General features: G+C 64.8%; 430 protein-coding genes, 6 tRNA genes, 1 other RNA gene, 4 pseudogenes and 1 riboswitch (1 of these 442 only partly in view). Of the genes and pseudogenes, 252 read left to right on the plus strand and 189 right to left on the minus strand.

Features of this window, described 5'->3' with window-relative positions:
• Positions 1 to 2,233, plus strand: partial view of an efflux RND transporter permease subunit gene (locus C7G42_RS02925; RefSeq protein WP_106947576.1) — the 3' portion only. Its footprint begins 935 nt before the window's first position; only the last 2,233 of its 3,168 coding nucleotides appear in the window; its start codon lies off the left edge, out of view; the stop codon is at positions 2,231 to 2,233.
• A 290-nt stretch (positions 2,234 to 2,523) separates the two neighbouring features.
• Positions 2,524 to 3,717: an ABC transporter substrate-binding protein gene (locus C7G42_RS02930; RefSeq protein ID WP_106947577.1), complete on the plus strand. Its 1,194-nt coding sequence runs from the start codon at positions 2,524 to 2,526 to the stop codon at positions 3,715 to 3,717.
• A gap of 156 nt (positions 3,718 to 3,873) precedes the next feature.
• On the opposite strand, the gene C7G42_RS02935 is transcribed toward C7G42_RS02930, so the two are convergent.
• Genes C7G42_RS02935 through C7G42_RS02950 form a run of 4 tightly spaced genes read right to left on the minus strand, consistent with a single transcriptional unit; the run spans position 3,874 to position 8,474 of the window.
• Entirely contained in the window at positions 3,874 to 4,260 is a 387-nt protein-coding gene (locus tag C7G42_RS02935; protein WP_106947578.1) for an MAPEG family protein, read from the minus strand.
• 29 nt (positions 4,261 to 4,289) lie between these two features.
• Positions 4,290 to 5,372: a lipocalin-like domain-containing protein gene (locus C7G42_RS02940; protein WP_106947579.1), complete on the minus strand. Its 1,083-nt coding sequence runs from the start codon at positions 5,370 to 5,372 to the stop codon at positions 4,290 to 4,292.
• Positions 5,362 to 7,824 carry an ABC transporter permease gene (locus C7G42_RS02945; protein ID WP_106947580.1) on the minus strand — a complete coding sequence of 821 codons (2,463 nt, stop codon included), beginning with the start codon at positions 7,822 to 7,824 and terminating at the stop codon, positions 5,362 to 5,364. The genes C7G42_RS02940 and C7G42_RS02945 overlap by 11 nt, the downstream gene beginning before the upstream one ends.
• Positions 7,821 to 8,474, minus strand: a complete 654-nt coding sequence (locus C7G42_RS02950; RefSeq protein WP_106947581.1) for an ABC transporter ATP-binding protein — start codon at positions 8,472 to 8,474, stop codon at positions 7,821 to 7,823. The genes C7G42_RS02945 and C7G42_RS02950 overlap by 4 nt, the downstream gene beginning before the upstream one ends.
• 153 nt (positions 8,475 to 8,627) lie before the next feature.
• Here C7G42_RS02950 and C7G42_RS02955 point away from each other — a divergent pair, with 153 nt between their 5' ends.
• The gene (locus C7G42_RS02955; protein ID WP_106947582.1) at positions 8,628 to 9,962 is read left to right on the plus strand and encodes an MFS transporter; all 1,335 of its coding nucleotides are present in this window, start codon (positions 8,628 to 8,630) and stop codon (positions 9,960 to 9,962) included.
• Positions 9,963 to 10,028: 66 nt separating this feature from the next.
• On the opposite strand, the gene C7G42_RS02960 is transcribed toward C7G42_RS02955, so the two are convergent.
• The 11 genes from C7G42_RS02960 to soxX form a co-directional block, all read right to left on the minus strand.
• Complete coding sequence (locus tag C7G42_RS02960) at positions 10,029 to 11,744, minus strand: N-acyl-D-amino-acid deacylase family protein (protein WP_106947583.1); 1,716 nt, start codon at positions 11,742 to 11,744, stop codon at positions 10,029 to 10,031.
• 80 nt (positions 11,745 to 11,824) lie between these two features.
• Positions 11,825 to 13,042, minus strand: coding sequence for an MFS transporter (locus C7G42_RS02965; protein ID WP_106947584.1), 1,218 nt, complete (start codon positions 13,040 to 13,042; stop codon positions 11,825 to 11,827).
• A gap of 118 nt (positions 13,043 to 13,160) precedes the next feature.
• Entirely contained in the window at positions 13,161 to 13,343 is a 183-nt protein-coding gene (locus C7G42_RS02970; protein ID WP_106947585.1) for a hypothetical protein, read from the minus strand.
• A 79-nt stretch (positions 13,344 to 13,422) separates the two neighbouring features.
• Positions 13,423 to 14,460 (minus strand): MBL fold metallo-hydrolase, encoded by a 1,038-nt coding sequence (locus tag C7G42_RS02975; RefSeq protein WP_106947586.1) that lies wholly within the window; start codon positions 14,458 to 14,460, stop codon positions 13,423 to 13,425.
• Positions 14,461 to 14,793: 333 nt separating this feature from the next.
• Positions 14,794 to 15,252, minus strand: a complete 459-nt coding sequence (locus C7G42_RS02980; protein ID WP_106947587.1) for a DsrE family protein — start codon at positions 15,250 to 15,252, stop codon at positions 14,794 to 14,796.
• Positions 15,249 to 17,000: a thiosulfohydrolase SoxB gene (gene soxB, locus C7G42_RS02985; protein WP_106947588.1), complete on the minus strand. Its 1,752-nt coding sequence runs from the start codon at positions 16,998 to 17,000 to the stop codon at positions 15,249 to 15,251. The genes C7G42_RS02980 and soxB overlap by 4 nt, the downstream gene beginning before the upstream one ends.
• Before the next feature lie 53 nt (positions 17,001 to 17,053).
• The gene (locus C7G42_RS02990) at positions 17,054 to 17,359 is read right to left on the minus strand and encodes a hypothetical protein (protein ID WP_106947589.1); all 306 of its coding nucleotides are present in this window, start codon (positions 17,357 to 17,359) and stop codon (positions 17,054 to 17,056) included.
• Positions 17,356 to 18,219, minus strand: coding sequence for a sulfur oxidation c-type cytochrome SoxA (gene soxA / locus C7G42_RS02995; RefSeq protein ID WP_199580615.1), 864 nt, complete (start codon positions 18,217 to 18,219; stop codon positions 17,356 to 17,358). Before soxA ends, C7G42_RS02990 begins: the two co-directional genes overlap by 4 nt.
• Entirely contained in the window at positions 18,219 to 18,530 is a 312-nt protein-coding gene (soxZ, locus tag C7G42_RS03000; protein WP_094976288.1) for a thiosulfate oxidation carrier complex protein SoxZ, read from the minus strand. The genes soxA and soxZ overlap by 1 nt, the downstream gene beginning before the upstream one ends.
• A 13-nt stretch (positions 18,531 to 18,543) precedes the next feature.
• A complete protein-coding gene (soxY, locus tag C7G42_RS03005; protein ID WP_106947591.1) occupies positions 18,544 to 19,029 on the minus strand; it encodes a thiosulfate oxidation carrier protein SoxY in 486 nt (161 codons plus the stop codon).
• A 25-nt stretch (positions 19,030 to 19,054) separates the two neighbouring features.
• Entirely contained in the window at positions 19,055 to 19,348 is a 294-nt protein-coding gene (gene soxX / locus C7G42_RS03010; RefSeq protein WP_245427599.1) for a sulfur oxidation c-type cytochrome SoxX, read from the minus strand.
• 299 nt (positions 19,349 to 19,647) lie between these two features.
• Between soxX and C7G42_RS03015 the strand changes: the two genes are divergently transcribed.
• Positions 19,648 to 20,319, plus strand: a complete 672-nt coding sequence (locus tag C7G42_RS03015) for a DUF938 domain-containing protein (protein ID WP_106947593.1) — start codon at positions 19,648 to 19,650, stop codon at positions 20,317 to 20,319.
• A gap of 50 nt (positions 20,320 to 20,369) precedes the next feature.
• Here C7G42_RS03015 and C7G42_RS03020 read toward each other — a convergent pair whose 3' ends face one another.
• Positions 20,370 to 22,436: a prolyl oligopeptidase family serine peptidase gene (locus C7G42_RS03020; protein WP_199580616.1), complete on the minus strand. Its 2,067-nt coding sequence runs from the start codon at positions 22,434 to 22,436 to the stop codon at positions 20,370 to 20,372.
• 197 nt (positions 22,437 to 22,633) lie between these two features.
• Between C7G42_RS03020 and C7G42_RS03025 the strand changes: the two genes are divergently transcribed.
• A complete protein-coding gene (locus C7G42_RS03025) occupies positions 22,634 to 23,881 on the plus strand; it encodes an MFS transporter (RefSeq protein WP_106947595.1) in 1,248 nt (415 codons plus the stop codon).
• A 148-nt stretch (positions 23,882 to 24,029) separates the two neighbouring features.
• Positions 24,030 to 25,265 carry an MFS transporter gene (locus C7G42_RS03030; protein ID WP_106947596.1) on the plus strand — a complete coding sequence of 412 codons (1,236 nt, stop codon included), beginning with the start codon at positions 24,030 to 24,032 and terminating at the stop codon, positions 25,263 to 25,265.
• A 138-nt stretch (positions 25,266 to 25,403) separates the two neighbouring features.
• Here C7G42_RS03030 and C7G42_RS03035 read toward each other — a convergent pair whose 3' ends face one another.
• A complete protein-coding gene (locus C7G42_RS03035; RefSeq protein ID WP_106947597.1) occupies positions 25,404 to 25,898 on the minus strand; it encodes a VOC family protein in 495 nt (164 codons plus the stop codon).
• Positions 25,899 to 25,988: 90 nt separating this feature from the next.
• A complete protein-coding gene (locus tag C7G42_RS03040; protein ID WP_106948825.1) occupies positions 25,989 to 26,534 on the minus strand; it encodes a carboxymuconolactone decarboxylase family protein in 546 nt (181 codons plus the stop codon).
• A 138-nt stretch (positions 26,535 to 26,672) separates the two neighbouring features.
• On the opposite strand from C7G42_RS03040, the gene C7G42_RS03045 reads away from it, so the two are divergent.
• Together C7G42_RS03045 and C7G42_RS03050 are read left to right on the plus strand one after the other, a co-directional pair.
• Positions 26,673 to 27,887 carry an acyl-CoA dehydrogenase family protein gene (locus C7G42_RS03045; protein WP_106947598.1) on the plus strand — a complete coding sequence of 405 codons (1,215 nt, stop codon included), beginning with the start codon at positions 26,673 to 26,675 and terminating at the stop codon, positions 27,885 to 27,887.
• 168 nt (positions 27,888 to 28,055) lie between these two features.
• The gene (locus C7G42_RS03050; RefSeq protein ID WP_106947599.1) at positions 28,056 to 29,195 is read left to right on the plus strand and encodes an acyl-CoA dehydrogenase family protein; all 1,140 of its coding nucleotides are present in this window, start codon (positions 28,056 to 28,058) and stop codon (positions 29,193 to 29,195) included.
• Positions 29,196 to 29,349: 154 nt separating this feature from the next.
• Here C7G42_RS03050 and C7G42_RS03055 read toward each other — a convergent pair whose 3' ends face one another.
• From C7G42_RS03055 to C7G42_RS03115, 13 genes are all read right to left on the minus strand, one after another.
• On the minus strand, positions 29,350 to 30,387 hold the full coding sequence (locus C7G42_RS03055; RefSeq protein ID WP_106948826.1) for an amino acid ABC transporter substrate-binding protein: 1,038 nt from the start codon (positions 30,385 to 30,387) through the stop codon (positions 29,350 to 29,352).
• Between the two features lie 88 nt (positions 30,388 to 30,475).
• Positions 30,476 to 31,069 (minus strand): L,D-transpeptidase, encoded by a 594-nt coding sequence (locus C7G42_RS03060; protein ID WP_106947600.1) that lies wholly within the window; start codon positions 31,067 to 31,069, stop codon positions 30,476 to 30,478.
• A 364-nt stretch (positions 31,070 to 31,433) separates the two neighbouring features.
• Positions 31,434 to 32,408, minus strand: coding sequence for a hypothetical protein (locus tag C7G42_RS03065; protein WP_106947601.1), 975 nt, complete (start codon positions 32,406 to 32,408; stop codon positions 31,434 to 31,436).
• A gap of 142 nt (positions 32,409 to 32,550) precedes the next feature.
• Entirely contained in the window at positions 32,551 to 32,679 is a 129-nt protein-coding gene (locus C7G42_RS03070; RefSeq protein ID WP_106947602.1) for a DUF2474 domain-containing protein, read from the minus strand.
• The gene (gene cydB / locus C7G42_RS03075; protein ID WP_106947603.1) at positions 32,679 to 33,689 is read right to left on the minus strand and encodes a cytochrome d ubiquinol oxidase subunit II; all 1,011 of its coding nucleotides are present in this window, start codon (positions 33,687 to 33,689) and stop codon (positions 32,679 to 32,681) included. The genes C7G42_RS03070 and cydB overlap by 1 nt, the downstream gene beginning before the upstream one ends.
• Positions 33,686 to 35,095 (minus strand): cytochrome ubiquinol oxidase subunit I, encoded by a 1,410-nt coding sequence (locus C7G42_RS03080; protein ID WP_106947604.1) that lies wholly within the window; start codon positions 35,093 to 35,095, stop codon positions 33,686 to 33,688. The genes cydB and C7G42_RS03080 overlap by 4 nt, the downstream gene beginning before the upstream one ends.
• A gap of 141 nt (positions 35,096 to 35,236) precedes the next feature.
• Positions 35,237 to 35,800: a thioredoxin family protein gene (locus tag C7G42_RS03085; RefSeq protein WP_106947605.1), complete on the minus strand. Its 564-nt coding sequence runs from the start codon at positions 35,798 to 35,800 to the stop codon at positions 35,237 to 35,239.
• A 31-nt stretch (positions 35,801 to 35,831) separates the two neighbouring features.
• Positions 35,832 to 36,530, minus strand: a complete 699-nt coding sequence (locus tag C7G42_RS03090; protein ID WP_106947606.1) for a cytochrome c biogenesis CcdA family protein — start codon at positions 36,528 to 36,530, stop codon at positions 35,832 to 35,834.
• Between the two features lie 462 nt (positions 36,531 to 36,992).
• On the minus strand, positions 36,993 to 37,604 hold the full coding sequence (locus C7G42_RS03095; protein WP_094892568.1) for a sigma-70 family RNA polymerase sigma factor: 612 nt from the start codon (positions 37,602 to 37,604) through the stop codon (positions 36,993 to 36,995).
• A 433-nt stretch (positions 37,605 to 38,037) separates the two neighbouring features.
• The gene (locus C7G42_RS03100; protein WP_106948827.1) at positions 38,038 to 38,775 is read right to left on the minus strand and encodes a response regulator; all 738 of its coding nucleotides are present in this window, start codon (positions 38,773 to 38,775) and stop codon (positions 38,038 to 38,040) included.
• A 10-nt stretch (positions 38,776 to 38,785) separates the two neighbouring features.
• On the minus strand, positions 38,786 to 40,531 hold the full coding sequence (locus C7G42_RS03105) for an ATP-binding response regulator (RefSeq protein WP_106947607.1): 1,746 nt from the start codon (positions 40,529 to 40,531) through the stop codon (positions 38,786 to 38,788).
• Positions 40,501 to 42,579: a sensor histidine kinase gene (locus C7G42_RS03110; RefSeq protein WP_245427501.1), complete on the minus strand. Its 2,079-nt coding sequence runs from the start codon at positions 42,577 to 42,579 to the stop codon at positions 40,501 to 40,503. The genes C7G42_RS03105 and C7G42_RS03110 overlap by 31 nt, the downstream gene beginning before the upstream one ends.
• A 6-nt stretch (positions 42,580 to 42,585) precedes the next feature.
• A complete protein-coding gene (locus C7G42_RS03115) occupies positions 42,586 to 43,578 on the minus strand; it encodes a TRAP transporter substrate-binding protein (protein WP_106947608.1) in 993 nt (330 codons plus the stop codon).
• A gap of 198 nt (positions 43,579 to 43,776) precedes the next feature.
• Between C7G42_RS03115 and ugpB the strand changes: the two genes are divergently transcribed.
• From ugpB to C7G42_RS03165, 10 genes are all read left to right on the plus strand, one after another.
• On the plus strand, positions 43,777 to 45,099 hold the full coding sequence (ugpB, locus tag C7G42_RS03120) for a sn-glycerol-3-phosphate ABC transporter substrate-binding protein UgpB (protein ID WP_199580617.1): 1,323 nt from the start codon (positions 43,777 to 43,779) through the stop codon (positions 45,097 to 45,099).
• A 222-nt stretch (positions 45,100 to 45,321) separates the two neighbouring features.
• Complete coding sequence (locus C7G42_RS03125) at positions 45,322 to 46,281, plus strand: aminoglycoside phosphotransferase family protein (RefSeq protein WP_106947610.1); 960 nt, start codon at positions 45,322 to 45,324, stop codon at positions 46,279 to 46,281.
• Positions 46,282 to 46,657: 376 nt separating this feature from the next.
• Entirely contained in the window at positions 46,658 to 48,280 is a 1,623-nt protein-coding gene (locus C7G42_RS03130; protein ID WP_106947611.1) for an ABC transporter substrate-binding protein, read from the plus strand.
• A gap of 252 nt (positions 48,281 to 48,532) precedes the next feature.
• Positions 48,533 to 49,546, plus strand: coding sequence for an ABC transporter permease (locus C7G42_RS03135; RefSeq protein WP_106947612.1), 1,014 nt, complete (start codon positions 48,533 to 48,535; stop codon positions 49,544 to 49,546).
• A 217-nt stretch (positions 49,547 to 49,763) separates the two neighbouring features.
• A complete protein-coding gene (locus tag C7G42_RS03140; RefSeq protein ID WP_106947613.1) occupies positions 49,764 to 50,663 on the plus strand; it encodes an ABC transporter permease in 900 nt (299 codons plus the stop codon).
• Between the two features lie 91 nt (positions 50,664 to 50,754).
• On the plus strand, positions 50,755 to 52,524 hold the full coding sequence (locus C7G42_RS03145) for a dipeptide ABC transporter ATP-binding protein (protein WP_106947614.1): 1,770 nt from the start codon (positions 50,755 to 50,757) through the stop codon (positions 52,522 to 52,524).
• 29 nt (positions 52,525 to 52,553) lie between these two features.
• Positions 52,554 to 52,733 carry a DUF4089 domain-containing protein gene (locus C7G42_RS03150; protein ID WP_128930863.1) on the plus strand — a complete coding sequence of 60 codons (180 nt, stop codon included), beginning with the start codon at positions 52,554 to 52,556 and terminating at the stop codon, positions 52,731 to 52,733.
• A 7-nt stretch (positions 52,734 to 52,740) separates the two neighbouring features.
• Positions 52,741 to 54,135: an AtzE family amidohydrolase gene (locus C7G42_RS03155; protein WP_199580618.1), complete on the plus strand. Its 1,395-nt coding sequence runs from the start codon at positions 52,741 to 52,743 to the stop codon at positions 54,133 to 54,135.
• Position 54,136: 1 nt separating this feature from the next.
• Positions 54,137 to 54,529 (plus strand): oxalurate catabolism protein HpxZ, encoded by a 393-nt coding sequence (gene hpxZ, locus C7G42_RS03160; RefSeq protein WP_100179527.1) that lies wholly within the window; start codon positions 54,137 to 54,139, stop codon positions 54,527 to 54,529.
• Between the two features lie 4 nt (positions 54,530 to 54,533).
• Positions 54,534 to 55,256 (plus strand): GntR family transcriptional regulator, encoded by a 723-nt coding sequence (locus tag C7G42_RS03165; RefSeq protein ID WP_199580619.1) that lies wholly within the window; start codon positions 54,534 to 54,536, stop codon positions 55,254 to 55,256.
• 99 nt (positions 55,257 to 55,355) lie between these two features.
• Here the strand turns inward: C7G42_RS03165 and atzF are convergent, their stop codons facing one another.
• Together atzF and C7G42_RS03175 are read right to left on the minus strand one after the other, a co-directional pair.
• Positions 55,356 to 57,170, minus strand: a complete 1,815-nt coding sequence (gene atzF / locus C7G42_RS03170) for an allophanate hydrolase (RefSeq protein ID WP_106947616.1) — start codon at positions 57,168 to 57,170, stop codon at positions 55,356 to 55,358.
• A 207-nt stretch (positions 57,171 to 57,377) separates the two neighbouring features.
• The gene (locus tag C7G42_RS03175) at positions 57,378 to 57,872 is read right to left on the minus strand and encodes a MarR family winged helix-turn-helix transcriptional regulator (protein ID WP_199580620.1); all 495 of its coding nucleotides are present in this window, start codon (positions 57,870 to 57,872) and stop codon (positions 57,378 to 57,380) included.
• Positions 57,873 to 58,021: 149 nt separating this feature from the next.
• Here C7G42_RS03175 and C7G42_RS03180 point away from each other — a divergent pair, with 149 nt between their 5' ends.
• Positions 58,022 to 59,878, plus strand: coding sequence for a feruloyl-CoA synthase (locus C7G42_RS03180; RefSeq protein ID WP_106947618.1), 1,857 nt, complete (start codon positions 58,022 to 58,024; stop codon positions 59,876 to 59,878).
• 500 nt (positions 59,879 to 60,378) lie between these two features.
• Here the strand turns inward: C7G42_RS03180 and C7G42_RS03185 are convergent, their stop codons facing one another.
• The gene (locus C7G42_RS03185; RefSeq protein WP_106947619.1) at positions 60,379 to 60,885 is read right to left on the minus strand and encodes a MarR family winged helix-turn-helix transcriptional regulator; all 507 of its coding nucleotides are present in this window, start codon (positions 60,883 to 60,885) and stop codon (positions 60,379 to 60,381) included.
• An 83-nt stretch (positions 60,886 to 60,968) separates the two neighbouring features.
• Between C7G42_RS03185 and C7G42_RS03190 the strand changes: the two genes are divergently transcribed.
• The gene (locus tag C7G42_RS03190) at positions 60,969 to 62,189 is read left to right on the plus strand and encodes a cytochrome P450 (RefSeq protein WP_106947620.1); all 1,221 of its coding nucleotides are present in this window, start codon (positions 60,969 to 60,971) and stop codon (positions 62,187 to 62,189) included.
• 33 nt (positions 62,190 to 62,222) lie between these two features.
• Positions 62,223 to 63,434 (plus strand): ABC transporter substrate-binding protein, encoded by a 1,212-nt coding sequence (locus C7G42_RS03195; protein ID WP_106947621.1) that lies wholly within the window; start codon positions 62,223 to 62,225, stop codon positions 63,432 to 63,434.
• Between the two features lie 163 nt (positions 63,435 to 63,597).
• Here C7G42_RS03195 and C7G42_RS03200 read toward each other — a convergent pair whose 3' ends face one another.
• Complete coding sequence (locus C7G42_RS03200) at positions 63,598 to 64,860, minus strand: NAD(P)/FAD-dependent oxidoreductase (protein ID WP_199580621.1); 1,263 nt, start codon at positions 64,858 to 64,860, stop codon at positions 63,598 to 63,600.
• 298 nt (positions 64,861 to 65,158) lie between these two features.
• On the opposite strand from C7G42_RS03200, the gene C7G42_RS03205 reads away from it, so the two are divergent.
• On the plus strand, positions 65,159 to 66,331 hold the full coding sequence (locus C7G42_RS03205; RefSeq protein ID WP_106947623.1) for an ABC transporter substrate-binding protein: 1,173 nt from the start codon (positions 65,159 to 65,161) through the stop codon (positions 66,329 to 66,331).
• Between the two features lie 168 nt (positions 66,332 to 66,499).
• Here C7G42_RS03205 and C7G42_RS03210 read toward each other — a convergent pair whose 3' ends face one another.
• From C7G42_RS03210 to kaiC, 11 genes are all read right to left on the minus strand, one after another.
• Positions 66,500 to 68,371: a bifunctional sugar phosphate isomerase/epimerase/4-hydroxyphenylpyruvate dioxygenase family protein gene (locus C7G42_RS03210; protein WP_106947624.1), complete on the minus strand. Its 1,872-nt coding sequence runs from the start codon at positions 68,369 to 68,371 to the stop codon at positions 66,500 to 66,502.
• Positions 68,368 to 69,105: an ABC transporter ATP-binding protein gene (locus C7G42_RS03215; protein ID WP_106947625.1), complete on the minus strand. Its 738-nt coding sequence runs from the start codon at positions 69,103 to 69,105 to the stop codon at positions 68,368 to 68,370. Before C7G42_RS03215 ends, C7G42_RS03210 begins: the two co-directional genes overlap by 4 nt.
• Before the next feature lie 2 nt (positions 69,106 to 69,107).
• Positions 69,108 to 69,851 (minus strand): ABC transporter ATP-binding protein, encoded by a 744-nt coding sequence (locus tag C7G42_RS03220; RefSeq protein WP_106947626.1) that lies wholly within the window; start codon positions 69,849 to 69,851, stop codon positions 69,108 to 69,110.
• Positions 69,848 to 70,846, minus strand: coding sequence for a branched-chain amino acid ABC transporter permease (locus tag C7G42_RS03225; RefSeq protein ID WP_106947627.1), 999 nt, complete (start codon positions 70,844 to 70,846; stop codon positions 69,848 to 69,850). Before C7G42_RS03225 ends, C7G42_RS03220 begins: the two co-directional genes overlap by 4 nt.
• Positions 70,843 to 71,718 (minus strand): branched-chain amino acid ABC transporter permease, encoded by an 876-nt coding sequence (locus tag C7G42_RS03230; protein WP_106947628.1) that lies wholly within the window; start codon positions 71,716 to 71,718, stop codon positions 70,843 to 70,845. Before C7G42_RS03230 ends, C7G42_RS03225 begins: the two co-directional genes overlap by 4 nt.
• 172 nt (positions 71,719 to 71,890) lie before the next feature.
• Positions 71,891 to 73,021: an ABC transporter substrate-binding protein gene (locus C7G42_RS03235; protein ID WP_106947629.1), complete on the minus strand. Its 1,131-nt coding sequence runs from the start codon at positions 73,019 to 73,021 to the stop codon at positions 71,891 to 71,893.
• A 56-nt stretch (positions 73,022 to 73,077) separates the two neighbouring features.
• Positions 73,078 to 73,956: a shikimate dehydrogenase gene (locus C7G42_RS03240; RefSeq protein WP_106947630.1), complete on the minus strand. Its 879-nt coding sequence runs from the start codon at positions 73,954 to 73,956 to the stop codon at positions 73,078 to 73,080.
• A 144-nt stretch (positions 73,957 to 74,100) separates the two neighbouring features.
• A complete protein-coding gene (locus tag C7G42_RS03245) occupies positions 74,101 to 75,039 on the minus strand; it encodes a LysR family transcriptional regulator (RefSeq protein WP_106947631.1) in 939 nt (312 codons plus the stop codon).
• A gap of 70 nt (positions 75,040 to 75,109) precedes the next feature.
• A complete protein-coding gene (locus C7G42_RS03250) occupies positions 75,110 to 76,594 on the minus strand; it encodes a sensor histidine kinase (protein ID WP_245427505.1) in 1,485 nt (494 codons plus the stop codon).
• Entirely contained in the window at positions 76,594 to 76,881 is a 288-nt protein-coding gene (locus C7G42_RS03255; RefSeq protein WP_094892540.1) for a circadian clock KaiB family protein, read from the minus strand. The genes C7G42_RS03250 and C7G42_RS03255 overlap by 1 nt, the downstream gene beginning before the upstream one ends.
• Before the next feature lie 3 nt (positions 76,882 to 76,884).
• Positions 76,885 to 78,582 carry a circadian clock protein KaiC gene (gene kaiC, locus C7G42_RS03260; protein ID WP_106947632.1) on the minus strand — a complete coding sequence of 566 codons (1,698 nt, stop codon included), beginning with the start codon at positions 78,580 to 78,582 and terminating at the stop codon, positions 76,885 to 76,887.
• Positions 78,583 to 78,879: 297 nt separating this feature from the next.
• Between kaiC and C7G42_RS03265 the strand changes: the two genes are divergently transcribed.
• On the plus strand, positions 78,880 to 79,092 hold the full coding sequence (locus C7G42_RS03265; protein WP_106947633.1) for a hypothetical protein: 213 nt from the start codon (positions 78,880 to 78,882) through the stop codon (positions 79,090 to 79,092).
• Positions 79,093 to 79,134: 42 nt separating this feature from the next.
• Here C7G42_RS03265 and C7G42_RS03270 read toward each other — a convergent pair whose 3' ends face one another.
• Positions 79,135 to 79,311 (minus strand): hypothetical protein, encoded by a 177-nt coding sequence (locus C7G42_RS03270; protein WP_106947634.1) that lies wholly within the window; start codon positions 79,309 to 79,311, stop codon positions 79,135 to 79,137.
• Positions 79,312 to 79,477: 166 nt separating this feature from the next.
• On the opposite strand from C7G42_RS03270, the gene C7G42_RS03275 reads away from it, so the two are divergent.
• The 7 genes from C7G42_RS03275 to C7G42_RS03305 all read left to right on the plus strand — a co-directional run bounded on the left by C7G42_RS03275 (position 79,478) and on the right by C7G42_RS03305 (position 84,807).
• Positions 79,478 to 80,206, plus strand: a complete 729-nt coding sequence (locus C7G42_RS03275) for a LuxR family transcriptional regulator (RefSeq protein WP_106947635.1) — start codon at positions 79,478 to 79,480, stop codon at positions 80,204 to 80,206.
• A gap of 82 nt (positions 80,207 to 80,288) precedes the next feature.
• Positions 80,289 to 80,945: an acyl-homoserine-lactone synthase gene (locus C7G42_RS03280; protein ID WP_199580622.1), complete on the plus strand. Its 657-nt coding sequence runs from the start codon at positions 80,289 to 80,291 to the stop codon at positions 80,943 to 80,945.
• A 1-nt stretch (position 80,946) separates the two neighbouring features.
• Complete coding sequence (locus C7G42_RS03285; RefSeq protein ID WP_106947637.1) at positions 80,947 to 81,165, plus strand: hypothetical protein; 219 nt, start codon at positions 80,947 to 80,949, stop codon at positions 81,163 to 81,165.
• Positions 81,166 to 81,467: 302 nt separating this feature from the next.
• Complete coding sequence (locus C7G42_RS03290; protein ID WP_106947638.1) at positions 81,468 to 82,385, plus strand: branched-chain amino acid ABC transporter permease; 918 nt, start codon at positions 81,468 to 81,470, stop codon at positions 82,383 to 82,385.
• Entirely contained in the window at positions 82,382 to 83,326 is a 945-nt protein-coding gene (locus tag C7G42_RS03295; RefSeq protein ID WP_106947639.1) for a branched-chain amino acid ABC transporter permease, read from the plus strand. Before C7G42_RS03290 ends, C7G42_RS03295 begins: the two co-directional genes overlap by 4 nt.
• Entirely contained in the window at positions 83,319 to 84,086 is a 768-nt protein-coding gene (locus tag C7G42_RS03300; protein ID WP_106947640.1) for an ABC transporter ATP-binding protein, read from the plus strand. The genes C7G42_RS03295 and C7G42_RS03300 overlap by 8 nt, the downstream gene beginning before the upstream one ends.
• Positions 84,079 to 84,807, plus strand: coding sequence for an ABC transporter ATP-binding protein (locus C7G42_RS03305; RefSeq protein WP_245427508.1), 729 nt, complete (start codon positions 84,079 to 84,081; stop codon positions 84,805 to 84,807). The genes C7G42_RS03300 and C7G42_RS03305 overlap by 8 nt, the downstream gene beginning before the upstream one ends.
• Before the next feature lie 122 nt (positions 84,808 to 84,929).
• On the opposite strand, the gene C7G42_RS03310 is transcribed toward C7G42_RS03305, so the two are convergent.
• Together C7G42_RS03310 and C7G42_RS03315 are read right to left on the minus strand one after the other, a co-directional pair.
• A complete protein-coding gene (locus tag C7G42_RS03310) occupies positions 84,930 to 86,366 on the minus strand; it encodes a glutamine synthetase family protein (RefSeq protein WP_106947641.1) in 1,437 nt (478 codons plus the stop codon).
• Positions 86,367 to 86,525: 159 nt separating this feature from the next.
• The gene (locus C7G42_RS03315) at positions 86,526 to 87,884 is read right to left on the minus strand and encodes an aromatic ring-hydroxylating dioxygenase subunit alpha (RefSeq protein WP_106947642.1); all 1,359 of its coding nucleotides are present in this window, start codon (positions 87,882 to 87,884) and stop codon (positions 86,526 to 86,528) included.
• A 111-nt stretch (positions 87,885 to 87,995) separates the two neighbouring features.
• Between C7G42_RS03315 and C7G42_RS03320 the strand changes: the two genes are divergently transcribed.
• The 3 genes from C7G42_RS03320 to C7G42_RS34965 all read left to right on the plus strand — a co-directional run bounded on the left by C7G42_RS03320 (position 87,996) and on the right by C7G42_RS34965 (position 90,788).
• The gene (locus C7G42_RS03320; protein WP_106947643.1) at positions 87,996 to 88,781 is read left to right on the plus strand and encodes an IclR family transcriptional regulator domain-containing protein; all 786 of its coding nucleotides are present in this window, start codon (positions 87,996 to 87,998) and stop codon (positions 88,779 to 88,781) included.
• A 62-nt stretch (positions 88,782 to 88,843) separates the two neighbouring features.
• A complete protein-coding gene (gene ybaL / locus C7G42_RS03325; protein WP_106947644.1) occupies positions 88,844 to 90,580 on the plus strand; it encodes a YbaL family putative K(+) efflux transporter in 1,737 nt (578 codons plus the stop codon).
• Positions 90,581 to 90,641: 61 nt separating this feature from the next.
• A complete protein-coding gene (locus tag C7G42_RS34965; RefSeq protein WP_158537563.1) occupies positions 90,642 to 90,788 on the plus strand; it encodes a hypothetical protein in 147 nt (48 codons plus the stop codon).
• Between the two features lie 19 nt (positions 90,789 to 90,807).
• Here C7G42_RS34965 and C7G42_RS03330 read toward each other — a convergent pair whose 3' ends face one another.
• The 5 genes from C7G42_RS03330 to C7G42_RS03350 all read right to left on the minus strand — a co-directional run bounded on the left by C7G42_RS03330 (position 90,808) and on the right by C7G42_RS03350 (position 94,305).
• Entirely contained in the window at positions 90,808 to 91,488 is a 681-nt protein-coding gene (locus C7G42_RS03330; RefSeq protein WP_106947645.1) for a transglutaminase-like domain-containing protein, read from the minus strand.
• Positions 91,489 to 91,583: 95 nt separating this feature from the next.
• Positions 91,584 to 92,018 (minus strand): VOC family protein, encoded by a 435-nt coding sequence (locus C7G42_RS03335; protein ID WP_106947646.1) that lies wholly within the window; start codon positions 92,016 to 92,018, stop codon positions 91,584 to 91,586.
• Positions 92,019 to 92,092: 74 nt separating this feature from the next.
• The gene (locus C7G42_RS03340) at positions 92,093 to 92,926 is read right to left on the minus strand and encodes a helix-turn-helix domain-containing protein (protein ID WP_106947647.1); all 834 of its coding nucleotides are present in this window, start codon (positions 92,924 to 92,926) and stop codon (positions 92,093 to 92,095) included.
• A gap of 69 nt (positions 92,927 to 92,995) precedes the next feature.
• Positions 92,996 to 93,391, minus strand: a complete 396-nt coding sequence (locus C7G42_RS03345; RefSeq protein WP_106947648.1) for a group II truncated hemoglobin — start codon at positions 93,389 to 93,391, stop codon at positions 92,996 to 92,998.
• A 2-nt stretch (positions 93,392 to 93,393) separates the two neighbouring features.
• Positions 93,394 to 94,305 carry a helix-turn-helix transcriptional regulator gene (locus C7G42_RS03350; RefSeq protein ID WP_283809845.1) on the minus strand — a complete coding sequence of 304 codons (912 nt, stop codon included), beginning with the start codon at positions 94,303 to 94,305 and terminating at the stop codon, positions 93,394 to 93,396.
• A 133-nt stretch (positions 94,306 to 94,438) separates the two neighbouring features.
• Between C7G42_RS03350 and C7G42_RS03355 the strand changes: the two genes are divergently transcribed.
• The 5 genes from C7G42_RS03355 to boxB all read left to right on the plus strand — a co-directional run bounded on the left by C7G42_RS03355 (position 94,439) and on the right by boxB (position 100,901).
• The gene (locus C7G42_RS03355; RefSeq protein WP_106947650.1) at positions 94,439 to 95,980 is read left to right on the plus strand and encodes a benzoate-CoA ligase family protein; all 1,542 of its coding nucleotides are present in this window, start codon (positions 94,439 to 94,441) and stop codon (positions 95,978 to 95,980) included.
• A gap of 163 nt (positions 95,981 to 96,143) precedes the next feature.
• The gene (locus C7G42_RS03360) at positions 96,144 to 96,962 is read left to right on the plus strand and encodes an alpha/beta fold hydrolase (RefSeq protein WP_106947651.1); all 819 of its coding nucleotides are present in this window, start codon (positions 96,144 to 96,146) and stop codon (positions 96,960 to 96,962) included.
• A gap of 18 nt (positions 96,963 to 96,980) precedes the next feature.
• Entirely contained in the window at positions 96,981 to 97,517 is a 537-nt protein-coding gene (locus C7G42_RS03365) for a DUF309 domain-containing protein (RefSeq protein WP_106947652.1), read from the plus strand.
• Between the two features lie 98 nt (positions 97,518 to 97,615).
• Entirely contained in the window at positions 97,616 to 99,304 is a 1,689-nt protein-coding gene (gene boxC, locus C7G42_RS03370; RefSeq protein WP_106947653.1) for a 2,3-epoxybenzoyl-CoA dihydrolase, read from the plus strand.
• Positions 99,305 to 99,449: 145 nt separating this feature from the next.
• Positions 99,450 to 100,901 carry a benzoyl-CoA 2,3-epoxidase subunit BoxB gene (gene boxB / locus C7G42_RS03375; RefSeq protein WP_106947654.1) on the plus strand — a complete coding sequence of 484 codons (1,452 nt, stop codon included), beginning with the start codon at positions 99,450 to 99,452 and terminating at the stop codon, positions 100,899 to 100,901.
• A 105-nt stretch (positions 100,902 to 101,006) separates the two neighbouring features.
• Here the strand turns inward: boxB and C7G42_RS03380 are convergent, their stop codons facing one another.
• From C7G42_RS03380 to C7G42_RS03390, 3 genes are all read right to left on the minus strand, one after another.
• The gene (locus C7G42_RS03380; protein WP_106947655.1) at positions 101,007 to 101,768 is read right to left on the minus strand and encodes an outer membrane protein; all 762 of its coding nucleotides are present in this window, start codon (positions 101,766 to 101,768) and stop codon (positions 101,007 to 101,009) included.
• Positions 101,769 to 102,166: 398 nt separating this feature from the next.
• Positions 102,167 to 102,967 (minus strand): SDR family NAD(P)-dependent oxidoreductase, encoded by an 801-nt coding sequence (locus C7G42_RS03385; protein ID WP_106947656.1) that lies wholly within the window; start codon positions 102,965 to 102,967, stop codon positions 102,167 to 102,169.
• An 89-nt stretch (positions 102,968 to 103,056) separates the two neighbouring features.
• Positions 103,057 to 104,115, minus strand: coding sequence for a polysaccharide deacetylase family protein (locus C7G42_RS03390; RefSeq protein ID WP_106947657.1), 1,059 nt, complete (start codon positions 104,113 to 104,115; stop codon positions 103,057 to 103,059).
• Positions 104,116 to 104,278: 163 nt separating this feature from the next.
• Here C7G42_RS03390 and C7G42_RS03395 point away from each other — a divergent pair, with 163 nt between their 5' ends.
• The 14 genes from C7G42_RS03395 (at position 104,279) to phoB (ending at position 116,476) form a co-directional block, all read left to right on the plus strand.
• On the plus strand, positions 104,279 to 105,673 hold the full coding sequence (locus C7G42_RS03395; RefSeq protein WP_106947658.1) for an OmpA family protein: 1,395 nt from the start codon (positions 104,279 to 104,281) through the stop codon (positions 105,671 to 105,673).
• A 2-nt stretch (positions 105,674 to 105,675) separates the two neighbouring features.
• A complete protein-coding gene (locus C7G42_RS03400; RefSeq protein WP_199580624.1) occupies positions 105,676 to 105,972 on the plus strand; it encodes a hypothetical protein in 297 nt (98 codons plus the stop codon).
• Between the two features lie 96 nt (positions 105,973 to 106,068).
• Positions 106,069 to 106,659, plus strand: a complete 591-nt coding sequence (locus tag C7G42_RS03405; protein WP_106947660.1) for a TetR/AcrR family transcriptional regulator — start codon at positions 106,069 to 106,071, stop codon at positions 106,657 to 106,659.
• On the plus strand, positions 106,656 to 107,561 hold the full coding sequence (locus C7G42_RS03410; protein ID WP_106947661.1) for a haloalkane dehalogenase: 906 nt from the start codon (positions 106,656 to 106,658) through the stop codon (positions 107,559 to 107,561). Before C7G42_RS03405 ends, C7G42_RS03410 begins: the two co-directional genes overlap by 4 nt.
• 11 nt (positions 107,562 to 107,572) lie before the next feature.
• On the plus strand, positions 107,573 to 107,800 hold the full coding sequence (locus C7G42_RS03415; RefSeq protein WP_106947662.1) for a SelT/SelW/SelH family protein: 228 nt from the start codon (positions 107,573 to 107,575) through the stop codon (positions 107,798 to 107,800).
• A 19-nt stretch (positions 107,801 to 107,819) separates the two neighbouring features.
• A complete protein-coding gene (locus C7G42_RS03420; RefSeq protein ID WP_106947663.1) occupies positions 107,820 to 108,251 on the plus strand; it encodes a GNAT family N-acetyltransferase in 432 nt (143 codons plus the stop codon).
• A 426-nt stretch (positions 108,252 to 108,677) separates the two neighbouring features.
• The gene (locus C7G42_RS03425; RefSeq protein WP_106947664.1) at positions 108,678 to 109,730 is read left to right on the plus strand and encodes a lysylphosphatidylglycerol synthase domain-containing protein; all 1,053 of its coding nucleotides are present in this window, start codon (positions 108,678 to 108,680) and stop codon (positions 109,728 to 109,730) included.
• A 29-nt stretch (positions 109,731 to 109,759) separates the two neighbouring features.
• The gene (locus C7G42_RS03430; RefSeq protein WP_106947665.1) at positions 109,760 to 111,058 is read left to right on the plus strand and encodes an ATP-binding protein; all 1,299 of its coding nucleotides are present in this window, start codon (positions 109,760 to 109,762) and stop codon (positions 111,056 to 111,058) included.
• 144 nt (positions 111,059 to 111,202) lie between these two features.
• Positions 111,203 to 112,216, plus strand: coding sequence for a phosphate ABC transporter substrate-binding protein PstS (pstS, locus tag C7G42_RS03435; RefSeq protein ID WP_106948832.1), 1,014 nt, complete (start codon positions 111,203 to 111,205; stop codon positions 112,214 to 112,216).
• Between the two features lie 138 nt (positions 112,217 to 112,354).
• The gene (pstC, locus tag C7G42_RS03440; RefSeq protein ID WP_199580625.1) at positions 112,355 to 113,344 is read left to right on the plus strand and encodes a phosphate ABC transporter permease subunit PstC; all 990 of its coding nucleotides are present in this window, start codon (positions 112,355 to 112,357) and stop codon (positions 113,342 to 113,344) included.
• 4 nt (positions 113,345 to 113,348) lie between these two features.
• Entirely contained in the window at positions 113,349 to 114,200 is an 852-nt protein-coding gene (pstA, locus tag C7G42_RS03445; protein WP_106947667.1) for a phosphate ABC transporter permease PstA, read from the plus strand.
• The gene (gene pstB / locus C7G42_RS03450) at positions 114,197 to 115,018 is read left to right on the plus strand and encodes a phosphate ABC transporter ATP-binding protein PstB (RefSeq protein WP_063199660.1); all 822 of its coding nucleotides are present in this window, start codon (positions 114,197 to 114,199) and stop codon (positions 115,016 to 115,018) included. Before pstA ends, pstB begins: the two co-directional genes overlap by 4 nt.
• 11 nt (positions 115,019 to 115,029) lie before the next feature.
• A complete protein-coding gene (gene phoU / locus C7G42_RS03455; protein WP_106947668.1) occupies positions 115,030 to 115,746 on the plus strand; it encodes a phosphate signaling complex protein PhoU in 717 nt (238 codons plus the stop codon).
• Between the two features lie 22 nt (positions 115,747 to 115,768).
• Positions 115,769 to 116,476 (plus strand): phosphate regulon transcriptional regulator PhoB, encoded by a 708-nt coding sequence (gene phoB, locus C7G42_RS03460; RefSeq protein ID WP_094976360.1) that lies wholly within the window; start codon positions 115,769 to 115,771, stop codon positions 116,474 to 116,476.
• 219 nt (positions 116,477 to 116,695) lie between these two features.
• Here the strand turns inward: phoB and C7G42_RS03465 are convergent, their stop codons facing one another.
• Positions 116,696 to 117,208: a GcrA family cell cycle regulator gene (locus C7G42_RS03465; protein WP_014491301.1), complete on the minus strand. Its 513-nt coding sequence runs from the start codon at positions 117,206 to 117,208 to the stop codon at positions 116,696 to 116,698.
• Positions 117,209 to 117,663: 455 nt separating this feature from the next.
• Here C7G42_RS03465 and C7G42_RS03470 point away from each other — a divergent pair, with 455 nt between their 5' ends.
• The 3 genes from C7G42_RS03470 (at position 117,664) to C7G42_RS03480 (ending at position 121,082) form a co-directional block, all read left to right on the plus strand.
• Positions 117,664 to 118,872, plus strand: a complete 1,209-nt coding sequence (locus C7G42_RS03470) for an aspartate aminotransferase family protein (RefSeq protein ID WP_106947669.1) — start codon at positions 117,664 to 117,666, stop codon at positions 118,870 to 118,872.
• On the plus strand, positions 118,872 to 119,807 hold the full coding sequence (gene argF / locus C7G42_RS03475) for an ornithine carbamoyltransferase (protein WP_106947670.1): 936 nt from the start codon (positions 118,872 to 118,874) through the stop codon (positions 119,805 to 119,807). Before C7G42_RS03470 ends, argF begins: the two co-directional genes overlap by 1 nt.
• A 255-nt stretch (positions 119,808 to 120,062) precedes the next feature.
• Positions 120,063 to 121,082: an Hsp33 family molecular chaperone gene (locus C7G42_RS03480; protein WP_106947671.1), complete on the plus strand. Its 1,020-nt coding sequence runs from the start codon at positions 120,063 to 120,065 to the stop codon at positions 121,080 to 121,082.
• A 1,006-nt stretch (positions 121,083 to 122,088) separates the two neighbouring features.
• Here C7G42_RS03480 and apaG read toward each other — a convergent pair.
• A complete protein-coding gene (gene apaG, locus C7G42_RS03490) occupies positions 122,089 to 122,481 on the minus strand; it encodes a Co2+/Mg2+ efflux facilitator ApaG/CorD (protein WP_199580780.1) in 393 nt (130 codons plus the stop codon).
• A gap of 213 nt (positions 122,482 to 122,694) precedes the next feature.
• Here apaG and C7G42_RS03495 point away from each other — a divergent pair, with 213 nt between their 5' ends.
• From C7G42_RS03495 to C7G42_RS03505, 3 genes are read left to right on the plus strand one after another with little or no spacing between them, the layout of a single operon-like run.
• Positions 122,695 to 124,005 carry an OpgC domain-containing protein gene (locus tag C7G42_RS03495; RefSeq protein ID WP_106947672.1) on the plus strand — a complete coding sequence of 437 codons (1,311 nt, stop codon included), beginning with the start codon at positions 122,695 to 122,697 and terminating at the stop codon, positions 124,003 to 124,005.
• Positions 124,005 to 124,775, plus strand: coding sequence for an SGNH/GDSL hydrolase family protein (locus C7G42_RS03500; protein WP_106947673.1), 771 nt, complete (start codon positions 124,005 to 124,007; stop codon positions 124,773 to 124,775). The genes C7G42_RS03495 and C7G42_RS03500 overlap by 1 nt, the downstream gene beginning before the upstream one ends.
• Positions 124,776 to 124,793: 18 nt before the next feature.
• Positions 124,794 to 125,780 (plus strand): SGNH/GDSL hydrolase family protein, encoded by a 987-nt coding sequence (locus tag C7G42_RS03505; RefSeq protein ID WP_106947674.1) that lies wholly within the window; start codon positions 124,794 to 124,796, stop codon positions 125,778 to 125,780.
• 126 nt (positions 125,781 to 125,906) lie between these two features.
• Here the strand turns inward: C7G42_RS03505 and C7G42_RS03510 are convergent, their stop codons facing one another.
• A complete protein-coding gene (locus C7G42_RS03510) occupies positions 125,907 to 127,094 on the minus strand; it encodes an O-succinylhomoserine sulfhydrylase (RefSeq protein WP_199580782.1) in 1,188 nt (395 codons plus the stop codon).
• A 73-nt stretch (positions 127,095 to 127,167) separates the two neighbouring features.
• Positions 127,168 to 127,247: riboswitch (SAM riboswitch) on the minus strand.
• A gap of 80 nt (positions 127,248 to 127,327) precedes the next feature.
• Here C7G42_RS03510 and C7G42_RS03515 point away from each other — a divergent pair.
• The 4 genes from C7G42_RS03515 to C7G42_RS03530 all read left to right on the plus strand — a co-directional run bounded on the left by C7G42_RS03515 (position 127,328) and on the right by C7G42_RS03530 (position 131,708).
• On the plus strand, positions 127,328 to 128,464 hold the full coding sequence (locus tag C7G42_RS03515) for a 2'-deoxycytidine 5'-triphosphate deaminase (protein ID WP_106947675.1): 1,137 nt from the start codon (positions 127,328 to 127,330) through the stop codon (positions 128,462 to 128,464).
• A gap of 55 nt (positions 128,465 to 128,519) precedes the next feature.
• Entirely contained in the window at positions 128,520 to 128,936 is a 417-nt protein-coding gene (locus C7G42_RS03520; protein WP_106947676.1) for a PAS domain S-box protein, read from the plus strand.
• A 104-nt stretch (positions 128,937 to 129,040) separates the two neighbouring features.
• Positions 129,041 to 130,093, plus strand: coding sequence for a hypothetical protein (locus C7G42_RS03525; RefSeq protein WP_106947677.1), 1,053 nt, complete (start codon positions 129,041 to 129,043; stop codon positions 130,091 to 130,093).
• A 169-nt stretch (positions 130,094 to 130,262) separates the two neighbouring features.
• Positions 130,263 to 131,708 (plus strand): MATE family efflux transporter, encoded by a 1,446-nt coding sequence (locus C7G42_RS03530; protein WP_106947678.1) that lies wholly within the window; start codon positions 130,263 to 130,265, stop codon positions 131,706 to 131,708.
• Here the strand turns inward: C7G42_RS03530 and C7G42_RS03535 are convergent.
• From C7G42_RS03535 to C7G42_RS03560, 6 genes and pseudogenes are all read right to left on the minus strand, one after another.
• Positions 131,705 to 132,199, minus strand: coding sequence for a hypothetical protein (locus C7G42_RS03535; protein ID WP_199580627.1), 495 nt, complete (start codon positions 132,197 to 132,199; stop codon positions 131,705 to 131,707). The two genes, C7G42_RS03530 and C7G42_RS03535, sit on opposite strands and share 4 nt — an antisense overlap.
• Before the next feature lie 128 nt (positions 132,200 to 132,327).
• On the minus strand, positions 132,328 to 132,729 hold the full coding sequence (locus C7G42_RS03540) for an SRPBCC family protein (RefSeq protein ID WP_106947680.1): 402 nt from the start codon (positions 132,727 to 132,729) through the stop codon (positions 132,328 to 132,330).
• A gap of 130 nt (positions 132,730 to 132,859) precedes the next feature.
• A pseudogene (locus tag C7G42_RS03545) lies at positions 132,860 to 133,218 on the minus strand (VOC family protein).
• A gap of 103 nt (positions 133,219 to 133,321) precedes the next feature.
• The gene (locus C7G42_RS03550) at positions 133,322 to 133,750 is read right to left on the minus strand and encodes a hypothetical protein (RefSeq protein WP_106947681.1); all 429 of its coding nucleotides are present in this window, start codon (positions 133,748 to 133,750) and stop codon (positions 133,322 to 133,324) included.
• Between the two features lie 61 nt (positions 133,751 to 133,811).
• Positions 133,812 to 134,651, minus strand: coding sequence for a helix-turn-helix transcriptional regulator (locus C7G42_RS03555; protein ID WP_106947682.1), 840 nt, complete (start codon positions 134,649 to 134,651; stop codon positions 133,812 to 133,814).
• 9 nt (positions 134,652 to 134,660) lie between these two features.
• A complete protein-coding gene (locus C7G42_RS03560) occupies positions 134,661 to 135,239 on the minus strand; it encodes a methylated-DNA--[protein]-cysteine S-methyltransferase (protein WP_106947683.1) in 579 nt (192 codons plus the stop codon).
• 175 nt (positions 135,240 to 135,414) lie between these two features.
• On the opposite strand from C7G42_RS03560, the gene C7G42_RS03565 reads away from it, so the two are divergent.
• From C7G42_RS03565 to C7G42_RS03620, 13 genes are all read left to right on the plus strand, one after another.
• Positions 135,415 to 135,488 (plus strand) — tRNA-Gly (locus C7G42_RS03565).
• A gap of 44 nt (positions 135,489 to 135,532) precedes the next feature.
• Positions 135,533 to 135,751: a hypothetical protein gene (locus tag C7G42_RS03570; protein WP_106947684.1), complete on the plus strand. Its 219-nt coding sequence runs from the start codon at positions 135,533 to 135,535 to the stop codon at positions 135,749 to 135,751.
• Positions 135,738 to 135,956 carry a type II toxin-antitoxin system RelE/ParE family toxin gene (locus C7G42_RS03575; protein WP_199580628.1) on the plus strand — a complete coding sequence of 73 codons (219 nt, stop codon included), beginning with the start codon at positions 135,738 to 135,740 and terminating at the stop codon, positions 135,954 to 135,956. Before C7G42_RS03570 ends, C7G42_RS03575 begins: the two co-directional genes overlap by 14 nt.
• Positions 135,957 to 136,083: 127 nt before the next feature.
• Complete coding sequence (locus tag C7G42_RS35655; protein WP_245427511.1) at positions 136,084 to 136,380, plus strand: helix-turn-helix domain-containing protein; 297 nt, start codon at positions 136,084 to 136,086, stop codon at positions 136,378 to 136,380.
• Between the two features lie 30 nt (positions 136,381 to 136,410).
• Positions 136,411 to 136,557 (plus strand): cupin domain-containing protein, encoded by a 147-nt coding sequence (locus C7G42_RS35660; RefSeq protein ID WP_245427514.1) that lies wholly within the window; start codon positions 136,411 to 136,413, stop codon positions 136,555 to 136,557.
• Positions 136,558 to 136,606: 49 nt separating this feature from the next.
• The gene (locus tag C7G42_RS03585) at positions 136,607 to 137,650 is read left to right on the plus strand and encodes a LacI family DNA-binding transcriptional regulator (RefSeq protein WP_106947685.1); all 1,044 of its coding nucleotides are present in this window, start codon (positions 136,607 to 136,609) and stop codon (positions 137,648 to 137,650) included.
• 69 nt (positions 137,651 to 137,719) lie between these two features.
• Positions 137,720 to 139,174 carry a xylulokinase gene (gene xylB, locus C7G42_RS03590; RefSeq protein WP_106947686.1) on the plus strand — a complete coding sequence of 485 codons (1,455 nt, stop codon included), beginning with the start codon at positions 137,720 to 137,722 and terminating at the stop codon, positions 139,172 to 139,174.
• On the plus strand, positions 139,175 to 140,497 hold the full coding sequence (gene xylA, locus C7G42_RS03595) for a xylose isomerase (RefSeq protein WP_106947687.1): 1,323 nt from the start codon (positions 139,175 to 139,177) through the stop codon (positions 140,495 to 140,497).
• A gap of 12 nt (positions 140,498 to 140,509) precedes the next feature.
• Positions 140,510 to 141,268 (plus strand): ATP-binding cassette domain-containing protein, encoded by a 759-nt coding sequence (locus C7G42_RS03600; protein ID WP_106947688.1) that lies wholly within the window; start codon positions 140,510 to 140,512, stop codon positions 141,266 to 141,268.
• Positions 141,268 to 142,350, plus strand: a complete 1,083-nt coding sequence (locus tag C7G42_RS03605) for an ABC transporter permease (protein WP_199580629.1) — start codon at positions 141,268 to 141,270, stop codon at positions 142,348 to 142,350. Before C7G42_RS03600 ends, C7G42_RS03605 begins: the two co-directional genes overlap by 1 nt.
• Before the next feature lie 94 nt (positions 142,351 to 142,444).
• Positions 142,445 to 143,377: a sugar-binding protein gene (locus C7G42_RS03610; RefSeq protein WP_199580630.1), complete on the plus strand. Its 933-nt coding sequence runs from the start codon at positions 142,445 to 142,447 to the stop codon at positions 143,375 to 143,377.
• 107 nt (positions 143,378 to 143,484) lie between these two features.
• Positions 143,485 to 144,462: an aldo/keto reductase gene (locus tag C7G42_RS03615; protein WP_106947691.1), complete on the plus strand. Its 978-nt coding sequence runs from the start codon at positions 143,485 to 143,487 to the stop codon at positions 144,460 to 144,462.
• Positions 144,463 to 144,465: 3 nt separating this feature from the next.
• Positions 144,466 to 145,317, plus strand: coding sequence for an amidohydrolase family protein (locus C7G42_RS03620; RefSeq protein WP_106947692.1), 852 nt, complete (start codon positions 144,466 to 144,468; stop codon positions 145,315 to 145,317).
• A gap of 21 nt (positions 145,318 to 145,338) precedes the next feature.
• Here C7G42_RS03620 and C7G42_RS03625 read toward each other — a convergent pair whose 3' ends face one another.
• A complete protein-coding gene (locus tag C7G42_RS03625) occupies positions 145,339 to 146,568 on the minus strand; it encodes an ABC transporter substrate-binding protein (RefSeq protein WP_199580631.1) in 1,230 nt (409 codons plus the stop codon).
• A gap of 115 nt (positions 146,569 to 146,683) precedes the next feature.
• Complete coding sequence (locus C7G42_RS03630) at positions 146,684 to 147,610, minus strand: class I SAM-dependent DNA methyltransferase (RefSeq protein ID WP_106947693.1); 927 nt, start codon at positions 147,608 to 147,610, stop codon at positions 146,684 to 146,686.
• 173 nt (positions 147,611 to 147,783) lie between these two features.
• Here C7G42_RS03630 and C7G42_RS03635 point away from each other — a divergent pair, with 173 nt between their 5' ends.
• The 5 genes from C7G42_RS03635 (at position 147,784) to C7G42_RS03660 (ending at position 153,140) form a co-directional block, all read left to right on the plus strand.
• Positions 147,784 to 148,818, plus strand: coding sequence for a ligase-associated DNA damage response exonuclease (locus C7G42_RS03635; RefSeq protein ID WP_106947694.1), 1,035 nt, complete (start codon positions 147,784 to 147,786; stop codon positions 148,816 to 148,818).
• A complete protein-coding gene (locus C7G42_RS03640) occupies positions 148,815 to 150,467 on the plus strand; it encodes a cisplatin damage response ATP-dependent DNA ligase (protein ID WP_106947695.1) in 1,653 nt (550 codons plus the stop codon). Before C7G42_RS03635 ends, C7G42_RS03640 begins: the two co-directional genes overlap by 4 nt.
• A gap of 283 nt (positions 150,468 to 150,750) precedes the next feature.
• Positions 150,751 to 151,056, plus strand: a complete 306-nt coding sequence (locus tag C7G42_RS03650; protein ID WP_106947696.1) for a DUF6460 domain-containing protein — start codon at positions 150,751 to 150,753, stop codon at positions 151,054 to 151,056.
• Between the two features lie 21 nt (positions 151,057 to 151,077).
• Entirely contained in the window at positions 151,078 to 151,812 is a 735-nt protein-coding gene (locus C7G42_RS03655) for an MBL fold metallo-hydrolase (protein WP_106947697.1), read from the plus strand.
• Positions 151,813 to 151,814: 2 nt separating this feature from the next.
• Entirely contained in the window at positions 151,815 to 153,140 is a 1,326-nt protein-coding gene (locus C7G42_RS03660) for an MATE family efflux transporter (RefSeq protein ID WP_106947698.1), read from the plus strand.
• A gap of 151 nt (positions 153,141 to 153,291) precedes the next feature.
• Here C7G42_RS03660 and C7G42_RS03665 read toward each other — a convergent pair whose 3' ends face one another.
• Together C7G42_RS03665 and C7G42_RS03670 are read right to left on the minus strand one after the other, a co-directional pair.
• Positions 153,292 to 154,389 (minus strand): quinone-dependent dihydroorotate dehydrogenase, encoded by a 1,098-nt coding sequence (locus C7G42_RS03665; RefSeq protein WP_106947699.1) that lies wholly within the window; start codon positions 154,387 to 154,389, stop codon positions 153,292 to 153,294.
• Complete coding sequence (locus C7G42_RS03670) at positions 154,386 to 154,730, minus strand: DUF952 domain-containing protein (protein WP_106947700.1); 345 nt, start codon at positions 154,728 to 154,730, stop codon at positions 154,386 to 154,388. Before C7G42_RS03670 ends, C7G42_RS03665 begins: the two co-directional genes overlap by 4 nt.
• A gap of 192 nt (positions 154,731 to 154,922) precedes the next feature.
• Between C7G42_RS03670 and C7G42_RS03675 the strand changes: the two genes are divergently transcribed.
• Both C7G42_RS03675 and C7G42_RS03680 read left to right on the plus strand, forming a co-directional pair.
• Positions 154,923 to 155,576, plus strand: coding sequence for a S24 family peptidase (locus tag C7G42_RS03675; protein ID WP_106947701.1), 654 nt, complete (start codon positions 154,923 to 154,925; stop codon positions 155,574 to 155,576).
• Positions 155,577 to 155,703: 127 nt separating this feature from the next.
• A pseudogene (locus C7G42_RS03680) lies at positions 155,704 to 156,457 on the plus strand (carbonic anhydrase).
• Between the two features lie 111 nt (positions 156,458 to 156,568).
• Here C7G42_RS03680 and C7G42_RS03685 read toward each other — a convergent pair.
• The 5 genes from C7G42_RS03685 to C7G42_RS03705 form a co-directional block, all read right to left on the minus strand.
• Entirely contained in the window at positions 156,569 to 158,212 is a 1,644-nt protein-coding gene (locus C7G42_RS03685) for a lysine--tRNA ligase (RefSeq protein WP_106947702.1), read from the minus strand.
• Between the two features lie 184 nt (positions 158,213 to 158,396).
• Positions 158,397 to 159,344: an ABC transporter substrate-binding protein gene (locus C7G42_RS03690; protein ID WP_106947703.1), complete on the minus strand. Its 948-nt coding sequence runs from the start codon at positions 159,342 to 159,344 to the stop codon at positions 158,397 to 158,399.
• A gap of 242 nt (positions 159,345 to 159,586) precedes the next feature.
• Entirely contained in the window at positions 159,587 to 160,177 is a 591-nt protein-coding gene (locus tag C7G42_RS03695; protein ID WP_106947704.1) for an SCO family protein, read from the minus strand.
• Positions 160,178 to 160,201: 24 nt separating this feature from the next.
• Complete coding sequence (locus C7G42_RS03700) at positions 160,202 to 160,396, minus strand: hypothetical protein (RefSeq protein ID WP_106947705.1); 195 nt, start codon at positions 160,394 to 160,396, stop codon at positions 160,202 to 160,204.
• 108 nt (positions 160,397 to 160,504) lie between these two features.
• A complete protein-coding gene (locus C7G42_RS03705) occupies positions 160,505 to 161,023 on the minus strand; it encodes a hypothetical protein (RefSeq protein WP_106947706.1) in 519 nt (172 codons plus the stop codon).
• 263 nt (positions 161,024 to 161,286) lie between these two features.
• Here C7G42_RS03705 and C7G42_RS03710 point away from each other — a divergent pair, with 263 nt between their 5' ends.
• The 6 genes from C7G42_RS03710 to C7G42_RS03735 all read left to right on the plus strand — a co-directional run bounded on the left by C7G42_RS03710 (position 161,287) and on the right by C7G42_RS03735 (position 168,044).
• Positions 161,287 to 162,945 (plus strand): FAD-binding dehydrogenase, encoded by a 1,659-nt coding sequence (locus C7G42_RS03710; protein ID WP_106947707.1) that lies wholly within the window; start codon positions 161,287 to 161,289, stop codon positions 162,943 to 162,945.
• Positions 162,946 to 163,064: 119 nt separating this feature from the next.
• Positions 163,065 to 163,415 carry a RidA family protein gene (locus tag C7G42_RS03715; protein WP_106947708.1) on the plus strand — a complete coding sequence of 117 codons (351 nt, stop codon included), beginning with the start codon at positions 163,065 to 163,067 and terminating at the stop codon, positions 163,413 to 163,415.
• Between the two features lie 148 nt (positions 163,416 to 163,563).
• Positions 163,564 to 163,929, plus strand: a complete 366-nt coding sequence (locus C7G42_RS03720; protein ID WP_106947709.1) for a nuclear transport factor 2 family protein — start codon at positions 163,564 to 163,566, stop codon at positions 163,927 to 163,929.
• 253 nt (positions 163,930 to 164,182) lie between these two features.
• A complete protein-coding gene (locus tag C7G42_RS03725; RefSeq protein ID WP_106947710.1) occupies positions 164,183 to 166,780 on the plus strand; it encodes a ligase-associated DNA damage response DEXH box helicase in 2,598 nt (865 codons plus the stop codon).
• Positions 166,781 to 166,822: 42 nt separating this feature from the next.
• Complete coding sequence (gene pdeM, locus C7G42_RS03730) at positions 166,823 to 167,494, plus strand: ligase-associated DNA damage response endonuclease PdeM (protein ID WP_199580632.1); 672 nt, start codon at positions 166,823 to 166,825, stop codon at positions 167,492 to 167,494.
• A 118-nt stretch (positions 167,495 to 167,612) separates the two neighbouring features.
• On the plus strand, positions 167,613 to 168,044 hold the full coding sequence (locus C7G42_RS03735) for a hypothetical protein (protein ID WP_106947712.1): 432 nt from the start codon (positions 167,613 to 167,615) through the stop codon (positions 168,042 to 168,044).
• Positions 168,045 to 168,176: 132 nt separating this feature from the next.
• On the opposite strand, the gene C7G42_RS03740 is transcribed toward C7G42_RS03735, so the two are convergent.
• Positions 168,177 to 168,953, minus strand: coding sequence for a DUF2865 domain-containing protein (locus tag C7G42_RS03740; protein ID WP_199580633.1), 777 nt, complete (start codon positions 168,951 to 168,953; stop codon positions 168,177 to 168,179).
• 295 nt (positions 168,954 to 169,248) lie between these two features.
• A complete protein-coding gene (gene pyrE, locus C7G42_RS03745; RefSeq protein WP_008136514.1) occupies positions 169,249 to 169,812 on the minus strand; it encodes an orotate phosphoribosyltransferase in 564 nt (187 codons plus the stop codon).
• A 174-nt stretch (positions 169,813 to 169,986) separates the two neighbouring features.
• Here pyrE and C7G42_RS03750 point away from each other — a divergent pair, with 174 nt between their 5' ends.
• Positions 169,987 to 170,613, plus strand: a complete 627-nt coding sequence (locus C7G42_RS03750) for a glutathione S-transferase family protein (protein WP_106947713.1) — start codon at positions 169,987 to 169,989, stop codon at positions 170,611 to 170,613.
• 160 nt (positions 170,614 to 170,773) lie between these two features.
• Here C7G42_RS03750 and C7G42_RS03755 read toward each other — a convergent pair whose 3' ends face one another.
• From C7G42_RS03755 to C7G42_RS03765, 3 genes are all read right to left on the minus strand, one after another.
• Positions 170,774 to 171,409, minus strand: a complete 636-nt coding sequence (locus C7G42_RS03755) for a LysE family translocator (RefSeq protein ID WP_106947714.1) — start codon at positions 171,407 to 171,409, stop codon at positions 170,774 to 170,776.
• A gap of 225 nt (positions 171,410 to 171,634) precedes the next feature.
• Positions 171,635 to 174,670: a DNA polymerase I gene (gene polA, locus C7G42_RS03760; RefSeq protein ID WP_106947715.1), complete on the minus strand. Its 3,036-nt coding sequence runs from the start codon at positions 174,668 to 174,670 to the stop codon at positions 171,635 to 171,637.
• Between the two features lie 236 nt (positions 174,671 to 174,906).
• Positions 174,907 to 175,974 (minus strand): acyltransferase family protein, encoded by a 1,068-nt coding sequence (locus C7G42_RS03765; protein ID WP_106947716.1) that lies wholly within the window; start codon positions 175,972 to 175,974, stop codon positions 174,907 to 174,909.
• A gap of 196 nt (positions 175,975 to 176,170) precedes the next feature.
• Between C7G42_RS03765 and C7G42_RS03770 the strand changes: the two genes are divergently transcribed.
• From C7G42_RS03770 to C7G42_RS03795, 6 genes and pseudogenes are all read left to right on the plus strand, one after another.
• Entirely contained in the window at positions 176,171 to 177,487 is a 1,317-nt protein-coding gene (locus C7G42_RS03770; protein WP_106947717.1) for a UDP-glucose dehydrogenase family protein, read from the plus strand.
• Between the two features lie 147 nt (positions 177,488 to 177,634).
• Positions 177,635 to 180,109 (plus strand): ATP-dependent helicase HrpB, encoded by a 2,475-nt coding sequence (gene hrpB, locus C7G42_RS03775; RefSeq protein ID WP_199580634.1) that lies wholly within the window; start codon positions 177,635 to 177,637, stop codon positions 180,107 to 180,109.
• Between the two features lie 119 nt (positions 180,110 to 180,228).
• Positions 180,229 to 180,741, plus strand: a complete 513-nt coding sequence (locus C7G42_RS03780; RefSeq protein WP_199580635.1) for a TIGR02281 family clan AA aspartic protease — start codon at positions 180,229 to 180,231, stop codon at positions 180,739 to 180,741.
• Between the two features lie 61 nt (positions 180,742 to 180,802).
• A complete protein-coding gene (locus C7G42_RS03785) occupies positions 180,803 to 181,099 on the plus strand; it encodes a nucleotidyltransferase family protein (RefSeq protein ID WP_106947719.1) in 297 nt (98 codons plus the stop codon).
• Between the two features lie 21 nt (positions 181,100 to 181,120).
• A pseudogene (locus tag C7G42_RS03790) lies at positions 181,121 to 181,345 on the plus strand (HepT-like ribonuclease domain-containing protein); the annotation flags it as partial.
• A gap of 155 nt (positions 181,346 to 181,500) precedes the next feature.
• Positions 181,501 to 183,000 carry a phosphomannomutase/phosphoglucomutase gene (locus C7G42_RS03795; protein WP_106947721.1) on the plus strand — a complete coding sequence of 500 codons (1,500 nt, stop codon included), beginning with the start codon at positions 181,501 to 181,503 and terminating at the stop codon, positions 182,998 to 183,000.
• An 87-nt stretch (positions 183,001 to 183,087) separates the two neighbouring features.
• Here C7G42_RS03795 and C7G42_RS03800 read toward each other — a convergent pair whose 3' ends face one another.
• The 11 genes from C7G42_RS03800 to C7G42_RS03850 all read right to left on the minus strand — a co-directional run bounded on the left by C7G42_RS03800 (position 183,088) and on the right by C7G42_RS03850 (position 192,565).
• Positions 183,088 to 184,557, minus strand: coding sequence for a methyl-accepting chemotaxis protein (locus C7G42_RS03800; protein WP_106947722.1), 1,470 nt, complete (start codon positions 184,555 to 184,557; stop codon positions 183,088 to 183,090).
• A 14-nt stretch (positions 184,558 to 184,571) separates the two neighbouring features.
• Positions 184,572 to 184,904 (minus strand): hypothetical protein, encoded by a 333-nt coding sequence (locus C7G42_RS03805; protein WP_106947723.1) that lies wholly within the window; start codon positions 184,902 to 184,904, stop codon positions 184,572 to 184,574.
• 130 nt (positions 184,905 to 185,034) lie between these two features.
• Positions 185,035 to 185,544, minus strand: coding sequence for an Lrp/AsnC family transcriptional regulator (locus tag C7G42_RS03810; protein WP_106947724.1), 510 nt, complete (start codon positions 185,542 to 185,544; stop codon positions 185,035 to 185,037).
• Positions 185,545 to 185,641: 97 nt separating this feature from the next.
• Positions 185,642 to 186,565: a sugar kinase gene (locus C7G42_RS03815; RefSeq protein ID WP_106947725.1), complete on the minus strand. Its 924-nt coding sequence runs from the start codon at positions 186,563 to 186,565 to the stop codon at positions 185,642 to 185,644.
• A gap of 6 nt (positions 186,566 to 186,571) precedes the next feature.
• Positions 186,572 to 187,510, minus strand: coding sequence for an NAD(+) diphosphatase (nudC, locus tag C7G42_RS03820; protein ID WP_106947726.1), 939 nt, complete (start codon positions 187,508 to 187,510; stop codon positions 186,572 to 186,574).
• Between the two features lie 10 nt (positions 187,511 to 187,520).
• Positions 187,521 to 187,940, minus strand: coding sequence for an HIT domain-containing protein (locus C7G42_RS03825; RefSeq protein WP_106947727.1), 420 nt, complete (start codon positions 187,938 to 187,940; stop codon positions 187,521 to 187,523).
• 256 nt (positions 187,941 to 188,196) lie between these two features.
• Positions 188,197 to 189,324, minus strand: coding sequence for a muconate cycloisomerase family protein (locus C7G42_RS03830; protein WP_106947728.1), 1,128 nt, complete (start codon positions 189,322 to 189,324; stop codon positions 188,197 to 188,199).
• Complete coding sequence (locus C7G42_RS03835; RefSeq protein ID WP_106947729.1) at positions 189,321 to 190,076, minus strand: SDR family NAD(P)-dependent oxidoreductase; 756 nt, start codon at positions 190,074 to 190,076, stop codon at positions 189,321 to 189,323. The genes C7G42_RS03830 and C7G42_RS03835 overlap by 4 nt, the downstream gene beginning before the upstream one ends.
• Positions 190,076 to 190,870 (minus strand): amino acid ABC transporter ATP-binding protein, encoded by a 795-nt coding sequence (locus tag C7G42_RS03840; protein ID WP_106947730.1) that lies wholly within the window; start codon positions 190,868 to 190,870, stop codon positions 190,076 to 190,078. Before C7G42_RS03840 ends, C7G42_RS03835 begins: the two co-directional genes overlap by 1 nt.
• A complete protein-coding gene (locus C7G42_RS03845) occupies positions 190,867 to 191,529 on the minus strand; it encodes an amino acid ABC transporter permease (protein ID WP_106948838.1) in 663 nt (220 codons plus the stop codon). The genes C7G42_RS03840 and C7G42_RS03845 overlap by 4 nt, the downstream gene beginning before the upstream one ends.
• 190 nt (positions 191,530 to 191,719) lie before the next feature.
• Positions 191,720 to 192,565 (minus strand): transporter substrate-binding domain-containing protein, encoded by an 846-nt coding sequence (locus C7G42_RS03850; protein WP_106947731.1) that lies wholly within the window; start codon positions 192,563 to 192,565, stop codon positions 191,720 to 191,722.
• 182 nt (positions 192,566 to 192,747) lie between these two features.
• On the opposite strand from C7G42_RS03850, the gene ffs reads away from it, so the two are divergent.
• The 5 genes from ffs (at position 192,748) to C7G42_RS03875 (ending at position 196,253) form a co-directional block, all read left to right on the plus strand.
• Positions 192,748 to 192,843, plus strand: an RNA gene (ffs, locus tag C7G42_RS03855) — signal recognition particle sRNA small type.
• Between the two features lie 94 nt (positions 192,844 to 192,937).
• Positions 192,938 to 194,773, plus strand: a complete 1,836-nt coding sequence (locus C7G42_RS03860) for a DNA polymerase III subunit gamma/tau (protein ID WP_106947732.1) — start codon at positions 192,938 to 192,940, stop codon at positions 194,771 to 194,773.
• Between the two features lie 29 nt (positions 194,774 to 194,802).
• Positions 194,803 to 195,123: a YbaB/EbfC family nucleoid-associated protein gene (locus C7G42_RS03865; protein ID WP_106947733.1), complete on the plus strand. Its 321-nt coding sequence runs from the start codon at positions 194,803 to 194,805 to the stop codon at positions 195,121 to 195,123.
• A 1-nt stretch (position 195,124) separates the two neighbouring features.
• Positions 195,125 to 195,727 (plus strand): recombination mediator RecR, encoded by a 603-nt coding sequence (recR, locus tag C7G42_RS03870; RefSeq protein ID WP_106947734.1) that lies wholly within the window; start codon positions 195,125 to 195,127, stop codon positions 195,725 to 195,727.
• A gap of 88 nt (positions 195,728 to 195,815) precedes the next feature.
• Positions 195,816 to 196,253 carry a hypothetical protein gene (locus tag C7G42_RS03875; protein WP_106947735.1) on the plus strand — a complete coding sequence of 146 codons (438 nt, stop codon included), beginning with the start codon at positions 195,816 to 195,818 and terminating at the stop codon, positions 196,251 to 196,253.
• A gap of 129 nt (positions 196,254 to 196,382) precedes the next feature.
• On the opposite strand, the gene C7G42_RS03880 is transcribed toward C7G42_RS03875, so the two are convergent.
• Entirely contained in the window at positions 196,383 to 197,762 is a 1,380-nt protein-coding gene (locus tag C7G42_RS03880) for an AmpG family muropeptide MFS transporter (RefSeq protein ID WP_106947736.1), read from the minus strand.
• Between the two features lie 141 nt (positions 197,763 to 197,903).
• Complete coding sequence (locus C7G42_RS03885; protein ID WP_106947737.1) at positions 197,904 to 199,103, minus strand: DNA recombination protein RmuC; 1,200 nt, start codon at positions 199,101 to 199,103, stop codon at positions 197,904 to 197,906.
• A 171-nt stretch (positions 199,104 to 199,274) separates the two neighbouring features.
• Between C7G42_RS03885 and def the strand changes: the two genes are divergently transcribed.
• The 3 genes from def (at position 199,275) to truA (ending at position 201,750) form a co-directional block, all read left to right on the plus strand.
• Positions 199,275 to 199,799 carry a peptide deformylase gene (gene def / locus C7G42_RS03890; RefSeq protein ID WP_106947738.1) on the plus strand — a complete coding sequence of 175 codons (525 nt, stop codon included), beginning with the start codon at positions 199,275 to 199,277 and terminating at the stop codon, positions 199,797 to 199,799.
• A 165-nt stretch (positions 199,800 to 199,964) separates the two neighbouring features.
• Positions 199,965 to 200,900 (plus strand): methionyl-tRNA formyltransferase, encoded by a 936-nt coding sequence (fmt, locus tag C7G42_RS03895; RefSeq protein ID WP_106947739.1) that lies wholly within the window; start codon positions 199,965 to 199,967, stop codon positions 200,898 to 200,900.
• Between the two features lie 112 nt (positions 200,901 to 201,012).
• A complete protein-coding gene (gene truA, locus C7G42_RS03900) occupies positions 201,013 to 201,750 on the plus strand; it encodes a tRNA pseudouridine(38-40) synthase TruA (protein ID WP_199580784.1) in 738 nt (245 codons plus the stop codon).
• 132 nt (positions 201,751 to 201,882) lie between these two features.
• Here the strand turns inward: truA and dapE are convergent, their stop codons facing one another.
• The 11 genes from dapE to rpmH form a co-directional block, all read right to left on the minus strand.
• A complete protein-coding gene (dapE, locus tag C7G42_RS03905; RefSeq protein WP_106947741.1) occupies positions 201,883 to 203,049 on the minus strand; it encodes a succinyl-diaminopimelate desuccinylase in 1,167 nt (388 codons plus the stop codon).
• Positions 203,046 to 203,696: a DUF805 domain-containing protein gene (locus tag C7G42_RS03910; protein WP_106947742.1), complete on the minus strand. Its 651-nt coding sequence runs from the start codon at positions 203,694 to 203,696 to the stop codon at positions 203,046 to 203,048. The genes dapE and C7G42_RS03910 overlap by 4 nt, the downstream gene beginning before the upstream one ends.
• A 117-nt stretch (positions 203,697 to 203,813) precedes the next feature.
• A complete protein-coding gene (gene dapD, locus C7G42_RS03915) occupies positions 203,814 to 204,659 on the minus strand; it encodes a 2,3,4,5-tetrahydropyridine-2,6-dicarboxylate N-succinyltransferase (RefSeq protein ID WP_106947743.1) in 846 nt (281 codons plus the stop codon).
• A 126-nt stretch (positions 204,660 to 204,785) separates the two neighbouring features.
• On the minus strand, positions 204,786 to 205,478 hold the full coding sequence (locus C7G42_RS03920; protein WP_106947744.1) for a pyrimidine 5'-nucleotidase: 693 nt from the start codon (positions 205,476 to 205,478) through the stop codon (positions 204,786 to 204,788).
• A gap of 13 nt (positions 205,479 to 205,491) precedes the next feature.
• On the minus strand, positions 205,492 to 206,478 hold the full coding sequence (locus tag C7G42_RS03925) for a DUF1036 domain-containing protein (protein WP_199580786.1): 987 nt from the start codon (positions 206,476 to 206,478) through the stop codon (positions 205,492 to 205,494).
• 182 nt (positions 206,479 to 206,660) lie between these two features.
• Positions 206,661 to 207,548, minus strand: a complete 888-nt coding sequence (gene argB / locus C7G42_RS03930; protein WP_094976433.1) for an acetylglutamate kinase — start codon at positions 207,546 to 207,548, stop codon at positions 206,661 to 206,663.
• 226 nt (positions 207,549 to 207,774) lie between these two features.
• A complete protein-coding gene (locus C7G42_RS03935) occupies positions 207,775 to 208,140 on the minus strand; it encodes a DUF423 domain-containing protein (protein ID WP_199580636.1) in 366 nt (121 codons plus the stop codon).
• Entirely contained in the window at positions 208,140 to 208,793 is a 654-nt protein-coding gene (yihA, locus tag C7G42_RS03940; protein WP_106947747.1) for a ribosome biogenesis GTP-binding protein YihA/YsxC, read from the minus strand. The genes C7G42_RS03935 and yihA overlap by 1 nt, the downstream gene beginning before the upstream one ends.
• 145 nt (positions 208,794 to 208,938) lie before the next feature.
• A complete protein-coding gene (yidC, locus tag C7G42_RS03945) occupies positions 208,939 to 210,780 on the minus strand; it encodes a membrane protein insertase YidC (protein ID WP_199580637.1) in 1,842 nt (613 codons plus the stop codon).
• Between the two features lie 15 nt (positions 210,781 to 210,795).
• On the minus strand, positions 210,796 to 211,191 hold the full coding sequence (rnpA, locus tag C7G42_RS03950; RefSeq protein WP_106947749.1) for a ribonuclease P protein component: 396 nt from the start codon (positions 211,189 to 211,191) through the stop codon (positions 210,796 to 210,798).
• 28 nt (positions 211,192 to 211,219) lie between these two features.
• Positions 211,220 to 211,354, minus strand: coding sequence for a 50S ribosomal protein L34 (gene rpmH, locus C7G42_RS03955; RefSeq protein ID WP_008542748.1), 135 nt, complete (start codon positions 211,352 to 211,354; stop codon positions 211,220 to 211,222).
• Positions 211,355 to 211,720: 366 nt separating this feature from the next.
• On the opposite strand from rpmH, the gene C7G42_RS03960 reads away from it, so the two are divergent.
• The 7 genes and pseudogenes from C7G42_RS03960 to C7G42_RS03990 all read left to right on the plus strand — a co-directional run bounded on the left by C7G42_RS03960 (position 211,721) and on the right by C7G42_RS03990 (position 215,910).
• Positions 211,721 to 213,220 (plus strand): sensor histidine kinase, encoded by a 1,500-nt coding sequence (locus C7G42_RS03960; RefSeq protein WP_106947750.1) that lies wholly within the window; start codon positions 211,721 to 211,723, stop codon positions 213,218 to 213,220.
• 291 nt (positions 213,221 to 213,511) lie between these two features.
• A tRNA-Arg gene (locus tag C7G42_RS03965) sits at positions 213,512 to 213,588 on the plus strand.
• Between the two features lie 83 nt (positions 213,589 to 213,671).
• Positions 213,672 to 214,028, plus strand: coding sequence for a 6-carboxytetrahydropterin synthase QueD (gene queD, locus C7G42_RS03970; RefSeq protein ID WP_106947751.1), 357 nt, complete (start codon positions 213,672 to 213,674; stop codon positions 214,026 to 214,028).
• 41 nt (positions 214,029 to 214,069) lie between these two features.
• Positions 214,070 to 214,146 (plus strand) — tRNA-Arg (locus tag C7G42_RS03975).
• A 172-nt stretch (positions 214,147 to 214,318) separates the two neighbouring features.
• Positions 214,319 to 214,569 (plus strand): annotated as a pseudogene (locus C7G42_RS03980) (type II toxin-antitoxin system RelE/ParE family toxin).
• Between the two features lie 14 nt (positions 214,570 to 214,583).
• Positions 214,584 to 214,892 carry a HigA family addiction module antitoxin gene (locus C7G42_RS03985; protein ID WP_106947752.1) on the plus strand — a complete coding sequence of 103 codons (309 nt, stop codon included), beginning with the start codon at positions 214,584 to 214,586 and terminating at the stop codon, positions 214,890 to 214,892.
• A gap of 115 nt (positions 214,893 to 215,007) precedes the next feature.
• Positions 215,008 to 215,910, plus strand: coding sequence for a hypothetical protein (locus C7G42_RS03990; protein WP_106947753.1), 903 nt, complete (start codon positions 215,008 to 215,010; stop codon positions 215,908 to 215,910).
• A gap of 38 nt (positions 215,911 to 215,948) precedes the next feature.
• Here the strand turns inward: C7G42_RS03990 and C7G42_RS03995 are convergent, their stop codons facing one another.
• Entirely contained in the window at positions 215,949 to 216,920 is a 972-nt protein-coding gene (locus C7G42_RS03995; RefSeq protein ID WP_245427517.1) for a cobaltochelatase CobT-related protein, read from the minus strand.
• A 104-nt stretch (positions 216,921 to 217,024) separates the two neighbouring features.
• Positions 217,025 to 217,795, minus strand: a complete 771-nt coding sequence (locus tag C7G42_RS04000) for an IclR family transcriptional regulator (RefSeq protein ID WP_106947754.1) — start codon at positions 217,793 to 217,795, stop codon at positions 217,025 to 217,027.
• Positions 217,796 to 218,001: 206 nt separating this feature from the next.
• Between C7G42_RS04000 and C7G42_RS04005 the strand changes: the two genes are divergently transcribed.
• From C7G42_RS04005 to C7G42_RS04015, 3 genes are read left to right on the plus strand one after another with little or no spacing between them, the layout of a single operon-like run.
• Positions 218,002 to 218,793: an enoyl-CoA hydratase/isomerase family protein gene (locus C7G42_RS04005; RefSeq protein ID WP_106948840.1), complete on the plus strand. Its 792-nt coding sequence runs from the start codon at positions 218,002 to 218,004 to the stop codon at positions 218,791 to 218,793.
• 3 nt (positions 218,794 to 218,796) lie between these two features.
• A complete protein-coding gene (locus C7G42_RS04010) occupies positions 218,797 to 220,884 on the plus strand; it encodes an acetate--CoA ligase family protein (RefSeq protein WP_106947755.1) in 2,088 nt (695 codons plus the stop codon).
• Positions 220,885 to 220,906: 22 nt separating this feature from the next.
• Positions 220,907 to 221,932, plus strand: coding sequence for a tripartite tricarboxylate transporter substrate binding protein (locus C7G42_RS04015; protein WP_106948841.1), 1,026 nt, complete (start codon positions 220,907 to 220,909; stop codon positions 221,930 to 221,932).
• A gap of 55 nt (positions 221,933 to 221,987) precedes the next feature.
• On the opposite strand, the gene C7G42_RS04020 is transcribed toward C7G42_RS04015, so the two are convergent.
• From C7G42_RS04020 to C7G42_RS04040, 5 genes are all read right to left on the minus strand, one after another.
• Positions 221,988 to 222,779: a phytanoyl-CoA dioxygenase family protein gene (locus C7G42_RS04020; protein ID WP_106947756.1), complete on the minus strand. Its 792-nt coding sequence runs from the start codon at positions 222,777 to 222,779 to the stop codon at positions 221,988 to 221,990.
• Positions 222,780 to 223,017: 238 nt separating this feature from the next.
• Positions 223,018 to 223,395, minus strand: a complete 378-nt coding sequence (locus tag C7G42_RS04025; RefSeq protein WP_106948842.1) for a BA14K family protein — start codon at positions 223,393 to 223,395, stop codon at positions 223,018 to 223,020.
• Positions 223,396 to 223,567: 172 nt separating this feature from the next.
• On the minus strand, positions 223,568 to 223,828 hold the full coding sequence (locus C7G42_RS04030) for a hypothetical protein (protein WP_106947757.1): 261 nt from the start codon (positions 223,826 to 223,828) through the stop codon (positions 223,568 to 223,570).
• A 261-nt stretch (positions 223,829 to 224,089) separates the two neighbouring features.
• Entirely contained in the window at positions 224,090 to 224,503 is a 414-nt protein-coding gene (gene rnk / locus C7G42_RS04035; protein ID WP_106947758.1) for a nucleoside diphosphate kinase regulator, read from the minus strand.
• A gap of 12 nt (positions 224,504 to 224,515) precedes the next feature.
• Positions 224,516 to 224,998, minus strand: coding sequence for a GreA/GreB family elongation factor (locus C7G42_RS04040; protein ID WP_106947759.1), 483 nt, complete (start codon positions 224,996 to 224,998; stop codon positions 224,516 to 224,518).
• 434 nt (positions 224,999 to 225,432) lie between these two features.
• Between C7G42_RS04040 and C7G42_RS04045 the strand changes: the two genes are divergently transcribed.
• The 5 genes from C7G42_RS04045 (at position 225,433) to C7G42_RS04065 (ending at position 232,459) form a co-directional block, all read left to right on the plus strand.
• Entirely contained in the window at positions 225,433 to 226,098 is a 666-nt protein-coding gene (locus tag C7G42_RS04045; protein WP_106947760.1) for a class I SAM-dependent methyltransferase, read from the plus strand.
• A 13-nt stretch (positions 226,099 to 226,111) separates the two neighbouring features.
• Positions 226,112 to 227,155 (plus strand): zinc-binding dehydrogenase, encoded by a 1,044-nt coding sequence (locus tag C7G42_RS04050; RefSeq protein WP_106947761.1) that lies wholly within the window; start codon positions 226,112 to 226,114, stop codon positions 227,153 to 227,155.
• Between the two features lie 347 nt (positions 227,156 to 227,502).
• Positions 227,503 to 229,674 (plus strand): GumC family protein, encoded by a 2,172-nt coding sequence (locus C7G42_RS04055; protein ID WP_106947762.1) that lies wholly within the window; start codon positions 227,503 to 227,505, stop codon positions 229,672 to 229,674.
• Between the two features lie 2 nt (positions 229,675 to 229,676).
• Positions 229,677 to 230,816: a glycoside hydrolase family 5 protein gene (locus C7G42_RS04060; RefSeq protein WP_106947763.1), complete on the plus strand. Its 1,140-nt coding sequence runs from the start codon at positions 229,677 to 229,679 to the stop codon at positions 230,814 to 230,816.
• Between the two features lie 83 nt (positions 230,817 to 230,899).
• Positions 230,900 to 232,459: a hypothetical protein gene (locus tag C7G42_RS04065; RefSeq protein WP_199580638.1), complete on the plus strand. Its 1,560-nt coding sequence runs from the start codon at positions 230,900 to 230,902 to the stop codon at positions 232,457 to 232,459.
• Here the strand turns inward: C7G42_RS04065 and C7G42_RS35165 are convergent.
• Positions 232,444 to 232,596 (minus strand): hypothetical protein, encoded by a 153-nt coding sequence (locus tag C7G42_RS35165; protein WP_199580815.1) that lies wholly within the window; start codon positions 232,594 to 232,596, stop codon positions 232,444 to 232,446. The two genes, C7G42_RS04065 and C7G42_RS35165, sit on opposite strands and share 16 nt — an antisense overlap.
• On the opposite strand from C7G42_RS35165, the gene C7G42_RS04070 reads away from it, so the two are divergent.
• Together C7G42_RS04070 and C7G42_RS04075 are read left to right on the plus strand one after the other, a co-directional pair.
• Positions 232,547 to 232,765, plus strand: a complete 219-nt coding sequence (locus C7G42_RS04070; RefSeq protein ID WP_094976459.1) for a hypothetical protein — start codon at positions 232,547 to 232,549, stop codon at positions 232,763 to 232,765. The genes C7G42_RS35165 and C7G42_RS04070 overlap by 50 nt on opposite strands.
• Before the next feature lie 10 nt (positions 232,766 to 232,775).
• Positions 232,776 to 233,234: a hypothetical protein gene (locus C7G42_RS04075; protein ID WP_106947765.1), complete on the plus strand. Its 459-nt coding sequence runs from the start codon at positions 232,776 to 232,778 to the stop codon at positions 233,232 to 233,234.
• A gap of 53 nt (positions 233,235 to 233,287) precedes the next feature.
• Here C7G42_RS04075 and C7G42_RS04080 read toward each other — a convergent pair whose 3' ends face one another.
• From C7G42_RS04080 to C7G42_RS04110, 7 genes are all read right to left on the minus strand, one after another.
• Positions 233,288 to 233,716: a hypothetical protein gene (locus tag C7G42_RS04080; protein ID WP_106947766.1), complete on the minus strand. Its 429-nt coding sequence runs from the start codon at positions 233,714 to 233,716 to the stop codon at positions 233,288 to 233,290.
• A 21-nt stretch (positions 233,717 to 233,737) separates the two neighbouring features.
• On the minus strand, positions 233,738 to 234,091 hold the full coding sequence (locus C7G42_RS04085; protein ID WP_106947767.1) for a hypothetical protein: 354 nt from the start codon (positions 234,089 to 234,091) through the stop codon (positions 233,738 to 233,740).
• A gap of 60 nt (positions 234,092 to 234,151) precedes the next feature.
• Positions 234,152 to 234,688, minus strand: coding sequence for a hypothetical protein (locus C7G42_RS04090; protein WP_106947768.1), 537 nt, complete (start codon positions 234,686 to 234,688; stop codon positions 234,152 to 234,154).
• A 245-nt stretch (positions 234,689 to 234,933) separates the two neighbouring features.
• Positions 234,934 to 235,320 (minus strand): hypothetical protein, encoded by a 387-nt coding sequence (locus C7G42_RS04095; protein ID WP_106947769.1) that lies wholly within the window; start codon positions 235,318 to 235,320, stop codon positions 234,934 to 234,936.
• 404 nt (positions 235,321 to 235,724) lie between these two features.
• Positions 235,725 to 236,186 (minus strand): DUF2846 domain-containing protein, encoded by a 462-nt coding sequence (locus tag C7G42_RS04100; RefSeq protein WP_104465015.1) that lies wholly within the window; start codon positions 236,184 to 236,186, stop codon positions 235,725 to 235,727.
• A 100-nt stretch (positions 236,187 to 236,286) separates the two neighbouring features.
• The gene (locus tag C7G42_RS04105) at positions 236,287 to 237,309 is read right to left on the minus strand and encodes an LLM class flavin-dependent oxidoreductase (protein WP_106947770.1); all 1,023 of its coding nucleotides are present in this window, start codon (positions 237,307 to 237,309) and stop codon (positions 236,287 to 236,289) included.
• A gap of 30 nt (positions 237,310 to 237,339) precedes the next feature.
• On the minus strand, positions 237,340 to 238,269 hold the full coding sequence (locus C7G42_RS04110; protein ID WP_106947771.1) for a LysR family transcriptional regulator: 930 nt from the start codon (positions 238,267 to 238,269) through the stop codon (positions 237,340 to 237,342).
• A gap of 105 nt (positions 238,270 to 238,374) precedes the next feature.
• Between C7G42_RS04110 and styA the strand changes: the two genes are divergently transcribed.
• The 3 genes from styA to C7G42_RS04125 all read left to right on the plus strand — a co-directional run bounded on the left by styA (position 238,375) and on the right by C7G42_RS04125 (position 241,803).
• Entirely contained in the window at positions 238,375 to 239,625 is a 1,251-nt protein-coding gene (gene styA / locus C7G42_RS04115; RefSeq protein WP_106947772.1) for a styrene monooxygenase subunit StyA, read from the plus strand.
• A gap of 6 nt (positions 239,626 to 239,631) precedes the next feature.
• A complete protein-coding gene (gene styB, locus C7G42_RS04120) occupies positions 239,632 to 240,135 on the plus strand; it encodes a styrene monooxygenase NADH-dependent flavin reductase subunit StyB (protein WP_245427522.1) in 504 nt (167 codons plus the stop codon).
• Positions 240,136 to 240,351: 216 nt separating this feature from the next.
• Complete coding sequence (locus C7G42_RS04125; protein ID WP_106947774.1) at positions 240,352 to 241,803, plus strand: DUF1254 domain-containing protein; 1,452 nt, start codon at positions 240,352 to 240,354, stop codon at positions 241,801 to 241,803.
• Between the two features lie 70 nt (positions 241,804 to 241,873).
• On the opposite strand, the gene C7G42_RS04130 is transcribed toward C7G42_RS04125, so the two are convergent.
• The 3 genes from C7G42_RS04130 to C7G42_RS04140 form a co-directional block, all read right to left on the minus strand.
• Entirely contained in the window at positions 241,874 to 242,557 is a 684-nt protein-coding gene (locus tag C7G42_RS04130) for a class I SAM-dependent methyltransferase (protein ID WP_106947775.1), read from the minus strand.
• A 28-nt stretch (positions 242,558 to 242,585) separates the two neighbouring features.
• Entirely contained in the window at positions 242,586 to 243,044 is a 459-nt protein-coding gene (locus C7G42_RS04135; RefSeq protein ID WP_106947776.1) for an Rrf2 family transcriptional regulator, read from the minus strand.
• A 143-nt stretch (positions 243,045 to 243,187) separates the two neighbouring features.
• The gene (locus tag C7G42_RS04140; protein WP_106947777.1) at positions 243,188 to 244,126 is read right to left on the minus strand and encodes an acetamidase/formamidase family protein; all 939 of its coding nucleotides are present in this window, start codon (positions 244,124 to 244,126) and stop codon (positions 243,188 to 243,190) included.
• Positions 244,127 to 244,129: 3 nt separating this feature from the next.
• Here C7G42_RS04140 and C7G42_RS04145 point away from each other — a divergent pair, with 3 nt between their 5' ends.
• The 5 genes from C7G42_RS04145 (at position 244,130) to C7G42_RS04165 (ending at position 248,664) form a co-directional block, all read left to right on the plus strand.
• A complete protein-coding gene (locus C7G42_RS04145) occupies positions 244,130 to 244,672 on the plus strand; it encodes a transposase (protein WP_106947778.1) in 543 nt (180 codons plus the stop codon).
• Positions 244,673 to 244,980: 308 nt separating this feature from the next.
• Complete coding sequence (locus C7G42_RS04150; protein ID WP_106947779.1) at positions 244,981 to 246,027, plus strand: ABC transporter substrate-binding protein; 1,047 nt, start codon at positions 244,981 to 244,983, stop codon at positions 246,025 to 246,027.
• Positions 246,024 to 246,851, plus strand: a complete 828-nt coding sequence (locus C7G42_RS04155; protein ID WP_245427525.1) for an ABC transporter ATP-binding protein — start codon at positions 246,024 to 246,026, stop codon at positions 246,849 to 246,851. Before C7G42_RS04150 ends, C7G42_RS04155 begins: the two co-directional genes overlap by 4 nt.
• 20 nt (positions 246,852 to 246,871) lie before the next feature.
• Positions 246,872 to 247,699: an ABC transporter permease gene (locus C7G42_RS04160; RefSeq protein WP_245427528.1), complete on the plus strand. Its 828-nt coding sequence runs from the start codon at positions 246,872 to 246,874 to the stop codon at positions 247,697 to 247,699.
• Positions 247,700 to 247,740: 41 nt separating this feature from the next.
• Entirely contained in the window at positions 247,741 to 248,664 is a 924-nt protein-coding gene (locus tag C7G42_RS04165; RefSeq protein ID WP_106947781.1) for an acetamidase/formamidase family protein, read from the plus strand.
• Between the two features lie 187 nt (positions 248,665 to 248,851).
• Here the strand turns inward: C7G42_RS04165 and C7G42_RS04170 are convergent, their stop codons facing one another.
• Positions 248,852 to 250,873 carry a YgiQ family radical SAM protein gene (locus tag C7G42_RS04170; RefSeq protein ID WP_106947782.1) on the minus strand — a complete coding sequence of 674 codons (2,022 nt, stop codon included), beginning with the start codon at positions 250,871 to 250,873 and terminating at the stop codon, positions 248,852 to 248,854.
• Positions 250,874 to 251,093: 220 nt separating this feature from the next.
• Here C7G42_RS04170 and C7G42_RS04175 point away from each other — a divergent pair, with 220 nt between their 5' ends.
• From C7G42_RS04175 to C7G42_RS35170, 3 genes are all read left to right on the plus strand, one after another.
• Positions 251,094 to 251,381, plus strand: a complete 288-nt coding sequence (locus C7G42_RS04175) for a hypothetical protein (protein ID WP_106947783.1) — start codon at positions 251,094 to 251,096, stop codon at positions 251,379 to 251,381.
• Positions 251,362 to 252,306: a DMT family transporter gene (locus tag C7G42_RS04180; protein WP_106947784.1), complete on the plus strand. Its 945-nt coding sequence runs from the start codon at positions 251,362 to 251,364 to the stop codon at positions 252,304 to 252,306. The genes C7G42_RS04175 and C7G42_RS04180 overlap by 20 nt, the downstream gene beginning before the upstream one ends.
• A gap of 117 nt (positions 252,307 to 252,423) precedes the next feature.
• Positions 252,424 to 252,588, plus strand: a complete 165-nt coding sequence (locus C7G42_RS35170; protein ID WP_199580639.1) for a hypothetical protein — start codon at positions 252,424 to 252,426, stop codon at positions 252,586 to 252,588.
• Positions 252,589 to 252,594: 6 nt separating this feature from the next.
• Here C7G42_RS35170 and C7G42_RS04185 read toward each other — a convergent pair whose 3' ends face one another.
• Positions 252,595 to 253,290, minus strand: a complete 696-nt coding sequence (locus tag C7G42_RS04185) for a GntR family transcriptional regulator (RefSeq protein ID WP_106947785.1) — start codon at positions 253,288 to 253,290, stop codon at positions 252,595 to 252,597.
• A gap of 8 nt (positions 253,291 to 253,298) precedes the next feature.
• Positions 253,299 to 254,711, minus strand: coding sequence for an FAD-binding oxidoreductase (locus C7G42_RS04190; RefSeq protein ID WP_106947786.1), 1,413 nt, complete (start codon positions 254,709 to 254,711; stop codon positions 253,299 to 253,301).
• Between the two features lie 175 nt (positions 254,712 to 254,886).
• On the opposite strand from C7G42_RS04190, the gene C7G42_RS04195 reads away from it, so the two are divergent.
• From C7G42_RS04195 to C7G42_RS04255, 12 genes are all read left to right on the plus strand, one after another.
• A complete protein-coding gene (locus C7G42_RS04195; RefSeq protein WP_106947787.1) occupies positions 254,887 to 255,771 on the plus strand; it encodes a dihydrodipicolinate synthase family protein in 885 nt (294 codons plus the stop codon).
• 202 nt (positions 255,772 to 255,973) lie between these two features.
• Positions 255,974 to 258,304, plus strand: a complete 2,331-nt coding sequence (locus tag C7G42_RS04200) for a TonB-dependent siderophore receptor (protein WP_199580640.1) — start codon at positions 255,974 to 255,976, stop codon at positions 258,302 to 258,304.
• A 2-nt stretch (positions 258,305 to 258,306) separates the two neighbouring features.
• Positions 258,307 to 259,491, plus strand: coding sequence for a PepSY-associated TM helix domain-containing protein (locus C7G42_RS04205; protein WP_106947789.1), 1,185 nt, complete (start codon positions 258,307 to 258,309; stop codon positions 259,489 to 259,491).
• A gap of 70 nt (positions 259,492 to 259,561) precedes the next feature.
• Positions 259,562 to 260,794 (plus strand): rhodanese-like domain-containing protein, encoded by a 1,233-nt coding sequence (locus C7G42_RS04210; RefSeq protein ID WP_199580641.1) that lies wholly within the window; start codon positions 259,562 to 259,564, stop codon positions 260,792 to 260,794.
• Positions 260,795 to 260,915: 121 nt separating this feature from the next.
• Positions 260,916 to 262,160, plus strand: a complete 1,245-nt coding sequence (gene serA / locus C7G42_RS04215; protein WP_106948844.1) for a phosphoglycerate dehydrogenase — start codon at positions 260,916 to 260,918, stop codon at positions 262,158 to 262,160.
• 179 nt (positions 262,161 to 262,339) lie between these two features.
• Positions 262,340 to 264,001 (plus strand): tannase/feruloyl esterase family alpha/beta hydrolase, encoded by a 1,662-nt coding sequence (locus C7G42_RS04225; RefSeq protein ID WP_199580642.1) that lies wholly within the window; start codon positions 262,340 to 262,342, stop codon positions 263,999 to 264,001.
• 49 nt (positions 264,002 to 264,050) lie between these two features.
• On the plus strand, positions 264,051 to 264,530 hold the full coding sequence (locus tag C7G42_RS04230) for a MarR family winged helix-turn-helix transcriptional regulator (RefSeq protein WP_106947793.1): 480 nt from the start codon (positions 264,051 to 264,053) through the stop codon (positions 264,528 to 264,530).
• A 12-nt stretch (positions 264,531 to 264,542) separates the two neighbouring features.
• Positions 264,543 to 265,313, plus strand: coding sequence for an enoyl-CoA hydratase (locus C7G42_RS04235; RefSeq protein WP_106947794.1), 771 nt, complete (start codon positions 264,543 to 264,545; stop codon positions 265,311 to 265,313).
• 107 nt (positions 265,314 to 265,420) lie between these two features.
• Entirely contained in the window at positions 265,421 to 267,502 is a 2,082-nt protein-coding gene (locus tag C7G42_RS04240; RefSeq protein ID WP_106947795.1) for a methyl-accepting chemotaxis protein, read from the plus strand.
• A gap of 131 nt (positions 267,503 to 267,633) precedes the next feature.
• Positions 267,634 to 268,572, plus strand: coding sequence for a dihydrodipicolinate synthase family protein (locus C7G42_RS04245; RefSeq protein WP_106948845.1), 939 nt, complete (start codon positions 267,634 to 267,636; stop codon positions 268,570 to 268,572).
• 391 nt (positions 268,573 to 268,963) lie between these two features.
• The gene (locus C7G42_RS04250; RefSeq protein WP_106947796.1) at positions 268,964 to 270,364 is read left to right on the plus strand and encodes a selenium-binding protein SBP56-related protein; all 1,401 of its coding nucleotides are present in this window, start codon (positions 268,964 to 268,966) and stop codon (positions 270,362 to 270,364) included.
• An 83-nt stretch (positions 270,365 to 270,447) separates the two neighbouring features.
• Positions 270,448 to 271,041 carry a hypothetical protein gene (locus tag C7G42_RS04255; RefSeq protein ID WP_106947797.1) on the plus strand — a complete coding sequence of 198 codons (594 nt, stop codon included), beginning with the start codon at positions 270,448 to 270,450 and terminating at the stop codon, positions 271,039 to 271,041.
• A 3-nt stretch (positions 271,042 to 271,044) separates the two neighbouring features.
• On the opposite strand, the gene C7G42_RS04260 is transcribed toward C7G42_RS04255, so the two are convergent.
• From C7G42_RS04260 to C7G42_RS04270, 3 genes are read right to left on the minus strand one after another with little or no spacing between them, the layout of a single operon-like run.
• Complete coding sequence (locus C7G42_RS04260) at positions 271,045 to 271,743, minus strand: DUF1045 domain-containing protein (protein WP_106947798.1); 699 nt, start codon at positions 271,741 to 271,743, stop codon at positions 271,045 to 271,047.
• An 18-nt stretch (positions 271,744 to 271,761) separates the two neighbouring features.
• Positions 271,762 to 272,955 carry an alpha-D-ribose 1-methylphosphonate 5-triphosphate diphosphatase gene (locus tag C7G42_RS04265; protein WP_106947799.1) on the minus strand — a complete coding sequence of 398 codons (1,194 nt, stop codon included), beginning with the start codon at positions 272,953 to 272,955 and terminating at the stop codon, positions 271,762 to 271,764.
• Positions 272,952 to 273,611 carry a transferase hexapeptide repeat family protein gene (locus tag C7G42_RS04270; RefSeq protein WP_199580643.1) on the minus strand — a complete coding sequence of 220 codons (660 nt, stop codon included), beginning with the start codon at positions 273,609 to 273,611 and terminating at the stop codon, positions 272,952 to 272,954. Before C7G42_RS04270 ends, C7G42_RS04265 begins: the two co-directional genes overlap by 4 nt.
• A 173-nt stretch (positions 273,612 to 273,784) precedes the next feature.
• Here C7G42_RS04270 and phnC point away from each other — a divergent pair, with 173 nt between their 5' ends.
• From phnC to phnE (C7G42_RS04290), 4 genes are all read left to right on the plus strand, one after another.
• A complete protein-coding gene (phnC, locus tag C7G42_RS04275) occupies positions 273,785 to 274,594 on the plus strand; it encodes a phosphonate ABC transporter ATP-binding protein (protein WP_106947800.1) in 810 nt (269 codons plus the stop codon).
• A gap of 60 nt (positions 274,595 to 274,654) precedes the next feature.
• Complete coding sequence (gene phnD / locus C7G42_RS04280) at positions 274,655 to 275,590, plus strand: phosphonate ABC transporter substrate-binding protein (protein WP_106947801.1); 936 nt, start codon at positions 274,655 to 274,657, stop codon at positions 275,588 to 275,590.
• Positions 275,591 to 275,663: 73 nt separating this feature from the next.
• Positions 275,664 to 276,548 carry a phosphonate ABC transporter, permease protein PhnE gene (phnE, locus tag C7G42_RS04285; RefSeq protein ID WP_106947802.1) on the plus strand — a complete coding sequence of 295 codons (885 nt, stop codon included), beginning with the start codon at positions 275,664 to 275,666 and terminating at the stop codon, positions 276,546 to 276,548.
• Entirely contained in the window at positions 276,545 to 277,393 is an 849-nt protein-coding gene (gene phnE / locus C7G42_RS04290) for a phosphonate ABC transporter, permease protein PhnE (RefSeq protein WP_106947803.1), read from the plus strand. The genes phnE (C7G42_RS04285) and phnE (C7G42_RS04290) overlap by 4 nt, the downstream gene beginning before the upstream one ends.
• Before the next feature lie 136 nt (positions 277,394 to 277,529).
• On the opposite strand, the gene phnF is transcribed toward phnE (C7G42_RS04290), so the two are convergent.
• The gene (gene phnF, locus C7G42_RS04300; protein WP_106947804.1) at positions 277,530 to 278,258 is read right to left on the minus strand and encodes a phosphonate metabolism transcriptional regulator PhnF; all 729 of its coding nucleotides are present in this window, start codon (positions 278,256 to 278,258) and stop codon (positions 277,530 to 277,532) included.
• 117 nt (positions 278,259 to 278,375) lie between these two features.
• On the opposite strand from phnF, the gene phnG reads away from it, so the two are divergent.
• From phnG to C7G42_RS04355, 11 genes are all read left to right on the plus strand, one after another.
• The gene (gene phnG / locus C7G42_RS04305) at positions 278,376 to 278,840 is read left to right on the plus strand and encodes a phosphonate C-P lyase system protein PhnG (RefSeq protein ID WP_106947805.1); all 465 of its coding nucleotides are present in this window, start codon (positions 278,376 to 278,378) and stop codon (positions 278,838 to 278,840) included.
• Positions 278,841 to 278,844: 4 nt separating this feature from the next.
• Entirely contained in the window at positions 278,845 to 279,453 is a 609-nt protein-coding gene (phnH, locus tag C7G42_RS04310) for a phosphonate C-P lyase system protein PhnH (protein ID WP_199580644.1), read from the plus strand.
• A 4-nt stretch (positions 279,454 to 279,457) separates the two neighbouring features.
• Positions 279,458 to 280,561 carry a carbon-phosphorus lyase complex subunit gene (locus C7G42_RS04315; protein ID WP_106947807.1) on the plus strand — a complete coding sequence of 368 codons (1,104 nt, stop codon included), beginning with the start codon at positions 279,458 to 279,460 and terminating at the stop codon, positions 280,559 to 280,561.
• A complete protein-coding gene (locus C7G42_RS04320; RefSeq protein ID WP_106947808.1) occupies positions 280,558 to 281,454 on the plus strand; it encodes an alpha-D-ribose 1-methylphosphonate 5-phosphate C-P-lyase PhnJ in 897 nt (298 codons plus the stop codon). Before C7G42_RS04315 ends, C7G42_RS04320 begins: the two co-directional genes overlap by 4 nt.
• Positions 281,447 to 282,244, plus strand: a complete 798-nt coding sequence (phnK, locus tag C7G42_RS04325; RefSeq protein WP_106947809.1) for a phosphonate C-P lyase system protein PhnK — start codon at positions 281,447 to 281,449, stop codon at positions 282,242 to 282,244. Before C7G42_RS04320 ends, phnK begins: the two co-directional genes overlap by 8 nt.
• A 22-nt stretch (positions 282,245 to 282,266) precedes the next feature.
• Positions 282,267 to 282,965: a phosphonate C-P lyase system protein PhnL gene (gene phnL / locus C7G42_RS04330; protein WP_106947810.1), complete on the plus strand. Its 699-nt coding sequence runs from the start codon at positions 282,267 to 282,269 to the stop codon at positions 282,963 to 282,965.
• An 11-nt stretch (positions 282,966 to 282,976) separates the two neighbouring features.
• A complete protein-coding gene (locus C7G42_RS04335) occupies positions 282,977 to 284,134 on the plus strand; it encodes an alpha-D-ribose 1-methylphosphonate 5-triphosphate diphosphatase (protein ID WP_106948847.1) in 1,158 nt (385 codons plus the stop codon).
• The gene (phnN, locus tag C7G42_RS04340) at positions 284,131 to 284,727 is read left to right on the plus strand and encodes a phosphonate metabolism protein/1,5-bisphosphokinase (PRPP-forming) PhnN (protein WP_106947811.1); all 597 of its coding nucleotides are present in this window, start codon (positions 284,131 to 284,133) and stop codon (positions 284,725 to 284,727) included. Before C7G42_RS04335 ends, phnN begins: the two co-directional genes overlap by 4 nt.
• A gap of 22 nt (positions 284,728 to 284,749) precedes the next feature.
• On the plus strand, positions 284,750 to 285,361 hold the full coding sequence (locus C7G42_RS04345) for a pyridoxamine 5'-phosphate oxidase family protein (protein WP_106947812.1): 612 nt from the start codon (positions 284,750 to 284,752) through the stop codon (positions 285,359 to 285,361).
• A 493-nt stretch (positions 285,362 to 285,854) separates the two neighbouring features.
• Positions 285,855 to 286,076: a hypothetical protein gene (locus C7G42_RS04350; RefSeq protein WP_106947813.1), complete on the plus strand. Its 222-nt coding sequence runs from the start codon at positions 285,855 to 285,857 to the stop codon at positions 286,074 to 286,076.
• Positions 286,077 to 286,097: 21 nt separating this feature from the next.
• A complete protein-coding gene (locus tag C7G42_RS04355; protein WP_106947814.1) occupies positions 286,098 to 287,051 on the plus strand; it encodes an aliphatic sulfonate ABC transporter substrate-binding protein in 954 nt (317 codons plus the stop codon).
• A 123-nt stretch (positions 287,052 to 287,174) separates the two neighbouring features.
• Here the strand turns inward: C7G42_RS04355 and C7G42_RS04360 are convergent, their stop codons facing one another.
• The 3 genes from C7G42_RS04360 to C7G42_RS04370 all read right to left on the minus strand — a co-directional run bounded on the left by C7G42_RS04360 (position 287,175) and on the right by C7G42_RS04370 (position 290,311).
• Positions 287,175 to 287,957, minus strand: coding sequence for an alpha/beta fold hydrolase (locus C7G42_RS04360; protein WP_106947815.1), 783 nt, complete (start codon positions 287,955 to 287,957; stop codon positions 287,175 to 287,177).
• A 4-nt stretch (positions 287,958 to 287,961) separates the two neighbouring features.
• Positions 287,962 to 289,257, minus strand: a complete 1,296-nt coding sequence (locus tag C7G42_RS04365) for an O-acetylhomoserine aminocarboxypropyltransferase (RefSeq protein ID WP_106947816.1) — start codon at positions 289,255 to 289,257, stop codon at positions 287,962 to 287,964.
• A gap of 262 nt (positions 289,258 to 289,519) precedes the next feature.
• The gene (locus C7G42_RS04370) at positions 289,520 to 290,311 is read right to left on the minus strand and encodes an IclR family transcriptional regulator (protein WP_199580645.1); all 792 of its coding nucleotides are present in this window, start codon (positions 290,309 to 290,311) and stop codon (positions 289,520 to 289,522) included.
• A gap of 126 nt (positions 290,312 to 290,437) precedes the next feature.
• Between C7G42_RS04370 and C7G42_RS04375 the strand changes: the two genes are divergently transcribed.
• Genes C7G42_RS04375 through C7G42_RS04400 form a run of 6 tightly spaced genes read left to right on the plus strand, consistent with a single transcriptional unit; the run spans position 290,438 to position 295,042 of the window.
• Positions 290,438 to 291,403: a Bug family tripartite tricarboxylate transporter substrate binding protein gene (locus C7G42_RS04375; protein ID WP_106948848.1), complete on the plus strand. Its 966-nt coding sequence runs from the start codon at positions 290,438 to 290,440 to the stop codon at positions 291,401 to 291,403.
• Between the two features lie 3 nt (positions 291,404 to 291,406).
• The gene (locus tag C7G42_RS04380; RefSeq protein ID WP_106947818.1) at positions 291,407 to 292,024 is read left to right on the plus strand and encodes a flavin reductase family protein; all 618 of its coding nucleotides are present in this window, start codon (positions 291,407 to 291,409) and stop codon (positions 292,022 to 292,024) included.
• Positions 292,025 to 292,068: 44 nt separating this feature from the next.
• The gene (locus C7G42_RS04385; protein WP_106947819.1) at positions 292,069 to 292,929 is read left to right on the plus strand and encodes a fumarylacetoacetate hydrolase family protein; all 861 of its coding nucleotides are present in this window, start codon (positions 292,069 to 292,071) and stop codon (positions 292,927 to 292,929) included.
• Positions 292,930 to 292,932: 3 nt separating this feature from the next.
• Complete coding sequence (gene hpaH / locus C7G42_RS04390) at positions 292,933 to 293,736, plus strand: 2-oxo-hept-4-ene-1,7-dioate hydratase (RefSeq protein WP_106947820.1); 804 nt, start codon at positions 292,933 to 292,935, stop codon at positions 293,734 to 293,736.
• 22 nt (positions 293,737 to 293,758) lie between these two features.
• On the plus strand, positions 293,759 to 294,154 hold the full coding sequence (locus C7G42_RS04395; RefSeq protein ID WP_106947821.1) for a RidA family protein: 396 nt from the start codon (positions 293,759 to 293,761) through the stop codon (positions 294,152 to 294,154).
• Positions 294,155 to 294,166: 12 nt separating this feature from the next.
• Positions 294,167 to 295,042, plus strand: a complete 876-nt coding sequence (locus C7G42_RS04400) for an amidohydrolase family protein (protein ID WP_106947822.1) — start codon at positions 294,167 to 294,169, stop codon at positions 295,040 to 295,042.
• 193 nt (positions 295,043 to 295,235) lie between these two features.
• On the opposite strand, the gene C7G42_RS04405 is transcribed toward C7G42_RS04400, so the two are convergent.
• The gene (locus tag C7G42_RS04405; protein WP_106947823.1) at positions 295,236 to 296,243 is read right to left on the minus strand and encodes an LLM class flavin-dependent oxidoreductase; all 1,008 of its coding nucleotides are present in this window, start codon (positions 296,241 to 296,243) and stop codon (positions 295,236 to 295,238) included.
• Between the two features lie 298 nt (positions 296,244 to 296,541).
• On the opposite strand from C7G42_RS04405, the gene C7G42_RS04410 reads away from it, so the two are divergent.
• The 3 genes from C7G42_RS04410 to C7G42_RS04420 all read left to right on the plus strand — a co-directional run bounded on the left by C7G42_RS04410 (position 296,542) and on the right by C7G42_RS04420 (position 298,393).
• A complete protein-coding gene (locus C7G42_RS04410; protein ID WP_106947824.1) occupies positions 296,542 to 297,045 on the plus strand; it encodes a peptidase associated/transthyretin-like domain-containing protein in 504 nt (167 codons plus the stop codon).
• A gap of 12 nt (positions 297,046 to 297,057) precedes the next feature.
• Positions 297,058 to 297,696: a ferric reductase-like transmembrane domain-containing protein gene (locus C7G42_RS04415; protein ID WP_106947825.1), complete on the plus strand. Its 639-nt coding sequence runs from the start codon at positions 297,058 to 297,060 to the stop codon at positions 297,694 to 297,696.
• Positions 297,697 to 297,916: 220 nt separating this feature from the next.
• Positions 297,917 to 298,393 carry a cyclic nucleotide-binding domain-containing protein gene (locus C7G42_RS04420; RefSeq protein ID WP_106947826.1) on the plus strand — a complete coding sequence of 159 codons (477 nt, stop codon included), beginning with the start codon at positions 297,917 to 297,919 and terminating at the stop codon, positions 298,391 to 298,393.
• A gap of 1,018 nt (positions 298,394 to 299,411) precedes the next feature.
• Here C7G42_RS04420 and C7G42_RS04430 read toward each other — a convergent pair.
• Both C7G42_RS04430 and C7G42_RS04435 read right to left on the minus strand, forming a co-directional pair.
• The gene (locus C7G42_RS04430; RefSeq protein ID WP_106948849.1) at positions 299,412 to 299,762 is read right to left on the minus strand and encodes a RidA family protein; all 351 of its coding nucleotides are present in this window, start codon (positions 299,760 to 299,762) and stop codon (positions 299,412 to 299,414) included.
• Between the two features lie 59 nt (positions 299,763 to 299,821).
• A tRNA-Thr gene (locus C7G42_RS04435) sits at positions 299,822 to 299,896 on the minus strand.
• 317 nt (positions 299,897 to 300,213) lie between these two features.
• Between C7G42_RS04435 and C7G42_RS04440 the strand changes: the two genes are divergently transcribed.
• The 13 genes from C7G42_RS04440 to C7G42_RS04500 all read left to right on the plus strand — a co-directional run bounded on the left by C7G42_RS04440 (position 300,214) and on the right by C7G42_RS04500 (position 309,431).
• Positions 300,214 to 300,402 carry a hypothetical protein gene (locus C7G42_RS04440; protein ID WP_106947827.1) on the plus strand — a complete coding sequence of 63 codons (189 nt, stop codon included), beginning with the start codon at positions 300,214 to 300,216 and terminating at the stop codon, positions 300,400 to 300,402.
• A 25-nt stretch (positions 300,403 to 300,427) separates the two neighbouring features.
• Positions 300,428 to 302,134, plus strand: coding sequence for an FAD-dependent oxidoreductase (locus tag C7G42_RS04445; RefSeq protein WP_502694193.1), 1,707 nt, complete (start codon positions 300,428 to 300,430; stop codon positions 302,132 to 302,134).
• Positions 302,135 to 302,259: 125 nt separating this feature from the next.
• On the plus strand, positions 302,260 to 302,568 hold the full coding sequence (locus tag C7G42_RS04450) for an EthD family reductase (protein WP_100175035.1): 309 nt from the start codon (positions 302,260 to 302,262) through the stop codon (positions 302,566 to 302,568).
• A 195-nt stretch (positions 302,569 to 302,763) separates the two neighbouring features.
• Positions 302,764 to 303,273, plus strand: a complete 510-nt coding sequence (locus C7G42_RS04455; protein ID WP_106947829.1) for a hypothetical protein — start codon at positions 302,764 to 302,766, stop codon at positions 303,271 to 303,273.
• Between the two features lie 146 nt (positions 303,274 to 303,419).
• A complete protein-coding gene (locus tag C7G42_RS04460) occupies positions 303,420 to 304,244 on the plus strand; it encodes an alpha/beta fold hydrolase (protein ID WP_106947830.1) in 825 nt (274 codons plus the stop codon).
• A gap of 105 nt (positions 304,245 to 304,349) precedes the next feature.
• Entirely contained in the window at positions 304,350 to 305,009 is a 660-nt protein-coding gene (locus C7G42_RS04465) for an NAD(P)H-binding protein (protein WP_199580646.1), read from the plus strand.
• 82 nt (positions 305,010 to 305,091) lie between these two features.
• On the plus strand, positions 305,092 to 305,541 hold the full coding sequence (locus C7G42_RS04470; RefSeq protein ID WP_106947832.1) for a DUF2948 family protein: 450 nt from the start codon (positions 305,092 to 305,094) through the stop codon (positions 305,539 to 305,541).
• A gap of 143 nt (positions 305,542 to 305,684) precedes the next feature.
• Complete coding sequence (hisD, locus tag C7G42_RS04475) at positions 305,685 to 306,980, plus strand: histidinol dehydrogenase (RefSeq protein WP_106947833.1); 1,296 nt, start codon at positions 305,685 to 305,687, stop codon at positions 306,978 to 306,980.
• Positions 306,977 to 307,474, plus strand: coding sequence for a UPF0262 family protein (locus tag C7G42_RS04480; protein WP_106947834.1), 498 nt, complete (start codon positions 306,977 to 306,979; stop codon positions 307,472 to 307,474). Before hisD ends, C7G42_RS04480 begins: the two co-directional genes overlap by 4 nt.
• A 6-nt stretch (positions 307,475 to 307,480) precedes the next feature.
• Positions 307,481 to 307,948, plus strand: coding sequence for an arsenate-mycothiol transferase ArsC (locus C7G42_RS04485; protein ID WP_106947835.1), 468 nt, complete (start codon positions 307,481 to 307,483; stop codon positions 307,946 to 307,948).
• A gap of 280 nt (positions 307,949 to 308,228) precedes the next feature.
• The gene (locus C7G42_RS04490; RefSeq protein ID WP_106947836.1) at positions 308,229 to 308,858 is read left to right on the plus strand and encodes a Maf-like protein; all 630 of its coding nucleotides are present in this window, start codon (positions 308,229 to 308,231) and stop codon (positions 308,856 to 308,858) included.
• A gap of 140 nt (positions 308,859 to 308,998) precedes the next feature.
• Positions 308,999 to 309,181, plus strand: coding sequence for a DNA gyrase inhibitor YacG (gene yacG / locus C7G42_RS04495; protein WP_106948850.1), 183 nt, complete (start codon positions 308,999 to 309,001; stop codon positions 309,179 to 309,181).
• Between the two features lie 174 nt (positions 309,182 to 309,355).
• Positions 309,356 to 309,431: transfer RNA gene (locus tag C7G42_RS04500), tRNA-Phe, on the plus strand.
• 354 nt (positions 309,432 to 309,785) lie between these two features.
• Here the strand turns inward: C7G42_RS04500 and C7G42_RS04505 are convergent.
• The 5 genes from C7G42_RS04505 to C7G42_RS04525 form a co-directional block, all read right to left on the minus strand.
• A complete protein-coding gene (locus C7G42_RS04505; RefSeq protein ID WP_106947837.1) occupies positions 309,786 to 310,121 on the minus strand; it encodes a hypothetical protein in 336 nt (111 codons plus the stop codon).
• A gap of 71 nt (positions 310,122 to 310,192) precedes the next feature.
• The gene (locus tag C7G42_RS04510) at positions 310,193 to 311,965 is read right to left on the minus strand and encodes a caspase family protein (protein ID WP_106947838.1); all 1,773 of its coding nucleotides are present in this window, start codon (positions 311,963 to 311,965) and stop codon (positions 310,193 to 310,195) included.
• A gap of 252 nt (positions 311,966 to 312,217) precedes the next feature.
• A complete protein-coding gene (locus tag C7G42_RS04515; RefSeq protein WP_106947839.1) occupies positions 312,218 to 313,435 on the minus strand; it encodes an SAM-dependent methyltransferase in 1,218 nt (405 codons plus the stop codon).
• Between the two features lie 3 nt (positions 313,436 to 313,438).
• Positions 313,439 to 314,227 (minus strand): DUF1365 domain-containing protein, encoded by a 789-nt coding sequence (locus C7G42_RS04520; RefSeq protein WP_106947840.1) that lies wholly within the window; start codon positions 314,225 to 314,227, stop codon positions 313,439 to 313,441.
• Between the two features lie 4 nt (positions 314,228 to 314,231).
• Positions 314,232 to 315,545: an NAD(P)/FAD-dependent oxidoreductase gene (locus C7G42_RS04525; RefSeq protein WP_106947841.1), complete on the minus strand. Its 1,314-nt coding sequence runs from the start codon at positions 315,543 to 315,545 to the stop codon at positions 314,232 to 314,234.
• 197 nt (positions 315,546 to 315,742) lie between these two features.
• Between C7G42_RS04525 and C7G42_RS04530 the strand changes: the two genes are divergently transcribed.
• The gene (locus tag C7G42_RS04530) at positions 315,743 to 316,513 is read left to right on the plus strand and encodes a DUF1295 domain-containing protein (RefSeq protein WP_502694178.1); all 771 of its coding nucleotides are present in this window, start codon (positions 315,743 to 315,745) and stop codon (positions 316,511 to 316,513) included.
• 124 nt (positions 316,514 to 316,637) lie between these two features.
• Complete coding sequence (locus tag C7G42_RS04535) at positions 316,638 to 317,039, plus strand: DUF2177 family protein (protein WP_094977058.1); 402 nt, start codon at positions 316,638 to 316,640, stop codon at positions 317,037 to 317,039.
• A gap of 36 nt (positions 317,040 to 317,075) precedes the next feature.
• On the opposite strand, the gene C7G42_RS04540 is transcribed toward C7G42_RS04535, so the two are convergent.
• From C7G42_RS04540 to C7G42_RS04555, 4 genes are all read right to left on the minus strand, one after another.
• Positions 317,076 to 317,375, minus strand: coding sequence for a hypothetical protein (locus C7G42_RS04540; protein ID WP_106947843.1), 300 nt, complete (start codon positions 317,373 to 317,375; stop codon positions 317,076 to 317,078).
• Between the two features lie 19 nt (positions 317,376 to 317,394).
• Positions 317,395 to 317,979 carry an RNA polymerase sigma factor gene (locus C7G42_RS04545; protein WP_106947844.1) on the minus strand — a complete coding sequence of 195 codons (585 nt, stop codon included), beginning with the start codon at positions 317,977 to 317,979 and terminating at the stop codon, positions 317,395 to 317,397.
• Between the two features lie 79 nt (positions 317,980 to 318,058).
• Positions 318,059 to 318,700, minus strand: coding sequence for a ChrR family anti-sigma-E factor (locus tag C7G42_RS04550; RefSeq protein WP_106947845.1), 642 nt, complete (start codon positions 318,698 to 318,700; stop codon positions 318,059 to 318,061).
• Complete coding sequence (locus C7G42_RS04555) at positions 318,697 to 319,242, minus strand: sigma-70 family RNA polymerase sigma factor (protein WP_106947846.1); 546 nt, start codon at positions 319,240 to 319,242, stop codon at positions 318,697 to 318,699. The genes C7G42_RS04550 and C7G42_RS04555 overlap by 4 nt, the downstream gene beginning before the upstream one ends.
• Positions 319,243 to 319,536: 294 nt before the next feature.
• Between C7G42_RS04555 and C7G42_RS04560 the strand changes: the two genes are divergently transcribed.
• Positions 319,537 to 319,785: a hypothetical protein gene (locus C7G42_RS04560; RefSeq protein WP_106947847.1), complete on the plus strand. Its 249-nt coding sequence runs from the start codon at positions 319,537 to 319,539 to the stop codon at positions 319,783 to 319,785.
• A 13-nt stretch (positions 319,786 to 319,798) separates the two neighbouring features.
• Here C7G42_RS04560 and C7G42_RS04565 read toward each other — a convergent pair whose 3' ends face one another.
• Positions 319,799 to 320,944 carry a helix-turn-helix transcriptional regulator gene (locus tag C7G42_RS04565; protein ID WP_106947848.1) on the minus strand — a complete coding sequence of 382 codons (1,146 nt, stop codon included), beginning with the start codon at positions 320,942 to 320,944 and terminating at the stop codon, positions 319,799 to 319,801.
• A 623-nt stretch (positions 320,945 to 321,567) separates the two neighbouring features.
• Between C7G42_RS04565 and C7G42_RS35665 the strand changes: the two genes are divergently transcribed.
• The 5 genes from C7G42_RS35665 (at position 321,568) to C7G42_RS04590 (ending at position 325,000) form a co-directional block, all read left to right on the plus strand.
• The gene (locus tag C7G42_RS35665) at positions 321,568 to 321,798 is read left to right on the plus strand and encodes a hypothetical protein (protein WP_245427531.1); all 231 of its coding nucleotides are present in this window, start codon (positions 321,568 to 321,570) and stop codon (positions 321,796 to 321,798) included.
• Between the two features lie 165 nt (positions 321,799 to 321,963).
• The gene (locus tag C7G42_RS04575) at positions 321,964 to 322,143 is read left to right on the plus strand and encodes a hypothetical protein (protein WP_106947849.1); all 180 of its coding nucleotides are present in this window, start codon (positions 321,964 to 321,966) and stop codon (positions 322,141 to 322,143) included.
• A 172-nt stretch (positions 322,144 to 322,315) separates the two neighbouring features.
• A complete protein-coding gene (locus tag C7G42_RS04580; RefSeq protein ID WP_106948851.1) occupies positions 322,316 to 322,990 on the plus strand; it encodes an FABP family protein in 675 nt (224 codons plus the stop codon).
• 21 nt (positions 322,991 to 323,011) lie between these two features.
• Positions 323,012 to 323,719, plus strand: a complete 708-nt coding sequence (locus C7G42_RS04585) for a dihydrofolate reductase family protein (RefSeq protein WP_106947850.1) — start codon at positions 323,012 to 323,014, stop codon at positions 323,717 to 323,719.
• 9 nt (positions 323,720 to 323,728) lie between these two features.
• Positions 323,729 to 325,000, plus strand: a complete 1,272-nt coding sequence (locus C7G42_RS04590) for a flavin monoamine oxidase family protein (RefSeq protein ID WP_106947851.1) — start codon at positions 323,729 to 323,731, stop codon at positions 324,998 to 325,000.
• A gap of 34 nt (positions 325,001 to 325,034) precedes the next feature.
• Here the strand turns inward: C7G42_RS04590 and C7G42_RS04595 are convergent, their stop codons facing one another.
• Complete coding sequence (locus C7G42_RS04595; protein ID WP_199580647.1) at positions 325,035 to 325,355, minus strand: hypothetical protein; 321 nt, start codon at positions 325,353 to 325,355, stop codon at positions 325,035 to 325,037.
• Between C7G42_RS04595 and C7G42_RS34970 the strand changes: the two genes are divergently transcribed.
• Positions 325,354 to 325,512: a hypothetical protein gene (locus tag C7G42_RS34970; protein ID WP_158537564.1), complete on the plus strand. Its 159-nt coding sequence runs from the start codon at positions 325,354 to 325,356 to the stop codon at positions 325,510 to 325,512. The two genes, C7G42_RS04595 and C7G42_RS34970, sit on opposite strands and share 2 nt — an antisense overlap.
• Here the strand turns inward: C7G42_RS34970 and C7G42_RS04600 are convergent.
• Positions 325,495 to 326,064: a cysteine hydrolase family protein gene (locus C7G42_RS04600; RefSeq protein WP_106947853.1), complete on the minus strand. Its 570-nt coding sequence runs from the start codon at positions 326,062 to 326,064 to the stop codon at positions 325,495 to 325,497. The genes C7G42_RS34970 and C7G42_RS04600 overlap by 18 nt on opposite strands.
• Before the next feature lie 331 nt (positions 326,065 to 326,395).
• On the opposite strand from C7G42_RS04600, the gene C7G42_RS04605 reads away from it, so the two are divergent.
• Together C7G42_RS04605 and C7G42_RS04610 are read left to right on the plus strand one after the other, a co-directional pair.
• Positions 326,396 to 328,222, plus strand: a complete 1,827-nt coding sequence (locus tag C7G42_RS04605) for an AMP-dependent synthetase/ligase (protein WP_199580648.1) — start codon at positions 326,396 to 326,398, stop codon at positions 328,220 to 328,222.
• Between the two features lie 94 nt (positions 328,223 to 328,316).
• Positions 328,317 to 329,876 (plus strand): oleate hydratase, encoded by a 1,560-nt coding sequence (locus C7G42_RS04610; RefSeq protein ID WP_106947855.1) that lies wholly within the window; start codon positions 328,317 to 328,319, stop codon positions 329,874 to 329,876.
• A 3-nt stretch (positions 329,877 to 329,879) separates the two neighbouring features.
• On the opposite strand, the gene C7G42_RS04615 is transcribed toward C7G42_RS04610, so the two are convergent.
• The 4 genes from C7G42_RS04615 to C7G42_RS04630 form a co-directional block, all read right to left on the minus strand.
• Entirely contained in the window at positions 329,880 to 330,476 is a 597-nt protein-coding gene (locus C7G42_RS04615; RefSeq protein ID WP_199580649.1) for a hypothetical protein, read from the minus strand.
• A 165-nt stretch (positions 330,477 to 330,641) separates the two neighbouring features.
• Complete coding sequence (locus C7G42_RS04620; protein WP_106947857.1) at positions 330,642 to 331,955, minus strand: tetratricopeptide repeat protein; 1,314 nt, start codon at positions 331,953 to 331,955, stop codon at positions 330,642 to 330,644.
• A gap of 15 nt (positions 331,956 to 331,970) precedes the next feature.
• Positions 331,971 to 332,993 (minus strand): aldo/keto reductase, encoded by a 1,023-nt coding sequence (locus C7G42_RS04625; RefSeq protein WP_106948852.1) that lies wholly within the window; start codon positions 332,991 to 332,993, stop codon positions 331,971 to 331,973.
• Positions 332,994 to 333,155: 162 nt separating this feature from the next.
• A complete protein-coding gene (locus tag C7G42_RS04630; RefSeq protein WP_199580650.1) occupies positions 333,156 to 333,581 on the minus strand; it encodes a PaaI family thioesterase in 426 nt (141 codons plus the stop codon).
• A 71-nt stretch (positions 333,582 to 333,652) separates the two neighbouring features.
• Between C7G42_RS04630 and C7G42_RS04635 the strand changes: the two genes are divergently transcribed.
• Together C7G42_RS04635 and C7G42_RS04640 are read left to right on the plus strand one after the other, a co-directional pair.
• Positions 333,653 to 334,279 carry an NUDIX hydrolase gene (locus C7G42_RS04635; RefSeq protein ID WP_199580651.1) on the plus strand — a complete coding sequence of 209 codons (627 nt, stop codon included), beginning with the start codon at positions 333,653 to 333,655 and terminating at the stop codon, positions 334,277 to 334,279.
• A 52-nt stretch (positions 334,280 to 334,331) separates the two neighbouring features.
• Positions 334,332 to 335,549, plus strand: coding sequence for a hypothetical protein (locus tag C7G42_RS04640; protein WP_106947860.1), 1,218 nt, complete (start codon positions 334,332 to 334,334; stop codon positions 335,547 to 335,549).
• Positions 335,550 to 335,721: 172 nt separating this feature from the next.
• On the opposite strand, the gene C7G42_RS04645 is transcribed toward C7G42_RS04640, so the two are convergent.
• A complete protein-coding gene (locus C7G42_RS04645; protein ID WP_106947861.1) occupies positions 335,722 to 336,036 on the minus strand; it encodes a hypothetical protein in 315 nt (104 codons plus the stop codon).
• Positions 336,037 to 336,231: 195 nt separating this feature from the next.
• Here C7G42_RS04645 and C7G42_RS04650 point away from each other — a divergent pair, with 195 nt between their 5' ends.
• From C7G42_RS04650 to C7G42_RS04670, 5 genes are all read left to right on the plus strand, one after another.
• Entirely contained in the window at positions 336,232 to 336,711 is a 480-nt protein-coding gene (locus tag C7G42_RS04650) for a hypothetical protein (RefSeq protein ID WP_061024273.1), read from the plus strand.
• A 346-nt stretch (positions 336,712 to 337,057) separates the two neighbouring features.
• Entirely contained in the window at positions 337,058 to 338,005 is a 948-nt protein-coding gene (locus C7G42_RS04655; RefSeq protein ID WP_106947863.1) for a TAXI family TRAP transporter solute-binding subunit, read from the plus strand.
• A gap of 144 nt (positions 338,006 to 338,149) precedes the next feature.
• Complete coding sequence (locus C7G42_RS04660) at positions 338,150 to 340,267, plus strand: TRAP transporter permease (protein WP_106947864.1); 2,118 nt, start codon at positions 338,150 to 338,152, stop codon at positions 340,265 to 340,267.
• A complete protein-coding gene (locus C7G42_RS04665; protein WP_106947865.1) occupies positions 340,228 to 340,641 on the plus strand; it encodes a DUF1850 domain-containing protein in 414 nt (137 codons plus the stop codon). The genes C7G42_RS04660 and C7G42_RS04665 overlap by 40 nt, the downstream gene beginning before the upstream one ends.
• 91 nt (positions 340,642 to 340,732) lie before the next feature.
• Positions 340,733 to 341,539, plus strand: a complete 807-nt coding sequence (locus tag C7G42_RS04670; protein ID WP_106947866.1) for an SDR family NAD(P)-dependent oxidoreductase — start codon at positions 340,733 to 340,735, stop codon at positions 341,537 to 341,539.
• 54 nt (positions 341,540 to 341,593) lie between these two features.
• On the opposite strand, the gene C7G42_RS04675 is transcribed toward C7G42_RS04670, so the two are convergent.
• Together C7G42_RS04675 and C7G42_RS04680 are read right to left on the minus strand one after the other, a co-directional pair.
• Complete coding sequence (locus C7G42_RS04675) at positions 341,594 to 342,364, minus strand: hypothetical protein (protein WP_106947867.1); 771 nt, start codon at positions 342,362 to 342,364, stop codon at positions 341,594 to 341,596.
• An 80-nt stretch (positions 342,365 to 342,444) separates the two neighbouring features.
• Entirely contained in the window at positions 342,445 to 344,022 is a 1,578-nt protein-coding gene (locus C7G42_RS04680) for a cation:proton antiporter (RefSeq protein WP_106947868.1), read from the minus strand.
• Positions 344,023 to 344,114: 92 nt separating this feature from the next.
• Here C7G42_RS04680 and C7G42_RS04685 point away from each other — a divergent pair, with 92 nt between their 5' ends.
• The 5 genes from C7G42_RS04685 to C7G42_RS04705 all read left to right on the plus strand — a co-directional run bounded on the left by C7G42_RS04685 (position 344,115) and on the right by C7G42_RS04705 (position 349,941).
• Complete coding sequence (locus tag C7G42_RS04685) at positions 344,115 to 344,876, plus strand: tetratricopeptide repeat protein (RefSeq protein ID WP_106947869.1); 762 nt, start codon at positions 344,115 to 344,117, stop codon at positions 344,874 to 344,876.
• A gap of 185 nt (positions 344,877 to 345,061) precedes the next feature.
• Positions 345,062 to 346,447, plus strand: a complete 1,386-nt coding sequence (locus C7G42_RS04690; RefSeq protein ID WP_106947870.1) for a tetratricopeptide repeat protein — start codon at positions 345,062 to 345,064, stop codon at positions 346,445 to 346,447.
• Positions 346,448 to 346,717: 270 nt separating this feature from the next.
• Entirely contained in the window at positions 346,718 to 348,628 is a 1,911-nt protein-coding gene (locus C7G42_RS04695) for a propionyl-CoA synthetase (RefSeq protein ID WP_106947871.1), read from the plus strand.
• A gap of 118 nt (positions 348,629 to 348,746) precedes the next feature.
• Entirely contained in the window at positions 348,747 to 349,013 is a 267-nt protein-coding gene (locus C7G42_RS04700; protein WP_106947872.1) for a hypothetical protein, read from the plus strand.
• Positions 349,014 to 349,194: 181 nt separating this feature from the next.
• Positions 349,195 to 349,941, plus strand: a complete 747-nt coding sequence (locus tag C7G42_RS04705) for an OmpW/AlkL family protein (protein ID WP_106947873.1) — start codon at positions 349,195 to 349,197, stop codon at positions 349,939 to 349,941.
• 141 nt (positions 349,942 to 350,082) lie between these two features.
• On the opposite strand, the gene C7G42_RS04710 is transcribed toward C7G42_RS04705, so the two are convergent.
• Positions 350,083 to 350,778, minus strand: a complete 696-nt coding sequence (locus C7G42_RS04710; RefSeq protein ID WP_162308764.1) for a DUF1013 domain-containing protein — start codon at positions 350,776 to 350,778, stop codon at positions 350,083 to 350,085.
• 243 nt (positions 350,779 to 351,021) lie between these two features.
• On the opposite strand from C7G42_RS04710, the gene ispH reads away from it, so the two are divergent.
• Genes ispH through rnhA form a run of 3 tightly spaced genes read left to right on the plus strand, consistent with a single transcriptional unit; the run spans position 351,022 to position 353,441 of the window.
• Positions 351,022 to 351,990, plus strand: a complete 969-nt coding sequence (gene ispH, locus C7G42_RS04715) for a 4-hydroxy-3-methylbut-2-enyl diphosphate reductase (protein WP_106947874.1) — start codon at positions 351,022 to 351,024, stop codon at positions 351,988 to 351,990.
• A gap of 6 nt (positions 351,991 to 351,996) precedes the next feature.
• A complete protein-coding gene (locus C7G42_RS04720; protein WP_106947875.1) occupies positions 351,997 to 352,980 on the plus strand; it encodes a homoserine kinase in 984 nt (327 codons plus the stop codon).
• Complete coding sequence (gene rnhA, locus C7G42_RS04725; RefSeq protein ID WP_106947876.1) at positions 352,977 to 353,441, plus strand: ribonuclease HI; 465 nt, start codon at positions 352,977 to 352,979, stop codon at positions 353,439 to 353,441. The genes C7G42_RS04720 and rnhA overlap by 4 nt, the downstream gene beginning before the upstream one ends.
• Positions 353,442 to 353,551: 110 nt before the next feature.
• Here the strand turns inward: rnhA and C7G42_RS04735 are convergent, their stop codons facing one another.
• From C7G42_RS04735 to C7G42_RS04760, 6 genes are all read right to left on the minus strand, one after another.
• Positions 353,552 to 354,037: a peroxiredoxin gene (locus tag C7G42_RS04735; protein ID WP_106947877.1), complete on the minus strand. Its 486-nt coding sequence runs from the start codon at positions 354,035 to 354,037 to the stop codon at positions 353,552 to 353,554.
• Between the two features lie 106 nt (positions 354,038 to 354,143).
• Positions 354,144 to 354,698: a DUF924 family protein gene (locus C7G42_RS04740; RefSeq protein WP_106947878.1), complete on the minus strand. Its 555-nt coding sequence runs from the start codon at positions 354,696 to 354,698 to the stop codon at positions 354,144 to 354,146.
• A gap of 16 nt (positions 354,699 to 354,714) precedes the next feature.
• A complete protein-coding gene (locus C7G42_RS04745) occupies positions 354,715 to 356,400 on the minus strand; it encodes a long-chain fatty acid--CoA ligase (protein ID WP_106947879.1) in 1,686 nt (561 codons plus the stop codon).
• Positions 356,401 to 356,588: 188 nt separating this feature from the next.
• Positions 356,589 to 358,064: a D-alanyl-D-alanine carboxypeptidase family protein gene (locus C7G42_RS04750; RefSeq protein ID WP_106947880.1), complete on the minus strand. Its 1,476-nt coding sequence runs from the start codon at positions 358,062 to 358,064 to the stop codon at positions 356,589 to 356,591.
• Positions 358,065 to 358,254: 190 nt separating this feature from the next.
• Complete coding sequence (locus tag C7G42_RS04755; RefSeq protein WP_106947881.1) at positions 358,255 to 360,051, minus strand: glucan ABC transporter ATP-binding protein/ permease; 1,797 nt, start codon at positions 360,049 to 360,051, stop codon at positions 358,255 to 358,257.
• Between the two features lie 84 nt (positions 360,052 to 360,135).
• The gene (locus C7G42_RS04760; protein WP_106947882.1) at positions 360,136 to 361,185 is read right to left on the minus strand and encodes an ABC transporter substrate-binding protein; all 1,050 of its coding nucleotides are present in this window, start codon (positions 361,183 to 361,185) and stop codon (positions 360,136 to 360,138) included.
• 225 nt (positions 361,186 to 361,410) lie between these two features.
• Here C7G42_RS04760 and C7G42_RS04765 point away from each other — a divergent pair, with 225 nt between their 5' ends.
• The 9 genes from C7G42_RS04765 (at position 361,411) to C7G42_RS04805 (ending at position 370,808) form a co-directional block, all read left to right on the plus strand.
• Positions 361,411 to 361,779 carry a hypothetical protein gene (locus C7G42_RS04765; protein ID WP_106947883.1) on the plus strand — a complete coding sequence of 123 codons (369 nt, stop codon included), beginning with the start codon at positions 361,411 to 361,413 and terminating at the stop codon, positions 361,777 to 361,779.
• Between the two features lie 117 nt (positions 361,780 to 361,896).
• The gene (hisE, locus tag C7G42_RS04770) at positions 361,897 to 362,301 is read left to right on the plus strand and encodes a phosphoribosyl-ATP diphosphatase (protein ID WP_063200315.1); all 405 of its coding nucleotides are present in this window, start codon (positions 361,897 to 361,899) and stop codon (positions 362,299 to 362,301) included.
• A gap of 45 nt (positions 362,302 to 362,346) precedes the next feature.
• Positions 362,347 to 362,949, plus strand: coding sequence for a YqaA family protein (locus C7G42_RS04775; RefSeq protein WP_162307746.1), 603 nt, complete (start codon positions 362,347 to 362,349; stop codon positions 362,947 to 362,949).
• A gap of 47 nt (positions 362,950 to 362,996) precedes the next feature.
• Entirely contained in the window at positions 362,997 to 363,515 is a 519-nt protein-coding gene (locus tag C7G42_RS04780) for a hypothetical protein (RefSeq protein WP_106947884.1), read from the plus strand.
• Between the two features lie 36 nt (positions 363,516 to 363,551).
• A complete protein-coding gene (locus C7G42_RS04785; RefSeq protein ID WP_106947885.1) occupies positions 363,552 to 364,952 on the plus strand; it encodes an aspartate ammonia-lyase in 1,401 nt (466 codons plus the stop codon).
• 253 nt (positions 364,953 to 365,205) lie between these two features.
• On the plus strand, positions 365,206 to 366,174 hold the full coding sequence (locus tag C7G42_RS04790; protein WP_106947886.1) for an NAD(P)H-dependent flavin oxidoreductase: 969 nt from the start codon (positions 365,206 to 365,208) through the stop codon (positions 366,172 to 366,174).
• Positions 366,175 to 366,320: 146 nt separating this feature from the next.
• The gene (locus tag C7G42_RS04795; RefSeq protein ID WP_106947887.1) at positions 366,321 to 367,094 is read left to right on the plus strand and encodes a thioesterase family protein; all 774 of its coding nucleotides are present in this window, start codon (positions 366,321 to 366,323) and stop codon (positions 367,092 to 367,094) included.
• 163 nt (positions 367,095 to 367,257) lie between these two features.
• Positions 367,258 to 368,757 carry an ATPase domain-containing protein gene (locus tag C7G42_RS04800; protein WP_106947888.1) on the plus strand — a complete coding sequence of 500 codons (1,500 nt, stop codon included), beginning with the start codon at positions 367,258 to 367,260 and terminating at the stop codon, positions 368,755 to 368,757.
• A 134-nt stretch (positions 368,758 to 368,891) separates the two neighbouring features.
• Entirely contained in the window at positions 368,892 to 370,808 is a 1,917-nt protein-coding gene (locus tag C7G42_RS04805; RefSeq protein WP_245427533.1) for a hybrid sensor histidine kinase/response regulator, read from the plus strand.
• A gap of 21 nt (positions 370,809 to 370,829) precedes the next feature.
• On the opposite strand, the gene C7G42_RS04810 is transcribed toward C7G42_RS04805, so the two are convergent.
• The gene (locus tag C7G42_RS04810) at positions 370,830 to 372,392 is read right to left on the minus strand and encodes an AMP-binding protein (RefSeq protein WP_106947890.1); all 1,563 of its coding nucleotides are present in this window, start codon (positions 372,390 to 372,392) and stop codon (positions 370,830 to 370,832) included.
• 123 nt (positions 372,393 to 372,515) lie between these two features.
• Between C7G42_RS04810 and C7G42_RS04815 the strand changes: the two genes are divergently transcribed.
• The 4 genes from C7G42_RS04815 (at position 372,516) to C7G42_RS04830 (ending at position 375,520) form a co-directional block, all read left to right on the plus strand.
• Positions 372,516 to 373,490, plus strand: a complete 975-nt coding sequence (locus C7G42_RS04815; protein ID WP_106948853.1) for an NAD(P)H-dependent flavin oxidoreductase — start codon at positions 372,516 to 372,518, stop codon at positions 373,488 to 373,490.
• Positions 373,491 to 373,630: 140 nt separating this feature from the next.
• On the plus strand, positions 373,631 to 373,879 hold the full coding sequence (locus tag C7G42_RS04820; RefSeq protein WP_094892973.1) for a hypothetical protein: 249 nt from the start codon (positions 373,631 to 373,633) through the stop codon (positions 373,877 to 373,879).
• Positions 373,880 to 374,014: 135 nt separating this feature from the next.
• A complete protein-coding gene (locus C7G42_RS04825; RefSeq protein WP_199580652.1) occupies positions 374,015 to 374,731 on the plus strand; it encodes a hypothetical protein in 717 nt (238 codons plus the stop codon).
• A gap of 87 nt (positions 374,732 to 374,818) precedes the next feature.
• The gene (locus C7G42_RS04830; RefSeq protein WP_106947891.1) at positions 374,819 to 375,520 is read left to right on the plus strand and encodes a hypothetical protein; all 702 of its coding nucleotides are present in this window, start codon (positions 374,819 to 374,821) and stop codon (positions 375,518 to 375,520) included.
• 60 nt (positions 375,521 to 375,580) lie between these two features.
• Here C7G42_RS04830 and C7G42_RS04835 read toward each other — a convergent pair whose 3' ends face one another.
• Entirely contained in the window at positions 375,581 to 377,140 is a 1,560-nt protein-coding gene (locus C7G42_RS04835; protein WP_106947892.1) for a winged helix-turn-helix domain-containing protein, read from the minus strand.
• 389 nt (positions 377,141 to 377,529) lie between these two features.
• Here C7G42_RS04835 and pcaB point away from each other — a divergent pair, with 389 nt between their 5' ends.
• Both pcaB and C7G42_RS04845 read left to right on the plus strand, forming a co-directional pair.
• Entirely contained in the window at positions 377,530 to 378,891 is a 1,362-nt protein-coding gene (pcaB, locus tag C7G42_RS04840) for a 3-carboxy-cis,cis-muconate cycloisomerase (RefSeq protein ID WP_106947893.1), read from the plus strand.
• Between the two features lie 113 nt (positions 378,892 to 379,004).
• Complete coding sequence (locus C7G42_RS04845; protein WP_106947894.1) at positions 379,005 to 380,261, plus strand: aminopeptidase; 1,257 nt, start codon at positions 379,005 to 379,007, stop codon at positions 380,259 to 380,261.
• 114 nt (positions 380,262 to 380,375) lie between these two features.
• Here C7G42_RS04845 and C7G42_RS04850 read toward each other — a convergent pair whose 3' ends face one another.
• Positions 380,376 to 381,005: a hypothetical protein gene (locus C7G42_RS04850; protein ID WP_245427535.1), complete on the minus strand. Its 630-nt coding sequence runs from the start codon at positions 381,003 to 381,005 to the stop codon at positions 380,376 to 380,378.
• Positions 381,006 to 381,241: 236 nt separating this feature from the next.
• Between C7G42_RS04850 and C7G42_RS04855 the strand changes: the two genes are divergently transcribed.
• Complete coding sequence (locus tag C7G42_RS04855) at positions 381,242 to 381,697, plus strand: cupin domain-containing protein (RefSeq protein WP_106947895.1); 456 nt, start codon at positions 381,242 to 381,244, stop codon at positions 381,695 to 381,697.
• 82 nt (positions 381,698 to 381,779) lie between these two features.
• Here the strand turns inward: C7G42_RS04855 and C7G42_RS04860 are convergent, their stop codons facing one another.
• From C7G42_RS04860 to C7G42_RS04880, 5 genes are all read right to left on the minus strand, one after another.
• Positions 381,780 to 382,298 (minus strand): amidohydrolase family protein, encoded by a 519-nt coding sequence (locus C7G42_RS04860; protein ID WP_349627525.1) that lies wholly within the window; start codon positions 382,296 to 382,298, stop codon positions 381,780 to 381,782.
• Entirely contained in the window at positions 382,181 to 382,702 is a 522-nt protein-coding gene (locus tag C7G42_RS04865; protein ID WP_106947896.1) for a hypothetical protein, read from the minus strand. The genes C7G42_RS04860 and C7G42_RS04865 overlap by 118 nt, the downstream gene beginning before the upstream one ends.
• Before the next feature lie 66 nt (positions 382,703 to 382,768).
• Complete coding sequence (locus C7G42_RS04870) at positions 382,769 to 383,581, minus strand: MBL fold metallo-hydrolase (protein WP_106947897.1); 813 nt, start codon at positions 383,579 to 383,581, stop codon at positions 382,769 to 382,771.
• A 91-nt stretch (positions 383,582 to 383,672) separates the two neighbouring features.
• On the minus strand, positions 383,673 to 385,202 hold the full coding sequence (locus C7G42_RS04875; RefSeq protein WP_106947898.1) for a permease: 1,530 nt from the start codon (positions 385,200 to 385,202) through the stop codon (positions 383,673 to 383,675).
• Entirely contained in the window at positions 385,199 to 385,948 is a 750-nt protein-coding gene (locus C7G42_RS04880) for an ABC transporter ATP-binding protein (protein WP_199580787.1), read from the minus strand. Before C7G42_RS04880 ends, C7G42_RS04875 begins: the two co-directional genes overlap by 4 nt.
• Before the next feature lie 273 nt (positions 385,949 to 386,221).
• Between C7G42_RS04880 and C7G42_RS04885 the strand changes: the two genes are divergently transcribed.
• The 6 genes from C7G42_RS04885 (at position 386,222) to C7G42_RS04910 (ending at position 393,025) form a co-directional block, all read left to right on the plus strand.
• Positions 386,222 to 387,097, plus strand: coding sequence for a branched-chain amino acid ABC transporter permease (locus C7G42_RS04885; protein ID WP_106947900.1), 876 nt, complete (start codon positions 386,222 to 386,224; stop codon positions 387,095 to 387,097).
• 4 nt (positions 387,098 to 387,101) lie between these two features.
• Positions 387,102 to 388,253, plus strand: a complete 1,152-nt coding sequence (locus C7G42_RS04890; RefSeq protein ID WP_106947901.1) for a branched-chain amino acid ABC transporter permease — start codon at positions 387,102 to 387,104, stop codon at positions 388,251 to 388,253.
• Positions 388,250 to 389,008 carry an ABC transporter ATP-binding protein gene (locus C7G42_RS04895; RefSeq protein ID WP_092027030.1) on the plus strand — a complete coding sequence of 253 codons (759 nt, stop codon included), beginning with the start codon at positions 388,250 to 388,252 and terminating at the stop codon, positions 389,006 to 389,008. Before C7G42_RS04890 ends, C7G42_RS04895 begins: the two co-directional genes overlap by 4 nt.
• 3 nt (positions 389,009 to 389,011) lie before the next feature.
• On the plus strand, positions 389,012 to 389,800 hold the full coding sequence (locus C7G42_RS04900) for an ABC transporter ATP-binding protein (RefSeq protein WP_106947902.1): 789 nt from the start codon (positions 389,012 to 389,014) through the stop codon (positions 389,798 to 389,800).
• A gap of 91 nt (positions 389,801 to 389,891) precedes the next feature.
• A complete protein-coding gene (locus C7G42_RS04905) occupies positions 389,892 to 391,730 on the plus strand; it encodes an AMP-dependent synthetase/ligase (protein ID WP_106947903.1) in 1,839 nt (612 codons plus the stop codon).
• Between the two features lie 95 nt (positions 391,731 to 391,825).
• Entirely contained in the window at positions 391,826 to 393,025 is a 1,200-nt protein-coding gene (locus C7G42_RS04910; RefSeq protein ID WP_106947904.1) for an ABC transporter substrate-binding protein, read from the plus strand.
• Positions 393,026 to 393,175: 150 nt separating this feature from the next.
• Here the strand turns inward: C7G42_RS04910 and C7G42_RS04915 are convergent, their stop codons facing one another.
• Together C7G42_RS04915 and C7G42_RS04920 are read right to left on the minus strand one after the other, a co-directional pair.
• Positions 393,176 to 394,288 carry a lysozyme inhibitor LprI family protein gene (locus tag C7G42_RS04915; RefSeq protein WP_106947905.1) on the minus strand — a complete coding sequence of 371 codons (1,113 nt, stop codon included), beginning with the start codon at positions 394,286 to 394,288 and terminating at the stop codon, positions 393,176 to 393,178.
• Positions 394,289 to 394,373: 85 nt separating this feature from the next.
• Positions 394,374 to 395,108: a transglutaminase-like cysteine peptidase gene (locus C7G42_RS04920; protein WP_106947906.1), complete on the minus strand. Its 735-nt coding sequence runs from the start codon at positions 395,106 to 395,108 to the stop codon at positions 394,374 to 394,376.
• 621 nt (positions 395,109 to 395,729) lie between these two features.
• On the opposite strand from C7G42_RS04920, the gene C7G42_RS04925 reads away from it, so the two are divergent.
• Both C7G42_RS04925 and C7G42_RS04930 read left to right on the plus strand, forming a co-directional pair.
• Positions 395,730 to 401,882 carry a VCBS domain-containing protein gene (locus tag C7G42_RS04925; RefSeq protein ID WP_106947907.1) on the plus strand — a complete coding sequence of 2,051 codons (6,153 nt, stop codon included), beginning with the start codon at positions 395,730 to 395,732 and terminating at the stop codon, positions 401,880 to 401,882.
• A gap of 79 nt (positions 401,883 to 401,961) precedes the next feature.
• Positions 401,962 to 404,193, plus strand: coding sequence for a CHASE2 domain-containing protein (locus C7G42_RS04930; RefSeq protein WP_106947908.1), 2,232 nt, complete (start codon positions 401,962 to 401,964; stop codon positions 404,191 to 404,193).
• 129 nt (positions 404,194 to 404,322) lie between these two features.
• On the opposite strand, the gene C7G42_RS04935 is transcribed toward C7G42_RS04930, so the two are convergent.
• On the minus strand, positions 404,323 to 405,918 hold the full coding sequence (locus C7G42_RS04935; protein WP_106947909.1) for an ABC transporter substrate-binding protein: 1,596 nt from the start codon (positions 405,916 to 405,918) through the stop codon (positions 404,323 to 404,325).
• 200 nt (positions 405,919 to 406,118) lie between these two features.
• Between C7G42_RS04935 and C7G42_RS04940 the strand changes: the two genes are divergently transcribed.
• The 12 genes from C7G42_RS04940 to C7G42_RS05000 all read left to right on the plus strand — a co-directional run bounded on the left by C7G42_RS04940 (position 406,119) and on the right by C7G42_RS05000 (position 419,541).
• Complete coding sequence (locus C7G42_RS04940; RefSeq protein ID WP_106947910.1) at positions 406,119 to 407,777, plus strand: ABC transporter substrate-binding protein; 1,659 nt, start codon at positions 406,119 to 406,121, stop codon at positions 407,775 to 407,777.
• 191 nt (positions 407,778 to 407,968) lie between these two features.
• Positions 407,969 to 408,922 carry an ABC transporter permease gene (locus C7G42_RS04945; RefSeq protein WP_106947911.1) on the plus strand — a complete coding sequence of 318 codons (954 nt, stop codon included), beginning with the start codon at positions 407,969 to 407,971 and terminating at the stop codon, positions 408,920 to 408,922.
• A gap of 207 nt (positions 408,923 to 409,129) precedes the next feature.
• The gene (locus C7G42_RS04955; protein ID WP_106947912.1) at positions 409,130 to 410,032 is read left to right on the plus strand and encodes an ABC transporter permease; all 903 of its coding nucleotides are present in this window, start codon (positions 409,130 to 409,132) and stop codon (positions 410,030 to 410,032) included.
• A gap of 3 nt (positions 410,033 to 410,035) precedes the next feature.
• Entirely contained in the window at positions 410,036 to 411,097 is a 1,062-nt protein-coding gene (locus C7G42_RS04960) for an ABC transporter ATP-binding protein (RefSeq protein ID WP_199580653.1), read from the plus strand.
• Positions 411,094 to 411,291 (plus strand): hypothetical protein, encoded by a 198-nt coding sequence (locus tag C7G42_RS04965; protein WP_106947913.1) that lies wholly within the window; start codon positions 411,094 to 411,096, stop codon positions 411,289 to 411,291. Before C7G42_RS04960 ends, C7G42_RS04965 begins: the two co-directional genes overlap by 4 nt.
• Complete coding sequence (locus C7G42_RS04970; RefSeq protein ID WP_106947914.1) at positions 411,288 to 412,703, plus strand: amidase; 1,416 nt, start codon at positions 411,288 to 411,290, stop codon at positions 412,701 to 412,703. Before C7G42_RS04965 ends, C7G42_RS04970 begins: the two co-directional genes overlap by 4 nt.
• The gene (locus tag C7G42_RS04975; protein WP_106947915.1) at positions 412,700 to 413,677 is read left to right on the plus strand and encodes an ABC transporter ATP-binding protein; all 978 of its coding nucleotides are present in this window, start codon (positions 412,700 to 412,702) and stop codon (positions 413,675 to 413,677) included. Before C7G42_RS04970 ends, C7G42_RS04975 begins: the two co-directional genes overlap by 4 nt.
• A gap of 219 nt (positions 413,678 to 413,896) precedes the next feature.
• Positions 413,897 to 414,166: a GlsB/YeaQ/YmgE family stress response membrane protein gene (locus C7G42_RS04980; protein WP_106947916.1), complete on the plus strand. Its 270-nt coding sequence runs from the start codon at positions 413,897 to 413,899 to the stop codon at positions 414,164 to 414,166.
• Between the two features lie 257 nt (positions 414,167 to 414,423).
• Complete coding sequence (locus C7G42_RS04985) at positions 414,424 to 416,172, plus strand: type I secretion system permease/ATPase (RefSeq protein WP_106947917.1); 1,749 nt, start codon at positions 414,424 to 414,426, stop codon at positions 416,170 to 416,172.
• A complete protein-coding gene (locus C7G42_RS04990; RefSeq protein ID WP_106947918.1) occupies positions 416,169 to 417,503 on the plus strand; it encodes an HlyD family type I secretion periplasmic adaptor subunit in 1,335 nt (444 codons plus the stop codon). Before C7G42_RS04985 ends, C7G42_RS04990 begins: the two co-directional genes overlap by 4 nt.
• A gap of 210 nt (positions 417,504 to 417,713) precedes the next feature.
• Positions 417,714 to 419,183, plus strand: a complete 1,470-nt coding sequence (locus C7G42_RS04995) for an AMP nucleosidase (protein WP_199580654.1) — start codon at positions 417,714 to 417,716, stop codon at positions 419,181 to 419,183.
• 82 nt (positions 419,184 to 419,265) lie between these two features.
• Positions 419,266 to 419,541, plus strand: a complete 276-nt coding sequence (locus C7G42_RS05000) for a DUF1488 family protein (RefSeq protein WP_106948857.1) — start codon at positions 419,266 to 419,268, stop codon at positions 419,539 to 419,541.
• Positions 419,542 to 419,626: 85 nt separating this feature from the next.
• Here the strand turns inward: C7G42_RS05000 and C7G42_RS05005 are convergent, their stop codons facing one another.
• Positions 419,627 to 420,109, minus strand: coding sequence for a CinA family protein (locus C7G42_RS05005; protein WP_106947919.1), 483 nt, complete (start codon positions 420,107 to 420,109; stop codon positions 419,627 to 419,629).
• Positions 420,110 to 420,253: 144 nt separating this feature from the next.
• On the opposite strand from C7G42_RS05005, the gene C7G42_RS05010 reads away from it, so the two are divergent.
• From C7G42_RS05010 to C7G42_RS05020, 3 genes are read left to right on the plus strand one after another with little or no spacing between them, the layout of a single operon-like run.
• Positions 420,254 to 421,312 (plus strand): amidohydrolase family protein, encoded by a 1,059-nt coding sequence (locus C7G42_RS05010; RefSeq protein WP_106947920.1) that lies wholly within the window; start codon positions 420,254 to 420,256, stop codon positions 421,310 to 421,312.
• A gap of 25 nt (positions 421,313 to 421,337) precedes the next feature.
• Positions 421,338 to 422,447, plus strand: coding sequence for an amidohydrolase family protein (locus C7G42_RS05015; protein WP_106947921.1), 1,110 nt, complete (start codon positions 421,338 to 421,340; stop codon positions 422,445 to 422,447).
• Positions 422,447 to 422,860, plus strand: coding sequence for a Rieske (2Fe-2S) protein (locus C7G42_RS05020; RefSeq protein WP_106947922.1), 414 nt, complete (start codon positions 422,447 to 422,449; stop codon positions 422,858 to 422,860). The genes C7G42_RS05015 and C7G42_RS05020 overlap by 1 nt, the downstream gene beginning before the upstream one ends.
• 115 nt (positions 422,861 to 422,975) lie before the next feature.
• Here C7G42_RS05020 and C7G42_RS05025 read toward each other — a convergent pair whose 3' ends face one another.
• Together C7G42_RS05025 and C7G42_RS05030 are read right to left on the minus strand one after the other, a co-directional pair.
• Positions 422,976 to 424,301, minus strand: coding sequence for an MFS transporter (locus tag C7G42_RS05025; RefSeq protein WP_106947923.1), 1,326 nt, complete (start codon positions 424,299 to 424,301; stop codon positions 422,976 to 422,978).
• A gap of 141 nt (positions 424,302 to 424,442) precedes the next feature.
• Positions 424,443 to 425,342: a transcriptional regulator GcvA gene (locus tag C7G42_RS05030; RefSeq protein WP_106947924.1), complete on the minus strand. Its 900-nt coding sequence runs from the start codon at positions 425,340 to 425,342 to the stop codon at positions 424,443 to 424,445.
• A 110-nt stretch (positions 425,343 to 425,452) separates the two neighbouring features.
• Here C7G42_RS05030 and C7G42_RS05035 point away from each other — a divergent pair, with 110 nt between their 5' ends.
• Both C7G42_RS05035 and C7G42_RS05040 read left to right on the plus strand, forming a co-directional pair.
• A complete protein-coding gene (locus C7G42_RS05035) occupies positions 425,453 to 425,656 on the plus strand; it encodes a DUF1127 domain-containing protein (RefSeq protein WP_106947925.1) in 204 nt (67 codons plus the stop codon).
• Positions 425,657 to 425,723: 67 nt separating this feature from the next.
• Positions 425,724 to 426,347, plus strand: coding sequence for a GNAT family N-acetyltransferase (locus tag C7G42_RS05040; RefSeq protein ID WP_106947926.1), 624 nt, complete (start codon positions 425,724 to 425,726; stop codon positions 426,345 to 426,347).
• Between the two features lie 182 nt (positions 426,348 to 426,529).
• Here the strand turns inward: C7G42_RS05040 and C7G42_RS05045 are convergent, their stop codons facing one another.
• Both C7G42_RS05045 and C7G42_RS05050 read right to left on the minus strand, forming a co-directional pair.
• A complete protein-coding gene (locus tag C7G42_RS05045) occupies positions 426,530 to 427,360 on the minus strand; it encodes an enoyl-CoA hydratase (protein WP_106947927.1) in 831 nt (276 codons plus the stop codon).
• A gap of 124 nt (positions 427,361 to 427,484) precedes the next feature.
• On the minus strand, positions 427,485 to 428,186 hold the full coding sequence (locus tag C7G42_RS05050) for an SDR family oxidoreductase (RefSeq protein WP_106947928.1): 702 nt from the start codon (positions 428,184 to 428,186) through the stop codon (positions 427,485 to 427,487).
• 233 nt (positions 428,187 to 428,419) lie between these two features.
• Here C7G42_RS05050 and C7G42_RS05055 point away from each other — a divergent pair, with 233 nt between their 5' ends.
• Positions 428,420 to 430,204 (plus strand): acyl-CoA dehydrogenase family protein, encoded by a 1,785-nt coding sequence (locus tag C7G42_RS05055; protein ID WP_106948858.1) that lies wholly within the window; start codon positions 428,420 to 428,422, stop codon positions 430,202 to 430,204.
• 45 nt (positions 430,205 to 430,249) lie between these two features.
• Positions 430,250 to 431,338, plus strand: a complete 1,089-nt coding sequence (locus C7G42_RS05060; RefSeq protein WP_106947929.1) for a Zn-dependent alcohol dehydrogenase — start codon at positions 430,250 to 430,252, stop codon at positions 431,336 to 431,338.
• 32 nt (positions 431,339 to 431,370) lie between these two features.
• Here C7G42_RS05060 and C7G42_RS05065 read toward each other — a convergent pair whose 3' ends face one another.
• The 8 genes from C7G42_RS05065 to C7G42_RS05100 form a co-directional block, all read right to left on the minus strand.
• Positions 431,371 to 432,741: a putative hexosyltransferase gene (locus C7G42_RS05065; protein WP_106947930.1), complete on the minus strand. Its 1,371-nt coding sequence runs from the start codon at positions 432,739 to 432,741 to the stop codon at positions 431,371 to 431,373.
• Between the two features lie 293 nt (positions 432,742 to 433,034).
• The gene (locus tag C7G42_RS05070) at positions 433,035 to 434,507 is read right to left on the minus strand and encodes an amidase (protein ID WP_106947931.1); all 1,473 of its coding nucleotides are present in this window, start codon (positions 434,505 to 434,507) and stop codon (positions 433,035 to 433,037) included.
• An 85-nt stretch (positions 434,508 to 434,592) separates the two neighbouring features.
• Complete coding sequence (gene mbfA, locus C7G42_RS05075) at positions 434,593 to 435,564, minus strand: iron exporter MbfA (RefSeq protein ID WP_094976631.1); 972 nt, start codon at positions 435,562 to 435,564, stop codon at positions 434,593 to 434,595.
• 67 nt (positions 435,565 to 435,631) lie between these two features.
• On the minus strand, positions 435,632 to 436,780 hold the full coding sequence (locus C7G42_RS05080) for an alpha/beta hydrolase (protein ID WP_106947932.1): 1,149 nt from the start codon (positions 436,778 to 436,780) through the stop codon (positions 435,632 to 435,634).
• Between the two features lie 123 nt (positions 436,781 to 436,903).
• Positions 436,904 to 437,773, minus strand: coding sequence for an MBL fold metallo-hydrolase (locus C7G42_RS05085; RefSeq protein WP_106947933.1), 870 nt, complete (start codon positions 437,771 to 437,773; stop codon positions 436,904 to 436,906).
• Between the two features lie 15 nt (positions 437,774 to 437,788).
• A complete protein-coding gene (locus tag C7G42_RS05090) occupies positions 437,789 to 438,400 on the minus strand; it encodes a glutathione S-transferase family protein (RefSeq protein ID WP_094976635.1) in 612 nt (203 codons plus the stop codon).
• A gap of 137 nt (positions 438,401 to 438,537) precedes the next feature.
• Positions 438,538 to 439,380 (minus strand): fumarylacetoacetate hydrolase family protein, encoded by an 843-nt coding sequence (locus C7G42_RS05095; RefSeq protein WP_106947934.1) that lies wholly within the window; start codon positions 439,378 to 439,380, stop codon positions 438,538 to 438,540.
• A 144-nt stretch (positions 439,381 to 439,524) separates the two neighbouring features.
• Positions 439,525 to 440,373: an MBL fold metallo-hydrolase gene (locus tag C7G42_RS05100; RefSeq protein ID WP_199580655.1), complete on the minus strand. Its 849-nt coding sequence runs from the start codon at positions 440,371 to 440,373 to the stop codon at positions 439,525 to 439,527.
• Positions 440,374 to 440,486: 113 nt separating this feature from the next.
• On the opposite strand from C7G42_RS05100, the gene C7G42_RS05105 reads away from it, so the two are divergent.
• Positions 440,487 to 440,963, plus strand: a complete 477-nt coding sequence (locus tag C7G42_RS05105; RefSeq protein WP_106947935.1) for a DUF3775 domain-containing protein — start codon at positions 440,487 to 440,489, stop codon at positions 440,961 to 440,963.
• A gap of 179 nt (positions 440,964 to 441,142) precedes the next feature.
• Here C7G42_RS05105 and C7G42_RS05115 read toward each other — a convergent pair whose 3' ends face one another.
• Positions 441,143 to 441,925, minus strand: coding sequence for an SDR family oxidoreductase (locus C7G42_RS05115; RefSeq protein WP_106947937.1), 783 nt, complete (start codon positions 441,923 to 441,925; stop codon positions 441,143 to 441,145).
• Positions 441,926 to 442,050: 125 nt separating this feature from the next.
• Positions 442,051 to 442,563 (minus strand): CvpA family protein, encoded by a 513-nt coding sequence (locus C7G42_RS05120; protein ID WP_106947938.1) that lies wholly within the window; start codon positions 442,561 to 442,563, stop codon positions 442,051 to 442,053.
• Between the two features lie 120 nt (positions 442,564 to 442,683).
• On the opposite strand from C7G42_RS05120, the gene C7G42_RS05125 reads away from it, so the two are divergent.
• Positions 442,684 to 443,445: an SDR family oxidoreductase gene (locus C7G42_RS05125; protein ID WP_106947939.1), complete on the plus strand. Its 762-nt coding sequence runs from the start codon at positions 442,684 to 442,686 to the stop codon at positions 443,443 to 443,445.
• Between the two features lie 167 nt (positions 443,446 to 443,612).
• Here the strand turns inward: C7G42_RS05125 and C7G42_RS05130 are convergent, their stop codons facing one another.
• Both C7G42_RS05130 and C7G42_RS05135 read right to left on the minus strand, forming a co-directional pair.
• Positions 443,613 to 445,211 carry a GMC family oxidoreductase gene (locus C7G42_RS05130; RefSeq protein WP_106947940.1) on the minus strand — a complete coding sequence of 533 codons (1,599 nt, stop codon included), beginning with the start codon at positions 445,209 to 445,211 and terminating at the stop codon, positions 443,613 to 443,615.
• A 111-nt stretch (positions 445,212 to 445,322) separates the two neighbouring features.
• Complete coding sequence (locus C7G42_RS05135; protein ID WP_502694194.1) at positions 445,323 to 446,699, minus strand: coniferyl aldehyde dehydrogenase; 1,377 nt, start codon at positions 446,697 to 446,699, stop codon at positions 445,323 to 445,325.
• A 369-nt stretch (positions 446,700 to 447,068) separates the two neighbouring features.
• Between C7G42_RS05135 and C7G42_RS05140 the strand changes: the two genes are divergently transcribed.
• Positions 447,069 to 447,145, plus strand: a tRNA-Met gene (locus C7G42_RS05140).
• Positions 447,146 to 447,284 lie beyond the last annotated feature (139 nt).

Genomic DNA, 447,284 nt, shown 5'->3' on the forward strand with positions numbered 1-447,284 from the left:
GACGAGGCTGAAGGAGACCTTTCCGAAGGGTCTCGATTTCAATATCGGCTATAATCCCACCGAGTTCATCGCCCAGTCCGTCCACGAACTGATCAAGACCATCTACGAAGCCATGCTGCTCGTGGTCATCGTGGTGCTGGTGTTCCTGCAGGGATGGCGGCCCGCGATCATTCCGATCATCGCAATCCCGGTGTCGCTGGTCGGCACCTTCGCGGTGATGGCGGCGCTGGGCTTCTCCATCAACAACCTCACTTTGTTCGGCCTCGTCCTCGCCGTCGGCATCGTCGTCGACGACGCCATCGTGGTGGTCGAAAACGTCGAGCGCCATCTCGAGCACGGCATGAGCCGGCGCGACGCGGCGCTGAAGACGATGGAGGAGGTCGGCGGCGCGCTGGTCTCGATCGCACTGGTGCTCTGCGCGGTGTTCGTTCCGACGGCGTTCCTCGGCGGCATCTCCGGGCAGTTCTTCCAGCAATTCGCCGTCACCATCGCGGTTGCGACCGCGATCTCCTGCTTCTGCTCGCTGACGCTGTCGCCCGCGCTGGCCTCGCAGATCCTCACGCCGCACGGGGAGAAGCGGCCGCCGGCGAGCTGGAATGTCGTCGCGCGCGGGTGGAACGCCTTCACCGGTGTGTTCAACCGCGTGTTCGACCGGCTGGCGCACGGCTATGCCGGGCTTGCCAATTTCGTCATTCGGCATTCGGTGGTGATGATCCTGATCTACGTCGTGCTGATCGGCAGCGCCGGCTGGCTGATCGCGACCACGTCGCAAGGCTTCATTCCGGCGCAGGACCGCGGCTACGTCATCATCTCCGCGCAATTGCCAGGCGCCGCGTCGCTGGCGCGCACCACGGAGGTCGTGCGCGAGATCGAGCGGATCTCGCTCGATACGCCGGGGATCGTCCGCGTCGCTGCCTTCGCCGGCTTCTCGGGCGCCACCCGCACGCAGGCCGGCAATGCGGCCGCGCTGTTCCCGGTGTTCGACGAGCCCGAGGCTAGGATCAAGAAGGGGCTCACGGCGAATGCGATCACGGCCGACCTGCGCAAGCGCCTGTCCGCGATCCAGGGCGCGTTCATCATCGTGATCCCGCCGCCGGCCGTACCGGGTATCGGCACCGGCGGCGGCTTCACCATCCGCATCCAGGACCGTCAGGGCCGCGGGCCGGAGATGCTCGCCGCAGCCACCGATGAGCTCGTTGCCGCGGCGCGCAAATCGCCCTCGCTGCTCGCTCCCACGGTGTTCTCGCCGTTCTCGGCCAACACGCCGCAACTGTTCGTCGACATCGACCGCACCAAGGCGCAGAAGCTCGGCGTTCCCATCTCGAATATCAACGACACGATCCAGAGCTATTTCGGATCGACCTATGTCAACGACTTCAACCTGTTCGGCCGCACCTATCACGTCACCGCGCAGGCCGACTTCCCGTTCCGGAAGGAGCCGAGCGATCTCGCACGCCTGCGCACGCGCAACGCCTCCGGCGACATGGTGATGCTCGGCAGCGTGGTCGAGTTCAAGGATGTCTCGGGTCCCGACCGCGTCGCGCGCTACAATCTCTATGCGGCGTCCGAACTCCAGGGCGAGCCGGCGCCGGGCACCAGCTCGACCACGGCGCTCAACACCATCAAGAAGCTGGCGGACGACACCTTGCCGAGCGGCTTCACCTTCGAATGGACCGACCTGTCCTATCAGCAGATCACCGGCGGCAATGCCGGCCTCTACGTGTTCCCGATCTGCGTGCTGTTCGTCTATCTGGTGCTCGCCGCACAATATGGCAGCTGGACCCTGCCGTTCGCGGTGATCCTGATCGTGCCGATGTGCCTGTTGGCTGCCACCATCGGCGTGCGCATCATGGGGCAGGACGTCAACATCCTCACCCAGATCGGCTTCGTCGTGCTGGTGGGGCTGGCGGCCAAGAACGCGATCCTGATCGTCGAGTTTGCGCGCGACATCGAGAACGAGGGCAAGCCGCGGCTGGAGGCCGTGATCGACGCCTGCCGGCTGCGCCTGCGACCGATCCTGATGACGTCCTTCGCCTTCATCCTCGGCGTGCTGCCATTGGTGATATCGAGTGGCTCCGGCTCGGAGATGCGGCAGGCCGTCGGCGTCGCCGTCTTCTTCGGCATGATCGGCGTCACCCTGTTCGGCCTGTTGTTCACGCCGATCTTCTACGTGGTGGTGCGGAACCTTGCCGAGGGGCGGAACGAGGGGAAGCCGAAGGTGGTGGGCTCTTAACTGCAGATGGTGGCCACCGGCGTACTCTTACCCCTCGCTGTCGTCCCCGCGTAGGCGGGGACCCCTATCCCCAGGGAGAAGATGCGGCGAGATTGGTAACCACGAATCTCCGCCAAACTTCCCCCTGGGTATATGGGTCCCGGATCTGCGCTTCGCTTGTCCGGGACGACGGCGGTTGTTTGGCGCGCAGAATCCCATACTAACGGCCAACGTGAAATGGATGGGCAGGCGCGGGGTTCTTCACTAGTATCCGCGCGATTTCAAAACAGAAAACTGCTGGGAGCTAACAGATGAAATCAGCACTTTTGGCCGCCGTCGCAACCTCCGCCCTGGTGCTGGCGGCGCCGGCGTCTGCTCAAGGCGTCAAGATCGGCATTCTCAACGACCAGTCCGGCGTCTACGCCGATTACGGCGGCAAATGGTCGGTGGAAGCCGCCAAGATGGCGATCGAGGATTTCGGCGGCGAGGTGCTGGGGCAGAAGATCGAACTCGTCACCGCCGACCACCAGAACAAGCCTGACCTCGCGACCTCGATCGCGCGGCGCTGGTACGACGTCGAGAACGTCGACATGATCACGGAGCTGACGACCTCCTCGGTCGCGCTCGCGATTCACGAGCTCTCCAAGGAAAAGAAGAAGATCGACATCGTCGTCGGCGCCGCGACCTCGCGCCTCACGGGCGATGCCTGCCAGCCCTATGGGTTCCACTGGGCCTACGACACCCGCGCGCTCGGTGTCGGCACCGGCGGTGCGCTGACCAAGGCCGGCGGTGACACCTGGTTCTTCCTCACGGCCGACTACGCCTTCGGCTACGCGCTGGAGAAGGACACCAGCGAGATCGTCACCGCCAATGGCGGCAAGGTGGTCGGCTCGGTGCGCGTGCCGCTCAACTCCTCGGACTTCTCCTCCTTCCTGCTGCAGGCGCAGAGCTCGAAGGCCAAGATCGTCGGCCTCGCCAACGCCGGCCTCGACACCACCAACTCGATCAAGCAGGCGTCCGAGTTCGGCATCGTCTCCGGCGGCCAGAAGCTCGCCGGCCTGCTGATGACGCTCGCCGAGGTGAACGGCCTCGGGCTGCAGGCCGCACAGGGCCTCGTGCTGACCGAAGCCTATTACTGGGATGTCAACGACCGCTCGCGCAATCTCGGCGAACGCTTCCTCAAGCGCACCGGGCGGATGCCGAACATGATCCAGGCCGGTACCTATTCGGCAACGCTGAGCTACCTGAAGGCGGTCAAGGCGGCCGGCACCAAGGATCCCGATGCGGTCGCCAAGAAGCTGAAGGAGCTGCCCGTCGACGACGACTTCGCGCAAGGCGGCAAGGTGCTCGAGAACGGCCGCATGGTCCACGACATGTATCTGTTCGAGGTCAAGAAGCCCTCGGAATCGAAGAAGCCTTGGGATTATTACAAGCTGCTCGCCACCGTTCCCGGCGACAAGGCCTTCTTCACCGCCAAGGACAGCGGCTGCCCGCTGACGAAGTGACGCTCTGGTGTCCCGGACGAGCTGCAGGGTGAAACGCTGCTGCGCAGAGCCGGGACCCATACTCCTCCACGTTCGATGCCACATGGGTCCCGGTTCAGCGGCGCAGCGTTGCACGCTGCACCGCGCCCGGGACACGAGAGCCTGTGCTGCGGCGCCTCACACCAGCCGCAACACCACCGCCCCCAGCGCCCCCGCCCACAATGCGATGGCCGCGATACCCTGGATCGCAAAGCCCGGGCCGCGCTTGGCGGCCGCCTTCGAATAGCCGATGAAATAGACGACGCGGCCGATGATCCAGACCGCGCCGATCGCTGCCGCGATGCCGTCGCCGATATAGACCGCGAACAGCCAGAGCGCCGGCAGAAAGATCGGCATCCATTCCAGCGTGTTCATCTGGATGCGGAAGGCGCGTTCGAAATCCGGGTGGCCCGACATTGCCGGCACCTTGACACCGGTCTTGCTGCGCGAGCGCGACACGTTGATGCAGGTGAAGAAATAAAACGCGATCGCCAGCAGCGTGACGAGAGCGGTGAAACGATACATCGCGAAATCCCTTTGAAGAGGCCGCTGCTTCAATAGCCGGTCAGCTCGAGATAGCCAACGCCGTCATGCGTCCCGGCGAAGCTGATCGGCCCCTCCCAGTAGGAGAAGCCGGTCCCCATCCAGGCTTTTGGATTGAGCGGCTTGCAGCGGATCGAGAATGATCGCGACGGGATCGCGATCTGCCATTCCACCGGCAGCTTGCGTCCGGCGACCTCCGCTGTCGCCTTCGGGATCATTTGAATGTCGCCGCCCGCGATCATCTGGGTCTCGCCGGCAGCGCTGATCCAGTTGCCGAACGGATAATCCCGGCCGTCCTTCTGCCGCAGCCGGTACAGCATCAACTTGTCGCCGGACGCGAGATGCAGCGACAGCCAGTCCCAGCCGGTCTGATCGGCGTCGAGCGGCTGGCTGCTCCATTCGCGGTCCATCCAGGCCTGGCCCGAGACATCGACCGGCTTGTCGTCGATGGTGAGCGCGCCGCGGGCGCGGTAGAACGGCTGGCTGTAATAATAGGACGCCTGGCCGCGCTCCGATTTGCGGCTGTAGCCACGGTCGCCCTGCAGCACGACCGGACGATCGGCTTCAAGCGTCAACGCGTAGCTGAAATCGGTGCTGGACGCTTTCAGCTCCAACGGCGCCAAAGTGCGATCGTCGGTGCGGTCAAAACCCTTCAGCTCCCAGTCGTCGATCCAGGCATCGAACGTCTTGGCCGTGACGCCGGCCTGGCCCACACCGCCGCGTGAAAAGACCTCGTTGAAGCGGTGGGTGTCGGCCCGCGTCACCGCGGCGTGCGCCATCCAGACCTGCTGATTGGCCCAGCCCTCGCCTTGCGGGCCCGGCTGCGCCGCCTGGCGGAACAGCGTCCATTGCAGGCCGCAAGCCGCGCCGCTGGAATCGACGAGGTTTGCCGTCAGATACCACCACTCGATACGAAACTCCGGATGCGGTCCGTGATCGCCGGGAAAGGCAAACAGCTTCCCCGGCGTCACCTTCGCAAAGCCATCGGCTTTCTCACCCAGCCCCGCATAGCCCTGCGCACCGGCCTGCCGCGCGAGAGCAAGCGCAGCGATGCCGCCGGCGAAGGCGCGGCGCGAGATCCGATCAGCGCTCATTGGCAAACACCTTGACGAGGCTGGCCGGCTGCATCCGCGCCAGCCGTATCACCGGCAACAGCGCCGCAAGCATCGACGCGACCAGCGCCACCGCGACCAGCTCGACCAGTTGCAGCGGGAACACATGGAACGGCAGCCGCCAGCCGAACGCCTTCACGTTCACGATCGCGATCAGGCACCACGCCACCAGCAGCCCGAGCGGCACCGCCAGCAGCGCGGTGAACAGCGCCACCGACAGCGTCTTGGTCAATTCGATCGCGGCAAGGTGCGGCCGCGTGATGCCGATCGCCCATAGCGGCGCAAGCTGCGGCAGGCGGGAATTCGCCAGTGTCAGCAGGCTCGTGAACAGTGCGATTCCGGCGACACCGAGTGTGAACGCATTCAACGCGGACGTGACAGCAAAGGTGCGGTTGAAGATCCGGATCGATTCGGCCTTCACCGTGGCCTGGTCGGCGACACTGCGATCGTCGAGCGCAAACTGTTTCTGCAACGCCCCGATCAGGCCCGGGATGTTTTCCTTTGCGACGATCAGCCCGATCCGCGTCTGCGGCGTCTGTGGAAACTGCCGGATCAGCGCGGCGACGTTGACGGTCAGCTGCCCCTTGGGATTGCCGTAATCGGCATAGATGCCGACGATGTCGAGCTCCCAGCTCCCGCCCGGCGCCGGCACCTCGACGACGTCGCCGATGCGGACGTTGAGACGGCGGCTGAGCTGCTCGCTGATGAAGGCGGCATTACCCGGCACAAGCCGGGTCCAGGCCTGCGGCACGGCCTCCAGCAGCGGCCAGCGCTCGCGATAGAGCGCGTGATCGGGCAGGCCGAGCAATTCCACTGGCTGGCCCTGAACCTGCGTCTCGGCGCGGCCACCCGACAGGATCGCCTGCACGTCGCTGCGCTCTTTCAGCCAGTTGCGGATCGCAACGCCTTGGCCGTCGTCGGAGGCGCTGATATAGACGTCAGCTGCGAGCCGACCGTTGAGCCAGCCGAGGAAGGTGCGGCTGAACGTCTCCACCATGGTGGAGACCCCGACATTGACGGCGAGGGCGAGCAGCAGCGCCATCAGCGCCAGCGATAGTCCGGAGAGTTGCTGCCGGCTGTCTGCCCAGAACCACAGCGCAAGCGGTCTTCGCGCAGCGCGTTGCCCCGCGAGCAGGAGAAGTTCGAGGAAGGCCGGCAGGATCAGCGCCGCACCGAGCATCAAGGCCGCCAGCAGGCCGAAGCCTGCGATCAGCGATTCGCCATAGCCAAGCAGCAGCAGCCCGACGGCGAACACGGCACAGGCGGCAAGACTCTGCAGGACCAGCCAGCGGCGCTGCCGCTGTTGCCAGGCGCGCGGCTGCGCCGTCGCCAGCACCGGCATCCTGATCGCCTTGATCAGGCTGGTCGTCGCCGCAACGAGCGCGCCGGCAATGCTGATGCCGATGCCGGCGAACCACCATTCGGGCCGCAAGCTGAGCTGCCCCGGGATCTGTGCGCCATAGAGTCCGCGCAGCGACGCCGCGACGTCGGGCAGCAACACGGCCGCGATGAAATAGCCGCACACGAGTCCGATCAGCCCGGCGATCAGCGCCAGCGCGACGAGTTCGACCACCAGCACGCTGTTGACCAGCCGCGCCGAGGCACCGCAGGCGCGCAAGGTGCGCAGCATCGGCAGTCGCTGCTCGAAGGCGAGGCCGACGGCCGAATTGACGATGAAGAGCCCGACGAAGAACGACAACAGGCCGAACGCCGTGAGGTTGAGATGAAAACTGTCGGTGAGGCGCTCCAGCTCGGTCTCCGCAGTCGGCTCCACCTGCTGCAACTGGTCGCCGACCACGCTGGCGAGCCCCGCGGGCTTGCTCTTGGGCTGGCCGATCAGAAGCCGCGAAACCTGATCCGGCTTGTTCAGCAGACGCTGCGCGACGCCGATGTCGACCACCAGCACGCCGGGCGCGAGCTGCGGCAGCACGCGCAGCGGCGGCAGTTTTGCGCCGTTGCTGATCGGGAGTGACGCGCCTTCGGCTTCGTGCAAGTCGCTCAGCGTCTCCGGTGCCACCAATGTCTGGCCCGGCGGCGCCACGAAGCTGCCCAGGTCGGAGGCGCCGAGACGCGGTGCGTTGCCGATTTCGACCGGCAGCGTCACCGGCTCGATGCCGAGCAGCCGCAACGAGCGGCCGTTGACCTGGACGCGGCCCTCCAGCGTCGGCGACACCGGCCAGCCGGCGCGGCGGAGTTTCACGTACAACTCTTGCGGAAAGGTCGCCGCGTCAGGCGCGACCAGCATCGCGGTGCGTGCGCCACCAAAGGTCGCCGCGGCGCGGTCATAGGCAGTGCGGGCCTGCTGGTTGATGGCCTGCACACCGCTCCACAGGGCCGTCGCCGCGATCAGCCCGACCAGAAGCGTCGCGAACTGCATCTTGTGACGCCGCCAATGGCTGAGCAGCACCGCGAGCACCCACAGCGCGCGTCTCATGCGATCCGCCCCGCATGCAAGGTGAGATGGCGGTCGAGCGTCGCTGCCAGATGCAGGCTATGCGTCACCATCAGGAAGCCGCAGCCGGTGCGCGCGACGAGGTCGCGCGTCAGCGCCAGCACGTTCTCGGCGGTAGCCTCGTCGAGATTACCGGTCGGCTCGTCCGCCAGCAGCAGCGATGGCTTTATCGCCAGCGCCCGGCCGATCGCGACCCGTTGCTGCTGACCGCCGGACAATTGCTCGGGATAGCGCTTCAGCAGAGCGCCGAGCCCGAGCCGCTCGACCAGTTCCTTGGTCCAGGCCGCATCTTGACGCTCGGCGATCCGAGCCTGAAAGGCCAGATTGTCCGCGACCGACAGGCTCGGGATCAGGTTGAATTGCTGGAAAACCAGCCCGATCCGGTCGCGCCGCAAGCGGGCGCGGCCAGCATCGGACAGCGCGGTAACCTCGATGTCTTCCAGCCGGATCGTGCCGCCATCGGCAGCGTCCAACCCCGCGATCAAATGCAGCAAGGTGCTCTTGCCGCTGCCGGACTCGCCGGTCAGCGCGATGCGCTCGCCGGCCCTGAGGTCGAGATCGACACCGCGCAAGACGTGGACCGGCTCGCCGGCCGAGGAGAAAGTCTTGGAGAGATTCTTGATGTTCAACACGATGAATGGCGCCGGACGGAATTAGCGGAATTGCTGCGTAGCACACCTACCGGGGAAATGCTGGTTGCGTTGCTCTCGAACCCGTTGTTAGCTTCCAAGGCGGCCAAATCAAAAAAGTGCCAAGAACGAAAAAAGCATCGATGGGGGAGGATCATGAGCGTTGAGCGAACGGCGGAGATGGCCGGCAAGGCGATCGGGACCAAGGCAACGCCGAAGGGCGCCTGGACCGTCACGTTTCTCCTCTTCCTCTTCATGGTCGTGAACTTCGCCGACAAGATCGTCGTCGGTCTCGCCGGCGTGCCGATCATGACCGATCTGAAGCTCAGCCCGGAGCAGTTCGGCCTGCTCGGCTCCTCGTTCTTCTTCCTGTTCTCGATCGCCGCCATCGTGGTCGGCTTCATCGTCAACAAGGTGCCGACGCGCTGGGTGCTGCTCGTGCTCGCGGTGATCTGGGCGCTGGCGCAGTTTCCGATGGTCGGCACGGTGTCCTTCACCACGCTGTTGATCTGCCGCATCGTGTTGGGCGCCGGTGAAGGCCCAGCCTTCTCGGTCGCGGCACACGCGATCTACAAATGGTTCCCCGACGAGAAGCGCACGCTGCCCACCGCGATCCTGTCGCAGGGCTCGGCTTTCGGCGTGATCCTGGCGGTGCCGGCGCTGAACTGGGTCATCGTCAATCATTCCTGGCATTACGCCTTCGGCGCGCTGGGCGTCGTCGGCCTGATCTGGGTCTGTGCCTGGCTCGCGCTCGGCAAGGAAGGCCCGCTGGAGGACACGCAGGTCCTGGCCGCGACCGAGCAGAAGATTCCCTACTTGCAGCTTCTCACCTCTCGCACCTTCATCGGCTGCGTCGCCGCGACCTTCGGTGCCTATTGGGCGCTGTCGCTCGGCCTGACCTGGTTCACGCCGTTCATCGTCAAGGGCCTCGGTTTCTCGCAGAGCCAAGCCGGCTTCATCTCGATCCTGCCCTGGGTGTTCGGTGCCACCATCGTCATTCTCACCGGGTGGATCTCACAGGTGATGATGGCCCGTGGCTACAACACCCGCGTGGCGCGCGGCGTGCTCGGTTCGGTGCCGCTGGTGCTCGGCGGGCTGATCCTGGCGATGATGCCGCATGTCCAGGGCGCAGGCCTCCAGATCGCACTGCTCGTGGTCGGCTCGGGACTTTGCGGGGCGATCTACGTGGTCTGCCCGCCGATGCTCGGCGAGTTCACGCCGACGTCGCAGCGCGGCGCCGTTCTCGCGATCTACGGCGCGCTATACACGCTGGCCGGAATCATCGCGCCGGCGGTGATGGGAGCGATGATCCAGCGTGCCGGCAGCACGATCGACGGCTACATGACCGGCTTCACCATCAACGCCGTGATCATGGTCGGCTCCGGCCTGCTCGGCCTGCTGCTGCTGTGGCCGAACACGGAAAAGGCCCGACTGACGCGTGGCGCGACGGCGCAGTCCGCCGCGCTGAAGGGTGCGGTGTCGCCGACGTAAGGGGCCGGTTCGCCCCACCCGATACTGAAAATGAGGCGCGGCCTTCGCGCCTCATTACAGCCGTGGCTAATTCACCCCCTGCGCCCCACGAATCAGCTTCCCCGGCCGCCGTCCTGTCGCTTCGCCGTGCCGACGCGTCACCACTCCCGAGACGATCGTCGCGTCATAGCCGTCGACGTCCTGCAACAGCCGTCGCCCGCCCACCGGCAGATCGTAATGCACCTTCGGCGGATGCAGATGCAGCCGGTCATAATCGATCACATTGAGGTCGGCCTTGTAGCCGGGCGCAATCAGCCCGCGATCGGTGAGGCCGACCGACAGCGCGGTCTTGCGCGACTGCGCCGCCACCACGAACGGGATCGACAGCTTCTCGCCGCGCCTGCGGTCGCGCGTCCAGTGCGTCAGCAGATAGGTCGGGAAGCTGGCATCGCAGATGATGCCGCAATGTGCACCGCCGTCGGACAGGCCCGGCACCGATTGCGGGTCGATCAGCATTTCGCGCGTCGCATCGAGATTGCCGTCGGCATAATTGAGGAAGGGCACATAGAGCATGCCGCGGCCCTCGTCCGACAGCATCGCTTCATAGGCGAGCTCTTCCGGCTGGCGTCCCTGCCGCCGTGCCTGCGGCCCCAGCGCGTTTTCCGGCGGCTGCTCGTAATCGGGGGGATCGCCGAGCAGGAACATCTTGTCGTAGTTGGGCCGGAAGAACAGCGGATCGTCGGTGGCGGTCGCAGTCTCGCTCAGGATCGCCTTGCGCACCTCCGGTTGATGCAGCCGCGCCAGCCGCTCCTGCAACGGCAGATGTGCGATGGCCTTGTAGCTCGGATGGGTCTGGAACGGGTTGCGCGACAGCTCGAGCCCGAGCAAGAGACCGACGGGGCGCGCCGCGATCTGCGCGGTGATGGAGAGGCCGCGTTTGGCGGCCGCGTTGATCTCGTCGAGCGTCTGGCGCCAGCGCTGCGGCGCCTTGTCGTTCTGCGTGATCGAGAACGAGATCGGACATTTGGTGGCATCCGCCACCCGCAGCATCATCGGCAGGTCTTCGTGGATGGTGGAGAGGTCGAGCACGAATTGCAGCACGCTGCGGCCCTCGCCGTGCATCGCGCCCGCGATGGCGGTGAGCTCGTCCTCACCGGCCTTCAGCGTCGGCGTGAAATCGCCGGTCGAGGTGCGGTGGTTGAGCGTCCGCGACGTCGAGAAGCCGAGCGCGCCGGAGCGGACCGCTTCGCCCGCGAGCTTTGCCATCGCGGCATTATCCTCGGCAGTCGAAGGATCGCGGCGCGCGCCGCGCTCGCCCATGACATAGACCCGCAGCGCCGCGTGCGGCAGCTGTGCGCCGACGTCGATGTCGAAATCGCGCTTCGAGAGCCAGTCCATGTAGTCCGGAAAGCTCTCCCAGGCCCAGGGAATGCCTGCGCTCAGAACAGGCTCGGGAATGTCCTCGACGCCTTCCATCAGCTGGATCAGCCTTGTGTGATCGACAGGCTTACACGGCGCGAAGCCGACGCCGCAATTGCCCATGATCGCGGTGGTGACGCCGTTCTGCGAGGACGGCGTGATATCCTGGCTCCACGTGACTTGACCGTCATAGTGCGTGTGCACGTCGACGAAGCCCGGCGTGACGAGCTTGCCGCGCGCGTCGATTTCCTCGCGGCCCTTGGCCGAGATATTGCCGACCTCGGTGACCTTCCCGCCGCTGACGGCGACATCAGCCTCGAACAGCTCGCCGCCGCGACCGTCCGCGACGGTGCCGCCGCGGATCACGAGGTCAGGATTGCTCATGGTGCTTCTTCCCGGTGTGTTGTTTTGCTTGGGCGCATTTTCGGGCGCGCGGTCGCAGTGTCAAGCGCGGGGAAGTGCGCTCAGGGTTGCGTTGCAGCCTTGGCCGGCTTCCGTTCCGTGAACGGCGACAGCAGCACGGTCGCGACCATGAAGATCACCGACGCACCGAACACCCAGTGCGGCGCGCTCTGGTCCATGATCCAGCCGAACAGCAGCGGCGAGACGATGCCGCCGAGATTGAAGCCGGTGGAGACGATGCCGAAGGCGCGTCCCGCGGCGCCTGCCGGCGCGGCATTGCGCACCAGCATGTCGCGCGAGGGTGCGATCACGCCGGAGAGGAAGCCTGCCGCGGTCATGGTTGCGGTCAAGGCCCAGCCCGGCAGCGTCACCAGCGCGATCAGCAGCACGATCGCCGCGTTCGCGGCAAAGCAGGCCGCGGCGACATAGCCATGGCGTTCGGTGTGATCGGCGAGGAAGCCGCCGGCCAGCACGCCGGCGGCGCTGGCGCCGAGGAAGGCCGTCAGCGCGACATTGGCGATCGAATAGGAGGTGCCGTAGCCGCTCATCAGCGCCACCACGCCGAAATTGTTGATGCCGGCCACCGACAGGCTGAGCAGCATGAACAGAGCCGTCAGCGTGATCAGCGCCGGAGTGACGACGGCCTGCCTCGGTGCGTTCTCGTGGCCCGGCTTCGTCTTGTGGGCGCCGGCCTCGGGGATGCCGATGGCCACCAGCAGCAGCGCCACCAGAATGGCGATGGCGCCGGATGCGATCAGCGCACCGACCCCGCCCGACACGATGACGAGCGCGGCGACGATCGCCGGCGTCACCGCGCCGCCGAGATAGCCGGCAAAGGTGTGGATCGAGAAGGCGCGGCCCATCCGCGCCTCGTCCATGTGCTCGGCCAGGATCGCGTAATCGGCGGGGTGATAGACGCTGTTGGCGAGCCCGAGCAGCACGGCGCAGGCGATCAGCGAAGCGTAGCTCACATGCAGGCCGAGCAGGATCAGCGCGCAGCCGCCGAGCATCAGCCCGATCAGCAGGATTTTGCGCGCACCGAAATGGTCAACGAGATAGCCGGTCGGCGCCTGAGTCAGGCCGGAGACGACGGCAAGCGTGGTCAGCGAGAAGCCGAGCTCGACATAGCCGACGCCGAGCTTGTCCTTGAGGAACGGGAACAGCATCGGCAGCACCAACAGATGGAAGTGGCTGACCCAATGCGCGATCGAGATTCCGGTCAGCGTGCGGAGCGCGCTGTCCGCCTTGCCTTGCTGCGGTGCGGCAAGAATATCGACCATTGCAGTTTCGTTTTCGCTCCCTGGAAGGCGCGCAAACTATCGGGGAGAGCGGTTATTTGTCCATGAACGCAGGCGCATGGCAGCTAGTGCGGGTGGGGGCGACCCCGGCTTGGGCCTCTCACAACGGCTCATCATCCGGGCCATAGCGGTCGCGCTTGGGCGTTGCGATGTCGCCGTCCTCGTAGTCGTCCTCATCGAGAGGCGGCGGAGGTGTCTTCGCCTTGCCTTCCGCCGGCTTCTTCTCGGCGATCTTGGTTTCGGCGGCTTTGGGCGGCTCGCTTGGTTTGCAGATCCTGGTCATGTCTGGTCCCGGATGGTGATGCTGCATCCGATCCTATCCGGAAGATATGTGCAGTTTCTGACCTATCGCAAGCAGGCGGTCAGTGCACCAGCGGCCCGCCTGCCTTCTTCCAGGCATCCACGCCGCCGGCGATGTGGGCGGTGTTGGACAGGCCGGCCGCCTTGGCCGCCGCCACCGCCATCGCCGAGCGCTCGCCGAACGCGCAGAAGAACACGATGCGGCGGCCGGTGGCGGCGGCGACCTCGCGCAGCATGCCGCCCGGTTTGAGGCTTTCCTCGACGGACGGATAGGGCGTATGCAGCGCGCCTTCGAGCATGCCGTGCTTCATCCGCTCGTTGGTTTCGCGCAGATCGACCAGCAGCATGTCGGGCCGGCCGAGGACGCGGATCGCCTCGACTGCGCTGAGCGCGCGACCTTCCTTCTCGAGCTCTTCCTGATGCAGGCCGACATGCATGTTGGCGGGCACCGCCACGTCCATCATCTTCGGGTTGGGCAATTTCAGGTTCGCCATCAACTCGATATATTCGTCGACCGAGCGCACCTGGAGCCGCGGGTTGAAGCGCTTCTCCTCGCCGATGGTGGAGACGGTGTCGCCCTTGTAGTCATGCGCCGGGAACACCATCGTCTCCTCCGGCAGCTTGAGCAGCCGGTTGAAGATCGAATCGTACTGCGCGCGCGAAGAACCGTTCTGGAAATCGGTGCGGCCGGTGCCGCGGATCAAGAGCGTGTCGCCGGTGAAGACGCGATCGCCCATCAGATAGGAATAGGAATCGTCGGTGTGGCCGGGCGTGTACATCACGTCGAGCGACAGGCCCTCGATCGTCACCTTGTCGCCGTCGGCGACCCGCATCGCCACCACGTCGGCCTTGGTCTGGTCGCCCATCACGGTCATGCAATGGGTGCGGTCGCGCAGCTCGCCGAGGCCGGTGACATGGTCGGCATGCAGATGGGTGTCGACCGCCTTGACCAGTTTGAGGTCGAGCTCGCGCAGCAATTGGCAGTAGCGATCGACCTTCTCCAGCACGGGATCGAGGATCAGCGCCTCGCCGCCGGGGCGGCTGGCAAGCACGTAGCTGTAGGTACCCGAAACGCTGTCGAAGAGTTGGCGGAAGATCATGGCGAGACCCGGCGAGGGGAACTGATTGTCGCGGATTCTACTACGCCGCGGGCCATGAAGAGAAGCAATTCACTGTGTTTGGAGCAAAATTTGGAAGATTTTTATTGGGTTGATAGGGCGACGGGCAGCCGGATAGCAATGAAGGCTTGGGAGCAGTCAGCCCCGCGATGGCGGCTCGCCCACCCACCGCTGTCATTCCCCGCGAAGGCGGGGAATCCAGTAATCCGCGGCTTCTCGATTCATCCAACGGCGGTCACGGAGTACTGGATCGCCGCCTTCGCGGCGATGACACCAAATGTGTGGCGGGGGACGTGCTGCGCACTCCGGACAGCCCTACGGCCTCACCACCGTATAACCGTTCTCCGCCAGGAACAGGATCTGCCCGACGCCGACCTGCACCGGTGTCGCGGCGGGGATAAACTCCGGCCGCTTGCCGGTCTCGCGTTCGATCGTATCGACCGTGTTGAGGCAGATGTCGAACCGCACGCCCTGCGCGATCAGGCTTTCGACCTGCTTGCGACGCTCGCTGCCGGACAGCAGGAGCTCGATGCCGGGCCCGAACGTCACCACTTCGATCGCGATCTTGTCGGGGTCGTAGGCTTTCAGAAGGTTGTTGGCGACGCTCAGCACCAGCGCCTGCTTCTTCGCATCGCCGTCGGAGAGTTGCAGCACGATTCTATGCTCCGCGAACGGCTTGTCCTGGAGAGGCACCTGCTGCGCCGAGGCCGGCGCAATCGCGGTTCCGACCAGCAGCGCCAGCATCAGCGCAAATGAGATCCGCGCCCACCTCATCCCTGTCCCGCAATGCCCGGATTGTTCTCGACGCCCCTCAGCGTCACGCCGGAGCCGAGCCGCTCCTGAAACATCCGGCCCGAGCGCAGATATTTGCCGACGACGTCCCACACCGGCGCGCCCTGCTGGCCGTTGACCGATGCCCAGCCTGCGACCTTGTAGCGGTGGCCGGCGCTGAGCGCCTTGCCGCTATTGAGCTTCAACTCCGAGATGCGGCCACCGATCGCGCCCGTCGGCGTGCAGGTGTAGCTGAGCCCGCCGGTGCGCACCATGTCGCCGCCCTGCTGGTAATAGGGGTCGGCATTGAAGAGGTTGTCGCAGACGTCTTCCAGCACGTCCTTGATCTGGGCGCCCGTCATCTCCTGCACGTACGTCTCAGGATAGGTGATCGCCGTCTCCGCGAGCAGATCCTCCATGGTCAGCGGCTGGCCTGACAGCGCGGTAATGCCCCAGCGGAACCCCGGCGACAGCGCGATCTCTGCATCGAGCTCGGCGCGCAGCGCGGTGCAGATCAGCTCGTCGACCGGCCCGGAGAAATTGCCGCGGCGATAGAGCAGGCGGTCGGGCGTTGCGATCTTCTCCGACCAGTCGGTCACGTGCGGCGCGCGCAGCCGGCCGATCAGCTCGGCCATGGCGGGATCGGGCTTCAGCAGCTCGGAATAGACTGGCAGCAGATGATAACGAACGTCGCCGACCTTGCCCTTGTCGATTGCAAGGTCGAGTACGGCGAGGAATTTTCCGTTGGAGCCGGCATTGGTGACGAGCGTGGTGCCGCCGGCGTTCTTCACTGGCATAGGCTGCGGCACGGCGTCATGGGTATGGCCGCCGAGAATGACGTCGATGCCGGTGACGCGGCTTGCGAGCTTGAGGTCGACATCCATGCCGTTGTGCGACAGCAGGATGACCGCATCGACCTTGTCGGTGCCGCGCAGGCCATCGACATGCTTCTGCAATTCCTCTTCGCGGATGCCGAAAGTCCAGTCCGGCGTGAACCGCTTGGGATGCGCGATCGGCACGTAGGGGAAGGCCTGGCCGACGATCGCGATCCGGTGACCGCCGATCTCCTTGATGACGGAGGGCTTGAACACGCGCCCGGTGGCCTTGTCGAAGGCGGGAGCGTCGTTGAACGCGGCTTCCTCGGTCAGGAAAACGTTCTGCGCCAGGAACTCGCCCTTGAAGCGCTCGAGATTGTCGCGCAGCACCTGCTCGCCATAGGTGAACTCCCAATGCCCGGTCATCGCTTCGATGCCGAGCAGATTGGCGACCTCGACCATGTCGCGTCCCTGCATGACGTTGGCAAGCCCGGTGCCCTGCCAGAGATCGCCGCCGTCGACGAGCAGCGAACGCTTCTCGCCGACCTCGCCGCGCAAGCGATCGACCAGCGTCTTCAGATGGGCAAAGCCGCCGAGCTTGCCGAAGCGTCCCGCGGACTTGTCGAACTCGAGACAGGTGAAAGCATAGGCATCGGCGCTGTCGGGGCGGATGCCGAACCGGTCGAGGAAGGCGCGGCCGACCAGATGCGGCGGCCGCCCCGCCATCTCGCCGATGCCGATATTGACGCTGGGTTCGCGGAAATACACCGGGTTGAGCTGCGCATGCGTGTCCGTGATGTGGAGGATCCGCGCATTGCCGAACCGTTCGAGGTCGTAGATACCGGCAGTCTCGGTGCCCCGCGCAAGCCGCGGCAGTCCGAGAGAAGCGGCCGCAAGGCCCGCGCTCTTCAGGAAATCACGGCGGCGGATCGCCATCCAAAAATTCTCCGCGCCCTCAATGTCGCAAGACTGTTTCAGTTCAGGCCAGTCTAGCGGATTTCCATCGCCTTCCAGGCGTCTTTTTCGGTCGTCGCCTGGAAGATCGACGCCTTTGCCAGCGCTTCGGCCTCCCTGGCTGAGGCTGTGGCGCGGTCGAAATCGCCGCCATCCGCCGCCTTCCTGGCCGCGGCCAGCGTCGCGACGGTGGTGGTCCACTGATTGCGCAAGCCGGCAGCCTCCTTCGATGCGGCTTCGGCGGTGGCATAGGCCGCCTTGTAATCCGCTTCGTTTGCCGCGCGCGCCGCCGGCGCGAGGCTCAAGGCTAGCAGCATGGCGAGGGGAAGTGACCGCTTCATGGCCGCGCTCCCGGTCCGGATATCGGCAGCCCGTTGGCGACGTAGGACAGGAAATATTCGACGTCGCGGTATTCGTCCGACTGCGGCTCCAGCGGAACCGCGCGGGTCTGGCTGTTGCAGGTGACGAAGCGGCGGCTAATGGTGCCCATGCCGCTCCATTCGGAGCGGTAGATCGGCATCGCGTTGAGAATGCCGAGCGCCGGCGCCAAGACCTCGGCGCGGATGCGCTCGCCCGGGCTCTGCACATGGCAGCTGGCGCAAGAGAAGTTCATCTGGCCGCGGCGGGTGTAGAAATAGCGCTTGCCGTTCTCGAACGCCGCGAGCGCGCGCGGATCGTCGGGAATCCTGATCTCCATCGGCTTGCCGCGCGAGGTGAAGGCCATGTAGGCGGTGAGCGAGGCCATCTCGTCCTTGACGTAGGAATAGGGCTGTTCGCCATTGGCCTCGCGGCAGCGGTTGAGCGCGAGCTCCAGCGTGACGACCTTGCCTTCCTTCTCGTCGAAGTAAGGATAGTTCTGGCGGATGCCGACGCCGCCATTGGGGAAGCAATCAGCATAGGTCTTGCCGTTCTTGAACGGGGTCGCGAACATCTCCTTGCCGGCGTCGAGCGCGAATTCGTAAGGCGGGAATTCTTCCTTCTCCTGCCACTGCCGCTTCATGTCCGCGTTCATGGAATATGGACCGTTGACGAAGTCCTCGTGCTTCACCTCAGGAAATTTCTGGAAGAAGAAGTTCTGGAACGCCTTGGCGTCGGCAACGGGATCGACCTTGTCCGCCGCGATGACCCGCGGCGAGGTGAGGGCGAACGCTGCGAGCGCGGCACTGAGCGAGCCAAGCAACAGGGCAGATCGGGTCTTCATCACGCGATCTTCGCGGTGGTCGTATCCGACGCACCCTTGTTGTCGGTCCAGGAAATCTTGAGGTCGTCGCCCTTCTTGGCGCCCTTGAAGCTGAACTTGACATAGGGGTCCTTGGAGACCGCGGTGCCCCAATCGGCGACGAAGACGTCCTTGCCGTTACATTCGAATGTCAGTTGCTGGATGTAGTGTGCCGGGATCACCTCACCCTTGGGATCCTTGACCAGGCCGGTATCCATGGGGTGCTGGATCAGCGCCTGCACCTCGGTGATGTCGCCATTGGACGTTGCGCGCACGCGAATGCTTGATGCCATCGGACCGATCCTCCTAGCCGCCGCAGCCGCCGACGGTGACCTTTACTTCCTTGGTCGCGCTGTAGAGCTTGCCGTCAGCCTCGACGATGGCGACCAGTTTGGTGGTCTTGGCCATCTTCAGCCGGTTGGCGACGCCCGGAATGGTGCCCTCGGCGATCTTGTAGGATGCGGCAAGCGCGAACGGGTTCTCGGTCACGAAGAACGAGATCGAGCTCACCTTGTCGAGTGTCGTCGTCACCGACACCGGGACCACGCCGCCATTCTCGGCGATCTCGGGCGCATCCAGCTTGACCTTGTTGGAGGGCTCGGCGTTCCTGCCATAGAGCGCCTTGATCGCGTCGGCCTCGTTCTTCTGCTTGAAGGCCTCTTCCGGATATTTGTCGTTGGCCGCGGCATGCGCGGGCGCGAACGGAAGATTGCCGAGGCCGAGCAGGGCGACGGAGGCCGCGCCCTGAAGGATCAGGCGCCTTGTCGCAAGCGGGCCGCTGGTCGTGGTCATCTCAAATCTCCTGGGCAGCCGGCCGTTACAGAGTTTGCAGGAAATCAACGATCGCGCTGATCTCCTGTTCGGTCAAAATCCTGTTCCGGCCGAACGGCGGCATCATGGTCTGCGGGTTGCGCTTGGTCTCGTCGAAGATGATCGCGGTGAGTTCGCTGCGATCGGGGTATTTGGTCTTGAGGTCCTTCAGTTCCGGCCCGATCGTTCCCGGCAGGTCGCCGCCCTTGATGACGTGGCACGTCAGGCAATTGCCCTTGCCGCGATCGAAAGCGAGCTTCTGGCCGTCGGCGACAGCGGATTGTGCCTGCGCCGGAGCCATAGCCGCGCCGGCTGAGAGGACCAGCGTCACCAGGACGGCAAGCTTGCAAGGAAAGGCGGTCAAGGCATCGTCCCGAGCGGTATGTCGATGATCTCGTTTGCGGAAATATAAGCGTTCCAAAGCACAAAGGGCATCGCCTGACAATCAAGACTATGCATGCGGCAAAATGGAGTTAATATCCTCTGCATTGCAACTGTTGAGATAGGTTCGTTCATCTAACGGGGCGGTACTAGCAAATTATTCCAGGGCATTTGGCCCTTCTGGCCGGCATTTCTGTTTCACATTCATTGGGGACTCACTTGGCTGAATATGTCGTCGAATTTGGCAGGGACGGCGGACGGGTCGAGCCGGATGGACGGCTTGATGCTCCGGCATTTCATCGCAATCACGAGCCGCTATGGACGGTGCTGGAAAAGCACCTCACTGGAACGACCGGAGACGTGGTCGAACTCGGCAGTGGAACAGGCCAGCACGTGGTCCATTTTGCCCGCCATACGCCCGGCCTGATCTGGTGGCCCAGCGACCTCAACCAGCGCCACCTCAAGAGCATCGAAGCCTGGCGCGTCCATGCGGGCCTGCCGAACATCCGTAGCCCGCTGCGGATCGATCTCACCGATCCCAGCTGGTGTCAGGAGATGAAGAGCGGGCAGGCGCCGACGAGCCTTGCGGCCGTGTTCTGCGCCAATGTCATCCACATCGCGTCCTGGGCGGTGGCCGAGGGTCTGTTCGCCGGCGCCGGCCGCTACCTGCGACCCGACGGCAAGCTGTTCCTCTACGGTCCGTTCAAGCGCGACGGCAAGCACACCGCGCTCAGCAATGCGGTGTTCGACACCTCCTTGCGTGAAGGCAATCCCGATTGGGGCGTGCGCGACATCGGCGATGTCGAGACACTCGCGCGCGGTGTTGGTCTTCGCCTCGTCGATGCCATCGACATGCCCGCCAACAATCTGACGCTGGTGTTTGAGCGCTGAAAGGCCGTCAAGCCCGGGCATGACGTTGCAGAGACGTCAACGCCCAAGCGCTAGCCTTCATCCCGCCACCCGATCTTCTCCTTCAAGAACCGATAACCGAGCACCTCGAAGCCGGCGCGCTCCTTGTTGTCCTTGCCGTAGCCGTGGCCCCCGGCTTCCGGCTCGTAGAACCAGGCCTCGTAGCCCATGGCCTGCAGCTTCGCCGCCATCTTGCGGGCGTGGCCGGGATGCACGCGGTCGTCACGCCGCGTGGTGGCGATCAGGATCGGCGGATAGGATTGGCCGGCCTCCACGTTGTGATAGGCCGAATAGGTTTTCAGCCACTCCCACTCTTCCGCCTTGTCGGGATCGCCATATTCCGCGATCCAGCTCGCGCCCGCGAGCAGCTTCGTGTAGCGGCGCATGTCGATCAGCGGGATGGTGCAGAACAGCGCGCCGAAGCGCTCGGGATAGCGCACCAGCATGTTGGTGATGAGGATGCCGCCGTTCGATCCGCCCTGCGCCGCGATCCGTCTTGCGCTCGTCACGCCGCGCCGGACGAGATCGGCCGCGACCGCGGCGAAGTCGTCATGCGAGAGTTTCTTGCCGGCGAGCCGGCCGGCATCGTGCCAGCGCGTGCCGAACTCGCCACCGCCGCGCAGATTTGCCTGCACGATGGTGCCGCCGCGCTCCAGCCACAGCTTGCCGAGCGAGGAATTGTAATACGGCTTCACCGAATGTCCGAAGCCGCCATAGGCGCTCATATAGACCGGCGCATCGCCCGTCTCGCCTCGCGGACCGGTCTGGACATAGGGAATGCGCTCGCCGTCGACAGAGATCGCTTCGTGCTGCGTCACCACGAGCCCGTCGGCGGTGAACGTCTTCGGCGCCTGCTTCAGCACGACCGGGCTTGCGACGCCGCGTTCGATCAACAGCAGCGACGGCGGGGTAAGCGGATCCTGCACGTTGGCGAGCAGATCTCCGTTGCTCTCGCTGGGATGACGATCCAGCGGCCAGACGTCGACGACGCCGATCTCGGGCAGGCCGGGAAGCACCGAGCGGCTCCAGCCGGTGGCGGATGGCGTGCAGATCTCGAAGCGCGGGCGCAGCTCGTCGAGGATCGACAGCACGAGCTTGCCCGCCGCCCAGAACAGGCCTTGCAAGGCGCGCCGCGGCGCCGGCTCGAACAACACCGAAAAATCGCGGCTGCCGTCGAGGAACGCCGACAGCGAGATGCCGAGCACGGTGTCGGTGGCGTAGGTCCGCCCCTGCACGGCCCAATCCTTGCGCAGTTTCATCGCGAACCAGTCGCCATGGGCCTGCAGCCAGATCCCGGTCGGCAGATCGAGTTTCGTCATGCTCCCTGCCGCATCGCGCAGCCAGACCGCGTGATTGAAGAAGTCGATCTGCTCGACGATCCAGGCCCGCGACTCAGGTCCGGTGTCGTCGGCGCTGCCATAGATCATCATGTGCTCGGCGGTGGTCTCGATGATCACCTCGGCCTGATCGACCGGCTGGCCGCGCCGCCACAGCCGAACCGTCCGTGCATAGCCGGAGCTCGTCACCATCCCCTCGCCATGGGCGCTCGACAGCAGCAGCGTATCGGCATCGAGCCAGTCCGCGCCGCCCTTGGCTTCCGGCAGCGTAAAGCCGTCCGCCACGAAGCTCTTCGTCACGAGGTCGAATTCGCGCAACGTCACGGCGTCGCTGCCGCCGCGCGACAGGCTCAAGATGGCGCGCGGGCTGCCCGGCGTCGTGGCGATTCCGCTCAGCAGCCAGTCCTCGCCTTCGCGCGCCGCGAGCTTGTCGATATCCAGCATGGTCTCCCACGCAGGAGCAGCTTTGCGCAACTCCGTCAGCGTGGTCCGCCGCCACAGGCCCCGCGGGTTGGCGGCGTCCTTCCAGAGATTGTGCAGGTCGGTGCCGCGCCGGCTGACATAGGGAATGTTGTCCGGGCGATCGTAGATCGAAGCGAGGATGTCGCGGTCGTGCTCGAAGGCCTTGCCGCCGAACGCCGTGAGCGTCAGTTGATTCTGCCGCTCGACGAAATCGAGCGCCTGCGTGCCCTCGATCTCCTCCAGCCACAGAAAGGGATCGTCGTCGGGAGCGCTGAGCGTGGGCCTGGCGTCGACGGTCATGAACGAAACTCCGAAAAATGGCTGCGGATAGGATTTCATCGAGCGCAAGCCGTCAAGGGCGCGGCCCGCTATCATTGCACCGATTGCGTCAGAGGCATGGCCTGCGCCCGTTTGCGCCGGTTGCCCGCCCTTCCCCACCCCTCCATAGTGCCGCGAATCAACGAGACCTTTGTGAGCCCCTTGGGGCGGAAACGCCGATGCTTGACGTGACTTCTGCCCATGAGATCGCCGACGACGCCCGCGTGCGCGCCAATGTGGTGCGCCTTGCCGCAGCCCAGGCGCTGACCGGTGCCAACTCGGCCGTGATCTTCGCCACCGGCGCCATCGTTGGTGCCACGCTGGCGCCCGACATGTCGTTCGCGACCGTGCCGATCTCGATGTATGTGGTTGGACTTGCGGCCGGCACGCTGCCGACCGGCGCGATCTCGCGCCGCTTCGGCCGCCGCGCGGCCTTCGTCATCGGCACCGGCCTCGGCGCGCTCACCGGCCTGCTCGGCTCGTTCGCGATCCTGCACGGCTCGTTCGCGCTGTTCTGCATCGCGACCTTCCTCGGCGGCCTCTACGGCTCCGTGGCGCAGTCCTATCGCTTTGCTGCCGCCGACGGCGCCAGCGCGGCCTACCGGCCCAAGGCGGTGTCCTGGGTGATGGCGGGCGGCGTGTTCGCCGGCGTGCTCGGTCCGCAGCTCGTGCAATGGACCATGGATGTCTGGCAGCCCTATCTGTTCGCCTTCAGCTTCCTGGTCCAGGCCGCCGTCGCACTGATCGCGATGGGCATCGTCGCCGGCGTCGACATGCCCAAGCCCGCGCCGGCCGATCTGCATGGCGGCCGGCCGCTGCTCATGATCGTGACCCAGCCGCGCTTCATCGCCGCGGCGCTGTGCGGCATCATCTCCTATCCCATGATGAATCTGGTGATGACCTCGGCGCCGCTCGCCATGAAGATGTGCGGCCTGTCGGTCTCCGATTCCAATTTCGGCATTCAATGGCACATCGTCGCGATGTACGGGCCGAGCTTCTTCACCGGCACGCTGATCGCCCGCTTCGGCGCGCAGAAGGTCGTCGCCGCCGGCCTGATGCTGGAGGCCGGCGCCGCCGGCATCGGCCTCTCCGGTCTCACCGCGATGCACTTCTGGGCCACGCTGATCGTGCTCGGCGTCGGCTGGAATTTCTCCTTCATCGGCGCCTCCGCGCTGGTGCTGGAGACGCACCGCCCGCAGGAACGCAACAAGGTCCAGGCCTTCAACGATTTCCTGGTGTTCGGCATGATGGCGATCGGCTCGTTCTCCTCCGGGCAATTGCTCGCCAATTACGGCTGGTCGGCGGTGAATTTGGTGGTGTTCCCTCCGGTGATTCTCGGCCTCGGCGTGCTCTCGCTGGTCTCCTTGGCCCGCCGCCGCAAGGCGCGGCTGGAGGCGGCGATGGGCGAGTTCCCGGACGCGATCTGATTGTCAGGAGATTGTCAGCAGCGTTGATACTTCGATCCAGGTCGAAGTGATTTTCGGGCGAGGGCCATTTAGATGTCGTCATGGCCGGGCTTGTCCCGGCCATCCACGTCTGAGGCGGTGGATCGAAGGCATGACGGAGTAAGCGGCGATGCTCGACAATCCCCAGCCCCCAACCGTCGACGAAGCCTCCCTCCGCTACGAAGGCTGGCGCATCGTCGCGGTCTGCTTCCTGCTCGCGACCTTCGGCTGGGGTCTCGGCTTCTACGGCCAGAGCGTCTATGTCGCCGAGCTGCAGCGCGCGCGGGGCTGGCCGACCACGCTGATCTCGTCAGGCACCACGTTCTTCTATCTGTTCGGCGCGCTGCTCGTCGTGTTCGTCGGCGAGGCCGTGAGGAGATACGGCCCGCGCCTCTGCCTGGTTGCCGGCACGCTGGCGATGGCGGCAGCCAGCGTCGCGATCGGCGCGGTGCGCGAGCCCTGGCAGCTTTATCTCGCCGACGCCGTGCTCGCCTTCGGCTGGGCCGGCACCAGTCTCGCCATGATCACCAACACGATCAGCCTGTGGTTCGACCACAAGCGCGGCATGGCGATCAGCCTGGCGTTGAACGGCGCCAGTTTCGGCGGCATCGTCGGCGTGCCGCTGCTGGTGACCCTGATCGGCCATGTCGGCTTTGCCGGCGCGATGTACGCCGCCGCCGGCGCCATGCTGGTGCTGCTGCTGCCGGTGATCCTTCTCGTCGTCGGCCGGCCGCCCGATCACCACGGCCGGCACGCGGCGGCGAAGACGAAGCCGCAATCATCGACGCAGATCCGTGCATGGGCGCTGCGCGACGTTGGCTTCCTCACGGTGACGATTGCGTTCGCACTGGTGCTGTTCGCGCAGGTCGGCTTCATCGTCCATTTGATCTCGTTCCTCGATCCCGTAATCGGCCGCGAACGCGCCGCGGTCGCCGTCGCGGTGCTGACCGCAATGGCCGTGGTCGGCCGCGTGTTGTTCTCATTGGTGATCGATCGCCTCAACCAGCGGCTGGCTTCCGCGCTGTCGTTCCTCAGCCAGGCCGCGGCGCTTCTGGTCGTCATCAACCTGCACAACGACTATGCGCTTATCGCGGCCTGCGCATTGTTCGGCTTCTCGGTCGGTAACCTCATCACGCTGCCGTCGCTGATCGTGCAGCGGGAGTTCGATTCGGCCTCGTTCGGCGTGCTGATCAGCCTCAACACCGCGATCAACCAGGTGACCTACGCGTTCGGCCCGGGTGTGGTCGGGGCCCTGCGGGACTGGTCCGGCGGCTATTCGCTGCCGTTCTATCTCTGCATCGCGCTGGAGGTGGCGGCAGCCGCGCTGATCATGGTGCGGGGAACGCCGCGGCCGAAGGCAGTCTAACCTGAGGCGGCGCCTCAACACATTCCGTCATTGCGAGCGCAGCTCTCGTAGGGTGGGCAAAGCGAAGCGTGCCCACGATCTGATCCATTACTGAAGGAGGGTGGGCACGGCGCTGTGCGCCTTTGCCCACCCTACGGCTCATCCCTCCCGCTCTCGCAGCAACGCCTCCACGTCCAGCCGTTTGGTGAACATCGCAAGCTTCCCATCCGGCCCGAACGGCCATTCTTCCTTCGGCCTGTCGCGATAGAGCTCCACGCCGTTCTCATCAGGATCGCGCAAATACAACGCCTCGGACACGCCGTGATCGCTGGCGCCGTCCAGCGCAATGCCGGCCGTGAGCACGCGGTGCAGCGCGTCGGCAAGAGCTGCGCGCGTCGGATAGAGGATCGCGGTGTGATAGAGCCCCGTCGTGCCGGGCGGCGGCGGCGAGCCGCCCTTGCTCTCCCAGGTGTTGAGCCCGATGTGATGATGATAGCCGCCGGCCGAGATGAAGGCCGCGCCGGAGCCCATGCGCTGCATCAGCTCGAAGCCGAGCACTCCGCAATAGAAGCCCAGCGCGCGATCGAGATCGGCGACCTTGAGGTGGACGTGGCCGATCCTGGTGCCGGCGGCGACGGCTGGGTTCTGCGACATGTGGCTGCTCCGTTGATGAATTCCAGATAGGCCCGGCTTCGGGACGGCGCTACCAGCCTGTTCCGAAACCCATCGTTTCCAAATGAGCGACTAGGTCAGCTCCGGCACCTCGCCCTCCGGCAGCTCGAACTCGAACGTGTTCAGCGTCATCGACACCATCGTGTAATAGCCGCACAGGCCGATCACCTCGACGACGCCGCGCTCGCCGAGCAGCTTCACCGCCTCGTCATAGAGACCCTTCTCGACGCCGTGGCCCTCGTGCAGCGACTTCGCTAGATCGTAGATCATCTTACCCTCCAGGTCGTCGAACGCGGGCGTGCGGCGGTCGCGGATGGCGTCGATGATCTCAGGCTTCATGCCGCCGGCGAGCGCGAGGCGCTTATGCGCGTACCATTCGTAATGCGCGGTCCAGTGCCGCGCCGTGACCAGGATCGCGATCTCCGAAAGTTTTGCGGGAAACATCGTGTCGTAGCGCAGCACCTCGCCGAGCCGGGTGGCGTGACGGGCCATGTCCGGGCTGTTGAGCCAGGCCATCATCGGCGCCGGCGGCTTGCCGCGCTTGCCCGCGATCGACTCGTCATAGGTCTGCCGCTGGCTCTCGTTCATTTCGCCAGGCGAAAGAAGTTTCAGGCGCATTGTCGTTTCCTCCATGTTTTCAAGCACTCTGTCGAATGCGACTATAGCTGAACGCAGGCTCGCGGAAGTGGTTGAATTCCACGAAGGCTTGGCCCAGAGTCGTGCCCAACAAGTCGATCTTGATGATGGAAACGACCAATGACTGATTCCAGTAGCAGCGACACTGAGACGGCCGAGCTCGAAACATTTCGCGCCGAGACGCGCGCCTGGCTGGAAGCCAATTGCCCGCCGGAGATGCGCAAGCCCGCGACGTCGGATGAAGACGTGTTCTGGGGCGGCCGCAACGCGAAGTTCTCGTCCGAGCCGCAGCGCATCTGGTTCGAGCGCATGCGCGACAAGGGCTGGACGGTGCCCGATTGGCCGAAAGAGTACGGCGGCGGTGGCCTCAGCGCCGCCGAGCACAAGGTGCTGCGCGCCGAAATGGGCAAGATCGGCGCCCGCCCCCCGCTGTCGAGCTTCGGCATCTGGATGCTCGGACCGGCGCTGCTCAAATACGGCAACGACGCGCAGAAGAAGGAGCATCTGCCGAAGATCGCGGCGGGCGAGATCCGCTGGTGCCAGGGCTATTCCGAGCCGAACGCCGGCTCCGACCTTGCTTCGCTGCAGACCCGTGCCGAGAGCGATGGTGACGATTTCGTCATCACGGGCTCGAAGATCTGGACCTCCTACGCCAACTATGCCGATTGGATCTTCTGCCTCGTCCGCACCGATCCCGCGGCCAAGAAGCACGACGGCATCAGCTTCATCCTGTTCGACATGACCTCGAAGGGCGTGACGACCAAGCCCATCCTTCTGATCTCCGGCTATTCGCCGTTCTGCGAGACCTTCTTCGACAGCGTCCGCGTGCCGAAGTCGCATGTGGTCGGCACCGTCAACCGCGGCTGGGATGTCGCGAAATATCTGCTGCAGCACGAGCGCGCGATGATCTCGGGTATGGGCGAGCGCGGCGTCGGCCGGCCGCTCGGCCAGATCGCGGCGGATTCCGTCGGCACCGATGCGCAAGGCAAGCTGGACGATTCGATGCTGCGTGCAGAGATCGCCAGCTTCGACGTCGATGAAGCAGCACTTGCGGCCTGCGCCGAGCGCGCCATCGATCTCGCCAAGGCGGGGCAGGCGCATCCGGCGTTTTCCTCGGCGATGAAATATTACGGCACCGAGCTCAACAAGCGCCGCTACGAGATCCTGATGGCGGCCGGCGGCATCGATGCGCTGGAATGGGAGAGCGAGCGCTCCAGGCAGGGCGCCCGCCCGCGCGCCTGGCTGCGAACCAAGGCCAACTCGATCGAGGGCGGCACCACCGAGGTGATGCTCGGCATCGTCGCCAAGCGCATCCTGGATTTGCCGGGGGCGTGAGGCTTCTGTCATTCCGGGGCGCCGCATGGCGGCGAGCTAAGATGCGCAATTGCGCATCTGAGAATTCATTCATCCGCCAACTCTGCCGCCCGATGGATTCCGGGCCTGCGCCTACGGCGCATCCCGGAATGACCAAGACAAAATAGATTTCGAATCGGAAACACGCACATGGCCCTCGTCCTCACCGAAGAACAATCGATGCTCCGCGACTCAGCGCGCGGGCTGATCAGCGACAAGGCGCCGGTCTCGCATCTGCGATCCCTGCGCGATAACAAGGACCAGACCGGCTTCTCCAGGGAGCTCTGGCATTCCTTCGCCGAGATGGGATTTGCCGGCCTCTTGGTGCCGGAAGAGTTTGGCGGCAGCGGGCTCGGCTATGTCGAGGCCGGTGTCGTGATGGAGGAGATCGGCCGCACCTTGATGCCGTCGCCCTTCCTCGCCACCTCTGTGGTCGCGGCCTCGGCGCTGAGCCGCGGCGGCAATGCTGCGCAGAAGTCGGAATATCTGCCGAAGATTTCGAACGGCTCGCTGCTGGCGACGCTGGCGATCGACGAAGGCGCAAAGCACCGTCCGCTTCAGATCAATTTGCAGGCCGTGCGCGCCGGCAACGGCTTCAGGCTCTCGGGCGCCAAGGCGCTCGTGATTGACGGTCATGTCGCCGATCTCTTCATCGTCGCAGCGCGCACCTCGGGCGCCGCCGGGGAGCGCGACGGCCTGACGCTGTTCCTGGTGAACCCCAAGGCCAAGGGCGTCGCGATCGAGCGCACCATCATGGTCGATTCGCACAATGCGGCGCGGATCGAGTTGACCAATGTCGAGGTCAATGCCGATCATGTGCTCGGCGAGGTCGACCAGGGCGCCGCCCTGCTCGACGGCGTGCTCGATATCGGGCGCGGCGCGGTCGCCGCAGAAATGGTGGGGTTGAGCGAGGAAGTCTTCCATCGCACCGTCGAGTATCTCAAGAGCAGGAAGCAGTTCGGCAAGCTGATCGGCGAATTCCAGGCGCTGCAGCATCGCGCCGCCGAGCTCTATGTCGACATCGAGATCACCCGCGCCGCCACCATGAAGGCGCTGCAGGCGCTGGACGCCGATGTTGCCAAGGCAACGTCAGCCGTCGCGGTGGCAAAGGCTCGCGCCGGCACCACCGCCACGCGCGCGGTGCAGGAGGGCGTGCAGATGCATGGCGGCATGGGCATGACCGACCAGTTCGACATTGGCTTCTTCATGAAGCGCGCAAGGGTGTGCGAGGAGCTGTTCGGCGATGCCAACTACCACACCGAGCAGCTGGCGCAGGCGCGGGGATATTGAGGCCGACTGACGCCTCACACGCGGTGACAGTTGTGGGTGAGGAGGGTGCCAGCCCCAAGCTAGTCATTGCGAGCGCAGCGAAGCAATGCAGACTGCCTCAGCGGAAAGACTCTGGATTGCTTCGCTTCGCTCGCAATGACGGCGGATGGAACCCTTACCTCATCGGCGGTGCGTACTGCACGCCGCCCGCGTTCCACAGTTGGTTCATGCCGCGCGGGATCTTCAGCTTCGACTTCTCGCCGATATTGCGCTCGTACATCTCACCGTAATTGCCGACGTGGCGGATGATGCGGGCGGCCCAGTCCTTGGTGAGGCCGAGCTGCTCGCCGTAATTGCCTTCGGTGCCGACCAGCCGCATCACGTCCGGCTTCTTCGATTTCAGCGCCTCGTCGATGTTCTCCGAGGTGACGCCGAGCTCCTCGGCGTTGATCATCGCATAGAGCGTCCACTTCACGATCATCATCCAGTCGTCGTCGCGCTGGCGCACCACGGGAGCGAGCGGCTCCTTGGAGATCATGTCCGGCAGGATCATGTTGTCTCCGGGCTTCGCCAAGTTGATCCGCAGCGCGTAGAGCTGGGAGACGTCGGCGGAGAGCGTGTCGCATTTGCCGGTGTCGTAGGCTTTCACGACATCGTCGAGCTTGTCGAACTTCACCTCGTCATACTTCATGTTGTTGGCACGGAAGTAGTCGGCGACGTTGAGCGCCGTCGTGGTGCCGGCCTGGACGCAGACCTTGCTGCCATCGAGGTCCAGCGAGGTCTCCTTGTTGCGCGAGCGCGGCAGCATGAAGCCGGCGCCGTCGTAATAGGCGACGGCGGGGAAATAGAGGTCGTAATCGAGCTCGCGTGCCATGCTCCAGGTCGAGTTGCGCGAGAGGATGTCCACCTTCCGGCTCTGCAGTTCCTTGAAGCGTTCCCCGGCATCGAGCGGGATGAACTTCGCCTTGCCGGGGTCGTTGAAGATCGCCGCCGCCACCGCGCGGCAGAAATCGACGTCGAAGCCGGTCCAGGTCTTGTTGTCTTCGGAGTAGGAGAAGCCCGGCAGGCCCTTGTTCACGCCGCACAGCACCTCGCCGCGGCGCACGGTGCGCTTCAGCGTGCGGGTGTCGTAGAATTCGTAGATGATGGCGAGAACGGCGACCAGCACGGCGACCGCGAGCCCGATCAGCAGGCCGCCACGAAAAGTGCGCATCATTTTTAATCTCTCGAATAATCGGGAAAAGAAATTGGGAAGGAGAGGCGACGAGCATGGCCCGGAGGACCATGCTCGGATCGAAGCCTCAGAGTTCTGGCTTCTGCCGGATGATCACCTTGGTGCCGACAGGCACGCGGTCGTAGAGATCGGCGACGTCATTGTTGACGAGGCGGAAGCAGCCGGAAGACACCTTGGTGCCGATCGTGTCGGGGCGGTTGGTGCCGTGGATGCGGTAGACGGTGGTGCCGAGATACATGGCGCGGGCTCCGAGCGGGTTACCGGGGCCGCCGGCCATGAAGCGCGGCAGATAGGGCTGGCGCTGGATCATCTCAGGCGGCGGCGTCCAGTCCGGCCACTCCTTCTTGTTGGTGATGTTCACCAGCCCCTGCCACTGGAAACCGTCGCGGCCGACGCCGATGCCGTAACGGATCGCGCGCCCGCCGGGCTGCACCAGATAAAGGTGGCGTTCGGCGGTTGAGACGATGATCGTGCCCGGCGCCTCGGTGGTGCGGAAATAGACCACCTGCTTCTGCCATTCCGGGTCGAGCTGGTAGCCGTCATCGGCGACCAAGCCCGGCTCGTCGCCGCGGTCCGGCTGCTGCGCGATGGCCTGTGGTGCAGACAGGATCAGGCCGATCGCGGCCACGAACATCCCGGTCAGGCGACGAAAATCCGTCATTTCAAGCTCTCCCCACTGCCTCGGCGCAAATCATTCGGAACCATCAAACCTGAGGGGCATGTTCATGGCAAGTTGATGGCGCGCCGCCCTGATATGTCACGAGAATGCTTTGGTTTTTTGACGCCCGCCCGGCAATGCCACAAACAGGGGATGGCGCGAAAAGCATAGATCGTGGCCAAGGCGGTACTGCGCTCCCTCCCCCGCTTGCGGGGGAGGGCTGGGGAGAGGGTGTCTCAGCAATGGGACGCTCCCGATGCCGATAGAGCCCTCACCCGCCGCCACGCGGCGACCTCTCCCGCTAGCGGGAGAGGCTCAGACCGAACTTGCGGTGAGATCAATTCCGACAACTGGCGCGAGACGCCCTCTAGATCTTGTTGCTCTCCGCCGCGATCCCCAGCCGCCGCACGATCTCTGCCCCCACCGCCCGCGCCTCTACCCTCGAACCAATCCGCGGGCTGCGAAACCGTCGTCCGGAGTGCAGCCGGATCAACACGATGCAGTGCTCGTCCTCGGACCGGCCGCGGCGGTCGACGGTGATCGTCTTCACGTCAGGTCCCTCGATGCTGTCCGTGCGCGGCGTGCCGTCGCCCCATAGCCGCTCGACGCGAATATCGCTCTGCCGGATGATCCAGAACGCGCCGATCACGAGGTTGGCGTATCTGTAGACCGCGAACGCCGCCAGCGCGCCGAGCGGCAGCAGCAGGATATCGACGTGGCTCGGCGGCCATCCGCGCCAGAGCTTGTAGGCGTAGGGCACGGCGGACAACGCGACGGCGATCAACGCGACGATGCGGATGTCCCAGGCGGGAAAGGCCTCGAGAGGCTCGCCGAGGTGCATCTCGCGATTGCTGGCATCGAGCGGATTGACGGGCTCCTCGACATTGGGAACCTCGAACTGCGCGGCGATCCGCGCCACGGTGTCATGAACATGCGTGACATCGGAGATTGGCGGCGACGTCAACCGCTCGCCCGAGACCAGCGTGAAGACGAGTTGAAAGCGGGCCTTCACTCTCTTGCTGCGGGGAACGTGCAACGCCGTGATGTCGTCTTTCGCGACGATGCGTGTGCGCAGCTTTCCAAACGGACTTTGCCGCCCGATCAGGATCTCGTCCGGCGTGATGATCCACACCACCGCCGGCGCCATCATGATGCCGACGACGAACACGGCACCGACGACGAGCGCGACCACGGAGATGATCACCTCCGTCGTATCATGCGTGAACAGGCCCGGCGTGAAGCAGAGGGCGACCGCGGCGGAGAAGCCGGCCATCACCAGCCGCTGCGCGATCGAGGAGCCTTCGCGAAGGCGAATGTCGTTGGTGGTGATGGGGTCGTCCATTGCGGGCGGCTGATGTCGAGGCCGCGAAAGTCCACGGACAGGTCAGCGGAGTCAAGCAACATCAAGGCCCGCTTCATCCGGCATCGGCTGTCGGCGTTGAGCAGCGGAGAACGAGGTTCCGCTCAGGGTGTGGCCGGCCCGATCATTTCGGCGCAAGCCACAGTCTGAGACCGAATGAAATCACGGTGACGGCGCCCACGCCGCCGAGCCAGAGAACGGCGAACCAGATCAGCCGTCGCCCCAGCGGCCTGGCCTCTGCTTTGTGCGACATCAGTGATAACCGCTCCCGGCCCGGACCTTGCCGCGGAACACCCAATAGGCCCAGCCGGTGTAGCCAAGAATGAGAGGCACCAGTCCGGCCACGCCGAAGAGCATGAAGATCTGGCTGTTCTGCGGCGCAGCCGCCTGCCAGATCGTGATGCTCTGCGGCACGATGAAGGGATACATGCTGATACCCAGCCCGGCATAGGACAGCGCGAACAAGGCCAGTGCGAGAAAGAACGGCCGGGAGTCCTGCTTTTGCCCGAGGCTGCGGATCAGGAACGCGGTGACGGCGGCGACCGCGATCGGTACCGGTGCGGCCAGCGCGACGTTCGGCCAGGCGAACCAGCGCTGCGCGTATTGAATGCTGAGAAAGGGCGTGGCGATGCTGACCAGTGCGATCGCCGCAAGCATCGCGAACAGCAGACCCCAGCTCAGCCGGTAGGCCTTCTCGCGCAGCGCGCCCTCGGTCTTCAGGATGAGCCAGGTGGCGCCCAGCAGGGAATAGCCGATCACCAGGGCAACACCCGTCAGCAGGCTGAACGGCGACAGCCAGTCCCACCAGCCGCCGGCATAATGCCGGCCCTCGACATGCACGCCCTGCAGGATGGCCCCAAGGGCGATGCCCTGTGCCAGCGTCGCCAGCAGCGACCCCAAGGCGAAGGCCAAGTCCCAGCGGTTTCGTGCCGCGGTGGTGCGCCAGCGGAATTCGAAGGCGACACCGCGGAAGACCAGCCCGATCAGCATCGCGATGATCGGCGTGTAGAGCGCGGGCATCAGCACCGCATAAGCGAGCGGAAAGGCCGCCATCAGGCCGCCGCCGCCCAGCACCAGCCAGGTCTCGTTGCCATCCCAGACGGGCGCCACGCTGTTCATCATCACGTCGCGGTCGGCCTTGGCCGGAAACAACGGAAACAGCATGCCGAGGCCGAGATCGAATCCGTCCATCACGACATAGACGAATACCGCGAAGGCGATGATGAAGGCCCAGAGCGTGGCAAGGTCGATGCTCGCGATCATGGCAGCGCACCCTGTCCCGCCACGCCCGAGGCCGGTGTGATGCCGGCGGCGCGTGTCGGCACGTCGCCGCGTGGCCCCTGTTCGCCGTGATGAGGCGAGGCCGCCATCAGGCGCAGAATGTAGATGGCGCCCGCCGTGAATACGATGAAATAGACGACGACGAACGCCAGCAATGACGAGCCGACTGCGGGCGCGGCCAGCGGCGAGGCGGCGTCTGCGGTTCGCAGCAGGCCGTAGACCGTGAAAGGCTGCCGGCCGGTCTCCGTGGTGATCCAGCCCGCGAGCACCGCGATGAAGCCCGCGGGCCCCATCGTCAGCGCGAAGACGTGCAGCGGCCGGGAGTCGAACAAGGTGCCGCGCCAGCGGGCCCACAGGCTGAACAGCCCCAGCGCGAAGATCAGGAAGCCCAGCGCGACCATGATGCGGAAGGACCAGAACGTGATCGGTACCGGCGGCCAGTTTTCGCGCGGTACGGTGTCGAGGCCTGCGAGCGGTGCATTCAGCGAATGCTTCAGGATCAGAGAGGACAGTTTCGGGATCTCGATCGCGTAATCGACCTTGCCGGCCGCTTGATTGGGTAGACCGAACAGGACCAGCGGTGCGCCGTCGGGATGGCTCCGGTAATGCCCTTCCATCGCCATCACCTTGGCCGGTTGATGCTCCAGCGTGTTGAGGCCGTGCTGGTCGCCGGCCAGGATCTGGACCGGCGCCACCAGCGCCGCCATCCACATCGCCATCGAGAACATCACCCGTGGGCCGGCAAGATGCGGGTCGCGCAGCAGGTGATAGGCGCCGACGGCGCCGACCACGAGCGACGTCGTCAGATAGGCGGCGAGCACCATGTGCACGAGCCGGTAGGGAAAGGACGGATTGAAGATCACCTTGAACCAGTCGACAACGACGAACTGGCCGTCGGGATTGACGGCGTGGCCAACCGGCGTCTGCATCCACGAATTGGCGGAGAGGATCCAGAACGCCGAAATCAGCGTGCCGATCGCGACCATCAGCGTCGCGACGAAGTGCAGCCGGGGGCCGACGCGATCGAGGCCGAACAGCATGACGCCGAGGAAGCCCGCCTCGAGGAAGAACGCGGTCAGCACCTCGTAGGCCATTAACGGACCGATCACCGGTCCGGTCTTGTCGGCGAACACCGACCAGTTGGTCCCGAACTGGTAGGACATCACGATGCCCGACACCACGCCCATGCCGAATGCGATCGCGAAGATCTTCAGCCAGTAATGGAACAGGTTGAGGAAGACTTCGCGGCCGGTCCACAGCCAGAGCGCTTCCAGAACGGCGAGATAACTTGCAAGCCCGATCGAGAACGCCGGAAACACGATGTGGAACGACATCGTGAAGGCAAACTGCGCGCGTGCCAGCACGATGGGATCAAGGTTCGACAGCATCGGCGCTCCCGTACAACACGACAAGTCGTGGCGATGCGGGCGCCGATTCGGCTGCTCAGCTAAGCCCTTGCGCCCGGCCCCTCCATAGATGACTCATGCGCTGCTCGCGTCCTATAGGACTCTTTGTCCAATCACACGAATTTAGCTGTTGACGTTCAGCAGACGTGCCACCGTGTGGTCGATCTCATCGTAGCGGCCTTCGCCAGCGTGCTGAAATACGATCTTGCCGTTCTGGTCGATGATGTACTGCGCCGGCCAATATTGGTTGCGGTAGGCGTTCCACGTTTTGGAATCGTTGTCCTGCGCCACCGGATAGGTGATGCCGTGGCGCTTCAGCGCCGCCTGTACGTTGGAGGCCGAGCGCTCGAACGGGAACTCCGGCGTATGCACGCCGATCACGACGAGGCCCTTGTCCTTGTATTTCGCGTAGAGGTCGGTGACGTGCGGCAGCGTGTTGACGCAGTTGACGCAGCCATAGGTCCAGAAATCGACCAGCACGACCTTGCCGCGGAGGTCGGCCAGGCTCAGCGGCTTCGAATTGAACCAATTGTTGATGCCGGTGAAATCGGGCGCGGTCTGCTGGCTTGCGGCCGCGGTGACGACGGGCGTGGCGCGCGCGGCCTCCTCGCAGATGCCGGGGATGACGGCGCCGGTGACGACGAAGCCGATCAGGGCGGCCGAGACGGCGAGCAATTTGAAAGTCATGGAAGCGTCCTCCGGTGATGATGAGGGATGATTACAGGCCGATCTGGCCGGTGGGATAGAAGCCGGTGAGCCACGCCACGATCAGCGTGTCGTATTGGAAATAGGCGGCGACCGCGAAGCCGATCACGACGACGCCGAAGCCCTGCTGCAGCCGCGGTGAGATGCGCGAGAGGCTGCGCACGCGCGTGGTCGCGGCCTGTCCGCCATAGGCGATCGCCAGCATCGGGATCGCCGCCCCGATGGCGTAGGCGACCAGCAGTGTGGCGGCCCAGGCCAGATTCTTCGAGGTCGCAACCAGTGTCAGGATCGAGCCGAGCACGGGCCCGGCGCAGGGCGTCCACACCAGCCCAAGCGTGGTGCCGAGAATGAGTCCGCCGAGCGCGCCCTCGCGCTGGGTGGCGCCGGAATTTCCCAGGTCGAGCCAGCCGTTGAGCCGGCTCGACAGCCATTCGAACGGCGCCGGCCACAGCATCAACAGGCCGAAGCCGAGCAGCAGGATCGACGCCGCCTCGCGCAGCACATTCGGATCGAAATCGAACAGCCGCGTAATCGCGCCCAGCAGCAGCGCGGTCGCGGAGAAGGACAGCACGAAACCGAGCGCGATCATCGCCGGCCGCAAATGTCCCGCGCGCCCGATCGAGGCGCCGAGCAGGATCGGCAACATCGGCAGCGTGCAGGGCGCGGCGATGGTGAGGATGCCGGCGAGGACGGCGAAGAGAAGTTCGAGCATGGCGCACTCGTGATGGAGGTCACGAGGGTGGTTCGGAGGCAGGTGGGATGTCGTTACGCGGCGTCACGCCTTCGTGACGAACGCACTTGGCTGAGGTCGTCATGCCCGGGCTTGTCCCGTCTGCGCGGCCGAAGCCGCTTCGGCGAGGCGAAGGCCCGGGCATCCACGTTCTTCGTGCCGCGGCTTAAGGCGTGGATGACCGGGTCAAGCCCGGCCATGAAGATGGAGGAGCGGGGCTCTCAACGCTCGCATCACCCACCCCCAAATACAAAACGACCCGGACGGGGGCATCGTCCGGGTCGCTGGAGTCTTGGGAGGTTTAACGAAACCGTATGTGACCTTTGTAGGGGGGAAGTTTTTCCGCCTGATGTTGTGCTTTGTTTCAATTGTTTCGTCGGCGGTAACACTTCCGTGTTCGGGACGGGCCAGATCGACGGCCCTATCCCTCTGAATTCATTGGCCTTAGGCGGCAAAGCGCTCGACGCCCGCTCCCTTAAGCAATTCGGCCAACTGCTTGCGGGCGTAGAACATCCGCGTCTTCACCGTGCTCTGCGGGATGCCGATGATCTGTCCGACCTCCTCCACCGACTTCTCGTGGTAGTAGACGAGGGTGATGATCTCGCGATGCGCGGGCGACAGCTTCTGCACGCAGGCGCGCAGGATGGCGCTGGTGTCGCTGCGGTCGAGCGAGGTCTCCGGCGTATCGGAGCCATCGGGAATCTGGCGCACGTCCTCCTGGTCGATGTCCTCGAAGCGGCGCTGGCGCATCGCGGTCAGCGCCTTGAAGCGGGCGATCGACAGCAGCCAGGTCGAAACCTGCGAGCGGCCCTGGAACTGGCCGGCGGTCCGCCACACGTCCAGGAACACCTGGCTCACGAGGTCTTCGGCCGCGGTGGCGTCGCGCACGATGCGCAGGATGAAGCGGTACACCCGCACATTGTGGCGGCAATAAAGGATATGCATCGACGTCCGGTTGCCGTCGGCAATGCTCTCGAGAAGCATATCGTCCGAAGTCGCCTGAGCGGCGATGATGCTCTGGCTGGCCTGGGCGTTGATGGCGATGACATTCCGCATTGACTTGGCTCCCCGTAGCGCCGCAACCGAGCGGCGTTTCCTTGGACCAAAGTGTTAATGAGCCAACGTTTCGGGACGTCTGCACGAAAAGCGGAAAATGGTTTCGTGCGCCGCCAAATTGTTTCGTCGGGGGGGCTGCGACGAAACATTAGGGGCAAAAAAGCTTGCAATTTCAATGTACGGAAAATACGGGGGTGGACGTTTTGCGGCGCTCCGAACCGCCGGGAACGAATTTTTGGGTTGGGCGTTCGGTCGCGCCAGACACTCTCATGTCGTCCCGGGGCGCGAAGCGAGCCCGGGACCGATAATCCCAGGAGCAGTTTGACGAAGACTCGGAGTTACCAGCTCGGCTTCATCACCACACTCTGTGGTTATGGATCCCGGGCTCGCGCTGTGCGCGCCCCGGGATGACAGCTGTATTTGCCGCCTGCCCTTACGCCTTCTCGCCCTGCGGCGAGAACAAATAGCCGCCGCCGCGGATGGTTCGGATCACGGCGGGCTTGGTCGGATCGGGCTCGATCTTGCGGCGGATGCGCATGATGCGGAGATCCACCGCGCGGTCGAAGGCTTCGGCGTCGCGCGCATTGGCCAATTCCAGCAGCCGCTCGCGCGACAGCACGCGCTTCGGATTGGCCGCGAACACTTTCAGGAGCCCGAACTCGGAGGCGGTCAGCGGATGCTCGTTGCCCTCGTCGTCGCGCAAGGCCTGGGCTTCGAGATCGAGCCATTTGGTGCCGAAGCGCACCAGCTGCTCCTTGTCCGACTTCGCGGCTGCAGCTTCCGGCACTGCTGCCCTGGCCGGCACGCTCCTGCGCAGCACCGAGCGGATACGCGCCATCAGTTCGCGCAGCTCGCAGGGTTTTGCCACGTAATCGTCGGCGCCGAGCTCCAGCCCCACCACGCGATCGATCGGGCTCGCGGTGGCCGTCAGCATGATGACAGGCACGTTGATGCGGCTCTTGAGGTCGCGGATGATCGAGAGGCCGTCTTCCTCGGGCATGTTGAGATCGAGCACGACGAGATCGGGCATGCCGCCCTGGATCGCGGTCCGCAACGATTTGCCGCCGTCGCACAGGGTCACGGTGAAGCCGTGCATCTTGAGATAATCGCCGACCATCTCCCGGGCCGGGGCTTCGTCGTCGACGATCATGATGTGCTGGCTTTGGGTCATGGCTTCCAAATCACGGCAGTTCGGTCGCGGGGAGGGTGATGGTGAAGGTCGAGCCCTTGCCGGGGCCTTCGCTGTCGGCGGTTACCTCGCCGCCATGCATGTCGATGATGCGCTTGACGATGGATAGCCCGAGGCCCGTCGAGCTTTCGCCGGCGGTCGGCTTGGCCGATAGCCGCTGGAACCGGCCGAACAGGCGGCCGAGATCCTCCGGCGAAAGGCCGGCGCCCTCGTCGCTCACGCGCACGATGGTCTCGCTGCCCTCATGGCTGACGACTACGTCGATCCTGCCGCCGATCGGCGAGTATTTGATGGCGTTGCTGATCAGGTTGTCGATGGCCTCGCGGATGCGGTCGGTGTCGCACATGGTGACGATGTTGGGCGGCGCGGTGACGCCGATCGCCTGCTGCTTGTTGACGGCGAGCGGCTGGTTGGCCTCGGCGACCTCCTTGACCAGAGCCGCGACGTCAACCGGCTCGCGGCGGATGGTGATGTCGAAGGCGTCGGCCATCGCGTCCGAAATCAGATGGTCGACCATCGTGGTCAGGCGCTTGGTGGCGTCGCGGATGTGGTCGACCTGGGCGACCACGCCGCTTTCCGAGGCGCCGGTCGAGATCAGCTCCTTCAGCATCTCGGTGCGGCCGAGGATGACGCCGAGCGGATTCTTCAGATCGTGCGCGACCGTGCCCAGGATCTCGTTCTTGAAGCCGTTGGCGCGCTGCAGCCGCAGCCATTGCGCCGACAGGCGGCGGTTGGCCTGCATCAGTGCGCGTGTGCGCTGGGCGACGCGGTCCTCCAGCTGGGTGTTGGCGTCCTGGAGCTGCTGATAGAGGATGACGTTGTCGAAGGCGATCGAGAGCCGGCTCGAGAAGATCTCGACCAGCGAGCGGTCGGTCTCCGACAATTCGCGCTCGGCCTGCAGCAGCACCACCACCTCGCGGCCGCTCCCGGTGCGCAGATAGATCACGCTGCGGTGGTCGGCGAATTCGTTCTTGCGGCCCTGGAAGGCGGCTTCCACCATCGCGCGCAGATCGGGGTCGAGCGCCTTGGACGAGGTGGTGCCGATGAAGCGGCTGTAGCAGCCGCTGCCGGCGAGCACCGAGAGTTCGGGGTCGATGCCGCCATTGTCGCGCAAAACCAGTATGCCGGCGCAATCGACGTTGAGCAGCGAGGCGAGCTGGGTCAGCACGCCCTCGGCGAGCCGCTGCATCGACTTGAAATCGTACAGCGTCGAGGCCGCGTCGATGATGATCTCGAGCCCGCGCCGTGTCTGCAGCATGCGCTCGAGCTGCTGATAGGAGCGCAACGCCGCGGTTAGCGAGGTGAACAGCTTGTCGGCGGTGAGCTCGGTCTTGGCCTTGTAGTCGTTGATGTCGTACTGCACGATCACGCGCCGCTCCGGCGCCTGGCCGGGCTGGCCGGTGCGCAGGATGATGCGCACGGTCTCGTTCTTGAGCTCGTTGCGGATGTATTCGACCAGCTCGAGGCCTGCGACATCGGTCTCCATGATGACGTCGAGCAGCACCGCGGCGATGTCGTTGTGCGCGGCCATCAGCGTGCGGCCTTCTGCCGCGGAATGCGCCGACAGAATCTCCAGGCCCTGGCCGTTCAGGCTGTAATCCGAAAGAGCAAAGCGGGTGCCGTCATGCACGGCCGGATCGTCGTCGATGACGGCGATCTTCCATTTCCGGGCGTTGGCATCCTCCGACGCGGTACCGGTATCGTCGATCAGGTGGAGGACATCGTCCTGTTCGGCCATTGAGAAGTCCCGTCACTTTCTGTGCTTTGCGCGCCGCCCTTGGCGACCCGGGGCATGATAATGCGAAAAGTGGTGCCTTGTCCCAGCTTGGATTCCAGCATCATGCGCCCGCCGAGCTGCTGGGTGACGAGGTTATAGACGATATGCAGGCCAAGTCCCGTACCGCCTTCATTGCGCCGGGTGGTAAAGAAAGGGTCAAAGGCCTGGCGCTGCACATCGGGGGTCATGCCGGCCCCGTCGTCTGTGAAGATGATCTCGATGTCGTCGGTCCCGCGCGGCCGCGCCGAGATGGTGATCGTGCCGGCGCGCCCGTCGGCGAAAGCATGGTTGGCGGCGTTGAGGAAGAGGTTGGTCAGGATCTGGCCATAGGAGCCGGGATAGCCGTCGAGCAGCAGCCCCTCGGGCACGTCGACTTGAAGCGTGATCGGCGAGCGCTTCAGCACGGGGCGAAGGCTCGCGATGATCTGGTCGGTGGCCTCGCTGAGCGAGAATTGCCGCCGCTCGGCATGGGAGCGGTCGACCGCGACCTGCTTGAACGACTGGATCAGCTCGCCGGCGCGCTGCAGATTGGCGACCAGCTGCTGCGAGGCGTCGCGCGAGGACTGCACGAACTCCTCCAGCTGCGAGCGGCGCAGGCCGCCGTCGCCCCTGAGCTGGGCCTCGAAGATCTCGCTGCGCCGGGCAAAGCTCGAGGCCACCGTGAGGCTGATGCCGATCGGGTTGTTGACCTCGTGCGCGACGCCGGCGACGAGGCCGCCGAGCGCCGCCAGCCTCTCGGCATCGATCAAATTCTGCTGGGCGGTATTGAGCTCAAGCAGCGCGCTTTCGGCCTTCTCCTTGGACGCGCGCAGCTCGTCCTCGGTCTGGCGCTTCGCGATCGCGTTCTCGCGGAACACTTCCACCGCGCGCGCCATCGCGCCGACCTCGTCGCGGGCCTTGGTGCCCTGCACCTCGCGGCCGAGGTCGCCAAGCGTGATCGCGCGCATCGCGGTCAAGATCTGCTGCAGCGGCAGGCGGATCGATAGCGCGATCAGCACGCCGGCGGTGAGGATGATGCCGAGGAAGATCACCGCGATCGTCAGGACCCGGCGAGAAATATCCGCCAGCGTGCGGTCGAAGGTCTCCTGCGCCTTCTGCTCGCGCTGGCGCATCTTGCCGGAGAGGTCGTCGATGGCGCCGATCGCCTCGGCCTGGCTGGCGTCGATGGTGTTGCGGAGCAGCTCGGTGCGGCTCGCAAGCTGCTCGGAGAGTTTTGCAAAGCCCTCGCGCAGCGCGGCGGTGCGGGCGCCGAGTCGCCGCAAGGCCATCTTCTGCAGATCGTTGTCGGCGAGATCGATCATCACGGGGATGGTCTTCTCGATCGTCTCGGTGTTGCGGCGCGCGTCGTCGGCGGCGCCCGTCGACAGCGACAGGTAATAGGAATTGGCCGCCACCAGCATCGCGGTGAAGGCCTCGCGGGATTTGCCGAGCGAAGGCCAGATCAGCGCGTCGCGATGGCCAGTGGCGCCTTCGATGATGGAATAGAGGCCGGCCATGTCACGGGCAGGCCCCTGCACCTGCTCCTCATAGGTCCTGGCGATGGTCGCCTGCACGCCGCGCAGCTCGCCGAAGCCGTTGAGGAAGCGGTCGGTGGTGCGCTCCAGCTCCTCGACCGAGCCCGACAGCATCGGGTCCTTGGCGGCGCGGTTGGAGAGCGTGCCCAGCACCGCCTCGCGCAGCAGCAGGATCTCGGCGAACAGGTCCGGGCTCGGCTGGTTGATGTAGCGGTGGATCAGGTTCTGCAGCCGCCCGGTCTCGCTTTCGAGCAGCGCCAGGATCCGGTCGGATTCGCGCACCTGACGCACGTCGTCCCAGGCCGAGCCCAGCACCTGCGCGCCGTTCCAGATCATCGCCGCCAGCACCACCACCACGGCGGAATTCAGCGCCGCGATCGACAGGATGCGCCAGCGGATCGGCACCGCCCGCAGCGCCCCGACGATGCGCGCGCGCAGCCGTCCGATCGGGCCCGACGGCCGCTCTGCGTGCTCGCTGTGTCCAAGCCCGGTCAACAGGCCTCACTCCACCTTGCGAATGCGTTCGATCAGCGCGGCCGCGGCGGGATCACGCGCCGCCTTGGCGTAGATCGGGACCATCGCGTCCTCGAATGGCTTGCGGTCGATATCCCTGATGATGGTGACGCCGGCGGCCTCGGCCTTGCGCTGCGATTGCTCCTCCAGGTCGCGCCATTTCTCGCGCATGAACCGGCTGGAGCGCTGCGCGGCCTCCCGGAAGATCTTCTGATCGTCCGGCGACAGGCTCCGCCAGGCCTTCAGCGAGATCACCAGCACCTCAGGGCTCATCGTGTGCTCGGTAAGCGTGTAATGGCCGGCATGCTTGTAATGGTCCGTCGTCACGAAAGATGGCCAGTTGTTCTCGGCGCCGTCGACCAGATGGTTGGCGAGCCCGGTGAGCACCTGCCCATAGGGCATCTCGACCGGCTCGGCGCCGAGCGAGCGGACCATCTGGCTCATCAACTCCGACTGCTGCACCCGGATCCGCAATCCCTTGAGATCCGCGATGGACTTCACCGGCCGGACGCCGTTGTAGAGCGACCGCGCCCCGGAATCGTAGAAGGCCAGCCCGACGAAGCCATAGGGCTCGAAACTATCGAGGATCTCGCTGCCGACGGGCCCATCCAGCACCTTCTGCATGTGCTCGATGGACCGGAACAGGAACGGCATGGCGAGCACGTTCATCGCCGGCACGAAGTTTCCGATCAGCGCGACGTTGGTCCGGTTGAGGTCGATCGCGCCGGCCCGGGTCTGCTCGATGGTCTCCTTTTCCTCGCCGAGCTGGCGGGAGTGGAACACCTTGATCTCGTGGCGGCCGCCGCTGCGCTCGGCGATCAGGGCGCCCATGTAGCGCAGCGCCTGGACCGTCGGGTAATCCTCGGTCTGGGTATCGGCGGCGCGAAATTCGCGTGCAACGGCGCCCGTCATGAAGACGGCAAGCAGCGCGACGAAGATCACCCCGGTCCGCGAGAGTTCGGCACGGCTCAGCACTGGCACACTCAACCCCTCGGTGATGGAGTCTATGGCGGGAGCAAAAGGTTCAATGCAATCTAGCAGATGGGAAGGCCAAGGCTACCCGCTGCGGGTACGGCCGATTGTGCAGCGCGGCCGGGATGCGTTGCCGGTTGAAACCGCTGGGGAGGCGCCGTAAGCAGTGTCGCCCGCCGTTTGGCGTGAGAAACGAGAAAAGCCATCGTGACGTCAGCATCGCGCCTCTTGTTACTCGCCATCCTTGCGGCGCTCTCCTTGGCAGCTCCTGCTCGCGCCGCCACCGACATCGCTTGGTGGCACGCCATGTCCGGCGAGCTCGGCCGCCAGCTCGAGAAGCTCGCCTCGGACTTCAACGCCGCGCAGTCCGACTACCGCATCGTGCCCGTTTACAAGGGCAACTACACCGAGACGGTGACCGCCGCGATCTTCGCCTTCCGCTCGCGCAGCCAGCCCGCCATCGTCCAGGTCAACGAGGTCGCCACCGCCACCATGACTGCGGCCAAGGGCGCGATCTATCCGGTGTTCAGCCTGATGCGGGACATGAACGAGCCGTTCTCGCTCAGCGACTACCTGCCCGCCGTCTCCGGCTATTACACCGATGCGGCCGGCAATCTGCTGTCGTTCCCGTTCAATTCCTCGACGCCGATCCTCTATTACAACAAGACCATGTTCCGCGATGCGGGCCTCGATCCGGAGACGCCGCCGAAGACCTGGCCTGAATTGGGCGCGGCTGCAAAGCGCCTGCGCGACCGCGGTGCTGCGTGCGGCTTCACCACGTCCTGGCCGTCCTGGATCCATGTCGAGAATTTCTCCGCCTTCCATAATTTGCCGCTGGCGACGCGCGGCAACGGCTTTGCCGGGCTGGACGCGGAATTGACCATCAACAATCCGGTCGTGGTCAAGCACATCGCCCAGCTCGCCGAATGGCAAAAGACGAAATCGTTCGACTATGGCGGCCGCGGACAAGCGGCCGAGCCGCGTTTCCAGCGCGGCGAATGCGGCATCTTCATCGGCTCCTCGGCGACGCGCGCCGACATCAAGGCGAATTCGAAATTCGAGGTCGGCTACGGCATGATGCCGTATTGGCCCGACGTGAAGGGCGCGCCGCAGAACTCGATCATCGGCGGCGCAACCCTGTGGGTGCTGCGCGACCGCCCGCGCGAGGAATACAAGGGCGTGGCGCGATTCTTCGCCTATCTGGCGCAGCCCGGCGTGCAGGCCGCCTGGCACCAGAACACCGGATACTTGCCGATCACCCGCGCTGCCTCCGAGCTGACGCGCGCGCAGGGCTTTTACGAGCGCAATCCGGGCGCGGCGATCTCGTTCGAGGAGATCACGCTCAATCCACCGACGGAGAACTCGAAAGGCATCCGGCTCGGCTCCTTCGTCCTGATCCGCGGCGCGATCGAGGACGAGCTGGAGCAGGCCTTCGCCGGGCAGAAGAGTGCGCAATCAGCGCTCGATGCCGCGGTCGAGCGCGGCAACAAGATCCTGCGCCAGTTTGAGCGCGCAAGTCCGGACCGGTAGCGTGCCGCGATTGAACGCCGCTGCTGCCGCGCGGGCGGTGCGCTCCCTCCCCCGCCTGCGGGGGAGGGCTGGGGAGAGGGCTCTCTCAACAACGGGACAATCCCCCAGAGGAGAAAGCCCCCACCCGGCGCTTCGCGCCGACCTCCCCCGCAAGCGGGAGAGGTGCACCGCCTGCTCGGTTCGCACTGAGTCAATCAAGCGCCTACCGTTGAGCCATCCAAAATGATGTCCACTCCATTGCGTGGCTTACCGGCCTTCACCGACGCCACGAGCTTCCGCGCCTTCCGATCCCATCCCTCCCAATGGCTGCCGATCGCGCTCGAGATCGCCCGCAGTCACGGTCTCGATATCGCTGCGCCGCATGTGTTTGTGACAGGCACCAATCTCGTGGTTGGCCTCGGCGACAAGCTGATCCTGAAAATCTTCCCGCCGATGCTGCACGCACAATTCGTCTCCGAGCGCGGCTCGCTGATGCAGCTCAAAGGCCATCTCGATCTGCCGATCCCCGAGATCGTCGCCGAGGGGACGCGCGACGGCTGGCCTTATCTCGTCATCACACGTCTCACAGGCACGCTCGGCTCGGAGGTGTGGCCGCAATTGCCGGAAGACCAGAAAGAGCGCCTGCTGCGCCAGATCGGCGAGACCATCGCGCGCGTCCAGCACGTCCCGCTCGGACCGCTCGTGAACGTCGAGCCGCGCTGGAACGACTTGATGCGTCTCCAGATGCAGGGCTGCAAGGCCCGGCACACGCGCCTCGGCCTCGCGCCGAAATTTCTCAAAGGCCTCGACGATCTCCTGCGCGATGCGGAGAACCTCATTCCGATGGACGCGCCGCCGGTCTTTCTGGTCGGCGAATACATTCCGGAGAACTTCCTGCTCGCCTGCGATGACGGCCAATGGTCGCTAGCCGGCCTGTTCGACTTCGGCGACGTGCTGGCGGGATGGCGCGACTACGATCTGCTCGGCCCCAGCGCGTTCATGGCGGCGGGCCGGCCGGGCAGGGTGAGGAGCCTGCTCGAAGGCTTCGGCTATGAGAAGCTCGACTACTCGCTCAAGCGCCGGCTGATGGCCCTGATGCTGCTGCACCGCGCCAGCGACCTCGACAGCCACATCTGCATCGATGGCTGGCAGGAGCAGGCGGATAATCTGGTCGAGTTGCAGGAGCTGATCTGGGCGGGGTGAGCGGGCGCGCTTTCCCCACCACTCTCCGTCATTCCGGGGCGCCGCGGAGCGGCGAGCTATGGTGCGCAACGAGCACCTGGGAATTCATCGCCGAGGACGTACTGCCGCCCGATGGATTCCGGGCTCGATGCTGCGCATCGCCCCGGAATGATGTCGGTGCCTATTGCGAGGGCGCCCGTCAGATTTAGCTCACAAAATGAGCAAATCTGCATCTTTGTATGCAATTTGCGAGATCGAGGCGAACGCCGCGATCCGCTTAAGTCGAAATTTTTATAGCAATTTCAGTCCAGTACCTCGGTGGTAAATCCCCGTTAAGCCTTGGCACGAACCTTGCGAATCCGGTTCCAACCAAAAACTTTGTGTTGGAGCCATTGCCATGAAGCGTCGCGATTTCCTCAAGTCCGTTTCCGGATTGGCCGCCGGAGCGGCGCTTCCGGCCATGCCGCAGGTGATCTCCTCGGCCTATGCCGACGCCCGCTCGGAGACGTTGCTGATCGTCTCGGAGGGCGGCCCCAACAATCTCGATATCCACGGCGTTGGCACCAACGTGCCCGGCTATGAAGTCTCCTGGAATTGCTACGACCGCCTGATCAGCCACGAGATGAAGAGCGGCCCCGGCGGCGTGCCCTATTACGATCGCGACAAGTTCAAGGGCGAACTCGCCGAGGAGTTCAAGATCGACGACATGTCGGTCACGTTCAAGCTGCGCAAGAACGCCAAATTCCACGACGGCACGCCCGTGACCGCCAGGGACGTGAAGTGGTCCCTGGACCGCGCCGTCAGCGTCGGCGGCTTTCCGACCTTCCAGATGAGCGCGGGGTCTCTCACGAAGCCCGAGCAGTTCGTCGTCATCGACGACCACACCGTGCGCGTCGACTTCCTGAAGAAGGACAAGCTCACCATTCCCGATCTCGCCGTGATCGTGCCCTGCATCGTCAACTCCGAGCTGGTGAAGAAGAACGCCAGCGAGAAGGATCCCTGGGGTCTCGAGTTCACCAAGCAGCAAACCGCGGGCTCGGGCGCCTACAAGGTGACGAAATGGACCGCCGGCACCGAAGTCATCATGGAGCGCAACGACGACTGGGTTTGCGGTCCGCTGCCGAAGATCAAGCGCGTGATCTGGCGCATGGTGCCGCAGGCCGGCAACCGCCGCGCGCTGCTGGAACGCGGTGACGCCGACATCTCCTACGAGCTGCCCAACAAGGACTTTCAGGAGATGAAAGCCAACGGCAAGCTCAACGTGGTGTCGCTGCCGTTCTCCAACGGCATCCAGTATATCGGCATGAACGTCACCAAGCCGCCCTTCGACAATCCCAAGGTGCGTCAGGCCGTCGCCTACGCGCTGCCCTACCAGAAGATCATGGACGCGGTGATGTTCGGCCTCGCCAACCCGATGTTCGGTGCGCCGAAGGACAAGGCCACCGAAGTCGCCTGGCCGCAGCCGCACAAATACAATACCGACATCGAGAAGGCGAAGGCGTTGATGGCCGAAGCGGGCATGGCCGGCGGCTTCGAGACCACGATCTCGTTCGACCTGAATTTCGCCGGCGTCAACGAGCCGCTCTGCGTGCTGGTGCAGGAAAGCCTCGCGCAGATCGGCATCAAGACCACCATCAACAAGGTACCCGGCGCCAACTGGCGCACCGAATTGAACAAGAAGGAGATGCCGCTCTTCACCAACGTGTTCTCGGGCTGGCTCGATTACCCCGAGTACTTCTTCTACTGGTGCTATCACGGCAACAATTCCGTCTTCAACACCATGAGCTACAAGTCGGCGGAGATGGACAAGTTGATCGACGGCGCGCGCACGGCCGCCGCCATCGGCGACACCGCGACCTACGACAAGGACGTGAAGGGCTTCGTCGATCTCGCCTTCACCGACATCCCGCGCATCCCGCTGTACCAGCCCTTCGTCAACGTCGCGATGCAGAAGAACATCAGCGGCTATCAGTACTGGTTCCACCGCAGGCTGGACTATCGCGCGATGGCGAAGGGGTGAGGAAGCGGAGTGGCGAAAAGCGAGTAGGGCGAGGCAATCGTATATGGTGTTCGGAGGCCTATCGGCTGGCTCTGTTCGCCTCTCCCGCTTGCGGGGGAGGCCGACGCGCTCAAAGAGCGCGGCGGGTGGGGGCTCTCTCCACACGAAGAGCCCCTATGCAGAGGCACCCCCACCCCAACCCTCCCCCGCAAGCGGGAGAGGGAGCGCGGTCGTGCCTGTTGCGTCACCTCTCCTCACCACAGGGAGCACCCCATGCTGACCATGATCGGCAAGCGCCTGATGTTCGCGATTCCATCGCTGATCGGCGTCGTCATCGTCACCTTCCTGCTGACGCGCGCGCTGCCGGGCGATCCCGCCGCCTATTTCGCCGGCCCTGCCGCGACCAAGGAGGCGGTCGAGCAGATCCGCAAGAAGCTCGGCCTCGACAAGCCGCTGATCGAGCAGTTCTTCCGCTACACCAACGACCTCGCCCACGGCGATTTCGGCAACTCACTGACCACGGGCCAGCCGGTCGCAGCCGAAATCCGCAACCGCCTGCCGGCCTCGGCCGAGCTGACGCTGCTCGGGTTGATCGTCTCGGTCATGATCGCCATTCCGCTCGGCGTGCTGGCGGCCACGCGGCCGGGATCATGGGTCGATCATTTATGTCGCGTCACGACGACGGCGGGCGTGTCGCTGCCGGTGTTCTTCACAGGCCTGGTGCTGGTCTATGTCTTCTATTTCCGGCTCGGCTGGTCGCCCGCGCCGCTCGGCCGTCTCGACGTGTTCTACAGCGCGCCGCCGACGGTCACAGGCTTCTATCTGATCGACACGCTGATCGCGCGCGACCTCGAAGCGTTCCGTTCGGCACTGAGCCAGCTCATCCTGCCGGCGACGACGCTTGCGATCTTCTCGCTGGCGCCGATCGCGCGCATGACGCGGGCCTCGATGCTTGCGGTGCTGTCGTCCGAATTCGTCCGCACCGCCCGCGCCAGCGGCCTGTCGCCTGCGACCGTCATCGTCACCTACGCATTCCGCAATGCGATGCTGCCTGTGATCACCACGCTCAGCATGGTGTTCTCGTTCCTGTTGGGGGCCAACGTGCTGGTGGAAAAAGTGTTCGCCTGGCCCGGCATCGGCTCCTACGCGGTGGAAGCGCTGATCTCGTCGGACTTCGCACCGGTGCAGGGCTTCGTGCTGACCATGGCGGTGATGTACGTGCTGCTCAATCTCGTGATCGACATCCTGTACGGCGTGATCGATCCGCGCGTCAGACTGGAGGGCTGAACCATGATGTGGCTTCGTCCGGTGCAAACGCCGACGACGGTGCGCTCCCTCTCCCGATTGCGGGGGAGAGTTGGGGAGGGGGTATCTCCGCGGGTGAGAGTCCCAATGTGGAGAGAGCCCCCACCCGGCGCGTTGCGCCGACCTCCCCCGCAAGCGGGAGAGGTAAGGCACTCCCGCGGTTTGCCGGTTCGGTCATACAACATCTAGGAGTGATCCCATGAGCTCCGTTGCGCCTGCTGTTGAACCCGTCGGTCCCGCGCGCACGTCGGGACTGACTGCGATCCTCGAACAGACCCGCTACGTGCTCGGCGAGAACAAGGTCACCGGCTTCGCCTTCGCGCTGCTGGTTCTGATCCTCATCGCCGCGATCTTCGGCCCCTATGTGGTGCCGTATGATCCGCTGGCGTCCGACACTGCAGCGGCGCTGAAGCCGCCGTCGGCAGCGCACTGGTTCGGCACCGACCAGCTCGGCCGCGACATTTTCAGCCGCGTCATCGTGGCGACACGGCTCGACACCTTCATCGCGGTCGCCTCCGTGGTGCTGGTGTTCCTGATGGGCGGCCTTGCCGGCATCGCGGCCGGCTATTTCGGCGGCTGGACCGATCGCATCGTCGGCCGCATCGCCGACACCATCATGGCTTTCCCGCTGTTCGTGCTGGCGATGGGCATCGTCGCAGCGCTCGGCAACACCGTGCAGAACATCATCCTCGCCACCGCCATCGTGAACTTCCCGCTCTATGCCCGTGTCGCGCGCGCCGAAGCCAATGTCCGCCGCAACGCCGGCTTCGTGCAGGCCGCGCGCCTCTCCGGCAACGGCGAATTCCGGATCCTGCTGGTGCACATCCTCCCGAACATCATGCCGATCATGATCGTGCAGATGTCGCTGACCATGGGCTACGCCATCCTCAATGCCGCAGGCCTCTCCTTCATCGGCCTCGGCGTCCGGCCGCCCACCGCCGAATGGGGCATCATGGTCGCCGAAGGCGCGGGCTTCATGGTCTCGGGCGAGTGGTGGATCGCGCTGTTCCCCGGGCTCGCGCTGATGATCGCCGTGTTCTGCTTCAACCTCCTCGGCGACGGCCTGCGCGACATCGTCGACCCCCAGCGGAGGACGTGATGGCCAATTTTCGTCGAAAATTCCTCAACGATTTCAATGCCATTCTACTGTGCATGGGGTTGTTTTCGCATTTTTTGGTTGGTAGGCCCGCATGACCGCCCAGCCACTGCTCGACGTCCAGGACCTCACCGTCGAATTTTCTACCCGCCGCGGCATCGTCAAGGCCGTGCAGCACGTCAACATCTCCGTCGCCAAGGGCGAGACGCTCGCCATCGTCGGCGAGTCCGGCTCCGGCAAGTCGGTGACCTCCTACGCCGTGATGCGCATCCTCGACCGCGCCGGCCGGATCGCCGAGGGTTCGGTGATGTTCTCCGGCATCGACGTCAAGGCGGCGACCGAAGACCAGATGCGCGATTTGCGCGGGCGCGAAGTCTCGATGATCTTCCAGAACCCGCGCGCGGCGCTGAACCCGATCCGGAAAGTCGGCGACCAGATCGAGGACGTGCTGCGCACCCATGTGCAGCAGGCGACGGTTTCGGACCACGGAGAAAAGGCGATCGAGGCGCTGGAACAGGTCAAGATCGCCCGCCCGCGCGAGCGCTACCACGCCTATCCGTTCGAGCTGTCCGGCGGCATGTGCCAGCGCGTCGTCATCGCGCTCGCGCTCGCCTGCAATCCGCAACTGCTGATCGCGGACGAGCCGACCACCGGCCTCGACGTCACCACCCAGAAGGCGGTGATGGATTTGATCGTCGAGCTGACAAAACGCAAGGCGATGTCGACCATCCTGATCACCCACGATCTCGGCCTCGCTGCCGCCTATTGCGATCGGGTGGTGGTGATGGAAAAGGGTCGGGTAGTCGAGACCGCCAAGTCCGCCGACATCTTTGCCAATCCGCAGCACCCCTACACCAAGAAGCTGATGCGCGCGACGCCGCGGCTCGGCGTGAGCCTGCGGGATCTGCTGCCGGAGGAGGAGGGCTCCGCCGTCATGGCCGGGCCCGGCCCGGCCATCCATCACGCTTCGCAAGACCAGTCTCAGTCGATGGACCCCCGGGTCAAGCCCGGGGGCGACGAGAACGCAAAACCCCTTCTCCTCATCGAAAAGCTCGTGAAGGAATATCCTCGCCAGGGCGCCACGGCCACGCTGGGAAAGCTGTTCGGCCGCAAGCCGCCCGTGGAGCCCGACGTGTTCCGCGCCGTCGATGGCATCAGCTTCTCGATCGGCCATGGCGAGAGCGTCGGCCTGGTCGGCGAATCCGGCTGCGGCAAATCGACCACGTCGATGATGGTGATGCGGCTGCTCGACCAGACCTCCGGCCTGATCCAGTTCGACGGCGAGGACATCGGCGCCATCCAGCCTGCGTCGTTCGCGCGGCTGCCGCAGCGCAGCCGCATCCAGATGGTGTTCCAGGACCCGACCGACAGCCTCAATCCGCGCTTCACCGCCGCGCGCGCCATCGCCGATCCCATCATGCAATTGAGCGACATCAGGGGCCGCGATGCGCTCCGCGCCCGCTGCGAGGAGCTGGCCACCATGGTCGGCCTGCCGCACAATCTGCTGGATCGCTTCCCGCACCAGCTCTCCGGGGGCCAGAAGGCGCGCGTCGGCATCGCCCGCGCCATCGCGCTGCATCCGAAGCTGGTGATCCTGGACGAGCCGACCGCGGCGCTGGACGTCTCGGTGCAGGCGGTCGTGCTGAACCTGCTGCAGGACCTGAAAGCACGGCTAGGTATGAGCTATCTGTTCGTCTCGCATGATTTGAACGTAGTGCGCTTGTTGTGCGATCGTGTCATTGTGATGCGGACGGGTCGAATCGTCGAGGAGGGCTCTTCCGAGCAGGTCTTGAGCGATCCGCAGGACGACTACACCAAGGAGCTGCTGACGGCGATCCCGCATCCGCCGTTGCAGGTCCACTGAGCGCGCACTGAGAGATTGTTGGGAGCGTGATGGCCGAGCCGCTGGACGATTATATCGACGCCGTATCGAAAGCGCTGGCGCTGCCGGTCGAGGAAGCCTGGAGGCCTGCGGTGCGTGCCAATCTCGAAGTGTCGCTGCGGCTTGGCCGCCTGGTTGACGAATTCGCGCTGCCGGACGAGACCGAGCCGGCGCCGATCTTCACCGCCTGATGCTGCCATGACCAGCAAGCCAGAGATGACGGCCGCCGAAATCGCGAAGGCGGTTGCGGGCGGCAAGATGTCCGCGCTCGATGCGACCGAAGCCGCTCTCGCGCGCATCAAGCAGCACGACGGCATCCTCAATTCCTTCACCGACGTCACCGCAGATCGCGCCCGCGCCAAGGCACGCGCGATCGATGCCGATATCGCCGCCGGCAAGGACATCGGCCCGCTCGCCGGCGTTCCCTTCGCCGTGAAGAACCTGTTTGACGTCGCCGGGCTTCCGACCCGCGCAGGCTCGAAGATCAACCGCGATCGCGCGCCCGCAGCGCGCGATGCGACGCTGATCGAGCGCATGGAAGCCGCCGGCGCCGTGCTGGTCGGCGCGCTCAACATGGGCGAATACGCCTACGACTTCACCGGCGAGAACGTCCATGACGGCCCCTCGCGCAATCCGCACGACACCACGCGGATGACCGGCGGCTCGTCCGGCGGCTCGGGCAGTGCCGTCGGCGGCGCGCTGGTGCCGATCGCGCTCGGCTCGGACACCAATGGTTCGATCCGCGTGCCATCCTCGTTCTGCGGCATCTTCGGCCTGAAGCCAACCTATGGCCGGCTGTCGCGCGCGCGTTCGTTTCCGTTCGTGGCGAGCCTCGATCATCTCGGTCCGTTCGCGCGCTCCGTCGCCGATCTCGCACTCGCTTATGATGCGATGCAGGGCCCGGACGCGGAGGACAGCGCCTGCACCACGCGCGGGCTGGAGCCGACGCTGCCGCTGATCGCCAATCCGGTCTCGGATCTACGCATCGCCATCGCCGGCGGGTATTTCCAGAAGAACGTGTTTCCCGAAGCGGTCGAGGCCGTCAGCCGTGTCGCCAAGGCGCTGGGCGCAACGAAGGTGGTCGACATTCCCGAGGCCGCGCGCGCTCGCGCGGCGGCTTATGTCATCTCCACCACCGAAGGTGCCTCGTTGCATCTCGATCGCCTGCGCCGGCGCGCGAACGATTTCGATCCGGCCGTGCGCGACCGGCTGATCGCGGGCGCCATGGTGCCGGCAGCGCTGGTCGACCGCGCGCAGAAATTCCGCCGCTGGTATCGCGCGGAACTCGCCGAGATATTCAAGTCGGTCGACGTGCTGCTCGCGCCGGCGACGCCCTGCACCGCGCCGAAACTCGGCCAGGTGAATTTCAACCTCGACGGTGTCGAGCTGCCGGTGCGCGCCAATATCGGCATCCACACCCAGCCGATCTCGTTCATCGGTTTGCCGGTGGTCGCCGTGCCCGTGCCGCTCGAGCCGTTGCCGATCGGCGTGCAGATCATCGCTGCGCCCTGGCGCGAGGACATCGCGCTCCGCGTCGCGCACGCCTTGGAAAAGATGGGCGTGGCCGCTGCGCCATCGCCGAGAGGACTCTGACATGGAGATCGATCTCCCCGAGGTGATCGCGGAAGTCAAAGCCGCGTTCGACCGCTATGAGCAGGCGCTCATCACCAATGACGTCGCCGTGCTCGGCGAGCTCTTCCGCAACGATCCCCGCACGCTGCGCTACGGCATCGGCGAGAACCTCTACGGCTATGAGGCGATCAACGGCTTCCGCGCCGCGCGCTCGCCGGTCGGCCTCAATCGCCGCACCGCAAGGACCGTTATCTCCAGCTATGGCCGCGACACGGCCGTGGCCTCCACTTTGTTCTATCGCGACACGGCGCCCGGCAAGGTCGGCCGGCAGATGCAGACCTGGATTCGCTTCCCGGAGGGCTGGCGCGTCGTCGCCGCCCATGTCAGCATCATCGACGAGCCGAAAGAGACCTGACCGTATGACGCTTGAGGATCTTCCGCGGGGAACATTGCCGGCCGAGCCGGTGGTGCCCCGCGTCGACCGTCCCTCGGCATCGCTGCACAAGGTCACACGCGCCGAGGAGCTGCGCCTGCAGCTCGCCGACGAGATCGTGCGCGGCACCCTGGCTCCCGGCTCACCGCTGGACGAGACCGACATCGCGCGCCGCTTCAGCGTGTCGCGGACGCCGGTGCGCGAGGCGCTGCGCCAGCTGGTGGCCAGCGGCCTCGTCGAGTCGCGTGCGCATCGCGGCGCGGTGGTGGCGCAGCCCTCGGTCGAACGGCTGACGAGCATGTTCGAGGCGATGGCCGAGCTCGAGGCGATGTGCGCCGGCCTTGCCGCAGAGCGCATGTCGGCGGCCGAGCGCCACGGTCTGGAGGCCGTGCACGAGGAGCTGAGGGTGCTGAGCTACGCCGGCAATCCCGAGCGTTTCCACGAGGTCAACGAGCGCTTCCACAACGCGATCTACGCGGGATCGCAGAACGGCTACATTGCCGAGATCACACTGGCGACCCGCGTCCGCGTGCAGCCGTTCCGCCGCGCCCAGTTTCGTAACCTCGGCCGTCTCGCCAAATCGCAAGCCGAGCACGACCGCGTCGTCGTCGCCATCATGCGCGGCGACAAGCAGGGTGCCGCCGCTGCGATGCGTGCGCATATCGAGCTGGTGCGCGGGGAATACGAGATCTACGCGGTGTCGGTGTAGCGAGCACCACGCGCGGTGCCGTAGGGTGGGCAAAGCGAAGCGTGCCCACCATAAGGCTGATGGTGGGCACGACGCGCGAAGCGCGCGCCTTTGCCCACCCTACGAGACCTGCTTTGTTGCAGCTTCCGCCATGAATGTCCGCCAGCCGCCATATGCCGTGATGTCCCGCGCCTCGCCCAGCACCTCGGGCTCGACGAGAAATCCCTTCACGCTGCGGCCGTCGGCGAGGCGCACCGTGCCGATCGCCATCGGCGCGGGGATCGCATTGACGAACTTGCCGAACGCGGAGGACGACAGCGACCAGAGCTCCAGCTCGATGGCCGTACCCTGGCCGGCTGCGACGCGCAGCATGCCGGGCTTCGGCGGTGTGGTGTTCAACGCGTAGAGCTTGTAGTCGGGCGCGGTCCTCGTTGCCTCGATCAGCTTGGCATTCAGCGCCGTCAGTTCAGCGTTCAGGACCATGCCGGACAGATGCGCACCGACCACGGCGATCGGGATCTCGTCCCCGCCACTTGCCGGCAACGGCGCAAGTGGTGCCTGTGCCACGCCCTTTGCTCCGACGGTCAATTTCGTATCCGCATGGAAGACGCGGCCGATGCTCGCCAGCAGCGCGTCATGTCCCCCGGGGGCGAGCAGCGTGATGCCGAACGGGATGCCGTCCGCGCGCATCTCTGCGGGCAGGGCCAGGCCGCAGAGGTCGAGCAGGTTGACGAAATTGGTGTAGGTGCCGAGCCGGCTGTTGAGCTCGATCGGATTGGCGAGCACCTGCGCGGTCGCGTAGGCGGTCGGCGCCGTCGGCAGCACCAGCGCGTCGATATCGGCAAAGGTCCGCTCGGCGCTCTTGCGCAGGCCCTGCAGGCGGTAGAGCGCCGAGAACGTCTCCGCAGCGGTGAGCCGCGCTCCCGCGGCGGTAATCTCGCGCGTCACGGGGTGAATCGAATCGGGCGCGGACGCCAGCAGATCCTTGATCACGAGATAGCGCTCGGCGACCCAGGGACCTTCATAGAGCAGCCGCGCCGTCTCGTAGAACGGCTCGAGATCGAATTCGACCAGCGTCGCCCCGAGCGCAGTCCAACGCTTCAATACATCGGCGTAGGCGGCTTCCGCCTTCCTGTCGCCGAAGAAGATCAGTTGCCCCTTGCGCGGCACGCCGAGACGCAAGCCTGCCGGGAACGGCCTGATCGCGCCCAGCGGTCGGTCGCGTGAGAACGGATCGGCCGCGTCGGGCCCGGCCATCACGGACAGCGCCAGCGCCGCGTCGTCGACCGTCAGGGCGAAGACCGAGATGCAATCGAGGGTGCGGCAGGCCGGCACCAGTCCGGCATTCGAGATCATGCCGAGGCTCGGCTTCAGCCCGACGATGTTGTTGAGCATCGCCGGCACGCGGCCCGAGCCGGCGGTGTCGGTGCCGAGCGAAAGCGGCACCAGGCCGGCGCCGACGGCGACCGCTGAACCCGAGCTGGAGCCGCCGGGAACGAGATCCTCGCGGATCGAATTTCTGGGAATGCCATAAGGCGAGCGGACGCCGACGAGACCGGTCGCGAACTGGTCGAGATTGGTCTTGCCGATGATGATCGCGCCGGCCGCGCGCAGCCGCGCCACCGCCGTCGAATCGTGGGTGGGCGTATAGGAGAAGGCCGGGCAGGCCGCCGTGGTCGGAAAGCCGAGCGCGTCGATATTGTCCTTCACCGCGACAGGCACGCCGTAGAGCGGCAGGCTGGCGGCGTCCTTCGTCGCAAGCCTCTCGGCCTCCGCGATCGCATCCTTCTCGTCGCGCAGGCTGATGAAGATGGCGGGATCATTATGGTCGCGGATACGCTGATAGGTCCGTGCGATCGTCTCCGCCGGCATCAGCGTGCCCGCGCGATGCGCGGCCACGATCGCGGCGATCGTTTCAGGCTGCTTAGCCCCCATTTCAGCCCTCATGGCGACAAAACTCCGGCAATCTGTCTTCGCCCGGAGCGAAGCAAGCGATGTGCCATTGTGTACATTATCCGGGCAGGAATGAAGCTGCGGATATTGTACGTGCGATCAGTGGCTTGGGAGACAATTCGACCGACGGGCGGGCCGTGATGCCGACGCCCTGTGGCGGGCATCTGCTCAAATCATGGGCAGTTGAGATCAGGTGAAGCCGGCGAGAATTCGCAGCAGCTGAGCCCGGTTCTCCTTGCCGATCTTCGCCTCGACATGCCGTTCGTGCTCGGCCGCGAGGCGCTTGAACTTTGCCAGCGCCGTCTCGCCCTTGATCGTGAGATGCAGCGCATGGGAGCGACGGTCCGCCTTCGACTTGACCCGCTTCACGAGCTTGCGCTGCTCGAGGCTGTCGAGCAGGTGCACCAGACGGGCGCGCTCGATGCCGAGGCGTTTCGCCACCGCCATCTGCGACAGGCCCGGATTGGCGCCGATCACCGTCAGCACCGAATATTGCGTCGGCCGGATGTCGACATCGCCGAGTGTTCTAATGAAGTCCTGGAAGATCCAGATCTGGAAGCGCCGCACTGCATAGCCGGCGTGCCCCACCAGCGCGTCGAGGCCGATCTCGTCGGCGTCGATCCGCCGCGCGGTGCCGTTGCCCGCTCGTTTGCGTGGGGAGGTCCGGGGCGCGGTGGCTGTCACATCGTGTCTCCTGCCGGGCAAGCTTAGCGCTTCGGGCGCCGTCGCGGAAGATTGTTGTTGACGACAACAATTGTCGTGCCCAACATTACGGCCAAAGCAGTCCGGAACGAGGCTGCGGCCGATCCGGGGATCCGGGCGGAGGAGGAACCATGACAACCGCCGCTCGCGGTGACGCTGCAAGCCTGTTCGCAACACCCAGAACTGTCGCCGAGCATCGCGCCGACGGCAGCATCGTGCTGCGCTCGTCCGAACCGTTGCGCGACGGCGCGCGCTGCGTCGGCGACTGGCTGGAGCAATGGGCGCGGCAAACGCCGGATACGATCTTCCTGGCCGAGCGCGGCCATGTCGCGGCGCCCTGGACCACCGTCACCTATGCGCAGGCGCAGCACCAGGTGCGTGCGGCGGCTTCCTGGATCCTGGCGCAGGGCCTGAGCGTCGAGCGACCGCTGGCGATCCTCTCCGACAACAGCATCGACCATGCACTGCTCGCGCTTGCCGCCCAGCATGTCGGCGTGCCCTCGGCGGCGATCTCGCCGGCCTATTCGCTGATGTCGAAAGATTTCGACAAGCTCAGGAGCATGGTCGCGCTGCTCGATCCGGGCGCGATCTATGTCTCCGCGACCAAGTCATTCGCGCCGGCGCTCGCCGCGATCAAGCCGCTGCACAGGGCGCAGATCATCAGCGGCAACGCCGGCGATGCCGATGCGCTCGCCTTCCGCGACATCGCGGCGACGCCCGAAACGCCCGATGTCGCCAAAGCCTTCGCCGCAGTCGCGCCCGATACGATCGCCAAATTCCTGTTCACGTCAGGCTCGACCGGCGCGCCCAAGGCCGTCATCAACACCCAGCGCATGCTGACATCGAGCCAGCAGGCCAAGGCGCAGACCTGGACCTTCCTGCAGCCGGGCCGCGGCGATCTCGTCATTCTCGACTGGCTGCCCTGGAGCCACACTTTCGGCGCCAACCACAATTTCAACCTTGTGCTGCGCAATGGCGGCTCGCTCTATATCGACGGCGGCAAGCCGGCGCCCGGGCTGTTCGCGACGTCTCTGGCAAATCTGAAAAGCGTGATGCCGACGGTCTATTTCAACGTGCCGCGCGGCTTCGATATGCTGATCGCGGCGCTGCGCGGCGACGAGGAGCTCTGCCGCCGTTTCTTCGGTGAGGTGAAGTTCGCGTTCTATGCGGGGGCCGCGCTGCCGCAGAATCTCTGGGATGGGCTCGAAGAGCTTTCGATCAAAACGGTCGGCCGGGCGCTGCCGATGGTCTCGGCCTGGGGCTCGACCGAGACGTCGCCGCTCGCGACCGACTGCCATTTTCTTGCCGAACGCTCCGGCAACATCGGCGTGCCCATTCCCGGCACCGAGCTGAAGCTCGTCACCTCCGGCGACAAGCTGGAGGTGCGGGTGCGCGGCCCCAATGTCACGCCGGGCTATTGGAAAGCGCCGGAGCTGACCAGGCAGGCTTTCGATGAAGAGGGCTTCTATCTGATCGGCGATGCCGTGAAGCTTGCCGACAGCGCGCGGCCCGAGCGCGGCCTGTTCTTCGACGGCCGCGTCGCCGAGGATTTCAAGCTCAATTCCGGCACCTGGGTCAATGTCGGCACGCTGCGCGTTGCCGGCATCGCCGCGCTGGCGCCGCTTGCGCAGGACATCGTCGTGTCAGGGCACGGCGGTGACGAGGTGCGTTTCCTCGTGATCCCGAACATCGCGGCCTGCCGCATCCACGCCGGTCTGCCCGAAACGGCCGATGCGAACGAGGTGCTCGCACATGACAAGGTCAGGAGCGCGATCGCGCAGGGCCTGGCGAAGCTGAGGCAGCAGGGGCCCAACTCCTCCGGCCACGCCACACGCGCGCTGCTTCTCGCCGAGCCGCCATCGGTCGATGGCGGCGAGATCACCGACAAGGGCTACATCAACCAGCGCGCGGTGCTGACGCGGCGAGCGGATGCGGTGACGCGATTGAATGATGACGCGTCGGCGGAGTGGATTGGGTGCGTCGGATAGGCCGTCCCGCCCACCGCTAGCTGCTCTCGTGCCCCGGACGCAGCGCAGCATGCAGTGATGCGCTACAGAGCCGGGGCCCATCTCTTGTCGTGCGGGTGGCCTCCTGGGTCCCGGTTCTGCGCAGCAGCGTTCACGCTGCAGCGCGTCGGGGACACGAGCGTGCATTGGGCAGGACGCGCTCTCTCCACATCGTCATTGCGAGCGCAGCGGAGCAATCCAGAATCCTGCCGCCGATGCAGTCTGGATTGCTCCGCTGCGCTCGCAATGACGGATTGGGGCGAGCAGACTGCCTGCCATCCAATACGCCAGCCATTCTGCCGCAATATCCTGCATGATTCTTTTGTTGCCGAAGCAACTAATTTGTGCGAACCGTTCCAGACAAGGATGACGGCGGGGGAACCGCCGCGCCTAAATCGGAGGAAACGATGCTCGGCAGAGAGGGTGCCGCGGGCAAACGCTGGCGCGTGCCTGCAGGCGACGCGAGATCGCGCCGCGATCGGTCAGGCCTCCGTGCCGCCGGTGACAGCGCCCAAATTCTCGTGCAGCCGGCGCAGCAGATCGATCAGCACCTCGCGCTCGTCCTTGTTCAGGCAGGACAGCAGCCGCCGTTCGCGCTCGAGCGCGGCGACGATCACCTTGTCATGGGTGGCGCGGCCCTTCGCCGTCAGCGCGATCGAATGGGTGCGGCCGTCATGGGGATCAGTGCGGATCGAGACCAGCCCGCGCTTCTCGAGGCCCGCCAGCGTCCGGCTCACCGGCCCCTTGTCGAAGCCGATAACGTGACAGATGCGCGAGGCCGGAATCCCGGGCTCGATCGCCAGCAGCGACATGATCCGCCATTCCGTGACGTTGACGCCGAACTGCTGCTGATAGAACGCGGTAGCGCTGTTCGAGAGCTTGTTGGCGATGAACGTGACGAACGCCGGGACGTAGCGGTCGAGATCGAGCGTCGGTCCCGCATCGCTAGGCGCGGGCTTCTGGCGGGATCTGGTCGAAGGCGAAGGCATGTCGGGGGTCTGACTCGCGGTGGGGCGACCGACCTAAGGGCAAGCGCCGTCCTTTCACAAGATCAAAATGAGGGAGATCTCCCATGACCGTATCCGGCTCCCCGATAGCGTCCGGCTCCGCAGCCGTTCCGCATCTCGACGTCGATCCCTTCGCGATGAGTTTTTTCGCCGATCCCTATCCCACGCATGAGCGGCTGCGGGAGGCGGGGCCGGTGGTCTATCTCGACAAGTGGAACGTCTACGGCGTGGCGCGCTATACCGAGGTCCATGCGGTGCTGAACGATCCCGCGACCTTCTGCTCAAGCCGCGGTGTCGGCCTCAGCGATTTCAAGAAGGAGACGCCGTGGCGGCCGCCGAGCCTGATCCTCGAAGCCGATCCGCCCGCTCACACCCGCACCCGCGCCGTCCTGTCGAGGGTGCTATCACCGACCGTGATGAAGGGGCTCCGCGACCGCTTTGCGGCGGCGGCCGAAGAACGAGTCGATATGCTGCTCGCCAAGCGCAGTTTTGACGCCATCACGGATCTGGCGGAAGCCTATCCGCTCTCGATCTTTCCGGACGCGTTGGGGCTGAAGCCCGAAGGCCGTGAGCATCTCATCCCCTATGCGAGCGTCGTGTTCAACGCCTTCGGCCCGCCCAATGAGTTGCGCCAGGAAGCCATCGCGCGCTCGTCGCCGCATCAAGCCTATGTCACCGCCCAATGCCAGCGTGACAACCTCACGCCCGGCGGCATCGGGGCCTGCATCCACGCCCATGTCGATGAGGGCGCGATCACCGCGGCCGAAGCGCCGCTACTGGTGCGCTCGCTGTTGTCGGCCGGCCTCGACACCACGGTCAACGGCATCGGTGCCGCCGTCTATTGCCTGGCGCGTTTCCCCGAGCAATGGCAGCGCTTGCGTGATGACCTGACGCTTGCGCGCAACGCCTTCGAGGAAGCCGTGCGATTCGAAAGCCCGGTGCAGACCTTTTTCCGCACCACGACGCGTGACGTCCAGCTGTCCGGCGCGACGATCGGCGAAGGTGAGAAAGTGCTGATGTTCCTCGCCGCGGCCAATCGCGATCCCAGGCGCTGGGACAAGCCCGACAGTTACGACATCACCCGCCGCACCTCCGGCCATGTCGGCTATGGCTCCGGCATCCACATGTGCGTCGGCCAGCTCGTGGCCCGGCTGGAAGGCGAGACGATGCTTTCGGCGCTGGCGCGCCGCATCGCCAGCATCGAGATCACAGGCGAGCCGCAGCGCCGATTCAACAATACGCTGCGCGGGCTGGACAGCCTGCCGGTGACGATCACGCCGGCCTGACACGACCGGAAACAATAAGCAGGGGAGGGACCAATGAAACATCTGAAGTGGGCGCTCGCGCTGACCGCGAGCCTGATGGCCGGCGCGGCGAGCGCCGAGATTTCCGACAATGTCGTGCGCGTCGGCGTGCTCAACGACATCTCCGGCATCTTCCAGGACACCAACGGCATGGGCTCGGTGGAAGCCGCGCGCATGGCGGCGGAGGATTTCAACGGCGGCGGCAAGAACATCAAGGTCGAGATCGTCTATGCCGACCACCAGAACAAGGCCGATGTCGGCAACGCCATTGCGCGCAAATGGCTCGACGTCGAAGGCGTCGATGCCATCGTTGACGTGCCGAACTCGGCGGTCGGCCTTTCCATCAACACGCTTCTGCGCGACAGCCGCATGACCTTTCTGGCGTCCTCGACCGCAAGCTCGGATCTAACCGGCAAGGCCTGCTCGCCCAACACCATCCAATGGGTCAACGACACCTGGGCAACCGGCAACACCACCGCAGCCGCAATGATGTCGCGCGGCGGCAAGGACTGGTATTTCCTCACGGTCGACTACGCGCTCGGCAAGGGTATCGAGGCCGAAGCACAGAAATATATCGAGGGCCACGGCGGTAAGGTGCTCGGCTCCTCAAAGCATCCGCTCGGCACCTCCGACTTCGCGTCGTTCCTGTTGCAAGCGCAAGGGTCGAAAGCCCAGGTGATCGGGCTTGCGAATGCCGGCGGCGACACCATCAACGCGGTGAAGCAGGCCGCCGAATTCGGCATCCAGCAGAACGGCCAGAAACTCGTCGCCTTCCTGCTCTTCATCAACGACGTCCACGGCATGGGCATCAAGGTCGCGCAGGGCCTCCAGCTCATGGAAGCCTTCTACTGGGACATGAACGACGACACCCGCGCGTTCGCCAAACGGTTTGCCGCGCGGCCCGGCATGAACGGCAAGATGCCGAGCGGCAACCAGGCCGGCGTTTATGCCTCGACGCTCGCTTATCTCAACGCGGTTGCCGCGACCGGCAGCGACAATGCCAAGGACGCCGTGCCCGAGATGAAGAAGTTCAGAGGCAAGGACAAGCTGTTCGGCGACACCATCATCCGCCAGGACGGCCGCGTCGTGCACCCCATGTATCTGTTCGAGGTGAAGAAGCCGGAGGAGTCGAAATATCCGTACGACTATTACAAGCTGGTCTCGACCATTCCCGCAGAGCAGGCGTTCCGTCCGATCGCGGAGGGCGGCTGCGAGCTGGTGAAGTAGGGGGAGCGCGCTGCACCCTCGCCCCTTGTGGGAGAGGGTGGCTCGACGCGAAGCGTCGAGACGGGTGAGGGGCTCTTTCCTCGCGGACGGTCTTGCGAGTGGAGAGAACCCCTCATCCGGCGCTTCGCGCCACTTTCTCCCACAAGGCGAGAAGGAAAAAGAGCTACACCACCTTGCTGCTCCCCTGCGTGATCAACCTCGCCGCGCGCTGGTCGCGGGCGTAGATCCACAACCAGCTCAGCGCGACGCTGAGGCGGTGGCGGAGGCCGATCAGGAAGTAGATGTGGGCGATGCCCCAGATCCACCACGCGATGGTGCCGCGCAGCTTGAAGCGGCCGAAGTCGATCACGGCGAGCCGCTTGCCGATCTGGGCGAGGCTGCCGGCGTGCTTGTAGCGGAACGGGCTGGTCGCAGCTCCGCGCAGCCGCGCCGTGATAGTCTCGGCGACATGACGGCCCTGCTGCTTCGCCGCCGGCGCGATGCCGGGCACGGGCTTGCCCTCCCAGGCGTTGATGCTGACGGTGTCGCCGATCGCAAAGATCTCGGGATGACCGGGGACGGTCAGGTCGTCTTCGACCTGCACGCGTCCGGCGCGATCGGCTGGTGCGCCCAGCCATTCGGCGGCGGGCGAAGCGCGAACGCCGGCAGCCCAGATCCGCGTCTTGGCTTCGAGCAGCTTGCCGCCGAACACCACGCCCTCGCGATTGATCTCGGTGACGGCCTGTCCCAGCACGACCTCGACGCCGATCTTCTCCAGCGACGCCTGTGCATAGGCCGAGAGGTCGTCGGCGAAGCCTGCGAGCACGCGCGGCCCCGCCTCGATCAGCACCACCCGCGCCTTGGTGGTGTCGATGTTGCGGAAATCGCTGGGAAGCGTGTGACGGGCCATCTCGGCGATGGTGCCGGCGAGCTCGACGCCGGTAGGACCGGCGCCGACGATGACGAAGGTCAGGCGCGCGGCGCGTTTGGCCGGATCGGTCTCGCGCTCGGCGCGCTCGAACGCTACCAGGATGTGACGGCGCAGCGTGGTGCCGTCTTCCAGCGTCTTCAGGCCCGGCGCCCACTGCTCCCATTCGTCGTGGCCGAAATAGGCGTGGCGCGCGCCGGTCGCGAGCACCAGCGTGTCGTAAGGCACCTCGCTGCCGTCGTCGATCAGCACGCGGCGCCTTGCCGCGTCGACGCCGCTGACGGTCGCGAACAGCGTCGTCACCTCGGGCCGGTCGCGCATCAGGTGTCGGATCGGCCACGCGATCTCGCTGGTGGCGAGCGAGGCGGTTGCGACCTGGTACAGCAGCGGCTGGAACAGATGATGGTTGCGGCGGTCGATCAGCGTGATCTCGACCGGCGCACCCGCAAGCCGGTAGGTCGCCTCCAGCCCGCCGAAGCCGGCCCCGACGATGACGACGCGATGCGGTGTCGTGGTCATGATGTGCCCTCGAATCTCGCTGCTCCACACCCCCATTTAAGTGCGGATCGGGTGCTGCGGTCCAATAGCCGTCATCAATCGCCGCATAGGCCGGATGTATCGACCAGACGCGAGAAAGCGCCGCAGGGTTGGCCGAAGTATGTAGAATTATATTTCTTGCCTTCGCCGATTAGGGCGAAATATGGTGCAGGGCAGGCACTGAGCCATTGGCGGCGCGACGGATTTTGCGTTCAATAGAGATAGACCCGGGGCGGCGATCACCCTGTTTCCGGGCTCAATAATGTGGAGGGGAGTGGTTATGAGGACGGCATTCTGGCTGGCGGGCGCAGCGGCGCTGGTACTGGCGAACCCGGCATTCGCCGGCGACACCATCAAGATCGGTTTCGTTTCGACCTTCAGCGGCCCGACCGCCGTGATCGGCAACGACATGCGAAACTCCTTCGAGCTGGCGCTGGATCACATGGGCCGCAAGATGGACGGCAAGCCGGTCGAGGTCATCTACGAGGATGACGGCCAGAAGCCCGATGTCGGCAAGCAGAAGACCGAGAAGCTGGTGCAGTCGGACAAGGTCGATTTCATCGTCGGCTATATCTGGTCGAACGTGCTCCTGGCCTCGCTGAAGACCGCCGTGGACTCGCAGACTTTCCTGATCTCTGCCAATGCCGGCCCCTCGCAGCTCGCCGGCGAGCTGTGTTCGCCTTACGTCTTCTCGACCTCCTGGCAGAACGACCAGACGCCCGCCGCGATGGGCCTCTACATGAACCAGAAGGGCGTCAAGAGCGTGTTCCTGATCGGCCCGAACTACGCGGCCGGCAAGGACATGCTGGCCGGCGTGAAGAGCACCTTCAAGGGTGAGGTCAAGGGCGAGGAATACACGGTCTGGCCGAGCCAGCTCGATTTCTCCGCCGAGCTCTCCAAGGCGCGCGCCTCCGGCGCCGAGTCGATCTTCGTGTTCTATCCGGGCGCTGCCGGCGTGCAGTTCCTCAACCAATATGCGCAGGCGGGCCTGAAGAGCACGATGCCTCTCTACACGGCGTTCACCGTCGACGAGCTGTCGCTGCCGCTGCAGAAGGAGAACGCGCTCGGGGTGCCCGGCGCGCAGGAATGGGTCAACGACCTCCCCAACGAGCAGAACAAGCGCTTCGTCGCCGACTATCGCAAGAAGTACACCGGCCTGCGTCCGACCTATTACGGTGCGCAAGCCTATGACGCCGCGCAGCTGATCAACAGCGCGGTGGTCGCGGTGAAGGGCGACACCAGCAAGAAGGACGCGATGAAGGCCGAGATGGAGAAGGCCAACTTCAAGTCGCTGCGCGGTCCCTTCAAATACGGCAAGAACCACATCCCGGTGCAGAACTTCTATCTGCAGGACGTGGTGAAGGACGGCGAAGGCCAGCTCTCGCTGAAGACGGTCGCGACCATCGTCGAGAACGACCAGGATCGCTTCCACGACAAGTGCACGATGAAGTAGCCACAAGCGACGTTGCCCCTTCTCCCCTGTGGGAGAAGGTGGCGCGAAGCGCCGGATGAGGGGCGTATCTCCGCATATTCAACTGCGAGAGATTTTCTCGTGGAGAGAACCCCTCACCCGTCTCGCCGCTTCGCGACGAGCCACCCTCTCCCAAAAGGGAGAGAGTCATCACGCCCGCGGCATGCTCGCGGGCCGCACTTCCCGCGATTGCGCCGCGAGCCTGATGCCGGCATTGGCCGCACCGAACCCCTGATAATTCCTGCGCTCGACGATCTCGAAGAAGAACCGCTCGTCGAAGATGTGAGTGTAGACCTGGAAGAACTCGCCGTCGCCCTCGCGGTCGTAGAGGATGTGATTGGCGCGCAGCTGCGCCATTAGCTCGGGCGCAAGATCGTATTTGGCTTCGACGTCGTCGTAGTAATTGGCGGGGATATCCAGAAAATCCGCGCCGCGCTCGCGCATCTCGGCGACCGTCGCAAAAATGTCCCGGCACGAGAACGCGACGTGCTGTACGCCCGAACCGAAAAACTCAGAGATGAAGCGCGCCGGCAGCGTGCGATTGGCGGAGGAGCCGTTGAGCACGAAGCGTAGGCTCTGATCGGCGTTGATGATGGCCTGGCTCTGCACCAGGCCCCTGGGGTCGGCGATCTCCATCTGCGGCAGGCGCTTGAGGTCGAGGATGCCGGTGTAGAACAACAGCCACGACAGCATCTCGTCATAGGGCATCGACTGCGCGATGTGGTCGATGGCGAGCAGCGCGTCCGCGCCTTTGTCGCTCGTTACCGGCTCGAAATCCGTGTCCCAGTTCTTGCCGGCCTGATCGAGGAAGTATAGCAGGCTGCCGCCGACGCCGTGGATCGCGGGGATTTCCAGCTCGCACGGTCCGACCGGCTGGTAGAAGGTGCGCGCCCTCAGTGTCTCGGCGCGCTGCATGGCAAGGCCGGCATTGTCGACATCGAGCGCAATCGCGCAAACACCGGGGCCGTGCGTCACATAGTGTGAATGCGCAAAGCCGTCGGTCTCGCTGTTGATGACCAGCTCGACCTCGCCCTGCGACCAGCGCTCCACCGCCTTGCTGCGATGCGCACCGGTCTTGCGAAAACCGAGTTGCGCAAACAAGCGGCCGAGCTCGCCCGCCTTTGTCTCGTTGACGGCAAATTCGATGAAGCCGATGCCGCGACCCTTCGTTTTCGGCGCCAGCGTCTCGGCGGCGAGTTTCGGCCAATCCGGCGCAAGCTGGTCCTCCAGCAGGATCAGAGAGCGCAGGCCGTCGAGCGCGGTCTGCGTGGCCGAGCCGGCGCGGAACTGGTCGTTGAAGATCTCCAGCGACAGCGGCCCGGCATAGCCGGTCGCCGCGATCGCGGCCATGAACTCGCCGACCGGCAGGTCGCCCTGGCCGGGGAAAGAGCGGAAGTGACGGCTCCACGACAAAATGTCGAGCTCGAGTTTCGGCGCGTCCGCGAGCTGCACCAGAAATATCTTGTCGCCGGGAATCGAGGCCATCGCGCGGGTCGGAAATCCCGGTGCCAGGGCGTGAAAGCTGTCGAGGATGATTCCAATCGCAGGATGATCGGCGCGCCGCACGATCTCCCAGGCATCGCGATAGTCGTTGACGTGCCGGCCCCAGGCCAAGGCCTCGTAGCCGATGCGCAAGCCGCGCCTGGCGGCGCGATCGCCGAGCTCGCGGAAATCATCCGCCGCGCGGTCGATGCCGCCGAGCGAGGCGGGCGAGACATTGGAGCAGATCAGCAAGAGGTCGGTGCCGAGCTCCTGCATCAGGTCGAATTTGCGCTCGGCGCGGGCAAAATTGCGCGCACGCTGCGGCTCCGGCATGCCCTCGAAATCGCGGAACGGCTGGAACGCAGAGATCGCGAGATTGAGATCGCGACAGAGCTTTGCGATGTCGCGCGGGCCGACGCCGAACGACAGCAGATCGTTCTCGAAGATCTCGACCGCGTCGAAGCCGGCGGATGCGATGGCGCGGAGTTTCTCGTCGAGGGCGCCGGAGAGGGAGACGGTTGCGATCGATCGCTCGTTCATGCTGCACTCTCCTCCATGGCACCGCCGAGGAAGAGCTGGCCGATGCGCGGATCGTTCAGGATGCGTTTGGCGTCGTCGACCATGCGGGTCTGGCCGAGCTCGAGCACGATGCCGATGTCGGAAATTTCAAGTGCCGAGCGCGCGTTCTGCTCGATCATCAGGATCGTGACGCCGCGGTCGCGCAGGCTCTTGAGGATGTCGAAGGTCTGCTGCACCATCAGCGGCGACAGGCCGATCGAGGGCTCGTCGATCAGCACCAGTCTTGGCTCGAGCAGCAGCGAGCGGGCGATCTCGAGCTGCTTCTGCTCGCCGCCGGAGAGCGTCGAGGCCTGCTGCATGGATTTGCGGCGCAGGGCTGGAAACAAATCGAGCGTCGCCTCGATGCGGGCGGGGAGATCGAGGCCTTTGCCGGCGACGACGCCACCAAGCTCGATATTGTGGCGCACCGACAGCTCCGGGAAAATGTTCCGGCCCTGCGGTACGTAGCAGATGCCGGCATTGAGCAGCGCGCGCTGGCTCAAGTTCGTGACGTCGCGGCCGGCAAAGCTGACCTTGCCTTCGCGCAGCTTCAACAGGCCGAAGATCGCCTTGAACACGGTGGACTTGCCGGCGCCGTTCGGGCCGATGATGGTGGTGATGGTTGCCTGCGGCACGGAAAAGGTCGTGCCGTTCAAGATCGTCATCTTGCCGTAGCCGCCGACGAGGTTGTGAACCGAGAGGATCGGGTCGCTCATGGTCAATGTCCCAAATAGGCTTCGATCACGGCGGGGTTCTTGCGGACCTCGTCGGGCCGTCCCATCGCCAGCACCTTGCCTTCCGCCATCACCATCACGCGCGAGCACAGCGACATCACGAATTCCATGTTGTGCTCGATCACGACGAAGGTGGCGTTCTTCTGGCGGTTGATCGCGACCAGGCGCTCCTTCAAATCCGCCAGCATCGACGGGTTGACGCCGCCGGCGGGCTCGTCGAGCAGAACCAGGCGCGGGCCGCCCATGAACGCCATGGCGGCGTCGAGCAGCTTTTGCTGGCCATAGGACAATCCGCCGGCTGGCTCGTCGGCGAGATGATCGAGCTTGAAGAAGCCGATCATCTGGTTGGCGGCATCAGTCAATCCGGCATCGGAGCGGCCGACCAGGCGCGAGGCCATGTTGCCCTGGTGCTCCTGTCCGGCGAGGATCAGGTTCTCGCGCACTGAAAGTTTTGGAAACACCTGCAACAGCTGAAAGGTGCGGCTGACCCCGAGCTTGTTGAGTTCGGAAGGGCGGAGGCCCGTGACGACCTTGCCGTCGAGCTTGACCTCGCCGCCAGATGGGGTGAGCTGGCCGAGGATGCAGTTGAACAGGGTCGACTTGCCGCAGCCGTTCGGCCCGATCAGGCCGAGGATCTCGCCCTCGCGCACGTCGAAAGAAACGCCGTCGACGGCGCGGATGCCGCCAAAATTCTTCTTGATGCCGGAGACTTCGAGGACCGCACTCATTGCGCCGTCTCCAGGCGCGATTTCGCGACGGCGCGCTGCGCGGAGGCCGCCTTGGTGCGGCGCTCGGCGAGGTAGCGGTCGAGAATTCCCAGAATGCCGGTCGGCGACCAGATCAGCAGCCCCATCACGGCGATCGCGTAGAGCATCAGATAATAGCCTTCCGTGAAACGCAGCCATTCCGGCAGCAGCACCGCGATCATCGCGCCGAGGAACGGGCCGAAGTAGAAGCCGGCGCCGCCGACGATCACCATCATCAGGAGATCGAGCGAGAGCGACAGGTTGAACGGAACAGGATCGATATATTGCGTCAGCGGCGCATAGAGCGCGCCGGCGACGCCGCCGAGTGCCGAGCCGATCGCGAACGCCATCAGCGTATAGCGGCGGGTGTCGATGCCGAGCGATTGCGCGCGCAGCGGGTTTTCGCGCAACGCCATGAAGGCGCGGCCCCAGGGCGAGCGGATCAGCCACCACACCGCGACCGATACGATCGCGAGCGAGCCGAGGCAGACATAGTAGAACGGCAGCGGCTTGTTGGTCGCGATCCCGAAAAAGTTCGGCCGCGGGATGTTGGAGATGCCGTAGATGCCGCCGGTCAGCCAGCTCTCGTTACGGAACACCAGGAAAGCGAGGGTGGAGAAGGCCAGCGTGACGAAGGCGAGGTAGTGGTGCTGCACGCGCAGCGCGGGATAGCCGAGCACCCAGCCGACCGCGAAGCTCAGCACGATGGCGACGACGATCGCTGCCGGCAGCGGCCAGCCATGGGTGGTCATGATCGCCGCGGCATAGGCGCCGATGCCGACGAACGCGCCCTGCGCCAGCGAGACCTGGCCGGCATAGCCGAGCGTGAGGTTGAGGCCCATCGCGGCGATCGTCATCACCGCCCATTGGCTGAGGATGAACAGGCCGTAGCGGTTGAAGTTCATGGGGATGACGATCAGGCCGGCGATGACGATCAGGCCGAGCGCGATCTTCAGGGATTTGCCAAAGCCGCTCATACCGTGCGCTCCTCGGCGCGGCCGAGCAATCCTTGTGGCCGGAACAGGATGACGACGATCAGGAAGATCAGCGGCACCGCCGCGCGATATTGGGTCGAGACGTAGCTGGCCGCGAGATTGTCGAGCACGCCGATCAGCAGGCCGCCGGCGATCGCGCCGCGCACCTGGTTGAATCCACCGACGATCGCCGCGATGAAGGCCGCCTGTCCCAGCACCTCGCCAGACGAGAATTTTGCCAGATAGATGGGCGTGATCAGAAGCGAGGCCAGCGCGACCAGTACGGCGTTGATCAGGAACGTCAGCAGGATCATCCGCTCGACGGGCACGCCGATGATGCGCGCTACCGTCGGGTTTTGCGCGGCGGCCTGCATCTGGTGGCCGAGCGAGGTGCGGTTGAGAAGCGCGGTCAGGCCGAACACGGCCAGAATCGCGACGACGAGCACGCCGATGCTTTGCAGCGAGACGGCATGGCCGAGGATGGAGACGTCGCCGGTCGGCACGATCGACGGGAAGGGCGAGGCCTCGGCGCTGAAGAACTGCTTCACGGCCTCCTTGAGGCCGATCGCCAGTGCCATGGTGGCAATCGCGAGCGGCAGCACACCGTGGCGCATCATGGGATCGACCAGCAACAGCTTGAAGCCGAGCCCGAGCAGGATCATCGACAGGAGAATGCCGAGGATGATCGCGAGCCAGAACGGCGCGCCCGCATGCATCGCCGCCAGCATCAGGAACGCCGGCAGCATCACGAACTCGCCCTGCGCGAAATTGATGGTCTGCGAGGTTTGCCACAGCAACGTGAAGCCGACTGCGACCAGCGCATAGATCGCGCCGGTGGCTAACCCTGCGACCAGGAGATCGAATAGGTTGGACATGTTCCCCTCTCTCTTCTCCCTCTCCCCGCTTGCGGGGAGAGGGTTGGGGTGAGGGGGCGTCTCAGCGAAGTCGCCAACAGTTGGACTCGCGGAGGCGCCCCTTCACCCGGATCGCATCTTCGATGCGACCCGACCCCTCCCCGCAAGCGGGGAGAGGTGAAGACCGTGCGCCTCACTTCACCTTCGGCAGCACCTGCTTCACGACCTGCTTGCCTTCGACCACTTCGACCAGAAAACTCTGGCGGTCGATGTCGCCGGTGTCGCTGAAGGTGACGTCCATCAGGATGCCCGGCTCGTCCGCGGCCTTGATGGTCAAGCCGTGCAGCGTGTCGGCGAACTTCTTCGGGTCGACCTTGCCCATCTTCTCGGTGGTGGCCTTCACCATGTAGACGGCGAGATAGCCCTTCAGGCCGTTATGGTCGGGCACGTAATTGTACTTCTTGGCGAACTTTTCGCGGAACGCCTTGATCAAATCGACCGGCGCATCGGTGGTGAGGCCGACATGGCCGCGCGCGCCGTTGGCGGCATCGCCGGCGAGCTCGATCACCTTCTGGCCGATCAGCGTGGTCTCGCCCATCAGCGGCGCGGTGACGCCCTGGCGCTTCAGCTCTTTCAGGATGCGCGCGCTCTCTTCCTCGTTGAGGTAGACGAACACGGCGTCGGGATTGGCGGCCTTGATCTTGCCGACGTCGGCGGCGAAGTCGGCTTGGCCCGCCTCAGTGGAGAGGTCGGCCACCACCTTGGAGCCGAGACGTTCGAGCTCCTTGGACACCATGTCACGTCCGCCACGGCCGAAATCGTTGTTGACCCAGACCACCGCGACCGTCTTCGCCTTCATGTCGTCGTGGATGTATTTCGCGACCTTCGGCATCGAGGATTGCTGGCCGAACGAGGTGCGGAACAGGAACTTGTTGCCTGCTTGCGTCAACTCGGCGGCTTCGCCGCCCATGATCTGCGCGATGCCGGCTTCGGCCGCGAGCGGCGCGGTGACCTTGACCGAGCCGGAATAGCCGGGCCCGAGCAGCACATAGGGCTCGGCATCGAGCGCCTTCTGCACCTGGGCGCGGGCGACACCCGGGTTGGACTGCGAGTCGGCATGGCTGACTTCGAGCTTGCGGCCGAGCACGCCGCCCTTGGCGTTGATCTCCTCGATCGCGAGGTCGATGCCGTTCTTCCAGTTGGTGCCGACGGTGGCGCCGCCGCCCGAGAGCTCGGCGACGTCGGCGAGCTTGATCGCCTGGGCGTGAACGCTGGTTGCAGCTGCGAAGGCAAGCAGGGCGCCTGCCAGAATGGTCGATCTCATGATGTCTCCTCCCATTTCCTCTGATGTTGCCGGCGGCCTTGTATCGGCCGCTTCGGTTACGTTGCGTGATAGGCCGAGCTTCGCGCCGCCATCACCTCGTCGAATGCCTCTCCCATGATCTCGGTCGATGGGGCAAGGCCCGTGAACAGTTCGAACGCGTCGGCGGCCTGATAGATCGCGAGCTCCCGCCCGGTCATGATCCGCGCGCCCCTGGCTTGTGCCGCCGCCAGCAGCGGCGTCATCAGCGGCGAGTAGACGGCATCCGCGACCCACAATCCGTCATGCAGAAACGTGGCGGTGACCGGCATGCCCCGGTCCGGCAGCATGCCGACCGGCGTGCCGTTGACGAGACCGGTTGCGCCGTGAAGCGCATCCTCGACGCTTGCGGCGATCCTTGCGCCGCCCCGCGGCGCAAGCAGGGAGACGAGCGTTGCCGCGCGCGCCGGCTCGCTGTCGAAGATGCGGATGTCGGACACTTTGAGGCTCGCAAGTGCAAACGCGATCGCCTTGCCGACGCCGCCGGCGCCGATCACCGCAACGGCATTTCCCGCGGGCGCCAGCAGCGGCGCCACCGCGCGGGCAAAGCCGGTGGTGTCGGTGTTGTGGCCGGTCAGGCGGCCGTCCTTGACGACGACGGTGTTGACCGCGCCCATGCCGGCCGCGCCCGGCGCCAGCTCGTCGAGCAGCGGGACCACCGCTTCCTTGTAGGGGTAGGTGACATTGACGCCGGCAAAGCCGAGCCGCCGCACGCCCTCGAGCATCACGCGAAGCCCCGCCGCATCGGCACCGGCAACCTCGATGAGCTGGTAGTGGCCGCGCACGCCCAGCGCCTCCGCGGCGCGCTCATGCATGGCGGGCGACGCGGAATGCGCGATCGGTGCGCCGATCAGGCCGGTGAGGAGCTTCTTGCTGGCGGCGTATCCGCGCGTGGACATGGTTCGCTATTGTCTCAAAGGGAGCGTTCGGTCCCGGCCATTAGCGGGGAAATCCGCGCGATTCCAAGCGGGATTTCAGGTGCAACGATAGCCTTTCCCTCGCCTAACACAATTACCCTTTTATCCGGCAAACCTAACATGATGTTATTTCTTCCGTCCGCGCGTCGGCGCGGCCTTACCGCTGCCGCGGGGTGGCTCGACCGCGCGCATCTCGGCGCGCAGCGACTCGATGAAAGACTCTGCATGGAGCGACAGCGGCGCGCCGCGCTTGACCGCGATGTAGGTGTCGAAACGGGTCGGCTCGGCGATCTTCAGAAGCTCGATCCCGGGATAGCCGCCATGAGCCACCGTGAACTGGTCGATGATGGCGATGCCGAGGCCCGCCTTTACGAGCGCGCAGACCGTGGTGCCGAAGCGCGCGCGGATGGTGATGTTGTAGGCGAGACGGTGGCGCGCGAAGATCTCGGCCATGATCCGGCCGTAGGGATCGTTGGGATCGATGCCGATCAGCGGATACCGGGTGATCTCGGCGGCCGAGACCTGCTTGCGGCCGGCGAGCTCGTGGCCCGGCGGCACGATGCAGTACAACTCGCCCGAGGCCAGCGGCATGAAGTCGAGCCCGGAATGCTCCAGCCGGTAGCTCATCGCCACGCACTCGCCGCGGCCGAGCATGAGATAGTCGATGGCCTCTTCGAGCTTGAGGATGTTGATGTCGATGCCCAAATCAGGATAGCGGCGGCGGACGCGCTCGATCGCGCGCGGCACCATCACCTGCGAGATGCTGGGCACCGAACCGATGCGCAATTCGGAGAGGCCGCCGCGCCCGATCTTGGAGATGATCTCGGAGAGGTCGTCGACCTTCTTGTAGACGCCGTTGATCTGCTCGAAGATGTTCTCGGCTTCCGGCGTCGGGAAGTAGCGCCCGTTCTGGCGCTGGAAAAAGCGGATGCCGAGCGAGCGCTCGGTGTATTTGACGAGGCGGCTGATCCCGGGCGCTGAGACGTTGAGCAGTTTCGCCGCGCCGCCGATGGTGCCCGTCACCATCACGGCACGGATCACTTCCACCTGGCGCAGCGTCATCATGTCTGGGCGTCCCGGAATGATCTTCCGGGATCATCTCACGGAAGGCGCGCGGCCATCCAGCGACAATATTCTAGGAATGGAAGTGGCCGTATTTCGGGATCAGGATCTGGCAGACGACGCCGGTCGGGCGGAATTCGAGCTTCGTACCGCCGTTGGCGCCGCTGCCAAGGCTGCGTGAGATCAGGGTCTGGCCGAAGCCAGAGGTCGTCGGCGGCGTCACCATGGGGCCGTCGCGCTCTTCCCATTCGATCTGCAGGGCACCGTCGTCGAGCAGGCCGATCCGCCGCACCGACAGCTTGCCGGCGCGGGTCGACAGCGCGCCGTACTTCACTGCGTTGGTCGTCAATTCGTGGAACACCAGCCCGAGGGAGACGGCCGTCTTGGAGTCGACGGAGATATCCAGCCCCTCCATCGAGATGCGTCCGCTGGAGAGCGTCGCATAGGGCGCCAGCTCGACGCTGAGCACGTCCTTGATCTGGAGGTTCTCCCAGGACGCGTTGGACAGCAACGTATGGGTAGCCGCCAGGGCCTGGATGCGGCCGGAAAAGGATTTCTGGAAGTCCTCGATCGTGCGCTCGTGGGACGCGGTGCGCGCTGAGATCGCCAGCACCATGGCCAGCGTGTTCTTGACGCGGTGATCGAGCTCGCCCATCAGGAGGGTCTGGCGACGCTCGGCGGCCTTGCGCTGCGACAGGTTGATCAGCGTCACCACGCAGCCCTGGGTCCGTTCGCCGGATACGACGAGCGGTGCCGCGCTGATCATGACGTCGGTGACGTCGACGGCAGATGTCTTCACGGCCGCTTCAAGCCCCTGCACCGGCGTGCCGCCAACGGCCATCGCCACGATATCGCCTCCGGACATCAGCTCGGCCGCATCAGCGAAGGTCAGTGCGATCGCCTCCTCGAACCGCTTCCCGATCGGCGCCTCGGCGCAGATTCGTTCGGCGGCCGCATTGATGTGGGTGACTATGCCGGAGCGATCGCAGACGATGACGGCCTCGTTGGCGGAGGCGAGAACGGACCGCGCCAGCCGCTCGGACTCCTTGGCAGCGGCGGTCTGCTCGCGTTCGCTGATGTCGGTGAAAGTGATCGCGACACCGCTCACGATACCAAAATCGATCGGAGCACCGGTGAGAAGAAAGCTGCGCTCGCTGTCCTCGACGCGAACGTGAATTTCGGACGATAGCCGCTCCCGCAGCGCCTGCGTAAGCAGCCGGCGGAAAGTGGTCTGGTTGACGGCGTCGAGTATGCCCAGCAACGCCTGCCCGGACAGCTCGCTGGCCGGCCTGCCGAGCAGCTTGCACAGCGCCTGGTTTGCATAGAGCAATTGCCCATCGGCGTCGAACGCTGCGGCACCGATGTCCATCGCTTCCATGAAGGTGCGATAGGACTGGCCGTCGTCTCCGAGCGTGAAGACCTGTTCGGTGGTTCCGCCGCTGATGACGACGGCATCGATCTCGCCTTCGCGGATGGCCCGGAGCGTCTCCTCGGCTTCGTAAAGCCGAGCCTCGAGCTCCTCCCGGGTCAACGCAGATGCGAGCGATACCACCGCCATCATTCCTCCACCGACAGATGAACGAGAACCTTCTGGGTGTCGGAAAGGTCCCCGATGATCTTGCGGATCGGCACCGGGAGCTCCTTCACCAGGGTGGGAATGGCGACGATGCCATGCTCCCGGGCGAGCTGCGGCTGCTTCTTGAGGTCGACGACCTCGACCTTGTACTTGCCGGCCAGGTGCTCGGAGCAGATCTTTTCGAGATTGCGGATCGCGGCGAGCGATTTCGGCGTCTCCCCGGCGACGTAGAGGACGAGCTTGACGGGCTCTTTGTCGACTTCGGTCATGGCTTAGTCCTGCTTCTTCTTGCCGGTAGAGACGTCCAATCCGCGTCCGCGCGCCAGTGCTGCGGCGTTTTCCCGGCTTTGTTGCTGATAGATTTCCTCGGTCCTGATCAACCGATTGAGTTCGGCCTCGTCGGCTTCGATATCCGCGTTGAGAGCTTCGATCTGGGCACGTGCGCGGCGTCGCCGTTGCGCGACCTGGTCCTGCACGCGGGACACCTCGGTCTGGCGCTCGGTCTCGGCCCGGCGCGCCCGCGCCTCTTCGTTGCGGCGGGCCGAGCCCGTCAATGCGCCGCCCTCGCCCAGATAGGGCTCGAGCAGGTGGATGCCGCTGCTCGACATGACGAATTCGCGGACCTGGTTGGAATGCGAGATGCCGCGCGCTTTCAAGAGATAGAGCTCGCGGTTGAATTCGCCATTGGCCTCGCGATTGAGCAAGAGGACCCAGCCATCCATGATCGACGACAGGCCGGCGTCGGTTTGCGCCTGCTCGACACTGGCCAGATGGGTGAAAACGGCGGTGATGCCGTTGGACTTGAGGTAGTCGACGATCCGCAGCAACATCGCCTGCACCTCGGCGATGTCGGCCGAGTCGGTGAAGGCGGAGATCGGATCGAGTACGACGAGCTGCGGCTTGAACCTGTTGATCTCGCGCAGCATGATCGCAAGGTGCATTTCGAGCGAGTAGAAGGTCGGTCGCGCGGCGATATAGCGCATCTGGCCGCTCTTCAGCCATTTGCCGAGATCGGTACCGATCGACTTCATGTTGCGGACGGTCTGCGCCTCGGATTCCTCGAACGAGAGATAAAGGGCCCGCTCGCCGCGCTGGCAGGCGGCGTCGGCCATCATGCAGGCGAGCGAGCTCTTGCCGGAGCCGGCGACGCCGGTCAGCAGGATGCTGCTGCCACGGTAAAAACCGCCGCCGGTGAGCATGGCGTCGAGGTCGGGCACGCCGGTCGAGATCCGGTCTTCGAACACCTTGTGCCCGAGCCCGAGCGAGGACACCGGCAGCACGGAAAAGCCGTCCTCGTCGATCAGGAACGGATATTCGTTGGTGCCGTGCGCGGTGCCGCGGTATTTGACGATGCGCAGCCGCCGCGTCGAGATCTGGTTGTCGACGCGGTGATCGAGCAGGATCACGCAGTCCGAGACATATTCCTCGAGGCCTTGCCGGGTCAGGGTGCCGTCGCCGCGCTCGCCGGTGATGACCGCCGTCAGGCCCTTCTGCTTCAGCCAGTCGAACAGGCGGCGTATTTCTGCGCGCAGGATCGCGGGATTTGAGAACGCCGAGAACAGGCTTTCGATCGTGTCGAGCACGATGCGCTTGGCGCCGATCTGGTCGACGGCGAATTCGAGCCGCAGGAAGAGAGCCTCCAGATCGTAATCGCCGATCTCGGCGACTTCCGATGGATCGATCTCGATGTGCTCGATGTGGATCTTCGACTGGTCGATCAGCCCCTGGAGGTCGAAGCCGAGCGAATCCACGTTGGCGATGATGTCGACCGGGCGCTCCTCGAACGTGACGAAGACGCCGGGCTCGTCGTAGATCTTCGCGCCATTGAAGAGGAAGGTCGAAGCAAACAGCGTCTTGCCGCAGCCGGCCGACCCGCACACGAGGCTCGGTCGCCCCGTGGGAAGTCCGCCAAGCGTCAGATCGTCAAAGCCGTCGATGCCGGTTGCAGATTTCGTGATGCCTTCAGTCATGCCCTGCCCTGGTTCCAGACGATTTTTCTAAGCAAATATTGGCAAGCCGCATAGAGGGAAGCATCTGCAATTTTGTCGCTTGGCCCAGGAACAGAATTGATTGATTGGAGTTAGATCGCTCCCCCGGCTCGCATCTGATCGGCTGGGATGATGTCGGCTCAGTGCCGCGCACAGACAGTAGTCCCCCCGACACGATGCCGCTTCACTCGCCAGAGTTTTTGGGTTCACTTGTGAACATACGATTTTACCGCGCCGGCGCATAAGGGGCCGGTTGGGCGCGGGTGCATTGGTGAGACCATGAACGAGTTCGAAGGCCGCATTCAAGCCATTTTAGATGCGGCGCTTGATGCTGCCTTCAGCCACGTCAGGCATGGCGGGGATCACGAGAGCAGGAAGCTCGTTGCGGCACGTCTGCTGGACGCTGCTCAGTCCGGCATGACGACCTTGGACGAATTGACGTCGGTCGGACGTCGCGCGCTTGTTGATCTCAAGATCAGGTCACGGGCTTGAGCCACCGGCTGTCGCCAGCGCGAGCCATGCTGCAATTGCGTTCTAGCTCGCCGGCCCTTCCGGCAATACGCTCTCAGTCAGGTCCTCGCGCTCGCCTTGCAGCACCTCGCGCGCGAACTCGATGATCTTCTGCTTGTTTGCCGTTTCGCGGATGGCGAAAAACACGCGGTTCAATTCCAGGCCAAGCACGCTGTTGAGGGCGATGTCCTCGTCTTGCATCGTGGTGTTCCCGCTTCGGTCGCCTCAGGTGTATCGTGACGTGAATTCTGCCACAAGTAGTCAAAATCTTCAGGGCGGATGAGCACCGGGAAACTACGGCTGCTGCGAATTGAGGCAGCTCCCAAATACGTGCTATACGGGCCCTTGTGGGTCAGGAAATGCACCGATGTCCGCCGTAGATTATGGCCGGGAGGCGCTCGACTTCATTGAGGGGCTGGGGACCTATCGCAAGGTGCCCGATGCCATGAACGCGCTTGAAACGGCGTTCGGGCGCTTCGGCTTCGAAACCATCATCGTGACGGGATTGCCCAATCCCGACCAGCGGTTTGCGCAGATGGTGCTCGCCAAGCGTTGGCCGGCCGGCTGGTTCAGCCTGTACACCCAGAACAATTACGACCGCTTCGATCCCGTGGTGCGGCTGTGCCGGCAATCGGTCAATCCGTTCGAATGGTCGGAAGCCCCCTATGACGCCGAGCTCGAGCCCGATGCGGCCGAGGTGATGAACCGCGCCAGCGAGTTTGGCATGTCGCGGGGCTTCATCGTGCCGATTCACGGGCTCACCGGCTATGAAGCGGCGGTGTCGCTTGGCGGCGTTCATCTCGACCTCAATCCGCGGAGCAAGCCGGCGCTGCACTTGATGGCGATGTATGGTTTCGACCACATTCGCCGTCTGCTCGAGCCGACGCCTTATCCCCCGGCGCGCCTCACCCCGCGCGAGCGCGAGGTGATCTCCTGGGCCTCACAGGGCAAGTCGGCCTGGGAGATCGGCGAAATTTTGCACATCACGCAGCGCACTGCGGAAGAGCATCTTGCAACTGCCGGGCGCAAGCTCGGTGCCGTCAACCGCACGCATGCGGTGGCGCTGGCGATTCGGAACAAGATCATCAATCCGTAAGCGCCGTACTGGGAAATTTCCCAATATCGAACCCGGCTCTTTTCGCCGACTCTGCCCCCATTGAGGATGAATGGGGGTTTTCATGATTCATGCCATTTCTGCGGTCAATCGCCACCTTTATGAAGACGTAATCGAGCAGCAGTTCCGGTTGCGCCACGACATCTTCGTCGAGGAGAGGCACTGGGAGGCGCTGCGCAGGCCGGATTGCCGCGAAATCGATTCCTACGACGACGAGGATACCGTCTATCTGCTTGCGCTCGAGGGGCGGCGGATCATCGGTGGTCACCGGCTCTACCCGACGACCAAACCCTCGATGATGAGCGAGGTGTTCCCGCATTTGGCGTCGGAGCGCGGTTGCCCCGCGAATCCGCTGGTCTGGGAATGGTCGCGCTACTTCGTCGTGCGTGATCGCCGCGACGGCGCGCTCAACCTGCAATTGATGGCGGCGGTGCAGGAGTTCTGCCTCGCGCAGGGGATCGCGCAGGTCAGCGCGATCATGGAGACCTGGTGGCTGCCACGCTTCCACGAGGCCGGCTTCGTGGTGACCCCGCTTGGCCTGCCGGCTCTGGTGGAGAACGCGTGGACCATGGCGGCAACCATCGACATTCGTCGCGAGACCCTCGATGCCCTGCACGATCGTATCGGCATGCATTCGGTCGTGCGCCAGGACGGCCCGCATCTCGACGCCGTCGCCCGTGCCAACCTCTGCGGCCTTGCCGCGCAACGAAAGAGCGCCTGAGATGTCGAACATGATGCGGGACAGCCAGATCATGGCGCAGATCAGGGACGAGAATCTCGGCTACATGTCGGACATGGCGCTCGAGCTGGCGGAGATGGCGGAGGACACCGGATTGGCGACGCTCGCCTATCTGTTCCGGATGGCGGCGCTGGAGGCCTCGACGGCCAACAGCGTGCTCGCCGAACCGGATGATCTATCCCGGCAGATGACATCGCACTAGACGCATCTCATCGATCCCACAAATTCAACACCCTCTTCCCGGTCTGAGCAGGCAACGGGGGGAGGGTGATCGTTTGGGTGCGGCAGGTTGCCCCAGCCGGCGCGGCAACCTTCTTGCAAGGCCATCTCGACCGCATGCACCGGCATGCAACAAAGTGCATGTTCGGTGTCGAATCGCTCTTGCCTCGGAACGATACTGCCATTACCCATTTTTCCGCCTTGATGAGGCAGGGGGAGCTCTTTCACTGATGGCGACCGTGTTCGAACATCGGCGCGACACCGCGTGCGCCTGAAAGAGTCTTGATGCTGCTTGTCGTCGAACAGTTTCTGAACGGATTGCAGTTCGGCCTGCTGCTGTTCCTGCTCGCCGCCGGCCTGACGTTGGTGTTCGGGATCATGGATCTCGTCAACCTCGCGCACGGCTCACTCTACATGATGGGCGCCTATTTCGCCGCGACCTTCGCGGCCTGGACCGGCAGCTTCCTGCTCGGCGCGCTGCTGGCGCTTGGCGCCACGCTGATCCTCGGCATCGTGCTCGAAATGTCGGCGCTGCGGCATCTCTATGGGCGAGATCATCTCGACCACGTGCTCGCGACCTTCGGCCTGATTCTGTTCTTCAACGAAGCCGTGCGCCTGATATGGGGTCCGGCCGGCCTTGCGCTGCCGCTGCCGGCTTGGCTCACGGTGCCGGTGCCGATCTTGCCCGGCATTCACTATCCCGCCTATCGGCTCGCCATCATCGTGGTGGCGCTGCTGGTGGCGTTGCTGCTCTATCTCGGCGTGATGCGCACGCGCATCGGCATGCTGATCCGCGCCGGCGCCTCCAACCGCGAGATGATCGGCGCGCTCGGCATCAACATCAAGCTGCTCTACACGCTCGTGTTCGGCTTAGGGGCCGCGCTCGCGGGCCTCGCCGGGCTGATGCAGGCGCCGATCCTCACCGTGCAGATCGGCATGGGCGAGAACATCCTGATCCTCGCCTTCGTCATCATCGTGATCGGCGGCATCGGCTCGATCCGCGGTGCGTTCCTGGCCGCGATCTTCGTCGGCATGATCGACACGCTAGGCCGCGCCTTTCTGCCCAATCTGCTGCGGCAGGTGCTGAGCGGCGCCGCGGCCTCCACTGCCGCGCCCGCATTGTCCTCCATGCTGATCTACCTGCTGATGGCGATTGTGCTGGTGGTGCGGCCGGAGGGGCTGTTCCCGGCCAACCGCCGATGAAGAGTTTGACTGTGAGCAAGGCCGTCACGGCCCTGATGCTGGCCGGCCTCGTGCTGCTGCCGCTGTATTCGCAGCTCGCCGGCAACGTCTTCATCCTGACGCTGTTCACCCGCATCGTCATCCTGGCGCTGGCGGCCGCGAGCCTCAATCTCATCATGGGTTTTGGCGGCATGATGAGCTTCGGCCATGCCGCCTATCTCGGCATCGGCGGCTACGCGGTCGGCATGCTGGCGCAGGAAGGTGTCGGCTCCGGCTTCATCCAGTTTCCGGTCGCGCTCGCGGCGTCCGCGCTCTATGCGCTCGTGATCGGCGCGCTGTCTCTGCGCACCCGCGGCGTCTATTTCATCATGATTACGCTCGCCTTCGCGCAGATGGCCTATTACGTCGCCTCGGGCCTCGCGCGTTATGGCGGCGACGACGGGCTCACCGTCTACAAGCGCAGCGACTTCTCCGGCCTGATCAATCTCGGCAATCGCACGCAGTTCTACTATCTCTGCCTTGCCTGCCTGTTCGGCGTGCTCTTCCTGATCTGGCGCATCGTCAACTCACGCTTCGGCCTCGTCGTGCAGGGCCTGCGCTCCAACGAGCAGCGCATGCAGGCGATCGGCTTTCCGGCCAAGCGCTATAAGCTCGTCTGCTTCGTCATCTCCGGCATGATGTGCGGGTTGGCCGGCGCGCTGCTCGCCAACAACACCGATTTCATCAGCCCGGCCGTGATGTACTGGACCCGGTCCGGCGATCTCATGGTGATGGTGATCCTGGGTGGCATGGGCACGCTGTTCGGCCCGGTCATGGGCGCGGTGGTGTTTTTGCTGCTGGAGGAATTCCTGTCGCAGATCACCGAATATTGGGCGCTGATCATGGGCCCGCTGCTGCTTCTGATCGTGCTGTTCGGCCGCGGCGGCATCATGGGCCTGCTCGGGAGGTTCAACCGTGGCTGAACCGCTGCTCCGCGTCGAAAAGCTGGTGCGCCGTTTCGGCGGCATCATCGCGACGGATAATGTCTCGCTCGACGTTGCGGCCGGGGAGCTGCACGCCATCATCGGTCCGAACGGTGCCGGCAAGACTACGCTGATCAGCCAGCTCACCGGGCATCTCGAGCCGCATTCCGGCAGCGTCTCGTTGGGTGGCCGCGACATCACCTATCTGCCGGCCCATCGGCGCTGCGCGCTGGGTCTCGCGCGCTCGTTCCAGATCACCTCGCTGTTGCTCGACTTCACCGCCGCCGACAATGTCGCGCTGGCGGCGCAGGCTCATGCCGGCACCTCGTTCCGCTTCTTCGCCAACGCGCGCAAGGAGAGAGGCTTGCGCGATGCCGCCCACGCCGCGCTCAATCGCGTCGGCCTGTTGCATCGTGCCGATGTCCTGGTGTCGAAGCTCAGTCACGGCGAGCGGCGCCAGATCGAGCTCGCGGTCGCGCTCGCCAGCAAGCCGAAGCTGCTGCTGCTCGACGAGCCCATGGCCGGGCTCGGCGTCACCGAATCCCAGGGCATGGTAAAGCTGCTCCAGGAGTTGCGGAAGGAAGTCTCGATCGTGCTGGTCGAGCACGACATGCCGGCGGTGTTCGCGCTGGCCGACCGCATCTCGGTGCTGGTCTATGGCCGCGTCATCGCCTCGGGCGATCCGGCCGCGATCCGGGCCAACGAGGACGTCAAGCGCGCCTATCTCGGCGACCAGCACGTGGTGACGCACCATGGCTGAAAAAATCATGGCTGACACGCTGCTCGAGGTCGACGGCATCGAGACCTGTTACGGCCTGTCCCAGGTGCTGTTCGGGCTGTCACTGTCGATCAAGCCGGGCGAGATGGTCTCGCTGATGGGCCGCAACGGCATGGGCAAGACCACGACCATCCGCTCCATCATGGGCCTGACGCCGGCACGCGCCGGCAGCATTCGTTTCGCGGGCGCCGAGGTCAGGCAGCTTCCGTCCTACAGGATCGCAAAGCTCGGCGTCGGTCTGGTCCCCGAAGGACGCCAGATCTTCCCGAACCTTACCGTGCGCGAAAACCTGGTCGCGGCCGCCGCCGACCGCTTCGGCAGCGCCAATCCCTGGACGCTGGCCGCGATCTACGTGATGTTTCCGCGCCTCGCCGAACGTGCCGCCAACATGGGCAACCAGCTCTCCGGCGGCGAGCAGCAGATGCTGGCGATCGGCCGCGCGCTGATGACGAACCCGAAGCTGCTGATCCTGGACGAGGCGACCGAAGGTCTCGCGCCGCTGATCCGCGAAGAGATCTGGCACTGCCTGTCGCTGCTCAAGAGCCGGGGCCAGTCGATCCTGGTCGTCGACAAGAACGTCGACCATCTCGCCCGCATCTGCGACCGCCACTTCATCATCGAGCGCGGCAAGACGGTGTGGAGCGGAACGTCGGACGAGCTGATGGCCGAGCCAGACCTGCAGCATAAATATTTGGGAATTTAACCCCCGCTCTCTCCCCGTCATTGCGAGGAGCGAAGCGACGAAGCAATCAGACTGTCTCCGCGGAGAGGTTCCGGATTGCTTCGATGCGCTCGCAATGACGGAGGAGAGGGCTGAAGTTCAGCTCAAAACACCTCGAAATACTCGCGTTGCTCCCAGTCCGTCACCTCGGACAGGAAGCGGTCGATCTCGGCGTTCTTGATGTGGGTGTAATAGTCGACGAACTCAGGCCCGAACTTGTCGCGGAAGAATGGATCGTCCTTCAGCGCGCTGACCGCATCGCGCAGTGATTTCGGCAGCAGCGGCGCCTTGGTCTCGTAGGGCGTGTCGGCCGACGGGCCCGGATCGAGCTTGCGGTCGACGCCGTCGAGGCCCGAGAGGATCTGCGAGGCCATGTAGAGATAGGGATTGGCGGCGGGCTCGCCGATGCGGTTCTCGAGGCGCGTCGCGGCATCATTGGCGCCGCCGAGCACGCGGATCATCACGCCGCGATTGTCGCGGCCCCAGATCGCGCGGTCCGGCGCCAGCGAATAGGAACGGTAGCGCTTGTAGCCGTTGATGGTCGGCGTGGTGAACACGGTCGATGCACGCGCGTGGTCGAGCAGGCCGGCGAGATAGGACTTGCCGAACGCGCTGAGCGGTTCGCCGCCGTCCTTCGTCATGAATTGGTTTTCACCGGTCGCCCGCGATACGATCGACTGGTGCAGATGCCAGCCGCTTGCGAACACATTCGGCAATTTCGGCCGGCACATGAAGGTGGCGTGATAGCCATGGCGGCGCGCGATCTGCTTCACGGCAGAACGAAACAGCACCATGTTGTCGGCGGGCTCCAGCCCCTTCTTCGGCGCGAAGGTGAATTCGCACTGGCTCGGGCCGAACTCGACCTCGACCGAGCGCAACGGGAGCCCGAGCGCGATGATGTCGCGCCGCAGGATCTCCAGCACCGGCTCCATCTGATCGAAGCGCTGCTCGGTGAGATATTGATAGCCGTGGCTGAGCAGGCTCACCGACGGCGGCACGCCCGGCTGTCCCGCGTCCTCGGGCCGCATATGCGCATCGTCGAGCTTGAAGATGTGGAATTCGACTTCGAGCCCCGCGACGAAGTCGTGACCGCGGCTGGCGAGTTCGTCCAGCGCCTTGCGATAGAGCGAACGCGTCGCGAACGGCACTGGGCGGCCGTCGGCAAAATGAAGGTCGCACAGCACCCAGCCCGTGGTCGGTGCCCACGGCAAGACGCGAAACGTGGTGGGGTCAGCGACCATCAGCACGTCGGCCGCGCCCTCCATCTCCTTCATGCCGAAGCCGCCGCCGGCGGTGAACACCGGAAACACCGTGCGGTGCGAGGTGTCCTTGGCCAGCATGGTGGTAGTGATGGAGCAGCCGCTCTCCAGCGAAGCGATCGCCTCCGAGGCGATGATGGTCTTGCCGCGCAGGATGCCGTGCTGGTCGGGGAAGGCGAGGCGAATGACTTCGAGGTTCTTCTCCTCGACGATGCGCCGCATGCGCGCTGCGGCGTCTTTCTGCTCATCCGACCACAGCGCATGACGCGCGACGAAAGTCACTATGGTTGCTCCTCAATCCACGCTGCTCGACGTGAGCAAAACACTTGCCACATTCTCCGTCATTGCGAGAAGCGAAGCGACGAAGCCATCCAGCGTCTTTCTGGAGAGGCAGTCTGGATTGCTTCGCTTCGCTCGCAATGACGTGGAGGGAATTTCGCTTTACTCCGCCGCCGTCAGCCGGTGTACGTTGTCCGCGATCTCCTTCGGGACCGGTGCGGCCCAAGGAGCGCCACGGCGGCGCTTGACGTCGACTTCCATCCAGTAGAGCTCCCAACCCTGAGTCGGCCCGATGCCGTCCATGGTGGCCGGTCCCTGAATGCTGCGTGCCCTGCTCTCATCCAGAAACAGCATCGGCTTCTCGCCGCCGCCGACCTTCTCGATCTCCTGCCGCAGCAGGCGGCGATATTGCACGATCGCCTTGTCGCTCGAGCCGAGATGCTCCTGGGTGCGGTCCTGGATCGCGCCCATCGATTCAACCGCCCATTGGTCGTGCACGTTGATGTCGTTGCCCATGCCGGTATAGGTCGCGGTCTGCTGCTCGTGCGGATCGAAACCGTAGTCGTTGGCTCGGTTCTTGCGCGATTTGTAATCCGGCAGCTCATAGAGCTCGAGCCGCTGGTCGCGCATCTTCTGCTTGTCGACCGGGTTCGAATAGCTGGTGAAGATCGCGTACCAGTAGCAGTTCTCGTCGTCGACCGGCACGTGCCACTGCGTGATCGTCATCTCCGTGCTCATGGGAATGACGAACGCATGCGGAAAGAGCTGGTTGGTGACGCGCACATGGGTGCGCTCCTCGTCGATCTCGCGCAGCGCGATCAGACGCATGCCGTATTCGGTGTGCTCGACATTGATGATCGGGCGGTCATATTCGCGCAGGATCTTCGTCATCGGCAGGTCGGAGCCGGCGGAAGCGCCGCGGAATTGCTTGCCGTAGGCGGTGGAGGTGTCCTCGTCCTCGAAGAAGCGGTGCAGGTAGGAGGCGTGCGCGGGATCGATGCCGACCTCGAGGGCCTGCAGCCAGTTGCAGGCCATGTGGCCCTTGAACGCAAAGGTGTGAGTACCGGGAGCGACGAAACAGTCGAGCTCCGGAAATGCCGGCGGCTCGCCTTCGCCGAGATAGGCCCAGAGGATGCCGCTCTTTTCGACCACGGGATAGGAGCGCTGCCTGATGTTCTGGCAGAGTTTCGAGTCCTTCGGCTCGGCCGGCGTCTCGATGCATTGGCCGGTGGCGTCGAACAGCCAGCCATGGAAGGCGCAGCGCAGGCCGCCATGCTCGAGCCGTCCGAAGGCGAGGTCGGCGCCGCGATGCGCGCAATGGCGGTCGATGAGGCCATAGCGACCGGTCTCGTCGCGGAACAGCACCAGGTTCTCGCCGAGCAGCCTGACGGGACGGATCGGCCGCTCGCCTTGCAACTCATCCACCAGCGCCGCCGGCTGCCAGTAGCTCCGCATCAGCTTGCCGCAGGGATCCCTGGGCCCGGTGCGGGTGATCAGGTCGTTCTGCTCCTGGCTCATCATGGCGGGTGCATCCTTGCGTGGAATGGCGCTTGTTCGCCTATTGAACGAATGTGCGAATTATGACATGCCTTGAACCGGCAGCAAGCACTATTTTGCAGGATTGTCCCCGACATGCCCAAGCTGAAGCGGAGCGAGACTGACGAGCGTGCGACGGATTTCGTCGAGGCGCTCGATCGCGGCCTGCGCCTGCTGCAATGCTTCGGCACCAATGCAGGCCCGATGACGCTGAGCGATCTCGCGCGCGCAGCGGATCTGCCGCGCGCGACCGCCCGGCGCATGCTGTTCACGCTGCAACGCGGCGGCTACGTCTCCGGCGACGGCAAACTTTTCTCGCTGACGCCGCATGTGCTGACGCTGGCGGCGTCCTATCTGCGCTCCAATCAGCTCGTCACTGTCCTGCAACCGGTGCTCGATCGTGTCGCGATCGCGGCAAACGAAATCTCCTCGCTCGCGGTGCTCGATGGCGACGAGGTCGTCTTCGTCGCCCGCAGCAGTCCGGCGCGGATGTTTTCCGGTGGGCTCGAAATCGGCTACCGGCTGCCCGCCTTCTGCACCTCCGTCGGCCGCGCCATGCTCGGCCAGTTCGATGATGCCGATCTCGCGGCGCGCCTGAAGAAGATGACGCGCGAGGCGTTGACGCCGCAAACCGAGACCAATCCCAAGACGCTGCTTTCGCGCATCGCTGGCGATCGGGCCCAGGGTTATTCGCTGGTCGATCGCGAAGCCGAGCCGCATTTCCGCTCGATCTCGGTTCCGGTGCGTCGTTACGACAATGTGATCGTGGCCGCGATCAACATGGGCGCCCATGTCGACCGCGTGCCGACGCAGGAATTGATCGAACGTTTTCTGCCGCTGCTGCGCGACGCCGCGGAATCCGTGCGTTCGCAATTGCTGTGAGCTAGCTGCCCGCGCGCACAGGTCGCGGTGCGCCAGCGTGCTCGCTGTGTCACAAGGCAAAAATGCCGCATGAAACACCTCTCATCGCCACCATTGTCGTCGGACTTGGACTAGCCTTCGTATTCGGAACCATCGCACAGCGGTTCCGCATACCGCCGTTGGTCGGATATCTCATCGCCGGAGTCGCGGTCGGTCCGTTCACGCCGGGCTTCGTCGCCGACCAGGCGCTTGCCACCGAACTCGCCGAGCTCGGCATTATCCTGCTGATGTTCGGCGTCGGCCTGCATTTCTCGCTGCAGGATTTGCTGTCGGTGCGGAAGATCGCCGTGCCCGGCGCCGTCGTGCAGATCGCGGCTGCGACATTGATGGGACTTGGCCTTGCATGGCTGATGGGCTGGAGCATCCCGGCGGGGCTGGTGTTCGGCCTTGCGCTATCGGTGGCAAGCACAGTCGTACTGCTTCGCGCGCTCCAGGAGCGCCGCCTGATGGAGACCGATCGCGGACGCATCGCGGTCGGCTGGCTGATCGTCGAGGACCTCGCGATGGTGCTCGTGCTGGTGCTGTTTCCCGCGATCGCGAGCCTGCAGGGCGGCACCGAGGGCAAGCCGGCATTCGAGCCGCTCGCGGCACAGGCCGGCTTCGGGCTCGCCGGAATCGTGGTGCTGACCCTCGTCAAGATCGTCGTGTTCATCGGCCTGATGCTGGTCGTGGGTCGCCGGGTGATCCCGTGGATCCTGCACTATATCGCCCATACCGGCTCGCGCGAATTGTTCCGTCTCGCCGTGCTCGCGATCGCGCTGTGCGTCGCGTTCGGCGCGACCAAGCTGTTCGACGTCTCGCTGGCGCTCGGCGCGTTCTTCGCCGGCATGATGCTGCGGGAATCGCCGCTCAGTGCGCGCGCCGCGCAGGAATCGTTGCCGCTGCGCGATGCCTTCGCCGTGCTGTTCTTCGTCTCGGTCGGCATGATGTTCGATCCGATGAGCGTGGTCCGCGAGCCCTGGCCGCTGCTGGCCACCCTCGCGATCATCATGCTGGGCAAATCCCTCGCGGCCTATTTGATCGTGGTGATTTTCCGCCACCCCGTCGCCACTGCGCTGACGATCTCGGCGAGCCTGTCGCAGATCGGCGAGTTCTCCTTCATCCTGGCAGAGCTCGGCGTCGCCTCGCAGATCCTGCCCAAGGAGGGCCGCGACCTGATCATGGCGGGTGCGATCCTCTCCATCATGCTCAACCCGCTGATGTTCGCCGCCGCGACCTGGCTAGCGCCGCGTCTCGACCCGCGGCGCGAGGAACCTGCAGTCCCAGATGCTGTCACCGAGGCGATCCGAACCACGGAATTGACGGATCATACGATCGTGATCGGCTATGGCCGCGTCGGTGCGCTCGTCGGTGATGCGCTGACGCAGCGGCAGCTGCCGTTCCTCGTGGCCGAGGTCGGAGAGAGCCTGCTGGCGAAGCTGAAGCAGAGCGGCATCGAGACCGTCATGGGCAACGCTGCCCAGCCCGAAATTTTCGGCGCCACCAATCCGTCACGGGCACGGCATCTCGTGATCGCGATTCCCGAAGCGTTCGAGGCGGGACAGATCGTGCAGCAGGCGCGCGCGGCCAATCCGGATATCCGCATCATCGCGCGGGCGCACGCGGATGCCGAGGTCGACCATCTCAAGGGGCTTGGGGCTGATGTCGTCATCATGGGCGAGCGGGAAATCGCGCGCGGCATGATCGAGGAGCTGGAGAGGAGGGTTCCGGATGCTACCCAGGAAAATCCCCGGACACTCGCGGTCGGTTCGGTCGTTTGACCTGATCACGCCGACGGGAAGGACGTACCGGTTTCCGCCGCCGACCTTGCGGCAGCGGATCTTGCAGTGGGGTATCGCACATGCGGAGACGCTGGCGATCTCCGCGGCGATCATGGCGCTGATCTATGTCGCGGGCTTTGCAGCCGAGGCGCTGGATCGGTCGGTGCTCGACGCGTGCAACGATCGGGTTGGGATGCAGAAGGCGTAACCTGCCTGCACACCGTGCTTTAACGCTCCGCCGCCTCGCGCTCCATGTCGCGTCCCGACAGATCCTCGCCCTGCATGTTGGCGTAATCCCGCGCCATCTCGCGCATCAGAAATTTCGCCGGCACGTCGTGATAGGTGCCGCGGTCGTTGACATATTGCATGTAGGCGCGGCCTTCGCCGTCGAAGGGATGCAGCAGCGCATCGGTGTGGCCGTCGAAATCGAGCGGCGCCACGCCGACCTTGGCGCAGAGCGTCGCGTTGAACGTCGGCGTCGCCTTGCGCCAGGCGTCGTCCACGTACACCTCCGTAAAGCCGTGCCAGGTGAAGATGTCCGTGCCCATGCTCGCGCGCAGCTTTTCTGTGGTGAGATGGTTCTTCACGTCGGCAAAGCCGACGCGCGCGGGAATGCCGTGGACGCGGCAGGCGGCGGCATAGAGCGAGGCCTTGCCGACGCAATAGCCCTGGCCTGCGGCGAGCACGCTCGACGCGCGAAAGGTCTCGGCGAGGCGCATGCTCACATAGGGGTTGTAGCGGATGCCGTCGCGCACCGCCTTGTAGAGCCGGCTGGCCTTCTCGCGCGCGCTCGCATCCGCGCGCACCGTGGTCTCGGCGAATTCCTGCACGGCAGGATGATCGCTGTCGATGTACTCGCCGGGATCGGTGTAGAGGCGGCGGATGGTGTCAGGGAGGATCTCGGCCATGCCGGCAAGTCTAGCCCGGCGGGACGCGATGTCTACGCGGTGTCGTCGTCCATGCCTGAATGCCAGCGTTGCGCATCTCGGTGACCTGCGGTCAGTCAGCCCGGCAGAGGATCCTCGCCGACCTTGGGCCAATAAGTACCGAAACTCCATAGGCCGCCTTCGGGATCGCGCGCTGCAAAATCCCGGCTGCCGTAATCGGTCTCGTACAATTCCATTTCGATCGGAGCCCCGGACGCCTTTACCCTGGCGTAGAGCGCATCGGGATCGTCGACGGCCAGATATACAGAATCGGTTCTGCGGCCTTCCAGCTCTCCGACGCGCTTACCATAGGCGTCTGGCCGGTCCGCCCCCAGCATCAGGATCGACGACCCGAACGACAATTCGGCATGCACAACGACGTTGTCGCGCCGGTAAATCACGCGTTCCCTAAAGCCGAGAACGTCCTTCAGCCACGAGATCATCGATTCGGCATTCTTGCAGCGCAGGGTATGATACAGCCGTGGCGCTTCAGTCCCTATCGGGTTGGACATGGTGTCTCCTGGGGTTGCTCATTCCCCTTAAATTGCCCGCCCACCGAATTCTTGAAGATTTGGGACATTGCCTCTCATCCGCCGGCCTCTCGCATGAGGCGGTGGTCCGCGATGGCCAGCCGTGCCGCCCACTCGGTGGGTTTTTCGCCGCTGAACTCTCTAAAATCGCGGGCGAGATGCGCCTGATCGGCGAAGCCCGCTTCGAGCGCGACCCCAGCCCATCCGAACGCACTGCCCTCGCGCGCCAGCGTGCAGGCGCGGTGAAAGCGCAGCATGCGCGCCAGCGTCTTCGGTGAAAGGCCGATCTCGTTGTGGAACCGGCGCGACAGATGCTTGCGGCTCCAGCCAACGTCCGTGGCGATGTCAGAGATCCGGGCCGCGCCCGCGCTGCGCCATAGCTGTTGGATGGCCGCAGCGATCTCCGGCGAGGGCTCGTTCACCGTCCGCCCGATCACGAACGTCTCGATGATCTCCCAGCGCTGTTGCCAATCCGGTGCGTCCGTAATCCTTGCACTGAGGTCCCGGCCGTCCCGGCCCAGCAAATCCCCGAGGTCGACCATTCGCGCCGTCAGATCAGGCATCGCGCCGCCAAAGAAGCGGTAGGCGCCGAGCGGCGTGAAGTCGATCTGGATGCACATGGCACGGCCGTCCGATTCGATCTGGACCGGTCCGGGGAAAAGCCCTGCGGCAAAGCTTGGCCGCGCATCCGATAGGTCGGGCTCGCGGCCGAGCGCGATCCGGAATGGATTTCCGAGGTTGATGAGCAGGGGAAGAGATAAGGGCGCCGCGTGCCGAAAATTGATCAGGCCAAGCCCGCGCTCGCGATAGCAGGAAATCGACGAGACGATGTGCGCCAGATGCGCAGGGACAGGCCGCCTGATGACGTCCGGCGTCGTGGTCGCGTCCATCGAGAGTGTCTCCGTGACGGAGCGCAGCTTAGCCCGACGGTGTGATCGCACCAAGAGTGGGAGCCCGACCTATTGCCGGTTGCGCATCCAGTCGGCGAGGCCCGACAGCGCCTTGTCGAGGTCCTGGCGCGCGGCGGCATCGGTCACCGTCTCCTCCATGGCGCCGCGCATGCACAGCATCCAGGCGTCGCGCTCGGCATCGCCGATGGCGAAGCCGAGGTGGCGCTGTCGCAGTCGCGGATGGCCCTTCTCAGGCGAATAGAGGCGCGGCCCGCCGGTCCACTCGGTGAGATAGCGCTTCAACACGTCGCGGATCAGGCCCAGATCGTCCGCGTGCATCGCGCGAATGACCTTGGCTTCCGGCAAAGTTTCCATCCGGTCGTAGAACCGGTCAACGAGGGCGTCGATCGTGGCGCGGCCGCCGATCCGCTCGAACATGGAAATGGTGACGTCGCTGTCGGTCATCTCTACAGCGCCACGCTGCGCAGCCCGAAACTGCGGGCTTCGTTCTGCAGCACCGGGCGCACCGCATCAATCAGCCGCGCTGCTGCGGCATCGACGGAAAGACCCGCCGTATCCACCACAGCCGTCGCGCGCGAATACAGCGGCTCGCGGCTCAGCAAAATGTTGCGCAGCTCGGCCATCGCGGAGCGGTCGTCGGCCATCGGGCGCAGATCGCCCTGGCGACGGACGCGGGCCATGTGCTCTTCGGGCTCGGCCTTCAGCCAGATCGTGTAGAACGAGCTCAGGATCTGGTCGAAGGTCAAGGGCTCGGAGACGATACCGCCGCCGGTCGCCAGCACCATCAGTTCGTTGCGGGCGAGCAGCTGCTGCAGAGCCGCCTGCTCCATGCGGCGAAAGCCTTCCTGGCCGTACAGCGCGATGATCTCGGCGACCGAGAGCCCGTTCTGCTGCTCGACCTCCTTGTTGAGCTCGACGAAGCTCCAGCCGACTTTCTTCGCCAAAATCTTGCCGAGTGTGGATTTGCCGGCGCCGCGCAGGCCGATCAGCGCGATGCCGCAGAACGGCGCGCGCCGGGGCGCGGTGGCGCTGCCGCCAGCGAGCAGATCCTTGGCTTGCGCGATCTGGGCAGGCGTGGCCTTGCGCAGGAGATCGCGAAACATCTGCCAGTCCGGCGTCGGATCGGCGCTTGGCAACAGATCCTCGAGATGCGCGCCCATCGCGTCGGAGACGCGGCGCAACAGCACGATGGAGACGTTGCCCTTGCCGCCCTCGAGCTGCGCGATGTAGCGCTCCGAAATCCCCGAGACCTTGGCAAGCACCTTGCGCGACATGCCGCGCAGTGCGCGCATGGTGCGCACACGCTGGCCGAGTTGTTCGAGGAATTGGGATTCGGCGTCGGGACTGTCGGTCATGATCCTTCTTACGGGTGTCCTCTTGAAGGAAGTCCTGCGGCGCGCTTTAATGAAACATAGTGCCTGCTGGCATTGACAGCAAGCCGCCGCGGTGTCTTTCTATGAATTATAATTCTAAAATTCGGGGGAGAAGTCCGTGAGCGAGGGATCCTACAACGCGGTGACCTGGCTGCTCGACCGTAACGTCGGGGAGGGCCGGGGCAACAAGCTCGCCTTCGACGACACCGTCTCGCGGCTTACCTATGGCGAACTCCAGCAGCAGAGCTGCCGCGCCGCCAACATGCTGCGCCGGCTCGGCGTCCGCCGCGAGGAGCGCGTGGCGATGATCATGCTCGATACGGTCGATTTTCCGGTGGTGTTCCTGGGCGCGATCCGCGCCGGTATCGTGCCGGTGCCGCTCAACACGCTGCTGACTGCGGACCAGTACGCCTACATCCTCGCCGACTGCCGCGCGCGCGTGCTGTTCGTCTCCGAGGCGCTCTATCCCGTCATCAAGGACGTCGTCGGCCGCATGCCCGATCTCGAGCATGTCATCGTCTCCGGTGCCAAGCAGAACGGCCACAAGCAGCTCACTGAGGAGCTCGCGGGCGAGAGCGACCAGTTCGCGACCGCCGCGACGCATCCGGACGAGCCGGCGTTCTGGCTCTACTCGTCGGGCTCGACCGGCATGCCCAAGGGCGTGCGCCACATCCATTCGAACTTGCAGGCGACCGCGGACACCTACGCCAAGCAGGTGCTGGGCATCCGCGAGAGTGATGTCTGTCTCTCCGCCGCAAAACTGTTCTTCGCCTATGGGCTCGGCAACGCGCTGACCTTCCCGATGTCGGTCGGGGCCAGCGTGATCCTCAACAGCGAGCGGCCGACGCCGGCGCGCATGTTCGATTTGATGAACCGCTACAAGCCGTCGATCTTCTACGGCGTGCCGACCCTGTTTGCGGCGATGCTCAACGACGAGAGCATGAAGGCGGAGCGCGGCGGCGGCGCCTTGCGCATCTGCACCTCGGCCGGCGAGGCGCTGCCGGAATCCGTCGGCACCAGCTGGAAGGCGCGCTTCGGCGTCGACATTCTCGACGGCGTCGGCTCGACCGAGCTGCTGCACATCTTCCTGTCGAACGCGCCCGGCGACATCAAATACGGCTGCTCCGGCAAGCCCGTGCCGGGTTACGCGGTGCGGCTCGTGAACGAGGCCGGCCAGGACGTCGCCGACGGCGAGGTCGGTGAGCTCCTGGTCGATGCGCCCTCGGCCGGCGAGGGCTACTGGAATCAGCGCCACAAGAGCCGCCGCACCTTCGAGGGACCGTGGACCCGCACGGGTGACAAATATGTCCGCGACGCAGAAGGCCGCTACACGTTCTGCGGCCGCGCCGACGACATGTTCAAGGTCTCCGGCATCTGGGTCTCGCCCTTCGAGGTCGAGAGCGCGCTGATCACCCATCCCGCCGTTCTGGAAGCCGCCGTCGTGCCTGAGGCCGATCCGGAAGGCTTGCTGAAGCCGAAGGCCTTCGTCGTGCTGCGCCCGGGCGCGTCCACGACGGAGCTGCAGGAAATGCTGAAGGAGCACGTCAAGCAGAAGATCGGCCCGTGGAAATATCCGCGCTGGATCGACGTGGTGGAGTCCTTGCCGAAGACGGCGACGGGGAAGATCCAGCGGTTCAAGCTGCGGGAAGGGGCGCAATAGTTGACCATGTGCAACAGGCCGTCATGGCCGGGCTTGACCCGGCCATCCACGCGCTGCTGCGGTTGACGAAAGACGTGGATGCCCGGGCATAGGCGAGCGGAAGCGACGCCGTCCTTCAGACGGCTACGCCCGGGCATGACGGCGGAGAGACAAGAGCAATAGCATGACCAATCTCACACCTACCGGCTTCCTCACCATCGGCAGCGCCAGCCTCGAATACAAATGGCTCGCCCCCGCATCCGCCGATGCGCCGACCATCGTCATGCTGCATGAAGGCCTCGGCTGCGTCGGCCTCTGGGGCGATTTCCCGGAGAAGCTGCAACAAGCCACAGGCGCCGGCATCTTCGCCTATTCGCGCGCGGGCTACGGTCAGTCGAGCCCGGTGACATTGCCGCGGCCGCTCGACTACATGCAGCGCGAGGCGTTGGATTTGCTGCCGAAGCTGCTCGACGCGATCGGCTTCAGGCGCGGCCTGCTGCTCGGCCATTCCGACGGCGCCTCGATCGCGACGATCTATGCCGGCGCGCATCAGGACCACCGCCTGCAGGGACTCGTGCTCCTCGCTCCGCATTTCATCGTCGAGGACATCTCGGTGACATCCATCGCCGCGATCAAGGCCACCTACGAGACCACCGACCTCAAGACAAAGCTGGCGCGCTGGCACAAGGATGTCGACAACGCCTTTTACGGCTGGAACGGGGCCTGGCTCGATCCGAAATTCCGCGACTGGGACATCTCGGAATATCTGGCCTATATCCGCGTTCCCATCATGATCCTGCAGGGTGCAGGCGACCAATATGGGACACTGCGTCAGGTCGAAATTGCGCAGGAAGAGTGCTACTGTCCGGTCGATATTAAAGTCATTTCAGACGCGGGCCATTCCCCGCATCGTGAAGCGCCGGGGGCGACGCTTGACGCGATTGAGCAATTTGCAAGAGCGGCCCTGCGCGACGATCAGGGACTTCAGGGACGCGCCGCATGACCATGCGGAGGCACATCCATGAATGTGCCTTCACATGTGACCGGCCCATTGCCGTGGCCGCAATGGGCCTATGTGCCGGGCGGGACCGGCGGCATCGAGGCCGATGACGAGACGCTTGGTTTGGCCAAGGCGCTGGTGCCCTCGGCCTTTCGCGGCTACGTGCCGGCCCGCCACCCGGCGCTGCGCTACGGGCTCGCGCTCAACGACCGCGGCTATTTCTGGGAAGCGCAGGAGGTGCTGGAGACGGTCTGGGCCGCAGCCCCGCAGAGCGGCCGCGAGCGCATCCTGCTGCGCGCCTGCATCCTTATCGCCAATGCCAATCTGCGGCTGCGCATGCAGAAGGCGCATTCGGCCGCGCGCCTGTTCGGCGACGCGCTTGCGGAGCTGACGTCGCTCACCTCGCGCAAGGCGGCGCCGGCCGGCGATGGTTTTGTCGAGAGCTTTCCGGTTGCCGCCGTGGTGGCGCTGCTCCAGGCCAAGATCGGCCGCCCGCAGCTCTCGAAGGCTGACTGGATCGCGCTTGGCGCGATTGTGCGGTCCCAGCCGATTGCATGAAACAAAGTGCATGTGGACGCAGTTGAGGGGTGGACGCATGTTAAAAGATGCACTATTGTGCATCTAACGCTAAACCAAAACGAGCTCAAGGGTGGCCCATGGCCGGGGAAGATCGGCGCCTCGCAGGCGGCGCGACATTCATCGATTTCCAGACCGAACCCTCCCGCTACAAGCATTGGAAGCTCGCGGTCGAGGGTGACGTCGCGACGCTGACCATGGATGTCGACGAGAACGGCGGCCTGTTCGAGGGCTATCTGCTCAAGCTCAATTCCTATGATCTCGGCGTCGACATCGAGCTTGCGGATGCCGTGCAGCGCCTGCGCTTCGAGCATCCGGAAGTGAAGGTCGTGCTGCTGCGCTCGGCCAAGAACCGCGTGTTCTGCGCCGGCGCCAACATCCGCATGCTCGCGGGCTCCACGCACGCCCACAAGGTCAATTTCTGCAAGTTCACCAACGAGACCCGCAACGGCATGGAGGATTCGTCGGAGAATTCCGGCCAGCGCTTCATCACCGTGGTGAACGGCTCGGCCGCCGGCGGCGGCTACGAGCTGGCGCTCGCGACCGATCACATCATCCTCGCCGACGACGGTTCGTCCGCCGTCGCGCTGCCCGAAGTGCCGCTGCTCGCGGTGCTGCCGGGCACCGGCGGTCTCACCCGCGTCGTCGACAAGCGCAAGGTGCGTCGCGACCATGCCGATTTCTTCTGCACCATCGAGGAAGGCGTGAAGGGCAAGCGCGCCGTGCAATGGCGCCTGGTCGACGAGATCGTGCCGAACAGCAAGCTCGAAGGCAAGATCGCCGAGCGCGCCAAGGAGTTCGCGGATCAATCGAAGCGCAAGGGCAGCGGCAAGGGCATTACGCTCTCCCCACTCAAGCGCGTCATCGACGAGACCAGCATCCGCTACGAGTTCGTCACGGTCGATATCGATCGCACGGCCCGCATCGCCACCATCTCGATCAAGGCACCGGAGACCGCCGCACCCGCCGACATCGACGGCATGATGGCGCTGGGCGCGTCGTTCTGGCCGCTTCAGGTTGCGCGCGAGCTCGACGATGCCATTCTTCACTTGCGCATCAACGAGCTCGAGATCGCGATGCTGGTGTTCAAGAGCCATGGCGACCGCGCCCATGTGCTCGCGCACGATGCGTTCCTCGAAGCCAACAAGGCGCATTGGCTGGTCAACGAAATCAGGCATTACTGGAAGCGCGTGCTCAAGCGCATCGACGTCACCTCGCGCACGCTGGTGACGCTGGTCGAGCCCGGCTCCTGCTTCGCCGGCACGCTCGCCGAGCTCGTCTTCGCCGCCGACCGCTCCTACATGCTGATCGGCACGCGCCAGGGCGACAACCGCCCGCCGCCGTCGATCGAGCTCTCCGCGATGAATTTCGGCCCCTATCCGATGAGCCACGGCCTGACGCGGCTGCAATCGCGCTTCCAGGCCGATCCCGCCGATGTGGAGCGCGCGGAAGCGACGCTTGGCACCGCGCTCGACGCCGAGCCGGCCGAGGAGCTCGGCCTCGTCACCTTCGCCCTCGACGACATCGATTGGGACGACGAGGTCCGCGTGTTCCTCGAGGAACGCGCCAGCTTCTCGCCCGACAGCCTCACCGGCATGGAAGCGAGCCTGCGCTTCGTCGGCCCCGAGACGATGGAATCGAAAATCTTCTCGCGCCTGACCGCATGGCAGAACTGGATCTTCCAGCGCCCCAACGCCGTCGGCGAGGAAGGCGCGCTGCGCCGCTACGGCAGCGGCCAGAAGCCGAAATTCGACATGACGCGAGTGTGACGACGAACGTGTCCCGGGCGCGCTGCGGCATGCAATGCCGCAGCGCAGAACCGGGCCCCATAGTGGACCGAACATAGGTCCCGGCTCAGCAGCGCACCGCTTCGCGCTGCGCAGCGTCCGGGACAAGAACCCAAGGAGCACGGCCATGAACATGAACATCATGAACGTCGACTACTCGACCAAGATTCCGAACAACGTCAATCTCGCCGAAGACCGCCAGGTGCTGAAGGCGCTCGAAGGCTGGCATCCCGGCTACATGGACTGGTGGAGCGACATGGGGCCGGAAGGCTTTCAGGAGTCGCTGGTGTATTTGCGCACCGCTTACTCCGTCGATCCGCGCGGCTGGGCCAAGTTCGATTACGTCCGCATGCCCGACTATCGCTGGGGCATCCTGCTTGCGCCGCAGGAAGAAAACCGCGTCGTGCCGTTCGGCGAGCATTACGGTGAGCCGGCCTGGCAGGAAGTGCCCGGCGAGCATCGCGCCATGCTGCGCCGCCTGATCGTGATCCAGGGCGACACCGAGCCGGCCTCGGTCGAGCAGCAGCGCCATCTCGGCAAGACCGCGCCCTCGCTCTACGACATGCGCAATCTGTTCCAGGTCAATGTCGAGGAAGGCCGCCATCTCTGGGCGATGGTCTACCTGCTGCAGAAATATTTCGGCCGCGACGGCCGCGAGGAAGCAGATGATCTGCTGCGCCGCCGCTCCGGCGATGCGGACGCGCCGCGCATGCTTGGCGCCTTCAACGAGGCCACGCCGGACTGGCTGTCCTTCTTCATGTTCACTTATTTCACCGACCGCGACGGCAAGATGCAGCTGCACTCGCTCGCGCAGTCCGGCTTCGATCCGCTGTCGCGCACCTGCCGCTTCATGCTGACGGAAGAAGCCCACCACATGTTCGTCGGCGAGACCGGCATCACCCGCGTCGTGCAGCGCACCTGCGATGCCATGCGCGAGGCCGGCATCACCGATCCCACCGACATCGCCAAGGTCCGCGCGCTCGGGGTGATCGATCTTCCGACCATCCAGAAGAAGCTGAACCTGCACTACACGCTGTCGCTCGATCTGTTCGGCTCGGAGGTCTCGACCAACGCGGCCAACGCCTTCAACGCCGGCATCAAGGGCCGCTATCACGAGACCCAGATCGAGGACGATCACCAGCTCAAGAACGCCACCTATCCGGTGCTGAAGTTCATCGACGGCGAGATCAAGCTGGTCGACGAGCCGGCGCTGACCGCGCTCAACATGCGTCTGCGCGACGATTACAGCCAGGATTGCGTCAAGGGCCTGCTGCGCTGGAACAAGGTGATCACGACCGCGGGCTACGACTTCCAGCTTAAGCTGCCCAACGTCGCCTTCCACCGCCACATCGGTGAGTTCAAGAGCATCCATGCGACGCCGGATGGCCTCCTGATCGACGATGCCACTTGGGCGAAGCGCAAGGACGATTGGCTGCCCTCGACCGCCGACGGCGACTTCATCACCTCGCTGATGCAGCCCGTCACCGAAAGCGGCAAGTTCGCCTCGTGGATCTCACCGCCGAAGGTCGGCATCGACAACAAGCCCGGCGATTTCGAGTACGTGAAAATCGAGTCGTAAGACGATCGCCGGCTATGGCCGTCACCGATCGACGGATCATCAAACCAATCAAAACAAAGCCCCGCACGGTGCCGGGGCTTTGTTGTCCGAGAGAGCGTCTTTCGATCAGTAGCGGGCGACGACCGGGCCGCCGAAGCGGTAGTTGATGCGGGCGGTGACCACATCGACATCTTGACGGATGGTGTCGCTGCGCGAGGGGCCCGCAAACGGCGGCACAAAGTTGAAACTGATGTCGCGCTTGCCCATGAACAGGTGATTGTATTCGACCGCGAGCGACCAGTTCGGGGCGAAGCCAAATTCGATGCCGGTCCCAACGGCGGCACCCCACCGGGTCTCGCTCGCACGATCGAACACGGCGCCGGTCGGGATGTCGATACCCTCATACTTGTCGTGGGCGACAGCAGCGCCACCCTTCACGTACCAGAGGACGTTGTTCCAGGCGTAGCCGACCTGACCGGTGAACAGGCCGAAGGCGTCAACCTTGCTGCGGTTGATCTGGCCGAAGGGGGCGGGGAATACGAGGCTGGTATTGGACCCCGTGAAATTGGCCCAGTTGCCTTGCGCCTCGAGACCGAAAACCCAGTTGGTGGCCTGCCAGCGATAGCCGATCTGGCCACCGACCGTGCCGTCGGTCGCATCGTGGCATCCTTCGGTGGCGACCGGCCCGGGAACACCGAGCACGGAGAAATTGTCCCAGCACTTGCGGGCCCAGCCACCGCCGCCGTTGGCGCCGACATAGAAGCCGGTCCAGTTATAGACGGCAGCGACCGGGACCGGCGCCTTGGTGTAGGGCCGGGCTGCCAGATCCGCAGCAACAGCCGATCCAGTGAGTGCCGCCGAAATGGCGATTGTGGCGATTACCTTCATCGTATTGGCAACCCTGTCTTGCATCGCAAATTTGGTTCGAAGATTATTTGGTTTCAGGCAGATTGCTATCACCGGAACGACACAGTGAGTTCCAAAAGGGGGCTGCGGCGACCGACGAGAGCAGCCCTCGGTGGTGGCTGCTCGCCGCAATCGGCTTTCGGCGACGGAGACTCTGGTCAACCGCGCCATGAGACGGTTCTGGCCGGTGCTCGACATGCGCCCGCGCGACGACTGCGCCATACGAAGACTGTCATCGCCCGGCTTGATGTTTAGACCGGAGACATAGCTGACACCTGTTCGGACACATCACTGACAGGTTGGCCGTTGGTCAAGCCGGGGTACGACAGCGGCGTGTGGGCGCCGCCGCCTGCTTTCCATAATCCGCTGACGCGCTCCGCCTACCCCGCGATCTCCAGCCCCGCATTGGCGTACACCACGCCGCCATCGACCGCGATGGTGTTGCCGACCACGTAATCGCCCGCACGCGAGGCGAGATAGATCGCGACGCCCGCCATGTCCTCGTCGCTGCCGATGCGCCGCGCCGGAATCCGCTTTGCGACGTCGTCGGCGTGGTCCCGCGCGGCCCGGTTCATGTCGGATTTGAACGCCCCCGGCGCGATCGCGGTGACGTTGATGTTGTCCTTGACCAGCTTGGTCGCCATGCGCCGTGTCAGATGGATCACGGCGGCCTTGCTGGCGGCGTAGGAATAGGTCTCGCTGGGATTGACGAAGATGCCGTCGACCGAGGCGATGTTGATCACCTTCGCCGGCCGTTCGTGCGAGGCCGCCGCGCGCAGCGGTTTTGCCAGCGCCTTGGTCAGGAAGAACAGCGACTTGACGTTGAGGTCCATCACCTTGTCCCAGCCGCTTTCAGGGAATTCGTCGAACTCTGCGCCCCAGGCCGCACCCGCATTGTTGACGAGGATGTCGAGCTTCGGCTCCAGCTTGATGATCTCGGAAGCGAGCCTGTCGCAGCCTTCGACGGTCGAGATGTCGATCGGCAGCGCGATGCATTCGCCGTCATATTGCGCGCTGAGCTCCTTGGCGGTGGCCTCGCACGGGCCGGCCTTGCGCGCGGTGATGTAGACCTTTGCGGCGCCGGCGCTGAGAAATCCCGCCGCGATCATCTTGCCGATGCCGCGCGAGCCGCCGGTCACCAGCGCGACGCGGCCTTTGAGCGAGAACAGGTCGTTGAACATGGTGCCTCCCTTTGTTGGCGCTGTTTTGGGCGGGGAGGGGAAGGGAGTCAAGGAAGGGGCTGAGAGTAGCCACCAGCGGAGAATGCGGTCTACGCCGCCGCGAACCGGCGGAAACCGTTCCACATCGCGGTCGCGGCGCCCGAGGTCAGCACCGGCAAAATTCGCGCGTCCTGGTAATTGCCGTTGAGCGAGACGCGCGGCAGCGCCGTCATGTGGGCGGCATTGTCGGCGAACAGCATGCCGGGCCGCGTCGTCACCGCGGTCTTGAAGCCCGCCGTTGCAGCGAGGCCGAATTCGCGGACGCCTGCGGCCTCGCGGTCGCCATAGGGATAGGCGAGATGCAGCACGGGACGGTCCAGCGCCTGCTCGATCCGCGCGCGGCTCGTGGCGATCTCCTGCGCGGCGACGTCTTCGGCCTGCTTGGCGAGGTTGCAATGGCTGACGCTATGCGCGCCGATCGTGACCAGCGGATCGGCGGCAAAGCTCTTCAGCTCGGCCCAGGACAGGCAGAGGCTGCGGCACAGCGCGGCCATGTCGACGTGGTGCGTCGCGCAGAGCGCCTCGATCTCCCGCTTGAGATCGTGCTCGCCGGGCAGCGCGCGCAGCCAGTCGTGCAGGCGGTCGAACGCTGCCTGCTTGGCCACAGGCGTCGTCGCATCGAGCCGCAGCGCGGAATGGCCAACGGTGACATCGATCTGCTCGGCCTTGGCGATCACGGCCTCCAGCGCCGTCCACCACAGCCGTCCGGTGCCTTCGGCAAAATCGCTCGCGACATAGACCGCAAGAGGCGCGTCAAATTCGCGCAGCACGGGTAACGCGTAGTCGAGATTGTCGCGATAACCGTCGTCGAGGGTGAAGGCAGCGAAGCGGCGGTCGAACCGGCCCTGCACCAGCCGCTCATGCAGCTCGTCCATGCTGACGATGTCGATATCGCGCGCGCGCAGATGGCACAGCGTCGCGCGCAGGAATTCGGGGGTGACTTCGAGATGCCGGTTCGGCTGGAACGCGGCCTCACGGGCCGGCCGCACGTGGTGCAGCATGAAAATGGCGCCGACGCCCGACAAAAGCGGGCGCAGCAGATGGTGCGCGCCGCTGAAGTAAAGTGCTCCCAGCCCGGCGCGGATGACATTGTTACGCAGTTGTTTCATGACCGGCTGGCAGACTCTGGCATTCCGCCCGCAACTTACGGAAGAACCCTTGAAGAAAAAGTTAGTCGGATTGTCGAGCCGGCGCCTCGGAAGGGCGCCATTTCCGGTTTGACAGCCTGCCAAGGGTTTGTTTTGTCTCCGTTTCCAGATTTCGGGTCGTCGAATGCAGAAGCTTTTCACGTGGGCCAGCAAATGGTGGCTGGGGCTGATTCCCCTGGCCGTCATGTGGGGATTTGCGGCCTGGAATAATACCTTGCCGGTCGAGGCCGACCTGTCGGCCCGCAGCTCGGCGGCGCTGAAGGATACCGTTCTGGACAAGACCCGGATCGCGGTCGATGGCCGCGACGTCAGCCTGGCCGCGGACGCCTTCTCCGAGGAGGGGCGCCGGGACGCCGTGACGGCAGTCGAGACCGTCCCCGGCGTGCGCCTGGTCGACGACCGGACCCGCCTTGTTCCCGAGGCCAAACCCTTCGTCTGGAACGCCGAGCGCGACGTGGTGCGGGTGACGCTGTCGGGCTCCGCGCCCTTGCCGTCGATGAAAGGCCGGCTCACCGAGGCGGCCCGCAAGGAGGTCGGCGGCGTCGAGGTGGCCGATCAGATGGGGCTGGCGCGCGGTGCGCCGCCGCGGTTCGAGGCCGCCGCGATGCTGTTGCTGGACCAGATCGGCAAGCTGAAGGACGGCAAGATCACGATCACGGACACCAAGGTCAATCTCTCGGGCATGGCGCGCGATCTCGGTGGCCGCGAGGCGATCGTGGCGGCGCTGAAGAACCTGCCCGAGGGCTTTTCGATCGCCGCCAACGACGTCAAGGCGCCGCCCTATATCTTCCAGGCCTACAAGGATCCGGTCGCCGCGACCGTGACCCTGACCGGCTACGTGCCCGACAACACCATCCACGCGGCGATCGCCACCAGCGCCGCGCGAAAATTCTTCACCGAGAAGGTCGTCGACAATCTCAAGGCCAGCGTCGGCGCGCCCGGCTCCTTCAACACGGCCGTGATCGCCGCACTCGGCGCGCTGTCGCGGCTGTCGACGGGCACGCTGGTGGTCTCCGACCGCGAGGTGAAGCTGTCGGGCGATGCGCTCTACGAGGCGGCCGCCAACGACATCCGCGCCGGCCTCGGCAAGGACTTCCCGAAGAACTGGCAGTACAAGCCGGAGATCACCGTGAAGCCCGCGGCAGGCCCGGTCGACGGCACCGTGTGCCAGCAATTGTTCACGGACCTTCTCGCCAAGGGCAAGATCCGCTTCGCGGCCAAGCGCGCCGACATCGATCCGGATTCCGCCGCCATCCTCGATCATCTGATCGAGACGGCGCTGCGCTGCCCCACCACCAATGTCGAAATTGCCGGACATACCGACGCCGACGGCGAGGACGGCTTCAACCGGGCTCTCTCGGAAAAGCGTGCGCAGGCGGTGATCGACTATCTGGTCAAGGCCGGCCTGCCCGCCAGCCGCTTCACCGCAATCGGCCATGGCAGCACGCAGCCGGTCGCCGGCAACGACACCGATGACGGCAAGGCGCAGAACCGCCGCATCGAATTTCTGGTGAGGTGACGATGCCCTATCTCGTCTCGTTCCATCTGGGCTGGCTGATCGGCTCGCTGCTGCTGGGCTTCTGCATGGGCTGGATCTCGGTGGTCCAGCGCGGCCACGGCACCTCGAAGGCGACCGCGACTTGGCTCGCCGCGCTTACTGCCGCCCTGGTCGCGGCCTCGTTCGCACGCGTCGTCCCCGGCCGCTTCGGCTACTGGCTCGACCTCGGCCTGATCATGCTTGCCTGCTACCTCATCGGCTGCACCATCGGCGCCTGGCTGCGCGACCGCGTGGTCTCGCGCAGCCAGCCGGCAGGCTGAATCCGGGTCGCCAAGGCCTCTCTCCTGTTGCGGGAATCCCAAGGACCGCCGCATAAGCTGGCTTGACAATAATACGTACGTACGTATTATTTTCTCATGCCCAAGCCTTCACTCAAAGACGATATCCTCGACGCCGGCCTGAAGGTCATGTTCCGGACCGGCTATCACGGCACCAGTGTGCGCGATGTCACCACCGCGGCCGGCGCTCCGCTGGGGTCCTTCACCAATCATTTTCGTTCCAAGGAAGCGTTCGCCTCGGAGGTGCTCGATCGCTATTTCGAGATCACGAAGGGATTGGTCGCGGAGGCTCTTGAAGACACGTCGCTGACCCCGCGGGCGCGGCTCAAACGCTATCTCGACATCATCACCGGCCGGCTCGAAGCCGACGGCTACGGACGCGGCTGTCTCATCGGCGATCTCAGCCTGGAAGCGGCCGGCAGCAGCGACATGCTGCGCAACCGCCTTGCCGAAATTTTTGCCGAGTGGCGCATGCCTTTTGCTGCCTGCATCAGCGAGGCGCAAAGCGGCGGCGAAATCGATTCCGAATTCGAGCCCGGGGAGCTTGCCGACTTCCTGCTCGCGTCCTGGCAGGGCGCGATCCTGCGCATGAAGGTCGACCGCTCGCCCAAGGCGCTCGAGCGCTTCAAGACCATCGCCTTCAAAACTGTATTCAAGGAGCCGACATGAGCCAGCAAGCCGAGATCCAGATCCGCAGCGCTTCCGTGCTGGGAAGCACGATGGCTTATCGCGAGACAGGTGCGCAGGACGCGCCGGTCGCGCTCTTCCTTCACGGCAATCCGACGTCCTCGCATATCTGGCGAAACATCCTGCCGCTGGTTGCGCCGGTGGCGCATTGCATTGCGCCCGATCTCATCGGCTTCGGCCGGTCCGGGAAGCCCGACATCGACTACCGCTTCTTCGACCATGTCCGTTATCTCGACGCGTTGATCGAACAGCTCGGCATCGACTCGGCCTATCTCGTCGCGCAGAATTGGGGCACTGCGCTCGCGTTTCATCTCGCGGCGCGCCGGCCGGCGTTCGTGCGCGGCCTCGCCTTCATGGAATTCATCCGGCCGATGCCGACCTGGCAGGATTTTCACCAGGCCGAAGCTGCGCGCCAGACATTCCGCAAATTCAGGACGCAAGGCGAGGGGGAGGCCATGATCCTGGAGGCGAACGCGTTCGTCGAACGCGTCCTGCCGGGCGGCATCATGCGCACCCTGAGCGAAGACGAGATGGCGCCTTATCGCACACCGTTTCCGACGCCGGACAGCCGCCGTCCCACGCTCGCATTCCCTCGTGAGTTGCCGATCGCGGGCGAGCCCGCAGACGTCTATCAAGCGCTCCAAATGGCTCATGCGGCGCTCGAAGCGTCTTCCTATCCAAAGCTGCTGTTCACCGGCGAGCCTGGCGCCGTCGTCTCTCCCGAATTTGCCGAGACCTTCGCGGCCTCGCTGCAGCACTGCGCGCTCGTCCGCCTTGGGCCCGGCCTGCACTACCTCCAGGAGGATCACCCCGACGCGATCGGCCGTTCCGTTGCCGGCTGGATCGCCGGAATCGAAGCGGTGCGTCCCCAGCTTGCGGCCTGAAGGAGGACGAGATGTCGGACGTGACCATCATCTATTGCCGGCCGTGCGGATACGAGAAACGCGCCAAAGAGGCGGCCGCGGCGCTGCACCGACAACTGGGGTTGGAAGCCGATCTCGTCCCGGGCAAGGGGGGCGTCTTCCAGGTCAAGCTCGGTGACCGGGTCGTTGCCAGTCGCAGCAAAGGACATTTCCCTGACGGCGACGACATCGTCGCTGCCGTCAACGCCGCGCGGGACTGAGCCTCGGAGGGCTTTAGCGATGTCAATTGTCTGGGTAGACGATCTCGCCGGGATCGACTGGAATGAGCTGTCCGAACTCTATCGCATCGCGCCGCTGGGCAACAAGAATCCGGCGGATCTCGCGCTGGTGTTCGGCAACAGCATGTTTCGCGTCTTCGCCAATGAGGATGGTCGCATCGTGGGTGCAGGTCGCGTGCTGGCCGACGGCCGCGACTGCGCCTATCTCTGTGATGTCGCCGTGCACCCGGACCGCCAGGGACGAGGTCTGGGCCGCGACATCATCGAGCGTCTGCTTGTGCACTGCCGCGGTCATCGCAAGATCATCCTCTACGCCGTCCCTGGCAAGGAGGGGTTTTACGAACGCCTCGGTTTCAGGCGGATGACCACGGCCATGGCGATCTTCGAGGATCAGGCCGGTGCTTATGGCCGCGGCTATCTGACTGCACCATGAGGCCGAGCCGGGGGCCCGCGACCTTCCGGCGCATCGGACGACCCGTGAAGAAGGCCGGGATTGCCCCCTCTTTCAACAGGCGGACGCGGCCCATAGATTGACGTCGACTTAAGGCGCGAAGGAACATTGGGCGGCTGAAATCATCAAACTTTCATGGCGCCTGCGCAGGATCGCCATGGAGATTCGCGTCCAGTCTGCCGCCGAAGGCGCCAAACCGTGCATCAGGAGCCCGCAACCCTGCCTAAAATATTGAATGCACGTGTTTTTGTTCGAATTGGCGAATTCCACTCCGCCCCAAAACGCGCTAGTGGAGGGGCAGGGGGCATGCGCGAAGCCGGAGCCAGCGGCGAAGGTTCGTTGAGTGCCTGTGCGTCGTCTGCATGTTCGCCGGCCACCCTGGCCGCTGAAGCGTTGTTCGAGGTCTAGATGCTGGAAGCCATACGCAGAGCGGTGTCGTTTCTGCGCCAGAAGCAAATCCTGCATAAGCTTGGCGTTGTGATCAGCGTCGCGGTCATCGGCATCGCTTGCTATGTGCTCTACCACATGCTGCGAGGCATCGATTTCAACGAAGTCCTCGAAGCGATCAAGAGCACCGAGCCCAGCCAGATTGCGATGGCGGCGCTGTTCGTCACTGCGGGCTATTTCACCCTGACCTTCTACGACCTGTTCGCCGTGCGCGCGATCGGCCATGCCCATGTGCCCTATCGCATCAACGCGCTCGCGGCCTTCACCAGCTATTCGATCGGCCACAATGTCGGCGCATCCGTCTTCACCGGCGGCGCGGTGCGCTATCGCATCTATTCGGCCTACGGCCTGAACGCGATCGATGTCGCCAAGATCTGCTTCCTCGCCGGCCTGACCTTCTGGCTCGGCAATGCCGCCGTGCTCGGCCTCGGCATCGCCTACCATCCGGAGGCGGCCGCCTCGATCGATCAGCTGCCCCCCTGGCTGAACCGGACGCTGGCCCTGATGATCATCGTCGGGCTGGTCGGCTACGTGGTCTGGGTCTGGACCCAGCCGCGCGTGGTCGGCCGCGGGCCCTGGACCGTGCAGCTGCCGGGCGGTCCGCTGACGCTGCTCCAGATCGCGATCGGCATCATCGACCTCGGTTTCTGCGCTCTCGCGATGTATGTGCTGGTCCCTGACGAGCCCAATCTCGGCTTTGTGGTGGTCGCCGTGATCTTCGTCTCGGCCACCCTGCTCGGCTTCGCCAGCCACTCGCCCGGCGGGCTCGGGGTGTTCGACGCCGCCATGCTGGTCGGCCTCTGGCAGATGGACCGCGAGGAGCTGCTCGGCGGCATGCTGCTATTCCGCGTCCTCTATTATCTCTCGCCCTTCGTCATCTCTGTAATCTTGCTGACGTTTCGCGAAGTTATCATCGGCGCACGATCGAAGCGCCTGCAGCAGGCGGCGCTCAAGCTCGACCCTGGCCCGGCGCCTAAAGCCGCTTATGTGCGAGAGCGCAGCGACAAATCTTAGGACCGGTCCTCCAGGAGAAGTCCGTCCCGATGGCGATCGACGCCCCATCTCCTCCCTCCGCGCAGCCCTGGTCCGACCGGCTGCGGCATTCGACCGTGATCCTGATCGCCGCGGCGCTGGCGCTCTCCGTCGTGGTCTCGCTCGGCGAATTGTCCGCGCTTCACGCCGCGATCGTGTTCCTCTGCGTCGCCGCTGCGGCCTTGGTCCCGTGGCGGCTGCACGATCCCGCCGCGTCCCGCGACGAGGTCAGGCGCATCAACCCGGTCGAGAGCGCGGCGGTGGCGGCGGTCGTCGCCGGCATGCCGGATCCGGCAGTGCTGCTCGACCGCGCCGGCCGCGTCATCCACCTCAACGCCGCCGCCGCCCAGCTCGCGCCGGCGCTGCGCCGGAACGAGCTCGCCCAGTTCGCGCTGCGCTCACCGGAGATCATCACGGCGTTGCGCGAAGCGATCGCGACCACCGAGGCCCGGCGCGCGACCTATCTCGACCACGTCCCGGTCGATCGCTGGATGGAGCTTATGATCACGCCGGTGCCGGTGCCGACCAGCTTCGGCGGCGCCGACAAATGCATGCTGATGACCTTCCACGACCAGACGCCGCTGCGACGGGTCGGGGAGATGCGCGCGGACTTCGTCGCCAATGCCAGCCACGAGCTGCGCACGCCGCTCGCCGCGCTGTCTGGCTTCATCGACACGCTGCAGGGCCAGGCCAAGGACGATCCCAAGGCGCGCGAGCGCTTCCTCGGCATCATGCACAACCAGGCCACCCGCATGGCGCGCCTGATCGACGACCTCTTGTCGCTGTCGCGGGTCGAGCTGTCGGCCCATGTCCGGCCCGACACCCTGGTCGACCTGCTGCCGATCATCCGCCAGGTCGCCGACGGGCTCGAGCCGCTGGCGCGCGAGCGCCAGGTCGAGGTCGAGATCCAGTTGCCGGAGGGGCCGGTGATGATCGCGGGCGACCGCGAGGAGCTGCTCCGCTTGTTCGAGAATCTGATCGAGAACGCGCTCAAATACGGCGCCTCCGGCGGACGCGTCGTCGTGTCACTGACATCCGGCGCGGCCACTGATGGAACCCAGGAAGTCCGGATCACGGTGCGCGATTTCGGCCCCGGCATCGCGCCGGAGCACCTGCCGCGGCTGACCGAGCGGTTCTACCGGGTGGACGTCGGCGACAGCCGCTCTCAGGGCGGCACCGGGCTCGGATTATCGCTGGTGAAACATATTCTTAACCGCCATCGCGGCCGGCTTTTGATCGAGAGCGTGCCCAAGCAGGGCGCCACCTTCACCGCCTGTTTTCCCCAGGCGAAGGGTCCGGTAGCGAGCTGAAACCTAAGCGATTACAATCGCCTAAGTGTGTCATCCGACTGTCACGAAACCTTCGTAAAAGCACAGCCGACCGCTCCTAAAGGGGCGGCGTGGGGAGCGCGATCGGGCGCTGTTGGCGCTTCGCTTCCCTGTATGGAGACCAGCATGAATTTCCTCAAAACGATCGTCGCTGCCGGCATGGTTGCCGCTTCGACGACAGCGGCCTTTGCTGCCGACATCACCGGTGCCGGTGCGACCTTTCCGTTCCCGATCTATTCGAAGTGGGCTGACGCCTACAAGAAGGAGACCGGCAACGGTCTGAACTACCAATCGATCGGTTCCGGCGGCGGCATCAAGCAGATCCAGGCCAAGACCGTGACCTTCGGCGCGACCGACATGCCGCTCAAGGCCGAGCAGCTCCTGAAGGACGGCCTCGTCCAGTGGCCGATGGTGATGGGCGCCATCGTTCCCGTGGTGAACCTCGAGGGCGTGAAGCCCGGCGAGATGGTGTTCGACGGCGAGACGCTGGCCAACGTCTATCTCGGCAAGATCACCAAGTGGGACGATCCGGCCATCAAGAAGCTCAATCCGAACGTCAAGCTGCCGTCGGATGCGATCACCGTGGTCCGCCGCTCGGACGGGTCGGGCACCACCTTCAACTTCACCAACTACCTCTCCAAGGCCAGCGCGGACTGGAAGAGCAAGGTCGGTGAGGGCACCGCGGTCGAGTGGCCGGTCGGCGTCGGCGCCAAGGGCAACGAAGGCGTGTCGGGAAACATCGGCCAGACCAAGAACTCGATCGGCTACGTCGAGTATGCCTACGCCAAGCAGAACAAGCTGACCTACACCGGTCTCGTCAACAAGGCCGGCAAGCCGGTGCAGCCGACCGTGGAAGCTTTCCAGGCGGCCGCCTCCAACGCCGACTGGGCCAAGGCGCCCGGCTACTACGTCATCCTGACCGACCAGCCCGGCGAGAAGTCCTGGCCGATCACCGCGGCGACCTTCATCCTCATGCACAAGGACGCCACCGACAAGGCTGCCTCGCAGGAAGCCATCAAGTTCTTCCGCTGGGCCTTCACGAAGGGCGACAAGGCGGCGGAAGAGCTCGACTACATTCCGATGCCGGACACCGTCGTCAAGCAGATCGAGAAGACCTGGGCTGCCGATATCAAGAGCTAAGAGCTCCTGTCCCGGACATCACTCCGGGAGTTCGAAAAACCTCCGCTCCGGATCGGCCTCGCGCCGCGTCCGGAGCGCAAGACCACAACAACCGGCAACAAGCGCATATAACGGGTACAGGGGATCGGCGTGGCAGAAATGGCCGTTCAGAGCGATATCATCGACGACGCCGGACCGTATGATCGCGCCAAGGCCTTGGGCGCGTTCAAGCTCGGCGACGTCACCTTCTACTGGATCACGCGGCTGTCCGCGATCTCGGTGCTGCTGATCCTCGGCGGCATCATCATCTCGCTGATCGTCGGCGCGTACCCGGCGATGAGGGAATTCGGCTTCTCCTTCCTGTGGACGCAGCGCTGGGCGCCGTCGGCCGATCCGCCGGTGCTCGGCGCGCTCGGGCCGATGTACGGCACGCTCGTCACCTCCTTCATCGCGATGCTGATCGCCATTCCGGTCGGTCTCGGCATTGCGATCTTCCTCACCGAGCTCTGCCCGCAATGGCTGCGCCGCCCGATCGGCATGGCGATCGAGCTGCTCGCCGGCATTCCCTCGATCATCTACGGCATGTGGGGCTTCTTCGTGCTGGGCCCGTTCCTGGCCAACAGCTTCCAGCCCTTCATGATCAAAATCTTCGACGGTGTCCCGGTGCTGGGCGCCATCTTCGCGGGTCCGCCGTCCTATCTCAGCACGTTCAACGCCGCGCTGATCCTCGCCATCATGGTGCTGCCCTTCATCACCTCGATCTCGGTCGACGTGTTCAAGACGGTGCCGCCGGTGCTGAAGGAGGCCGCCTACGGCGTCGGCTGCACCACCTGGGAGGTCGTCCGCAGCGTGGTGATCCCCTACACCCGCGTCGGCATCATCGGCGGCGTCATGCTGGCGCTGGGCCGCGCGCTCGGCGAGACCATGGCGGTGACCTTCATCATCGGCAACTCGTTCCGCATCTCCTCATCGATCTTCGCGCCGGGCACCACGATCTCGGCGGCGATCGCATCCGAGTTCGCCGAGAGCGACGGCCTGCACCAGTCCGGCCTGATCCTGCTCGGCCTCCTGCTGTTCGTGCTGACGTTCTTCGTGCTGGCCGCCGCGCGGCTGATGCTGATGCGGCTCGACAGGAAGGCGGGAAAGTAAGGTTATGGCCCTCAATCCGATCTATTCGCGTCGTCGCCGCACGGACATCATCATCCGCGGGCTCTGCTTCGCCGCGGCTGTCTTCGGCGTCACCTGGCTCGCGCTGATCCTGATCACGCTGTTCTTCAACGGCCTTGCCGGCCTCAATCTCGAGCTCTTCGTCGCAGATACGCCGCCTCCGGGTTCGACCGAAGGCGGCCTGCGCAACGCGATCGTCGGCTCGATCATCATGACGGTGATCGGCGTCGGCATCGGCGCGCCGCTCGGCCTGTTCGCCGGCACCTACCTTGCCGAATACGGCCGCAACGACCGCCTGACCTCGGTGATCCGCTTCATCAACGACATCCTGCTCTCGGCGCCCTCGATCATCATCGGCCTGTTCATCTACGGCGCGGTGGTGGTGCCGATGCGTGGCTTCTCCGCGCTCGCGGGCGGCCTGGCGCTCGCCGTCATCGTGATCCCGGTCGTGCTGCGCACCACCGAGGACATGCTGCTGCTGGTGCCGAATCCGCTGCGTGAGGCGGCCTCGGCGCTGGGCCTGCCGCGCTCGCTGGTGATCAAGCGTATCGCATATCGTGCGGCTAGGTCCGGCCTCATCACCGGCGTGCTGCTCGCCACCGCCCGTGTCGCGGGCGAGACCGCGCCGCTGCTCTTCACCGCGCTGTCGAACCAGTTCTTCAGCCTCGGCCTGAACAAGACGATGGCCAACCTGCCTGTCACCATCAACAATTTCGTGCAGAGCCCCTACGCCTACTGGAAGCAGTTGGCGTGGAGCGGCGCCCTGCTCATCACCCTGACCGTGCTTGCCCTGAACATTGGCGCGCGCATCCTTGGCGCCGAGAGGACCGCAAAATGAGTGATCTTTCCGTATCGATGAGCGCGTCCGGGGGCCTTCCGCAGGCGCCGGTGCTGCCCGAGGCGCCCGCCAAGGTGACGGTGCGCAACCTCAACTTCTATTACGGCGAGCACCACGCGCTGAAGAACATCAACCTGACGCTCGGCGCCAACCGCGTCACGGCGTTCATCGGCCCGTCGGGCTGCGGCAAGTCGACCCTGCTGCGCATCTTCAACCGGATGTACGACCTCTATCCGGGCCAGCGCGCCACCGGCCAGCTGATGCTCGACCAAACCAACATCCTCGACCCCAAGCTCGACCTCAATCTGCTGCGCGCCCGGGTCGGCATGGTGTTCCAGAAGCCGACGCCGTTCCCGATGACGATCTACGAGAACATCGCTTTCGGCATCCGCCTCTACGAGAAGATCTCGAAGTCCGAGATGGACGACCGCGTCGAGAAGGCGCTGCGCGGCGGCGCCCTCTGGAACGAGGTCAAGGACAAGCTCAATGCTTCCGGCCTGTCGCTCTCCGGCGGCCAGCAGCAGCGCCTCTGCATCGCCCGCACCGTCGCGGTACGCCCCGAAGTCATCCTGTTCGACGAACCCTGCTCGGCGCTCGACCCGATCTCGACCGCCAAGGTCGAGGAGCTGATCCAGGAACTGTCCGAGAACTACACGATCGCGATCGTCACCCACAACATGCAGCAGGCCGCGCGCGTCTCCGACAAGACCGCCTTCATGTATCTCGGCGAGCTGATCGAGTTCGACGACACCAGCAAGATCTTCACGTCGCCGACCGACCGGCGCACGCAGGATTACATCACCGGCCGGTTCGGCTGAGGAGACGCGACATGGGTACCGAACATACCGCAAAGGCCTTCGACACCGACCTCCAGGAACTCACCCGCCTGGTCGCCGAGATGGGCGGCATCGCCGAGCGCATGATCGTCGATTCCGTCGACGCGCTGATCCGCCGCGACGTGCCGCTCGGCCAGCGCGTCGTCACCATCGACGCCGATCTCGACGCGCTGCAAAAGCGCATCGAGGAACGCGCGGTGCTCACCATCGCCCGCCGCCAGCCGATGGCGGTGGATCTGCGCGAGATCGTCGGCGCGATGCGCGTCGCGACCGACCTCGAGCGCATCGGCGACCTCGCCAAGAACATGGGCAAGCGCGTCGCCGCGCTCGAGACCGACTTCCATCCGCTCAAACTGTTCCGCGGCCTCGAGCACATGACCGACCTCGTGCAGCAGCAGGTCAAGTCCGTGCTGGACGCCTATGCCGCGCACGATCTGCCGGCAGCGATGGCGGTATGGAAGGGCGACGAGGAGGTCGACGCGATCTGCACCTCGTTGTTCCGCGAGCTCCTCACCTACATGATGGAGGATCCGCGCAACATCTCGTTCTGCATCCATTTGATGTTCTGCGCCAAGAACATCGAGCGGATCGGCGACCACGCTACCAACATCGCCGAGACCGTGTTCTACATGATCGAGGGCCAGGCGATCACCGACAAGCGGCCGAAGGGCGATATGACCACCTTCGCCACGACGATCCCGAATAGCTGAAGACCTAAGGAGCGACGACACCATGGGCGCACGCATTATGGTGGTTGAAGACGAGGAAGCCCTCACCGAGCTGCTTCGCTACAACCTCGAAGGCGACGGCTATGACGTCGAGACGGTCATGCGCGGCGACGACGCCGACACCCGCCTCAAGGAGCACATCCCCGATTTGATCGTGCTCGACTGGATGCTGCCGGGCCTGTCGGGCATCGAGCTGTGCAGGCGCCTGCGCACCCGGCCCGACACCAAGCAGCTGCCGATCATCATGCTCACCGCGCGCGGCGAGGAGAGCGAGCGGGTGCGGGGGCTCGCGACCGGCGCCGACGATTACATCGTCAAGCCGTTCTCGGTGCCGGAGCTGCTGGCACGCGTGAAGGGCTTGCTGCGGCGCGCCAGCCCCGAGCGGCTCGCCACCGTGCTGGCCTATGGCGACATCGAGCTCGACCGCGACAAGCGCCGCGTGGCGCGCTCGGGCCGGCCGATCGATCTCGGCCCGACCGAATATCGCCTGCTGGAGTTCTTCCTGGAGCATCCCGGCCGCGTATTCTCGCGCGAGCAGCTGCTCGACAGCGTCTGGGGGCGCGACATCTACATCGACGAGCGCACCGTCGACGTCCATATCGGCCGCCTGCGCAAGTTGCTCAATCTCGGCCGCGAGCAGGACCCGATCCGCACCGTCCGCGGCGCCGGCTACGCGCTGGACGATCGCTTCGCGAAGGCGGAGCAGGCGTAGGGGGTGGGAAGCTCTGGCGACACACACAGTGTCGTCCGGAGCGTAGCGCCGATCCGGGACCCACTCGCAGAAGGTGGTTTGGCGAAGACTCGGAGTGACCATCTCGAGCGGCAATTTCGCCCCGAGGTCATAGGTCCCTGCATTCGCAGGGACGACACCGAGTTGGTTGAGGCGCCGTCCTATGACGGCGCCATCCTTGCGGTCAATTAATCGGCTGACTTACCGCGGCCCCGGCTTCGCCGGTGCGCGCCGGCGGTCCGCCGCAGGCTGATACGCCACGCGCGAGTGCTGGGCGCAGTAGGGCAGGCCGGACAGCGCCTTGCCGCCGCAGAAGAAGAAGTCCGGGCTGGAGGGATCGCCGACCGGCCAGTGGCAGGTCGCCTCGTTCAGTTCGAGCAGCGACAGCCGCTGGCTCATCGGCACGACGTTGTCGTAGGTGACCGGTTCGGCCTCCACCTCGACCTCGAAGGCCTGGGCCAGCGCGGTGTTGCCGCGCGCGATCGGGCGGGTCACCCGCATCATGTGCTGTGCGGGGCGCGCCTTGCGCGGCCGGGGCGCGGCCGATGACGGGCTCTTGGCGCGGCCGGACAGACCGAGCCTGTGCACTTTGCCGATCACGGCATTGCGGGTCACATTGCCGAGCTCAGCTGCGATCTGGCTGGCCGAAAGCCCGGCCTCCCAGAGCTTCTTCAGCTGCTCGACGCGATCATCGGACCAGGTCAAAACCGTCATTGCACCCTTTCCCTCGCTGCGCGGCTGCCGTGCTGGCGCCCATGCGGCGATTGCTAAGCTTCGAAAAACCCGTGCTGCCAGAATCCCTTAAGGCTCGCCGGGCGCGTAACTGACGCCCGAACGTTTACGCCGGTACATGAGGGCACTTGAGATCAGAACCGCTGCACGAGATGTCGTATCTGACAATTCAAACGCTACAATATGGCGTGACTCCCGCGCAAGAGTCCGCCGACTCGCTTCCACATGTTCCGTGGTGAAAACCCGCAAAATCGGCACCGCAAGACTACGGATTCAGCGTTTCCCGAGGCTTTCCGGCGGCATTGACACCCGTCTTGCCAGGCATAAGATGGTCCCGCGTGCCGCCCTTAAAAGGCGGCACGTTTCGTTTTCCGGGCCGGTGGATGGTGCGTTGCGCAATGCACGCGTGCCACCGTCCGCAACATTCAAGTGACATCATGACCAACAGCGCAGCGCCGCATTTGCTCCCCGTTTTCGCCAGAGCCGACCTCGGCTTCGAGCGCGGCGAAGGCTGCTGGCTGATCGCGACCAATGGCGATCGCTATCTCGATTTCACCTCGGGCGTGGCCGTGAATGCGCTCGGCCATTGCCATCCGCATCTGATCAAGGCGCTGCAGGAGCAGGCGACCAGGCTCTGGCACATGTCGAACCTGTTCCAGAGCCCCGATGGCGAGAAGCTCGCCAACCGGCTCTGCAACGAGAGCTTTGCCGACTTCGTGTTCTTCTGCAATTCCGGCGCCGAGGCGCTCGAGGGCGTGATCAAGCTGGTGCGCCATCACCACTTCTCCAAGGGGCATCCGGAGCGCTACCGCATCATCACCTTCGAAGGCGCCTTTCACGGCCGCACGCTGGCGACGCTGGCTGCGACCGGCTCGGCAAAATATCTCGAAGGCTTCGGTCCGCCGATGGAAGGCTTCGACCAGGTGCCGCATGGCGACATCGAGGCCGTCAAGAAGGCGATCGGTCCGCACACCGCCGGCATCCTGATCGAGCCGATCCAGGGCGAGGGCGGCGTGCGCTCGGCAGCGCCTGGCTTCCTCAAGGCGCTGCGCCAGCTTTGCGACGAGAAGGGCCTGCTGCTCGCCTTCGACGAGGTGCAGACCGGCATGGGCCGCAGCGGCGATCTGTTCGCCTATCGCCGCACCGGCGTCACGCCGGACGTGATGTCGCTGGCCAAGGCGCTCGGCGGCGGCTTCCCGATCGGGGCCATTCTGGCGACTGCGGATGCGGCTGCCGGCATGGGGCCCGGTTCGCACGGCTCGACCTTCGGCGGCAATCCGCTGGCAATCTCGGCCGCCAACGCCGTGCTCGACGTCATGCTCGAGCCCGGCTTCTTCGACCACGTGCAGAGAATGTCGCTGCTTCTGAAGCAGAAGCTTGCCTCCGTGATCGACCGCTATCCCGATGTCGTCAGCGAAGTGCGCGGCGAGGGCCTGCTGATCGGTATCAAGGCCGTGGTGCCCTCCGGCGATCTCGTCGCGGCGCTGCGTCATGAAAAGCTGCTCACCGTCGGGGCCGGCGACAATGTCGTGCGTTTCCTGCCGCCGCTGATCGTGACCGAAGCCGAGATCGAGGACAGCGTCGGGCGGCTGGAGCGCGCCTGTTCCGCGATCTCGTCCAGCCAGACCGAGCGGGCGGCAAGCTGATGAGCAAGTCCCCCAATAAAACTCCGAAGCACTTTCTGGATATCAACGAGCTGCCGTTGTCGGAGCTCAAGCGCATGCTTGCAGCTTCGTCGGCGATGAAGGCGAAGCAGAAGGCGCAGCAGCCGGTGCGGCCGCTCGAAGGCAAGACGCTGGCGATGATTTTCGAGCGCCCGTCGACCCGGACACGCGTGTCGTTCGACGTCGCCATGCGCCAACTCGGCGGCGAGCCCATCATGCTCACCGGTGCCGAGATGCAGCTCGGGCGCGGCGAGACCATCGCCGATACCGCCCGCGTGCTGTCGCGCTATGTCGACGCCATCATGATCCGCATCCTCAATCACGATGCGCTGCTGGAGCTTGCGGAATATGCGACGGTGCCCGTCATCAACGGCCTGACGCGGCGTTCGCATCCTTGCCAGGTGATGGCCGACCTCATGACCTACGAGGAGCATCGTGGCCCGATCGAGGGCAAGACTGTGGCCTGGACTGGCGACGACAACAATGTGCTGGCGTCCTGGGCCCATGCCGCCGAGCGCTTCAAGTTCCAGCTCAACGTCGCTACCCCGCCGGAACTCGCGCCGAAGAAAGTCATGCGCGACTTCATCAAGGCGACCGGCGCGCCGATCATGCTCGGTACCGATCCGGAGGCCGCCGTGCGCGGCGCCGACTGTGTCGTCACCGACACCTGGGTGTCGATGGGCGACAAGGAAGGCGAGCACCGCCACAATGTGCTCAAGCCCTATCAGGTCAACGGCAAGCTGATGTCGCTGGCCAAGCCCGATGCGCTGTTCATGCACTGCCTGCCCGCCCATCGCGGCGAGGAGGTCACCGATGACGTGATCGACGGTCCGCAATCGGTCGTGTTCGACGAGGCCGAAAACCGCCTGCACGCGCAGAAGGGCATTCTGGCCTGGTGCTTCGACGCGGTGAAGTGATCTCATGGTGGGGCCGGGTTGATGGCTCCATTCTCCGCCGTCATCCCGGACAAGCGCCGCACGGCGGCGCGCAGATCCGGGATCCATAACCACAGGACGTCATTTGGCGATGACTCGGAGTTGTCATCGTGCGCAATAAAGTCATCCTGTGGTTATGGGTCCCGGGCTCGCGTGTTGCGCGCCCCGGGACGACGTCGAGTTTGGAGTGCCCCCCGCCCCCTTCCATTTCCGCCCTTGGACCCCAGATAACGCCCCATGGTTTCCCAATCCCCTGAGATGAAAGCCGGCCCTGAGGGTCCGGTTCGCGCGCCATCAGCGGTTCCGATCGATGACGCCGTGTTGCCCTACGAGGTCGACGCGCTCGACGTGCGCGGGCGCCTGGTGCGGCTTGGCCCGGCGCTCGACGAAATCCTGACCAAGCATGATTATCCCGCGCCGGTCGGCAAGCTGCTCGGCGAGGCCATCGTGCTGACGACGCTGCTCGGCTCTGCGCTGAAATTCGAGGGACGCTTCATCCTGCAGGCGCAGACCGACGGTCCGGTGTCGTTCCTGGTGGTGGACTATCAGGCGCCGGATCGCCTGCGCGCCTATGCGCGCTTCGACGCCGCGCGCCTCGGCGATGCCCAAAAATCCGGAATGGATTCCGGCGCGCTGCTCGGTCGCGGTCATCTCGCCATGACCATCGACCAGGGCCCCGACATGAGCCGCTACCAGGGTCTGGTCGCGCTCGACGGCGGCAGCCTGGAAGACGCCGCCCACGAATATTTCCTGCGCTCCGAGCAGATCCCGACCAAGGTGCGTCTCGCGGTCGGTGAGGAGTGGCGCTCGAACGACGGCGGCAAGCATCGCTGGCGCGCCGGCGGCATGCTGATGCAGTTTCTGCCGAAGGCGCCGGAGCGCGCGCGGCAGGCCGATCTGCATCCCGGCGATGCCCCCGATGGCGTCGAGGTGCACAGCGTCGCGGAAGACGATGCCTGGGTCGAGGCGCGCTCGCTGATCGAGACCGTCGAGGACGTCGAGCTGATCGATCCCGAGCTCTCCGGCGAGCGGCTGCTGTTCCGCCTGTTCCACGAGCGCGGCGTGCGCGTGTTCAATCCGATGGTCCTCAAGGCGCAATGCTCCTGCTCGCGCGATGCGGTCGCCTCCATGCTGAAGAGCTTCTCGCCCGACGACCGCGCGGCGATGGTGAAGGACGACAAGGTCGTCGTCACCTGCGAATTCTGCAGCTCGGTGTACGATTTCACGCCGGACGAGGCGGGCGTCGAGGACGCGTAGCGAGCTCTCGTAGGGTGGGCAAAGGCGCACTTGCGCCGTGCCCACGATCCCTCGATGACGGTAAAAAACGTGGGCACGCTTCGCTTTGCCCACCCTACGGCAACTGCCTGTGTTGGCCTCTGTCAATCCACGCGCTCGAAAATATTTCACTTTACCGAAATTCGGTTTCGGCGTATGTGTCGCTCATCCCGGCTCACCAAGAGGGGCGACGTGAAGTCGTCATGTTCGCGAGCCAGGCTTGCGGTGGACGCGGCAGCGTCGGCATGAGAGGCGCGGGCAGGGCGGGTAGTCCCTGTGAGCCCGAGGCCACGTGCGGACGACGGCGCTGTCAGGCTTCGTCTCGCTCGTAAGTTTCCGGCTCCGTCGACAGGGCTGGAAAAACTGCGGCGACATGGCGGGCCGTGCGTACGGCAAAACCGTGTGGTCCTGGCCGTCGTTGCCACGGTCAAGTCTTTCGCGAAGGTGCGAGCGAGCCCAACCGGGCAGACTGCATCATCCAAATTCGCGGGGCGAGGGAGGCCAGAAGGAATGGTCGGCTCCCGGGAGATCACGGCATAAGCCGTCCAGCCATCGCGCAGGGAAGGCCGAGTGATCGGCGACACCTGTATGCTGCTGTGCGGTTCTTTCTGCGCGTGCCTTTCGCGCAGCGGACCGCGGGTGCCAGCCGGCACCCGGCCTTCCCTGCGCCCTCTTGGATCGGAGGGTGGAGCGACGAAGCAAAGCTCGGGCGAAACGCGCCGCGAGAACGAGAAGGCATGTCTGCAAGAGAGATGTAGACGAAAGAGCGATGCCGCTGCGTCATACTCCGTCATTGCGAGCGCAGCGAAGCAATCCAGAATCCATCCGCGGAGGGATTCTGGATTGCTTCGTCGCAAGGGCTCCCCGCAATGACGGCTGAGGGAGCGCGGCCCATATTGCTGCGTCGTGCCGTGCCGCTCTGGGGCCCGGCTCTGCGCCCGCAACGCCGACGGCGTTGCAGCTTGTCTGGGACATGAGCGCGCCGCCCCTAGTTCAACACCCGCTTGTTGTCAGGGCTGTCCAGCGAAAACGCCGGCACGTCGATCTCGAAGCGCTCGCCGCTTTCGCTGACCATCTGGTAGCGGCCGGTCATGAAGCCGGAGGCGGTCGAGAGCGGGACGCCCGAGGTGTATTCGAAGCGCTCGCCGGGGGCGAGCGTCGGCTGCTCGCCGACCACGCCTTCGCCCCTGACCTCCTGCTGGCGGCCGGAGGCGTCGGTGATGATCCAGTGCCGCGTCTTCAGCTGCACGGTCTCCTCGCCCGAATTTGTGATGACGATGGTGTAGGACCAGAAATAGCGGGAACGGTCGGCCGAGGACTGTTCCGGAACAAAGTTCGGCTCGACGGTTACTTCAATCTGGCGGGTCACGGCGCGGTACATGGCTGCTACCATATCGAAATCCGGCTCCGGAACCAAACCCCTGAGGCGGCTTTCGCGACATCGTCCCGCCAGAATTCGAAGGGTAGGACACCCCGAGGGAAATACCCCCGGAGGGGTTCGAGCCCTTCCGTGACCCGGCCGCTTTGCGAGACGACGACCGGACCGGTACACTCCTCGAGACGTCGCGATTTGCCGAAGGGTATTTGGCCCCCGATGACCATTGCCGACCAAGTGACGGGATCGACGATCGCGGGAACCGCCAACCCTGCAGACGTCAAGCCTGCAGACGTCAAGCCTGCAGACAGCGCGGCCGTGGGCAGCAAGCCCGCTGGGTCGAAGCCGCGCGCCAGGGCGCCGGCCATCACGCTGCCCGCCATCGGCGAGCGCGAGCTCCGGCTCGACCTGTTCCGTGGGTTGGCGCTGTGGCTGATCTTCATCGACCATCTGCCGGCCAGCCTGCTGACCTGGCTGACGATCCGCAATTACGGCCTCAGCGACGCTACCGAAATCTTCATCTTCATCTCCGGCTACACCGCCGCCTTCGTCTACGGAAGGGCGATGCTGGAGAGCGGCGTCGTCATCGCCACCGCGCGCATCCTGCGCCGGGTCTGGCAGATCTACGTCGCCCACGTCTTCCTGTTCACGATCTTCCTCGCCGAGATCTCCTACGTCGCGACCCGCTTCGAGAACCCGCTCTACACCGAAGAGATGGGGATCATGGATTTCCTCAAGCAGCCCGACGTCACCATCGTGCAGGCGCTGCTCTTGCGCTTCCGTCCCGTCAACATGGACGTGCTGCCGCTCTACATCGTGTTGATGCTCGCGCTGCCGCTGATCCTGTGGCTGATGAAATGGCGGCCGGACGTCACGCTCGGCCTCTCGGTCCTGCTCTATGCAGCAACCTGGGAGTTCGACCTCTATCTCTCGGCCTATCCGAACGGCTTCTGGGCCTTCAATCCCTTCGCCTGGCAATTGCTGTTCGTGTTCGGGGCATGGTGCGCGCTCGGGGGAGCGCGGCGCATGTCGCGCGTTCTGGCGTCGTCGGTGACGATGTGGATCTCGATCGCCTACCTTGTCGCGGCCTTCTACGTGACGCTGACCTGGTACGTGCCCCAGCTGTCGCACCTTATGCCTAAGTTGATCGAGCAATGGATGTATCCGATCGACAAGACCAATCTCGACGTGTTGCGCTTCACGCATTTCCTGGCGCTGGCCGCGCTCACCGTGCGCTTCCTGCCCCGGGACTGGCCGGGCTTGAAATCGCGCTGGCTGCGCCCATTGATTCTATGTGGGCAGCATTCCCTGGAGATCTTCTGCCTCGGCGTCTTCCTGGCCTTCGCCGGCCATTTCATTCTCGCCGAGGTCTCCGGCGGGGCAGCCATGCATGCGCTGATTAGTCTCTCCGGGGTCCTGATCATGTGGGGCGTGGCCTGGGTGATTTCGTGGTACAAGCGCGTGGCTGACAAGAGCGGTGCGAAAACCAAGAACGCCGTCGGCAACGCCGATCTGGCGGGAGGGGGCTGATGAAGGCGAAGGTTCTCCTGAGCCTGGTCCTGTTATGCGGTGGCCTCGCCGTGCCTGTGGCGCGCGCGGAGGATGCTGCTGCGCCTGCCGCCGCGCCCGCGGCGTGCGAGCTGCCGTCCTATCTCCTCAACAGCGAAAGCCAGCTCCCCAAGGTCGCCGAAGCCGTCAAGGCCGGTAAGCCGCTCGAGATCCTGGTCATCGGCAGCCGCTCGACCACGATTCCGGCGTCGGAGAGCAGCTCCTATCCGGCGCGCATGGAGGCGATCCTGAAGGAAAAGCTGCCGCCGTCGGAGGCGGTGCACGTCTCCGTAGAAATACAGAGCAAGAAGACGGCAGAGGAGGCCGCCTCGACCTTCGTTAAGCTGATGGAAGCAAAAACGCCTACTTTAGTGGTCTGGCAAACCGGGACCGTGGATGCCATCCGATCCATCGATCCCGACGAGTTTCGCAGCGCCGTTACCGACGGGGTTATTGCGCTGCAAAAGGCAGGGGCCGACGTCGTTCTGATGAATTTGCAATACAGCCCACGTACCGAGACGATGATCTCGGCGCAGCCCTTTCTCGATAATATGCGCGTTGTGGCGCAGGAGCATGATATTCCGCTGTTCGACCGCTTCACGATCATGCGGCAGTGGAATGATCAGGGTCAGTTCGACCTGTTCAGCCCGACCCGCGGGCCCGAGCTGGCGAAGCAAGTCCATGATTGCCTTGGCCGGGCGTTGGCACAGTTCGTGATCGACGCAGCCCATCTGGGGTCGGTCCAGCAGTAGAATTGAGGTCTAGCGTTAATGAGTTCTCTCCGCCCTTTTTGCCTTACGGCATGGCTGGCCGCGCCTGCAGCAGCAGTGCTCTTGTTGCTGGCACCGGCCGCGCATGCGCAGACCCAGGCCGCGCAGGCGGCGCCCACACCGGCGCAGTCGTCTGATCCCGCGCCCGCTTCACCCTCGCAGACCACCATCGCCGCAAGGTCACAAGAGCAGCGCGGCGTCACCTCACGCGCCATCGACAAAGTGAAAGAGGTGGCCAAATCCGCCGCCGATATTTTCAGCCGCGTGCCGTGCCTGCCGCCGAAGGGCGGTTCGAAGGCGATGGGCTCGCTGCCGCATGTCGCGGGCAAGCTCGTCGCGGGCAAGCCCGTCGTCATCGTCGCGTTCGGCTCGTCGTCGACCGCGGGCTTCGGCGCAAGCTCGCCGGAGTTCAACTATCCGAACCGTCTCGCCGCGCAATTGCGCCGGCACTATCCGACCGCCGACATCACCGTCGTCAATGCCGGCGTCGGCGGCGAGGACGCGCCTGAGATGATGAAGCGACTGCAGACGCAGGTGATCGACGTGCACCCGGATCTCGTGATCTGGCAGGTCGGCACCAATGCGGTGCTGCGCAATCTCGATCCCGGCGACACCGCGAAGATGGTCGAGGACGGCATCGGCCGCATTCAGGCCGCCGGCGATGCCGACATCGTGCTGGTCGATCCGCAATATTCACCGGCCGTCAACCAGCGCAAGGAGAGCGCCGGCAAGATGGTGAATCTGCTCGGCAAGGTTGCCGAGCTGCGCCATGTCGGCATCTTCCCGCGCTTCGAGGTCATGCGCGATTGGCACGAGAACCAGGCGATCCCGGTCGAGAGCTTCGTCATCGCCGACGGTCTGCACATGAACGATTGGGGCTACGCCTGCTTCGCCCAGTTGCTCGGCGACGACATCATCCGCTCCGTCGGCCAGATCAAGCTCGGCGTGAACGTGCCGGCGGACGTGCAGACATATCGGCCGATGTGAGACGGTGCCGTAGGGTGGGCAAAGGCGCGCCCTTCGCGCGCCGTGCCCACGATCTCGTCGTTGTCATCGAGAATGGTGGGCACGGCGCAAGCGCGCCTTTGCCCACCCTACCAGACCTTCCCCCTCTCACGCCTTCTCCAGCGCCGCCGTCAGATCCTCGATCAGATCATCGGCATGCTCCAGCCCCGCCGAGAAGCGGATGAAACCTTCGCTGATGCCGAGCGCGGCGCGGTCCTCCGGCTTCAGGCGCTGATGCGTCGTGGTCGCCGGATGGGTGACGAGGCTCTTGGCGTCGCCGAGATTGTTGGAGATCTTCGCAAGCTTCAATTCATTGAGCACGCGGAACGCGGCCTGCTTGCCGCCCTTGACCTCGAAGCCGACCAGCGTCGAGCCGCCGCGCATCTGCTTCTTCACCAGGGCTGCCTGCGGATGATCGGCGCGGCCCGGGAACACCAGCCGCGAGATCTTCGGATGGCTCGCCAGCACGTCGGCGATGCGCGCGGCAGTCTCGGTCTGCGCGCGCACGCGCACGCCCAGCGTCTCGAGACCCTTGAGCAGGACCCAGGCGTTGAACGGCGAGATCGACGGGCCGGTCTGGCGCATGAAATTGTGGATATGCTCGGCGATGAAGGCCTCCGAGGACAGGATGATGCCGCCGAGGCAGCGGCCCTGGCCGTCGATGTGCTTGGTCGCGGAATAGACCACGACGTCGGCGCCGAGCGCGAGCGGGCTCTGCCAGATCGGCGTCGCGAACACGTTGTCGACGACGAGCCGCGCGCCGGCCTTGTGCGCGATCTCGGCAATCCCGGGAATGTCGAGCACGTCGAGCGTCGGGTTGGTCGGGCTCTCCAGGAAGAACGTCTTGGTGTTGGGCCTCACCGCGCGTTGCCATTCGTCGAGATTGGCGCCGTCGACCAGCGTGGTCTCGATGCCGTAGCGCGGCAGCAGGTCCTGCACGACGTAGAGGCACGAGCCGAACAGCGCGCGGGAGGCGACCAGATGATCGCCCGCCTTGAGCGGCGCCAGGATCGCGGTTGTCACCGCGGCCATGCCGGTTGCGGCCGAGCGGGCGGCTTCGGCGCCTTCGAGCTCGATCATGCGGCGCTCGAACATCGCGATGGTGGGATTGGAATAGCGCGAATAGATGAAGCCCGGATCCTCGCCCTTGAACCGCGCTTCGCATTGCTCGGCGGTGTCGTAGACATAGCCCTGGGTCAGGAACAGCGCCTCCGACGTCTCGCCATATTGCGAACGCAGGGTGCCGGAATGGACCAGGCGGGTTTCGGGACGGTAGTGGGCGGTCGACTTCGACATAGGTACCTCCGACATGACCGTCTCGTCGAAAACGGTCACAAAAAACCGGCCTGGATATAACCACGGGCCGGGATCACAGAGGTCCCCGGCCTGTTTAGCGACTTATTTAACGTGGCTGCAAGCCGGCCGGCTCAAATCACCACGGGATAAGTGATGCTCATATTCCGCAATGCCCTTTCCGTCAAGGCGTCCATCGGATAGCCGTAAAAGACTTGTATTTCCGGCATGTCCGGATGCATCTGACCCCCGATGAGGACCCCCGGTTGACGTTCACGGTCGCGCCCGACGCCAATGGTATCCTGCCCGACCGCATGATCGCGGCGATGGCGGCGGCAGGCCTCATCCTGCCCGCCTATGATTTCGTCGAGAGCCAGATCCAGCCGGCGAGCCTCGATCTGCGTCTCGGCGACATTGCCTATCGCGTCCGCGCCAGCTTCCTGCCCGGTCCCGGCGCCACCGTCGCCGAGCGCATCGACGAATTGAAGCTGCACGAATTCAGCCTCGCCGACGGCGCCGTGCTTGAAACCAACTGCGTCTACATCGTGCCGCTGCTGGAGAGCCTCGCGCTGCCGCCGGAGATCGTCGCGGCCGCGAACCCGAAGAGCTCCACCGGCCGGCTTGACGTCTTCACCCGCGTGATCGCTGACGGCACCCGCCGCTTCGACATGATCGGCGCCGGCTATCACGGCCCGCTCTATGCCGAGATCAGCCCGAAGACGTTTCCGGTGCTGGTCAGCGAGGGCTCGCGTCTCAGCCAGGTGCGCTTCCGCACCGGCGACGCCATCCTCAATCCCGACGAACTCGATGGCTTGCATGCCGCAGAGCGTCTCGTCGACATCGACGATGCCGATCTCTCCGGCGGCGTCGCCGTCTCCGTCGATCTCTCCGGCGAGAAGGCGAACGGCTTCGTCGGTTACCGCGCCAAGCGGCACACCGGCGTTATCGACGTCGATCGCCGCGCCGGCTATTCCGTCGAGGACTTCTGGGAGCCGATCTCGGCCCGTCCCGACGGCAGCCTGATCCTCGATCCCGGCGAGTTCTACATCCTGGCCTCGAAGGAAGCCGTGCAGGTGCCGCCCGACTACGCCGCGGAGATGGTGCCGTTCGATCCGCTGGTCGGCGAATTCCGCGTGCACTATGCCGGATTCTTCGATCCCGGCTTCGGCTATGCCGGCGCTGGCGGATTGGGATCGCGCGCCGTGCTGGAAGTGCGCTCGCGCGAAGTGCCGTTCATTCTCGAGCACGGCCAGATCGTCGGCCGCCTCGTCTACGAGAAGATGCTGGCCCGTCCCGACGCGATGTACGGTCAGCGCATCGGCTCCAACTACCAGGCCCAGGGCCTCAAACTATCGAAGCATTTCCGGGTGTAGCCCGATCCTGTAGCCCAGATGGAGCGCAAGCGAAATCAGGCTACGAGGTGGTGACATGACCGACCCATCCGAACTCGACGCAAAGATCGCCGAAGACGTCGCGGATGCGCTGATCTATTCGGATCGCTCCGGCACGATCATGCGGTGGAATCGTGCAGCGGCGGCGCTGTTCGGCTTCTCGGCCACGGAAGCGCTCGGCCAGAATCTCGACCTGATCATTCCCGAGCATCTGCGTGCCGCGCACTGGAAAGGCTTTGAAGCTGCGCTGGCCAGCGGCGCGATGAAGCTTGCGGGCAGGCCGACGCTGACCCGCGCGCTGCACAAGAGCGGACGCAAGCTCTACATCGAGATGACATTCGCATTGGTGCGGGATTCCGGCGGCAACGTGCTGGGATCGGTGGCGATGGCGCGTGACGTCACCGAACGGGTCGAGCGCGAGCGCGCAGCCAAGGCGCCGCCGCAAACTTCGTGATGCGGAATTGGCGGGCGGCCGCGCAGGGCGCTCTGCACGGGCGTCATGTTGCTTGCCGGAAGGCGCGGTGACACACTCGATCGCAACAACGATCGGGAGCGAACATGACCGCCGCATCAGATCTCGCGCAGGAAGCCCAATGGAAGCGCTGGCGCGCGGTCGCCGATCTCTATCACGCTTACTTCACCGGCCTCATCCTCACCGTCGTCACGCGGCGCGGCACCGCGGACGCCGCCGAGTTCGTCTTCCGCGTGTTCCGCCGGCAGCAGCAGGAGCGCTTCCTGCCGGGCTTGCGGAAGCTCGGGATCGATCATCTGCCGCCGGCGGTGGCGGCCGCGCAATATCACTATCTCTCCAACTGGATCGGCGGCGTGCATGTCGAATACATGTATGAGAGCGACACCAAGGCCTGGATCCGCTATCCGCCGCCGCGCTGGATCTGGAAAGGCACCGCGATCTGCGGCGTTCCGGGCGAGGTGAGCCGTGCGATGCTGCGCGGATGGCACGCCAATAACGGCGTCGCGCTCGGCGATCTCAGGCTCGGTTTCGTCTGCACCAAGCAGAGCGTCGACGGCCAGGACGGACTGGAAGGCTATTATTGCCAATACGACCATCCGCTCGAGCTGGACCAGCGGCTCGTGTTCGCGCGCCACCTCGAAGCGCCGCTGTTCGATGCCAAGACTGCGCCGACTTTGCCGGTCGCGAGCTGGCCGAAGCCGCGGCTGGAGAAAGCCTATCGCAACTACGCGATGGAATATGTCCGCACCGCCGCGCCCGTCATGGTGCAGCTGTTCGGACCGGAGGATGCGAGCTATCTCCTGCACCTCACCGGCAAGCTGATCGGCATGCAATATTTCGACGAGGTCGCTGCCGCACTGGCGATGAGCCGCGGCGGTGCAAATGAATTCACCGCGTTCCTGAATGCGCTGCTCGCCGCGCAGGACGACGCGGCCGAGACCACGCAATCCGAAGGCACGTTCGAACTCCGCCAGCAGAGCTGGAAGCTGATGGACGGCGTCGCCGACTATCACCCCGCCTGCGCCAGGGTGCTGGAGGGATTGTTCGCAGGCCTCGCTGCGGGATGTGGGCGGCACATCGGCGTGCATTTGCGCCCGACGACAGGAGGGCGGCCGCCGCTGGTGTGGACGATCGGGTAAATTCCCCCCCATCGAAATGCGCTGCCGCAGGGCACGCCTGCAACTGGCGCAGGAGGAATCGCCCCGCGCCGTGCTAACAAGCCTCTCGCCGCGCCCTCTGCGCGAAGAAAATAATTGGCACACCTAGGCATTGCCGCGCCGCAGATGGGGCTCCGCCCCGGGGGAGGACATGTCCGACATCGCCGAAATCCCGGTCGATGAACAAGAGCGTCCGCTGCCGCCGCCCCCACCCCCGGTGCGGAGCGCGCTGACGGACGGGCCGATCCTGCGTACGCTGTTGTCGCTCGCCTGGCCCAACGTGATCGCGCTCTCGGCCGGCACCTGCACGGTGATCGCGGAGACCTCCTATATCGGCCGGCTCGGCGTCGAGGCGCTGGCGGCGATGGCGCTCGTGTTCCCGACCATCATCCTCACCATGACGATGTCGGGCGGCGCGATGGGCGGCGCGGTGGCTTCCGCCATTGCTCGCGCGCTCGGCGCCGGCGACCACGAGCGCGCCGGCACCCTCGCCGCGCATGCGATCCTGATCGGCATCAGCTTCGGCCTCGTCTTCATGCTGGGCATGCTGATCTTCGGGCCGCGTGTGCTGGAAATGCTCGGCGGCCGCGGCGACGTGCTCACGCACGCGATTGCCTACACACAGGTGTTCTTTGGCGGCGCCGTGCTGCCCTGGCTGCTCAACACCATGGCCGGCGTGCTGCGCGGCACCGGCAACATGAAGCTGCCGTCGTTCCTGATCCTCAACTCCGCGGCCTGGCAGATCGTGCTCGGCGGCACGCTTGGGCTCGGGCTCGGGCCGGTGCCGCAGTTCGGCATGCGCGGCGTCGCGGCCGGCGCGCTGATCGCCTATTGCATGAACATCGGCATCATGGGCTGGTACCTGTTCTCCGGCCGCGCCCGGGTGACACCGAAGCTGCGCGGCTTGCGGATTCAATGGGCGATGTTTTTCGACATCCTGAAGGTCGGCGCCATCGCATGCTTCTCGCCGCTGCAATCGGTGCTGACGATCTCGATCTTCACCCACATGCTGGCGAAGTTCGGCACCGCGATCCTCGCCGGCTACGGCATCGGCGCGCGGCTGGAATTCCTGCTGACCTCGATCGCGTTCTCGTTCGGCATCGCCTCGGTGCCGATGGTCGGCATGGCGATCGGCGCCGGCCGCATCGCGCGCGCGCGGCGCATCGCGTGGATCGCGGGTGCGAGCGCCTTCGTGGCCGTCGGGGCGCCCGCGTGCCTCGTCGCGATGTTCCCCGATCTCTGGGTCAACATCTTCACGGACAGCGCGACGGTGCGCGCCGCCAGCCATCAATATTTGTCGACGGTCGCGCCATTCTACGCTTTCATCGGGCTCGCCTCGACGATGTATTTCTCCTCGCAAGGCGCGGCCAAGGTGATTGGGCCGGTGCTGGCGCAGACGGCGCGGCTGGTCTACATCTCGGCGGCCGGCTGGTGGTTGACCACCCACGAGGCCACCGCGCAGAGCTATTTCTGGCTGGCCGCGAGTTCGATGGTCCTGCTCGGCCTGCTCTCATCTTCCAGCGTGGTGCTGACGCGCTGGGGGCCGCGCGCGAGCAAGCCTGCGGTCAGGCCGGCGCTTTCAGGCGCAGCCGATTAGCGATGCCTGTGGCGGCGATGGCCGCTGCCGCCGACATTGGCGAGCCGCATCAGTTGCGGGATCATCGCCATCATGTCGCCGCCACTGGAGCCGCCGATCATGCCCATGATGTCGCCGCCACCAACACCGCCATAACCGGCCGGCATGGGGCCGCCACCCGTCGGGGCGTAGCCGCCGTAATTGGGTGCGCCGAAGCCGCCGCCGAGCGTGCTGGCGCCGAGGCCACCGCCGCTCATCATGCCACCAAGTCCACCGCCGCCATTCTCCATCATGCGGCTCATCATGGGGCCCATGGTCTGCATCATCATGGCGAAGCGGCGCTTGCCCATCTTCGCCTTCATCATCTCCAGCATCGGCGCCATCTGGGTCATCATGTCCTCGCCGCCGACACCTCCGCCGCCGAGGAACTGCGCCTTCGCCGGCGAGCTCGCGACTGAAAACAGCAGCAGCACGGCGGCCGCTTGGCAAATCACTCTGTCCGCACCTCTCATGGCATGCTCCTCGCGCGCGTGGCGCCGCCGGGAGAGCGGAGCCGAACGGACGCACGCCGCGATGGTTACGGCTGGCGAGGGCGGAGCTCTGTGAGAAAACTCACAGAAGCGCAGCGCGTCGACCGCGGCTAGGCTGCAGCCGGCGGAAACGCTTTAAGCATCGCAACGACGGCCTCCTTGGTCTGTCCCTCGACATAGGCTGCAAGCTCGTTCGGCAGCATGTCGATGATCCACACCAAGCGGCTTCTCCGCTCGCCGTCGGCGATCACCTGCACCGAGGCGCTGTAATGCTTCAGCCGCTCGTTGTTGATGGCATAGACGAGGCGCTGCCGCGCGTCGTCGCAATCGACCAGGATCTCGCGCGCCACCGAGCCGTTGGCGAAGGTGACGATACGCGCATTGCCGTCGAGCGTGCAGGCGGTGACGAAGCCGGGCGCCAGCCGCTCATGCAGCGCGCCGAAATCGCGCACCGCATTCCAGACGTGGTGCGCGGAAGCGTTAAGAGGAATGTCGTTGTGGATGGAGGCCATGGAGATGTCCTTGACTACGATAGGTCGGCGCTACAACCCCGTCATTGCGCGCGCAGCGAAGCAATCCAGGAATGGTTCTGCGGAGGCAGTCTGGATTGCTTCGCTGCGCTCGCAATGACGAGGAGGGTGCTCAGCTACAGACCGCCTCGACATTGTTGCCGCGGGGTCGATCAAAAACGCCGCGTAATAGGTCGGGCTGTAATCCTTGCGCGGCCCGGCGCCGCCATTGTCGCGGCCGCCGCTCTTCAGGCCTTCGCTGTGAAATGCCTTGACCGCGTCATGATCTCCGGCGCGGAACGCAATGTGCGCGCCGTCGGCCTTGCGGCCCTTGTTGAGGTGCAGCCACAGCGCCGGCTCGCCCTTCGGCCCGAAGCCGGCATAACCGTCGCCGCTGGAGCACAGGACGTAACCGAGCGGCGCCAGCACCGCGGTGTAGAAGCGTGTCGCGGCGTCGAGATCGGCAACGCGAAGCCCGATGTGGTCGTACATGGTCGTCTCCATCTGCAAAACGCGCCGAAAATGGCGCGCGCCGGAGGCGACCCTAGTCGGGGTGAGGTGGGCCGCTCTTGGAGAATCTTGCGCCCGGCGCCGCTTAGTTCGCCGGGGCCTCCGACTGCCAACGGATCACCCGTTTCAGGTGATAGACGTGAACCCACATGTTCGTTCCGATCACGCTGACCGTTGCGACGATCAGCGCCGTGAGCTTCTGAGGGTCGTGCTGGGCGAGAATGAGCAGGAACGCGGACAGCGCCGCCGTGATGCCGAAGCTGAACCAGAGCCCGATGAGACGTGGTGCAAACCAGGCCGGCTGACCGTCGGTGCCCCACTGCATCGGAATCCTGCGCGAAGTGATCTGGCGGCCATAATAGACGGCACAGCCGGCGATGAAGGCAAGACCGACGGCAAGCGCGATCAATGTGGCCGCAATCACATCACCCGGGGCACTGTTCATCTGCCGGTTCGCCGCCTCGAAGGAGCGTTGATTCGCCCGCTGGTTGTAATATCGCGCGACGTCCCGCAAGCCCAGCGCGGCGCATCCGTCTGGTCAACAGACTGTTACCCGCAAATGCGGCCGACCTGTCTCAGTTGAGGACGAGGCGTTCGGCGAGAATGCTGCGCTCCCCCTTCGAGGCCTGGCGGAACTTGGTTGGCGATACGCCGGCAGCGCGGTGGAAGGTGCGGACGAAATTGGAGAGATCGCCGAAGCCGACGTCATAGGCGACATCGGTGACCGCGATGTCGTCATCCGTGAGCAGCCGCGCGGCGTGGCGCAATCGCGAACGCACCAGATATTGATGCGGGGTGACACCGAGCACGCTCGAGAACAGCCGCAGGAAGTGGAATGGGCTGAGGCCCGTCTGCTTTGCCGCCTGTTCGAGATCGACCTCTTCATGCGAGTTATCGTCGATCCATAGCGCGGCCTCGACCGCGCGGCGGCGGTCGCGCGCGGTGGGTGTGGCCGGCTTGCGCGCCTTGCCCGACACGACGTCAACGAAACGGCCGGCCAGGATCTGGCCGACTTCGTCGAGGCCGATGTCGCTGTTGCCATTTGCCGCCGTCTGGGCGAGCTCGCCCAGCACCATCAATTCCGGCAGCGGCGGCGTGGCGCCGACCTGCCAGGTCTCGCGCCGCCCGCCGAGGGCGTCGACCAGGTCCGCGCCGAGGAAGAACGACAGGCAGACATCGCCGCTGACATGCTCATGCGTGCAGGTGTATTCCTCGCCGGGCGCGCCGACCAGCATCGAGCCCGCCACCAGCTCGAAGAAGCCGGCGCGGCAATGGCAGCCAAAGCTGCCCGAGCGGACATAGGCGATGGAATGCCCGGTGCGGCATTCGGCAAACGGCGCGTCATCCGGCCCCGCATCGCAGCGAAACTCGGAGACGGTCATCGAGGGTGTATTCAGCAGCGTGGTTGCGTCCATGCCACCTATCTAGGTGGACGGCCTCGGCGGAGCAACGGGCAGCAGCACCTCGAACAGCGTCTTGCTGGCGACGGGATGGGCGCCTTCCAGCGCCAGCAGCCGCCGTTTGGAGATCACTCCGCCGTAAGGCGAGAGCCGGTCGGCGTAATTGTCGGCCTCGAGCAGGCGGTGGCAGGGCACGATCAGCATGTAGGGATTCCTGGCGATCGCCTGCGCCACCGAGTGAGCCGCACCTGAAGCGCCCAGCGTCTTGGCGACTTCGTGATAGGTCCGCGTCTCCCCGCGCGGAATGGAGCATGCGAACTCGTAGACGCGCCGGTTGAAGCCGGGCACGCCGCCGGCATCCAGGCTGACCTCGGAAAAATCGGGATCGTTGCCCTGCAGCAGGCTCACGATGCCGTCGATCGCAAGTTCGGCATTGTCGGAGGGACGCTGCTCGCGCGCTTCGGGATGGACCGCAAAGATGCGGCGGCGGGTGTCGATCTCCCGCGCCTCCGGCAATTGCACGGCGACCACGCCGGTGCCGCTCCAGATGATGCCGCAGCGCCCGATCGCCGTGTCGAATATCGAATAGCCGCGCCCCACCATGCACACGCCCCACTCAGTGCACGTCTCTCCCCAGACAGGAGATCATAACACCGCCACAATCCGGCGCACCTGGAATCTTACCCAAAACTTAAGGAGCGTCAGGCCGGCCGCGCCAAACCGCTTGGCGGGAGGCGCCGTCTCGGCTAATCAAGACGGGCGCGCGAGCCGCGCATAAGCGGGCGTAGTTCAATGGTAGAACGGCAGCTTCCCAAGCTGCATACGAGGGTTCGATTCCCTTCGCCCGCTCCAAGTTTTCGGCTCGGCCGGTCCGCGTAATGTGCTACGCTGGAGCCATGGTCAGGACGCTCGAACAAGCCCTCGCGCAAATTCCCCAGCTGCCGCCCGCCGATCAGGAAGCGATCGACCGCAAATTGCTTTCGCATGTCGAAAAGCTCAACGCTCTTCGGTCTGAAATCGACCGCGGGCTCCATTCGCTCGATGCAGGCAAGGGTGTGACTCTGCATCTGGAAGAGTTTTTGCGCGAAAAGAACTCACGACATGGTGGAGCATAAACTTCCGGTCCTTTGGTCGCCGGAAGCGCTCGCCGATTTTGATCGGCTCTGGGACTACTACGCCGAGGTGGCAGGGGCTGGGACCGCCGACAGGATCTTGCGCCAGATCGGGAAAGCCGTCGCGCTAATCGAGGATTTCCCCCTCGCGGGACGGGCGCGCGACGAAATCCGCTCCGGCCTGCGTTCGCTGGCGGTTACTCCGTAAATTGTCTTTTATCGTTTGAGGGCTGACCCAGCCGAGATCGTTCGCGTGCTCGACGGCAGGCAGGACATTGAGGCAATTTTTTCGCACGCCGACAATAGTTAACAGAGCGACCGCGCGGAAAACGTCCTTGTCCGCCCACTCCGAACATTCCAACGAGCGGCCGTCGGCAAAACTGGCAGCGCGCTCGGGCGTCAGCCGGGCCATGATCGGGCGGGTGGAGCGGGCACAGGGCAGCGCGACCGCATCGCTGCTCGGCAGGCTCTGCTCCGCGCTCGACGTGTCGCTCAGCGATGTCGTCGCGAACTGGCGCGATCTCAACAACGGTTATCGCCGCCGGCACGCCTCACCGATGGATGCGGCGAGCGGCATCGAGATCATCGTCGTTGATCTGCCGGCTGGCACGCGGGTGCCGGACCGCCCCTAGGGCCGCAACCCCTTCACCCAGCAGTTGCTGATGCTGGAGGGGATGATCGCCGTGCACATCGACGCCAAAGCGGTGCGCCTGCGCGAAGGCGACTGCCTGGATTTCGACGTGATACGCGGAGCGGAGACGAGTTGGAGTGCTGGTCTACACCCTCAATTTGAGGAAGCGCGGCGATAGCCCTCAAAATGAGTTGCGCACCTCAAAACACCTCTGCTAGCCTTCAGCCATGGCCGAGACCCTCACCGCGACCGCGCTGACGCTGAAGGACATCGCCCGCGAGGCGGGCGTCAGCCTCGCGACCGTGGACCGCGTGCTGCACAATCGGCCGGGGGTGCGGCCGGATACGGTGCGGCGCGTCAAGGCGGCGATCGAGCGCAATTCGTTCCAGCCGCACGTTGCCGCCGCCGAACTGGCCCGCGGCCGCGCCCGCCGCTTTGCCTTCGTGATGCCGTCGGGGCCGAACCCGTTCATGCAGCAGATCGAGGGCTATCTCGGCGAAATGTCGGCCTGGCTCTCGGTTCGCCGCCTCAACGTCGAGATGGTCGCAACCGACGTGTTCGATCCGTCGGTGCTCGCAGCCTCGCTGGAGGCGCTGTCCGGCGACTGCGACGGCGTCGCGGTGGTGGCGCTGGATCATCCCAGCGTCCGCGCCGCGATCAACGATCTCGTCGATGCCGGCACCAAGGTGGTGACGCTGGTGTCCGACGTGCCGTCGTCGCGTCGCCACCATTATGTCGGCATCGACAACATTGCCGCGGGACGCACCGCCGGCGCGCTGGTCGGGCGGCTGGCCGGTCAAAAGTCCGGCAAGGTCGCGATCGTCGCGGGCTCGCAGGGCCTGCGCGACCATGCCGAGCGCATCTTCGGCTTCAACCAAGTGATGGCGTCGGAATTCCCCGGGCTCAGCGTGCTGCCGGTGCTGGAAGGGCGCGACGAGGACGATCGTTCGGAACAGGTGCTGGCGCGGCTGTTGGCCAAGCATGCCGACATTGTCGGCCTGTATAACGTCGGCGCGGGCACGCAAGGCGTCGCCAAGGCGTTGAGTGACGCCGGCCGCGACAAGCAGGTCGTGTTCGTCGGTCATGACGTCACCGTGCTGACGCGCCGGCTGCTGCTGCAGGGCGTGATGGATGCCGCTATCTCGCAGAACCCCGGGCATGAAGCGCGCGCCGCGGTGCGCGTGCTGCTCGCGCTCGCTCGCGGCGAGCCGATCCTGCGCGAACAGGAGAAGATCAGGATCGACATCGTGATGCGGGACAATCTGCCCTAGAGCGGGCGGCTCTCTGGCGGAGAACGCGACGTCAAGATCGCGCCTCGCAATGAACAAGGAGGAGACGAATTGTATCTCGGACTGGACATCGGCACGTCCGGCGTGAAAGCGGTGCTCGTGAGCGAAGCCGGCGCGATTGTCGCGACGGCGGCGCGCGAGCTCATGCTGTCGCACCCGGCGCCGCTGTGGTCCGAGCAGGATCCCGATTCCTGGGTCGAGGCCGCCATCGGTGCGGTCGACGCTCTCGCGGGCCGCCATCCGCGCGAGGTGGCGCGAGTCCGCGGCATCGGCCTGTCGGGCCAGATGCACGGCGCAACGCTGCTCGACGAGGACGGTCGGCCGCTGCGTCCCGCGATTCTCTGGAACGACGGCCGCTCGCAGGCCGAATGCGCCGTGCTGGAGCAGCGTTGCCCCTCGCTGCACGCGATTGCCGGCAATCTGGCGATGCCCGGCTTCACCGCGCCGAAGCTGTTGTGGGTCGCGCGCCATGAGCCGAAAATCTTCGCGCGGATCGCAAAGGTGCTGCTGCCCAAGGCCTATGTGCGCTATCGCCTGACCGGCGAGATGATCGAGGACATGTCGGATGCGGCCGGCACGCTGTGGCTCGATGTCGGTCTGCGCCGCTGGTCGCCCCTGTTGCTGCATGCGACTGGACTCGATCTTCACCACATGCCGCGCCTCGTCGAGGGCAGCGCCGTGAGCGCGGTGCTCATGCCGGAATTCACGCAGCGCTGGGGCATGGCGAAGGATGTCGTCGTCGCCGGGGGCGCCGGCGACAACGCTGCGAGCGCGATCGGGCTGGGCGCCATCGCGCGGGGCGATGCGTTCCTGTCGCTGGGAACGTCAGGCGTGGTGTTCCGAGTCACAGACCGGTTCGCGCCGGCGCCTGCAACGGCGGTGCATGCGTTCTGCCACGCACTGCCGGGCCTCTGGCACCAGATGGGCGTGATGCTCTCGGCGGCGGCTTCGCTGGCCTGGCTCGCCAGTGTGATGGAGACACCGGCCGCAGCGCTGCTGGCGCCGCTCGGCGAGCGCGTCGATGGGCCGAGCCCGATCAAATTCCTGCCCTATCTCGATGGCGAGCGCACGCCGCACAACGATGCCGCCGCCAGCGGCGCATTGGTCGGCCTGCGCGGTGCGACCGGGCGGACGCAGATCGTGCAGGCCGTGCTCGAAGGCGTCGCCTTCGCCGCGCGCGACAATCTAGCGGCGCTGAGCGCCGCGGGCGGGCCTGTTGGCGAACTCGATCTCGTCGGCGGCGGCTCGCGCTCGCCGCTGTGGGCGCAGATCTGCGCCGACGTGCTCGGCATTCCCGTTCACCGCGTCGAGGAGGGCGAGGTCGGGGCGGCGCTCGGTGCCTCCAGGCTCGGCCGGCTCGCTGCGACCGGTGAAGATCCTGCGGACGTCTGCACCCGCCCGCGGCGGCTCGCGAGCTTCGCGCCCCGCGCATCCGTCACGGAAGCCTATGACGAGGCCTATCGGCGATGGCGCGAGCTTTATCCCGCATTGAAGGAGCACCCTTAAGTGAACGCGCCAGCCAAATTCTTCGGTGCAAATGCGCCCGTCGCCTTCGCCGGCAAGGAGGCGGGCCAAGCGCCCGCGTTCCGCTGGTACGACAAGGATCGCCTCGTGCATGGCCGCAGGCTGGAGGATCATTTGCGCTTTGCGGTCTGCTATTGGCATTCGTTCTGCTGGCCGGGTGGCGACCCCTTCGGCGGCGAGACGTTCCTGCGGCCCTGGCACCACGGCACAGACGCGATGGCGCAGGCACGGGCCAAGGCCGACGTCGCGTTCGAGCTGTTCCGACTGCTCGATGTGCCGTTCTTCACCTTCCACGACGTCGACGCGGCGCCGGAAGGCAATTCGCTCGCCGAGTCCGTCGCTAATCTCAACGCGATTGCCGATCTGTTCGAACAAAAGATGGCATCGAGCAAGGTGCGCCTGCTCTGGGGAACCGCAAATCTCTTCACGCATCGTCGCTACATGGCGGGCGCGGCGACCAATCCGGACCCGGAGATCTTCACCTACGCGGCCGGCCAGGTCCGCGCCGCGCTGGAGGTCACGCACCGGCTCGGCGGCCAGAATTACGTGCTGTGGGGCGGGCGCGAGGGCTACGAGACGCTGCTCAACACCGATCTCAAGCGCGAGCTCGACCAGCTCGGCCGCTTCGTTTCGCTCGTGGTCGAGCACAAGCACAGAATAGGCTTCAAGGGGCCGATCCTGATCGAGCCGAAGCCGAAGGAGCCGACCAAGCACCAGTATGATTTCGACGTCGCCACCTGCTACGGCTTCCTCGAGCGCTACGACCTGCTCAACGACGTCAAGCTCAACATCGAACAGAACCACGCCATCCTTGCCGGCCACTCGTTCCACCATGAGGTCGCGCTGGCTGAGGCGCTCGGCGTGTTCGGCTCGCTCGACATCAACCGCGGCGACGATCTGCTCGGCTGGGATACCGACCAGTTCGCGATGAACGTCCCGGAGCTGGCGCTGGTGTTTCACGAAATGCTGAACCGCGGCGGCTTCACCACCGGCGGGCTCAATTTCGACGCCAAGATCCGGCGGCAGTCGATCGATGCGGACGATCTGATCCATGCCCATGTCGGCTCGATGGATGCCTGCGCGCGGGCGTTCCTCGCCGCCGCCGACATGGTCGATGCCGGCGCGCTCACGGCGCCGCTGACTGAACGTTACCAGGGATGGGCTGGGCCGGACGGACGCGCCATTCTCGGCGGTCAGCGTTCGCTCGCCGATCTCGCCGACCGCGCGCTTCAGCCCGGCTTCGACCCGCAGCCGCGCTCGGGCCGGCAGGAATATCTGGAATCCCTGGTCAACCGCTATGTCTGAACGAGGTTGCTGATGGCAAACGCTGACGCGACACCGGTCCTCGAGCTCTCCGGGATCGGCAAGGAGTTCGGCGCGATCCGCGCGCTGCACGGCGTCGACATGCACGTCATGCCGGGCGAGGTGGTCGGTCTGATGGGCGACAACGGCGCCGGCAAGTCGACGCTGGTCAAGATCATCGCCGGCAATTTCCGGCCCAGCCACGGCGAGATCCGCTTTGCCGGCAAGGCGGTGCATTTCAGCCGGCCGGTCGATGCCCGCGCGGTCGGCATCGAGGTCGTCTACCAGGACCTCGCGCTGTCGGACAATCTCACCGCGGCGGCCAACGTGTTCCTCGGCCGTGAGCTGAAGCGCAAATTCGGGCCGATCGCGCTTCTCGACCACAAGGCGATGGCAGCGCGCGCGCTGGAACTGTTCGGCGAGCTGCGCTCGGAGACGCGCCCCGACGATCTCGTCAAGCAGATGTCGGGCGGCCAGCGCCAGGCGGTCGCGATCGCGCGGACCCGGCTCTCCAACGCGCGGCTGGTGATGATGGACGAGCCGACCGCCGCGATCTCGGTGCGCCAGGTCGAGCAGGTGCTCGGCCTGATCCACCGGCTCAAGGAGCAGGGCGTCGCCGTGATGCTGATCTCGCACCGCATGCCCGACGTTTTCGCGGTGTGTGACCGCGTCATCGTCATGCGCCGTGGTGAGAAGCGGGCGGACAAGCCGATTCACGAGACCTCGCCGGAGGAAGTCACCGCCCTCATCACCGGTGCGAAGGAGGCGGCGTGATGGCCATGCCAATGGAATCTCCCGTCATGTTCTCGAACGTCGGCAAGACCAAATGGTGGCAGCGCGGCATCTTCGCCTCACAGACCGGCTACGTCTTGCTCGCGCTCGCGGTGCTGCTGGTGATCATGCATTTCGCCAGTCCCTATTTCTTCACCGAAGGCAACATTCAGAACGTTGCGAAGAACTTCTCGTTCATCGCCATCGCCACGCTGGGCGTCACCTTCGTCATCATCACCGGCGGCATTGATCTGTCGGTGGGCTCGATGATGTGCTTTTCCGCGATGATCACCTCGATGGTGATGACCGAGCTGTCCGCGCCCGGCTCGCCTGCCGGCGCCTTGTTCGTGCACATGGCGGCCGACGGCAAGACCGTCGTGGCCAATTTGCCGGGCCTGATCCTGCTGGTCTCGATCCTCGCCGGCCTCGGCGTCGCGCTGATCGCGGGTCTCGTCAACGGCTTCTGTATCGCGGTGCTCGGCCTGTCGCCCTTCGTCACCACGCTCGGCATGCTCTCGATCGTGCGCGGACTCGGCTATGTCGTTTCCAACGGCCGCGGCAGCTTTCCGGGCGGGCCGGACGCTGATCGTTTCTATGCGCTCACCTCGGGCGACGTGCTCGGCGTGCCCGTGCCTTTCATCTATCTGATCGTCCTCGCGCTGGCGATGGCGGTGGTGCTGCATCACACCTCGTTCGGCCGCCACGTCTTCGCGCTCGGCGGCAACGAGAAGGCTGCGGAGCTAACCGGCATTCCGGTCGTGCGGGTCAAGATCGAGGTCTATGTGCTCTGCGCGCTCGCCGCGGGTCTGCAAGGCATCATCATCTCCGGCTGGCTCGGATCGGCGCCCGCCAACATGGCGACGTCCTACGAGCTGAATGTGATCGCGGCGGCCGTGATCGGCGGCGCCAACCTCGCCGGCGGGATCGGCGGCCCGCTCGGGGCCATCGTCGGCTGCGTGCTGCTGGAAGTGATCCGCAACGGTCTCGTGCTGGCGCAGGTGTCCTCCTACTGGCAGCAGACGCTGGTCGGCGTGATCATCATCCTGGCCGTGCTGGTCGACCGCATCCGCTCGCGGATGAACTGAATTAACGTCGCTTCGGGAAGGCAAATAAGACGCTGCCTGTTCGCTTCCCGGGCGCTTTCGAGAGGACGGGCACCAAACAAGGGTGGAGGAGACGATGAGGAAATTTCTACTTGCCGGCATCGCGGTTGCGATCATGGCGACGCCGGCATTCGCCGCGAACTACCGCTTCGTGATCGTGCCCAAGGCGATGAACAATCCGTTCTTCGACTTCGCGCGCGACGGCTGCCTGAAGCGTGCCAAGGAGCTCGGCAACATCGAGTGCATCTACAAGGGACCGGTCGAGCATGAGCCGGCGACGCAGGCCCAGATCATCCAGGACTTCGTTACCCAGAAGGTCGACGGCCTCGCCATCTCGGTCGCCGACGTCGCGGCCATGACCAAGTCGATCGAGGCGGCGAGCGCGGCCGGCATTCCCGTCATCACCTTCGATGCCGATGCGCCGGGCTCCAAGCGCATCGCCTATATCGGCACCAACAACAAGGAGTTCGGTGTCGCGCTCGGCAAGGAATTGCTGAAGATGCGGCCTGACGGCGGCAAATACGCCATGGTCTCCGGCGGTCCCGGCGCCAAGAACCTCGCCGAGCGTGTCGACGGCGTGCGCGAGGCGCTGAAGGGGTCGAAATGGGCCGAGGTCGCGGGCTCGCCGACCTTCTGCAACGACGATCCCGCGCTCGCGGTCCAGCAGATGACGGACATGCGCACCGCAACGCCCGATCTCGCCTCTATCGTTCCGATCGGCGGCTGGCCGATGTTCGCGCCCGAAGGCTTCAAGGCCTTCGCCAGCAGGAACAAGAAGGACATCGATTCCGGCAAGTTCACGCTTGTCGTCGCCGATACGCTGAAGATGCAGCTCGAGCTGCTGCGCGACGGCTATGCCAATGCGCTGGTCGGCCAGCGTCCGTTCGAGATGGGCGAGAAGGCGATGGACACGCTGCTCGCCATCAAGAAGGGCGAGAAGGTGCCGGAGATCGTCTATACCGGCCTCGATCTCGTCACCAAGGACAACGTCGCGCAGATGTTGAAGTAGGAGCGCCGCCAGCCCCGCGTTCCTGCGAACCTCTCCCGCTTGCGGTTTCCGCGAGCGGGAGAGATGATCTGGACTGCTGGAATGAAGACTGCTGGAAGGCCATGGGAATGAAACGATCGCGGCTCGGCTCGCTCGACGTCACTTCAATCGGGCTCGGTTCCGCCCCGCTCGGCGGATTGTTCGCCCCCGTCAGCGATGCCGATGCGGAGGCGACGGTCGCGCGCGCCTGGTCGCTCGGAGTGCGTTTCTTCGATACCGCGCCGCTCTACGGCTTCGGCCTCGCGGAACGCCGGCTCGGCGCATTCCTGCGGCAGCAGAAACGCGACTCCTACGTCATCTCGACCAAGGTCGGACGTCTGCTGCGCGCACCGGATGACGGCGCCGCCGAAGACGAGCATTACAAGGGCACGCCGCGCGAGCGGCCAGTGTTCGATTTCAGCTATGACGGCGTGATGCGATCGGTGGAGGAAAGCCTGTCGCGCCTCGGCCTCGACCGCGTTGACGTGCTCCTGGTGCACGATCCCGACGATCACTATGACGACGCCGTCGCCGGTGCCTTCCGTGCGCTGCAGCGCTTGCGAGGTGAGGGCACCGTCAAGGCGATCGGCGCCGGCATGAACCAGTCGGAGATGCCGGTCCGCTTCGCCGAGGCCGTGCCGGTCGACTGCTTCCTGCTCGCCGGGCGCTACACGCTGCTCGACCAGGGCGCACTGGACGCGCTGTTTCCGCTCTGCGCGGCGAAAGGTATCGGCATCCTGCTCGGCGGGATCTACAACAGCGGAATCCTCGCCAATCCGCACGCCGGCGCGAAGTTCAACTATCAGGATGCCGACGCAGCGCTGGTTGCGCGCGCGCTCGCGCTCGACGCGCTTTGCCGCAAGCATGGCACCGAGCTGAAGGCCGCCGCACTGCAGTTCTGCATGGCGCATCCGGCCGTCACGGTCGCCGTGATGGGCGCGCGCAACGCAGGCGAGGTCACCGACAACATCGCGATGTCTGAGACGGCGGTGCCGGCGGCCTTCTGGCAGGAGCTGCGCGCGCGGAACCTCGTCGATGCCCGCGCGCCGCTGCCGGGTGGAGCGTAAGGAATGATCATCGACGCCCACCAGCATTTCTGGGATCCAGCGCGTGCCGATTATCCCTGGATGGCAGCGGACGAGTTGACGTCGATCCGCCGCGCCTTCGGTCCTGACGATCTCGCGCCGCTGCTGAACGCGAACGGCATCGACGCCAGCATCGTGGTGCAATGCCGCTCCGCGCTGGAAGAGACCGGGGAATTCCAGCAGATAGCGCACGCAAATCCCTTCGTTGTTGGCGTGGTCGGCTGGGCTGATCTGACGGATGGTTCGCTGGGCGACACGCTCGATCGGCTTCGCGCTTCACCCGGCGGCGACAAGCTCGTCGGCATCCGCCATCAGGTGCACGACGAGGGTGATCCCGATTGGCTGCTGCGGGAGGACGTTCGGCGCGGTCTGACTACGGTCTTCGCGCACGATCTCGCCTATGATTTCCTGGTCCGTACCCGCGAGCTGCCCGCCGCGATCGCAACCGCGCAGGCCTTCCCGCAGGCGCGCTTCGTGCTCGACCACGCCGCTAAGCCGCCGATCGCCGACGGTGGCAGCGAAGCGTGGGCCGATCGCATCAAGGCGCTCGGGGCGTGCGGCAATGTCTGGTGCAAGATCTCGGGGCTTGCTACCGAGGCAGTCTGGAACGACTGGGATGCGGAGCGGCTGTTTCCGTTCGTCGCGCACGCCGCGAGCTGTTTCGGCGAGGACAGGCTGATCTTCGGCTCGGACTGGCCGGTGTGCCTGCTTGCGGGAAGCTATGGCGAGATCAAGAGCGCGCTGGAGGCCTGCCTGACGAAGCTTGGCCCGCAGGTGCGGGCCAAGGCCTTTGGTGTGAATGCGACGCGGGCGTATCGGCTGACGATCGCAGAATAGCGCTGCGGCGTGCGCGCCCGGCTACTCCGACATCGGCTTGTCGGAGATGTCCCAGTCCTTGCCGGTGAAGGTGGAGATGTAGAGCGTCTTCATCGGCGTGTAGTCCTCGGGCGTGTAGTCGTAGGTGACGCCGTCGAGGAAATAGGGGGAGTGGAAGCCTTTGAGGTTCGAGGCCTGCTTCAGCACGTTGGCGCGGGTGAGATCGTCGCCGCAGCGGCGCAGGATCTCGCCCATGGTCACGGCCTGGCCGTAACCGGCAAACGCGATCGTGTTGTCCTGATCAATCGCCGGCGTGTACTTCTTGCGCAGTTCCTCGAACGCCATCACGTCCGGATCTTTCTCCCATTTGGGCAGACCGACCTCCTTGTTGTAGCGGATGGCGACGATGCCGGCGGCGTTCTCGAGGCCCGCGGCGTTGAGGATCGAGCGGCCGGTGGAGCCGGCGGAAAGAAGCTGCAGCGGCTTCCAGCCGAGCTCGGCCACTTTACGGATCGACTGCGACGACGCCTTGCCGGTCGAGATGTTGTAGAAGACGTCGGCGCCCGACTTCGAGAGATTGATGAGCTGGGAATCGACGGTCGGCTCGGTGAGATCATAGGTCTGCTCCATGATCACCGATGCCGTGCCGCCGGCATCGGCCAACACCTTCTTGAAAGGACCGAGGAAGTCACGGCCGAAATCGTCGTTCTGGTAGAGGATGCCGACCTTCGCGTTCGGCTTCACGCTGACGACGTGACGCGCCAGGATGCGAGCTTCGGTCGGATAGAGCGGCAGGCCCGCCATCGTCCATTTGAACTCTTTCGGGTTGTTCCACTTCGACGCGCCGGTGTTGAGCAGCAACTGCGGCACGCCCTTGGAGTTCAGATATTTGTGCACGGCGGTCTGCGGCGCGGTGCCGAGCGAGCCATACAGCGCGAGCACCTCTTCCTGCTCGACCAGGCGCCGCGTCGCCTCGACGCATTTCGGCGCGCTGTAGGCGTCGTCCATGGTGAGGAACTTGACCTTGCGTCCGTTGATGCCGCCCTTCTCGTTCAGCATCTGGAAATAGGCCTCGCCGATGCGGCCGAGCACGCCGTAGAGCGAGCCGGGGCCGGAATGCGGCACGGTCTGTCCGATCTTGATCTCGGTGTCGCTGGCGCCCGCATCGTATTTCTTCTCCGCAGCCCAGACATAAGGCGCGGGCAATGTCGATGCGGCGATCGTGGCGAGCGCGGCGGCGCTGAAATCGCGCCGCGATGGATTCTTCGTCATTATGTGTTTCTCCCTGGCGCGCGCATTGTGCTGGCAGGTGCGCAGGGCTCGCAAGGGGGAAGTCACCGCTTTGCGACGCAATGACGCTGAAATGTCAGGGAGTTAGCGCCTAGACTCAAGTTTTCTCGGCGACCACGACGAGGCCACGCACCGGCTCGTTGTTTTCGATGCGCGGCGAGGCCGTCTGCAATGTCAGGAGCTTCAGTCCGGCCCTGACGAGCGCGCTCCGCACATATTCCGCTGCATGGGCATAGCGCAGGCCTTCGCCGAGAATGATGCCGTTTTTATCGTGGGTCTCGAGCGTGAAGGCGAGTACGCCGCCCGCTGCAAGCACGCGCCTTGTTTCCGTCAGCACCGGTGCGAGATCCGACAGATACACGAACGCATCCGCCGCAAGCATCAGGTTCGCGCTTGCATTGGGCTTGCCGCGCAAGCCATCGATCATGTCGGCGACTTCGAGCTCGGCGTACAGACCCGTCGCACGCGCCTCCTTGATCATGCCGGACGACAGGTCGATGCCGGTGAAATGATCGACCTGCTTGGCGAAGGCGGCTGCCGCAAGGCCGGTGCCGCAGCCGAGATCGATGGCGCGCTTGAACAGAGCCGGCTTCCTGGCGGCGACGCGCGCGGCGATCACCGCCTTGAAGATCAGGGACGGCGCGCGGTAGTCGAGATCGTTGACCAGCGCATCCTCGAAATGCGGCGCATATTGATCGAACAAGGCCTGCACATAGGCCTTCGGCATCTCCGAGAGTTGCTCGTCGCCCAGCCGTATCAAATGCAAGCCGGCGCCGTGCTGGTCGTCCGGGTCGGCCTCGCGCGCTTTCCGGAAGGCGGCAATGGCCTTGTCGCGCTCGCCGAGCTCCTCGCGGATCTCACCGAGCGTGAACCAGGCCGAGGTGAAGTTCGGCGCGAGCTCGAGGGCCTGTTCCAGCAGGTCGGCGGCGGCGGGCAGATCGCCCTTGAGCTGGAGATCGCGAGCGAATTCGAAGCGGCGGTCGGCGATGAGATCGCCGGAGGATTGAAACAGGCGCAGGGGCATTGAGGAACCGGTTCGTCATTGCCGGGCTTGACCCGCCCGCGGGGTCGAAGCCCCTCCGGCGCGGCGAAGGCCCGGCAATCCATTAAAAAAGGAACTCTTTAGGACGATGGATGCGCGGGTCAAGCCCGCGCATGACGGCTTAATTTGGAGCGGCTCCTTCCTATATTAATCGCATGCGTCCACAAGACATCCTGCTGCCGGCTGCTGCCGGCCTGTGCTGCAAGCCCGGCGGCTTCCACATCGACCCCATCCGTCCGGTCGAGCGAGCCGTGATTACACATGGCCACTCCGACCATGCGCGCCCCGGCCACGGCTCCGTGCTGGCGACGCAGGAGACGCTGGACATGATGCGGCTGCGTTACGGCGAGAATTTTGCCGGCTCGACGCAAGCGATCCGCTATGGCGAGGAAATCGGGCTTGGCGACGTCACCGTCAAATTTCACCCGGCCGGCCACGTGCTGGGTTCGGCGCAGGTCGCGGTCGCCTGCAAGGGCACCTGCATCGTCGCCTCCGGCGACTACAAGGACGCGCCAGACCCGACCTGCACGCCGTTCGAACTGGTGCAATGCGACGTCTTCATCACCGAGGCGACGTTCGGGCTTCCGGTGTTCCGGCATGGCGATGCGAGCGACGAGGTCGAGAAGCTGCTCGCCTCCGTCGCGCTGTTTCCGGAGCGCGCACATCTGGTCGGCGCCTATTCGCTCGGCAAGGCCCAGCGCGTGATCAAGCTGATCCGGCAGGCGGGCTATGACGCCCCGATCTATCTGCATGGCGCGATGGAGAAGATCACCGAGTACTATCAGAGCCGCGGCATCGATCTCGGCGAACTCAGGCCGGTGAAGGGCGTGAAGAAGGCGGCGCTCGCCGGCACCATCACGCTGGCCCCGCCATCGGCGACGTCAGATCTCTGGACACGGCGCTTTCCCGATCCGGTCACGGCATTCGCCTCGGGCTGGATGCGGGTGCGTGCCCGCGCGCGGCAGCGCGGCATCGAGCTGCCGCTGGTGATCTCCGACCACGCCGATTGGGACGGCCTCACCGCCACCATCGCCGCGACCGGCGCCGGCGAAATCTGGGTCACGCACGGCCAGGAAGACGCGCTGGTGCATTGGTGCCAAAGCAAAGGCCTGAAAGCGCGGCCACTCGATCTCGTGGGCTATGGCGACGAGGAGAGCGAGACGCCGATCGCGGACGAGGCCGAGGCATGAACCGCTTCGCCGAACTGCTCGACCGTCTCGCCTACGAGCCCGGCCGCAACAACAAGTTGCGGCTGCTCACCGGCTATTTCCGCGAGGTCGGCGATCCCGACCGTGGCTATGCGCTGGCCGCGCTGACCGGCGCGCTCAGCTTCAAGCACGCCAAGTCGGCGCTGATCCGCAATCTCATTGCGACGCGCACGGATGAGGTGCTGTTCGGGCTGTCTTACGATTATGTCGGCGATCTCTCGGAGACGGTGGCGCTGATGTGGCCGAAGGCCGTGGGTGTGCACAACAACCCACCACCCCCGACGCTGACCGAAGTCGTCACCACGTTGCGCACGCTCGGCAAGACCGAATTGCCGAAGCAGCTCGAGCGCTGGCTCGACGAGCTCGATGAGACCGGCCGCTGGGCGCTGCTGAAGCTCGTCACCGGTGCGCTTCGGATCGGCATCTCCGCACGCCTCGCCAAGACCGCGGCCGCCGCGCTCGGCGACAAGGATCCGCACGATGTCGAGCTGATGTGGCCCGGCCTTGCACCGCCCTATCTCGACCTGTTCGCCTGGCTGGAGGGTCGCGGTGACAAGCCGGTCAATCGCGATCCCGCGCCGTTCCGTCCCGTGATGCTGGCGCATGCGATCGAGGACAGCGATTTCGCTGCGCTGGATCCTGCCGACTACATCGCCGAATGGAAATGGGATGGCATTCGCGTGCAGGCGGTGGCGGGGCGCGACGAAAACGGCCACATCACCGCGCGGCTCTATTCGCGCACCGGCGAGGACATTACCGGGAGTTTTCCCGATCTCGTGCCGTCGCTGCGGCTACCAGGCGCGATCGACGGCGAGCTTCTGATCCTGCGCGAGGGCCGGGTGCAGAGCTTCAACGTCCTGCAACAGCGGCTCAACCGCAAGGTCGTGTCGCCGAAGCTGATCAAGGAGTTTCCGATTCATCTGCGCGCGTACGATCTGCTCGGCGACGACGAGAATGATCTCCGCGAGCTGCCGTTCGCGGAGCGGCGCGAACGGCTGGAGACCTTCATCGGGAAGCTCGGCGATCCCCGCATCGACCTGTCGCCCACGGTGCCCTTCGCAAGCTGGGAGGCACTGACGGCCGCCCGTGCCGATCCCGCCAGCGCAGGCGCCGGCGAAGACGCGGACGCCGTCGAAGGCGTGATGCTGAAGCAGCGCGATGCGCTTTACCTGCCCGGACGTCCCAAGGGCCAGTGGTGGAAGTGGAAACGCGATCCGCACATCATCGACGCCGTGCTGATGTATGCGCAGCGCGGCCACGGCAAGCGCTCGTCCTATTATTCCGACTACACGTTCGGTGTCTGGACCGAGGGCGAGGGCGGTGACGAGCTGGTGCCGGTCGGAAAAGCCTATTTCGGCTTCACCGACGAGGAGCTGTTGCAGATTGACCGCTTCGTCCGCCGCAACACCACGGAAAAATTCGGCCCCGTCCGCCACGTCGTCCACGAGGGCGACAAGGGCCTGGTGCTGGAAGTGGCGTTCGAGGGCCTGCAGCGCTCGCCGCGCCACAAATCCGGCGTCGCCATGCGCTTCCCCCGCATCAGCCGCCTGCGCTGGGACAAGCCGCCGCGCGAGGCGGACCGGCTGGAGACGCTGGAGCGGATGCTGAAGGCGGAGGTGGTGGAGGTGTGAAGTGTGAAAGGCTCGATCGCGGCCACAAGGAAGGTGCGCCCCCTCGCCCGCTTGCGGGAGAGGGTTGGGGAGAGGGCTGTCTCCGCATTGGGATTCCCCAAGAGGAGAGAGCCCTCACCCGCGCCTTCGGCGCGACCTCTCCCGCAAGCGGGAGAGGTTGCAGCCAGCCCGCGGCAACCGACTGCCTGAATTAAACTCCCGTAACCCGATTGACGCCCCGTTGCGGGTTCCCCATTTGCCTCGCCGTGCCCTATAATGGGTCGAATCCGCTGAGGAGTTTGAGATGGTCCAAGACGTCAGAGATTTGCCGGCCGGCCGCAGTGACGGGCTGAACCGCTTTCTCGGCGGCTCGCCGCTGGCGGTCGCATTTCGCCTGGTCCTGCTCTCGATCCTGGTCGGCGTCGTGCTCGCCGCGATCGGCTTCGATCCCTGGAACATCCTCACCAGCATCCGCCTCTTGTTCCAGCGTCTCTGGGATCTCGGCTTCGACACCATCAACTGGCTGTGGCGCTACTTCCTGCTCGGCGCAGTCATCGTGATCCCGATCTGGCTGCTCTCGCGCGTGTTCGGCACGCCGCGCGGCCGGTGAGATTTTGAAGGTCCGCAGCCGATGCAACTCCGTTTCGTCGGCTGCGGCGACGCTTTCGGCTCCGGCGGCAGGCTCAACACCTGCTTCCATGTCTCGGGGCGCCAGGCCAACTTCCTGATCGATTGCGGCGCGTCGGCCCTGCCGGCGCTGAAGCGGCTCGAGATCGACCGCAACGACATCGATCTCATCCTGATCACGCATTTCCACGGCGACCACTTTGCCGGCCTGCCGTTGGTCCTGCTCGACGCCCAGTTCTCGCGACGGACGCGGCCGCTGACGATCGCGGGCCCGCAGGGCATCGAGAGGCGGCTGCGTGAGGTGATGGAGGCGCTGTTCGAGCATTCCTCGAAGACCCAGCAGCGCTTCGAGCTCGACGTCGTCGAGCTCACGCCCGAGCAGAGCCGGACGTTCGGCCCCGTGACGGTGACGCCCTATTCCGTTGTGCACGGCGAATCCGGGGGCCCCTTCCTCGCCTACCGCGTCGAGGCCGAGGGCCGCACGCTCGCCTACAGCGCCGATACCGAATGGACGGAGACGCTCATTCCGCTGGCGCATGGCGCGGATCTTTTCATTGCCGAAGCCTATATGTACGAGAAGGTGGTGAAGAACCATCTCAGCCTGAAGACCCTGGAACAGCATCTGCCGGCGATCGCCGCCAAGCGGCTCGTCCTCACCCATATGAGCGACGACATGCTGTCGCGCCTCGAGACTCTGCCCCATATGGCGGCCGAGGACGGCATGGTCGTCGTGTTCTGACCATGCACGCGCCCGTCCATACCAAAGTCGGCACCCGTCAGGTGTTCGCCATTGCCGGCCCGGCGATGGTCGCGAACCTGACCACGCCGCTGATCGGCATTGTCTCGACCACGGCGATCGGGCGGCTCGACGATGCCGCGCTGCTCGGCGGCGTCGCGATGGCCTCGGTGATCTTCGATTGCCTGTTCTGGCTGTTCGGCTTCCTGCGCATGAGCACGCTCGCCTTCACCGCGCAATCGCTGGGCGCGGGCGACACACGCGAGCCGATCGCGATCCTGGCGCGCGGCTTCATCGTTGCCGGCCTGATCGGCGCCGCGCTGATCCTGCTGCAACTGCCGCTGGCTGCCGTGCTGTTCGATCTCATGGGCGGCAGCGAGGGCGTGACACGGGCGGCGAAGACCTACTTCAAGATCCGGATCTGGTCGTCGCCGTTCGCGCTCGCCAATTACGTCATCCTCGGCTGGCTGATCGGCCAGGCCCGCGCCAATTCGGCCTTGTTGCTTCAGGTCGTCATCAACCTCGTCAACATGGCGGCGACGATCCTGCTGGTGCTGGTCTACGACACCGGTATCGCCGGTGCCGCGATCGCCGCGCTGTTGTCGGAAGCGGTCGGCTTCGCCCTCGGCGTGCTGGTCTGCCGGCATTATGCCGATGGCGGCTTCGCCGTGCCGTACGCGACCCTGCTCGACCGCGACAAGCTGTTGCGGTTGCTGGCGGTGAACACCGACATCCTGATCCGCACCGCGGCGCTGATCGCCGTGTTCCTGTTCTTCACCGCAAAGGGCGCGCAGGCCGGCGACGTCACGTTGGCCGCCAATTCCGTGCTCAACAACTTCCTGCTGGTCAGCGCTTTCTTCCTCGACGGTCTCGCCAACGCCGCGCAGCAGCTCTGCGGCCGCGCCGTTGGCGCGCGCGATGCAAAGGGCTTTGCGGATTCAACCCGGCTGGTGCTGCTATGGGGCCTCGGCTTCGCGCTGGTGGTGTCGGGACTGTTCGCGCTGTTCGGGGCGGCTCTGATCGATGTCATGACGGCGAGTGACGACGTCCGCCGTGCCGCGCGCGAATTCCTGCCGTTCGTCGTGCTCGCACCCATTCCCGGCGTGTTCGCCTTCGGCTTCGACGGCATCTATATCGGCGCGACCTGGGCGCGCGAGATGCGCAATCTGATGCTGGCTTCGTTGGTGATCTTCTTCGCCGCCTGGTGGGCGCTGCAATCACTCGGCAATGCCGGACTGTGGTGCGCGCTGATGGCCTCCTACCTCTCGCGCGGCGGCTTGCAGGCCGCGAGGTACCCCGCGCAGTTCAGGGCGACGTTTTCGAAACTGTGACGATCGTGTCCCGGACGCGCTGCAGCGTGGAACGCTGCTGCGCAGCGCCGGGACCCACCACTCCTCGGACTCGCCGTCACATGGGCCCCGGCTCTGCAGCGCACCGCGCCGAAGCCGGCGCGCTGCGCGGCGTCCGGGGCACGAGAGCGCCTTACATCCCCGGCCAGTCTTCCGCGGTCAGCGTCGCAGCATCCGCGCCGACGATCTCGGACAGCGAGTCCCGTCCCGTCCGCAGCAGCGTCGAGGTGAGGTCGCGCTTGATCTCGTCGACGAGGCCGAGGCCCTTGTAGATCAGGGACGAATAGAGCTGGATCAGGCTCGCGCCGGCGCGGATCTTGGTCAGCGCGGCACCGCCCGAATCGACGCCGCCGACGCCGATCAGCGGGAACGCGCCCTCGACGCGCACATAGGTCTCCGCGACCATCCGCGTCGACAGGCGGAACAGCGGTCGGCCGGACAGGCCGCCTTGCTCCTTGGCGCGCATCTCCTCCCGCAGCGTGCTCGGCCGCGCGATCGTCGTGTTCGACACGATCATGCCGTCGACCCGGCGCGAGCGCGCCACCTGCACGACATCGTCGAGCTGGGCGAGGCTCAAATCCGGCGCGATCTTGAGCAGCACCGGCGTGTCGCCGGCCTTCTGCCTGACGCGCTCGCGGGCGTCGATCACCCTGGCGAGGAGATCGTCGAGCAGGGCGCCTTCCTGCAGATTGCGCAGGCCCGGCGTGTTCGGCGAGGAGACGTTGACGGTAAAATAGCTCGCCACCGGCGCAAAGGTCTCGATCAGCTTGACGTAATCGGCGACGCGGTCCGGCGAATCCTTGTTGGCGCCGACATTGACGCCGACGATGCCGCCGTGCTGCGCGCGTGCGGCAAGCCGGCGCAAGGCGACTTCCGCGCCGTCATTGTTGAAGCCCATGCGGTTGATGACGGCCTCGTCGCGCTCCAGACGAAACAGCCGCGGCCGCGGATTGCCGATTTGCGGCTTCGGCGTCACCGAGCCGATCTCGACGAAGCCGAAGCCGAGCCGCAGCAGTGCATCCGGCACCTCGGCGCTCTTGTCGAAGCCCGCGGCCATGCCGATCGGATTGGGAAAGTTGAGCCCGAAGGCGCGCATCGCGAGCTTGGGATCGTCAGGGCGCGGCGTGACCGGCGGCAGGAAGCGCAGACCCCGAATCGCGAGGCGATGGGCATCTTCCGGATCGAGCCAGCGCAGCACCGGCAGCGAAAAGGCGTCGAAAGCGCGGATCACGGCAGCAGCTCCGGAGTGTCGTGGCCGCCGTCGGAGCGCATGTTGAGGTTCATCACCGACAGCACCGCGCCGAGGTCGAGCTCGCCGTAGAGATGAGGAAACAGCTCCTCATTGCGCGAGCGCTCCCAGCGCAGTGCGCCGCCGAGCGCGTCGCCATCGACCTCGACCAGGAACAGCGCGCGCTGGCCGAAATAATGCTTGCGCAAGGTCTCGGGAACCTGGGCAGCGGTGGAGAAATGGATGAAGCCGTCGCGCGCATCGTCCGCGCTGCCCCGGTAGATGCCCTGCCGTTCCGCCTCGCGCCAGGCCGAGGCCGGACAGATTTTGTAGATCTTGACCACCGCTTGCGGAGCCCTTTGAGGTTATTTGGTTTTTTCGCCTCTTGCGGGTCTTGAAACCCGGGCGCGACCGTAAAGGCCACACCTCTCGAACTCAAGCGCTTGGATCGCATCCCCGATCGCCCCTTGCACGGAAAACGGAAAACCGGTTGATTTGAGGACAGTTTTCCTGAGTTGCGACGGGCTGGACCTTGCATGGTCAGGCAGGCCAAAGCGCAGAGGATACTGACGCACGACCAGATCTGGGTCGCCCTGGATCGGCTGGCGGCGCGCGCCGGTCTGTCGCCATCCGGTCTTGCCAAGCGCGCCGGGCTCGATCCCACCACCTTCAACAGGTCCAAGCGCGTCACCTCCGACGGCCGCGAGCGCTGGCCCTCGACAGAATCCATCGCCAAGGCGCTCGCAGCCGCCGATTCCTCGATGGCGACCTTTGTGACGCTGATCGACGGCGTGCAGGGCCACGGCTGCTGCGTGCCGCTACTCGGCTTCGCCGAGGCCGGCGCGAGTGGCGCGTTTGATGAATTCGGTTTTCCGTCGGGCCACGGCTGGGCGGTGGTCGCGCTTCCGACCGCCGAGGACCACAACACCTTCGCACTGAAAGTGTCCGGCAACGCACTCCAGCCGGCCTATCGCGACGGCGACATCATCCTGGTCTCGCCGGGCACACCGGTCCACAAGGGCGACCGCGTGGTGCTGAAGACGAGAGCCGACGACATGCTGGTCGCAACGCTCAAGCGCCGCACGACGAAGGGGGTGGAATTGCTGCCGCTCGGTGCAGCCCAAGGCGAGCACCGGCTGTCGACGAGCGACGTTGCGTGGCTGGCGCGGATCATCTGGGCCAGCCAGTAAACGCTCTGTTCATCGTCATTCCAGGGCGACAGCCACACCGTGTTTCAACCAGCTTGCGACTCAAGGCGGCGCTCGCCTAGGTTCCCCGCGCCCTTTTTCGGCATCAATCCATTTCTGGGGAAAGATCATGAATCGTCGCCACGCATTGAAGGCTTTGGCGGGCCTCGCTCTCTGTCCGGTGTGCAAACCCGCCTTTGCCGCCGAAGGCGCACACTGGGAGCTACGATGGCACCGGCGGCCCCGGCAAATGGGGCGACCTCGACGCCGCCAACAAGGCCTGCTCCGTCGGCCTGCAGCAATCGCCGATCGACATCGAAGCGACGGTCAAATCGCAATTGCCTGCGCTGAAGGTGAACTGGGGCAAGTCCGCCGACACCATCGTCAACAACGGGCACACGATCCAGCTCAATTTCGCCGAGGGCAGCACGTTGATGCTCGGCGACGTCAAGTACAAGCTGCTTCAGGTGCATTTCCACCGGCCGAGCGAGCACATGATCGGCGGCAAGAATTTCCCGATGGAGGCGCACTTCATCCATCGCAATGATGCCGGCGGCCTCGCCGTGGTCGGCGTGCTGATGGCCGAGGGCAGGCCGACCCCGGCTTTCGGCAAGATCGTCAAGACCATGCCGGCAGCGGAAGGTCCCGCGGTGAAAGCGGATGCGGGCATCGATCCGCACGCCATGCTGCCAACGAAGCTCAGCTACTTCCGCTATCCCGGCTCGCTGACGACCCCGCCCTGCTCGGAAGTGGTCGAATGGCTGCTGCTGACCACCCCGATCCATGTGTCGGCCGCCGATGTCGCGGCGTTCGCAAAACTCTATCCGATGAACGCGCGCCCGGTGCAGAAGGACAACCGGCGTTACGTGCTGAAGTCGATCTGAGCGCGAGTCCCGTAGCCCGGTTGAGCGCAGCGACATCCGGGGCCGCTTGCGCGGCATGCAAAGACCCCGGATCTCGCTGCGCTCAGCCGGGCTACGCGTCCGCGACTTACCTCACGCGCTCCTTGCCAGCGCGCCGTCGATCATGTTGACCGCGTTCTGCACGCCGTACACCGCGACGAAGGACCCGAAGCGCGGGCCCTTTTCCTGGCCGAGCAGGACCTGGTAGAGCATGTTGAACCAGTCCAGCGTAACGCCGGGACGGCCGTCCTTCCCCTTCTTGACCTGGTCGAGGAACGGCTCGCGGCGGCCGATCTCGTAGACGACGTTCTGGATGTCCTCTGGCGTTGCGTCCTGTGCCAGCTGTGACAGCGCATCGCGCAGATCCTGCAGCGCCGCCCGCTCAGTTTCGTTAGGCACGCGAAACTGCTTCGTCGGCGCGACGAAGTCGCGGTAATAATTGATGGCGTAGCCGACCATCGCATCGAGCTTCGGATGCGTCTGCGGGCTCACGCCCGGACGATAGCGGCCGATGAATCCCCACAGCGTCTCGGCGTTCTCCGCGTTCGACGACGACACCAGCGTCAGCAGCAGCTGGAAGGTGACGGGCATGTCGCCCTGCGGCGGCTTGCCGTTGTGGATGTGCCAGACCGGATTGCCGAGCTGCTGCTTGTCGTCCTGTTTGGGAAAGCCATCAATGAATTGCTGATAGTCGTCGACCTGGCGCGGGATGACGTCGAAAAACAGCCGCTTGGCCGCCTTCGGTTCGCGATACATGAACAGCGACAGCGATTCCGGCGAGGCATAGCGCAGCCATTCGTCGATGGTGAGGCCGTTGCCCTTCGACTTCGAGATCTTCTGGCCCTTCTCGTCGAGGAAGAGCTCGTAGTTGAAGCCTTCCGGCGGCGTGCCGCCGAGCGCCTTTGCGATCGCACCCGACAGCTTCACGGAGTCGATCAGATCCTTGCCGGCCATCTCGTAGTCGACGCCGAGGGCGACCCAGCGCATCGCCCAATCGGCCTTCCACTGACACTTGACGTTGCCGCCGGTGACCGGCGTTTCGACTTCCTGGTTGGTGTCGGGGTCGAGATAGGTCACCGTGCCGGCCGCGACGTCGCGGCGGATCATCGGCACCTGCAGCACGACACCGGTGGTCTTGCTGATCGGCAGGAACGGCGAATAGGTCGCGCGGCGATCGGGTCCGAGCGTCGGCAGGATGATCGCCATCACCTGGTCGTAGACGGCAAGCATCTTGAGCAGCGTCGCGTCAAAGCGGCCTGACGTATAGTAGTCGGTCGAGCTCGCGAATTCGTAGTCGAAGCCGAAATGATCCAGAAACGCGCGCAGGCGAGCGTTGTTGTGCGCGCCAAACGAGGGGTACTCGTTGGAGAACGGATCCGGCACCCGCGTCAGCGGCTTGCCGAGATGCGCGGCCAGCATCTCCTTGTTCGGCACGTTGTCGGGCACCTTCCGAAACCCGTCCATGTCGTCGGAGAACGCCAGGAGACGCGTCTTGACCTTGTCCTCGGTCAGCACGCGGAAGGCATGGCGAACCATCGAGGTGCGCGCGACCTCGCCGAACGTGCCGATATGCGGCAGGCCCGACGGTCCATAGCCGGTCTCGAACAGCACCTCGTCCTTCGGGCTTTTCTTCAGCCGCGCGACGATGGCCTTGGCTTGCTCGAACGGCCAGGCGTTGGATTGTTCGGCAAGCGCACGCAGATCGCTCGGGCTCATGTTGGGATCGATAACGGACATCAAGGGGCCTCCGGGCCGCGGAAAATAGCGATTTCCGGGCCAAATGCAATTTTGTGGGCGGTGTTGCCTCTCACAGCGTCATTGCGAGCGAAGCGAAGCAATCCAGATTGTCACGGCGGAAACAGTCTGGATTGCTTCGTCGCAAGGGCGCCTCGCAATGACGGCGGATAGAGCCGCGGCGCAGTCAGAACGGGCTCACCGAGAAATAGCGCAGCCACAGATCGGTGTAGCGGCCTTTTTCCCAGACCCGGAACAACGCCCAGTTCAGGGCCTGGCGCAGTACGTCGTTGCCCTTGCGCACGGCGATGCCGATGCCCTCGCCGAAGAAACGGCTCTCGACGAAGGGACCGCCGGAGAAGGCGCAGCAATCGCCGGAATCGGTGCCGTTGATCCAGAACGCGAGCGAGATCGCATCACCGAAAATGAAATCGACCTCGCCCTTGCGCAAGGCGCTGCGCAAGCCGTCGTCGTTGGGATAGGGGTGCAGCTCTGCGTCGGTGAACATCGCCTTGAGATAGGCCTCGTGCGCGGAGCCGGCGATGACGCCGACCTTCTTGCCCTCGAGATATTCGGGCCGGATCTCCGGCATCACCGCGTCCTTGCGCGAGGCGAAGCGCGCCGGCACCCGGTAATAGGGATCGGTGAAGTCGACGCGGGCGCGCAGCTGCGGGCTCACCGCCATCGAGGCGATGATGGCGTCGCCGCGGTTGGAGGAGAGCGCGTCGACCAGCGTCTCGAAGCGGCGCATCTGCACCGTGCAGGTGACCTTGATCTCCTCGCACAGGCTGCGTGCGAGATCGACGTTGAAGCCGGCCGGGTTGCCGTCGGCGCCGGTGAAATTGAACGGCGGATAGTCGGTCTCGGTCAGGAAGCGGATCACGGTCAGGCGCGACAGGTCCGGCCGCTCCGGCCGCCGCCGCGGATCCCAGAAGCCCGGCACGGCCTGCGGGGCGGCCTGCGCGACCCGAGGTGCGGCTTGCTGCGTCCCTTGGGGCGCCGCCGGGGGCGGCTGCTTGGCTGGGTTCTGGGCCTCGGCGTTGGGCAAGCCTGCGAGCAGGCAGGCACCGACCGCCAGCCCCGCCAGCAAGCTACGGGCAGATTTGGACGATTTCGCCTGTTGCGATGGAGCCATCGGCCGGAAATGAACTGATATCATAGGGATCGGAGGGCGTTATAGACCATCCCGACGGGAACGCGAGTGCGGAATGTGGCGACGGTGCGCTCCCTCCCCCGCTTGCGGGGGAGGGTCGGGGAGAGGGTGTGTCCGCTGGGCGAGTGCCCCTAAATGGATATAGCCCCACCCGCCGCGCTTCCGCGCGTCGACCTCCCCGCAAGCGGGAGAGGTTGCAGTGGAGTTCGCGGCTCGATCAGCCCTCAGAGATACTTCTTCAAATCCGCCGCCGCCTCGTCCGGCGTCCGCTTCAGATTGAACGGGGAGACGAAGCGGCCGTCGCGGTCCATCAGGTAGATCAGCGCGGTGTGGTCCATGGTGTAGTCGCCGTCCTTGGTCGGGACCTTCTTGGCGTAGACCCGGTAGGAGGTGATGACCTTGGCGGTCTCGGCGGGATCGCCGCTGAGGCCTTCGAGGTGCGGATCGAAGCTCGACAGATAATCCTTCATGGTCGCCGGCGTGTCGCGCTCGGGGTCGACCGAGATGAAGACGGCATTGACCTTGTCGGCATCCTTGCCCAGCGCGCGCAGCACTTCCGAGATCTCGAACAGCGAGGTCGGGCACACGTCGGGGCAATGGGTGTAGCCGAAGAAGATCAGGGTCGGCTTGCCCTTGAGGCTCTTGTCGGTGACCGCCTTGCCGTTCTGGTCGGTCAGTTGGAACGGGCCGCCGATCGCGGCCGGCTGCGCCACCTTGCTGACCCCGCCCATGGCCCAGAACATGATCAGGAGGCCGGCAACGAGGCTTGCGGCGAAAGCGGTCGCGATCACCAGCGGACGGGCGGCGGAACTCATGAGCGGAAAACTTCCTGTGGCGGATCAGAAGCAGGCGGCGAAGCCGGTCCTGATCATTTCGAAGAACATCTGCGTGCCGTAGTGGAACCACAGCGCCAGCGCGCCGAGCACCAGCAAGCTGCCGATCCCCGCGCCCGCCAACAGCAGCACGAACGGCGTCCGGCCGGCAGTGGGCGAATTGTCCTGTAGCGGATGCGATGGGTGCAGCGGTTGAGCCATGACAACGATCGGGGCGAAGGCCCGGGTTCCCAGCCTCAGATAAGCCCTGGCCCGCCTGCCGGCAAGGCGCCGCTGGCGGGCCGGAACGGTCCGGTCAGGCCGGGAAGGTCAGCGCAGCTGGCCCCGGGCGGATTCGATCCGGTCCGATTGCGGGAGCGGCCGGCGCGACGGCTTGATGGCCGAGGCCTGCGCGTCCAGGTAGCAGGGCTTGTACATGGCCTGGAGCTGCTTGCCCTTCAGGAACAGCATATGCGGGGTGAGGCCGCCGCGCTGGTTGATCCAACGCTTCACCTGCGAAGGATACATCATATACAGCATCTGGGTCGCCTCGGTGTTGGTGACGGCGCGGCCGTTGCTGCCGAAATCCCAGGCGGCGTGGAAGCCGAGCGTCGCGCTCGAGGTCACGCAGATGCGGTCATGCGGAATGGCGCCGAGGACGATGGTGCAGGCCGAGGCGCAGAGGCCGTCGATGATGACGGTGTCACCTGACTGCCTGAGGTCCTGGTATTTGTCGACGTAGGTTCCGATCCGGCCACCGCGGTCATCCGCGATCCGAACCACCGCGTGAGAAGCCCCCATGCAAGCGATGAGGAGAACTGCCGCCAGCAACCCCGTCAGAAACTTCATTGTCCCCGCCCCAGTCGAATTCGAATCTGCGTGTCAGGTGATGATGCGCGGCTAGCGTCCGTCGTAACCGAGGTTTTGTCTAGGCAGGCCGGCTCGCTCAAAACAAATTCAAATCCAGTGTTGCGGCGGTGCTGCACTCGGCGGGTCTCGATCCCAAAGTGGAACAAGTTAATGATGTCTTACGCGCCACACCCTTGATCTCAGTTGCAACCGCTGGCTTCAATCCGGGCAAATACAGGGGAAATTCATGGAGGGGGACGCACATGGCTGAAGAGACTGACGTCATCGTCGTCGGCGCGGGCCTGTCGGGACTGGTTGCCGCGATCGAGATTGCCGACGCAGGCAAGCGCGTGATCGTGGTCGACCAGGAAGGCGAGCAGTCGATCGGCGGCCAGGCGTTCTGGTCGTTCGGCGGGTTGTTCCTGGTCGATTCGCCGGAGCAACGCCGGCTCGGCATCAAGGATTCCTTTGACCTGGCCATGCAGGACTGGATCGGTGCCGCCGGCTTCGACCGCGACGACGACTTCTGGCCACGGCAATGGGCCGAGGCCTATGTCGCGTTCGCGGCCGGCGAAAAGCGCGCCTGGCTGCGGGCGATGGGCCATCGCTTCTTTCCGGTGGTCGGCTGGGCCGAGCGCGGCGGTTACGACGCGATGGGCCACGGCAATTCGGTGCCGCGCTTTCATGTCACCTGGGGCACCGGCCCCGGCATCGTCGAGCCGTTCGAGCGCCGGGCGCGCGAGGCCGTGAAGAGCGGCCGGCTCAGCTTCAGGTTCCGTCACCGCGTCGATGCGCTCTCCATCACCAACGGCACAGTAGATGGCGTCAGCGGTGCCGTGCTCGCGCCCGATCCGATCGAGCGCGGCAAGAGCACCTCGCGCAATGTCGTCGGCGAATTTGCGCTTAAGGCGCAAGCCGTGATCGTCGCGTCCGGCGGCATCGGCGGCAATCACGAGCTGGTGCGGCAGAACTGGCCGAAGCGGCTGGGCGATCCGCCGAAATTCATGATCTCCGGCGTGCCCGAACATGTCGATGGCCGCATGATCGGCATCACCGAGACATCAGGTGCGCGGCTGATCAATCGCGACCGCATGTGGCATTATGTCGAGGGCATCCAGAACTGGAATCCGATCTGGCCGCGCCACGGCATTCGCATCCTGCCGGGCCCCTCCTCGATGTGGTTCGACGCCACGGGCACGCGATTGCCGGCGCCGCTCTTCCCGGGCTCGGACACACTCGGGCAGCTCCAGTACATCATGTCGACCGGCTATGATTATTCCTGGTTCATCCTGACCCAGAGCATCATCAAGAAGGAGTTTGCGCTGTCGGGCTCGGAGCAGAACCCGGACCTGACGGGCAAGAGCTGGCGCATGACCTTGCGCCGGGCCACCAACAAGGGGGCGCCGGCGCCGGTCGAAGCATTCAAAAGCCATGGTGTCGATTTCATCGTGCGCGACAAGATCGAGGACCTCGTCGCGACCATGAACAAGCTTGCCGGCAGCGACCTCCTCAAGCTCGAGCACATCAGGATGCAGATCGAGGCGCGCGACCGCGAGATCGCCAACCCTTACGTCAAAGATGCGCAGGTGATGAACATCCACAATGCGCGCCGCTATATCGGCGACAGGCTGATCCGCACCGCCTCCCCACACCGGATCCTGGATCCCGCGCAGGGGCCGCTGATCGCGGTCAAGCTCAACATCCTCACCCGCAAGACACTGGGCGGCTTCGAGACCGATCTGGAGTCCCGAGTGTTCGGCACCGAGGGCAGAGTCATTCCCGGCCTCTATGCGGTCGGCGAAGCCGCCGGCTTCGGCGGCGGCGGCGTGCACGGCTATCGCTCGCTGGAGGGCACCTTCCTCGGCGGCTGCCTGTTCTCGGGCCGCAATGCGGGCCGGTCCGCCGCCAAGGCGGTGGGCTGAAATTGTTCGGTCCGCTTCGATAAGCCGCGCATGCGTTGCCAGCGACGCATGCACCGCCGGGGTGGCAGGGCGTGAGGCGCTGGGCTAGACAGGGGCGCCATTCCAGTGAGGAGCTACCAATGAGCATTCAGCGTTTCGAAACCGGCCCGCGCATGAGCCAGGTCGTCGTGCACGGCAACACCGTCTATCTCGCAGGCGTCGTCGCCAACAACGCGGCCGGCGAAAGCGTGACGAAGCAGACCCAGGACATCCTGAAGACCATCGACGGCCATCTCGCCAAGGCCGGCACCGACAAGTCGAAGCTGCTCTCAGCCACGATCTACATCACCGACATGAAGACCTTCGGCGAGATGAACGCGGTGTGGGATGGCTGGGTGTCAGCCGGCAATACTCCCGCCCGCGCCACCGTCGAGGCCAAGCTGGCGGCGCCGCAATACACCGTCGAGATCATGGTCACGGCCGCGAAGTAATTTTCGCAAACAACAGACGAAGAGAGCGCGATGGCGACGTCATCCCGCTCTCTTTTTGCGTAACGATGACCTGTCAGGTAATCGATCGGCGCTCCCGAACCTTCGATAGTGACGGCAGCCGAATACGGCGTCATCGAAGGAGAGTGCCATGACCGACCCCCTCACCATCGCCCGAAGCTATATCGAGCTCTGGAACGAGCGCACCGCCGGCCGCCGCCGCGAACTGCTCGGCGACAACTGGACGATTGACGCAAGCTATGTCGATCCCTTGATGAAGGGCGACGGCCGCGACGGCATCGAGGCGCTGATCGCAGGCGTGCAGCAGCGCTTTCCCGATTTCAAATTCCACCTGATCGGCGAGCCCAACGGCTACGGCGAACACGTCCGCTTTTCCTGGGGACTTGGTCCAGACGGCGCCGACAGCCCGATCAAGGGCACCGATTTTGCCGTGCTGAAGGACGGCCGGATCCAAAGCGTGACCGGATTTCTGGATCAGGTGCCGGCGGGAGCGTGAGATCTCCGACCCGCCTCGTACAGGCGGACGGGAACCTTATGGGACTTTCACAAGAGGTCGTCATGCCCGGGCTTGTCCCGGGCATCCACGTTCTCAGTGCTGCGTGCAAGCGTGGATGGCCGGGACAAGCCCGGCCATGACGATGTGGGGACCTGCGTGCCTTCAATTGTCAGCGCAAAATGCCAATTGGCCCGCTGCAGGCGCTGAGGGCAGCCCCTCGACGAAGCCGCCCTCACGGCTTACCTGTCATGGTGTGACGCGCCGCATCCTCAAAAGTCGGGCCGAAACGCCTGCGCTGCTGCCCGACCGCTTCGACGCGTGGTTCGCAGCTCGCGGCTGGTCGCCGCGCGCGCATCAATTGGCGCTGCTGGAGAAGGCGCGTGAGGACCGCTCGGCGCTGCTGATCGCACCGACCGGTGCCGGCAAGACGCTCGCGGGATTTCTGCCGACCCTGGTGGAGCTTTCGCTGCAGCCGATTGAGCGCGAGGCCGGTGAGAAGAAAAGCCTCGTCTCCACCGGTCGCAGCGTGCAACGTTCCGGCGGCCTGCACACGCTCTACATCTCGCCACTGAAGGCGCTTGCCGTCGACATCGCGCGCAATCTGGAGCGGCCGATTGCGGAGATGGCGCTGCCGATCAAGGTCGAGACCCGCACCGGCGACACGCCGGTGTCGCGGCGCCAGCGGCAACGGCGCTATCCGCCCGACGTGCTGCTGACGACGCCCGAGCAGCTTGCGCTGCTGCTGTCCTCGGATGACGCGCCGTTCCTGTTCTCCTCGCTGAAGCGCATCGTGCTCGACGAGCTTCACGCGCTGGTGACGTCCAAGCGCGGCGATCTGCTCTCGCTCGGGCTGGCGCGGCTGTGGCGGCTGGCGCCGCAGATGCGCGCGATCGGCCTGTCGGCAACCGTCGCCGAGCCGGATCAGCTCGCGCGCTTCCTGGTGCCGCAGCCCGACGGCAAGGAGACCGCCGCCGACATCGTCGTTGCCGGCGGGGCCGCGCCGCCCGAGGTCGAGATGCTCGATACGCGCGAGCGCCTGCCCTGGGCCGGCCACAGCGCGCGTCACGCGCTCCCCGAGATCTACGAGCTGATCAAGGCGAACAAGACCACGCTGGTCTTCGTCAACACCCGCAGCCAGGCCGAGATGCTGTTCCAGAATCTCTGGAGCATGAACGACGACGGCCTCGCGATCGCGTTGCATCACGGCTCGCTCGACGTCGCCCAGCGCAGAAAGGTCGAGGACGCCATGTCGGCGGGACGCCTGCGCGGCGTGGTCTGCACCTCCTCGCTCGATCTCGGCGTCGACTGGGGCGACGTCGATCTCGTGGTCAATATCGGCGCGCCCAAGGGCTCCTCGCGGCTGATGCAGCGGATCGGCCGCGCCAACCACCGCCTCGACGAAGCCTCGCGCGCGGTGCTGGTGCCGGCCAACCGCTTCGAGGTGCTGGAGTGCCGCGTCGCGATCGACGCCATTGCCGAGAACGCGCAGGACACACCGCCTTTGCGCAAAGGTGGCCTCGACGTGCTGGCCCAACACGTGCTGGGCTGTGCCTGCGGCGAGCCATTCCTCTCCGATAACCTCTATGCCGAAGTGCGCACCGCCGCGCCTTACGCCGACCTGTCGCGGCCGGATTTCGACGATGTCGTCGATTTCGTCGCCTCCGGCGGCTACGCGCTGAAGACCTATGAGCGTTTCGCCCGAATCAAGCAGGACAAGGAGGGGCGCTGGCGCGTCGCCAATCCCAAGGTGCGGCAGAGCTACCGCATGAATGTCGGCACCATCGTCGAGGACGACATGCTGAAGGTGCGCCTGGTGCGCTCGCGCGGCGGCGGCCATGGCAAAGCAGGCGGCTCGACCGGCGTGATCGCACGCGGCGGCCGGCTGCTCGGCGAGATCGAAGAGGCCTTCATCGAGGGCCTCTCGCCCGGCGATACCTTCGTGTTCTCGGGCGAGGTGGTGCGCTATGAGACCCTGGTCGAGGACCAGGTCTATGTCTCGCGCGCGCATGACAAGGACCCGAAAGTGCCGTCCTATATGGGCGGGAAATTCCCGCTCTCGACCTATCTCGCCGAACGTGTGCGCCGGCTGCTCGATGACGCGCGCGCCTGGCGTGGCCTGCCGGAGCAGGTGCGCGACTGGCTGTCGCTGCAGAAGGATGTCAGCAGCGTGCCGGCGGTGCGCGAACTCCTGGTCGAAAGCTTTCCGCGCGCCAGCAAGCACTACATCGTCTGCTATCCCTTCGAGGGACGTCTCGCGCATCAGACCCTCGGCATGCTGCTGACGCGCCGGCTCGAGCGCGCCCGCGCACGGCCGCTCGGCTTCGTCGCCAACGAATATGCGGTGGCGATCTGGGCGCTCGGCGATCTTTCCTCCATGATCCGCAACGGCCGGATCGATCTCAACGCGCTGTTCGATCCTGACATGCTCGGTGACGATCTGGAGGCCTGGCTCGCCGAATCCGCCCTGATGAAGCGCACCTTTCGCAACTGCGCCATCATCTCCGGCCTGATCACACGCCGGCATACCGGCGAGGAGAAGAGCCGTCGTCAGGTTTTGTTCTCGACCGATCTCGTCTACGACGTGCTGCGCAAGCATCAGGCCGATCACGTCCTGTTGCGCGCCGCGCGCGCCGATGCCGCCACCGGCCTGCTCGATTTGCGCCGCCTCAGTGACATGCTGGTGCGCATCCAAGGTCGCATCACTCATCGGGAACTCGACCGCGTCTCGCCGCTGGCCGTGCCCGTGATGCTGGAAATCGGTCGCGAGTCAGTTTATGGCGAAGCTGCAGACGAGCTTTTGGCCGAAGCCGCCGATGAGCTCGTCAAAGAGGCGATGGATAGAAGCGGGTAAGACGTGACGATTGGCGCGCAGGTTTCAGGGGACGACGACGACATGCGCGTGTCCACAGTCACCATCAGCGAGGTGACCTTCGCCGCCGATCTCTCCGGCGCCTTGTTCTGGGAAGAGCAGCGCCTGCTCGTCGTCTCCGACCTGCATCTGGAAAAAGGCTCCAGCTTCGCCGCCCGCGGCGTGTTGCTGCCGCCCTACGATACGCTGGCCACGCTGAGTCGTCTCGCTGCTGTCATCTCCCGCCATGATCCGCGCACGGTCATCGCACTCGGCGACAGCTTTCACGACCGCACCGCGCATGAGCGGCTGTCGCCGGAAAATCGCGATGCGGTCGCAGGGCTCCAGACCGGCCGCGACTGGATCTGGATTTCGGGCAATCACGATCCGATGCTGCCGAGCGATCTCGGCGGCACCGTCGCCGACGAAGTCGGGATCGGCCCGATCACTTTCCGTCACGAGCCGACCGGTGCGTGCGGCGAGATCGCCGGCCATCTCCATCCCAAGGCGCGCGTCTCCGCGCGTGGCCGCTCGATGGAGCGCCGCTGCTTCGCATCCGACGGGATGCGAGCGGTGATGCCGGCGTTCGGCGCCTATGCGGGCGGCCTCAGCATTCGCGACGTCGCATTCGCGAGGATCTTTCCGGCCAACGGCTTCGTCGCCCATCTGCTCGGCGACCGCCGCGTCCATGCGATTGCGGCCTCGCGCTGTTCCTGAAATTTCGGCCTCGTCCCGGAACAAATTAAGAACACTTTAGCAAGTCTTTGATATATCATTGCGATTCGGCGCGTTGCTGGCACAATATCTAGCGTCTGTCAGACTTTGCGAGGACTACATGTCCACCATCGCCTTCGATCAATTTGCCCTTACCCGGATCGCCGATTTCGCGCGCTCGCTGTCGCGGCTGCATCAGGCGGCGCGGCGCCAGAGGATCGATGACGACCAGTTCGACCGCGAGTTCAACGCGGTGTGCCAGTCGATCTGGGGCTATACCATCGACGACGTCAGCGACGATCTGTTCTCGGTCGAGGACCATCTGTTTCTCGACACGCTGGACGAAGCCCATGCGCGCATCTTCGCGGCCGAGCAGGGATATGACCTCGTTGACGAAGCCGGCATGCTGACGGACTGGTGGGGCTTCTGCTGGATGATCCTGGCCGAGAAGCGCGGGCTCCTGACCCCGGACAACCGCGCCGCCGCGCGCGCGGCGATCGAGGAGAAATATCTGGCGGCGCCCAACGTGATCGGGGTGATCATCGGGCGATAGTCTCGTGCCCGGACGCTGCGCCGCGCTTCCTGAGCGGTGCACTGCAGAGCCTGGGCCCATCTCGCGGCAGTCTGGGTCCCGGCTCTGCGCAGCAGCGTTTCACGCTGCAGCGCGTCCGGGACACGAGGGCGACTAATCCAGCCCGGCCCGCTTCGCCGGCTTTGCCGTCTTCGGCACCGTCACATCCGGCAGCGTCTCACGCACGATCTCCGCGGCGGGTGCATCTGCCGACACCGTCTCTGCCCGCACCGGGGCCACCTTCATCTCGCCGAGGCGGGCGCGGACCTGGGCGGTGAGGCCGGGATAGGAGGCAACCGGGGTGAAGTCCGCGGCCTGGTCGTTGCCGACGCGGATGCCGGTATAGGCGACGAGCCCGTCGGTGGTGGCAATCACGTCGCCGGCCTTGAGCGAGGAGTCCAGCGCGAGATCGACCGGGGCAAGGCCGACCGGCTCGCGGCCGTTGCAGGTGCAGTCAGAACGCAGCGCCTTGCGGTAGGCGAAGGCGTTCTCGCTGTCGGCGTAACGCTCGCCGGTCTGCGACGCCGCACCGTCGATCGACGAGCCGAAAAAGACCTTGGTCGCGCTGGCAGGACAGAACGCCTGACACATCTGGGCCGGCGAGGCGAGGCCGCGCATCAGCGGAAAATATTTGCCGTCGCAGCTGCGCACGCAGAAGGCGGGGCCGGAGCCCCCGGCTGCGGCCGCGCGGGTCGGCGGCACATATTGCGGAGTGGCGGCATTCTGCTGGCCGGTGAAGGGATCGGCGTAGGAACTTGCCTGCTGCGGCACCTCGCGCTGTGGCCGTTGCTGCTGCTGCATGCCGCCGAAGAAGAAGTCGAACAGGCCCTCGGCCGAAACCGGGGCCGGCGCCGCAAGCAGCGGTGCTGCAAGGGTGGCGGCTACAAGCATCGCGCGTCGCCGCCGGCGCGCATGGGACAGGACTGTACGCAACGCTCACTCCACCCGACGCTACGGAACCGGCCGGACCCCCTTGGGGATCTCAGCACATGATTCACCATAAGGCCGGATGGTAAATGAGCGGTTGAGGGAGAGTTGGTCTCGTACCCCGGACGCGGCGCAGCGCTCCTTCAGCGGTGCGCTGCAGAGCCGGGGGCCCATGCGGATGCGGACTAAGCGCTGGGTCCCGGTTCAGCGTCGCATCGCTACGCGCCGCGTCGCGCCCGGGACACGGGAGCGGGGGGCATCAAGCCTTCAAGAACTCCGAGGCCTTGTACAGCGAGCGGAACGGCAAGCCGGCCGCACCGAACGTGTCGGTGGCGCCTTCTTCGCGGTCGACCATGGTCAGCACCAGCACCACCTCGGCGCCGGTCTCGCGCACCGATTCCACCGCCTTCATCGCGGAGCCGCCAGTGGTGGTGACGTCCTCGACGATCACGACCCGCTTGCCCTCGAGCGTCTCGCCTCTGGGGAGGCCCTCGATCGCGAGCTTGGCGCCGTGCTCCTTCGGCTTCTTGCGTACGAAGAACGCCGCGATCGGATGGCCCTTGATCCAGGAAATCTGCGCCAGGGCGCCGGCGAGCGGCACTGCGCCCATCTCGAGGCCGCCGATGAAATCGAGATTGTCGTCCTTCAGCGCCTCATAGGTCAGCTCGGCGAGCAGGGTCGCCCCTTCGGGGTCGAGCATGGTCGGCTTGAGGTTGAAGTAGAAATCGCTCTTGCGGCCCGACGCGAGCGTCACCTCGCCGCGGCCGAAGGAGCGCCGGCGGATGATTTCGAACAGGCGGGCGCGGGAGGCTGATTTCGACACGGCGGTCCCTCGGGAGCGTTTTTGGAAAGTGGCGGAATTTATCCGCGACGGGCGCGACATTCCAGAGGGGGCGTCCCTCGTCAACAGGGATCGCCCATCCCGGACCGCCGGTTGTGGGGGCGCGACGTTCTGGAGTAGGTGGGATGCCAAACCTGTTGGGGAAGGAAACAAGGCATGACCATCGAGCTGCACACCTGGAACACGCCGAACGGCCGCAAGATCTCGGTCGCGCTGGAGGAAATGGGGCTGCCTTACAAGGTGGTCCCGGTGAACATCACCAAGGGCGAGCAGATGGCACCTGAGTTCCTCAAGCTCTCCCCGAACAACAAGATTCCCGCGATCGTCGACCCCGAGGGCCCGGACGGCAAGCCCGTCAGCATCTTCGAATCCGGCGCGATCCTGCTCTATCTCGGTGAAAAGACCGGCAAATTCCTGCCGAAATCGTTGGGTGCCCGCATCCCGGTCTATGAATGGCTGATGTGGCAGATGGGCGGCTTCGGCCCGATGCCGGGCCAGGTGCATCATTTCATCGCACTCGAGAACGAGCAGGACCGTGCCTACGGCCTCAAGCGCTACATGGCGGAGACGCGCCGGCTCTACAGCGTGCTCGACCGTCGGCTGGCGGACCACGACTTTGTCGCCGGCGAACTCTCGATTGCCGATTTTGCCATCCTGGGCTGGGCCTGGCGCCACCCTCGCCACAAGGTTGATCTGACCGACTTCCCCAACGTCAAGCGCTGGTACGAGGCGCTGATGGCAAGGCCGGCGGTAAAGCGGGGTATGGAAGCGAAGCTGGACTAAGTCTCTCAGCTTTCGGATCTCGTGCCCCGGACGCAGCGCAGCGCGCAAGCGATGCACTGCAGAGCCGGGGCCCATGCGGCAACACTGGGTCCCGGCTCCGCGCAGCATCGCAAGAGCGTGCAGCGCGTCCGGGACACGAGCGTGTGGCTCGCGACGTCGGCTACACCTTCTTCGCTTCGACCGCCATCCGCACCGCCAGCCCGGCCAGTACCGTGCCCATCAGCCAGCGCTGCACCAGCATCCAGCTCGGTCGGCTTCCCAGGAACAGCGCGATCGATCCGGCCGCCAGCGCGATCATCGCATTGACGCTGACGCTGATCGCGATCTGGATCGCTCCGAGCACGACCGACTGCGTCAGCACGCTGCCGGCTGTGGGATCGATGAACTGCGGCAGCAGCGCAAGATAAAGCATCGCGATCTTCGGGTTGAGCAAATTGGTGACGAAGCCCATCGCGAACAATTTGCGCGGACTGTCGATGGCAAGCTGCTTCACCTGGAACGGCGAGCGCCCGCCGGGCTTCACCGCCTGCCAGGCCAGCCACAACAGATAACCCGCGCCGGCAAAGCGCAGTGCGTCGTAGGCAAAGGGAATGGCGAGCAAGAGTGCCGTGATGCCGAACGCCGCGCACAACATGTAGAACACGAAGCCGAGCGCCACGCCGCCGAGCGAGACGATGCCCGCCGCAGGCCCTTGCGTGATCGAGCGCGAGATCAAATAGATCATGTTCGGGCCCGGGGTGAGCACGAGACCGAGGCAGACGAGGGCGAAGCCGAGCAGGGCGGAGGTGTGGGGCATGGGTGAACCGGTGTCCGAGACGCGGTCCGGTTCTAATATGCGCGAACCGGGGGAGCCATTACGCAATTGCTCGGAGGACAATTGAACTCGCGTGTCCCGGACGCGGCGCAGCGTGAAACGGTGCGCCGCAGAGCCGGGACGCAGTTGGCGCAGCGTGGGCCCCGGATCAGCAACGCACCACGCCGCGAAGGGCGGCGCGTTGCGCAGCATCCGGGGAAAGCAGCCTCAATGCGCCTCGTCCCAATTATTCGCCGCGCGCGCATCGACATGCAGCGGCACTGAGAGCAGCACGGCCGGGAACGGCGCGTCCTGCATCACGTGCTGCACGACCGGCAGCGTCGCTGCGACCTCGGCGTCCGGCACCTCGAAGATCAATTCGTCATGCACCTGCAGCAGCATTTGCGCCGAGAGCTTCTTCTCGTCCAGCGCGTCCTCGACCCGCGTCATGGCGCGGCGGATGATGTCGGCCGCGGTGCCCTGCAGCCGCGCGTTGATCGCGGCGCGCTCGTTGAAGGCGCGCACCGAGGCGTTGGAGGCCTTGATGTCGGGATAGTGCATCTTGCGGCCGAACAGCGTGGTGACGTAGCCGTTCTGCCGGCAGAAATCGCGCGTCTCGTCCATATAGGCGCGGATGCCGGGGAAGCGTTCGAAATACTTCTTGATGTAGGCCGAGGCTTCCTCGCGCGCGATGCCGAGCTGGTTGGCAAGGCCGAACGCGGAGATGCCGTAGATGATGCCGAAATTGATCGCCTTGGCGCGGCGGCGGATTTCGCTCGGCATGCCCTTGATCGGCACGCCGAACATTTCCGACGCGGTCATGGCGTGAATGTCGAGACCGTCCTTGAACGCCTGCTTGAGCACGGGAATGTCGGCGATCTCCGCCAGCAGCCGCAGCTCGATCTGCGAATAGTCGGCGGAGACCAGCTTGTGCCCGGGCGTCGCGATGAAGGCGCGCCTGATCTTGCGGCCGTCTTCGGTGCGGACCGGAATGTTCTGCAGGTTCGGCTCGTTCGACGACAGCCGGCCCGTCGTGGTCGCTGCCAGCGCGTAGGTCGTGTGCACGCGATGGGTCTGCGGATTGACATAGGTCGGCAGCGCGTCGGTATAGGTCGATTTCAGTTTCGAGACCTGGCGCCACTCCAGGATCTTCTTCGGGAGATCGTGGCCCTGCTCGGCGAGTTCGTCCAGCACTTGCGCGGTGGTCGACCATGCGCCCGTCTTGGTCTTGGTGCCCCCGGACAGGCCCATCTTGCCGAACAGGATGTCGCCGATCTGCTTGGGGCTGCCGACATTGACCGGCTCGCCGGCGATCTCCTGGATCTCGGCCTCGACCCGGGCCGCGGTCTGGGCGAAGTCGCCCGAGAGTCGCGACAGCACCTGGCGGTCGATCGAGATGCCGCGCCGTTCCATGCGCGCGAGCACCGACACCAGCGGCCGCTCAAGCGTCTCGTAGACGGTGGTCATATGCTCGGCGACGAGGCGCGGCTTCAGCACGCGCCAGACGCGCAGGGCCATATCGGCGCTTTCGGCCGACAGCGGCGCGGCCTTGTCGATCGGCACCTGGTCGAAGGTGATCTTGCCCTTGCCGCTGCCGAGCAGCTCGTTCTCCTTCAGCATGGCGTGGCCGAACCAGCGCTCGGCGAGCGAGTCGAGTTCATTCGAACCTCGCCCGGCATCGAGCACGTAGGAGATCAGTTTGGCATCGTCGGTGTTGCGCAAGGTGATGCCGTGCTGCGCCAGCATCACTGCGGTGAATTTGACGTCGAAACCGATCTTGAGAATGCCTGGTGATTCCAGCACGGGACGCAGCGCGTCGATGGCGTCGGCGTGCTTGACCTGATCCGGCGCGAGGCCGGCGTCGAACAAGCCGCCGTCGCCGCCGGACTGCTTGTGCGCCAGCGGTACGTAGCAGGCTTCGTTTGGCGTCAGCGCCAGCGCGATGCCGCAGAGATCGGCCTGCATGGGATCGATGGAGTTCGCGCGAATCTCGATCGCAACATGGCTGGCGTCATGGATGCGCGCGATGAAGGCGTTGAGCTCTTGCAGCGACTTGATCGTTTGATATTTGTCGCGATCGAATGGAAGCTTGCGGAGCGCCTCTTCGCGCGCGGCGGCCAGAGAAATCGGCGCGCCCTTCAGGCTCGCACCCTTGTCGCCCTTGTCGCCGCCGGTCGCGATGGCCGCAGGCGCGCCGAAGAGATCGCCGGAGGCCTCGGACGATTTTGCCTTGGCGGCGCCGTCGCCGGCCTTGGCGCCGCTGCTGTTGCTCGCATCGGCATCGACGTTGGCGGGGTCTATCTGAGAGTAGTCGGCGACACGGCGCGTCAGCGTTGTGAATTCCATCGCCTTCAGGAACGCAATCAGCTTGCGTGCGTCGGGCTCGTGGACGGCGAGGTCGTCGAGCGGCACGTCCAGCTTCACCTTGTCGTCGAGCAGCACGAGCTTGCGCGAGATTCGCGCCTTCTCGGCATTCTCGATCAGCGCCTCGCGCCGTTTCGGCTGCTTGATCTCGGTGGCGCGGAACAGCAATTGGTCGAGGTCGCCATACTCGGTGATCAACTGCGCGGCGGTCTTGATGCCGATGCCGGGCACGCCGGGCACGTTGTCGGTGGAGTCGCCGGCCAGCGCCTGCACCTCGACCACCTTCTCCGGTGGCACGCCGAACTTCTCGATCACCTCGGGGATGCCGATGCGGCGATCCTTCATGGTGTCGTACATCATGATCTTGTCGTTCACGAGCTGCATCAGATCCTTGTCGGAGGACACGATGGTCGTGGTGGCGCCGCGTTCGCTGGCCTGCCGCGCATAGGTCGCGATCAGGTCGTCGGCCTCGAAGCCGCCTTGTTCCAGGCAGGGCAGGTCGAAGGCGCGCACGGCTTCGCGGATCAGTGCGAATTGCGGAATGAGATCGTCAGGCGCCGGCGGCCGGTGCGCCTTGTATTCGGGATAGATCTTGTTGCGGAAGGTGACCTCGGACTTGTCGAACACGATGGCCAGATGCGTCGGCCGGTTGTCGACGGGCATGTCGCGCAGCAGCTTCCAAAGCATGTTGCAGAAGCCGAGCACGGCGTTGACCTGCAAGCCGTCGGACTTGCGGTTCAGCGGCGGCAGTGCGTGATAGGCGCGGAAGATGTAGCCGGAACCGTCGACCAGGAAGATGTGGTCGCCCTTGCCGGCAGTCTTCGCTGCGACCGGTTTGGCAGCAGCTGGCGCAGCAGCGGACTTGGTTTCGGCGGCGGTCTTCGGGGATGTCTTGGGCATGGCCGCAATGTAAGAATTTTTGCGGGCTTTGACAGCCTTGGAAGGGTGATTTTTGGCTCGGTGACGCCACTATCCCCACTGTCATCCCGGGGCGCGCGAAGCGCGAGCCCGGAATCCATAGCCATAGGGAGTAGTTTGGCGAAGACTCGTGGTTGCCGTCTTCTGCAACAGCGTCATCCTGGGGTTATGGGTCCCGGGCTCGCGCTTCGCGCGCCCCGGGACGACGTAGAGCGAGGCTACTCCGCCGCCTGCAACACCGGCCCCGCCTTCTTCGGCGCGATCCAGAACGCCTCTGGACGCTCGAACAGGAAATCGGCGTGCAGCCGCAGCGCCACCCGCCAGATCGCAAGCGCGCCGAGCACGCCGGCGACGGTGACGATCAGCGACACCGTGCCGATGTCGGGAATGATGCCGGTGCGCAGCAGCAGCGTCCGCGTCGCCGCCATCGGCAGGAAGAAGGCGAGATAGATCACGATCGAATGCTCGCCGCAGAAGCGGAAAAAGTTCAGCCACTGCGCGCGCGCGAGCAGCGTGCCCATCGTGATGATGGCGCAGGCACCGGCAAAGCCGAGCACGAGCGAGACGATCTTCCACTCGCTGGCGCCGAATGCTACGAGGCCGGCATTGACCAGCGCCCAGGTCGCGAGCGCTGCGAGCGCAAGGATGGGATGTTTCCGCGCGCGATCCGACAGCGCGAATACGTAAGGTGCGAACAGATAGCCCGAATAAAAATAGACGAAGCGGGCGCAGAACTCGTCGATCGCGGTCCAGCCGGTGGAGATGCGGGCCGTCTCCAGTGCGGCGGCGACGAGCCAGATCACGAGCGGCGGGAATTTGCGTGTCAGTTTTGTGACGACGAAGAAGACCGGCAGCAGATAGATGAACCACAGCGTGCCGAACGGCTCCACGAAGGATTCGAGATACAAGAGGCCGACGTGGTGCCAGCTCGTCTCTGCCGCGAAAGCGGGCGCCTTGAAACCGAACTGGATTGTCACCCAGACGACATAGAAATAGGCGAAATGCACCACCTTGCGGTCGAGATAGGTTCGCCAATCCCGGTCGATCACCCGCGGCAGGAACAGGCCGGAGATCAGGAAAAAATCCGGCATCCGGAACGGCTTTGCGAAGGCCACGGCGACATGCATGAAACCAGTCTGGCCGGCGGCGAGCTCGACCCCCAGCACCGAATGCATCATCACGACCATGACGATGCAAATGCCCTTGGCGTAGTCGATCCAGTCGACACGCGCGGCCGTCGGGCTCTTTAAGCCTCCGGCCGCGGCGATTGTGCCGAATGGTGTCATGATGTCCCTTTTCGAGGCGCTGTTCCGCCCAAGAGCGAGGCAGTATGGCGGTGTCTGGTTTCGGTCCCCTTTACTGTACAATTCGCATGCCGGCTTTCCGGCTGCTTTCTTGGGGCTGACCTCTTCCCCGAGGACCTCAAAATGCTCTAAGACCGCTGCAAAGCAGCATCATTCGTTAACCAAAACAGGGATTTTCATGCGCATTGCGATGATCGGCACGGGCTATGTGGGACTGGTTTCCGGCGCCTGCTTTGCGGATTTCGGCCACGACGTCACCTGCGTCGACAAGGACGAGAAGAAGATCGCGGCGCTTCATCGCGGCGAGATCCCGATCTACGAGCCCGGGCTCGACGAACTGGTTGCGACCAACGTCAAGGCCAAGCGGCTCGACTTCACCACCGACCTGAAGAAGCCGGTCGCGGATGCCGATGCCGTGTTCATTGCTGTCGGCACGCCGTCCCGCCGTGGCGACGGCCATGCCGATCTCTCCTATGTCTACGCTGCAGCGAAAGAGATCGCGCAGTCGCTGCAAGGTTTCACCGTCGTGGTGACGAAGTCGACCGTGCCTGTCGGCACCGGCGACGAGGTCGAGCGCATCATCCGCGAGGCCAATCCCAACGCCGACGTCGTGGTCGCCTCCAATCCAGAATTCCTGCGCGAGGGCGCGGCGATCCGCGACTTCAAGTTTCCCGATCGCGTCGTGGTCGGCACCTCCGACGAGCGCGGCCGCAAGGTGATGGGCGACATCTACCGTCCGCTGTCGCTGAACCAGGCACCGTTGATGTTCACGGAGCGTCGGACCGCCGAGATGATCAAATACGCCGCGAACGCGTTTCTCGCGACCAAGATCACCTTCATCAACGAGATCGCCGATCTCTCCGAGAAAGCCGGCGCCAACGTGCAGGAGGTCGCGCGCGGCATTGGCCTGGACAACCGCATCGGCACCAAGTTCCTGCATGCCGGTCCCGGCTTCGGCGGCTCGTGCTTCCCGAAGGACACCAAGGCGCTGATCAAGATCGCGCAGGATTACGACGTCTCCTTGCGCATCGTCGAATCCGTGCTGGCGGTCAACGAGAACCGCAAGCGCGCGATGGCGCGCAAGGTGAGCCAGGCGCTCGGCGGTTCTCTGCGCGGCAAGACCATTGCCGTGCTCGGCCTCACCTTCAAGCCCGACACCGACGACATGCGCGATGCGCCGTCGATCCCGCTGGTGACGGGCCTGATCGACATGGGTGCGAAGGTCAAGGCGTTCGATCCCGTCGGCATGGAGCAGGCCAAGGGCGAGCTGCCTGACATCACCTATTGCGAGGACGCCTATTCCTGCGCGCGAGGTGCCGATGCACTCGTCATCGTCACCGAATGGGTGCAGTTCCGAGCGCTCGATCTCCACCGACTGAAGACCGTCATGGCGCAACCCGTCATCGTCGACCTGCGCAACATCTACCGCCCCGAGGACATGGAAGCCGCCGGCTTCACCTATGACAGCATCGGCCGGCCGCCCGTGCAGGGCTGATAGCTTCACAGCTGCGCATGATTCCGTCATGGCCGGGCTTGCCCCGGCTAATTACGTCTGTTTTCTGGTCCAAGACGTGGATGCCCGGCGACTTCTGTGCGAAGACGCGCTTTGCGCTTTTCCCCGGGCATGACGAGTGGATAGGCCTTGCCCCGCAGTTTCGACACACCCCTTCCGATCGATGCCGTGCTCGACGATTTGTCGCGCACGCTGGAGGCGCATAACGCGGCCGTGCTGGTGGCGCCGCCCGGGGCCGGCAAGACCACGCGCGTGCCGCTCGCGCTGCTCGAGGCGCCCTGGGCGAGGGGCAAGAAAATCATCGTGCTGGAGCCGCGGCGTATTGCGGCGCGCGCCAGCGCCGCCCGCATGGCCAAATCGCTGGGCGAACGCGCCGGCGAGACCGTCGGCTATCGCGTCCGGTTTGGCTCGAAGATCTCGCGCGCCACGCGCATCGAGGTGGTGACGGAGGGCATCTTCACCCGCCAGATCCTCGACGATCCCGAGCTGTCAGGCGTTGCCGCCGTCCTGTTCGACGAATTCCACGAGCGCTCGCTCGATGCCGACATGGGCCTCGCGCTGGCCCGTGACGCCCAAACCGGCCTGCGCGAGGACCTCCGCATCCTCGTGATGTCCGCCACGCTGGATGGCGCCCGCGTGGCAAGGTTGCTTGGCGATGCGCCCGTCGTCGAGAGCGAAGGCCGCGCCTTCCCGGTCGAGACACGGTATCTCGGCCGCAAGGCGGATGCGCCGATCGAGCGGCAGATGGCGGATGCGATCGCCTCGGCCCTGCGAGCCGATGGCGGCTCCGTGCTGGCGTTCCTGCCGGGCGCTGCCGAAATCCGCCGCACCCAGAGTTTCCTCGGCGAGCGCGTGCAGGACGCCAGCGTCGAGATCGTGCCGCTGTTCGGCGCGCTCGACGCCGCCGTGCAGGACCGTGCGATTTCGCCTGCCCCTAAAGGCATGCGCAAGGTGGTGCTGGCAACCTCGATCGCGGAGACCTCGCTCACCATCGAAGGTGTGCGCATCGTGGTCGATTCCGGTCTCGCCCGGGTGCCGCGCTACGAGCCCGACATCGGCCTGACGCGGCTCGAGACCGTGCGCGCCTCGCGTGCGGCAGCCGACCAGCGCCGCGGCCGCGCCGGCCGCACCGAGCCGGGTGTCTGCTACAGGCTCTGGGACGAGCCGCAGACGGCCTCGCTGGCGCCCTACACCCAGCCGGAAATTCTCAGCGCCGACCTGTCTTCGCTCGTGCTTGATCTCGCGCAATGGGGCGTCAGCGATCCCGCCTCGCTGTCATTCCTCGATCCGCCGCCGGGGCCTGCGTGGAAGGAGGCAAAAAGCCTGCTCTCCGAGCTCAACGCACTCGATGGCGACGGTCGCATCACCGCAGAGGGAAAAAGCCTGCGTGCGCTGGCGCTGCCGCCGCGGCTCGCGCGCATGATCGTGGATTCGCATCGCGCAGGCGAGGGCGAAGCTGCCGCCGAGATCGCGGCCATCATCACGGAGCGCGGGCTTGGCGGCGACAGCGTCGATCTCGAGCACCGGCGCGACCAGTTCCGCCGCGACCGCTCGCCGCGCGCCGCCAGCGCGCGCGATCTGGCGCGGCGTTGGGCCTCGCAAGTGGCAGCTTCGGAGAAGGCGGGACCGCAGGATGATCTCTCGACCGGTTTGATGCTCGCCTATGCGTTCCCGGACCGCGTCGCGCGCAATCGCGGTAATGGCAGTTTCGTGCTTGCCAACGGCCGCGGCGCCGCGGTCGAGCAGACATCCGCGCTAGCCCGCGCGCCCTATATCGCGATCGGCGAGATGACGGGCACGGCGGCGAGCGGACGTATCCTGCTCGCTGCGCAAATCACCCAGGACGAGATCGAGCGGCATTTCGCCGAGCATATCGAGAGCGCCGACGAAATTTCGTTCGACCGCGGCGCGATGGCGCTGCGCGCGCGGCGCAAGCGCGTGCTGCATGCGATCACGCTGTCCGAAGCGACACTGGCCGTGTCACCGACCGAGGACACCGCGCGGATTCTCGCCGACGGATTGATCGCCGCCGGCCTCGATCGGCTGCCCTGGTCGAAGGCCGCCAAACAATGGCGCGATCGCGTGCTGTTTCTGCGCAAGGCCGAGGGCGACAGCTGGCCCGATCTCACGGACGACGGCTTGATCGCGCGCCGCGACGAGTGGCTGGTGCCGGCGCTCTACGACAAGATCGCGCTCAAAGACGTCTCGCCCGGCGATCTCTCGGTTGCACTGATGGCGCTGCTGCCGTGGGAGATGCGCGCGCGGCTCGAGCGCGAGGCGCCGACGCATTTCGAGGCGCCGACCGGAAGCGTGCTCGCGATCGACTACGAGGCCGAGCAGGGGCCAACCATCGCGGTGCGGCTGCAGGAATTGTTCGGTCTTAACACCCATCCCTCGATCGCCGCCGGCAAGGTGCCGCTGGTGCTGGAGTTGCTGTCGCCGGCGCAGCGTCCGGTCCAGGTGACGCGCGATCTTCCTGGCTTCTGGCGCGGCAGCTACGCCGCGGTCCGTTCCGACCTGCGCGGCCGCTATCCCCGCCATCCCTGGCCGGACGATCCGGCCAGCGCAGTGCCGACCCGACGCGCCAAGCCGCGCGGCACCTGAAGTCGTCTTAACCGTTCGCTCATCCTTTTCATCAAAATAGCGTCGCTCTGGCCGCAGCAATGCTCGCGGCCTGGCGTGTCGCGTGGTGAAATCGAGCTTTCCGGCTCGGAAGTGGTGTGATGCGTAACATTTTGATCATCGCAGCCGTCTTGATCGGCCTCGGCACCTTCATGGCGCAGATGGCGGACAAGATGAGTTCGGCTTCCGCAACCGCGGTGCCGCGCACCACGCTCGCCGTTGCGGCCACTGCGCCTGCCGGGGGCCGCAGCGTCGCCATTGCCCGCGATGGCCGCGGTCATTTCCAGACCGAGGGCCGGATCGACGGCCAGCGCATCGGATTCATGCTCGACACCGGCGCCTCCGTGGTTGCGCTGAATGAGACTTCGGCAGCCCGCTTTGGCCTGCGTCCCTCACGCAGCGATTACAATGCCACCGTTTCTACCGCCAATGGCACCATCAAGGCCGCGCGCACCCGCATCGCGATGCTCGAGGTCGGCGGTCTGGTGGTGCGCGACGTCGACGCCATGGTGCTGCCCGACCAGGCGCTGTCGGAGAACCTGCTCGGCCTCTCCTTCCTCTCCCGCCTGAAGCGCTTCGAATATTCCAACGGCCAGATGGTGCTGGAGCAGTAGGCCGCTCTAATTGGCCTGGTAGGGCCTCCCTTAAGGCCAGCTTGGGTGCTATATTCCGCCCATGGACAGCCCCGACGCGATTGCCATCCTGCGACAGTCCGAGCACGCCCTTCGTGAGCGGGGCGTTTTGCATGCCGCCTTGTTCGGGTCGGTTGCGAGAGGCGACAATCGTTCCGGCAGTGATATCGACATCATGGTCGAGATTGATCCAGACGCGCGGATCACTGTCTTCGACTACGTTGAGCTCAAGGAATACATTTCCAATCTCTTCGATGGCCCGGTTGACGTCGTCAATCGCGACGGCCTGAAATCATACGTCGTTCCTGCCGCGACGGCCGATGCTGTCTATGCCTTCTGATCGCATCAGGCGGTCTATGCTGTAACGCGGTGTCTAGAGATCATTTCAGAAGCCTCTCGCCGTCTGCCGGAGGCGCTGAAAGCCAGGCACCCAGCGATCGCATGGAGGCAGATGGCGGCGGCGGGCAATGTCTATCGCCACAACTATGAAGATGTTGCAGCCCATCTTGTGTGGGAAACCGTTCAGCAGGCTCTGCCAGCTCTCAAGGCAATCGTCGAAGAGGAGATCGCACGGCTGCAGAGTTAGCCCCATTCCGGTCATGCATTTGGTATCGCCCTCCCGGTAACGTTTCTTCGTTACCAAACTGCCGCAATTATCGGCCATAAGCCTGCATTCCCGCCTTCCGCTGCGGCCCGGCATTCGCTAAGGCTGCCTCTGCCCCCTTTGACGAGATCGTCTCAATGTTCCCGAAGCCGAAATCCGTATTGTTGCCCAACACCTACGCCTTCGAATCCGAGCCGATGGTGAAGCCGACGGGCTTTCGTGAATACGACGCGCGCTGGTTGTTCCAGAAGGAAATCAACCTGATGGGTGTGCAGGCGCTCGGCATGGGGCTGGGCGCGCTGATCGCCGAACTCGGCGTCAGCCAGGAGATCGTCACCGGGCACGACTTCCGCGGCTACTCGGCCTCGATCAAATACGCGCTGATCTCCGGTCTGATGGCGGCGGGTTGCAAGGTGCACGACATCGGCCTCGCGGTGACGCCGATGGCCTATTTCGCGCAGTTCGATCTCGACGTGCCCTGCTGCGCGATGGTGACCGCCTCGCACAACGACAATGGCTGGACCGGCGTCAAGATGGGCGCCAACCGTCCGCTGACCTTCGGACCCGAGGAGATGACGCGGCTGAAGGAAATCGTGCTCAATGCCGATTTCAAGAACAAGGCGGGCGGCTCCTATCAGTTCCACGAGAATTATCCGGCGCGCTACATCGCCGACCTCACCAATCGTCCGAAGCTGAAGCGCAAGCTCAAGGTCGTCGCGGCTTGCGGCAACGGCACCGCCGGCGCGTTCGCGCCGCAGGTGCTGGAGGCGATCGGCTGCGAGGTGATTCCGCTCGACACCGAGCTCGACCATACCTTTCCGAAATACAATCCGAACCCCGAAGACATGGAGATGCTGCACGCGATCCGCGACGCGGTGCTGCAGCACAAGGCCGATGTCGGCCTCGGCTTCGACGGCGACGGCGACCGCTGCGGCGTCGTCGACGACACCGGCGAGGAGATCTTTGCCGACAAGGTCGGCGTGATGCTGGCGCGCGACATGTCGGCGATCCACAAGGAGGCGCATTTCATCGTCGACGTGAAGTCGACCGGCCTGTTCGTCACCGACCCGGTGCTGCAGAAGCAAGGCGCCAAGACCGACTATTGGAAGACCGGCCATTCCTACATGAAGCGCCGCACCAACGAGACCGGCGCGCTCGCGGGCTTCGAGAAGTCCGGCCATTTCTTCTTCAACAAGCCGTATGGACGCGGCTATGACGACGGCCTGGTTTCGGCGCTCGCGATCTGCGACATGCTCGACCGCGCGCCGGGCAAGTCGATGGCGGATCTGAAGAATGCGCTGCCGAAGACATGGTCGTCGCCGACGATGTCGCCGCATTGCGCCGACGAGACCAAATACGGCGTCATCGACCAGGTGGTGAAGCATTTCGAGGGCTTGCAGGCGAAGGGCACGAAGATCGGCGGCCAGGCGATCCGCGATCTCGTCACCGTCAACGGCGTGCGCGTCACCGTCGAGGACGGCAGCTGGGGCCTGGTGCGGGCCTCCTCCAACAAGCCCGAGCTCGTCGTGGTGGTCGAGAGCCCGGTCTCCGAGCAGCGCATGCACGACATGTTCGAGATGGTGAACAGCGTGCTGCGCACGCATCCCGAAGTCGGCGAGTACAATCAGACGATCTGATTGATCTCGTTTCGCGGCCATCCTTCGAGACGCCCGCCAGCGGCGGGCGTCTCGAACCATGCAGGCCCGGCTCGTGCAGCAGCGATCTTACGCCGTCCGCAGCGAGCCCAGGAAGCCGTCGACCTCCGCCTTGAGACGCTCGGACTGCGATGACAGTCCGGCGGCGGCCTGGTGCATCCTCGAGGCGGCCACGCCTGCCTGCTCGGAAGCTTTGCTGACGCCGACGATGTTGTTGTTCACCTTACGCGTGCCGGTGGCGGCCTGCTGCAGGCTCCCCGCGATCTCGCGCGTCGCCAGGCCCTGCTGGTCAACCGCAGAGGAGATCTGGCCGGAGATCTGATCAATCTCCGCGATGGTTGCGCCGATCGCCTGGATCGCATTGACGGCATGGCTGGTTGCGCTCTGGATGCTCTGTACTTGCGCCGAGATCTCCTCTGTGGCTTTCGCGGTCTGGTTCGCCAACGCCTTCACTTCGCTCGCGACGACGGCAAAGCCCTTGCCATGCTCGCCGGCACGGGCAGCCTCAATGGTGGCATTCAGCGCCAGCAGATTGGTCTGGCTGGCAATGGTCTGGATCAGCGTGACGACTTCGCCGATCTTCTGCGTGCCGCTTGCGAGGCCCTCGACCACCTCGTTGGTGCGGCGGGCTTCGCTCGCGGCCTTGGCCGCAATCTCGGCCGAGCGGGAAACCTGCTGGGTGATGCTGCTGACCGACGCGGTGAGCTCTTCGGTCGCAGCCGCAACCGTCTCGACATTGCTGGAGGCCTGGTTCGATGCCAGGGCCGCGGCGGCGGTCTGGCGCGCGGTCTCCGCGCTGTTGTTGCTCATCGCCGATGACAATTGTTGCACTTCGCCGGCGGCGACCGCCACCGCCTGTACGATGCCGCCGATGCTGCGCTCGAAATTGCCGGCGAGCAGCTGCTTGGCTGCCTCTCGTTCCTCCTTGGCGCGCTGCTCGATGTCGTGGCGCTCGCTGTTGGCCCGCGCCTCCGCGGCCATCGCGGCCTGAGCCTCGGCCGTCTTGACGGCGGTGGTCTCGAACAGTTCCTGGAGCTTGAACGCGAGAGCGACGAGCACGCCGGCTTCGATCAGCAGGATCACGGCATGCAGCACGACGCGGCCGAAATCGGAGCCGCCCGGATAGATTGCCGCGGGCAGCAGGAAGTTCAACGCGATATGATGCAGCGCGACCGCGACCGTCGCGGCGACGATCGGCCGGTAGTCGCAATAGGCGACGATGCAGGCCAGCGCCGCGAAGAAGTACATGTGCATATCGATCTGCCAGGCGTGTCCTTCAAATTGATAGGTGAACATCGACACGCCGCTCATCAGCGCGACGGCGAACACGAGGCGCGTGGAGAGACCGTTGCCCGACAGGCGCCAGGACATAGTTGCGGCGAGGGCGAAGGCCGCCATGAAGAGTGCGGGGACGAGCCAAGCCTTCCCTAGCGTGACTCCGATGATCACGCTAATTGGCACGTGCACCCAGAGCACCGTGGCAAGGACCCTGCTCGTTGTCTGACGAAGCGATTCCAGTCCGTCGTTCTCGATAGTCATTTCGTCCCCCGGAGCTATCTGCCAAAACATGCTGAAACCGCTTGCGCGTCCATCACGAGCCATGCGCCCGCCTCGTGCAGGCGAGCCAGCCCGTCATGGTCATCCGGGCGGACGACGAGGAGGGTGGGAAGGGCTGTTGCCCTGACGATCGCCGCTTGCGCCGATGCCGCAGCCTGAAACGCCTGTTGCGTGCTCCACCACGGCGGAAACGCAACCGCGACGACTGTCGCGCCCGGACGAACCTGTAAGGTGAGGATTGCGAGCGCGATCCATCCTGCGACCAGCAACGCTATCGCATTCACCCAGGCAGGCCATTGCCGGGGCGGATCTGTCGTTCTCCCCTCCATGCCGGAACGATAGGCGGGTGCCACTAATTCCCGGTTAATGCCTGCTTACCAAGCTGGCGTGCCGAGACGTGCGGAGGCGGCGGCAATCCGCCGCTGATAGCCTTGATCCCGTTCAATCCAACGGTGGCGCTCAGGCCGCCACCACCGCCGGGATCGGCAGCGTGGTCACGGACTTGATCTTCTCCATCGCAAAGCGCGAGGTGACGTTCTTCAGCGGCACGGCGCTGATCAGCTTCTTGTAGAACACGTCATAGGCCTGCATGTCGGCGACCACGACGCGCAGCATGTAATCGACATCGCCGGCCATGCGATAGAACTCCATCACCTCGGGCATGGCGCTGACGGCTTCGGCGAATTTCTTCAGCCAGGCGTCGGAATGATCGGAGCTTTCCACCGAGACGAACACGGAGATGCCGAGCCCGATCTTGTTCTGGTCGACCAGGGCCACCCGCTTGATGATCACGCCGTCGGCCTCCAGCCGCTGGATGCGCTTCCAGCAGGGGGTTGAGGACAGGCCGACGCGGTCGCCGATCTCGGCGACGGACAGGGAGGCATCCTCCTGGAGCACCATCAGGATCTTGCGGTCGATGGCGTCGAGGCGGCGGCTGGTCTCGGGGATCTGGACGGTGACGTCGGTCATTTGAAGAACTTTGTTCCAATTCAGGGGCTGATTTCCCTGATATAGAGAAAATCTTTCCCCAGCAAGCCCATAATCGCGGGTCGTCCGTGGAACTGCTCTACGACCTTCCGCGCAAAAACTCTTCAACTTCAATGCGTTGCGGCGCAGCCATGCCGCCGCCATGGCGGGTGCATTTCAGTGCCGCGGCGGCCGCGGCGAATCGCAGCGCCCGCCGCACGTCACCGCCCTCAACGAGGCCGAGTGCGAAGGCGCCATGAAAGACGTCGCCGGCGCCGAGCGTATCGACCGCCTGGACCGGGAAGGCCGGGGTCTCCTCCAACTCGCCTGCTTCGTTCAGCCAGATCGTACCGAGCGGACCGCGGGTCGCGGCAAGGAAGGCGGGCGTCAGCGCGGCCAGGCGTTGCAACGCCATGCCGTCGTCGGCGACGCCGGCGGTCTCCTGCACCTGCTCGCTCGCGAACAGCAGATGCGAGGCGGCGGTCAGCAGGCCGTCCTGCAACGACATCGCGCGATCGACACCGACGATGACGGCAATGCCGCGTCGCCGAGCCTCGGCGCAGAGGTCGCTGCAGAACGCGCCGCAGCGGCTTTCGACGAGCACGGCGCGACAATCGGCCAGTAATTCGTCGGCCTTGGGCATCTGCACGCTCCACAGGCCGGGATCGCGATAGATCGTAAGCGTCCGTTCGCCCGAGGGCTCGATCATGATCGCTGAAACCGGCGTGGTCGCATCAGGCATGCGCACGATGTGGCTGGTGTTGATGCCCTCCTGCGCCATCTGCGCGAGGATGAAGCCGCTCGATGTCTCCCGCGCATCGCCCATGGGGCCAGCGAACGAGACGCGGCCGCCGAGCCGCGCAATGGCGATCGCGGCATTGAGCGCGTTGCCGCCGCAGATCTCGGCGAGATGGTTGGCGTTCGCCTTGCTGCCGCGCGCCGGCACGGCCTCGACCCGAAAGGTGAGGTCGCGCACGGGAATGCCGATGCAGAGGATGCGCGGCGCGATCCCGGATGCGGCCATCGGCGGTCAGCTCTTGTCGTGCACCCAGCGGCCGAGCAAATGATGGGCAATGGCGAAGGGATGAGGGCCTGCGAGCCCGTCCGGATGCGTCCGCGTCAGCATCAGGGTTGCCTCCTCGCGCGTGAACCAGCGCGCATCCTCCAGTTCCGAGTGATCGACGACGATGTCCTCGCTCACGGCCCGCGCGCTGCAGCCGATCATCAGCGAGGACGGATAGGGCCAGGGCTGCGTCATGTAATACTGCACGTCGGTGCAGCGAATGCCCGATTCTTCCAGGATCTCGCGGCGGACCGCATCCTCGATGGTCTCGGCGGCCTCGACGAAGCCGGCGAGGCATGAATACATCCCTGCAGGAAACTGCTTCTGGCGGCCGAGCAGGCACTTGTCGCCGGAGGCGACGTGCATGATCACGACCGGGTCAGTCCGCGGAAAATGCTCGGCCTTGCAGGAAGGACACTCGCGCTTCCAGCCGCCTTCCTTCATCGCGCTGCGCGTGCCGCAATTGGCGCAATAACCGTGGCGCTGGTGCCAGCCGACCATCGACTTCGCCATCGCGATCGCCGACAGCTCCCGGGGCGGGATCGCGCCCTGCATCGCCATGCCGCGCAGCTCGGTCACGGTGTAGTCCGCGCGGCCCACCAGCTTCTCGGCGGCGGCCTGCGACAGGCCCATGCCGAACACCGCGGCGCCGTCGCGCAAGCCCAGGAATATCGTGCCGGGATTGGCGCCGCACTTCAGAGCCTCGTCGATCGAGAGCAGCGCACGAATCTTGTCGCCGTCGCGCTTCACCAGCAGCGAGTCGCGATAAACGACATAGGCGCGCGAGGTCGGCTTCTGCTCCATCGCGAACAGCTTCTCGTCGTCGCGCCGCAGATGCGCGGCGCGATCGAGGATGTTGGTGACGAAGGCCGGTTGTCCCAGCGGAAACGAGTCGAATGCTGACATTATCGTTCTTTCAACCCAACCAGATCTTGCGGCGAAGCGCGCTGATGAAATTCTGAACCTCCGCGGCGTCGTGCGCCAAGGGCTGCATCACGCCCCAGACCGGCCGAGGCCAGGCGGCGTCGCTGGTGCGGCGGGCGATGATGTGGACGTGAAGCTGCGGCACGAGGTTGCCGAGCGCCGCGACATTGAGCTTGTCGCATCGGGTGATCTCCTTCAGCGCGCGCGAGACGCGGGAGATCTCCGTCATCAGCTGCGCCTGCTGCACCTCGTCGAGATCGATGATCTCGACGGCGTCAGTGCGCCGCGGCACCAGCAGCAGCCAGGGATAATGCGCGTCCTTGATGACCAGCACCTTCGACAGCGGCAGATCGCCGATATCGATGGTGTCCTCTTTCAGGCGGGAGTGCAGCGACCAGGCGGGATCAGACATATGCGTTTCCGGAGTGCCCGGTGGGTTCGGGCTTTATTGGCCGGACCATACGATACCGATTCCCTGAGGGGAAGGATCGGGGCCGCGGGGGCGGCATGCTCCGCTGTCGTCCCGGGGCGCGCAAAACGCGAACCCGGGACCCATCTCCACGGGGAGAAGTTACTGCCCGAGCCGGCAGCTCCGAGTCTCCGCCAAACTCAATCGTGTTACTATGGATTCCGGGCTCGCGCTACGCGCGCCCCGGAATGACGGGAGTCTACCCCTCCGCCAGCACCCGCGCATTGGCGCGGACCGAGGCCTCGCTGACGCGAATGCCGAGGCCGGGTCCATCGGGCACGACGACGTGGCCGCCGCGGTTGGAGACGCGCTGTTCCAGCACGTCCTCCGTCAGCACGTGGTGCGGCATGTAGAATTCGCAGCCGAGCGAGATGCCCGGCGTGGCCGCGATCAGCTGCGTGCCGGCGGCAAGGCCAATGCCGCCTTCCCAAAGCGTGCCGCCATAGCCGGGCAGGCCGGCGATGTCGGCGATCGCCATGATCGCCTGCGCCTCGAACAGGCCGCCGGCCTTCATCAGCTTGATCGAGACGGCGTCGGCCGCCTCGCGGCGCACCACCTCCATCATGTCGCGGCGGTCGAAGCAGCTTTCGTCGGCCAGCACGGGCGTTTCCATCGCCGCGGTGAGCTGCGCCATCACGTCGAGATATTTGCGCGGCACCGGCTGCTCGATGAAGGTCGGCGCGAACTGCTCGACATCGCGCAGGATCTTGATGGCACCAAACGGTGCGAGTGCCTGGTTGTAGTCGACGCGCAGATCGACCTGGTCGCCGAACTCCTTTCGGATCGCTTCGAGATGGTCGAGATCCTCGCGATGCGTCTTCACGCCGGTCTTGACCTTGTAGATGAAATTGCCCTCAGGAACCATCTTTCGCATGCGCTCGAGATCGGCGGCAAAATCCGGATCGGCGATCGAGAAGGAGAGGGGAATCGTGTCCCGCACCCGGCCGCCGAGCAGGTCGGCGACGGACAGCCCCGACGATTTGCCGACGATGTCGAGCAACGCCATCTCGATGGCGACTTTTGCTTCGGCATGGCCGACCAGCGCGCGGTCGAACTCGGCCATGAGCGCGCGGACGCGGCGGACAGGCTTGCCGAGCACGATGGGCCTTAAGTAAATATCGAGCGCGGAGAACGCCGCCTCCGGCGTTCCCGTGAACACCTCCCACGGCGCCGCCTCGCCCCAGCCGATTACGCCGTCACTCGCGGTGAGCTCGATCAGCACGCGCTTCACCGTGCCCTTGACGTTTCCGACGCCCTGCAGGCGCGCCATCTTGATCGGGCTTTCGATCAGGAACAGCCTGAGACGTTCGACGGTCGCTTCACTCATGTCAGGCCTCCATTGACGTGCCAGACCTGGCCGGTGACGTAGGATGCTTTTGGTGACGCCAGGAAGGCGATGATTTCGGCGACTTCCTCCGGCCGCCCGCGGCGGCGCATCGGAATCAGCGCCTCGGTCGCGGCGATCTGCTCGGGCGATAGCCGGCTCTCGTTGGGCTTGTCCTTGAGGATGAGACCGGGCGCGACCGCGTTGACGGTGATGCCGTCGCCTGCGAGTTCGACCGAGGTAAGCCGCACCAGCGCTTCCAGCGCGGCGCGGCTGGCAGCCGTCGCTGCGAAGGGGGCGAATTCGGGACGGATCGCGTGGGCGACGAAGGAGGACACGGCGACGATCCGCGCATCTTGCCCTGCGCGCAGCTGCGGAAGCGCGGCAGCGACCATTCGCGTGAAGGCCAGTGCGGACTCGTCCATCGCCTGCCGGAACTGATCCGCGGGCGTGCCGATCGCACTGCCGCGGCGGGCATGGCCGCCGACCAGGATCAATCCGTCGAGCCGGCCGAAGGCGGCTTTCGCGGCGGCGACGGCGTCGGTGGCCGCGCTCTCCTCGGCGAGATCGCCAAGGCAGCTTGCCGCCACGGCGCCTTTCGCTTCGGCATCCGCGGCAGTGGCTTGAAGGCCTTCTGCGTTGGCGCGCGTATGGAGCACTAGCCCGATCCCCGGCGCGGCGAGCAGCTTTGCGGTGGCGCGGCCGATGCCGCTGGCGGCGCCGGTGACGAGATAGACGCGATTGATATTGGACATCACGATGCCGTTGTGGCCGGCGGCAATGCGCCGGTGCGATGGAAATGGCTGAGGAAGGCGCGTGTGGCGGCTTCCCTCGGAGTGTCGATCACCTGCCGCGCCGGGCCTTCCTCGACCACGATTCCGTCGCGCATGAAGATCAGGCGGTCGGCGACCTCGCGGGCAAAGGCGATCTCGTGGGTCACGATAACCATGGTCATGCCTTCGGAGGCCAGTTGCTGGATGACGGCGAGCACCTCGCCGACGAGCTCGGGGTCGAGCGCCGAGGTGGCCTCGTCGAACAGCATCACGTCGGGCTCCATCGCGAGCGCCCGCGCGATCGCGACGCGCTGCTTCTGGCCGCCGGACAGCGTTGCCGGATATTGATCCGCCTTCTCCGCAAGTCCAACCTTGATGAGCTGCGCACGGGCGAGCTTTTCCGCATCCGCCTTAGCCATGCGCCGCACCGTGACTGGTCCCTCCATCACGTTCTGCAGCGTCGTCATGTGCGGGAACAAGTTGAAGTGCTGGAATACCATGCCGGTGGTGGCGCGGAATCTTGCCAGTGTCCTTACGTCGGGAAGCTTCGCGCCTTCGCCGAACTGGAAGCGTGTATCGCCGACGCGAACGCTGCCGCCATCAGGCGTCACCAGAAGATTGATGCAGCGGAGCAGCGTGGACTTGCCCGAGCCCGACGGACCGATCAGCGCCACGACGCCGCCCTTGGCGACGTCGAGATTGATGTTCTTTAAAACCTCGTTGCTGCCGAAGCTCTTGCGCAGGCTGCGGATCTCGATTTTCGACGTCTCGCTCATTCGCCGACCGCCAGTCGCTTCTCGCCGCGCCGGACGAGGATGGTGAGCGGGATCAGGATCGCCGCATAGGCGACCGCGACCGCCGTGTAGGTTTCCAGCGGCCGGTAGCTGTCATGCGCGGCAACCTGGCTTTGATAGACCAGATCAGGCACCGCCAGCACCGAGACCAGCGAGGTGTTCTTGAACTGGATGATCGACTGGTTCATCAGCGCCGGGATCATGCGCTTGATCGCCTGCGGCAGCACGATGCGCCGCATGCTCTGGCCAGGGGTCATGCCAAGCGCGGCGCCGGCTTCGGACTGACCCTTGTCGATCGAGACGATGCCGCCGCGGATGATCTCCGAATAGAACGAGCCGCCATAGAGCGAGAGCGCCAGCGCCGAGGCCGTGATCGGCGTCATCTCGACGCCGGCGAGGATCGGCAGCGCGTAATAGAACCAGATCAGCTGCACCAGGATCGGCGTGCAGCGGAAGGCTTCGATGAAGGTGAGCGCGAGAAGACGCAGCGCCCTAAAGCGCGAGAGCGTGCCGAACGCCCCGAGCAGGCCGAACAGCAGCCCGCACACCACGATGACCACGGTGAAGCCCACGGTGACGCCAAGCCCGTTGAGGAAGAGCCAGCGATAGCTCCAGAGGATGCCGAAGTCCCACTGATACATGCGTGCTTTCTTGCTCACCTCTCCCGCTTGCGGGAGAGGTCGTATCGCATTGAAGATGCGATACGGGTGAGGGCTCTTTCCTCTGGGGAAGTCTTGCCAGCTGAGACACCCTCTCCCCAACCCTCTCCCGCAAGCGGGAGAGGGGGCGGAGCGGTGCGCCTCAATCGAGCCCGGCTCAAACTGATCTTACTTACAGCGAAACGCCCGGCGGAATGTCCGCCTCGGTCACGCCCACCAGCTCCATGTTGGTGATGATGGCGTTGCGGATGAAGCCGAGGCCCTTGTTGAAGTCGATCCAGGTGTTGACGTAGTCGCGCCAGGTCTTGTCGGTCTCGCGGCGGAAGCCGGCATTCGATGTCGTTGCGAAGATCGGCGTCGGCAGCACGAGCTGGCCGAGCGAGGGGTTCTTCTTCAGTACGGTCAGCGACAGCATGGTGATCAGGCACTGCGCGTCGACCCGGCCGGTCTGAAGCGCGGCGGTGGCATCGTCCGCGGTCTTGAGCCGCGTGATCTGCGCCTTCGGCGTCAGGCGGCTGACGACCTGATCGTGCGAGGAGCCCTGGTCGACCGCGATCTTGATGTCGGGCGAGTTCAGCTCGGCCCAGCTCTTCGGCTTGAAGTCCTTCTTGCAGAGGATGCCGAAGGCGTTGTTGAATACTGGCACCGAGAAATCGACCACCAGCGCGCGCTTCGGAGTCGGGTTGAGGCCGAAGAAGATGTCGATCTTGTTGGCCTGCAGGTCGAGCACCGAATTGCCCCAAGTGGTCTCGGTGATCTCGAGCTCGGCCTCCATGTCGTCGGCGAGCGCCTTGGCGATGTCGACGTAGAAGCCCTTCCACTGACCGCTGGAGAGATCCTTCATGTAATAGGGCGCGCCGCCGCCGACCGCGCCGATTCGCATCTTCTTGGTCCGGCGGATGCGGGCGAAGGTCGATTCGTTCTGATCGGCGGTCTGGGCCACGGCCGGCGAAGCCAGCGCGGCCGCGGTCATGGCGCCAAGCCCGACAATCGATGCAACATCACGACGTGTAACCATTGGGATCAATCGCTTTTCTGGTTGGGACAGGTTCCGGCAGGTTCTTAGCAAGGTCGCACTTTCAGTGAAAGCACAGCCTATCGGCTGGGCAGATCGGGAATTGCTTGGATGCTGGGCAGGCGCCCTCGATCACGGGCGATAGCCGCTTGCTTTCCGCCCCTTTTGGCCCCAAATAAGGACCGGGAGATTGGCGGTGGACGAGCCACTCGCCAACCGGGTCAGGTCCGGAAGGAAGCAGCCCTAACGAGGTCGGATCGGGTCGCTCGTCAGTCTCCTACTTGTTTTTCGAGCGAACCAGCGCCGGCGGCACCAGCCGCCAGCGCGCTCCTTTCCGCAAAGCCGGCCAAGAGACATTTCATTGCGGATCGACCGATGACCGACGCTGGCGCCCCTTCCAATCCCGATAGCGCCGGCTCGGCCGGAAACGCGCCCTACCGGGTGCTGGCGCGCAAATACCGTCCCTCCAGTTTCGACGATCTGATCGGGCAGGAAGCGGTCGTCCGCACCGTCTCCAATGCATTCGAGACCGGGCGGATTCCGCAGGCCTGGATCCTCACCGGCGTCCGCGGCGTCGGCAAGACCACCACCGCGCGCATCCTGGCCCGTGCACTCAACTACGAGATGCCGGATGGTTCGGTAAAGGGTCCGACCATCCACATGCCGACGCTCGGCGTGCATTGCCAGGCGATCATGGAAAGCCGGCACATGGACGTGCTGGAGATGGATGCGGCCTCGCATACCGGCGTCGACGACGTCCGCCAGATCAATGACAGCGTGCGCTACGCGCCGGCCAGCGCGCGCTACAAGGTCTACATCATCGACGAAGTCCACATGCTGTCGACGGCGGCGTTCAACGCCTTCCTGAAGACGCTCGAGGAGCCGCCGGAGCACGCCAAATTCGTGTTCGCGACCACCGAGATTCGCAAGGTTCCGGTCACCGTGCTGTCGCGCTGCCAGCGTTTCGATCTGCGCCGGGTCGAGGCCGACGTGCTGATGAAGCATCTCGCCAATATCGCGGCGAAGGAAAGCGTCGAGATCGAGCCCGAAGCGCTCGGCATCATCGCGCGTGCCGCCGAAGGCTCGGTGCGCGATTCGCTGTCGCTGCTCGACCAGGCGATCGCGCATGCAGCCGGCACCGTGAAGGCCGACGCCGTCAGGCAGATGCTGGGGCTCGCCGACCGCACCCGCGTCATCGACCTGTTCGATTCGCTGGCGCGCGGCGACATCGCGGCCGCCTTCAGGGAGTTCCGTGACCAGTACGATGTCGGCGCCGATCCGATCGTCGTGCTCTCGGACCTCGCTGAATTCGTCAATTTCGTCACCCGCGTGAAGATCGTTCCCGCGACTGCCGAGAACGTCGCCTATGGCGAGACCGAGCGGGTGCGCGCGAGGGATTTCGCCTCGAAGATCTCGATGCGCGTGCTGTCGCGGATGTGGCAGATGCTGCTGAAGGGCATCACCGAGGTCCAGGCCGCGACGCGGCCCGCTGCGGCGGCCGAGATGGTGCTGGTGCGGATCGCCTATGTCGCTGATTTGCCCACGCCGGACGAAGCGATCAGGATGCTGGAGCAGAACGGCGGCGGTTCGCCGGTCGCAAACGGCGGCGGTGCCGGTCGCAGCAGCGCGTCGTCCGCGCCGGTTGCTTCCGCATCGGCCATGTCCGCAGCGCCGGTTCGCATGCCGACATCATCGCCATCAGCGTTCGGCGGTGGCGCCCGGCCGCAGATGGTGGCGCCCGAGCCGGCTCCACAGGGTGCCGCGCCGCAACTGCGCATCACGAGCTTCACCCAGCTCGTCGCGCTGGCCGGGCAGAAGCGCGACATCATGACCAAGAGCGCGCTCGAAGGCGACATGCGCCTCGTCCGTTTCGAGGAGGGCCGGCTGGAGGTCGCGCTCGAGCCCAACGCTTCCAAGACGATGATCTCGGAGCTTGCGAGGAAGTTCGAGCAGTGGACCGGCCGTCGCTGGACCATCGTCGTGTCCAACGAGCAGGGCCAGCCGACGCTGCGCGCGGTGAACCAGGCCGCCAAGCAGGAGCATGCGCGGACCGCCGAGGCCGATCCGCGCGTGCGGGAGGTGCTGTCGCGCTTCCCCGGCGCCAAAGTTGTCGAGGTCCGCAGGCTTGCCCCGGAGACGCCGGAGGCCAATATAAACGCGGACTATGGCAGCGACGATCCGCCCGACGGTTCCGACGGCGACGATCTCTGAGCCTAACTTCTTTCCAAGGACGAGCACCGATGGCTGATTTTCTCGGCATGATGAAGCAGGCGGCGCAGCTGCAATCCAAGATGCAGGAGATGCAGGAGTCTCTGGCCAACGTGGAAGTCGAGGGCATCTCCGGCGGCGGACTCGTCGCCGTGCGCATGACCGCCAAGATGGACGTCAAGGGCATCAAGATCGATCCCTCGCTGATGAAAGCGGAAGAGCGCGAGGTGCTGGAAGATTTGCTCGTCACCGCGCTCGGTGATGCGCGCCGCAAGGCCGAGGCTGCGATGCAGGAGAAGATGCAGTCGCTGACCGGCGGGCTCGGCCTGCCGCCGGGGTTGTTCGGCCAGTAATATGGGCGCCGTTGCAGGTCCCGAAATCGAACGGCTGGTGCAGCTTCTCGCGCGGTTGCCGGGCCTCGGTCCGCGCTCGGCGCGGCGCGCGGCGCTGCATCTGATCAAGAAACGCGAAGCGCTGATGATGCCGCTGGCTTCGGCCATGCAGGTCGCGCTGGACAAGGTCCAGGTCTGCAAGACCTGCGGCAACATCGACACGCAAAATCCCTGCACCGTCTGCATCGATCCGAAGCGCGATGACGCCATCATCGTCGTCGTCGCCGACGTCGCCGATCTCTGGGCTCTGGAGCGCGCCAATGCGACCCAGGGGCGCTATCACGTGCTGGGCGCGACTTTGTCGCCGCTCGATGGCGTCGGCCCGCAGGATCTGACCATCGACGCGCTGGTCGCGCGCGCGCATGATTCGCGGGTGCACGAGATCATCCTGGCGCTGAATGCGACAGTCGACGGCCAGACCACGGCGCATTACATCACCGACCTCTTGCAGGACGCCAATGTGAAGGTGACGCGGCTCGCCCACGGAGTTCCCGTCGGCGGCGAGCTTGATTATCTCGATGAAGGTACGCTATCGGCTGCGATGCGGCAGCGCACCTTATTCTAGAGCGTTTTCGAGCGAAGTGGATACCGGTTCGCGTGAAGGAAACGCGTCAAAACAACAATCTCCATCCAAACTTTACGGAACGGACGACATGACGAAACTTTTCGCCACACGCCTGGCTTTGGTCGCGACGATGATGCTGCTGGCGAACCCGGCCATCTCTGCGCAGCAGGACGATGGGGCGCTGCCAGCGCCCAAGCCCGGCAAGCCGATCAACGCGGGCGAGGTGTTGTCCGGCGAGTTGAACGCGATGAAGGTGCGCGACGCCAAGAACACCGGCAAGCGGATTGCAATGTACCAGATCACCTCCGAGCCGCGTCGCCTGCCGGCGCCGAACGGGCTGTGCAATCTCGAGACCGGGCCCGAGACCTTCCAGTTGGTCACCTCCAGCGACGCGCAGGCTACGCAGTTGAAAGCGTTGGTCGGGAAGGAAATCTCGGTCAAGGTCGACGAAATCGCCTGCGCCAGCGATCCCGGCCAGATGAGCGAAGCCGTGATCACGAAGTGGAGCCTGATCAAGAAACAGTAGGGGGGGTGCGTGCATCGCTCTCTCCTCGTCGTTGCGAGGAGCTCTTGCGACGAAGCAATCCAGACTATCTCGGCGGTGACAGTCTGGATTGCTTCGCTTCGCTCGCAATGACGAGGAGGGAGGGCAACGTCACACCCTGACCGGCCCCAACGCCTCGAAATGCCCGCGTCGCTGCAGCCAGGTCAGCAGCACCAGGCTCGGGATTGCCACCAGCACGCAGATCACGAAGAACATCGGCCAGCCGGTCGCGCTTGCGACGTAGCCCGCACTCGACGACAGATAGGTCCGCCCCACCGCTGCGAGCGCGGTGAGCAACGCATATTGCGTTGCCGTGTGCAGCGGGTTCTGGCAGAGCGCCGAGAGGTAGGCCACGAAGATCACGGTGCCGATGGCGCTGGTGAAGTTCTCGGCGCAGATCGCGAGCGCCAGCGCCCATTGATTGGTGCCGACCATTGCGAGCCAGGCAAAGGACAAATTGGCCAGCGCCTGCACCACGCCGCCGATCCAGAGCGACATTGCCAGCGGATAGCGCCGCGCGACGAAGCCACCGGCAAACCCGCCGATCAGGGTCGCGGCGAGGCCGACGCCCTTCACGATCGCCGCGTAATCGTTGCGGGTGAAGCCGAGGTCGATCACGAACGGCGCCGTCATCGTACCCGAGAACGCATCGGTGAACTTGAACAGCACGACGAAGGCGAGCGCGGCGAGTGCATCCTTGCGGGACAGGAATTCGGAGAACGCGCCGATCGCCGCGCTCAACACCCGCGCAAACGCCGTCTCGGCTTGTGTCGCAGCTTCCGCCTGTGCGGATTGCGGCGGCTCGGTCGCGGCCAGCGCGGTGATCGTGCCGATCAGCACCATCGCGGCCATCACCACGTAGCCCCACATCCACGCCGACGTGCGGGGAATGCCGGTGTCCTCGAAGCCCGAGACGATGAACAGCGCGCCGGCGGTCGAGACCAGCATGCCGATCCGGTAGGCCGCGACGTAGGCGGCCATGCCGGCCGCCTGCTCGCTCTCCGGCAGGCTCTCGACGCGGAAGGCATCGACCACGATGTCCTGCGTCGACGACGTCGTCGCCACCAGCAGCGCGCCGAGCGCGACATAGAATGGCGACCGCGCGGGGTCGGTCATCGCCAGCAGCAGGATCGCGACGATCAGCAACAACTGCGAAAACACCAGCCAGCCGCGCCGGCGTCCGAACGCGCGGGTGAACAGCGGCACATGCAGCGCATCCACCAGCGGCGCCCACAGGAATTTCAGCGTGTAGGGCGTGCCGACCAGCGCGAACAGCCCGATGGTCTTGAGATCGACCCCGGCCTCGCGCATCCACACCAGCAGCGTCGATCCCGACAGCGCCAGCGGCAGGCCGGAAGAGAAGCCGAGAAACAGCACGATCAGCACCCGCGGCTGCAGGTAAACGGCAAGACTGTCGCGCCAGGAGGTCGCAGGAGCGGCGGTCGCGGCGGAGGAGGTCGCGTCGGGTGAGGTCGCGTCGGGTGAGGTCATGGGGCGGTGTTAACAGATTCTGGCCGTGCTGCCTCTGCAACAAAGCTCGTCATGCCCGGGCTTGTCCCGGGCATCCACGTTCTTGATGCCCCCGAAAGGGTCGTGGATGGCCGGGACAAGCCCGGCCATGACGAGACGGGCTCACTCCCCCGCCTGGAGCTTCCGCGGGAACAGCTCCGGCGCAACCGTTGCCACCAGATGCGGTCCCTCCGGGGCCTCGGTCTTGCTGAAATCGAGCTCCTCGATCCGGCCCGCGCGCTTCTCGATCTTGTCGGCGGAGATCAGGATCTGGCGGACGTCCTCGTTCGCATCGGAAAAATGCTTCTGCAACTTGACCACGCGGTCGCGCAGACGTCCCAGATCGTCGCCGAGCTTGATGACTTCGGTCTGGATCTGGTCGGCGGCGTCGCGCATGCGCGCGTCCTTCATGATCTGCTGCATCACCTGGATCGCGAGCATCAGCAGCGAGGGTGACACCAGAACCACGCGGGCGCGATAGGCCTTCTGGATCACGTCGTCGAAGCCGTCATGGATCTCGGCGTAGACCGATTCCGACGGCACGAACATCAACGCCATCTCCTGGGTCTCGCCGGTGATGAGGTATTTTTCGGCGATGTCGCTGACATGCTTCATCACGTCGGCGCGCAGCCGCTGCGTGGCGATCCGCTTCTCCTCGTCGGTGCGGGCGTCGTGCAGCGCCGTCATCGCCTCCAGCGGGAATTTCGCGTCGATGCAAAGCGGACGCTGGTCGGGCAGGAACACGACGCAGTCCGGCCGCTTGCCGGTCGAGAGCGTGAACTGGAACTCGTAGGCGCCCTTTGGAAGACCGTCCTGGACGATCGCCTCCATCCGGGCTTGGCCGAAGGCGCCGCGCGACTGCTTGTTGGCGAGCACGTCGCGCAGGGTCGTTACCTGGGTGGTGAGGTCAGTGAGGTTCTTGTGGGCGCTGTCGATGATGCCGAGCCGCTCGTGCAGCGCGCGCAGGCTTTCCATGGTGTTGCGGGTCGAATGCTCCATGGACTGGCCGACGCGGTGGGTGACCGAGTCCAGTCGCTCGTTGACCGCCCGGGCCATCTCGGCCTGGCGTCCCGCCAGGGTCTGGGTCATGGTGTCGACCCTTCCCGAGGATTCGCTCTGGGCGTGCAGCACCTGGCTCAGCCGCTCCTCGAGCTCGTCGGCGCGGATCGCATTCGCCATCGCGAGTTCCGCGCCGCGCCGGCCCGAACGGGCGATCACGACGGCAATCGCCACCAAGAGGATGAGGACGAGGACGCCGAAGCCAATCAGCGCATCGATCGTGCGCACCGGCCAGTCGCCGAGCATGAAAATGATCTCGTTCATGCCGATCGTTCTAGCCGATTCGCCGGTGTCCGCGAACGAATAGCGAACGCTTATGGTTAACCGCACCCTAATTTTTATGGTTAACGAAACCTGAAAATTTATGGTTAGCGAAGGGTTAACGGGGTTCCGGGCCGCATTGACCGCACCCGGCGCGGGGCTTAAATCGCGGCCATGGCCCTCAGAGAAATCATCATCCTGCCCGACAGGCAGCTGCGTCTGGTCTCCAAGCCGATCGAGAAGGTCACGGCCGAGATCCGCAAGCTTGCCGACGACATGTTCGAGACCATGTACGACGCGCCCGGCATAGGGCTCGCCGCGATCCAGATCGCGCAGCCGCTGCGGCTGATCACCATGGACCTCGCCAAGCGCGACGAGAACGGCGAGACCCATCCGCTGCCGCGCGTCTTCATCAACCCCGAGATCATCAGTTCCTCCGAGGAGTTGTCGGTCTACGAGGAAGGCTGTCTCTCGATCCCCGAATATTACGAGGAGGTCGAGCGCCCTGCGAAGGTGCGCGTGCGCTTCACCGATCTCGACGGCAAGGTGCATGAGGAGGACGCCGAAGGCCTCTATGCCACCTGCATCCAGCACGAGATCGACCATCTCAACGGCGTGCTGTTCGTCGACTATCTCTCGAAGCTCAAGCGCGACCGCGTCATCAAGAAGTTCGAGAAAGCCGCCAAGCGCGCGGAGTAGCCACATCCTCCGCCGTCATGCCCGGCCGAAAGCGCAGAGCGCGTCTTTAAGCTAAAGTGCCGGGCATCCACGTTCTTTGCCGCCGCGAGCAGGAAGAACGTGGATGGCCGGGACAAGCCCGGCCATGACGAGTACCTTGCTCGTTTCCGAGGATTGTCTCGCCACATGCCCCTTCGCCTCATCTTCATGGGCACGCCCGATTTCTCCGTGCCGACGCTGCTCGAGCTGGTCGCGCACGGCCACGAGATCGTCGCCGTCTACACCCGCGCGCCGAAGCCGGGCGGGCGGCGCGGCCTGCAATTGCAGCCGACGCCGGTCGAGGAGGCCGCGCGAAAGCTCGGCATTCCCGTGCTGACGCCGAAGACGCTGAAAACCCAGGAAGCGGTCGACGAGTTCAGCGCGTTCGATGCCGATGCCGCCGTGGTCGTGGCCTACGGCATGATCCTGCCGCAGGCGATCCTCGATGCGCCAAAACTGGGCTGCTACAATCTGCACGCCTCGCTGCTGCCGCGCTGGCGCGGCGCCGCCCCCATCAACCGCGCGATCATGGAAGGCGATGCCGAGAGCGGCGTGATGGTGATGAAGATGGATGTCGGCCTCGACACCGGCGACGTCGCGATGGCCGAGCGCCTCGCAATCACCGACGACATGACCGCGGTCGATCTGCACGATCGACTCTCCCGCCTTGGCGCCGACCTGATGGTGCGCGCGATGGCCGCGCTCGCGCGCGGCGGGCTCCAGCTCAAAAAGCAGAGCGAGGACGGCGTGACATACGCCGCCAAGATCGACAAGGCCGAGGCGCGGATCGACTGGAGCAAGCCGGCGCGCGCCGTGCTGCGCCACATCCACGGTCTGTCGCCGTTCCCCGGGGCATGGGCCGAGCTCGCCGGCGTCAGCGAGAACGCGCGCGTCAAAATCCTGCGCTGCGAGCTGGCGAAGGGCTCGGGCGCGCCGGGCGAGGTGCTCGATGACAAGCTGACCATCGCCTGCGGCGAGGGCGCCATCCGCATCATCGAGCTCCAGCGCGAGGGCAAGGGTCGGATGCAGACCGCGGACTTCCTGCGCGGCGTGCCGTTGAAGGCCGGCGCGAAGTTCAGCTAGCCAACTCGTCATGCGCGGGCTTGACCCGCGTATCCATCTTCTAACAAAACTCTTTCCCAGGCGATGGATTGCCGGGTCGAGCCCGGCAATGACACCGGACAAAATCGGACAGATGCCCCGCTACAAGCTCACCATCGAATATGACGGCGCGCCGTTCTTCGGCTGGCAGGTGCAGGACACGCTGCCGTCGGTGCAGGGCGCACTGGAGGCGGCCGTGAAGGCGATGACCGGGGCGGATTTGCGCGTGCACGGCGCCGGCCGCACCGATGCCGGCGTGCACGCGCGGGGCCAGGTCGCGCATGTCGATATCGAGAAGCCATTTCCGCCCGGCCGGTTTCGCGACGGCCTCAACGCGCATCTGCGCCCGCATCCGGTCGCGGTGCTCGAGGCCGAGATCGTGCCTGACAGCTTCGAGGCGCGCTTCTCGGCCGTGAAGCGGCACTATCGCTATCGCGTCATCAACACCCGCGCCAACCTCGCGCTCGACATCGGCCACGCCTGGCGCGTGCCGCGCAAGCTCGATGCCGAGGCGATGCATGCGGCGGCACAACGTCTGCTCGGCAAGCACGATTTCACGACCTTCCGCGACACCGAGTGCCAGGCCAAGTCGCCGGAGAAGACGCTCGATCAGCTCGAAGTCGAGCGCGATGGCCGCGAGATCACGATTGTCACCTCAGCGCGGTCGTTCCTGCACAGCCAGGTCCGCTCGATGGTGGGCTCCTTGGTCTGGGTCGGCGAAGGCCGCTGGACCGCCGACGATCTCTCCGCAGCGTTGGAAGCCCGCAACCGCGCAGCGTGCGGCATCGTCGCCCCGCCGGACGGGCTGTATCTGATAAAGGTGGATTATTAGGGCCTGATGCCGCTACTTCCGTCATGTCCGGGCTTGTCCCGGCCATCCACGATCTTTCTTGCTGGGACTGAAGTACGTGGATGGCCGGGACAAGCCCGGGCATGACGGCGGAATACTCGGCAATGACCGCGCTTACCCAAAATACCTTGTCAGTATCCCCCGATACACCTTCGTCAGCGTCTCCAAATCGGCCACCGGGACCCGCTCGTCGACCTGATGCATGGTCTGGCCGACCAGCCCAAACTCGATCACCGGGCAATAGCTTGAGATGAACCGCGCATCCGACGTGCCGCCTGATGTCGACAGCTCCGGCTTGCGCCCCGTCACCTCCTCGATCGCGGATACCGCGAGATCGGTGAATGGGCCAGGCTTGGTCACGAACACGTTGGAGTTCGAGGGCTCCCAGACGATGCGGGCCTTGATGCGGTTGCCGCAGGCCTTCGTCAACCGGGTCTCGACCAGCTCGCGCAGGCTCGCCTGGGTGTGATTGTCGTTGTAGCGGATGTTGAACTTCGCGCGGGCCTCGCCCGGGATGACGTTGAAGGCCTTGTTGCCGACGTCGACCGAGGTGAATTCGAGATTGGAGGCCTGGAATTGCGCGCTGCCATGGTCGAGCGGCTCGTCGGAGATCGCCACGATCAATCGCGAAATGTCAGGCACCGGATTGGAGGCGCGATGCGGATAAGCGACGTGGCCCTGCACGCCATCGACGTAAAGCGTACCGGATTGCGAGCCGCGCCGGCCGACCTTGATGGTATCGCCGAGCGTCTCGACATTGGAAGGCTCGCCCAGCACGCAATGGTCGAACTTCTCGCCGCGCTCGGCGGCCCATTTCAACAGCTTGATGGTGCCGTTGATCGAGACGTCTTCCTCGTCGCCGGTGATCAGGAACGAGATCGAGCCCGTGCCGTCGCTGCGCGGTTGGCCGGCATTGGCGGCGAGATGCTCCAGGACAGCGGCGACCGAACAGGCGATGCCGCCCTTCATGTCGACCGCGCCGCGGCCGTGCAGCACGCCGTCCTTGACCTCGCCGGAGAACGCACCGACGCTCCATGCGCTCTCGTCACCGGGCGGTACCACGTCGGTATGGCCGGCGAAGGTGATGTGCGGCCCCTCGCTGCCGATTCGCGCATAGAGATTGTCGACGTCGGCGGTGCCGGGTTCGCTGAAGGTCACGCGGTGGCAAATGAAGCCTGCGGCGTCGAGGGCCTTTTCGAGGACCCCGAGCGCACCGGCATCATCGGGAGTTACCGAGGGGCAGCGGATCAGATCGCGGGCAATGGAGAGAGCATCGGTCATGAGCCCCGCTTAACATGCATGCCGCCGGGTGGGCTAGCGCTGGGCGGGACAATTTCGATCTCGCGGCTCTGGTCCCAGCTTTTCGCAGAGGGAGCGACGGATGCGGAGCCGTCGTGGAAGTCGGCGAGCGGATCGGGGCCGAAGCGGTTGTGGCCCGCGGTGCCGGGCACGATGAACAGCTCGGCTATTCCCCACAGCCACAGGGTCGAAGCGGTGAGGCTGAGCGACTGGGCCCAATGGGAGTCAGGCAGCAGATCCGAGAACTGACTGAACAGGCCGGGTGCGAGGAAGAATGGAATGGTCCACCAGCCGCTCCTGTCGCGGTCGTGCAGCCGCTTGGTGGCCGTTGCCAGGAAGATCCATGTGAACAGCGACAGGACTGATGCCTTCAGGACCAAGTCCGTGTGGCCGAGGGATGCCAGCGAGCGATAAAGCCGGGGATCGAACAGCTTGAAGAGTTCGTCGAGGCCGAAGTCGAAATCGAGTTTGATGGATAGCTTCGACGATCCGTCCCCGCTGAGGAGGTGGATCACCTGACTGATGATTCCGAGCAAGCCAGCGAGCACCGCGACGATCAGCACCGCCTGCCACTGCAAGGCGCGGTTGATACGGCCGTCGAAGCGGAAGAGGTACGAGGTCCAGTCCATGCGAGCGGCTCCGGGCGGGAGCGGCCGCCCGGAGATTGGTCGCGATGGAGGGAGAGGCGGTTCGAACGGTCTCTCTTTACCTCGCCCCGCTCGCGAGGAGAGGGGGAGGAAAAAGCCTCAATCCCGCAGCAGCTCGTTGATGCTGGTCTTGGAGCGCGTGCGCTCGTCGACACGCTTGACGATCACGGCGCAGGCGGTGCTCGGGCCGATCTGGCCGTTCTTCATCGGCTTGCCGGGCAGCGCGCCGGGCACCACCACCGAATACTCAGGCACTTCGCCGATGAAGATCTCGCCGGTCTCGCGGTCGACGATCTTGGTCGAGGCGCCCAGGAACACGCCCATCGCCAGCACCGCGCCCTTGCGCACGATCACGCCTTCGGCAACTTCCGAGCGGGCGCCGATGAAGCAGTCGTCCTCGATGATCACGGGCTCGGCCTGCAGCGGCTCGAGCACACCGCCGATGCCGGCGCCGCCGGAGATGTGCACGCGCTTGCCGATCTGCGCGCAGGAGCCGACGGTGGCCCAGGTGTCCACCATGGTGCTCTCATCGACATAGGCGCCGAGATTGACGAAGGACGGCATCAGCACGACGTTCTTGGCGATGAAGGCCGAGCGGCGCACGATGGCGCCCGGCACGGCGCGGAAACCGGCATCGCGAAAGCGATTCTCGCCCCAGCCTTCGAACTTCGAGGGCACCTTGTCCCACCAGTTCGCCTGGCCCGGGCCGCCGTTGATGACGCCCATGTCGTTGAGGCGGAACGACAGCAGCACGGCCTTCTTCAGCCATTGATTGACCTTCCACTTGCCGTCGGCGCCGCGCTCGGCGACGCGGGCCTCACCCTTGTCCAGGGTCTCCAGCACCTGGTCCACGGCCTCGCGGACTTCGCCCTTGGTCGAGGTCGAGATGCCGTCGCGCGCGTCGAAGGCGCTGTTGATGGTGGATTCGAGGGCTGCAAGGGACATCGGGGTTTCCTCTGGGGAAGGCGTGGTTTCGTGTGAATTGGAGCGCTTTTTCGGGATTTGGCGGGGCGGAGTCAAGGCATACTCCGGCGTCGTCCCGGGCTCGCTTCGCGCCCCGAGACGAGTCGGCTACTTGGGAGACAACCCAGCCAAAAACCCCGTCAGATCATCCGTGACGTGATCGACATGGGCGGCGTCCCGGCCCTCCAGTTCCCAATCTTCCCGCACCACCTCCTTCGTTCCATCCGGCACCACCAGCACCGTGGTCATGCCGAGCTGATGCGGGACGGTGAGGTTGCGGGCAAGGTCCTCGAACATGGCGGCGCGTGTCGGATCGACCGCGTGGTCGGCGAGGAATTTTTGGTACGTCTGCGCCGCCGGCTTCGGCTCGAATTCGGCGGCGATGATGTCGAACACGCCGTCGAAATGCGTTACCAGGCCGAGCCGTGCCAGCACTGCATCGACATGGTCCACCGAGCCGTTGGTCAGGATCAGCTTGCGCCCCGACAATCTTGCGATGGATTCGCCGAGCGCCGGGTTGGGCTCCAGCGGCGAATGGTCGATCTTGTGGACGTAGGCGAGATAGTCGTAGGCGGACACGCCATGCAGGGTCATCATGCCGCGCATGGTCGTGCCGAAGCGCTGATAATAATCCTTCTGGAGTTTTCGCGCTTCCACCGGCGTCACCTGCAGCCAGCGCGACACGAACTCGGTGATCCGCAGATCGACCTGCTGCCACAGATTGACGTGATGCGGATACAACGTGTTGTCGAGGTCGAACACCCAGGTGTCGACATGGGTAAAGGTGCGGGGTTGGCTCATCGCAAATCTTCCTTCACGGCACCGCGAAGCGCAGCGTCTTGCCGCCGCTCGACATGTCGACCGCGCCAAAGCCGTTCGCCACGAAGCCGCGCGCGCCGCAATCGGTCTGCTCGGTGGTTTCGAACTTGGTCTCGCGCGTGCAGAGCTGCCTGTCACCGCCCCAGTTCAACGGCCGGTCCTTCAGCTTGACGGCGCGGTTGTCGGCATCGACGGCCTCCGCGAAGCTGAAGATCTGCTTCGGCTGGCCGGTCACATCAGGGTGCAGGCACGTCTTGGGATCGATGCGATACCAGCCGCGGCTGGTCACGGACTTGCCGTCGTCGGCCGCGATCGCCGCCATCACCTTGTGCGGCGTGTCGTTGCACCAGGTGAGGCCGGTCGCGGACGGCGTCTGCACCGCATCGACCATGGTCTTGAAGAAATTGGGCGAGCCCGCGATGTCCGCGGACAATCCGCGGCTCTTCAGGAATGCGGCCAGGGCGGCCTGCGTCTTCGGCCCGTCGACGCCGTCGATCGGCGCGGCATCGTAGCCTGCGATCACCAGGAGCCGCTGGATGCCGGCGAGACGGGCCTGCTCGTCGTCATATTCGGAATCCTCGGCGAGATAAGCAATCAGGTTGCCGTCGGCGCCTTGCGCCGGCGTCACTTGCGTGAAGGCCGCCTGGGTCTGGCCGCTGCGGCATTGCCGGGCCGCGGCGATGACGAAATTATCTTGCGCCACGCACAGCATGTCGCCGCCGTTCTGCGGTATTGGGGAGGCGCCATAGACGCCGAGAGCACGGGCGTTGAGCAGGATGCGGTCGGCGGTCAGCGTGCCCTGTACCACAACGCGGCAGGTGGCGGGATCGACCCTGAACCAGCCCCTCGTCGCGGTCGCCGCCTTGTCGTCGATGCCGATCGCGGCCTCGACGACATAGGACATGCGGTTGCAGATCTTCAGATCGGCGAAGGCCGGCACCGAGGAGACGACGAACGAGACGGCCGCGGCCGGCAGCGTCATCAGGAAGCGGGTGAGGGTGGAGCGACCGTGCTGCCGAACCCTCCGATCGTCATGCCCGGGCTTGTCCCGGGCATCCACGTTCCTGGTGCCGGTCAAAAGCTCGTGGATGGCCGGGACATCTGTGCGAAGGCGCGCTTCGCGCTTTTGCCCGGCCATGACGGCTTTCTTTGGCCAGCTCTTCATCACTTGTGGATCAGCGTTCCCGTGCCGGTGTTGGTGAACAGCTCGAGCAGCACGGCATGCTGCATCTTTCCGTCGATGATGACGACGCCCTCGACGCCCTGCTCCAGTGCATAGATGCAGGTCTCGACCTTCGGGATCATGCCGCCGGAAATGGTGCCGTCGGCGATCAGCTTGCGCGCGTCCTTCACCGAGAGCTGCGGGATCAGCTTCTTCGACTTGTCGAGCACGCCGGGCACGTCGGTGAGCAGCAGCAGACGCTTGGCCTTCAGCGCGCCGGCAACCGCACCCGCAAAAGTGTCGGCGTTGACGTTCAGCGTCTGGCCCTCCTTCGAGGTCGCGAGCGGCGCCAGCACCGGGATCAGCTCGTAGCCGATCAGCTGGTTGAGTAGCGTGAGGTCGACCTTCTCGGGGTCGCCGACGAAGCCGAGATCGATCGCCTTCTCGATGTTCGAGCCGGGATCGATGATGGTGCGCGTCGTCTTCGACGCCTTCACCATGTTGGCGTCCTTGCCCGAGAGACCCACGGCCTTGCCGCCGGCCTCGTTGATGTAGCCGACGATCTGCTTGTTGACGGAGCCGGCCAGCACCATCTCGACGATCTCGATGGTCGCGGCATCGGTGATGCGCAGGCCTGCGGCGAACTCCGATTGAATGCCGAGGCGCTTGAGCATGGTCGCGATCTGCGGCCCGCCGCCATGCACTACGACAGGATTGATCGCGGTCTGCTCCAGCAGCACGATGTCGCGCGCGAAGTTCTTGGCGGTCTCCTCGTCGCCCATGGCATGGCCGCCATATTTGATGACGATGGTTTCCTCGTCATACTGCTGCATGTGCGGCAGCGCTTCGGACAGGATGCGGGCCTGGTCGAGCGGGGAGATGTCGGTCATGTCGCGGATCTCGCTGGCGGAACTGGAGCGGCCTGCGTTCTATCCGATTGGCGGGGACAGCGCAAAGCGATGTTCTTCCCCTCTCCCCTTGCGGGAGAGGGTGGCTCGCCGCGATAGCGGCGAGACGGGTGAGGGGTCTCTGTCCGCGAGCGCACCTGCGGTTAGAGACCCCTCATCCGGCGCTTCGCGCCACCTTCTCCCGCAAGGGGAGAAGGGAAAAAGAGCGTCACTTCCTCGCCGCCAGCGCCGCCACACTCACCGCCAACCAGCCCGCAATCATCACCGTCCCGCCGGTCGGTGCCGCCATCGGAAACAGCGAGTGCCCGGCATATTGCCGCAAGGTGAGGTCGCCCGCGAACAGCGCGGCGCCGATCACGAAGCCGAATGCGCCGATCAGGCCAATTCCGCCGTGCAGAAGGCCGCGCGCGAGCAGCGCCGTGACGGCAAGTATGGCAGTTGCGTGAAACAGCAGCATCGCGCTGGCGGAGGCGAGCCGGCTTGCATCGGCGCCGTGAGCGGAGGCGGCGGCCAGCGCGACGCCGGCGGCGCCCATCAAGCCGGCAAGCCCGATCAGCAGACGCTGAGCCATCATCACGAGGCCCGCTCTTCCAGCAGCTTCGCCATCGCGGCGCGCAGGCTCTCCATGCCGGTCGAGCTGCGCGATGAGGTCGCGAGCACGTTCGGGAACGCGGCCGGATGCTTGGCCAGCGCCGCCTCGGTCTCGGCGATACGCGATTGCAGCTCGGGGGCCTTCACCTGGTCGGCCTTGGTCAGCACGACCTGATAGCTGACGGCAGAGCGGTCGAGCGTCTTGAGGACCTCGAGGTCGACGTCCTTGAGCCCATGGCGCGCGTCGATCAGAACGTAGACGCGCGCGAGCGAGGCGCGCCCCAGCAGGAATTTGTGGATCAGCTCGGTCCAGGACGCGACCTGGCTCTTCGGCGCCTTGGCGTAGCCATAGCCGGGCATGTCGACGAGCCGCAAATCGGTCTTGCCGGGGACCTCGAAGAAGATCAGCTCCTGGGTGCGGCCCGGCGTATGCGAGGTGCGCGCCAGCGCATTGCGCCCCGTGAGCGCGTTGATCAGGCTCGACTTGCCGACATTGGAACGCCCGGCAAAGGCGACCTCCAGCCCCGCCATCGGCGGCAGCGTCTCGATCGAAGGAGATGCCCAGATGAACTGCCAGTCGCGGGTGAACAGCTTTCGCCCGGCCTCGATCAGCTTCGCATCTTTGTCGTCAGTCATGCGAAGGCTTTCTGTTTCCTCGCGTCATTGCGAGCGATTTGTCCGCCGTAGCTCGAAGAGCGAAGGCGGAAGCGAAGCAATCCAGAAATGTATCCGCGGCGGGACTCCGGATCGCTTCGTCGCTTCGCTCCTCGCAATGACGACGCTACGTCGCCTTCCGCGCGAACGTCGCCTTGAGATTGTCGAACAGCTCCACCTTCACGCCGTTGCGGCGCATGATGTAGCTCTGCTGGAGCACCGAGAGCGTGTTGTTCCAGGCCCAGTAGATCACGAGGCCCGCTGGGAAGCCCGCCAGCATGAAGGTGAAGATCAGCGGCATCCAGTTGAAGATCAGCTGCTGCGTCGGATCCGGCGGCGTCGGGTTCAGCTTCATCTGGAACCACATCGTGATGCCCATGATGATCGGCCAGATGCCGAGCGCGAGATAGTGGCCGAACACCGGGATCGTGGTCGGATCGAACGGGATCAGTCCGAACAGGTTGAAGAGGTTGGTCGGGTCCGGCGCGGAGAGGTCCTTGATCCAGCCGAAGAACGGCGCGTGCCGCATCTCGATGGTGACGAACAGCACCTTGTAGAGCGAGAAGAACACCGGGATCTGGATCACGACGGGAAGACAGCCGGCGACCGGATTGATCTTCTCCTTGCGGTAGATCTCCATCATCTCCTGCTGCTGCTTCACCTTGTCGTCGGGGTAGCGCTCTTTCAGCGCCGCAAGCTGCGGCTGGACCGACTTCATCTTCGCCATCGAGGCGTAGGACTTGTTCGCCAGCGGGAAGAACAGCAGCTTCACGATCACCGTCACCAGCAGGATCGAGATGCCGAAATTGCCGAAGAAGCGGTAGAAGAAGTCGAGGCCGAGGAACATCGGCTTGGTGATGAAGTAGAACCAGCCCCAGTCGATCAACAGATCGAAATGGTTCAGCCCCAGCTCCTTGTTGTAGCCGCCGAGGCCTGCGAACGGGAACACGCCGACGACGCCGGCTTCCTTGGCACCCGCGAACAACCGTGCGTTCGCCGTCGCGCTGCCGCCGATCGCGACGGTGACGGGGTCGAGGAGATAGTCGGTCTGGTAGGTGTGGACGTTGCCGACGGGATTCGACGAGAAACGCGCCTGGAGCGGCGCGCTGGTGTCCGGCAGCAGCGCCGAGGCCCAGTACTTGTCGGTCATGCCGAGCCAGCCATTGGTGGCCTTGAAGTTCACCGTCTTGGCTTCGTCGATCTTCTTGTAGGCGTATTCCTGCAAGCCATCGAGATAGCCGATCAGACCTTCATGCAGGATGTAGTAGCCGGAGACCTGCGGCGCGCCGTGGCGTGAGATCAGCGCGAACGGATAGAGCGTGACCGGCGCGTTGCCGACATTGCTCACCTCGTCCTTGATGGTGAAGAGATAGTGGTCGTCGACCGCGATGGTGCGGCGGAAGGTCAGGCCCTCGCCGTTATCCCACTTCAGCACCGCCGGCGTCGTCGGCGTCAGGCTGCCGCTGCCGTCCTGCTGCCAGACAGTCTGCGCGTCTGGCATCTTCGCCGTCACGCCCGTCGCCGCCACCCAGCCGAACTCGGCGTAATAGGGTTCTGCGGTGCCCGAGGGCGAATAGAGGATGATCGCCGGCGATTTCGGATCGACCGTTTCGCGGTACTGCACCAGCGCGAGGTCGTCGATGCGGCCGCCCTTCAGCGAGACGCTGCCGGTTAGCCGCGGCGTGTCGATCTTCACGCGCGGGCTGGCGGCAATCGCGGTGTCGCGGGCGACGACCGGCTGGGCCTGCTGGTTCACGCCCGGGGTCGACGGCTGCGCGGCGCCGCCGGCCGGCGTGGCGCCCGGCGTTGCGGATGCGGTCGGCTGCGGCGTGGTCTTCTGGAGCTCAGCCTGCGTCTGCTGCTGGGCGCGCTGTTTCTCCATCGCCGGCACGTTGTAGAAATACTGCCAGGCGATCAGGACGAGGCCCGAAAGAATGACGGCGAGGATGGTATTGCGATTGTCGGTCATCACTGTGTCTCGTCATCAATCCGGTTTGCGGCTGGCAGCTGGGACGGGGCCGGGACCTACGCGTCTTGGGCCGCGTCCCTTGTGCGTATGCCGCGCAGGCTTCGTGAACGCTATGCGCAGATCGTCGAGCATGGTGGCGAAGTCGCGCGAGAGCGCGTCCCTTCGGCCGACCAGGACATAATCATGATGGGGCTGCATCGACACCGGATCGAGCCGCTTCACCAGTTCGCGAAGCCGGCGCCGGATACGATTGCGCACGGGGGCGTTGCCGTTCTTTTTTGTAACGGTGAAGCCGATCCGGATCGGACCGCCGTCGTCACGGAGGCGGCTTTGCAGGACGAACGCGGGACTGTTCACCCGCGCGCCATTGGCAACGGCGAGGAAATCCGCCCGCTGCCTCAGCCGATCCATGATGAAATCCCGGAAAAGAGGGTCCGGATCAGGCGCTCAGACGCTTGCGGCCGCGGGCGCGACGGGCGGCGAGAACCTTGCGGCCGCCGGCGGTCGCGAGACGGGCACGGAAGCCGTGACGGCGCTTGCGCACCAGTTTGCTGGGTTGATAAGTCCGCTTCACGGGTTTTTCTCCGCTGACCGGGCAATTTGCCTGTAGAATTGAAGGTAAAGCCCGGAAGATGCAGCCCCAAACGGGCCATTTTCGGCCCCTAGAGAGCCGCTCCCGGCGTCACACCGGGTCATCTGCGGACAATTTGGCCGGCTTATAAGGGAGCGCCTTGTTTTCGTCAACGCCGCACAAGCGCGCGATTCCGGTGAATATCGCTGTTTGTGCGGGGTTTTTAACCCTTGAGGTGGCGACTGGCCATATCAGCGCCTACATCCCACCTCGGCAGATTAGCGATCCGTAATTTGACCGGACCGGGCTCGGGCCGCATCTTCATACCCGCCAATCCTTCACCCGCCAGAGGCAGCGAGGGCGTATTTCGTGGCAGCGACAGACCTCCAGCCGATCCAGGATCAGGATCAGCAGGACCAGCCGGCGATGCGCTGTCGCGGGACGCGCGGGCTCGGGCTGTCTGGCAAGCTGCTGCTGCTCACCATTCCCCTGGTGATGATCGCGGCCAGCCTGCTTTATGTGCCGGCCATCGCCAACTTCTGGGTCAACCGGCTGAATGACCGCATCGCCGCCGCCAACACGGCGGCGCTGGTGCTCGATGCGGCGCCGCTCGGCATGGTTCCCGATTCGCTGTCGCGCCAAATCCTGAAGAGCATCAATGCCCGCGCGGTCGCCATCAAGATGGGCCAGCAGCGCCGATTGCTCGCCAGCGACAATTTGCCGGCCGCCATCGAGCACGACATCGACCTGCGCGACATGACGGCGTGGGAGGCGATCACCGGCTCGTTCCGGATGATGCTGGAGACCGGCAACCAGGCCATCCGCATCGTCGGGCCCGGCGTCGGCAATGCCCAGTTCATGGAGATCGTCACCGACGAGCTGCCGCTGCGGCAGCAGATGTACCGGTTCTCGCGCAACGTCGTGGTGGTCGCGCTGATCATCGCGGCGCTGACCGCGGGCCTCGTCTATCTCGCGCTTCACTATCTCTTCGTGCGCCCGATGCGGCGGCTGACCGCGAGCCTGGTCGGCTTCCACGAAAACCCGGAGAGTTCGGCGGGCATCATCGTCCCAAGCCAACGCAGCGACGAAATCGGGGTCGCCGAGCGCGAATTGTCGGACATGCAGCGCGATCTGATGTCGATGCTGCATCAGAAGAGCCGGCTCGCCGCCCTCGGCCTCGCCGTGTCCAAGATCAACCACGATCTGCGCAATTTGCTGGCCTCGGCCCAGCTGCTGTCGGATCAGCTCGCCAGCGTGCCCGATCCGCGGGTGCAGCGCTTTGCGCCGAAGCTGGTACGCTCGCTTGAGCGCGCCATCGCCTTCTGCCAGTCGACGCTGTCCTACGGCCGCGCCCAGGAAGCCGCGCCGGACCGGCGCATGATCCTGATCGAGCCTGTGGTGCTGGAAGTGCGCGAGACGGCGGGCCTCGCCAGCGATGCCTCGATCGCCTGGGTCGCTGCGATCGATCGCGGACTCGCGGTCGATGCCGATCCCGATCAGCTGTTCCGGGTGCTGCTCAACCTCGTCCGCAACGCCGCCCAGGCGCTGGAAAGCCACGCCTCCGGCGAGGGCGGGGTGCAGCAGATCCGGATCACGGGAAAACGCGAGGGCGCGGTCGCAATTCTCGAGGTATCCGACACCGGCCCCGGCGTCCCCCCGAAGACCCGGGCCCATCTGTTCGAGGCGTTCCAGACCTCCGGCCGGCCCGGCGGCAGCGGCCTTGGCCTTGCGATTGCCGCCGAGCTGGTCCGCGCCCATGGCGGCGACATCCACCTCGTCGAAGGCACCATCGGGGCTACCTTCCGCATCACCATCCCCGACCGCCCCGTGGAACTGCTCTCCATCCGCAACGAGCGGCAGAGGGCGTAGTCGGCCAGAGGCCGATAATCTCTCGTCATTCCGGGACGACCCAAAGGACCAGGCCCGGAATCCATAATCCCGGCTGGTGGTTAGGGCTTCTCCGGTGCGCAATTGCGCACCATAGATCGCGACTCTGCCACGCCGGGGAATGACAGCTAGCGGGGACAAATACGCGAAAATCTCCCCATCCCGGACCTTGCCAACCGCGGCAAGAGCGGTTAGTCAGAGCGCTCTTTCGCACCCCTCCGGCGCTGTCCGGAGGCTGCCTGCGGGCTTAGGCCCGCACTGTTCGCGAAAAACGCGCCCGTAGCTCAGCTGGATAGAGCATCAGACTACGAATCTGAGGGTCGGACGTTCGAATCGTTCCGGGCGCGCCATTCTTCGACGAAAGGTCAGGACACAGCAGCATCCGGTCGCCAGGCGGCCCGAGACCGGGTGGCCGCGTCGTGTGGGGGACTGAATGAGAATATCGCAGGCGTTCAAGTTCGAGGCGGCGCATCGGCTGCCCAATGTGCCCGAGACCCATCGATGCCGCCGGCTGCATGGTCATTCCTACCGGGTCGAGGCCCAGCTGGACGGGCCGGTCGACCCGCACACCGGCTTCGTTGCGGATTTCTTCGACATCGAAAAATGCTTTGCCGACATCCTGGCCGCGCTGGATCACCACTGCCTGAACGAGGTCAAAGGCCTCGAGAACCCGACCGCCGAGAATATCGCGCTCTGGATCTGGGACCGGCTGAAGCCGGATCTTCCGCAGGTCTCGGCGGTCCGGGTCTACGAAACGGCGGATTGTTGGGCCGAATATAACGGGCAGTGACGATGGCCCTGCGCTGTTACGGCTGGAGCCTCACGAGCCCGGCGTCTCGGTAGCTCAGCTGGATACAGCATTCAGACTGCGAATCGGAGGGGCGGACGTTCGAATCGTTCCGGGCGCGCCGTCTACGCCAAACCACGCTATCGCGCGCCATAGGTTGCCCGACTATCCATTCTCGCGCTGCTCTTGGGCCCTCGCTCCGCTGGTGGAGCGAGGCCGCCGGATTGTTTTTGGTATCGCATCATGATACGTGTGAGTGATGATCAGAAGCTTCCGGGGGCACGTTCGCTGCGTTGATTTTCCAGCAGCGACGCGTTCCAAAGAAGTTTCCGACCGACGTTGCCAAAGTGGCTCGCCGAAAACTGGTGCAGCTGAATAACGCAATAATCCTTGGTGATCTCGTGGCGCCGCCGGGCAACCGACTGGAAGCTTTGCGAGGAGACTTGGCTGGCAAGCATTCGATCCGAATAAACGATCAGTGCGGATCGTATTCCTGTGGAGCGATCAGGGACCGGAGGAGGTCGAGATCGTGGATTATCATTGATAAGGTATGCGGCCATGGCCAAGAAACTTCCCCCTGTTCATCCCGGAGAAGTCCTGCGCGAGGAATTCCTGCGCCCCCTAGACCTCTCTCCCTACGCAGTGGCTCGTGCTGTCGGCGTGCCGCGCACGCGGATTGAGCGGTTGGCCAATGAGCAAACCCCGGTGACCGCCGACACCGCCCTTCGGCTCGGCAGATATTTCGGGACCTCGGCCGCGTTCTGGATGGGCATCCAGACACAGTATGACCTTGAACGGGCCGAGGACGAATTGGGTGCCGCGCTGCGCAAGATCGCCCCGGCGCGCGAAGCTAAACCGGCGGCGTGACCGAGGGTTCGGAAATCCTCACGCAATCGCGCGTACCAAATCATAACGCCACGGCTAAGCGGTCGTGCCTATCTTCATCGGCCACGGCGCGCCAATTCGGTAGCAAGTTCGTCCCATGCGCACCATCGATCGCCTGTTCTCCTGCCTCGCTCTGATCCTTGCCATCGCAGCCGTCCCAGTGCTTCCCGCGCGCGCGGCCGAAGCCTGCCCGTTCATCAGCACGAAGGAGCTTGCCGCTGCGATTCCGGCGCTCAAATGGTCGCTGATTTCAAATCAGGACGGCCGCGGCTGCATCTATCAGGGCGGCCGCGGCGACACGATGATGCTGTCCGTGTTCCGCAATCCCGACAAGGATCGCGCCAGGGAATTGTACGCGACCTTCGTCAAGACGCTCAGTGAGCGCATGAAGCTCAACGCGGTGCCCGGGATCGGCGACGAAGGCCAGGGCGGTACGACCGCAGCAGGTGCGGAGCGCCAGGAGGCCGTGGTGGTCACCTTGTCGGGCGACTACATCCTGCAACTCACCGTCTATCCGACCGGCCGGCGCGCCGACGACGCGCTGCTCGGGCCGATCACCGAAGCCGCGCGCGTGGCCGTCGCCAATGTGAGCCGGAGCAGCGAGCGGTTCGGTAATTGCGAGTGGTTCACGGCCGCGGATGCCGACGGCTTTCTCGACGCGAGCACGCTGACGGTGCAGCGCACCGGCGCGGGCAGCTGCATGATGTTCGATCGCGAGGCCAACACCATGATGGTTGCGGTGATCGCGACCTCGCGCGACACCGCCGTCGGCATGATGAAGCGCGCAGGCCCCTGCAAGCACACGGCGATCCCCGAATTCGGCAGCGAAGCTTACGGCGAGCATTCCTGCACCAAGGGCAACGGCAACGCCGTCAACATCTTCGTCTGGAAGAACGGCAGGCAGGCCTCGATCCTGTTCGCACCGGTCAAGCCGCATCCGGAATCCGGCTCGGTCGAGCGCCTGAAGGCGGTGGCGGCGCGGGTGTATAAAAAGCTGTAGCGGCGCCGTGCGACACAGCTGGCGGATGTGCTTGTGGTTCAACTGGATGAAGCGGCAGACAATGAATCTGAAGGGCGCAATAGTTGGTTGATGAGCTGAACCAGGGTGCCCTCCAGCTCTTCCGGCGAACTGATCGTGACGCCGTGCCTGTAATATCGCTTAATCGGATGACCGATGCCGATCGCGGCAAGCCTAATTTCGCCGGCCTGCTCGATCTCGCTGGCGACACGGCGCAAATGGTGGTCCAGATACCGGTCGCCATTCGCGAGCAATGTCGAATCGTCAACTGGCGCGCCGTCGGACAGCACGATCAGACATTTCTGCGTTTCTTTGCACTGGCGCAAACGGGACGCGGCCCATTCAATGGCTTCGCCGTCGATATTCTCCTTGATGAGATCGGGCCGTAGCATGTTGGCACAGCGTTGTGCGCTAAGCTTCTCGCCGGCGCCACAATAGATGATGTGAAGCAGGTCGTTCAGCCGCCCGGGATAGCCGGGCTCGTGGTCACTCGACCATTTTTCTCGGCTTCGTCCGCCCTTCCAGCGCGACGTCGTGAAGCCAAGCACTTCATGCTTCACTCCTAGGCTAGCGAGCAGGTCGGAGGCGACCAGCGCAGCCCTTGCCGCGAAGAGTATCGATTGTCCGCGCATCGATCCGGAATGATCGATAAGCAACGACACGATCGCATCGCCGGTCCCAGCAGCGGAACCGTCCTGCGACTGGGACGTCGCAATGCGCGTACGCCGTGCCGTCAGGTCCTTTTCGAGATCGTAGAGCTGTCCGGGGTCGACATGCGGAAAGCGCTCGGCCCAGCGGCGGTCAGGGAGCGTCGCCAGCATAGCATCCAACTCGTCGGCCGTGATCTCCAAGTCATAGTCTCGGGTGTAGACCTGATAAGGCCGATCGGGATCGAATTGCACCGGTTGACGCCGCCACTTCTGGAAGGATGGCAAGAAGCTCAACACCATGAGCGCAAGGAGCGCGGCTAAGAAAACGTCACGCCAATGCAAGGCGGGCTCCCGAAACAACCTGATGGACAATGCTAATTCAGCCAAGATCGATCGACAACTGAAAGCGATCGAGCGCCCGTCATCGTGCAGTGGGGGCATCAAGTTCACCGCCCCGCCAGCACCTCCTTGCACTTCGCCGCAAATGCATTGAGGTACGCGCCCATCTCGTTCTCCAGCGCGTCGGACCGATCGATATTCTGCAGGCTCATGTTGAGGGCGTAGACGGGAAGCCCGGGTAGCACGATCGGTGTTGCGACGGCGAGCACGGCGGGCTGCCAGGACACGGCACAATAGCCGTCGCGTTCGACGGAGCTGATCGATCTCCTGACCTCCGCGAGCAGCACCTTGGTTGCCGCCGCGCTGCGCCGCTTGAGCGACTTCAGCAAACGCTCGCGATCGGTCTCGGCAATGCCGGCGAGGTAGGCGCGGCCGAGCGACGTCAACTCCATCGGAACCTGCTGGCCGGCGACCACGTTGCGCAACGCCGCGCGCGGGCTGTATCGGATCGATTCCAGATAGACCATCATGGTTCGATCCGCGGCAGCCAGCCCCACGTTGAGCCGGCGCCTGGCCGACTCGGCCCGCATCATCGGTCCGATCGCATTGAGCACGGGTGATCCCGTCCGCATCGCGTGGCCGATGCTGATGACGGACGCGGCAAGGCGGTAGCTCCGCTGGTTTCGGACTTCGTCGAGCATCCCGGAATTGACCAGCGTTCGCGTCAGACGGCTGACCGTCGATCGCGGCAATCCGGTGCGCTCCGCAATCTCGCCGTTGCCCAGCGTGTCGACGCCGGGCCGGAACGCCCGGAGAATCTCGATGCCCCGCTCGAGCGAGCGATTGCCATCAATTCCGCCCGCGTAGATGCGCGCCATCCGGCCCTTCCTGACATTTCCACTAAGTGGAAATACGGGGATGTCTCAGGCAGCGCAAGCCGCTATCAGCACGGGGAAGAAGAACGCCCGGCCGCGCTGGGGCTCAACGAGGAAACAGCACGGCCGAAATCGGCATTCGGCCTCCGCAATGCGTCGCGGCAATCGATCCGACGCCAGCCAGGGAGCCTGCCATGTCTTATCAGCTCATGTCCTATCAGCTCATCGAATTTTCCGTCGAGGCCGGTGTCGCGACGATTGCATTCAACCGGCCGGACCGGCGCAACGCCATGAGCGACGACATGCGCACCGAGTTCGTCGCTGCGCTCGAAGCCGTGGCCCGCGACAAGGCGATCAAGGCCCTGGTGCTGACGGGGCGCGGCAGTGCGTTTTGCGCCGGCGGCGACATCAGCGGAATGAAGCGCCGGCTCGCCGCGTCGCAGGGCGAGGTCGCATTCAACGGATGGAGCCGTCAGCAGGGCGTGCATCACGTGCAGTCGTTCCTGCTCGGCCTGCCGAAGCCGACGATTGCCGCCGTCAACGGTGCCGCGGCGGGCCTCGGTGCGGACACCGCGCTGGCCTGCGACTTCGTGATGGGCACGGAGCGATCGAAGTTCACCTGGTCCTACATCAAGCGAGGCTTGATCCCCGACGGCGGCGGCCTGTATTTCCTGCCGCGCCGGGTCGGGCTTTCCAGGGCCAAGGAGCTGATCTTCACCGGGCGCGTCGTCGAGGCTGACGAAGCGATCGCGCTCGGCATCGTCGATCGCCAGGTGGCCTCGAGCGAGCTGCTGTCGGCAGCGCAAGCCTGGGCGTCCGAACTGGCTCAGGCGTCTCCCACTGCGTTGGCGCTGGGCAAGAAGATCCTGAACGAGACCTTCGAGCATTCCGCGCACGACATTTTCAGTCTCGGCAGCCAGGCGCAGGCCATCTGCTACACCAGCGCGGAACATCGCGATGCCGTGACCGCGTTCCTTGCGCAATCCGCCTCGAAGGATTGAGCCATGGATGCCATCGAACGCCTGATCCGGCCCCGAAGCGTCGCAATCATCGGCGCATCGGCCGACCCGGACAAGACCTCGGGGCGACCGGTGTCCTATCTCCGGAAGCACGGCTTTGCGGGCGCGATCTATCCCGTCAATCCGAAGGTCGCTGATATCGGCGGTCTGACCTGCTACCCCGACATCGCCTCGCTGCCTGATGTGCCTGACGTCGGCCTCGTCCTGCTCGGCGCCGAGCGCGCGCACGTCGCGGTGCGCGAATTGTCCGAGCGAGGGGCTGCCGCGGCAATCGTCCTTGCCAGCGGCTTCACCGAAACGGGGGCGGAAGGCGCGGAGCGCCAGAAACAGCTCTTGGAAGCCGCCGGCTCCATGCGGATCCTCGGGCCAAACACGATCGGCCTCGTCAATCTCACCGACAATATCGTGCTGTCGGCGTCGGGCGCGCTGGCGATGGATGACTTCCCGGCGGGGCCCGTCGGATTGATCTCGCAAAGCGGCGGCATTCTCGGTGCCTTGCTGTCGCGCGCCGCGGCGCGCGGGGTCGGTCTGTCCAAGCTGGTGTCGACCAGCAACGAAGCCGATCTCGAGCTCGCCGATTTCATCGACTTCCTCGCCGACGACAGCGCAACGCGCGTCATTGCGCTCTATATCGAGGCGATCCGAAATCCATCTCGCTTTCGGGAGGCGGTTCTGAAAGCACGCCGCGCCGGCAAGCCCATTGTCGCCTTCAAGATCGGTCGATCGGAGGCCGGCGCGCAAGCGGCGGTCTCGCACACCGGCGCACTCGCCGGCTCCGACCGCATGTATGACGCCTTGTTCAGCCAACTCGGGGTCATCCGTGCCAGGACGTTCGAAGACCTGCTCGACATTTCCGCAGTCCTTGCCGCGGGCCGGAAGCTGTCCGGCCGGAATGTTGCGATCCTCACCTCGACCGGCGGCGCCGGCACGATCGTGTCGGACAGTCTCGGAGTCGCCGGATTTGCGACGCCCGCCCCCGACAATGAGACGGCGGCGCAATTGCGCAACCTCCAGTCGGGACCGCAGGCCAATCTCGATCGCAATCCGATCGATGTGACTCTCGCCGGCCTGCAGCCCGATCTGCTTCGTGCCGCCATTCGCATCCTGCTCGCCAGTCCCTCCTACGATGCGCTGGTCGTCATTGCCGGCTCGTCGGCCGTGGGATCGCCGGCCCTGATGGCCGATGCCATCCGCGACTGTCTGCCGCTCAGCGACAAGCCGGTCATTGCCTATGTCAGCCCCTACGCGCCCGAGGTGGTTTCCGTCCTCACCCGGCGCGGCGTCCCGGCTTACACGTCGGCCGAGAGCTGCACGGCTGCGCTCGACGGGCTCTTGCGGGCCGGGATGCCGCAGCATGTCCGGACATCCGGCGAGATCGAGGCGCCGGTCGATATCGGCGACCTCCCGACTGGTTCGCTGGATGAGGCACAGGCCAAGGCGTTGTTTGCTCGCTTTGGTGTTCCGGTCGCTGCAGAGAAAGTGGTCGCAACGGCCAGCGAAGCGGAACGGGCGGCACGCGACTTCGGCGGCCGGGTCGTGCTCAAGATTCTGTCGCGCGAGATCGCGCACAAGAGCGACGTCGGCGGCGTCGCGGTCAACCTGACCGCCGAGACGGTCGGCAGCCGCCTCGCGGCAATGGCAGATGAGGTCGAGGCCAGGGCCGGGAAGCGGCCCGACCAATTCCTGGTGCAGGAGATGGTTTCAGGTGGCGTCGAGATCATTCTCGGAATGCATCGCGATCCCTTGGGGACCGCCATCCTTCTCGGAATGGGCGGGGTCACCGCCGAACTGTTCAAGGACACCACGATGCGTCTGCTGCCGCCGGAAGGCGGCCTCGTTCTGTCCGAGGCGAGAGCGATGGCGCGCGAGCTCGTCTCCTGGCCGTTGCTGGATGGCTTTCGCGGCCGGCCGAAATGCGATGTCGAAGCGCTCCTGGAAGCAGTCGTCGCCTTCTCGCGCATGGTTGCGCAACTCGGCGATCGACTTTCGGAGGCCGAGATCAATCCGGTGTTCGTACTGCCGGCGGGCCGGGGCGTGAAGGCGGCAGACGGATTGGTCGTTCTCAATGTCTGAACAAAATCGGATGGAGCTCCAGATGGTCAGTGGCGGAATCATCAATGACGACGGCGTTTGCGGCAAGGGTCTTGCTGTGCAGCGCTGGCGAGGTCTTGCCATTCTCGCCTGTGCTGTCGTCGCGGGGCTCGGACCGACGCCGGCGCGCGCCGAATATCCGGACAAGATCATCAAGATCGTGGTGCCCTTCGCAGCCGGCGGCGGGACCGACATCATGGCACGAACGACAGCTCAGGAAATCCAGACCGATCTCGGCAAGCCCGTCATCATCGAGAACAAGCCGGGCGCAGGGACCATCATCGGGACCCAAACGGTGGCCACCAGCGAGCCCGACGGCTATTCGCTGCTGATGGCGACCTTCGCGCACGCGGTCAACCCGAGCCTGTACAAGAAGCTGCCGTTCGATCCGCACAAGGATTTCGCTGCGGTCTCGCTGATCGCGCGATCGTTCAATATCGTCGTCGTTAACCCCGCATCGAAAATCAACTCGATCGCCGATCTGATCGCTGAAGCCAAGGCCAATCCGGGCAAACTCAATTTCGGCACGTTCGGCACCGGGACCTCGGCTCATCTCGCCGGTGAGTTGTTCAACGCGATGGCGAAGGTCAAGATGACGGCGGTGCCCTACAAGGGCGCGGCGCCCGCGATCAGCGATCTCCTGGGGGGACAGATCGACGTGATGTTCACCACGGTGGCAAGCGCGGCCTCGCTGGTGGCAGCCGGGCAACTCCGCGCGCTGGCCGTCACATCCGCCGAGCGGTCGGCGGCGTTTCCGCAATTGCCAACGGTTGCGGAAGCCGGGGTTCCCGGCTACGCGGCGGAGTCCTGGTACGGATTGTACGCTCCGGCCAAAACGCCGGTGCCGGTGATCGCACGTCTCAATCAGGCGATCGCAAAAGCCGTCCAGTCCGGTGCTTTCAAGAAGCTCGAGGCGAACGAAGGCCTCATCATGGTCGGCAGCGCTCCGGAAGATCTCGATCGCTATGTCTCCGGAGAGGAGGAGCGCTGGCGCAAGCTGGTCAAGGACGCCAACATCGAGGTGCAATAGACCTGGCGAAACCGGCAATATCCGGGACCGCCCAGCGGTCCCGGAAATCGTCCGACTAGAATGTCAGCCCGCAAGCCCGCCGGATCGCGATCTGAACGGGCGAAGCGGGCAACGCCGGATCAAACTCGCTCTTCGGCAGCAGCGCAGGCTGTGCCATGAAGCGCGGCTGTTTTCCCCGGTGGGATTGCGCGGCATGAACAAGGAACGGATGGCACAGATAAACGCTGCCTGCGGCACCGGTCGCCAGTGTCATCTCGCAATCCATCGTCGAGGCGTACCCCCCGGCCGAGAGCTGCCGGAGCGTCGCACCGGCATCGCCATAGGGCAGCAGCTCCCGCGCGATGGTGGCATGCGAGCCTTTTCGGATCCGCGTGGGCGCATCATCCGGGCCGATATCCGAGAACAGGAAGAGCATCAGCAATGCACGTCCGCTGCTCTTCACATTGGCGCGCCACTCCAAGAAATCCGGATTGGCGATGCCAAGGCTCATGTCCACATGCCAGCCATCATCACCGGGGGTTTCCGTTGACGGGAAGCGGATCGGAAAGGTTCCGAGGCCTTTCGGCGCAAGCCAGCGCCTTTCGCCGACGAGTTGATCGTAGGCCTTGTGCAGGGGTGGCGCGTTCGCGGCTTCAATGAAAGGGGGCGAAGTCTTCGACCCTACCCTGACAACGGGTTGAGTCCAGTGTTCGGGTTGATCTGGCGACAGACCGATATCCGCCCACAGCTCGTCCCTGCATTGTTTCGCAAGCTGGGTGCTGAAGGCATTTTCGATTTTGATGAAACCGTCGTCGATGAAGTCCTGGACCTGACGGGGCGTCAGGCCGACCTGTGCGGTCTGGGGCATTGCACATTCTCCGTTCGGCTGCCGCATCGAGCGCAGCCGGTTTGATCTGATTGGCGCGGATGCGCCGGAAACGACGTCAGCCGTTCAGATCAGCGGGAAGAATGTGGACGCGAACATCATGATGGGAACCGTATATCGCGGTGGAGCCCGGAATCAAGACACGCTTGGCTGCTTTCCGCAGGCCGAGTGGCGGCAGCCCCTCACGGCGTGAGGAGGCTGCCGCATGCTCATGCGCGGATCAGGGGCAGGAGTGACGCAGACCATCGTTGCCCAGATAGGTCCCTGAGCCCGGATCGTAGGACCGAAAGCGCTGCGCGCAGTAGGAGGCGGCGTTGGATTGCGCCTGGCTGTTGGCGATCGCGCCGCCGATGATGGCGCCGGCCGCGAGGCCGCCGAGTACGGCTGCACCGGTGCCACCGTGGCCGTGACGGTGCCCGTAATAGCCATGTCCGTGTCGAGGCCCGTGTCCATAGCCATGCCGGTACTGCACCTGCTGCACGCCTTGGTCGGGGCCGGGATTCGCGATTGGCAAGGGCGCCGCGAACACGGGTGAAACAGCCGTCGAGAGCATCGCTCCGGCGGCCGCAAGGGCGACGAACGTTCTGCGCATTGTCATGTCGGGCTCCATGTTGTCGAGGATGAAGGAGCAACGGCCGCTCGCCCGCTCCGTTCCCTTTGATGCCCGGCGAGCGTCACGGCGTCGCAGAAAATGAAATGTTGGTAAGGATAGCCGCAGGGCAGAACCAAGGCCTGCGCGTTGCGGGATGCCGCGCGAGCACGCCCCGTTCCTATCTGTCCTCGTCACGCCGGCGGAAGGGGTCGGCGACATCATCGTGACCGCTGCGGCTGCTGAAGAACATCAGCGCCATCAGCCCGCAGCCGATGAGAAGGGAGAAGAAAGCTCCGAGGCCAAGCGCGATCCAACCGTGCTTGCCCATTTCGACGCCGCTGCTGGCTCCCCAGACCGAGAATCCCCAAACGCCCGTCAGGAGTAACATGGCTCCGAGAGCGACCAACAGGGCGATCTGGCCGGCACTGATGTTTTTCATGGTGATTTCCGTTGTCGTGCCAAACGAGGGTCCATTGCGGACGTCAAGCGGTGTTCTTGCGACGCCGCCGCTCCGCGCCGTGCTCGTTCGAGTTCGCTCTGCCGGAGCATGCCTGACGAAGCTCGGAAGCAATTTGCGCGGCAACAACTTCAACCACGGATGTCCGTGGAACTCTTGCGAGATCGCCGGCGCGCCAGCGGCCCGCCATCCGGCGGCGTGCCGCTTTCGCACGAGCGTTATGCTCCGTCGCATCTGCCTTCCTCATTCGGAGACGGCGAGAACGGTCAGGCTTCTGACGCGTTGGTCGGGCGTTTCGAACGCGATCCGCTGTCCCACCGACAGGCCGATCAAAGCCGCACCAACGGGAGTCAGGATCGAGACGCGGTTGAGCTCGATGTTGGCCTCGTGAGGATAGACCAGCACGATCTCGCGGCTCGCGCCCGTCTCGTCATCGCGATAAGTCAATTTGGAGCCCATCCTGACTACACCGCGCAAATCGTTCTCTGCGGCGAGTGTCGCGCGTTCCAGTTCGCTCGCCAGAAACTGGGCGACACGCGGGAAGAGCTCCATGGTCGAATTCGCCAGCGAGTTTAGGCGCCGCGATTCGTCTGCCGCGATCCTGATCGGCGGCAACGCCGGCTGCTCTATTCGAATCTCGGCTTCGAGGTTGCGCATTTTTGGTATCTCCTAGGCTGCAGCTGGTCCGGGATCGTCATCGAGCGGCCTGCGCCGATGAGCGCGGAAGAGAGGGACGACGTTCGGGCTCGATGGGGTGACGTTCTGAACTCTGATGACGTTCAGACAGCCGGCGACGAAGTATGGCATCTGGTCGCCGACCTGCAGCCCGATCAAAGCCGCTCCCAAAGGCGTCAGGACCGAAATGCGGGCGGGATCCGACCAACACTCCTCAGGCCAGACCAGTTGCACGGTGCGGCGCGGAGCGCCCCAATCTGTACAATAGGTGACCCATGATCCGACGGTCACCCGCGAACGGACATCGTCCCGCTCGTCGGGCACGATGGCGGCGCGGTTGATCTCACCGAGGAGGAAGATGCCGTCCAGATCGCCTTTCTGGGCAGCGTTACGGGCAATCTGTTCGAGTCGCGGATAATCCGATGCGGTGAGCGCGATTTTTGGAAGAGGCAGCACGGCACACTCCTTCTGCTTCAATACAACCTCTCGGGTGGAGGTCACGAAAGCTGGAAAAGAGCCCGGACGACGCGAACGCCGTCCGGCTAACCGCCTGCTTGCAGGCGGCCGGCGTGAAGACCAAAGCGCGCGGTGCGCGCATCTATGTCGACGACATATGCCATGACACACTAAGTATAGTGATTCATTTCGCTGGAGCCATTGCGGCGTAACCGCACAGCCGCGGGCGGCTGACCGCTTGCGACAATCCTTGACTTGGCCGCGATGCGAACCTGGGATTTCACGACTCGGCTGCCGGAACCCGCGTCGGTTGATGGCCGCGCCGCCACGGGATCTCCCATCATTGATCTGAAACAATGATGATCCCGACCACCAATGCTAGAAGGATTCGCAAGTCGCGACTCACGGCTCCGGCCGGTCGCGACAATCGCAACGCGCTGGAATCCGAGGGCTGAATGGGACGACTGCTGAATATCGTGACGCCGCTGCATACGGCGACCAAGCGCGACTACATGGGGCGCATGAACGACGACAAGATCGGCTGCTCGCTGAAGGCGCGAGAATACGAGGCCGATTATTGGGATGGCGACCGCCGCTTCGGCTATGGCGGTTACCGCTTCATCGAGGGGCGCTGGGCGCCGGTCGCCAAGGCGCTGATCGAGACCTATGGCCTGAAGGACGGCTCCAGCGTGCTCGACGTCGGCTGCGGCAAGGGTTTCCTGCTGTACGAGATTCAGAAGATCCTGCCGGGCCTGAAGGTCACGGGCTTCGATATCTCCAAGCACGGCCTCGCCAATTCGCATGAGCAGGTGCGGCCCTATCTCTTCAACTACCGCGCCCAGGACATCTACCCCTATGGCGACAAGAGCTTCGACCTCGTGATCTCGCTCGGCACCCTGCACAATCTCCGGCTCTACGAGCTCGAGGCGGCGCTCAAGGAGATCGAGCGGGTCGGCAAGAACAAATACGTCATGGTCGAGGGCTACCGGACCGTCGCCGAATTGCACAACCTCGAATGCTGGGCGCTGACTGCGGAATCCATCCTGCACACGTCGGAATGGATCTGGCTCTACGGCAAGCTCGGCTACACCGGCGATTACGAATTCATCTATTTCGAGTGATCGGGCGCGCCTCATGGACATCAAGACTGCCAAGGCGGCCATTCTCGTCGAATCGGGCAAGCCGCTGATCGTCGACGAGTTCACCTTGCCGGATACGCTCGAGCATGGCCAGGTGCTCGCGCACGTGCACACCTCCAGCATCTGCGGCGCGCAGATCAACGAGATCGACGCCGTCAAAGGCGTCGACAAGTTCCTGCCCCACCTTCTCGGGCACGAAGCGCTGGCCACGATCGTGGAAACCGGCCCCGGCGTCGTCTCCTGCAAGCAGGGCGACACCGTCGTCATGCATTGGCGGCCGGGCAAGGGCATCCAGTCCAATACGCCGGCCTATTCCTGGCGCGGCAAGCGCCTCAATGCCGGTTGGGTCACCACCTTCAATGAGTATGCCGTGGTCTCGGAGAACCGTGTCACGCCCGTTCCCGCCACGATCGACCGCACCAGCGCGCCGTTGCTCGGCTGCGCGGTGACGACCGCGCTCGGCGTCGTCAACAACGACGCGCAGATCGCCATCGGCGAAGCCGTCGTCGTGTTCGGCGTCGGTGGCGTCGGATTGAACATCGTGCAATTCGCCGCGATGGTCGGCGCCTGGCCCGTCATTGCGATCGACCGCCTCGACAACAAGCTGGCGATGGCGAAGGATTTCGGCGCCACCCACACCATCAACTCCGAAGCGGTCAAGGATGTGGCCGCGGAGGTTCGCGCCATCACCGGTGTTGACGGACCCGACAAGGTCGTCGAGACCACCGGCGTCAAGAATCTGATCGAGCTCGCCTACGAGATCACCGCAAAGAAGGGCCGCTGCATCCTCGTCGGCGTTCCCCGCGAAAAGGCCGAGATCTACACGCTGCCGCTCCATTTCGAGAAGGTGCTGAAGGGCTCGGAAGGCGGCCAATGCCAGCCGGCGCGCGACATTCCGCGCCTCGTGCGCCTGAGCGATGCCGGCAAGGTGAGCTACCGCGGAATCGTGACTCACGAGTTCGCGCTCGACAACGTCAACGACGCGCTCGACCTGATGCGCAGCGGCACCTCGGGGCGAATCCTGCTGAACATCAGCTAGGCCGGAGCGAAGGCGCCGACGACACGTCGGCGCTGGCGCTGCAGTAGCCAGGCTGTGATTGCAGTCGATGTTGTGATCGCGGACCGGATGCAGCGCTATCCGGGCTACAAATGCGAGCCTCTGGAAATGGCTTACTGATCGGCCCGCTCGGCACCACCGAGGCCGTCGCCGGTCGTCGCGAGACCGAGCCCGGCACGCAGGCCATCCAAGCCGTTATTTTCCGCCTGAACGGGCCTATTCATAGGCCTTCCGGTTTCGCGTCCCTCCCGTAACCGCCGGTTAACCATGGATATTTACGGTGTAGCAAGCCTCTGAGCCGGGGCAGTCAGTTGATTTCGAGTCCAACCATGGCGTTCGGTCGAAGCGCATCTCCGCGAAGCATCGCCCCGACGGAGCCAGCGGCTTCGTGGGAAGCGCCGCGGGCTACGCGCACGAATCCCGAGGGCGCCGCGCCGGCGCTGATCAAGGGATCGCTGACCGTCTCCGGAGCACTCGCCTTCCTGCGGGAGAACGGCCGGCGGATTCTGACGTTGTCGCTGGCGTTGTTCGCCCTCGGCATCATCGTCCTGATGGTTCTGCCGGTCCGGTACGCCGCAACGGCCCTGGTCGTGCTCGATCCCCGGGAGCTGCGTGTCACCACGGAGCAGGACGTCTTGCCGGGCATCGGCCAGGACGCCGCGGCGCTTCAGAGCCAGATCGAGATCGCCAAATCGGACGGCTTTCTCCGTCCCCTGATCGAGCAGCTCAAGATCGCCGATGACGACGACATCGCCGGCGGTCATACCGACATGACGCGCCTGCTCGAGAAGTTCCGCAGCCGCCTCGAGATCACGCGGCGCGGGCTCACTTACGTCATCGCGATTTCCTTTACCTCGAACCGCCCCGAGCAGGCCGCTTACTACGCCAACGCCATCGCCGCGGCGTTCGTCGCCAGCCAGGGCCGTGTCCGTACCGAGGCCACGGACGAGGCCGCCGACTGGCTCAAGGACCGGCTGAAGGCGTTGAACGAGCGCCTGCGCGCATCGGAAGACGCCGTCGCCGCCTTCAGGCTCGAGCACAAGATCCTCAATGCCGGCAAGGATTCGACCACCCAGCAATTGCGGGTGACCGATATCAATCAGCAGGTCTCCGCCGCCCGTCTTCGCACCGAGGAAGCCAAGGCGCGTTACGAGCAGGTGCAACGCGATCTCAAGGCCAATGTCGAAGGTCCCGTGAAGCAGGACCTTTTGAGCATGCTGCGCGCGCAACGCTCGACCCTGAATGACCAGATCGCGCAGAAGAAGGCGGTGTACGGTGAGCGCCATCCCGACCTCGCGATCTCCTACAGCCAGCTGGCCGATATCAACCGGCAGATCGAGGTCGAGCGGAAGAAGAACATCGACACTGCCAAGTCCGAATACGAAGCTCAGCGGGAACAGCAGAACGCGCTGGAGAAGCAGCTCAAGGCGGTCGAAACGCAGATGCTGGTCGACGGCCAGGCGCTGGTGAAGCTGCAGGAGCTGCAGCGCGACGCCGATGCCAACAAGAACATCTACGAGCAGTTCCTGTCGCGGTTCAAGACGACCAACGAGCAGCGTCAGCTGCAGAGTTCCCAGAGCAAGATCGCTTCGCCCGCCATTCCGCCGTTGCGCTCGACCCGTCCGCCGCTCGCTCTGCTGCTGGCGGCGCTGGCGATCGGCTCGTTGCTGACATCGACCGCTGCCGTCGCGGTGATGACGAGCATGTCCGGCGGGCCCGCGCCTGCCGAGGCTGCCGTGCACGCGGCTGAGGACCGGCAGGTCCAGCCTCGAGTCCCGCAACAGGTCCTGCCTCAAGTCCAACCTCCGGCCGCCGCCGGGCCCCGGCCCGAAGCGATGCCGCGGCTTCCTGTCTGGGCCCGCATTCCCGATCTGACGTCTGCGTCCGGGACCGCGACCAGCACCGTCTGGCAACGACCGATCGCCACTCCGGCCGAGCTTGATCTCGGTCCATATCTGCGGCCGCTGCTCGAGCGGATCGATCGCGTGCCGGTGCGCGGTTGCAAGGTCGCTCTCGTGCTGTCGGTCGGCAAGAGCGCCGGCGGCAACACCGTTGCGCGTTCGCTTAATCGCGCCGCCGTGAGCAGGGGCATGATGAGCGTGCTGATCCGGTTGCAGGAGGAATTCGCAGGACACCAGCCGCCGGTGACCGAATGGAACGACGGCTCGACCACGGCGGGACTTCAGTCGATCGACGAGCTTCTCAGCGCCGGCCGAAAGGCCGATGCGAGGCCCGAGGACGATATTCGCTCGGAGTTCGACCTGATCATCGTCCATGCCGGCAATCTCGCCTTGCAGCCCGACGCCATCGCGCTGGCCGCGCATGCTGACCTGATCGTCCTTGTTGCGCGCGCCGGCGAGCTCGGGTCGGCGGCGATGCGCCGGGTGACCGCGGCGCTGTCGCAGTATGAGACCGTGCCGATGGGGCTCGTCGTCAACCACGCGCCTGCGGGCTCGACGGCGCCTTACCCCGAGGGCGGCGCATTGGGCCTTGCGGTTTGACGATGGCAGCTTCGCAGCGTCGTCGGCTGATTGCTGCGATGCTTCTGTCGATCTCGTTCGGTCCGCCGGCCTTCGCCGACACTTGCGTACCCGTTCCGCAGACGGTCGCGCCCGCGAGGCTTGCCGCACTGTCCCGCGGCTTCAATGCGGACGGCTGGATCAACGGCGAGGTGCCAAGCCGCGAATTGCTGCAGCAGTTGCGCCGCGCTGGAATGAGTCACGTCCGGCTGCCGGTGCCGGCCGAGCGTGTGATGCCGCGTTTCGCGTCGAAGGTCCAACGTGACGAGACGCTGGCCGTGCTCGACAAGGCGCTGAAGCAGCTCACCGCGCTCGGCTATGCCATCTCCGTCGATCTTCATCCCGGCGAGCGCTTCAACCGGCTGCACAAGGAAGATCCGGACGCGGCGCTGCACGAGATGCAGGAGGCCTGGAGCGGGCTGGCAGGACTCATGCGCGCCTATCCGGCCGATCGAATCTTCGCCGAGCTGCTCAACGAGCCCGATATCGACGCCGACACATGGCAAAGGCAGGCCGGGACGCTCGCCGGCTTCGCGCGCAAATTGCTTCCCGCCAACACCCTCATCGTCGGTCCGGTCAACTGGCAGCGCGCGGACTCGCTGCCGCGGTTTCGTCCGTTGGACGATCCCGACGTCGTCTATGCCATCCACTTCTATGATCCCATGGTGTTCACCCATCAGGGCCATTGGGATGCGCAGGATCCGCTGCACGACATCATGGACCTGCCTTTTCCGATCGACGCCGGCGATCCCAAGGTCCGCGCAATCCGCCAGGATTTGCAGGCGAGGGGCGCGACCAAGGCGCTCGGCATGCTCGATACTGCGATTGCCTCCGCCCGGGACAAACCGGGCGCCGATCGCTGGCTCGCGCCCGCGCTCGAATGGCAGCGGCAGTTCGCGCGGCCGATCATCGTCAACGAATTCGGCGTGCTGAAAGCCGGCGCGCCCAGACAAAGCCGGCTGCGCTGGCTGGCGGAGGTGACCGCTTACGCGCGCGACCATTGCTGGGGCTGGACGCATTGGGAGCTGGCGCAGGGCTTTGGCCTCGTCGACCGCAGCACCGGCAGGCCCGATCCCGACGTGATGCGAGCGCTGCTCGGCGCGGCGCGGCCCGTCCGGCGCTGACATCGCGCCGGTTCGCTATCGTTAACGCATCCTTACGCATCGCCCCGCTATCGTGCTCGCCGCGCGATGCCAAAGGACGATCGATGAGCGCCGGGGACTTGACCCAGGATCAGAGCGTGCACGCCATGAGATTGCCGCCGGCCTGGCGCGAGCTGGCTGCGACGTTCTGCATCGCCGTGGCCGCGATCGGCTTTGTGCCGATCCTGCATCTGGCCAATCCGGCCCTTGGCATTGTCGTCGAGGTCCTCGTCGGCATCGCCATCGTGCTGGCGGTTCCCACCTGCGCGCCTGCCATCGCGATCTTCGTCCTGTTCTTTCAGAACCTGTTCGTCTCGATCCTGTCGCCGCTGGTTCCGCTGCCGTCCGATCTCGATTTCATCAAGGGCTACAATTTCCTCGTCTGCTCCGTGATGTGGCTGGCGACGTTCGGCCTCTACGTGCTGGGCCAGCGGAACCAATCGGCCGAGGTGAACCGCATCATGCGCTGGGGTGTCGTCACCCTCGCCGTGGTGTCGCTGTATTTCGCGATCGGCTTCGTCCAGGACGGACAGCCGGCGGCGGTCTATCTGCGCAATATCGTGCTGCCGCTGTTCCTGTTCCAGCTTTCGCTTCTGACCGCCGCGACCTACGAGGTGCGCATCACGCCATTCCTGGTGACGCTCGCGGTCATCCTCATGCTGTGCGGCTATGTCGAGTTCGCCTTCCGGGATGTTTGGCTGGCCATCACCAACAGCTATACGTTCTGGGGTTTCGACGAACTCAAGGCGACTCATTCGGGCGTCTGGGAAGCTCAGATGCGGGCCACCGGCAACGTGCCGGTCGACCTCAAGGACCGCTTCAGCTTCGACTTCCTGAACACGCCCCTGCTCGAGGGGTTCGGCCTGTCGAAGATGCTGCGCATCAACGGTCCGAACATGCACCCGATCAGCTTCGCCTACGGGCTCGCCTTTCTCACCCTGTTCCTGTTTTCGGTCGGACGACCGCTGCTGGCCCTCGCGGCGTTGCCGCTGCTGGTCTTCTGCAGCGTGAAGGGCGCGCTCATTACGGTCATCTTCGTAGCGGCAGCCTGGATTGGGACACGCCTGATCGGCGCCGTGGTGACGTTGTTGCTCGGCTTCCTCGGCATGATCGCCTTTGCGATTTTGGCGATCCGCCTCGGACTTCAGATCGGCGACTATCACGTCATCGGGTTGATGGGCGGTTTGGACGGATTCGTGCAGAAGCCCTTTGGCCGGGGCCTCGGCATCGGCGGCAATCTGGCGGAAAGCTATTTCTCCATCGACTGGAGCGCCGCGCAGGCCGCAGGCACGATCGACGGCGCGGTCGAGAGCGCGATCGGCGTTCTCCTGTACCAGATGGGCGTTGGCGCCTTCGTGCCGCTGGCCTTCTATTTTGCGATGGCCCTCAAGGCCTGGCGCCTCTACGCGTCGTCGGGCTATCTGACGCAGGGCCTCGCCGGCTTCGGCGTCATGGTCGTGCTGCTGAATGGATTGTTCCAGGAAGAGGCCGTGTTCGCGCCGCTCGCGCTGGGGCTCATGCTCTCGCTCACCGGCCTCGTCATCGGCAGTCATGCGAGAATGCAGGCGGTCGCGAACGAGGAGACGGAAATCGAGCATGTCGCGCAATATCAGCCGGTGACCTGAGCCGCCGCCATTGATTGCTCACGCAGGAACTTCCGCTTTTTCCCGGCGTTGATCGTGCTCGCCGCAAAAAGGGGCCGGTCCCGCCCGATGAAAAATTTTTCCAACGCCTCATTCTCTCCCGACGTGATCGCGATCATGACGGGCGCCCTGGAAGCCGCGGTCGCGAGCCTCCCTGAGCCCGTGCATTCCTCGCATGTCACCACACTCGCCGAGTCCATCCTGCGTACCGCCGGTGCCGGCGAGCGCAACGCCGCTGACCTGCAGAGGATCGCCCTGATGGAGCTGCAATTGATTCCGCGCGCGTGAGGAGCCGAACATGAGGACCACATTTGCCGCCATCGTCACGTTGCTCGCGACGCTCTCAGCTGCGCGTGCGGAAAGCTGGACGGCATACCGCATCCCTGAAGCTGGAACATCGGTGGACATTCCCATGTCGCTCTTCACCGAGCTTGCCGGCAAGCCCGACGGCCTGGGCCAGCGGTTTCAGACCGCTGATGGTCGGGCCGATCTTACCGTGCAGGCTGTTTCCAACAGCGAAGGTCTCTCGCCGTCCGCGTTCCTCGCCAGGAAGGGCCCACCTGCCGGCATCATCTACAAGCGCGTGACCCCGAAGTTCTTCGTCGTTTCAAGCATCAAGCGCGACAAGATCTGGTACAACCGCTGCAATTTTTCACGCGGCTACGTGCACTGCGTGCTGATCAATTACCCCGCTGCCGAGAAGCGGCAATGGGATGGCGTGGTCACGCGGGTCAGCCACAGCCTGAGCGCCAACTGAACGGCCCAAGGAAAAAGAGCTGCCCGAACAAGTCGGGCAGCAGGGCCGTGAGGTTAGCGAGCGGTCGTCGATGTCGTCGACATCGTCGGCTTCGAGCCCGGCACATGCGACATAGTCTTGGTCGTCGAGCCGACCTCTTCACCGGCCTTGACCTTGGTGCGGGTATGCGAGCGGCTGAACGCGCCGCCCTCATGGGCCTGCGCCCGGGCGTTGGAGTTCATCACGGGACCGTTGCCCTTGTTCGTGCTGACGCCGGTCTGTGCCTTGCCATCGACGGCAGCGGCGCTTCCGCCGGCCGCGATCGACGAGCCGGTGCTGCCGTTCGCCGAGGTCGACGTGCCGCCGGTGCCGACCGTCGAGGCCGAGGTGCCGCCGGCCGCGGCCGAGCCGCCGCTTCCGCCCGTGACGCTCTTCTGTGCGAGAGCCGGTGAGCTGGCGGCAAGCAGAGCTGCGATTGCCGCGGTCGCGAATGTCGTTCTCATGTTGAATCCTCTCGATGAATCTTAGGGGGACGAGGTCGAAATCGTGCAACCGTTGACCGTGATGGTGCTGGCGCTGGTCGAGCCCGGCCCGCCTGCGGTCGAGGACGAACTGGAGACGTTGCCGCCGCCCGCCTGCACATGCACCGACGATCCGCCGGCCGAGCTCGAGCTTGAAAGCGAACCGCTCGAGGCTGTCGAACCGGTCGTGCTTGAGCCCGATGAGCCGACCGCGGTGATGCTGCCGTCGGCATGTTTTTCGACCGTGACCTTGCAGGTCTCGCCCGATGCCGTCTTGCCGGTCTTTTCCATGGTGGTTGCCTGAGCAGCGCCGGTCATCAAGCTCAACGCTGCGATCGCAATGATTGATCTGTTCATGCGAGTTCTCCTCCAACAAAGACGAAGGAGCGGCATCGCTGCCGCTCCTGGGTCAAGGCATCAATCCTTGTCCTTCTTCATCTCGCCCTTGTTGTGGCCCTTGCCCTTTTCCATGCCCATGTCGCTGGCATGACCCGCAGACGAGCCGGCCGCGCCGACCGTCGAGCCGCTCTTGCCGTCGCCAGCCGACGAGCCGCCGGTGCCAACGGTCGATGCGGAGTTGGATCCGCTACCAGCCGCCGAGCCACCGGTGCCGACGCTGGACGAGCTCTTGCCGCCGCCGGCCGATGAGCCGCCGGTGCCGAGCGTCGAAGCCGAACCGCTGCCCGTTCCGCTGCCGGCCGCGGAGCCGCCCGTGCCGACGCTCGAGCTGCTGGTGCCGCCGCCCGCCGACGAGCCGCCGGTGCCCAGCGTCGAGGCCGAGCCGCTGCCCGATCCGCTGCCGGCCGAAGAACCACCGGTACCCACGGTCGAGCTGCTGGTGCCGCCACCCGCCGACGATCCGCCGGTGCCGACGGTCGAGCTCGATTGCGCTACGGCAAGCGCGGTGCTGGCCAACAGGGCGGCCGCGGCCGCAGAAAGCTTCAGGATCCTCATGTAGTTTCCTCCAGGGTTTTTCAAAAGCAATTGCCAAATCAGGCTCGGGATAAAGTGGCAATCGAGCAAACGTTCCAACTGTCGGACACGTTCGCGCATTTTGATCGCCGGCGGTGCAGCTCGTCACGCGTGCTGCGATGCGCGTTGGTTTCGCGTTCATCCTGCATTCATCCGCGCAAAGCGCTGACCGCTCTTACGGCGCATTCACGCGCGACGGGGGCAGCTCTCTCAGAATGCGTCGATCGTCACTCGACGATCGTAGAGCGCGGCGAAGCTGACGAGGCGGCAGTGCGACTGGAACGCCCGCCCGTTGCATGGCTCGGGCTCAGTCGGGGGTTGTGCGCGATCTCGGACGTCGGCCCCAGCGATTCCGGCGTCGTCAACGCTTGGCTTGCAGCGCGGCTTGATGCGTCTGGGATAAGCAGCTGCGCTGATGCCTCCACTGCAACCATGGTGGACGTGTCCAGAATGATCTTCTCAGGCAGGGCACGCGCGGAATGGATACGAATGACCGATCGGTCGACACCAGCACCAGCGGAGACATCGCTGAGGGGAGGCAAACTGCGGTCGAGCGCGAACAGCAGTGCCGCAACGAATGCACTTGCGAACACAAGGTAGCGAATGATGGGCATCAGGAATTGACCGCGAGATGGAGGAAGCGCGACTGCGGGCCGAGCCGCTTCTCCACGGTCCGCCGCATGCGGTGCTGCGATGAACGCGGCACCGGCCTGCCCGTTCCGCCGGTATGGGAACGTTTGCCATTTTTTCCCGTTCTGTTGCTGGGAACAGCTGATTGGAGGAGAGGAAGATGCCCATTTTGATTCTCTGGGCCGTGCCCGCCATCATGGTCGTCGGCGGCGGCATCTATCTCATCGGACACATGCACTGAATGCGAAGGCCCCGGTTTCGATGATGGAAACCGGGGCCGCAGCCTGCCTGGCTTGGCGGCGCGGCTGAAAGGTCAGTCGCGCGGGCTTCCGCGTGGCCTGGCACACACGTCCATACAGGCTCTCAGGAGAACGCGGAGCGCCTCAGATCACGCCTTGCCACAAGAGCTGTTGCTCTGATGCAAGCTGGCGACATCGGCACGGCCTTGGCTTTCCGCGACCTGGATCAACGTGATCGCACCGGGCGTGATGATTCCCATCTGTGGCTGGGCGGAGAGGTAGGTGGTGCTGCCGGCGCGCAGATCGAGGCTGACTTTCTCGCTTCCCTGTCCAAACAGATTGCTGCTCAGCGGAAGATTGTTGACCGCAACCTCGTGGCGGCCCGGAGGCAGGTCGCAAGCCAGGAAACCTGCAGCCTGACTGCCTCCCACGGAGCGTCCATCGACCGAATAGCTTGGTTGAATCGCGAAACCCAGGGCGGATGAGCGATAGACCACCAGCCGCGCCGTATTTGCCTTGACGTTATCCGTCAGAGCCGTGCTGCCCATCGGCCCTGACGCACACCCCGCAAGCAGGAAAGCCGCAACGAAAATCCCCGGACGCAAGCCCATTCCAACCCCCTGGTTCAGTCCAACAGTCCCCGGGGGAATCATTGGCGAGGGTGGTGGACGAAGTCAACCGCGACTTCTGGTCGTGCCGCGCCAGCTCATGTCAGCGCCACCCGAGGGCCGGTGCGACGTGCTTGAGGATCGCCTCGATCGCCTGCGCGCAGTAATCGACCCCGAGCTGATTCGGAATCGTCAGCAGCAGGGTGTCCGCTTCTGCAATCGCCTCGTCCTGGCGCAGCTGCTCGATCAGCGCATCGGGCTCGGCGGCATAGGAGCGGCCGAAGATCGCCCGGGTCTGCGGATCGATGAAGCCGATCTGGTCCTCGCCGCCGCGCTCCCGGCCGAAATAGGCGCGGTCGCGATCGTCCATCAGTGCAAAGATGCTGCGGCTGACGGAGACGCGGGGCTCGCGGGCGTGGCCGGCGTCCTTCCATGCGGCGCGATAGCTGCGGATCTGCGCGGCCTGCTGCACGTGAAAGGCTTCGCCGGTCTCGTCGTTCTTCAGCGTCGAGCTCTGCAAATTCATGCCGAGCTTGGCTGCCCACACTGCGGTGGCGTTCGAGCCGGCGCCCCACCAGATCCGTTCGCGCAGGCCTTGCGCGTGCGGCTCGAGGCGCAGCAGCCCCGGCGGGTTCGGAAACATCGGCTGCGGATTGGGCTCGGCAAAGCCTTCGCCGCGGAGCAGGTCGAGAAACACCTCGGCGTGACGCCGACCCATGTCGGCATCACTCTGGCCGTCGGCCGGGCGATAGCCAAAGTAGCGCCAGCCGTCGATCACCTGCTCGGGCGAGCCGCGGCTGATGCCGAGCTGCAGCCGGCCGCCGGCGATGAGGTCGGCGCTGCCGGCGTCCTCCACCATGTAGAGCGGGTTTTCGTAGCGCATGTCGATCACGGCCGTGCCGATCTCGATCTTGCTCGTCCTCGCACCGACTGCCGCGAGCAGCGGAAAGGGCGAAGCCAGCTGGCGCGCGAAATGGTGCACGCGGAAATAGGCGCCGTCCGCGCCGAGTTGCTCGGCCGCGACCGCAAGCTCGATTGATTGCAGCAACGTGTCCGCCGCCGAGCGGGTCTGCGATTGCGGCGAGGGGGTCCAGTGTCCGAAGGACAGAAATCCGATCTTCTTCATGGACGTCATTTAATGCCCGGCAGGACGGCGTCAACCACCTGCATGGATGGCGGTGCCTGCAGGCGAGGCAATCGCAAAATGGTCGGCGCGCTCGACCAGGAGATCCAGAAAGCTTCGCGCCCGCGGCGACATCCAGTGCGTCTCCGGATAGACCGCGTGTAGCGGCAGCGCGGCGATGCCGTAGTCCGGAAGCACGTGCTCGAGCTCGCCGCTGCGAAGACCGTCGGCGGCATTCCATTCGGGCAGGATGGCGATGCCGAGATGATGCATCGTTGCCTCCTGCATCGCATCGGCATCGTCGACATGGATGGGGCCGTTGACCGATGCGACGTGACGGCCGTGCTCGGATTCGAACGCCCATTGGTGCGCGGGCGACATCCTGGAATAGACGATGCATTGATGCGAGCCGAGATCGTCCGGCGTCCGTGGCAGCGGGCGGCCGTGCAGATAGGTGGGTGTCGCAACCAGATGGCGCTGCACGGTGCCGAGCCGGCGGGCGACCAGCGTGCTCGCCTCCAGATGCCCGATCCGCAAGGCCAGCTCGATGCCTTCTTCCACCAGATTCACGAACCGCTCGCTGAAGCGGATGTCGACCCTCACTTCCGGATAATTCCGCACATATTCGGCGACAATGGGCATCATGTAGCGCCGTCCGAACGACGACGGCACGCCGATCCGGAGCGTGCCCGTGGGGCGGGGCGCCGCTTCTTCGACGCTCGACCGCGCCATGTCGAAACTGCCGAGAATCTGGCGCGCGAGCTCGTAGATCCGGTGCGCCTCGGCCGTCGGCTTGAGCGTCCGGGTCGTGCGCAAGAACAACTGCGTGCCGAACTCGCTCTCCAGCATCGCGATGCGCTTGCTGACGGCGGGCTGGCCGATCCCGAGCTCCTTGGCCGCCGCCGAGAAGCTGCCGCCCTCGAGGGTACGGATGAAGGCGCGCAGGCAGTCGATCCGGTCCATGATCTATTCCGATCCGGAATAAATCATATCCCAGTTATTCCGTAGTGTGCAACACGACCGGTCGCTAGGCTTCCTCAAAACAAGCACTCAGGGGAGGAGACGACAGTGGCACGCAACATCGGAATCGTCGGCGCCGGCATCGCCGGCCTGCATCTCGCGCTCTACCTGCAAAAGCACGGCGTGGACGCCACCGTCATCACCGATCGGCCGCCCGAGGATTACCGCGACATCCGGCTGCTCAACACCGTCGCGCATCATCATGTGACGATCGCCCGCGAGGATTATCTCGGCGTCAATCACTGGACCGATCCAAAGGACCATTATTACTATCACGACCACGTCTTCAATTTTCCGCAGCCGCTGAGTTTTCGCGGCGACTTCTCGAAGCCGAGCCGCGCCGTCGACTATCGGATCTATCTTCCCGCGCTGATGAACGACTTCGCCAGCCGCGGTGGCAGGATCGAGTACCGTCGCATCGAAGAGCGCGACATCCGTCCGCTGGTCGCCCGCTTCGATCTGCTGGTGGTGTCGACCGGCAAGGGTCCGCTGGGCCAGCTCTTCACCTACCGTCCCGAGCATACGCCCTATTCGCAGCCGCAGCGGCGGCTGTGTGTCGGGCTTTACACCGGCGTGCGGCAGCCCGATCCCATGAACGTCACGCTCTCGGTCTCTCCCGGCCATGGCGAGATGATCGTGATCCCGACCATCAGCTTCGGCGGCATCGCCAACGCGCTGCTGATGGAGAATGTGCCGGGCGGCGACATGGAAGAGCTGGCGACGCTCAGTTACGACGACAATCCAAAGCACTTCCTGAAGGCGCTGCTGGGCAAGCTGGAGAAGCATCATCCGACGACCTATGACCGCATCGATACCGCGCGCTTCGACCTCGCGCAGCCGCAGGATCTTTTGCAAGGCGGCGTCGTGCCGACGGTGCGAAACACGGTGGTCGAATTCGACGACGGCAAATGCGCGATCGCGCTCGGCGACGTCCATGCGATCGTCGATCCCATGATGGGCCAGGGCGCAAACGTCGCCTCCTACGCGGCCTTCGTGCTCGGCGAGGAGATCGTCAATTCCGACGCGTTCGACGCACGCTTGTGCGAGAAGATCGATTTGAAGCGGCAGGACCGCGTGCTGGCGGCGTCGCGCTGGACCAACGTGATGCTGCAGCCGCCGACGGAAGCGCTGGGCATGCTGATCGGCGCGATGAGCCAGAACCCGGCGCTGGCGAACGAGTTCACCGAGAATTTCAATTATCCGGATCGCCAATGGGACCGCATCTCGACACCCGGGCGCATCCAGGCCTGGATCGAGCGCATGTCGGCGCCGGCAGAGCCGATCAGGGCGATTGCGTGAGGATCGATGCGAGCGGAAACGGAGATGCCGCGCGCCAATCCCGCCTCGTTCCGCGAAGCCGCCTCGCGCTTCGCGACCGGCGTTGCGGTGCTGACCGCGCTCGACGAGCACGGCCGCGTCTGCGGCATGACCGTGAACAGCTTCGTCACCGTCAGCCTGTCGCCGCCGACCGTGCTGGTCTCGGTCATGCCGGGCCGAATGCACCGTGCGATCTCGGCGACCTCACGCTATTGCGTCAACGTCCTGCCTGATCACGGCTGCGACCTCTCGCGGCATTTCGCCAGCCAGCCCAACACCGGCGCCAGCCCGGATTACGACATCGTGGACGGCCTGCCGCGGCTGTCGGGATGCGTTGCCTGGTTCGCGTGCGAAGTCACGCGTCACGTCGATGTCAGCGATCACACGCTGATCATCGCCGAAGTCTCGGCGTGCGACTACCGCGACACCACCCCGCTGGTGTTCTATTCGAGCCGGTATCATCTCGGGCCCGGGATTCCCTTCGATCGGTGACGGCGGATGAAGCGTGACGCCTCAGGCGCAGGCCACCCAACCGCGGAAGTGAAGCGGCTGAGCCCGTCGAGATCGTCACCATCCAGGCGTCCACCTTTCATCCCAAGAGGCGCTCAACCGCCCTGAGCGCGACGTCCCCCGGCGGCTTGATCTGGATCAAGCGTCACGCGATTTGCGGCACCTAGCGTAAAAGCTCTTCGCAGAGGAGGGAAAGCAATGCGGATATCCCGACGCCAGGCGACCATTGGCGGTCTCAGTCTCTTTGCAGGGGCATCATTCAGCACATTGGCCCGCGCAGAATTCGGCGACATCTTGCGCGACTTCGGTGAAGGAGTGGAAGAGTTTGCCGTAGCTCAGGATGCCTACATCTACGGCTATCCGCTGGTGACGATGGAATACACGAGAAGGATCATCACGAATGTCGCGAGCCCGGTGGGCAATCGCGCGCCGATGGGCCAGTTCATCAAGTCGCGCCAATATCCTGACGCTTCGTTCCGCGATGTGACCGCGCCGAATGCGGACACCCTCTACACGACGGCATTCATCGACGTCGAAAAGGAGCCGTGGGTCCTCAGCATCCCCGACATGAAGGATCGCTATTTCCTGTTTCCGATGCTGGACGGCTGGACCGACGTGTTTCAGACGCCAGGAAAGCGAACCACGGGGACGGGTGCGCAGACCTACGCGATTACCGGGCCGGGCTGGAAGGGTGCGCTCCCCTCGGGCGTCAAGGAGTACAAGTCGCCGACCAGCCTCGTGTGGATACTCGGACGGATCTACTGCACGGGAACGCCGGAAGACTATGCCGCAGTCCATGCTGCGCAGGACGCGTGCAAGCTGGTGCCATTGAGCAGCTACGGCAAGCCCTATACGCCGCCAGCCGGCGAGGTCGATCGCTCCATCGACATGAGGACCGCCGTGCGCGATCAAGTGAATGGCCTGGATGCCGTCGCCTACTTCACACTCCTGGCGCGGCTCATGAAGGCGAACCCGCCGGCCGCAGCGGATGCCCCCGCACTCGCCAGGTTCGCGCGGATTGGCCTCGTCGCCGGCCAGGAGTTCGATCCGAGCAGATTGCGCAACGCGGATTTTGCAAAACGTGTCCCGCAGATCGCCTTCGACCGGATCTTGCTTCAGTTCAAGGTCAACAAGGAGGTCAAGGATATCAACGGATGGGGGTACACGACCAAAACCGGAATCTACGGGACCGACTATTTCATGCGGGCATTTGTCACGGCCATCGGCCTCGGTGCGAACCGGCCGCAAGATGCCGTCTATCCCAGTTCGCAGAGGGATGGGGAAGGCAAGGCCTATGACGGCGCCGCCAAATATGTCCTGCATTTTGCAAATGGACAGTTGCCGCCTGCGCGCGGGTTCTGGTCGCTGACGATGTATGACAGCAACTACTTCTTCGTAGCAAACCCGATCAACCGCTATTCGATCAGTGCCCGGCAGAATCTGAAATCGAACCCGGACGGCTCCGTCGACATCTATATCCAGAAGGACTCCCCGGGCCCAGACAAGGAATCCAACTGGCTACCGGCTCCATCCGGCAAATTCCAGTTGATGATGCGATTGTACTGGCCGAATGACAAAAGTCCCTCGATCGTCAACGGCACGTGGAAGCCGCCGGCGGTGAAGAAACTGGCGGCCGTCGTTCAGCGCTAGAGAATCTGAAGCCCTGGCGCATCCGGCGATGCGGCGATGATGCCTGCCGTGTCGAGGAAGCGGTGACGCCTCAGGCGTAGGCCACCCAGCCGCGGAACGCGAAGCCGGTGTAGAACAGCGTGGGATCGGAGAAGCCGGCCTCGCGCAAGATCACCTCGTCCTGGGCGGGTGCGAGAATCTCCAGATGGTTGGTGACGGCGTTGCGTGCGGCCGCCGCCTGCTCGGGCTCGACGCCGGCGGCGGCCAGGAACGCGGAGTAGCGCGACAGCCACAGTGGGCGCTCTTCATCGCCGTCGGGCGCGCTCAGATGCGCAACCACGAACGGTGCGCGCGGCTTGAGCCGGCGGCGGACCTCCGAGGCGATGCGACGCCGCTCGGCGACATCGACGAAGTGCAGGGTCAAGAGGCAGGTGGCGCCGTCGAACGGTCCCTCCGGCGCATCATCGATGTAGCCTTGATGAAGGCGTGCACGTGGTGCGAGCGATCCCATCGTTTGGCCGGCCAGCGCCAGCATCGCCGCGGACGGATCGACGCCGTCGAAGCGCCAGCCGGGATGCGCTTGCGCGAACGCCTTGAGCTCGAGGCCGCCACCCGCGCCGAGCACCAGCACGCTTCCGTCGTTCGAAACGCGCTCGCCCAGCAGGATCGCCGCCATGGACAGCATGGCATTGTAGCCGGGCACGAAGCGCGGCGGTCCTTCGGTGTAGCGCGCCACGGCCTGCGGATCGGAGAACATGGTTTGAACGTCGGTCATGATGTTACTCTGCGGAAGGGGAGCGCGATCACGCGCGGTGCGCCTTCATGCCTTGATGTTTGCGGGAGCCGAGCCGCTTGCGCAGGTCCTCGCCCAGCATCGCCAGCGTCACCTCGCCGAGCCGCGCCAGCAGCAGCGCCTCCGCATCGTCAAAGGCCTGATCGAGCGCGGCATTGACGGCCTGCTCGACCAGGCAGCCGGGCGCCTCGGTCCGGTTGCCCATTGCGAGCAGCGGGGGATTGCCGAGCGCGGCATAGACGTCGCGCAGCGTCACCTTCGACAGATCGCAGGCGATCGTCCAGCCGCCGCCGTGCCCCTTCTCGGAACGGACGTAACCAATCTCCCGCAGACCCGCCATGATGCGGCGGATCACTACTGGGTTGGTGTCCATGGCCTTCGCCAGCGTCTCGGACGTGAACGGCCCAGGCTGCTGCGCCATGTGCAGGAGGACGTGGAGCACTCCGGAGAGTCGGGAATCTCGTTTCATGTAACTTTATATGTTACATGAAAACCCGGAAGTCAAGTCGGCGTCCCTTTCATCCGATGCGCGTTGCCGAACGGCACGCCCAGCGCGCCGGCTGATGGGGAACTGCGAGAGGTGAAGTACGGGTCTGATTTTCTTGCGTCGACCTAAAGCAGCGCTTTGGGCAGCAGCATGTGAATGCCCTTGTTGCCGTCGACGAGTTGGGTGACCCGCAGGTTGCCGGCCAGCGAGCACAGCATGTAGGCCTCGTTACGCGTGCGGTTGGTCCGCGCGCAGACGTGCTTGACCATTTCCCGGACGGCCTGCTTGGCGGCGTCATCGAGATCCTCGTCGAGCCCGATCGACATCAGATGCGTGGCGCTCTCGGCAAACGGCCATCGGAGGTCCATGTCCTTGCGAACCGTCAGGCGGAATGTTCCGGTGACCCCGGTCTCGAGTGCCGTGATGCAGACTTCGCCATCACCCTGCACGCCGTGACCGTCACCGGCGAAGAACAATGCGCCTTCGTTGAACACCGGGAGATACAGCGTCGTGCCGGCGCGCAGCTCCTTGTTGTCCATGTTGCCGCCGAAGGCGCGCGGAACGGGCGACCCGCAGCGGCCCCAGCTTGGTGGCGGGGCCGTGGCAATGATGCCGAAAAAGGGCGCGAGCGGAATCTCGGTGCCCCATGGCATGATGCAGACCTCTCGCTCGCGGTCGATCACCGGATGGATCGTTTCATAATCCGTGAACTCGTCCGGCAGCGTTCCGAGCAGAGGAAGGATCGACACGAAGCCCCAATCCTGACGGACCTTCACGTTGAGGATATCGACCTGGAGGGTGTCGCCGACATTGGCGCCGCGCACGTAAACGGGGCCGGTGATGAAGTGAGGTCCCGGCCCTGGCTGCATCGTCTCGAGGGCCACGCGATAGTCCTCGGGAACCAGCGAGAGGTCGTCCGGCAGCGTCTCCTTGCCCCCTGCCGGGAAGCTGTGCAGCGTCACGCTGTCGCCGGAGTTGATTTCCAGCACAGGTCGTGTGCTGCAGTCCAGATAGCCCCAGACCATGTTTTCGGGCGTGCTGGCTATCTCGTGGTGGCGTTGCATCGGATGAACTCCAGGCTTGGCGGGTGCTCTCTCGCGGGCGGGCAATCGTTCCGGGGCATCACGGGCGCGACCGGCAAAATCGTCCTCGGATATTCTAGGCTGCGGCAATCCTTCGGCTATACTGGCCCCAGGCCCTGCGCGGTGTTCCGTGCAAATGGCGGGCCGAGGGAGAGATCGATGAGGCGGTCCCGTTTCACTGAGAATGAGATTATTCATCTCCTTGCCGAGGCGAGCTCCGGGGTGTCGATTGCAGAAATCTGCAAGGCCGCCGGCATTACCGAGCGTACGTTCTATCGCTGGCGCCGCAGCTTCGGCGGCCTCGACGTCCGCGCCGTTCAGCAGATGAACGAGCTGAAGTCCGAGAATGTGCGTTTGCGCGGCCTCGTCAGCAATCTGTTCGAGCAGTTGCGCAACACGGACACGGAAAAAAAAGACGGCACATCGAGGGCCGCGCCGCAGCAGGGCACTCGCGCGAGCCGGATCGCAGCGGAGAAGTGTGGTGGCGCGTTGACCGGCCGCTTCTCGTCGGTGCGCGTCAATCCGTAACGTGCGGACTCCGCTCGGGCGGATGGAACCTGCAGGTGCATTGCGGTTCTGCAAATTCTTTGTGCAGCGATAATGTCAAAAATGACGGAATCGTTCGCGGCCCGCCGACGTTTGCCTCCGACCGATTGCAGAACGAGCGGAAATGAGGCGCAACGAGATCAAGAATCCAGCGTTTGCGTCACCCGCGCGACATATTCATCGCCCGGTTCAAATCGCGTGCAGAATGCGTCGCTTATTTCGCCTTGATGCATGGAGGTCGGCGCCTAGTCTTTGAGCTGCCTTTCAGCAGCTCTGGAGAATTTCGCGCCATGACCAACCATGTTCGTCCTCCGGCCACGCCGAGTGGTCGTGTGCTCAACCGCCGCAGATTCCTCGCAGCCTCGTCGATACTCGTTGCCGGCATCGGCGCCGCACCGCTTATGGGATCCGGTATCGCGTCCGCCGCCGAGCTCAAGACCGTTCGCTTCAGCGAGGCCGTGCACAATCTGGGCTATATCAACCTCTACGTCGGCATGCATGCCGGCATCTTCAAGAAAAACGGTCTCGACATGAAGGTGACCGCCGCCGGCGGCGACACCCAGACTTTCGCGGCCGTGCTCGGCGGCTCCGCGGACTTCGCGATCGGCGATGCGACCATGGCGCAGATCTCACGCGAGAATGGCGGCCCCGGTGTCGTTGTGGGAACGGTCGTGCAGCGCGCGCATTATTTCGGAGTCTCCAAGACGCTCAAGCCGATCACCGATCCGAAGGAGTTCAAGGGTCTCAAGATCGTCACCTCGCCGGAGCCCAACACCAATTTCAGCGTCACCAAGCGGATGCTGGAAAAAGCCGGGCTGAAGCTGGGTACCGACGCCACGATCGTTCCGGTCAATCCCGGCACCGAGATCGCGGCGATGCTGGCCGGGCAGGCGGATATGGCGGTCGCCTATCAGCCGAGCGTGGCCGCCGCGGAGGCGCAAGGCGCCAAGGTCGTGTTCGATTTCTCGAATTATGTCGGGCCGTTCTGCAACACCGGAATCATGGTGCTGCCCTCGACCATCCAGAAAGATCCTGAAATGGTGCAGGCGCTCGTCACCTCGTTCGAGGAGGCCTCGCGCAAGACCTATGCCGATCCGGCCTTCGCCAAGGAGGTCGCACGGAAGGAGTTTCCGGATTTGCCCGGCGAGGTCGTCGACAAGGCGATCGACGCGGAGCTGAAATATCTGATCCCGGCGCAGTCCGTGGTCACCAAGCAGGACCAGTGGAAGAACCTCATGGACATGCAGATCTACCTCGGCAATGCCAAGGGATCGGTTCCGTTCGAGCAGATTATCGACAACTCGTTCGCCGAAAAGGCGGTTGCCAGCCTGAAATGATCGCCGAGGCTGCCACATACGCGAAGCCCGGTGAGGGCGGGGCCGTGGACGGCGCCGCCCTCCCGCTCGTGGTCGAGCATGTCGCCAAAGGCTACGACTTCAACGGGCAGGTCGTCCCGGTGATTGCCGATCTGAGCCTGACGCTGCGCAAGGGGGAGATCGTCAGCATTGTCGGTCCCTCCGGCTGTGGCAAGACCACACTGCTCAACACGCTCTGTGGCCTGCTGGCGCCCGATGCCGGGCGCATCCGTTGGCATGGCCGGCAGGTCGTCGGTCAACCTCAGAACGTCGGCTACATGCTGCAGAAGGATCTCCTTTTCCCGTGGCGCACGGCGCTCGCCAACACCATGCTCGGTCTGGAGATCCGCGGTGTTCCTGCTGCCGAGGCCGAAGACCGCAGCCGGGCCATGCTCGACCAGCTTGGACTGCATGGGTTCGCAGACCACTATCCAGCGACGTTGTCGGGCGGCATGCGGCAGCGCGTGGCGCTGGCGCGGACCCTCGTGAACGATCCGGACGTGTTGCTGCTGGACGAACCATTCGCCGCGCTCGATTTTCAGACCAAGCTGCTGATCGAGAACGACATGGTCAGCCTGGTCCGCAAGGGCGGGCGTTCGATGCTGCTCATCACCCATGACATCGAGGAGGCGGTTTCGATCGCGGATCGCGTCATCGTGCTGACGCGGCGGCCAACTGCGGTGAAGGCGGCTTATGAGATCGAACTCGGCTCCGATCGCGCCGACGTCATCTCGCTGCGGGAGAACCCGGATTTCAGCCGCTACGTCCGGCGCATCTGGGCCAATCTCGACGTTGCGATCCAATGACGACAGATGTCGAGACCAGCATGGTTGACGCGTCGAAGCCTGCCGGATGCGTTCCGTCGCCGGTGGCCCGCGCAAAGTGGACGCGCTTGCGCTTCAGCATCGCCGTGCTGGCGACCCAGGTTCTCGTCCTGGCCGCTCTCCTTGTCATGTGGGAACGCGCCACGCCGAAGGGCAGCCCCGCGGCCTTCATGTTCGGATCGCCGTCGGCGATCGCGGGCTTCCTGGTGCAGATGGCACGGGACGGAAGCTTGTGGCGCGATGCAGGCGTCACCGGCATGGAGACGTTGCTCGGCTTCTTCATGGGCAATCTGGTCGGCACGCTGCTCGGCCTGTCGCTCTGGTATTCGCGCTTCGTCTCCCGCGTGGTCCAGCCCTTCGTCATCGCGCTCGGATCGATCCCCATCATCGCGCTCGCCCCCATCGTGATCATTTGGTTCGGCACCGGATTGGTCTCGAAGGTCGCGATGTCCACCCTGTCGGTGGTGATCGTCGCGCTTGTGACGTCCTACAAGGGAGCGATCGGCGTCGACGGTGATCAGATTAATCTCATGAAGACGCTCGGCGCCTCGAAGTTCCAGATCTTCCGGAAGCTCGTCGTTCCGGCGTCGCTCACGGACATCTTTGCGGGGCTGAAGCTGACGGTCGGCTTCGCGCTGATCGGCGCCATCGTCGGCGAGTTCATGTCGTCGTCGGAAGGACTTGGGCACGCGATCTTCAAGGCCGGCTCCCTCTATATCATTCCCAAGGTTTTCGCCGCGCTCGTCGTGACGATCGTCCTTGCGCTCGTCCTGACCTGGATCGTCGGCAAGATCGAGCGGCTGCTGATCCCGTGGCGCCGGCAGGCCTGAATTTCCACCATCATCCCGTTCGCAGACATCCCGGAGGAACCATGTCCAAGCGCATCAGCAAGGCCGGAAACATCAAATACGCGTTGTCCGGTGACGACAATTTCATTGCGAGCGTCGAGCCCGGCGAAACCTTCGTGGTGGAGTGCGCCATCAACGCCAATGACGGCACCATTCGTCACCTCGGGCAGCAGTTGACCGAGGCCGACGTGACGATGCCGTTCGTGAACGGCGCCACCGGTCCGATCGAGGTGCGCGGCGCCAAGCCGGGCGACATGCTGCGCCTCGACGTGGTGGATATGGAGCTCGACAAGCTCGGATTCACCGCGCTCTGGCCGGGCATCGGCATGTTTCCCGATTGGGTCAGGCGCAAGGAGTTCGGCATTCAGACGCGCGTCGTCGAGGTCAAGGACGGTCTCGTTCACTGGAACGAGCATCTGAAGCTGCCCGTCAAGCCGATGATCGGCGTGGCCGGCGTAGCGCCGGTCCACGGCGCGGTTCTCACCGTCGACAACGGCCCGCATGGCGGCAATATGGACGTCCAGGAGATCACCACCGGCAACAGCATCTTCTTCCGCGTCAACAAGGACGGAGCGCATCTCTTCCTGGGCGATTGCCATGCCATCCAGGGCGACGGCGAATGCAACGGAATGGGCGCGATCGAGATCGCGGCCAATCTCACGGTCAAGGTCTCTCTCGCCAAGGCGCCGGCGCGACTGACTCATCCGCGCATCGAAACGGCCACCCACATCTGCACGCTCGGATGCGCGCGCCCCCTGGAGGACGCCATGCGCATCGCATTCGAGGAGATGGTCTATTGGATGGAGGACGATTGGAAGATTCCGGCCGCCGAGGGCTACATGCTGTTGGGCCAGATCGCAGAGGCCCGCTGCACGCAGGTGGTCAATCCGAAATACACGTACATCTGCAAGGTCGAGAGAAGCCTGCTGGAGCGGTATTACGGGTGAAGCGGTCTTCTCAGGCCTGAATGCCCGGCGCTCCCAGGAGATCACACGGGTCCGGTCAGGCCCCCTGATCGGCGTTTTTCGGTCCGCGTAACCTATTGATTTTCCTCATGCTGTCTACTGTGCATGGGGTTGTTTTCGAGAATTTCGCTTTGGAGGCGCGACGCGAGGAGCAGCCGGATGCCTCCGCCTACTTCATCACCCGCAAGCCCTTCGTCGTGAACCGCTGCGTCTTGTCGCCCGGCCGCACCGGGCGCCGTGTCCCTGCTGCCTTGCCGGTGCCAGGGGGCTGGTGTGCGGGCACGAGCTGGTGGGGTTGCGAGCCGATCAGGTCGCGGCGGCCCATCTCGATCAAGGCTTCGCGCAGCACCGGCCAATTGTCGGGGTCGTGGTAGCGCAGGAACGCCTTGTGCAACCGGCGCTGGCGCAGGCCCTTGATGGCCTCGACCTTGTCGCTGCCGCCGTGGCGCACGCCGCGCAGCGGGTTGACGCCGGTGTGGTACATCGCGGTCGCTGTCGCCATCGGCGAGGGCAGGAAGGTCTGCACCTGGTCGGCACGATAGCGGTTCTTCTTGAGCCACAGCGCGAGGTTCATCATGTCCTCATCGGTCGTGCCCGGATGCGCCGCGATGAAATAGGGGATCAGATAATACTTCTTGCCGGCGCGTTCGGCCGCTTCGTCGAACATCCGCTTGAACTTGTTGTAGGCGCCGATGCCCGGCTTCATCATCTTGTCGAGCGGGCCGCGTTCGGTATGTTCGGGTGCGATCTTGAGGTAACCGCCGACGTGATGGGTGACGAGCTCCTTGATGTATTCGGGGCTCTCGACCGCGAGGTCGTAGCGCACGCCCGAGGCGACCATCACCTTCTTGATGCCCTTGGTCTCGCGCACCTTGCGATAGAGCCGGATCAGGTCGTCATGCGACGTGTTGAGGTTCGGGCAGATCTCGGGGAAGACGCAGGACGGCCGCCGGCACGCCGCCTCGACCTTCGGGTCCTTGCACGCCATCCGGTACATGTTGGCGGTGGGGCCGCCGATGTCTGAGATCACGCCGGTGAAGCCGGGGGTCTTGTCGCGGATCAGTTCGATCTCGCGGAGAATAGAACCCTCGGAGCGGTTCTGGATGATGCGGCCCTCATGCTCGGTGATCGAGCAGAAGGTGCAGCCGCCGAAGCAGCCGCGCATGATCGTCACCGAGAACTTGATCATGTCCCACGCCGGGATCTTCGCATCGCCATAGGACGGATGCGGCGCGCGTGCGTAAGGCAGGTCGTAGACCGCGTCCATCTCCTCGCTGGTCAGCGGGATCGGCGGCGGGTTGAGCCAGAGGTCGCGGTCGCCGTGGCGCTGCACCAGCGGCCGCGCATTGCCGGGATTGCTCTCCCGGTGCAGCACGCGTGAGGCGCGGGCATAGGCTTCCTTGTCCTGCTCGACCTGCTCCAGCGCCGGCAGGCGGATCACGGTCAAGCCCTTCTGGCGCGTCGCGCCCTCGTCGGCGGAATCGAGATCGTCGGCGTGCAGCTCCTCATAGTCCTCAGGCACGCGGCGAAACAGCGCGACGCCCCTGATGTCGTCGAGCGCGCGCGGCGCTTCGCCGGCGGCAAGCCGCAGCGCCACCTCGACCACGGCGCGCTCGGCATTGCCGTAGAGCAGGAGGTCGGCCTTGGCGTCGGCCAGCACCGAGCGGCGCACCTTGTCCGACCAATAGTCGTAATGCGCGATCCGGCGCAGCGAGGCCTCGATGCCGCCGAGCACGATCGGCACGTCCTTGAACGCCTCGCGGCAGCGCTGGGCGTAGACGACCGTGCATCGGTCCGGCCGCTTGCCGCCTTCGGCGCCCGCCGTATAGGCGTCGTCGCTGCGGATGCGGCGGTCGGCGGTGTAGCGGTTCACCATGGAGTCCATGTTGCCGCCGGTGACGCCGAAGAACACGCGTGGTTTGCCCAGCGCCTTGAAAGGCTCGGCCGAGTGCCAGTCGGGCTGCGAGATGATGCCGACCCGAAAACCCTGCGCCTCGAGCAGCCGGCCAATGATGGCCATGCCGAAACTGGGATGGTCGACATAGGCGTCCCCGGTCACCAGCACGATGTCGCAGGCGTCCCAGCCGAGCGCATCCATCTCGGCGCGGCTCATCGGGAGGAACGGCGCCGGCTTGCGCGAGCGCGCCTGGGCCATCAGGGGCTTTGCGGCGGTGATCATCTGGGTTTCCATGCGCCTACGCATAGGACTCCGCGTCCCCGAATTCAACCGACGGACGCGTGAAAGATCGAGGTTCCCGGGCGGCAGTCCAGGCACGTTAACCGTCCACGAGCGCGTGCCGCTTCGTCATCTCCAAGCGTGGCGCGGCTCGGTGCCATCAGGTGTGTGACGCCTTCCACAGTCCGGCGGGCGTCATCGCCTCATGCTCTCTCCAATCCTGAAGGAGAGTCCCATGTTTCTGATCGACGCACTGCTGATCCTGGCGATGCTGTTCTTCCTGTTCCTGCCGATCAGCGACCGCCGGACGGTGCGGATGAGGCTCTGCATGCTGTGCGCGCTGCTGGCGGTGTTTTCGGTTTCGATCACCCGTACCCCCATCGTCCCGGTGCTGCTCGCAAGCGTCTCCGCGCCTCCCGGAATGGCGCGCGTGCCGCATATGCATATCGGTGAGCGCCCCTCGGGGTTCTCACCGCGGCCGACATCGGATATCCGATTGATCCATGGGCAAGGAACTCCCTGAGGGCGGTCGTGACGCGGTGGCCGGCGTAGCGCCGTCCTCGGCCGCGTGGCTCGGCGTCATTGCGCTGGTCGGCTTCGTCCTGGTGGCGACCGCGCAGGCTTCCAATCAGGTTCTGGCGCGCGGGCTTGCGGGCTCCGTCCCGCCCTTCGCGCTTGCCTTCTTCCGCTGGAGCATCGTCGCCATCGGGCTCGCGCCGATCGCGCTCAGGGAGATCCGCGATGGCCGTGTGCTGCTCGGCCGCAACATCTGGCCGATCCTCGCCGCCGGCTTCATGGGCATGTTCCTGTGCGGCGGCCCGGTCTACGCCGCCGGCGTCTCGACGACGGCGATCCACATCGCGCTGATCATGGCGCTGTCGCCGATCACGGTGCTGTTGATCTCGGCCATGCGCGGCATGGAGCATGTCGGTCCGCTGCAATGGCTCGGCACGGCGCTGGCGCTCGCCGGTGCGCTGCTCATCATCTCCGGCGGCCATCCGCAGACGCTGATCGAACTTCAGACCGCGGCGGGCGACGGCCTCGTCGTGATCGCGATGCTCGGCTGGTCCGGCTACACGCTGCTGCAATCGCGCGCCGCGCCAAAGGCCTCGCTGCTCGCACGGATCAGTCTGTTCTCGGGCGCCGGCGCCCTGTTCTCGCTGCCGCTTGCGGCCATGGAGATGTGGTCGACGCCGGAGCAGGTCTTCAGCACCAGGGCGCTGTCCGCCTATGTCTTCGCCGGGATCGTTCCAGGCCTGCTCGCCTATGCCGGCTTCGCCTGGCTCGGCGGCAAGTTCGGCTCGGTGCGAACCTCGCTCGTGCTCTATCTCGGGCCGATCGCAAGCGCGCTGCTGTCTTTCGCCATCCTCGGCGAACCGCCGAAGCTGATCCATCTTCTCGGCGGTTTGCTGATCCTGGGTGGCGTCTGGGCCAGCCTGCGCCGCTAGTTCCCTCCGCATGCGCACCCGCAGGAACCATCCGCGTGCGCAGACATTTTGATGGAGGGTCGCCGCGAGCCCCGCTCGCGCGCGTTCACAAATGGTCGCCTCTGGCGTGGGGGAGCTGTGAGTACAGTCATTGAGAACCTGCTGTTGCGAAAGCAGAAGCTCGTGGAGCAGCTCGAAAAGGCGCCGTCGGTCGAGGATCGCGACAGGATCGAGCACCAGCTCGAGCAGATCAACACCGCGCTGGACTTCCTGGACAGGCCAGGCTCGAAAAACGCGAAATAGTCGCGTTCAATCCCCCTCCGACGCATCCACCTTCAAAGCCTCTACCTTCAAGGCCTTGGCGTAGACCACGCCCGAATTGGTGATGTGCGTCGTCATTAGCTGTTCGAACGCATCGAACTCGCCGCGCGCGAATAGATCGAGCAGCCTGCGGTGCTCGTCGAACGAGGTGCGGGTGCGCACGTCGATCGGCGAGGTCAGATTGGTGCGGAGCGCGGCGACGCGGCCGGAGACCAGCTGATAGGATTCGGCGAGGTAGCGGTTGCCGCAATGGATGAACAGCGCCTCGTGAAAGGCCGCATCGGCGCGGCCATAGGCGATGTTGTCCTTGGCCGCGACCGCCGGCTCCATCGCCGCGATGGCCTCGTTCATCGCGGCGACCGTACCGTCGCGATCGTGACGATAGGCGAACTCGGCGGCTTTGGGCTCCAGCGCAATGCGGAAGGTGCAGAGCGCGTTGATGTCGTCGGCGCTCGGCGTGAACACGAAACTGCCGACCTGCGGGCGGATCACCACGAGGCCTTGCGCCTGCAACTGGTTCATAGCCTCGCGCACCGGCGTGCGGCTGACGCCGAAGGAATTCGCCACCATCTCCTCGGAGATGGCGGCTCCCAGCGCGAACTCGCCGTCGATGATCGCCTGGCGCAGCCGCTGCATCACCCGCTGCGACAGCGATTTCGGCGTATCGAGCTTGAGCGATCGCATCGGTGCTCTCAGACCACCTTGCCTGGATTGAGCAGATTGTCGGGATCGAGCGCGGCTTTCAGCGTCCGCATCAGCGCAATCTCGGCCTCGCTCCTGGCATGGCCAAGCCACCTCTTCTTCAGCGTGCCGATGCCGTGCTCGGCCGAGATGCTGCCGCCGAGCTCGCGGACGAGACCATAGATGATCGTGTCCATCTCTTCCTTCGGCTGCTGCTCGACGGAGAGGCCGGCAACCCAGGAGACCAGGTGCAGATTGCCGTCGCCGATATGGCCGTAATAGACGCTCTCGCAGCCTTTGATGCCGGAGGCCAGCGCCGCCTTGCAGCGCGTGACGAACTCGTCCATCCGCGCCACGGCAAGGCCGATGTCGTAGGAGATATGCGGCCCCAGCACCTGGCCGAACTCGGCGCAGATGTCGCGCACGCGCCAGAAGCTCTGCGTCTGCGCCAGCGATTGCGCTACCGCTGCATCGACCAGCAGCCCGCGCTCCATCAGCTCTTCGAGCCAGGCCTGGAAGCGGGGCGCGTCCAGGCTTTCGTCGGTGCCCTGAGCCTCGACCAGCACGTAAAGGCCGTAACCTGCGGCGACCGGCGGCTTGACGCCGGCGCGAGCGGTGATCACCTCCCAATAGTCCGGCCACATCACCTCGAACGCCGACAGCAGAGGTCCGAGCCCGCTGCGCGCCGCGCCGAGCAGCGCGACCACCGCCGCATAATCCTTCAGCGCGCAGAGCGCGGCCATGGTCGAGCGCGGCTTCGGGAACAGTTTCAGCACCACGCGGGTGATGATGCCGAGCGTGCCTTCCGAGCCGATGAACAGATGCTTCAGATCGTAGCCGGCATTGTTCTTCATCAGCTTGTTGAGGCTGGTGATGATGGTGCCATCAGGCAGCACCACCTCCAGGCCGAGCACCAGCTCGCGCGTCATGCCGTAGCGGATCACGCGGTTGCCGCCGGCATTGGTCGAGAGATTGCCGCCGATCGCGCAGGAGCCGCGCGAGCCGAGATCGAGCGGAAAGAAAAAGCCGGCCTCGTCCGCGGCCTTCTGGATCGTTTCCAGCGGCGTGCCGGCTTTCACCGTCATTGTCATCGAGGCGCGGTCGATCTCCTCGATACCGCTCATGCGCTCCAGCGAGATCGCGACCCAGCCGGCTTCGGGCGAAGCGCCGCGGCACAGTCCGGTGAGCCCGCCCTGCGGGACGAACGGCAGATGCGCCTGCCGGCAGGTCGCAATAGCATCGGCCACGCCTTGCGCATCGACCGGGCGGATCACCGCGAGCGGCGTCTGCGGGAGGCTCGCGCTCCAGTCGTTGCAATTGCGGGCGGGCACGTCGGGGCCGATCAGGACGGCGGCTGCGCCAAGCTTGTCGCGCAGGGCGCCGAGCAATTGGTCGGGCCGCTGCATCGGGGTCACCAAATTCATGTGAGACCTCCCAAAATCTGGCCGCGCCCATGCGCGACGTAACGGGGAAAAGGGTTTGCCTCGTTGTTGTATGTAAGGTACAAGAAAGAAAGTAAAGCAAAAACAAGGCTTGAGAGCCCTTTGGATCACTAGAGATCAGGGGCTTGTTCGAGATGGCAGCATAGAGGGTGGTGAGATGACGGAGGCAATTCGCGGGTTCTGGGTGGCATCGGCGACGCCGCTGGCGACCGACGGCAGCGTGGACCCGACCAAGCTCGCGGCGCACGCCAAGCAGCTCTTCGGCAAGGGCGCCGACGGCGTCGTGCTGTTCGGCACCACCGGCGAGGGCACCTCGTTCAATGTCACCGAGCGCATTGCGACCATCGAAGCCGTGCTCAAGGCTGGTGTTGCGCCGGAACGCATCGGCATCGGCGGCGGCTTCCCCGCCATTGCCGACAGCATCGCTCTCTCGCGCGCCGCGCTCGGTCTCGGCCTGCGTCACGTGTTGGTGCTGCCGCCTTACTTCGATCGCAGCGTCACACCTGAGGGCATCGAGGATGCCTTTGCCGCGATCATCGATGGCGTCGCCGACGATCGGCTGCGCGCCTATCTCTATCATATCCCGCAAATGTCGGGCGTTGCGATCCCGACCAGCGTCGCTGCGAACCTGCGCAAGCGCTGCGGCAAGGTGGTCGCCGGTCTGAAAGACTCCAGCGGCGACTTCAAGCAGTTTCAGGCCTTCCGCGCCGCGGCTCCCGAACTCGCCATCACCGTCGGCAACGAAGCCGACATCACCCGCGCGATCGCCGCCGGCGGCGCCGGCACCATCTGCGGCATGGCCAACGTCGTCCCTGAGCTGGTCAAGGGCATGGTCGAGGGCAAGGACGTCGAAGCGCGCATGCAGGCTGCGATCGATGTCGTGCTGAAGACGCCGTCGTTCACCGCGACGCTGAAGGGCATCCTTGCGGCACAAACCGGCGATGCGGCCTGGCTGCGCGTGCGCCCGCCGCTGCGCGCCTCATCCGACGGCGCCGCGCTCAAGCGCAAGCTGGACGAACTGACGGCTCCCGCCGTCGCTTGAGATCGCGATAACGTTGCGGCACGTTGCGGCGAACTCGCGCGCAGCGTGTCGCGCACGGCACGACAGCAATTCATGATTGCCGTTGCTGGTCGATCTTTCGTTAGAACGATTCCACACTAGAGCGATTCAAGCTCCGCTACGGTTCTCCTCGATCTCGCCGGCTGTTACACGCGCAGACTTCAACGTCCTGACGTGAAGTGGATTGAAAGTGCGTGCCTCCGTGGATGGCCTGCGTATCGGCAGCCATCGTCATCGTGCCGGCGGGAGCCGTGCAAGTCTTCTTGTCGGTGTCATCGTGGTGCTCACCGAGTTTTCGTCCCACACGACGAGCGCGCAGGCGCAGTCGGCGCTGCCGCCGGTGACGGTGGAGGCCCCGGCGCAACGGTCCAGGCCAGCACGCGCATCGGAGCAATCGTCACGCCGAACGCAGGCCGCTCGCCGCCAATCCGCCCGCTATCCTGCCCCCAGGCCGCCAACGCTCTCGGGGCGCGCGGCCGCGGAAGCCGCCGCGCAGCAGGCCGCCAAGCTCGGCTACCGCGCGATGCCGAGCGCGACGACGCTGCGCAGCGGCGCCTCGCCCCTTGATACGTCGCAGGCCGTCAACGTCGTGCCTGAGCAGGTGCTGAAGGACCAGCTCCCGCGCAACATCGACGATGCGCTCGTCAACGTCTCCGGCGTCACCCAGACCAACACGCTCGCCGGCAGCCAGGACGCGGTGATCCGCCGCGGCTTCGGCGACAATCGCGACGGCTCGATCATGCGCAACGGCATGCCGCTGGTGCAGGGACGCAGCTTCAATCCCGCGGTCGAGAGCGTCGAGGTGCTGAAAGGACCGGCCTCGCTGCTCTACGGCATCATGGACCCCGGCGGCATCGTCAACACCATCAGCAAGCGCCCGGAGCTCTACCAGCACGGCTCGGTCACGCTGCTCGGCTCGGCATTCAATGCCTCCAAAACCGGCGCCGACGGCCTGCTCGACGTCACCGGTCCGATCGGCGACCAGGGCCTCGCCTATCGCTTCATCGGCTACGGCGTCAGCGAGGACTACTGGCGCAATTTCGGCCGGCACCGCGAGATGCTGATCGCGCCGTCGTTGGCCTGGTACGGCCAGGACACCACGGTCCAGCTCAACTACGAACACCGCGAGTTCATCTACCCGTTCGATCGCGGCACGGCGTTCAACCCGGTGACCAAGGCGCCCCTCGCGGTGCCCGCTACGCGCCGTCTCGACGAACCATTCAACAACACGTGGGGCACGTCCGATCTGCTCCAGGCCTCGGTCGAGCATCGCTTCAACCAGGATTGGAAGCTCTACGCCGGCTACAGCTACAACACCGAAACCTTCAGCGCCAACCAGCTCCGCATCACCGGCATCAACTTCACGACCGGCAACGAGACGCGCAGCAATGACGGCACGCGGGGCTCGCTCAGCAATGTCAGCTACGGAACGTCCTACGTCTCGGGCGGCTTCTGGCTCGGCAACATGCGCAACGAATTGGTGTTCGGCGGCGACGGTCAGTACCGCACCATCTACCGCGACAATCTGATCCGGCAGGCGACCCCCGCGATCAATGTCTACAATCCCGTCTACGGGCTCATCGGGCCGGGGACGACGGTGTCGAATCCAGACAGCGCCCAGACCGACAAGCTCGGCCAGTGGTCGCTGTTCGTCCAGGACACGCTGCATCTGACCGAGCGGTTCGCGCTGGTCGGCGGCGTGCGTTACATGGACTACGACCAGATCGCGGGGCGCGGAAAGCCCTTCGTCACCAACACCAACGTGTCGCAGGACAAGGTGCTCCCGCTCGGCGGCGTCATTTTCAAGCTCACGGATCAGGTTTCGCTCTATGCGAGCTATACCCAATCGCTGAAGCCGAACTCGACCATTGCGCCGATCGGCGTCGTGATCGATTCCAACGTCGCGCCGGAAGAGGGTGTGTCTTACGAGACCGGCGTGAAGTTCGATCTGAACAAGCGCATCTCCGGGACGCTGGCGCTCTACGACCTCGACAAGAAGAACGTCCAGACGACGAAGACGAACAGTGCGGGCATCGTGGAGCTTCACACCGTCGGCCGTGCCCATTCGCGTGGCGTCGAGCTGGACGTCACCGGCAGGCTGACCGACAGCTGGGCCCTGATCGGCAGCTATGGCTACACCGATGCCCGCGTGACGGCGTCCGAGGATCCGACGTTACTCGGCAGGAAGCTGCAGAACGTGGCCCTGAACACCGCCTCGCTCTACCTGGTCTACGACTTCGGCACGGCATTGCCTGGCCAGCTCCGGCTCGGTGGCGGCGCGCGTTACGTTGGCGACCGGCCCGGTGATTCCACCAACAGCTTCTTCCTGCCGTCCTATGTGGTCGCAGATATCTTCGCGACCTATGAGACGAAATACCAGACCACGCCGGTGATCTACCAGTTCAACGTCAAGAACCTGTTCGAAACCGTTTACTATCCCTCCGCCGTCAACAATCTCAACGTCGCGATCGGCGATGCGCGGCGCGTCTCGCTGTCGGCCACGGTGAAGTTCTAGCCATGGCCGCGCGGCTGGGACACACCATCAAGGCGGTCCTGTTCCAGGTCCATTCCGTCGCGGGCCTGATCCTTGCGCTGCTGGTGTCCCTGATCGCGCTGACCGGCGCGATCATGAGTTTCGAGGACGAGATCGTCGATCACCTCAACGCCGGTATCATGCAGGTCGCGCCGCGTCAGGCGCCGGCGCTGATGCCGGACGAACTGGTGGCGCGGCTGAAGGCAGCCCAAGACCTCGGCAAGGTCTCCGCCGTCACACTGTCGAGCGATCCATCTGCTGCGGTTCATGTCCGCTTTGCGCGTGACGAGCAGGGGGGACGGCCCACCTCGCTCTATGTCGATCCCCATGACGCGCGCGTGCTGGGCGCGCCGCGCGGCGAGGCGTTTTTCGCGACCGTGCGCCGGCTGCATCGCTGGCTGCTCATTCCCGGCGACGGCAAGGGCTGGGGACGCCCGATCACTGGCACGATAGCGCTCGGCCTCATCGTCATGCTGGTCACGGGGCTCGTGCTGCGCTGGCCGCGCCGTGCCGGCAGCGTGAAGACGTGGCTGAAGCCGAATCTCGGGCTCAGCGGCCGCGGATTGCACCGGTCGCTGCACACCGTGATCGGAACCTGGGTGCTGCCGGTCTATCTGACGATGACGCTCACCGGGCTGTTCTTCTCGTTCGAGTGGTACAAGGACGGCGTCACATGGCTGCTGGCACGTCCGCACGTCGCCGCGGCGAAGATGCCGGCAAAGTCGCCGCGGTCAGCCGGACGCGGCGAGCCCGCCTCGCCGATCGGATTCGATCAGGCATGGACCACGTTCCAGCGCGAGGAGGGCGACCGCTTCTCAAGGGCCCTGCTGACGCTGCCGGCGGGGCCCGCTACGACGATCCGGATCCGGTCGTGGGGCAAGGATTCGTTGCTGGAGACCACGCGCGACGAATTCCGCATCGATGCCGTCACCGGCCAACTGGTCTCCGCGGAGCGCTATGCTGACAAGACGTTCGGCGAGACAATCCTCGCGGCCATTTACGACGTCCATCGCGGCGAGATCCTGGGCTGGCCAGGCAAGCTCGCCTTCATGATCGCCGCGATCCTGATGCCGCTGTTCTCGGTCACCGGAATCCTGCTCTATCTGTCGCGCCGCAGGCTGCGGCGTCCGGCGCAACGGCCGCTGACGCGGCTCGTCCCCGGCGAGTGAGCGGACGAGGCTAGCCAACGCTCTTCTAATCGGTCAAAAGCCCATGGCCTGTCCACCCAGGATTCATGCCATGAAGCTCTCGACCGTCACCCCCGCCGACATCCGCCGCGCGCTGCTGCTGCGCGAAGAAATCGCGCTGCTCGATCTCAGATACGAGGCAGGCTTCGCGACGGGGCATCCGCTGTTCGCCGCCAACATGGCCGTAGATCGGATCGAGATCGAAGCCGAGATCAGGCTGCCGCGGAAGAGCGTTCCGATCGTGCTTTACGATGATGGGGAGGGACTGGTCGCGGCCGGTGCCGAGCGCCTTGCCGCGTTGGGCTATACCGCTATCAGATCGCTCGATGGCGGCCTGAAGGCATGGCGCGACGCGGGCTTTGAGGTCTTCGAGGACGTCAATTCCTATTCGAAGGCGTTCGGCGAGCTGGTCGAAGCGCGGCGGCATACGCCGTCGTTCAGCGCCGACGAGGTGGCGAAGCTGATCGCCGACAAGGCCGATATCGCCATCCTCGACGTTCGCCGCTTCGACGAATATGCGACTATGAACATTCCGGGCTCGGTCAGCGTGCCCGGCGCGGAGCTGGTGTTGCGGGCAGGGCAGGCCGCGCCCAGTCCCGACACCACCATCATCGTCAATTGCGCCGGCCGCACCCGCTCGATCATCGGCACCCAGTCGCTGATCAACGCCGGCGTGCCCAACAAGGTCCGCGCGTTGCGCAACGGCACGATCGGCTGGACGCTCGCGCGGCATACGCTCGACCATGGCGCTGACAGGCGCGGGGAGATTGGGCCGTTCGAAGGCGGGCCGGCCAATGCGCGCGCTGTCGCTTATCGCGCTGGCGTTCGTCATATCGGCGCGCGCGAAATGGCGACGCTGGCCGCGCAGATGGATCGCACGCTGTACCGCTTCGACGTGCGCGATGCCGAGGAGTATACCGCCGGTCATCTCCTGGCTTTCCGCCATTATCCCGGCGGACAATTGGTGCAGGAGACAGACATGGCCGCGCCCGTGCGCGGCGCGCGCATCGTCCTGACCGACCACAGGAACGTCCGTGCCGACATGACGGCGTCATGGCTGGCCCAGATGGGGTGGGAGGTCTATGTGCTTGAAGGTGGCTATGACGGCGCGCTCGAAATCGGCCCGCCCCGTGTGCTGCCAAGGCCCGATCCGGCCCATCGCTATCGTCGCCCCTATGAGGGCACCGATGTCTCGGAGAAGGCGATGCAGGCCTATCTGGATTGGGAATATGGCCTCGTCGAGCAGCTCCGTCGCGACGGCACCCACGGGTTCTATGTGATTTGACGGGCGATCGTCGTCGAAACAGGCTGCCTCCCCGGCATTGTCTTCCGTATCGGCCCCTATTGTGCTGCGCATCGTCCGCGGTCTATGTGCTCGGGCAAAGCTCATGATCTACGGAGAGTCCATGTCAGCCCCAGGCCGGAGCCCTGAGCGGAGCGCGAAGGCGCTGCTACTGGAAGGTGTCAATGATAGCGCTGTCGACCTTTTCAAGGGAGCGGGGTTCACCAATGTCGAGCGGCTGACCAAGGCGCTGGACGGCGAGGATTTGCGTAAGGCTCTCAGCGGCGTGTCGCTCCTCGGCATCCGTTCTCGCACTCAGATCACCGACGAGGTGCTCGCCGCCGCCGATCAACTGCTCGCGGTCGGCTGCTTCAGCGTCGGCACCAACCAGGTCGATCTTGCGGCAGCGCGCAAGCGCGGCATTCCCGTCTTCAACGCGCCATTCTCCAACACGCGCAGCGTCGCCGAGCTCGTGATCGGCGAGATCGTGATGCTGCTGCGGCGAATCTTTCCGCGCTCGGTGTCGGCCCATGACGGCGGCTGGGACAAATCGGCGACCGGTAGCCGCGAGGTGCGCGGCCGCACGCTCGGCATCGTCGGCTACGGCAATATCGGCTCGCAGCTCTCGACGCTGGCCGAAGCGATCGGCATGCGCGTGATCTATTTCGACCGAACCGACAAGCTGCGCCACGGCAACACCGAACCGGTCGAGCGGCTGGATGAACTCTTGGCGCAGAGCGACGTCGTCAGCCTGCACGTGCCGGAGACGCCGGAGACCGCGGGCATGATCGGCGAGAAGGAGCTGGCCGCGATGAAGCCGGGCTCGTTCCTGATCAACAACAGCCGCGGCACCGTGGTCGATCTCGACGCGCTCGCGCGCGCGTTGCGCGACGGTCATCTTGCCGGCGCGGCCGTCGACGTCTTTCCGGTTGAGCCATCGTCGAATTCGGATCGCTTCAAGAGCCCCATGCAGGGCCTCGAGAACGTCATCCTCACCCCCCATATCGGCGGCTCGACCGAGGAAGCGCAGGAGCGCATCGGCGGCGAGGTCGCGCGCAAGCTGGTCGATTATTTCATCACGGGCTCGACCATGGGCGCGGTGAATTTCCCGGAAGTGCAGCTGCATCTGCGCCCCTCCGGCGCGCGCTTCAGCCACGTCCATCGCAACGTGCCGGGCATGCTGAGGCGGCTCAACGAAGTCTTCCTCCAGCGCGACATCAACATCGCCGCGCAATATCTGGAGACGTCAGGCGATCTCGGCTACGTCGTGCTCGATGCCGATCTCGGCGGGCAGGATTCCGCGGCGCTTCTCCAGCAGATCCGCAGCCTCGACGGCACGATCGGCGCGCGGCTGGTGTTCGAGCATTAAAGCGTTTTCGAGCGAAGTGGACACCGGTTCGCGTCAAGAAAACGCGTCAATCCAGCAAACTGCAGCCCTGTTTCAATTCCATCCGGACAGGGCTGCAGCGCGTCATTGACGGCCGGCAGAAGGTCGCATTGAATGCGCCTTCGTTGGGTTGAACAAGAACAGAGTTCCGGGTGGAAACGATGACGCTGACGAGAGCGAAGCTGTGCGCATGGCTCGTGGGGACTGCGGCTGTGCTGAGCGCGAATTCCACTGTGGCGCTCACCCTGGCGGAGGATGCAGAGACGGTCTGCAAGGGCCTCGTCGGTGGCGCCGATGCGGTGAAGATCGATGCCGCGACGTTGCAGGCACCCTCGCCAATCGCCGTCGCCGAACGCGGGCCGACGCCGTCGGCGCGCATCACGCCGACCAATCCCGGCTTCTGCAAGGTGCTCGGCCACATCGACCCGGTCGACCCCAAGGCGCCGCCGATCAAATTCCAGGTCAACCTTCCCGTCGAATGGAACGGCCGCTCGCTGCAATATGGCGGCGGCGGCTTCAACGGCGTGCTGATCACCGGTCTCGGGCTGCCGCCGGCCTATCTCTTCGACAAGCCGTCGCCGCTGGCGCGCGGTTTTGTCACCTACGGCACCGACTCCGGCCACGAGACTAGGCAGGGCGAGCCGCCACAGGTCTTTGCGCTCAACGACGAAGCCTTCGAGAATTTTGCTCACCGCGCCTACAAGAAAGTGCGCGATGCCGCCGTTGGGTTGATGGAGCGCGCCTACGGCAAGAAGCCGGAGAAGATGTATTTCATGGGTTCGTCCGAGGGCGGCCGTGAAGGTCTGACCATGGCGCAGCGCTACCCCGATGATTTCGACGGCATCTTCGCACGCGTGCCCGTCATCAACTGGGTCGGCTTGCAGCACGCCGGCACGCGTTCGGGGCTTGCGACCATGGGCGCCGGCTGGATCAATCCGGCGCAGGTGAAGCTCGTCGGCGAGGCCGTGCGGGCGGCCTGTGACAAGGCCGACGGCTCCGACGATGCGCTGGTGCAGGACCCCGTCGGCTGCAAGGCGGCATTCAAGGTCGAGACGCTGCGCTGCGCGGCTGGCCAGAGCGGCGATCAGTGCCTGACCGATGCGCAGATCAAGGCGATCGACACCTTGCACGGAACCTACAAATTCCCGTTCGCGCTTGCCAACGGCATCGACGATTACCCCGGCTGGGGTGTGTCGGGCGAGGACACGCCGGCGATCGGCCCGACCGGCGGCTGGGTGGCGTGGTGGCTCGGCACCGCGCCGCCGGCGCAGCCGCCTGCGCCCAACAACGGCATCGCCTGGATCTATGGCGCGGGCGGCATTCAATATGTGTTCGCGCGCGACCCGAAGCTCGACGTCACCACCTACAAGGTGGAGGAGCACAAGGCGCGGCTGATCGAAGTGTCGAAGCTGATGGACTCGACCGATCCCGATCTCAGCCGCTTCCGCGCCCGCGGCGGCCGTCTGATCATGCTCGAGCACATGGCCGATTACGCCCAGAGCCCCTATGCCGGCATCCGCTATTTCGAGAGCGTCGAGCGCAAGCTCGGCAAGGCCGAGACGGCGGAGTTCGCGCGGCTCTACACCGCGCCCGGCGTCGACCATGTCGGCTCCGGCGCGCCGGCCAATGTCGACATGTTGAGCGTGCTGGTCGACTGGGTCGAGAAAGGCAAGGCGCCCGGCGACCTCGAAGTTGCCGAGCAGAAGGTCGAGGCACCCTCATTCGCGACGCTGCGCGCGCTGCCGCTGTGCCGCTGGCCGGCCTGGCCGCACTACAAGACGGGTGCGGTGACGGAGGCCTCGAGCTTCACCTGCGCGCCGTAAACGAGGCGGCCCGTTTGACAACAAGCTTGCGCCCGGCTATCTACTTCGCATGCGAAATAAAACGGCCGACGCGCGGCATCATCGGCTGATCTACCTGCTGAGCGTGGCGCAGCGCCGCCTGCAGCGCTGGATGGCGGCGCAGCCCAGCAACGATGTGACGCCGGCGCAGGCCGGGCTGTTGTTCATCCTCGGCAGGCAGGACGGCGTTCTGATGGGCGAGGCGGGCGCGGCGCTCGATCTGGGACCGGCGGGCATTTCCGGCCTCGTCGACCGCACCGAGGTTGCGAAGCTGATCGAGCGACGTGCCGATCGCGAGGACGGACGCGCCTGGCGGATCTGGCTGACGCCGAAGGGACGGACCGCGCTGGCGCAGGCGAAGGCCGGCGCGGCGGAAGTCAACGCCGCGCTGACGGACGGATTCACGGCCGCGGAGATCGACATCGTCGCGCGCTGGCTGACCAGCATTCAGGACAAGTTTCCAAGATCTTCAGATCCAAGATCTTCAGATCCAAGACATTCAGATGAATAAAAGGAGAGACCGATGACAGAGCACGTCCGGATCGAGAACAATGGCGGCATCCTCACCCTCACGCTGGCGCGGCCCGACAAGAAGAACGCGCTGACGGATGCGATGTACGGCAAGCTCGCTGACAGCATCGAATCCGCCGAGTTCGATCCGTCGGCCCGCGTGATCCTGATCCGTGGCGAGGGCGACATGTTCACCGCCGGCAACGATGTCGGCGAATTCGCCGCGGTCGCGGCCGGCAAGTCCGAGGGCAGCCGCAACGTCGTGCGCTTCATCCAGTCGCTGGCGCGCTGCACCCGGCCGTTGGTCGCCGCCGTGCAGGGCCGCGCCGTCGGCGTCGGCACCACGATGCTGCTGCATTGCGACCTGGTCGTGCTCGCCGACAACGCGCAATTGTCGACGCCCTTCGTCAGCCTGGCGCTGGTGCCGGAGGCCGCGTCGAGCCTGCTGATGCCGGCGCGCATCGGCTACGCCCGCGCCTACGAGATGTTCGCGCTGGGCGAGACCGTGCCGGCGCAGGCCGCGCTGCAATGGGGCCTCGCCAACCGCGTGGTGCCGCTCGACAAGCTGGAGGCCGAGGCGCTTGCGCTGGCGCAGCGTCTTGCCCGCCAGCCGGCCGGTGCACTCACGGCGACCAAGAAGCTGATGCGCAACGGCGAGGCGCTGCTGGCCCAGATGCAGGCGGAAGGCGAGCACTTTGCACAACGTTTGCGCACCGCCGAGGCACGTGAGGCGTTTACGGCCTTCGCCGAGCGCCGCCCGCCCGATTTCACCAAGGTCGCGTGAAACCGGCGGCCCCGGCGCCGGTGATTCTCATTTGATAAGAAGCTTAACCAAACCTTGGCATGTCGCGGTACAAGGTGAACCTACGTTGAACGTAGGTCCTCGCCCCCATGGCAATATTTAAGAAATCGGTAAGCTCGCTGCTCCTGACGTTGATGGCCCTGCTGGCCATCGGCGCGCTGGCCTCGACCGCGTTCCAGATGGCGGGGGCGTTCGGCCGCTACAGCGAGAGTCTCGAGACCGAGCGGCTTGCCGCGGCCGACAAGGCGATCTTCCATGGCGTGCTCGCGCTGCGCAACAATCGCGGCGACGCCCAGAGCGCGCTGCTCGGCGAGGATGATCCACGTGCCAAGCTCGGCGCCGCCGAGAAGGCCGAGCAGGGCGGCTACGACGGCATCAGTGCCGCGCTCGCGACCGTGGACTTCGCGCGTCGCGACGAACTTGCCAATACGTTGAAGCAGCGCTGGAATGATGCCTCGCCGCAATTCCAGCTGTTCTACGACGAGGCCAAGCGTCCGCGCGCCGAGCGCAAGATCGAGCGGACCAATTCCTGGTACGATGCCGTCACCAAGGTGATCGACACCGCGAACCTCGCCTCCACCGCGGTGTCGAACCGCGCCTGGATGAACGATCCCTATATCGCGCGCATGATCCAGGTGCGCCGCTTCGCCTGGCAGGTCCGCGATCGCTATGGCATTCATTGCTCGTCGCTCCGCTCGAATGTCAACGGCAGCAAGCCGCTCGACGACGCCCAGAAGCGGTCGGTGGCGCAATGGGACGGCACCATCACCTCCGGCTGGGCAGGCATGGCCGAGCTGCTGGCTGCGCCCGACGCACCGGCGGAACTGGTGACGGCAGCGTCGGACGCCAAAGCCAAGACCGATGGCGTCCTCAAGCAGATCAACGAACTCACCAGGAATTTCGACGGTAGCGGCAAGCCGGCAATGCCCCCCGCGGAATGGAACACGTTGTGCCAGTCGCCCTTTGCGCCCATCGTCGCGGTCGCCAACAAGGCCCTCGACCAGTCGATCGCGCGTGCCGAGTCCGTCCAGCAGAAGGCCCTCATCAACCTGATCGTGCAGTCGTTCGCGTTCCTGCTCGCGCTGGCCGTGACGTTGGCCGGCGTGTTCGTGGTGCGCAATCGCCTGATGCGTCCGGTTCGCGCCATTCTCGACGCCATCGCCCGTATCAGCGCCCGCGACTATGCGACGCCGGTGCCGCAATCCCGGCATCCCGACGAATTCGGCACCATGGCTGCGGCACTCGAAAGCCTGCGCGAGAGCGCGGCGACGGCCGAGCGCCTGGGTCGGGAGCGCGAATCGCAGCAGGCCTTGCAACTGGCCCGCTCCGGGACCGTCGACGAAGCCTGCCGCAGTTTTGACGACACCGTGCAGGCGGTCATCCAGAGTGTCGTGGCCTCGACGCGGGAGCTCGATGCCACGGCAACCGGCGTGCGCTCGCTGGTCTCGCAATCGAGCAGCCAGACCTCCGCGGTTTCGTCCGCCGCCGAACAGGCCACCAACAATCTCGAGACCATCGCGGCGGCGACCGAAGAGCTATCCGCTTCCGTCGGCGAGATCTCCGCGCAGGTGCAGTCCAGCGCCCGCGAAGCGCGTGAGGCAGTATCGCAGGCCGAAAGGACCAACGCGACGGTCGAGATCCTCGACCAGACCGCAGGCCGCATCAGCGAAGTCGTGAAGATGATTCACGCCATCGCCGGTCAAACCAATCTTCTCGCACTGAATGCCACCATCGAGGCCGCACGCGCGGGCGAAGCCGGTCGCGGCTTTGCCGTGGTCGCCGGCGAGGTCAAGAGCCTTGCGGCGCAGACGGCGACCGCCACGGAGGAAATCTCGCGCCAGGTCGAGGAGATCCAGGGCGCGACCGGCCAGGCGGTTGCAGCGATCCGCTCGATCGGCGGTTCGATCAGCGGCATCGACGAGAAGATGACGGCGATTGCAGCCGCCGTCGAGCAGCAGCGCGCGGCCACCACCGAGATCTCACGCAACTTTCAGCAGGCCGCCCAGGGCACCCGCGAAGTCACCGACACCATCGGCAGCGTCGCCAGGCTCAATCAGGAGACCGGCAACGCCGGAACGGTTTTGTCGGAATCCGTCAAGAAGATGTCGGCCGACGCCGACCGTCTCCGCGTCGCGGTCGAGGGCTTCCTGGGTGCGGTGAAGACCGCGTAGTCTCGCCTCATTCCTGCATCCTGACGTCGTGCGTTCGGCATTGCCGCCGGTTCGCGCGGCGGCTACATCTGTGCCGCCTCGCGTTGTGAGCGCGGCGACAGACGCAAGACATATCAGGGATGGAGAGTTCGATGCCGGTCACCCCCCACAAGGCCCAGCGCCCCTATCGCGGCGTGTTCCCGGTCGTGCCCACCATCTTCGACGAGCGCGGCGAGCTCGACCTCGAGGGGCAGCGCCGCTGCATCGATTTCATGATCGATGCCGGCTCGAACGGCCTCTGCATCCTCGCCAATTTCTCCGAGCAGTTCGTGCTCACCGACGCCGAGCGCGAAACCGTGATGCATGCGGTGCTGGAGCATGTCGCGGACCGGGTTCCCGTGATCGTCACCACCACGCATTTCAGCTCGGCCGTCTGCGCTGCGCGCAGTCAACAGGCCGAAGCCGCGGGTGCCGCCATGGTGATGGTGATGCCGCCCTATCACGGCGCGACCTTCCGGGTGCCTGAGAAGGGCATCGTCGAATTCTTCAAGGTGCTGTCGGGCGCCATCACCATTCCGATCATGATTCAGGATGCGCCGGTCGCGGGCACGCCGTTGTCGGTCGAGCTGCTGGCGCGGCTGGCGCGCGACCTCACCAACATCCGTTACTTCAAGATTGAGGTGCCGGGCGCGGCCTCAAAGCTTCGCAGCCTGATCGAGGCGGGCGGCAAGGACATCGAGGGCCCGTGGGACGGCGAGGAGGCGATCACGCTGCTGGCCGATCTCGATGCCGGCGCCACCGGCGCGATGACCGGCGGCGGCTATCCCGACGGCATCCGCCAGATCGTCGATCCCTATTTCGCCGGCGACCGCGAGAAAGCGAAGGCCGCCTATGAGCGCTGGTTGCCGCTGATCAATTACGAGAACCGTCAATGCGGCCTGATTGCCTGCAAGGCGATGATGCAGGCCGGCGGCGTGATCAAGTCGGACGCGGTGAGGCATCCGCTCCAGCCGCTGCATCCGGCGACGAAAGCGGGCCTGCTGGAGCTGGCGAAAGAGCGCGACGCGCTGGCGCTGCGGTGGGGGAAGTAAGCCCCACTGTCGTCCCGGACAAGCGCGCCCTAAGCGCGCGCCGATCCGGGACCCATAGCCACAGGGAGAAGTGTGGCGAAGACTTGGAGTCGGCAGCTCGTTTCATAACCTCTCCCTGTGGCTATGGGTCCCGGCCCCCCGTGCGCAATTGCGCACTAGGCCGGGACGACACGGAGGGTGAGGTGCGCGCTCGCCTCATCTCATCGGCCCATTTCGCCTGGAGGCGTCGAATTAGCGCGGTTCGGGCCGTTTCCCGCAGCCCTGCGATGAAGTAGGGTACGTTCGCCAACCAGGCCCCGCGGAGCATCTCGAGACATCGTGTAACACCTCTTCATAATGCCGTTATCCCGAGCCAGGTTGGCGCGAACCGACAGAACAGGGAGGCAGTGCCATGACGATGAGGCCGGATCCCACATTTCACGCATCGCCCCGGCTTGCGATGGAAGCACCTGCGGAGAACTTCGCCTACACGTTGCTGCTCAGTCCGGATTTCTCGAAGCCGGATGCTCTTGCGGTCATCGACGTCAAGCCGGGATCGCCGACCTACAGCCAGATCGTCCACACCGTGACGATGCCCAACAAGGGCGATGAGTTTCACCACTTCGGCTGGAATGCCTGCTCTTCCGCTCTGTCGCCGCTCACCGGCCATGCCTTCATCGAGCGGCGCTATCTCATCATCCCCGGGCTGCGCTCCTCGCGGATCTACATCATCGATACCAAGCCCGATCCGACCAAGGCCAAGATCCACAAGATCATCGAGCCCGAGGAAGTCTTCAAGAAGACCGGCTACTCGCGGCCGCACACCATCCATTGCGGGCCGGACGGTATTTACGTGAGCACGCTGGGTGGCGGCGGCAAGGACGGCACCAACGGGCCTCCAGGCGTCTTCATCATGGATTGCGAGACGTTCGAGGTCCTTGGACGATGGGAGATCGACCGCGGTCCGCAGACGCTGCATTATGACTTCTGGTGGAATCTGCCGCGCGATTACATGGTGACGAGCGAATGGGCCTTGCCGCCGCAGTTCGAGAACGGGATCGTCCCGGAGGATCTGCTTGCGAATAAGTATGGCCATCGTCTCCATTTCTGGGATCTCCGCGCCCGGCGCAACGTGCAGACCATCGACCTTGGCGCCAATCATCAGATGGCGCTGGAGGTGCGGCCTGCGCACGATCCGGTTCGCGAATACGGCTTCGTGGGCATCGTGGTCGACACCACCAATCTCGAAGCATCGATCTGGACCTGGTGGCGCGAAGGCGGGAAATTCCATGCCGAGAAGACGGCAACGATCCCGCCCGAGCCTGCGCCAAAGGAGAAGCTCCCGCCGCTGCTGCAGGGATTTGGCGCCGTGCCGCCGCTGGTGACCGACATCGACCTGTCGATGGATGACCGGTTTCTCTATGTGTCGTGCTGGGGCACCGGTGAAATGCGCCAGTACGACGTCACCGATCCCAGAAAGCCGAAGCTTGCGGGCTCCGTCCACATCGGCGGCATCGCACGCCGTACAGCGCATCCGAATGGCAAGTCCTTTGCGGCCGGCCCGCAAATGGTCGAGATCAGCCGCGACGGCAGGCGGGTGTACTGGACCAATTCGCTCTATTCCACCTGGGACGACCAGTTCTATCCCGATGGGGTTCCGGGCGTGGAGGTCATGGCCAATGTCGGTCGCAACGGCGGCCTCGAGCTCGACAAGGACTATTTCGTGAGCTTCCCGGACGGCTATCGTGCGCACCAGATCAGGCTGGAGGGCGGCGATTGTTCGACGGACTCCTTTTGCTACCCGTCGGTCTAGATGGTGGGCACGCGAGCCCGGCGCTTGGCTGGCTGTGGCTCGCTCTTGTTGCGAGCGGCCTCTATCACGGAGTCAATCCGGGGATGGGATGGCCGCTCGCCGTTTCGGCCGGACTCATGGACAAGAACCCGCGCGCGCTCTTTCGTGCGTTGTGGGCCCTGTCGTCCGGGCATCTCCTGGCAACATTTCTCGTGCTGCTGCCATTCGCGTTCCTGCTCGTGCTGGCCGAGTGGCAGCGTTCGATCCAGACAGGCGCGAGCCTTCTCGTCATCGGCTTCGGCGTTTATCGACTGATCGCGCAGCGTCATCCCCGCACGCTGGCACGAATTCCGCCGACGCAATTGGCGCTCTGGTCATTTGCCGTCGCCATTGCTCACGGCGCCGCCTTGATGCTCGTGCCGATCTATCTCGGGCTCTGCCAGGCCTTCGAATTCGATGCCGGCCATGAGGCGGCGGGCGCGCTGATGAAGACAAGTCTCGGGATGGCGGTGCTGGTGTCCCTGGTGCACGTTGCCGCCATGGTCGGCGCCGGCGGATGTCTGGCGTGGCTGGTCTACCGCCATCTTGGATTGAGGTTCGTCTCGCGAAGCTGGTTCAATCTGGATGCAGTCTGGGCGGCCAGCCTCGTTCTGGTTGGCGCGGTGGCGCTCGCCTTGAATCTTGCGAGCTGGCGCTGAGGTCTATCGCGCCAGAGGCCACTCGTCGACGATGTGGAATCTTGCCGACGCGTCGTCCTGCCGAAACAGCGCGATGCGGTCGATCGTCAGCGTCCCGATCCCCAGCGTCGCAAATCTCGCCCGCAGCATCTCCAGAATCGGCCCGCGCCGCTCCGCCTCCAGCCGTCCCGTCAGCGTCATGTGGAAGCGGAATTCTTCCATCACGTAGGGATAGCCCCAGCGGTCGAGATAATCGCGCTGCCGCTCGCTCAGCTTCTCGGGCCTGCGTCGCGCGCGATCTTCCGCCGACAGTGCGGCGCGAAACGAATCGAAGTCGCGAACGCAGTCCGCGGCGAGGCGCTGGAGCGCATCGACCGGCTCGGCCGGAATGACGGCGATGAAGCCGCTTATGGAATCGACGACAGGGCGGATCACGGGAAGTGGCCGCGCCTTGCCGGCGAATACCGCGCAGGCGGCCATCAGCTCCGCTTCGGTCCTGCCTGAGGCGAGGGCCATCGGCGCCTTCAGCGTGGCGTGAAAGCCGTATTTGCGGGGATCGGCGCTGATGTCGCGCCAGTCCGGCGCGACATGCAGTGCATCGTGCGGGAACGGCAATTCGTTGCCGGTGTAGACATCATAGCCGAGCAGCTCGGCGCCGAAACGGGAGAGCGCGGCGTCGCTGCCTGCGGCAAAATAGATCGCGTAGCGGGGAAAACCTGTCATCGGCTCAGCATAACCACTTTAGGCCGCGACGACAGCCTCGCGCGGCGCTGCCACAGTACTCAGCAGCCGCGTCGCATCGGTGAGATGCACGAGCTTGCCGCCCGAGATCACCGCGATCAGCCGTGGCCGCAGCTTCACGCTGTCGTCGACCAGCAGGATGTCGGCGCGACGGCCTTCCGCGAGCACGCCGCGATCGGCAAGGCCGGTGGCGCGCGCCGGGCCGGCCGAGACCAGGCTCCAGGCCTCGGTGAGCGGCAGCACGCCATCGGCGGCAAGCCGGAACGCGGCGAGCAGCTGAGCCGGATAATAATAGTCCGACGCCAGCACCGAGCAGAGCCCCTTGGCGATCATGTCGGAGGCCTTGGTCCAGCCGGTGTGGCTGCCGCCGCGCACGACGTTCGGCGCGCCGTAGACGATGGCATCGCCGTGACTTGCGGCCGCCCGCGCGGTCTCCTCGTTGATCGGAAATTCCGCGATGCTGGCGCCGAGCTCGCGAAACTGCTGGCGCATCGCCGGCGTCGCATCGTCGTGCGAGAGCATCCGCACCTCGGCCGCGCGGGCTGCGGCGGCCAGCCGGGCAACCGAAGCCGGCACGTCGGCCGCGCGCGCAATCACGCGATCGACCAGCCGGTCGAAATCCTCGGCGGACAGCCCGGTGCGCTCCACCATGCGGTTGCGCTTGCGCGGCTTGGCCATGTCGGCGACCGTGCCGTCCATATGGTCGTTGAAGGCGAACAGGTCGATGCGGCCTTCCGAGAGCCACAGGCTGATCTCGCCTTCGGCGTCGAGATTGTAGGTCTCGTGCCGCAGATGGAAGCGGGTGTCGGCGGCGAATTGCGGGCGCTGGCGTTCGATCGCTTCCATCAGGCCGCGCGCATTGTCACTGCTGCGCAGGCCCGGTTCCCAGGAGCAGGTGGTGGCGTGAAACACCGTGGTGATGCCGTTGCTGATCGCCTGACGGTCGCTGTCGGCGAGCGCGACGTCGATCGGAAAGTCGACGCCGGCGCGCGGCATCATCTGCCGCTCGAAAGCATCGCCATGCAGATCGACGATGCCGGGCAGCACCAGCAGGTTGCGGGCATCGATCGCCAGCCGCGCCCGGCCACGAGAGCCGCCAATCTCTGCAATATCCGTTCCGGAGACCAGCAGCGAGGTCTCGACGAGTTCGGCGCCGATCAGGGCCCGACCGCCTTCGAGGAAAATGTCTGTCACGCGACCGCGCTTCGTTTGCTGGTTGAGGGACTTGTCCGTGCTTCGTATGTCGCAAGAAAATCTTCAATCCCGAGCTTGCGGAAATCGGGCAGCGCTTCGCGCAAATTGTCGTGATCCCAGTCCCACCAGGCGAGCTTGGCAAGCCGCCCGGCGATCTCTTCCGAAAACCGCCGCCGCACGATGCGGGCCGGATTGCCGGCGACGATGGTATAGGCCGGCACGTCCTTGGTGACGATGGCGCCGGCCGCGATCACCGCGCCGGTGCCGATGTTGCGGCCCGGCAGCACGATCGCACCGTGCCCGATCCAAACGTCGTGGCCGATATGGACGTGATGTTGGCGTCGCCAGTCGAAGAACTCGGCATCGTCGCTCTCGCCTTCGAAATAGGCGCTGGAGCGATAGGTGAAATGCGCCTGGGTGGCGCGGTGCATCGGATGATTGCCGGGATTGATGCGCGTCATCGCCGCGATCGAGCAGAACTTTCCGATGGTCGTGTAGGTGATCTGGGAATCGTTCACGACATAGGAGTAATCGCCCATCGCGACATCGTGCAGGATCGTGCGGGCGCCGACCTCGGTATAGGCGCCGAGCCTGGCCTCGTGCAGCTTGGCGGAGGGGTCGATGGTCGGCTGAACCGAGAGAGCTTTGGCGGCCATGTTGCATCCGAGGCGCGAGGGCGGGCGTTCCTCTTCGAGCGGCTTGATGACGATGTCATGACATGACGATGACAGGGAATGACGTGTGGAGGATCGCCGCACTGCAATGCCGGTGTCACACAAGTGTCAAGCGCCGGCGTTAGCGGTGGACCCCAGCTAATCTGGAGCCCTGCATGCTGGTGGTGGAAGGTCTGACGTGTCGCTTCGGCGCGAAAGCCGCGGTGGACGACGCTTCATTTCAAATTTCCCCCGGCGGTTTCGTCGGTGTGATCGGGCGCTCCGGCGCCGGCAAGTCGACCATGCTGCGCATGATCAATCGTCTCGCGACGCCGACGCAGGGCCGCATCCTGTTCGACGGCATCGACGTCACCGCGCTGCGGGGCAAGGAATTGCGGCAGTGGCGGGCGCGTTCCGCCATGATCTTCCAGCAGTTCAACTTGGTCGGCCGGCTCGATGTGCTCACCAACGTCCTGATGGGGCGCCTTGCGACGATGCCGGCCTGGCGCTCGCTGTCGCAGACTTGGCCGGAGCAGGACAAGGCGCTGGCGATGTCCGCGCTCGAGCAGTTCGACATCGCTTCGCTCGCCGCCCAGCGCGCCGACCAGCTCTCCGGCGGCCAGCAACAGCGCGTCGCGATCGCGCGCGCACTCGTGCAGCAGCCCGACATCATCCTCGCCGACGAGCCGATCGCATCGCTCGATCCGCGCAACACCAAGATCGTGATGGATGCGCTGCTGCGCATCAACAAGCATTTCGGCATCACCGTGCTCTGCAATCTGCATTCGCTCGATCTCGCCCGCAGCTATTGCGACCGCCTGATCGGCATGGCGCAGGGCCGCGTGGTGTTCGACGGCGCGCCGGCCGAGCTGACCGACCACGTCGCGCGCGAGCTCTACGATCTCGAAGCCGCGGACGTCATGGGTGGCGCGCCCGTACCGACGCCCGAGGGCATTCCCGAGCTTGGAACGGCGGCCGCCGCCTGAGCCCGCCAACCGTTTAGTTGCAGTTTTGCGTCAACCGACCCAACCGATGAAGAGGGTATCATGATCACTCGCAGATTGATTCTTGCCGGCGCTGCCGCGCTCGCGTTCACCTCGTCGGCTTTCGCCGAAGACTGGAAGACGAAATATCCCGAGCTGACGTTCGCCGTCGTGCCGGCCGAGAACGCCTCCGGCGTCACCGAGCGCTGGGCGCCGTTCGTGAGCTATCTCTCCAAGGAGCTGGGCGTGAAGGTCACGCTGCGCATCGCCAACGACTACGCCGCGGTCATCGAGGGCCAGCGCGCCGGCAACATCCATATTGCCAGCTACGGCTCGGCCTCGTTCGCCCGCGCCCGCCTGACCGGCGTCAAGACCGACGCCTTCGCCAACGACATCAACGCCGACGGCTCGACCGGCTATTATTCGGTGTTCTTCGTCAAGGCGAACAGCGCCTACAAGAGCATCGACCAGCTCAAGGGCAAGAATCTCGGCCTTGTCGACCCGAACTCGACCTCGGGCAACAACGTGCCGCGCTTCGAGCTCGACAAGATGGGCATCCACGATGCCGAGGGCTATTTCAGCAAGGTTGTCTTCACCGGCAGCCACGAGAACGCAATGCTGGCGCTGTCGCAGGGCACGGTCGACGTTGCCGCCAACCAGTGGACCAGCGACGGCGATTCCACGCTGGCGCAGATGCTGACCAAGGGCATGCTGAAGAATGCCGATGGCTCGGCGATGAAGAAGGACGACTTCCGCATCGTCCACAAGTCGGCGCCGATCATCAACGGCCCCTACGCCTACAATGCCGACCTGCCGGAAGAGGCCAAGGCAGCGATCGCCAAGGCGTTCTTCGACGCCCCTGCCAAGGACAAGGCCGCGTTCGACCGGCTCTCCGACGGCCAGAAGAAGGGCTTTCATCCCGCCACCACCAAGGACTGGGATGGCACGATCGAGCTGATCAAGTTCGTCGACGCGTTGCGTAAAAAGAAGGCGTCCTGAGTTTCGGGACGAGGCACCTGGAGCCGGGTCGATGGACCCGGCTCTTTCTTTGACGGGAACCCTTCTCAGGCCGATGACAACAGCGGTTTCGATCCTCCCCGAGCAGCAGCTTGCCGTGCTCAACGCCGCCTATCGCCAGGCGGTCGCGCGGCGGCGGCTTCGCGTTTTGGTCGGGGCCGCGATCTTTGCCGCGGCGCTGCTTCTCGCGGCAATCGGCGCGGAAGTGAATCTGCGCACGCTCTTCACCTATTTCGGCAACTTCCTCAGCTATTTCGACCGTATCTTCACGCTGGAGAACGGCCAGCGCGTCTGGACCGATGCCGGCGAGTGGTTCTGGGGCTGGCGCAAATGGCTGAGGATGCTCGGCGAGACGCTGCTGATCTCCTATGTCGGCACGCTGATCGGCGCGACCCTGGCATTTTGCCTGAACTTCTTCGCGGCCGAAAATACCTCGCCCGCACCGTGGCTGGGTTTCGTCGTCCGGCGCCTGCTCGAATTCGCCCGTACGGTTCCGGGCATCGTCTTCGCGCTGATCTTCGTGATCGCCTTCGGGCTCGGACCGATGGCCGGCGTGCTGGCGATCGCGATCCACTCCACCGGTGCGCTCGGCAAGCTGTTATCGGAAATCGTCGAGAATGCTGACATGAAGCCGGTCGAGGGTATCCGTTCGACCGGCGCGAGCTGGCTGTCCTGCATGCGCTTCGCAATCGTGCCGCAGGTGACCGCGGGCTATGCCAGCTACGCGCTGCTACGCTTCGAGATCAACGTCCGCGAAGCCTCCGTGATGGGCTTCGTCGGTGCTGGCGGCATCGGCCAGGAGCTCGTCGTTGCGATCCGCAAGTTCTACTACTCCGACGTCAGCGCGATCCTGTTGACCATCATCGTCACCGTGTTCATCATCGACATCAGCACCGGCTGGCTGCGCGGTCGCCTGTTCGGCAGGGAGGCCCGGACGTGACCAAGCCGCAAGCCGTCGATACGCGAGAGCTTCGCGCACGCTACCCCGATGTGTTCGATCGGCCGGCCTCGGCGCGGCTGGCCACACCGGCGATGATCATCGCAGCGTTCGCGATTCTCGTGTACGGCCTGGTCGACCTCGACTTCTCGCCGTCGCGCTTCTTCGCCGGTCTAAGCCAGCTCGGCTGGATCACCTTGATGATGATCCCGCCTGATCCAGGCTCGTCACTGCCGGTCTATCTGAAAGCGCTCGGCGAGACGCTGTCGATCGCGCTGCTCGGCACCACGCTCGCGGCTGTCTTCGCGTTGCCGGTCAGCCTGCTGGCCGCGCGCAACGTGGTGCCGTCGAAGCTGCTGCGCTTTCCTGTCCGGCGCTTCCTGGATTCGATCCGCGGCGTCGATACGCTGATCTGGGCACTGGTGTGGATCAACGTCGTCGGGCTCGGCCCGTTCGCCGGCGTGCTCGCCATCGCGGTGTCGGATTTCGGCGCCTTCGGCAAGCTGTTCTCCGAGGCGATCGAGGGCGCCGACCAGAAGCAGGTCGAAGGCATCCGCGCTTCCGGCGGCAGTGCGCTGCACGAGATCCGCTTCGGCCTGCTGCCACAGGTGCTCCCTGTCATCGCCGGCCAGGTGCTTTATTTCATCGAATCCAACACCCGCTCGGCCACTATCATCGGCATCGTCGGCGCCGGCGGCATCGGCCTTCAGCTGGCCGAGCAGATCCGCGTGCTGGAATGGCAGAAAGTGTCGTTCCTGATCCTGATGACCCTGGTCGCGGTCGCCGCGATCGATTTCATCTCGGGCAAGCTCCGCTTTGCGATCATTGGGCGCAGGGCGGTCGCCTGATCGACGGTGCCGTAGTGCCGTAGGGTGGGCAAAGCGCAGCGTGCCCACGAATTTTCTCCGACATGATAAAGATCCTGGGCACGGCGCAAGTGCGCCTTTGCCCACCCTACGGGACCGGTGTCGCCGAGCGAGTGCCCTACGACTCCACCAGAAACTCAACCCGCTCCGCCGCAAAACGCGAATGCTTGGTCATCAGCGGCTTGCCCTCGAGATCATGGTCGGTCGCGTCGACCACCAGGATCGGGCGTCCGAGCGGCAGATCGAGCCGGGCGGCGTCGGTGGCGTCTACGATGCCGGCCGTGATCCTCGTTGCGCCGCGGCGATAGTCGCGCACGCCGTAATGTTCCAGCAGCTTCGTCATCGAGCGCGTCGCCGCGAACACGGCGCCGGCGCCAGGAAACAAGTCCGCAGACAGCCAGGTGGTGGAGACGCAGATCGGCGTGCGGTCGGCCAGCCTGATCGCCTCGATCCGCACCAGCGGCGCGCCGGCCTTCAAGCCGAGCTCGCGCGCCAGCTCACGGGTCGCGACATCGTCGGTCGCCTCGATCAACTGCCCGCGCGGCTCGCGGCCGCCGGCGCCGACGATCTCGGAGAAGCGGGTGCGCGAGCGCAGGGGATAAGCGAGCTTCTGCGCCTCGACATAGGTTCCGCTGCCGCGCTCGGCACGCACCAGGCCGCGCTCGGCAAGCGCTGCCAGCGCGCGCCGCACGGTGTGGCGGTTCACCCGATAGGTTTCGGCGATCTCCATCTCGCCCGGCAATTTGTCGCCGGCCGCGAAACGGCCGTCGGCAATGCCGCGCTCAATGCCGTCGGCAACGAGGCGCCATAGCGCGACGCCCGAGGAGGCGGTGTCCTGCATGCTCATGTCGCGGCAACCTACTCCAGAGATCACAGCTTTGTCACGAAACAGTCATGGCGCTCCCTTATGAAGTTGTCTATTATCATAGACAACTTCGAAGCGGCAAGTTGATCGGAAGGTTCATTGGATCAGGTGACCCAGCACAGCAACCAGCAAGCCCAGCGCCAGGCCGCCATGGCCGTGCTGGCGCACGCGGAGGCGGGCGAGATCGCCGCCCGCCTCCGCGACTTCGTCCTGCCGGCCCATCAGGATTTGCGCGCGCCCGAAAACGGCCTCGTCATGCTGCGCGGCAGGGTCGGTGGCGACGGCGCGCCGTTCAATCTCGGCGAAGCGACGGTGTCGCGCGCCGCGGTGCGGCTGGCGAGCGGCGAGGTCGGGTTCGGCTACACGCTCGGGCGCGACGGCGAGAAGGCGCGGCTGATCGCGCTGTGCGACGCACTGGGACAGTCCCGGGATTTTGGCTTGGCGGTGGAGCGGGACGTTATCGCGCCGTTGCGTGAGCAGCTTATGATTCGCCGCAAGCAGGCGGCGGCGGAGACCGCCGCGACGAAGGTTGATTTCTACACCATGGTGCGCGGTGAGGGGTGAGATCATGACGACGATTGCGGAATTGCCGCCCGGCTTCGTCGACAAGGTGCTGTCGGCGCAATCGACCTTTCGCTCGGTGATGGACGCGATGGCGCGGCCCGGCTCGGTCCGGCGCATCGTGCCGGGAGCGGGGACGCCTGACAGGATGATGCGCGGCACCGCCGCGATCGCGCTGACGCTGTTCGACCACGACACGCCGCTCTGGCTCGACGCGCGGATGGCGGAAAGCCTGGAATTGGTGAAATGGCTGAAATTCCACACCGGCGCACCGGTGGTGCAGGATTCCTCGATTGCGAGTTTTGCGCTGATCAGTGACGGCGGTGCGCTGCCGCAGCTCGAACGCTTCGCACTCGGCACCAGCGAATATCCGGACCGGTCCACCACATTGATCCTGCAGGTCGACAGCCTCGAAGCAGGGCGCAGTTTCGAGCTGCGCGGCCCCGGTATCGACGGCGTCGCGATGCTCAATGCGTCGGTCAAGCCGTTCGATCTGTTCGAGCGCCTGCATGTCAACGAGGCGCTGTTTCCGCGCGGCATCGATGTGGTGCTGGTCGCCGATGACGCATTGGTCGCGATCCCCCGCACCACGCGCATCGTGAGCAAGGGAAGCTAGAAGCATGTATGTCGCAGTCAAGGGCGGCGAACGCGCCATCGAGAACGCCCATCGCCTGCTCGCAGACAAGCGGCGCGGCGACCAGAACGTTCCGGAGGTCACGCTCGACCAGATCTCGGAACAGCTTGGGCTCGCGGTGGACCGCGTCATGAGCGAAGGTTCGCTCTACGACCGCGAGCTCGCAGCGCTGGCGATCAAGCAGGCGCGCGGCGACCTGATCGAGGCGATCTTCCTGGTTCGCGCCTTCCGCGCCACCCTGCCCCGTTTCGGTGCGAGTGAGCCGGTCGACACCGGTGCCATGCGGGTACAGCGGCGGGTGTCGTCGACCTTCAAGGACATTCCGGGCGGCCAGATCCTCGGGCCGACCTTCGATTACACCCACCGCCTGCTCGATTCCGCGCTCGCGCAAGGCTTCGTGCCGGAGGCGCCCGCAACGGCTGATGCGTCCACGGCGCCGACGCCGCGTGTGACCGACATTCTCGGCCGCGATGGCTTGATCGAATCCTCACCGCAGGCCGAGGACGGCGCCAGCGTCGGCGATCTCACCCGCGAGCCGCTGAATTTTCCGGCGGATCGTGATTTGCGTCTGCAAAACCTCGCGCGCGGCGACGAGGGCTTCCTGCTGGCGATGGGCTATTCCACCCAGCGCGGCTATGGCCGCAACCATCCCTTCGCCGGCGAGATCCGCTTCGGCGAGGTCGAGGTGGAGTTCCTAGCGGAGGATGTCGGCTTCGCCGTGCCGCTCGGCTCGATCGAGCTCACCGAATGCCAGATGGTCAACCAGTTCAAGGGCTCTGCGACCGAAGCGCCGTGCTTCACCCGCGGCTATGGCCTCGCCTTCGGTCAGAGCGAGCGCAAGACCATGTCGATGGCGCTGGTCGATCGCGCGCTGCGCGCCCGCGAACTCGGCGAGGAAGCCCTGGCACCGGCGCAAGATGAAGAATTCGTGATGTCGCATTCGGACAACGTGCAGGCCACCGGCTTCGTCGAGCATCTGAAGCTGCCGCATTACGTCGACTTCCAGTCCGAGCTCGGCCTGCTCCGCAAACTGCGCAAGGAATTCACCGATGCCCAGGCGCCTGGCGCCATGAAGGAGGCCGCGGAATGAACGCGCCCGCCTACAACTTCGCCTATCTCGACGAGCAGACCAAGCGAATGATCCGCCGCGCCATCCTGAAGGCGATCGCGATTCCCGGCTATCAGGTGCCGTTCGCCAGCCGCGAGATGCCGATGCCCTATGGCTGGGGCACCGGCGGCGTGCAGGTCACCGCCGCGATCCTCGGTCCTGCCGACGTGTTGAAGGTGATCGACCAGGGTTCCGACGACACCACCAACGCAATCTCGATCCGCAAATTCTTCGCCAAGACCGCCGGCGTCGCCACCACCACGGCGACCGAAGATGCGACCGTGATCCAGACCCGCCACCGCATCCCCGAGACGGCGCTGAGCGAGAATCAGGTGCTGGTCTATCAGGTGCCGATTCCGGAGCCGCTGCGTTTCCTCGAGCCGCGCGAGACCGAGACGCGGCGCATGCACGCGCTCGCCGAATACGGCCTGATGCATGTGAAGCTCTATGAGGACATCGCCCGCTTCGGCCATATCGCCACCGCTTACGCCTATCCGGTCAAGGTCAACGCGCGCTACGTGATGGATCCGTCGCCGACGCCGAAGTTCGACAATCCCAAGATGGACAATTGTCCGGCGCTGCAATTGTTCGGTGCCGGCCGCGAGAAGCGCATCTATGCGATCCCGCCCTACACGAAAGTGGTGTCGCTCGATTTCGAGGACCACCCGTTCGAGCCCTACCGTTTCAACGCGCCCTGCGCGCTGTGCGGCGCGGAGAACTCCTACCTCGACGAGATCGTCACCGACGACAAGGGTAGCCGCATGTTCGTCTGCTCCGACACCGACTATTGCGAGGGCCGCCAGGCCGCCGGCCACCACGGCAGCGAAAGTGCCGCGCCGTACAAGGAGAAGGCGCAAGGAGGCACAAATGGTTGATCAGGCCGCGCTCGAAAACGACCACCCGCTGCTGGTCGCGACCTCCCTCAGCAAATCCTTCGGTCGCATCGCGGCGTGCCGTGACGTCTCTTTTGCGCTCTATCCCGGCGAGGTGCTGGCGATCGTCGGCGAATCAGGTTCGGGCAAGTCGACGCTGCTGCAACTCCTGTCGGGCCAGCTCGCAGCGAGTGCCGGCCACGTTTCCTACCGCATGCGCGACGGCGTCGCCCGCGATCTTGCTACGCTCGGCGAAGCCGAGCGGCGTTTCCTGTATCGTACCGACTGGGGCTTCGTTCATCAGGATCCCGCCCAGGGCCTGCGCATGGCGGTCTCGGCCGGCGCCAATGTCGGCGAACGGCTGATGGCGGTGGGCTGGAATCACTATGGCCGGATCCGCGAGACCGCCTCCGACTGGCTCACGCGCGTCGAGATCGACACCGCGCGCATCGACGATGCACCGCGGACGTATTCCGGCGGCATGCGGCAGCGGCTCCAGATTGCGCGCAATCTCGTTACCGAGCCGCGGCTGGTGTTCATGGACGAGCCGACCGGCGGCCTCGACGTGTCCGTGCAGGCGCGCCTGCTCGACCTCCTGCGCAGCCTCGTCGCCGAGCTGAATCTTGCCGTCGTCATCGTCACCCACGATCTCGCGGTGGCGCGGCTGTTGTCGCACCGTGTGATGGTGATGAAGGGCGGTCGCGTCATCGAGACCGGTCTCACCGACCAGGTCCTCGACGATCCCCGCGAGCCCTATACGCAGCTCCTCGTCTCCTCGATTCTGCCGCCATGAACTTTACAATACGAGATTTCATATGACCGCTATGATCGACGTCACTGACGCCAAGAAGACCTTCACGATGCACCTGCAGGGTGGTATCGAACTGCCCGTTGTCAGCGGCGTGACCTTCCAGGTCAGTCCGGGCGAATGCGTCGTGCTCTCGGGCCCATCAGGCGCCGGCAAATCGTCGATCCTGAAGATGATCTTCGGCAATTACCGCTGCGATAGCGGGCGCATCGGCATCCGCCACCGCGGCGCGCTGATCGATCTTGCCTCTGCCGAGCCGCGCCAGGTCCTCAACGTCCGCCGCTCCACCATCGGCTATGTCAGCCAGTTCCTGCGCGCGGTGCCGCGCGTGGCCACCATCGACGTCGTCGCGGAGCCGCTGATCGTGAACGGCATGGCTCGCATTGATGCGCAGGCCCGCGCCGGCGAGTTGCTGCACCGCCTCAATATCCCCGAGCGGCTCTGGCAGCTTCCGCCCGCAACCTTCTCCGGCGGCGAGCAGCAGCGCGTCAACATCGCGCGCGGCTTCATCTCGGACCTGCCGATCCTGCTGCTGGACGAGCCGACCGCTTCGCTCGACGCCGCCAACCGCGCGGTGGTGGTCGAGCTGGTGTCCGAGAAGAAACGCCGGGGCACAGCCATGGTCGCCATTGTCCATGACGACGAAATCCGCCATCTGATTGCCGACCGTATCGTCGACGTCACCAGCTTCGCCGCCGCGGCCTGAGGGACATGGAAATGAACGTCAAGCCGAAGGACATTGTGATCGCCAACGCCAGGATCGTGCTGGCGGACCGGGTGATCGAGCAGGGCTGGCTCGCTCTTGCCGACGGACGCATCGCCGAGATCGGCGAGGGCAGGGCGCCTGCGGGTGCCGAGGATGCCGGCGGCGACCTCATCATGCCCGGCCTGATCGAGCTGCACACCGACCATCTCGAAGCGCATTACGTGCCGCGGCCAAAAGTTTTCTGGAATCCGGTCGCGGCCGTGATCTCCTATGACGGCCAGCTCGCGACTTCAGGCATCACCACCGTGTTCGACTCGCTCCGGGTCTGGCGCGAGGACGGCGCCGAGGAGGTCGACGGCCGCGCCGGCGTGCTCGCCGCCGCGATCACGACCGCGCGCGATGCCAGCCTGCTCCGCGCCGACCATTTCCTGCATTTGCGCTGCGAAATTCCGATGCCGAGCGTGGTCGAGGAGGCCAAGGAGCTGATCGACCGTCCCGACGTCAAGCTGATGTCGCTGATGGATCACACCCCCGGCCAGCGCCAGTTCCGCGACGAGGTCAAGCTGCGCGACTATTACCGCGGCAAGGGCGGCGGCAAGACCGATGCCGAGCTCGACGAGCTGTTCGCCAAGCGCTTCGAGTATCAGAAGAAATATGCAGCCGCGAACATGCGCGAGATCGTGTCTCTGGCGCATTCGCATAAGATTCCGCTGGCGAGCCACGATGACACCACCGAGGAGAACGTCGCCGACGCCGTGCGCGACCGTGTCTCCGTGGCAGAATTCCCGACCACGCTGGAGGCCGCGCGCGGCCTGCACGAGGCCGGCATCGACATCCTGATGGGCGCGCCGAACGTGGTGCGCGGCGGCTCGCACTCCGGCAACATCGCCGCGGTCGATCTTGCCCGTGAAGGCCTGCTCGATATCCTGTCGTCGGACTACATTCCGTCGAGCCTCCTGATGGGGGCGCTGCAATTGCCCGAGCATGTCCCCGCCATCGGCCTTCCCGCGGCGATCCGCACCGTGACCAAGGCGCCCGCCGAGGCGGTGGGCCTCACCGACCGCGGCGAGGTCGCGATCGGCAAGCGCGCCGACCTCATTCGTGTGCATGTCGCAGGCCAGGTCCCCGTAGTCCGCAGCGTCTGGCGCGAAGGAAGCCGCGTCGCATGAGCGAGACAGCGACCATGGCGGACGGGCAGGCCGGCGCGATCGGCCCCGGCCGGCTCGTGCTGGTTGTTGGCCCCAGCGGTGCCGGCAAGGACACGCTGCTGCGGCTGGCGCAGGCGGCCTGCGCTGACGATCATGACATTGTCTTTCCGCGCCGAATCGTGACGCGTGAATCCTCCGCCGACGAAGACAATGTCGCGCTCGGTCCCGACGAATTCCGCCGCGCCTGCGAGCATGGCGATTTCGCCGTGCATTGGGACGCGCACGGGCATTCCTATGCCCTGCCGCTAGACATCAACGACGATATCCGCGCCGGCCGCACGGTCGTCGCCAACGTTTCGCGCACGGTGATCGGCACGCTGCGCCAGACCTATGCTGACGTCGTGGTGGTCGCGATCACGGCACCTCCGGACGTGCTGGCCGCGCGGCTGGCCGCAAGGGCGCGGCAGAGCGACGGCAACATCGCCGAACGCCTCACCCGCAGCGTCGACGACAGGTCGGCGCAGGCGGATGTCACCATCCTCAATGCCGGGAGCGCGGAGTATCACGCCCGCCAGCTGGTGCGCGTGATCAGGAACGACGGCTGGCAGGATTAGCCGCCACAGCAGGGAGAACGGAATGTCGGTGATTGAAACGATCGAACAGCTGGAGGCCATCTACGGCGCCACCAACGACGCCTCGACCGTGAAAGTCGCCGACCACGTCACCCCGCTCTATCGGATCTTCATCGAGAAGGCGCCGTTCGCCGCGCTCGCCACCATCGGGCCCGAAGGCATCGACTGCTCGCCGCGAGGCGACATGCCCGGCTTCGTCCGGATCCACGATCCCAGGACGTTGATGCTGCCGGATCGCCGCGGCAACAACCGGGTCGATTCGCTGCGCAACATCGTGCGCGATCCCAGGGTGTCGCTGATGTTCCTGATTCCCGGCTCCGGCAACGCGGTTCGCGCCAACGGCCGCGCGCATCTCTCGGTCGATCCCGAGCTGCTGGCCTCGTTCAACGTCGAGGGCAAGGCGCCGCGCAGCGTCATGGTGATGAAGGTCGATGAGATCTACTTCCAGTGCGCCCGCGCTATCGTCCGCTCCGATCTCTGGAATCCCGACAAGCGCATCGATCCCAAGACGCTGCCCACGCCCGGCCAGATCCTCGCCGAGATGAGTGACAACAAGGTCGGCGGCGCGGAGTACGATCGCATCTGGCCGGAGCGTGCGGCGGCGACGATGTGGTGAGCTTTCTTACCCTCTCCCCCTTGTGGGAGAGGGTGGCTCGCCGCGAAGCGGCGAGACGGGTGAGGGGTATCTGTCGGCGATCAAGCCTCTCGCGCTCGGTCCGCCGATAGATACCCCTCATCCGGCGCTTCGCGCCACCTTCTCCCACAAGGGGAGAAGGGAGGAAGAGATCGTCGCCGCCCGAGATGAATCCGATTGCCATCGCGCGTCGCGAGAGAAGCGCTTCAGCGCAGCGCTGCCAAATATGGATAGCCATTTCATTGACCGATCGCGGCAATCGCTGGATATTTGCAGCATAGAAACTGCCCCTCGAGTCCAAGCCGCATCATGAGAACCGATCGCCAGCGCAATTCCACCGACATGCATGCTTGCATGACGCGGCGCTGTTTCTCGGCGGCGACGGGCGCCTGTTGTTGTTGCTGATCTCGTCCTAGCAACCTCCACGCCGCAAATTTGCAAGACAGGAGCGCCGGAGTCCGGCGAACGAGCAGTCATGTCCCAAGCCCAGTCCAACGCCTACATCATTGAGGTCCACGACCGTGCCGCCGGCATCGTCACAAGGGATGCCCGCGGCTTCCGCTTCTTCTCCTCCGAGCGCCTGTTCGACAGCCTCGAAGGCCGCCGGTTCGGCTCTGCCCGCGAGGCCGAGCGCGCGGTGCGCGCCGTGCTCTCCTCCCGGACGCAACGCGCCACTCCGCTTCTCTTCGCCTCCTGATCGCATCGAAAGGAACACGATATGCTGACGAGACGACACATCCTTGCAGCAACGCTGCTGCTCGCAACGGCGCTGGCGACGCCCGCCCACGCCGAGGACAAGCCGGCGGAAATCCGCATCGGCACGCAGAAGGGCGGTTTCTTCCCCGCCGTGCGCCAACGCCTGACGCTCGAAACCGCCTTCAAGCCGCTCGGCATCGAGATCAAGTGGATCGACTTCCAGTTCGGCCCGCCGCTGCTCGAGGCCATCAATGTCGGCAGCGTCGATTTCGGCTATGTCGGCGACTCCCCGCCGATCTTCGCCCAGGCTGGCGGCGCCAGGATCCGCTACGTCGCGGCCGTGAAATCCGACGGCAACACCCAGGCGATCATCGTGCCGAAGGATTCGCCGATCAAAACCCTGGCGGACCTCAAGGGCAAGCGCGTCGCCTTCGGCAAGGGATCGAGCGCGCATAATCTCCTCGTCGCCGCGCTCGAAAAGGCTGGCTTGGCATGGTCCGACATCACGCCGGCGCCGCTCGCGCCGGCCGATGCGACGGCGGCCTTCGTCAAGGGCTCGGTCGACGCCTGGTCGATCTGGGATCCCTATCTCGCGCTCGCCGAGCTGAAGGAGAATGCGCGCGTCATCGCCTTCGACAAGGACGTGCACAAGCCGAATGCCTTCTACATCGCGGGCAGCGATTTCGTGGATAAGTATCCTTCGATCGTTGCGAAACTCAACGCGACCTTTGCCGGCGAAGGTGTCTGGGCGGATGCGCATCATGAGGCGGTTGCCAAGGCCCAGGCCGAGGCCACCGGCGTCGACATCGAGGCTGTCAGACGCTTCGTCGCGCGCTCCAACTACAGGATCGTGCCTGTCGATGCCGAGGTGATCGCAAGCCAGCAGGCCGTCGCAGACCGCTTCGCAAAAATCGGTCTGATCCCCAAGCCGGTGAACGTCTCGGACATCGTCTTCAAATGGACACCGGGGTCTTGAGCGCTGATTTGGAGCCAGACGTCGTCATGCCCGGGCTTGTCCCGGGCATCCGCGTTCTTCGTGCCAGTCGGCCAAGACGTGGATGGCCGGGACAAGCCCGGCCACGACGAATGGAACACAGCCTCACCCCTTCAGCGCGGCCAGCAATTCATCCGGGCGCTCGGCCATGATCATGTGGCCGGCGCCCTTCACGATGACGGTCTTCGCATGCGGGATGGCGGCCGCGAGCGCCTTGCCTGCCTTCGCCGGCGTCATCATGTCCCTCTCGCCGAGAATGAGGGTGGTCGGCACCTTCACACCTGCGGCGGCGGTCAGCGCATTCGCATAGGCATTGCAGGCGGAGAGATCCCGGAACAGCACGCCCGGCTCGCAAGACTTCAGCACCGCCTGCGCACCGCCATGCATCCACAGGCCCGGGGCGAGGCTGCCGCCGAGTTCGGCGTTGAAGCCGAGGCCCCAGATCGAGACCATGTCGTTGGCATCCTGCGAATTGGCCTCGGCCGCCTTCAGCAGATCCGGGCCGACCGTCATCGTCGCGGCGGTGCCGATCAGGCTCAGCGCGGAAACCTTGTCCGGATGCCGCGCCGCCGTCTCCAGCGAGATCAGCGATCCCATGGAATGGCCGATCAGATGCGCCTTTGCGGTGCCTGCCGCGTCGAGTAGCGCCGCGGTCCAGTCGGCCATCTCGGCGATCCTGCCGAGCGAAGGTCCGCTGGAGCGGCCGTGGCCGGGAAGATCCGGCGCCAGCACGCCAAACCCGTGATGGGAGAACCAGCGCGTGTGCAGCGCCCAGGTCGTATGGTCGAAGCCTGCGCCGTGAAGGAAGACGACCGCGGGTAGCGACTTGTCGAACTCGCGGCCGCCGGTTGCGACAAACACCTCAAGGCCGTTGACGGAGAGCTTCATGGTGTCAGACCTTCTGCGAGATGCGCAGCGCCTGCGCCAGATCGTCGATGATGTCGCTTGCCGTCTCGATGCCGACCGAGAGACGCACCAGCTCCTCGCCGATGCCGGCGGCCTTGAGCTGTTCGGCATCCATTTGCTGATGCGTGGTCGAAGCCGGGTGGATCACCAGCGTCTTGGCGTCGCCGACATTGGCGAGATGGCTGATCATGCGCAGGCTTTCGATGAACTTGCGGCCCGCGGGCCGCCCGCCCTTGATGCCGAAGGAGATGATCGAGCCGGCTCCGCGCGGCAAGAGCTGCTTGGCGAGCTGATAATCCGTGTGGGTCTCCAGCGAGGGATGCAGCACCCAGTCGACGGCCTTGTTGGACTGCAGCGCTTCCAGCACCAGGTGCGTGTTCTGCATGTGGCGGTCCATGCGCACGCCGAGCGTCTCGACGCCCTGCAGCAGCTGGAATGCGTTGGTCGGCGACAGGCAGGCACCGAAATCGCGCAGGCCCTCGGTGCGTGCGCGCATGATGAAGGCCGCAGTGCCGAACTGCTCGTCGAAGACGATGCCGTGATAGCCGCCATAGGGCTCGGTCAGCACGCCGAACTTGCCTGACGCGCGCCAGTCGAAGCGGCCGCCGTCGATGATCGCGCCGCCGATCGCGATGCCGTGGCCGCCGATCCATTTGGTCGCCGAATGCATGACGATGTCGGCGCCGAGTTCGATCGGCCGGCTGAGATAGGGCGTGGCAAAGGTGTTGTCGATCAAGAGCGGAATCTTCGCCTCATGTGCGACCGCCGCGACCTTGGGAATGTCGAGCACTTCGAGTCCGGGATTGCCGATGGTTTCGCCGATCACGAGCTTGGTGTTGGGCTTGATCGCCGAGCGCAACGCGTCGAGGTCGCGCGGCTTGACGAAGCTGGTGGTGATGCCGAAGCGCGGCAGCGTGTGCGCCAGCAGATTGATGGTGCCGCCATAGAGCGAGCTCGACGCCACGATGTGGTCGCCGGCGCTCAGCAGGGTCGCGATCGCAAGATGCAGCGCCGCCATGCCGCTCGCGGTGCAGATCGCGCCGACGCCGCCTTCGAGCGCGGCGAGCCGCTCTTCGAGCACGCCGGTGGTCGGGTTCGAGATGCGCGTATAGATGTGGCCGGCGCGCTCCAGGTTGAATAGCGCCGCGGCGTGATCGGAATCCTGGAACACATAGGACGTGGTCTGGTAGATCGGCACCGCGCGAGCCCCGGTCGCGGGATCCGGATGCTGGCCCGCATGCAGGCTCAGGGTCTCGAAGGCAGGCGGCTTTGGTGCGGGCATGCAGGGCCTCGTTGGTCGGTCGGTGCTGGGGGTGTTGTGCCATAAAATCGCGGGGGGCGTCAGCCCATTGACAGCACCGACGATGGTGCGCTCCCTCCCCCGCTTGCGGGCGAGGGTTGGGGAGAGGGGGTTTCCGCGTTCGGGGTGTTGAGAATTTGCCGAGTATGTCCCTGTGTCGCGAGAGCCCTCACCCGCCGCGCTCTGCGAGCGCGTCGGCCTCTCCCGCAAGCGGGAGAGTCGAAGAGCCGGCACTGTCCCCGCCTTAACCCCCGATCGCCTGCTCGATGATCTTGGCCTCCCGCAGCAATATCTCCGCGATCTCCTGCTCGCGGCGGGGGCCGAGCCTGGTTCGCACCGCCGAGACGGTGATGGCTGCGGCCGGTCGCCCGTCCGGGGTCTTGATCCAGGTCGAGATCGATTTCGTCCCCTGCACGAGGCCGATCTCCCTCAGGCCGTATCCCAACCGTCGCGCGGCGGTCACCTCGCCGATGACGGTCGCCACGTCGGTGTTGTAGGCCTCGAACCGCTTCTCGTTCGCTGCGACGATCTTTCGCGCCTCCGGCGCCGGCATCGCGGCGAGGATGGCGACGCCGGCACTGGAAACGCCGAGCGGCCGGCGCGCGCCGACCTCGATCGACAGCACCTGGATCGGATAGATTCCGATCCTGCGATCGATGCACAACGTGTCGTTGCCGGTGCGCACGGTCAGGAACAGCGTGTCGCCGATTTCGGCGGAGGCGCGTTGCAGTGACGGATTGGCGGCGATCAGCAGCCGCGTCGGCCGCGGCCGTGCCAGCGCCAGTTCCGGCACCTGGTTGCCGATCGCGTAGCGGCCGGTCCGCTCGTGCCGCTCGACGATGCCTTCCTCGATCAGCACGTGGACGATGCGATGCACGGTGGGGCGGGTGAGGCCGGTTGCCTGCACGACCTCGGCCAATGGCACACCGGCCTCACGCCCTGCGGCGAGAATGCGCAGCACCGCGAGCGCGCGCCGGATCGCTTGCGCGCCCTGCCGCGGTTCAATCGCGTTGCGGGCGAATCTCGTCCTGTCCATAATATGGACAAGAACGCCACAATTCACTCGACAGGACAAGCGCGCATCTGGAGATTGCGCCCCAATCGAGTTGCCGTGCGCATCGCCGCACGCGACGTGAATCGGAAGCGCTGCCGGGAGGTTAACATGAGATTAATCGCAATTGCCATAGCCGCCATGACCGCGATCCTGTCGGGTCCTGCATCGGCCCAGCAATGGCCGGCCCGCAGCGTCAAGCTGATCGTGCCTTATCCGGCCGGCGGCAATGTCGACAGCGCCGCGCGCATCGTCGCCGACAAGCTTCAGGAAAAGCTCGGCCAGCCCTTCATCATCGAGAACAAGGCCGGCGCCGGCGGTATGATCGCGGGCGAAGCCTTCGCGAAGTCGGCGCCCGACGGCTACACGCTGTTCGTCGGCGCCAACGGCCCGGTGCTGTTCGCAACCGAGATCAACAAGCGCGAAGCCTATAACTGGAAGAAGGACTTCATGCCGATCTCGACGATCTCGATGACGCCGCTGGTGCTCGAGGTGCATCCGTCGGTGCAGGCCAACACGTTCAAGGAGTTCATGGACCTCGCCAAGCGCGAGCCCGGCAAGCTGACCATGGCCTCGCCCGGCCCCGGTACGACCAACCATCTGCTCAGCGAGCTGATGCAGGAGAATCTCGGCCTGCAATGGGTCACCGCGCACTATCGCGGCAACGCGCCGGCGATCAACGATCTGCTCGGCGCCCAGGTGCAGTTCGCATTCGACCAGCTCACGGTCAGCCTCCAGCACATCAAGGCCGGCCTGTTCCGCGCGCTCGCCGTCACCAGCCCGCACCGGCTGAAGTCGCTGCCTGACGTGCCGACCTTCGTCGAACTTGGCTACAAGGATTTCGACGGCCAGACCTTCACCGGCCTGTTCGCGCCGGCCGGCACGCCGGCGCCCGTCATCGACAAGCTCCACGAGACGCTGGCTGCGATCCTGAAGGATCCTGCCGTGGTCGACAAATTCGAGAAGCTCGGCGGCGAAGCCGTCGCGATGACGCCGGCCGAATTCAAGGCCTATCTCGAGCGCGAGGACGCCAAGTGGATTCCGGTGGTGCGCAAGGCCAACATCAGGGCGGATTGATCGATGCGGATCGATCCGACCGAGCTCGGCGCCGAGCGCATCTATCGCCTGATGACCGGCATCGTGGTGCCGCGTCCGATCGCCTGGGTGACGAGCCTGTCGCGAAGCGGCGTGCTCAACCTCGCCCCGTTCAGCGCCTTCACCTTCGTCTCGCAGAAGCCGCCGATGCTGGCCATCAGCGTCGGCCGCAAGGGCGCGGACTACAAGGACACTGCTCACAACATCCTCGATACCGAGGAATATGTGATTCACATCGCCGATACGCCGCTGATGCAGGCCTTGCACGACTCATCGGTCGAGCATCCGCCTGAGATCAGCGAGGTCGAGCATCTCGGGCTGGAGACGCTGCCCTGCGAGCGCATCAAGGTGGCGCGGCTTGCCGCGGCTCCCGTTGCGATGGAATGCCGCTTCAGGCAGTGCCTTGAATTCGGCGAGGCCAGGAGCCGGCTGATTGTCGGCGAGGTCGTGATGTTCCATTTGCGCGACGGCCTCGTGAACGACGGCAAGGTGGAGACCAAAGCGCTCGACCCGATCGCGCGCATCGGCGGTCCCCGTTACGCCAGCCTCGGCGAGATCGTGACGCTCAACACCGTCTTCCAGACGCCCAAATCGAAAGACTGAGCGCGCCGCCCGCCGCGCTGCCCGACACAAATTGGAGAACGACCATGCGACTGCTGAGCTATCTCGTAGACGGAGAGCCGCGCTACGGCGCGGCTGTCGAAACCGGTGTGGTCGATCTGACCCGGCGCATCGGCCGCGACTTCTCCGACGTGAAGGCGCTGATCGCGGCCAACGCGCTGTCCGATGCGCAGGAAGCGATCGCGGGCGCGAAGCCGGACTATGCGATCGACGATCTCGTCCTGTTGCCGCCGGTGCTGGCGCCGGAGAAGCTGTGGTGCATCGGCGTCAACTACGCCGAGCGCAACGCCGAATACAAGGACAGTTCGGACCTGCCCAAATATCCGAGCCTGTTCGTGCGCAGCATGTCGTCGATGACGGGATCCGGCCAGCCGATCGAGAAGCCGAAGGTTTCGGAGCAGCTGGACTATGAAGGCGAGCTCGTCATCGTGATCGGGCAGGGCGGCCGTCATATCCCGCGCGAAAAGGCATGGTCGCACATCTTCGGCATGACCTTGTGCAACGAGGGTACCATTCGCGACTGGCTGCGTCACGGCAAGTTCAACGTCACGCAAGGCAAGAATTTCGATCGCTCCGGCAGCATCGGTCCGTGGATCGTCACGTCGGACGAACTCGACCCGCGCGGTCCTCATGACATCATCACCCGCGTCAACGGTGAGGTGCGGCAGCAGGACACGACCGAGCGTCTGATGTTCCCGTTCGATTTCATCATCTCCTATCTCTCCACCTTCGCCACGCTCAAGCCGGGCGACATGATCGTGACCGGGACGCCGACGGGCGCCGGCGCGCGCTTCGATCCGCCGCGCTGGCTGAAGGTCGGGGATGTCGTCGAGGTCGAGTCCAGCCGCATCGGTGTGCTGCGCAACACCGTCGCGGCGGAGAGCTAGACCATGCTTGATGCCGCCACGATCGAAAGCCTTGCCGCGCGTCTGGACGAGGCCGAGCGGACCAAGACGTTGATTCCGATGTTCACGAAGGAGTATCCCGATTTCGCGATCGAGGATGCCTACGCCGTCCAGCGCGCCTGGACTAGGCTGCAGCTCGATCGCGGTCGTGTCATCAAGGGCCATAAGATCGGCCTGACCTCGAAGGCGATGCAGAGCGCGGTTGGCATCAACGAGCCAGACTACGGCGTGCTGTTCGCTGACATGTTCTATGCCGACGCCACGCCCATCCCGTTCGACCGCTTCCACGCGCCGCGCATCGAGGTCGAGCTCGCCTTCGTGCTGAAGGCGCCGCTGCGCGGGCCCGACTGCACCATCTTCGATGTGCTCAACGCCACCGACTACGTCACGCCCGCGCTGGAGATCCTGGAGACGCGCATGCACCGCGTCGACCCTGAAACGGGCAAGACGCGCAAGGTCATGGACACCATCTCGGACAACGCCGCCAACGCCGCGCTGGTGCTCGGCGGCCGGCCGTTCCGCCCGATGGATGCGGATCTGCGCTGGATCGGCGCGCTGCTGTTCCGAAACGGCGAGGTCGAGGAAACCGGGCTTGCCGCCGGCGTGCTCAATCATCCCGCCAATGGCATCGCCTGGCTCGCCAACCGCCTCGCGCCGCATGACGAGCATCTCAAAGCCGGCGAGGTGGTGTTGGCGGGATCGTTCACGCGGCCGGTCGACATCCGCCGCGGCGATACCTTTCATGCCGATTATGGCGCCTTCGGCTCGGTGTCGTGCCAGTTCGTCTGAACCAACAAACAGGGAGCGCACCATGAGTAGCCAGTCGCGGCGCAAGAGCATCCACATCGGCGGTTTCAAGCACGTCAATCCGATTCCGAACGCCTGCCGCATCGGCAATCTCGTGATGTCGGGCGTCATCCTCGGCCGCGATCCGGCGACCAATGCGATGCCGGAGAGCCTCGACGCCCAATGCGCCAACATGTTCGCGCACATGAAGGCGACGGTGGAAGCCGCCGGCGGCACCACCGACGACATCATCAAGATGACGGTGTGGCTGAAGGACCGCGGCAATCGCGGTCCCATCAATGTCGAGTGGCTGAAGATGTTTCCGGACGAGCATTCCCGGCCCGCGCGCCATGCGCTGCCGATGGACAACATGGACGGCGGCGCGCTGGTGCAGTGCGACTTCACCGCCGTGATCGACTGAAGGAGCGTAACCATGCCGACCTATCTGCCGTTCGATCCCAATCCGCGCCGCCCGGTCAAGACGCCGCCGCCCAAAACCGTCGACAGCCAGTTTCACGTGCTGGGTCCGATCGAGAATTATCCCGAGCGTCCCGGCGCCGCCTACCGGATGCCGACCGCGACCTGGGAAGCGGCCTTGCGCATGCACAAGACGCTCGGCATCGAGCGCGGCATCATCGTGCAGACCACGACTTACGGCGCCGACCACGCCGTCGTGCTCGACGGTCTCGCCGCGATGGGCCCGAACTATCGCGGCTGCGCCAACGCGCTGGTGTTCGCGGAGGCGAACGACGCCTATCTGGCCAGGCTGCATGACGCCGGCGTGCGCGGCGCACGCTTCAGCTTCCGCCAGGAGCTCGGCGCGGTGCTGTCGGATGCCGATTTCGTCCGCGCTATCGCCCGGATTCGCGAGCTCGGCTGGTACGTCAAGATCCAGCCGGAGAAAGACGGCATCATGTCGAGCGTCGCCAAATACGAGAATCTCGACGTTCCCGTGCTGATCGACCACATGGCGCGGCCTGATCCCGAGGCCGGCAAGAACGATCCGAACCTGCGCAAGATGCTCGAGTTGCTCGCCAAAGGCAATTTCTGGGTGATGCTGTCGCTCGGCGAAAAGACCTCGAAGACGGGCGCGCCCTACGAAGACGTGATCCCGATCGCGCGCGCCTATATCGAAGCGGCCGTCGACCGCTGCGTCTGGGCCAGCGACTGGCCGCATCCGGTCTCCGTCAAGCAGCCGCCGAACGACGCCGACCTGCTCGAGCTGATGTATCGCTATGTCGCGGACCAGGCCGAGCTGGAGAAGATCCTGGTGCACAATCCGGCAAAACTGTTCGGGTTTCCTGAATAGAAACGCGAGGCTCGCAACATACAAGGTGCGCCCCCCTCTCCCGCTTGCGGGAGAGGGTCGGGGAGAGGGCTTTCTCCTCTTGGGGATTCCTCCGCAAGTCTCGACAATCCCATTGCGGCGACAGCCCTCTCCCCAACCCTCCCCCGCACGCGGGGGAGGGAGCGACCATTATCGCCGCAACAATCGGGCTCGTTCACACCACCGGTTGCTTCGCCAACCGGTCCCGCACCCCGGCGGCGATCTCGAACGAGCGCAGCCGCGCGGTGTGGTCGTAGATCTGTCCCGTCGTCATCAGCTCGTCCGCGCCGGTATCAGCGATCAGCGCCTTCAGCTTCTGCTCGACCACCTCAGGCGAGCCGACCGCGGAGCATGACAGCGACTGGCCGACCATGGCCTTCTCCGCCGGCGACCACAGCGCGTCCATGTCGTTGACCGGCGGCGGCAGCGGGCCCGGCGTGCCGCGGCGTAGATTGATGAACTGCTGCTGCAGCGAGGAGAACATCCGCTGCGCCTCCGCGTCGCTGTCGGCGGCGAAGACGTTGACGCCGACCATCGCATAGGGCTTGTCGAGTTGCGCCGAGGGCTCGAAGCGCGCGCGATATTCGCGCAGCGCCGGCATCATCATCTGCGGCGCGAAATGCGAGGCGAACGCGAAGGGCAGGCCGAGCATGCCTGCGAGCTGCGCGCCAAAGGTGCTCGATCCCAGGATCCACAGCGGCACCTTCGTTCCCATGCCGGGCACGGCGCGGATCGTCTGGTTCGGCTGCACGTCGCCTAGCAAAGCCTGCAATTCCAGCACATCCTGCGGGAAATTCTCGGAACTGGTGGCAAGGTCGCGCCGCAGCGCCCGTGCGGTGAACTGGTCGGTACCCGGCGCCCGCCCGAGCCCGAGATCGATCCGCCCGGGATAGAGCGAGGCCAGCGTGCCGAACTGCTCGGCGATGACCAGCGGCGAATGGTTCGGCAGCATGATCCCGCCGGAGCCGACGCGGATCGTCGTCGTTCCGCCCGCGATGTGCCCGATCACCACGGACGTCGCAGCACTCGCGATGCCCGTCATGTTGTGATGCTCGGCCAGCCAGAACCGCTTGAAGCCCCAGCCTTCCGCGTGCCGGGCGAGATCGAGCGAATTGCGGAACGCCTGCGCCGCATCGCCGCCTTGGCGGATGGGCGCGAGGTCGAGCACGGAGAAGGGGATCATGGGCGGGTACCGGCGGAAAGGGGTGTGCCGCCACATGTAATGTCCGCGCGCGGGATGGGTAGAGCACTTTGTCATGCCATCGAACGACGCTTCGATAGCGGCCACATCGCTTGCTCCTCCAGGACGCCGTCCGAGCGGCCCGAACTCCGTTCACAACACTGTTATTGCGACCTGTGGCGCCCGTGGCGTCAGCTGGGCGTTTCCTGCCCATTGTTGTAGTCTTGCGCCGACATGACACGGCGGACTCGTGTCCCAATGCGGTCGGGCACAATCGCAGCCGACGCCGGGAGGAAACCACATGACCATGGTCGTACTCAACCGCCGCAACCTGCTGGTCGCCGGCGGTTCCGTCCTGACAACCGGCGTTCTGGCAACCAGCATGCCGGGCCTGCTGCTTCCGGCCCGCGCGGAAGGCGTCGCGCCGACCGAGTCGATGTCGGGTGGCGCGAACAATTACCGCAAGGGTGCCGCGGTCGTGGATCGCATCGGCAAGGGCGGCTTCTGGATGAGCGGCACCGTGCGCCGCGCCGGCGACGGCGTTCCGCTCGCCGGCCAGCGTATCCAGATCTGGGCGCACACGGTCGAGGGCCAGGAACACGAACCGCAGAGCCACGGCGCCACGCTCACCGACAAGGACGGCAAGTTCCGGCTGGAGATGCCGCAGATCATTCCGATCTTCGGCCAGCCGCACGGCCACCTCGCCTATGACAGCGGCGAGTTCAAAACCGTGTTCCTGCGGCCGGTGATGCGGAGCGCCAAGGAAACCAGCCTCGAGGCGCATTTCGTCCTTCAGCCGGCCTGATCGGGCCGGCGAATGACGGGTTGGAGATCGGCGCGGGTGATCCTGATCTGGGTTGCCATTGCCTTGGCTATCGGCGTGCCGGTCGCACTGGCTGCGACAAGCGAACAGCTCGCATGGCGCGGGCCGGTCTACATCCTCGCCGGCTTCGCCGGGATCGTCGCGCTCGGTCTCGTGCTGGTGCAACCCCTGTTGATCGGTGGATATCTGCCGCCATTGTCGGCTTATCGCGGACGGCGTGCCCATCACTGGATCGGCGGCGCGCTGGTGCTGGCCGTGGTGATCCACGTTGCCGGGCTCTGGATCACCAGCCCGCCCGACATGATCGACGCCCTGACCTATGCGTCGCCGACGCCGTTCTCGCCCTTTGGCGTGACCGCGATGTGGGCGATCTTCATTGTTGCGCTGCTGGCGTCCCTGCGCCGGCGGTTGGAGCTGAGGCCGCGAACCTGGCGCTTCATTCACATGCCGCTGGCGATCGTCATCGTCGTGGGCAGCGTGGTCCATTGCCTCTTGATTGAAGGAACGATGGAAACGATGTCGAAAGTGGCGTTGTGCGTCTTGGTCCTCGCGGCAACTGCGAAGGTCATGATCGACCTGCAGGTGTGGCGAAAGCGCAGGACGCTACGCGGTGAGAGTGGCGCGAGGCAGTGAAGCCGCGCCGAAGTCGTAGCCCGGATGAACCGAAGCGCAATCCGGGCTACGCCATCTCGTGAGGTGAACGTCTCTCAACGCGTCATTGCGAGGAGCTCTTGCGACGAAGCAATCCAGGGTGTCTCTGCGGAAAGATTCTGGATTGCTTCGCTCCGCTCGCAATGACGGCGGGTACGTTGCTCCGCTTGCTGCGATCCGCTTCGCGGCGTAACGTCGCGCAATGACCGTGACGGCCCCCGATCTGAAAGCGTTCCTGCTCGGCACGCCGTTTTTCGGCGGTCTGCCGCAGCCGAGCCTCGACCTCCTGATGTCCATGCTGGTCGAGCGCAGCTTCGCGGCCGGCAGCACCGTCGTGTCGGAAGGCGAGCCGGGCCGCTCGATGTTCATCGTCAAATCCGGCCGCCTCGCGGTGAGCAAGCGGACGAAGGCGGGCCGTGTCATCCCGATTTCCGTGCTGCAGCCCGGTGACTTCTTCGGCGAGATGACGCTGATCGAAATGCAGAACCGCTCAGCCACCGTGGTCGCGGAAGGTCCGACAGTGCTGTACGAGCTGACCGCGCAAAATCTCTACGCCTGCTACAAGGCCGACATCCACGCCTATGTGATCGTGCTTCAGAACATCAACCGCGAGCTGTGTCGCCGGCTGCGCCGGGCGGACGATCGGTTCGCGAGGCGCGCGGCGGATAACGACAATTGATCATGCATAGGATGGGGATGACGGAGGTCTCTCAACTCGTCATTGCGAGGAGCTCTTGCGACGAAGCAATCCAGACTCTGTCCGCGGAAAGATCCTGGATTGTTTCGCTACGCTCGCAATGACGGAGGGCGCCGTGCGCTTGCGGACAAGCCGCCCAACCCGCGAGCCCGCGCCCTGATACGGCTACAGCAACGCCATCGAATGCAGGGAGTTTCTGTGAAAACCGAAGGCGACAATGCCGGAGAGAAGCAGCGCAGTCCCGGTCGCGATCAAGAAAAACGCAAACACTATTTAAAGCCCCTGGTCTTCGTCACGAATGACGAAGACCATAATAGATAAAACTTTACCGACAATCGAAAGGAAGGATTAACCTTACCAGCGCGGCCCGTCGGGCAAAACACCTCAACCCCGTCAAGCCTCCGTCGCAAAAATATTCCGCTTTACCGAAATTCGGAATTGCGGCATATTTCCGCCATCCCGGCCCGAGGAGAGGGGCGATCGTACGTCGCAACGAACGTGGGCCGGGGTGCGGTGGACGCGGCTGCGTCGGGCACGGCAAGGCGGGACCAGGGCGGGTGATCCCCGTGAGGTCCTTCTCCGTGTGACGAGCGGCGCTGTCACGTACGGCTAAACCACGTGGTCCTGGCTGTCGTTGCTACAGCCAAGCCTTCGCGAAGATGCATCGGCCAACCGGACGCGGTGCATCGGTTTTCGCGAGGTGACGGAGGCCAGAAGGAATTCGGCTCCGGGGAGAGCGGGCATAGGCCGTCAACCCATCGCGCAGGGAAGGCCGGGTGTTTTGCGGCCCACCTGTCGTCCGCCCGCGCATTTGCGTGTGCAAATTCTTCGCGCAGCGGGTCATGGGTGCCAGCCGGCACCCGGTCTTCCCTGCGCCCTCTTCACAAGAGAGGGCGAAAGAGGAGAGAAAAACTCGGGCGTTTCAAGCCGCGAGAACGCCGCTTCATGTGTGAATTCAGAAATGACTGAAGCGTCGCGCCTCGGCGACGTCGCTTGGGCATCACTTGCGGGCGGCGATCGCCGTCAGCTCCAGCCTGACGCCCGGGCCGAGATCCGCAACGCCCACGGCCGCACGCGCCGGCAGATGGTTCGCGGTGAAATAGCGCTTCCACACCTCGTTGAACGCCGCCTTGTCGGCGAGATCAGCCATGAAGATCGTCACCTGCAGAACGCAGGAGAGATCGGAGCCGGCGCCATCGAGCAGTGTCTTCAACTGGCGCAGCACATCGTGTGCCTGGCCCGCCATATCGAGCCCCGCATCCTCAGGGACGATGCCGCCGAGATAGAGCACGCCGTTGTGCTCGACGATCTCGTGGAGCAGTCCTTCATAGGGCAGGGAACGGGTGATCACGATCGCATCCATGGGTGTTGCGGGCACGCTAAAGGGAGGGCTCGCTTCGATGGGGAAAATGGTGCTGCCAGACAGGATTGAACTGTCGACCTCTCCATTACCAATGGAGTGCTCTACCACTGAGCTACGGCAGCATGTGCTGGTGAAGAATCGGGCGCCCGAAGGGGGCGCTACCAAGCGGGGCGATATCTGCCACAAGCCCCCCTCCTGTGCAAGCTTGCTAGGCCGTTCAAACCGAGAAAATCGGGCCGATATCGAGGCCAAAATGCCCGTTTCGGCGCGAAACCGCCGCCTTTCCGGCGATTCGGGCTCCGATATCCCCGCCAACTGGTCAGTTGCTCCAGGCATCGGATTCGATCCATTTCGCGTTTCGCACGAATGGATCGCGCTCGCCTCTTGAGCTGTCGCCATTCGGTGGCATCCTGCCGCCGACCGATATGATGGACCCGTGATGGCCGACGACACCGACAAGAGCACGACCCAGGCGAGGACGTCCCGGGACGACCGCCTGAAATCGGCGCTGCGCGAAAACCTCAAGCGGCGCAAGCTGCAGGCGCGCGAACGCGCCGCGGGCACGGAGCCCTCGCAGAATGAGGATGGTTCCCTAAATGAGGGGGCCGCCGGGAAAGCCGGCACCTAGAATTTTGGAATGAGCGAGAATGACGATGGGGCAGGACGGACGGCAACCAAATGACGGTCAGGCGCTGATGTCGCGCTTCATCCGCCCCGAGCAGACCTTTCCGACGCTGACGCCCGCCGAGATCGAGCGCATCAGGCATTTCGGCGAAGTCCGCAGCTACGCAGACGGCGAGTTCCTGTTCGAGACCGGAAAGCCCGGGCCCGGCATGTTCGTGGTGCTGAAGGGCCATGTCGCCATCACCCAGCGCGATGGTCTCGGTCACGTCACCCCTGTCATCGACCAGGGACCGGGGCAGTTTCTGGCCGAGCTCAGCCAGCTCTCGGGACAGCCGGCGCTGGTCGACGGCCGCGCCGAGGGCGACGTCGAGACGCTGCTGTTGCCGCCGGAGCGGTTGCGTGCGCTGCTGGTCGCCGAGGCGGAACTCGGCGAGCGCATCATGCGCGCGCTGATCCTGCGCCGGGTCAATCTGATCCAGGACGGCATGGGCGGTCCGGTGCTGATCGGTCCGTCGAATTCCGCCGGCGTGGTGCGGCTGCAGGGTTTCCTCACCCGCAACGGCCAGCCGCATCATCTGCTCGATCCCGCACGGGATCGAGACGCCGCTGAGGTCATCGCGCGCTATTCACCGAAGCCGGAAGACTGGCCGCTGGTAGTTGCCGCCAACGGTGCCGTGCTGCGCAATCCCAACGAGACCGAGCTTGCCCGCGCCATCGGCATGATCGGCGGCGCCAAGGACGATCGCGTCTACGACGTTGCCGTCGTCGGCTGCGGCCCGGCCGGGCTCGCCACCGCCGTGTACGCAGCGTCGGAAGGATTGTCCGTTGCCGTGCTCGACATCCGCGCCTTCGGCGGCCAGGCCGGCGCCAGCGCACGCATCGAGAACTATCTGGGATTTCCGACCGGCATTTCCGGCCAGGCCCTGACCGCGCGCGCCTTCACCCAGGCGCAGAAGTTCGGCGCCGACATCATGATTCCCGTGACGGTGAAGTCGCTCGACTGCACGCGGCATGATGGAGCGTTCGCGGTGGCGATCGACGGCAGCAACCCCTTGCGTTCGCGTTCGGTCGTGGTCGCCAGCGGCGCGCGCTATCGCCGGCCGGAAATCGCGAACCTCGACAAGTTCGAAGGACGCGGCGTCTGGTACTGGGCGTCTCCCGTCGAGGCGAAGCTGTGTGCCGGCGAGGAGGTCGCGCTGGTCGGTGCCGGCAACTCGGCGGGGCAGGCGGCCGTGTTCCTGTCGGGTCACGCCAAGAAAGTCCTGATGATCATCCGCGGCGGTGGCTTGGGGGCCAGCATGTCGCGCTATCTCATCGAGCGCATCGAAGCGACGCCGAACATCGAATTGATGTTCAACACCGAGATCACGGCGCTCGAGGGCGACGAGGCCGCGCAGTTGCGGCGCATCCGCTGGAAGAGCCGGCTGTCCGATGACGAGGATTCCGCCGACATCCGCAATCTCTTTCTGTTCGTCGGCGCCGATCCCGCCACCTCCTGGCTCGACGGCTGCGGCGTGACGCTCGATCGCGGCGGCTTCGTCGTGACCGGCGCGCAGTCCGAGCAAAACCAGGGCAGGCTGGTGGCGCCGCTCGAGACCTCCGTGCCCGGCGTCTACGCCGTCGGCGACGTCCGCTCCGGCTCGGTCAAGCGGGTCGGCGGCGCCATCGGCGAGGGCGCCCAGGTCGTGGCCTCCCTGCACGGCTATCTCGGCGACGCCGCAAAACCGGCGCTATAGCCGAGCAGAAGACAAGCAGTTGGCAAGACGAATGGGACTTGCCATCTTGCCGCGCCCCACAGACTATTGCCTCGTCGCGAGGCCAATCTCGTGCTGAAGAACAAAGATTCCCAAGGGAGGACTCAATGGCCGAACTCGTCGTGCTCTACAAGACGCCCAAGGATGCTGCCGCTTTCGACAAGCATTATGCCGAGACCCACATTCCACTCGCCAAGAAGCTTCCCGGCTTGAAGAAGTACGCGGTCAGCACGGGCGCGGTCGGCTCCCCCGCCGGGCCGTCGGGGATTCATCTCGTCGCCATTCTCACCTTCGACAGCGTGGGCGACATCCAGAAGGCCTTCGGCAGCGAAGCCGGCAAGGCGGCCGCAGGCGACGTGCCGAAATTCGCCAGCGGCGGCGCCGATCTGCTGATCTTCGACACCAAGGAAGTGTGAGGGGTCGATTCAACTTTCGTCGAAATCTGCTGTCGTTTGTGACAGCGGTGCAAAAAAATCAGCCATGCGCTTGTCGATTCGCACGATGGCGCATGGCTTCGCACCTGCATGTGACGACAACGCAGGTGGCAATCCCATGAGGGTCGTAATACTAATCTCCTGAATTTTAATGCCGGACGATAGGGAGACGATGTCATGGTCCTTGGCTTGAGCTTGCCCGCCTTCACGTTGGTCCATGTCGTCATCAGCCTGATCGGCATCGTCGCCGGTCTCGTCGTGATGTTCGGCCTGCTCGGCTCGAAGTCGATGCCGGGCCTGACCGCGATCTTCCTCGTTTTCACGATCCTGACCAGCGTCACCGGTTTCCTGTTTCCGTTCGAGAAGCTGCTGCCGTCGCACATCATCGGCATCATCTCGCTGGTGTTGCTCGCGATCGCCTGCTTCGCGCTGTACGGCATGAAGCTCACGGGCGTCTGGCGTCCGGTCTATATCGTGACCGCGATGATCTCGCTGTATTTCAATGTCTTCGTGCTGGTGATCCAGTCGTTCCTCAAGGTTCCGGCGCTTGCCGCACTCGCCCCCGCCGTGGCGCCGGCGCCGCCGTCGGGTCCGGTGTTCGCGGTGGTGCAGGGCGTCGTGCTGGTGTTCTTCGTCGTGCTCACCATCGGCGCCTGGCGCCGCTTCAAGCCCATGGCATTTGCCTGATTACACGATTCTCAACATCCCGGTCGATGCGAGGCGTCGCATTCGGGATCGCGCGCGATTACCTGCGCAACGTCGGCGCGTGCCTGTTCACGCGTAACGCAATCGAACTGCACTGAACAATCGAACTGCACTGAAAGAGAGCGATCATGCCCACCATCACCACCAAAGACGGCGTCGAGATCTTCTACAAGGATTGGGGCAGTGGCCAGCCGATCGTGTTCAGCCATGGCTGGCCGTTGTCGGCCGACGACTGGGACGGGCAGATGATATTCTTCGCCAACAACGGCTATCGCGTCATCGCCCATGACCGCCGCGGCCATGGCCGCTCGTCGCAGGTTTCCGACGGGCACGACATGGATCACTATGCCGACGATCTCGCGGCCGTCACCGCGCATCTCGACCTCAAGAACGCCATCCATGTCGGCCATTCCACCGGCGGCGGCGAAGTCGTGCACTACATCGCGCGCCATGGCGAGAGCCGGGTGGCGAAGGCGGCGATCCTCTCCGCGGTGCCGCCGCTGATGGTGCAGACCGCGGCCAATCCCGGCGGCCTGCCGAAGAGCGTGTTCGACGATCTGCAGAAGCAGCTCGCGGCCAGCCGCACCGGCTTCTACCGCGATCTCGCCTCCGGTCCGTTCTACGGCTACAACCGTCCCGGCGCCAAACCGTCGGAAGCGGTGATCCAGAACTGGTGGCGGCAGGGCATGATGGGCGGCGCCAAGGCGCATTACGACGGCGTCGTCGCGTTCTCGCAGACCGACTTCACCGAGGACCTCAAGAAGATCACGGTGCCCGTGCTGGTGATGCATGGCGACGACGACCAGATCGTGCCCTACGCCGATTCTGCGCCGCTGTCGGCCAAGCTGCTGAAGAAGGGCACGCTGAAGACCTACAAGGGTTTCCCCCACGGCATGCCGACCACGCACGCCGAAACCATCAACGCCGACCTGCTGGCGTTCTTCAAGGAGTAAGGCGCCTTACGTCAAGATCGCCCTGATCGCACGGAAACGCCGGCCGGTGTATCCTTGCGGCAGGGCGGTCGCCACATGAGCGGCGATGCCCTGGGGGACATCCCGATGCGAGTCATCATCTTCGGCGCGACCGGCATGGTCGGGCAGGGCGTCTTGCGCGAATGCTTGGTTGATGCCGGCATCGACCAAGTGCTGGTGATCGGCCGCAGCCCGACCGGCGTGCGCAACGCCAAGCTCACCGAGATCATCCACGGCAATTTCCTGGATTATTCGGCGATCGAAGCCCGGCTCGCCGGCTTCGATGCCTGCTTCTTCTGCCTCGGCGTGTCCTCGATCGGCATGAGCGAAGAGCGCTACCGCCATCTCACCTATGACCTCACGCTCGCGGCTGCGACGACGCTGGCGCGGCTCAACCCGCAGATGGTGTTCACCTATGTCACCGGCGCCGGCACCGATTCCAGCGAGCAGGGATCGCGGATGTGGGCGCGGATCAAGGGCAAGACCGAGAACGACCTGCTCAAGCTGCCGTTCAGGGCTGCCTACATGTTCCGGCCCGGCGCGATCCAGCCGCTGCACGGCGCCCGGTCCAGGACCACCTGGGTGCAGGCCGTCTATGCCGCAACCGCGCCGCTGTGGCCGGTGCTGCGCCGGATCTCGCCGCGGCTGGTCACCTCGACCGAGCAGATCGGCCGCGCCATGATCCGGGTCGCCCGAGAGGGGTATCCGCGGAAGGTGCTGGAGATGGCGGATATCAATAGCCTCTAGCCAGCCGGCCCGTTAGTTTGAGCGGAAATTTCGGCGCCGGTCCGCGTTGAGCCCCGTCCATTCCGAAGGAGAAGCGTCGGCGATGTCGCCCCAGCTCAAACTGATCGCCCTCGACGCCGACGATCTCGCCGTGATCTCGACCCATGTCCAGGATGCCCGGGTCCAGGTCTCCGACATCATCTGGCGGCAGAGCGAGAAGCGGCTCGTGATCGGCATGAGCCGGCTGGACTGGGAGCAGACGCTGGAGGGCGAGGCCGAGCCGCGCCGGCTCGTCTCTGCGCTCCGCTTCGACCGCGTCCTCGCCTGCAAGGCGCGCAACATCGACCTCGCTGCGCCCGAGAAGACCATGGACCTCGTCGGCATCGAGTTTCACCCGAGGGACGGCCGCGAGGCGGAGCCCGGCGGCAGCGCCCTGCTGTTGTTCGCGGAAGGCGGCGCCGTCAGGCTCGACGTCGAATGCCTGGAATGCGAGCTGACGGACCTCGGGGACGACACGCTGGGGGCGGGGCTCGAGATCGAGGGGGAGCTGTGAAGCCCCCGGTATACCAGCCGCACCGGCTCAGGCCCGCGCCGGAACGGCGGCTTGCGAGGGTTGACGCCGCTTCCCCGTCGCGCCATTGAGCAGGGGACCTGGTGCGCCAATCGCCCCAAGACCAGCCAGAAGCCAAGCCAGACATGCCCGTTCGCCTCGACCGCAGCAGCGCCGATTTTGACCAGCGATTCGCGGCCTTCCTCGCCGCCAAGCGCGAGGCCTCGGCCGACGTCGAGGCCGCCGCGCGCGCCATCGTCGACGACGTGGCAAAGCGGGGCGATGCCGCGCTGCTCGAGGCCACCGCCAAGTTCGACCGCCTGAAGCTGGAGGCATCCGGCCTGCGCGTCACCGCTGATGAGATCGAGGCGGCGACCAAGGCCTGCGATGCCGCGACGCTCGATGCGCTCAAGCTCGCGCGGGACCGCATCGAGACCTATCACCGTCGGCAGTTGCCGCAGGACGAGCGCTTCACCGACCCGCTCGGCGTGGAGCTCGGCTGGCGCTACACCGCGATCGAATCCGCCGGCCTCTATGTGCCCGGCGGCACCGCCGCCTATCCGTCCTCGGTGCTGATGAACGCGGTGCCTGCAAGGGTCGCCGGTGTCTCGCGCCTGGTGATGGTGGTGCCCTCGCCCGACGGCAAGCTCAATCCGCTGGTGCTGGCGGCGGCGCAGCTCGGCGGCGTCACCGAGATCTACCGCGTCGGCGGCGCGCAGGCCGTGGCGGCGCTGGCGCACGGCACCGCGACGATCGCGCCGGTCGCCAAGATCGTCGGCCCCGGCAACGCCTATGTCGCCGCCGCCAAGCGGCTGGTGTTCGGCAAGGTCGGCATCGACATGATCGCAGGTCCCTCCGAGGTGCTGGTGATCGCCGACGACACCGGCAATGCCGACTGGATCGCCGCCGATCTCCTGGCGCAGGCCGAGCATGATGCCAGCGCGCAATCGATCCTGATCACCGATTCCACGCGCCTTGCCGCCGACGTCGAGAAGGCGGTCGAGGCCCAGTTGAAGACACTGCCGCGCGCCGCAATCGCAGGCAGCTCCTGGGCCGATTTCGGCGCCATCATCATGGTCAAGAACCTCACCGAGGCCATTCCGCTCGCGGACGCGATCGCTGCCGAGCATCTCGAGATCATGACCGTGGATCCCGACGCGCTGGCAGCGAAGATCCGCAATGCCGGCGCGGTGTTCCTCGGGCCCCATACGCCGGAGGCGATCGGCGACTATGTCGGCGGCTCCAACCACGTGCTGCCGACGGCGCGCTCGGCGCGGTTCTCCTCAGGGCTGTCGGTGCACGACTTCATCAAGCGCACCTCGATCCTGAAATGCGGCCCGGATCAGCTGCGTGCGCTCGGACCTGCCGCGATGACGCTCGGCAAGGCCGAGGGGCTGGACGCCCATTCGCGTTCGATTGGATTGCGCCTCAATCTGTCATGACAGAGCTGCCTGAACAGGACGACTCCAGCAATCGCATCGTCGGGGTCACGCTCGACGAGGACTCGATCGGCCGTTCCGGGCCCGACATCGAGCATGAGCGCGCGATCGCGATCTACGACCTGATCGAGCAGAACCTGTTCGCGCCCGACGGCGCCGAGGGCAAGGGGCCGTTCACGCTGCATATCGGCATCACCGGCAACCGCCTGATGTTCGACATCCGCCGCGAGGACGGCACGCCCGTGGTCGCGCATCTGTTGTCGCTGACGCCGTTTCGGCGGATCGTGAAGGACTATTTCATGATCTGCGACAGCTATTACCAGGCGATCCGCACCGCGACTCCCGACAAGATCGAGGCCATCGACATGGGCCGCCGCGGCATCCATGACGAGGGATCGCGCACGCTGCAGGAGCGGCTGAAGGGCAAGGTGCGGGTCGACTTCGAGACATCGCGCCGGCTGTTCACGCTCATCACCGTCCTTCATTGGAAAGGATAATCGCGGATGGCTGCGCCTCCACGCGCAAGCAATCCGCAGTCCGTGCTATTCGCCTGCGCGATGAACAGCGTGCGCTCGCCGATGGCCGAGAGCCTGCTGCTGCACATGTTTCCCCAAGGGCTCTACGTGAAGTCGGCGGGAGCGCGGAAGGGCGAGCTCGATCCCTTCGCGGTGTCCGTGATGGCCGAGCTCGGCCAGGACATCTCCGCCCACAAGCCGCAGACCTTCGAGGAGCTGGAGGATTGGGAGGGGTTGAATTTCGACCTCATCATCACGCTCTCGCCGGAGGCGCACCACAAGGCGCTGGAGCTGACGCGGACGCTCGCGGCCGACGTCGAATACTGGCCGACGCAGGATCCCACCACCATCGAGGGCAGCCGCGATCAGAAGCTCGCCGCCTATCGCGACGTCTGCGACCAGCTGTCGATGCGTATCCGCAAGCGGTTCTCCAAGACAGGAGCGGCCAGCGGGTAGCGCGTGCCCCGGACGCAGCGCGGCGTGTAACGATGCGCTGCAGAACCGGGGCCCATCTCACGGCAGGTGCAAGCTCATGGGTCCCGGCTCAGCGCCGCGTCATTTCATGCCGCGCCGCGTCCGGGACACGAGACCTCCGTAACACCGCCGTCACAGACCACGGGCACATGCTGTTAGAAACCTCGAATCACCAAACCTGGGGTTCCCGGGTTGTGAAATCAGCCCCCTTCCGATAGGTTCCGCGCGCAATTCACCCCCTGCTCATCCCCCAAATCACCTGATGCTTGGCCGCCCCAAATTCGTACTTGCCTCCGGTTCGCCGCGGCGCCTGTCGCTGCTCAACCAGGCCGGCATCGAGCCGGACGCGCTCCGGCCGGCCGACGTCGACGAGACGCCGAAGCGGGGCGAGCTGCCGCGCGCCTGCGCTAACCGGCTCGCGCGGGCCAAGGCCGATGCGGCGCTGAAATCGGTGCAGCTCGACGACGAGCTGCGCGGCGCCTTCATCCTCGCCGCCGATACGGTGGTGGCGGTCGGCCGTCGCATCCTGCCCAAGGCCAATCTCGTGGACGAAGCCGCGCAGTGCCTGCGCCTGCTGTCGGGCCGCAACCACCGCGTCTACACCGCGATCACCCTGGTGACGCCGCGCGAGGCATTCCGCCAGCGCCTGGTCGAGACCCGCGTCCGCTTCAAGCGCCTCTCGGAGGACGACATCCAGGCCTATATCGGCTCCGGCGAATGGCGCGGCAAAGCCGGCGGCTATGCCGTGCAGGGCATCGCCGGCTCCTTCGTGGTGAAGATGGTGGGGTCCTACAGCAACGTCGTCGGCCTGCCGCTCTACGAGACCACCACGCTGCTCGGCGGCGAGGGCTTTCCGATCCGCTTCGGCTGGCTCAACGCCACCGCCATTTGAGCCGGCAAGCCGCGGCCCAACAAAATCGCGAAAACAATCCCATGCACAGTACAATGGCCTGGCGCGGCGTATGCGCCGCCCGCGGAACCCGTCGGCCGACAGGCTCTTGAGCCCTTTCACCCGTACAAGCTGCCGACATGATGGACGACAAGGTCAAAAAGCCCGCCAGCCCGCTCAAAACCTGCCCGATCTGCGGCAAGCCGCAGTCGGAAGCCACCCGCCCGTTCTGCTCCTCGCGCTGCCGCGACGTCGATTTGAACCGCTGGCTGAAAGGCTCCTACGTCATCCCCGGCCGCGACGACGAAGTCGATGATGTCGAATAAATAATAATATCAATGACTTGCCAGATCGCGCGCCGTGCCGCGCGCCAGCCGCCGCGGCTTGTGCACAGCCGGGCCGCGCCCGGCGAAGCCTCTTGGCGAAGCCGGGTGGACAGGCCGCCCGGAGCCCACTATAAACCGCCCGCTCGATGGGCTTTGGCCCCTCTCTTGGAGCACGCCCAGGTAGCTCAGTTGGTAGAGCATGCGACTGAAAATCGCAGTGTCGGTGGTTCGATTCCGCCCCTGGGCACCATCAGTCTCAGGTGACACCTTGAGCGCTTGAAGTTATCGCGTTTTGCCGGTGCATCGCTGCACGATACACCGCACTACTGCCCCTTCTAAACTTCCCTTACCTAACCACCATCAAGACCGGCATCCCCGGCTATCGCAGGCGTGTGCTAAAAAGCGTCAAGGACCCGGTGGGGCAGGGTGAAATCGTCAGTAGCTTCGAGAGTTCGGACCCCAAGGTCGTGAAGCTACGACATGATGAGCTCATGCCGGCGAGCATGCCGTGAGGTACACGTAGCTATCGCCGACGCGGTTCGGGGATTTCTGGTGAGATTGAGGGCGGCTGCGCCGGGAGCGCCCGATGCAGAGGCGAGCAGTGTCAGCTTCGCGGGGGTGGCTGCGGTGTAGGCTGCGGCGACGATGTAGTCGGAGGCTGTTGTTGCGGTGCAGTGACCGGCTGTTGATCGCCGCCACCGTGCGGGACACAAGTTCCCACATTACTCAACAACCGCTTGGCCTCAACATCACGGGCTTTCTTGTAGTCTCTGCGACGGTCGATCCTTGACGCAGCCATGCGGTCCCACGCCTCGAAGGCATCGGCATAGTGCTGTCGCATCTGCTCCTCAGCGGCGAGACAGTCGCTGAACTTGTCGAAGACCAGATCGGTGTTGACCGGCGATACGCCGTTTATCAGAACAACCAACATCCATTTCATAGTTTTCGCCTATGTTCTCACCGCGCTCATGGGGAACAACAAGGCATTGCCAAAGTTCCGAGCCACGAACCTCAGTTGCACACCTCTCTTGTGCGGCCAGCCATTGGGGAGGACTGATCGGAAACGGGCGCGGCCTCAACTCTGCATCCTTTGCCAACAGGACGGCAACCAGCAGAATTACAGAATAGTTGACCAGATGCCTGCGGTTTGCCGGATGGCGCGGTCTCGACCTGTCGCCGCTCCGCATCGCGCTTGCGCGACTCGTCGCGCGTAGCGACCGGTTTCTTGTCCTGAACCTTCTCGCATTCGTTATCATCATTGACGCGATAGCCAGCGCGACAAGCGATCTTCACACAAGCATCACCATCGGCCCTGAAACCATGGTCACAGACCAGCGGGCAAACGCGGCCCGCTTTGGCCTTGACCGCGTCCAGCGCATCAGAGCTTGCGAGTGCCGTGTTGAGCTTCGTTCCGGCGTACTTGTTGAACAGGGTCAGGGAGCGCTGTGACTTGGCGCTCCATTCACCGTTCTCCGCACTGGCAAGACAACCGACCCGCTTTAGTTCGGACTGAACCGCCTTAGCGAGTTCCTCCGGTGACTGCTTGGGTTCGGGCGACGATGCGGGCATTGGCAGGGCCGCGAGCTTCTGGTCAGTTTCGGAGCCTGCCTGCTTCTCGGCAAGAGCCTTTGCGACGGCGGCCTCGATCTCCTTACGGCGTTGCTCGGCGGCGGCGGCTTTCGTTTCCTCCACCTGCTTGGCCTTCTCGGCAGCGAGCCGTGCATCCTCAGCAGACTTGGCGGCCGCGGCGGCTTTGTCCTGCTCGGCCTTCTTTGCGCGGTCAGCGACGAGCCGCGCCTTTTCATCTTCGGCCTGCCGGGCCTTTTCGACCGCTGCTGCGCGGGTTTCCTCCGCCGCGATCTTATTGAGTTGGCCCTTCGCCAGCCCCGCATAGAAGCCGTCCGGGTATTGAGCGAGGAAAACATTCCAGCCATCGCGGGTGCCAAGTTGCAGGGCAAGCTCATAGTTGCGGCGAATGGCATCATCGGGACTTGCCTGAGGCCCGGTTGCTGTCGGCTTCGCAGCCACCAGCGCCACGTCATCACCGCCGAGCGAGCCGTAGACATACGGTTCCTGCTTATAGCTGGTGTTCTTCAACACATCGTCGCGGACGAAGCCGAACGCCTTGCGCAGGTCCAGACCCGGTGTCGGCAGACGCTCGACCAGCGCTGCGGCGAAGGGGCTGTTCTTCGAGTCGCCATCAGATGCCGTTGACCCCGCCTTCGCTGCGAAAGCAATCATGGTGTTCGGGCTGGTCGGCTCGACCTTGGCAAGGCCGCGACCGATGGCACGGGCAGCAACCGTTCGCTTCATGGTTTTGGCGAACGGATTGTCACGGCAGGCATCGAGGATAATCAGCCGAAGCTGCTTGGCAGGCTCGACGGCGAACAACGCCCGATCTAGCGCCACGGTCTCGTCAAGAACGTCGCTGTCGGTCTCAAGAGCGGCATCCGTCGGAATGAGGTAGTTGGTGCCGTCAAGTTCGATGCCGTGACCGGCGTAGTAGATGACAGCGACCTCAGCATCTCGCGCTCGACCACCAAAATCACGCAGAGCCTTGCGCATCTCGGAAGCGTTGAGATCGGTCCTGATGTCGATCCAGTCGAACCCGGCTTTCCTGAACATGCCGCCGACCAGGGCCGCATCGTTCGCAGGGTTGGAGAGCTTGGGTACGCTCTTGTAAGCCGAGTTGCCCATCACCAGCGCGATACGGCGCTCGGCATGTGCTGAACCGCACAACAGCCAGATCGAAAGCAATAACGTAATCCAACGAAAAGCGCCCATTACAGTCCCCGACGATTATGTGCGCAGCCTATGCAGAGTTTACCCGAAGGCAAGCATCGGCTCTGTGCGGTCGATCACAAAGGGGCAGCGCTGCCCACCGCCGCTGGCTGGCGGGATGCACCCTGATCTCTGACCTTTGCTGGTTCGGTAGGGGCAGGTGCCGATGAACCGCCCCTGCGCACCATTCCCCCGAGGACCCAAAGCACTTGATGGCCACCGACCGCCTCGCGGCCGAGTTAGCCGCCGACCGCCTCACCCCCGCCGTGCAAACACCAACTGCCCGACGTCGATCTTCCCCGCCCTGAAGCCGGCCTCGCAGTAGCACAGGTAGTATTCCCACAGCCGCCGAAACGGCTCGTCGAAGCCGAGCGAGGTCAGGTCGGTCCAGGCCTGGCTGAAATTGTCGCGCCAGATTGCGAGTGTCCTGGCGTAGTCCTGCCCGAAGACGCGCTCGCGGATGACCGGCATCTCGAAGCGTTCGCCGAGCGCGCGCAGGATGTTCGTCGACGGCAGCATGCCGCCTGGAAAGATGTAGCGCTGGATGAAGTCCACGCGCTGCCGATAGCTGCCGAAAAGCTCGTCGCTGACGGTGATGGCCTGGATGCCGGCGAGGCCGCCGGGCTTGAGTCGCTGGTTCAGCTGGTTGAAATAGGCCGGCCAGAATTGCTCGCCGACGGCCTCGATCATCTCGATCGAAGCGATGCGGTCGAAGCGGCCGTCCTGGTCGCGATAATCCTGCAAACGGATCTTGACCTTCTCGGCGAGCCCGGCTTCATGAATTCGCCGACTGGCAAACTCATGCTGCTCTCTGCTGATGGTGAGCGCCAGCACGCTGGCGCCATAGGTCTTGGCGGCGAATTCGGCGAAGCCGCCCCAGCCGCATCCGATTTCGAGCACGCTCTGACCGGGCTGTAATTCGATGGCCTGCGCCAGCTGTTCGTATTTGTGCTGTTGCGCGGCGGGAAGGTCCACTGTCTCGGCCGGAAACAAGGCCGATGAATAGGTCATGCTAGAATCGAGCCACGCTGCGAAGAACTCGTTGCCGAGATCGTAATGACGGTGGATGTTGTGCCGCGACCCCTGCCTTGTGTTGCGGCGCAGGAGATGGACTGCCCGCCGGCACAGGCGGACCAGCATATTGCCGGCAAAGGCGTTGTCGACCAAGTCTTCGTTGAGACAGAGCACGTAGAGAAGCTGGGCGAGATCGGGCGTAGTCCAGTCGCCGCGAATATACGCCTCGGCCATGCCGATATCGCCGCCGATGACCAGGCTGCGCGCGAACCTGTAATTATTCAATTCGATCGTGGCCGACGGACCCTGAAGCTGGCCACGCAAGGTCACCATCCTGTGGTCGGGCAGGCGGACGTGAACGGTGCCGCACCGAAGTTGCGATGCCAGGCGCAGAGCCAGTCGGCCAAAGAAGGGGACGCCATCGAATTGAATGGCCTGATGGGTGGCTGCGAGGTCCATGGTCTAGATCTCACGTTGTTTCAAACGAGGCACGTAGGGAACACCTTTCAGCCAGAGCCGCATCGCTTCCCAGTGAATGGCTGCGATCACCTTGAACGTCAGGAAGGGCAGGCCGACCAGCGCCGCCAGCAGGGAGCGGCTGGTCAGGGGACGACGTCGTCCGGAGAATGCTGCAGCAAACATCGGGCCTTTATCGCCGCTCTGCAAGATCCGGACTTTCACGTCCCGCTGCGGTGGAGAAACGCTGAAGCGGTACTGTGTTTCCATCTCCATGAAGGGCGACACGTAAAACTTCTTCGCCTGGGTTTGCCGTATGGCGCAGCCCGCGGCAACCTCCCGCACCGGCAGGACGTAGGAATGCATTTCGCCGAAGGTGTTGCGGACTTCGTAGATCAGCAGCGCAAGAGTGCCGGAGGCGCCGTAGCAAAAATAGACCGAGAGCGGGTTGAACACGTAGCCGAGCACCCTGGGATAACAGAGAAGCAGGACGCGACCTTCCGAGAGGTCGATGCCGCGTTCCGCTGCGAGGCGCCGGGCGTGTTGGCTGAGGCCCGCGCTCGTGCCTTCGCCGTGATCGCACTCGTGGAAGCTGAAAGCCGCTGATCGATTGACGCCGAACAGCCGGGACTGGCGATCGGCTTCGTTCAACCTGTCGAGATCGATCAGCAGGTTCATCACGCGATAGGTGAACCTGTGCACCACGGGCCGCCATCGCGCATGCATCACCTTTCCCCAATAGAGCGCGGCGGCCGCCGTTGCATCCTCCACTCTGGCTGGTTTCGCTGCGATCATCGCTTTACTCGGCAGCCTCGGCCAGCAAAGGCTCCGGCTGGCGCCACGGAACTTCGCTGCCGAGTGCCTCGGCAACTGAGATGCCGGCCTGCAAGCCGTCCTCATGAAAGCCGTAGCCGGTCCAGGCGCCGCAGAACCAGGTTCGGCGACAGCCCTGGATGGCGGGCAGCCGTCGTTGCGCCGCGAAGGCAGCCAGATCGTATTGCGGGTGATCGAAGCTGAACTTTCCGAACGTCAGATCGGCCGCCGGCTCGAACGGAGGGTTGAGGCTGACGAACACCGGCTTGCGGTCGTCGATGCCCTGCAGCCGATTCATCCAATAGGTCACCGCGACGTCGTTCTGGGCTGGCATCTGCCGCTGCCATCGCAGGAAGTTCCAGGATGCCCAGGCCTGCCGACGCTTCGGCATCAGGCTGGGGTCACGGTGCAGGTAAATGGTGTTCGGAGCATATCTGATCGCGCCGAGGATGGAACGCTCCTCGGCGTCGGCATCCGACAGCGCTGCCAGGGCCTGATCGCTGTGACAGGCCATCACGACGGCATCGTAACTCTCCTCACCGCCATGACTGTCGCGGACGGTCACGCCATGCCCGGTGCGGTCGATCGATGTTACCGCGTGACCCAGCCGAATGTTGTGCGCGAACGAAGCGGTCAGCTTGTCGACATAGCGCCGGCTGCCGCCCTCCACTGTCCGCCAGCGCGGCCGATCGAGGTGCAACAGCCGATGATTGTCGAAGAAGGCCACGAAGTTCTCCGCGGGAAAGGACAGAATGTCGTCGGACGAGGATGACCAGATGGCCGCGCCCATCGGGCCGAGATAGTCGGAGAATAGTCGCGGCCCGAAGGATTGTCCGCGCAAATACTCACCGAGCGTCAGGTCGTTCAGCCGGCCGGCACGCAGATCGGCCACACTCTGCCGGTTGAACCGCGCGACCTCCGCCAGCATGCGAAAATATGACGGCGAAGCGAGGTTGCGTGGCTGGGCGAACAGGCCGCAGACTGTTTCCAAGGCCGTCTCCCCGCCACCCCGCCATTCGAACCGGCCTTGATCGGCGGAGAGGGCGAAGCTCATGCAGGTCTCGACCGTCTTCACGCCCAGATGGGAGAACAACGACGTCAATTGCGGATAGTTCGTCTCGTTGAACACGATGAAGCCGACATCGACGTCGAGAGGCTCGCCGTCATAGTCGATCCGAACGGTGTGACTATGTCCCCCCGGCTGTTGCTCGCGCTCGTAAACGGTGACGGCGTAACGCTTCGACAGGAGCCAGGCGGCGGCGTTGCCGGCAATTCCCGTCCCGATCACGGCCAAACGCATTCTCTCTCGCCCCCACTGAGGTACCGCCAGCTACGGTCCTTGAAGCAAGGGAAACGTTTGGCACGATCGCCCGGATCACTTGGCTGGATCGCCGGGAACCCGCCGCCGCGGGCGAAACCGCGCCGCGGAGGCGACGTATCGACAGAGGTCGAATCGGTGAGAGCATGTTTTTTACATACGTTCAGGCGATAACCGGCATGGCGCTGGCCTTCTGCCTCCTGATGGCACTGGCCTGGGTCGTTCAGCAGCGCACCGGCAATTCCGGCTGGGTCGATGCGATCTGGTCCTATGCGACCGGCCTCGTCGGCGCGGCCGCGGCCTTGTGGCCGCTGGATGACGGTTCGCCGGCCCGCCGGGTGCTCGTCGCGGGGCTCGTGCTGCTTTGGTCGGTGCGGCTTGGGACGCACATCGCCCAGCGCTCCGCGGCCGGGATCGACGATCCCCGCTATGCGAACTATGCGCGCCAGTGGGGCGCCGATGCGCCTCGCCGGATGTTCCTCTTCCTGCAATCGCAGGCGCTGGTTTCGCTGCCGCTGCCGTTCGCCGTCTTCCTGGCAGCGCATGCGCCCGGGCCCGAACTGCGGCTGCAGGACTACGCCGGGATCGTCATCATCCTGGTTGCCGTGGCCGGCGAGGCCTTGGCGGACCGGCAGTTGCGGCAGTTCAAAGGCGACCCAGCCAGCAAGGGCCTCGTCTGCGACGTCGGCTTGTGGCGCTGGTCGCGTCATCCGAACTATTTCTTCGAATGGCTGGGATGGCTGGCTTACCCGGTGATCGCGCTATCGCCGGGCTATCCGTGGGGGTGGGCCAGCCTGGCAGCGCCCGCGATCATGTACTGGATCCTGGTCCACGTGACGGGCATACCGCCGCTCGAGGAGCAGATGCTGAAATCGCGCGGCGACCGCTATCGCCGCTATCAGGCCCGCACCAACGCCTTCTTTCCATGGCCACCGCGGCGGGATCCGTGATGGACTCTGGTAGCTGCGCCGCAAAGCCGAATGAATCGCCGATGTGATCCGAAGCGGCTCCCGGATCGTTAATTTGGCGCTGCTCGACAAGGCGGCCGGATGCAGCGCGACGGGAAACACGGACATGACTCTTTTCTTGACCTATCTCGCGGTGGCCGTGACCTTCGTCGCCGTCGACATGGTCTGGCTGACCATCATGGTCGACAAGCTGTATCGGCCCGTGCTGGGCGACATGTTGCGGGCTCAGCCCGATCTGCCGGCCGCTGCCGCGTTTTACCTGCTGTATCCCCTGGGCTTGATCTGGTTTGCCGTGTTGCCTGCGCAGCAAGACGGCGGCGCGCTGCGCGCCTTCACGTCCGGCCTGCTGCTCGGATGCTTCACCTATGCGACCTACGATCTGACCAATCAGGCGACGCTGCGGAACTGGTCGACCGGACTGACCCTTGCAGACGTGTGCTGGGGCTCGTTCCTCGCTGGCGTCAGCGCCTGGATCGGGTTTCTCGTCGCTCAAAAGCTGTCGCACTGAGCGACAGCGCCGGGTCACATCAGTCTCCCGATCGCGTCAGGTACGCGTCCGGTCTTCGACCTGCTCGAACGCTAACCTGGTTTCCGCGATCTTGTCGGACAAGGATATGAAGGCCTTCTGAGCCTGCAGCTTCGACCCTTCGTCGAGCACGAGGCTTGCGAGATCGACCAATTGGTCGCCCATGCGCTCCATGATTGCGAGCAGCCGGTCGACGCCGGCTTCAGGTTCGTCGGCCACGATTCGCTCGACTTCTCCCACGATGGTTTCGAGCCGTGCGATCGAGGAGACGAGCCGGTCGCGTCCACGCTCGGGAAATTCAATGATCTCTGCGGCCATGCACGCTTTCCTGCCGCCTTCAGGCCGCAGCCATCGTGGCTAGGCAATCCTTGCGCACCACTAAAATGGTTCGGTGCAGCCAGGTCTTGATGGTGCCGACCGGCACACCAAAGCGCATCGACAGGCTCGCGCGGCTCTCGCCTTCCAGATAGGCCAGAGCGACCAGCCTGCGGCGATCTTCCGGCAATCGGGCCAGCGCGCCGCGGGCAACGGGTTCGGCGCCGGCGTAATCGAATTCCTCGGTCGGTGACGGCGCAGCGTCTGTCGCGACCGCAAGCGCCTTCTCCAATTCGACACTCGGCTGTCGTCGGGTCCGCAGATGATCAATGGTGGTGTTTCGGACGATCGCGGACATCCAGGCCATGGCGGGTGCCCGCCCGGAATCGAACCGGGCAGCGTTGCGCCAGATCTTCAGAAAGCTGTCCTGGAGGATATCATCGACGTCGTGCGGCGCGGCTCCAACGGCCAGCGCGATCCGGCCCAGCCTGCTGCGGGTCAGCGTATGGAGCTCCGCGAATGCACGTGTCTCGCCGGTCGAGACGCGGGCCAGCAATTCGCGCAGATTTTCGCTTGGTGCCTGGCTTGGCAGGTTCGAACCGGCCATGTCCTGTCTCCGTTGCGTTTCAAAGAAAACGCTTCGGACGCAGGCCCGGATCACCCGAGAGGAGAAGGACGAGGCATAATCACAGCCGTACGAACGGCCCGATCAGCCGGCCGAGGAAACCGTTCATGCGCAAGTCGCCGGTCATGGCGACCAGGCAGAGGCAAGGGCCTTCGTCGCCGACGATGGGACGATGATCGACCTCGTCGTCGCCATAGTCGAAATCCCCGGGGCCAAAGCGTCCGCCCTCATGGCTGAAGCTGCCCTCGAGCACCAGCGTCAGCTCGGTGCCTGTGTGGCTGTGCTCGAGCATGCGCGATCCTGGCGCTGACCGAAGCAGGAAGGCGCGCGCGCTGCCCGAACCGGACAACTCGATCGGTCTCATGCTGAGACCGGGCGCCACGCGCCGGCGCTTGCCGATGCGATAGTTCCGCAGTGCCGGCGGAAGATCATGGTCAATGTCAGACGCGAGGGGGGGCGCGGCGGTCTCCGCCGGAGACAGATGAATTCGCGACATCACGCGGTCGAATGCATCGGGCGCGATTGGCACCGGCTCGACATCTTCCATCGCGGCGCCCGCAAGCTGCTCGATGGCCCGCACGAAGCGGGCGCACCGTGGGCAGCCAGCCACATGCACCCCGACAACCAGTTGATGAGCTTCTTCCAGATTGCCGGCCGCGAAATCGGCCAGAAGCTCTTCCGGCGGATGATGGCTGATCGTCATGCTTCTTCGTCCAAAATGTCTCGCAACCGGTTCATCGCGAGCCTGATCCGTGACTTGACCGTTCCGAGGGGAATCCCGAGCGCGCTCGCGATCTCCGGGTGCGGTCGCTCCTCGATGAACGACAGTCTCACCACCGTGGATTGCTCTGCCGACAGTTGTTTGATCGCCGCGGCGATCCGCGCCGCATCCTGCACGCGCGACATCAGCACATCGGCCGTCTCGGCTTGATCCGGCGCATCAGGAAGCTCGGAATCGGTTTGAAGCCGCTCTGTCCTCGCCCTGCGGCGGAACAAATCGATCCGCAGGTTGCGTGCGATCGTGAAGATCCAGGCTGGCGCGCCCGCCGTCGCGGGATCGAACTGGTGCGCCTTCCGCCACACGGCGATCATTGTGCTCTGGGCGATCTCTTCCGCCTCATCGGAGCTGCAACCGGCCTTGAGCATCAGCCCCTTGATGCGAGGCGCGAAATGCTCAAACAGCCGCTTGAAAGCCTCCCGGTCGCCGTCGGAGGCGACGCGTCCGATCGATTCAGCCCAATCCACCTGTGCCTTCGGTCCTCTCGCGCCAATCGACAGCCGCGCCACAACCCTCCGGGGTAAGCCGGCCCCAGCCCGGATCGGCACCTCTAAAGCCCGGATAGCAGCGATCATAGCGCCTCGACAAGCGACCTGTTGGCCTGAAAACGACCGAGGCAGGCCGCTGGATCACCGGGAAATGCCTGTTGTTGCGGGTTCCACCGCCTCGCGGGACCGCGCTCCGCGTCTGGCATCGGGCTTGCTCAGTCATGTCCAAAGCCCGGCCTCGGTAGAGAGGCCCGTTTCAGGTTGAGGCATGCGATGCAAGAAATGTCCCGTTCTGGTACTGCCGGCGAACTCCGGCTCGATGCGCTGATCGCCGATTTGTGGTGGCGCGTTCGGCTGTTGAATACCGATATTCTCGAGGAGGAAGCCAAAGCCGGCGTGTTCGACGCGCTTGCGCCGACCTATCCGCTGCTCGCACTCAATCTTCGCGCGCGGCGCGACAATCTGGTCGCCACGATCGGCATGCTCGAGCAGCGGGCGAAGCCGGTATCGGAAGCGGCTTGAGGGCGGTCTCCTGCTACACCGGAAACGTCAGCGACTTCGCCAGCCTCACCAGGTCGACCTGGCGCCGGCAGCCCGTCTTTTCGAAGACGTGGATGAGATGGCTTTTCACGGTGCTGATGGACACGCCAAGCATCGCGGAGATGGCGTCACGCGTCTGTCCTTCGCAGATGAGTTCGAAGATGCGAATCTCGGCCGGCGTCAGATCATAGAGCTGGACGAGCGCATCGTGCGGCAGTCGCGGCGGCCCGGAAGCTGACGCCACGAACAGGGCGGCAGTGGCTCGCTGGATCAGGCCGGATCGCATCGGGCTGCGCCGCAGCGGCAGCACGTGGATGACGAGAGGATCGCCGCTCGTGCGCGGGATCGGAATGCCGATGCCCTTCTGGCCGAGTGTCGCCTCGTCCTGCGCCGCCTGCGCGACGGCCGATTGCAATGCCGTGGTGGTTGCCGTGGACTGAACGGCGATCCGGCCATCTTGCGCCAGTATCGGATCTCCGGCATCGAGCATCGCGGTGGCGGCGGCGTTGCTGTGAACGATATTCGAATCTCCGTCTGCCAGCACGACGCCGACCGCCAAGGCTTCGACCGTTGCGGCGAATGTCGCGGCCTCCACCGCTTTCATGTCGAACAGATTGCTGATCGTCACGGCGCGCCGGATGTGGGGCGCGAGAAGGCGCAACCCGCCGATTTGCCCATCGTCGATGGGGCCGGCCGATTCGTGCTGGCTGAAGATCGCATTTCCGACCATCGCCTTGTCGCGAACGAGGCCGACGGCAACGGCATCGAACAGGCCCTTGGGAAGGGCCCACTCGCGGTAATAGCGGTTGCTGGAGATGACGTCCTGTCCGACGGCCTGGGACTGAACGATTGGCTCGCCCAGCGGATATTGCTGGATACGCGCCGCGCCGCCCCAGAGCTCGATGATATCAGGCCCGTAAGCGATTGCGTTCCGGGCCATCAATGTGAGGTCGGATCCGGAGACCGCGTTCACTACGGCCTTCATGTTGGTGAGACTGGCAACCGAGAGCGCGCCGGTGGCGAAGCCGAACTCGGCGCAGATCTCGTCGAGAACGGCGGTCCAGCGCCCGGGTGTGATCACACAATCATAAATATCGCCGATGAGGTCCGAGAATTTTTCGACCGAAGCTTGCTGCTGCATTCCGAATTGCTCACTTGAAAATCACTGGCGTTATTCAGCAGCCGCATAGCGGAACGGCGTCATCCGGCGACGGTAGGGGACGCAGACGATCGAGTTTATCATTGCGATTCCACAGCGCAAAAGGGAACGCCGAACACAAGTGCTTGGGTTTCGTCGGCGGCAATCATGAAGCGCCGTGAGCGTCGCACCCCCGGCGTCTGATTAAAATCACGGCAGCTGGAGTGCGCATTGGTGGTTGGGACACCTGCCTCGAGTTGCAATTTTGTACAGTGCAACTTCGGATCGCGTGTATTAGCGTTTACCCCGGGGGATGGAATTGACCGTCTCCCGTATTTGGAGGGATATGGTCATGACGTTGTCAAGCCTTGTTGCACGTTCCGCCGTCGCCATCCCGTCGATAGTCCTGCTGATGTGCGGTCTGAGTGGAACGGCAGAGCCGCAACCGACGCCCGCCGACACTCGGCTTCCCAGCGTCACGGTCGAGGCACCGAAGCAGGTGTCAAGACCCCACAGGCCGGCCCATCACGCAGCTGTCCGCAGCCCCAGGGTCGTCGCAAGCTTGCCAACCCCGGCACCGGTTGCACCGAACTCGGATGCCGCGAAGCTTGCCAAGCTTGCCAAGCTTGCCGCCACGACGAACAACTGCGTCGGCGGTTGCCACGAGCTTCAAGACGGGCAACCAGCCCTGGGTCGGCTGCAGCGCCACGGGCGGCGTGTACTCGGCCACATGCCGCAACGTCGGCAACAACAAGAGCTACGACGAGTGCAAGGAAGCCGGACGCGTCACCGGCTGGCGATCAGGTGAGACCTCGGCGTATTGCAGCAGCGTGGCGTTGGCGGCGGGCTGGCGCTGAAGTCGCTGCGGCTGCTCGCGTGCTTTTCCTCCGATCGAACGACTCGCGATTGCCAGCCGAGGTGATGGCCGAGCGCGTGACCCGTGACACATTCTTTTCTCATGGGCCAACCTAGCTTTGCCGTCAGGTGGTTCGCAGTGACCCACCAGGCAAAGGACAAGACTCATGCGCAATATCATCCTTGTGGCATTCGCGGCGATCACCCTGGCGGGCGCGGTGACGCCCGCGAGCGCGCTGACCATCGTGCGCGATCATCGCGACCCGCCCATCGTGCGCGACCATCGCAATCAGACCATCGTCAGGGACCACCGCACGCAACCCGAGGTCCGCGATCACCGCCACTAAGCGTCCCGGCAGCGGAGCCGAACCGGACAGGTTCGGCTCCGTCTTGCATCGTGTGAGGCGCGACGATCGTCTGCACCTGGCGCCCATGTCCATTCGCGATTGTGCGATTTGAGCACGCGCCAGGTTCCCGTCGCATGCTATGGCTGCCTCCGCAATTCCCCGCGAGGCCACCATGCTCCCCATTCCCGCCGACATTTTCACCGAACCAGAGGACGTCTCGCCCGACGGCCTTGCCAATCTCGGTCCGCTCCGCCGTCTCGCAGGACATTGGCAGGCGGACAAGGGCATCGACATCAATCCGAAGGCGGAGGGGCCGGAGCGGCGGACTTTCATCGAGCGCATCCGCATGGACCCGATCGATCCGCAGGCCAACGGCCCGCAGCTGTTGTACGGGTTGCGCTATCACATCCACATCAACACGCCCGAAGAAGACATCACCTTCCACGACCAGGTTGGCTACTGGCTATGGGAGCCCGCGACCGGGCTGATCATGCAGACGCTGGCGATTCCGCGTGGGCAGGTGCTGCTGGCCTCGGGCAAGGCGGGGCCCGACGACAGGACGATCTCGGTCACCGCAAAGCGCGGCGACACCGGCTACGGCATTTGCTCCACGGATTTTCTGGAACAGGCGTTCCGCACCGACTCCTATCGTTGCGACATCACCTTCAACGACGACGGCAGCTGGACCTATCTGATCCAGACCGCGTTGTTGGTGCGCGGCGCGCCGTTCGACCATCGCGACACCAACACGCTGCAGCTCGTCGCGCCGCCAAAGCTCAATCCGCTCGCGGTGATCGTGAACGATCGCGCCAAGAGCGACGGGAAGAGCGATGGGCTGGCGGTGTGAAGTGTGGCGTCGGAGACTAGCATGAAGCCTTATGTCATCTGCCTGATGCATTCCAGCCTCGACGGCCGCACGCATCCCAGTCGCTGGCGCCCGAAGGGTGCGGGCACGGACTGGTTCGAGAAGATCCATGACGAGCTCGGCGGCGATGCCTGGGTGATCGGCCGCGTCACCGGCTCGGAGTTCGCCAAGGGCCAGCCTTACCCCGCGACAGACATGAAGCTGCCGCGTGAAAACTGGTTCGCGCGGCGGGACGCGAAAACCTATGGGATCGTGCTCGATGCGGAGGGCAAGATCGGCTGGGGCCGTTCGGACATCGGCGGCGATCCGATCGTGGTCGTGCTGACCGAGAGCGTGCCGGATTCGCACCTTGCCGGCCTGCGCGGCGAGGGCGTGTCCTACATCTTCGCCGGCCAATCCGAGCTCGATCTGGCGCTGGCGCTCGACATCCTCAACCGCGAGCTCGGGGTGAAGCGGCTGCTGGTCGAAGGCGGCGGCGTCGCCAATGGCGCGTTCTTGCGGGCTGGTCTGATCGACGAGTTCAATCTGATCCTCAGCCCTGCGATCGACGGCGCGACGGGCGCCCCCTTCGTGTTCTCTTCGACGGAGGCCGATAGCGACAAGCGCGCGCCAATCGCCGCGATGTCGCTGGAGAGCACCCGCGAGCTCGGCGGCGGCGTCCTGCTGCTGCGCTATCTGATCAGAAACGATCCGCAGGCCGTGAGCCGGTAACGCGTGGCCATGCACGAGGTAACAGAGCACATCGTCATCGTCGGCGCCGGTGCGGCCGGCCTGATGGCTGCCCGCGAGCTGGCGCGGGCCGGCCGCAAGGTGACGGTGCTGGAAGCGCGCGAGCGCTGCGGCGGCCGTATCCATCCGTTGTCGGACGCGGAATTCGGCTATCGCGCCGAAGCCGGCGCCGAATTCGTCCATGGCGAGGCACCGGTCACACGCGGGTTGCTGCGCGAGGCCGGGCTGTCCCTTCACGAGATCGCAGGCGAGCGGTGGAGCTTCGACGGGACGGCGCTCTCGCGCGAGGTGCGCGACGATCCGCACGAGGCCGAGCTGCAAGCCGTGCTTCGGGACCTGAAGGACGATCTCCCCGTTGCCGAACTCCTGCGCCGGCATTTCGGCGGCGAGGACTATGCGCCGATGCGCCGTTCGATCGAGCGGATGGTCGAGGGCTACGACGCGGCCGACCCCGAGCGCGCCTCGACGCTGGCGCTGCGCGAAGAATGGATGGATGGCGGGCACGCCGCGCAGGCGCGCATCGATGGCGGCTATGGTGCGCTGATCGACTTTCTGGTGGCTGACTGCCGCGGGTTTGGCGTGACGATCCATCTCGGCTGCGTGGTGTCGGCGATCGAGGAGAACGGCAGCACGGCGACGGTTCGCTGCGTCGGCGGCGATGTCCATGGCTGCGATCGCGTGATCCTCACGGTGCCGCTGCCGTTGCTGCGCGAGATGGCGCTGCCGGCGAGCGCGCGCGAGAAGCTTGCTGCGGCGGGCGACATCGGCTTCGGCAACGTCATCAAGATCCTGCTGCGCTTCGCGCGGCCATGGTGGCGAGAGCGACACCAGGATCTGGCAGGCATGACCTTCCTGTTGTCCGACCGGACCATCCCGGTGTGGTGGACGCAATATCCGAGCCGGCAGGCCGTGCTCACCGGCTGGTTCGGCGGCCCGCACACGGCGGAGTTGGACAGCCTCGATCCCCAAGGATTGATCGATGCCGGGCTCGATTCGCTCGCCGCCATCTTCAAGCTATCGCGCAAAGACGTCGCGCGCGATCTCGTGGCCGCGGCGGCGACCAACTGGGCGCATGATCCCTTTGCCCGTGGCGCCTATTCCTGGGCGACGCCGCGGACGCGCGCGGCACAAGAGATCCTTGCACGTGCCGATGGTCGGGTGCTGTTCTCCGGCGAAGCGCTCTATCGCGGCCGTGACATGGGTACGGTGGAAGCAGCGCTGGCGAGCGGAGTTGAGACGGCGGGGCTGATTCTGCGGGGGTAAAAAAAAAGGCCCGCATTTCTGCGGGCCTCATCTCTTACCAGCGTCCGCCGCCGAAGCTGAACGTCACGCCGGGACCGCCGCCGCCATAATAGCCGTACGGCCCGCCGCCGTAGTAGCCGTGATGGCGCGGATAATAACCATAGTTCCGGTGATGGGGACGGTAGTAGCCGTGATGACGGTGGTGAGGACGCCAATGATGATGGCGATGGCCATGGTGCCGGTGCTGCGCGCTGATGTCGGTCGATTGGGCAGCGGGCGCGTTCTGCTTCGCGCTCGACTTGCCGGCCGCGTTCGCCGCCGATCCGCCGGCAAGTGCCGCAGCTCCGACCGCGATCGCGACAATGAGATACTTCATGATTTCATCACTCCAGTTGAATGTCGTGAGACAACAGATGGGTGTCTGCTCCGTTCCGGCCAGCGCGGGCGTCGAAACGACGCAGCGCGGCGTGCGCGAGATTTATTGTCGCATCGTCGGCTTGATCGCATTGCTGCCATTACTTGGCCGCGAATGACGCGATCACGTCGGCGGTTGTGACGATGCGCGCAAACTCTCCGTTGAGGTTCGACAGCGTCATCGCATGGATCTCCTCGGCGGAATGCTCGTCGCGGTCGGGCCCGATGCGGTCGAAGGCCCATGTCGCATCGCGCACGAGGTGCGCGTCGAAGCCGAGATTGCCGGCCATCCGCGTCGTCGTCTCCACGCAGTGATTGGTGGTGGCACCGCAGATCACGAGCGTACCGATGCTGCCAGCGCGCAGGCGATGCTCCAGGTCAGTGCCGATGAAGGCGCTGTTGACGCGCTTGACGATCACGGTCTCGCCCGGCTGCTCGCGGGCCTCGTCCTTGACGGCATAGCCGGAACGCGACGGCAGAAACGACGAATTCGGCTTCGTGCTTTCATGGCGGATATGAAAGATCGGCGCGCCGTGTGTCCTGAAAGCCCGCAGCAGATCGGCGATGCGCGCCACCGCATCCGGATTGTTGCGCCGCATTCCCGCCGCCTCCCATTCGTCGAACGCGCGCTGGACGTCGACGACGATGAGGGCGGGGAGGGGATGAGGCATGATCGGACCTTTCGCGCGGGTATGGAGGCGAATATGCGAGGCGAGGCAGACGACGCAATGCCAATCTTCCCTCGTTTCGCGACAGCTCTCGGGCCCCGGACGCAGCGCAGCGTCCCTTTGACGGTGCGCTGCAGAGCCGGGGCCCATGTTGCCAAGGAGCTCTTTGCGGCATGGGTCCCGGCTCTGCGGCGCAGCGCTGTGCGCTGCACCGCGTCCGGGACACGAGAGTGAGTTGCGGCCACCTTGCTGAGGATCAAAGCGGCGGGAACTGGCCGGTCTAGCGTCAACGCCCCACATGGATGGGGTATCGATCGAGTTGCGAAAGGACGCCATGCCGGTACCGATGAATCAACCGGACGGACTTGCCGGGATCAGGACGCTGCCGCAACTGCTGCGCTGGCGCGTCAAGGCGACGCCGGCGGCGGAGGCGTATCGGCATTTTGATGCGACCGCACAGCGCTGGGTCAGCCAGTCCTGGCACGAGATCGATGCGGAATTCGAGCTGTGGCGGCGCTCGCTCGCCGCGGAGGAGTTTGCGCCGGGCGAGCGCGTCGCCATCCTGATGCCGAACGGCATTGCGCATATCGCCATGGACCAGGCGGCGCTGTCGCGGGGCCTCGTGCCGGTGCCGATGCATGCCGTCGACAACCCCGACAGCATCGCCTATGTCCTGGTCGATTCCGGCGCGCTGCTGCTGTTCGTCGATACGCTGGAGCGTTGGCAGGCGATCGTGGCGACCGGCCAGCCGCTCGACCATCTCAAGCGCGTCGTCTGCGCGGATGCGGGCGGGCTGATCACGCCGGATGCGCGAATCGTCGGGCTCGACCACTGGCTCGCACAAGCACCCGGTGCGACCGCGCCGCTGCCCGACGTCGCGATCCAGCCGGACGACCTCGCCGCCATCGTCTACACCTCGGGCACGACCGGGCGGCCGAAGGGCGTGATGCTGTCGCACGGCAACGTGGTCGCCAATGTGAAGGCGATCGCGCATCGCATCGCCGCCGAACCGGGCGACGTCTTCCTGTCCTTCCTGCCGCTGTCGCACACGTTCGAGCGCACCGGCGGTTATTACTACCCGATCGCGGCCGGCGCCTGCGTCGCCTATGCCCGCTCGGTGCCGCAACTCTCGGAGGATCTGAAGCATGTGCGGCCGACGGTGTTGGTCTCGGTGCCGCGGATCTACGAGCGCATCTACGCGCTGATCATGCAGCATCGCGCATCCGCGGGAAGCATCGAGCGCGCGCTACTCGACCTCACCATCGCCGTCGGCGGGCGGCGTTTCGATGCGCGGCAGCGGCATGGCGTGCCGTCGCCGCTCGACCGGCTGGCCTGGCCGCTGCTGAAGCGGATCGTCGCCGACAAGGTGCTGGCCCAGCTCGGCGGCCGCCTGCGTGTCGCGGTCTCCGGCGGCGCGCCGATTGCGGCGCCCGTCATCCGCCTGTTCCTAGCCCTCGGGCTCGACGTGCTTCAGGGCTACGGTATGACCGAGACCTCGCCGGTGGTCTCCGTCAACACCATCGACGACAATGATCCGCACTCGGTCGGCCATGTTCTCGACGGCGTCGAGGTCAAGCTGGGCGAGAACGACGAATTGCTGGTGCGCGGCCCCAGCGTGATGGTCGGCTATTGGCACAAGCCGGCCGAGACGCGCCGCGCCAAGGACGCCGACGGCTGGCTGCATACCGGCGACCAGGCCCGCATCGAGAACGGGCGCATCACCATCACCGGCCGCATCAAGGACATCCTGGTGACGTCGACCGGCGAGAAGATCGCGCCGGTGGATCTGGAGACCGCGATCCTCGCCGATCCCTTGTTCGAGCAGGCGCTGGTGGTCGGCGAGCAGCGGCCGTTCCTCACCGCCCTGGTCGTGCTCAATGCCAAGGCCTGGGTCGAGGAGAAGGAAAGGCTGGCTGCGCGCGGCCAGCAAGGCGGCGCTGCGGAGCGGGCCGCGCTGCTGGCACGAATCGCGGCGGCCGTGAAGTCCTATCCGTCCTACGCGACCCCGCGCGCGGTGTGGTGGACGCTGGATCCGTGGACCATTGCCGCGGGCCTGCTCACGCCGACGCTGAAGAACAAGCGGCCCGCGCTCGAACGCCACTTCGCAGACGAGATCGAACACGTCTATGCGAAGAAGCCCGCGGCGATAACGCCGACGTGATTTCGCCGCGTGTCCCGCTTGATCCAACGCAACTTAGGCCGCTGCCTCGCGATGCAATGTCGTTCGTAAATTCGAACGGTAATCGAGGCAAATCATGAAGGCGTACTTCATTGGCGGCGGCATTGGATCGCTCGCGGGCGCGGCGTTCCTGATCCGCGACGCGCAGGAGGCAGGGCGTGACATCGTGATCTACGAGGCGCAGTCGCTGGTCGGCGGCAGTCTCGACGGCGCGCTGCTCGCAAACGGCGCCTATTCGCTGCGCGGTGGCCGCATGCTGACCACCGACCACTACGAATGCACCTGGGATCTGCTCTCCAGCATTCCCTCGCTCGAGCATCCGGCCCTCAGCGTGCGCGACGAGACCATCGCGTTCAACGAGGACAACCCTGCCGACTCGAAGGCGCGGCTGGTCGACCGCAACCGCTTCAAGGTCGACGTCTCGCATATGGGTTTTTCCGCGCGCGACCGGCTCGAGCTGCTGCGGTTGACGGAGGCCTCCGAGGAGGCGCTCGGCAACAGCCGCATCACCGATTGGCTCTCGCCGAAATTCTTCGAATCCAATTTCTGGTACATGTGGCAGACCACCTTCGCGTTCCAGCCCTGGCACAGCGCGGTCGAGCTGAAGCGCTATCTGCACCGCTTCATGAGCGAGTTTCCGCGCATCGAGACGCTCGCCGGCGTCAAGCGCACCGTCTACAATCAGTATGATGCGATCGTGCGGCCGCTGGTGGACTGGCTGAAGCGGCAGGGTGTGCAGTTCGTGCGCGGCACTGCAGTCACCGACATGGCGATCGAAGACGAGGACGGACGTTTGCGGGTGCGCCAGCTCGTGCTCGACCGCGACGGCCGTACCGCCAATGTCCGGCTCGAGGACGGCGACCTCGTGTTCTTCCAGAACGGCTCGATGACGGACGCCTCGAGCCTGGGCTCGATGACCGAGCCGCCGACGCGCCTCACCAAGAAAGACAGCCAGGGCTGGGCGCTGTGGGAGACGATCGCGCAGGGACGTCCAGAATTCGGCAATCCCGCCGCCTTCAACAGCTCGATCCCGGAATCCTATTGGCTGTCCTTCACCGTCACCTGCCGCGATCCACGCTTCTTCGACCAGATGGAGGCATTCTCCGGCAATACGGCCGGCACGGGCGGTCTCGTGACGTTCAAGGATTCCAACTGGCTGATGTCGGTCGTGCTCTATCACCAGCCGCATTTCGCCGGTCAGCCGCGGAACGTGCAGGTGTTCTGGGGCTACGCGCTGCATCCCGACCGCGTCGGCAATTTCGTCGCCAAGACGATGTCCGAATGCGGCGGCGCGGAAATTCTGAAGGAGCTGTGCGGCCATCTGAATTTCGATGGCGCCGTGTTCGAAGACGCGATCTGCATTCCCTGCCGCATGCCCTACATCACCAGCATGTTCATGCCGCGCAATCTGGCCGATCGGCCGCTGCCCGTGCCGAAGAATTCGGTCAACCTCGCATTCGTCAGCCAGTTCGTCGAAATCCCCGACGACGTCGTGTTCACCGTGGAATATTCGGTGCGCGCGGCGCAGATGGCGGTCTATCAGCTGATGAAGATCGATCGTCCGGTGCCCCCGGTGACGCGGCACGACAAGTCGCTCGCGGTGATCTTCGCGACGCTGGAGAAGGCGTTCGCGTGAGAGCTACCTGAACGGATCCTGGATCGACGGCGCCGACTGCCGGATACGGCGCACGCTCACCGGCGTGCCGTCGGAGACGAACAGCAGTTCGTAGCGGCGGCCCTCGCTGTCGGTGGCGGAGCAGGTGACGTCGTTGACCTTCTTCGCAGCGAAATTGCCGGTCTGGCGGCAGATGCCCGTGGAGGTCTGCTCGGCCGGCACCGGCAGGCCGTCCACCTTCGGCCGGTCCTTGGAGTTGAGCAGCATGCGGTCGATCGGCAACTCGTAGGAATTGTCGTCGGCCCGCTTGCCGTTCTCGCCTGAAAACGACACGACGTGATTGGCATCGGAGGGGTCATCGACCGCGACCGAGAAATTGACCCGGCCCTTGTCGCCATGGGCGTAGGCGACCGTCTTGCAGGCAAAGGTGCGACCGGCGACCTTGAGCGTCTTGCAGTGGCCGGACATCAGCGCCAGCAAGTCGATGTAGGAATTCTGCAGAATTTGCGGATTGTGAACCCTAGTCGGGCTCAAAGTTTCGGCGAAACAAGGGCTTGCGACGGCAGTAAGGGTCGCGCTCAGCACCAGCGCGGCGACCTGCGGCCGTCTGCATACGCGCATCGAGGGTCTCCTCCCCGAGGTTAAATCGCAAATTGATCGCGATCGCGCTTGTCCCGCAAGCTTTCTCTGGAATACCACAGCGTCACCCCGACGGCGATTCGTCCAAATCGCCCAAGCCGTCCCGCAGGCACTTGCCGTCAGGCCGGTGTTTTTTTCGTGGCGGCCTCAGCCCGTCGCGGCCTGCCAGCGCGTATCGCGAAGCGAGGGCCGGCGGTGCAGGCGGGCATCCAGCACGGCGCCGGCGCGGGCGAGCTCGCCGCTGCGCATCAGGGCGACGATGTAGGTGTCCTCGATCAACTCGCGCTGGGCGTGGCTGCCGCCAATCCGCACGACCTCGCGGAGAACGGGCGCGAGCGTTTGCGCGCAAGTCCCGTAATCCTCCTCGGCAAAGGCGGCCAGCGCGCGGAAGATCGCGGGCACCACGGGGCCGGCCGGCAGCTTGCCCTCGGCGAGCCGCTGCTCGATGGTCGCAAGGCGCGCGCCGAGCGCGGCGTGGTTTTGCGTCGCCGCCGCGAACAGGGCCATGTGGATGTCGGCGAAGGACAGGCCCGACTTCGGAAACAGCTTTTGCGCGCTGGCATCGGCGTCGAGCCACAGCGCTTTCGGCACGGTGTGTCCGTAGGCCGACAGGCGCCACAGCAGCGACGCCGCGTCGGTCACGAGGTTGAGCGGCGGCGCCTGCGTGACGGAAGGCTGAAGCACGTCGGCATAGATCGACAACGCGCGCGCCGCATGGCCATGCTCGAGTGCGCCAAGCGCCTGGTGCCAGCGGATGTGGCCGTGCAGGATTCCGGCGCGGTCGTAAGAGGGAATCCAGTCGTCGACGAGACGGTCGGCTGCCTCGATCGAGCCGTCCTCGAACATCGCGTGCAGCACCGCATGCGCGGCGTGGGCGTTGGCCCGGCGCATATTGAAGCCGCGCTCGGTCACGGCGCGGCCGCGTGCGACGTCGCCATTCTCGGTCATCGCCCAACCGGCCATGGTGAGAAACCACCAGTCCTCGCCGTAATGCCGCGCGAGCCCCTCGCACAGCTCATGCCGCGCGCGGTCGTGGTCGGCCATGCCGGAGAAGGCGAACAGGCCGAACGCGCCGAGCGGCAGCGACAGCACCAAGGCATCGCGCGGCCAGCTCTCGATGTGTCTCCGCGTCGATGCGATCGCCTCAGGCAGCCGTCCTTCGATCGCCAGCGCCAGCGTCTCGACATGCGAGCGCTCGCGCTCCGTGCCGCGCTTGGCGACCAGCTCGCGCGCGTGCGCCGCCTTGCCTCGGGCCTGATCGCCCTGCTGGTAGAAAGCGTGCACCCGGGCACGGGCGATATGGGGAAGTGCGAAGTCCGGGTCGGCCGCAATCGCGCGCTCCAGCGTCTCCGCCGTGCCGGTCCACCCCGCGAGCATGAGGTCGATGCCCTCGCGATAGGCGGATGCGGCCGCATCGGAGGTGGTGGAGAGCGGCAGGCCGTAGCGGTCTTGATGTGCCATCGACGTCTCCCGCTCTCACGCCGTCCGCGCGCGGCGGCCTTCGATCGGGTAGGCCGGATCATTGTAGCCCGGCGTCGAGGGGTGGCCCGGCACGACCAGCCGGTCGATCAGGGCCTCGTCCTCCGCGGTGAAGCGATAGTCGAGCGCGCTGATGTAGCCGTCCCACTGCTCCTCGGTGCGCGGGCCCGCAACGATCGAGGAGACGAAGGCGGAGTTGAGCACCCAGGCGACTGCGAGCTGGCCGGCGGTGATACCCTTCTTCTCGGCGTGGCTTTTGATCTCCTGCGCGAGTTGCAGCGATTCCGGCCGCCATTCGGTCTGCATCATGCGGGTGTCGTTGCGGCCGGCGCGGGTCTCCTTGTCGGGGGCGGCATCCGGCTTGTACTTGCCGGTGAGCACGCCGCGCGCCAGCGGACTGTAGGGCACGATGCCGAGGCCGTAATAGGAGCAGGCCGGGAAGTGCTCGACCTCGGGCATGCGGTTCATCGCGTTGTAATAGGGCTGGCTCACCGCGGGCCGGTCGATGCCGAGGCGGTCGCAGATGTTGCAGATCTCGGCAACGCGCCAGGCGCGGTAGTTCGACACGCCGAAATAGCGCACCTTTCCCGCGCGGATCAGATCGCCCATCGCGCGCACCGTCTCCTCCAGCGGAGTCGCATGGTCTTCCTTGTGCAGATAGTAGATGTCGATGTGATCGGTGCCGAGCCGCTTCAGGCTCTCATCCGCCGCCTGCAGCACCCAGCGCCGCGACAGGCCGACGCGGTTGGGATCGCTGCCCATCCCAGTGTTCATGGGGTTGGCGAGTTTCGTGGCGAGCACCCAGTTGTGACGATTGCTTGCGACGGCGCGGCCGACGACCTCTTCGGAGGCACCTTTCGAATAGGCATCCGCCGTGTCGATGAAATTGATCCCGGCATCGTGCGCCTTGGCGATGATCCGTTTCGACGAGGCTTCATCGGTCGGCCCGCCGAACATCATGGTGCCCAGACAGATCGGCGACACTTTCAGGCCGCTGCGGCCGAGCTGACGGTATTGCATGGGCGGGTCCTCAACGCTTTCGTTGGGGCGCAGCATAGCCAGCTACAGCCGTCATTGCGAGCGCAGCGAAGCAATCCAGAACTGCGTCTGCGGAGAGATGCTGGATTGATTGCTTCGCTGCGCTCGCAATGACGGGGAGAAGGCGGCGGCAGCCCCGACCAACTACCCCGGCCCCTTCAAGATCTTGAATACGCCGTTCGCCATCACGATGCAGCGACCATCGACGGTCACCTCGGTGCTCATGAAGATCAGGCTGCGGGTCGAGCGCACTACGTGCGGGCGGGAGATCAGGATGTCGCCGATCTGGCCGGCCTCGACGAAATGGGTGTCGAGCTGCACTGTCGCCATGTACTCCTTGCCCGAGACGTAGCGGGCGGTCATGCCGCAGGTGCGGTCTGCGAAGGTCATCATCACGCCGCCCTGGACCATGCCGCGGCGGTTGTGATGCTTGTCCTCGGTCGCGAGTGCGAACTCGTGATGACCGTCGACCTTGCGCTCCCACAGGGGGCCGATCAGGTGCATGAAGCCGGTGGTTTCGAGGATGCTCCAGCCCTCTGATTTGAGCTTTGTAGCGGCCTTGCTCGTCATCTTTCCGTTCATCCCTGCAACGCGTCTCTCTCCTCGTTTCATCAGATGCGGTCCTGGTGTAGTCAAGCATCATGAGACCTTTCGGCGATGCCACCAGACGGAATATCGAAGCTGCCTGCGCCTCCTTCGCGCGGCTGCCTGACGAGGCTGCGCCGTCGGCGCTGAAGCGCGCCGCGGTAGTGCTGGCGCTGACTGAAGCCAATGAGGGCGATGACACCGCCTTCCTGCTCACCAAGCGCGCATCGAGCTTGCGCGCGCATCGCGGTCAGTGGGCGCTGCCGGGCGGACGCTGCGATGCCGGCGAGACGCCCGTCGAGGCGGCGCTGCGGGAGCTCGACGAGGAGCTCGCGCTGAAGCTCTCGGCCGACGCGGTGCTCGGTCTGCTCGACGATTATCCGACCCGCTCCGGCTATCTGATCACGCCGGTGGTGGTGTGGGCGGCCGATAGCGCCGCGATCAGGCCGAACCCGGATGAGGTCGCCTCCGTCCATCGCATCGCGCTCGAGACGATCGAGCGCGACGAGGCCTTCGATTTCACAGCGATCCCCGAGAGCACCCGCCGCGTCATCCGCTTCCATCACCGGATGAGCCTGATCCATGCGCCGACGGCGGCCCTGATCTACCAGTTCCGCGAGGTGCTGGCCGGGCGGCAGACCCGCGTCACCGAACTGGAACAGCCGGTATTCGCCTGGAAATGAAGGTAAACGGCACGTTAACGTGACGGTTACCGGATGCCTGCTAAGAGGCAGCATGCATCATTCGATTCGAAACAAGCTCGCGCTGGTTCCACTTGCGCTCGTCCTGATCACACCTGCCGCGCGTGGCGGCGCGGCCGACGCGCTGTCGCCTGCGGTCCGCAATGCCAATGCCCAGCTGCTGTCGCAGTTTTTCGCGCAAGGCGCGGGAGCGTCGCCCGCCGTGCTCGAATATCGCCGCAAGCTCGCCGAATATCAGGCGGCGCGCGCGGCCTTCGACGCCGAGGCCGGCGCCTATTGGAGCCAGATCTCGGAAAAGCGGAAAGGCCGTAACGCCAAGCGGCGCAGCGGACAGCAGGTGACGCTCGATGATTACGTGCTGGAGCATCCGCCGCTCTATAGCGGGCCGAAGAAGCCGGTGAATCCGGAGCCGGAGGAAACGCCGGACCGTCCCGCCAAAAAGCCCATCCCGGTGGTCGCCGATTTCCTGCGCGCCGCGCAGGAGCTCTACCAGTTCACGCCGCAGCGCCCGGCGAGCGAGATCGAGTTCAAGCGCGCCTATGCGCGCTACGCGCTGGCCTCCGGGCTGACCCGCGAGCAGGCCGTGCGGGTCTATTCCTTCGAGACCGGCGGCACCGGCAATCACGACGTGCAGGCGGGAATCGAGCATGGCGGCAAGCGCGCGATCTCGACCGCGATGGGCTACAACCAGCTCCTGACCACCAACAGCGTCGAGCTGCTGGCCGAGCAGGGCCATGAACTCATCCGCGCGCTCTCCGAGAAGGTAGCACGGACGTCAGGTCCGGCGCGCCAACCGCTAGAGCACAAGCTCGTCGTGCTGAAGAAGATGGTGGGGCATGCGAAATCGGTGCCCGACACCTGGTCGGAGCACGAGAAGATCGGCAACACCGCGCAGGGCTGGGCCATGCACGCCATGGTGCTCGACATCGACGTCGGGCCGATGCTGCAGACCCACAAGCTGCTGACCTCAGTGTTGTTCGCCCGCGCCAAGGGTTACAATCGCCCGCTCACCGCAGCCGAGCTCGAGATGATGAACCTCACCGGCGACGGCACCGGGCTCGACATGGTGACGATGCCGCAGGCCATGCGCGAGCAGGTGCCGACCTCGAACTTCTTCCAGCGCGGCGGCTACGAACGCAACCCCGTCGCGATCCGCCACAACACGGTGGCAAAGCTGCTCGCGGTGACGGACGAGCGGATGGATTCGAACAGCAGCAAACCCGGCGCAAGGGAAATGGCGGCGGCGTTTTAGTCCTCGGCAGCTGTCATGCCCCGCGAAGGCTTCCTCCAGTACGTCTCGCCTCTCGATTCAAGCACAATGGCCTCTGGAATACTGGATCGTCCGCCCCAGTGCGCAATTGCGCACGAGGCGGGCGAGTGACACCAAGCATGTGGCGGCGCTGTCGCCCCGCCAGCCCACTGCCTTACTGATCCGAGCCAAACTTGAACTTGCCGTCGCCTTCCAGATACGGGCCGCTGCGCATGTAGAGCTGGCCGTTGTGGCCGATGAAGAACAGCGTGCCCTTCGGGACCTTCTTGGCGCCCTTCAGGAGCTCGCCGGCGTTGCTCGTGCCCATCTTGTAGGAAAAGGTTTTGCCGTCTTTATCATAGGCGTAGCCCGTGTCGGGCTTGAGCTCCCACGGCGTCGCCGGGGCTTGCGCGAAAACAGGCACGGCGAAGGCGCCGAGCGTTACGAGTGCAGCCGAAGCAAGTGCAAATGTCTTGATTGAAAATGCCATGATCCCATCCTCCCCGTCGTTGGGGCACCGGGCTTGAACAAATCGCGAACGGCATATCAGGGTCAATTTGCGAAAGCGCCGCAGCGCATCACGTCTTGGCCAGCAGTTTGTGATTTTCCCCTCGTCCCCTCGCGACTATGTTCCGCTTTCCGTCTAGAACGCAACTCGACAAAATTATGGGTAGGGATGATTCGGATGCGCCACGTGATTAAACTTTGCTGGGCTGCTGCATTGTCGTTGACGGCGCTCGCGCCAGCGGCCCGGGCCGATGATTACCAGCTCAGCCACAACCAGCGCATTTCCTGCAGCCGCGGCCTCGCCCCGGGCAAGCTGAACACGGCGACCTGCAAATCCTACACCTATCTCTTCAACACCAAGACCTCGGAATATTTCCGCTGCCAGGTGTCGCTGGCGCTGACCCGCGACAACAAGGAAGTCATCAACGTCCAGACCGACGGCGGCTGCACCAAGAAGCCGCGAATCTTCGAGACCGACGGCAAGTATGATTTCGACGCGACCGAGACCGAGCCGCCGAACACCAATTCGTTCTTCGGCCCCGGCGGCTATTCGGTCTGGGCCGCCGACGTCGGCGCGCAGAAGATCCGCGGCTGCATCACCATCTCCTCCGGCCTCGGTTCCGACATCTCCAAGTGCCTGGATATGACGTTCCAATGAGGGGCTCGCCGTCACCTGACAGCGCGCTGCCGCTTACTGGCCGGGTCCGAGCAAGCGCCTCGTCCCGCGAGACGACCGCTCCGGGGTTTCCTCGGGATGAGCCTGAACGGTAGCTTTCCCTGCCGAAAGTGCTGCCACGCACTCCGTCCTCATCGTGAGGGACCGCCGTAGGCGGGCGCTCGAAGGATGTGCCGCGGGCGACTGCGCCGCCTCGCCGCACCCCGCGGGTTCCCAAAAAATCGAGCCGGATCGGCCGTTTACCGCAGCCCAGCTTTATCTTTTGGATGGGTTGACCCGCATCCCTCATCCGGCCAATTTCGCCGCCGGTTTGGGGAGAACAACAACCATGAAACGGACCATTTTCGGCGCGGCCGCGGCTCTTGCTCTGGCGGCGTCGGCACCTTGCGCGCAGGCGCAATCCTTCATCAACGTGCTGACCGGCGGCACCTCGGGCGTCTATTATCCGCTCGGGGTCGCGATCGGGAAGATCTACGGCGACAAGATTCCGAACGTGAAGACGCAGGTGCAGGCCACCAAGGCGTCGGTCGAGAATTTGATCCTGCTGCAGCAGGGCCGCGGCGAGCTGGCGTTCACGCTGGGCGATTCGCTCAAGGCCGCCTGGGACGGCGAGGAGGAGGCGGGCTTCAAGACCAAGCTCGACAAGCTCCGGACCATCGGCGCGATCTACCCGAATTACATCCAGATCGTCGCCACCGCCGACAGCGGCATCAAGACGCTGGCCGACCTCAAGGGCAAGAGCCTCTCCGTCGGTGCGCCGAAGTCCGGCACCGAGCTGAATTCGCGTGCGATCCTGGCCGCCGCCGGCATGAGCTACAAGGATCTCGGCAAGGTCGAATATCTGCCGTTCGCCGAATCGGTCGATCTCATGAAGAACCGCCAGCTCGCAGCGACGCTGCAATCGGCCGGTCTCGGCGTCGCATCGCTGAAGGATCTGTCGACCTCGAGCCCGATCACGGTGGTGTCGGTGCCGAAGGAGACCGTCGACAAGATCGGCCCGCCCTTCGTCTCCGCGATCATTCCGGCTAACACCTATACCGGCCAGGACAAGGACGTGCCGACGGCGGCCGTGATCAACTACCTCGTGACGAACTCGACCGTGTCGGACGATCTGGCCTATCAGATGACCAAGCTGATCTACGAATCGCTGCCGGAATTGCAGAACGCTCACGCGGCCGGCAAGGAGATCAAGCTCGAGACCGCCGCGACCGGCAGCCCGGTTCCGCTGCACCCCGGCGCGATCCGCTATTACAAGGAAAAAGGGCTGATCAAGTAGGAGACTCGTCATGGCCGGGCTTGACCCGGCCATCCATCCTTTGAGAGTCGTCTTCCGATGGATGCCCGGGTCAAGCCCGGGCATGACGCATTAGGGCGCAGCGAGAAAGCTGCAAGAACGTCCATCAGGGCGCGGGGAAATACAATGTTGCAGGCAGAGGGCGCGCAGGTTGCGCCCGAGAAGGTCAAGGTCGAGTTCGACAATTTCGAGCACGGTTTCCCGGAAGGCTTCGGTCCGCGCGGGTGGGGCGCGCTTGCCTATTGGATCGGCATCGCCTTCGCCGTCTTCCAGCTCTATGTCGCCGCCTTCAACTACCTGCCGAGCCAGGTGGTACGCGGCGTCCATGTCGGCTTCCTTGTCCTGCTCACCTTCGGCCTGATCGCCAACTTCACCGCGAAGAGCACCGCCGGCCGCGCGCTCGGCTGGGCGATCGGCGGCGCCGGCTTTCTCTGCGGGCTCTACCAGTGGATCTTCTACGCCGATCTGATCGCGCGCGACGGCGATCCGACGCGGCTCGATCTCGTGGTCGGAACGGTGCTGGCGGTGCTGATCTTCGAGGGCACGCGGCGCCTGATGGGCGCGGCGCTGCCGCTGATGTGCGGCGCCTGCCTCGTTTACTGGTTCTTCGGTCAGTACCTGCCGTCGCCGCTCAACCATCGCGGCTACGATTTCGACCAGATCATCACGCATCTGTCGTTCGGCACCGAGGGCTTTTACGGCGTGCCGATCTACGTGTCGGCGACCTACATCTTCCTGTTCATCTTGTTCGGCTCGTTCCTGGAGCGCGCCGGCATGATCCAGCTGTTCACCGACGTCTCGCTCGGCCTGTTCGGCCGCACCCGCGGCGGACCCGCGAAAGTCGCGGTGTTCGCCTCGGGCATGATGGGCACGATCTCCGGCTCCGGTGTCGCCAATGTCGTCACCGTCGGCCAGTTCACGATCCCCTTGATGATCCGGTTCGGCTATCGCCGCGCGTTCGCCGCCGGCGTCGAGGCCACGGCCTCGATGGGCGGGCAGATCATGCCGCCTGTGATGGGCGCGGTCGCCTTCATCATGGCCGAGACGCTCGGCGTGCAATATTCCGAGATCGTCAAGGCGGCGGCGATACCCGCCATCCTCTATTTCGCGTCGGCGTTCTGGATGGTGCATCTGGAAGCCGGCAAGCACGGTCTCGTCGGCATGAAGCGCTCGGAAATCCCGAGCGCCTGGAAGGCGCTGGTGACGCGCTGGTACCTCGTGCTGCCGCTTGCCGCGCTCGTCTACATGCTGTTCGAGGGTTTTACGCCGCTCTATGCCGGCAGCATGGGCCTCGCGCTGACGGTAGCGCTGATCCTCGGCACCGCCATCACCACGGGCGCCTCCTCGAATGTGATCCGCGCCATCTTCTGGATCGGCCTCGGGCTCGTCGTGGCCGCACTCTCGCGTGACGGCCTCAAGATCGTGCCGGTCGCGAGCGTCGTGGTCGGGCTGATCGTGATTGCCGCTTTCGTGCGTGGCGGGTTCAAGGCCTTGCGCGAGTGCCGCGACGCGCTGGCCGAAAGCGCCAAATCCGCCATCACCGTCGGCATGGCCTGCGCCATCGTCGGCGTCATCATCGGCATGATGTCGCAGACCGGCGTTGGCACCATCTTCGGCGGCTGGGTGATCGGGCTCGGCGAGAAGAGCCTGTTCCTGGCGCTGATCATGACCATGCTGCTGTCGATCCTGCTCGGCACCGGCATTCCGACCATCCCGACCTACATCATCACCGCCGCGCTCGCCGCGCCCGCGCTGGCAAAGCTCGGTGTGCCGCTGATCGCGAGCCACATGTTCGCGTTCTACTACGGCATCATGGCCGACCTCTCGCCGCCGGTGGCGCTGGCCGCGCTCGCGGCGGCGCCGATCGCCAAGGAGAACCCGGACAAGATCGGCTGGGAGGCGATGCGCATCGCGCTCGCCGGCTACGTGATCCCCTTCATCTTCGTCTATTCGCCGGCATTGATGCTGCAGGCCGGCGATCCCATGGCGGCCAAGCTCGGCTTCTATGGTGCGGTGGCATTGGCGAGCGTGAAGGCGCTGGTGGCGATCGCCCTGTTCGGTATGGTGGCGATCGGTTTCCTGTTTACGCGGCTGACGCTGATCGAACGCCTGGTCGCGCTCGGCGCCGCGTTCTGCCTGCTCGGCGACTTCCAGCTCAGCGACACCGCGGGCTTCGTGCTCGCTGCAGCCATCGGGCTATGGCAATGGCGGCAGCGCCCGCCTGCGCCTGTCGAGGCGGTGTGAGCCTCTGCTTCGCCACCGCCGGCGGCGTGAAGACGCTGGCGCTGTCCGCGTTCACGCTCGTCTGGACGCATTCGATCGCGAAAGTGGACTGGCAGGAGGACTGGCGCGTCGCCCCCGCCGGCCTCGAACTGGTGCAGGCCCGCGTCAAGGGCACCGGCCCCGGCATGGAGCCGCCGCCCGAGGCGCGGCTGGTCGACGGCTGGTTTCAGTGGCAGCCCGCGCGTGCGCCGATGCAAGAGGTCGTGCTCGGTAATTCGGGCGCGGCCGGAGAGTGGCGGCTGTGCCATGATGGACAATGCCGGACGCTGTCGGAGATTGTCGGGCATCCCATTGGTGCTAACGTTACCACGATGAAAGTCTGCAAGGATCCGTAGCTCGGCATGAGCAGAGCGATATGCGGGAACGGCTGCCCCGGATATCGCTGCGCTCATCCGGGCTACAAGAACAACAACAAGGAGACACGGGATGGATCGGCTCAAGGGCAAGGTTGCGATGGTGGTGGGGGCCGGTTCGATCGGACCGGGCTGGGGCAATGGCAAGGCCACCGCGGTGACCTTTGCGCGCGAGGGCGCGCAGGTGTTTTGCGTCGACCGCAACGGCGCCGCGGCCGAGGAGACTGCAGAGATCATCACCGGCGAAGGCGGCAAGGCGATCGCCTTCACGGCCGACGTGTCTCGCGCGAACGAGATAGAGGCGATGGTGGCGGCGTGCCTGAAGGCCTATGGCCGCATCGATGTGCTCGACAACAATGTTGGCATCGCCGAGATGGGCAGCGTGGTCGAGGTCGCCGAGGAGAGCTGGGACCGCGTATTCAGCGTCAACCTCAAGAGCGCCTATCTCGCCATGAAGCATGCCATCCCCGTGATGCTGAAGCAGGGCGGCGGCTCGATCATCAACATCTCCTCGATCGCCTCGATCCGCCATGTCGGGATTTCCTATGTCAGCTACAACGCCAGCAAGGCAGCGATGAACCAACTGACGCGCTCCACCGCGGTCGAGTTCGCGAAGGGTCATGTGCGGGTGAATGCAATCCTGCCCGGCTTGATGAAGACGCCGATGGTGGAGCACTCGGCGGGTCTTGCCAACAGCTACGCCAAGGGCGACGTCGAAGCGATGTGGCGCGCCCGCGATGCGCAGGTGCCGATGGGCCACATGGGCGAAGCCTGGGACGTCGCCAACGCGGCGCTATTCCTGGCGTCGGACGAGTCGAAATATGTGACGGGGATCGAACTGGTGGTGGACGGCGGGATCACGTGCAAGGCGGGGGCGTAATTTCAATCTCCGCTGTCGTCCCTGGGCCGGGACGACAGGGGAGTGTTTGGCGACCTACTGCGCCAGCGCCAGAATCCCGCCGGCGAATGAGTGCCACGCGGCCGTCTCGCTGATCGGCCAGTTCAGCACCTTCACCGCCAGCAGCGCCAGCGTGCCATAGATGTAGACCGGATGCACACGGCCTTCGCTGCGCCAGTCGCGCACCATCGCGACCACGAGCAGCAGCGAGGCGACGACGGCCGGCGCGATCGTCACCGGCACCGGCGGCGGGCCGGGCGGTCCCGGAGGCGCCAGGAAGGTCAGGAAGCAGCGCGCGATCGCGGCGTCGAGGATCGAGACCGCCGCGATCAGCATCAGGCGCTTGTGAATCTCGGGCCTGCGCGTGTTCATGATCGCCAGCACGAACACCACGGCGAAGAACGCAATCCCGCTCATCGGCACGATCGAGAACGCAATGCCGGCCTCGCGCTGCCCGAGGGCTGCGGAGTGCTGCATCACGTGCACGGAGGCGAGGAAGCCGAAGATCGTCATCGCGGTGGCGAGCGACACGCCGGCGATGCCGAGCGAGCGGTGATTGACCACGCGGCCCGAGGCCGCGAGCCAGGTCTGGAGCACGAAATAGAGGGACCAGGTGAAGAACAAGAGTCCGTGAAAGTGAATCACGGGGCTTGCGGATAGCGTCCGGTTGGCGAGCGGCACCCAATAGGTCGGTGCGAAGCCGAGAAATGCGGTGGCCGCACAGGCCAGAGCCATGTGGAGATAAAAATATCGTGCAGTCGCCGCATCTCGCGCGCGTACACGACGGTCGTCGGTCAGGGTCGTCATGTGGAGTGAGTCTGGGGAGGCTGGGTTTGGTTCAACGTCTCCCTGTCCCCATTCTTACGAGGGGCGGGGTGAAGAAAGCCTCATCCGCCCGCGCTCAATTCTGCGCGATCGAGCTCCTCTTCGATCCGGTGGAACGCGTCGTCGCCGATCACCTCGGTGTCGCGGAGCGCGATGACCGATTTGCGCGCGGCCGCGATGGCGCGGCGGCGCAGGGGATCGGCAGGCAGTTCGCCACTGGCGATCCCGCCATTGGGATTGTCCTCGGCCTGCATCAGGATGGCGCGATATTCGAGCCGCAGGATCTCCGCCTCCTCCGACGGATCGCTCTCGATCGCATCGAGCGCGGCGCGATAGGCGACGGCACGCGCGCGCGCGACCTCGGTGCCGACGGGATCGTCGTCCTTGAGGCCGAACGCCAGGATCAGTGGCCGCAGCGTCAGGCCCTGGATCACCAGCGATCCCAGCACCACCGCAAAGGCGATGAAGACGATGAAGTCGCGATAGGGAAAATTCTCCGGCAGGGCGAAGGCGGTTGCGAGCGTGACGAGGCCGCGCATGCCGCACCAGGAGATGATGAGGCCGCCCTTCGGCGAGGCCACGGCCTTGGGGTCCTTGGGATGAAAGAGGCCCCGCGCCACCAGCACGCGCAGGATCGAGCGGTAGAAAGTCACCCAGAGCAACCGGACCAGTACCACGGTGAGCAGGATCCACGCGGCGGCCACGCAATATTCCCAGCGCACGTCCGCATCCAGCCGCGTCCAGATCGGCCGCATCTGCATGCCGATCAGCATGAAGGCCAGCACGTTGAGCACGAACACGGTCGTCTCCCAGACCGCATAGGACGGCACCCGCAGCCGCGCCGGCATGCGCTGCCCCGCCGAGCGCGCCATCGTCATGGCGTAGACGACGATGGTGAGAATGCCGGAGAGGCCGAGATGCTCCGCGGCGATCCAGACCATGAAGGTGGTGGCGAACTGCACGATGATCGCGCTTGGCGCTTCCTTGACGCGTTCCAGGAGCAGCGGGATGATGTAGCCTGCGAGCAGGCCGGCGACGACGCTGCCGACCAGGGCCAGCGCCATCGTCGGCGCGACGTGACTCCAGGTCAGATGCTCGGTGGCGACGGCACCGACCGCGATGCGATAGATCAGGAGCGCGCTCGCGTCGTTGAGCAGGCTTTCGCCCTCCAAAACCTTCACCATGCGATGGGGCAGCTTGACCTGGCTCAGGATCGCGACCGCGGCGGCCGCATCGGGCGGCGCCACGATGGCACCGAGCGCGACCGCGGCGGCCCACGGCATCTCGGGCATCAGCCGGTGCGCAACGAAGGCGACGCCGGCCGTGGTCAGGCCGACCGCGGCGACGACCAGGGTCGAGACCGGAACCCAATTGTTGCGCAAATCGCGTAGCGATGTGTCGAAGGCGGCATCGAGCAGCACCGGTGCGACAAAAAGCGCCAATGCCAGGTCCGGCTCCAGCGCCCAGGACGGGCTGTTCGGCACGAAAGCGATCAGCGCGCCGCCGATTGCCAGAAAGGTCGGATAGGGGACCTTGATCCGCCGCGCCAGCGCCGATAAGGCAACGGCGCCGAGCAGAAGCGCGATGATCCATTCGAATGTCGACACGACGATCCCCGAAGCGGGTTTGAGCGGCGCCACAAGCTAGCACCAATCCGGCCGTATGATGGATAGTGCGGCCCCGAGGCAAGACTCAAGACAAGACCGAAGGCAGACTCTTCACAGCAACGAGCATGCGTCTCAAAAAACTCATTCAATCAGGCGCCGTATTGCTTTGCGCGCTGTCGCTCAATGCCGCCCAGGCTGCGACCGGCGGCGAGCCGGCTGCGGTGATACAGGTCGATGTCGCCTCATGCCTCGCGGCGGCCGCAGCCGATGACATGGACAAGGCCGCGACGGCCTGCGCCGCCGTGATCGACAATGAGAAGACGGCGAAGGCGGATCTGATCAAGGCGCTGATCGCGCGCGCCGCGCTCCATGCGCGGCACGACCAGGTCGACCGCGCCATCGCCGACGACAGCCGCGTTCTTTCGCTCGACCCTGCGCTCGCCGACATCTGGAATACGCGCGGCGAGCTCTGGCTGAAGAAGGGCGACAAGCCCAAGGCGGTGCAGGATTTCGGCGCGGCACTGAAGATCGACCCGAACCACGAGAAGGCCAAGGCCAATCACAAGGCCATGGCGCGCGAGATCGAGCGGATCGGCGCGCAGATGGCAGTCGCCGGCAAGCCGAGCTTCAATTGCAGGAGTGCGGCCCGTGCCGTGGAGAAGGCGATCTGCGGCAACCGCGAGCTCGCCGATCTCGATCGGGAGATCTACGGATCGAACGCGCGAGCGATCCGGGAGGCGCGCAATCCGGCGGAAGCGAAGAGCCTCCAGCGCGAGCAGGATGAGTTCATTGCCCGCCGCAATGCGGGGTATGGCCGGCCAGGATACGATTTGAAGAAGGCGATGCAGGAGCGGCTGCAGCGGATCAACGGCGTCGACGGGTATTAGGCCCTTTGCTTCACGAGAGATCGTCATGCCCGGGCTCGTCCGGGCAGCCACGTTCTTTGTGCCGCCCGCAAGACGTGGATGGCCTGGACAAACCCGGCCATGACGGCGTGGACACAAGCGATTTTGAACCCATCCTCTTTCTGCCGCGACAATGGTGAGAACCCGACGCCACGGAGCCCTATGCCATGTGCGGCACGCATTCTTCCGCGCAAGCGCCTTCGCTTGAGAAAACCTCGCTTCGCGCCTTTCTTCTCGGGGCTGCAATGAGCCTCGTCCTTGCAGCTCCCGCCTTGGCGGGCACCGATTGCGTCATGGGCGGCAAGGCTGCTCCTGCGGAGCTGATCCCGGCTTGCAGCACCATCATCGACCAGGCCTCGAACCCAGGGTCCGACCGCGCCGCGGCGCTGCTGGTTCGTGCCGACGCCCATGCCCGCACCTCGGGCGGCCTTACGCAAGCCTTGCGGGACATCGACCGGGCCATTGCGCTCGACGGCAGGAATGCAAAGGCGTGGCGCCTGCGCGGCGACCTCCTGCGCGAGGCCGGTGGCGACCTCAATCGTGCGGCGGCCGACCTCAGCAAGGCGATCGAACTCGATCCGCAGGATGCGGAAGCCTACGAACTGCGCGGTGTCGTCTACACCACCCAGCGCAGGCTCGATCGTGCGCTCGCCGATTACGACCAGGCGATCAAGCTGAAGCCGGATGATGCGCAGGCATGGTCAGACCGCGGCGTGAACTACTATCTCGGTGGCGACAACGAGAATGCGATCAAGGATCTCAGCGAGGCGCTGCGGCTCGATCCCAACCGTCCCCGCACCTACACCAACCGCGGCGCCGCATACAAGAAGCTCGGCCAGCTCGACAAGGCCGTGGCCGACGACGGCGAGGCGATCAGGCTCGATCCGAAGGTCCCCGAATACTTTGACAATCGCGGGCTCACCTATGCCGCGATGAAAGAGTACGACAAGGCGATCGCCGATTACGACCAGGCGCTGCGCCTGGCGCCCCGGCCGAACTTCTTCACCAATCGCGGCGATTCCTACCAGTTCAAGGGTGAGCTCGGAGCCGCGCTCGGTGATTACGACGCTGCACTGAGGTTAGATCCCAATTTCGCGCTGACCTACAACAACCGCGCCGTGCTCTACAAGAAGATGGGCGAGCGCAAGAAGGCGCTGGCCGACTACGAGACGGCGCTCAAGCTCGATCCCGGCAACGAGAACGCTGCCAACGGCCGCCGCAGCATGATCGCGGAGATCGCGAAATTCGGAGATGAGCCGCTGCGCCCTCTCGCGGCCGCCTCCGGCAATGGCCCATCCTTCGCATGTGCGACGGCCAAACGCGAGGTCGAGAAGGTGATCTGCGCCGATCCGCAACTCGGCATGCTCGACCGCCAGATCGCCGAGACTTACGAGCGTGCGCTGAAATCGGCGAGCAAGCGCTCGGCCAGCGAGTTGCGCAAGAGCCAGCGCGATTTCCTCAGCCTCCGCAACGCCAGCTTCGGTCGCCCGGGCTACGACCTGAAGAAGGTCATGCAGGAGCGGTTGCAGAAGCTGAATGCGACGGAGAGTTGAGGCGGGCTCTTCGCCTCTCCCCGCCTGCCGGGTGAGCGGCTTCTCCGCGAGTCCAGCTCCTACCGTGATTGCGGATGCAGCCCCTCAGCCCGACCCTCTCCCAGCAAGAACGGGGAGAGGGAGAAAACCCATCCTTTTCAGCTTGAACCGCGGCCCGTTCCCGGGAAAATAGCCCCCAACAAGGCCGGCGATTGATCCTGGTCATGGCGGGGCGCCTGTCCTGCCACAAGGTTCAGGGCACAGGCGAATAAAGGGACGGGGAGCGCGGGAATGAACGCCGACGGTAAAAGTCGTTATCACGAAGTCCATGCGCGCTCGCTGGCCGATCCCGAGGGCTTCTGGGCAGAGGCGGCGAAAGAGATCGACTGGATCGAGCCGCCGAAGACGATCTTCGATCCTTCGCAGGGAATCTACGGCCGCTGGTTCGCCGGCGGTGTCGTCAATACCTGCTACAACGCGCTCGATCGCCATGTCGAAGGCGGCCGTGCCAAGCAAGTCGCGCTGATCCATGATTCGCCGCTGGCGGGCAGCGTCACCAAACTCACCTATGCCGAATTGCTGCACGAGGTTCAGGCGCTTGGCGCCATCATGCAGGATTTCGGCGTCGCCAAGGGCGATCGCGTCATCCTCTATATGCCGATGGTACCGGAGGCCGTGGTCGCGATGCTCGCCTGCGCGCGCATCGGTGCGGTGCACTCCGTGGTGTTCGGCGGCTTTGCGGCGAAGGAGCTTGCCACCCGCATCGACGACGCGCAGCCGAAACTCATCCTCTCGGCAAGCTGCGGCATCGAGCCCGGCCGCATCGTGCAGTACAAGCCGCTGCTCGACGAGGCGATCAAGCTTGCCGGCAGCAAGCCGAAGGCCTGCATCGTGCTGCAACGTCCGCAGCTCACTTGCGACATGACCCCGGGCCGGGACTATGATTGGGCGAGCCTGCGCCGCAAGGCGATGAACGACGGCAAAAAGGCGCCCTGCGTACCTGTCGCGGCCACCGATCCGCTCTACATCCTCTACACCTCCGGCACCACGGGCGTCCCGAAGGGCGTCGTGCGAGACAATGGCGGCCATCTCGTCGCGGTGAAATGGTCGATGTTCAACCTCTATGGCGTCAAGCCCGGCGAGGTGTGGTGGTGCGGCTCCGACATCGGCTGGGTGGTCGGCCACAGCTACATCGTCTACGGCCCGCTGCTGCATGGCGCGACGACGATCATGTACGAAGGCAAGCCCGTCGGCACGCCTGATGCCGGTGCATTCTGGCGCGTGATCGCCGAGCACAAGGCGGTCGCGTTCTTCACCGCGCCGACAGCTTTCCGCGCGATCCGGAAAGACGATCCGGAAGGAAAGTTCATCCGGCAATACGACCTGTCGAAATTCCGCACCCTGTTCCTCGCCGGCGAGCGGGCCGATCCGCCGACCGTCGAATGGGCGGAGCAGCAGCTGAAGGTGCCGGTGATCGACCATTGGTGGCAGACCGAAACCGGCTGGTGCATTGCCGGCAACCCGGTCGGGCTCGGCATGCTGCCGGTGAAGCACGGCTCGCCGACGGTGCCGATGCCGGGTTACCAGGTCGACGTGGTCGACGAGGCGGCGAAGCCGGTGGGACCCAACACCATGGGCTCGATCGTCATCAAGCTGCCGATGCCGCCGGGTTGTCTGCCGACGCTGTGGAATCAGGACGAGCGCTTCAGGGAGGCTTATCTCAGCGAATTCCCCGGCTACTACAAAACCTCCGATGCCGGCTACAAGGACGAGGACGGCTATGTCTTCGTCATGGGCCGCACCGACGACATCATCAACGTCGCCGGCCATCGGCTCTCCACCGGCGGCATGGAGGAGATCCTGGCCTCGCATCCCGACGTCGCCGAATGCGCCGTGCTCGGCGTCAAGGACGCGATCAAGGGCGAAGTGCCCTGCGGCTTCCTGGTGCTCAAGACCGGCGTGAAGCGTGCGCCCGCCGAGATCGAGAAGGAGATCGTCGCGCTGGTGCGCGATAAGCTCGGCCCGGTCGCGGCCTTCAAGCTCGCCATCACCGTCGGCCGCCTGCCCAAGACGCGCTCCGGCAAGATCTTGCGCGGCACCATTAAGAAGATCGCCGACGGCGATAGCTGGACCATGCCGGCGACGATCGAGGATCCCAAGGCGCTCGACGAGATCGGGGAGGCGCTGAAGGGACGGGTGTGACGTGCTCTCTGTCATGCCCGGGCTTGACCCGGGCATCCATTAATGGGCAAGCAACTGCCTTGATTTCGATGGATTGCCGGGGCAAGCCCGGCAATGACGAATGAGACAGGACCAACCGATGTCAGCCAAGCTCGCGCAGTACGGGGCCATCTCCCTGCTCGCCATTGCTCTCTCCGCCTGCTCCGCGCGCTATCAGACGCCGGTGGCGGTGGGTGGTGACGATGACGATGCGGTCTGCCTGAGCCGGGGCAATGCGCAGGGCTCGCCGGAATACGTGGCCTGCCGCAAGGACCGCGACGTCCAGCGCAACGCCGCCACCGCCCGTGCCGACCGCCGCCAGCGCGACCTCGGCGAATACATGCTGAACCATCCCGATCGGCCCTGATATCGGACGCGGTATCATCCTGCATCTTCACGCGCATCGGTCGTGACAGATCTGCAACGCCGCGGTCAAATCGTGACGCGTTTCGCCCGATTTGATCGGCATCAAATCCTCAGCCGCCCCCTTTCTGCTCAGACGCTCATATCGCGCAACGACGCGCGGAAGATGGCTGAAGGGGACTACAATGCAGAGAACGACAAGAAACCTGGCGCGGCTTGCGACGGTCGGCGCGATGCTCGCGGGCACTTTTGCATCGGTGCAGGCTGCCGATTTGCCGGTTTACAAGAAGGCGCCGCCGCCGGTGGAGGCGTTCAATCCGTGGATGGTGCGTCTGCGCGTGCTCGGCGTGCTGCCGGATGGCGGTGGCTCAACCGTCAATGTGGCGGGCGTTCCCTCGCTGTCCTCGCCGAATTCCGGCCTCTCGATCAGCGACCAGGTCGTCCCCGAGCTCGACATCAGCTACTTCTTCACCAAGAACATCGCGGCCGAACTGATCCTCGGCGTGACTCGGCACTCGATCAGCGGCACCGGCTCGCTCGCGAATTTGCCGATCGGCAAGACCACGCTGCTGCCGCCGACGCTGACGCTGCAATATCACTTCGACCAGTTCGGCGCATTCAAGCCGTATGTCGGCGCCGGCGTGAACTACACCGTGTTCTTCAACAATTCCGCGTCCAATACGCCTGCCGCAATCGTCGGTCCGCCCGCGATTGTCGCCACCACCACCAATTTGCATGTCAGCAACGCCTGGGGCGGCGCCGTGCAGTTCGGCTTCGACTACATGATCGACCGCCATTGGGGTCTCAACGTCGACGTCAAGAAGCTCTGGCTGCGTCCGGATTACAGCGCCACCGTCTCCGGCCTGCCGGTCACCGGCACCGCGCATATCGATCCGTGGCTGGTCGGCGCGGGCGTGACGTACAAGTTCTGATGCTGAGGCGGGACGCGCTGCGTCCCGACGAGGCCAAGGCTACAAGACAAAAGGCTACAAGACAAAAGGCCACAAGACAAAACGCGGCGGGTTTTCCCGCCGCGTTTCAAATTGTGTTCGATCGCGAACGACGAGCGGAGCTTACTGCTCCTCGTCTTCCTGCTTCTTGCCGCCGAGCGTCTTCAGCTTGGCGAACACGGCGTCGAGGTTGAGGTCGTCGCTCGATCGCTCGGCCGGCTCGAACTCGTCCTTCTTGGTGGTCTCGGACGCCGGGAGCAGGGTGGCGCCGCCATAGGCTGTGTCGATCGGCTTCTCCTTGGCGGCGCGCGCCACCTCGAAATCGAGCTCGATCTGCGAGCAGAGACCAAGGGTAACGGGGTCGATCGGGGTCAGCTGGGAGGTGTTCCAGTGGGTCCGGTCCCGCACGCTCGCGATGGTGCTCTTGGTGGTGCCGACCAGGCGCATGATCTGGGCGTCTTTGAGCTCGGCATGGTTGCGCAGCAGCCAGAGGATGGCGCTCGGACGCTCATGGCGGCGCGAGACCGGGGTGTAGCGCGGGCCCTTGCGCTTGGGCTGGGGCGGCAACACGACCTTGCTCTCCTGCAGGCGGAGCCGGTAATCCGGGTTCTTCTCGCCCTTTTCGATCTCCTCGCGGGTCAGCTGGCCGTTGGAGAGGGGATCCATGCCTTTGATGCCCTGGGCAGCATCGCCGTCGGCGATCGCGCGCACCTCGAGGGGATGCATCTTGGTGAAATCGGCGACCTGGTCAAAGGTCAGCGCGGTGTTGTCGAGCAGCCAGACGGCGGTCGCCTTGGGCATCAGAGGTGCGTTGCTCATGGCAAATCTCCTTTGTGCTTCGCCCACCCCTCTGGAGGCGAAGCCGGTGGTCATCAGCGATGACTGGGAATTCGCGCTATATAAGCCCGGAGGGGGTAGCCACGCAATGGTTCTGCTATAGATAGTGCCTTGACAGCGCCCGAAAGGGAGCCCAATTCCCTGTAAGCCCGTACCTAAGCCCTATTCAATCCATCGACCGCTTCCCGCCCATTTGGCGAGGTGATTCGGTCCCGAGATCGCTCAATGTCAGCCAAACCAGACCTCAAGATCGTGCTTTGTTCTCCCCGTGGCTTCTGCGCCGGGGTGGTCCGGGCGATCGACACCGTGGAACGGGCGCTCGATAAGTACGGCGCGCCCGTCTACGTTCGCCATGAGATTGTGCACAACAAGTATGTCGTCGACGGGTTGAAGAAGAAGGGCGCGATCTTCGTCGAGGAGCTCGCCGAAATCCCGGAAAACACCTCCGCGCCGGTGGTGTTCTCGGCCCACGGCGTGCCGAAGTCGGTTCCGGCCGACGCCCAGTCACGCAATCTGTTCTCGCTGGATGCGACCTGCCCGCTGGTGACCAAGGTCCACCGCGAGGCCGCGATCCACTTCAAGCGCGGCCGCGAGATCTTCCTGATCGGCCACTCCCATCACCCCGAGGTGGTCGGCACGCTCGGCCAGCTTCCGACCGGCGCCGTGACCCTGATCGAGACCGCCGAGGACGCCAAGACCATTTCCCCGAAGGACCCCAACAACCTCGCCTTCGTGACCCAGACCACGCTGTCGATCGACGACACCGCGGAGATCGTGGCGCTGCTCAAGGAGCGCTTCCCGAACATCAACGGCCCGCACAAGGAAGACATCTGCTACGCCACCACCAACCGCCAGCTCGCGGTGAAGAAGGTGGCGCCGGTGGTCGACGCGCTCATCGTCGTCGGTGCCCCCAATTCGTCGAACTCGCAGCGCCTGCGTGAGGTTGCCGAGCGCGAAGGTTGCAAGATCGCAGTGCTGGCGCAGCGGGCGGCCGACCTCGACTGGGAGCGGTTCAGCAACATCTCGAGCCTCGGCATCACCGCGGGCGCTTCGGCCCCGGAAGTGATCGTCGAGGAGATCATGGATGCTTTCGCCGAGCGCTACACGCTGCATGTGGAGACGGTCTCGGCCGCGGAAGAGAACGAGTTCTTCCCGCTGCCGCGCCAGGTGCGCCCTGAAGCTGCCGCCGAGTAGACTTTTATGGCGGTCTACACCGACGTTGCCGCCGACGAACTTGCGGATTTCCTGAAGCAATACGATCTCGGCGAGTTGCTCTCCTACAAGGGCATCGCCGAGGGCGTCGAGAATTCCAACTTCCTGCTGCACACCACCGAGGGATCGTTCATCCTCACGCTCTACGAGAAGCGAGTGGCGAAGAACGATCTGCCGTTCTTCCTCGCGCTGATGACGCACCTCGCCGAGCACGGCGTCAATTGTCCGCTGCCGGTGAAGGCGAAAGACGGCGAGGCGCTGCGCGAATTGTCGGGCCGGCCGGCTGCGATCATTACCTTTCTCGAAGGTGTCTGGCCGCGCAAGCCGAACGCGGCCCATTGTGCCGGCGTCGGCGAAGGGCTGGCCCGAATGCATCTGGCCGGCGCCAATTTCGCGATCAAGCGCGCCAATGCACTCTCGGTCGCGGGCTGGCGGCCGCTGTTCGATGCGGCGTCAAACCGTGCCGACGAAGTGCAGCCGGGCCTGCGCGCGTTCCTAGCGACCGAACTCGATTATCTCTCCAGCGCCGTCTGGCCGGATAATCTGCCCGAAGGCGTGATCCACGCGGACCTGTTCAACGACAACGTCTTCTTTCTCGGTGACAAGCTTTCGGGGATCATCGACTTCACTTTCGCCTGCAACGATATGCTGGCCTATGACGTCGCGATCTGCCTCAACGCCTGGTGCTTCGAGCCCGATCATTCCTTCAACGTCACCAAGGCGCGCGCCTTCCTCAACGCCTATGGCCGCGTGCGAAAGCTCTCCGACGCGGAAGAGGCTGCGCTGCCGCTGCTGGCGCGCGGTGCTGCGATCCGCTTCCTGCTGACGCGGCTGGTCGACTGGCTCAACGTGCCCGAAGGCGCGCTGGTCAAGCCGAAGGATCCGCTGGAATATGTCCGTAAGCTGCGCTTCCACCAGAGCGTAACGAGCGTACGCGATTATGGGCTGATGCCGTCGGGGCTAGTGGCGTGAGCGAGCTTCCCAATGTCACGATCTATACCGACGGCGCCTGCTCGGGAAATCCTGGGCCGGGCGGCTGGGGCGCGATCCTCAAGTTCGGCGACAAGGAAAAAGAGCTGAACGGCGGCGAGCGCCACACCACCAACAACCAGATGGAGCTGATGGCGGCGATCTCCGCGCTCGAAGCGCTGAAGAAGCCGTGCACGGTCGATCTCTACACCGACAGCCAGTATGTCCGGCAGGGCATCACCGGCTGGATCCACGGCTGGAAGCGCAACGGCTGGCGCACCGCCGACAAGAAGCCGGTGAAGAATGTCGAGCTATGGCAGAGGCTTGATGCAGCGCTGAAGGCGCACGAGGTGCGCTGGCACTGGGTCAAGGGCCATGCCGGCCATCCCGAGAACGAGCGCGCGGATCAGCTGGCGCGCGACGGGATCGTGAAGGCAAGGACGCAAGCGCGGGTGACGGAGTAGGTGTCATTCCGGGGCGCCCGAAGGGCGAGCCCGGAATCCATTTCTCTACAAGTTCTGAGGAGAGATGGATTCCGGGCTCGCGCTGCGCGCGCCCCGGAATGACGAAAACCTTACAGCTGCCCCAGCAGCGTATCGCCGCCGGAGACCTCGACCTTGCCGGGCATCGCCTCGAGGTTCAGCTTCTTCACCACGCCGTCCTCGACCAGCATCGAATAGCGCTTGGAGCGGATGCCGAGGCCGTTGGCAGAGGCGTCGAGCTCCATGCCGATCGCCTTGGTGAACTCGGCATTGCCGTCGGCGAGGAAGATGGCCTCGTCGCGCTGGTCGGTGTCGCGCTTCCAGGCGTTCATGACGAAGGCGTCGTTGACGGACACGATGGCGATGCTGTCGACGCCCTTGTCCTTCAGGGCGTAGGCGTTGAGGAAGATGCTCGGCAGATGCATCTTGTGGCAGGTGCCGGTGTAGGCGCCGGGCACGGCGAACAGCGCCACCTTCTTGCCCTTGAAGATGTCGTCGGTGGTCTTCACCTGCGGGCCTTCCGCCGTCATCACGCGGAATTTCGCCTCGGGCAGCTTGTCGCCAGTCTGGATCGCCATCGTCAGTCTCCCTGAATATCGATCCCGCTTTTTAGACCGTGCGGCGGGCCTGCACAATATTGCCGGCGGGCAAAGCGGCATCGCCGTCGCCTTTCACCGGGATGACTCAGCCGGAAAAGCCGCCATTGTCGAGGAAGGCCTGCTCCTCGTCGGTGGTCGGGCGCCCGAGCATGCGGTTACGGTGCGGGAAACGACCGAAACGGCGGATGATGTCGGCGTGCTCCTGGGCGTATTTCAGGTTCTCGGCGTTATCGGTGTCTTGGAACAGCGCGATGCAGTGCTCCTGGTCCGGCAGGTGCTCCGAATGCATGAAAGGCATGTAGAGGAATTCGAGCAGGGCCGGATCGATCCTGCGATCCACCGCCCGATCGATGGCGCGGCGGGCAACATCGCGGGCCGGCGCGTCGCTGGAGAACGTCATGGGATCGCCGCGAAACATGTTGCGGGGAAACTGGTCGAGCACGATGACGAGCGCGAGTGCGCCCTCGTCGCTGGCCTCCCATGACCCCAGCTCGCCCGCGGCCGCCTTCTGCCATAGCGCGCAAAAGCGGCGCCTGACCTCCGCGTCGAAAGCGTCATCGCGCTTGTACCAGCGCTCGCGGCCGGCTTCGCGCCAGAAGGCGAGAATGTCGGCCGGCGCGATGTCTCCGACGTCAGTCATCAGCGGAAGGTCGGCCTTACGCCGCCTCCGCCTTCTTCTCGTCGCGCAGTTCGCGTCGCAGGATCTTGCCGACATTGGTCTTCGGCAGGTCGCTGCGGAATTCGATGTGCTTGGGCACCTTGTAGCCGGTGAGCTGCTCGTGACAGAACTTGATCACGGCCTCGGCGGTGAGGTTTGGATCCTTCTTCACCACGAAAGCCTTCACCGCCTCGCCCGACTTGGAATCAGGAATGCCGATCACGGCGCATTCGAGCACGCCCGGATGGCTCGCGATCACTTCCTCGACCTCGTTGGGATAGACGTTGAAGCCGGAGACCAGGATCATGTCCTTCTTCCGGTCGACGATCTTGGTGTAGCCCTTCTCGTCCATGATGCCGATGTCGCCGGTGCGGAAATAGCCGTCCGCGGTCATCACCTTGGCGGTCTCCTCGGGCCTGTTCCAGTAGCCCGACATCACTTGCGGGCCCTTGGCGCAGATCTCGCCGGCCTGGCCGAGCGGGACTTCGTTGCCGTCGTCGTCGCGGATCGAGATGTAGGTCGAGGGCACGGGAATGCCGATCGTCCCCGTGAACTCGGTTGCCGTTGCCGGATTGCAGGTCAGGGTCGGCGAAGTCTCCGACAGGCCGTAACCCTCGGCGATGAAGCAGTTGGTGATCGCCTTCCATTGATCGGCGACGGGGCGCTGCACCGCCATGCCGCCGCCGTTGGAGATCTTCAGCTTGGAGAAGTCGAGCTTCTTGAAATCAGGGTGGTGCATCAGGCCGTTGTAGAGCGTGTTCACGGCCGGGAAGCTGTTGACCTGGTATTTCGCCAGCTCCTTGACGAAGCCGGCGATATCGCGCGGGTTGGGGATCAGGAGATTGCAGCCGCCGGCGCGCACCGCGAGCAGATAGCAGGCCGTCAGCGCGAAGATGTGATAGAGCGGCAGCGCGCAGACGATCATGAGCTGGTCGACATGCGGCGGCGCGGCGAGCGCCGGCTGGAGCCAGGCGTCGTTCTGCAGGACGTTCGCGACGATGTTGCGGTGGAGCAGCGTGGCGCCCTTGGAGACCCCGGTGGTGCCGCCGGTATATTGCAGGAAGGCGACGTCGCCCGGCGAGAGTTTCGGCTTGTTGAAGGTCATGCCGCGGCCGGCCGAGAGCGCGTCGTTGAAGGAGACTGCGCCCGGCAGCGACCAGGCCGGTACCATCTTCTTGACGCGGCGGACCACGAGATTGACGATCACGCCCTTGAAGCCGAGCAGATCGCCCATGGCTGCGACGATGACGTGCTTGACCTGCGTCTTGGCGATCACCTGCTCGACGGTGTGGGCGAAATTCTCCAGCACGATGATGGCTTCGGCGCCGGAATCCTTGAGCTGGTGCTCGAGCTCGCGCGGGGTGTAGAGCGGATTGACGTTGACCACCGCGAAGCCGGCGCGCAACACGGCCGCGGTCGCGACCGGATATTGCAGCACGTTCGGCATCATGATGGCGACGCGTGCGCCGCGCTGCAGTCCGCGGCCCTGCAAATAGGCGGCGAGCGCGACCGACATCTGGTCGAGGTCGCGATAGCTGATGGACTTGTCCATGCAGATGAACGCCTTGCGGTCGGCGAACTTGGTGAAGCTCTCTTCGAGAAGGTCGACCAGCGATGCGTATTGGGTCGGCTCGATATCGGCAGGCACGCCGGGCGGATATTGCTTGAGCCAGATGCGCTCCATGGAAAACTCCCCTCATCTACCAGAGCCCGCTGTGTCTCGGGCTTGCCTCATTGCCGCCAGTATCGAGCCTGCCGGAACGGGTGGCAAGTCGTCGAGGCTTAGGGCAAAGGTCAGGGAGTGGCTACCGGAATCGTCCAGAAGCCGCGCTGCCGCAGGTGCGAAGCGCGTGGCGCGGGGTCGGTGCCGCGTTAACTGTTGTTGGCCGGCTTGGTGGCGGGCTTGGTCGCGGCCTTGGGCTTGGCGGGGCTGCCTGCCGCAGGCTTCTCGGCGGGTTTTGCCGCAGCATCGTGCTTGGCGGCAGCATGCTTGGGCGCCGCCGGCTTCGCCGCAGTTTTCGTCTCACTCTTGTCGTTGGTCTTGCCCTCAGCCGGCTTGGCAACAGGCTTCGCAGCCGCCGTCTTGGTATCCTTGGCGTCCTTGCCCGCGTCCTTCGGCTTGTCGGCCGCATCGGGCTTCTTGGCCACGCGCGACTTCTTGCCACGCGGCTTCGACACCGTCTGCTGGTCGGCATCGGCTGCGACGGCCGCGATCAGGGCGGTGCCGGTGCGGGTCGGGCCGGTATAGACCAGCACGGGCTCGGCCGCCGCGGGAGCCTGCGCCATCAGCTCGGAAGCCTTCATCAAGGGCGGCTGAAGGCCGGCGGTGAAGAAGGTCACCTGGGCTTCGCCACCGGTGGCCGAGGCCGATCCGGAGGTCGCGCCATTCGCCGCAATCAGCGCGTCGTCGTCATCGCTGGCCGGCCGCTTGCGATGGCCGCCGCACATCTCGTCACGCAGGTTCGGCGGCGAGGCGTCGACCGGCACGAGGTTGTCGACCGTGCCGAGCGAGGGGCGCAGCCACGTCAGATTGTCCTGGCTGAAGCCGCGCTCCAGCAGCTGCGCCGCCTTCACCGCGCGCGCCGTGCCGGAGCTGGAGCCGAGCACCACCGCGATCAGCCGGCGGCCATTGCGGGTCGCTGAGGCGACGAGATTGTAGCCGGAGGCACAGATGAAGCCCGTCTTGAAACCGTCGGCGCCAGGATAGCGGCCGATCAGCTTGTTGAAATTGCCGGTGACGCGCTTGCCGAAGCGCATCGCCGGGATGTGGACGAAGTATTCGTATTCCGGCAGGTCGCGCAGGAACGAGCGCGCGAGGATGCCTAGGTCGCGCGCCGAGGTGATCTGGCCATCGGCGGGCAGGCCGTTCGGATTGACGTAGCTGGTCTGCGTCATGCCGAGCTTCTTCGCGGTATCGTTCATCATGGCGGAGAAACCGTCGATCGAACCGCCGACGCCTTCAGCGAGCACCACGGCCATGTCGTTCGCCGACTTGACCATCATCATCTTCAGCGCGTTGTCGACGGTGAGCTGCGTTCCTGGACGGAACCCCATCTTCGAGGGCGATTGCGAGGCCGCCGTCGGCGATACCGTCAGCAGCGAGTCGAGCGTCAGCCTGCCGTCCTTGACCGCCTTCAGCGTCACATAGGCGGTCATGATCTTGGTGACAGAGGCCGGATACCAGGGAACGGTCGCGTTCTCCGCCTGCAGCACCTTACCGCTGTCGGCCTCGATCAGCAGCAGGGCTTCGGCGCTGGCCGCGCGTGGCGCAAGCAGCGCGGCACATGCGAGCGTCGCAGCGAAGAGGTTGAACAGGGATTTGCGAAGCAGCGGGCGTAGGGCGTGCACTATCCGATTCCGGTCCTTGGAAAACCGCCCGGTTCCGGGCAGCTCTCGCGATCTGATTGTCGGTTCTGAAATCCAGCGCCGCCGCTTGCGGCGCCGCAAACCTATACCGGCTGGTGCGTCGAGAACAGGGGCATGAGCGAGGTATTCCGCAATGAAATAGGCCGAATTTCGACGATCCTGTGAGGACTTGCTAGGGGGACTTGGCAGCAGTCGCAGCAGCCTCTGCGGCTGTCACGCTGGCCCGTGCGGTCTCATGAACCATGAATTGGGCCTTGGCGAGCTCGGCGAAATGGCCGCCCTTGGCCACGAGTTCATCGAAAGTTCCGCTTTCGATCACCCGCCCGTTCTCGAACACCAGGATTCGCGTGGCGTTGCGGATGGTGGAGAGGCGATGGGCAATCACGAAGGTGGTGCGGCCCTTCATCACTTCGTCGAGAGCAGCATTCACCTTGGCCTCGGTGACGGCGTCGAGCGCGCTGGTGGCCTCGTCCAGGATCAGGATCGGGGGATCTTTCAACAGCGCGCGGGCGATCGACAGCCGCTGCCGTTCGCCGCCGGACAGCATGCGGCCGCGCTCGCCGGCATTGGTCGCAAAGCCGCCGCTGCGCTCGATGAAATCGAGCGCCTGCGCACGTTCGGCCGCCTTGCGCATCTCGGCCTCGGTCGCGTCCGGCTTGCCGACGCGCAGATTCTCCTCGATCGAGCGGTTGAACAGCAGCGCCTCCTGGAACACGACGCCAATATTCCGGCGCAGCGACGTCAGCGTGATGCCGCGCACGTCCATGCCGTCGATCCTGATGAAGCCGGATTGCGGGTCGAAGGCGCGATGCAGGAGCGCGATCGCGGTGGATTTTCCGGCGCCGGTCGGGCCGACCAGCGCGATGGTCTGGCCGGGTAGCGCGGTGAAGGTGAGGTCCTCGATCGCCGGCCGCTTGCCGTCATAGGAAAAGGAGACGTCGTTGAACTCGACGAGGCCGGACAGCCTGCCCGCATCGATCGCATCGGGCCGGTCGTGAACCGCGGGCACGGCGTCGAGCACATTGAAGAATTCGCGCAGGCGGGGCGCCTCCATGAACACGTTGTTGATGAAGCTCACGACCTGCTCGAGCTTCTGGATCAGCAGCGTGGCAAAGCTCACGAACATCACGATCTCGCCGACCGATGTCAGCCCCCGGTCGTGCAGCGCGATGCCCAGCGTGAAGATCGCCAGCACGGTGATGGTCGTGGAGGCGCGCGTGATGACGGTGACGAGCGCCCACCAGGACAGCACCGGCATCTGTGCGGCCAGCAACTCGTCGGCAACGGAGCGTAGTCCCTTCACCTCCGATTCGACCCGCACGAAACTCTGCACCAGTGCGACGTTGCCGAGCGCGTCGGAGGCGCGCGCTGACAGCTCGCTGTAGTGCTCTTCGACCTGCATCTGCATGCCGAAGGTCCTGCGCACGACGAAAGTGGTCAGTGCCGTGAACACGACGCAGAGCACGAACAGCAGGATCGCGAGCCGCCAGTTCAAATAGAGCGACAGCGGCAGCAGCACCACGACCGACAGGATCGCGGCAAAATGCTCGCGGAAGAAGCCGACCCACAGCCGCCACAGCGCGTCGGTGCCATTGAGCATCACCTTCATCAGCCGGCCCGAATGGGTGCCGGAGTGGAAGGTCAGCGGCAATTGCAGGATGTGCTCGAAATAGTCGGTCAGCACCGCCTGGCGCTGGCGGTGCGAGAGCCGGTCGGCCTGCAGGGCCACGAGCGCGCTGCAGAGAATGGTGAACAGCCCGAACGCGACCCAGGCCGTCAGGAATGGCCAGGCCGAGTTCGAACCGGCGACCGACTTGCCGGAGAGCACGTCGACGATGCGGCCGAACAGCACGGGCTCGGCGAATTGCGAGGCGGCCAGCAGGAGATTGGCAAACGCCAGCAGCCAGCCCAGCCGCGCCTCCTTGCCGAGCAGTTCGAGAACGCGGGTGTAGAGGCTGAAAATAGACATGCGGACCGGCAACTCGGGGGATAACGGGACCCGTATTCTAAGCAGGGATCGCCTGCGAGATACAGTGGAAGCTGCGGGTTTTGCTCAATTGATCAGCCGCCCCGCGACCGGCGGCAGGAATCGGTCTTCGAAGATGTCGCCTGCCGTAGGCCGCTTGCGGAATTTGAAGTCCTGCGCGATCTGGTCGATCGAGCGCTCCAGGCGCAGTGGCTCGATACCGCCAAGACCGTTGCGCTTGACCTCGTCGGTCAGGATGTTGTCGACGAGGACGGTGCGCAGGCGTTGCAGCTCCAGGTCGCGGTCGCCGCCGTCGATGCGGCTCGCGGTCTCGTCCGCTGCACGCGCCGGCTCCTTGACGGCCGCATTGATGCCGGCGATCAAGGCGCGGACGAAGCCCTTCACGGCGTCAGGCTTTGCGGCGGCGAAGGCGGGATTGGCGACCACTGCGAAGCCATAGGCCTCGCAGCCATAGTCGGCAAAACGCAGCACGACGAGATCGGCCCCGGGCACGCCGCGATCCCTCAGGTTCACCGCGGAGAGATAGTTGAAGCCCGCGACCGCATCGACCTGTCCCGCGGACAGGATCGGCTCGCGGACCGCAGCGCCGATCTTGTGGAATTTGATGCGCGATGCGTTGATGCCGTTCTGCTGCGCCAGCGCCGGCCACAGTCGCATCGACAGATCGCCGTCGGCAGCGCCGACGGTCTTGCCGTCGAGATTGGGCAATCCCTCGATGCCGCGGCTCCTGCGCGCGACGATCGCGTAGGGCGCGCGGTTGAACAGCACGAACACCGCCTTGACCGGCGCCGAATCCTCCTTGTCGCGAAACCGGATCAACTCGTTGATGTCGACCAGCGCAAGCTCGCTGTCGCCCTTGGCGACGCGCGCGAGCGCCTCCGGCGATCCGGCTGCGCTGTTGAAGGACACGTTGAGACGTTCGGCACTGAACCTGCCGTCCTTCGCCGCGAGGAAGAACGGCGCCACGCTGGCGTCGAACGGACGGTCGAAGGTGAAATGGATCGCAACGGACGGCGCAGCGGTCTCGGCCGCACCGACATCGCGTGCAACGAGCGTAGCAAGCGAGATCGAGAGAGCCAGCAGGCAACGGAGGGCTGTCGTCTTGAATCCTGACATCGATTGCGCCGGTTCCGCATTGTTATGGTTTCGTGACGCTCGCGGCGCCGGCGCGGCCAGTCTCTCCGCGCCAACATGAACGGCGGATGAGCGGCGGCTGCGTCACGAATACGCAACCCCGTTCAGCTTGTGTTGGGGTTGGGGAACCCAACATGGCATGCGGGTGTTTGACAGACATGAGCCTGACTGCAGGCACTATGCAAGGTCCCAAGGAGGGTCCAGGAGATGTTTGACAGATTTTCGACGTTTGCCGGCCGCAAGGCCGTTCTTGCCACTGCCGCGGTGCTTGCGTTGACCGCGGTTGCCCCGACAGCTTCCTATGCCGGCGGTCGCCACTGGCATGGTGGAGGTGGCGCGGCTTTTGCCGGCGCGGCCATCGCCGGCGCCATCGGCACCGGCCTTGCGATCGCCGCCACCCGTGATGCCTACGCCTACGATGCCCCGGCTTACTATGGCGGCGGCCCGGTCTATTACGACGAGGGTCCGGTCTATTACGGCGGCGACTCCTATATCGGCCCGCGCCCGTTCCACCGTTGCGGCGGCCCGTATCAGTCTGCGCAGGGCGGCCAGGGCAACATCTCGACCTGCTACTGAGCGGCGCTTCCCAGCTTGACCTGAACAGGCCGTCGCGCTTGCCGCGCCGGCCTGTTTTCTGCTTTTATTATCGGACGTTAACACGCCCGCCATTTGTTTAGAGTAGTTTCGAGTACCATGAGTGATTCGCTTGAGCGGCTATATCTGGCTGTGCTCGCGGCCAGAGATCTTGATCCGGCAACGTCGCGGACGGCCCGGCTGTTTCAGCGTGGGCCTTCGAAAATGGCAAAGAAGCTCGCCGAAGAGGCCATCGAGGTCGTGATCGACGCCGTCAATGGCGACACCGATGCCGTGATCCGGGAAAGCGCCGACCTCTTGTACAATCTCACCGTGCTCTGGGCCTCTGCGGGCGTGCGCCCCGAGGACGTCTGGCGCGAAATGACGCGGCGGGAAGACATGCTCGGCATCGCCGAGAAGCTGCCGAAATCGTCGATGAAGCTGCCTAAAGTCGCGTCACCGCGCGTGGCTGCCAGGCGGCCGATTGTCGCGCTTGAGGGCCGAACCGCGCGCAAGCGCCACTAGAAACGTCATAATTAGCCTCAATCTCGGCATGGACAAATCCGTCCCATGGTGCTTCATCGCGGCGCCATGCTGAAACGTATCTACGATTGGTGCATCGACGCCGCCCATAAGCCCTACGCGCTCTGGATCATGGGAGCCGTGTCTTTCGCCGAGAGCTCCTTCTTTCCGGTCCCGCCGGATGTGATGCTGATCCCGATGTCGCTGGCGCGCCCGCAGCGCGCCTGGCTCTATGCGATGGTCTGTACCGTCACCTCGGTGCTCGGCGGCATCGTCGGCTACGCCATCGGTGCGCTGCTGTTCGACTCCGTCGGCCAATGGCTGATTCAGGTCTACGGCCTCGGCGGCAAGGTCGAGGCCTTTCGCGCCTCCTATGCGGAATGGGGCGCGGTGATCATCCTGCTCAAGGGGCTGACGCCGATCCCCTACAAGCTCGTGACGATTACCTCGGGCTTTGCGGGCTACAACATCCTCCTGTTCGTTCTGTGCTCGATCGTTGCGCGTGGGGGGCGCTTTTTCATCGTGGCGATTCTGCTCAACCGCTATGGCGACTGGATCCGCGTGAAGATCGAGAAGCATCTCGGTCTCGTGGTGGCGGTCGGTGCTGCCGTGCTGGTGCTCGGCTTCGTGGTGGCGATCAAGCTAATCTAGATCCACAGTGCTTTGCCGCAGGGGCCGCTTCGGCTACGGTTGCCACCATGATGGTTCGATCCGGCAATCCGGCCGCGCGGCTCGGGACGCTGATGTCCGCAGTGCTGCTCCTGCTTGCTGCTTGCGGGACGGGGTGGGCGCAATCGGCGCCGCCGTCGCTTGGCTTGCAGGAGCAAGGGCCCCAAGCTGCGCCGCCGCCCTCGACGCCCCCGCCTGCAGAAAATCCCGGGCTGATCCATGAAATGGGCAAGCTGTTCGACAAGCTGCCCTCGATCCTGCCGCCGATCAAAAGCCCCAGCGAGACCATGAACGACCTGTCCCGCCTGGCGAAGCCCTCGACCATGGTGTCGGGACGCGCCGCCTGCCCGGCATCGTCCAACGGCGCGCCCGATTGCAAGCAGGCCGCCGACCAGCTTTGCCAGAGCAAGGGCTACAAGGAAGGCAAGAGCCTGAATGCCGACTCCGCGGAAAAATGCTCGGCCAAGGTTCTCATTCCGGGCAGGCAACGCAAGCCGGATGACTGCCGCACCGATACTTTCGTGACCAGCGCGCTGTGCCAGAATTGATGCGATGACGCAGCGCGTCAGCAACAAGGAGCGCCCATGAGCCGTACGGAGCAGGACTTCCTCGGACAGCGTGAGATCGCCGACGACATCTCTTACGGCGTCCAGACCATCCGGGGTAAGGAGAACTTCCACATCACCGGCATTCCGATGAACCAGGAGCCTTTCTTCGTGAAGGCTCTCGGTTACGTCAAGAAGGCCGCCGCCATGGCCAATCGCGATCTCGGCGCAATCGACGCCAAGGTCGCGGACGCCATCATCCTCGGCTGCGACCGCGTCATCGCCGGCGACATGATGGACCAGTTCGTCACCGACTTCATCCAGGGGGGCGCCGGCACCTCCACCAACATGAACGCCAACGAGGTGATCGCCAACCTCGCGCTGGAATCGCTCGGCTTCAAAAAGGGCGACTACCAGCACGTCAGCCCCAACGATCACGTCAATTACGGCCAGTCGACCAACGACACCTATCCGACCGCCTTTCGCCTCGCGCTGATCCTGCGGCTCGAAAGCTACATGACCGCGCTGCGCCAGCTGCAGGAAGCCTTCTTCACCAAGGGCCGCGAGTTCGACCGTGTGCTGAAGATGGGCCGCACGCATCTTCAGGACGCGGTGCCGATGTCGCTCGGCGCCGAATTTCGCGGCTGGGGTACAACCATGGGCGAGGAGGTCGATCGCATCTCCGAGGCCCGGGCGCTGCTGCGCGAGATCAATCTCGGCGCCACCGCGATCGGCACCTCCGTTACGGCGGCCCACGGCTATCCCAAGCTCGCCGTTCGCCATTTGAGCGCACTCACCGGCGTCGATTTCATTCTCGCCGGAGACCTGGTCGAGGCGACCTCGGACACCGGCGCCTATGTGCAGCTCTCCGGCGTGCTCAAGCGCACCGCGAGCAAGCTGACCAAGATCTGCAATGACATCCGCCTGCTCGCCTCCGGCCCGCGCGCCGGCTTCAACGAGATCAACCTGCCGCAATTGCAGCCGGGCTCCTCGATCATGCCGGGGAAGGTCAATCCCGTCATTCCCGAGGTCGTCAACCAGACCAGCTTCCTCGTGATCGGGCTCGACACCACGGTGACGCTCGCGGCCTCGGCGGGCCAGCTCCAGCTCAACGTGATGGAGCCGGTGATCTCGTTCGCGCTGTTCTTCTCGATCCGCACCATGGAGCGCGCGGTCAACAGCCTGCGCGAGAATTGCGTCGTTGGCATCACCGCCAACGAGGAGCACACCCGCAACATGGTGCTCAACTCGCTCGGCATCGTCACGGTGCTGAAGCCGCTGCTGGGCTACAAGCAATGCGCCGAGATTGCGCGCGAGGGCTACAAGAGCGGCAAGTCGCTGCACCAGATCGTGGTGGTCGAGCGCAAGCTGCTGACCCAGCAGAAGTGGGACGAGATGTTTTCGTTCGAGCGGCTGATCAATCCGGATCTGCTGGGGTAGGCCAGCGTCGCCCGCAACTCTGACCTCGTCATTGCGAGCGTAGCGAAGCAATCCAGCGTCTCCCCCGCGGAAATAGTCTGGATTGCTTCGCTTCCCTCGCAATGACGGAGGAGGGGATGGTATTCCGCGCCTTGGAATTGCGGTCGCCGCATCCGCCCCGGCGACAAAACGCAATACTTGACAGTGGAAAGATTGCCTTGTTGGTATGGCGGTCAACCTTCCATCGACCGGCTAACAGAGGATCGTCCCTGCAATGTCCATGCCTGCCTTGTTCAAAGGACGCCTGTCGATCCCCGTGATCGGCTCGCCGCTCTTCATCATCTCGGTGCCCGATCTCGTGATCGCGCAGTGCAAGGCGGGTGTGGTCGGCTCGTTTCCGTCGCTGAACGCGCGTCCGCCGGAGCTGCTCGACGAATGGCTGGCGCGGATTACCGAGGAACTCGCGGCCTATGACCGTGCCCATCCCGACAAGCCCTCGGCGCCGTTCGCGGTCAACCAGATCGTGCACAAGTCGAACAACCGGCTCGATCACGACATGCAGCTCTGCGCCAAGTACAAGGTGCCGATGGTCATCTCCTCGCTCGGCGCGCGCGAGGAGTTGAACCAGGCGGCGCACGGCTGGGGCGGCATCGTCTTCCACGACGTGATCAATCAGAAATTCGCGCACAAGGCGATCGAGAAGGGCGCCGACGGCCTGATCCTGGTCGCGGCCGGCGCCGGCGGTCACGCCGGCACCATCTCGCCGCTGGCCTTCGTTGCTGAAACACGAAAGTGGTTCGACGGTCCGATCGCGCTGTCGGGTGCCATCGGCAACGGCAGGGCGATCCGCGCCGCGCGAATTCTCGGCGCCGACTTCGCCTATATCGGCTCGGCCTTCATTGCGACGAAGGAAGCCAACGCGGTGGAGAAGTACAAGGAGATGATCGCGGGATCGACGGCCGACGACATCGTCTACTCCAACCTCTTCACCGGCGTGCACGGCAATTACCTGAAGCCCTCGATCCTCGCCGCCGGCATGGATCCGGAAAACCTGCCGACCTCCGATCCCTCCAAGATGAATTTCGGCACTGACGCCTCCGGCGAGCGCGCCAAGCCGAAGGCCTGGAAGGAAATCTGGGGCTCGGGCCAGGGCATCGGCAGCGTCGAGGCCATCTTGCCTGCCGCCGAGCTGATCGCGCGCTTCAAGAAGGAATACGACGAGGCGATCGATCCGCCGCTATAATCGCTCTCGTGTCCCGGACGCGCTGCAGCGTGTGACGCTGCTGCGCGAGCCGGGACCTATCGCCGCAACGCATGGACCCCGGATCGGCAGCGCACCGCTACGCGCTGCGCAGCGTCCGGGGAACGTCAACCGAGACTGATGAAAGCATGCCCCCGATCTACCGCGTCGACGGCAACAGCGTCGTCACCAGTCCGGATGCTGCAGGTCCCTGGGACCGGCGCATGCAGCACGGCTCGGCGCCGGCGTCGCTGGTGACCTGGGCGGCCGAGCGAATTCCGACACCGTCGCCGATGAATATCGCGCGGGTCACCATCGACCTGATGCGCCCTGTGCCAGTGGCGCCGCTCACGATCGAGACCACGATCCTGCGCGAGGGGCGCAAGATCCAGCTTTGTGAAATCAAGCTGCTCGCCGATGGCGTGCAGGTGGTCGGTGCCACCGTGCTCAAGATCAGGGCGCAGGCTCAGGCGCTACCCGATGACGTCAAGGAGTTGCCGGTGACGCTGCCGTCGCCCGAGGACTCGTTCGCCGAGGACGGTCACGCCGCTACCAGTCCGTTCGTACGATCGGTTTCGATGCGCGCCGCGCGCGGCCGCTTCGGCCAGGCCGGTGCCGGCGCGATTTGGTTTCGTGTCGACCACCCGCTGATCGAGGGCCAAGCGATCTCGCAGGCGATGCGTGCCGTGGTCGCAGCCGATTTCTCCAACGGCACCGCCTCGACGCTCGACTTCCGGGCCTGGACCTACATCAACGCCGATCTCACGGTAAACTTTTCGCGCCAGCCGGTTGGTGATTGGATTTTGCTCGACGGTGAATCCTGGATCGGGCCCGACGGCGCCGGTCTCGCGATGTCGCGGCTTGCGGACCGGCAGGGCTATTTCGGCCGCGCGGTGCAGAGCCTCGTCATCGAGAAGCGATAGGACCCTCCAAGTCTACCGCCGTAGACCGGACGCGGCGCTGGATCCGTTCCATCTTGTTGAAGATATTTCGGAAATGGCGTTCTCTAGACGCTGAATAGGTCGTGAAGACCGTAGCGCGGAACCGATTGTTCCCTTCCCGGTTTTATATCCGTAGAGGGAAAATATGGCTTCAATTAAAGAATTGTCCGGAAGGGCCCAAACTGGCGTTTGGGGTCTGGACAACATCCTGTCCGGGGGATTGTCGCGTGGACACGTGTTCCTCGTCGAAGGTGCGCCCGGTACAGGCAAGACGACGGTGGCGCTGCAATTCCTGCGAGAGGGCACGAAGGCCGGCGAGAGGTGCCTGTACATCACCTTGTCCGAGACGGAGCACGAGTTGCGCGAAGGCGCGGCTTCGCACGGCTGGACGCTGGACGAGGGAATTACCGTCTTCGAACTGCTGCCCCCCGAGAGCCTGCTTGATTCTGAACAGCAGCAGAGCCTTCTCTACTCCTCCGATCTCGAGCTCGGCGAGACGACCAAGCAGATCTTCGAGGCGGTGGATCGGATCAAGCCGCATCGCGTCGTGCTCGACAGTCTTTCTGAAATCCGGCTTCTCGCCCAGAGTTCGTTGCGGTACCGCAGGCAAATCCTGGCCATCAAGCACTTTTTCTCCAGGTTCAACACGACCGTGATGCTCCTCGATGATCTCACGGCCGATGTCGCCGACAAGACCGTCCACAGCGTCGCGCATGCGGTTCTGCGCCTTGAGGAGCTCGCGCCGGATTATGGCGCGGAGCGCCGCCGCGTCCGCGTCATCAAGTATCGCGGCACCAAGTTTCGCGGCGGCTATCATGATGCAACCATCACCACGGGCGGTCTGAACGTGTTTCCGAGGCTGGTTGCGTCCGAGCACCGCGCCGATTTGCGGCGCACCACTTTTTCCAGCGGCATTGCGGGCTTCGACCAGTTGCTGGGCGGTGGCGTGGAATCGGGCTCGAGCACGCTCGTTCTCGGACCGTCCGGGACGGGCAAATCTCTTATCGCAATCGTGTTCGCCGTCGCGGCGGTGGCGCGAGGTGAGAAGGCGGCGCTGTTCGTGTTCGACGAGGAGCTCGGTCTGCTATTGTCCCGCATGAAGGGCATTGGAATCGATCTTGACGCGCTGCGACGGCACGGCAGTCTTGCGATCGAACAAGTTGACGCTGCCGAACTCTCGCCAGGGGAATTCGCTCATATGGTCCGCAAGCGGGTGGACGAGGAGGGCATCAAGGCCGTCGTGATCGACAGTCTCAATGGCTATCAGGCTGCCATGCCCGAGGAGAATTCGCTCATCCTCCACATGCACGAGCTATTGCAGTACCTCAATCGTCGCGGTGCCGCGACATTCATGACTGTGGCCCAGCACGGCCTCGTCGGTGACATGAAGGCGCCGGTTGACGTCACCTATCTCGCCGATACGGTCATTCTGCTGCGCTACTTCGAGGCGCTGGGCAGCGTGCGGCGCGCGATATCCGTGATCAAGAAACGAATGGGCCAGCACGAATCGACCATTCGCGAGTTTCGCATCGGCGGTCGTGGCCTGGCCATTGGCGAGCCTCTCGAGGAATTTCAGGGCGTTCTGCGCGGTGTGCCCGTTTACATGGGCGACCCGCGACCTCTGCTCCAGGAGCCTGGTGCGTGAAACCGGGCGACACGTCCGAACGCGCCCTTGTCCTTGCTCCGACGGGCCGCGACGCAAATGTCGCTGCGAGCCTGATCCGCGAAGCAGGCTTTGCGGCTGACGTCTGCCCCGATCTCGATGCGCTCGTTCGCGAGATGGCGGCCGGTGCGGGGCTTGCCATCATCGCCAACGAAGCCGTGAAGACCGCAGATTTGCGCAGTCTCGTCAGGTGGCTGAACGAACAGCCCTCATGGTCGGACTTTCCGATCGTTTTGCTCACCCGTCAGGGCGGCGGTCCGGAACGCAATCCGGATGCAATGCGGCTTGGTCAGGCACTCGGCAATGTGACATTCATCGAACGGCCGTTCCATCCGACCACGCTCGTCAGCGTCGTAGGATCGGCGATCCGGGGGCGGCGCCGCCAGTACCAGTCTCGCGCGATTCTTGAGACCCTCACCGAGAGCGAAGGCCTGCTGCAAACGGCATTGAGCGCCGGTCGGCTCGGTGCACTCGAACTGCATCTGCCGTCCCTGAAGCTCGAGGCCTCCAATACCTGCAAGCTGTTCTTCGGGCGACGGCCAGAGCAGGAATTTTCCTTTCAGGACCTGCTCGAATCCGTGCACCCGGACGACCGCGCCCGCCAGCAAACCGTGTTCGACCGCGCCGTCGCCAGCGGCGGCGACTACAGCATCGAATATCGAAACGTCTGGCCGGACGGCTCCCAGCATTGGGTGGATATAAGGGCGCGAGCGGTGCTTCGGCCCGACGGAAGTGTGCGATCGCTCGTCGGGGTGTGCTCCGACATCACCGCGCGCAAGGTCGCCGAGATCGAGCGTGAAAATCTTCTGGCCCAGCTTGCTGCAGAACGGACCGCGCTCGCCGAACTCACGGCCACACTCGAGCAGCGCGTCGAGCAGCGCACCGCGGATCTGATGACCGAGGTCGCTGCGCGCGAAAAAGCGCAGGATCAATTGCGGCAGGCGCAGAAAATGGAGACCATCGGCCAGTTGACCGGCGGGGTCGCGCACGACTTCAACAATCTGTTGATGGCCGTGATGGGCAATCTCGATCTGCTACGCAAGCGCATCCCGGACGACCCGCGCCTGCGCCGGCTGATCGACGGCGCGTTGCAGGGCGCGGAGCGGGGTGCCTCGTTGACGCAACGTCTGCTCGCGTTCGCCCGCCAGCAGGATCTGCGGGCGGAAGCGGTCGACCTCGGCACGTTGATCCGGGGGATGAGCGACCTGCTCGAGCGCTCGCTCGGTCCCCGGGTCGAGCTGCGCCTGGACGTTCCGGATCGCGTGCCCCCGGCACGAGTCGATTCCAACCAGCTTGAACTCGCGATCTTGAACCTCGCCATCAACGCGCGCGATGCGATGCCCGATGGGGGCTCGATCGAAATCCGCATACGCGAAGATCAGGCGAACGAAGAGGCGCGGCTGCCGCCAGGCCAGTATCTCGCGCTGTCCGTGATCGACACTGGCGAAGGCATGTCCGCCGAGACGTTGAAGCGGGCCGTGGAGCCGTTCTTTTCCTCGAAGCCGGTTGGAAAAGGAACCGGACTTGGCCTCTCGATGGTGCACGGTCTTGCCGTGCAACTCGGCGGCGCCCTTCAGCTCTCCAGCGAGGTCGGAGTTGGCACCACGGCGACACTGATTCTTCCGATCGCCACCCAGCTTCCGAAAGCGGAGGCGCCTATCCCGGTGCGGCGACAGGCCGGCCGATCTGCCGTCATCCTTTTTGTCGACGACGATCCGCTGATTGCCATGTCGACCACCGAGATGCTCGAAGATCTCGGGCACCGCGTCATCGGCGTCAGCTCCGGCCTGCACGCCCTCGATATCATACGCAGCGGGCAGCAAATCGATCTCATGGTGACCGATCACGTCATGCCCGGCATGACCGGGCTCGAACTGGCGGCTGCCTCGCGTCAGCTGCGACCGTCACTGCCGATTCTGCTTGCCACTGGATACGCCGAACTGCCCGAGGGAACCCAGCTGGATCTGCCGAGGCTGGCCAAGCCTTACCATCAGGATCAGCTCCGCGATCGCCTTGATCAGATGCTCCGCTGAAGCCGGGCGGCTCTTCGACACCTAACCCACCATCCGGTCCCGCCCGCTCCAGAAGCCCGCGCGCAGCACTTTCTTGTCGACCTTGCCGACGCCGGTCATCGGCAATTGCTTGACGAACTGGATCTGCTTCGGCGCATGCGCCGAGCCCTTTCGGGTCTTCACGAGGTTGATCAGCTCGTCCGGATCGGGCCTTGCGCCCTCGCGCGGCACGACGATGGCGGTGACGGCTTCGCCCCATTTCTCGTCGGGGATGCCGACGACCGCGACCATCGCGACATCGGCGTGCTGCGACAGCACGTCCTCGACCTCGCGCGGGAAGATGTTGAAGCCGCCTGATACGATCATGTCCTTCTTGCGGTCGAGGATGAACATGTAGCCGCGCTCGTCCTTGCGCGCGATGTCGCCGGTATGGACCCAGCCGTTCTTCAACGTCTCGGCGGTGATGTCGGGCCGCTTCCAGTACTCCGCCATCACATGCGGGGCGCGCACGCAGATCTCGCCCGCCTCCCCCGTCTTCACCTCCTGGTCGTCGTCGCCGAGGATTTTGACCTCGCAGGCTGCGATCGGGAAGCCGCAGGACAAAAATAGCTCCGGAGCCTTAAGATCGTGATCCGCCTTGCGCAGCACCGAGACCGGGTAGCATTCGGTCTGGCCGTAGAGCTGCGAGAACACCGGTCCGATGCGCTCGATGCCCTCGACCAGACGGCTCGACGACATCGCCGACGCCCCGTAGAGCACCAGCTCGAGCGAGGACAGGTCGGTCTTGTCCAGCGCGGGATGGTCGAGCAGCACGTAGATCATGGTCGGGACGAACAGCGTGAAGTTGATGCGCTCGCGCGCGATCGTGGCCAGCACTGCCTCGGGATCGAATCCCTTCAGCATGTGCACGGTGCCGCCGCGCATCAGGGTCGGCAGCACTTTCGTGCCGGCGACATGGCTGATCGGGGCGACCGTGAGGTAGCGTGCGGCCTCGGGGATCTCGAAATCGGCGAGGATCGCGGCGGCTGCTCCGGCATTCTCGCGGTGATAGCGCAGCGCGCCCTTGGATTTGCCGGTGGTGCCGCCGGTGTAGTTCAGCGTGGAGAGATCGTCGAGGTTGGCAAGGCAAGTTGCGCTGGCGTGTCCCGCGCTCTCGATGGCCGCCAGCAGATCGACGCCGTAGCCGGCCGGTCCCATGGTGAACACCGCCTTCAGCCGGCTCGCACGCGCAGAAAGCTCGCCTCCGCGGTCGCGGAAGGCGGCCGCATCGACCACCAGCATCTCGGCCTCGGAATCCTCGAGCTGGAACAGCTGGTCTTCCAGCGACCCCAGCGGATGCAGCCAGGTGATGCAGAGCCGGCCCAATTGCGCGGCGACGCCGGCGCACCAGGTGTCGGCGCGGTTCGCGGTGAGGAAGGCGACGCGCGCACCGGGCTGCAGGCCAAGCCGCATGAACATACCTTGGATGCGTCCGATCAGGTCGATCGTGCCCTGATAGCTCAGCGATCCCCCGGGCCAGGCGAACGCGGTACGGCCGGGATAGCGCGACAGCGCCCGTAGCGTCTGCGCACAAGTCGGCGACGATGCGTGAAGCGGATCGGACATATGTTTCCTCGTTGCTTTGTCACCGGCTTCTGGCGTGCCAATGTTGCCGTGACGCTAGCACAGAGACTGCGGGAGGAAACGATAAAGCCCGCGCGGCGATGCATGCGTGACGAGGAGATTTGTGTGACATCCGATCGACTGCAACGCTTCGGCGATCGTCTGGCTCTGCCGCTGATCGTGGCTCCGATGTTCCTGGTGTCGGGCGTCGAACTCATGGTCGCGGCCTGCCGCAACGGCGTGATCGGCAGCTTCCCCACCGTCAATTGCCGCAGCACGGAGCAACTCGATGAATGGCTCGCCGTGATCGCGGCGCGGCTGCGCCAGCACGAAGACCAGACCGGCCGCAAGGCGGCACCGCTCTGTCCGAACCTGATCGTGCATCGCTCCAACGCGAGGCTCGCGCAGGATCTCGCCGTGCTGCTGCGGCACAGGCCAGAGATCGTCATCACCTCGGTCGGCTCGCCCGCGTCGGTATTGAAGCCACTGCATGACGCCGGCGCGCTGGTGCTGGCGGACGTCGCCTCGATCCGCCACGCCGAACGTGCGGCGGAAGCAGGCGCCGACGGGCTCGTGCTGCTCACGGCGGGAGCGGGCGGCCAGACCGGCTGGCTCAATCCGTTTGCCTTTGTTCGCGCGGTGCGCGCATTCTACGACGGCATCATCGTGCTCGCCGGCGGCATAAGTGACGGACACGCGCTGCACGCGGCCGAAGTGCTCGGCTGCGATCTCGCCTATATGGGCACGAAATTCATCGCGACGCGCGAGAGTATGGCGGACGAACGTCACAAGCGGATGCTGGTCGAGAGCAGCGCGGACGACATTTTGCTCACCACTGCGTTCACGGGTTTGCAGACCAGCATGCTGAGGCCGTCAATCGTGGCCGCCGGCCTCGATCCCGACGATCTCCCGGCACGCGGCGCGATCGACATCTCCGAGGACATTGACGTTGCCGCGCGCGAGAGCCGGCCAAAGCGCTGGCGCGACATCTGGAGCGGCGGGCATTCCACCTCTGGGGTTACCGACGTGCTCGCTGTCGACGATCTCGTCGCGCGGACGGCGGCCGAATATCGCGAAGCGAGAGTGCGCCTTTCCCCGTAGAATTGCGGAAAGAACCGGCACGCTCGTCTCGATCACAGTTAATCGAGCGCTCACTGGGGACGGCCTATTTAACGGCAGATTAACCAACGCCGGCCAAGAATCCCTCCACGGCCACCGATCAGGGTCGAGAGGGACAGGCGATGGACTTCGATTTTCTCAACAGCAAGACAGCGGCTTCGCTGGACGAAATCCGCGTCCGCGTCGCTCATGCCCTGGCGCGTCACCCGCTGTGCCGCAGCGTCCGTTTCGACATCGTCAGCGTCCCCCGAACCCGCCGGGGCGGCAATTGGACGGTGACGCTGCAATCGGTCGAGCCGCGCGGGGTCTGGGAAGCCTCGGAGATCGTCGCGGACATCCAGGATGCCTACGATCTGGCGGCAGCTGCCTGATTTCATTGGCTTTTACGCCGGTTGTCGTTGCAGGCATACCGATTGTCGCAACCAAGGCACACTCAAGCCTTAATTCGCTCCTTTTTCACTGGCAACGTTAACAAACTCGTGAAGCGGCGGTTCCCGGAGAGACGTTTGTCCAAAGCCATCACTATCGTTGTGCTGACCTGCTTCCTCGTCCTCGGCGCTGCCACCACTGCCATCCTTGGCCGCGACAGCGTGCCCAGCGTCAGCGTAGAGATGATCTCGCAGGCGCCTCTTGCAAAGCCCCTTTCGACCAATCGCACCGCCAAGGCCGACCGTCTGGTTCCGACCCTGGCCTTGGCTTCGGCCGCGATCGAGCCGGTTCAGGTGCCGGCCGACAGGCTTTCGCAAGCGCCGCTGCTGGCCGAGCCGCTGCGTCAGGCCTTTGCCGCCGCTACGCCATCCGACTTCCCGATGCCCAAGGCGTCGAGCCTAACCGAAGCGCCCGCCGCGGCGGAGGTCCCCGCCGTCGAAGTTCCGGCCAAGCCGAAGGTTGTCGCCAAGCCGCAGCCGCAGAAGTATTACACCCTGCTGTCCGACGCGCAGATCTCCGGCATCAGGGATCGCCTGAAGCTGTCCTCGTCGCAGGAATATTACTGGCCCTCGGTCGAGACCGCGCTGCGCAACGTCGTCCGCAAGATCTCGGCCAACAAGCTCTCCAATCCGAACGCGCCGCCCAGCGCGCAGATCGATCCGAACTGCGACGAGGTCCAGCAATTGAAGTCGGCCGCCATGCCGCTGCTGTTCCAGCTGCGTGACGATCAAAAGGAAGAAGTGCGCAAGCTCGCCCGCCTGATCGGGCTCGAAAAGGTCGCGCAGCAGATCTGACGCGCGGGTTTCCTCCAGGAACCGCGCCTGCATCAGGAACATCTGGCAATCGACGCGCGTTGCTCGCTCCAAAGAGGGAGTGGATTAATGCGCGCCTCGACAGCCTATTTCGTCGGTGCTGGAACCATCGTCGCGGCCATTGCCATCGGTCTCGGCGGTGGCATCGTTGCCGGCAACATCATGAACCCGGTCGCGTCCAAACAGGGCCCGGACACCAGCAAGATGGCGCAGCGCGCCGAATCCGGTGGCGCTGTGACACAGGCGAGCGTTCCGTCGGAACGCGTCAATTATCTCACGGGGTCGCAAGCCTTCGGCGCAATGATTGCTGCGCCGGCGCAGGCCGAAGCGAAGCCGGACGCCGACACGCAGCCCGCTCAGGCGAAGGCCGGACCGCCGGCACCGCCGCCCTCACAAGCGGCCGCGGTTGAGCCGCCCAAGGAACAATTGAAGGAACCGTCGAAGCCGGCAATTGCATCGTCTTCGTATGTCGCAAAATCTGCCGAGCAGCAGGCCTCGACCGAACCGGCCGCTTCGCCCGAGAATGCCTATGCCAAGGCGCGAGATTCCGACGTGAAGCGCGCAGCGTCAGAGCGGCGCCGGATGGAGCGTCGTGAGCGCTGGGCCGAGCGCCGCCACTATGACACCCGCGAGCAACGTGGCCAGCGCGACCGCACCGATTGGGACGACGTCGCGCGCAACATCCGTGCAGATTCCGATTCGCGTGATTATGCCGGCCGGCCACGGGGCGGCTTGCCTCAGATCAGGCTGTTCGGATCCGACGACGATTAGCGTTTAGCCCGTGATCGCCGTTGCAATGGAAAAAGGCGCGCCACCCTTGGCGCGCCGCGGTCACGTCAATCCCGCGCGGCGCAATCCTTCCAGATAATGCGCACGATCATCGTCCCGCAGCATCGGCAGCTCGCGCGTGATCCAGGCGAGCGAGACCTCGGGCTGGGCGCGGCGCAGGCCCTCCAGGGCGCTCGCTGCGAGCGCCTGATCTCCTGACATGCCGGCGGCGGCCGTCAGCACGCGGTGCGCGCCAACGAAATCGCCACGCTGCCGCATCGACTCCCGTGCCATCTGCACGGCTCCGTCGTAGTCACGGCCGATGAACTTGGCATAGGCCGCAACCCCGCAATAGATCGCCGCGAGGGGATCGCGCGGGCTCAGCCGCAGCGCGCGGCGTGCGGCGGCGTCGCCGTCCTGCCATCGTCCGGCGTAACACAGCGTGACGCCGTAAAAGGCATGAGCCATGGCGAAGTTCGGATTGAGCTGCAGCGCCAGCTCGAACTCCGCCAGCGCGTCGTCGAAGCGGCGGCGGAACAGATAGGTGTAGGCGAGGCCGTGATGGGCCCAGGCATCCTCGCGATCGGCCTCCACCGCCGCGAGTGCCGCGCGTTCGGCGATCGGCACGGTCGCGGCCATGTCAGCCCAGCCCATATGCGCGCCGAAGATATGGCTGGTCGCCAGCAGGCCCAGCGCCTTGCCATAGGCGGGATCGATCGCGACGGCTTTTTCGAGCAGACCTTGCGCGGCGGCATTGTCCTCGCGCGTGCTGCGCCAGTGATGCGACAAGGCGCGCATCACGAGGTCCCAGGCGTCGAGACTCCCTGGCGGCTTCTGCTGCGCGCGAAAACTTTCGGCGGCATAGAGTTGCGGCTCGATCGCGGCGACGATTGCCTCGGTGATCTCGTCCTGCACGGCGAAGATGTCGGCGAGCTCGCGGTCGTAGCGCTCGGCCCAGAGATGACTGCCGGTCGAGACGTCGTTGAGCTGGGCCGAGATGCGCACTCGCTCGCCGCTCCGCCGCACGCTGCCTTCGACCACGTAGCGCACCCCGAGCTCCTGCGCGACCTCGCGGATGTGTACGGCGCGGCCCTTGTAGACGAAGGAGGAGTTGCGGGCGATGACGAAGAACCAGCGCAGCTTCGACAGCGCGGTGATGATGTCCTCGCTGATGCCGTCGGAGAAATAGTCCTGCCCGGCTTCGCCGCTCATATTGGTGAAGGGCAGCACCGCGATCGCGGGCCGCTCCGGAAGCGCGAGCGCCGGGCGGGGCGCCGAGGCGGCGTGGCCAGGTTCTGGCGCGATCGCGCCATCCTTGGCCTCGACATCGCCGACGAAGCGAAACCCCTTGCGGGCTATGGTGCGGATCAGCGCCTGGCTCGCGCCATTGTCGCCGACGGCCTTCCGCGCCGCGTTGATCCGGCTGGTCAGGGTGGATTCGGAGACGCTGCGCCCGTGCCAGATCTTGTCGATCAGTTCGTCCTTGCTGACCACCCGGTCGCGGTTCTGCATGAGGTGAACGACGAGATCGAAGACCTGCGGCTCCACGGCAATTGGAACCTGCTCGCGGCTCAGCTCGCGCCGGTCGGTATCGAGAAGGTGGTCACGGAACAGAAACTGCACGTCGAAAACTCAGGCCTCATGACGAGATCGGTCAGGCGAAATGACAAAAAGAAATTTTGGTCGAAAACCGTGAGTCGGCCGAAGCGGGCGCTCGGTTCATCGCGATCGCGTGACGGCAGTCATGCAGTTTCGGATGGAATACAACCGCGGCTAGAATGTCGCAGTTGTGGCCGGGATCGCAGAAAGTTTGGGGCGCCGGGATCCCAACCGGCGAGCGACGTCCCGGGCGGGTCGTCCTGCATATATCGCTGCGCGACGCTCTCTCGTCGTCTCCGGCCTCGCGCCACGCGGGCCATCGGATTGGGAGCGTGGCGGCTTTGTCCATTGCCGAACACCATGACCTGCGTAAGGTACGGCTCACATAAAACGCCAACCACAAAGAAACGCCCATGCCCGCCTTGTCCCCCTCCACCACCGTGCTCGACTCCATGCTATTCCGCGACGCCTTCGGCACGCCTGAGATGCGTGACGTGTTTTCCGACCTCGCGACGGTCGCGCGCTACGCCGAGGTCGAGGTGGCGCTGGCGAAGGCGGAAGCCCGATGTGGTGTGATTCCGCAGGAAGCTGCCGACGCGATTGCGGCGCGGACCGACGTTGCCGCGTTCGATTTCGAGCTGTTGCGGCAGGAGACCGACATCGTCGGCTATCCGATCCTTCCTCTGGTGCATCAGATGGCGAAGCAATGCGGTGAGGCCGGCCGCTACGTGCATTGGGGCGCGACCACGCAGGACATCATGGACACCGCCGTGGTGCTGCAGCTCCGCGCCGCGCTGGAGATCGTCGCGCGCGACATCGCCGAGCTGCGCACTATCCTCGCCGATCTCTCGAAGCGATATCGCGACACGCCGATGGCGGGCCGCACCCACCTGCAGCAGGCACTGCCGGTGACCTTCGGCTACAAGACCGCGATCTGGCTCGCCATGTTCGATCGTCACGCCCAGCGCCTGGCACAAGTGAAGCCGCGCGTGCTGGTCGGCCAGTTCGCCGGCGCTGCCGGCACCTTGGCTTCACTCGGTGACAAGGGCTTTGAGGTGCAGGAGGCGTTCTGCGCGGAGCTGGAGCTCGGCGTTCCCGCCTCTACCTGGCACGTTGCGCGCGACGGATTTGCGGAAGGCGTGAATTTTCTCGCACTCGTCACGGGGTCGCTCGGCAAGATCGCGCTCGACATCATGATCATGGCCTCGACCGAGTTCGCCGAGGTCTACGAGCCCTTCGTCAAGGGACGCGGCGCCTCGTCGACCATGCCGCAGAAGCGCAACCCGATCTCGTCGGAGTTGATGCTGGCGGCGTCCAAGGCGGTTCGCCAGCACGCCGGCCTGATGCTCGACGCCATGGTGCAGGATTTCGAGCGCGCCACGGGCCCCTGGCACGCCGAATGGATGGCAATCCCCGAGAGCTTCGTGCTGACCGCCGGCGCGCTGCACCAGGCGAAGTTCGCACTTGCTGGCCTGATCGTGGACGAGGCGAAGATGAACGAAAATCTCGCCGTCAGCCGCGGCCTGATCGTGGCCGAAGCGGTCATGATGGGGCTCGCACCGCAGCTCGGCCGGCAGGAGGCCCATGACGTGGTCTATGACGCCTGCCGTCAGGCCAACGAAAAGGGCATGAGCCTCGCCGATGCGCTGTCCGCGGACACCCGGATCGCGAGCCGCATCGATCGTGCCACAATCGAGGCGCTCACCTCACCGAAAAATTACCTGGGGCTCGCGCCCGCCATGGTTGACCGGGTGCTGAAATCTGCAACGCGTTGAAAACCAAAATGCGTGAAACCGCGTAGCTCCCTCATGTCGCAAGATGCTCGCGCACTTGCGTCCCGCGATGCTAGGCTTAGATTGAACGAGAGACTTTCGGCAGAGGGCCCCGCATGACTGATCAGCGCAATTCCACCGCTCCCATCGATCCCGTGAAGCTCGACCGGCTGGCCGAGGTGGCGGTGAAGGTGGGCCTGGGCTTGCGGCCGGGACAGGATCTTCTCCTGACGGCGCCCGCGATCGCGCTGCCGCTGGTGCGGCGGATCGCCGTGCATGCCTACAAGGCCGGCGCCGGCATCGTGACACCGATCCTGTCGGATGAAGAGATGACACTGGCGCGCTACCGCCACGGCCACGACAACAGCTTTGATAGGGCCGCCAACTGGCTCTACGAGGGCATGGCGAAAGCGTTCGCGAACAATACCGCGCGCCTTGCGATCGTCGGCGACAATCCGATGCTGTTGTCGGGTGAAGATGCTTCCAAGGTCGCGCGCGCCAGCAAGGCCAATTCCATCGCCTATCAGCCGGCGTTGGAAAAGATTGTCAATTTCGACACAAACTGGAACATCATTGCCTATCCGAGCGCGTCCTGGGCGAAGCAGGTCTTCCCGAACGATCCCGAGGAGATCGCGGTCGGCAAGCTCGCGGACGCGATCTTTGCCGCGTCCCGCGTTGATCGCGAGGACGCTACGGCCAATTGGGCAAGCCACAATGCGGTGCTGCGCGAGCGCACCAACTGGCTCAACGGCCAGCGCTTCCGCGCGCTGCAGTACTCCGGACCGGGGACCGATCTCACCATCGGGCTTGCCGACGGCCACGAATGGGAGGGCGGCGCCTCGCTCTCCAAGAACGGCATCAGCTGTAACGCCAACATCCCGACCGAAGAGGTCTTCACCACGCCCCATTGCCGCCGCGTCTACGGCCATGTCGTGAGCTCGAAGCCGCTGTCCTATCAGGGTACGCTGATCGACAACATCGCGGTGCGCTTCGAAGACGGCAAGATCGTCGACGCAAAGGCTTCGTGCGGCGCGGAGGTGCTGAACAAGGTGCTCGATACCGACGAAGGCGCCCGGCGCCTCGGCGAAGTGGCGCTGGTTCCGCATTCCTCGCCGATCTCGCAGAGCGGACTGTTGTTCTACAACACGCTGTTCGACGAGAACGCAGCGTCCCACATCGCGCTCGGCCAGTGCTATTCGAAGTGCTTCGTGAACGGCGCGCAGCTCACCCCGCAGCAGATCGCCGCGCAAGGTGGCAACCAGAGCCTGATCCATATCGACTGGATGATCGGCACGGCCGAGACCGATATCGACGGCATCTTGCCCGATGGCAGCAAGGTACCGGTATTCCGCAAGGGCGAGTGGGCGAAGTAAGGCTTCTCCACTCCGATCGGAAAGCGCTATAGCATACGCGTCCCTGCGGCCATCCGTCGAGACGCCCGCCGCTGGCGGGCTCCTCAGGATGAGGACGGAGTGCGCGGCAATCGCTCAGCGGGCATCGATGTGCATGAGTCTCATCCTGAGGAGACCGCGAAGCGGTCGTCTCGAGGGACGAGGCGTTCGCTCGACCTCTGCCGGAACGTTCATGCCGCCGCGTTGCGCAGCATTGGATTGTTGTCGATGCTGAAACGGTTGAACAGCGTCGTAAACGGGCTTCCATCGGTGGCCCGCAATCGCCGCGTAGAGCGCGCCGATGGGATCGTCCGGCTCGTCCAGGTCGAGGCTCTTGCGGATTTCCTTACGCGCCTCGTTGATCTCGTCCTCGTCGTCGAGCGTCGCCTCCAGCGCCTCCGCCGCACGCCGCATCTCCGCGAGGTCGCCGCCGCCGGAAAATCTGAGGATGTCGAGCCAGTAGGGGCGGGCGACGACGAGCTGGACGAACGCCTCGAACGTATCGGCGATAATTCCCGCCCGGCCTTCCGATGAGACGTAGAGCACATTCTGCGGCGGCAGCAGCACGAACGCGCCCCCGGCGCCGTCACTGCCGATCTGCCGCGGGGCCTCGATGCCGTCGATGGTGAACCAGGGCTCCTCGTCCGGCGCGAAGGAGACGTCGAGGCTGACCAGCCGGGCGACGGCCTCACGATTGGCGGTCACGACCTCGGGCGAGAGGGGCATCGGGATGGCTCCGTTTCAAGCTTCCGCGCACTTTGTCGCACCCCGGAAAGGATCGGTTCATGTGTGCGAATTTGCAGGAGAATCGCGACGTTAACCGTTTCGCACCTGCAGCTTCCGGCTGATTTTCGAGGCCTGCGTAAGAAAGAATTAAAAACCGGTGACTAGCGTTCCCGACATCATTCGAAACGATCCGGGCCGAGACCGGCAATAATTTATTATATCCCCTGGGGCAGAAGATGTCGCGTTCATTAATTGAAATCGGTAGTTGCAATGTCGAGCTCGAGCTGCGGCCGATCGAGCCGACCTGGATCATCGAGGGCAATCCCGTGTCGCGCTCGCACATCCTGTCAACCAGTGCCGACGGCACCGCCTCGACCATCATCTGGCAGTGCACCGAAGGCCGCTTCAACTGGTACTACGATATCGACGAGACGATCATGATCATGGAAGGATCGATCGTGCTCGAAAGCGACGGCATGCCGCCCAAGCGCTACGGCCCCGGCGACGTGATCTTATTCCGCGACGGTGCGCATGCCAAATGGCACGTCGAAGGCCACGTCAAGAAGATCGCCTTCTGCCGCAAGACCAATCCGGTGATGATCGGCTTCCTGATCCGCGTCGTCAACAAGCTGAAGAAGATCTTCGCCTTTACCGGCGAGCGCCGTCCGGCCTCCCTGTTGGGTGCCGGCTAGAGCACACAATAACGTTTCAAGGACGCTTCCCAGCGGCCACGACGAAGAGGGGTCGGGATCAACATCCCGGCCCCTCTTCTCGTCAGGACGGCAGCTGGAGCCGGTAGACGTCAGTTGCCGTCTGCGAGAACAGGGCCGTCTTTTCGGCCTCGCTTAATGGCGAGGCGATCCGCTTGAAAGCGTTGAAGATCACCTGGTAGCTGCACTGGCCCTTGTCCGGCGGAAAGTTGCTTTCGAACATCGCACGTTTCGGGCCGAACGCCTCGATGCAGGTCTCGACATAAGGCCGCCACGCCGCGGCGAGCTCCTCGGATGTCGGCGGTCTCTCGCGCAAATGGAAGTCGTAGCCGAGCAGGCACATGGCGAGGCCGCCGAGCTTCACCACCACGTTCTCGCATTTGGCAACGTCACTGATCGAGGCGCGCCACCAGCTGCGCGCGTTGCGCAACCGCACCCGTCTTTGCGAGCACAGCGGTACCTTGGTCAGCCCTTCCGCCGACTCGCCCTCACGTCGACCATCAGCCGCCAGTCGGCCGCGGCGGATGGCTTGGCCTCGCCGAGCCAGTGGAAGGAATCGCCTGTGATCTCCGTAAAGCTCCAGCGCGTCAGCTCGCCTGACTCGGTCGTTCCCTCCTGCACGATGTCCTGTCCTTGCGGACGGCCGATCTGCTGGCGGAAGACGCAGCGCGCGGGATCGAACCAGCAGATCCGCCACGCGGACATGCTGGGATCGTAGACCCGCAATGTCGTGCCGTACCAATTGCCGGCGATTGGAAAGGCCGGCGCGCCTGCGGGCCGCGGAATGATCCAGATGTCCTGCACGGCGCGGCCCTGCAGCACCCAGCCGAAATGGATTTCGCCGGGCGCCGTGTATTTCGTCCCATCGGGGCCGTGGGCGGTGATCTCGGCATCCCAGTCGCCGACGAAGCGGCCGTAGAGCCGCAGCGCTGCGGCGTGCTCGGGATTAGGTCCTTCGGCGTGCAACAATCTCGCAAAGTCGGTCATGGCGATCTCCCTGTCGCGAGGAGATCAGCACCGAAGGGCGGCGGCCGGCTTGGAGAAAATTGCGCCTCAGACCCCGTCGAGGATGATCACCGTCGGCTTCGGCGGCAGCGCATCCCGCGACATCCGGAACGATCGCCCGGAGCGCCGGTCGATCTCGAACTGCTGGCCGATGCGGTGCATGAAATCGTCGAGCGGGGTGGCAAAGCGGTGCATCGGCAGCACCACGGAGGCGCGCAACCGCCTGGTGATGTCGGAGACACCGTCCAGTGACATGGTGTAGGTGCCGTCGATCGGTACCATCACGATATCGAGCCGTCCGATCTGGGCGAAATGGCTGTCGTCGAGCTTGTGATGGAGGTGGCCGAGATGGCCGATGCAGAGGCCGGCGACCTCGAAGATGAAGATCGAATTGCCGTCGCGGATCATGTCGGTGCCGGCGTCGTCGCCGAAATAGCGCCGGATGTCGGTGGTGACGTTGCGGATGAAAGTGTCACTGACGCGCTCCGACACGATCGCCGGCTTACCGTCCTCACTCCAGCCATGCAGCACGTGAGGAATGCGCTTGTCGGGGAAGAGAGAGTAATGCGTGCTGTGGGCACGGTTCATGGTGACGACGTCGGGCAGCCGTCCGACCTGGTAGGCGCCACTGTAGTCGGTCGCGATGCGCAAGCCGCCGGGCGTGTCGATGAAATAGGTGGAGTGGCCGGCATAGGTGATCTCGACCTCAGCCGTGCCGGCTGCCGGCCGAAACGCAACCGGCATGGCACGCGGGGCCGCGTCGGCCATCGCCAGGCACTCGCTGCGCTGTGGCTGCTGGGCGAGGGCAGGTGTCAGGAATGCGCCGAACAGCGCCAGAGCCGCCGAAACCAGTCGCCGCATGGATCCATCCCCGATGACTTCACAGCGAAGTCTAGCGTGCAATGCGGCGCCGCGCCAATGGGGTGGGATCGACAGCGCGTCCGTGTCGCACCTATTGCTCGCGCTTCGGGCTGAACTTCCAGGTGATCGCGACGAGGCTCGCGGTGATCAGGCCGCTGATAAGGCCGGCGATCGGCAAAGCAAGTAGCAGCGCGGCGCTGGCGGCCCAGCCGATCGAGGAGAAGGCTTCGGCGAACGTGGCCAGCCGCGACGAGGTCTGGCGACGGCGGAATTGGCTGCGCCGGGCCTGCACCCGAAACCAGAGCTGGATCGCGGTCGCGGAGGCCGCGCTGATAATGATCGCGGCGGCACTGATCGCAGCCTGGATTGGTGCGGCGAACGCGAGCGCGGCGACCAGCGGGCAAAAGACGACGGCGATCGCGATCAGCACCACCTCGATTTTGGCACGGACGACGGCGGATGGCGTCAGTGGCGCAGTCGCGACCAGGTCGGGGGCGTCCTCGCCCGAGATCGTCAGCCAAGCAAGTCCGCCGGCGAGCTGTCCGGCCGCCATCACCACGACCGGCGTAATCAGCGTCAGCGCCGCGGAGCTGTCGGCAAAACTGCGCCAGAGCAGCAAGGCCGGCGGCACCAGATAGAGCAGCTGCATCAGGGTCTGCGAGATCAGCCAGGGATCGCGCCAGAGCAGCAAGAATTCCTTGCGCCGCAGCGCTTGCCGCCGCGACCCGCCGCGGAACGGGCGCTCCTTCGCGCGCCTGCTGCCGGAGGTGCCGTAAGCCGCGGCGTCGATCGCCGTGTCGGCAAAGCGGTGCGAGAAGATCGCCATGACGCTTCCGAGCAGCACCAGGGCGAGCGCCAGGAGCAGCAGCAGCGCTTCGCTGTCGCCCATCGCCGCCCGCGCCGGCCACCACCAGATGCTGTCGACGTCTGGGGCATGCGCGGCCACGCTGCCCGAGGTCAGGATCGTGAAGCGCGACAGCGTGCCGTAGGACATGATCGCGGCGACCTGGAGCGCGATCACGAAGCCGGCGCCGATGACCGCGGCGAGGATCTGGGCGATCAGGCGTGTCCGCGCCGGGCCGATCAGCCGAAACAACAGGATGGTGACGGCGATTGCGACCGCCGCGGCCGACAGGCCCATGGCGACGACCACGCCGAATGCGCTGAGCCAGCGCGCGCCGCCGCCGATCACCAGCACGTCGATGAAGGGCGTCGAGAACAGCAGCGCGATCAGGGTGACGGTCAGCGCGATCGCGGCGATGCGGACCGAGAACAGATTGGCGAGCGTCGCCGGCGAGGACATGATCAGGTCGAGATCGGCACGGGCATAGAATACCCGCGTCACCGATTCGATCGCCTGCGACAGCATCAAGGTCCAGGCGAGAAAGATCGTCGCCGAGATCACGGTCAGCGAGGATTTTTCGAGCGGCAGCTGCAGATCGGCGAAGCGGCCGATCACTGCCCAGGCCGGCAAGTGCAGCAGTGCCGCAAAGCAGACCATGCCGATGATTGCGGCGCGCGCCCGCTTGCGCCGTCCTCCGGTCATCATGGCAAACCATTCGCGCCAGGCGAGCCGGAGCTCGTGGCGTGCGAACCAGGACAGCGCGGTTGCCGAGCTCATGCGGCTTCCGAAAGCGTCACCAGCGCGATGAAGAGATCCTCCAGGCTGGTGTCGGCATGGCCGTTCTGCTGGCGCAACTCGGTCAGCGTCCCCTCGGCGACGAGGCGGCCCGAGGCGATCACGCCGATGCGGTCGGCCATGCGCTCGGCGACCTCGAGAATATGGGTGGTCATGATGACGGTGCAGCCGGCGTGGACGCGCGCGCCGAGAAGGCCCTTGACGTGGCGGGCGGAGACGGCGTCGAGCCCGGTCAGCGGCTCGTCTAGGATGATGAGGCGGGGATCGTGCACCAGCGCGCCGGCGAGCGCGACCTTCTGGCGCATGCCCTTGGAAAAGCCTTCGCAACGTTCGTGCCGATGCGGCTCCAGACCGAGCGAAGAGAGCAGGTCCTGCGCGACCGGCTCCGAGACCGACGGGGCGATGCCCCAGAGGCCGGCGACGAATTCGAGATATTCGAGCGGGGTCAGCTTGTCGTAGATCATCGGTTCGTCCGAGACCCACGCCATCACCTGCTTGGCGGCGACGGGGTTTTCGAGCGCATCGATGCCGAAGATCGTCACCGCGCCCGCATCGGGGCGCAAGAGGCCCGCAACCATGCGCAAAGTGGTGGTCTTGCCGGCGCCGTTGGGGCCCACCAGCGCATAGAATTCGCCGGCGTGGATGGTGAGATCGAGGCTATCGACCGCCAGACGGTCAAAACGCTTCGTTAACCCCTTAACTTCCAGCGCCGAGCTGTCCGGCTTCATGACGGCCACACCATCCGGTTTTGCATCGCTCGCGACCATGACCTGAAGATGTTTCGGCACCGTGAATCGCGCTGCCGCAAATTCCGTCATCCGGATTGGACTAATGGCAAGTCGCCGTGCAAGTCACCGTTTGTTGACAGCGCTGAACGGTTCAGGCTGAATTGGTTCCGGACAAATGGCGCTAACGCGGCGAAACGACTGCGTAGCGACTGGACACAAGATGCGGCAAGGCGGTCAAAAGAACCGCCGGTTGTATCGGGAGGACGCGCGTCAATGCTGGATTTCGTTCAGCAGCTTGTCAGCGGTGTTGCGCTCGGCTGCGTCTACGGCCTGATCGCGCTCGGCTTCGTGCTCGTCTACAAGGCCACCGAGGTCGTCAATTTCGCCCAGGGCGATCTGATGATGCTCGGCGGCTTCTTCGCCTTCACTTTCATCGGCATGATGGGCCTGAACTACTTGATCGGCTTCGCCGGTGCGGTGGCCGCAATGGCGCTGTTCGGCATGCTGGCGGAGCGCGTGGTGGTGCGGCCGATCCTCGGCTATCCGCAATTCTCGATCATCATGGCCACCATCGGGCTCGGCTATTTCCTGCGCTCGATCGCCGGCATGATCTGGGGCACCGACGATCTGAAGATCGAGACCCCGTTCAGCCACGGCGTGCTGCGCATCGGCTCGCTGGTGCTGGCCTACGACAAGCTGTCGGTGATCGCGGCGACGATGATCCTGTGCACGCTGCTCTATCTGTTCTTCAACAAGACCACGCTCGGCACTGCGATGCGCGCGAGTTCCGAAAACATGCTGGCGGCCTATTACATGGGCATTCCGGTCAAGCGCGTGGTGTCGATCGTCTGGGCGATCAGCGCGGCGGTCGCCACCTGCGCCGGTGTGCTGCTGGCGCCAATCACCTTCATTCATTCCAATGTCGGCCTCGTGCTCGGCCTGAAGGCGTTTCCGGCCGCGGTGCTGGGCGGCTTCGGCTCGATTCCGGGCGCCGTGGTCGGCGGCGTCCTGATCGGCGTGATCGAGAGCATGGCCGGCTTCTACCTGCCCGAAGGCTGGAAGGATGTCGCGCCATACCTCGTGCTGCTCGCCGTGCTGCTCCTGAAGCCCGAAGGCCTGTTCGGCCACCACGTCCGCAAGAAGGTCTGAACGCATGCGCTTCCTGTTCAAGACCGACTACGAGGACGACATCAAGCTGTTTCCGCATTCGGGCTATTACGTTTCCTACGGCATCCTGCTCGCGCTGCTGCTGATCGCGCCTTTTGTGCTCTCCAGCTATTTGATGAGCCAACTCGTCTTCGTCTGCATCTATGCGACCGTCGGCGTCGCGCTGCTGATCCTGACCGGCTTTACCGGCCAAGCCTCGCTCGGCCACGCCGCCTTCCTCGCCATCGGGGCCTACACGGCGGCCTATTTGCAAAAGTATAACGTGCCGTTCCCGGTCTACTTCCTTGCCTCCGGAGGCTTGACCGGCATCATCGGCGCGATGGTCGGCTTTCCCGCGCTGCGCCTGACCGGCATCTACCTCGTCATCGCCACCATCTCGTTCGCCCTGATCGTTGAGGAGATCCTGGCGCGCTGGGAAAGCGTGACCAACGGCAACGAGGGCATGCGGGTCAAGACGCTGTCGCTGCTCGGCGTCACGGTGCCGCGCGACAGCCCCACCTTCTATTTTCTCTGCCTCGCCGTGCTGGTGCTGACCATCGTCGGCACGCTCAATCTGCTGCGCTCGCCCACGGGGCGTGCCTTCGTTGCGATCCGCGACAGCGAGACGGCGGCACGCAGCATGGGCGTCAACGTCGCGCTCTACAAGGTGAAGTCCTTTGCGATCTCGGCGGCGATCACCGGCTTTGCCGGCGTGCTGTTCGCGCACAAGCTTTCCTTCATCTCGCCCGAGATGTTCACGCTGCAGCTCTCGATCGAGTTCATCATCGTGATCCTGATCGGCGGCACTTTCAGCCTGCACGGCGCGGTGCTGGGGGCGATCTTCATCGTGATGATCGATCCGTTCCTGACGTACCTCAAGGACGACATGCCCGGCATGATCGCCGGGGTCGCGGCGACGTTCGGCGCCGGCCCGGCCACCGCGGGCAACATCAAATCGACCGTCGCCGCGTTTGCCTCGCTCAACGGCCTGAAAGGCGCGATCTACGGCATCATCATCGTGCTGTTCGTGCTGTTCGAGCCGCTCGGGCTCTACGGCCGCTGGCTCAAGATCAAGCTGTTCTTCCAGCTGTTCCCGCTCTACAAGCGCGCGACTTTCAAGCGGCAGAAGATCTACGTGAAGTCGGAGCGGAACCGATGAGCTATTTCCGCGCCGAGAATTTGTCGCTGCATTTCGGGGGCCTCAAGGCGGTCGATGCGGTCTCGTTCGCGGTCGAGAGGGGCGAGATCCTCTCGATCATCGGTCCTAACGGCGCGGGCAAGAGCTCGATCTTCAACCTGATCTCGCGCATCTACCGGCCGACCTCGGGCCGTATCTTCTTCGAGGACCAGGACATCACGGAACAGCCGCCCTACGACATCGCCAGGCTCGGCATCGCCCGCACCTTCCAGAACATCGAGCTGTTCGAAAACGCGACCGTGCTTTCGAACCTGCTGGTCGGCCGCCACCGGCATTCGACCACGCAGCTCTGGCAGGAGCTGCTGTTCCTGCCGAGCGTACGGGCCAACGAGAAGGTGCACCGGCGCAGGGTCGAGCAGGTCATCGAATTCCTGGATCTCGAGCCCTATCGCGATAAGCTGATCTCCGGCCTGCCTTACGGCGTACGCAAGGTGATCGAGCTCGCGCGCGCGCTGTGCTCGGAGCCGAAGCTGATCCTGCTCGACGAGCCTTCCTCCGGCCTCAATGTCGAGGAGACCGACGACATGTCGTTCTGGATCCGCGACATGAAGAGCGAACTCGGCGTCACCGTGCTGATGGTCGAGCACGACATGTCTCTCGTCAACCGCGTCTCCGATCGCGTCATCGCGCTGAACTACGGTCGGGTGCTGGCGATGGGCTCGCCCGCCGAGGTGCAGCGGCATCCCGATGTCGTTGCAGCGTATCTGGGAGCCTGACCGATGGATGCCGCCGTGACGCCGGATACCATCCTGAAACTCTCCAACATCGAGAGCTACTACGGGCCGATCATGGCGATCCGCGGCATCTCGCTGGAAGTGCCGCGCGGTCGCATCGTCACGCTGCTGGGGGCCAATGGCGCCGGCAAGACCACGGTGCTGAAGACCATTTCCGGCATTCTCGACCCGCAGAAGGGCTCGATCGAATTTCTGGGCAAGCCGATCCAGCGCATGGAGGCGGACCGGATCGTGCGGCTCGGTCTCAGTCATGTGCCGGAGGGGCGCGAGGTGTTTCCGTTCCTGTCGGTGCGCGAGAACCTGATGATGGGCGCCTATCCGCGCAAGGACCGCGACGGCGTCGCGGAGGATATCGAGCGCGTCTACGGCTATTTTCCGCGGCTGAAGGAACGCATCAACCAGCCGGCCGGCCAACTCTCCGGCGGCGAACAGCAGATGCTCGCGATCGGACGCGCCCTGATGAACCGGCCGACGCTGCTGCTACTCGACGAGCCCTCGCTCGGCCTGTCGCCGCTGCTGGTGAAGGAGATCTTCACCATCATCCGCCGCGTCAACGAGGAGCAGGGCATGTCGATCCTGCTTGTCGAGCAGAACGCCAAAGTCGCGCTGGAGACGGCGCATTACGGCTACGTGCTGGAGATCGGACGCATCGTGATGAACGACAGCTGCGACCGCTTGATGCATTCCCAGGACATCCAGGAGTTCTACCTTGGCGCCAAGGAAGCGGGCGCGCGCGGCGAGCGGCGCTGGAAGAAGAAGAAGACGTGGCGGTGAGGACAAGCGGGCAGTAAGATGAGCCTGTCATCCGCAACAGAGACCGCCGGCAGGGCAGGCAGCGGAGGCAGGCGACAGGGAGGAGAGGCGCATGGCCAGACCGGCGGTGCTGACGGTCGCTGATACGATCGCGAAGAGCTTCTTGCGCGCTGCGGAGACGCGGGGCGATCGGCCGGCCATCCGCGAGAAGAAATTCGGCATCTGGCAGCCGACCAGCTGGCGCGAATGGCTCGCGATTTCGAAGGAGATCGCCTACGCGCTTCATGCGACGGGCTTCATGCCCGGCGACGTCGCCTCCATCGTCGCCAACGCCGTGCCGGAATGGGTCCATGCCGATATGGGCATCCTGTGCGCGGGCGGCGTGTCCTCCGGAATCTATCCGACCGACGCGTCGTCCCAGGTCGAATATCTCGTCAACGATTCCCGCACGAAAGTGATCTTCGCCGAGGACGAGGAGCAGCTCGACAAGATCCTCGCCTGCCGCGCGCGCTGCACGAGCCTGCAGAGGATCATCGTGTTCGACATGGAGGGCCTCAGCGGCTTCTCAGACGACATGGTGATGTCGCTCGACGAGTTTCGGGCGCTCGGCCGCAATCACATGGTTGGCCGTGAGGCGCTGTGGCAGGAGATGATCGACAGCCGCAGCGCCAATGATCTCGCCATCCTGGTCTATACCTCAGGCACGACCGGCCCGCCGAAGGGCGCGATGCACGCCAACCGCAGCGTGACCCACCAGATGCGGCACGCCAACGACTTCATCCCGGCGCGAGAGGACGACGACCGGCTGATCTTCCTGCCGCTCTGCCACGTCGCGGAGCGCATCGGCGGCTATTACATCTCGGTCGCGCTCGGCTCGGTGATGAATTTCGCCGAGAGCCCGGAGACCGTGCCGGACAATCTGCGTGAGGTGCAGCCGACCATCTTCCTCGCGGTCCCCCGCATCTGGGAAAAATTTTACTCCGCCATCACCATCGCGCTGAAGGATGCGACGCCGCTCCAGCAATGGGTCTATCGTCGCGCCATCGCCATCGGCTACCGCATGGTCGATTACCGGATCGAAGGCAAGGAGCCGCCGCTGTCGTTGCGCCTCGCAAGCCGGATCGCCTACTGGCTCGCATTCCGCAACATCCGCCGCATGATCGGGCTCGACCGCTGCCGCACCGCCTTCACCGGCGCCGCGCCTATCGCGCCGGAACTGATCCGCTGGTATCTCGCGCTCGGCATCGACATCCACGAGGTCTACGGCCAGACCGAAAATTGCGGCGTTGCCACCATGATGCCCGCGGAAAGGGTCAAGCTCGGCTCGGTTGGTACCGCGGTGCCCTGGGGCGAGGTCGCGCTGTCGCCCGAAGGCGAGATCCTGATCAAGGGTGATTTCCTGTTCATGGGCTATTTGAACCAGGCGGAGAAGACCGCCGAAACCATCGATTCGCGCGGCTGGCTGCATACCGGTGACGTCGGCACCATCGACAACGAGGGCTTCGTCCGCATCACCGACCGGATGAAGGACATCATTATCACCTCCGGCGGCAAGAACATCACGCCGTCCGAGATCGAGAACCAACTCAAATTCTCGCCTTACATTTCCGATGCCGTCGTGATCGGCGACAAGCGGCCGTATCTGACCTGCCTCGTGATGATCGACCAGGAGAACGTCGAGAAATTCGCCCAGGATCACGACATTCCCTTCACCAATTACGCGAGCCTGTGCCGGGCGGCGGAGATCCAGGGCCTGATCGGCCGCGAGATCGAGCAGGTCAACGGCAATTTCGCCCGCGTCGAGACCATCAAGAAATTCTACCTGATCGAACGCCAGCTCACGCCCGAGGACGAGGAACTGACGCCGACCATGAAGCTGAAACGCGGCTTCGTGAACAAGCGCTACGCCGCCGAGATCGAGGCGATGTATCGCCAGCGCGCGGTGGCGTGAGGCATGCGCAAGAAAAGAAAGTCGCATTCGAGAAAGCGAAGGAGCGACGGCCCTCGCCCTTCGTCCTACACGGGCCTTTAGGAGAGGAGACGTCAATGTCGAAATCGTTCAGCGCATTCGGCCTTGCTGTGGGTGCCCTGGTGCTCACCTGTCTGCCGGCCACGGCGCAAACCAAGGTCACCAACGAAGGCATCTCGGCAAGCGAGATCGTCGTCGGGACCCATCAGGACCTCTCGGGCCCGATCAAGGGCTGGGGCGTCCCTGTTTCCAACGGCATGAAGATGGCGGTGGAAGAGATCAACGCGGCGGGCGGCGTCAACGGCCGCAAGATCCGGCTGGTCGTCGAGGACAGCGGCTACGATCCGAAGAAGGCCGTGCTGGCGTCGCAGAAGCTGATCGAGCGCGATAAGATCTTCGCGATGGTGGGGCCGATGGGATCGCCCACCGTGCTGGCCGCGCAGGACATCCTGCTCGACGCCGGCGTGCTTCAGCTGTTTCCGCTCACTGCGGCCGAGTTCACCTTCAAGTTCGATCCGGCCAAGCCGCAGGAGCGGCTCAAGTTCAACAATCTGCTGCCCTATGTCGAGAGCACGCGCGCGGCGCTGAAATACATGATGGAGTGGAAGAACTTCAAGAAGCCCTGCATCATGCACCAGGACGACGAGTACGGAAAGAACGTGCTCGACGGCTTCAACCAGCAGCTCACCGCCATGAAGGTGCAGCCGGCTTCGATCACGAGCTACAAGCGCGGCGCCTCCGATTTCAGCGCGCAGGTCGCCAAGATGAAGTCCGACGGCTGCGACCTCGTCGTGCTCGGCGCGGTGTTGCGTGAACCCATCGGCGCCATGACCGAGGCCAAGAAGCTCGGCTGGGACGTCACCTTCCTCGGCGCCACGCCTACCAACGTGATGGAAGTGCCGATGCTCGGCAAGGAGGCCGTCGAAGGGCTCTACGCCGCAAGCGGCTTCGAGATTCCCTATGAGGACACCGCCAAGGGCAAGGTCAAGGACTGGCTCGTCAACTACAAGAAGATGTTCGGCACCGATGCCAACACCCAGGCGATCATCGGCTACAATGCAATGATGACCTTCGCCTTCTACGCGCAGAAAGCGGGCAAGGACCTCACGGGTCAGAAGATGCTGGACTCGCTGGAGTCGGGCGAAAAATTCCTCGACATCTTCAACTCGCCGCCGACCAAGTTCTCCAAGACCGACCACCTCGCCAACACCATCACCCAGGTGCAGCAGGTCAAAGGCGGCCGTTGGGTGCTGGTGAAGGACAATCTGATGTTTTGATATTTGCCTCTCCCCGCCTGCGGGGAGAGGCGGAATTTGCGTAGCAAATTCCGGGTGAGGGGGGCTCTCCGCGAATCCATTTTTCACCGTCTTTGCGGAAGCAGCCTTTCACCCTCTCCCGTAAGAACGGGGAGAGGGAGAGGAGACAAATCAAGACCCCCCGCTCGCCGTCCCGGAATTCACCGGCGCCAACTCGTCCTCCCGGCAGCGCCAGCCGTCGGCGGCTTTGACGAAGGCAAAAGTCCGCTGAATGCGCAGGCGGCGCGTCACGTTGAAGGCTTCTGCCGAGCGCTCTCTGTTGGCGGCGCCCGGCTGCGGACGACCCGTCCTGGCGTCCCAGCAGGTGCCGGTGCAGCTTGAGGCGACCTTGCTGCACATGGTGAACGGGGCCAGCACCGCCATCTCGATCTCGCCCGTGACCTGCGCCTCCTGCTCGTTCACCTGGCTGTCGAGCGCGTAGACCCGGTTGATGCGGAGGAAATTGCCGCAGGAATTGGCCGCATGGATTCGCGCGGCGCAGAAGTCCACGGCATCGGTATCGGGCGAGCGGGCCGCGACCTGCCGGCCAAACAGCTTCTTCGGATCTCCCTTGGCCGCGCGAACCTCGTCGGTCCGGCGCTTCAGGTGCTCGGCGAGACAATCCTCGGCCGTTTCGAGCTCCTGCAGCGGCACGTTCTCCTTGCCGACGAGATTGCATTTGCGGTCCCGCTCGCGGGTCCACCTGCCATATTCGGCGAACGCAAAGCGCGCCGCGGTCGGATCCAGCTTTCCGATCAAGGTGCGTACCTGGACATTGAGCTCGGTCTCCGCCTGCGCCAGGGCCGGGTCTGCGCAGATCAAGGCGCCGGCTGCGGTGTTGGCTGCAAGGCAGTCGAAATCGGGATCGCCGAGGATCGCCGCGCGTTCCTCGGTCACCTTCAGCAGGCACGCTTTCACCGCATCGAAATCATCGGTGCGGATCGCGGTCTGGCCGACAATGCCGCAGCTAAGATTGCGCTGACGGGCCCAGACCGCATTCTCCTCGATCGCGGGTAAGCGATCGGGCAGGCGGGCAAGCCGCGCTTCGATCGCCGTGTTCAGCGTCTCGGCGGCGGCGGCAAGCGCGGAATCGCCGCAGAACAATTGATTGCCGGGGTCGCGGATCTGCTGGCAGTTGTTCTTTGCAAACAGCGGCAGCCTGTCGGCGACGGCGCGGTCGGACTGTGCTAACGCGGGTGCGGCGAGCGCCAGCAGCGCAATCACAGACAGCACGATGAACCGCATTCCCTCGCCCCCGCATGGAAGGCGCCATGCTAGCGTCTGGGATCGCGCGGCGAAATGGCTTTGTAGGCGATGTCGCCCGAAGAAATCAACGCGTCGCGGCGGCCATCATGGAGACTTGCACCGGTTCGTCGACATATTTCAGCACGGCCGACTGGTGGAGCGCGAACAGCGGCTGGTAGCTCCGCGCAGCGTCGTCGTCCTCGACCATCGCCATGCGGCGGTTGTCGAGCATCAGCCAATGGCCGTCGAGACGCGCGGCGACAACCGCGTGCTCCTCGCCGGCCCTGACGTCGCGCACCACGAGGATGCGGAGGTCCGCGGCGGCCACGCCCGCCAGCCGCAGTGCGGCCAGCTTGGCGATGGCATAGTCCTCGCAATCCCCGGCGCCGCGCGCGAAGGTCGCAAGCGGCGAGCTCCAGACGTCGTCGATGCCGTCATCGGCGGCCCGGATCGCAAGGTTGATGGCGCGGTTGGTCTCGCCGAGCCGGGCGCGGCCGTCGCGGACGCGGGCCTGGTCGACGATGGCGAGCAGCTTCAGGGCCGCGGGCGAGGCGCAATTGTCCCGGTCACCGTCGCATAGCGCGAGCTGCACCATGTCGCCGTCAAGCTTGTCCTTCAGCGCGAGCCATTTCTGTTGCAGGCTGCCGGCGGAGATGGCGAAGGCGAACACGCCGAACGGCTCGGCGGATTTGCGCACGAGAATGCCTGCGCCCGGCGACAGCAGCGTGCCGGCGCGAAGATCGGCGGCCGATCCGAACAGGATCAATCCGCACAGGACAAGGATTGCGCGCCAGGCGCGCGAGCGAGCAGCCGTCTCCATCTGACATCCCCTTCCGGCTTCCGATCAGGTCCCCCTCGACCTGAAACGTGCCGGGCTTTGTTGCTTTCGCGGAGATAGTGCGAGGCGGGCCGTTTTGTTCTGCTTAACGCGCCCGGCTGGGGTCCCAAAACCGGGGAACAGGCTGAAATGGGTCTGCCCGAATTGCGTAAAATTTTACGATTCGCCGGCTAGGAGGGGGCCGGCTGCCGCGAAATCGATTTAATTGCAGACGCAGGTTGTGGGGTGCCGAATCTGGGTCCTATGGCTAACGACCCCCCATTTCATGGGGTTCTGTTAGTTAGGTCACAGATTTAACTCCGTAATTGCCGCAGGATGCTGCGGGACCTCGTGAAGGGAAGATGACGCAAGTATCTCTTCCATGGAAATGCGGAAGGATACTTTGGGTGACTGGAAATGCGCGGAATCAGGCCGAATTCGACTATCAAATATTTGAGGGATTACTTTCGCTTCTCTGTGGAGCGTCAACCCGCAAGGGCCTCGAAGGGCCAAGTGATGCGAAATCACACAAGCAATAGATGGTATCCCTAAGGACTGGCTAATGCTATGCAAGCTTAGGCGGTTGATACTTACTTAAATTTTAACTCTTTTCACGGTGCCCGGTTGAACTACGCTGGCCAATTTGACGCCGCGATTTCTTTGGACGGCATGGGTTCCCGTTCGCCCGCCGGTGCCCATGTCGATTCCTTTACGGCGAAAGCGCACGGTCACGTGCCCGAGGGCGCGTTCGTTGTTCCCGACCCCAACCTGATCTTCAACGGCGAGTTCAAGCGCGCGGGCCTTGATCTCGTGCTGTCCCATGAGGGGCATGAGTTCGTCGTTCACGATTATTTCAGGGGCGAAAAGCGCGCCGCGCTGGCCTCACCCGACGGCGCCCATCTTACCGGCGACATCGTCAACGCGCTCACGGGCCATGTCCAGGTCGCTCAAGCCGCCCCCGGCGGCGCCGCCGCGGCCCAGGTCATCGGCCATGTCACCAAGCTCGCGGGCAGCGCGACCGCGGTCCGCAACGGCGTCTCGGTCATTCTGAACAACGGCGACAACGTCGAGAAGGGCGACGTGGTCTCGACCGGATCGGATTCGACGCTCGGCATCACCTTCATCGACGGCACCGTGTTCGGCCTGTCCTCCAATGCGCGGATGGTGCTGAACGAGATGGTCTACGATCCCAACGGTTCGAGCAATTCTTCACTGCTCAGCCTGGTCGCAGGCACCATCACCTTCGTCGCCGGCGAGACCGCCAAGCACGGCGACATGAAGATCGACACGCCGGTCGCCACCATGGGCATCCGCGGCACGGCCGTGCTGACCCAGATCAACTTCGTCGTTCCCGCCGGCGGCGGCGACCCGCAGCCACAGGCGAGCTTCCAGGTGCTGGTCGAGCCGAACGGCACGACCGGCTCCTACATCCTGTTCGACAAGGTGACGCTGCTGCCGATCGCGACGGTCAACCAGGCCGGCCAGATGATCCAGATCAGCGGCGGCAACGTCTCGATCTCCAATGCGCTGATGTCGCCGGACGTTCAGAAGCTGATCACAGACGTGTTCACGCTGAAGTTCACCGACAACAACACCAACACCAAGCTGACCACGAACTTCACCGACACGCTCACGCCGATGAGCCAGGACGTGGTGTTCAAGTCGGCGTCCGGCGCCGTCGTGACGGCGACATTCGTCAACCTCAATCCGCAGGGATCCGAGACGCCTAGCACGCCGCCGCCCGCGGCCACGCGCATTCCCGGCCAGCCGATTGTGCAGAGCTTGGACGCCAGCGGCAACGTGAAGTCGGCGTTCGCGTTGACCGAGCGTGCCGACGTGACCGGCGACACGCATTCCGATACGATTTCCGGCCTGATCAGATTCCTTGATCAGAACCTCGGCGACCGGCCGACGACGAGCATAAGCCTCGCCGACGCACCGAACTACGTCTATAAGGATGCCGGTCAGCACGACGTCACCAGTTCGCTCTCCGCGCTCCAGAAGCAGGACATCGCGGCGACGCAGATCCAGATCAACGTCGCCCCCGACGCCGGCAACACCAACAACGGCTCGGCGGTCTGGACCTACACGATTCCGGACAAAGTCTTTGACTTCCTCGCGGCCGGCGAAACCCTGACGCTGACCTACATGGTCCGCGTCGACACCAATTTCGCAGTCAGCCCCGAGTCCAAGTTCATCCCGATCACCATCACGGTCACGGGAACGAACGACAGGCCCACGGTCGCGACGTCAGGCGGAAACGTCATCGAAAAGGTCGGCACCGGCAACGATGCGCTCGACACCATCACGGGCACCGTCACCTTCACCGACGTCGATCTGACCGACCGGCCGATCGTGAGCGCGGCGCTCTCGTCCACCCAGCCGTTCAAATATCTCGATGCCGAAGGCAACGATATCACGTCGACGCTGACGCCACAGCAGCTCGCGGCGATCGCCGCCGTCGAGGTGCCGCTGACCGTGGTACAGGGCGGGGGGAACGGCAACAACGGCTCGGCCAACTGGACCTACAGCGTTCCAGACCATCTGTTCGATTTCCTCGCGAAGGGCGAGAAACTGACCCTCAACTACGTAGTGCAGGTCGATGACGGGCACGGCGGTGTCGTCAGCACGCCGGTCACCGTGTCGATCGACGGTGCGGACGTCAATGTCGAGGGCACCAACGATGTGCCGACGATCGTCGCGGACGACACCACCCCGACCGGTGCAGTGACCGAGGATACGGCGGCCACGCTTGCGGCCAACGGTACCGTCACATTCAACGACCCTGATCTTACCGATACGCACACCGCAAGCTACGTGCTGAAGTCGACGGTTTCGAGCGCGCATCTGCCCGGCTTCAGCGACGGCACCTCGCATATCGGCACGTTCGCGCTTGCCCCCGTGGTTGAAAGCCCGGGAGCCAGCTCCCGCGGGTCGGTGGGCTGGACCTTCACGCTCGGCGACAACGATCCGGTGCTGCAGTCGCTGGCCAAGGGCCAGACCATCACGCAGGTCTACACCGTCACGGTCGATGACCATCACGGTGGGACGGTAACTCAAGACGTCACGGTCACCATCACCGGGACCAACGACACGCCGACCATCACGAGCGATGCAGACGCGGCCGCGGGTGCGGTGACCGAGGGCGCCGCGACGCCGACACTGACCGCTGGCGGCACGTTGGCGATCCAGGACCTCGACCTGATCGACACCCACACGGCGGAAGCGGTGTTCAAGTCGGCGACATCGACCGCGCACTTGCCGGGCTTCGACGGCGATACGCCGCTCGGCACCTTCACGATCGATCAGTCAGTGACCGAAGCGAACGACGATACCAGTAACGGCGCGACGCTGGGCTGGCATTTCGTGCTCAACGACAACGACCCGGTGCTGCAGTCGCTGGCCAAGGGCCAGACCATCACCCAGGTCTACACCGTCACCTTCACTGATAATAACGGTGCGCAGGTCTCGCAGGACGTCACGGTCACCATCACCGGCACCAACGACGCGCCGACCATCACGAGCGATGCAGGCGCCGAAGCGGGGAGCGTCACCGAAGACGCCGCCACGCCGACGCTGTCGACCGGCGGCACGCTGGCAATCCAGGACCTCGACCTGATCGACACCCACACCGCGCAGGCGGTGTTCAAGTCGGCGACATCGGCCGCGCATCTGCCGGGCTTCGATTGCAATGCGCCGCTCGGCACCTTCACGATCGATCCGTCCGTGACCGAAGCGAACGACGACACCAGCAACGGTGCGACGCTGGGTTGGCATTTCGTTCTCAACGACAACGACCCGGTGCTGCAGTCGCTGGCCAAGGGCCAGACCATCACTCAGGTTTATACCGTCACCTTCACCGATAATAACGGTGCACAGGTCTCGCAGGACGTCACGGTTACCATCACCGGCACCAACGACGCGCCGACCATCACGAGCGATGCAGACGCCGCCGCGGGGAGCGTGACCGAGGACGCCGCCACGCCGACGCTGTCGATCAGCGGCACTCTGGCGATCCAGGATCTCGACCTGATCGACACCCACACCGCGGAAGCGGCGTTCAAATCTTCGACGTCGACCGCACATCTGCCCGGCTTCGACGACGACACGCCGCTCGGCACCTTCACGATCGACTCCTCCGTCGCCGAGTTCAGCAACGACGCCGATAACGGCGCGACGCTGGGCTGGCACTTCAGCCTCGACAATGGCAACGCGACGCTGCAATCGCTGGCGCAGGGCCAGACGATCACCCAGGTCTACACGGTCACCTTTACCGACGATCACGGCGCGCAGATCGCGCAGGACCTGACCGTCACGATCAACGGCGCCAATGACGCGCCGACGATCACCAGCGATGCCGACGCGGCAAAAGGCACGGTCAACGAGGACGATGGCGCCTCGCTGACGACCTGCGGCACGTTGGCGATCCAGGATGTCGATCTGACCGACACCCACACGGCGGAGTGGTCGTTCAAATCGTCGTCCGTCAGCACGGATCTGCCCGGCTTCGGAGCGAGTTCGCATATCGGTACGTTCTCGATTGATCCGGTGTCCGAATCCGCTACCGACACGAACAATGGCGCGACGCTCGGCTGGCACTTCACGCTCGACAACAGCGATCCGGTGCTGCAGTCGCTGGCGGAAGGGCAGACCATCACTCAGGTCTATACCGTGACGTTCGACGACCCGCACGGGGGCAAGGTCAGCCAGGACGTCACCGTCACGATCACCGGCACCAACGATGCGCCGGCGGTGTCCTATGTCACCGCGGACTACATGAACTTCGACGGCCAGACGATTGCGGTCGGCGACGTGCCGACGGTTGCCACCGACGGCGTGACGCTGGACGGCTGGGTGAACTGGAACGGGAGCGCTACGCCCGACGGCCAGGTCTTGTTCTACAACGGCAATACCTCGACCGCCGGTTTCGGCCTGATCGGCACCGTCGTCAACGGCAGCCTTGAGATCGAGATCCTCGATGGAGGCATCGATATCCAGGATACGGGCTTCGCGCTCACCGCCGGGCAATGGCATAACCTTGCCCTGACGCGCGACCAGGGCACCTTCACGCTCTACGTCGACGGGAACGCTGTCTATTCCCACACCGGAAGCGCGAATTCGATCGGCAGCGGTCAGGACCCGTCCTACATGATGATCGGGGGGGCGAGCGACAGATACGCTCCGGGCTTCGGGGCGCAAGGCTTTACTGGCTCGATCGCCGATGTCAGCGTCTGGACCACCGCGTTCACGCAAGTGCAGATCCAGTCGATCGACTTCACCGCGCTCACCGGGAACGAGACGAATCTGGCCGGATATTACCAGCTTAGCGACGGCAGCGGGACCACGGCCTCCAATGCGGTCAACCCCGCCAAGAGCCTTGTGATCGAGGGCGACGCGGACTGGGCAAGCGGCACCTCCGGGCCGGGCGGCGCATTTGCCGATCTGATGGAAACCAATGCCGGCCAGCTTACGCATGGCGTCCTGGCGGTCTCCGACGTCGACGCGATCGATCACGTTACGGTGTCGGTCAGCGGGTTACAGGTGACTCTCGACGGCGTTGCGCAAACGGATAGCGTCGGCGGGCTGTCGCATACGGACCTGCTGAACTATCTCTCCGTCCCGTCCGGTGACATCCTCGACGGCACCGCCACCCATACGCAGTTCACCTGGACCTTCAATTCGCAGGGGCAGGCCTTCGACTTCCTGGGCGCCGGCCAGACGCTTTCGCTGCAATACACCATCGTTCCGGCCGATGCTGCCGGCACGGGCACCGGCGCAGTCGTCACCGTCAACATCGCCGGCACAAACGACGCGCCGACGCTTGCCGATCTCCACATCGGGCCGCTCACGGACACCGCTGCGGCCGACACCTTCTCCGATTTGACCGGCACGCTGTCGGGCCACGATGCCGATATCGGCGAGACGGCGACGCTGACTTATGCCGTTCTCAACGCGGATCACCACGCAGCCACGACTGCTGCGGGACTCTATGGCTCGCTGACGGTCGATAGCCACGGCAACTACAGCTACGTCCCCAATGCCGCGGCGATCAACGCGCTGCCAGATGGGCCCTATATGGACACGTTCACGGTGCAGACCACGGACGTGCATGGTGCGACCGCCAGCGCAACACTCACGGTGGATGTGACCGGCGCGAACGAGACGACCGCACCGGTGATTGACGTCGACCAGCTCTACGTCACGCAGGAAGGTGACATGGTCTTCGTCCATGGCATCACGGTCGCCGACGCCGATGCTGCCCCCGATGAAACCTTCACACTCACGGCGGCGGCGGATTCCGGCACATATGTGGAGCCCGCATCGGCGTCCGATAACTTGGCGAGCGTCAATTCGGCCCTTCAATACCTGACATACGCCGAGCCGAGCCAGGGTGCGCCTGCGACGGACAAGCTTGCGATCACCGTCACTGACGGCCATGGTGCGAGCGATACGGTCAACCTGATCCTCAATCTGGCAGAAGAAGGTCCGGTGACCCTCGCCAGCACAGAGGGCAAGGATGTGCTGTTCGGGACCGGCTATCAGGATCAATTCGTGTTCGCCGTAAACTCCAACCGCGACATCATCCTGGATTTCACGCACGATGAGGACCACATCGACCTGACGGCTGTCGTCACAACCGATATCGATGCTGCGTGGATAGCCCAGCACGCGACCACGACAGGGGCGGACACCCTGATCACAATCAACGCTTCGGACGCGATCCTCCTGAAGGGTGTCGCCCACGTCCAGGCGAGTGACTTCATCGTCCATGCCTGATCGCTGCGTGATGGGCCGTGCTCGTCGGCAAGGCGGATCCGCGCTGCCGTTCGCCGCGGAACCGTGATATCCAACCAGCATGAAACGTCTCAAGATCCTGCGGCGGTGGTTTGCGCGGAAGCTGGGCTTTGCGCGGCTGATGTGCCTTGCGCTGCTGGTCGTGTTCGCCGGCGCGCGCCTGTGGGATCCGCCGCCGATCCAGGAATTGCGGCTGCGCACCTTCGACATGTTCCAGCTGATCGATCCGCGCCACAAGACATCGCGGCCGGTCGTCATCGTCGACATCGACGACAAGAGCCTCGCCAGGCTCGGCCAGTGGCCATGGCCGCGCACGCGCATCGCAGACCTGATCCAGAACCTCACCAATAGCGGCGCGGTGGCGATCGGCTTCGACGTGGTGTTCTCCGAACCCGACCGGCTCAACCCGGATCTGGTCGCGAGCCAGATGCGCTATCTGGACGACGCCACCCGCGCCAAGCTGCGCGAGCTACCGAGCAACGACCAGGTCCTCGCCGACGCGATCAAGCGCTCGCGCGTCGTGCTGGGCGAAACCGGGCTGCCCGAGGTCCTGTCCGAGCTCGACAAATCGCTTCCGTTCACGGGTGTGGCCACGGTCGGGGAGGAGGGCGCCGAGCGCTTCCTGTTCGAATTCCCCGGTCTGCTTCGCAACGTGCCTGAGATCGAGAAGATCGCGGCCGGTCGCGGGCTGTTCTCGATCCGGACCGAGCGTGACGGATTGATCCGCCGCGTGCCGATGATCATGCGCGCCCAGGGCAACATCATGCCCTCGCTCAGCCTCGAGATGTTGCGCGTCGTCACGGGGACCCCGACCTTGCTGGTCCGCACCGACAAGGCCGGTATCAGGTCGATTCGACTCAAGGGGGCGGAGATTCCGACCGACAAGAACGGTCAGCTCTGGGTGCACTATGCCCGCCGGGATCCTTCGATCTATGTGTCCGCGGTCGACGTGCTCGACAATAGCCTGCCGCCGTCCAGGCTCGCCGGCAAGCTGGTGCTGGTCGGGACGTCCGCGGGCGGATTGAACGACATCAAGACCACGCCGGTCTCCCGGGCCATGCCGGGGGTCGAAATCCACGCCCAGGTGCTGGAAAGCGTGCTGAGCGGCGCGGTGATCTCCCAGCCGAACTATGCCCTCGGCGTCGAGTTGCTTGCCGCGCTCTTCATCGGCATCCTGGTGATCATCTTCACGCCGAATCTCGGGCCGGTGCGCCTGGTGCTCGCGGGCGCGACCTTCGCCGCCATCCTGATCGGCGTGTCCTGGTTCTTCTACGCGCAGTACCGTTACCTCATCGACTTCACCTATCCGCTCCTATCGACCACGGCGGTCTATCTGACGCTGATCTTCGCCAGCTTCGTACGCGAGCAGCGCCAGCGCGTGCAGATCCGCGGACAGTTCGCGCAATACATGTCGCCGGTTCTGGTCGAGCAGCTGGCGCAGTCGCCGGAGAAGCTCGTGCTCGGCGGCGAGGAGCGCGAGCTGACGATCATGTTTTCGGACGTGCGCGGCTTCACCACGATCTCGGAGAGCTACAAGCACGACCCGCAAGGCCTGATCGCGCTGATGAACCGCTTCCTGACGCCGCTCACCGACGTGATCATCGAGCGGAAAGGCTATATCGACAAATACATGGGCGACGCCATCATGGCGTTCTGGAACGCGCCGCTCGACGATGCCGAGCACGAGGTCAACGCCTGCGAGGCCGCGATCCAGATGCTCGAGCAGATCGACGCGGTCAACAAGGAGCGCGAGCTGGAGGCCGCCGAGGGCGGCCATGTCTACATTCCGCTCAATGTCGGTATCGGCCTCAACACCGGCATCGGCGTGGTCGGCAATATGGGTTCGGACCTGAAGAAGAACTATTCGGTGCTCGGCGACAGCGTGAACCTGGCTTCACGGCTGGAAGGCCAGTCGAAGGAATACGGCTTTCCCATCATCGTGGGATCCAGGACCGCGCTTGCCGCCAAGGACAAGTTCGCGATCCTCGAGCTCGACTTCATCATGGTCAAGGGCAAGACGGAACCCGAGGTGATCTACGCCATCGCGGGCCGCGAGGACGTGATGCATTCGGCCGCCTTCCAGCGCCTGCGCAACATCACCATCGAGACGCTCGGCTGCTACCGCGGCCGCGACTGGCAGGGCGCACTCGATGCGATCGAACGCGGCCGTCGCAGCGAGGATGCCGACACGCTGGAAAAGCTGTTCGGGCTCTACGAGGCCCGCATCAAGGATTTCCAACTCAATCCGCCGCCGGAAGGCTGGAACGGGGCATATGCGCTGCTGACGAAGTAGTTACCCCGTCATTGCTCCCCAGTGTGGGCAAAGACGTGCCAGCGCCCTGTCCACGATCTTACTCCGCAATGCCGAGGTGGTGGGCACGCTTCCGCTTTGCCCACCCTAGGGCGGCGGTACCCGCCGCCCTCACTCCATCCCGATCGTCGTCAGATCCTGGAACCAGTGCTGCGCCTGCACGAACTGCTTGATCTTCGGCGACAGCGCGTGCGGGTTGGTGTCGTGGACGACCCAGACCAGCGCGGCGTCGTCCACGATCAACGCATGCGCCTGCGCCAGCAGTTCGTCCTGCTTGGCGGAATCGAAAGTCTGCTTGGCTTCGTCGATCAGCGCATCCACCTTCGGGTTCTTGTAGCCGCCCCAGTTGACGCCGACCGGCGCGATCTGGCCGGAATGGAAGAAGCGGACTATGGCGTAGAGCGGGTCGGAGGTGACATAGGCGATGTTGTTGGCGGTGATGCCGGCGTTGATCTCGTCGGCAGCGCCCTTGCGCCAGTGCGTATAGAGCGTCTCGAGCTCGACCACCTTGAAGTCGATGTCGATGCCGATCTCCTTGAAGCTCTGCTGCAGGAATTCGTTCATCGGCAGCGACAGCATCTGGCCGGTGCCGCCCTGCGCGATGATGAAGGTGGCCTTCAGCGGCTTCGCCTTGGAGTAGCCGGCTTCCTCGACCAGCTTCTTCGCCGCGGCGAGATCGTATTTTAGCTCGAAGCTCGGCTTGCCGAACCAGGGGCTCGACGGGTCGACCTGGCCCTTCGCGGGCTTGGCAAGGCCGTTCATCAAGCCGACCACGGCGTCGCGGTCGATCGCGAGGTTCAGCGCCTTGCGCAGGCGGATGTCGGTCCAGGGCGAACCCGGCAGCACGCTGAGATGATAGTTCCAGACATGCGGCGTGACGTTGTCGACCAGCTTCATGCCGGCGGCCTTCAACTGCGGCACCGCATCCGGCGTCGGCGTCTCGATCAGGTCGACTTGCCCCGCCAGCAGCGCGTTGGTGCGGGTCAGCGCTTCCGGCATCGGCACCAGCACGATCTTGTCGGCCTTCGGGATGCGCTTCTTGTTCCAGTAGTCAGAATTCTTGCTGAGCTCGGCGAGTTCGCGCGGCACCAGCTTGGTCAGCTTGAACGGGCCGGTGCCGGACGGCTGGCTGGCGAACTTGTCCCAATCCTTGCCGAGCTTGTCATATTGCGCCGGGCTCGACACCAGGAACCACAGCATCTGATAGGGAAAGAAGGAATCGACCGTCTTGGTGGTGATCTCCACCGTGAAGTCGTCGATCTTGGCGTAGCTAGCGACCGAGGGGAGGCGGGTCTTCACCTGCGCGCTCTGCCGCTTGTCGAATTGCGGCGCCTTGTCGTTGAGCACCTTGTCCAGATTCCAGATCACCGCGTCGGCGTTGAACTCGCTGCCGTCGTGAAACTTGACGCCCTTGCGAAGCGTGAAGCGCCATTTGGTCTTGTCGGCATCGTCGACCTTCCATTCGGTCGCAAGCCCGGGCACCAGCTTGCCGGGACGATCGGCGACGTCCATTTCCCAGGCGACCAGCGGATCGTAGATCGTATAGGCCGTGAACTGATAGGCGCCGGCGCCGCGATCGGGCTGCCCCGTGGTCAGCGGGATGTCCGCCATCGAGATGCCGTAGCGCACCACCGTTTCGGCGCGCGCCGAGATTGCGGATAACGCCAGTGCAAGCACGGCGAGCCAAATCGATAGACGAGTACGCATGGCCTAGAGCTCCCAGGGAATTTCGAGAGCTGAACTTGCAATCTTGATGCCAGAATAGGCAGCGCGGCGCCTGCAGCCGCCTTCAGCCTCTAAGGACTTGTCGCCGCAGGGTCAAATCGCAGAATAAGTTTCTCTTTGGCATAGCCATTGCATACGATTGCATCAAAAATAGTCATCGAAGCCGGAAAAGGATTGAGGCGATGCTTATGAAGAAGACCACACGCGCGGCATTGATCGCGGTGCTCGCACTCACGACAGCGGCGGCATGGCCGCGCGCCGTCAGTGCCGAAACAGTGCTGCGCATTGGCATGACCGCTGCCGATATTCCGCGCACGCTGGGCCAGCCCGACCAGGGCTTTGAAGGTAACCGCTTCACCGGCCTCACCATGTATGACGCGCTGACCGGCTGGGACCTGTCCTCCGCCGAGAAGGCGAGCGTGGTTATTCCCGGCCTCGCGACCGAATGGAAGGTCGACGATGCCGACAAGACCAAATGGACCTTCAAACTGCGCCCCGGCGTCACCTTCCACGACGGCTCGCCCTTCAACGCGGATGCGGTGGTGTGGAACGTCGAGAAGGTGCTGAAGCAGGACGCCCCGCAGTTCGACGCCAGCCAGGTCGGTGTCACGGCCTCGCGCATGCCGACGCTGGCCTCTGCCAGGAAGATCGACGACATGACGGTCGAGCTCACCACCAAGGAGCCCGACAGCTTCCTGCCGATCAACCTCACCAACCTGTTCATGGCGAGCCCGGCGAAGTGGCAGCACTTCTACGACAAGGCCGAAGGCGCGGACGCCAAGGCCAAGTCGCAGGCGGCCTGGACTGCGTTCGCCAAGGATGCCGCGGGCACCGGTCCGTGGAAGATGGCGAGCTTCACGCCGCGCGAGCGGCTCGAACTCGTGAAGAACGCGAATTATTGGGACAAGGCGCGCGTGCCCAAGGTCGACAAGATGGTGCTGCTGCCGATGCCGGAAGCCAACGCGCGTACCGCGGCGCTGCTCTCCGGGCAGGTCGATTGGGTCGAGGCACCGGCGCCGGACGCTCTGCCCGAGCTGAAGCAGCGCGGCTTCAAGCTCTACGCCAACGAGCAGCCGCATGTCTGGCCCTGGCAGTTCTCCCGCGTCGAGGGCTCGCCCTGGAACGACATCCGCGTGCGCAAGGCCGCGAACCTCTGTATCGATCGTGAAGGCCTCAAGGACGGCTTGCTCGCCGGCCTGATGGTGCCCGCGACCGGCACCTTCGAGCCCGGGCATCCCTGGCGCGGCAAGCCGACCTTCGAAATCAAGTACGACAAGGCGGCTGCGCAGAAGCTGATGCAGGAGGCCGGCTTTGGTCCCAACAAGAAGCTGACGGTGAAGACGCAGACGTCGGCGTCCGGTTCGGGCCAGATGCAGCCGCTGGCGATGAACGAATATCTCCAGCAGGCGCTGGCCGAATGCTATTTCGACGTGAAGCTCGACGTCATCGAGTGGAATACGCTGTTCACCAACTGGCGCCGCGGCGCCAAGGACCCCTCGGCCAACGGCTCTAACGCGACCAACGTCACCTATGCGGCGATGGATCCGTTCTTCGCGCTGGTGCGCTTCCTGCAATCGGGCATGGCGCCGCCGGTCTCGAACAATTGGGGCTTCATCAACAACCCCAAGTTCGACGAGCTGGTGAAGAAGGCGCGCCAGACCTTCGATCCTGCCGCGCGCGATGCCGCGCTCGCCGAACTGCATGCCGCCTCCGTCGACGACGCGGCCTTCCTCTACGTCGCCCACGACGTCGGCCCCCGCGCGATAAGCCCGAAGGTCACGGGCGTCGTGCAGCCGAAGAGCTGGTTCATCGACTTCTCGCTGGTTTCGATCGCGCCGTAGTTCGCGCCGCATACTCGGTGCACCCTCTCCCCCTGTGGGAGAGGGTGGCTTCGCCAAGCGAAGCCGGGTGAGGGGTATCTCTCCGCGAGCGCCCCTCTCCCATCCGATATTGCTACAGCGGTAGAACCCCTCATCCGGCGCTTCGCGCCACCTTCTCCCACAAGGGGAGAAGGGAAGAAAAAGAAAACAACGTGCTTGCCTATATCGCCAGACGCATCGTCTACGTCATTCCGATCGTCATCAGCGTCGCGCTGGTGTGTTTTCTGCTCGTGCACATCACGCCGGGCGATCCACTGGTCGCGGTGCTCCCCGCAGATGCCTCGCAGGAGCTGGCGGCGCAGCTCCGGTCCGCCTACGGCTTTGATCGCCCGCTGCCGGTGCAGTTCGGCTTGTGGCTGATGCGCGCGCTGCACGGCGATCTCGGCAATTCCATCGCGACGGGGCGCCCCGTGCTCGCCGAAGTCTTGCGCGCCGTCAGCAACACCGTCACGCTGGCGATTGCCGCCGCCATCATCGGTTTCACCATGGGCATCCTGCTCGGTCTGATCGCCGGCTATTTCCGTGAGACCTGGATCGACAAGCTCGCGACCTCCTTTGCCATCGCGGGCGTGTCGGTGCCGCATTACTGGCTCGGCATGGTGCTCGTCATCATCTTCTCGGTGCAGCTCAACTGGCTGCCCGCGGTCGGCGCCGGGCCGAACGGCTCCAACTCCTGGGCCTGGGACTGGGCGCATCTGAAATATCTGGTGCTGCCGGCGATCACGACATCGGTGATTCCGATGGGCATCGTCACCCGCACGGTGCGCGCGCTGACCGGTGACATTCTCAGCCAGGACTTCGTCGAGGCCTTGCGCGCCAAGGGGCTGCACGAGCGCGGCGTGTTCCGCCACGTCGTCAAGAACGCCGCGCCGACCGCGCTGGCGGTGATGGGGCTTCAATTGGGTTACATGCTCGGCGGCTCGATCCTGATCGAGACTGTGTTCTCCTGGCCGGGCTCGGGCTTCCTGCTCAACTCCGCGATCTTCCAGCGCGACCTGCCGCTGCTGCAGGGCACGATCCTGATCCTGGCGCTGTTCTTCGTGTTCCTCAATCTCATGGTCGACATCGCCCAAGCCGCGATCGATCCGCGCATCAAGCGGGGCTAGTGGGATGAGTCCAGCTGTAGTCACACAAAAGGTGCGCTCCATCCCCCGCTCGCGGGGGAGGGTTGGGGAGAGGGTGTCTCCTCAATCGAGACCCCCCAAGAGGAGAGAACCCTCACCCGGCGCTACGCGCCGACCTCTCCCGCAAGCGGGAGAGGTGCACCACCTTCTTGATGCCCATCGAGCGTACCAATTTCCGGGAGCTTGCCGATGAGCGAGCTTCCGTTGTCCGCGACCGCCGACGCCGCGCTCCAGGCCGCACCGGCCACCAAGGCGCGCGGTTATTGGGCGACCGTCGGCCGCCGCATCCGGCGTGACAAGGTCAGCATGGCCTGCGCGCTGGTGCTGCTGCTGATCTTCCTGTCCGCGATCCTCGCGCCATGGCTCGGCCTGGAAGATCCCTACAAGGGCTCGATGATCCGCCGCCTGCGCCACATCGGCACGTCAGGCTACCCTCTCGGCACCGACGAACTCGGCCGCGACATGCTGGCGCGGCTGATCTATGGCGGGCGGCTGTCGCTGGTGATCGGCATCCTGCCCGTGATCCTTGCGTTCTGCATCGGCACCTCGCTGGGTCTCGTCGCCGGCTATGTCGGCGGCAAGCTCAATACCGCGATCATGCGCACGATCGACGTGTTCTACGCCTTCCCCTCGGTGCTGCTGGCGATCGCGATCTCCGGCGCGCTCGGCGCCGGCATCCTCAATTCCATCGTGTCGCTGACCGTCGTGTTCGTGCCGCAGATCACCCGCGTCGCCGAAAGCGTCACCACGGGCGTGCGCAACATGGACTTCGTCGAGGCCGCGCGCGCTTCGGGCGCCGGGCCCTTCACCATCATGCGCGTGCACATTCTCGGCAATGTGCTGGGCTCGATCTTCGTCTACGCCACCAGTCTCATTTCGGTCTCGATGATTCTGGCGGCAGGTCTCTCCTTCCTCGGCCTCGGCACCAAGCCGCCGGAGCCCGAATGGGGCCTGATGCTCAACACGCTCCGCACCGCGATCTACGTCAACCCGTGGGTTGCCGCGTTGCCGGGCGCCATGATCTTCGCGGTCTCGATCTGCTTCAATCTGCTCTCGGACGGCCTGCGCAGCGCCATGGATATCAGGAACTAGGCCATGAGCGAGACCAACACATCCGTTGAAATGCTGGAGCCGATCGAAGACCTTGGCGGCGCCGCGCAGCCGCTGCTTCAGGTCAACGGCCTCACCAAGCACTTCCCTGTACGCGGCGGCCTGTTCGCCGCGAAGCGTACCGTGCGCGCCGTCGACAACGTCTCCTTCGCGGTCGCCAAGGGCGAGACCGTCGGCATCGTCGGCGAGTCCGGCTGCGGCAAGTCCACCAGCGCACGGCTGTTGATGCACCTGATGCCGCGCGACACCGGCGACATCATCTATGACGGCATGACCGTCGGGCAGTCGCTGAGCCTGCGCGAGCTGCGCCGCGGCATGCAGATGGTGTTCCAGGACTCCTACGCCTCGCTCAATCCGCGCCTGACGATCGAGGAATCGATCGCATTCGGCCCGAAGGTGCACGGCATGGCCGACGGCGCGGCACGGACGCTGGCGCGCGAGCTGCTCGGTAAGGTCGGCCTGGTCCCTGCAAACTTCGCCAACCGCTATCCGCACGAGATCTCCGGGGGCCAGCGCCAGCGCGTCAACATCGCGCGCGCGCTGGCGCTATCGCCGCGTCTGGTGATTCTGGACGAAGCCGTCTCCGCGCTCGACAAATCAGTCGAGGCGCAGGTGCTCAATTTGCTGGCGGACCTCAAGCGCGAGTTCGGGCTGACCTATCTCTTCATCAGCCACGACCTCAACGTCGTGCGCTACATCAGCGATCGCGTGCTGGTGATGTATCTCGGCGAAGTCGTCGAGCTCGGCCCGGTCGACCAGGTCTGGGATAACCCCGCGCATCCCTACACGCGCGCGCTCCTTGCGGCGATGCCGTCGTCCGACCCCGACAGGCGTACCGAGCAGCCGCCGATCACGGGCGATCCGCCCAATCCGATCGATCCGCCCCCGGGCTGCCGCTTCCACACCCGTTGTCCGTTTGCGGAGCCGCTCTGCGCAAATGCGACACCAAAGCTCATCGCACTCGATAAGATGGGCCACGAGGCCGCGTGCTACATGGCGATTCCGGGTTCAGGCCATAGCCGCGCGCCCAGGGAGAAGACCGCATGACGAGACCAACACCGAAAGAGATCAAGCCGATCGCGCAAATCGCCGGCGTCCCCGTCGACGACGAGATCGCGACGCGCATCTCCAGTTCCATCGGGCCTGCCTTCGAAGGCTTCGAGGCCATCGCCGGCACGCTGCCGTTCGACCTCGAGCCCGCGCTCTATCCGGTCGTTCAGGCGCAGAAGGTGTCGAAATGAGCACCGAGCCTGCATTGATGACGCTCACCGAGGTCGCGCGCGCGATCGCGATGAAGCAGGTGTCTTCGCATGAGGTGACGCGCGCGCTGCTGCACCGTATCGCGCAGTGGCAGCCGCATCTCAACGCCTTCATGTCGATTGAATCCGAGTCCGCGCTGAAGGCCGCAGAAGCCGCCGACGTCGAGCTCGCCAAGGGCACTGTGCGCGGTCCGCTGCACGGCGTGCCGCTCGCGCACAAGGACATGTATTACGATGCCGGCAAGGTCGCGACCTGCGGCTCGCTGATCCGCCGCGATTTCGTGCCGACCGTGACCTCCACGGCGTTGCAGCGGTTGAAGGACGCCGGCCAGATCAGGCTCGGCACGCTGCATCTGGCCGAATTTGCCTATGGCCCAACCGGGCATAACGCTCATTACGGCCCGGTGCGCAATCCCTGGAATGTCGCCCACATTACCGGCGGCTCCTCGTCCGGCTCCGGCTCGTCGGTCGCCGCGCGCCTGACGTTTGCGGCGCTCGGCTCCGACACCGGCGGCTCGATCCGCATGCCCGCGCATTTCTGCGGCGTCACGGGGTTGAAGACGACCTTGAGCCGCGTCAGCCGCGCCGGCGCGATGCCGCTGTCGCAATCGCTCGACACGGTCGGCCCGCTCGCCCGCACCGCGGAGGATTGCGCGCTGTTGCTGGCGCTGATGGCTGGCCCCGACCCGGAGGACTCGACCTGCAGCCACGAGCCGCTGTCGGACTATGTCGCCGCGACCAAGGGCTCGCTGAAAGGCCTCAAGATCGGTGTGCCCACCTCGTTCTACGTCGACGATCTCGACAGCGAGGTCGCGCACGTGCTCGACGAGACCATCGCGGTGCTCAAGCGCGAGGGCGCCGACATCGTCAAGGTCGAATTGCCGGACCAGCGGCAATTGTCTTCCGCGAGCCAGCTCGTGCTCGCGGCCGAAGCTGCCGCCTTCCACAAGCGCTGGATGATCGAGCGGCCGCAGGATTACGGTCCGCAAGTGCTGATGCGGCTGCAGAACGGTCTTGCCGTTCCTGCCATCACCTATCTCGAGGCGATGCGCTGGCGCGGGCCCGCGCTCGCGGCGCATAATGCAGCGACAGCAGGCGTCAATGCGGTGATCGCGCCGGCATCCCCAGTGCCTGCACCGACGATTGAGGAGAGCGACGTCGGCGGCGGCCCGAACGCGCCGGCGATGGTGCAGCGGCTGACGCTGTTCACCCGCCCGGTGAACTTCCTCGGCCTACCGTCGCTCACGGTTCCCTCCGGTTTCACCAAGAATGGTCTGCCGGTCGGCATGCAGCTTATCGGCCGCTCGTTCGATGAGGCGACCCTGCTCACCATCGGCGCCGCCTTCCAGCGCGTCACCGATTATCACGATCGATTGCCGAAACTGCCGTCATGACAAACCTCGTCGAGATTTTAGGCCTCAACATCCGCTTCACCGGCGAGCGCACAGTCTATGCCGTGAACGACCTCAGTCTGTCGCTGCGCAACAGCGAGGTGCTGGGCCTGCTCGGCGAGTCCGGTTCGGGCAAGAGCGTGACGCTGCGCGCGCTGATGCGGCTGTTGCCGAAGAAGCGCACGCAGATATCGGGCAGCGTCAACGTCATGGGCCGCGACGTGCTCGCCATGAATGACGACGAGCTGTCGTCGTTCCGCGGCCAGACCGTGTCGATGATCTTCCAGGAGCCGGCGTTGGCGCTGGATCCGGTCTACACTATCGGTGCGCAGATCGCCGAAAGCGTCGTGCGCCACGAAGGCAAGAGCTACGCGGAGGGCAGGGCGCGCGCGCTCGACATGCTCGAGGTCGTGCGCATTCCCTCCGCGAAACGCCGGCTCGATGCCTATCCGCACGAGATGTCCGGCGGCATGCGCCAGCGCGCGATGATCGCGCTGGCGTTGGCCTGCCGGCCCAAAATCCTGCTGGCCGACGAGCCGACCACCGCACTCGATGCCACCGTGCAGATCCAGATCCTGCTGCTGCTGCGCGAGCTTCAGCGCGAGTTCGGCATGTCCGTCATCTTCGTCACCCACGACATCGGTGTGGCCATCGAGATCTGCGACCGTGTCGCGGTGATGTATGCCGGCCAGATCGTGGAGCAGGGCACGCTGCGCGACATCGTGCGCAGCCCGATGCACCCCTACGCCAGGGGCCTGCTCGCCTCGACCATTCACGGCGCCAAGCGGGGCGCCCGGCTCGAAACCATCCCCGGCACGCCGCCCTCGCTGGCCGAGAAACCCCACAATTGCTCCTTCGCCCCGCGCTGCGCCGTTGCGCAGCCGCGTTGCCTGGAGCAATTGCCTGCCAATGTGGCGGTTGGACCAGACCGGGCGGCGCGATGTGTGCTGGCGGAGCAGGCGGCGGCGCTGTCATAATATTTGAGCGCCGTCGCCGCTGCGCTCCTTCCTTTGAAATTCCTCAGCGGCAACACCGGGTTGTCACAGTTCACCGAGGACGGTGTGCAAACGCCGGTCTACTTTGCATGGGGTTGTTTTTCGACTTTTTGGTCGGAGCCGGCTGAAGCGAACACCATTCACACCCCATTCATCGCGGTTCCCGTTCCATGCGGCCTTTCTTGGAGAAGGACCTCACCGATGCACATTTCCAACGAAGGCCTGCTCGTCATCCTGTTCGTCGGCCTCGTCGCCGGCTGGCTCGCCGGCAAGATCGTGCGGGGCGCAGGCTTCGGGATCATCGGCGATATCGTCATCGGCATCTGCGGCGCGCTGGTCGCGAGCCTTCTGTTTCCCAAACTCGGCATTCGCATCGGCACGGGCCTCGTGTCCGAGATCGTCTATTCGGCCATCGGCGCGGTCATCCTGCTGCTGGTGGTGCGGCTGGTGCGTGGTGGCGGCCGGCTTTAGCAGCTGTCCGGCTCGACCGACCGGAACTGGCCGCCTCTCCCGGACCGGGAGGGGCGGCCGCTTTGCACCAAAAAGCCGCAAAGACTGTGAAATACCGGGCTTGCGCCCGGGGCAGCCACGGGTAGATGTGGCGCATCGGGGTTCGCGATGACCCCGACATTGGACGCAGTGCCAATGGGATGTTAATTCGGGGCGCGTACCCTGAATTGCTTATGAAATCAGGGGCCCTGGCCCCCCACCTGAAAGAGATCAGACTGATGGCAGCCGGTCCCGGCGTCCGCCGTTCAGAGCTCGGTGACGCCTTGCGCGCCTGTCGCACGGCGTTCATCGGCGTCGGCTTGATGAGCTGCATGATCAACCTGCTCTATCTGACCGGGTCGATCTTCATGCTGGAGGTCTACGACCGGGTGCTGCCGAGCCGCAGCGTTCCGACCCTGGTCGGCCTCATCATCCTCGCCAGCTTCCTCTACATGGCGCAGGGCGTGCTCGACATGATCCGCAACCGGATCCTTGGGCGGATCGGCACCGCGCTCGACGAAGCCCTCAACAAGCGCGTGTTCGACACCATCGTGCGCCTGCCGCTGCTGGTCGGCAGCCGCAACGAGGGTCTCCAGCCGCTGCGTGATCTCGACAACGTCCGCTCCTTCCTCGGCGGCATGGGTCCGAGCGCGTTCTTCGACCTGCCCTGGCTGCCGCTCTATCTCGCCATCTGTTTCGCCTTCCACGTCATGATCGGCGTCACCGCCCTCGTCGGCGCCATCATCCTGGTCGGGCTGACGCTGGTCACCGAGTTCATGTCTCGCCAGCCGGCGAAGGACGCGATGGGCCTTGCCGCGCAGCGAAACGATCTCGCCCAGGCCAGCCGCCGCAACGCCGAAGTCATGGTGTCGATGGGCATGGCCGGCCGGATGAACGCGCGCTGGAGCGAGGCCAACGAAAAATATCTCGTCGGCAATCAGCGTGCGAGCGACGTCGCTGGCGGTCTCGGTGCGGTCGCAAAGGTGCTGCGCATGATGCTGCAATCGGCCGTGCTCGCGGTTGGCGCCTATCTCGTCATCCACCAGGAGGCGACCGCCGGCATCATCATCGCCGGCTCGATCCTGTCCGCCCGCGCTCTGGCCCCGGTCGATCTCGCCATTGCGCACTGGAAATCCTTCGTCGCGGCACGCCAGAGCTGGCACCGCCTCACCCGCTTGCTGGAGCAGATACCGGCGCAGACGATGCCGACCCAGTTGCAGGCGCCCACAAGCCGGCTCTCGGTCGAAGGCGTCGCCATGGTGCCGCCCGGCGACCAGCGCCTGATCGTGCAGGACATCACCTTCGCGCTCGTCGCCGGCAACGGCCTCGGCGTGATCGGCCCAAGCGGCTCCGGCAAGTCGTCGCTGATCCGCGCGCTGGTCGGGGTCTGGCAGCCGGTCCGCGGCAAGGTGCGGCTCGACGGCGCGGCGCTCGATCAATGGTCGTCCGACATGCTCGGCCGGCACATCGGCTATCTGCCGCAAGACGTCGAATTGTTCGGCGGCACCATCGCCCAGAACATCAGCCGGTTCGATCCCGAGGCTAGTTCCGATGCCATCATCGCCGCGGCCAAGGAAGCCGGCGTGCACGAGATGATCATCAAGATGCGCGAGGGCTACAACACGCAAGTCGGCGAGCAAGGCACTTCGCTCTCCGCAGGGCAGGCTCAGCGCGTGGCGCTGGCGCGCGCGCTCTATGGCAACCCCTTCCTGATCGTGCTCGACGAGCCGAACTCCAACCTCGACACCGAAGGCGACGAGGCGCTGACCCGCGCCGTTCGCGCCGCCCGCGAGCGCGGCGCCATCGTCGTCGTGGTCGCGCACCGCCCGATCGGCGTCGAGGCGGTCGACCAGGTCCTGGTGCTGCGCGACGGCCGCATGCAGGCGTTTGGCCCGAAGGAACAGGTGCTCGCCCAGGTGCTGCAGCCGCGCGTGAGCCCGCCGGCACCGATTAAGATCGTCAGCGAAGGCGGAGTGGCCAAGCCATGAGTACGATGGCCATCGGCGGCGCGAAGCCAGCCGCGAAGAAGACCGTGCGCGAGTCGATCAAGTTCCACCTCCTGCTCGGACTTGGAATCGTGGTGGTCCTGGTCGTCGGTCTCGGCGGCTGGGCCTCGACCGTGCTGATCTCGGGCGCGCTGATCGCGCCGGGCCAGATCGTGGTCGAATCCAACGTCAAGAAGGTGCAGCATCCGACCGGCGGCGTGGTCGGTGAGGTGCGCGCCCGCGATGGTGACCTGGTCAAGGCCGGCGACATCGTGGTGCGGCTCGACGATACCGTGACCAAGGCAAATCTCGCCATCGTCACCAAGAATCTCGACGGCGCGCTGGCGCGTGCGGCGCGCTTGCAGGCCGAGCAGCGTGGTGTCGACAGGATCGAATTTCCGCAAGCCCTGCTCGATCGCGCCGGGGATACCGACGTCAAGCTGCTGCTCTCTGCCGAAACCAAGCTGTTCGACGTCCGCGTCAACGGCCGCGCCGGACAGAAGGCGCAGCTGCGCGAGCGCATCACCCAGCTCAACGAGGAGATCGCCGGTCTCAGCGCCCAGGAGAAGGCCAAGGACCAGGAGATCGCGCTGGTGCAGAACGAGCTCACCGGCGTGCGCGATCTCTACGACAAGCGTCTGGTGCAGCTTTCGCGCCTGACCCAGCTCGAACGCGACTCGGCCCGTCTCAATGGCGAGCGCGCCCAGTACATCGCCTCGCGCGCCCAGGCCAAGGGCAAGATCACCGAGACCGAGCTCCAGATCATCCAGGTCGACAAGGACGTGGTGAGCGAGGTCTCCAAGGATTTGCGCGAGACCAACGACAAGATCGGCGAGCTGATCGAGCGCAAGGTCGCGGCCGAAGACCAGCTTCGCCGCATCGACATCCGCGCGCCGCAGGACGGCATGGTGCTGCAATCCAACGTGCACACCGTCGGCGGCGTCGTCACCGCAGGCGACGCCCTCATGCTGATCGTGCCGCAGGCCGACGATCTCCAGGTCGAGGCCAAGGTCAATCCGGTCGATATCGACAAGCTCCAGATCGGCCAGAAGACGTTGCTGCGCCTCTCCGCGTTCAACCAGCGCACCACGCCCGAGCTCAACGGCCTCGTCAGCCGCGTGTCGCCCGACGTCACCACCGACCAGCGCACCGGGCAAAGCTACTACACCATCCGTGTCACGATGCCGGCCGAAGAGATCGCCCGTCTCGGCGACGTCAAGATGATCCCGGGCATGCCTGTGGAGGCCTTTGTCCAGACCGGCGACCGCACCATGCTGTCCTACCTGATGAAGCCGCTGCACGACCAGCTGATGCGGGCATTCCGCGAGAAGTGACGGGCGAAAAGCGCATCGTCCCGGAGCGCGCATCCGGAATCTCGTGCAGCACGCTCGATCTCGTAGGGGGGCAGAGGCGCGATGCGCCGTGCCCACCATCTCCCACACGATGGGCAAATTGGTGGGCACGCTTGCGCTTTGCCCACCCTACGGCGCTGCCTTCTTTGCTATAGTTCGATTCAAAGCCCAGCAAGTCCGGCGGTCGCAACCATGCAATCCCCAGCCTCCATCGCCACCAAATCCTTCTCCGATGCGGCCCTCGCCGTGGCCCGCCTCGAAGAGATCTACGAGCGCAACACCAAGTTCCTGCGCGACCGGTTCGAAGCTTACGTCAACGGTGAGGCCGTCACGACGCGGGTGCGGGCCTATTATCCCTTCGTGCGCGTCACCACGGCGACGCATGCGCGGCTGGACTCGCGCCTCGCTTACGGCTTTGTTGCCGGCCCCGGCGTGCACGAGACCAGCGTGACGCGGCCGGATCTGTTTCGCGCCTACCTGACCGAGCAGATCGGCCTGCTGATTGAGAATCATGGCGTGCCCGTCGAGATCGGTGAATCCGCCGAGCCGATCCCGATCCACTTCGCCTATCGCCGCGACATCAACATCGAAGCTGCGATCACGACGAGCGAGAATTCTCCGGTCACGCGATCGCTGCGCGATGCGTTCGATGTGCCCGATCTCGGCGCCATGGACGATTCGATTGCCGACGGCACCTTCGAGCTTCAGCCCGGCGCGCCCGAGCCGCTATCGCTGTTCCGCGCCGCCCGCGTCGATTACTCGCTGCGCCGGCTCTATCACTACACCGGCACCGACCCCGAGCATTTCCAGAATTTTGTCATCTTCACCAACTACCAGTTCTATGTCGACGCCTTCGCGCAGCTCTGCCAGCAGCGGCTCCAGGCGAGCGAGGCTGGCCTCGATGCCTTCGTCGCGCCCGGCAACGTGATCACGCGTAGCGGCGGTGCCATCAGTGGGGATGCACCGTCGCGCATGCCGCAGATGCCGGCCTTCCATCTGGTCGCGCCGGGCTATCGCGGCATCACCCTGATCAACATCGGCACCGGCCCGTCCAACGCGCGCAATGTCACCGACCACGTCGCCGTACTGCGCCCGCATGCCTGGCTGATGCTCGGCCATTGCGCCGGCCTGCGCAACACGCAGCGCCTCGGGGACTACGTGCTCGCCCACGGCTATGTGCGCGAGGATCATGTGCTCGACCGCGAACTGCCGCTCTGGGTGCCGATCCCGGCGCTGGCGGAAATGCAGGTCGCACTGGAAGAGGCGGTCGAGGACGTCACAGGCCTCGAAGGTTTCGAGCTCAAGCGCCTGATGCGCACCGGGACTGTGGCCAGCGTCGACAACCGCAATTGGGAGATCAGCGGGCCCGAGGTGATCCGCCGCCTGTCCCAATCGCGCGCAGTCGCGCTCGACATGGAATCGGCCGCGATCGCCGCCAACGGCTACCGCTTCCGTGTCCCCTACGGCACGCTGCTCTGCGTCTCCGACAAGCCGCTGCACGGCGAGATCAAGCTCGCGGGCATGGCCAGCGAATTCTACCGTCGCCGCGTCGGACAGCATCTCGAGATCGGGCTGAAGGCGCTGGAGCGGCTCAAGCAGCAGGAATCGGAGCGGCTGCATTCGCGAAAGCTCCGCAGTTTTGCCGAAGTCGCGTTCCAGTAGGAGCGGTGCTCCCGTCGCTTCGCTGCTGACAGGGGTGGAGATTTTCAGCATTGTCGGCCCGGGGCCGACCGGACCGTTCTCGATGCCGCTCACGCGCGACAGGATCATCGGCCATGACCGCGAACGGCTGGCTTTCCGCTTCACCATGCTGAACGTCGGCGAGGTCGTGCATTGCCAGATCAGCGATGCCGCGATGGACGAACTCGCCGGCATGCAGGGCACCGAGAGCAGCGCGCGCCAGGCGCAATTTCTTTCCCTGCGTGAGACCATCGAGCGGATCGCGTCGGATATCTACGACGAGGCGCCGCGGGTGCCGGGATATGTGGTGCGGATCTTCATGAGGCATTTGGGGCGGTGATCGTCCTACTCTCCGTCGTCATGCCCCGCGTGCCGCTTTGCGTGGATGGCAGGGACAAGCCCGGCCATGACGATCCTGCCTCAGGTCACCCCTCCAATTTCCTCAACAGCAACTTCAGCGCTGTCGCTGCGAACACCTGCATGTTTGCGAGCCGGTCGCCACTCCCCGTCTCCAGCGTGATCACCTCCACCACAGGTCCGCTCACCGCCATGCAGCTGTGGCCGGCGGCGTCGCCGTAGCGGTTTCCGGTGGGGCCGGCTGCGCCGGTCTCTGACAGGCCCCAGTCGGAGTTGAAGCGGCTGCGCATCTGCTCCGCCAACAGTTGCGCGTAAGGCTCCGACGAAGAGCGAAAACCCTTCATTCCTTCGTCCGAAATATCCATCAGCACACGTCGGGCATCGCGGGTGTAGACCACCGCGCCGCCGAGAAAATAGGCGGAGGCGCCGGGCACCGCGAGCAGGCTGGCCGAGATCAGGCCGCCGGTCGAGGATTCCGCGACGGCGATGGTCTGCTTGCGCGCGATCAGCTGCGCTGCGACCTGTTCCGCAATGCCGACGAGCTCTTTCATCCCTGACCCCTTATCCCTTCGCAACCGAGCTCAGCCTTCCTAGCATATGACAGGGCGCTTGGCCGAGTTGCGGGCGACGGGCAGGCCTGCTTGAATGGCGGGTACAAGAAGAGACATGCGAGGAAACGTGAGAAGGGAGACGTCATGGCGTCCCTGATCGCCGGCGGGGTGGATTGCGACGTGCATCCGGCCGTGCCGCATCTGACCAGCCTGCTGCCCTACCTGAACGATTATTGGCGCGATCAGGTGACGACGCGCGGCATGGTCGACCTCGTCTCGCAATCCTATCCGCAGAATTCACCGATCACGGCGCGGCCCGACTGGCGTCCCGAGAGCGGCAAACCCGGCGAAAGCCTGGAGGACATGCAGCATCACGTGCTCGATCCCTTCCAGCTCACCTACGCTATCTGCAATCCGCTCTACGGCGTGCAGATGGTGTTTTCGGAAGATTTGCAGGCTGCCCTCTGCCGCGCGCTGAACGACTGGCTGGTGAAGGAGTGGCTCGATCGCGACAAGCGGCTGCGCGGCTCGATCGTGATCCCGACGCAAAGCGTCGAAAAGGCCGTGGCCGAGATCGAACGCTGCGCGCAGGACAAGCGCTTCGTCCAGGTGTTGATGCTGGTGATGGGCGATACGCCGCTGGGCAAGCGCGCCCTGTGGCCGATCTATGAGGCCGCGGAACGGCTGGAACTCCCCGTCGGCATTCACGCGGGTTCCGCCTATCACAATCCGCCGACCGCCGTCGGATGGGGGTCCTACCACATCGAGGATTATGTCGGTCAGGCCCAGGCGTTCCAGGCCCAGCTCACCAGCCTGATCGTCGAGGGCGTGTTTGCCAAGTATCCGCGCCTGAAAATGGTGATGCTGGAATCCGGGGTTTCCTGGATTTCCCCCTATCTCTGGCGCCTGCACAAGTTCTGGCGCGGGGTGCGGATGGAGACACCTTGGGTCGATCGCGCACCGCTGGAGATTGTGCGCAGCAACATCCGCTTCTCCTTACAGCCATTTGATGCGCCGCCGGAGGCCGAGACATTAATTCGCCTGTTTGATCATATGCAGTCCGATCAATTGGTCCTATTCTCCACGGACTATCCGCACTGGCAGTTCGACGGCCAGGACGCGCTGCCCGAAGGTCTCACCCCCGATCTCGTGCGCAAGATCATGATCGAAAATCCGCATGCGACCTATCCCCGCCTGACATGAGCCCGCTGCCAAAGGAGGCAAGGCGATGAATATCCAATTCCGCGAGAGCCAAGAAGCCGCTTCCCCACTGACCGTCAAAACCGCGATCGCGGACTGCGACATCCATCCGGCGCGCGCCACCCGCACCGAGCTCTATCCCTATCTCGCCAAACGCTGGCAGCATCATCTCGAAGTCTACGGCGTCCATGCCTATCAGGGCATGATGGAAGGCCCGCCCTATCCGAAGGCCCAGCCCAACGCCTCGCGCCGTGATGCCTATCCGCCCGAGGGCGGCCCGCAGGGCTCCTCGCTGTCCTTCATGCAGAAGCAACTGCTCGATCCCAACAACGTGCAACTGGGCGTGCTCAATCCGCTCAACACCGGGCAGGGCATCCGCAATCACGAGCTTTCTGCCGCGTTGTGCTCGGCGATCAACGACTGGCAGATCGACAAATGGACCAGCAAGGACAAGCGGCTGAAAGCGTCCATTGTCGTAGGCAATGAGGACGGGCTCTCAGCCGCCGCCGAAATCCGCGAGCGCGCCGGCGACAAGAATTTCGTGCAAGTGCTGCTGCTCAGCCGCAATGTCGAGCCGCTCGGCCAGCGCCGCTACTGGCCGATCTACCAGGCCGCGGAGGAAGCCGGCCTTCCCGTCGGGGTCCACGCTTTCGGCTTCGGCGGCAATCCGATCACGCCGTCGGGCTGGCCGTCCTATTACATCGAGGAGATGGTGGGTCACTCGCAGTGCCAGCAATCGGCGCTGGCGAGCCTCGTGCTGGAGGGGGTGTTCGAGCGCTTCCCGAAACTGAAGATGGTGATGATCGAGGCCGGCTTCGGCTGGGCGCCGTCGCTGGCGTGGCGGCTCGACAAGGTCTGGCAGCGGCTCAGGAGCGAGGTGCCGCATGTGAAGCGGCCGCCGTCGGAATATATCCGAGAGCAGGTGTGGTGGACGACGCAGCCGATGGAGGACCCTGAAAGCCGCGAGGACCTGTTCGACGTCATCAACTGGATCGGCTGGGATCGCCTGCTGTTCGCGACCGACTATCCGCATTGGGACTACGACGAGCCGTCGCGCGTGCTGCCGGCGGGCGTCAGCGAGGCCAATCGCGAGGCGTTCTATCTCGGTAATGCGCGCGCGCTGTACGAGATTGGTTGATGGCGCGGCATGTGATCGCGCCGGTCCATGAACTGCCGCCGGGGACGCGAAAATTTCTGGAGATCGACGGACGGCCGATAGCGGTCTTCAACATCAAGGGCGAGTATTTCGGCCTGATGAACCGCTGCCCGCATCAGGGCGCGGCGCTGTGCGAGGGTCCACTGATCGGTCTTGCCCAGTCGAAGGAGCCCGGCGAGATCGAGTATACGAAGCTCGGCGAGATCATCCGCTGCCCCTGGCACGGCTGGGAGTTCGACATCCGCACCGGCCAGTCCTATTGCGACCCCCGCCGCTTCCGCGTGAAGGCCTATCCGGCCCATGTCGAGCCGGGTGCGAGCGTCGTGAAGGGGCCGTATGTCGCCGAGACGATCCCGGTGAGCGTCGAGAGCGATTACGTGGTGGTGGAGCTGTAGCCAGTTGGTCATTCCGGGGCCGCCCGAAGGGCTGAGTCCGGAATCCATCGTGCCATGGGAATGCTGGGCGAAGTGGATTCCGGGCTCGCCTCTTCGAGGCGTCCCGGAGTGACGGTTAGTGCCCCGCCACAGGCTCCGCCACGGCATCATACGTTGTCACCGCCCGGCGGCCGCCGCGATAGACCGTCGCTGCCGCGATGATGCCGAGCACGGCCGCGAGCATCAGCCAATAACCGGGCGATGCCTTGTCGCCGGTATGCTCGATCAGCAACGTCGAGGCGAACGGCGTGAAGGTGCCGAACAGGGCGGCAGCGAGCGCGAAGGCGAGCGAGAAGCAGGTGGTGCGGACATGCGCCGGCACGATCTCGACCAGCGCGCCCAGCATGGTGCCGCTGTAGACGCCGAAATAGAACGAGAACATCATCTCCACCGCGAGCAGCTTGCCGAAGCTCGGCGCCGCCACCAGCCAGTGCAGCGCTGGATAGGCTGTCACCAGCGACAGGCAGGCGATCGTGATCAGTACCGGCTTGCGGCCGATGCGGTCGGACAGCGCGCCGCCGACCGGGTTCCAGAAGAAGTTGGTCACGGCAACGAGCAGTGTGACCAGCAGTGCGTCCTGCGTCGACAGCTTCAGCACGGTCTTGCCGAAGGTCGGCGTGTACACTGTGACGAAGTAGAACGTCGTCGTGGTCAGGATCGCGATCATCATGCCGAGGATGACGATGCGCCAGTTGGCGAGCGCGGAGGCAAACACCTCGCTGGCCGTCGGATGCTTCTTCATGGCGAGGAAGGCCGGCGTCTCCTCCAGCGTCCGCCGCAGGAAGAAGATCAGGGGGATGATCAGGCAGCCGACGAAGAAGGGAATGCGCCAGCCCCAGGCGGCGACGGTGTCGGCCGGCATCACCTCCGACAAGAGATAGCCGAGGATCGACGCCACGAAGATCGCGACCTGCTGGCTCGACGATTGGAACGAGGTGTAGAAGCCGCGATTGCCGGGCGTGGCGATCTCAGAGAGATAGACCGACACGCCGCCGAGCTCGACGCCGGCGGAGAAGCCCTGCAGCAAACGTCCGATCAGCACGATGACGGGCGCGGCGATGCCGATGGTCGCATAGCTCGGACAGAATGCGATGACGATGGTGCCGATAGCCATGATCCCGAGCGTGACGATCAGGCCCTGGCGGCGGCCGATGCGGTCGATGTAAGAACCGAGCACGATCGCGCCGACCGGCCGCATCAATGCCCCGAGCCAAAATACGCCGAAAGTGTTGAGCAGCGATGCCGTTTCATCAGAGGACGGGAAGAACGCCTTGCCGATCGCGGCCGCATAGAATCCGAACAGGAAAAAGTCGAACTGTTCGAGGAAATTGCCTGAGGTGGCACGTAGGATCGCGCCGATGCGCGATTTGAGTTCAGGCGGATTGGTTGCTGGTCCAACCATGGCGTTGCTCCCTTTCGGACGTGGCCGGACCGGGAATCATTCACGGCAAGGCGACAGATTGTTGCTGTGACAATATGTCCCATCCTTTCTCGCGCAGGACGCTGCAAGTCAATCGAATTTGCCGCGGAAGTTGATGATTTTTCAGGCTTTATTTTGCGTTGCAGCGAGCATCCATTGGCGGAATGCGGTCAGCTTCGGCGTTTCGCGGCGCCCCTCGGGCGCGACCAGGTAGAAGCCGGCGTCGGCTGGCAGCGCGATCTTGAAGGGAACCACGAGGCGGCCCTTGGCGATGTCGTCCTTGACGTAGGAGGTCCGTCCCATCGCCACGCCGATGCCGTCGATCGCGGCCTGGATAGTCATGAAGATCATGTCGAAGGTGATGCCGGGCTGCCGCGCGATATCGGCCGGCAGGCCCGCTGCGGTCAGCCATAGCCGCCAATCGTCGCTGTTGGCGTTCGAGGTGTGCAGCAGCGGATAGCCTTGCAAGTCCTCCGGTTGGCGCAGCGGCTTGTCGCCGCGCAGCAGCGACGGGCTGCACACTGGAAACAGCTCATCCGCCATCAGCCAGTCGGCGCGCAGGCCGGGCCATTGGCCGCGGCCATAGCGGATGGCGGCATCGACATTGTCGCGCTGGAAATCGACCAGGCTGGTGGACGTGGTGATGCGCACGTCGATGCCGGGATGCTGCTCCTGAAAATCGGTCAGTCGCGGCAGTAGCCATTTTGCCGCGAGTGAAGCCAGCGTCGAGACCGTCAGCACCTTGTCGTCGTCCTTGCGCAGCAGACGATCGGTGGCCAGCCGGAGATCGTTGAAGGCGGCGCGGACGCCCGGCAAATAGTCGCGCGCTTCCGGCGTCAGGGCCAGCGCGCGGTTCTGCCGGATGAACAGGCGGATGCCGAGCTCTTCCTCGAGCCTGCGGATCTGATGGCTGATCGCGGTCTGCGTCACGTTCAGTTCGCTCGCGGCCAGCGTGAAGCTGAGATGGCGCGCGGCCGCCTCAAACGCCCGCAATCCGTTGAGGGAGGGCAATCTGGCAGTCATCTGGCAGCAGGATACATGACTTTAATTCATGCGAAGAGGTACAAATTGTCGTTTGTGGCAGTGCACAAGGCAGCAGATATTAGCGATCAGGTTAGCTCAAGGAGCTCATAATGTCTACTTTGACCCATAATTCGATGACAAATCATCATGCACCCGGCTTGATCCAGCAGATCGGCGAGACCCTTCATGTCTGGCACGAGCGCTACCGCACCAGGCGCGAGCTGGCCCACTGGACCGCCCGCGATCTCCACGACGTCGGGCTGTCCTGGTCCGACATCGCCTATGAGGCCGAGAAGCCCTTCTGGCGGGCCTGATTGGCCGCTAGGCCGGCGCCGCCTGATGACAGGGGCGCCGGCGGTCCCATTGTGAAGGGCTCGTATCATGAGCACTCTCCGCCTCGAAGAGCTCAAGCAATATTCGGACACGCTGCGCACCCGCGATGGCACGGCGCTGGAGGTCCGCTTCGTCGAGCCGCGCGATACCGACGAGCTTCAGCACTATGTCCGCTCGCTCTCGACCCGCTCCCGCTACAACCGCTTCTTCGGTGCCATCAGTGAGCTGCCGAACGGGCTGCTGCACGACTTCCTCCAGATCGGTGAGCGCGAACGTTTCACCGTGGTCGCGACCATGATGGTCGACGGCTTCGAAACCATCGTCGCCGAAGCGCGCTACGCGCTGCATGCTGAAACCGCGACGCTCGAATTCGGCCTGTCGGTCCATGATCGCTGGCAGCGCCACGGCATCGCAACAGCGCTGATGAAGAATCTCGAATGCCGCGCCGCCGCGCTCGGCGCCGTGCATATCTTCGGCGAGACGCTGCGATCCAACGAGACCATGATCTCGCTCGCACGCAAATCCGGCTTCGCCTTTGTCAATCACCCCGATGATTGGAAGCTGGTGCGCTTCGACAAGGAGATCAGCGTCGCAGCAAAGGATATTCCCTGCGCCAGCTGGCGCCTCGTCGCCCTTTCCCGTCAGGCCGAAAGCCCCTCAGCCTCGGTTTGACTCAACTGCAAACCCGGCTCTGGGTGAACCAGGGCCGGGTGTTTTTTGCTTTAGTCTTTCTCCATCGTCATTCCGAGGCGCCCGTAGCGCGAACCGGGAATCTATTTCACCGCGCGTTTGCGGCCCGATGGATCCCGGGCTCGATGCTGCGCATCGCCCCGGAATGACAGTTCTCTTCGGAGCTACTTCCCCGTGAACAGAGCTTTACGCTTCTCGATGAAGGCCTGCACCGCCTCCTTGTGATCGGCGGTCGTAGTCAGGCGGATCAGCCGCTCGGCCTCGTGGTCGCGCGCGGTCTCGAAGTCGAACAGCACGGCCTCATCGAGATTGTCTTTCATGTAGCGCAGCGCCAAACGCGGGCCCTCGGCAAGCGACTTCGCCAACGCAAAGGCTTCGGCCTGCAGTTGATTGTCAGGCACGACGCGGTTGACGAGGCCGATGGCCTCGGCGCGCGCGGCATTGACGCGGTCGCCGGTGAACATCAGCTCCCGCGCCCGCGCAGTCCCAACCAGACGGGTGAGCAGCCAGGCAATGCCGTAATCACCGCTCAGCGCGACGCGGGCATAGCCGGTGGCGACGAAGGCCGATTGCGCGGCGATGCGGATGTCGCAGGCCATGGCGATGGCAAGCCCGGCGCCGACCGCGGGACCGGGCAGGGCGGCGATGGTCGGCTTGCGCACAGACACCAGCGCGCCGGTGAGCAGCCGCTGCCGTTCCTGCAGATCGGCGATGCGATCTTCAAGCGGCATCTCGAGCTTTGCCTTGTCGCGATGCGCGCCCATGCCCTTGACGTTGCCGCCGGCGCAGAACGCTTCGCCTGCGCCGGTGATCAAGAGCGCGCCGACGTTGCGATCCTCGCCGCAGCTCCGGATCATCGTGCGCAGCGCCGGGGTCAGCGCATCCGACAGCGAATTGCGCGCCTCCGGCCGGTTCAGCGTGATGACCGCGACGCGGTCGCGGATGACGCAGAGGAGCTCGCTGGTGCCGGTGTCGATGGTGGTTTCCGTGGTCATGTCGCTCCCTATTCTTGTAGGGTGGGCAAAGCGAAGCGTGCCCACCATTGGTCTGTTTCGCTATTGATGGTGGGCGCGGCGCTACGCGCCTTTGCCCACCCTACGGCAGTTCAAAGGAATCGCCTCAAAACTTCTCCACCCAGGGCCGCAGCTCGAGCTCCCAGCTCCAGGCGCTGCGCGGCTGCTGCAATACGTTCCAATAGCTCTCCGCGATCGCATCGGGATCGAGCATCGAATCCGGCTTGTCTTCGGCTTCCGTCCTCGCCGCACTTCGGATGCCGCCGTCGATGACGAAATGCGCGACATGGACGCCTTGCGGCGACAATTCGCGCGCCAGGCTCTGCGCGAGGCCGCGCAGCGCGAACTTGCCCATCGCGAACGAGGCGGACTGCGCGTAGCCCTTGACGCTGGCGGAGGCGCCGGTGAACAGGATCGCGCCGTGCTTGTTCGGCAGCATGCGCTTGGCCGCCTGTTGCGCCACCAGGAAGCCGCCATAGGCACTGACCGCGATGGCTTGCGCGACGTCGGCCGGGACGAGGTCGACGAACGGCCCGCGGGTGCGGCCGCTGGCGTTGTAGACGACGAGGTCCGGCGTGCCGATCTCGCGCTCGACGAGGCCAAACAACCGCTCGACCTCGTCGGGCTCGGTCGCGTTGCAGGCATAGGCCTTGGCGCCGGTCTCGCTACAGAGCGCGCCGAGCTTCTCGATCTTTCGCGCGGCCAGCGCGACGCGGATGCCCTGCTTGGAGAGCAGCCGTGCCAGCGAGGCGCTCAGGCCTTCACCGGCGCCGACGATGAGGGCGATCTTGTATTTCGGATGTTCCATGGCGTGATCTCTCGGAGACAGGAAGCCGCTGATCTATGCACAGTCCGGGTTGACGACCAGCCGCTTCGGTCACAATTCCGCAGAGCGAATTGCTCCTTCACGGCGCTCATGCCTCCCTGACAATTTGCGGCTTTATCGCTTCTCGTGGCTGGAGCATGATCGACATCATTCAACGCGGCAAGCGCCAAATCAGCGCAAAATGTTCGCAAGGGGCAGGAACGAAGAGGACGATCATGCGACAGCCGGCCACAGCACAGTCAAGCAATGTCGCGGCCGCATCATCCGGCCTGCTGGCGCCCGATACGTCAGGCATGAACTTCTACCGCGCCGATCCCGCGCTGGCCGACCTGTTGCGCATCCACCTGCCGGACGCGCTGTTTCGTCACATCGAACCGCATCTCGACCGGCTCGGCGAGCTCGCCGGAGGCCGCCTCGACGAGTGCGCGCGCCTTGCCGACCGGCACACGCCGGTGCTGCACCAGCGCGACAAGTTCGGCCGCGACGTGCAGTGGATCGAATATCATCCGGCCTACCGTGAGCTGGAAAACGCAGCGTTCGGCGAATTCGGCATTCACGCGCTCTCGCTTCGCAAGGGCATCATGGGCTGGCCGGACAAATACCCTGTCATCGCCAAGCACGCCTTCACGTTTCTTTTCAACCAGACCGAATTCGGGATGGGCTGCCCGATCAACGTCACCGACGGCTGCGCCAAGCTGCTGGCGAATTTTGGCGACGAGGCACTGAAGGCGAAATATCTCGACGGCCTGACCTCGACCGACATGAGCAAGCTGACGCAGGGCGGCCAGTTCATGACCGAGAAGGAAGGCGGCTCCGACGTCGGCACGCTGACCACGCGCGCCGTGCAGGAGGGCGACCATTGGCGCCTCCATGGCGAGAAATGGTTCTGCTCGAATGCCGATGCGAAAGTCGTGATGCTGCTGGCGCGCCCCGAAGGCGCCGGCCCCGGGACGCGCGGCGTCGGCCTGTTCCTGATGCCGCGCTTCCTCGACGATGGCTCGCAGAACCACTACCGGATCGTGCGCTTGAAGGACAAGCTCGGCACGCGCTCGATGGCCTCGGGCGAGATCAAGCTGGAAGGCGCCATCGCCTACGCCGTCGGCAAGCTCGATCGCGGCTTCGTGCAGATGGCCGAGATGGTGAACTCGTCGCGGCTCTCCAACGGCGTCAAGTCGACCGCGCTGATGCGCCGCGCCTATCACGACGGGATGACGGTCGCGACCAACCGCGTGGTGTTCGGCAGCCGCATCATCGACCTGCCGCTCGGCCGGCGGCAGATGCTGAAGATCATGCTGCCGGTCGAGCAGGCGCTGTCGATGAGCTTCCTTACCGCTGAAGCGCTCGACCGCGCCGAGGCCGGCAGCCAGGATGCAGCGGCATTGTTGCGCATTCTCACCCCGACGCTGAAATTCCGCGCCACGCGAGATGCGCGAAAGGTTTGCGGCGATGCGCTCGAGATGCGCGGCGGCATCGGCTACATCGAGGAGTTCGCCACGCCGCGCCTGCTGCGCGACGCCCATCTCGGTTCGGTCTGGGAAGGCACGGGCAACATCGTCGCGATCGATGCGCTCAGGCGCGCGGTCGGCCGCCATGGCGCGGAATCCGCGCTGGCGGCCGATCTGCATGCCAGGCTCGATGACAGCGCGTCAGTGCCGCAGGCTTGGCGCGACACGCTGCGCGGCCTGGTCGATCGCGCGGTCGGCTTCGCGCGCGAGGTTGCGGGAAAATCGGAGAACGAAGCCGATGCGCGTCGTGCGACCAGCCTCCTCTACCATGTTGCCAGCGCCGTCGCGCTCGCTTGGGAGGCGCATCGCATCCACGAAATGCGCGGCGATGCGCGCCGGCTGCTGTTGTCGCGGCTGGTGATTGACCATCGAGTGGCGCCGAGCGATCCGTTCCGGCTCACGGAAAATGCCACGCAAGCCAGGATCGCAGCGCTGCTGCTCGGCGAGCGCTCAGCCGGCATGAGCGAGGTTGGCGAACTGGTTCTGGCAGCGTAGGCTGCACGCCACGATCAAACCAAGAAACGCCGCAGGGAGAGCTCGATGAAGGCCGCCGTCCTCTATGAAGTCAACCAGCCGCTCGTCATCGAGGATGTCAGCCTGCCGAAGCCCGGTCCGCGCGAGGTCCTGATCCGCACAACGGTCGCCGGGCTTTGTCACTCCGACCTGCATTTCATGGAAGGTCTTTATCCGCATCCGCTGCCCGCGGTGCTCGGACATGAATCCGCCGGCGTGGTCGAGCAGGTCGGCTCGGATGTCACCTACGTCAAGCCGGGTGACCACGTCGTCACCTGCCTGTCGGTGTTCTGCGGCACCTGCGACAACTGCACCACAGGCCGCACCGTGCTCTGCACCGACACCACCGTGAAGCTGCTGCCAGGCGTCTCAAACCGGATGCAGTGGTCCAAGCCTGAGATGCTGCACCAGTTCCTCAACCTCTCGTCCTTTGCCGAACAGATGCTGGTGCACGAAAACGCGATCGTCAAAATCAGGAAGGAAATGCCGCTCGATCTCGCCGCGCTGATCGGCTGCGGCGTCATTACCGGCTATGGCGCCGTGGTGAATACTGCGAAAGTGACGGCGGGTGAAACCGTGGCGGTTATCGGGTGCGGCGGCGTCGGCATGGCCGCGATCAACGGCGCGCAGATCGCAGGTGCCGGCCGCATCATCGCCATCGACACCAATCCGGCCAAGCTGCAGCTCGCGACCAAGCTGGGCGCGACCGACATCATCAATCCCGCCGACGGTGACGTCGTGAAGCAGGTGCGCGATCTCACCAATGGCGGGGTGCATCATTCCTTCGAGGTGCTCGGCCGCAAGGAAACCGCAGAGCAGGCGTTCGGCATGCTCGCCTCCGGTGGCACCGCCACCATCGTCGGCATGATCCCGTTCGGCCAGAAGATCGAGCTGCACGGTTTCGATTTCCTGCGCGAGCGCCGGATCCAGGGCTCCTCGATGGGCTCGAACCATTTCCGCGTCGACATGCCACGCCTGGTCGATTTCTACCTCCGCGGACGGCTGCATCTGGAGGACTGGATCTCGGCCAAGTTGAAGCTTTCCGAGATCAACGAAGGCTTTGCCAATATGAAAGCCGGCAAGACGCTGCGCAGCGTGATCGTCTTCGATAGCTAGCGCAACGGACGCCTCGTCGCCCGCAACGCGAGTCAACGCGACGCGGCGAGCGCGTCTGCCGAGGTGTAGCGCGTCTCCTTCACGAGCAGCAGCGTCATGGCCGTGGCGAGACCTGTGACGAGCATATAGGCGAGGGATACGTTCAGGCCGGGACCCGCGAACAGCAAATAGGAGAACAATCCCGCAGTCGACGCAGTGAAGCCGAGCCAGGCAAACCTTGCAAAGCGAAATCCAGTTTCGCCGTGGCGGAGATCGAGCACGAGGTAGAACACGAGAACGGTGTTGCAGAGCGCTGCCGGCAGCAGGCCCATGACGATCCCGCCGTCGAATGCGAGATAGGACAGCACGCCATCAACCTGGGCAATCACCGCGAACGGCAGATAGCGCAGATTGAGGCAGGCCAGCGCGATGGACGCGAGTTCGAACGCATAGAAATAGCGCTCGTGCATCTTCGGAAGCAAGTAGGGCATGAGGACGAGCGATACGCACGCGACGAGCAGAATGAACTCCGGGCCCGTCCGCTTGGACTGTGCGATGAAGATCGAAAGAGCAAGTCCGCTCGCCGCTGCGAGCACGAGGCCGGCGGCAACGCCGACCGCGTACGGCGTTCCGCCGGCGAACACCCAGACATTCGCTGCATTCATCGTGAGGCGGTGAAAGGTATGAGCCTGGTCGAGATAGACCCCGAGCACGGAGACCAGGGATCTACCGGCGACGAGGACCGGAATGGCGAGGATCGCATAGGCTCCCGGAAGTGCGGCAAGCCATGCCAAATGGATCCTGCGACGCAGGATCATGCCCAACACGAACGGACCCAGGAAGACGCCCTGGGCCTTCACCGAACAGGCGACTGCGAATGGCACAACGCCGTTTCGGTCCCGTATGAACATCGCCACGGAAATCAGCGCGAAGAAGGTCCAGATCGAATCGGCCTGTCCCCACATGGCCCCGTTGAAGAGCACCGTCGGCGCAAGCCACACCGCGCAGAAGGCGAGCGATGCGCGCAACGGCTCGCTTGTAACGCGCCAGACCATCCGGGCCACGACGATCGCGCAGCCGAACTCGAAGACGACCGAGATCATCTTCACGAGGGACAGCGGCTGGCCCAACCAGTCAAATCGGGCAGCGATCAGCAGCAGGTAGCTGTAAAACGGGGTGTAGTTGGTGAAAGCTTCGGCCAGCCCGCCAATGCCGTGATCTCGCGCAAAGCTATACCAGGTAATGTACTCGGCGGCGTCGGCGGTCGCGTGTTCCCGCGCGAGGTAGCGGAGCGCGATGCCCAAAAGCCCGCATCCGATCGCGATGGCCATCGGAGTGCGCCATCTCTCGAGCAGCGTCTCGTCCGGATTGGCGCGATGACAGGGATCGCGCAGCGCGCCTATCTCGATTGTGTCCTTTATCACGCAATCACTCTTGCTGAGTTTGAGCGGTCGCCTTCACCAGGCTCGGAAGCACTTCGGATTTCGCAACTCGCCCCCGCGACGTCCTTTCCGAGGAGGGGCCGCCGTGACCTTGCAATGTCTAGGGGCGAACAATTGCCAGCCGGATAAACGTCAGATGCGCGGCCGGCACATCGCTCGGGAAACGATGGTTTGGTTAGCGATTGATTTATGGGCAGCAAGCAATCCAGGAATGTGCCCGCGGATGCAGTCTGGATTGCTTCGTGGCAAGGGCCCCTCGCCCCGCCGGGGGAGCCCTAGTCGTCGAACATATTCGGCGGCGTGAACCCGCCGAATTCACGCTCGATCAATTCAGCGAGCCTGAGCGGCGTGCGGTCTTCGAGGAAGGGGCCGATGATCTGCACGCCGACCGGCAAGCCGTCCTTGGACAGACCGAGGGGAACGGCCGTGGCTGGCAAGCCCGTCAGCGTGGCGATGCCGGGCCAGGCAAGCTGGTCCGGATAGACATGGTCCTTGCCGTCGATATTGATCCGGCGCTTCTCCTGCTCCGGCGAATGGTCATGCGGATAGGCGGGGGTCGGCATGATCGGACAGATCACCGCATCGAACGTCTTGAACAGGTGCCGCCATTGCGCGCGCAGGCCGGCGCGCGCGCCCTCGTCGAACACCCATGCCTGATGGCTGGAGGTCATACCGCGCAGCCGCTCGGCCGCAAGGCTCTTGTCGTCGGGTGAGAGCTGCGCCGCGCCGGCACGTGCGCCGGCGAGAATATCCGGCGGAAAGAACGCGCCGAGAAAGCCCATCAGCATGCGCATATAGAGGCGCGTGGCATCGCGGAAGTCCGGAAACAGCGGGCTTTCGCGCGCGACGCTCGCGCCGGCGCCCGTCAATCGCCCGGCCAGCGTCTCGATCGCGCTGCGAATGTCGGCATTCGCGGGCAACAACGGATGGCTGTCGATCACGAGCAGGCGGAAATCCCTCAGCTTGTCGTGGCGTGCATCCGGCAGCGCGAGCTTGTAGCCGACGCCGAGGTCGATCGGATCGGGACCGGCCATCACCTCAAGCAGCAGCGTCAGATCGGCCGCACTCCGGGCCATCGGGCCGATCACCGCCATATCGCGTTCCATCGGGATCGCCGGAAATGGCGGCGGCGTATGACCGCGCGTCGGGCAGAGATTGTAGGTCGGCTTGTGCGCATAGACCCCGCAATGGAATGCGGGCACGCGCAGCGAGCCGCCGATGTCGGATCCGAGCGAGAGCGGTCCGTAACCGGCCGCAAGCGCTGCCGACGAGCCGCCCGATGAGCCGCCGGGCGTGCGGCCGAGATCGTATGGATTGTTGGTCGTGCCGTAGATGTCGTTGTAGCTCTGCCAGTCCGCCAGGCCCATGGGAACGTTGGTCTTGCCGAGAATGACGCCGCCGGCGCTCTTCACCCGGGAGATCGACAGCGCATCCTCCGTCGGTTTGAAATCCTTTTGCGGAGCCCAGCCCCAGGTCGTGGGCAGGCCTGCCATGTTGAAGGATTCTTTGACCGTGACGGGCAGGCCGAGCAGGGGCTTGCGCTCGCCGCGCGCTAGGGCGGCGTCCGCATCGCGCGCGGCACTCAGCGCGCGGTCGAAATCGCGCACACAGATCGCGTTGACCTTGCCGTCGTGACGCTCGATGCGGTCGATGGCATCCCGGGTAAGCTCGACCGCGGAGATCTTCTTTGCGGTCAACGCGGCCGACAGTTCGACCGCGCTCTTGAAACTCCATTCCGATCTCGCCACGGCGCTTCTCCTGCTCTTGTTGTCGGAGGATGATGCGCAGTTTGCCCGAAGGCTGCAACGGCTGTTTGATCGCGATTGCCGCGACCTACGCCGCCCCGATCAATATCCCCACCGCCAGCACGATCGCGCCGCCGAGCACGATCTGGAACACGGCCTGGAGGAACGGCGTGTCCATGTAGCGCGCGCGGATGAAGGCGATCGCCCACAATTCGAAGAACACGACGACGCCGGCGATCGCGGTCGCGATCCAGAACGCATTGGCCCAATGGTCCGGCACGAGATAGGGCAAGGTGTGGCCGAGCCCGCCGAGCGTCGTCATCGCCCCGCAGGTGAGACCACGCAGCCAGGGCGAGCCGCGCCCTGTCAGCGAGCCGTCGTCCGAGAGCGCTTCCGCAAACCCCATGCTGATGCCGGCGCCGATCGAGGCGGCGAGACCGACGAGGAAGGTCTGCCAGTTCTGGTGAGTGGCAAAGGCCGCCGCAAACAGCGGCGCCAGCGTCGAGACCGAGCCGTCCATCAGACCGGCGAGGCCCGGCTGCACATATTGCAGCACGAACATGCGGCGATTGGTGCGATCCTCCTCGGCGCGGACGTCGGAATTCAGGATCTCGCCGGTCAGCTTGGCGGCGGTCTCCTCGTGAGCCTTCTCGGCTTCGGCGAGATCTCCCAGCAGGCGCCGTACGCCGACGTCCTGGGCCTGTTGGGCGGCCTTCACATAGAAGCGCTCGGCCTGCATCTCCATGGTCTCGACTTCCCTGCGGATGGCGTCGAGCGACAGGTTCTTGGTCAGCCAGACCGGGCGGCGGCGCAGGAATCCTTTGACGTCCTCGCGCCGGATCGGCGGCAGATGCGGGCCGAAGCGCTGCTCATAGAGTTCCAGCAGCATGTGGCGATGGCCGCGCTCCTCCTCGGCCATCTGCTCGAACAACTTGGCAGAGTCCGGATAGCGTTCCTTCAGGTCCTCCGCGAAGGTCATGTAGATACGGCTGTCCTCCTCCTCGGAGGAGATCGCGACCGCAAGCACCTCGCGCTCGGTCAGGTCGGCAAAATTCTTCACAGTGGGCCTGTTTTGATAGTTTAGAATTGTTCTAAATTATATAGGGCGCCTCCGTTTCCGGGTCAAATCAGGCCGTGCCGGCCCTGGCGAGGAAGTCGAGCAGCAGCCGGCTCACCTCGGCGGGCTGTTCCTGCTGCACCCAATGACCGGCGCCCTCCACGAGGTGGCAGCCGAGCATCTTCGTGCAGCCGCGCCCCTGCATCGCCTCGAAGGTGCCGGGGCGCTGATAAGTGCCCCAATCCTGCTTGCCCGAGATGAAGCATGAGGGCACGTCGATGCTGCGGCCCGCGAACAATTGCATCTCGCTGTTGAGCATGCCCGTGGTGCCGTAGCGGTACCATTGCAGCCCGCCCTGGAATCCCGTGCGGCCATATTCGGCGGCGTAGTAGGCGAGGTCGCTGTCCGGCAGCCATCGATTGGCGGCGATCGCCGCGGCCGAGGGCATCTCCTTTGCGACCGTCTCGGCCATGGTCTCGCCGGCATCCATCACATAGTAAGTCGGCAGCTTTGCCAGCTCGCCCGCTGCCCACGATTTCAGCGGATACGGCTTGTTGTCGGTCCAGTCGGCGCTCTTGTGATGATAATAGGCGCGCAGGAAATTGTGCAGGCCCTGCGGCGCGTGCTGCATGTCCGTATTGGCCGCGCGTGTCGAATAGTACCATTGATAATGAATGCGCGGACGCGGCAGCGCGGCGAGCTCATGATGCACGGGGTCTTCGGCGGGCGGCGTTGCCGGCGCGTCGACCGTATTGAACGGCAGCGATGGCGCTCCGCCGAACGGTGCGCTCATCAGCGTCACCGAGCGAAACACATCGGGCCGGATCAATGCGCACCAGGCCGCGACCGGGCTGCCGAAATCATGCCCGGCCAGATCGACCTGCCTGTAGCCGAACGCCGACACCAGGGCGAGTGCGTCGCGCACGAGGTTGAGCAACGAGAATGGCGTGAGGTCGCCGTCATAATCCGCTGTCCAGCCCGTGGTGCGGCCATAGCCGCGCTGGTCCGGCGCGATCACGTGATAGCCGGCCGCAGCCAGCGTCGGCATCACCTTGCGCCAGGAGAAGGCGAGCTCCGGAAAACCGTGCAACAGCAGGATGCAGGGACGGCCCTTGGTCTCGAAGCCCGCCTCAAGCACATGCATGCGCAAGCCGTTGATGCCGTCGACGGTGCGCGAACGGATTCCGGCGGGCAGAGGGATGTCGGGAAGATTGGCCATAGGTGTTTCCTCGTCATGGCCGGGCCTGTCCCCGCCATCCACGTTCGTCGTTGCGGTCGATCTTAAGAACGTTGATGCCCGGGACAAGCCCGGGCATGACGGAAGCAGGGCGATCGCCGCAAGCTAGACCGCCGCGCAGACGAACCCGCTGCCCTTGCGCTTGATCTTCCCCACCGATGGCGAGGGGAAATGGGCGGTGCAGCACAGCGTGTCGGTGTCGCAATAGCGCTCCAGGAAGCTGCGGCGTGTCGTTGCCGCGGCGGCCGGATCGACGTCGAACTTCACCGACATCTCCGGATAAAGCGCCTGGATCGGCGAGTGCATGAGATCGCCGGAGAACACGGCATTGTCCCTACCGCGACCAAACGTGAACGCGACATGGCCCGGCGTGTGGCCCGGTGTCGGCAGGATGCGGACGTGATCACCGATCTCATGCTCGTTGCCAACTACCTCGTGGCGGCTGGCCTCGACCACCGGCAGCACACTGTCGACGAAGGGGGCGACCTCCGCCTTCGCATTCTGCTCGGTCCAGTAGTCGAACTCCTGCTTGCCGAACACGTAGCGCGCCTTGGGGAAGGTCGGCACCCAGCGGCCGTTCTCCAGCCGCGTGTTCCAGCCGACGTGGTCGACATGGAGATGCGTGCACATCACGAAGTCGATGTCGTCAGGCGAGAACCCGGCGCTGGCGAGTCCGCGCAAATAAGTGTCGTCGGTCTTCATATTCCATTTCGGCCGCTGCGGCCGCGGCTTGTCGTTGCCGATGCAACTGTCGACCAGAATGGTGTGATGCGGCGTCTTGATCACATAGGACTGGAAACACAGGATTAGAGTGTCCTGCTCGTTCAGCGCTTTTGCCTGCTGCATCCATGCGCGGTTCTCGGCCAGTACCTCCGGCGTCAAACCCGGCAACATCTCCAGCGCCGGCAGGAAGGTGGTCTCCTGCTCGATGATGCGATGGATGGTGAGATCGCCGACCGAGAACTTCAGGCTCATGAGGACTCCAGTTGTTTACGCTGCCGGCGGCACCGAGATCTTGACCGAAGGCCGCTGCAGCATCTTCTGATGGAAGGCGTCGAGCTTCGGATAGGCCTTGCGCCAGCCGCAATCGGCGAAGCGGAAATCGGCATAGCCGAGCACGCAAACGAGGCCGATCTGCGAGATGTCGAACGGGCCGTTCAGAACCTCAGGCATGTTTTCGAACCGCGCCATGCCGGTCCACGCCCTGTTCCAATGGTCGTCCGACCATGCCTGCCATTGCAGGCCCTGCGGCCGCACCATCTTCTCGTAGCGGCACAGCAGCATGGAATCGAGCATGCCGTTGAGCAGGGAATGATTGGTCTTGGCCTTCCAGCGCGCGGGACCGTAACCGGGGATCAGAGCGCCGCCGGCGATCTCGTTGAGATATTCGACGATGACGTAGGAGTCCAAAATGACGTCGCCGTCATTGGTGATCAGCACCGGCAGCTTCTTCAGCGGCGTGATCTTCGAATAGTCCTCATTGGCCGTGCCCGGCGCGACGCTTGCGGGCGTGAATTCGATCTTGTCGATCAGCCCAAGCTCGATCGCGGCGATGCGCACCTTGCGGGCGAAGGGCGAGGCGGGGGAGAAAGAGAGTTTCATGGAAATGTCCTACGCGGAGACCGGCAGTTGGTTGTCGTCATTGCGAGGAGCGAAGCGACGAAGCAATCCAGTCCGTTTCCGCGGAGGAATTCTGGATTGCTTCGCTTCGCTCGCAATGACCGGGATAGAACGGCAGCTTACGCCGCGATAATCTCCTGCCTCTGTTCGCCGAGACCCTCGATGCCGAGCGTGACGACGTCGCCGACATTGAGGAAGGTCGGCGGCTTCATGCCGAGGCCGACGCCGGGCGGGGTGCCTGTCGTGATGATGTCTCCGGGCAGCAGCGTCATGAATTGCGAGACATAGGAGATGCACTTCGCCATGGAGAAGATCATGGTCTTGGTCGAACCGGTCTGGCGGCGCTGGCCGTTGACGTCCAGCCACATCGACAGATCCTGCACGTCCTTGATCTCGTCCTTGGTGGCGAGCCACGGCCCGACCGGGCCGAACGTGTCGTGCGACTTGCCCTTGGTCCACTGACCCAGGCGCTCGGTCTGGAAGTTGCGCTCGGAGACGTCGTTGCAGACGCAATAGCCGGCGACGTAGTTCAGCGCGTCGGCTTCCGAGACGTACTTGGCGCGAGTGCCGATGATGGCGGCGATCTCGACTTCCCAGTCGAGCTTGGTCGAGCCGCGCGGCTTCTCGACCGCGTCGTTCGGGCCGGACAGCGAGGTGTTGGCCTTCAGGAAGATGATCGGCTCGGTCGGGATCGCGGCGCCGGTTTCCTTGGCGTGGTCGCTGTAGTTGAGGCCGATCGCAACGAATTTCGAGATGCCGGTCACGGGGGCGCCGAAACGGGGCTTGCCGGAGACCGCGGGCAGCGAGGCCGGATCGAGGCCTGCCAGCTTCTTCAGGCTCTCGGGCGAATAGGCCTCGCCGGTGAGGTCCTTCAGATGCGCCGACAGGTCGCGCAACTGGCCGGATTTGTCGATCAGGCCGGGCTTTTCAGCACCCTTTTCGCCGTAACGAACAAGCTTCATTCTCGTTTCTCCCTGGAGATTTGGACCGATCGGTTAATAGCTTCATGGAACAGGGCGGCGGGAAATTCAACCGCCGAAAAGGGGTGCATTGCAGCCCTTCCATTCGGCGGTAGGGACGTGAAGTTCGCGTTCGGGGCAGGCGACCTATGCCAGCGCGTCGAATCTGAACGCATCCCCCTCCCGCTTGATGTGGCCGGCTGAAAAGTGCCCGCCGATCACCAGCGTCGGCGTGTCGGCAAAGCGGCCGAACAGCGTTGCCCGCGTCGTAGCCGACTGCGTCTGGTCGGAATCCGCGGTCGAGGACCAGTCGAGATGCGCCATCTGGCAGGGGTGATGGGCGACGTCGCCGGTCAGCAGGGCCTGCTCGCCGTCAGATCGGATGAGAATGCTCATGTGGCCGGGACTGTGGCCCGGGGTCGGGATCATACTGATCTCCTCGCAGAGCTGGTGGTCGCTCGGGATCAGATCGGCCTTGCCGGCATCGACGATCGGCTGAACGGAATCCTCGAACACGGCTCGCTTGTCCGGCGCGGTCGAATGCTCCAGCCAGTGCTCGTATTCGATCTTGCCGAAAACGTAGCGCGCGTTTGCAAAAGTGGGCACCCACTTCCCGTCGACCAGCTTCGTATTCCAGCCGACATGATCGACATGAAGATGTGTGCACAGCACCGTGTCGATGCTGTCGGGGGCAAAGCCCGCCGCGGCCATGGTCTCCAGGAACGGCGTGGTACGGTTGTTCCAGGTCGGCACGTTGCGGCCCTGCTTGTCGTTGCCGAGGCCGGTGTCGACCACGATGCGGTGCGACGGCGTTTCCACCACCAGCGAATGGATCGACATTTTCAGCCGGCCCTCGTCGGTGGCGAAATGCGGGATCAGCCAGGGCAGCTTCTGGATCTCGGCATTATCAGCGAGCGGCAGGATGAAGCGGGTCGAGCCAACCGTCTCCAGCTCCACGACTTTGGTGATTTTGACCTGCCCGACCTTCCACTGCATCCGGCGCGTTCCCATGTTATTGCTTTGGCGCCGAAACATGCGGTTTTCCGCCATGATGCGCAATGGATCATCTGACGCGATGCGGCGTTATCGCGGGAACCGGAGGAGGAGCCATGCCAGAGCTTGCAATATCGGCTGAAAAGCTCGCGTTCATCATCGAGAAGGCGCGTGAGTTCGACGTCAAGGAAGGGAATTCCGATCCGGATTCCGGCTCCAACCCCGGCGATGACGATGCGCTCGATGTCCTGGAGGACGACGGCTCCGATCCCGTCGTCCAGGAACTCGGCGGCTTCATCATCGCATTGAACGAGGACGAGCAACTCGATCTCGTCACGCTGACCTGGCTCGGCCGCGGCGACGGCACGATTGACGATTGGGATGATTTGCGCGCCCGTGCGGTGGAGGCGCGAGCTGAGTACGGCAGCCCGCGCCGCGAAACCGTGCGTTATCTGCTCGGCGACCCCATGTTGGGCGATCTGCTCGCCAACGGGCTCGACGAATTCGGCATCGACTGGACCGACGAGCGTACGACGGCCGATTCCTCAGCTCCCAGTCAGCAGGACGAAGACGAGCCGACAAAACAGCGGTGATATTCAGCTGTCTGCAAAAGGGTCGTCATGCCCGGGCTTGTCCCGCCTGCGCGGCCGAAGCCGCTTCGGCGAGGCGAAGGCCCGGGCATCCACGTTCTTCGTGCTCTGTGGCAAATCGTGGATGGCCGGGACAAGCCCGGCCATGACGATGCGGAAGCTTCGGCGCCCCGCAATCGCGCTTACAGCGTCCCCGGGAAAGCGCCACCATCCAGCAGGATGTTCTGGCCGGTAATGAAGCCGGCCTTGGCACCGCACAGGAAGGCGCAGGCATAGCCGAACTCGTCCGGCTGTCCGAAGCGGCCGGCCGGGTTGAGCTTGGCGCGCTCGGCCAGGACCTGCTCGGACGTCGTGCCGCGCTTGTCGGCTTCACCCTTCGCGGTGCTGGTCAGGCGATCCGTCTCGAACGGGCCCGGCAGCAGGCCGTTGATGGTGACGTTGTTGATCACTGTCTTGCGCGACAGGCCGGCGATGAAGCCGGTGAGGCCGGCGCGCGCGCCGTTGGAAAGGCCGAGGATGTCGATCGGCGCCTTCACCGCTGCCGAGGTGATGTTGACGATGCGGCCGAACTTGCGGGCCATCATTCCGTCCACGGTTGCCTTGATCAGTTCGATCGGCGTCAGCATGTTGGCGTCGATCGCCTTGATCCAGTCGTCGCGGGTCCAGTTGCGGAAATCGCCGGGCGGCGGCCCGCCGGCATTGTTGATCAGGATGTCGGGCTCGGGGCACGCCTTCAGCACGGCCTCCCGGCCGGCCGGCGTCGTGATGTCGCCGACAATCTCGGTGACCTTCACGTCAGGATAGGCTTTCCGGATCTCGTCCGCCGTCTTCTTCAAGGCTTCGGCGCCGCGTGCGGTGAGCGTGACGTCGACGCCGGCCTCCGCCAGCGAGATGGCGCAGGCGCGCCCGAGGCCCTTGCTGGATGCGCAGACGATGGCGCGGCGACCTTTGATCCCAAGATCCACTGTTTCACTCCCGTAAATAGCACGCAGGTTTTGGATGGCGGCACTCTAGCCAACATCGGCGCCGCTGATAAGGCATGGGCCCGCGTCAAAATGCATGGCGCTCGGCGCGGCGATGCAAATGCGCTCTAGATCCGCCGTTCCTGCTTGAGGCGGTCGATCGCGGAGGCCGCTTCCGGTGGCAGCGATTTGAAGCCCATCTGACCCGCCGTCGAAAACAGCGGCCGCAGATGCGAGCCGGCGAGAAAGGGCGGCTGCTTGTTGGCCGGCACGATCTGGTCGAACACCAGCACCAGCGTGGTGGCGACGAGGCCGACCCTCACGGCGCCGAGCGCGGCGCCGCCGAGCCGGTCGCCGATGCCGGCGTCGCGGATCGTGTCGTTCAGCGCCAGGCCGCCGATATAGCCGAGCAGCATGCCGACCACCACGAAGATGCCGAACAGCCAGATCCAGTTCTGCAGCCATGGCGCATTCGGGTTGCCGGCGATCTGCGGCACGATCAACGGCATCAGCGCCACCGCGATCGGCGCGGCGAGGAGATAGGCGAGGATGGTCATGGCGCTGCGGAGCAGGCCGGTCCTGAAACCGAAGCCGACTGCGATGGCGAGTGCGGCATAGACGGCGAGATCGAAACTGTTCATCAGGAGAAATCTGCCTCGGTGAAACGAATGAACGCCGGACCGATCATTCCGGTTTCAGATCGATAAAATCGTCTGTATTGATGGCTCCAAAAGCTCGAGGATTACGCCGGGGAAATCGTCATGTCAGACCTATTCGACGTCAGTAAAGAAACCATCCTCGTCACGGGCGCGAGCCAGGGGCTGGGGCGGCAATTTGCCCGGGTGCTGGCGGCCCATGGAGCGGCGGTCGCGCTCGCGGCGCGTCAGGCCGACAAGCTGAAGAGCCTGGAGGAGGAGATCCGCGGCAAGGGCGGCCGCGCCGCCGCGGTCGCGCTCGACGTCACCGACACCGCCTCGATCGCGCGGGCCGTCGACGCGGCGGAGGCCGTGCTCGGTCCCGTCACCGTGCTGATCAACAATGCCGGCATCGCCATCGAGAAGCTTGCGACCGAGCAGACCGAAGCGGATTGGGACGCGGTGATCGGCGCCAACCTGAAGGGCGCCTATTTCCTGGCGACGGAAGTCGCCCGGCGCATGATCGCGCGCAAGCAGCCAGGCAACATCGTCAACATCGCCTCCGTGCTCGGTACCGGCGTGTTGAAAGCGGTGTCGCCTTACGCGATCTCCAAGGCCGGCATCATCCAGGCGACGAAAGCGATGGCGCTGGAGCTCGCCGGCCAGAACATCCGCATCAACGCGCTCGCGCCCGGCTATATCGACACCGAGATGAACCACGCCTTCTGGTCGACGCCGGCAGGCGAGCGTCTCGCCAAGCGCATCCCGCAGCGCCGCGTCGGCGCCGAGTCCGATCTCGACGGCGCGATCCTGCTGCTGGCGTCACAGGCCTCGCGGTACATGACGGGGAGTGTGATCACCGTCGACGGCGGCTTCCTGCTGAATTGAACGCTGCTGTCATCCCGGGGCGCGCGCAGCGCGAGCCCGGGATCCATAGCCACAGGAAGCAGTTTTGCGAAGATTTGGAGTTGCCTGTCTAACCCCACAGGACAGCCTGTGGTTATAGATCCCCGCCATCGCGGGGATGACAGCGGAGTACGGCGCGACATCGTCGCTCAACTCGCCCGCATCTCCGCCCTGATCGTGTCCGCCGCCTTCTCCCCGATCATGATGGTCGGCGCGTTGGTGTTGCCGCCGATCAGCGTCGGCATGATCGAGGCGTCGACGATGCGCAATCCTTCGACGCCGTGCACCTTCAGTGCCGGATCGACCACGGCCATCGCATCCGTCCCCATCTTGCAGGTGCCGACGGGGTGATAGACGGTGTCGACGCGCTCGCGCAAAATGTTGCGGATGTCGTCGTCGGTTCGGACGTCGGACGTGAACATGTCCTTCTTCTGCAGCGCGCGCAGCGCCGGCGTCTCCATCAGGCGGCGCGTGGTCTTGAAGCCTGCGACCATCCCCTCGACATCTTCTTCCTCGCCGAGGAAGTTCGGATCGATCATGGGCGCTGCGAGCGGGTCGGCGCTTTTCAGCCAGACGCTGCCGCGGCTCTTCGGCCGCAGCAGGCAGACATGGCAGGAGAAGCCAGCCTCCTTGTGCTTTTTGCGGCCGTGGTCGTCGAGCATCGCGACGACGAAGTGGAGCTGGATGTCCGGTACGTCGAGGTCGGGCCGGGTTTTCAGAAAGCCTCCGCACTCCGCAAAATTGGTGGTCATCAGGCCACGCCGTTCGCGGCGATATTGCTGGATGGCGCGGAGCAGGGACGGCAGCCGGCCAAGCGAGGCATGAACGAAATGCGGGTAGTCGGAGGCGTAGACGAACACGAAATCGGGATGGTCCTGCAGATTGCGCCCGACGCCCGGCAGATGATGGACGGCGCCAATGCCGTGCGTTCGAAGCGCATCGCCGTCGCCGATGCCCGACAGCATCAGCAATTGCGGTGACTGGAAGGCGCCGCCGGCAAGGATCACCTCGCGGCGCGCGCGCATCTGCTTTTTTTGCTTGCCCTGCAAATATTCGATGCCGACTGCGCGCCTTCCTTCGAACAGGATTTTCGTGGCGTGCGCGCCCGTCTCGACGCGCAGATTCGCGCGCTTGTCCATGTGAGGCTGAACATATGCCCGCGCCGCGCTCCAGCGCTCGCCATTGTGCTGCGTCGCCTGGTAGCTGCCGAGCCCTTCGTGGTCATCACCATTGAAGTCGTCGCGGATGCGAAACTGCGCCTCGCGCGCGGCCTGATGGAAGACGTCATGGATTGGATTGTCCGAGCGCAGCCGGTTGACATGCAACGGGCCGCCCTTGCCATGATACTTGCCGTCGAAATCGGAATTGTTCTCCGAGCGCTTGAAATAAGGCAGCACGTCCGCATACGACCAGCCGGCATTGCCGAGCGAAGCCCAGTGGTCGTAGTCGGAGCGATGGCCGCGGATGTAGACCATGGCGTTGATTGCCGAGGAGCCGCCGAGGCCCTTGCCGCGCGGCTGATAGCCGATGCGGCCGTTCAATCCTTTTTGAGGTACGGTATCGAATGCCCAATTGGCCGTCTTGTAGGGCAGGGCAAGTCCGAATGGCGTGGTGATCCGCCAGCTGTCGTTCTTGCCGCCGGCATCGAGCAGCGCCACGGACGTCGCCGCATCCTCCGATAGCCGCCCCGCCACCGCGCATCCGCCGGAGCCCGCGCCCACGACGACGAAATCGAATGTGTCAGTCAATGCTTGTTTCCCCCTTTATTCTTCTTCTCGTCATTGCGAGCGCAGCGAAGCAATCCAGTATCCTCCGCGGGGCAGTCTGGATTGCTTCGCTGCGCTCGCAATGACTGACAGCTACGACATGAACCGCATCAATTTCTCCAGCCGCGCGATCTTGCCGCCATAGGGCGGATAGAGGTCGGCGAGGCGGTTGAACTTGGAGCGATAGAACACCGGCTTCAGCTTGCTGAACGTGCGAAAGCCCCATTCGCCGTGATAGGCGCCGGTGCCGGATGCGCCGACGCCGCCCATCGGCTGGTTGATTTGCGTGAAGTGAAACAGGCAGTCGTTGATGGTGACGCCGCCGGAGACGGTGCGTGCCAGCACCTCGTCGCGTGCAGCGCCGTCCTTGCCGAACCAGTACAGCGCCAGCGGCCGGTCGCGATGGTTGATGAAGGCGATGGCCTCACCGGGATCGCGATAGCCGAGAATTGGGAGCACCGGCCCGAAAATCTCCTGCTGCATCGCCGCCATCGCTTCGGTCGCACCGACGATCAGTGTCGGCGGGAATTTGCGATGTGCTTTCCAGTTGGGGTCGTCCGCCTTCGCCGATTGCAGGATCTTTGCGCCGCGCTGCCCCGCGTCCGCGACGAGGCCTTCGAGCCGGGCGTAATGCCGGTCCGAGATGATCGAACTGTAGTCCTTGTTCGAAGGATCGGTGCCGAACATCCGCCGCATCTGCGCGCGCACCTTCTCGGCGAAGGCCTGCAACGAGCGCTCCGGCACCAGCACATAGTCCGGCGCGATGCAGGTCTGCCCGGCATTGAGCAGCTTGCCGTAGGCGATGCGCTCGGCCGCTTCGTCGAGATCGGCCGAGGCGTCGATGATCGCAGGCGACTTGCCGCCGAGCTCGAGGGTGACCGGCGTGAGGTTACGCCCCGCGGCCTCCGCCACGATCCGCCCGACCCGGGTCGAACCGGTGAACACGAGGTGATCGAACGGCAGGCGGGCAAACGCCTCTGCGATCTCGCCCTCGATGCCGGTGACCAGCAGCTCGGTCGCATCGAATCGCGCGGCGACCGTCTCCTTCAGCAGGCCTGCGAAATGCGGCGTGAGCTCGCTCGGCTTGATCAGGACGCGATTGCCGGCGGCGAGCACGCCGATCGCCGGCGCGAGCGTGAGCTGGAGCGGATAATTCCAGGGCGCGATGATGCCGACGACGCCGAGCGGCTGCGGTAGCAGCCGGTTGCGCGCGGGCAGGAATTGCAGCGCGGTCGCGACCCGCTGCGGCGCCATCCAGCTCTTCAGGTGTTTTGTAGCGTGCCGGATCTCGGAAAACACCAGCATCGTCTCGGCGATGGTGGTCTCGACCGCCGAGCGGTGGCCGAAATCGGCCGAGATCGCCTGCCGGAAACGCTCCTCGTTGTCGGCCACCACGGCCCGCAGCCGCGCCAGCCGGTCGAGCCGCTCGGCAAGGCCGGCCGGCGGCTCGTCCCGCGACCGCGCGACCATGGCGTGGAAGGCCTCCTCCAGCGCTCCGACCGGGGCGCTCGTCAGGGATTTGTCCACGGGCGTTCCTCCCTCAAGGGCGCGTTTCAGCCTTATCTTGTTGCCGCAAGCTGGCCCTTTGTGGAACTTCTGGCAAGAGCGCAGGAAACGCAGCGAAAATTGGTCGATTCCCCTGTCATAAAGTCGAAAAAAACGTTCCCGCAGCCCTTTCCAAAGACAGCCCGCCTTGATACATACGCCCAGCACCCGACGGGCTTTGCCCCGGGTTGCCTTCCAAGGAAGCCTTTGGGACGGACGGGAAAAGCCACGCGAACAGCGCCGGCCTCAACCAACTGTCCCCGGGATCCTGCTGAAGGCAAAGCAAGTGTTTAACGCGGGGTGGAGCAGCCCGGTAGCTCGTCAGGCTCATAACCTGAAGGTCATAGGTTCAAATCCTATCCCCGCAACCAAATTCGGATTTTATCGGATTCGATACGAGAATGGCCCGCATCGCGCGGGCCATTTTTGTTTCGGGGGAATGTGCGGGCAGTGTCGTCGCGGCGCCGCACCATCCCGAACCGTTTGCGGCCGTACCCGACGATGTCAGCG

Origin of the sequence: Bradyrhizobium sp. MOS003 (assembly GCF_003020125.1) — a bacterium.
GTDB lineage: Bacteria > Pseudomonadota > Alphaproteobacteria > Rhizobiales > Xanthobacteraceae > Bradyrhizobium.

Excerpts from the sequence above, each read along its gene's own strand:
- C7G42_RS04785 (WP_106947885.1), top strand. The coding sequence starts at position 363,552 with ATGAGCCGTACGGAGCAGGACTTCCTCGGACAGCGTGAGATCGCCGAC.
- C7G42_RS04410 (WP_106947824.1), top strand. The coding sequence starts at position 296,542 with ATGACCATGGTCGTACTCAACCGCCGCAACCTGCTGGTCGCCGGCGGT.
- C7G42_RS04135 (WP_106947776.1), bottom strand. The coding sequence starts at position 243,044 with ATGAAACGAGATTCCCGACTCTCCGGAGTGCTCCACGTCCTCCTGCAC.
- C7G42_RS04990 (WP_106947918.1), top strand. The coding sequence starts at position 416,169 with ATGAGTACGATGGCCATCGGCGGCGCGAAGCCAGCCGCGAAGAAGACC.
- C7G42_RS04900 (WP_106947902.1), top strand. The coding sequence starts at position 389,012 with ATGGATGCCGCCGTGACGCCGGATACCATCCTGAAACTCTCCAACATC.
- C7G42_RS04760 (WP_106947882.1), bottom strand. The coding sequence starts at position 361,185 with ATGTCAGGATTCAAGACGACAGCCCTCCGTTGCCTGCTGGCTCTCTCG.
- C7G42_RS03600 (WP_106947688.1), top strand. The coding sequence starts at position 140,510 with ATGGCAAACGCTGACGCGACACCGGTCCTCGAGCTCTCCGGGATCGGC.
- C7G42_RS03315 (WP_106947642.1), bottom strand. The coding sequence starts at position 87,884 with ATGATGAGCCAGGAGCAGAACGACCTGATCACCCGCACCGGGCCCAGG.
- C7G42_RS03770 (WP_106947717.1), top strand. The coding sequence starts at position 176,171 with ATGCGCATTGCGATGATCGGCACGGGCTATGTGGGACTGGTTTCCGGC.
- C7G42_RS04705 (WP_106947873.1), top strand. The coding sequence starts at position 349,195 with ATGCAGAGAACGACAAGAAACCTGGCGCGGCTTGCGACGGTCGGCGCG.
- C7G42_RS03515 (WP_106947675.1), top strand. The coding sequence starts at position 127,328 with ATGCATCTGACCCCCGATGAGGACCCCCGGTTGACGTTCACGGTCGCG.
- C7G42_RS03270 (WP_106947634.1), bottom strand. The coding sequence starts at position 79,311 with ATGCAAGACGAGGACATCGCCCTCAACAGCGTGCTTGGCCTGGAATTG.
- C7G42_RS35660 (WP_245427514.1), top strand. The coding sequence starts at position 136,411 with ATGCTGGAGGGGATGATCGCCGTGCACATCGACGCCAAAGCGGTGCGC.
- C7G42_RS04210 (WP_199580641.1), top strand. The coding sequence starts at position 259,562 with ATGAAGCTCTCGACCGTCACCCCCGCCGACATCCGCCGCGCGCTGCTG.
- C7G42_RS04235 (WP_106947794.1), top strand. The coding sequence starts at position 264,543 with ATGACAGAGCACGTCCGGATCGAGAACAATGGCGGCATCCTCACCCTC.
- C7G42_RS04110 (WP_106947771.1), bottom strand. The coding sequence starts at position 238,269 with ATGGACCGGATCGACTGCCTGCGCGCCTTCATCCGTACCCTCGAGGGC.
- C7G42_RS04010 (WP_106947755.1), top strand. The coding sequence starts at position 218,797 with ATGGATGCCATCGAACGCCTGATCCGGCCCCGAAGCGTCGCAATCATC.
- C7G42_RS03385 (WP_106947656.1), bottom strand. The coding sequence starts at position 102,967 with ATGTTCAACGACCTGTTCTCGCTCAAAGGCCGCGTCGCGCTGGTGACC.
- C7G42_RS04485 (WP_106947835.1), top strand. The coding sequence starts at position 307,481 with ATGGCTGCGCCTCCACGCGCAAGCAATCCGCAGTCCGTGCTATTCGCC.
- C7G42_RS04140 (WP_106947777.1), bottom strand. The coding sequence starts at position 244,126 with ATGCAACGCCACCACGAGATAGCCAGCACGCCCGAAAACATGGTCTGG.
- C7G42_RS03060 (WP_106947600.1), bottom strand. The coding sequence starts at position 31,069 with ATGACGGATTTTCGTCGCCTGACCGGGATGTTCGTGGCCGCGATCGGC.
- C7G42_RS03560 (WP_106947683.1), bottom strand. The coding sequence starts at position 135,239 with ATGGTGGGGCGCGGCTATTCGATATTCGACACGGCGATCGGGCGCTGC.
- phnD (WP_106947801.1), top strand. The coding sequence starts at position 274,655 with ATGATCACTCGCAGATTGATTCTTGCCGGCGCTGCCGCGCTCGCGTTC.
- C7G42_RS04580 (WP_106948851.1), top strand. The coding sequence starts at position 322,316 with ATGCTCCCCATTCCCGCCGACATTTTCACCGAACCAGAGGACGTCTCG.
- C7G42_RS03095 (WP_094892568.1), bottom strand. The coding sequence starts at position 37,604 with ATGCGGAATGTCATCGCCATCAACGCCCAGGCCAGCCAGAGCATCATC.
- C7G42_RS03715 (WP_106947708.1), top strand. The coding sequence starts at position 163,065 with ATGAGCATTCAGCGTTTCGAAACCGGCCCGCGCATGAGCCAGGTCGTC.
- C7G42_RS05000 (WP_106948857.1), top strand. The coding sequence starts at position 419,266 with ATGCCGCTCACGCGCGACAGGATCATCGGCCATGACCGCGAACGGCTG.
- C7G42_RS04050 (WP_106947761.1), top strand. The coding sequence starts at position 226,112 with ATGGACATCAAGACTGCCAAGGCGGCCATTCTCGTCGAATCGGGCAAG.
- C7G42_RS03720 (WP_106947709.1), top strand. The coding sequence starts at position 163,564 with ATGACCGACCCCCTCACCATCGCCCGAAGCTATATCGAGCTCTGGAAC.
- C7G42_RS05080 (WP_106947932.1), bottom strand. The coding sequence starts at position 436,780 with ATGGCCAATCTTCCCGACATCCCTCTGCCCGCCGGAATCCGTTCGCGC.
- C7G42_RS05060 (WP_106947929.1), top strand. The coding sequence starts at position 430,250 with ATGAAGGCCGCCGTCCTCTATGAAGTCAACCAGCCGCTCGTCATCGAG.
- C7G42_RS03070 (WP_106947602.1), bottom strand. The coding sequence starts at position 32,679 with ATGTCGCACAAAGCAGAGGCCAGGCCGCTGGGGCGACGGCTGATCTGG.
- C7G42_RS03035 (WP_106947597.1), bottom strand. The coding sequence starts at position 25,898 with ATGTCGCAGAACCCAGCCGTCGCCGCCGGCACCAGGATCGGCCACGTC.
- C7G42_RS03465 (WP_014491301.1), bottom strand. The coding sequence starts at position 117,208 with ATGACGGTTTTGACCTGGTCCGATGATCGCGTCGAGCAGCTGAAGAAG.
- C7G42_RS04160 (WP_245427528.1), top strand. The coding sequence starts at position 246,872 with ATGGTTGACGCGTCGAAGCCTGCCGGATGCGTTCCGTCGCCGGTGGCC.
- C7G42_RS04520 (WP_106947840.1), bottom strand. The coding sequence starts at position 314,227 with ATGATCGCAGCGAAACCAGCCAGAGTGGAGGATGCAACGGCGGCCGCC.
- C7G42_RS04105 (WP_106947770.1), bottom strand. The coding sequence starts at position 237,309 with ATGAAGAAGATCGGATTTCTGTCCTTCGGACACTGGACCCCCTCGCCG.
- C7G42_RS02945 (WP_106947580.1), bottom strand. The coding sequence starts at position 7,824 with ATGAGACGCGCGCTGTGGGTGCTCGCGGTGCTGCTCAGCCATTGGCGG.
- C7G42_RS04480 (WP_106947834.1), top strand. The coding sequence starts at position 306,977 with ATGACAGAGCTGCCTGAACAGGACGACTCCAGCAATCGCATCGTCGGG.
- boxB (WP_106947654.1), top strand. The coding sequence starts at position 99,450 with ATGAACATGAACATCATGAACGTCGACTACTCGACCAAGATTCCGAAC.
- C7G42_RS05030 (WP_106947924.1), bottom strand. The coding sequence starts at position 425,342 with ATGACTGCCAGATTGCCCTCCCTCAACGGATTGCGGGCGTTTGAGGCG.
- C7G42_RS04205 (WP_106947789.1), top strand. The coding sequence starts at position 258,307 with ATGGCCGCGCGGCTGGGACACACCATCAAGGCGGTCCTGTTCCAGGTC.
- C7G42_RS03630 (WP_106947693.1), bottom strand. The coding sequence starts at position 147,610 with ATGCCCCTGCGCCTGTTTCAATCCTCCGGCGATCTCATCGCCGACCGC.
- C7G42_RS03230 (WP_106947628.1), bottom strand. The coding sequence starts at position 71,718 with ATGTCCAACCTATTCGATCTCCTGGTCGCAGGGTTAGCCACCGGCGCG.
- phnF (WP_106947804.1), bottom strand. The coding sequence starts at position 278,258 with ATGAGCATGCAGGACACCGCCTCCTCGGGCGTCGCGCTATGGCGCCTC.
- C7G42_RS04170 (WP_106947782.1), bottom strand. The coding sequence starts at position 250,873 with ATGGAAACCCAGATGATCACCGCCGCAAAGCCCCTGATGGCCCAGGCG.
- C7G42_RS03195 (WP_106947621.1), top strand. The coding sequence starts at position 62,223 with ATGAAACATCTGAAGTGGGCGCTCGCGCTGACCGCGAGCCTGATGGCC.
- C7G42_RS03710 (WP_106947707.1), top strand. The coding sequence starts at position 161,287 with ATGGCTGAAGAGACTGACGTCATCGTCGTCGGCGCGGGCCTGTCGGGA.
- C7G42_RS04230 (WP_106947793.1), top strand. The coding sequence starts at position 264,051 with ATGCGAAATAAAACGGCCGACGCGCGGCATCATCGGCTGATCTACCTG.
- C7G42_RS03615 (WP_106947691.1), top strand. The coding sequence starts at position 143,485 with ATGAAACGATCGCGGCTCGGCTCGCTCGACGTCACTTCAATCGGGCTC.
- kaiC (WP_106947632.1), bottom strand. The coding sequence starts at position 78,582 with ATGACTGAAGGCATCACGAAATCTGCAACCGGCATCGACGGCTTTGAC.
- C7G42_RS03625 (WP_199580631.1), bottom strand. The coding sequence starts at position 146,568 with ATGACGAAGAATCCATCGCGGCGCGATTTCAGCGCCGCCGCGCTCGCC.
- C7G42_RS03220 (WP_106947626.1), bottom strand. The coding sequence starts at position 69,851 with ATGAGTGCGGTCCTCGAAGTCTCCGGCATCAAGAAGAATTTTGGCGGC.
- C7G42_RS05135 (WP_502694194.1), bottom strand. The coding sequence starts at position 446,699 with ATGGTCGCGCGGTCGCGGGACGAGCCGCCGGCCGGCCTTGCCGAGCGG.
- C7G42_RS03500 (WP_106947673.1), top strand. The coding sequence starts at position 124,005 with ATGAAGGCGAAGGTTCTCCTGAGCCTGGTCCTGTTATGCGGTGGCCTC.
- phnH (WP_199580644.1), top strand. The coding sequence starts at position 278,845 with ATGACGACGATTGCGGAATTGCCGCCCGGCTTCGTCGACAAGGTGCTG.
- C7G42_RS04905 (WP_106947903.1), top strand. The coding sequence starts at position 389,892 with ATGGCCAGACCGGCGGTGCTGACGGTCGCTGATACGATCGCGAAGAGC.
- C7G42_RS04955 (WP_106947912.1), top strand. The coding sequence starts at position 409,130 with ATGAGCGAGCTTCCGTTGTCCGCGACCGCCGACGCCGCGCTCCAGGCC.
- C7G42_RS04445 (WP_502694193.1), top strand. The coding sequence starts at position 300,428 with ATGGGGCAGGACGGACGGCAACCAAATGACGGTCAGGCGCTGATGTCG.
- C7G42_RS35165 (WP_199580815.1), bottom strand. The coding sequence starts at position 232,596 with ATGATCGCGATCACGTCGGGAGAGAATGAGGCGTTGGAAAAATTTTTC.
- C7G42_RS04890 (WP_106947901.1), top strand. The coding sequence starts at position 387,102 with ATGCGCTTCCTGTTCAAGACCGACTACGAGGACGACATCAAGCTGTTT.
- C7G42_RS05090 (WP_094976635.1), bottom strand. The coding sequence starts at position 438,400 with ATGAAACTCTCTTTCTCCCCCGCCTCGCCCTTCGCCCGCAAGGTGCGC.
- C7G42_RS04195 (WP_106947787.1), top strand. The coding sequence starts at position 254,887 with ATGACGGAGGCAATTCGCGGGTTCTGGGTGGCATCGGCGACGCCGCTG.
- C7G42_RS04935 (WP_106947909.1), bottom strand. The coding sequence starts at position 405,918 with ATGCGTACTCGTCTATCGATTTGGCTCGCCGTGCTTGCACTGGCGTTA.
- C7G42_RS03395 (WP_106947658.1), top strand. The coding sequence starts at position 104,279 with ATGCAGAAGCTTTTCACGTGGGCCAGCAAATGGTGGCTGGGGCTGATT.
- C7G42_RS04420 (WP_106947826.1), top strand. The coding sequence starts at position 297,917 with ATGACCGTGACGGCCCCCGATCTGAAAGCGTTCCTGCTCGGCACGCCG.
- C7G42_RS04650 (WP_061024273.1), top strand. The coding sequence starts at position 336,232 with ATGCGCCACGTGATTAAACTTTGCTGGGCTGCTGCATTGTCGTTGACG.
- C7G42_RS03815 (WP_106947725.1), bottom strand. The coding sequence starts at position 186,565 with ATGGCCGCATCCGGGATCGCGCCGCGCATCCTCTGCATCGGCATTCCC.
- C7G42_RS04645 (WP_106947861.1), bottom strand. The coding sequence starts at position 336,036 with ATGGCATTTTCAATCAAGACATTTGCACTTGCTTCGGCTGCACTCGTA.
- C7G42_RS04165 (WP_106947781.1), top strand. The coding sequence starts at position 247,741 with ATGTCCAAGCGCATCAGCAAGGCCGGAAACATCAAATACGCGTTGTCC.
- C7G42_RS03215 (WP_106947625.1), bottom strand. The coding sequence starts at position 69,105 with ATGAGCGACCCGATCCTCTCGGTTCACAACCTCGTCGGCGGCTACGGC.
- C7G42_RS04790 (WP_106947886.1), top strand. The coding sequence starts at position 365,206 with ATGTCCATGCCTGCCTTGTTCAAAGGACGCCTGTCGATCCCCGTGATC.
- C7G42_RS05105 (WP_106947935.1), top strand. The coding sequence starts at position 440,487 with ATGCCAGAGCTTGCAATATCGGCTGAAAAGCTCGCGTTCATCATCGAG.
- C7G42_RS04735 (WP_106947877.1), bottom strand. The coding sequence starts at position 354,037 with ATGGCGATCCAGACTGGCGACAAGCTGCCCGAGGCGAAATTCCGCGTG.
- atzF (WP_106947616.1), bottom strand. The coding sequence starts at position 57,170 with ATGGGGGCTAAGCAGCCTGAAACGATCGCCGCGATCGTGGCCGCGCAT.
- yihA (WP_106947747.1), bottom strand. The coding sequence starts at position 208,793 with ATGACTGACGACAAAGATGCGAAGCTGATCGAGGCCGGGCGAAAGCTG.
- cydB (WP_106947603.1), bottom strand. The coding sequence starts at position 33,689 with ATGATCGCGAGCATCGACCTTGCCACGCTCTGGGCCTTCATCATCGCC.
- C7G42_RS03640 (WP_106947695.1), top strand. The coding sequence starts at position 148,815 with ATGAACCGCTTCGCCGAACTGCTCGACCGTCTCGCCTACGAGCCCGGC.
- C7G42_RS04465 (WP_199580646.1), top strand. The coding sequence starts at position 304,350 with ATGCGAGTCATCATCTTCGGCGCGACCGGCATGGTCGGGCAGGGCGTC.
- C7G42_RS04030 (WP_106947757.1), bottom strand. The coding sequence starts at position 223,828 with ATGAAAAACATCAGTGCCGGCCAGATCGCCCTGTTGGTCGCTCTCGGA.
- C7G42_RS02935 (WP_106947578.1), bottom strand. The coding sequence starts at position 4,260 with ATGTATCGTTTCACCGCTCTCGTCACGCTGCTGGCGATCGCGTTTTAT.
- C7G42_RS03705 (WP_106947706.1), bottom strand. The coding sequence starts at position 161,023 with ATGAAGTTTCTGACGGGGTTGCTGGCGGCAGTTCTCCTCATCGCTTGC.
- C7G42_RS04585 (WP_106947850.1), top strand. The coding sequence starts at position 323,012 with ATGAAGCCTTATGTCATCTGCCTGATGCATTCCAGCCTCGACGGCCGC.
- C7G42_RS04085 (WP_106947767.1), bottom strand. The coding sequence starts at position 234,091 with ATGAACAGATCAATCATTGCGATCGCAGCGTTGAGCTTGATGACCGGC.
- C7G42_RS04980 (WP_106947916.1), top strand. The coding sequence starts at position 413,897 with ATGCACATTTCCAACGAAGGCCTGCTCGTCATCCTGTTCGTCGGCCTC.
- C7G42_RS03835 (WP_106947729.1), bottom strand. The coding sequence starts at position 190,076 with ATGTCCAATATCAATCGCGTCTATCTCGTCACCGGCGCCGCCAGCGGC.
- C7G42_RS03135 (WP_106947612.1), top strand. The coding sequence starts at position 48,533 with ATGCTGACCATGATCGGCAAGCGCCTGATGTTCGCGATTCCATCGCTG.
- C7G42_RS04995 (WP_199580654.1), top strand. The coding sequence starts at position 417,714 with ATGCAATCCCCAGCCTCCATCGCCACCAAATCCTTCTCCGATGCGGCC.
- C7G42_RS03800 (WP_106947722.1), bottom strand. The coding sequence starts at position 184,557 with ATGACTATCGAGAACGACGGACTGGAATCGCTTCGTCAGACAACGAGC.
- pstA (WP_106947667.1), top strand. The coding sequence starts at position 113,349 with ATGGCCCTCAATCCGATCTATTCGCGTCGTCGCCGCACGGACATCATC.
- C7G42_RS03635 (WP_106947694.1), top strand. The coding sequence starts at position 147,784 with ATGCGTCCACAAGACATCCTGCTGCCGGCTGCTGCCGGCCTGTGCTGC.
- C7G42_RS04875 (WP_106947898.1), bottom strand. The coding sequence starts at position 385,202 with ATGAGCTCGGCAACCGCGCTGTCCTGGTTCGCACGCCACGAGCTCCGG.
- C7G42_RS04540 (WP_106947843.1), bottom strand. The coding sequence starts at position 317,375 with ATGGCCGCAGAGATCATTGAATTTCCCGAGCGTGGACGCGACCGGCTC.
- C7G42_RS04180 (WP_106947784.1), top strand. The coding sequence starts at position 251,362 with ATGGGCAAGGAACTCCCTGAGGGCGGTCGTGACGCGGTGGCCGGCGTA.
- C7G42_RS03275 (WP_106947635.1), top strand. The coding sequence starts at position 79,478 with ATGTCCGCCGTAGATTATGGCCGGGAGGCGCTCGACTTCATTGAGGGG.
- C7G42_RS03755 (WP_106947714.1), bottom strand. The coding sequence starts at position 171,409 with ATGCCCCACACCTCCGCCCTGCTCGGCTTCGCCCTCGTCTGCCTCGGT.
- C7G42_RS03690 (WP_106947703.1), bottom strand. The coding sequence starts at position 159,344 with ATGGCTCCATCGCAACAGGCGAAATCGTCCAAATCTGCCCGTAGCTTG.
- C7G42_RS03240 (WP_106947630.1), bottom strand. The coding sequence starts at position 73,956 with ATGTCCACGCGCGGATACGCCGCCAGCAAGAAGCTCCTCACCGGCCTG.
- C7G42_RS03190 (WP_106947620.1), top strand. The coding sequence starts at position 60,969 with ATGACCGTATCCGGCTCCCCGATAGCGTCCGGCTCCGCAGCCGTTCCG.
- C7G42_RS03510 (WP_199580782.1), bottom strand. The coding sequence starts at position 127,094 with ATGTCGAAGTCGACCGCCCACTACCGTCCCGAAACCCGCCTGGTCCAT.
- C7G42_RS04470 (WP_106947832.1), top strand. The coding sequence starts at position 305,092 with ATGTCGCCCCAGCTCAAACTGATCGCCCTCGACGCCGACGATCTCGCC.
- C7G42_RS05050 (WP_106947928.1), bottom strand. The coding sequence starts at position 428,186 with ATGGAACATCCGAAATACAAGATCGCCCTCATCGTCGGCGCCGGTGAA.
- pstC (WP_199580625.1), top strand. The coding sequence starts at position 112,355 with ATGGCCGTTCAGAGCGATATCATCGACGACGCCGGACCGTATGATCGC.
- C7G42_RS05045 (WP_106947927.1), bottom strand. The coding sequence starts at position 427,360 with ATGACCACGGAAACCACCATCGACACCGGCACCAGCGAGCTCCTCTGC.
- C7G42_RS04020 (WP_106947756.1), bottom strand. The coding sequence starts at position 222,779 with ATGCCCCAGACCGCACAGGTCGGCCTGACGCCCCGTCAGGTCCAGGAC.
- C7G42_RS04375 (WP_106948848.1), top strand. The coding sequence starts at position 290,438 with ATGAGATTAATCGCAATTGCCATAGCCGCCATGACCGCGATCCTGTCG.
- C7G42_RS03505 (WP_106947674.1), top strand. The coding sequence starts at position 124,794 with ATGAGTTCTCTCCGCCCTTTTTGCCTTACGGCATGGCTGGCCGCGCCT.
- C7G42_RS03860 (WP_106947732.1), top strand. The coding sequence starts at position 192,938 with ATGACCGACGCTGGCGCCCCTTCCAATCCCGATAGCGCCGGCTCGGCC.
- C7G42_RS03845 (WP_106948838.1), bottom strand. The coding sequence starts at position 191,529 with ATGTATCAGTGGGACTTCGGCATCCTCTGGAGCTATCGCTGGCTCTTC.
- C7G42_RS04755 (WP_106947881.1), bottom strand. The coding sequence starts at position 360,051 with ATGTCTATTTTCAGCCTCTACACCCGCGTTCTCGAACTGCTCGGCAAG.
- C7G42_RS04845 (WP_106947894.1), top strand. The coding sequence starts at position 379,005 with ATGACTGATCAGCGCAATTCCACCGCTCCCATCGATCCCGTGAAGCTC.
- C7G42_RS03840 (WP_106947730.1), bottom strand. The coding sequence starts at position 190,870 with ATGAGCGAGACGTCGAAAATCGAGATCCGCAGCCTGCGCAAGAGCTTC.
- C7G42_RS03040 (WP_106948825.1), bottom strand. The coding sequence starts at position 26,534 with ATGCGCCTGAAACTTCTTTCGCCTGGCGAAATGAACGAGAGCCAGCGG.
- C7G42_RS03740 (WP_199580633.1), bottom strand. The coding sequence starts at position 168,953 with ATGCTTGTAGCCGCCACCCTTGCAGCACCGCTGCTTGCGGCGCCGGCC.
- C7G42_RS04960 (WP_199580653.1), top strand. The coding sequence starts at position 410,036 with ATGAGCGAGACCAACACATCCGTTGAAATGCTGGAGCCGATCGAAGAC.
- C7G42_RS04225 (WP_199580642.1), top strand. The coding sequence starts at position 262,340 with ATGACGCTGACGAGAGCGAAGCTGTGCGCATGGCTCGTGGGGACTGCG.
- C7G42_RS34970 (WP_158537564.1), top strand. The coding sequence starts at position 325,354 with ATGATTTCATCACTCCAGTTGAATGTCGTGAGACAACAGATGGGTGTC.
- C7G42_RS04080 (WP_106947766.1), bottom strand. The coding sequence starts at position 233,716 with ATGAGAACGACATTCGCGACCGCGGCAATCGCAGCTCTGCTTGCCGCC.
- C7G42_RS05085 (WP_106947933.1), bottom strand. The coding sequence starts at position 437,773 with ATGAGCCTGAAGTTCTCGGTCGGCGATCTCACCATCCATCGCATCATC.
- C7G42_RS04865 (WP_106947896.1), bottom strand. The coding sequence starts at position 382,702 with ATGACCGACTTTGCGAGATTGTTGCACGCCGAAGGACCTAATCCCGAG.
- C7G42_RS04635 (WP_199580651.1), top strand. The coding sequence starts at position 333,653 with ATGAGACCTTTCGGCGATGCCACCAGACGGAATATCGAAGCTGCCTGC.
- C7G42_RS04695 (WP_106947871.1), top strand. The coding sequence starts at position 346,718 with ATGAACGCCGACGGTAAAAGTCGTTATCACGAAGTCCATGCGCGCTCG.
- C7G42_RS04450 (WP_100175035.1), top strand. The coding sequence starts at position 302,260 with ATGGCCGAACTCGTCGTGCTCTACAAGACGCCCAAGGATGCTGCCGCT.
- C7G42_RS04345 (WP_106947812.1), top strand. The coding sequence starts at position 284,750 with ATGTCGGTGATTGAAACGATCGAACAGCTGGAGGCCATCTACGGCGCC.
- C7G42_RS04880 (WP_199580787.1), bottom strand. The coding sequence starts at position 385,948 with ATGAAGCCGGACAGCTCGGCGCTGGAAGTTAAGGGGTTAACGAAGCGT.
- C7G42_RS04095 (WP_106947769.1), bottom strand. The coding sequence starts at position 235,320 with ATGCCCATCATTCGCTACCTTGTGTTCGCAAGTGCATTCGTTGCGGCA.
- C7G42_RS04605 (WP_199580648.1), top strand. The coding sequence starts at position 326,396 with ATGCCGGTACCGATGAATCAACCGGACGGACTTGCCGGGATCAGGACG.
- C7G42_RS03780 (WP_199580635.1), top strand. The coding sequence starts at position 180,229 with ATGCGTAACATTTTGATCATCGCAGCCGTCTTGATCGGCCTCGGCACC.
- C7G42_RS04370 (WP_199580645.1), bottom strand. The coding sequence starts at position 290,311 with ATGGACAGGACGAGATTCGCCCGCAACGCGATTGAACCGCGGCAGGGC.
- hisD (WP_106947833.1), top strand. The coding sequence starts at position 305,685 with ATGCCCGTTCGCCTCGACCGCAGCAGCGCCGATTTTGACCAGCGATTC.
- C7G42_RS04175 (WP_106947783.1), top strand. The coding sequence starts at position 251,094 with ATGTTTCTGATCGACGCACTGCTGATCCTGGCGATGCTGTTCTTCCTG.
- C7G42_RS03575 (WP_199580628.1), top strand. The coding sequence starts at position 135,738 with ATGGTGGAGCATAAACTTCCGGTCCTTTGGTCGCCGGAAGCGCTCGCC.
- C7G42_RS04965 (WP_106947913.1), top strand. The coding sequence starts at position 411,094 with ATGACGAGACCAACACCGAAAGAGATCAAGCCGATCGCGCAAATCGCC.
- C7G42_RS04545 (WP_106947844.1), bottom strand. The coding sequence starts at position 317,979 with ATGGCCGGTTCGAACCTGCCAAGCCAGGCACCAAGCGAAAATCTGCGC.
- C7G42_RS04060 (WP_106947763.1), top strand. The coding sequence starts at position 229,677 with ATGGCAGCTTCGCAGCGTCGTCGGCTGATTGCTGCGATGCTTCTGTCG.
- C7G42_RS03045 (WP_106947598.1), top strand. The coding sequence starts at position 26,673 with ATGACTGATTCCAGTAGCAGCGACACTGAGACGGCCGAGCTCGAAACA.
- C7G42_RS04895 (WP_092027030.1), top strand. The coding sequence starts at position 388,250 with ATGAGCTATTTCCGCGCCGAGAATTTGTCGCTGCATTTCGGGGGCCTC.
- C7G42_RS03610 (WP_199580630.1), top strand. The coding sequence starts at position 142,445 with ATGAGGAAATTTCTACTTGCCGGCATCGCGGTTGCGATCATGGCGACG.
- C7G42_RS03540 (WP_106947680.1), bottom strand. The coding sequence starts at position 132,729 with ATGGCCTCCATCCACAACGACATTCCTCTTAACGCTTCCGCGCACCAC.
- C7G42_RS03935 (WP_199580636.1), bottom strand. The coding sequence starts at position 208,140 with ATGATGGCTCAGCGTCTGCTGATCGGGCTTGCCGGCTTGATGGGCGCC.
- argB (WP_094976433.1), bottom strand. The coding sequence starts at position 207,548 with ATGACCGACATCTCCCCGCTCGACCAGGCCCGCATCCTGTCCGAAGCG.
- C7G42_RS03555 (WP_106947682.1), bottom strand. The coding sequence starts at position 134,651 with ATGGACGCAACCACGCTGCTGAATACACCCTCGATGACCGTCTCCGAG.
- C7G42_RS03470 (WP_106947669.1), top strand. The coding sequence starts at position 117,664 with ATGACCAACAGCGCAGCGCCGCATTTGCTCCCCGTTTTCGCCAGAGCC.
- C7G42_RS03985 (WP_106947752.1), top strand. The coding sequence starts at position 214,584 with ATGGCCAAGAAACTTCCCCCTGTTCATCCCGGAGAAGTCCTGCGCGAG.
- C7G42_RS04855 (WP_106947895.1), top strand. The coding sequence starts at position 381,242 with ATGTCGCGTTCATTAATTGAAATCGGTAGTTGCAATGTCGAGCTCGAG.
- C7G42_RS03100 (WP_106948827.1), bottom strand. The coding sequence starts at position 38,775 with ATGACCCAAAGCCAGCACATCATGATCGTCGACGACGAAGCCCCGGCC.
- soxB (WP_106947588.1), bottom strand. The coding sequence starts at position 17,000 with ATGGCGATCCGCCGCCGTGATTTCCTGAAGAGCGCGGGCCTTGCGGCC.
- C7G42_RS04575 (WP_106947849.1), top strand. The coding sequence starts at position 321,964 with ATGCGCAATATCATCCTTGTGGCATTCGCGGCGATCACCCTGGCGGGC.
- C7G42_RS05040 (WP_106947926.1), top strand. The coding sequence starts at position 425,724 with ATGAGCACTCTCCGCCTCGAAGAGCTCAAGCAATATTCGGACACGCTG.
- C7G42_RS03020 (WP_199580616.1), bottom strand. The coding sequence starts at position 22,436 with ATGACCGTCGACGCCAGGCCCACGCTCAGCGCTCCCGACGACGATCCC.
- C7G42_RS03570 (WP_106947684.1), top strand. The coding sequence starts at position 135,533 with ATGGTCAGGACGCTCGAACAAGCCCTCGCGCAAATTCCCCAGCTGCCG.
- soxZ (WP_094976288.1), bottom strand. The coding sequence starts at position 18,530 with ATGGCATCAAGCATTCGCGTGCGCGCAACGTCCAATGGCGACATCACC.
- C7G42_RS03295 (WP_106947639.1), top strand. The coding sequence starts at position 82,382 with ATGAAGAGTTTGACTGTGAGCAAGGCCGTCACGGCCCTGATGCTGGCC.
- phnC (WP_106947800.1), top strand. The coding sequence starts at position 273,785 with ATGCTGGTGGTGGAAGGTCTGACGTGTCGCTTCGGCGCGAAAGCCGCG.
- C7G42_RS03585 (WP_106947685.1), top strand. The coding sequence starts at position 136,607 with ATGGCCGAGACCCTCACCGCGACCGCGCTGACGCTGAAGGACATCGCC.
- C7G42_RS04530 (WP_502694178.1), top strand. The coding sequence starts at position 315,743 with ATGGCGCTGGCCTTCTGCCTCCTGATGGCACTGGCCTGGGTCGTTCAG.
- C7G42_RS04315 (WP_106947807.1), top strand. The coding sequence starts at position 279,458 with ATGTATGTCGCAGTCAAGGGCGGCGAACGCGCCATCGAGAACGCCCAT.
- C7G42_RS03920 (WP_106947744.1), bottom strand. The coding sequence starts at position 205,478 with ATGAGCCAACCCCGCACCTTTACCCATGTCGACACCTGGGTGTTCGAC.
- C7G42_RS03200 (WP_199580621.1), bottom strand. The coding sequence starts at position 64,860 with ATGACCACGACACCGCATCGCGTCGTCATCGTCGGGGCCGGCTTCGGC.
- C7G42_RS03675 (WP_106947701.1), top strand. The coding sequence starts at position 154,923 with ATGGTCAGGCAGGCCAAAGCGCAGAGGATACTGACGCACGACCAGATC.
- C7G42_RS03125 (WP_106947610.1), top strand. The coding sequence starts at position 45,322 with ATGATGTCCACTCCATTGCGTGGCTTACCGGCCTTCACCGACGCCACG.
- hisE (WP_063200315.1), top strand. The coding sequence starts at position 361,897 with ATGAGTGATTCGCTTGAGCGGCTATATCTGGCTGTGCTCGCGGCCAGA.
- C7G42_RS04090 (WP_106947768.1), bottom strand. The coding sequence starts at position 234,688 with ATGAGGATCCTGAAGCTTTCTGCGGCCGCGGCCGCCCTGTTGGCCAGC.
- C7G42_RS03830 (WP_106947728.1), bottom strand. The coding sequence starts at position 189,324 with ATGAGTGAAGCGACCGTCGAACGTCTCAGGCTGTTCCTGATCGAAAGC.
- C7G42_RS04260 (WP_106947798.1), bottom strand. The coding sequence starts at position 271,743 with ATGACAGGTTTTCCCCGCTACGCGATCTATTTTGCCGCAGGCAGCGAC.
- C7G42_RS03305 (WP_245427508.1), top strand. The coding sequence starts at position 84,079 with ATGGCTGAAAAAATCATGGCTGACACGCTGCTCGAGGTCGACGGCATC.
- C7G42_RS03245 (WP_106947631.1), bottom strand. The coding sequence starts at position 75,039 with ATGATGACGCTGCGCCAGGTGGAAGTGATCCGTGCCGTGATGGTGACG.
- C7G42_RS03660 (WP_106947698.1), top strand. The coding sequence starts at position 151,815 with ATGCACGCGCCCGTCCATACCAAAGTCGGCACCCGTCAGGTGTTCGCC.
- C7G42_RS03345 (WP_106947648.1), bottom strand. The coding sequence starts at position 93,391 with ATGACCGACAGCGACGTCACCATTTCCATGTTCGAGCGGATCGGCGGC.
- C7G42_RS05025 (WP_106947923.1), bottom strand. The coding sequence starts at position 424,301 with ATGGTTGGACCAGCAACCAATCCGCCTGAACTCAAATCGCGCATCGGC.
- C7G42_RS05035 (WP_106947925.1), top strand. The coding sequence starts at position 425,453 with ATGTCTACTTTGACCCATAATTCGATGACAAATCATCATGCACCCGGC.
- C7G42_RS03655 (WP_106947697.1), top strand. The coding sequence starts at position 151,078 with ATGCAACTCCGTTTCGTCGGCTGCGGCGACGCTTTCGGCTCCGGCGGC.
- C7G42_RS03400 (WP_199580624.1), top strand. The coding sequence starts at position 105,676 with ATGCCCTATCTCGTCTCGTTCCATCTGGGCTGGCTGATCGGCTCGCTG.
- C7G42_RS03700 (WP_106947705.1), bottom strand. The coding sequence starts at position 160,396 with ATGGCTCAACCGCTGCACCCATCGCATCCGCTACAGGACAATTCGCCC.
- C7G42_RS04015 (WP_106948841.1), top strand. The coding sequence starts at position 220,907 with ATGGTCAGTGGCGGAATCATCAATGACGACGGCGTTTGCGGCAAGGGT.
- C7G42_RS04745 (WP_106947879.1), bottom strand. The coding sequence starts at position 356,400 with ATGGAGCGCATCTGGCTCAAGCAATATCCGCCCGGCGTGCCTGCCGAT.
- C7G42_RS03085 (WP_106947605.1), bottom strand. The coding sequence starts at position 35,800 with ATGACTTTCAAATTGCTCGCCGTCTCGGCCGCCCTGATCGGCTTCGTC.
- C7G42_RS04805 (WP_245427533.1), top strand. The coding sequence starts at position 368,892 with ATGGCGGCCGGTGCGGGGCTTGCCATCATCGCCAACGAAGCCGTGAAG.
- C7G42_RS04320 (WP_106947808.1), top strand. The coding sequence starts at position 280,558 with ATGAACGCGCCCGCCTACAACTTCGCCTATCTCGACGAGCAGACCAAG.
- C7G42_RS04930 (WP_106947908.1), top strand. The coding sequence starts at position 401,962 with ATGAAACGTCTCAAGATCCTGCGGCGGTGGTTTGCGCGGAAGCTGGGC.
- C7G42_RS03290 (WP_106947638.1), top strand. The coding sequence starts at position 81,468 with ATGCTGCTTGTCGTCGAACAGTTTCTGAACGGATTGCAGTTCGGCCTG.
- C7G42_RS04685 (WP_106947869.1), top strand. The coding sequence starts at position 344,115 with ATGCGTCTCAAAAAACTCATTCAATCAGGCGCCGTATTGCTTTGCGCG.
- C7G42_RS03405 (WP_106947660.1), top strand. The coding sequence starts at position 106,069 with ATGCCCAAGCCTTCACTCAAAGACGATATCCTCGACGCCGGCCTGAAG.
- C7G42_RS04655 (WP_106947863.1), top strand. The coding sequence starts at position 337,058 with ATGAAACGGACCATTTTCGGCGCGGCCGCGGCTCTTGCTCTGGCGGCG.
- C7G42_RS04985 (WP_106947917.1), top strand. The coding sequence starts at position 414,424 with ATGGCAGCCGGTCCCGGCGTCCGCCGTTCAGAGCTCGGTGACGCCTTG.
- C7G42_RS03825 (WP_106947727.1), bottom strand. The coding sequence starts at position 187,940 with ATGTCTGATCCCGCCTGGTCGCTGCACTCCCGCCTGAAAGAGGACACC.
- C7G42_RS04595 (WP_199580647.1), bottom strand. The coding sequence starts at position 325,355 with ATGAAGTATCTCATTGTCGCGATCGCGGTCGGAGCTGCGGCACTTGCC.
- C7G42_RS04510 (WP_106947838.1), bottom strand. The coding sequence starts at position 311,965 with ATGGGCGCTTTTCGTTGGATTACGTTATTGCTTTCGATCTGGCTGTTG.
- yacG (WP_106948850.1), top strand. The coding sequence starts at position 308,999 with ATGGACGACAAGGTCAAAAAGCCCGCCAGCCCGCTCAAAACCTGCCCG.
- C7G42_RS04700 (WP_106947872.1), top strand. The coding sequence starts at position 348,747 with ATGTCAGCCAAGCTCGCGCAGTACGGGGCCATCTCCCTGCTCGCCATT.
- queD (WP_106947751.1), top strand. The coding sequence starts at position 213,672 with ATGAGAATATCGCAGGCGTTCAAGTTCGAGGCGGCGCATCGGCTGCCC.
- C7G42_RS05010 (WP_106947920.1), top strand. The coding sequence starts at position 420,254 with ATGGCGTCCCTGATCGCCGGCGGGGTGGATTGCGACGTGCATCCGGCC.
- C7G42_RS03225 (WP_106947627.1), bottom strand. The coding sequence starts at position 70,846 with ATGAGCGGCTTTGGCAAATCCCTGAAGATCGCGCTCGGCCTGATCGTC.
- C7G42_RS04440 (WP_106947827.1), top strand. The coding sequence starts at position 300,214 with ATGGCCGACGACACCGACAAGAGCACGACCCAGGCGAGGACGTCCCGG.
- C7G42_RS04025 (WP_106948842.1), bottom strand. The coding sequence starts at position 223,395 with ATGACAATGCGCAGAACGTTCGTCGCCCTTGCGGCCGCCGGAGCGATG.
- C7G42_RS03130 (WP_106947611.1), top strand. The coding sequence starts at position 46,658 with ATGAAGCGTCGCGATTTCCTCAAGTCCGTTTCCGGATTGGCCGCCGGA.
- pcaB (WP_106947893.1), top strand. The coding sequence starts at position 377,530 with ATGCCCGCCTTGTCCCCCTCCACCACCGTGCTCGACTCCATGCTATTC.
- C7G42_RS04150 (WP_106947779.1), top strand. The coding sequence starts at position 244,981 with ATGACCAACCATGTTCGTCCTCCGGCCACGCCGAGTGGTCGTGTGCTC.
- boxC (WP_106947653.1), top strand. The coding sequence starts at position 97,616 with ATGGCCGGGGAAGATCGGCGCCTCGCAGGCGGCGCGACATTCATCGAT.
- C7G42_RS03205 (WP_106947623.1), top strand. The coding sequence starts at position 65,159 with ATGAGGACGGCATTCTGGCTGGCGGGCGCAGCGGCGCTGGTACTGGCG.
- C7G42_RS02955 (WP_106947582.1), top strand. The coding sequence starts at position 8,628 with ATGAGCGTTGAGCGAACGGCGGAGATGGCCGGCAAGGCGATCGGGACC.
- C7G42_RS04600 (WP_106947853.1), bottom strand. The coding sequence starts at position 326,064 with ATGCCTCATCCCCTCCCCGCCCTCATCGTCGTCGACGTCCAGCGCGCG.
- phoB (WP_094976360.1), top strand. The coding sequence starts at position 115,769 with ATGGGCGCACGCATTATGGTGGTTGAAGACGAGGAAGCCCTCACCGAG.
- C7G42_RS04780 (WP_106947884.1), top strand. The coding sequence starts at position 362,997 with ATGATGGTTCGATCCGGCAATCCGGCCGCGCGGCTCGGGACGCTGATG.
- C7G42_RS04400 (WP_106947822.1), top strand. The coding sequence starts at position 294,167 with ATGCCGACCTATCTGCCGTTCGATCCCAATCCGCGCCGCCCGGTCAAG.
- C7G42_RS03280 (WP_199580622.1), top strand. The coding sequence starts at position 80,289 with ATGATTCATGCCATTTCTGCGGTCAATCGCCACCTTTATGAAGACGTA.
- hpaH (WP_106947820.1), top strand. The coding sequence starts at position 292,933 with ATGCTTGATGCCGCCACGATCGAAAGCCTTGCCGCGCGTCTGGACGAG.
- C7G42_RS03140 (WP_106947613.1), top strand. The coding sequence starts at position 49,764 with ATGAGCTCCGTTGCGCCTGCTGTTGAACCCGTCGGTCCCGCGCGCACG.
- C7G42_RS03380 (WP_106947655.1), bottom strand. The coding sequence starts at position 101,768 with ATGAAGGTAATCGCCACAATCGCCATTTCGGCGGCACTCACTGGATCG.
- soxX (WP_245427599.1), bottom strand. The coding sequence starts at position 19,348 with ATGGCTCCGGCGCAGGCACAATCCGCTGTCGCCGACGGCCAGAAGCTC.
- C7G42_RS02960 (WP_106947583.1), bottom strand. The coding sequence starts at position 11,744 with ATGAGCAATCCTGACCTCGTGATCCGCGGCGGCACCGTCGCGGACGGT.
- C7G42_RS03250 (WP_245427505.1), bottom strand. The coding sequence starts at position 76,594 with ATGGCGGTGGTATCGCTCGCATCTGCGTTGACCCGGGAGGAGCTCGAG.
- ispH (WP_106947874.1), top strand. The coding sequence starts at position 351,022 with ATGTCAGCCAAACCAGACCTCAAGATCGTGCTTTGTTCTCCCCGTGGC.
- soxY (WP_106947591.1), bottom strand. The coding sequence starts at position 19,029 with ATGACCACGACCAGCGGCCCGCTTGCGACAAGGCGCCTGATCCTTCAG.
- C7G42_RS04810 (WP_106947890.1), bottom strand. The coding sequence starts at position 372,392 with ATGTCCGATCCGCTTCACGCATCGTCGCCGACTTGTGCGCAGACGCTA.
- nudC (WP_106947726.1), bottom strand. The coding sequence starts at position 187,510 with ATGTCAGCATTCGACTCGTTTCCGCTGGGACAACCGGCCTTCGTCACC.
- C7G42_RS04660 (WP_106947864.1), top strand. The coding sequence starts at position 338,150 with ATGTTGCAGGCAGAGGGCGCGCAGGTTGCGCCCGAGAAGGTCAAGGTC.
- C7G42_RS03025 (WP_106947595.1), top strand. The coding sequence starts at position 22,634 with ATGCTTGACGTGACTTCTGCCCATGAGATCGCCGACGACGCCCGCGTG.
- dapD (WP_106947743.1), bottom strand. The coding sequence starts at position 204,659 with ATGTCCCTTGCAGCCCTCGAATCCACCATCAACAGCGCCTTCGACGCG.
- C7G42_RS03810 (WP_106947724.1), bottom strand. The coding sequence starts at position 185,544 with ATGACCGACGTCACCGTCCAGATCCCCGAGACCAGCCGCCGCCTCGAC.
- C7G42_RS03235 (WP_106947629.1), bottom strand. The coding sequence starts at position 73,021 with ATGAGATCGACCATTCTGGCAGGCGCCCTGCTTGCCTTCGCAGCTGCA.
- C7G42_RS04055 (WP_106947762.1), top strand. The coding sequence starts at position 227,503 with ATGGCGTTCGGTCGAAGCGCATCTCCGCGAAGCATCGCCCCGACGGAG.
- C7G42_RS03520 (WP_106947676.1), top strand. The coding sequence starts at position 128,520 with ATGACCGACCCATCCGAACTCGACGCAAAGATCGCCGAAGACGTCGCG.
- styB (WP_245427522.1), top strand. The coding sequence starts at position 239,632 with ATGCGAGCGGAAACGGAGATGCCGCGCGCCAATCCCGCCTCGTTCCGC.
- C7G42_RS03430 (WP_106947665.1), top strand. The coding sequence starts at position 109,760 with ATGGCGATCGACGCCCCATCTCCTCCCTCCGCGCAGCCCTGGTCCGAC.
- soxA (WP_199580615.1), bottom strand. The coding sequence starts at position 18,219 with ATGAAGACCCGATCTGCCCTGTTGCTTGGCTCGCTCAGTGCCGCGCTC.
- C7G42_RS03030 (WP_106947596.1), top strand. The coding sequence starts at position 24,030 with ATGCTCGACAATCCCCAGCCCCCAACCGTCGACGAAGCCTCCCTCCGC.
- C7G42_RS03155 (WP_199580618.1), top strand. The coding sequence starts at position 52,741 with ATGACCAGCAAGCCAGAGATGACGGCCGCCGAAATCGCGAAGGCGGTT.
- C7G42_RS03495 (WP_106947672.1), top strand. The coding sequence starts at position 122,695 with ATGACCATTGCCGACCAAGTGACGGGATCGACGATCGCGGGAACCGCC.
- C7G42_RS03605 (WP_199580629.1), top strand. The coding sequence starts at position 141,268 with ATGGCCATGCCAATGGAATCTCCCGTCATGTTCTCGAACGTCGGCAAG.
- pstB (WP_063199660.1), top strand. The coding sequence starts at position 114,197 with ATGAGTGATCTTTCCGTATCGATGAGCGCGTCCGGGGGCCTTCCGCAG.
- C7G42_RS03150 (WP_128930863.1), top strand. The coding sequence starts at position 52,554 with ATGGCCGAGCCGCTGGACGATTATATCGACGCCGTATCGAAAGCGCTG.
- C7G42_RS03210 (WP_106947624.1), bottom strand. The coding sequence starts at position 68,371 with ATGAACGAGCGATCGATCGCAACCGTCTCCCTCTCCGGCGCCCTCGAC.
- C7G42_RS03340 (WP_106947647.1), bottom strand. The coding sequence starts at position 92,926 with ATGGACGCGACCACGACGCCGGACGTCATCAGGCGGCCTGTCCCTGCG.
- C7G42_RS04775 (WP_162307746.1), top strand. The coding sequence starts at position 362,347 with ATGGTGCTTCATCGCGGCGCCATGCTGAAACGTATCTACGATTGGTGC.
- phoU (WP_106947668.1), top strand. The coding sequence starts at position 115,030 with ATGGGTACCGAACATACCGCAAAGGCCTTCGACACCGACCTCCAGGAA.
- C7G42_RS05020 (WP_106947922.1), top strand. The coding sequence starts at position 422,447 with ATGGCGCGGCATGTGATCGCGCCGGTCCATGAACTGCCGCCGGGGACG.
- C7G42_RS05005 (WP_106947919.1), bottom strand. The coding sequence starts at position 420,109 with ATGAAAGAGCTCGTCGGCATTGCGGAACAGGTCGCAGCGCAGCTGATC.
- C7G42_RS04565 (WP_106947848.1), bottom strand. The coding sequence starts at position 320,944 with ATGCAGCAGCAAGCTTCGGTCGAAAAATTCTCGGACCTCATCGGCGAT.
- C7G42_RS05100 (WP_199580655.1), bottom strand. The coding sequence starts at position 440,373 with ATGCAGTGGAAGGTCGGGCAGGTCAAAATCACCAAAGTCGTGGAGCTG.
- C7G42_RS04455 (WP_106947829.1), top strand. The coding sequence starts at position 302,764 with ATGGTCCTTGGCTTGAGCTTGCCCGCCTTCACGTTGGTCCATGTCGTC.
- C7G42_RS04625 (WP_106948852.1), bottom strand. The coding sequence starts at position 332,993 with ATGCAATACCGTCAGCTCGGCCGCAGCGGCCTGAAAGTGTCGCCGATC.
- C7G42_RS03055 (WP_106948826.1), bottom strand. The coding sequence starts at position 30,387 with ATGCGCACTTTTCGTGGCGGCCTGCTGATCGGGCTCGCGGTCGCCGTG.
- C7G42_RS04830 (WP_106947891.1), top strand. The coding sequence starts at position 374,819 with ATGCGCGCCTCGACAGCCTATTTCGTCGGTGCTGGAACCATCGTCGCG.
- C7G42_RS04590 (WP_106947851.1), top strand. The coding sequence starts at position 323,729 with ATGCACGAGGTAACAGAGCACATCGTCATCGTCGGCGCCGGTGCGGCC.
- C7G42_RS04800 (WP_106947888.1), top strand. The coding sequence starts at position 367,258 with ATGGCTTCAATTAAAGAATTGTCCGGAAGGGCCCAAACTGGCGTTTGG.
- C7G42_RS05055 (WP_106948858.1), top strand. The coding sequence starts at position 428,420 with ATGCGACAGCCGGCCACAGCACAGTCAAGCAATGTCGCGGCCGCATCA.
- C7G42_RS04915 (WP_106947905.1), bottom strand. The coding sequence starts at position 394,288 with ATGCGGTTCATCGTGCTGTCTGTGATTGCGCTGCTGGCGCTCGCCGCA.
- C7G42_RS03805 (WP_106947723.1), bottom strand. The coding sequence starts at position 184,904 with ATGGAGGGGAGAACGACAGATCCGCCCCGGCAATGGCCTGCCTGGGTG.
- C7G42_RS04335 (WP_106948847.1), top strand. The coding sequence starts at position 282,977 with ATGAACGTCAAGCCGAAGGACATTGTGATCGCCAACGCCAGGATCGTG.
- C7G42_RS03105 (WP_106947607.1), bottom strand. The coding sequence starts at position 40,531 with ATGGCCGAACAGGACGATGTCCTCCACCTGATCGACGATACCGGTACC.
- C7G42_RS04405 (WP_106947823.1), bottom strand. The coding sequence starts at position 296,243 with ATGATCCCCTTCTCCGTGCTCGACCTCGCGCCCATCCGCCAAGGCGGC.
- C7G42_RS03065 (WP_106947601.1), bottom strand. The coding sequence starts at position 32,408 with ATGGACGACCCCATCACCACCAACGACATTCGCCTTCGCGAAGGCTCC.
- C7G42_RS05095 (WP_106947934.1), bottom strand. The coding sequence starts at position 439,380 with ATGAAGCTTGTTCGTTACGGCGAAAAGGGTGCTGAAAAGCCCGGCCTG.
- C7G42_RS04245 (WP_106948845.1), top strand. The coding sequence starts at position 267,634 with ATGCCGGTCACCCCCCACAAGGCCCAGCGCCCCTATCGCGGCGTGTTC.
- dapE (WP_106947741.1), bottom strand. The coding sequence starts at position 203,049 with ATGACCGATGCTCTCTCCATTGCCCGCGATCTGATCCGCTGCCCCTCG.
- phnN (WP_106947811.1), top strand. The coding sequence starts at position 284,131 with ATGAGCGAGACAGCGACCATGGCGGACGGGCAGGCCGGCGCGATCGGC.
- C7G42_RS04535 (WP_094977058.1), top strand. The coding sequence starts at position 316,638 with ATGACTCTTTTCTTGACCTATCTCGCGGTGGCCGTGACCTTCGTCGCC.
- C7G42_RS04065 (WP_199580638.1), top strand. The coding sequence starts at position 230,900 with ATGAGCGCCGGGGACTTGACCCAGGATCAGAGCGTGCACGCCATGAGA.
- C7G42_RS04940 (WP_106947910.1), top strand. The coding sequence starts at position 406,119 with ATGCTTATGAAGAAGACCACACGCGCGGCATTGATCGCGGTGCTCGCA.
- C7G42_RS02970 (WP_106947585.1), bottom strand. The coding sequence starts at position 13,343 with ATGACCAGGATCTGCAAACCAAGCGAGCCGCCCAAAGCCGCCGAAACC.
- phnK (WP_106947809.1), top strand. The coding sequence starts at position 281,447 with ATGGTTGATCAGGCCGCGCTCGAAAACGACCACCCGCTGCTGGTCGCG.
- C7G42_RS04250 (WP_106947796.1), top strand. The coding sequence starts at position 268,964 with ATGACGATGAGGCCGGATCCCACATTTCACGCATCGCCCCGGCTTGCG.
- C7G42_RS05015 (WP_106947921.1), top strand. The coding sequence starts at position 421,338 with ATGAATATCCAATTCCGCGAGAGCCAAGAAGCCGCTTCCCCACTGACC.
- C7G42_RS05120 (WP_106947938.1), bottom strand. The coding sequence starts at position 442,563 with ATGAACAGTTTCGATCTCGCCGTCTATGCCGCACTCGCCATCGCAGTC.
- C7G42_RS04910 (WP_106947904.1), top strand. The coding sequence starts at position 391,826 with ATGTCGAAATCGTTCAGCGCATTCGGCCTTGCTGTGGGTGCCCTGGTG.
- C7G42_RS04615 (WP_199580649.1), bottom strand. The coding sequence starts at position 330,476 with ATGCGCGTATGCAGACGGCCGCAGGTCGCCGCGCTGGTGCTGAGCGCG.
- C7G42_RS04690 (WP_106947870.1), top strand. The coding sequence starts at position 345,062 with ATGTGCGGCACGCATTCTTCCGCGCAAGCGCCTTCGCTTGAGAAAACC.
- C7G42_RS04920 (WP_106947906.1), bottom strand. The coding sequence starts at position 395,108 with ATGGAGACGGCTGCTCGCTCGCGCGCCTGGCGCGCAATCCTTGTCCTG.
- C7G42_RS03885 (WP_106947737.1), bottom strand. The coding sequence starts at position 199,103 with ATGAACGAGATCATTTTCATGCTCGGCGACTGGCCGGTGCGCACGATC.
- apaG (WP_199580780.1), bottom strand. The coding sequence starts at position 122,481 with ATGTACCGCGCCGTGACCCGCCAGATTGAAGTAACCGTCGAGCCGAAC.
- ybaL (WP_106947644.1), top strand. The coding sequence starts at position 88,844 with ATGCCGCATGAAACACCTCTCATCGCCACCATTGTCGTCGGACTTGGA.
- C7G42_RS04130 (WP_106947775.1), bottom strand. The coding sequence starts at position 242,557 with ATGACCGACGTTCAAACCATGTTCTCCGATCCGCAGGCCGTGGCGCGC.
- C7G42_RS04000 (WP_106947754.1), bottom strand. The coding sequence starts at position 217,795 with ATGGCGCGCATCTACGCGGGCGGAATTGATGGCAATCGCTCGCTCGAG.
- C7G42_RS03390 (WP_106947657.1), bottom strand. The coding sequence starts at position 104,115 with ATGAAACAACTGCGTAACAATGTCATCCGCGCCGGGCTGGGAGCACTT.
- C7G42_RS03090 (WP_106947606.1), bottom strand. The coding sequence starts at position 36,530 with ATGCTCGAACTTCTCTTCGCCGTCCTCGCCGGCATCCTCACCATCGCC.
- C7G42_RS04005 (WP_106948840.1), top strand. The coding sequence starts at position 218,002 with ATGTCCTATCAGCTCATCGAATTTTCCGTCGAGGCCGGTGTCGCGACG.
- C7G42_RS03695 (WP_106947704.1), bottom strand. The coding sequence starts at position 160,177 with ATGAGTTCCGCCGCCCGTCCGCTGGTGATCGCGACCGCTTTCGCCGCA.
- C7G42_RS02940 (WP_106947579.1), bottom strand. The coding sequence starts at position 5,372 with ATGAGCGCTGATCGGATCTCGCGCCGCGCCTTCGCCGGCGGCATCGCT.
- C7G42_RS04885 (WP_106947900.1), top strand. The coding sequence starts at position 386,222 with ATGCTGGATTTCGTTCAGCAGCTTGTCAGCGGTGTTGCGCTCGGCTGC.
- C7G42_RS04380 (WP_106947818.1), top strand. The coding sequence starts at position 291,407 with ATGCGGATCGATCCGACCGAGCTCGGCGCCGAGCGCATCTATCGCCTG.
- C7G42_RS04155 (WP_245427525.1), top strand. The coding sequence starts at position 246,024 with ATGATCGCCGAGGCTGCCACATACGCGAAGCCCGGTGAGGGCGGGGCC.
- C7G42_RS03360 (WP_106947651.1), top strand. The coding sequence starts at position 96,144 with ATGACCAATCTCACACCTACCGGCTTCCTCACCATCGGCAGCGCCAGC.
- C7G42_RS04710 (WP_162308764.1), bottom strand. The coding sequence starts at position 350,778 with ATGAGCAACGCACCTCTGATGCCCAAGGCGACCGCCGTCTGGCTGCTC.
- recR (WP_106947734.1), top strand. The coding sequence starts at position 195,125 with ATGGGCGCCGTTGCAGGTCCCGAAATCGAACGGCTGGTGCAGCTTCTC.
- C7G42_RS04190 (WP_106947786.1), bottom strand. The coding sequence starts at position 254,711 with ATGAATTTGGTGACCCCGATGCAGCGGCCCGACCAATTGCTCGGCGCC.
- C7G42_RS04185 (WP_106947785.1), bottom strand. The coding sequence starts at position 253,290 with ATGCGATCGCTCAAGCTCGATACGCCGAAATCGCTGTCGCAGCGGGTG.
- C7G42_RS03410 (WP_106947661.1), top strand. The coding sequence starts at position 106,656 with ATGAGCCAGCAAGCCGAGATCCAGATCCGCAGCGCTTCCGTGCTGGGA.
- C7G42_RS03850 (WP_106947731.1), bottom strand. The coding sequence starts at position 192,565 with ATGGTTACACGTCGTGATGTTGCATCGATTGTCGGGCTTGGCGCCATG.
- C7G42_RS04100 (WP_104465015.1), bottom strand. The coding sequence starts at position 236,186 with ATGGGCTTGCGTCCGGGGATTTTCGTTGCGGCTTTCCTGCTTGCGGGG.
- C7G42_RS03185 (WP_106947619.1), bottom strand. The coding sequence starts at position 60,885 with ATGCCTTCGCCTTCGACCAGATCCCGCCAGAAGCCCGCGCCTAGCGAT.
- C7G42_RS04665 (WP_106947865.1), top strand. The coding sequence starts at position 340,228 with ATGGCGGCAGCGCCCGCCTGCGCCTGTCGAGGCGGTGTGAGCCTCTGC.
- C7G42_RS03145 (WP_106947614.1), top strand. The coding sequence starts at position 50,755 with ATGACCGCCCAGCCACTGCTCGACGTCCAGGACCTCACCGTCGAATTT.
- C7G42_RS03865 (WP_106947733.1), top strand. The coding sequence starts at position 194,803 with ATGGCTGATTTTCTCGGCATGATGAAGCAGGCGGCGCAGCTGCAATCC.
- C7G42_RS03535 (WP_199580627.1), bottom strand. The coding sequence starts at position 132,199 with ATGAGAGGTGCGGACAGAGTGATTTGCCAAGCGGCCGCCGTGCTGCTG.
- C7G42_RS03925 (WP_199580786.1), bottom strand. The coding sequence starts at position 206,478 with ATGACGCTGCCGGCCGCGGCCGTCTCGTTCGTCGTCTCCTCGGTGCCG.
- C7G42_RS04670 (WP_106947866.1), top strand. The coding sequence starts at position 340,733 with ATGGATCGGCTCAAGGGCAAGGTTGCGATGGTGGTGGGGGCCGGTTCG.
- C7G42_RS04525 (WP_106947841.1), bottom strand. The coding sequence starts at position 315,545 with ATGCGTTTGGCCGTGATCGGGACGGGAATTGCCGGCAACGCCGCCGCC.
- truA (WP_199580784.1), top strand. The coding sequence starts at position 201,013 with ATGCCCCGCTACAAGCTCACCATCGAATATGACGGCGCGCCGTTCTTC.
- C7G42_RS03425 (WP_106947664.1), top strand. The coding sequence starts at position 108,678 with ATGCTGGAAGCCATACGCAGAGCGGTGTCGTTTCTGCGCCAGAAGCAA.
- C7G42_RS04270 (WP_199580643.1), bottom strand. The coding sequence starts at position 273,611 with ATGGCCGCCAAAGCTCTCTCGGTTCAGCCGACCATCGACCCCTCCGCC.
- C7G42_RS04415 (WP_106947825.1), top strand. The coding sequence starts at position 297,058 with ATGACGGGTTGGAGATCGGCGCGGGTGATCCTGATCTGGGTTGCCATT.
- C7G42_RS03525 (WP_106947677.1), top strand. The coding sequence starts at position 129,041 with ATGACCGCCGCATCAGATCTCGCGCAGGAAGCCCAATGGAAGCGCTGG.
- pdeM (WP_199580632.1), top strand. The coding sequence starts at position 166,823 with ATGCGCGTGTCCACAGTCACCATCAGCGAGGTGACCTTCGCCGCCGAT.
- C7G42_RS03875 (WP_106947735.1), top strand. The coding sequence starts at position 195,816 with ATGACGAAACTTTTCGCCACACGCCTGGCTTTGGTCGCGACGATGATG.
- rnpA (WP_106947749.1), bottom strand. The coding sequence starts at position 211,191 with ATGGATCGGCTGAGGCAGCGGGCGGATTTCCTCGCCGTTGCCAATGGC.
- C7G42_RS04640 (WP_106947860.1), top strand. The coding sequence starts at position 334,332 with ATGCATCATTCGATTCGAAACAAGCTCGCGCTGGTTCCACTTGCGCTC.
- C7G42_RS04675 (WP_106947867.1), bottom strand. The coding sequence starts at position 342,364 with ATGACGACCCTGACCGACGACCGTCGTGTACGCGCGCGAGATGCGGCG.
- hpxZ (WP_100179527.1), top strand. The coding sequence starts at position 54,137 with ATGGAGATCGATCTCCCCGAGGTGATCGCGGAAGTCAAAGCCGCGTTC.
- C7G42_RS03795 (WP_106947721.1), top strand. The coding sequence starts at position 181,501 with ATGTTCCCGAAGCCGAAATCCGTATTGTTGCCCAACACCTACGCCTTC.
- pstS (WP_106948832.1), top strand. The coding sequence starts at position 111,203 with ATGAATTTCCTCAAAACGATCGTCGCTGCCGGCATGGTTGCCGCTTCG.
- C7G42_RS02930 (WP_106947577.1), top strand. The coding sequence starts at position 2,524 with ATGAAATCAGCACTTTTGGCCGCCGTCGCAACCTCCGCCCTGGTGCTG.
- C7G42_RS02965 (WP_106947584.1), bottom strand. The coding sequence starts at position 13,042 with ATGGTCGATATTCTTGCCGCACCGCAGCAAGGCAAGGCGGACAGCGCG.
- C7G42_RS03530 (WP_106947678.1), top strand. The coding sequence starts at position 130,263 with ATGTCCGACATCGCCGAAATCCCGGTCGATGAACAAGAGCGTCCGCTG.
- C7G42_RS04550 (WP_106947845.1), bottom strand. The coding sequence starts at position 318,700 with ATGACGATCAGCCATCATCCGCCGGAAGAGCTTCTGGCCGATTTCGCG.
- C7G42_RS04970 (WP_106947914.1), top strand. The coding sequence starts at position 411,288 with ATGAGCACCGAGCCTGCATTGATGACGCTCACCGAGGTCGCGCGCGCG.
- C7G42_RS04560 (WP_106947847.1), top strand. The coding sequence starts at position 319,537 with ATGCAAGAAATGTCCCGTTCTGGTACTGCCGGCGAACTCCGGCTCGAT.
- C7G42_RS04870 (WP_106947897.1), bottom strand. The coding sequence starts at position 383,581 with ATGCGGCGACTGGTTTCGGCGGCTCTGGCGCTGTTCGGCGCATTCCTG.
- C7G42_RS03165 (WP_199580619.1), top strand. The coding sequence starts at position 54,534 with ATGACGCTTGAGGATCTTCCGCGGGGAACATTGCCGGCCGAGCCGGTG.
- C7G42_RS04490 (WP_106947836.1), top strand. The coding sequence starts at position 308,229 with ATGCTTGGCCGCCCCAAATTCGTACTTGCCTCCGGTTCGCCGCGGCGC.
- C7G42_RS03255 (WP_094892540.1), bottom strand. The coding sequence starts at position 76,881 with ATGACCGAAGTCGACAAAGAGCCCGTCAAGCTCGTCCTCTACGTCGCC.
- C7G42_RS04075 (WP_106947765.1), top strand. The coding sequence starts at position 232,776 with ATGAGGACCACATTTGCCGCCATCGTCACGTTGCTCGCGACGCTCTCA.
- C7G42_RS02975 (WP_106947586.1), bottom strand. The coding sequence starts at position 14,460 with ATGATCTTCCGCCAACTCTTCGACAGCGTTTCGGGTACCTACAGCTAC.
- C7G42_RS04145 (WP_106947778.1), top strand. The coding sequence starts at position 244,130 with ATGAACTCCAGGCTTGGCGGGTGCTCTCTCGCGGGCGGGCAATCGTTC.
- C7G42_RS03650 (WP_106947696.1), top strand. The coding sequence starts at position 150,751 with ATGGTCCAAGACGTCAGAGATTTGCCGGCCGGCCGCAGTGACGGGCTG.
- C7G42_RS03785 (WP_106947719.1), top strand. The coding sequence starts at position 180,803 with ATGGACAGCCCCGACGCGATTGCCATCCTGCGACAGTCCGAGCACGCC.
- argF (WP_106947670.1), top strand. The coding sequence starts at position 118,872 with ATGAGCAAGTCCCCCAATAAAACTCCGAAGCACTTTCTGGATATCAAC.
- C7G42_RS03365 (WP_106947652.1), top strand. The coding sequence starts at position 96,981 with ATGAATGTGCCTTCACATGTGACCGGCCCATTGCCGTGGCCGCAATGG.
- C7G42_RS04975 (WP_106947915.1), top strand. The coding sequence starts at position 412,700 with ATGACAAACCTCGTCGAGATTTTAGGCCTCAACATCCGCTTCACCGGC.
- C7G42_RS04720 (WP_106947875.1), top strand. The coding sequence starts at position 351,997 with ATGGCGGTCTACACCGACGTTGCCGCCGACGAACTTGCGGATTTCCTG.
- C7G42_RS04765 (WP_106947883.1), top strand. The coding sequence starts at position 361,411 with ATGTTTGACAGATTTTCGACGTTTGCCGGCCGCAAGGCCGTTCTTGCC.
- rnk (WP_106947758.1), bottom strand. The coding sequence starts at position 224,503 with ATGCGCAACCTCGAAGCCGAGATTCGAATAGAGCAGCCGGCGTTGCCG.
- C7G42_RS03180 (WP_106947618.1), top strand. The coding sequence starts at position 58,022 with ATGACAACCGCCGCTCGCGGTGACGCTGCAAGCCTGTTCGCAACACCC.
- C7G42_RS04850 (WP_245427535.1), bottom strand. The coding sequence starts at position 381,005 with ATGCCCCTCTCGCCCGAGGTCGTGACCGCCAATCGTGAGGCCGTCGCC.
- C7G42_RS04515 (WP_106947839.1), bottom strand. The coding sequence starts at position 313,435 with ATGGACCTCGCAGCCACCCATCAGGCCATTCAATTCGATGGCGTCCCC.
- C7G42_RS03990 (WP_106947753.1), top strand. The coding sequence starts at position 215,008 with ATGCGCACCATCGATCGCCTGTTCTCCTGCCTCGCTCTGATCCTTGCC.
- C7G42_RS04460 (WP_106947830.1), top strand. The coding sequence starts at position 303,420 with ATGCCCACCATCACCACCAAAGACGGCGTCGAGATCTTCTACAAGGAT.
- C7G42_RS03265 (WP_106947633.1), top strand. The coding sequence starts at position 78,880 with ATGAACGAGTTCGAAGGCCGCATTCAAGCCATTTTAGATGCGGCGCTT.
- C7G42_RS03480 (WP_106947671.1), top strand. The coding sequence starts at position 120,063 with ATGGTTTCCCAATCCCCTGAGATGAAAGCCGGCCCTGAGGGTCCGGTT.
- C7G42_RS03765 (WP_106947716.1), bottom strand. The coding sequence starts at position 175,974 with ATGACACCATTCGGCACAATCGCCGCGGCCGGAGGCTTAAAGAGCCCG.
- C7G42_RS04355 (WP_106947814.1), top strand. The coding sequence starts at position 286,098 with ATGCTGACGAGACGACACATCCTTGCAGCAACGCTGCTGCTCGCAACG.
- C7G42_RS04350 (WP_106947813.1), top strand. The coding sequence starts at position 285,855 with ATGTCCCAAGCCCAGTCCAACGCCTACATCATTGAGGTCCACGACCGT.
- C7G42_RS04385 (WP_106947819.1), top strand. The coding sequence starts at position 292,069 with ATGCGACTGCTGAGCTATCTCGTAGACGGAGAGCCGCGCTACGGCGCG.
- C7G42_RS04505 (WP_106947837.1), bottom strand. The coding sequence starts at position 310,121 with ATGAAATGGATGTTGGTTGTTCTGATAAACGGCGTATCGCCGGTCAAC.
- fmt (WP_106947739.1), top strand. The coding sequence starts at position 199,965 with ATGCCCCTTCGCCTCATCTTCATGGGCACGCCCGATTTCTCCGTGCCG.
- C7G42_RS03685 (WP_106947702.1), bottom strand. The coding sequence starts at position 158,212 with ATGTCCGTTATCGATCCCAACATGAGCCCGAGCGATCTGCGTGCGCTT.
- C7G42_RS03620 (WP_106947692.1), top strand. The coding sequence starts at position 144,466 with ATGATCATCGACGCCCACCAGCATTTCTGGGATCCAGCGCGTGCCGAT.
- def (WP_106947738.1), top strand. The coding sequence starts at position 199,275 with ATGGCCCTCAGAGAAATCATCATCCTGCCCGACAGGCAGCTGCGTCTG.
- C7G42_RS04240 (WP_106947795.1), top strand. The coding sequence starts at position 265,421 with ATGGCAATATTTAAGAAATCGGTAAGCTCGCTGCTCCTGACGTTGATG.
- C7G42_RS03330 (WP_106947645.1), bottom strand. The coding sequence starts at position 91,488 with ATGGCCGAGATCCTCCCTGACACCATCCGCCGCCTCTACACCGATCCC.
- C7G42_RS04795 (WP_106947887.1), top strand. The coding sequence starts at position 366,321 with ATGCCCCCGATCTACCGCGTCGACGGCAACAGCGTCGTCACCAGTCCG.
- polA (WP_106947715.1), bottom strand. The coding sequence starts at position 174,670 with ATGCCCAAGACATCCCCGAAGACCGCCGCCGAAACCAAGTCCGCTGCT.
- C7G42_RS02990 (WP_106947589.1), bottom strand. The coding sequence starts at position 17,359 with ATGAAGCGGTCACTTCCCCTCGCCATGCTGCTAGCCTTGAGCCTCGCG.
- phnL (WP_106947810.1), top strand. The coding sequence starts at position 282,267 with ATGACCGCTATGATCGACGTCACTGACGCCAAGAAGACCTTCACGATG.
- C7G42_RS03050 (WP_106947599.1), top strand. The coding sequence starts at position 28,056 with ATGGCCCTCGTCCTCACCGAAGAACAATCGATGCTCCGCGACTCAGCG.
- C7G42_RS04045 (WP_106947760.1), top strand. The coding sequence starts at position 225,433 with ATGGGACGACTGCTGAATATCGTGACGCCGCTGCATACGGCGACCAAG.
- C7G42_RS05125 (WP_106947939.1), top strand. The coding sequence starts at position 442,684 with ATGTCAGACCTATTCGACGTCAGTAAAGAAACCATCCTCGTCACGGGC.
- C7G42_RS04820 (WP_094892973.1), top strand. The coding sequence starts at position 373,631 with ATGGACTTCGATTTTCTCAACAGCAAGACAGCGGCTTCGCTGGACGAA.
- C7G42_RS02980 (WP_106947587.1), bottom strand. The coding sequence starts at position 15,252 with ATGAGGTGGGCGCGGATCTCATTTGCGCTGATGCTGGCGCTGCTGGTC.
- serA (WP_106948844.1), top strand. The coding sequence starts at position 260,916 with ATGTCAGCCCCAGGCCGGAGCCCTGAGCGGAGCGCGAAGGCGCTGCTA.
- C7G42_RS03320 (WP_106947643.1), top strand. The coding sequence starts at position 87,996 with ATGCCCAAGCTGAAGCGGAGCGAGACTGACGAGCGTGCGACGGATTTC.
- C7G42_RS03880 (WP_106947736.1), bottom strand. The coding sequence starts at position 197,762 with ATGACCTCACCCGACGCGACCTCACCCGACGCGACCTCCTCCGCCGCG.
- C7G42_RS03750 (WP_106947713.1), top strand. The coding sequence starts at position 169,987 with ATGACCATCGAGCTGCACACCTGGAACACGCCGAACGGCCGCAAGATC.
- C7G42_RS03335 (WP_106947646.1), bottom strand. The coding sequence starts at position 92,018 with ATGTCCAACCCGATAGGGACTGAAGCGCCACGGCTGTATCATACCCTG.
- C7G42_RS03910 (WP_106947742.1), bottom strand. The coding sequence starts at position 203,696 with ATGGACTGGACCTCGTACCTCTTCCGCTTCGACGGCCGTATCAACCGC.
- phnE (WP_106947802.1), top strand. The coding sequence starts at position 275,664 with ATGACAACAGCGGTTTCGATCCTCCCCGAGCAGCAGCTTGCCGTGCTC.
- C7G42_RS04630 (WP_199580650.1), bottom strand. The coding sequence starts at position 333,581 with ATGACGAGCAAGGCCGCTACAAAGCTCAAATCAGAGGGCTGGAGCATC.
- C7G42_RS03415 (WP_106947662.1), top strand. The coding sequence starts at position 107,573 with ATGTCGGACGTGACCATCATCTATTGCCGGCCGTGCGGATACGAGAAA.
- C7G42_RS04255 (WP_106947797.1), top strand. The coding sequence starts at position 270,448 with ATGGGATGGCCGCTCGCCGTTTCGGCCGGACTCATGGACAAGAACCCG.
- C7G42_RS04610 (WP_106947855.1), top strand. The coding sequence starts at position 328,317 with ATGAAGGCGTACTTCATTGGCGGCGGCATTGGATCGCTCGCGGGCGCG.
- C7G42_RS04395 (WP_106947821.1), top strand. The coding sequence starts at position 293,759 with ATGAGTAGCCAGTCGCGGCGCAAGAGCATCCACATCGGCGGTTTCAAG.
- C7G42_RS04360 (WP_106947815.1), bottom strand. The coding sequence starts at position 287,957 with ATGAAGCTCTCCGTCAACGGCCTTGAGGTGTTTGTCGCAACCGGCGGC.
- C7G42_RS04740 (WP_106947878.1), bottom strand. The coding sequence starts at position 354,698 with ATGACTGACGTCGGAGACATCGCGCCGGCCGACATTCTCGCCTTCTGG.
- C7G42_RS03285 (WP_106947637.1), top strand. The coding sequence starts at position 80,947 with ATGTCGAACATGATGCGGGACAGCCAGATCATGGCGCAGATCAGGGAC.
- C7G42_RS04070 (WP_094976459.1), top strand. The coding sequence starts at position 232,547 with ATGAAAAATTTTTCCAACGCCTCATTCTCTCCCGACGTGATCGCGATC.
- C7G42_RS03080 (WP_106947604.1), bottom strand. The coding sequence starts at position 35,095 with ATGCTGTCGAACCTTGATCCCATCGTGCTGGCACGCGCGCAGTTTGCC.
- C7G42_RS04620 (WP_106947857.1), bottom strand. The coding sequence starts at position 331,955 with ATGGCACATCAAGACCGCTACGGCCTGCCGCTCTCCACCACCTCCGAT.
- yidC (WP_199580637.1), bottom strand. The coding sequence starts at position 210,780 with ATGACCGACAATCGCAATACCATCCTCGCCGTCATTCTTTCGGGCCTC.
- C7G42_RS03420 (WP_106947663.1), top strand. The coding sequence starts at position 107,820 with ATGTCAATTGTCTGGGTAGACGATCTCGCCGGGATCGACTGGAATGAG.
- C7G42_RS04125 (WP_106947774.1), top strand. The coding sequence starts at position 240,352 with ATGCGGATATCCCGACGCCAGGCGACCATTGGCGGTCTCAGTCTCTTT.
- C7G42_RS03735 (WP_106947712.1), top strand. The coding sequence starts at position 167,613 with ATGTCCACCATCGCCTTCGATCAATTTGCCCTTACCCGGATCGCCGAT.
- C7G42_RS04365 (WP_106947816.1), bottom strand. The coding sequence starts at position 289,257 with ATGCCCGCACCAAAGCCGCCTGCCTTCGAGACCCTGAGCCTGCATGCG.